This window comes from Bradyrhizobium sp. USDA 3240 (genome assembly GCF_054063295.1).
Window position 1 is genome coordinate 4,305,095 of record NZ_JBSSGD010000002.1, and the last position, 449,450, is coordinate 4,754,544.

The following is a 449,450-nucleotide window of genomic DNA, read 5'->3' on the forward strand; positions in this document are numbered from 1 at the left end:
GGCAACGAGCATCCGAACCTCGTGCCTTATGCGATCTTCCCGACCAAGACCGACAACATCTTCATCGGCGTCGGCAATGACGGCACCTTCCGCAAGCTCGCCAAGGAGATCGGCAAGCCCGAGCTCGGCACCGATCCGCGCTTTGCCCGCAACAAGGACCGCATCGCCAACCGCGATGCGCTGCGCGCCGAGCTTGCCGCTGTGTTCAGCCAGCACGAGGCCGAGCCGCTGTGCAACCGGCTGCTCGCCGCGGGCCTGCCGGCCGGCCCGGTGCAGAAGATCGACCAGGCGCTGACCAACCCGCACACCATCCATCGCGGCGATGTCATCGAGAAGGATTGGTACAAGGGCGTCGCCTCGCCGATCCGGCTCGAACGCACCAAGCCGAGCCTGCGCCGCACGCCGCCGAAGTTCAGCCAGCACGCTGCGGAAGTGCTCGGCGAGTTCGGCTACTCCAAGGACGAGATCAACGGCCTGGTCGACAAAGGCGTGGTCTGCGGTCCCCAGCGCAAGCGCTGAGGCCATTACGGCAAACTTGCCGGTCGCGTGGGAATTCGGGCACGGTCTAGTCGGCCGGGATCATGACCGAGCGGCGAAACGTTCCGAGGCCGCGCGAAAGATGGCCTTTGCCGCGCACGTCCTCGTAAAGAATGATCTCGCCGATCCCGATGGTTCGTGTTTCGCCGTCGCTGGCGATGACTTCGTGCGGGGCATCAAGGTTGATGACGTATTGACGTCGCGTCGCCTGGTGCCAGTCGAAATACCAGTCTCCCGGGGTGGTTCGGAATATGATTCCGGTCGCCGGGAACGTCCTCGATGTAGTCCCGTCGGGACCTGTTTCACTCAGCTCGATCTCGATGTCGCGGAAATGTGTTTCGCCATCCTCGTCGGCATAGAGATTGTGGATTCGCATGAACGGCTCCCGAGTTAGTCTGGCGACCGGCGCGACAGGCCGGTTCCCTGTGCATGCGACCCGGCGCGGGTTGGCGACGAATGTCACTCGCCTCGAATGTCGGCGCCTTTAATGATCGGCCACCATTTCGCGATCTCGTCACGCTGGTAGGCGGCGAGCGCCTGCGCGCTCTGCTGCTCGGCCCGCGGAATTTGCTGACCAATCTGCCCGAGCCGCCGCGAGATCGACGGATCGGAAAGAACATGCCTGACGGCAACATTGAGCTGTTCGATAGTCTCGGCCGGCGTACCGCGCGGGGCCCAGATCGCGTGCCAGTTGGTGAAGTAGAAGCCGTGCAGGCCCGCCTCATCGACCGTTGGAATCTCGGGTGCGGACGGAAGGCGGCTGGCGGACGTCACGGCAAGAGCCTTGACGCCGCCCGCGCTGATCTGCGGTAGCGCGTTCGCCGCCAGATCGAAGAGGATATCGATGTGACCGGCGACGAGATCAAGCATGGCCGGACCGAGACCGCGGTAGGGCACGAATCTGAAGCGCGTCGCGGTGAGCGCCTGGAAGTTCACCGCGCTGACGTGCGACGTGCTGCCGATCCCTGCGGTGCCAGCGGTCGCCTTGTCGGGGTTGGCCTTCAGCCAGTCGATCAATTGCGCCAGATCGCCGACCGGCAGCCCTTTCCTGACCGTGATAATCTGAGCGTCGAAGGCAACCAGCGAGATCGGCTCGAAGTCCTTCACGACATCGAACTTCAGCGGATACGCTGCGCCGTTGAACACATGCGTTGCAATGGTGCCGAGGATCAACATATGCCCGTCAGCGTCCGCACGCGCGACCCTGGCGCTTCCGATGCTGCCCGTTGCGCCGGGCGCGTTCTCCACAATCACGGTCTGTCGGAGTTGCGTTTGGAGCCCTTCCGCTAGGATGCGGCCGATCGTGTCGGTCGGACCTCCGGCGGGAAACGGCACGACCAGCGTGATCACGCGACTCGGTGAGAGCTGCGCGTGGGCCGAGATCGGGTGCTGCGAGGATCGACGCTCCCGCGAGCACCGCCGCGATTGCCGGGCGAACCAGCATGAGTCTTCTCCCATGATCGTCGGTTAGCACCGCAGCTGCGGCCTATTCGTCGAGCTTGCGGTCTCTTGTTGCAAGTAGCTCGGTCACGGCATAAGGAGAACTCCCTATATGGTTATCATCTCATAGGCGATTTCATATGGCAAAGCGGATCGATTGGGAGAGCCAGATCGGTCGGCGGTTGCGCTTGCGCGACTTGCATGTGTTCGCAACCGTTGCCCGCATGGGAAGCATGGGCAAGGCCGCGCTTGAGCTTGGCGTGTCCCAGCCGGCAGTATCCGAGGCGATCGCCGACCTTGAGCACGTGCTGCGGGCGCGCCTGTTTGACCGGACGCCTCAAGGCGTGGCGGCGACGCCCCACGGCGTTTCGCTGCAGCGGCGCGTGCTGGTGGTCTTCGACGAATTGAAACAGGGCATCAAGGACATCGAGTTTCTCTCGGATCCGACCGTCGGCGAGGTCCGGATCGGGTGTCCGGAATCCGTCTCCGCCGCGCTGCTCCAGCCGATCTGCGAGATCTTCTGTCAGCGTTACCCGCGCGTCGTTCTCGACGTGGATACGGTGAACACACTGTCGTTCGCGCAGAAGCTTCGAGATCGAAGTCTTGACGTGGTGCTCGCGCGCGGCGGATGGCCGCTCGAGGACGCGCATCTCGTGACGGATTTCAATGTCGAGACTTTGTACGAGGATGAACTCGTTATTGTGGCGGCGCGCCAAAGTCCCTGGGCGCGACGGCGCAAGATAGATATTGCGGAGCTGCGCGACGAAGACTGGATTTTGACGGGCAGAGACCGCTGGAACTACCAGGTTATCACCGAGGCCTTTCGCCGCAGGGGCACCGAACCACCCCACATCAGTATGAATACGATTTCCGTTCACCTGCGCGCCAGCATGGTCGCAACCGGGCGGTATGTGGCGACTTTCCCGCGATCGGTTCTTGACAGCTATGCGGACCGCTTCGGCCTGAAAATACTCCCGGTGGACCTGCCGGGCGCGAACTGGCCGGTGAAGATCGCCACCTTGCGGCACCGGTCGATGAGCGCTGTCGTGGAGCGATTCATCATGTGCGCGCGAGAGACCGCAAAGGGCTGGGTCCGGATCAGTTGAGGTGGAGTCCACTCCAGGTCCACGGAGACAGTTGCGCTGTTCTCGTGGAATGTCGGGTTTTGGGTTGAAGGCAATCTGGTCTGCATCAAACCCAGGCGGCACTAGACTTCGTTTTGCAGCCCGCTTTGCGCGGTGGCTCGCGGCTGCAGCACAATGGACGTGCTCTTCACCTTTTTTACCGCTTCCCTTTGCTTCGGCTTCCCCCGTACCATGGCTTTCGTTTATACGGTCATTTGAACGTCATCCGGCGCTGTTAACGCGCGCAACGAAAGATGACGTTCCAACCGGGAGGGGCTTTTGATGATCTTCAGACGACTCGGCGCTGCTGCGGCAGCCGCTGCCACGCTTGTATTCGCGTCGCCTGCGTTTGCGGTGACCGAGATTCAGTGGTGGCACGCGATGACCGGCGCCAACAACGACGTCATCGTCAAGCTGGCCAACGACTTCAACGCCTCGCAGTCCGACTACAAGGTGATCCCGACCTACAAGGGCGGCTACGCCGACACCATGAACGCCGGCATCGCCGCATTCCGCGCCGGCAACGCGCCGCACATCATGCAGGTGTTCGAGGTCGGCACCGCGACCATGATGGCCGCCACCGGCGCCGTCAAACCGGTCTACAAGCTAATGGCCGACGCCGGCGAGAAGTTCGATCCGAGCGTCTATCTGCCCGCGATCACCGGCTATTACTCGACCTCGAAGGGCGAGATGCTGTCGTTCCCCTTCAACTCGTCGTCGACCGTGATGTGGGTCAATCTCGACGCGCTGAAGAAGGCCAACATCGCGGAGATCCCGAAGACCTGGCCGCAAGTGTTCGAGGACGCCAAGAAGCTGAAGGCGGGCCGGCTACACCACCTGCGGCTTCTCCGGCTCGTGGGTCACCTGGGTCAATCTCGAGCAGCTCTCGGCCTGGCACAACGTGCCGCTCGCCAGCAAGGCCAACGGCCTCGACGGCTTCGACACCGTGCTCGAATTCAACGGTCCGTTGCAGGTCAAGCATCTCGAGAACCTGGTCGAGTTGCAGAAGGACAAGACCTACGACTACGCCGGCCGCACCAACACCGGTGAAGGCCGCTTCACCGCGGGCGAGTGTCCGATCTACCTGACCTCGTCGGCCTTCTTCGGCAACGTCAAGGCGCAGGCCAAGTTCAACTTCACCGCTGCGCCGATGCCGTATTATCCCGACGTCAAGGGCGCGCCGCAGAACTCGATCATCGGCGGCGCCTCGCTCTGGGTGATGGGCGGCAAGTCGGCTGAAGAATACAAGGGCGTGGCCAAGTTCCTGACCTTCCTCTCGGACACCGATCGCCAAATCTGGATCCACAAGGCCTCGGGCTATCTGCCGATCACCAAGGCCGCCTACGCCAAGGCCAAGGAAGAGGGCTTCTACAAGGACCAGCCCTATCTCGAGACGCCGCTGCTCGAGCTCACCAACAAGGAGCCGACCGAGAATTCCCGCGGTCTGCGCCTCGGCAACATGGTGCAGCTGCGCGACATGTGGTCGGAGGAGATCGAGCAGGCGCTGGCCGGCAAGAAGACCGCCAAGCAGGCGCTGGACTCGGCCGTCGAGCGCGGCAACCAGATGCTGCGGCAGTTTGAAAAGACCGCCGTCCACTGACATGATGTCTTGAGACCTCAACCGGCAGGCCGCAAACGCGGCCTGCCATTTTGCCGAGATCATGCAAAAGCAATCGATTTTCCAATCAAAGCTGTTGCCTTACGCGCTGGTTGCCCCGCAACTCGCAATCGTTCTGATCTTTTTCTACTGGCCGGCCGCGCAGGCGGTGATCCAATCCTTCCTGCTGCAGGACGCCTTCGGCCTTTCGACCACCTTCGTGTGGTTCGAGAACTATCTCGAATTGTTCAAGGACCCGGCCTATTTCGCGGCGATCGTCCGAACCTTCGCGTTCTCGCTTGCGATCGCGGTGTCCTCGCTGTCGTTCGCGCTGCTGCTCGCGGTGATGGCCGACAAGCCGCTGCGCGGCTCGATGCTCTACCGTACGCTGCTGATCTGGCCGTATGCCGTCGCCCCGCCGGTGGTCGGCGTGCTCTGGGTGTTCATGCTGCACCCCTCGCTCGGTGTGCTGTCGCGCTATCTGCGCGCCATGGGCGTCGACTGGAATCCGCTGCTCGACGGCGACCAGGCGGCGGCCCTGATCATCCTCGCCGCGGCCTGGAAGCAGATCTCCTACAATTTCCTGTTCTTCCTCGCCGGGCTGCAGAGCATCCCGAAGAGCGTGATCGAAGCCGCCGCGATCGACGGCGCCCGCCCGATGCGGCGGTTCTGGACCGTGATCTTCCCGCTGCTGTCGCCGACCATCTTCTTCCTGCTGGTCATCAACATCGTCTACGCCTTCTTCGACACCTTCGGCATCATCGACACGATGACCCGCGGCGGCCCCGGCAAGGCAACCGAGACGCTGGTCTACAAGGTCTATACCGATGGCCTGCTCGGCGGCAATCTCGGCTCTTCGGCGGCACAGTCGGTCATCCTGATGGTCATCGTCATCGTGCTGACCGGCATCCAGTTCCGCTTCGTCGAACGCAAGGTAACCTACTGATGGTCGAGGAGGAGGGCTTCCAGCGCTATCTGGCTCACGCCATCCTGTGGATCGGGATCGCGATCGTCGCTTTCCCGGTCTATCTGGCGATCGTCGCCTCGACCCAGGACAACGCCGTGATCGCCAACGGCCAGATGTCGCTGTTGCCCGGCGGCCATTTCTTCGAGACCTACTACCAGACGCTGTTTGTCGGCACGAGCGGCTCGACCCGCGAGCCGGTGCTCAACATGATGCTGAACTCGCTGATCATGGCGTTGTTGATCGCGGTCGGCAAAATCGCGATCTCGATCATCTCGGCCTATGCGATCGTCTATTTCCGCTTTCCGTTCCGGATGGCGATCTTCTGGATCATCTTCATCACCTTGATGCTGCCGGTCGAGGTGCGCATCTATCCGACCTACAAGATCGTCGCCGATCTGCATCTGCTCGACAGCTATGCCGGCCTGTCGCTGCCGCTGATCGCCTCCGCCACCGCGACGCTGCTGTTCCGGCAGTTCTTCATGACCGTGCCGGATGAATTGCTGGAGGCCTCGCGGATCGACGGCGCGGGCCCGTTCCGCTTCTTCTGGGATACGCTGCTGCCGCTGTCGCGGACCAACATGGCCGCGCTGTTCGTGATTCTGTTCATTCTCGGCTGGAATCAGTATCTCTGGCCGCTTCTGATCACCACGCGCGACGACATGCAGACCATCCAGGTCGGCATCCGCAAGATGATCACCACGACCGACGCGCTGACCGAATGGCCTGTGGTGATGGCGACCGCGCTGCTCGCGATGCTGCCACCGGTGTTCGTCGTCGTCGTGATGCAGAAACTGTTCGTGCGCGGATTGGTGGAGACGGAAAAGTAATGGCTAACGTCACGCTGCGCAGCGTCCGCAAGACCTATCCCGGCGGCTTCGAGGCCATCAAGGGCGTCGATGTCGACGTCGGCGACGGCCAGTTCTGCGTGCTGGTCGGGCCAAGCGGCTGCGGCAAGTCCACGCTGCTGCGCATGGTCGCTGGGCTCGAGACCATCACCGGCGGTGAGATCGACATCGGCGGCCGCATCGTCAACCAGATCGAGCCCGCCGATCGCGACATCGCGATGGTGTTCCAGAACTATGCGCTCTATCCGCATATGAGCGTCTACAACAACATGGCCTACGGCCTGCGCAACCGCGGCATGGCCGAAGCCGAGATCAAGACCCGCGTCGAGGAAGCCGCGCGCGTCCTCGAGCTGTCGCCGATGCTGGAGCGCAAGCCGCGGCAGCTTTCCGGCGGCCAGCGCCAGCGCGTCGCGATGGGCCGTGCCATCGTGCGGCAGCCGAAAGTCTTCCTGTTCGACGAGCCGCTGTCGAACCTCGACGCCAAGCTACGCATCGCGATGCGGGTCGAGATTCGCAAGCTGCAGCGCCGGCTCAACACCACCTCGATCTACGTCACCCACGACCAGCTCGAGGCGATGACGCTCGCGGACATCCTCGTGGTCATGAATGGCGGCCAGGTCGAGCAGATCGGCAATCCGCTGGATATCTATCAGAAGCCGGCGACCACCTTCGTCGCCTCCTTCATCGGCGCCCCGCCGATGAACCTGATGCCGCTGCGTTCGGACGAGCTGACCTCCCAGATCGCGGGCCCCGATGGCGCCGGCATTGTCGGCATCCGGCCGGAGGATTTCGTGATCACCGGCGAGACCGCCTCGGGCGGTGTCGCGCTCGGCCTGACGGTCGAGGCGATCGAGCATGTCGGCGCCGAGACCTTCGTCTACGGCAGCCGCCAGCGCGAGGAACGGGCGATCGCCGCCAATCCGGGCGAGCTGCCGCCGGGCGAAGTGATCGTCCGGGTTCCCGGCGCCACGGGGCCTGCGATCGGCGAGCAGATCCGGGCGGTCGCGCCGCGCGACAAACTGCATCTTTTTACCGCTGACGGCCGCAAGCGCGTCGGCCCGTAGCCGATCAGGAACGATTGGGGGCCATCCTGGCGCGTTTTGGAGCGAAGTGGACACCGGTTCGCGTGAAGAAAACGCGCCCAAAACAAATAGTAGAGCATATCGGTCCTGATTTGATCAGAACCGATATGCGCCAGGCGGCATTTACGCTGGTTTCAGAGGCGCTTGAACGCTATCCAGATCACTCCCATATTGGCTTATGACCGACGGGCAAGCGGCCCGCCGGTTGCATGGGGTGCCGCAAGGGCCCCTCAAAGTCGCTTCGAGAGGACTTTGTAATGTCTCGTGTTCCATCGTTGTCCAGTCCGTTCCTTCTGGGATTCGACGAGATCGAGCGTGCGCTCGACCGCGTCGTGAAGGGCGCTGACGGCTATCCTCCGTACAATATCGAGCGGTGCGACCGTACCAACGGGCAGCCCGAGCGGTTGCGCATCACGTTGGCGGTGGCGGGCTTCACCCGCGACCAACTCGATGTAACTATTGAGGAAAATCAGCTCGTCATCCGCGGCCGCCAGCAGGACGACAAGGCTCGGCAATACATCCATCGCGGCATCGCCGCGCGCCACTTCCAGCGCACCTTCGTGCTGGCGGAGGGGATGCAGGTGCTGGGCGCGGATCTGAAGAACGGGCTGTTGTCGATCGACCTGGCTAGGCCGGAGCCTGAACGGGTCGTTAAGACAATCGCTATCAATGAGCACGAATAATAGAAACAACGAGCGGACTCGACCGCTTATCTGACTGAGGAGTCGAGACCATGAGTGAAGCCAATATCATCTACCAGTCCGAGAGCGTCACGCCGGAAGCGCTGGCCCATCTAGGCGAGGGCCATATCGCCTATGTGAAGCAGGTCCGTTCCGAGGACGTGCCGGATCTCTTTCCGCAGGCGCCGAAGATCGCGCCGGGCCTCAAGCTGTTCGCACTGCATGCCGCCGACGGCACGCCGATCATGCTGACCGACAGCCGCGAAGCCGCGATCGCGAACGCCTGGAGCAACGAGCTGCAGGCCGTCAGCGTTCACTAACGCAAATCTACTGAAGGACGGCTAATTCAGCATCCGCGAGTTCAATGCGCGGGCTCGCCTCGATACCGATCGAGGCGGCCCGCGCATTTTTTATGACGACGCCGCCTGGATCAATCGATCAGGGCCTGTCGTGCTCCTCCGAAATGTCCTTGTTGGTGTAGTCGGGCATCATCGCGGTCGCGACAATGCTGACCACCGCGCAGAACAGAATGTAGAGCGCGATCACGTAGCCGGAGCCGGTGGCGGCCAGCAGCGCGGTGGCGATCAACGGTGCCGGTCCGCCCGATATGACCGAGGAGAGCTGGTAGCCGATCGAGCAGCCGCTGTAGCGCAGCCGCGGCGTGAAGCATTCGGCGATCAGCGCCGCCTGCGGACCATACATCAGGTCATGCGGCACGAATGACAGCACGATGGCGATGAAGATCAGCGCCGGCGCCGCGGTGTTCAGCAGGCCGAAATAGGCGAAGCCGAACAGCCCGGTCAGGACCGCGCCGATCAGATATATCCGCTTGCGCCCGATGCGATCCGACAGGTGTCCGGCCAGCGGGATGGTGACGAGCGAGACGACACCGGCACAGATCAGGCAGATCAACAGGAAGTCGCGGTCCTGATGGATGACCTGGGTGCCGTAGGCGAACACGAAGGCGAGATAGATGTAGGCCGGCGCCTGTTCGGTCATCCGCGCCAGCGCCGCGAGGATGATCGATCGCGGCTGGCGCTTGATCACCTCGAGGACCGGGACCCGCGCGACGCGATTCTCGGCCACGATCCGCCGGAACGTCGGCGTCTCCATGATGCCGAGCCGGATGTAGAGCCCGATCGCGATCATCACGAGGCTGAGCAGGAACGGAATGCGCCAGCCCCAGACCAGGAACTGGTCGCCGGAGATTCGGCTGAACACCAGCACCGCGATATTTGCCAGCAGCAACCCGGCGGGACCGCCGAGCTGCGGCCACGAGGTGATGAAGCCGCGGTGCTGATTGGTTCGCGCCCACTCCATCGAGAGCAGCACCGAACCACCCCACTCGCCTCCGACGCCGATACCCTGGATGAAGCGGATGACGGTCAGGATGACGGCGCCCCAGATGCCGATCTGGTCATAGGTGGGGACGAGGCCGACCGCCGCGGTGGCGATGCCGGTCAACAGCAGCGTGGCGATCAGCGTCGCCTTGCGGCCGATGCGATCGCCGAAGTGGCCGAAGATCGCGGCACCGATCGGCCGCGCGATGAAGCCCACCGTGTAGATGGCGAAGGCCTCCAGCACGCCAACCAGAGGATCGGACTTGGGAAAGAACAGCTTGCCGAAGACCAGGCCGGTCACCGTGCTGTAGAGCAGAAAGTCGTACCATTCGATGGTGGTGCCTACCGTGCTGGCAATCAATGCGCGACGCAATTGCGCATGATGCTCGGCTTCCGGGAGCGGGGCGACCGCAATGTCCAATGTCGTCATCGTACGTCTCCCTGGCCCGACATGTTCGGGCCATCTGGAATGCGTTTCATCCACCGTCCACGGCAGTGGAAGGCGGTATCGATGCCCGGTTATTTGTTTGGTTGGGGCAGGGCCGCAAATGCGCGGGGCGTGCCCATGCAGGCCTTAAGGAAGCCGGTCCTGGATTGCGCGCGGCCTAACCGATCGCCATCGCGGGAGTACGACATCCCTCATGACACGGTCTTGCACGACGAAATCTAGTCCTTCGGTCCGCCCGGTAAATTCGACCTTGGTCTGTGGGAATGCTCGTCGAACATGCTCGTCGACCACTGCTGCAGCGCGGTGGCGGTCCGCGCCTTTATGGCGATGCGGTCGATGTGGCGAGCATCGGGCCCATGCAGTGCTGTACCTCGCCAGGCACATTGTAGGTGCGCATGATCGCGCGGCTGTCGCGCATGCCGCAAGCTTCTCGCTGCACCACGAACATCCAGAGCGCATGGCCGGCTTCCCGCACCAGAATGCGTCGTGCCTGTTGCGCGGACGCCGGTGCTTCGGCGCGCGGATGGGCGGCATCGAACTCGCGCAATCTAGCGAGAGCCTGCTCAAGCGCGCGGCCCATGCGTCCGAGCGCGGAGGCCTTCTCCTCGGCGAGCTCGTAAGCGAGAACGTCGACGGGAGTGCGATGGAAGCGAAAGTCGAGGGACATCGGTTATCCCCTACGGGCGCATGCACGACGATGACCCTTGACTCTTCTGGCGCGATGGGACGGTTGTCAATAGGCGCTCACGCCGGTGTTTCGGGCCGCCGACCATGGCAGCGGCCCCATTTCACTCCGCGCCATTCCATGCTGTAATTCGTTCCCGTGACCAACGGTCCGCGCAGTCCTGAGCCTCGGAGAAGGCAACGCGATAAAGAGGAATTTCCAGCAAGAGATTATCCGCCGCCAAATCGATTGAGGGAGATGCGACCATGCAGAAGAGCTCGCTGATCAATCTCGTTGCTTCGGTGTCGATTTCGGTCCTCGCGACCGGCGTCGCGATTTCCGCACAGGACAAATACAGTCTGCAAGTGCCTGGTGGGCTCGCGTTCTCCGAGTTCAGGGGATACGAGGACTGGTCGGTGATCGCGATCAGCGAGAACGAAGGCGTCATCGCCGTGATCCTGGGCGATCCCGCGATGATCGGCGCCTACCGCGAGGGCGTGCCCGGCAATGGCAAGCCGTTCCCGGACGGCGCCAGGATGGCGAAGATCCATTGGATTCCGAAAAAGCAGGAAGCGTATCCCGGTCAGCCAACGGTGCCGGGCGTACAACACGATGTCGACTTCATGCTGAAGGACAGCAAGCGGTTTGCGGATAGCGGCGGATGGGGATACGGCGCGTTCGAGTATGACGCGGCCTCGGATGTATTCAAGCCCGCCACCACGGCGGACAATCCGCCACAGGAGAACGACGCGAAGTGCGGGTATGCGTGCCACACCGTGGTACAGAATCGCGATTACGTGTTCACCGAATACGGCAAGAGGTGAACGTCGATCGCGCGAGCTGGGCTCCGTTAGCCGCGTGCGGCTTCCGGTTTCAGTCCCTTGCTGAAACGGAGTTCTCGGCGCTGATTGCCCGGTCGAGGGCTTCGACCAACGCCTGAACCTCGACGAACTTGCTGCGGGCCCGCTCCGCCTTGTCACGATCGAACGGAGCGGCCAGCACTTTCGCATGCGCGTCCCTCTCCTCGATCATGCGATCGCGGGCTTTCTTCAGCGTTTCGAGTCGCTCGCTCATCCGGGTTCTCCTTTAGCCGAACACCGCTGGAAGATCGCCTTTCCGGAAGAAGACCATCGGCTCATCATCATAGTCACCCATTTCGGGATCGCCGGTGGACGAGAATGCAACAACTGCGAGCTTGCTCAGCGCCAGGCGCTCTGCCGTTCGCAGTGCGCCATTTGCCGTCTTGCAGACGATCGGAGGGTCCGGCTTGAGATGCCCGCCCTTGCCGGCGTTGAACGCCTGCACGACGTAGGTTGTTTCGCTTGCCATCAAGGCTCCTTCCGCCGGACGCGGTGACGCCAAGGACGACGCGGTGCGCTCGTCGCCAGCCACGCGCGTATCTCGTCGCAAATCTCAACAACCGCGACAGATGTTCTTCAGCTTCGCCGCAACGCGGGCATCTTCCGCGATCAACGGGTCCTTGTATTCGGATCGCGGCGCGTTGCTATCGATGGCCGGAGGCTGCTTGACCGTCGGAGGGAACGCTGCATCATAGCAGGCGAGACGACCGACCGTGCCTTCGATCTTGTGGCAGGCCGGTTCGGCGGCGAACGCGCCTTGTGCAAACAGGCCGGCCGCAACCGCGGCGAATAGCAGCGTTTTCATACAAGAGCCTTTCCGGGCGATCATCACACTGAGCATTTCATGATTTTGGTTGTGCGCCGGCTGCACGCTTGCGTGTTGCCAGGCACATCAAGCGCTGGGCTGGCGTGGCCAAACGCCGGCGCTGCCGAATTCATCGTTGTGTCGCCCTATCCATGCAGGAGGGCGGCAGCGGCCACCAGGAGCAGAAGAAACAGGGGAACGATCACCGGCGGCACGATCCAATCGGCCAGACGAAATCCAGACACGTATGCTCCTCATCTGTTGGCGGGAGCCCTACGTTACCCTCAGTCACCGGTGGATGCCGTGGATAGGCGGTGATGACGCGACTCTACGCTCAAGGCCGGCGAATAGCGAGCGTTTAAAACCCGGTGCGGCAACAGCGTCAGGTCGACAGCATCGACATCAAGCGCTGCCCTAGCTGCTCGAACGCTCCGCCAGACGCGCGCGGATGTCCGGCTTGAGCACCTTGCCGACCTTGGAACGCGGAAGGTCGTCCCAGACCTCGATCTGCTTCGGCGTCTTGATGCTGCCGATCTGCTGCTTGACGAACGCGGCCAGCGCCGTCGCGTCGACGGATTGGCCGGCGCGCGGCTGCACCACCGCGACGATCCGCTCGCCCCATTTGTCGTCGGGCAGCCCGATGACGGCACAATCCTGCACCGCCTCGTGGGCACGCAACGCGTTCTCGACTTCGATCGAATAGACGTTGAAGCCGCCGGTGATGATCATGTCCTTGGCGCGGTCGACGATGTAGAGGTAGCCGTCGCCGTCGATGTAGCCGATATCGCCGGTGTGGTGCCAGCCATGCGCCGAGGCTTCGCGCGTGGCCTCCGGGTTCTTGTAGTAACCTTCCATGACAAGCGAACCACGCACCACGATCTCGCCGCGCGATCCGGCGGGCAACAGCTTGCCGTCGCCATCCATGATCCCGGCCTGCACCAGCGGACCGATCCGCCCAGCGGAGGCAAGGCGGTCGATCGCAATCGTACCGTCTGCATTGTAGTGATCGGCAGGCGCCATCATCGAGATCATCATCGGCGCCTCGGTCTGGCCGAACAGCTGCGCCATCGGCCCGATCCGCTTCAGGGCCTCGGCGAGCCGCGTCGCCGAGATCGGCGCTGCGCCGTACCAGAAGCATTGCAGCGAGGAGAGATCGGCTGCATCGAGCCCGGGATGGTCGAGCAGCATGTAGATCACGGTCGGCGGCAGGAAGGTGTGCGTGACGCGATAACGTTCGATCAGCGTGAGGAACTCGCCGATGTCAGGGTGGTGCATGATCACGACGCGGCCGCCGAGCGCCATGATCGGAAAACAAAGCACGCCGGCGGCATGGGTCAGCGGCGCCAGCGCCAAATAGATCGGACGACCCTTGAACGGATAACCCATCAGGGTCAGCGCGGTCATCGCCTCGATGTTGCGCCCGGAGAGCATCACGCCCTTGGGCTTGCCGGTGGTCCCGCCGGTGCCCGGGATCATCGCGAGATCGTCGATCGTGTCGCGCTGATAGACATCATCGGCGAGACCGCCGAGCCAGCGCTCGAACGACGGCGCGAACGGCAGCTCAGTATCGAGGCAGACCAGCGCGCGCAGCTTGGGCAGATCCTGCCGCACGGCTTCGACCATCGGCGCGAAGCTCGAATGAAACAGCAGCAGGCTGCAATCGAACTGGTCGAGGATGAACTTGTTCTCGGTCGCCTCGTTGCGCGGGTTGATCGGGCACCACACCGCGGCCGCGCGCGAGATGCCGAACACGCAAGCGAAGGCGAGTGGATCGTTGCCGGACAGGATCGCGACCTTCTCGCCGGGCGCGACGCCCGACCGCTCGAGCCCGCGCGCGACCCGGTAGCTCAGCCGCTGGACCTCGCCATAGCTGAGGTCGCGACCGTCCATCGTGAGGCACGGCGCGTCGGCGCCGAGCGAGGCACCCTTGTCGAGATAATCGATGAAGCGCATGGCAAGTCTCGCGCGAGGGGCGGGTGACGCGCGACTGCGTCACCCGCGGAGGCGGCGTTTTCGAGCAAATCGGATACCGGTCCGATTGACGAAAACGCTTCAGGGAGCGGCGTGTTGAGCCCCGATCCGACCGGGGCTCAAGCTTAATCGTGCACGGTCAGGACCGGCTTGCCGACCAGGCCGAAGCTGCGCAATTGCCCGAGCAGCTCGTGATGCCCGAACGCCTGGCAGCCGGAGGCGAAGCCGACGCGCTTGGGCGGCTGCTGCAGCAAATACGCCGCGGCAAAGGCCTGCATCAGGCCGGTCTGCTTGTAGTTGCTGTTGCCGTAGATGACGCAGTGCGCGCGCCCCAGCGGGCCGGAGGCGTACACCGAATCCATCGACTTGTTGACGCGCGGGTTCTCGCGCGGCGGCATGGTGTTCATCACGCCAGCCGCGGTCTGCGCCAGCGCGGCGTAGCGCTCGTCGGGCTTCATGTCCTTGGTCGCCTCCAGCGCGGCGGCGACGATCTGCGGCACGCCCAGCATCAGCGCGCGGTTGAACACGCCGCCCAGCACCTTCACGTTGGCCACGCGCGGATCGCGCTTGAACCACACCGGGTGCGAGGTACCGCCCCAAGGCAGCGCCAGCGCCAGCTCGTGCTGGCCGGGGATGGCGAGGTTGTAGAGGCCGGCATCGGGCTGATGCTCGACGTATTTGTTCTGCTCGAGGTAGTAGGCCTTGGCCATCGCGGCGTTGACCAGGATGGTCTGCGTCGAGGCGATGGTCGGGCTGCCGCCCCAGAACACGGCGATATCAAGCGTGTCGAGGCCGGGCGTTTCCAGGCACAGCTGCGCGGCGATCTCGCCGGTGGTGTACATCTGCGCGATGCCCGGCGCGAGCAGCAGGCCGGCATTGGCGAACTTGGTGCCGAACTCCTGTTCGAGCGTGATCAGCCAGTCCTGTTCGCCTGTCGTGTCGGTGTAGTGGCACTTGGCAGCCAGACAGGCCTGCACCACCTCGGTGCCGAACTTGGCGAACGGACCCACGGTGTTGAGCACCACCGAGGCGCCTTTGAACAATTCGGTCAGCGCGGCCGCGGTGTGCGGGACCGTCACCACCTCGTAGTCGGCGGTCTCGATGCCGGCCACGTTCGACTTCATCGCAGCGTTGAGCTTCTCGCCGCTGCGGCCGGCGGCGATGAAGGGGATGTTGTACTCGCGCAGATATTCGCAGACCAGCCGGCCGGTGTAGCCGGACGCGCCATAGACGATGACGGGTTTCTTCTCGCTCATTGCGATCCTCCGAAATGCTTGTTGTCGGCTTTGTTGCTACATGCCCATGCCGCCATCGACCGGCAGACCGATACCGGTGATGAAGCGGGCCTCGTTCGAGCACAGGAACACCGCGGCGTCGGCGATGTCGGAGACCTCGGCGAGCTTGCCGAGCGGCGTCTGCTCCACCACCGAGCCGACGGCGGCATTGACGTCGGGCGCGAGACCGATCTTCACGATGTCATTGGCGAGCTGGAGGCCCATGTCGGTCGGGATCAGGCCGGGATAGATGCAGTTGACCCGCACCCCATAGCCGAGCTTGCCGGCTTCCATCGCGCCAACCCGCGTCATGCGATCGACCGCGGATTTGGTGCCGGAATAGACCGCGATGCTCGGAAAGGCGATCGTCGCCGCGACCGAGGCGATGTTGACGACCGCGCCGCCCTTGCCGGCGGCTCCGCCCGGCCGCATCGCGCGGAAGGCGTGCTTCATGCCGAGCACGGTGCCGACGATGTTGACCTCGCACATGCGGCGCGCATCCTCGGCCTTGATGTCGGCGACCAGCGAGGTGATCTCGATTCCGGCATTGTTGATCAGGATGTCGTAGCCGCCCAACGTTTCGACCGTCGCCGCGGCGGCCCGCTCCCATTGCGCGTCGTCGGTGACGTCGAGCTTGATGAAGCCGGTTTTCACCCCGGCCTTGGCGATCTCGGCGGCGCTGGCCTTGCCGGCATCGTCGAGGATGTCGCCGATCATTACCGCGGCACCGGATCGCGCCAGCGCCTGCGCGATGGCTGCGCCAATTCCCCGGGCGCCGCCGGTGACCAGGGCTTTCCTGCCTTCAAGGCTCTTCGCACTCATGACGTAGTCCTCCCTTTGCTTGATGATTTTGATCGGTGCCGCGGCCGGCGGCAGCGTGGGCCGTCGGTCTACAGATTCTCAGCGCATTGGTGGCGGCAGGCGTCGGCGGGGGCGCAGCGTTGGCGCGCCCGGCGGTGCATTTTCCTCCTGATGTCGTTAGGTCAGCCGTCTTGACGGTTGTCCAAATTATTGTGCCAACCCTCGTCCAGGAACTTGACACTTGTCAAGCCTGAATTTGACAAGTGTCAAAGAGGATGATTGTGAAGAGGTGGAGTGCGCCGCGGTTCGCGCGGTATAAGTTTGCTCTAGGGAAGAGACAGGAAAGGCACGAGATGGCGCGGCAAGCGACAGGAGCGGCCCAACGCGTGGCGGTGGCGGCCGAGACGCTGCGCGACGAGAAGTTCAATGCACGCCGCATCGAACTTGCAGAAGCCGCGCTGGAAACGCTCGGCGAGCTCGGCTTCGCGCGCACCAGCCTGCGCGAGATCGCGCAGAACTCCGCGTTCACGCACGGCGTGTTTCACTACTACTTCAGCGACAAGCTCGATCTGATCTGCTGCTGCGTCCGTCACTACAAGGCGAAATGCGTGACGCGCTACGACGAGGTGGTGACGACGGCACGAAGCCGCGACGAATTGACCGAAGGCTTCCTCGCCAAGCTCGCGGCGACGTTGCAGGACGAAGCCCGCATGCACCGGCTCTGGTACGATCTGCGCTCGCAGGCGATGTTCGAGCCGGCGTTTCGCAAGGACGTGCTCGAGATCGACAAGAGCCTGGAAGCAATGATCTGGCGCATCGCCACGCGCTACGCAGAACTCGGCAACAGGAAGCCGGCATCGTCTCCGGCCGCGCTCTACGCGCTGTTCGACGGCCTGTTCCAGAGCGCGCTGCTCAGGCACCTCGCCAGCGACGAGAAGGCCGTCCCCGATCTGCTCGACGAAGTCCGCCGTCTGCTGCCGACGATCTGCTGATAGAATTGCGAACGATTCGTAACCCGGATGAAGCGCAGCGAAATCCGGGATTTGCGCGGGTTGCGAGATTCTCCCCGGATTGCGCTTCGCTTCATCCGGGCTACGGCGATCGAAATGATCGTGCAGTGTCGCGCGCCATCGCCTGACGAACGAACTATGTCTTGATGATAGTTGCGCGAACGAATTCGCGAATGCGGCTGATTACGCCGCGCTCGCCGGCGGCAGCGCGAGCACCGAGTAGATCGCCTGCGCGTCGCGCGAGGCACGCAGCTTCTTGGCGACGTCCTGGTCGCGCAGCAGGCGGGCGATGCGCGCCAGCGCCTTGAGGTGATCGGCGCCGGCACCTTCCGGTGCCAGCAGCAGAAAGATCAGATCGACCGGCTGGCCATCCATCGCCTCGAAATCGATCGGGCGCTCGAGGCGAGCGAAGAAGCCGAACAGCTTTTCCAGCTTGGGCAGCTTGCCGTGCGGAATGGCGACGCCATAGCCGACCGCCGTGGTGCCGAGCTTCTCGCGTTGCAGCAGCACTTCGAACACCGCGCGTTCGTTCTGCCCGGTCAGCGCAGACGCGCGCGCCGCGAGTTCCTGCAGCGCCTGCTTCTTGCTGATGACTTTCAAAGCCGGAAGTATCGCCTCGGGTGCGACCAAATCGGTAATCGGCATTGGGGCGTTCCGAGGTGAATGAACCGTCAGGTTGCGAAATAGGCTTTACAGCGGCGGCGTCAAGAAGTTGAGGTGGGATGCGGGCTTAGCCCGGGTCCAGCTGGCAGGGCTTCTACTCCAACGTATCGGCGGTGCCAACACCTGCGAACCCTGTTCCGCCCCCTTATTGCTGGAGGCGGCGGACCATAAGCAGGGCTGGCTTCGGACGTCAATGCCATGGGCCAACTATCCTCAGGGGCTCACCGCCGGCGGGTCGACCCAGCCGACATTGCCGTCCGTACGGCGGTATATGATGTTCAACCGGCCGCTGCCGCCATGCTGGAATACCAGGCAGGAGGCGCCGGTCAGATCGAGCTCCATGACGGCTTCGCTGACCGACAGCCGCTTCAGCGCAGTGGTTGCCTCGGCAATGATCACGGGGCTGTATTCGGTGACCTCGTCCTCGTTCTCGGGCGCCTCGATGATGTAACTCGGCGCGTCGAGTCCGACACCGTTCAATTCGGCAAACGCAGCGTTTGCGGTGTAGGTCTTGCGGGCGGAGCGGTCCTTGAGCCGGCTCTTGTAGCGGCGCAGGCGCTTCTCGATCATCAAGAGCGCGGCGTCCGCGCTGGCATAGGCGTCGGCGGCGTTGGATTCGGCTTCCAGCATGATGCCGGAATCCAGATGCAGCGAGCAGTCGGTGCGGAAACCGAAGCCATCCTTGCTCAGCGTGATGTGACCGGAATAGTTGCCATCAAAATACTTTCGCAGGACCTCGTCGGTGCGCTCGCTGACGCGCGCACGAAGCGCCTCGCCGATGCTGATGCTCTTTCCCGAGATTCGAAGGGTCATTTGATGCCTCAATTGCTGGATGCCTCGATCACTCTTGCAGGAGCATGATGTTTGCTGGGCTTCCGGTCACCTCCCTGCTGGACGACGCTTCGCCAGGAAAGATTGAGACTATCGCGATTTGACGCGAACGCAACGAGTGCATGAACCTGCCCGTACTCGGACGGGGTCATGCTCTAGAAGTAACCTAAACGGGGGCTGTATCGCGCGAGCGGTCGGGCGAGGAGGCAGGAGCCGAAAGGGCATTACCGAGCATGCTATGTTTGTCACGGCGGCGCTGCACCGAGGATGGTATCCGCATCGCCTCGCGGTACTTCGCGACGGTGCGGCGGGCAATATCAATGCCTGAAGCGCGCAAACGTTCCACGATCGTGTCGTCGGACAGGATCGCCGACGGCGCCTCGCCGTCGATCAATTGCTTGATGTGGTGACGCACCGCTTCGGCCGAATGCGCCTCGCCGCCGTCGGCGGACGCGATCGACGCGGTGAAAAAATACTTCAATTCAAAACTGCCGCGATTGGTCGCCATGTATTTGTTGGCGGTGACGCGCGACACCGTCGATTCATGCATCTGGATCGCATCCGCCACCGCTTTCAGATTGAGCGGCCGAAGGTGCGCGACGCCATAGGTGAAGAATCCGTCCTGCTGGCGGACGATTTCGGTCGCGACCTTCAGGATGGTGCGGGCGCGCTGATCGAGCGCGCGGACCAGCCAGGTCGCGTTCTGCAGGCAGTCGGTGAAGTACGACTTGTCACCGTCCTTGCGGATCGTCTTCGACAGCTCAGAGTAATAGGTCTGGTTGACCAGCACGCGCGGCAGAGTGTCGCTGTTGAGCTCGACATGCCAGCCGCCGTCGGGGCCCGGACGCACATAGACGTCGGGCACCATGGTCTGCGTCCGCGCGGTGCCGAACTTCAGCCCGGGCTTCGGATCGAGCCGGCGGATCTCGGCGATCATGTCGGTGATGTCTTCGTCATCGACGCCGCACAGCTTTCGCAAGGCCGCGATGTCGCGCTTGGCGAGCAGATCGAGATGCTCGACCAGCGCCTGCATCGCCGGATCGTAGCGATCGAGCTCGCGCAGCTGGATCGCCAGGCACTCGCTCAGGTTTCGCGCGCAGACGCCCGGCGGATCGAACTTCTGCAGCACCGCGACGACCTCGTCGACCGCCTGCTGCGAGGCACCGAGCCGCTCGGCGGCCTGGCCGAGATCGGCCGGCAGGTAGCCGGCGTCGTCGACCAGGTCGATCAGATACTGCCCGATCATGCGCTGCGCCGGCGCCGAGAACGCCACCGCGAGCTGTTCGGCAAGGTGGTCGGCAAGCGTCAGCTCGGCGGCCACGAAGGCTTCGAGATTGTATTCGTTGTCGCTGGAGGCGCCACCGCCCCATTCGGTATAGACCGACGGAGCTGCGTCCTGCGCGGCGCGCGCAGCGGCTTCGGCCGGTTCCTCGGAGAACACGTTGTCGAGCCCGGTATCGAGCGTCTGCTCGATCTCGGCGCGGGTGCCGAGGTCGCGGTTCAGCCATTCCTCCTGCCCGGGCTCAAAGGCGGCCTCGCCGCCCGAGCCTGCGGCCATGTCGGACGCGTCGCCGTCGTCTCCATAGCTCGAGGAACCGTCGGAATCGCCGTAGTCCGGCCGCTCCATGGCCGGCTCGCCCGCCACCGGCGGTTCCGGCCCATCGGCGGCCCGATCGAGCAGCGGATTGCGCTCCAGCTCTTCCTCGACAAAGGCCGACAGATCCAGGTTCGACAGTTGCAGCAGCTTGATCGCCTGCATCAGCTGCGGCGTCATCACCAGCGACTGCGACTGGCGGAACTCTAGTCTTTGCGTCAGTGCCATGGAGGCAAGATCGATTCCAAAAATTGGCTCGATTCTTGCTTATCTTAGTCCGCTTGGGTTGTACACGGCTTGACGTATGCAAAATTTGGGCTAAAGTCGGAATTCCTCGCCAAGGTAAAGCCTGCGTACATCGGGATCGTTAACGATCTCCTCCGGGCTTCCCTCAGTCAAGATCTCGCCGGCATAGACGATATAGGCACGGTCGGTCAGGCCGAGCGTCTCGCGGACATTGTGGTCGGTGATGAGCACGCCGATGCCGCGATTGGTCAGATGACGGACGAGGTCCTGAATGTCGCCGACCGCGATCGGGTCGATGCCGGCGAACGGCTCGTCGAGCAGCATGTAATTCGGACGCGTCGCCAGCGCGCGCGCAATTTCGACGCGGCGGCGCTCGCCGCCGGACAGTGCGATCGACGGGCTCTTGCGCAGCCGCGTGATGTTGAATTCGTCGAGCAGCGAATCCAGTTCGTGCTCGCGCTTCTTCTTCGAGGGCTCGACGACCTCGAGCACCGCGCGGATGTTCTGCTCGACCGTCAGGCCGCGGAAGATCGAGGCTTCCTGCGGCAGATAACCGATGCCGAGCCGCGCGCGCTGATACATCGGCAGCTTGGTAACGTCGTGGCCGTCGAGCTCGATCGCGCCACGATCCGCCTTGATCAGGCCGGTGATCATGTAGAACACCGTGGTCTTGCCGGCGCCGTTCGGCCCGAGCAGGCCGACCGCTTCGCCGCGACGCACATAGATGCTGACGCCGCGCACGACCTGGCGGCTGCCAAAGCTCTTTTCCACGCTGTGCACAGCCAGGTAGCCCGGCCGCTTGATCAGCTGCGGCGCAGAAGCGGCGTTGTTCCTGGCTGGCCTCGCCCGCGCCGGGGCCGGCGCGGCTGCGGGTTGGGATCGCGGCAGCTCGACGGCGGGAACCGGAGCGGCACGCGCCATCGGCGGCGCGTCGCGCACCGGTGACGTCAGCATCTCGCCGAACTGGTCGTCGAGCGCCGTGATGTCGTCATGCGCGCGCGCAAATCCGGAACTGCGTTTCGCAGGGCGCCGCCGGAACATGCCGAGAAAATCCACCATCCCCGCTTCGCTTCAGCCTTTCACGGTGATCCCGCGACCTTGCCTGCGGACCGATCGATTCGCACGGCAAAGCGCGATCACCCGCGCCTTGAATGAATGGATGCCCCTGTCCCGGCCGACATAACTCCCCCTCAAAGGCACCTCGTCCGCCGGGCCGCTGGAGTAGATACAGTCTCGCCCCGCGCGCTTCAACCTCGCAGCCGCAAAATATTATCTAATGCATTGATTTATCTTGATTTTGGTGACTCGGAGGAAGCTGACGGGGGGCTTACAGGATTCGCCGCGGCTGGCGCGCGGCCGCAACTCTGGTCCTGAACCATCAGCACTTGCACCTTCCCGCTGTCGGATTCGACCCGCGAGACACCGGTCGTCATGTCGACGCGCAGGCGATCGCCGCGCACCACGTTCTGGCACTGGGTCAGCACCACACCGCCAAGCATGGTGATCAGATTGGTCCTGGTGTCGAAGATCGCAGTCTCGCCGGTCACGACCTGGTTCTTCTGGGTCACAACCACATTGCCCTTCGCCTCCAGCCGCTTGATCGAGGAACTGCCGCCCGGGCCGGGGGTCGCCGACGGCATCGGTGCGCCCTTCGTGCCTTTGGCGTTCCCTGAGGTCTCTGGCGGCTGAGCGGGTTTGCTCACGTAGAACGCGACAAGTGTCTTCGATGTCATCGTGGTGTCGCCCTGCACCACTTTCACGCTGCCCGAGAAGGTCGCTTCCTTCTTCCTGTCACGCATTTCGAGCACCGCGGACTCGATCCGGACCGGCTGGTCGCGGTTCTGCGCGAAGCCTTGCACGGCATTAGGCATAGACGCGCTGCCCTGTCCGCGGGCCCCATCGAATGCGGCGACGGCGAAGATGGCGACAGCTGCAACACGTAAAGGAAGCATCTCCATCGCCGTCCCCCAATCGCCGGCGCCTATTTCGACTTGCTGCCCGGAAGCAGTTGAAGCGGCGACGGGGCTGCAGGGGCCGTGCCGGGAGCGGCCGGCGTGCCGCAGCCGCCCTTGCCGTTCTGTCCGCCCTGCGACTGGATGAACAGGCCCTGCACCTTGCCGCTGTCGGATTCCACCCGCGAGACGCCGGTGGTCATGTCGACCAGCAGACGGTCGCCGCGCAGCACGTTCTGGCATTGGGTCAGCACCACCTGGCCGCCACCGCCGCCGAGCATGGTGATCAAATTGGTCTTGGTGTCGAAGATCGCAGTCTCGCCGGTGACGACCTGATCCTTCTGGGTGACGACGACGTTGCCCTTCGCCTCCAGCCGCTTGATCGAGGACGCGCCGCCGGGGCCGGGCGTTGCCGACTGTATCGGCGCAGCGCCCTTGGCGGCCGCGCCTTTGGTGGCGGCCGGAGCAGGCGCCGGCGTCTGGGTCGACTTATCCTCGTAGAACACGACCAGCACCTTCGAGGTCATGGTGGTGTCGCCCTGCACGACCTTCACATTGCCGGCGAAGGTCGCCTCCTTCTTCTTGTCGCGCATTTCGAGCGAGGCGGCCTCGATCTGGATCGGCTGGTCGCGGTTCTGCGAAAAGCCCTGCATGGCGTTGGGAACGCCACTCATCGAGCCCTGCGCGGACGCGGCGTCCGCCGCGAACAGCGAGAGCAGAAAGGCCGCAATTGCGATGCCGTGCGGAAAACGTCTCATCATCAAATTCATTTCGGGTTGGCGGATTTGCGCGGCTTCGGTGGCGGCGGAGGTGAGGCGGGCTCGGCGGGCGGGCTCGGATTGTTGTCGCCGAGCTTGTCCAGATTCATCACGACGTTGCCTTCGAACCGCACGAGCTCGCCGCTGTTGTAGATCCTGAGGCGGTCGGCGATCAGCGTGCCTTCGAGCAGCTTGACGTCGACATGCTCGTCCGACGACACGTTGCCCTTGTTGATGTCGACGAAGGCCTGCGTCAGCTTGGCCTCATAGCCGGTGGACGATTGCAAGAAGATATCCTGGCGCAGGTCGAGCAGCTGCTTCTTGTTGTCGAAGAAACCGGTGCGCGCATCCATCGTCACCGTCGACTGATCCTGCTGCGCCACCTTGGCGCGGATCGTCTTCAGCTCAACATGATCAGGGTCGGTGACGTCCTGGATCGCCGCCTTGGCCCACATCTCATAGGGCCGGCCGTCGGCCGAGAAGCCGGCGATATGCGGCGATTCCATCGTGATCTTGGTGCCTGACACCACGAGGTTGTCCATCTCGACCGGCAGCTTGGGGATCATTTCGCGGAATGGATTGTAGACCGAGACGAAGATGATCGAGGCCATCGACAGCCCCACCACCGCAGGCACCGCGATGCGCAGGATCCGCACCATGCGGCTGTGCCGCGCGGCGGCGGCAAAGCGCGCCTCGAGGCCCGTGACATAGCCGGGATGCTGGGCTGGATTCTGAACCGAATTCACCTGAGCTCCAGAGGCGCGAAATTGCCCCTATTCTAGCCGGAGCCGCCCCAATATGCAGCCCGGACCTCGCGTCGCGCCTCCCAAGCCGACTTCAAGGCGGACCACGCGTGAACAGTTTGGCCGAAACGGGGCGGAACCGGCCCTGCTGCGACGAATTCGGCGCCCATCAGGAACGGACGAAATCAGGAATGGGCGAAGATGTCCTCGGCCTCCCAGCCGTCGAGATCGAGTCTCGCGCGGGTTGGCAGGAAATCGAAGCAGGCTTTGGCGAGATCAGTGCGTCCCTCGCGCGCCAGCATCACATTCAACTTTTCGCGCAGTGCATGCAGATGCAGCACGTCGGAGGCGGCGTAGGCGAGCTGGGCTTCGGTGAGGCTTTGCGCACCCCAGTCGCTCGACTGCTGCTGCTTCGACAAGTCGACGTTCAGCACTTCGCGCACCAGATCCTTCAGGCCATGACGGTCGGTATAGGTACGCGACAGGCGCGAGGCGATCTTGGTGCAATACACCGGCGCCGGCATCACGCCGAACGTGTTGTAGAGCACCGCAACGTCGAACCGGGCGAAATGGAAGATCTTGGTGATCGCAGGGTTGGCGAGCAGCGCCTTCAGGTTCGGCGAGTCGGTGTGTCCCTTCGGAATCTGGATCACGTCGGCGGTGCCGTCGCCGTTCGACATCTGCACCACGCAGAGCCGGTCGCGATGCGGATGCAGTCCCATGGTCTCGGTGTCGATCGCAACGGAATCGGTGTAGCGAGTGAGATCGGGCAGGTCGCCGCGATGCAGGCGGATGGTCATGCTGTCAAAAACCTCGTCGAATCGCTCTCGGGACAAGCTATCGTTCAATTCCCCGACAGGCGAGCGTGCATCAAGCCTTGCTGCATCTCGGTATCCGAGCCCATCAAGGGCGGAGCACCGGCAACGCGAACCTCATTGTGCACGCACAGATGGTTGAGGGTTTAGCGCCATTGTGCAATGGAGACAATGGCTTGGGCACTCCACAGCGCCCACGCAAGCGCACCATTATTGCCAGCTGACGCGCAGCCCGAACCGGCCGGTGATGCCGTCACGGCGGGTACTGTCCACCGATGTCGTGTAACCCGCGCTCGCATAGGCGCTGATCGTGCGATTGAGCTGCGCGGTAACGCCGGCGCCGATCTCGACCGCGGTGCCGCGGCTTTGCACGCCGATCAGGTCGGTCGTCGCGAAGGCGATGCTGCGGTCGTTCGCGGCGGTGTGCCAGAGATTGGCCTCGAGATAGGGGCGCAGTTCGGCGGTGCCGACAATGAAGGTCGCAGGAACGCGCACGCCGAGCCGGCCGGTTAGCGTATCGGCGCTGCCGGGCGCGACGCTCGAGAAGATGTCGTTGAAGCTGTCGAAAGACTGGCGCTGCCAGATCAGTTGCGCCTGCGGCTCGATCGCGAGGAAGCGGTTCAGCGGGATCGGCACGCCGGTTTCCAGCGACGCCGCAACGCCGGTGCCCGACACGAGCGCGCCGACCTGACGATCCGACTGCGGGCTTGCACCATAGAAGCTGCCCATCAGCACGGCGTCGACGTACCAGCCGGAGGGGCCGATATGGGTCCAGTAGCCGCCGACATTCTGGCTGTCGATCGAGAGCGTGCCGGTGCGGACGTTGTTCATGCCGAGCGCGAAGCCGTTGATGCTGCCGCTGGCCCAGCCATACGCATAGAACAAGCCCGCGCGATCGTGATGCCCGGGAGCGGACTCAAAGCGCAGGATGTCGAGGCCGACCTGCACGCCGGCCATGGTGCCGTCGAAGGAGGGGCTGACCGTGCCGGCCCAGCTCTGCGCGCTGTGCGAGCCGTACGCGCGCGCCCACGCCGCCGGCTGTTCGCCGCCGCCCGTCAGCAGGGCCTGATCGCCCTGGCGCTGATGGAAGGTGCCGAGCGTCGCAAGCCCGAGCTTCTGCGCGACCTGCGGCAACGCCGAATAGACCGCGACTTCCTCGCGGTAGAGCTCGACGGGCGCAGCGCCTGCCGGCGGCGGCGTCAGCGACGACAGATCCTCCGCCGGCAGCCCTGATGGCGTCACGCCCCCGCCGAGCGCTGCCGGCGGCGCAGGCGGCGATGTGCCGGGCAACAGCTGCGAGCGCAGATACCAATTGTCGGCGCTCCCGGCAGAGACGCCGCCGCGAAACAGCAGATATTCGTGCGCGCCGGCAACGACGGCACTGGAAAGACCGAATGCACCCGGGGCCGTGGTGCCGCCATTGACGGCCTGCACCACCATGATTCCATCGGCGGTGGTCAGCGCGCCTGCGCCGCCGGCATTGGTGACGGTCACCGCGGTCAAGCCCGACGCGTTGCCGCCGGAGATGACGAGCCGATCCGACGGCGAACCGTCGCCACCGAGCACGCTGCGCAGAAAAAGGCCGCCGCCAGTGCCAACATAGTTGCCTGCTATCGTCAGGCTGTTCGCTGCGGTGGCGCCGCCATTGGTGAGGTTGATGACGCCGGCATTGGTGACGGTGACCGGCGGCCCGCCCGGAAACGATGTGATCGACGGGTTGGCGCCGTTGCCGGCCAACAGGCTGGTGCCCGCAGCGATCGAGACGTTGCCGGTCAGCGAGGTCTGCAAGGTCAGCGAGCCGCTGTTGATGAAGGTGTTGGCGAAGGTGCCGGTGCCGGCCCAGGTCCAGTCAGCGCCTTCCATCGTCAGGGTCTGGAAGCGCGCGAACGCATTGTCGACCGTGCCGCTGCCCTGCAGCCGCACCTGGTTGCCGCCGCCGCCGCCATCGGCAAGGCCTGATATCTGCGAGCCGGTCTGCAGGATCATAGTCACCGCACCGCCGCCGCCGGCGAGCGCCGTGCCGCTGTTGCCGGCGATCAGGCCGGCATTGACGATGGTGGTGGCGCCGTTGAGCGTGCGGATCGCGGGCCCGTTCTGGCTGATAATCCTGCCACCGGCGAGATTCTGGATCGTCGCCGTGAACGACGATCCCGCGGTGTTGGAGAACACGCCGTCGGCATTGACTCCGCGCGCCTCGATGGTGCCGCTGTTGCGCAGCACGCCGGCATTGCCTTGCATGAAGACGGTGTTGTTGGCGGTGCCACCCGCATCGCCGCCGGTCGTCAGCAGTGTGCCGGTGTTGGTGATGGTCACGAATTGTCCGGTGGAGAAGATCGCACGCGCACCCGCGCCGGCGGTGGTGATGGTGCCGCTATTGGTGAAGCTGTTGCTGTCGCCGGTCTGCACGTACATGCCGTGCGATTGCGGGCCCTGGGTCGTGATGGTCCCGGTATTGATCAGCGTATTGTTGCTGTGCTGCGTGAGACCGGTGATGGCAAGCCCGCGCGAGGTGCCGTTCTGCGTCGTGATCGTGCCGTGGTTGATCAGCGTGTTGCCGTTGCTGCTGGCGGCGATCGCATTGCTGCCGGCGCCTGTGGTCGTGATCACGCCCGACGTAGCATTGGTGAGGATATTGCCGTCGCCGCTGCCGAAGATTCCCGTGCCGCCGCCGCTGATGGTCAGCGTGCCGTTGTTGGTGGCGGTACTGCGGGAGACAAGGCCGATCGCGGTCGCACCGGCGCCAGGCGTGATGCCGGCGCCCGGCAGCACGTTCACGGTGACGTTCGAGCTGCCGGCTGCAGCCTGCACGCCTGCGGGCGACGGATTCGGCGCGGTGGTCGAGCAGGTCACCGTCTGACCGCTCACCGGTGCGAGACTGTCGCAGGCAGCAGACGCCTGCGAGACCGATAGAAGATAGCCGCCACCCAAAGTGTACGACAGGATCGCCGCGAGCCGCGATGACACCATGCCCTTCTCCAAACTCGGCGCGAACCCGACCCCCGGCCTCACGCCACCCGTGACCCCCTGCCCCGCTCTCAGCGTCGGCTGATCCGCTCCGTTCAAGCTTGAGACGATTTGTGACGATCTGTTGCTGGATCGCCACAGACGGAACCTTTAGCTGCATTGCTTCGATTCACATCCTTTGCGTGCATACGCTTCCATGTCCGTGATGTACAGAGCGCCCGCGTTGCAGGCCTCCCCGGCCACAACCTGGTGCGCGCTTCACCTCTCGCGAAGCCGTCCGGGCACAAATTTGCTCGCGCGATTGGCCGCTGACCGGGCCGATTCCGGTGGAACTTGTGATGTGCAGCCCCGTGAAATCGGACCAGGCGCTCCCTATTTGTTGCCAGCCCGGACTTACCCTTCAGTGAAATGAGCCTCATGTCGGAACAGACCATCGCCGCGCCGATCGACGAACCGCAGGAACGCGGCTTTTCGCGCTATCAATCGTTCCTGATCGCGCTGCTTGCGTTCACGCAATTCACCCTGATCCTCGACTTCATCATCATGTCGCCGCTCGGCGCCATCCTGATGCCGTCGCTCAACATCACAGCCGGGCAGTTCGGCGTCGCGGTCTCGGCCTACGCCTTCGCAGCCGGCATCTCCGGCATCCTCGCCGCCGGCTTTGCCGATCGCTTCGACCGCAAGCGGATGCTGCTGTTCTTCTATGTCGGCTTCACGCTCGGCACCGTGCTGTGCGCATTGGCGCAGAATTTCCATGTGCTGCTGCTCGGCCGCATCGTCACCGGCCTGTTCGGCGGGGTGATCGGCTCCGTCGTGCTCGCCATCGTCACCGACCTGTTTCCGCTGAACCTGCGCGGCCGGGTGATGGGCTTCATCCAGACCGCGTTCGCCGCGAGCCAGGTGCTCGGCGTGCCCGCCGGACTTTTCCTGGCCAATCACTGGAACTGGCACATCTGCTTCGTGGCCATCGTCGGCCTGTCGATCGCGGCGATCGCCACCATCGCGCTGGTGATGGAGCCGGTCGACGGACATCTCAAGCTGCAACACGACCGCAACCCGTTCCAGCATTTGATCTCAACCGTCGCGCAGCCGCGCTACACGCTTGCCTTTTTGGTGACGACGTTGCTGGCGACCGGCGGCTTCATGCTGATGCCGTTCGGCAGCGCCTTCACCGTGCACAATCTCGGCATCGACATCGTCCATCTGCCGACGATCTATCTGGTCTCCGGCCTGTTCAGCATCCTGATGGGGCCGCTGGTCGGCCGCGCCAGCGATGCGTTCGGCAAATATCCGACCTTCATCTTCGGCTGCGTGGTGTCGGCCATCATGGTGCTGATCTACACCCACCTCGGCCACGTCTCGCTGCTGACCGCGATCATCGTCAATGTGCTGATGTTCGTCGGCATCTTCTCGCGGATGATCCCCTCGCAAGCGCTGATGTCGGCGATCCCCGACGCCGGCCAGCGCGGTTCGTTCAGCGCGATCAGCGCGTCGGTACAGCAATTGTCGGGCGGCTTGGGCTCGGTGGCTGCCGCCGCGATCGTCGCCGAGAATCCGGACGGCTCGCTGCTGCATTTCGACCGGATCGGCTACGTCGTTATAGCGAGTTCGATGATCTCGATGATTGCGATGTATTTCGTGCAGCGGCCGATCGCCCGGCGCGCGGGGCGGCGGGTGGTGTGAGGGGCGGCGCGCGGGGCTGGCGGTGTCGTCCGCTTGATGTTGTCGATGCTGGACGGATCTCGTTAGGCAGCGGCGCAACGATCCGCGATCCGCCTACTTCTAAGATCAGTGCTGCTTGAAGCCCAAACGCCCTCGTCGGTGGCGGGTTACGGCTTCGCCTAACCAGCCCTACGAACGTTAGCGATTTCAATCGCTTAAAAAGGGGGTGGTGCCCAGGAAAGGACTCGAACCTTCACGGCCGTTAAGCCACTGGCACCTGAAGCCAGCGCGTCTACCAATTCCGCCACCTGGGCATGTGGAGCGGCTTAGTAAGGATCGGTTACGCGCTTGTCAAATTCGCGATTGAAAATTCGAATAGCCTGTACAGGATTGGGCTGATGGCGTATCGCGAGAGGCTGTAAATGCGCCCAAATCGCTCTCAAATCCGGCAGGAATGGACCTCATGGCATCGAACCTGGAAACGCTCGTCACGGTATTCGGCGGATCCGGATTTCTGGGGCGGAACGTGGTCCGGGCACTCTGCAAGCGCGATTACCGCGTGCGAGTCGCGGTGCGGCGGCCTGAACTGGCCGGCCATCTGCAGCCGCTCGGCCGCGTCGGGCAGATTCACGCCGTCCAGGCCAATGTGCGCTACCCGGCCTCGGTCGAGGCGGCGATGCGTGATTCGCATATCGCCATCAACCTGGTCGGCATCCTGGCCGAAGGCGGCGGGCAGAGCTTTGACGCCGTGCAGGTGAAGGGCGCCGAGACCATCGCCAAGGCGGCAGCCGCGAATGGCGCCGGGATGGTCCATGTCTCGGCGATCGGCGCCGATCAGGATTCGCTGTCGGGTTATTACCGCGCCAAGGCGCAAGGCGAGCAGGCGGTGCAGGCGGCCCTGCCGCAGGCCACCATCATGCGGCCGTCGCTGCTGTTCGGGCCCGAGGATCAGTTCACCAACCGCTTTGCGGCGCTGGCGCGGATGTCGCCGGTGCTGCCGCTGGTCGGCGGTGGCGTCAACAAGGTGCAGCCGGCCTATGTCGCCGACGTCGCGGACGCCGTGGCCGATGCCGTCGACGGCAAGGCGAAGCCGGGCGGCGTTTACGAGCTCGGCGGCCCGGAAGTGCTGACCATGCGCGAAGTGATGCAGATCATCCTCCAGATCACCCAGCGCGATCGCATGCTGGCGCCGCTGCCGTTCGGCCTCGCCAAGCTGCAGTCGTATGTCCTGCAATTCGCGCCGGGGCCGTTCACGCTGACCCCGGACCAGGTCGCGATGCTGCGTTCGGACAATGTGGTGTCGGATGCCGCGAAGGCCGCCGGCCTCACTTTCGCGGGCCTCGGCATCACGCCCGATTCGATGGAAGCGATCGCCCCGCAATATCTCTGGCGCTTCCGCGCCAGCGGGCAGTTCCAGAAGAAGAGCGCGTAGGCCGCTCTCTCCATCTGTCGTCCCGGCGGAGGCCGGGACCCATAGCCACAAATGTCCGCCTTGTGCGGAGCTGTGGCCCCATCTCGCGTAACCAACAAAGACTTGTGGTTATAGGTCCCGGCTTTCGCCGGGACGACGAGATAGGTCTTACCTTCCCATCGCCAGCGCGATCAGGCCGAGGGTGCCGACGATCACGCGCCACCAGGCAAAGAAGGTGAAGCCGCGGCGGGTGACGAAGTTGAGGAATGCCCGCACCACGATCATCGCGGTGATGAACGACACCACGAAGCCAACCGCGACGATACTCAGATGGTCGGTCGTCATTTCAGCGCGGTTCTTGTAGAAATCATAGGCGAACGCGCCGACCATGGTCGGGATCGCCAGGAAGAACGAGAACTCCGCGGCCGAGCGCTTGTCGGCGCCGAGCAGCATCGCAGCGACGATGCTGGCGCCGGAGCGCGACACGCCGGGGATCATCGCCAGGCACTGCGCGACGCCGATCCAGAAATACATCAGCAGCGGGAACCGGGTCGCGTCGTCCTCGTACACTTTGAGATCGAGCTGATCGACCCAGAGCAGGACGGCGCCGCCGACGATCAGCGTGAAGCAGACCACCCACGGACTGAATAGCGCTTCCTTGTATTTGCCGATGATCAGGCCGATCGCGACGGCCGGCAGGAACGCCACCAGCACGCCGATCACGAAGCGGCGGTCGTCCGGATTGGTGAACATGCCGAGCGCGACGCGCCACAATTTAGCGAAGTAGAGCACGACGATTGCGAGGATCGCGCCGAGTTGGATCAGCACGACGAAACTATCCCAGAAACTTCCATCGCCGAGACCGAAGAACCGTTTCGCGAGCAGCAGGTGGCCCGTCGAAGAGACCGGCAGGAACTCCGTGACGCCCTCGACGATGCCGAGAATCACCGCCCGCAGCATATCCGTCATCATGATCTGATCTGCCCTGTGTGGAAAACCGAATTCTTCTCGCTTATTCGCACATAGGCCGCAATCGCAAAGAATCGTCAAACAATGGGTTACCCGGCCGATTTGCTGGGCTATAGCGGTTTTGTGACCCGCACCATCTGCGGGGGTGGCGACCGGTTTGCGCGCCGACGCGACATAGGGACGAGCGGAACTGGTCCGCCCAATTCACAGGTCAGGTCACACAGGTTGATGGTTTCTTAAGCGCCACGACACTACCAAGGGCCTCATGTATACGCTGCATCACCATCCGTTCTGTCCGCATTCGCGCTTCATTCGCCTCGTGCTCGGCGAGTATGGCCTCGATCTGCGCCTGGTGGAGGAACGGGTCTGGGAGCGGCGCGAGGCGTTCCTGGCGCTCAATCCCGCGGCAAACACGCCGGTGCTGATCGCCGAGGGCTTTCCGCCGATCCCGGGTGCACCCATCATCGCCGAATATGTCGACGAGACGCATGGCCTCGATGCCGGCGAGCGGCGGCTGCTGCCGACCTCGACGGCCGAGCGCGTCGAGGTGCGCCGGCTGATGGCGTGGTTCAACGAGAAATTCTTCGAGGAAGCCTCCAACCCGCTGGTGACCGAGCGGATCTACAAGCGCTTCATGAGCGAGGACAATGGCGGCGGCCCGCCGGCGCCCGACATCATGCGCGCCGCCAAGGTCAATGTGCGCTATCATCTGAGCTATATCGGCTGGCTGGCGAAGACACGGAACTATCTCGCCGGCGACCGCCTCACCTACGCGGACCTCGCCGCCGCGGCGCATCTCTCGGCGATCGACTATCTGGGCGACGTGCCATGGAGCGAGGACGACGCAGCAAAGGCGTGGTACGCGCGGGTGAAATCCCGCCCGTCGTTCCGCCCGCTGCTCAGCGAATGGCTGGCGGGGGTGCCGGCGTCGCGCACCTATGTGGACCTCGACTTCTGAACCAGGCGGTCCGGCTCTCTCCGTCCGATCTCAAGGCGGCACTCGGGCGCGAGGCGCGCGCGCTCGGCTTCGATGCCATCGGCTTCACCACGCCTGATGCGACGCGCGAGGCCGGAAAATATTTCCTCGAGTTCCTCGGCTCCGGCGGCCATGGCGAGATGGACTGGCTCGCGGCCAATCCGGAGCGGCGCACGGACCCGCGCGTGCTGTGGGGTGGCGTGCGCTCGATCGTCATGCTCGGCGTCAACTACGGGCCCGACGACGATCCGCTGGATATTCTCGCGCGCCGGTCGCATGGCGCGATCTCGGTCTATGCGCAGGGCGACGACTACCACGACGTGATCAAGAAGCGGCTGAAGACGCTCGCGCGCTGGCTCGCCGCTGCGACCGGCGACGAGGTGAAGGTGTTCGTCGACACCGCCGCTGTGATGGAGAAGCCGCTGGCACAAGCAGCCGGCATCGGCTGGCAGGGCAAGCACACTAATCTCGTGTCGCGCGAGTTCGGCTCGTGGCTGTTTCTCGGCGCGATCTATTCCGCGACCAAGCTGCCGAGCGACGAGGGCGAAGCGGATCACTGCGGCAGCTGCCGCGCCTGCCAGGACATTTGTCCGACCGCGGCGTTTCCCGCCCCCTACAAGCTCGATGCGCGGCGCTGCATCTCGTACCTGACGATCGAAAACAAAGGTCCGATCCCGCACGAATTCCGCAAAGCGATCGACAACCGCATCTATGGCTGCGACGATTGCCTCGCGGTGTGTCCGTGGAACAAGTTCGCGATGGCGGGCCGCGAGCAGAAGCTTGCGGCGCGCGACGCGTTGCGCGCGCCTGCGCTCGCCGATCTCGCGCGGCTCGACGATGCCGCGTTTCGCGCGCTGTTCACTAAATCGCCGGTCAAACGCATCGGCCGCGACCGCTTCATCCGCAATGTGCTGATCGCGATCGGCAATTCCGGCGATGCCAACCTCGCCGCCGAAGCGCAACGCCTGCTCGACGATGCAAGCCCGTTGGTGCGCGGCGCGGCGGTGTGGGCGCTGTCGCAACTGCTCGCCCGCGACGCGTTTGCGGCACTGGCGTTACGCGCCGGCGGCGAGCCTGATATCAGCGTGCAGCAGGAGTGGCGTGCCGCAGGCACCTCTTGATTTCATCGCGCCGTTCCCGTCATGGTCGCGGGCCATGACAAACCAGCCTTTCTTCACCAGACACGGCGACGGCTTCATGCCGACGTCAGTTGCGAACGGTCCGTGGAGCCCGGAATCGATGCACGGCCGCGTCGTGATCGGCCTGCTCGGCTTCGTCATCGAGGAGCGCCACGGCTCCGACGATTTCGTCCCGGCACGGCTCACGGTCGACATGTTTCGGCTGCCCAACATCACGACGCCGGTCGAGGTGACGACGAAGGTCGTGCGCGATGGGGCTCCGCATCAAGGTGATCGAGGCCGAGTTCGTCTCCGGCGGCACCAGCATGGCGCGCGCCTCCTGCCAGTTGTTGCGCAGGACGGAAAATGCGCCCGGCAATGTGTGGTCGCCGCCGAACTGGAAGGTGCCGGCGCCCGCGGAGATTCCAAAGCCGGCCGATCCGCGGCTCGGCATGAACGGCAAGTGGGAGACGCGGCCGATCATCGGCCATATGGGTTCGCTCGGCGAGCGCAGGCTCTGGATGAGCGAAGTCCGCGAGCTCGTTGCGGGCGTCAAGATGACGCCGTTCGTCCATGTCGCGACCGGCGCGGATTTCGCCAGCCCCTTCGCCAACGCCGGCGACCAGGGCCTCGGCTACATCAACAGCGACGTCACGATCTATCTGCACCGCTTGCCGGTGAGCAACTGGATCGGCTTCGAGGTCGTCAACCATCACGCCAGCGACGGCATCGCCATCGGTGAATGCTGGCTCTATGACGAGCAGGGTCCGATCGGCACCTCCACCGTGGCCGCGCTGGCTCAGCGCAAGCCGATGAGCAATCCGCCGCCGCCGTAGGCCCTCTTCACCGTCGTCATTCCGGGGCGCGCCTCTTGGCGCGAGCCCGGAATCCATTTCTCCGTCAGCGCATGCGGTCCGATGGATTCCGGGCTCGCGCTTCGCGCGCCCCGGAATGACGACGGAGAAATCCGTCGCGCGGTTCAAGCCAAATGCCGCTTCATCTCCGGCCGCGCCCGCAGCGCGGTGCCCTGCTTGCCGACGATCTTGGCGATCCGCTCCGGCGCGAAGTTCAGGTCGACGAAGGCCGGCGCGGTGTTGGCGACCTCGTGGTACTCCGTGATCTTGCCGTCGCGCAGCCGCATGATCGCGACGCCCTCGAACATCGCCCGCGCCCCCTTGGCTTCCGGCAAGGTCGAGCGATAGCTGAACGTGTAGCGCGCGTAGAGCGTCGCGCCGTCGGAGACGGGATCGTGCATCACCCAACGGAAATCGGTCGCGGTCCGGTAGAACCAGTCGTCGATCATCTCGGCGATTCTAGCGTGGCCCTCGAACGCACCATAGAACACGTCGTGGTAGACGCCGTCCTCGGTGAAGAGACTTGCGAAGGCCTTGCCGTTGCGCTGCTCGACCGCGTCGCAGAACGCGCGCAGCATGCTTGTTGTGTTCATTGGCGTCTCCCCGGTGCTTGTGGCCCATCCTTCGAGGCTCGCCCAGCAGCGCAACTGCGCTGCAAGGCTCGCACCTCAGGATGACGTCTTTATCCGTAGCCGTCACCCTGAGGTGCGCGCGCTTGCGCGCCTCGAAGGGCGGCGGCGTGGCTAAATCTCCGCCACCGCGGCGATGATCCGCGCGATGTCCTGCGGACGCGACAGCCGGTGATCGCCGTCCTGGATCATGGTCAGCACCACGTCCTCGGCCGGCAGCCGATGCACCAGCGCAAACGCGTGCTTCCACGGCACGTCGGGATCCTGCGCGCCCTGCAGGATGCGCACCGGGCAGCCGACGTCGATCTTGCTGCCGAGCAGCAAGTGGTTGCGGCCTTCCTCGATCAGATTGCGGGTGATCGGATAGGGCGAGCCGTCGCCATATTCGGATGGCCTGAGCCACACGCCCTTGGACTCGATCTCGGCGCGGATTTCGGGCGAGAAGCCCTTCCACATCAATTCCTCGGTGAAGTCGGGCGCCGGCGCGATCAGCACGAGGCCGGCGAGCTGCGCCTTCGCGTTCCCGCGACGCATAATCTCGCGCGCCAACAGCAGCGCCATCCAACCACCCATCGAGGACCCGATCACGACCTGCGGCCCGCGGCAGAACTGCGAGAAGACCGCGACGCTCTCCTCGAGCCAGCGGCCGATCGTGCCGTCGGCAAATTCGCCGCTGGACTCGCCGTGACCGGAATAGTCGAACCTGACGCAGCTGCGGCCATGCTCGGCGGCCCATGCATCGAGCGCGATCGCCTTGGTGCCGGTCATGTCGGACTTGAAGCCGCCGAGCCAGACCAGGCCGGGCGCGCCACTTGCGCTGACGGGGCCGCCGCCCGGACGGGCGCGCACTGCGATCCGGCGTGCTCCGCGGCCCTCGCCGACCTCGATGAAGGCGGGTTCCTGCTCGGATGCGGTGGTTTGGCTCATGGTTCGGTCACTCGTGTCAGAGATCTGCTTTTCAATCGTCGCGCGGCACCGGTCAACGGCGGCAGGCCCGCCTTGCAGAGCAGATGTGCCGGCTATATGTGCCCGGCGTGGCTAAAATGCCTCGCAATTGACGGTTTTGCCGCGTAAAAGAGCGAGTTCGCTTGCCCGTCGCAGCGTCTTGCTTCAAAATATCCGCCTTCCCTTTCACAACTTTGGAGAGTTACCCATTCGCCGTCCCAATAGAGCCCCGCCCACAGTCGCAAAAGACGGGCCGCGCACCAACGATGAGATTCGCAACGCGCAGATCCAGCTGATCGATGCCGATGGTGTCAACCAGGGCACCGTCGAAACCATGGTGGCCATCAAGATGGCCATGGACGCCGGCATGGACCTCGTCGAGATTTCGCCGAATGTCAGTCCTCCGGTCTGCAAGATCATGGACTACGGCAAGTACAAATATTCCGCGCAGAAGAAGGCCGCCGAAGCTCGCAAGAAGCAGAAGGTCGTCGAAATCAAGGAGATCAAGCTCCGCCCGATGATCGACGATCACGACTATGACGTGAAGATGCGCGCGATGCAGCGCTTCTTCGAGGAAGGCGACAAGGTCAAGATCACCTTGCGCTACCGCGGTCGTGAGATGGCGCACCAGGAGATCGGCACCAAGCTCTTGGACAAGGTGAAGGCCGACGTTGCCGAGTTCGCCAAAGTCGAGCAGGACGCAAGGTTCGAAGGCCGCCAGGTCGTGATGGTGCTGGCGCCGCGCTAATTCGAATTAGTCGCTTTGCTGAAAATGGAACAGCCCGTCAGAACCTCTGGCGGGCCGTTTCTTTTCGTAGCCCGGATGGCGCCAACGGGTCGCGCGAACGCGCGCTCGATGACAGGCTCCGCGCAATCCGGGGCAGGCCGATCCGCCGCCGGTTCCCGGCCGCAAGACGTTGCAAAATGGCCGATCCTCTGTCATAAGCCGGGCCTTCGCCGCCCGGCTGAGGGCTGCCGTGGCGACGTTCAGTGCAGGTTCTTTCAATTCGGAAAAAACCATAGCACTTTCAACGCTCTAACGAGCATTTTAGCCGGCCGAACGCCTCTTTGGGCGATATTCGTGTTGGGCGACAGGAGAGCTAAATGCCCAAGTTGAAGACCAAGTCGGGCGCTAAAAAGCGCTTCAAGGTGACTGCCACTGGCAAAGTCATGCACGCCCAGCGCGGCAAGCGCCACGGCATGATCAAGCGGACGAAGAAGCAGATCCGTCAGCTGCGCGGCACCCGCGTGCTGTTCAAGACCGACGGCGACAACGTCAAGAAATACTTCTTGCCGAACGCCTGATCGCGCTCCTCCGCTTGAACCCGGCCGCGTCTCGCGCGGCGCCCCGTCACTTCTTCTAGATCTCAAGGATATCAGTCATGTCTCGCGTCAAACGCGGTGTGACCTCTCACGCCAAGCACAAGAAAGTCTTCAAGGCCGCCAAGGGCTATTACGGCCGCCGCAAGAACACCATCCGCACTGCCAAGCAGGCCGTCGAAAAGGCCGGCCAGTACGCCTTCCGCGACCGCAAGCGCAAGAAGCGCACCTTCCGCGCGCTCTGGATCCAGCGCATCAACGCCGCGGTCCGTCCGTTCGGCATGACCTACAGCGTGTTCATCAACGGCCTGTCCAAGTCGGGCGTCGTCGTCGACCGCAAGGTGCTGTCGGACCTCGCGATCCACGAGCCGGTTGCGTTCCAGGCGATCGCCGAGAAGGCCAAGGCCGCGCTGGCTGCCTGATCTTAGCGGGCTCTGGAGCCCGCTTTCAGCGCCTTCTGCGAATAGCGCTGGGCGACCTGCGCCCGGCAGAACGCCGTAAACGAGATGTACATGGTGCCGGATTCGTTCCGGTACTTGCGGTCGCAGACCTGCATCTCGTGCGGGTACGCCCGCTTCGGCGCGCCTATGAGGCCGGACAGGAAGTCCGCCTCGCATTTCTTCTCGACCACGGCACCGAACTGGACGTCGCCGCTGGCGCCGTATTCGCACGCCTCGAAGATCTTCATCGCGCGGTTGCAGTTCGGCGCCTTCTCCAGCACCGCGATGATGTCGTCCATCTGGGTCGATTTGGCGGGACATTCCTCGATCGCGGCTTGCGCCGTGGCGAGCGTGAACAGGACCGCCGGCACGGCCAGGCAAGATCGCAGCAACATCGCGTGGGTCTCCTTGAACTCCCCTTGGGTAGCCCGACCTCCGCGCGGGGTTCAATGCCGCCGGCCACAAGCCCGAAATGACCGGCTTTTTGCTTGACGTTACGGCCTTCGGGCGGCGACAACCCAGCCGAATTTTGGCGCATGGTTCGGAAGCCGGCTCTTCCCGCCGGATCATGCTCAGCGCAGGAATTGACCGTGTCCGACCTCGCAACGCTCGAAACATCCATCCTCGACCAGATCGCCTCGGCCGCTGACGAGGCCGCCCTCGAGGCGGTGCGCGTCTCGGCGCTCGGCAAGAAGGGCTCGATCTCGGCCTTGCTCGCCACCCTCGGCAAGATGTCGCCGGAGGAGCGCAAGACCGAAGGCGCGAAGATCAACCTCGCCAAGGACGCGGTGACGCAGGCGCTCGCGGCCAAGCGCGACGTGCTGAAAGCGGCCGCGCTCGATGCGCGGCTCGCCGCCGAGACCATCGACGTCACGCTGCCGCTGCGCGAAGCGCCGGCGGAGACCGGCCGTATCCATCCGCTGAGCCAGGTGTTCGATGAGGTCAACACCATCTTCGCCGACATGGGATTTGCGATCGCCGAAGGTCCCGACATCGAGACCGACGATTACAATTTCACCAGGCTGAATTTCCCGATCGGCCATCCCGCTCGCGAGATGCACGACACCTTCTTCTTCAATCCGAAGCAGGACGGCTCGCGCATGCTGTTGCGCACCCACACCTCGCCGGTGCAGGTGCGCACCATGCTGAGCCAGAAGCCGCCGATCCGCATCATCTGCCCGGGCCGTACCTATCGCATCGACTCGGATGCGACGCATACACCGCAATTCCACCAGGTCGAAGGCCTCGTGATCGACAAGGGCTCGCATCTCGGGCACCTGAAATGGATCCTGCACGAGTTCTGCAAGGCGTTCTTCGAGGTCGATCACATCAACATGCGGTTCCGGCCGTCGTTCTTCCCGTTCACCGAGCCGTCGCTCGAGGTCGACATCCAGTGCCGCCGCGACAAGGGCGAGATTCGCTTCGGCGAGGGCGAGGACTGGATGGAGATTCTCGGCTGCGGCATGGTGCACCCGAACGTGCTGCGCGCCTGCGGCATCGATCCCGACGTCTACCAGGGCTTTGCCTGGGGCATGGGCCTCGACCGCATCACGATGCTGAAATACGGCATCGCCGATCTGCGCCAGCTGTTCGAGAACGACATCCGCTGGCTCAACCACTACGGCTTCAAGCCGCTCGACATCCCGACGATCGCGGGCGGGCTCAGCACGTGATGTCCGCGCGTGAGCGCGACATTGCGAGACGAGCGACCAAGATAATCTAGTCAACACCAACAAGAACCGAGGCATGCAGCCGTGAAGTTCACCCTCTCCTGGCTGAAGGAACATCTCGAGACCGACGAGCCGCTCGACAAGCTCGCGGACAAGCTCACCATGATCGGGCTTGAGGTCGAGAACATCGAGGACAAGGCGAAGGCGCTCGCGCCGTTCACCATCGCGCGCGTGATCTCGGCCGAGCAGCATCCGAATGCCGACCGGCTGCGCGTCTGCATGGTCGACACCGGCGACGGCGGTGCGCCGGTGCAGGTGGTGTGTGGTGCGCCAAATGCGCGGGCGGGGCTGATCAGCGTGTTCTCACCGCCCGGCACCTACGTTCCGGGCAAGGACATCACGCTCGGCGTCGGTACCATCCGCGGCGTCGAGAGCCGCGGCATGCTCTGCTCGGCCGCCGAACTGCAGATCTCCGAGGACCACGACGGCATTATGGAGCTGCCGGCGGATGCGCCGCTCGGCAAGGGCTATGCCGAATGGGCTGCGCTCGGCGATCCCGTCATCGAGATCAATTTGACGCCGAACCGGCAGGACTGCACCGGCGTACACGGCATCGCGCGCGATCTGTCTGCCGCCGACATGGGCAAGTTCAAGGACCCGGGCATCAAGCAAATCAAGGGCGAATTCCCCTGCCCGGTTCAGGTCAAGGTGGAGGACGCCGCGCTGTGTCCGGGCTTCGCGCTGCGGCTGGTGCGCGGCGTGAAGAACGGTCCGTCGCCGGAATGGCTGCAGAAGCGGCTGACCTCGATCGGCCTGCGCCCGATCAACGCGCTGGTCGACATCACCAACTTCATGACCTACGACCGCGCGCGTCCGCTGCACGTGTTCGACGCGAAGAAGGTGCAGGGCAACCTCACCGTCCGCCGCGCGAAAGATGGCGAGACGTTGCTTGCGCTCGACGGCCGCACCTACACGCTCGACGGCAATGTCTGCGTGATCGCCGATGAGCACGGCGTCGAATCGCTCGCCGGCATCATGGGCGGCGAGGCCTCGGGCTGCGACGACAACACGACCGACGTGCTGATCGAATCGGCGCTCTGGAACGAGATCAACATCGCGCAGACCGGCCGCAAACTCGGCATCAATTCGGACGCGCGCTACCGCTTCGAGCGCGGCGTCGATCCGGCCTTCATGGTGCCCGGGCTCGAGCTCGCGACCAGACTGGTGCTGGAGCTGTGCGGCGGCACGCCGTCCGAGAACGTCGTGGTCGGTAAGCAGTTCGGCGAGGATCGCGTCATCGACTTCCCGCTCAGCGAGGTCAAGCGCCTTGCCGGCATCGAGGTGCCGCTGGTCGAGGTGAAGCTGATCCTCACCCGGCTCGGCTTCATGCTGGCCGGCAACGGCCCCGTGGTGAAGGTCGCAGTCCCGTCCTGGCGCACCGACGTGCAGGGCAAGGCCGACATCGTCGAGGAAATCGTGCGCATCGTCGGCGTCGACAAGGTGCCGATGACGCCGTTCGATCGTGGCGAGGAGCCGCGCAAGCCGGTGCTGACTCCGATGCAGCAGCGCACCCGCCGCGCCAAGCGCGCGCTGGGCGTCCGCGGCATGGTGGAGGCCGTGACCTGGTCGTTCATCACCAATGACGCGGCAAAACTGTTCGGCGGCGGCCAGAGCGAGCTCGTGCTCGCCAACCCGATCGCAGCCGATCTCTCCGACATGCGGCCGAGCCTGCTGCCCGGCCTCGTCGCGGCGGCACAGACCAACATCAATCGCGGCACTCCCGATGTCGCGCTGTTCGAGGTCGGCCAGGTGTTCCGCGGCGATAGACCCGAGGATCAGCTCGTGGCCGCCTCCGGCGTGCGCCACGGCTACGCCTCGTCGAAGGGGATTGGGCGGCACTGGACCGGCGCGACGACGGCGGATGCAATGGATGCCAAGGCCGATGCCTTCGCCGTGCTGGCAGCCGCCGGCGCGCCGATGCAGGCGCTGCAGATCGTCCCAGGCGGTCCCGCCTGGCTGCATCCGGGACGTTCCGGCACCATCCAGATCGGCCCACAGAACGTGCTCGGATATTTCGGCGAACTGCATCCCCGCGTGGCCGAGGCGCTCGGCGCCGACGGTCCGATGATCGTGTTCGAGGTGATCCTCGAGCGCATCCCGCAAGGCAAGCAGAGGGCGACCCGCGCCAAGCCGGTGCTGGAGCTCTCCGCATTCCAGCCGGTGTCGCGCGACTTCGCCTTCATCGTCGACCGCAGCGTCAAGGCCGGCGACATCGTCCGCGCGGCGCAGAATGTCGACAAGAAGCTGATCACCGACGTGACCGTGTTCGACGTCTACGAAGGCAAGGGCATCGATCCCGACAAGAAGTCGATCGCGATCGCGGTGACGATCCAGCCACGCGAGAAGACGATGACCGACCAGGAGATCGACGCCGTCGCCGCCAAGGTCGTCGCCGAGGTGACGAAGAAGACCGGTGGCACGCTGCGGGCGTGATCGGGCCGCGGTGGTGGTGGAAGCACGCGCAGCCCCACCACCGTCACCCTGAGGAGGCCGCGTAGCGGCCGTCTCGAAGGGTCGACGGCCCGACCGTGGCCGATTCATCCTTCGAGGCTCGCTCCGCTCGCACCTCAGGATGACGGGGCGGAATTGGGCGGCTTGTATCATGACATGAATTCGTTCGCCGGCTAGCAAGTTGAAACGAATCCCCTCCCATGACCTCCTTCACCCTCCTCCCCTCCGACATCTCGACCAGCATCGCACTCGCGATCTGCGCGATTGCCTTTGTGTCGGGCACGGCGCGCGGCTTCTCGGGCTTCGGCTCGGCGCTGATCTTCATGCCGCTAGCGAGCAGCGTGGCGGCGCCTCGGCTGGTGGCGGCGCTGCTGCTCATCATCGACTTCATTGCCGCGACGCCGCTGCTGCCGAACGCCTGGACCCATGCCGACCGCAAGGCGACCGCGGTGATGGTCGCCGGCGCGTTGGTCGGTGTTCCCGTCGGCACCTATTTCCTGACCGTGCTCGAGCCGGTGACGACGCGCTGGATCATCTCCTGCTTCGTCGCGGCGCTGCTCGTGCTGCTGCTGTCGGGCTGGCGCTATCACGGCAAGGATCATGCCGCGCTCTCGATCGGCGTCGGCGGCCTCTCCGGCTTCTGCAGCGGCCTCGCGCAGACCGGCGGCCCGCCGATCGTCGCCTACTGGCTCGGACGCCCGATCTCGTCGGTGATCTCACGCGCCAACATCGTGCTGTTCTTCGGCGCCTCGGATTTCTTCTCGCTGGTCAGCTACTGGTTCACCGGATTGATCACGATCGAATCGGTCAAGTTCTCGCTGATCGTCGGCCCGATCTACGGCATCGGCGTCTGGTTCGGCGCCTCGCTGTTCGGTAAGGCAAGCGAGCAGGTGTTCCGCGCGATCTGCTACGCGCTGATTGCAGCGGCCGTCATCGTCGGCCTGCCGGCGCTTGATGGCATTTTGCGTGGCGGGTAGGGTCGCGTTCAGAATAAGACCGAGGGAGGAACACCATGATCGATCGCCGCACGACATTGAAACTGGCGCTCGGCAGCGCTGCGCTGCTCGCAGCGCCGACGGTGCGCGCGCAGGGCACAAAGCCGCGCACCCGGATCGTGTTCCTCGGCACCAAGGGCGGCCCACGGGTCGGCAATGGCGCCTCCAACCCCGCCAATCTCGTCGTCGTCAACGACACGCCGTTCGTGATCGATTGCGGCATGGGCGTCAGCCGGCAGCTGGTCAACGCCGGCGTGCCGATCCCGTCCGTGAAATACATCCTCATCAGCCACCACCATTCCGATCACAATCTGGAATACGGCAATCTGTTCTATAACGCCTGGGCGGCCGGGCTCTCGACGCCGATCCATTCGTTCGGCCCCAAGGGCATCGAGGCTATGACCAAGGACTATTGGGAGCTGAACAAGTTCGACGTCGAGACCCGGATCGCGGATGAAGGCCGGCCCGACCCGCGCAAGCTGCTGGTCGCCAAGGACATCACCGACGATGGCGTGGTGCTGAAGACGCCTGATGTCACCGTCACCGCGTTCCGCACGCCGCATCCGCCGATCACAGACAATTTCGCCTACAAGTTCGAGACCCCGGACGGCACGATCGTGTTCTCCAGCGATACGGCCTACAATCCGAAGCTCGCCGAGTTCGCCAGGGGCGCCGACGTGCTGGTGCACGAATGCCTGTACACTCCGGCGGTCGATCGCCTGGTGGCGAAGACCAAGAACGGTGCGACGTTGAAGAAGCATCTGCTCGACAGCCACACCTCGACCGAAGACGTCGGCCGCATCGCAGCCGCCGCCGGCGTGAAGACACTTGTGCTGAGCCATTTCGTCCCCGGCGACGACCCTGATGTCACCGACGACGATTGGACCAGAGACGTGAAGACGAATTTCAAGGGCCGCATCGTGGTGGCGAAGGATCTGATGGAGCTGAAGCTGCCGGTGTGAGGGGGCACGCTGGGGCCACAGCTCACTCCTACGACACAACCCTGTGGTTATGCGTCCCGGCTTTCGCCGGGACGACAGCTGTTATGCAGCAGCTCGCTACCTAACCAACCATCAATTCATCGGCTCGGCGGAGCTTGCCCGCGAGCGGCGCTTGTGTTTTGCGGCGGGCTCCGGTGTCGCATCCTTCACTCCGCCGATCCTGCGCAGCGCGGCATCGGCGGCGCGCTCGCCGCTCTCCCAGGCGCCATCGACCGTGCCCCACAGCGTCTCATGCGTGGCCTCGCCCGCGAGATACATCGCGCCGATCGGCTCGGACAGGATCCTGCGGGAAAATTGCGCGCCGGGTACTGCGGCCGACATCGCGCCGAGGATGAAGGGCTGCGCATTCCAGCGTGTCGCGCTGGTCTTCTTCACGGCGGCGCCGATCTCGCTGCCGTAGAGCTTGGTCAGCCATTCCACCGCGAAAGCAGTCATCGCCCTCTCGCCCTGCGCGGACAGGTCGCGGCCGAACGAGCCCGCGACGTCGATCGTGCACAACGAGGAGCCCGCGATATTGCCGTACAGCAGCGCCGTCTTGGTCGAATTGCTCTGCTCGATAATGACGTCGTCGCGCGACAGCCCGAGCGGATTGCCGGGGATCTGCAATGCGATCCGGTCGTAGCTGCCGAGGCCGAGCTTGGCGGCGGCGTCGAGCGTGCGTTTCGGGATCTCCGGCGCAAACTTGATATTGCCGCTCGCGAGCACGTTGCTCGACACCGTGACGATGGCGGCGCGCGCGGTGATCTTGCCGGAGGACGTCTCGACCACCACGTCGCGATTGCTCCACAGGATGCGCTGCGCCGGCGTCGACAGCGCCAGCGGAAGCCCGTCGCCGAGTTTTGCGATCAGCGCGCCGAGCCCCTGCCGGCAGGCGATCGCGGTGTTGCGATCCTGCGCGCGTACCTTGTCGACGGCCGAAAGGTCCTTCAGATCCCTGCCGCTGAAATTGGCGCCGAGCAGAAATTCCGCGGTGCCGGCCCAATCGCCGAGATCCTTCGGCATTGCCGCGGCGCAGGCGATATCGGCCTTGCGCGAGGCGTCGTCGATGGCGCGACTGGCGCGCACCAGCGCCGCCAGAAACTCCTCAGTCTCGCCGGGGCGGGCGTAGCGGCGGCCGATGCGAATCTTCTGGCCGGCGGGCGCGGTGACGATGTCGAGACCCGCAGAGCGCGCCAGCCGGATCATCGGATTGGTTTCGGGATTGTGCATCCAGCGCGCGCCGCGGTCGAACGGCACGTCGAAGGTCGATGCATCGGTCTGGCAGCGCCCGCCGACCTGGCCGGACGCCTCCACCACGATCACCTTGCGGTTCGCGGCGGCGATCCGTCGCGCCGCGGCAATGCCCGCGGCACCCGCACCGATCACGACGATGTCGGCCTCGCGCGGCAGCGGCGCAGCGACAGCCCGGCCGCCCAGCACGGGCGCCAGCGCGAGAGCTGCGGACGCCGACAGGAAATCGCGGCGGGTCACTGTCATGACTTAGCTTCTGGCATGGTTTCCGGGGACTTGCGGAGAATGGGAACGCTTCGCGAACTGTGCCGCATCTCACCGACCGCAGCAACCATCATGGTAAATCAATCATGATTGATCCGCCGATGGCATGAACTAAATTGCAACGGCTTGCGACCATGATTAAGTGAAGAGAAGCGGTCGTAGAACCGCTGGGGGGAATCCATGGGCGTAATGCTCGATACCGTCGGTAAATGGATCGCGGGGTACCTGTCGAAGGAAGTGCCCGGCTACGAGCCGTTCACGCCGAGCGACCCGGACCATCTGCGGAGCATCATGCAGCCCGGCGATGTGCTGCTGGTCGAAGGCAACAACCGGATTTCCGGCATCATCAAATACCTCACGCAATCGACCTGGTCGCATGCGGCGCTGTTCGTCGGACCGATCGACGGCGCGTTCGAGCCTGACGGCGAACAGCATGTGCTGATCGAGGCCAATATCGGCGAAGGCGTGACATCGGCGCCGCTGTCGAAATACCTGTCCTATCACACGCGTCTCTGCCGCCCGGTCGGCCTGTCGTTCGAGGACCGCAACACGGTGTGCCGCTACGCCATCAACCGCATCGGCTTCGGCTACGACACCAAGAACATCGTCGATCTCGCGCGTTTCCTGTTTCCGCTGCCGATCCCGCAGCGCTGGCGTCGCCGCATGATCGCGTTCGGCTCCGGCGATCCGACCAAGATCATCTGCTCGGCGCTGATCGCGCAGGCATTCGACGCCGTGCGCTATCCGATCCTGCCCAAGATCACGCGTGCCGCCAGCCGCAAGGCGCGCCGCGAGATCTTGCACATTCGCGACTCCTCGCTCTACATGCCGCGCGACTTCGACATCTCGCCCTATTTCGAAGTCATCAAACCCACCATCGTGCACGGTTTCGACTACACGGCCCTGCACTGGGCCGACAAGCAGAAGCCGCTCCAGGAGGTAGCCGGCGAATTCAGTGTGTTTCCAGAACATAAGTCGCCGCCGCTTGTTCCTGAAGCGACTGACCAAGAGGCGGCGCTTCCGACTGCGGAAGTGACCGCGGCAGAGACCGCACCGGTGTGATAGCCGCAGGCGTCAGGCTCGAAATATCGAGCGCTGGCCGCCTCGACCCCGATCTGGAATCGGTCTCGTCATCCGGCTTTGCCGTTGAGTTCTCGTGCTCGCATCACTAGGGTGCGCGCGCTTCAAGCATGCTTTCATTCGGTAGTTTTACGGTGCTTTCGTTCATCAGTTTCTCGGCGACGGCTGCCGCGTCGGAGAAGGATCCGGCGCGCTGGCGCCGTCCATTGATCAAATGGCTGGAGGGAATCGAGACCGGGTGGTCGATCCCGATTCTGCTCATCCTCTTCGTCGCGATCTGGACCTCGTATCTCGTCATCGCCTATCTCGGCGCCGGCCTGCATCCGGACGTGATCGAGACCTGGACGCTCGGCCGGCACCTCGCGTGGGGATACCCCAAGCATCCGCCGTTGATGGGCTGGATCACGCGGGGATGGACCGCGGTTTTTCCCCTGACCGACTGGTCGCTGCAGCTGATGGCTATGGTCAACGCAGCGGTGGCGCTATGGGCGGTCGACCTGATCGCCCGCCGCTTCGTCCGTGGCGAGAAGCGGGCGATCGTGCTGCTGCTGTTGATGCTGCTGCCGGTCTATCAATTCCATGCCCAGCGCTTCAATGCGAACACGGTGCTGCTGGCGGTCTGGCCGCTGGCAACCTACTGCTTCCTGCGCGCGTTCGAGGCGTCGAGGCAGCTCGGCTGGGCGATCGCAGCGGGCGCGGCCTGCGCACTGGCGATGCTCGGCAAGTATTATTCGATCTTCCTGGTCGCAAGCTTCGTGTTTGCTTCCGTGCTGCATCCGGATCGCCGCCGCTATCTGCTGTCGGCCTCGCCCTGGATCTCGGCGCTGGCAGGCATGCTCGTGCTTGGCCCGCATCTGCACTGGCTCGCGACGACGGGAGCAACGCCGTTCGACTATGCGCTCGCGCATGCCGGCGCCGATCATGTCGCCGCGCTGTGGGAAGTCTCCTACTTCATCATGGGCCTGATCGCGGCGCTCGCGATCCCGGCGGTGACCTGGGTGTTCATTGCCGGGCCGCGGCTGGCGCAGCTACCGGCCGATTTCCGCGCGATGAACCCAGGGCTCCGCCTGCTGCTGCTGGTCGCAATCGGGACCATCCTGTTTCCGGTGATCGTCTCGCTCGCGATCGGCACCGACCTGCCCTCGCTCTGGGCGGTGCAAGGTCTCTTCCTGTTCGTGGTTCTGATCGTGTGCGCAACGAGCTATCCGATCGAGCGCTTCTACGCGGTCAACCTCACCGTCATGGTGGCGAGTATCGCCGTTCTCGCAGTCGTCGTCGGCGCGCCGATCCACGCCCTCTATCGCAGTGCTTACGGCTATGAGGAAGGCCGTGATTTCTATCATGCAGCCGCAACCGAGCTCACTGCGCGATGGCGCGACGCGGCGGGGACGCCGCTCGCCGCCGTCAGCGGCGACGATGCGCTTGCCTTCGCTGCCGCCTTCTACAGCCCGGATCATCCGCGCTATGCCCGGCCGTTCGCCTATCAGTACACCTGGGGATTGCCGCGCAAGACCACGCTCGATCGCGGCTGGGCCGCGTTGTGCTTCGCCGACCAGCCGGATTGCCTGAGCTGGATGGGTCGCACGACGTTGCGCGCGACCGACGTCTTTCGCTCCGAGTTCGACGCTCAGGCGACACTGCTGGGCAGGCCCGGCCGGACACGGCGGGTCGTGATGCTGATCGTACCGCCTTATCGCGAGACACCCCCTGCGCAGCCCGAAGTCGAGGACTTCAGCTCGATCCGCCGCGCGCGCGACTGATCAGAACGTCGCCGCCAGCGTCAGCCGCACGGCAAGCGGCTCGGCGGGATGCACATGGCGGTCCGCGACGCCGTCGATCGGTTCGCCCGGCAACCGCGACAGATAGTAGTATTCGATCTGGTTGGTTTGCGCGTTGAAGAGATTGAGGACGTCGAGCTGCAGCCGCATGCCGTTGTCGAATTTGTAGCCGGCGCGGGCGTTGACGATGAACGACGACAGTGAACGGACGCTGTCGTCCTCGATCAGCGGGCGCGGGCCGAAATAACGGGCGCGCAGGCTGCCGAACCAGCCGGTGTCGCGACCGAAGGTGACGCCGCCGCTGGCGACCCAGGCCGGGGCGCCCGGGATGAAGTTGCCGACCGGATCGTAATCGGTGAAGCGGGCGCCGGTATAGGCGATATCGAAATCGAGGCTCATCCACGGCAGCACTTTGTACTGGTTGGTCCACTCGACGCCGACACGCCGGCTCGGCCGGCTCGGCTCGGTGGTGCCGGCGTCGCCGACGAACAGCAGTTCGGAATCGAAGTCGAGCACGAACACCGCGAGCGATGAGGTCAGCCCGTCGATCGCGTTGGTGCGGATGCCGAGCTCGGCACCCTTCGAGCACACCAAGAGCGGGACGCGTTCGAGCGGCGTCACCTTGTCGTTGGGATCGACGGTGATGGTCGCGCCGCGGATATCGTTGGAATGCAGGCCGAAGCCGGCATTGCCGTAGAACTCGGTCTTGAACCAGGGGCCGAGCACGATGCCGGCCTTCGGGCTCGTCATCGCCGCCTGCGCGTTGCCGGAATTCTGCGGTGTGTCGCTCAGCACGTGGCCGGCAAAATAGTCCTCGCGGATGCCGACCGTGGTGCGCAACCAGTCGGTCCAGCGCGCGGTGCTATCGGCCCACAGCGCGACGCTGCCTTCCTGCACCTGATCATTGCGCACCGTGGACAGAATCTCGCGCTGTGCGGTCTTGAACAGGCCGACATTGATGTCGTCGTAGCGGGTCTGCACGCCGATCCGGGTCTGGGTATCGATACCGGCGATGCGGATATCGGCGGCGTGGCTGGCGTCAAGGCCATAGACGGTGCGCCTGTCGGTCTGGCTGAACTGGTCGCCGTTGACGGGGTCGTCGAGAAAATAGGTGAAGTCGTTGTAGAGCTGCAGCGACGAGCGGATCACATAGGCATTCAGCTTGGTCTGCCCGTAGTCGCTGGACTGCGCCCAATTGCCCGACAGGCTGAAGCGGCTCGAGGTGCCGCTGTCGGTCGGATCGAGCGAACCATAACGGCCGATCAGCCCCTGATCGATCGCGCGCTGCGCGACCTGGTCGGTCGAATTCCAGCCGTTCGAATAAGCCATCGCGGTCAGCGAGAAGCCATCGGTCGCGGTGCCCTGGCCGTAGCGCAGCACGCCGTTCAGCTTGCGGATGTCGTCGGGCACGTCCCACGGGCCGTTGTACTTGTTGGCCTCGAAGGCTGCGAGCAGCGTGCCGTCGCCGACCTTGGTCGAACCCGCCGCCATCGCGCGCTGATAGCCGAAGCTGCCGGCGGCCAGCTCCACGATATTCTTGGATAGCCGATCGAGGTAGTTGATGTCGACAGCGCCGGCGGACGCGAAGTCGCCCTTGTCGGCGTAGTAGGGACCCTTGCGGATATCCATCGACTGGATCAGCTCCGGGATCAGGAAATTGATGTCGGCATAGCCCTGGCCGTGACCATGGGTCGGCATGTTGACCGGCATGCCGTCAACGGTGATGGCGAGATCGGTGCCGTGGTCGAGATTGAAGCCGCGCAGAAAATACTGGTTGGCTTTGCCCTCGCCGGAATGCTGGGTGACGATCAGGCCCGGCACCGCCTCCAGGACTTCACCAACGCGCGAGACCGGCCGCGCGTTGACCTCGTCGCCGCTGATCTGGCGCTCGCTGGCCGCGGTCGGTTGCAGGTTGGAAGACACCGTTGCAGAGCCGCCGGTGATTCCGTCGCTTGCGGAACCGGGCTGGCTCGGCTGCGGTACGGCGGGCTTGCGACCGCTGACGGCATCATGGCGTGGATGCTGGGACGGTTTGGCGCGCTTCGGCGGCGCCCGATCGGGCGAGGTCACCGTCACCGGCGGCAGTTGCCTAGGCGCGGTTGTGATGGTCTGCGCTTCGGCGACCGGCGCGAAGGCTGCAATGGATGCGGCGGCGGGAAATATCCGCCAAGCAGTACGACGCAACGCCCATGCCCCCGCATGATCCTGTTACAGTCACGCGACGACCGCACCAGCTTAAACCAATCCCGGCGAAACGACGCTAGCAAGCACGGTATGACGTTTCAAGAATAATGTCATACCGCCAGGCAATCGAGCCAACACGGATAGTCCATGCAACGCATCACCATCACCATCCAGGATGATCTGCTCGCGGAGATCGACGCCGCCGCCGAAGCGCGCGGCTATCAGAACCGCTCCGAGATCATCCGCGATCTCGTGCGCGCCGGCCTGCAACAGAGCGCAGAGGACGCGCCGTCAGGGCAATGCGTCGCGGCACTGGTCTATGTCTATGATCACGCCGCGCGCGACCTGTCGAAGCGGCTGGTGCAGAATTTCCACGGCCATCACGATTTGTCGCTGGCGACGCTGCATGTGCATCTCGATGACGACAGCTGCATGGAGGTGACGGCGCTGAAGGGCCCAAGCGGCGAGGTCCGCCATCTCGCCGATCACATCATCGCCGAGCGCGGCGTGCGTCACGGACGCGTCGTGATGATCCCGACCGCGGCGGACAAGAAGCCGCGCAAGCGCGGGCATGGGCATCGGCACGATTGAGGATACCTCGCCCCGCTTGCGGGGAGAGGTCGGATTGCATCGCCAGATGCAATCCGGGTGAGGGGTACGGGTCGTTCCCTGCAGATCGCTCGCGGAAAGAGCCCCTCACCCCAACCCTCTAAGAGCGAGCTACGCTCGTCTCGACCCCGCATCCGCCTTCGCCCGAAGGCGGGCTTCGGCGGACAAGAGAGCGGGGCGAGGGAGAGGGGCTACGCCGCCTTCGCCTTGGTGCCGCGCGGCAGGCCGGCACGGGCGAGGCCGCCATAGAGCGCTTCGCCCGGCATCTCGGCCTTCAGGATCGCGCGCACCTCGACCAGGCGGTCGAGATCGACGCCGGTCGGAAATCCCTTGCTCTCGCACAGGAAGACGAGATCCTCGAACACGACATTGCCGGTGGCGCCCGGCGCGAACGGGCAGCCGCCGAGGCCGCCGAGCGAGCCGTCGAGCACACGGGCACCTTCATCGAGCGCCGCGGAGGCGTTCGCGATACCCATGCCGCGGGTGTCGTGCAGATGGACGCAGACCGGCTTGGAGCCCGCGATCTTGACCGCGCCGCGCGTCAGTTCGCCGACCTGCTTCGGTCCGGCATAGCCGACGGTATCGGCAATCGCGACCATGTCGACGCCGACCTCGTAGAGCTTCTCGGTGAGGCGCAGCACCTCCTTCGGATCGACCGCGCCGACGATCGAGCAGCCCAGCCCCATCGAGATCGCAGCATTGACCAGCGGCTTGTGCGCGCTGGCGTCGCGCAGCTCGCAGAGGCGCTTGATGTTTGCGATCGCCGACTCGCGCGAGCGGTTGGCATTGGCCTGGCTATGCTCCTCGGTCGCCGACACCACCGAGGCGATCTCGGCGACACCGGAGGCGAGCGCTTCGTTGACGCCGCGCTCGTTCAGCGCCAGCGCGACGCCGTGCGCGCCGGGCAGCGCGGCGATGGTCGCGATGACATCGCGGACATCGACGAATTGCGGAAAAGTCCTGGCTGGCAGGAACGAGCCGACCTCGAAATGCCTGACGCCGGCGGCATATTCGTCGCGCAGCCAGCGCTGCTTCGCCGCGGTCGACGGGAATGTCTTCACGAGCTGCAGGCCGTCGCGCAGGCCAACCTCGCGCAGGCTCACCTTGTCGTTGGGATAGATATCGTGGACGCGGGTCATGTCAGCCTCACGCAGCGTTTCCGGTTGATGAAATCTTCTGTTGTGCAAGCTCGGCGCGGACCGCATCGGTATCGGCGCCAAGCGCCGGCACTTTCAGGCCTTCGCCGATGTTGCTGCCGTTCCATTCGACCGGCAGCGCCGGAACCCGGAACGGCTTGCCGTCGGCGTTGACATTGTTGACGAGCCCGCCGGGCCGCAGCACATGCGGATCCCTGAGCAGATCCTCCGGCCGGTTGATCGGCGAGAAGCAGATGTTGAGCGCGTCGAGCCTGGCCGAGAGGTCGGCCACGTTCCAGCCTTTGATCACCTCGGCGACGCGCGGAATGATCCGGTCGCGCGCCATGATGCGGTCCGTGGTCGAGCGCAGCGTCGGATCGTCGGCGAACTCCGTCAGTCCGAACTCGCGGCAGAAGCTCTGCCAATGGCCTTCGGTGACGACCCCGATGAAGATGCGGTCGCCGCCGGCGGCATCGAAGATGTCGTAGATCGGCCAGGCATGCTCGCGCTCCGGCATCGAGCGCGGCTTGCGCCCGGTCATCTCGTACTCGACCATGTGCTGGGCGACCAGGAACAGGCAGTTCTCGAACAGGCCGATGCGGATGTCGGCGCCATTCCTGTCGCCGCCCCGCTTCTGATAGAGCGCGGCGAGGATCGATATCACGCCGAACATGCCGCCCATGATGTCGTTGGCGGAAGAGCCGACGCGCTGCGGCTTGTCGCGCGTGCCGGTCATCGCCGCGAGCCCCGACATCATCTGCACGACCTCGTCGAGCGCCGGGCGATGATCGTAGGGCCCGGAGAGAAAGCCCTTGTGACCGGCGATGATCAAATGCGGATATCTCGCGCGCAGCTCCTCAGGCCCAAGCCCCTGCTTGTCGAGCTGGCCGTCACGAAAATTCTCCAGGAACACGTCGGCGCCGGCGAGCAGCCGGTGCATCGTGTCACGGTCGTCGGGCTTGGCGAAATCGAGCACGACGCTGCGCTTGCCGCGGTTGAACAGCGGAAAGAACGACACGCCCATGCCGCCGAGCGAGCGGGTCTTGTCGCCGGCGGGAGGCTCGACCTTGATCACCTCGGCGCCGAGTTGCGCCAGGATCATCCCGCAGGTCGGCCCCATCACCATGTGGGTCATCTCGACGACCCTCACGCCTTCCAGCGGCAGTCCGCTCCCGGTCATCGGTTTCTCCGTGCTCGTTGCGTTCGTTTTGACTGATGGACGCAGGTTAGGCTTCCGCACGCTATCTGAAAAATATAATCTGTCGAATAGTGCATTCGTCGTTCTAGAACGCAGAACCCCAATGGATTCCCGCCAGCTTCGCTATTTCATCGCGGTTTATGAGCAACGCAACCTGTCGCGGGCGGCGGATCAGGCCAATGTCGCGCAATCCGCGCTCAGCCACCACATCGCCAATCTCGAGGCGGAATTCGCCACGCCGCTGTTCGAGCGCAAACCGCGCGGCATGGAACCGACCGCGGCGGGCGAACGGCTTTATGAGCATGCCCGCATCATCCTGCGCGCGATGGCGGCGGCCGAGCGCGAGATCAAGGAAGGCGGCAGCGCCATTGCCGGCGAGATCTCGATCGGCATGGCCAATTCCGGCATGAAGGCGATCGGCGTGCCGCTGATGCGGACCGTGCTGGCGAAGTATCCGAACCTGAAGCTGTCGCTGACCGAAAGTCTCTCCGGCGCGACGCTGCTGCATTTGATGAACTCCGATGTCGATCTCGCGCTGGTCTACAATCCGCCGTCGGAAAAGGATCTGATCGCCGAGCCGGTGCTGGAGGAGCAGATGTTCTGCGTCGGCACCGAGAAGCTGATCGGCAAGAAGGGACCGATCACGTTCGAGCAGGTGGCCCAGCTGCCGCTGATCCTGCTGCGGCACGGGCTGTCGGCCCGCGCTTTGCTGGACGACCCGGTGCCGCTGAAGCGGCTGGAGGCCAACGCCATCCTGCACCTCAATTCGACCAGCGGCATGATCGGCGCCTTGACCGCGGGTCTCGGCTGCACGATCGCGACCACGCACTTCGTCAGCGAGCCGTTGAAAGCGCGCTTGCTGGTCGCACGCGAGGTGATCGAACCCAGGCTGAGCCGCACGCTCTATCTCTGCCGCTTGCGCAACCGGCCGATGACCTATGCGATGGAAGAGATGTGCCGGCTGATCCGCTCCCTGATCGCCGAACAGGTCGGGCGCGGCGCGTGGGAGGCGACGCTGCTGATCTAAGGCGCGTTCGAGCGCGTCAAAAAGCAGCGCTATCGAAAATATCGAACGATTCCTTCGATATGTTCGTCTGGATTTCTGGCACCCGGCTGCCAAACATGCGCAACCGGCACGCCTTCGCAAGAAAGGCGGCCGCTGGACCATCCCGGGAGGACCATCATGAGCGCCGTCGAACTCGGCTCGGTTGCCGATCTTGCCAACACGACAAGCGGGCCGGACCAGATCTCGCGGCGCCTCGAGGCGCTGCCGACCTCCGGCTATGTCTGGCGGCTGGTGATCCTGCTCTCGCTCGGCGGCTGCTTCGAGATCTACGATCTGTTCTTCACCGGCTATATCGCACCGGGCCTCGCCCGTAGCGGGCTGATGACTACGACGACGCAGGCCTTCTTCGGGTTCTCCGGGATCGGCGCCTTCGTCGCGGCGACCTTCGCCGGCCTGTTCATCGGCACGTTCTGCCTCGGCTTCCTCGCCGATCGCTACGGGCGCAAGGCCGTGTTCACTTATTCGCTGCTGTTCTACAGCGCGGCGTCGGTGATCATGGCGTGCCAGACCACCCCCGGCGGCGTGCTGCTGTGGCGCTTCATCGCCGGGATCGGGATCGGCATCGAGGTCATCACCATCGACGCCTACATCACCGAGCTGGTGCCGAGCTGGATGCGCGGCCGCGCCTTTGCGATCAACCAGGCGGTGATGCTCTCGGCGGTGCCAATCGTCGCCGCGCTGTCGTGGTGGCTGGTGCCGCTCTCGCCTTACGGCATCGACGGCTGGCGCTGGGTGGTGCTGATCGGTGCCGCCGCCAGCATGATCATCTGGGTGCTCCGGCTCTACGTGCCGGAAAGCCCGCTCTGGCTGGCCCGGCACGGCCGCCTTGCCGAGGCCGAGACAATCATGCGGAGGCTCGAGACCTCATCGCCGACGGCCGCGCCGCGCCCTGCCGCTAAAGCCGCAATGGCGCCGGCACGTCCGGCGGTCGAAACCGGCTATGCCGATTTGTTCCGGCCGCCCTATGCCTCGCTCGTCGTGCTCTTAATGATCTTCAATCTGTGCCAGGCGTTCGGCGTCTACGGTTTCTCCAACTGGGTTCCGGCGCTCCTGGTCCAGAAGGGCATCAACGTCACCAAGAGCCTGCAATATTCCTTCATCATCGCCTTCGCCTATCCGCTCGCGCCGCTGCTGGCCGCAACCTTCGCCGACCGTTTCGAGCGCAAATGGATCATTTGCGGCGCGGCCGCCGCGATCTCGGTGTTCGGCCTCGCCTTCGCGCAGCTCACCGAGCCGGTGCTCCTGATCGCCAGCGGCGTGCTAGTGACGGGCGCCAACATGACGCTGTCCTACGCCTATCACTCCTACCAGACCGAGGTGTTCCCGACCGCGATCCGGGCGCGCGCGGCGGGCCTCGTCTATTCGATGAGCCGGCTCAGCGCGACCTTCTCCGGCTTCATCGTGGCGTTCATGTTGAAGGAGGCCGGCGTCAGCGGGGTGTTCGGCCTGATCACCGCGGCGATGGTCATCGTCATTATTACGATTGGTGTCTGGGGACCCAACGTCCGCGGCAAGCCGCTCGACGCCTGAAGCGTTTCTTGACGCGAACCGGCGTCGGCCCCGCATCAAACGGACTTCGCTCGAAAACGCTGTGACCGCGACACAAGCGGCACTTGCCGAAGCCATATTGGGTAGCTACCTCTCGCACGTCATTTTACAGAGGCAACCCGGTCATGTTCGACGCCGCCGTCAAGGCGCTTTCGCAAATCCTGTCGCCGCCGATGCGCACGATCCTGTGGCGTTCGATCGGACTTGCGCTGGTGCTGATCACCGTGCTCGCGATCGGATTGCAGCGGCTGCTGAGCTGGTTTGCCGACACCGGCGAGATCTGGGCCGAAGGCATGCTCGGCCCCAACTTCCATTCCACCCTGCACGTGCTGTCCTGGGTCATCTCGATCTCGGCGGGCCTCGGCGTCGTGCTCGGCGGCATCTTCCTGATGCCCGCGATCACCTCGCTGGTGGCGAGCCTGTTCGTCGACGACGTCGCCGACCATGTCGAGCGCGAGCACTATCCGGCCGACCATCCCGGCACGGCGCTGCCGGTGACGCTGGCGACCATCGAGGGCGTCAAGACGGCGCTGCTGACGATCCTGGTCTACCTGGTCGCGCTGCCGTTCGTGCTGTTCGCGGGTGCGGGTTTCATCATCTTCTTCATCGCGACCGCCTGGCTGCTCGGCCGCGAATATTTCGAACTCGCCGCGATGCGCTTCCGCTCGCCGGAGGATGCCAAGGCGATGCGCAAGGAGAATGCGGCAACCGTGTTTACCGCCGGCCTGTTCATCGCCGCCTTCGTCTCGATCCCGATCGTCAATCTGGCGACGCCGCTGTTCGGGATGGCCTTCATGGTCCACATGTACAAGCGGCTGTCGGGCCCGCGGCGCGAATTGATCGAGCCGGCGCGGCGAAGCAACGTGCCGACGATCTAGCTCGCATCCCGGGGCACCTGCACCGATGCAGGCATCCGATCGCGCGCCAATAACACCAGCAGCAGCCCGACGATCGCGACGCAAGCGAGCATCGCCCATGCCTCGTTGACGCTGAGGGCGAGCGATGCCCGCTCGACCAGCGGCCGGATAAACGCCACCGTCGCGTCATCAGGCGGACCCGGCGGGCGGTTGATCAGCAACATTGGATCGAGGCCGATCGCCTGTGCGGCGTTGAGATCACCTGTCAGCAGGCGTGCACGAAAATCCTCACCAAAAATTGGACTTCGCCCATAGAGGATCGTATCGATCAGGGCGATCCCGATCGCGCCACCCAGATTGCGCATCAGGTTGAACAATCCGCTGGCGTCGGCAACCTCCGCCTCCGGCAGAGTGCCCAACGCAATGCGTGTCGGCGGCAGCAGACAGAACATGATCGCGACACCGCGCATGATCTGCGGCCACAACATCTCTCCGAAATCCGCGGTGCGCGGCTGAAAGGCACTCAAGCCGAGGCCGAGCGCAAACAAGGCGAAGCCTGTCGCAGTCAACAGGAGCTCGCCGATACGGCTTTCGAGGATTGCCGCCAGCGGCGCGGCGATCAGCTGCGCAACCCCGGTGACCAGCATGATGGTGCCGATCTCGAAGGCATCATGGCGGCGGACGAAGCCGAGGAACACTGGCATCAGATAGGTCGATCCATACAGGCCGATGCCGAGGCAAAAGCTCAGGGCGCAACCGATCGTGAACGAACGCCGCCTGAACAGGGTCAATCGCGCGATCGGATCCGCCGCGCGGAACGTGCGGCGGATCAGCAGCGCCATCCCTGCCATGCTTCCGATCAGCAGGCTCAGGCAAGGGGTCGAGATCCAGCCGCGCTGCGGCGCTTCCTTCAAACCGACCATGAGGCTTGCGAGCGCCGCTGCGAGCAGGATCAGCGACCATGTGTCCAGTCTGGCGAACGCGCGGAGATTCACGCTCTCTTTCGGCAGCAGCAATGGCGTGACCGTGGCCGCAATCGTTCCCGGAACCAGGTTGATCAGGAACAGCCACGGCCACGACCAGGTCTGTGTGATCCAGCCGCCGACAACAGGTCCAACCGTCGGTGCGAGCACCGCGACGACGCCGCCGATCGTAGTCGCCACCGCATGAAGCCGCGCCGGAAACAGCGTGAACACGGCGGAGAACACCGCAGGGATCAGGACGCCACCGGAAAATCCCTGCAGCACCCGAAACACCAGCAGCACGGCAAAGCCGCCGCTGAAGGCGCAGCCGACCGAGGCGATCGTGAACAGGCTCACGGCGATCGCGAACAGCCATCGGAGCGACAGCGCATGGGTGAACAATCCGGTCAGCGGGATCGCGATCACCTCCGCGATCAGATAGGCGGTCTGGATCCAGCTCATCGCGGACGGCGAGATCGCGAGCGCGCGCTGGATCGTCGGCAGCGAGGTTGCGACGACCTGGATGTCGAGGATCGCCATGAACATGCCGAGGCACATCAGGAGGAAGCCGGCCCAGGTCGCCGCCGACGGGCTGTCGGCGCGATGCTCCGCCCCGGCGCTCATGGCGTGCTGACGCGCGGCCAGTCCGCAACCGAGAGCGCGCGGCTCTCGGTGCGAATCCGGATCGCGAGCACCGCGAGATTGAGCACGGTGAAGAGCACCGCCAGCACCGGCAGATGCAGTGCGAGCGGAAGCAGCGCGATCTCCCCGACGACGACGGCATAGTTTGGATGAGGGAAATATCGGTACGGTCCGGATGCGACCAGCGGCGCGCCCGGCAAGACGATGATCCGCGTCGTCCATCGCGGCCCGAGCGCGGCGAGGATCCGCAGCCGCAGGCCTTGCAGCGCCAGAAAGGCCGCGAACGCGGTCAGGTTGACATCCTGGTTGCGGCCCCAGATCCACAGCGCGACCAGCCAGCCGGCGTGAAGCAGCACAATGAGGGGGTAGTGCCTGGCGCCGACCTCGATCGCGCCTCGGGCCAGCAGCCGCTCCGTGTTGCGACGTGACAGCACGAGCTCGCCGAGACGCTGCAAGGTGACCAGCGCAAGGATGACCGAAGCGAAGCTCATGCCGCGTGCCTGAGCGCAACGCAGCTGAGCGTGAAGCCGGGCCCGAGCGCCGTAAGCAGCGAGCGCGGCGGCAAGCCCTTGGCGCGGGCGCGTTCGAGGACAAAGAGAACTGTCGGGGCCGACATGTTGCCGCACGCCGCGATGACGTCGCGTTCGTGATCGAGCGTGCCCTGATCGAGCGCGAGCGCCCGCTCCAGCGCGGCGATGACCTTGGTACCACCGGGATGGCAGAGGAAGCGATCGATATCACCGGCCGTCAGCTCCATCCGTGCCAGGATTTCGGCAACGGCCGCTCCAACATGGTCGCGGACGAAATCCGGAATGGTGCGCTGGAAGACGACGCCGAATCCTTCCGGATCGACCGTCCAGCCCATGATGCCGAGCGTATCCGGCCACAGCTTTTCGCCGGCCGCCTCGATCCGCGTCGCACCGCCGTCGCCGGCGCGCAGCACGATCGCAGCGGCGCCATCGCCGAACAGGCTGGCGGCGACGATATTCGCCTTGGTGAGCTCATCGTGGCGGACCGCGAGCGTGCAGAGCTCGAGCGCAACCAGCAGCACGTTCGCACCGGGCTGCGCCTGCGCCAGCCGCGCCGCGATCGACAGGCCCGACACGCCGCCCGCGCAGCCGAGGCCGAACACCGGCACGCGCGACACATCGGTCCGCAGGCCGAGTTGGCCCGCGACGCGCGCCTCCAGCGTCGGCGTGGCGATGCCCGTCGAGCACACCGTGACCACGACGTCGATGTCGCTGCCGGTCAGCTCCGCACGGGCTATCGCCTTGCGGGCGACCTCGACGAACAGCGCCTCCGCGCCTTCCAGGAATGCCTGCGTACGCTCCGGCCAGCCGCGCCGTTCGAGATACCATTCGATCGGCTTCACGCCATAGCGATGCTGAATGCCGGTGTTGGCGAACAGGCTGGAGAGCGTCTCGAACTCAGGATAGCGGTCGGCGAGAAGGTCGCGCGCGGCTCGCAGGATTTGTCCCTGATGGAATAGATGCGGTGGAATCGCCGTCGCCATGGAAACAAGCGCGGCCGTCTGCTTGGTCTCGATCATCGTGGCTCCCGTTCCCCCGCTTGTGGAACCACGCGACGTGCAAAATATTTCAGACAGCCCCGAGATAGCTGGGGCGCCGCATTCACTATAAATTGACCCCGGCAGCGGCAAGCCGCCGGCGATATCCGCGCAAATCAGGACGCGGCGGCGTCCGGCTTGCGCAGCGCGTTCTTCACGAAGCCGAGCGGCACCGGCGACAGCGGACCTTGCGGCGCGCGCGTGATCAGGGCGACCAGCAACAGCGCCAGGATCGCGATCCAGAAGCACAGCCAGAAGCCGTCAATGTAGGCGAGCGTGTTGGCCTCGCGCTGCACGAGGGCCGCGAGCGTGCCGATGGCACGTCCCGCCGCCGCCCCGATGCCGTGGCCGGAAAATTCACCTGCCAAGCGCTTCAGCAGGTTGACGACGTCGACATCGCCGTTCTGGACGTGCTGGCCGAGATAATTCGAATGGATCTGCTCGCGGACGCGCAGCCAGGTCCCCATCAGGGCGATGCCGATCTCGGCGCCGCCGAGCCGCATGATCTGGATGTAGGCCGCGAACGCGGTCGCCCGCGACGGATCGGAATTGGACAGCGCCATGATGATGATCGGCAGCAGCGTCAGCGCCTGCCCGACCGACGTGAGCAGCACGATGCCGACGAAATCCTCGCGCGCCCAGACATGGCTGAGCTGCGTGCCCCAGAGATTGGCGGCCGCGAATGCCGAGAACCCGAGCACCACGACGATGCGCGGATCGAGGTGACGCAACAGGACAATCGAGACCGGCACCAGCAGAAACATCGGCAGCGCGCCGTAAGTGAACAGCAGCGCGCCCGACTGCTCCGGCCGCAGCGCGCCGACGCTACCGAGGAAATTCGGCACCAGCGACGAGTTCGACAGGCTGGTCAGCGTGTACAAGAGGATGACGATCAGCGAGAGCCCGATATTGCGCGAGAACAGCACGTTGAAATGCGCCCACGGCCGGGGCGCGACCGTCTCGTTGATCATGAAGGCGACGATCAGCAGCCCGCCGCCGATAAGGAGCGCCATCACGGTGCCCGACGATAGCCAGTCCAGCCGGTTGCCCTGATCGAGCCCCGCATAGACCATCCCGAGGCCGGCGCCGAGCAGCAGCATGCCGCCCCAATCGGCATGGTGCAGCAGGTCGCGATTGACCGGCTCGTTCGGCGTGCCGAGATAAACCATCAGCCCCATCAGCGGCGCGACCACGACACCCTGCCAATACAGCCACTGCCAGCCGAGGTGCTCGACATAGAATCCGACCAACGAGCTCGACGTATCCAGCGCGAAGCCGACGCGGATCGAATACATCGCGATCGCCGGCAGCCACCATCGGATCGGCAAATTGCGCAGGATGATCATCAGCGTCGCCGGCACGAAGGTGCCGAGCAGCATGCCGTGCACGATGCTGAGCACGATCAGCGTCGTGTAGTCGTGCACGAACGGGATGGTCAGCGAGACTACGGCATAGACCAGGCTCGGAATTCCGAGCACGCGACGCAGGCCGAACGCAGTGGCGAGCCAGGCCACCGCGGGCGCGATGAAGATCTGCGAGCCGATCGCAGCGGTCGAGAGCCAGGCGCCCTCGTCGAAGGTGAGTGAGAACGCGCCCCGCAGGTCGGGCAGGCCAACCGAGGTCAGGCGGCTGTCGAAGTTCGCCAGGAACGCGCCGAGCAGCACGGCGACGACGGCAAACACCGGATAGCGGGCGACGTCGCCGCGCGAGACCGGACCGCTGTTGCGGTCGTCATTTTCCGCCATTGGCGACCGCCTCGCCGGTGTTGATCCGCGTGACCACCGACATGCCCGGCAGCAGGCGATCGAGCAACGGCTGGCCCTTGTCGAACTGGATGCGCACCGGGATGCGCTGCACCACCTTGGTGAAATTGCCGGTGGCGTTGTCGGGCGGCAGTAGCGCGAATTGCGATCCGCTCGCCGGCGCGATGCGCTCGACGACGCCGCGCAGCGTCTGGCCCGAGAACGTATCGACGGTGACCTCGACCGGCTGGCCCGGCTTGACGTTGGTCAGCTGGGTTTCCTTGTAGTTGGCGATCACATAGACGTTCGGCAGCGGCACGACGTTGATCAGATTGGTGCCGATGTTGACGTAATCGCCCGGCTGCACCTGACGCTCGCCGGTGACGCCGTCGAACGGCGCGACGATCCTGGTGTAACCAAGCTTGAGCTTGGCCGATGCCAGCAGCGCCTTGGCGGCGTCGAGATCGGCGGCGCGTTGCTTCTTGGTGCCCTGCAGGACCTCGAGCTGATGGCGCTGCGCTGCGATCACTGCACGGCTGGCCTGCACGTCCGCCTCCGACTTCGCATAGGATGCGGTGGCCTGCTCGAGCCGCTGCCGCGTGCCGGCGTCGGTCTGCGACAGCGACTGCTGACGCTCTTGCTCCTGGCGCGCCAGGGTCTGCTGCGCCTCCGCCGACAGCCGCGAGGCCTCGGCTTGCGCGATGGTCGCATATTGCAGCTCGACCTGGTTGTTGAGGTTGTCGAGCGCGGCCTGCGCGCCGACCACACCCGCCTCGGCCTGCGCGACCTGCGCCTGATAATCGGCAGGATCGATCTGCACCAAGAGATCGCCGGCCTTGACGCGCTGGAAATCGGAGATGGCGACCGTGAGCACTTCGCCGGACACGCGGCTCGAAAGTTGGGTCAACTCGGCGCGCACATAGGCATCATTGGTGGTCTGGATCGTGGCACTGCCGACCCAGGCGTCCCAATGCGTGGTCGCCACCGCGACGAACACAAGCGCAGCCAGCACCGCAAACAGCGGGATAGCGAAGCGACCCCAAAACCCGCTCGGCGCAGGCTGCGGCTTGGCTGGCGCGGCCGCTGGGGCAGACGCGGTCTGGCTGGCGGGTGGCGGACTGTCTTGAACCTGCTCTGTCACACCACACTCCCGTCAGTCACACCCGGAACGCCGGACAACCTGCCAGCACATGATGACGATCATGCCTTAGACGGTCTTCTCCGGCCACCGGCAAAGATCATTGATCAAACATACGTCGCAACGCGGACCGCGGGCGAGGCAGGTATAGCGGCCATGCAGGATCAGCCAGTGATGGGCGTGCAGCATGAACTCGGCCGGGATCACCTTCTCCAGTCCCAGCTCGACCTCGAGCGGCGTCTTGCCGGGCGCGAGACCGGTGCGGTTGCCGACCCGAAACACATGGGTGTCGACCGCCATCGTGTGTTCGCCGAACGCCATGTTGAGCACGACATTCGCGGTCTTGCGGCCGGCGCCGGGCAATGACTCGATTTCGGCACGGGTGCGCGGCACCTTGCTGCCGAATTCGGCGATCAGCTTTTCGGACAGCGCGATGACGTTCCTGGCCTTGTTGCGATAGAGCCCGATGGTCCTGATGTAGTCGCGCACTCTGTCTTCGCCTAGCTCAAGCATCTTCTCCGGCGTGTCGGCGATCGCAAACAGCGCCCGCGTCGCCTTGTTGACGCCGGCGTCGGTCGCCTGCGCCGACAACACCACGGCCACCAGCAGCGTGTAGGGGTTGAGATGCTCGAGCTCGCCCTTCGGCTCGGGATTGGCTTTGCGGAACCGATCGAAAGCCTCGTAGACCTCCGCCGCCGTCCATGGTTTTGGCTTTGCAACCTTCTTGGCGGCCTTCGTCGCCGGCTTCGTTGCCGCGCGTTTGGGCAGCGGCTTTGCCGCCTTCGCGGCCTTCTTCTTCGGCACGGACCGAACGCTTGAGGTGCCGGCGCGTTGAGAGCGGATGATTTTGGCCATGAACGGGATATACTGATACGTCATGACCGCAGGCAACGACTTTGATCCGGGCGAAGACCCCAGGGCCAATGACCTCGACGCCGATGCGCCCGAGGCGGAGCCGAAACTGTTCTCGGCGCTGCTGACGCCGCACCGCTCGCTGAATCGCACCGGCTTCATCGTGCTGATGTCGTTCGTCACCGTGGTCAGCTTCATCGCCGGCGCGGTGTTCTGGTGGCTGGGCGCCTGGCCGATCTTCGGCTTCTTCGGCCTCGACGTGCTGGTGATCTACTGGGCGTTCAAGGTCAATTTCCGCTCCGCCAAGGCAAGCGAAGAGATCACCGTCACGCCGTCGGAACTGCGGGTGCGCCGGATCAGTCACCGCGGCCATGTGGTGGAATGGGTGCTCAACCCGCTCTGGGTGCGGTTCGAGCAGATCTCGCACGAGGAGTTCGGCATCGAGCGGCTTTACCTGGTGTCCCGGGGCCGCCGGGTCAGCGTTGGCAGCTTCCTCGGCCCGGACGAAAAGGCAAGCTTTTCCAAAGCTTTGACCGCAGCCCTGAACACCGCGAAGCGCGGCCCGACTTACAATCCCATCGCTTGATCGTGCTTGTCAGAAATCGGGTGGTTTGGACGCGCCATGGCTCCTAAATCAGATACCATGATGACACTCGCCATACACGACCAGCGCCTGGCCAAGCCGGGCTTCCACCAGAGCGCCGCGCTGCGCGACTACGACTCGGTGCGGCGCGCCATCGCGTTCATCTCGGAGCACTGGCGCGCGCAGCCGACCATCGAAGCGATGGCCGATGCCGCCGCCGTCACGCCGGATGAACTGCACCATCTGTTCCGCCGCTGGGCCGGGCTGACGCCGAAGGCTTTCATGCAGGCGTTGACCCTGGATCACGCCAAGAACCTGCTGCGCGATTCCGCCAGCGTACTCGACGCCGCACTCGACTCGGGTCTCTCGGGCCCGGGACGGCTGCACGATCTGTTCGTCACGCATGAGGCGATGTCGCCCGGCGAATGGAAGACCGGCGGCGGCGGCATGACGCTGCGTTTCGGCTTCCACCCCTCGCCGTTCGGCACCGCGATCGTGATCGCAACCGACCGCGGGCTCGCAGGGCTCGCCTTCGCCGACCCCGGCGACGAGCAGACGGCATTTGCCGACATGAAGCGGCGCTGGCCGAACGCGACCTTTGTCGAGGACACCGATGGCACCACCGCGCTGGCGCAGCGCGTGTTCGATACGAAGTTGTGGCGGGCGGACCAGCCGCTGCGCGTCGTCTTGATCGGCACCGACTTCGAGGTGCGGGTCTGGGAAACGCTGCTCAAGGTCCCGATGGGCCGCGCCGTGAGCTATTCCGACATCGCCACCAAGATCAGCAATCCGAAGGCGTCGCGCGCCGTCGGCGCCGCGGTCGGCCGCAATCCGGTGTCGTTCGTGGTGCCCTGCCATCGCGCCCTCGGCAAGAGCGGCGCGCTGACCGGCTATCACTGGGGCATCACCCGCAAGCAGGCAATGCTGGGCTGGGAAGCCGGCCAGGTGGGATTGCACTGACCTTCCTTAGCCGGGCGCTCACACTCTCTCACCGTCACCCTGAGGAGCGCGAAGCGCGTCTCGAAGGGTCGACGGCCCGGCTGGTGGCCGTGCATCCTTCGAGACGCGCTTCGCGCTCCCCCAGCGACAAAGGCAAAGCCTTTGCGCGGGGATGACGGGTTGAGCGATTGAGTGTTCTCTAAGCCGCGAGATCGACCTTCGACGCAACGGTGGAATCGGCGTTGAGCCGATAGACCACCGGCGCACCGGTCGCGAGTTCGCGCTTGAGTATCTGCTCCGGAGAAAGCTTCTCCAGCACCATGATCAGCGCGCGCAGCGAATTGCCGTGGGCGGCGATCAGCGTGCGCTGGCCGCGCAGCACGCCGGGCAGGATCTCCTGCACGTAATAGGGCAGCGTGCGCGCCAGCGTATCCTTCAGGCTCTCGCCGCCGGGCGGCGGCACATCGTAGGAGCGGCGCCAGACCAGGACCTGGTCCTCGCCCCACTTCTTGCGGGCGTCGTCCTTGTTGAGGCCCGAGAGATCGCCGTAATCACGCTCATTGAGCGCGAGATTCTTCGTGGTCGGCAATCCGGTCTGGCCGATCTGCTCCAGCATCAGCTTCAGCGTGTGCTGCGCGCGGGTCAGGTCGGAGGTGAAGGCAACGTCGAACGACAGGCCCTGCGCCTTCAGCTTGCGGCCGGCGTCCTTGGCTTCGGCGATGCCCTGCTCGGTGAGATCGGGATCCTTCCACCCGGTGAACAGGTTCTTCAGATTCCATTCGCTCTGACCGTGACGAACGAGCACAAGAAGACGATCACTCATTTCAGATTCCGTTTTCGCTTGGCTGGATTTTATTTCGTCGGGTGGTCTCAGTCGTTCAACCCGAGCACGTCGGTCATCGAATACATGCCGGGCTTCTTGCCGTGCGCCCACAGCGCCGCCTTCAGCGCGCCCTGTGCGAACAGCGCGCGATCCTCGGCATGATGCGACAGCGTGATTCGCTCCGAGGGGCCGGCAAAGATCACGCTGTGATCGCCGGCCGCGGTGCCGCCGCGCAACGAGGCAAAGCCGATATCGCCGGCACGCCGCGCGCCGGTCAGGCCATCGCGGCCGCGTGCCGAATGCTGCTCCAGCGCGATCTTGCGTCCCGCAGCCGCAGCTTCGCCGAGCATCAAGGCGGTGCCCGACGGCGCATCGATCTTGGACTTGTGGTGCAGCTCGAGAATTTCGATGTCAAAGCTCTGGTCGAGCGATTGCGCGACGCGCTTGACCAGCGCCGCAAGCAGATTGACTCCGAGGCTCATATTGCCCGACCTCACCACAATGGCGCGGTTGGTGACGCTGCGGATCACGGCATCGTCGGACTGCGACAGGCCGGTGGTGCCGATGACGTGAACCAGGCCGCGCTCGGCCGCGATCGCGACATTGGCGATGGTCGCGGCCGGTACGGTGAAATCCAGGATGCCGTCGGCGGCCGCCGACATCGACCACAGATCGGCCGACAGCTTGACGTCGTTGGCGGGAAGGCCGGCGAGCACGCCGGCGTCCTTGCCGAGCAGCTCCGAGCCCGGTGCTTCCAGCGCGCCGACCAGCACCGCCCCCGGGGTTTCGGAAATCACCCGCGTCAGCGTGCGGCCCATCCGGCCGCCGGCTCCTGCAACAATCAGACGCATGTCAGCCATGGCTCACCTCTCACCGCCGTATAAAGCATGAACCGGCAAAGGGGAAACCGGTTTTCCGGCGCGACAAACGCGGAACGCATTTGCGCGGGGATCATGCTCAAACGGCGATCGGCGGCGGCTGTTCCGGGCAACCGAACCGGCGGCGGCCCGATGTCCAGGCCTACGGGCTGTCGTGCCCCTCGATGATGATCAGGTCGGCGATCGAGTGCGGCTGCCGCACCTTGATGTTGGCCTGGTATTCCGGCGATTGGTAGCAAGCGAGCGCGGTCGCGTAATCGGGGAATTCGATCACGACGTTGCGCGAGCGGCTCTGGCCCTCGACGCCAGTGAACTTGCCGCCGCGCACGATGAACTTGCCGCCGAATTTCTGGAAGATCGCCGGGTTGGCCGCCATGTAGGGCTTGTAGCCCTCCTCATTGTGAACGTCGACGCGTCCGATCCAGTATCCCTTCGCCATCTCTATTCTCCCTTGTTGTTGGTTCAGGCGAGCGCCTGGGCGATCTCGGTGTGAATGGCTTCGGCCGCGGCCTTCGGATCGGCGGCTTCTATCACCGGACGTCCGACCACCAGATAGTCAGCGCCGGCGGCAATGGCACGGGCCGGCGTCATGATGCGCTTCTGATCGCCGGTCGCCGAGCCCGCGGGGCGAATGCCAGGGGTCACCAGGTTCATCTGATCGCCCACGATCTTGCGCAAGGCGGCAGCTTCCTCAGGCGAACTGACGATGCCGTCGACACCGAGCGCCTGCGCCTGCCGGGCGCGCGCTTCGACGAGATCGGAGACGTTGAGGCGATAGCCGGCCGCGTGCAGGTCGCTGTCATCGTAGGACGTCAGCACCGTCACCGCGAGAATCTTCAGGCCGGAGTCGGCACGCGCCTCGACCGCCGCCTTCATGGTCTGCGGATAGGCATGCACGGTGAGAAAGGTCGCGCCGAGGGCGGCGACGCTTTCGACCCCGCGTGCCACCGTGTTGCCGATGTCGTGCATCTTGAGATCGAGAAAGACTTTCTTGCCGCTGCCTGCGAGCTGCTTCGCCAGCGTAAGCCCGCCGGCGTAACCGAGCTGATAGCCGATCTTGTAGAAGGTGACGCTGTCGCCGAGCCTGTCGATCATCGCCTCGGCGCTGGCGACCGACGGCAAATCGAGCGCCACAATCAACCGGTCTCTTGGAGCGATCTTGGCTAGCTGCATGTCACCTCACATCATGCGTTGGGAATGGTCGATCAGCTGCCGCACCAGCGCCCGCATCGTGTCGATGTCGGCCTGGTGCTTCAGACGATCCATGTCGTCATAGGCCTGCTCGGCGAATGACAGCGCGAGCTGGTTCGGGATCACGGCGGCATGGCACGCCGTCAGGATCAGGCGCAGCGCCGACAGCGCGCGCGTGCCACCGAGTCGGTTGCCGGATGCCGCCGCGATCGCGAAGGCGCGGCCGTGGAACACCTGGCCACGGGTCTCGTGCGGATCCTGCACGCGGCTCACCCAGTCGATCGTGTTCTTCACCAGCGCCGGCACCGAGGAATTATATTCGGGTGTCACGATCAGCACCCCATGATGGGCGCCGATCATCCGCTTCAGATTGACGGCGTGCTGCGGCACGCCCGATTTGGCCTGCAGATCGCCGTCATAGATCGGCAGCGGAAAATCGCCGAGCGAGATGCGGGTGACGTCGGCCCCGAGCTGTGCGACTTCGTGCGCCAGCACGGCGGCGAGCTTCGCATTGAGCGAGCCTGATCGCAGCGATCCGGGGATCACGAGGATTTTCAGCGCGGACATTTCGAAATCGCGGTTAGGGCGCGTGCCCGGCGCGACAACGCAGGGCGATCAACCCTTGCGATACACCCAGACCCGCGCGGGCGGAAGGTTCATCCAGATCCGCTCGGACGCTTCTGTGGACACGCCGGGCAGCGACTTCGGAATCGGCGGCGCCACCGAATAGGTGAACTGGACGAACGGCGCACCGGGCGCGAGGGCCAGGAACGCGTCGCGGACCAGCTTCAGGCGGGTCAGCATCGGCTTGGTGACCAGCGGCAGGCCGGAGACCACGGCCGAGGCCGGGGACTTCATGACGTCCCACAGCGTGTCGCGCAGCCTGTAGGCGTCGCCCTGAACCACCTTGGCCTGCGGATAGCGTTCGCGCAGCAGCGCACAGAAGCCGGGATTGTACTCAACCAGGACGAGACGCTTTTGATCGACGCCATGCTCGATCAGCGCATTGGTGATCGCACCGGTGCCGGGTCCGAGCTCGACAACCGGTCCTTCGGACTCGGGATCGACATATTGCGCCATGGTGCGTGCAAGCAGCCGCCCGGACGGCATCACCGCGCCCATATGCAGCGGCTTCTCGATCCATGAACGGAGAAATCGAACCTCGTCGTCGAGACGGAGGGGCTTCTTCGACGCACGCACGGACGATTGCAGAGGCATGTCGCTACCAGGCGGGACCGCGCACAATCGAGCGGTTGTCAGAAAACAGTCATAAACACGTATAGATCGAAGTCGTTACGGTCAAGCATAACGACTGCGGCTAGACGGTGCGGCTTCCGAAGAAGTCCTTGACCTTAGAGAAGAAACCCGCTGCCTCCGGTTGAGTTGCGCCGGACGAGAGTTTTTCGAACTCCATCAGCAATTCTTGCTGCTTCTTGGTCAGATTCTGCGGCGTTTCGACCACAACCTGGACATACATGTCGCCGGTCTGGCGCGAACGGAGCACCGGCATACCCTTTGATGCGATGCGGAATCGGCGGCTGGACTGGGTCCCGGCCGGCACCTTCACCTTGGTCTTGCTCTTGTCGATGGTCGGCACCTCGAACTCGCCGCCGAGGGCAGCGGTGACCATCGAGATCGGCACGCGGCAGTGCAGGTCGGCGCCGTCGCGCTGGAAGAACTGGTGCGTGGTCAGCGACAGAAAGATGTAGAGGTCGCCAGGCGGTCCGCCACGGACACCGGCCTCGCCTTCGCCGGCGAGACGAATACGGGTGCCGTCCTCGACGCCCGGAGGAATGTTGACCGACAGCATGCGCTCGCGCGTCACCCGGCCGGACCCGGCGCAGGAGGCGCAGGCGTCCTCGATCATCTGGCCGCGGCCCTGACAGCCGGGGCAGGTCCGCTCCAGCGTGAAGAAGCCCTGGGCCTGCCGGATACGGCCGGCGCCGCCGCAATGCGAGCAGGTCTTCGGCTTGGTGCCGGCCTTGGCGCCGGTGCCGGAGCAGGATTCGCAAGTGACCGAGACCGGGATCTCGATCTGCGCGGTCTTGCCCTGGAAGGCCTCCTCGAGCGTGATCTCCATGTTGTAGCGCAGGTCGGCACCGCGTTCGCGGCCGCCGCTGCCGCGGCGCTGCCCGGCCATGCCGAACAGATCCTCGAAGATGTCGGAGAAGGAGGAGGCGAAGCCGGCGCCGAAGCCGGGACCGCCACCGCCCATGCCCTGCTCGAAAGCGGCATGGCCGAAGCGGTCATAGGCGGCGCGCTTGTCGCCGTCCTTCAACACCTCATAGGCTTCGTTGATTTCCTTGAACCGGACCTCGCTGCTGGCGTCGCCCGGGTTCTTGTCCGGATGCCATTTCATCGCGAGCTTGCGGAAAGCCGATTTGAGCTTGGTCTCGTCCGCGTTCCGCTCGACCTCGAGGGTCTCGTAGTAGCAGCGCTTGGTGGACATACTTCAATTCCGTCCGAAGTTCGTCGCGATCGTCAAGGATTGCGCCTGTCTGGAAGATGCAGCGATCGCCTTAAAGAAAAATGACCCCCACTCCTCCGAGACGCGTCGCGTGCTCTTTGGTGTGAGGGCCATGATCGCAAGCCCGCTTAGGCAGACTTCTTGCTGTTCTTGTCGTCGTCGACCTCGGTGAACTCCGCGTCGACAACGTCATCCTTTGCAGCGTCCTTGGCCGCATCGGCCTCAGCCTGCTGCTTGTACATTGCCTCGCCGAGCTTCATCGAAGCCTGCGCCAGCGTGTTGGTCTTGGCCTTGATCGCCTCGGCGTCGTCGCCCTTCAGCGCTTCCTTGAGGTCGCTGACAGCGTCTTCGATGGCGCGACGATCCGTCTCCGGAATCTTCGAGCCGTGCTCGGCCAAAGCCTTCTCGGTCGAATGAACCAGGCCATCGGCATGGTTCTTGGCGTCGACTGCTTCGCGGCGCTTCTTGTCCTCGGCCGCATTGGCCTCGGCGTCCTTGACCATCTTGTCGATGTCGGCCTCGGACAGACCGCCGGATGCCTGGATCCGGATCTGCTGTTCCTTGCCGGTCGCCTTGTCCTTGGCCGAGACGTTGACGATGCCGTTGGCGTCGATGTCGAAGGTCACCTCGATCTGCGGCATGCCGCGCGGAGCCGGCGGAATGCCCATCAGATCGAACTGGCCGAGCATCTTGTTGTCGGCCGCCATTTCACGCTCGCCCTGGAAGACGCGGATGGTGACGGCGCCCTGATTGTCTTCGGCCGTCGAGAACACCTGGCTCTTCTTGGTCGGGATCGTGGTGTTGCGGTCGATGATGCGGGTGAACACGCCGCCCAGCGTCTCGATGCCCAGCGACAGCGGGGTCACGTCGAGCAGCAGCACGTCCTTGACGTCGCCCTGCAGCACGCCGGCCTGGATCGCAGCACCGATCGCGACGACTTCGTCGGGATTGACGCCCTTGTGCGGCTCCTTGCCGAAGAACTGCTTCACCACTTCCTGGATCTTCGGCATGCGAGTCATGCCGCCGACCAGCACCACTTCGCCGATCTCGCCGGCGGTCAGGCCGGCATCCTTCAGCGCCTTGCGGCACGGCTCGATGGTCTTCTCGACGAGGTCGGCCACCAGCGCCTCGAACTTGGCGCGGGTCAGCTTCATCGTCAGATGCTTCGGACCGGTCTGGTCAGCCGTGATGAACGGCAGATTGATTTCGGTCTGCGTGGTCGACGACAGCTCGATCTTGGCCTTCTCGGCGGCTTCCTTCAGGCGCTGCAGAGCGAGCTTGTCGTTGCGCAGGTTGATGCCCTGCTCCTTCTGGAACTCGTCGGCGAGATAGCCGACCAGGCGCATGTCGAAGTCTTCACCACCGAGGAAGGTGTCGCCGTTGGTCGACTTCACCTCGAACACGCCGTCGCCGATCTCGAGGATCGAGACGTCGAAGGTGCCGCCGCCGAGGTCGTACACGGCGATCGTGCCGGCCTTCGTCTTGTCGAGACCGTAGGCGAGCGCGGCAGCCGTCGGCTCGTTGATGATGCGCAGCACTTCGAGACCGGCGATCTTGCCGGCATCCTTGGTGGCCTGACGCTGCGCGTCGTTGAAATAGGCAGGAACCGTGATGACGGCCTGATCGACCTTCTGGCCGAGATGCGCCTCAGCGGTCTCCTTCATCTTCTGCAGAATGAAGGCCGAGACCTGCGAGGGCGAATAGGTCTTGCCGTCGGCTTCGACCCAGGCATCGCCGTTCGACGCTTTGACGATCTTGTAGGGAACGAGCTTCTTGTCCTTCTCGACCATCGGGTCGTCATAGCGGCGGCCGATGAGGCGCTTCACCGCAAAGAACGTACGCTCGGGATTGGTCACCGCCTGGCGCTTCGCCGGCTGTCCGACAAGGCGCTCGCCATCGTCGGTGAAAGCAACGATCGACGGCGTCGTTCGCATGCCCTCGGCATTCTCGATCACCTTGGCGTTCTTGCCATCCATCACGGCGACGCACGAATTCGTGGTGCCGAGGTCGATCCCAATGACCTTACCCATGGTTTTGATATCCTCTTTGCTAAGGCAGGTTGGTGTTGGGCCCTGACGGCGCTCCGTACCGAACCCCCCAGACGTTCACATACTCGCGATATTGCGACGGTGAGCCTGATATAGGAGAGAGGGTCCTGCCCGCAAGGACTGGACGCAACGTTGAGGCCTGAAAAGACTGACGTTTGAAAGATTGTGTCAGTCCGGCTGCGGCCCCGGTTCAAGCCCAAACCAAGTTAACGGATCGGCAATGATGCCGCCGGCCGTCGACCGCGACGTCAGCAGCGCGACGTCAGCGCTGTTGAGTGAACGCTCACAAACGTCGTATGCGAGAGCGGCGCACGGGTCGAGGGCGCGCTGTTTGGCCGCTGGCGGCCGCAGGTGGTCGCTCCTGGAAACCTCGGGAAACTGGAAAGTGCCCGCCAATCAAGGCGAAAAGCCCATGGAATCGAGCCGGCTGGCCTGGAGCGGAGATTTGGCGGCCTGTTGCAGGGCCATCAAAACCGCTAAAAGCGGTTCGACTGAAGAGGCCATCCAGCCCTGCATCGGCCCCGTTGCGCGGCCACCAAGCAAAACCGGTAGATCCCCCATGACGCCTTTTCGAATTCTCGTTGCGGTTGCCTTGCTGATTGCTGCCACCTGTCGTGGCTATGCCGCCGACGTGGTGTTTCCGCCGGGCGCGCATGTCGGGATGAAACCGCTGGTGGGCCTCGTCCGCGCCAAAGCCTTCATCGGCTTCGAGACCGAGGACCGGGGCGTCAAGGTGCTGATCGCCGACCTGCCCGCGGACGCCTACAACGAGGTCGTGACCGCCTTCAAGGCCAACCCCGCCGGCACCGGAAACATCAAGCCCGAGAGCCTCGAGACGCCGGCCGGCCTCGCCTACTACACCGTGGAGAGCGCCCGCGACGGCGCCAGCAATGTGCGGCGCTACTCCATGATCCTGCCGGGGCCGACCTTCTCCGGCTATGTCGCGGTGCAGGTGCCGGAGAACGCGAGCAAGATCTACACCGACGACGCCGTCCGGCAGATGTTCGCCTCCGCCGAAATCCGCAAGGATGTGCCGGTCGACGAGCAGCTCGGCATGATGCCGTTCAAGGTCACCGAGCTCAGCAGCTTCAAGAACATCCGCATGCTGGCGCCGGGCGCAGCGCTGCTGATGGCCGACGGCGACGACAAGGCCCTTGAGGCCAAGCCCTTCATGCTGCTCGGCATCATCACTTCGGCGCCGGCCACGCCCGACGATCGCGGCCGCTTTGCCCAGCAGATCGCCACCACGATCCCCGGTGTGCGCGACGGGCGGATCACCATGTCCGAACCGATCCGGATCGACGGCCAGCCCGGCTTCGAGACCCGGATCGACGCCGTCAGCGGCAAGGACAACACCCCGGTGACCATCGTGCAGTGGCTGCGGTTCGGCGCGCAGACATCGCTGCGCATCATCGGCAGCTCGCCGCGCACCGATTGGGAAACGGCCTTCCCGCGCTTCCGCGCAGTCCGCGACGGCATCCAGCCGCGCGGCTGATCGGGCCGGTCGCAAGGCCGGTCGGAAAAATCCCACTTTCGTCGCTCGCCGAACGGAACTAGCCTCCTCGCGCGGTATCAAAGCGAGGAGGGGCGCGATGTTGGATCGACGACAGATAGTTGCAGGCCTCGGCACGTTGGCGCTTGCGACCCTGGTTCCGAAAAGTCTCTGGGCGGCCGCGACCAAGCCCGACGATGGCTCCGCGCTGCTCGTGATCGACGTCCAGAACTGCTTCCTGCCAGGCGGCAGCCTCGCGGTGAAGGACGGCGAGCAGGTGGTGCCGGTCATCAACAAGATCGCCAAGAGCTTTGCCAATGTGGTGATGACGCAGGACTGGCACACGCCCGGACACGTCTCGTTTGCCTCGGTCCACGCCGGCAAGAAGCCGTTCGAGACCATCGACCTCACCTACGGCAAGCAGGTGCTGTGGCCCGACCACTGCGTGCAGGGCACCGACGGCGCTTCGCTGTCGAAGGAGCTCGCGATCCCGCAGGCCGAGCTGATCATCCGCAAGGGCTTTCACAAGGACGTCGACAGCTACTCCGCCTTCACCGAAGCCGATGGCAAGACCACCACTGGACTCGCCGCCTATCTGAAGGCGCGCAATGTCGAGCGGGTTTTCGTGGCCGGGCTCGCCACCGATTTCTGCGTGGCATGGACCGCGCTCGATGCGCGCAAGGCCGGCTTCGAAACCTATGTCGTGGAGGACGCCTGCCGCGGCATCGACACCCAGGGATCGCTGGCCAAGGCCTGGACCGACATGGACAAGGCCGGCGTCAAGCGGATCCAGTCGTCGGATATCGCGTAGGCATTCCGCGCGAGAGCCACATGGCCGAGCTCGAGGCCCCCGTCGCATTCGACTTCGCGCGGCGCTCGCCGTCGCCGCGCATGACAGGCCTGATTGTCGGGATGACCGGTTACCGCGAGACGGCGGCAGGCCGCTTCTTCCACCGTCAGACCGCTCCCCTGATCGTGCCGTTGATCATCAGCTTCGGCTCGCCCTATCTGATCGCGCTCGCGCGTCAGCCTGGACCATCCGACCGTCAGCTCAGCTTCACGGCCGGACTGCACGCCGGCCCCGTCAACATCGAGTCCGACGGCTGCGCCGAATCCGTGCAGGTGGATTTCACGCCGCTTGGCGCCTATCGCTTCTTCGGCGGCGCCATTGCCGAGCTCACCGGGCGCATGGTCGATCTTGGCGATGTGCTGGGCCGCGATGGGCGGCGGCTGCGCGAGCAGATCGGCGCCGTACCGTGCTGGCGGCGACGCTTCGACCTGATCGAGGATTTCGTGCTTCGCCGCCTCGGCCGCGGACCGTCCGAGGAAGTCGCGTTCGCTTATCGAATGTTGGCGCGATCGGGCGGCACCGCCCGGATCACGGCGATCGCTTCGGAGATCGGTTGGAGCCGTAAACACCTCGCCGGCCGGTTTCGATCCGAGCTTGGCCTCGCGCCCAAGCCGGTGGCGCGCATGATGCGCTTTCATCGGGCTTGCCGTCTTGCGCAGGCTGGCACAGCCGACGGCTGGGCCGCGATCGCTGCGGAGAGCGGCTACGCCGATCAAGCCCATCTCGCCCGCGAGTTCGTCGAGTTTGCCGGGGAACCACCGACCGCCTGGGCACGCCGCCTGACGCTGACCGACAGCCGGCTGTCCCATTCCGGCGAGTTGCTGGCCGACTGGTAACAAACCTTCAAGCCGAAGCCGGATTGCCTCGTGCAGAGTGGCGCCATCAGCCCAGGAGATGAGCCACCATGACGCACGACATCGAACCGCCCCGCATCTATCCGACCCTGCGCTGCAAGGACGCCGAGGCGATGATCGTCTGGCTCAAGACCGTGATCGGATTCACCGAGCACGTGGCCTACCGCGACGGCGGCGTGATCCACCACGCCGAGCTCGCCTACGGTTCCTCGATACTGATGCTGGGCCAGAGCCGCGACGATGCCTACGCCAAGCTGGTCGGCGATGTCACCGGTCGCCGCACCGATTCAATCTACATCGCCGTCGACGATCCCGACGCCCTGCATGCGAAAGCCAGGGCGGCAGGTGCAAAGATCGAAATGGAACTGCGTGACACGGATTATGGCAGCCGCGATTTCGCCTGCCGTGATCCGGAAGGAAATCTCTGGAGCTTCGGCACCTATTGGCCGAAGGCGCATGAGAAGCCGCTGCCGTGAAACGACAGCGGCAAGCTCAGAGCTTCAGGGCTGGCGTCGGACCGATCAGACCGTGATGTCGGCGCTCGGGGCGGCCTTGGCGCCGCCCTTGGAGACGCCGACCAGCGCCGGACGCAGGATGCGCTCGCCGATCATGTAGCCGGCCTGCACGACCTGCACCACCGTGCCCGACGGCACCGAGGTGTCCGGCACCTCGAACATCGCCTGCTGGAAGTTCGGATCGAACTTCTCGCCGATCGGATCGAACTTCTTGACGCCGTTCTTCTCCAGCGCGTTGAGCAGCGAGCGCTCGGTCAGCTCGACACCTTCGATCAGCGCCTTCAGGCCGGGATCGGCCGATTCCTTGGTCTCGGCCGGCACGGCATCGATCGCGCGCTGGAGGTTGTCGGCGATATCGAGCACGTCGCGGGCGAAGCCGGTGATGCCATAGGTCTTGGCGTCGGCAACCTCGCGGCGGGTGCGCTGACGGAGGTTCTCCATCTCGGCCAGCGTGCGCAGCGTGCGGTCGCGCGCCTCGGCCAGTTCCTTGGTCAGCGCCTCGGCCGATCCCACCTCGGGATCGTCAGGCATGATGTAGGGCTTCGAGACCACGGGCTCACCCGTCGGCGCCGAATTCTCGGTGTTGTCATTGGCCCGGTTCGGATCGGTCATGGCTTGCCTTCTCGAAAACTCGCGTCGGTTCAAATCTTGGGGATTGCTGCCCGGGATATCGTGCTTTAGGAGGCGAAAATCAAGCGCAACATACCGGTTTCGGGAACAGGGACCTCCGGCTTGAGCAACGAAAACCGTCAAATGAAAGCGAAATCCTCTCCGGTCAGCCGCCCAGCATCTTGCTGACGATGCGCGCGGCATAATCGACGGTCGGGATCACCCGCGCATAGTTCAGCCGCGTCGGTCCGATCACGCCGAGCACGCCGACGATCCGGCCCTGGGCGTCGCCATAGGGCGCGATGATGGTGGAGGAACCCGACAGCGAGAACAGCTTGTTCTCCGAGCCGATGAATATCCGCACGCCCTCGCCGCGCTCGGCACGGCCGAGCAGATCGATCACGCCGCGCTTGGTCTCGAGATCGTCGAACAGCGACTTGATGCGCTCGAGATCGTCCAGCGCATGCAGATCCTCGAGCAGATTGGCGTGACCGCGCACGATCAGCTGGCGGTCCTCGTTTGCGCCGCCGGACCAGCTCGCGATGCCGGCCGCGACGACCTTCTGTGTCAGCTGATCGAGCTCGGCGCGGTTCTGCGTCAATGCCGTCTCGAGCTCGAGCCGCGCTTCGGCCAGCGTCCGGCCACGGATCCGCGCATTGAGGAAATTGGTCGCCTCCGTCAGGGCCGAGGACGGCACGCCCGGCGGCAGCGCCAACACCCGGTTTTCAACCTGGCCGTCTTCACCGACCAGCACGACCAGCGCCTTCTCCGGCTCCAGCCGCACGAATTCGATGTGCTTCAGCCGCGCATTCGACTTCTGCGTCAGCACCACGGCGGCGGCACGGGTCAGCCCCGACAGCCGCGTCAACGCTTCGCCAAGCGCCGCCTCGACCGATTGCGCACGATCGACCGCCGCGAGCTGGGTCTGGATCGATTGCCGCTCGGCCTCGGTGAGGTCGCCGACCTGCATCAGGGCGTCGACGAAGAAACGCAGGCCGAGTTCGGTCGGCAGCCGGCCGGCAGAGGTGTGCGGCGCATAGATCAGGCCGAGCTGCTCGAGATCCGACATCACATTGCGGACCGAGGCCGGCGACAGCGGTAATGCGATCAGGCGCGAGATGTTGCGCGAACCGACCGGTTCGCCGGTCGCAAGATAGCTTTCGACGATTTGACGAAAAATGTCGCGCGACCGCTCATTGAGCTGGGCGAGCCCGGCATGCGGGGCGATCAGGCCTATCGGATCGTGGTGAGTCAAACTCCAGTCCTTCACAATTGCTGCCTAATCTGTCGCTCCCGGAGGCCGGTGACAAGCATCCATTCGGCCCCCTGGCACCCGGACCATTCCGGGGCCAAAACCCTCGCCAAAACCCTTGCCAAAACCCTTGCCGCTGCCGCTTCCCCCTCCTACAAGCACGCCCAGCCCTATCTCTCGGAATTCTGGAGGATTTCCATGCGGCCAAGCCGCCGTGCGCCCGATGAACTGCGTCCTGTGTCGCTGGAACGCGGCGTCGTCAAATATGCCGAGGGTTCCTGCATGGTGAAGTTCGGTGACACCCATGTGCTGGTGACCGCCACGCTGGAAGAGCGGTTGCCGCCGTGGCTGAAGGGCCAGGGCCGCGGCTGGGTCACCGCCGAATACGGCATGCTACCGCGCGCCACCCTGGAACGCACCCGCCGCGAGGCCTCCGCCGGCAAGCAGGGCGGCCGCACGGTCGAGATCCAGCGGCTGATCGGCCGCTCGCTGCGCGCGGCCGTCGACCTCGAGGCGCTCGGCGAGCGCCAGATCACGGTCGATTGCGACGTCATCCAGGCCGATGGCGGCACCCGCACCGCCTCGATCACCGGTGCCTGGGTGGCGCTGGCCGACTGCATCAACTGGATGAAGACCCGCAACATGCTGAAGACCAACGTGTTGCGCGACAACGTGGCGGCGATCTCCTGCGGCATCTACCAGGGCACCCCGGTGCTCGATCTCGATTATGCCGAGGATTCCGAGGCCGACACCGACGCCAATTTCGTGATGACCGGCGACGGCCGCATCATCGAGGTGCAGGGCACCGCCGAGAAGACGCCGTTCTCGCAGGACGAGTTCCTGGCGCTGATGGCCCTGGCGCGCAAAGGTGTCGCGCGTCTGGTCGACTTGCAAAAGATCGCGGTGGCGTAGTCAGATTGGCCATGCATCGCCGAATCACCGGAAGGCTCGTCATCGCCACCCACAATCCCGGCAAGCTTGCCGAGATGCGGGAACTGCTGGCGCCGCACGGCGTCGAGGCGGTGTCGGCCGGCGAGCTCGGTCTCGCCGAGCCCGAGGAGACCGGCGACAGCTTTCGTGCCAATGCGGCGATCAAGGCCATCGCTGCGGCGAAGGCGACGGGATTGCCGGCCTTCGCCGACGATTCCGGCCTCGTGGTCGACGCGCTCGACGGCGCGCCCGGGATCTACTCGGCGCGCTGGGCCGGCGAGGGCAAGGATTTCATGGCGGCGATGACGCGGATCGAGCGCCTGCTGCAGGAGCGCGGCGCCATCGCGCCGGACCGCCGAAGTGCGCACTTCGTCTCGGCGCTGTGCGTGGCGTGGCCGGACGATCACCTCGAAGAAGTCGAGGCCCGGGTCGACGGAACCCTGGTCTGGCCGCCACGCGGCACCGCCGGATTCGGCTATGATCCGGCGTTCCTGCCCGACGGTTACACGCGGACCTTTGGCGAGATGAGCAGCATCGAGAAGCACGGCCTGCCGCCGCTCGGACTCGGCCTGTCGCATCGCGCCCGCGCCTTCGTGAAGCTCGCGGAGATTTGCCTTGAGCCACGCTGAACGAGAAGCCTTCGGCGTCTACGTGCACTGGCCGTTCTGCCTGTCGAAATGCCCGTATTGCGATTTCAACAGCCACGTCCGGCATGCGCCGGTCGACGAGGCGCGCTTCGTGCGCGCGTTCGCCCGCGAGATCGAGACCACGGCCGCGCGGGTGCCGGGACGCGAAGTGTCCTCGATCTTCCTCGGCGGCGGCACGCCGTCGCTGATGCAGCCGCAGACCGTCGGCGCCGTGCTCGATGCGATCGGCAAGCACTGGCGGGTCTCGCGCGACGTCGAGGTCACGCTCGAGGCCAATCCGACCAGCGTCGAGGCGACACGCTTTCGCGGCTATCGCGCAGCCGGCGTCAACCGGGTCTCGCTCGGCGTGCAGGCACTGGACGATGCGTCGCTGAAGGCATTGGGCCGCCTGCACACCGCGCGCGAGGCGCTCGACGCGGTTGCGATCGCGCGAAGCGCATTCGACCGTTACTCGTTCGATCTGATCTACGCGCGTCCCGACCAGACGCCGCAGATGTGGGCGGACGAATTGAAGCAGGCGATCTCGGAAGCGGCCGAGCACCTGTCGCTCTATCAGCTCACGATCGAGGAAGGCACGCCGTTCTTCGGGCTGCATGCCGCCGGCAAATTGCAGACCCCGGATGAAGCGACCGCGCGCGCGCTCTACGACGTGACGCAGGAGGTCTGCGCCCGCGAGGGATTGCCCGCCTACGAGATCTCCAACCACGCCCGCGCCGGCGCGGAGTGCAAGCACAACCTCGTCTATTGGCGCGGTGAGGAATATGCCGGCATCGGTCCCGGCGCGCATGGAAGGCTCGACATCGACGGCGTCAGGCACGCGACCGCGACCGAGCGGCGCCCCGAGGCCTGGCTGTTGAACGTCGAGGAACGCGGCCACGGCGTCGTCACCGACGACAGCCTCAACAGCGAAGAGCGCGCCGACGAATTCCTCCTGATGGGGCTGCGGCTCGCCGAAGGCATCGATCCCACGCGCTATGCGAAGCTCTCCGGCCGCAAGCTTGATCCGCACCGGATCGCGATGCTGCGCGAGGAAGGCGCCATCGCCGTCGATGCCGACGGACGGCTGCGCGTGACCAAGTCGGGATTCCCGGTGCTCGACGCGGTCGTTGCGGATCTCGCCGCCTAGAGCCTATCCCGTTCCGATTGAATCGGAACGGGGCTCTGGATTCTTATTTTGACGCGTTTTCTTCACGCGAACCGGTATCCACTTCGCTCGAAAACGCTCCAGGCGAACGCCGCTAGAATATCGAAAACAACCCCATGCAAAGTAGCTGGCGGGCATCGGCGCCTCGACAGGGCAGCTCGAACGCCTAACGAAATCAGGCGCCGAAACTCTTCGGCGAGCCTGCGACCGGCGTGCTTCCAGCCGAAGCCACCTTCATGACCGCAAGGCCACGCTCATTGGTGCCGTCGGACCGGAAGCGGAACAGGCCGTCGATGCCGGCAAAGCCGGAGGGATTGGTCAGCGTCTCCGGCGCAAAGCGCTGCGCGCCCTGGGTGCGTGCCAGCGCCGCCATCAGCGCCACGGCGTCATAGGCAAGCGTTGCGGTGCGCACCGGCTCGCCGCCGAATTTGGCGCGATAGCGGCCGGCGAATCCGCGGAAACCTGACGGATCGGGCGCGGCGTAGAGGCCGCCTTGCAGGACCGGGCTCGCGAACACCCGCGGATTGTCCCACAACCCGGTACCGAGCAGCTGGATGTTGCGCAGATTGGCACCCGCCGCGGTCAGCGCATCGGCGGTAGCGACCACCGAATCGCCGTCGTCGGCGAGCAGCAGCGCGTCGGCCTGGCCCAGCGCCTGGGCCACAGTCCGCGCCGGCGTCGCGCGATCGGCGCCATATTTCTCGAATGCGATGACGCGGCCGTTCTTGCGGCCGACCGCCTGCTTGAACGCGGCCTCGACCACGTTGCCATAGGCGTTATCAGGCACCATCGCGGCGAACGAGCGTTTTCCGATCCCCGAGGAATAGTCGACGATCCGATTGATGTCGGACTCCGGCAGGAAACTCAGGAGGTAGACGCCGTGCCCGGCGACGCTCGAATCGGTGGAGAATGCGATCACCGAGGTGCCGCGCGGCCGCGTCAGTTGCGCGGTGGGCGGCACCGAGCCTGCGAACAGCGGTCCCAGAATGATCTCGGCGCCCTCGGACAGCGCCTGCTGGGTGCCCTGCGCCGCGCCCTGCGGGCTGCCGCCATCGTCCTTGATCAGGAGCTGAATATTCGGGTTCTGAAATTCCGCGAGCGCCATTTCGGCGGCGTTCCGCATCGACTGTGCGGCGAGCCCGGCATTGCCGGAAGCCGACAGCGGCAAAATCAATCCAATCTTGACCTGCCCGGTGCCGACCGCCTGCGGCTGTTGCTGCGGACCGGCAGGACCGGCTTCCGGGTTGCCACTGGAAAATTGGCTCAAGCTCTGCTGGATGCCGGAACAGGCGCTCAGCAACGGCGCGCCCACGAGCAGGCCAAGCGCGGTCCGCCGGGTCGTGCCCGACGGCGGGGACGTACGGTGATGCGGGCCTTCCATCGTCTCTCTTCTCTTGACCGACCACGATCGGCCAGGACTCCATCCAGCTCTGATGAGGCGGGTGGATTCAGGCATATTGTCGGCGAATAGTTAACTAAAACAAAAGGATTATGGCCCCGCGGCGCCGTTGCCGCGGCCTCCATTTCCCTCCCCTCAGGCGGCGTTCCGTCACCGCCATTTGCGGATGTGGCGCAAGCGCTGCCATCCCTCTAGATTGGCATTATGCGCGCAAAAGCCAGTTCCCTCCACCATTCGGATGCCTCGACGGGCGCTGCAGCCAAAACCTTTTCGATCGGCGGCCAGCAGCTCGCTGCGCCAAAGGCCAGGCCCGGGCTGCACCTGGTCGCGACCCCGATCGGAAATCTCTCCGACATCACCCTGCGCGCGCTCGAGACGCTGGCGGGTGTCGACGTCATCGCCTGCGAGGACACCAGGATTACGCGCCGGCTGACCGAACGTTACGCGATCACCGCCGAACTGGCCCTCTACCACGAGCACAACGCGGCCCAGGCGCGGCCCAAGATCCTCGAGCGGCTGGCCCAGGGCGCCGCGATCGCACTGGTTTCCGACGCGGGCACGCCGCTGATCTCCGATCCCGGCTTCAAGCTGGTGCGCGAGGTCTGCGCCGCCGGGCATGCCGTCATCGCGGTGCCGGGGCCATCGTCGGTGTTGACTGCGCTGTCGGTTGCGGCACTGCCGACCGACCGGTTCTTCTTCGAGGGATTTTTGCCGTCGAAGGAGCACGCGCGCCGCGCGCGGCTCACCGAGCTCGCCCGGATCGATTCGACGCTGGTGATGTTCGAATCCGGCAATCGGGTGCAAGACACCCTGCGCGATCTCGCCGCGACCATGGCTGGACGCGATGCGGCGATCTGCCGCGAGCTGACCAAGCTGCACGAAGAGGTCAAGCGCGCGACGGTCGCCGAGCTTGCGGCAGGCGCGGACGCGCTGGAGACGCGCGGCGAATTCGTGCTCGTCATCGGACCGCCGCCAGACGATGCCGGCGTGATGGGCCAGGAGGCACTCGACGATCTGCTGCGCGTGCAGCTCGCCCGCGGCAGCGTCAAGGATGCGGTGGCGCACGCGGTCGAGCTGTCGGGCCGGCCGCGCCGCGAGGTCTACGCCCGCGCCCTCGAGCTCGCGAAGACTTCCGGGGACGGCGATGGCGAAGACTGACAGCGCCTCGCCCGAACGCGTCGCCGCGTTCCGCACCGGCATCTCGGCCGAAAGCCGCGCCGCGGCGCTCCTGATCGCCAAGGGCTATCGCATCCTGGCGAGACGCTTCCGCACCCCCTATGGCGAGATCGACCTGGTGGTGCGCCGGCGCAATCTGCTCGCCTTCGTCGAGGTCAAGGCTCGGGCCAGCCTCGACGACGCCGCCTATGCGGTGACGCCGCGCCAGCAGCAGCGCATCGTCAATGCCGCCCAGGCCTGGCTGATGGCACATCCCGAACATGCCGAATTTGATCTCAGATTCGACGCCGTGCTGATTGCGCCGAAGAGCCTGCCGCGCCATCTGTTAGCGGCATTCGACGCAAGCCCTTAAAGTTACCCTCAGACCTCGCGGGACACGCTTATGAAATTGAAGATCGCCGTCCAGATGGATCCCATCGCGCGCATCAACATCCGCGGCGATTCGACCTTTGCGCTGCTGCTCGAGGCGCAGAAGCGCGGCCACGGCATTTCCTACTACACGCCCGACAAGCTGTCGCTGCGCGGCGAGGAGCTGGTGGCGCCGGTGCAGTCGCTCACCGTGCGCGATGAGGTCGGCGATCACTTCACGCTGGGCGAGCCGAAACGCGAGGCCCTCAACGGCTTCGACGTCGTGCTGCTGCGGCAGGACCCGCCGTTCGACCTCGCCTATATCACCTCGACGCATTTCCTCGAGCGCATCCATCCGAAGACCCTGGTCGTCAACGATCCGGCCAGCGTGCGCAACGCGCCGGAAAAGCTGTTCGTGATGAATTTCCCGCAGCTGATGCCGCCGACCCTGATCTCGCGCGACCTCGACGAGATCAACGCCTTCCGCGACCAGCACGGCGCCGTCGTCATGAAACCGTTGCACGGCCATGGCGGCGCCGCGGTGTTCCGCGTGATGCCGCAGGACATGAACTTCGGCTCGCTGTTCGACATGTTCTCGGTCACCTTCAAGGAGCCGTGGGTGATCCAGCGCTTCCTCCCCGAGGTGAAGCATGGCGACAAGCGCATCATCCTGGTCGACGGCGAATTCGCCGGCGCCGTCAACCGCGTGCCGGCAGCGGACGATCTGCGCTCCAACATGGTGCGCGGCGGTGCGGCCAAGGCGACCGAGCTCTCGGATCGCGAGCGCGAAATCTGCGCCACGCTTGGGCCGGCGCTGCGCGAACGCGGCCTGCTGTTCGTCGGCATCGACGTGATCGACGGCAATCTGACCGAGATCAACGTCACTTCGCCGACCGGCATCCGCGCCATCCAGCGGCTCAACGGCCCGGATGTCGCAGCGATGATCTGGGATACCATCGAGAAGAAGCGCGCCGCGAAATAATCCTCCTCCCTTGTGCGCCGCACAGGCTGGCTGAAATTTAGCCAGCGTACGGGCGCGTGTGCGTTCGCCTTATTCTACTTGCCAGCTTGCGCGGGCGAGGGCAGCATTCTCTTGCCTGCGTCAGGTCAAGCGGCGGGTCAACGCGGGCGACAACGCGAAAACATCATAAAAATTGTGGAGGAAGACGTTATGACGCTCAATGTCTCACGACGATCCTTGCTCGCGCTCGGTGCCGGTCTCGGCGCCAGCACACTTCTCGGCAGCACTGCACAGGCACGCGCGCCGAAGCTCGGCACGCAGACTCCCTATTGGCACCGCTTCGTTCTCGGCGATGCCGAAGTGACCGTCGTCTCCGACGGCCCGCTTCCGCTCGGCGATCCCTCCGGCACCTTCACCGGCGTGCCGAAGGAAGAAGTGAAGAAGATGCTCTCCGACAACTTCCTCTCGCCCGACAATGTCGTGCTCGAGCAGAACTCGCCGATCGTCAACATGGGCGACAGGCTGATCCTGTTCGATACCGGCATGGGCACCTCGAAGGCCTTCGGTCCGACCACCGGCCGGCAGCAGAAGAGCATGCAGGAAGCCGGCATCAAGCCGGAGGACATCGACGCCGTCGTGCTGTCGCACGCGCATATCGATCATATCGGCGGCATCGTCGGCGCCGACGACAAGCCGCTGTTCCCGAATGCGCAGTACTACATCGCACAGAGCGATCTCGATTTCTGGACCGATGAAGGCAAGATGGGCAGTCCGTTGAAGGACTTTGTGGTGCACGCCCGCAAGAACCTGCTGCCGGTGCGCGACCGCATCGTGTTCTTCAAGGATGGCCAGGAATTCCTGCCCGGCGTGACGGCGATCGCAGCGCCCGGCCACACCGTGGGTCACTCCATCTTCATGGTGAGCTCGGGCGGCAAGTCCTTCGCCTTCCTCGGCGACCTCTCGCATCACGCGGTGCTGCTGTTGGAGCGGCCCCGGATGGAGTTCTCCTACGACACCGATCCGAAGCAGGCGGCGAACTCGCGGGTCAAGCTCCTCGAGATGCTGGCCGCGAACAAGACGCCTGTGATGTCCTATCACTTCGCCTGGCCGGGCTACGGCCACGTCGCCAAGGCCGGTGAGGGCTTCCATTACTATCCGGAACCGATGCAGATGACGTTGTAACGTCGGCGCATCCGGGGGTCGGCGCGTGTCGCCCCCGGATGTTCCCTTAATGTTCTTGCGCTGGGCAGCGGGATATTGTACTTCACGTACCCAGATGGCCGTAAGCGATTCAACTCGTTAAGCTATTGTGAATCTTGACTGAATCTTTGATTTTTGCTATCAAGAGCCCCGTCACGGTCGCCAAGTTGCCAACCGGGTCGACCGTGACGGCTCTTACTCCTGTCCACTGACAGGGCAGCTACTGCACCCTACCTACGCGCCTTTGGCGAGGTCGCGGCGGAGGGTTCTACATCCCCGATACACTGGGGCTAGGAAGGACGACCGGATTCGATACCGGCATTTTCTCGGCGGCATGTTTACAGGGGCCTGAGAAAACCGAGTCGTGTTTCTTACACCACGTCCTATCTCTCTGCGGGGGCCTCTGGCCCCCGTAACTTTTTCTCGAACATTGGAAGCCGCTTCCTCTTCCACTTGTCCCCCTCCCGGATAATCCGCCCGGTCTTGCCGAAGCCGAAGATGGACGGGAGGATTTGCTTGTTCTGCACGCCGGGCCAGTATTTTGCCCTTATCTCGTCCATAAGTTCTCGGCTGGTTAACGATTCCTTACCGGCTTTTTCGGCGTCTTTTAGGATCGTCTCGACCATCTCGAATGTTGAAGGGGTTCCAGCGGGTCTTGGGGGCAACTTTGGCAGCGTGATCTTCACCACCACGGGGGATGGCGGCTTGTTGGGGGGCTTCGAAAGTACCAACTCCAGCACCCGCAATGCCACGTCGAACTCGTCGTTCTCCTTCTGGAGTCTGGCGATCTCGTCGAGGTTACGCTTCTTGCGCTCGCGGATGATGTCGGCTTCTGAACCCATAGAACCCATATAATCGATTCTAGCAGCGTAGACGGTCACGATTTGGTGATACGCGATTTGTTCTTGATTGTGGATTGACCCCATAATCAAAACTTGACGTACCCAGAAGCGCATGATACCCCTATTTTATAAGGGGTTTTGCCATGAAATCTGTTTTAGAAGCCAAGCACTTTCACAACGAAGAATCTGCTTATAAGTTTGTGGAAAGCCGGTTATGGCCGAATGGTCCTGTCTGCCCGCATTGCGGCGGCGTGGATCGCATCTCCAAAATGGGTGGCAAGAGCACCCGAATCGGCACCTACAAGTGCTACCAGTGCCGCAAGCCCTTCACCGTGAAGGTTGGCACCATCTTCGAGGCCAGCCACGTTCCCATGCGCCACTGGCTACAGGCTATCTTCCTAATGACCTCAAGCAAGAAGGGCATCAGCAGCAACCAGCTTCACCGCACCCTTGGCTGCACCCTCAAGACCGCGTGGTTCATCTCCCACCGCATCCGTGAGGCAATGCGCTCAGGCGGCTTGCTGCCTCCGATGGGCGGCAACGGAAAGACCGTTGAGATTGATGAAACCTATATCGGACGGCTTGAAGGGCAGTCAAAGAACCCCCGTGGTGGTGCCGCTCACAAGAATGTCGTGCTGACCTTGGTCGAGCGCGGCGGTTCTGCCCGTAGCTTCCATATCGACAGCACTTCCGTAGCGGACATCATTCCGATTGTTAGGTCGAATGTGCGCCGTGAGAGCATAGTCATGACCGACGAAGCTCCGGTCTATCGCCAGCTTGGCGGAGAATACTTTAGCCATGACACCGTGAACCACGGCGCGAAGGAGTATGTCCGCGATGACATCAGCACCAACACCGTTGAGGGCTTCTACTCAATCTTCAAGCGCGGCATGAAGGGCGTCTACCAGCATTGCAAGGAGAAGCATCTGCACCGATATTTGAGCGAGTTTGATTTCCGCTACAGCAACCGCATTGCGACCGGCTACGACGATCTGGCGCGGGCGGAAAAGGCGCTCAAGGGCGTGCGCGGAAAGCGTCTTACCTATCGAACGACTAATCAGTGAGACCGCACCATATGGCCCCAAAAGCAGGCGTGCCAAAAAAGGCAAAGCCTAAGCTGACTGACAAAGAGCAATCCGAGCGGTTCAAGCAAGCCGCTCGGGAGCTTGGCGTTGATGAAAGTGGAGGCAAATTCGAAGAGTCGTTTGAGCGAATTGTCAAGCCTGGGAAAGGCGCTCAGAAAGACGACGCATAAATGTACGCACCGCCCTTAAAACATCTTCAGCTTCATCCTGAGTGTAGTTGCGGACAATGTGCATAGTCGGATTACGCCAAGCTATTTTTATGGACGTAAGATTGCCCAGAACATCGCGGTAGAACGGCTCCATCTCAAGCCACTTTTTTGCTTTTGACTTATGTTTGGCCGTGATGTTCGCATCAATCTGCCTGATGTAAGATTCCCAGCTTGGGGCATAGGGAATTTTTAGTTCCTTCGCGAGAGCCTTTAAACCAACCTCCATGACACGCATCATGTGAAACACAGTCGCGGTTGGTCTGCCGAGGGATAAGCATTTTCCGCCCTCCTCAATGTCAAATGAGGAGGTTGGGAATCTCGCAGCTACGTCATCGCCGAACAGCAACCGGTTTTCGAAGAAGCTGCGCTTGTCTTCATCCATGCGAAAATACAGGCCGGTGCCCAATTCAGCAAAAATAGATTCCTTGAGGGCATAAAGGTTTGGGGCGAGGAAGTCGTAGCTCATTAAACACGGTTTTTGTTCAAACAGCATTTTGCGAGAGATTTCGGCGATGCCTAGCGAAACAGGCAAACCAGACTGTTCCAGAAGCCTAAAAATGGTCGAGAAACTATCTAGGTCGCCTTTTTGATCGACGATTTTACCTGTCAAGCTAGCGTGAGAACAACGGGCGTGCAGTTCTGCCAGCAATTGGGACATCAGGAAGAACTGACCACTAGCAATTTGGCGCATAATCTCCGGTCCATCATAGACATGGCCGGGCACGAATCCCCCGACGCTACTCACAGTAGCATCCACAGGATGGGTACGGGAAGTATAATATCCCCGCTGGGCAGTCCGCTCCGCTACCTTGGGTGGCGGAAGATAGGGGCAGCATGGTCCAGCGGGTTTCCACCGTCGCATTCGAGGGGATTGAGGCCCGTGCGGTCGACGTGCAGGTCCAGGTCGCGCCGGGACTGCCGGCGTTCGCGATCGTCGGCCTGCCCGACAAGGCGGTGTCGGAGGCGCGCGAGCGGGTGCGCTCGGCGCTGATCGCCTCCGGGCTGGCGCTTCCCGCCCGCCGCATCACCGTCAACCTCGCGCCAGCCGACCTGCCCAAGGAGGGCAGCCATTACGACCTGCCCATCGCGCTCGGCCTGATGGCGGCGATCGGGGCGATCCCGCCGGATGCGCTCAGCGGCTTCACCGTGCTCGGCGAGCTCGGACTCGACGGCTCGATTGCGCCGGTGGCGGGCGTGCTGCCGGCCGCGATCGGCGCCAATTCGCGCGACGAGGGACTGATCTGTCCTGCCGCCTGCGGCTCGGAAGCCGCATGGGCGAGCCCGGACATCCAGATCATCGCAGCTCATTCGCTGATCCAGATCGCCAATCACTTCAAGGGCACGCAGGTGCTGTCGCGGCCGCAGCCGAAGGTGCAAGACCAGAACGAGGCGCGCGAGGAAGCGCTGCTCGATCTGCGCGACATCAAGGGCCAGGAGAGCGCAAAACGCGCGCTCGAGATCGCCGCCGCCGGTGGACACCATTTGCTCATGATCGGCTCGCCCGGCGCCGGCAAATCGATGCTGGCGGCGCGGCTGCCTTCGATCCTGCCACCGCTGTCGCCGTCCGAATTGCTCGAAGTCTCGATGATCGCCTCCGTCGCCGGCGAGATCCGCGACGGCGCCTTGACCGCGCGGCGCCCGTTCCGCAGCCCGCACCATTCCGCCAGCATGGCCGCGCTGACCGGCGGCGGCATGCGCGCCAAGCCCGGCGAGATCTCGCTCGCGCATCAGGGCGTGCTGTTCCTCGACGAATTGCCGGAGTTCGATCCGCGGGTGCTGGATTCGCTGCGCCAGCCGCTGGAGAACGGCGAGGTTTCGGTGAGCCGGGCCAACCATCGCGTCACCTATCCGGCGCGCTTCATGCTGGTCGCGGCGATGAACCCGTGCCGCTGCGGCCACGCCTATGAGCCCGGTTATTCCTGCAAGCGCGGCCGACTCGACCGCTGCACCTCAGACTACCAGATGCGGATCTCCGGTCCGCTGATGGATCGCATCGATCTGCGGATCGAGGTCCCGGCCGTGACCGCAGCCGATCTGATCCTGCCGCCGCCGGCCGAGGGCTCGGCCGAGGTCGCCGCCCGCGTCGCGGCCGCGCGCGACATCCAGCTCGCACGCTACGCGGCGGCCGGCATGCCGCATGTCCGCACCAATGCGGAAGCGCCGAGCGCGCTGCTCGAGACCATCGCGCAGCCCGACGCGCATGGCCAGAAGCTACTCCGCGAGGCGGCCGAGAACATGCACCTCACCGCGCGCGGCTATCACCGCGTGCTGCGGGTGGCGCGCACGCTCGCCGATCTCGACGGCGCCGAGACCATCGGCCGGCTGCACCTCGCCGAAGCGCTGTCTTATCGTGCATTGGCCGACGATTTGCGCCGCGCGGCGTGACTCGAACCGCAGCACTGTCCCGATTCATGCCGGAATCATCCGCGTCAACGCGACGGTAACCACTCCCATTTACGCTGCGCAAACCATAAGCACCGCGATCCGCGGCAAGCTTGGGTCGAGCGAGTTGTGTCATGTTGCGTATGAAGGTTTTGGCCTCGGTGGTCCCCCTTGCCGTGGCCGCGGTATTCGCCCGCGCTGAAATCCTGCCGGGCCCCCGGCCCTGCATCGAGGTCGGCGGCGCCACGATGCAGATCGCATCGGTCCCTTGGCAGGCGCAGCTTCACGTCAGCTTCACCGACGACCCCGGCCTTGCCACCGTGCGGGTCCGGGTCGCCGACAGCGCCGAGGCCGCCGACTTCACCGTGATCGACGACATCGACGATGCCGAGGCCGGCGCCTGCGAAAGCAGTTCGGTGCCGCAGCTGATCGGGATTTCCAGCGCGCCGACCGCAACCGGCCCCATCATCTATCTTTCCCATGACGGCCCGTTCGATTACCGCGTCTACGTGCAGTCGAAGACATTCTCGGCGCGCGATGCCGCGGCCCTGATCGTCAGCGCCCGCGGCGGACACCGCCGCCTCGAAGCGGCATCGCTCGCGCCGCACGCGCGCTTCGTCGACCAGACAATGGCGGAGTTAACCCCGCGCTAACCCTGTTGCGAGGGGTGGCGCGAAACGGCCACCAACCTCAAGCACTTTTCAAGGTGGCCGACGCATCGTCATCGCCAGATCGGCACTCTCAGGACCACCATTGATGGGGCGTTTCTTCCGGATCAAGTTACGCCTTCGCCGCTTCTTGCGGCGCCATTCCTGGGTCGCGACGATCGTCCGTTCCTTCACGATCTTTTCCGTCGCATTCGGCGGCGCCTTCGGGTTCATTTCCGGCGCCCTCTCGAGCCACAGCGGCTACGATCCCAATATATTCGCGATCGGCGTCAGCTTCCTGTTCGCGCTCGCCTGTCTCTGGATCGTGACGCTCGGCATCCGGCTGCGGCTGATGCGCAGACGGCTGCGCACCATCGCCATGCACAATGAGGCGATGGCCGACCGAAACTGGGAACTGCAGGAGGCCGAACAGCGCGCCTCCACCCTGTTCGAGGCGCAGGACGATTTGATCGTGCTGCGCGACCTCGACGGCCTCATCACCTATGCCAACGACGCCTATTGCGCGCTGGCGCAGATCCCCCGCGGCGAATTGATCGGCAGCACCGCTACCCTCAAGGTGCTCGAGCAGGGCAACATTGCGCTCGAATCCAACGGGACGCGGGTCTACGACCAGAAGATCGAGGGACCGCTCGGGCCGCGCTGGATCGCCTGGCGCGAGGGCCTCGTGCGCAACGATGCCGGCGCGCCGGCCGAGATGCAGAGCGTCGGCCGCGACGTCACCGACCGCACCGAGAGCGAGCGCGCGCTGGCTGAGGCCCGCGATCAGGCCGATGCCGCCAACCGCGCCAAGTCGCGCTTCCTTGCGATGGCCAGTCACGAGATCCGCACCCCGCTGAACGGCATCATCGGCATGAGCGGACTGCTGATGGACACCCAGCTGACGCCGGAGCAGACCACCTACGTCAAGGCGGTCAAGACCTCCGGCGACGCGCTGCTCGCGCTGATCGAGGAGCTGCTCGACTATTCCAAGATCGAAGCCGGCAAGATCGATCTTGAACACCGCCCCTTTGCGCTGTCCGGCCTGATCGAGGAGATCACCGAATTGCTGGCGCCGCGCGCGGAGGCCAAGGGCATCGAGATCGCCGCCTATGTCGACGAGCGGTTGCCGATGCAGGTGACCGGCGACGCCGCGCGGCTGCGCCAGGTGCTGCTCAATCTCGCCGGCAACGCCATCAAGTTCACCGCGACCGGCGGCGTGGCGCTGATCGTCGAGCCCGGCATCTGGCCGAACGAGATCAGCTTCCTGGTTCGCGACACCGGCATCGGCATCGCACCGGAAGCGCAGCAGCGCATCTTCCGGGAGTTCGAGCAGGCCGACGACCGCATCGCGCGCAGCTATGGCGGCACCGGGCTCGGCCTCTCGATCAGCGACCGCATCGTCAAGCGCATGGGCGGCCGGATCTCGCTCGCAAGCACGCCGGGCGCGGGCTCGACCTTCGAGGTCTCGATCCCGCTCGTCGCCGCCGACAGCGGCGAGGCCAATGGCTTCACCGCGCCCGACCTCGCCGGCCAATCCATCATGCTGGTCGCGCCGCACAGCATCGAGGCCTCGCTGATCTCGCGGCGGCTGCAACGCTGGGGCGCGCAGACCTGCATCGTGTCGGATGCCGATGTCGCCGAGGCATTGCTGCCGGAGCGGAGCTGGCACACGGTCCTGATCGATCACATGCTCGGCCCGCCGGCGATCGAGACGTTCGCCAACGCTGCCCGCATCCACACAACCCATCGCATCGTGATGGTGACGCCGGCGACGCGGCAGGACCTTTCGGCCTCCGAGACAACCATGCTCACCGGCTATCTGGTCAAGCCGCTGCGGGCGTCGTCGCTCGCCGCACGCCTGACCGCGTCACCCGAAATCGTCGCACCAAGCCTTGTGACGCCAAGCCCTGTGACGCCAAGCCTTACGATCGAGACGGTCACGGAGTCCGCGCCGACTGCGCCGGCGGCCGCGCCACCAGGGCTCTCGATCTTGGTTGCGGAAGACAATGAGATCAACGCGCTTCTGATGCGCTCGCTGCTCGCCCGGCTCGGCCACACCGTGGTCATCACAACCAATGGCGAGCAGGCGATGGAATCGTGGCTCTCGGCGACGTCCGCCGGCACGCCCTATGATCTCGTGCTGATGGACATCCAGATGCCGCGCCTCAACGGCATCGAGACCACCAAGCAGATCCGCGCCCACGAGGCCGGCGGGCTGGCCGGCCAGTCCGGACGCCGGACGCCGATCCTGGCGCTGACCGCCAATACGCTGGTGGAAGATCGCTATGCCTGCTTCGAGGCCGGCATGGATGGTTTTCTGATCAAGCCGCTCGACCGCGAGAAGCTCGAAGAGGCGCTCGCGGGCCTCGCCGCTGCGCGGCATGTCGCGGCGTAAATCTACCCGTCATTGCGAGCGAAGCGAAGCAATCCACCGCGCCGCATAACGGAAACATGGATTGCTTCGTCGCTCCGCTCCTCGCAATGACAGCCAGAACAGCGGGTGTTACAGCCGGCGCAGCGCGACCGTCTGCACCACGTGGTCGGCGCCCTTCTTCAGGATCAGCGTCGCGCGCGGCCGGGTCGGCAGGATGTTGTCCTCGAGATTGGCGAGGTTGGTGCGCTCCCAGATCGCGATCGCGGTTGCGGTCGCTTCCTCGTCCGACAGCAGCGCATAGCGGTGGAAGTAGGACCTTGGATCGGTGAACGCGGTGTCGCGCAGCGCCAGGAAGCGCTTGATGTACCACTGCCGCAGCGCGGACTCGTCGGCATCGATATAGACCGAGAAATCGAAGAAGTCGGAGACGAACGGCACCGCCTTGCCGTCACGCGGCAGCCGCCCGGTCTGCAGCACGTTGACGCCCTCGACGACCAGGATGTCGGGCTGGTCGATCTCGACCCATTTGTTCGGCACGATGTCGTAGGTCAGATGCGAATAGACCGGCGCGCGCACGCGGCGCCGGCCCGCCTTGATGTCGCTGAGGAACGACAGCAGCGTCGGCAGATCGTAGCTCTCGGGAAAGCCCTTCTTCTGCATGATGCCCTGCCGCTCGAGCACCGCATTCGGAAACAGGAAACCGTCGGTCGTGATCAGGTCGACCTTCGGCCGCGGCGACCAGCGCGCCAACAGCGCCTGCAGCACGCGCGCGGTGGTCGACTTGCCGACCGCAACCGAGCCGGCGACGCCGACGATATAGGGCATCTTGCGGTCGCGGATGTTGAGGAACTGGCGCTGCGAATAATACAGCCGCTGGGTCGCATCGACATAGATCGACAGCAATCGCGACAATGGCAGATAGATGTCCTCGACCTCCTGCAAATCGAGGCGGTCGTGCATCGAACGCAGGCGGTCGAACTCGCCCGGCTCGAGCGTCATCGGCGTATCGTCGCGCAGATGCGACCATTGCTGGCGCGTGAAGGTGCGATAGGGGTTGTATTGCTGATCTGGTGACCGGATGTCCATAAGGCCGCCCCTCTCAATGCGCTCGATCATGTGCGCTAGTCGCGCTTGCGCGCCGCCTTCTCTTCCAGTCCCGACATCGAGGTGCGCTTCTCCAGCGCGGCCTCGACATCCTCCAGCTTCACGCCGCGTGATTTCAACAGAACCAGCAGGTGAAACACGAGATCGGCACTTTCAGCGATGAGATGATCGCGGTCATTCCCGACCGCGGCGATCACGGTCTCGACCGCCTCCTCGCCCAATTTCTTCGCGCAATGCTCCGCGCCCTTGTCGAGCAGCTTGCGGGTGTAGGACGCCTCGCCGCCCGTTGCAGCGCGGGCGTCGATGGTAGCGGCCAGATCGTGGACCGTGAAACGCGACATCAACTCAACTCAAGCATGCGCACCGGCACCACCAAGGCGCCATCCCTAGGTGGGGCTTAGCATTTTTGTGACAAGGAGTCACAGACCACGCACGCTAGGGATCGAGCCGCATCGGCAGGCCGGCGCGCACCATGTGATCCTTGGCCTGGCGGATGGTAAATTCCCCGAAGTGGAAGATCGACGCGGCCAGCACGCCGGTGGCATGACCCTCGCGGACGCCATCGACCAGGTGATCGAGATTGCCGACGCCGCCGGACGCGATGACCGGTACGGGGACACTGTCCGCGATCAGCCGGGTCAGCGGCAGGTCAAAGCCCTGCCTGGTGCCGTCCCGGTCCATCGAGGTCAGCAGGATTTCGCCGGCGCCGAGCGCGACGACCTCTTGGGCATATTCGATGGCATCGATCCCGGTGGCATTACGCCCACCATGGGTGAAGATCTCCCAGCGGTCCGAGCCGCCGGCGCGCTTGACCCGCTTGGCGTCGATCGCGACCACGATGCATTGCTCGCCGTACTTCTCGGCCGCTTCCTTGACGAACTCACGGCGGCTGACCGCCGCTGAATTGATCGAGACCTTGTCGGCGCCGGACCGCAGCAGGATCTTGATGTCGTCGACGGTGCGGACGCCGCCTCCCACGGTCAGCGGCATGAAGCAGGCTTCCGCCGTCCGCCGCACCACATCCAGCATGATGCCGCGGTTCTCATGGGTGGCGGTGATGTCGAGGAAGGTGAGCTCGTCGGCGCCGGCGGCGTCATAGGCGATCGCGGCCTCGACCGGGTCGCCGGCGTCGCGCAAATCGACGAAGTTGACGCCCTTGACCACGCGCCCGTCCTTGACGTCGAGGCAGGGGATCACGCGAACCTTGAACATGTCTGTGTCTCCTAGGCCGCGCTGCGGATCAGCTTGAGCGCGGCGGCGGGATCAAGCCGTCCGTCGTAGAGCGCGCGGCCGACGATGGCGCCGGCGAGCTTCTTCGCACGCGGCTCCAGCAGCGCCTTGACGTCATCGATCGAGGCAAAGCCGCCGGAGGCGATCACCGGAATCGAGATGCGGTCGGCGAGGGCGATCGTGGCATCGAGGTTGAGGCCCTTGAGCAGGCCGTCGCGGGCGATGTCGGTGAAGATGATCGCGGCAACGCCGGCGTCCTCGAAGCGCTGCGCGATCTCGAGCGCGGTCACATGCGAGGTCTCGGCCCAGCCCTCGACCGCAACCTTGCCGTCGCGCGCATCGAGCCCCACCGCGACGCGGCCGGGGAATTGCTTCGCCCCGCGCCCTTCACGAGCTCGGGATCGCGCACCGCCGCGGTACCGATGATGACGCGGGTGATGCCCTTGTCGAGCCAGGCTTCGATGGTCTCGAGGTCGCGGATGCCGCCGCCGAGTTGCACCGGCATGGTGACGGCCTTCAGCATCGCCTCCACCGCATGCGCATTCATCGGCTTGCCGGCGAAGGCGCCGTCGAGATCGACGACGTGGAGATATTCGAAGCCCTGCGCGGCGAAGCTTCGCGCCTGCGCCGCCGGATCGAGATTGAACACAGTGGCGCGCGCCATGTCGCCCTGCTCCAGGCGCACGCACTGGCCGTTCTTCAGATCAACCGCTGGAAAGAGAATCACGGCTTCCACTTCAAGAAATTGGAGATCAGAGCGAGGCCGAAGCGCTGGCTCTTCTCGGGGTGAAACTGGGTGCCGATCGCGGTGTCCTTGCCGACGATCGCGGTCACCGGCCCACCATAGTCGGCGCGCGCCAGCACGTCCGCCTCGTTGGCGGCGTTGAGGTGATAGGAGTGCACGAAATAGGCGTGGCGTCCCTTCGGCCCGAGCGGCAGCCGCTCCAGCACCGGGTGTTCGCGCACCATGTCGAGCGTATTCCAGCCCATGTGCGGGACCTTCAGGCTCTCGTCGCGCGGCTCGATCTTCACGACATCGCCGCCGATCCAGTTAAAGCCCTCGGTGATGACGTGCTCCTTGCCGCGCGTCGCCATCAGCTGCATGCCGACGCAGATGCCGAAGAACGGCCGCGCCTTGACCCGCACCGCCTCGGTGAGCGCTTCCAGCATGCCGTCGACCGCGTCGACGCCGCGGCGGCAATCGGCGAACGCGCCGACACCGGGCAGCACGATGCGATCGGCGCGATACACCGCATCGGGATCGCGCGTCACCTTGATGGCTTGCGGATCCTCCATGCTGCGCGCGGCGCGCTCGAACGCCTTCGCCGCCGAATGCAGATTGCCGGAGCCGTAATCGATGATTGCAACGGTCATCGCGATCCTCCTGGCTCTGGAAACAATCCGATGATGCCGCCTTGCGGCATCGGCGGGGGTTTTGAGAATGATTGGCCCGGAACGTCCCGGGTCGGCGGCGGCCCGCCGCGATCCACGGACCGCTGGTCGTTGACGGCGCCGCGATGCCGCGCGGTCCAGCGCTCGAAGAAGCGGCGCTCGGCGGCGTCCCTGTTGTGGGCCACGACGATGTCGAGCTGGCGCCATTTGCGCCGCGACAGCGTCCAGCGTTGCAAGGTCGCGGCCTCCAGCCCGATCAGCACCATCAATACCAGGTCGACGAGCAAGATCGCGCCGCGGCCGATCCCGAGCTTGGTCAGCGCAAAATCGATCGCGAAAGTCAGCACCAGCCAGCCGATCAGCGCCAGCCAGAGCCGATGCCAGACCAGCCAGATCACGCCCGCGACCGCGGCCCAGAAATGGAAGCCGTCGCGCACGAAAACGAACTTGTCGGCCGCCGCGAGATCGGCGCCGCTGGCCACGGGGGCATGCACTGTATAGACCGGCATCGAACGCTCCGCCGAGGATGGACTCTTACTTACCGCATGATCTCCCGGAAAACCGGTGCCACCGTGTCCGGATCACGCTCCCGGGGTCAGCCGCCGAGCTGACCCTTTGTCGAGGGCACTTCGCCCTGGGCACGCGGATCGATCGCAACCGCCGTCCGGAGTGCCCTCGCCAAACCCTTGAAACAGGATTCGGAGATATGATGGCTGTTCTCGCCATATAGGGTCTCGACGTGGAGAGTCACGCCGGCGTTCATCGCGAAGGCGTTGAACCATTCGCGCACCAGCTCGGTGTCGAACTCGCCGATCTTGTCGCGCGGGAACTCGACCTTGAAGACCAGCACCGGGCGGCCGGAAATGTCGATCACGACGCGCGACAGCGTCTCGTCCATCGGCATGTGGATCGAGGCGTAGCGGGTGATGCCGGCCATGTTGCCGAGCGCCTGCTTCACGGCCTGCCCGAGCGCGATTCCGACGTCTTCGGTGGTGTGGTGGTAATCGACATGGAGATCGCCATCCGCCTTCACCGTGATGTCGATGCGCGAATGCCGGGCCAGGAGATCGAGCATATGGTCGAAGAAGCCGATCCCGGTCGAAACCGTGGATACGCCTGCCCCGTCGAGGTTGACCGTCACCTCGATGTCGGTCTCCTTGGTCTTGCGCTTGATGGTTGCCGTGCGCATGAAGATTGAGCTTTCCCGTGCCGAAAACGCCGGTCTTTTAACAGGCTGATGTCACCTTCGCTACTGCGGGATGACCCCGAAACGCCCTAACTTCGGGCCATGGTGACCCAAATTCCTTGCTAAATCGCCCGATTGTAACCCCCTGCCCGACCGCCTAAATCTGCCCGGAAGAGAGGTAACCTATGCAAGCATCCCAAAATGAGCTGCCGGTCTGGCATGGCACCACGATCTGCACGGTCCGCAAGGGCGGCAAGGTGGTGATCGGCGGTGACGGGCAGGTCTCGATCGGCCAGACCGTGATCAAGGCCAATGCCAAGAAGGTCCGCCGGATCGGCAAGGGCGACGTGATCGGCGGCTTTGCCGGCGCCACCGCCGACGCCTTCACCCTGTTCGAGCGGCTGGAGAGCAAGCTGGAGCAATATCCGGGGCAATTGACCCGGGCGGCCGTCGAGCTCGCCAAGGACTGGCGGACCGACCGCTATCTGCGCCGGCTGGAAGCCATGATGATCGTGGCCGACAAGGACGTCTCCCTGGTGCTGACCGGCACCGGCGACGTGCTGGAGCCCGAATCCGGGGTCATGGCGATCGGCTCCGGCGGCAATTACGCCCTCGCCGCGGCCCGGGCGCTGGTCGATACCGACAAGGACGCCGAGACCATCGTGCGCCGCGCGCTGGATATCGCCGCCGATATCTGCGTCTACACCAACAGGAACGTGACGATCGAGACGATCGGCGGCTGAGCATGGCCGGCCCCTATCGTTTCCGCCCGATGACGACAGCCGACCTGCCGCAGATCAGGCAGTGGCTGGCGTTGCCGCATGTCCGCCAGTGGTGGGGCGATCCGGCCGAGCAATATGCGCTCGTCAGCGGCGACCTCGACGAGCCGGCGATGGACCAGTTCATCGTTGCCGCCGAGGGCAACGATTTCGGTTACATCCAGTGCTACGACCTGACGGCGTGGAATTCCGGCTTCGGCAAGCAACCGGAAGGCACCCGCGGCATCGATCTCTTCATCGGCGCGCCCGACATGATGGTGGGTGGCCACGGCTCGGCGCTGATCCGCGCCTTTGTCGACGACCGGCTGGCGCAAGGCGTGCCACGTATTGTCACCGATCCCGATCCGGCCAATGCGCGTGCCGTGCGCGCCTATGCGAAGGCGGGTTTTCGGGAGGCCGGAATGGTCGATACGCCTGACGGGCCTGCGCTGCTGATGGTCCGCGACGCATGACGCTCGCGCCAAAGCCCGACACCAATGTTCCGGCGTGGCAATGGTTTGCGATCGCCGCCGCGCTGCTCGTGCTGCAGGCCGCGCTGCTCTATGCGATGGGCCGTCTGCCGATCTGCGCCTGCGGCTATGTCAAGCTCTGGCATGGCACGGTGCAGAGCTCGGAGAATTCGCAGCACATCGCCGATTGGTACACGCTCTCGCACATACTGCATGGCCTGCTGTTCTATGGCCTGACCTTCCTGCTGCTGCCGCGGCTCGCCTGGCCCGGGCGGCTGATTGTCGCGATGCTGATCGAGGGCGGCTGGGAGCTCGTCGAGAACTCCAACTGGATCATCGAGCGCTACCGCGCCGGCACGATCTCGCTCGATTATTACGGCGACACCATCGTCAATTCGGTGTCGGACACGCTTGCGATGGTTTTGGGTTTTCTGCTGGCGCGCAAGCTGCCGGTCGCCGCAACCATCGCGCTCGGAGTTGTGTTCGAAACCGTGATGCTGCTGCACATTCGCGACAATCTGACACTGAACGTCATCATGCTGATCCACCCGTTCGAGGCGATCAGGCAGTGGCAGGCCGGGCCGCCGATCCTTTAGGGGATCATGCCCTGGAAGACTGCCGCTTGCCGAGACCACCTTTTCAACCTAGCTAGAGCCAATGACCGACTTCTCCCCCCGCGAAATCGTTTCTGAACTTGACCGTTTCATCGTCGGCCAGGCCGATGCCAAGCGCGCGGTGTCGATCGCGCTGCGCAACCGCTGGCGGCGGCTGCAGCTTGCCGGTTCCCTGCGCGAGGAGGTTCTGCCCAAGAACATCCTGATGATCGGGCCGACCGGCGTCGGCAAGACCGAGATCGCGCGGCGGCTGGCCAAGCTCGCGGGCGCGCCGTTCCTCAAGGTCGAAGCCACCAAGTTCACCGAGGTCGGCTATGTCGGCCGCGACGTCGAGCAGATCGTCCGCGACCTCGTCGAGGTGGCGATTTCGCAGACCCGCGAGCGCAAGCGCAAGGACGTCCAGGCCCGCGCCCAGCTCGCCGCCGAGGAGCGCGTGCTGGATGCGCTGGTCGGTCCCGCATCGAGCCCGGCGACGCGGGAGTCGTTCCGCAAGAAGCTGCGCGCCGGCGAGCTCAACGACAAGGAAATCGAGATCGAGACGCAGTCGTCCGGCAGCGGCATGCCGATGTTCGAAATCCCCGGCATGCCCGGCGCCCAGATGGGCGCGATCTCGCTCGGCGACATCTTCGGCAAGATGGGCGGACGCAGCAAGACCCGCCGCCTGACGGTGGAAGGTTCGCACGAAATCCTCGTCAACGAGGAATCCGACAAGCTGCTCGACACCGATCAGTTGGTGCAGGAGGCGATCAGCGCGGTCGAGAACAACGGCATCGTCTTCCTCGACGAGATCGACAAGATCTGCGTGCGCGAAAACCGCCAGGGCGGCGACGTCTCGCGCGAAGGCGTGCAGCGTGATCTGCTGCCGCTGATCGAGGGCACCACGGTCTCGACCAAGCACGGCGCGGTCAAGACCGACCACATCCTGTTCATCGCCTCGGGCGCCTTCCATATCGCCAAGCCGTCGGACCTGCTGCCGGAGTTGCAGGGCCGCCTGCCGATCCGCGTCGAGCTGCAGGCGCTGTCCCGCGACGACATGCGCCGGATCCTGACGGAGCCGGAGGCGTCGCTGATCAAGCAATATGTCGCGCTGCTGAAGACCGAGGGCGTCACGCTTGACATCACCGACAGCGCGATCGACGCGCTGGCCGATGTCGCGGTCGCGGTCAATTCCACGGTCGAGAATATCGGCGCGCGGCGGCTGCAGACCGTGATGGAGCGGGTGCTCGACGAGATCTCCTTCACCGCGCCCGATCGCCACGGCGAGACCATCCAGGTCGACGCCGATTACGTGACCAAGCATGTCGGCGACCTCGCCAAGAACGCCGATCTGAGCCGGTTTATTTTGTAGGCGTACAGTCATCGTCGCCCCGGCGAAGGCCGGGGCCCATAGCCCCTGCAGCCCGCAGTAACCAAGACTCGGGCCGACATTCCTTCTAAAAACTGCCTTCGGTGGTTATGGGTCCCGGGTCGCGCTTCGCTTGCCCGGGACGACGAGAGTGGGCGATCGATGAGTCTGCGAATCTGGGAGAGACCCTGGCGCTTGATGCTGGCCGTCAATGCGGCGGTGCTGGTCGGGGTGTTCCTGCACAAGATCGCACTGCCGCCCTTCGTTCCCTACATCCATCTCCTGGTCGACTATCACTACGGCTTCACCAAGCGCGCGCTGATCGGCGCGATCGTGTCGCTGTTCACCGACAAGGTGCCGATGTGGCTGGTGTTCGCGCTGGCCGGCGCGGTCTGGCTGGTGACGCTTGCCCTGTTCGTCAAACTCTTTCAGAAGACATTCGGCTTCGACAATGCGCATTGGCCGCTGTTCATTTTCATCGCGGGATCGCCGTTCTTCCTGAAGAATTTCATGCACACGCTCGGCCATTTCGACATCTATGGCTGTGCGCTGACGATCGTGCTGCTGCTGATCCCGGCGCGCTCGGTCGTCTATGTGCTGATCGCGGCGCTGTTCTCGATCCTGCTGATCCTGGTCCATCACATCTTCGTCCTGATGTATGTCCCGACTATCACCGCGATCGTGGTGCTGCGCTTCTATCTGATGCAACGCGTGACGCCGCGAAGCATCGCCGTCGGCCTTCTGGCGCTCGCCGCCGTCGGCATGCTGTTCCTGGTCGCGCAGTTCGCCGGCACGGTTGAGGTGCCCTATGACGAATTCATCCATCACCTGCAAAGCCGGATGGCCGATCCGTCGCGGACCGACCTGCTTCAGTTCGGCTACATCTGGTACCAGCCGCTGTCGAAGGAGTTCGCCGACACCTGGGCGCGGATGCCCTCGAACATCCTGGGCGTCCCGGTATTTGCGCTGCTGATCTGGCTGCATGTGCCGCTGTGGCGCTATTTCGCGCGGCTGATCGGCGCGCTCGCAAATGAGCTGCATCGGCGGATCGTGTTCGCCGCGCTCATCATGATCAGCGCCGGGTATTTGGTGATGTTCGTGACCGTGTTCGACTATTCGCGCTGGATCTCGAACTGGGCGGTCTGCATGTTCCTGATGCTGCATGCCGTGAAGTTGCTGCCGGCGTCGAAGGACGTGCCGCCGATCCCGTCAGACGATCGCAAGACGACGATCCTTGGCTGGATCGTGACGCTGATCCCGCGCGTCGGAATCGTCCGGCCGTTCTAGCGTTAGCCCCGCGCGCGCCGGACGCGCACATAGAGCGCGCCCTCGCCGCCATGCCCGATATGCGCTTCCTCGAAGCCGACGACCAGCGAGCGGAATTCCGGCAGACTGAGCCATTCAGGCACCTGGCGGCGCAGCACGCCGCGTTCGGACTCCAGCCCACCGACCTTGCCCTTGCCGGTGATGACGAGCACGAAGGTGAGGCCGTCGCTGTGCGCGCGCTGCAGGAAGGCGTACAGCCTGCGATGCGCGCGGATCTGCGTCATGCCGTGCAGATCGAGCCGCGCATCGATCTCCTGCCGGCCACGCGAAAGTTTTGCACGTTCGCGGCGGCCGATCGGCGCCAGCGGCGGCACCTGCGGGCGCGACGCCGGCGCAGCCTTGACCGACGTCACCGGCTTGACCGGGATGGGCTTGGCCGCGGCGTGATGCGTGGCGGGGTCAGTAGCTGCGGCGTGGGCTTTCGGTGCGGCCGGCTTCTTGCGCAGCGGCTTGACCTGCTTGGCCACGCTCTCCCAGAGCGCACGCTCCTCCTCGCTCAGCGCACGCTTGCGCCGCGACGGAGCGGACAGATCGGGGATCGGCACGGGTCGTTTCATTGATCGCGGTGATGGCGAGTGCGCCGGGTGCGCCGCTTCTCCGGTTGCGGAATGTCAGGCCGGGCGACCGGCAACGGCACCGGTTCTGCCACAGGTGCCGACTGCGCAACAGAGGTTGTTGCGGCCGGTGCTGCGGGCGCGGCATCCTTCGCGGCCGGGGTCTTGGCGGCGTCCTTGCTGCCAGCCTTGGCGACGGTCGCAGTCGGTACATCCGCCGGCTTGTCCTTCTGCGGATCGGTCTGCGGAAACAGCTTCGCGATCTTGGCCGACGGCCGTTCGTCAGGGATCGGCAGCTTATGGCCGCGCGCAACAGGATCGAGCCCCTTCGGCACCAGCATCACGAACTGCATGTTGTGCCGCAGCCGGCCCGAGACCTTGCCGGCATCAGCGCCGGCGCCGAAATAGAGATCGGCGCGCGCCGGGCCGACGATCGCCGATCCGGTATCCTGCGCGATCATCAGCCGATGGAACGGCGTCTTGGACTGCTCGGATTCGATCGGCAGCTCGCCGGCAATGAAGAACGGCGTGCCGTAGACATGCAGCGCCTTGTCGACCGCGATCGAGCGGCCGGGCGTCAGCGGCACGCCCTGCGCGCCGACCGCCTCGTCCTTGTCCGACAGCGGCACTTCGCGGAAGAACACGTAGGCGCGGTTCTGCCGCCGCAGCTCCTTGGCGCCGTCGGGGTTCTGCTCCATCCACTCCCTGATCTTCTGCATCGACATCTGCTCCCTTGGGATGATGCCGCGGTCGATCAGGACGCGCCCGACCGGCGTATAGGGATAGCCATTATGCGCGTCGTAGTTGATGCGCAGCGTGGCGCCGTCCTCGAACTTGATCCGCGCCGAGCCCTGGATCTGCGCGAACAACAGATCGGTCTGGCTCTTCAGCCAGGCGATCTCCAGCCCGCGGCCGGCGATCGCGCCGTCCTCGATCTGGCCACGGTCGTAATAGGGCACGAGCTTGCGCCGGCCGATCTTGCGATACACCGGACCACTATTGGGCAGGCCGACGGAAGCTTGCGTCTTGCCGCGCACGAACAGGTTGGACGGGCGGCGATAGACCGGAACATTGTAGACGTCGGTCTGGGTCCGCGAGCCATCCAGCACCGGCTCGTAGTAGCCGGTGACGAAGCCGGCATCCTCGCCGAGCCGCGAGATCCGCAGCGGCACGAAATTCTGCTCGAAGAATTCCTTCGCCTTCGCCCCACTGCTGAGGTCGAGTCCCTTGGCGATCCGGCAGGGATCGCGCAGCGAGCTGCCGAGCGCCTTCGAATCCGCGGGCGCGCCCTGCTGGGCCGCGATCGGCTTGCAGCTGGTGCGAAACGCGTTGTAGGCCGCGAGATGATCGTCGTCGCTCCAGCCGGAGACATTGGCCCAGGCGAGCGGCTCATACTGGCTGCCGCTGACCTGCAGCGGCAGTTCCAGATTGGGATAGGGGATCGGGTGGGACTGCTCGTGTCGCGGCGGGGCGTGCCGGCTCGACCTGTAGCGCGCGCCGATCGCCGCCGTGGAGCACACAACCGCCAGCGCACAGCACGCGATCGCGAGGCGCCCGTAGCTGAGATGTTTAGTGAGCGCTTCCAGTTCCAACCAGCTTCCAATTCGGATCGCGGGAAGTCGAGTCGCGGGCGAATGTCCAGATGTCGGTGATGTCGGCGACCTTGTCCGGGCTGCCGTCGACGATGGTTCCCGCCTTGTCGCGCGTGACCGAGATCATCTGCGACACGAAGCGGACGGTGAGCTGGGTCGAGCGATCGCGCGTCTCCGCGCTGACGATCTCGGCCTTGTCGATCGAGACGAACCGGGTCTCGGTCTTCTGCTCATGCTTCTCGCGATCCTTGATCGCGGCCTCGAAGCTTTCATAGACCTCGGCCGACAGCAGGTCGCGCAGCGCGCGGCGATCGCCGTTGGCGAAGGCTAGCACGATCATTTCATAGGCCGAGCGGGCGCCTGAGAGGAAATGCCGCGGGTCGAACGAGGAATCCTGGGCGACAACCGCGTCGAGACCCTGCGCCAGCGGCGTGCCGGGCTCTGCGATGCCCTTCCAGCGTTCCGTGGGTTCGACCGGTTCGGCGGGCGCGGCCGGGGCCGGCTGATCGATCACCGATCCCGGGATCGGCACGACGTTGTTATCCTGGCCGCGCTGCAGGACGTTGGGTGCTGCACGATCATACGGCGGCCGCTCGCTTCCCGTGCGCTGTCCGAGAACGCTGCGCAGACGCAGGAAGATAAATACGGCCAGCGCCAGGAAGATGATGGTGTAGATATCCACGTCGAATTCGCTTTCTGGTCTCTGCCGGCAACGGGCCGGGCATCAAAGCGTTCCCGGTCGGGAACGGCAGAGATTACATCACCGATTGAGTCCGCAGCATGTAGGCACGAAACTATGCCCGGCCAATGGCGCTTTTTGGCACGGGTAAGTGTAGCGCGTTTTGACCCCGGGGGGAAACCCGTTCCTTCCCGGAAATCGCGTATCTTCAATAATTTAGGAAGCCGTTAAGGGATTGGGCGGAGTTGCGCTCGCTGCCCCGATGCCGGCGATTTGGCCGCAGGGCCGCCGGCCCGCACGCGCTCGTCGTCCTTGTGGACCGAGCCGGGGCTATGATAGCCACTCGCCGGCATCGGCATTCCCAAACCTTAACGCGTGCCGTCGGACATCCAGTCCCGAGCGCCGCTCCAGGAGACATTTCCATGACCAATGGCAACGGCGCCCCCGTCGAACAGCCCGCTCCCCAGCTCAACGTACTGGCGCAGTACACCAAGGACCTGTCGTTCGAGAACCCGAATGCGCCGACCTCGCTCGGCCAGCAGCAACAGCAGCCCGCGATCAACATCCAGATCAACGTTGGCGCCAACAACCTGTCGGAAAACGAGTACGAGGTGGTCCTCTCGATCGAGGGCAAGGCCGAGACGGCGGGCAAGGTGATGTTCAGCTTCGATCTCGCCTATGCCGGCGTCTTCCGGATCGTGAACGTGCCGAAGGAGAATCTGCATCCGCTGGTCATGATCGAGTGCCCGCGGCTGCTGTTCCCGTTCGCGCGCGAGATCGTCGCGACCTCGGTCCGCGACGGCGGCTTCCCGCCCCTGCTGCTCGACCCCGTCGATTTCGTCGGCCTCTACCGCCAGAACATGGAGCGGCAGGCAGCCGCCCAGGCCGCCTCCGGCGTCAAGCCGAGCTGATACACAGTTTGAGGCAGTCTAACCCGTCATCCTTGTAAGTCTCGAATCGCCGGATCGGATAGAGTGTCCGGTGCGGTAGCGGACGGGAGACCGCTTCATCCCAGGGCTTTGAAGCCCGATCCTCAGCGCGGCGCCCCGTCCGTTGTTCCATTGAACCCGAACAGTCGCGAGGGCCGCCTGGCGAGCCCGGTTGCGCAAGGAGGGGTGCAGATGGACGCGATCTACGTTGGCATTGATGTGTCGAAGGACCGGCTGGACGTGCATGTGCGTCCGAGCGGGGAAGCCTTTGCCGTGGCGCGTGACGGCAAAGGCTTGGAAGAGCTCGTTGCGCGCTTGCAGGTGATCTCGCCAGCGCTGATTGCGGTGGAGGCAACCGGCGGCTTCGAGACCATCGTCGCTGCTGCGCTGGCGGGCGCTCAGCTGCCGCTGGTGGTGGTCAATCCGGCCCAGATCCGGCACTTCGCGCAGGCGGTTGGTCAGCGTGCCAAGACGGACCCGATCGATGCGGCAGTGATCGCGCGGTTTGTCGAGGCCGTAAAGCCGGAGCCACGTGCCATGCCGGATCAGGAAGCCCGGCTGCTGGCTGAACTGGTCAGTCGCCGACGGCAGATCATCGAGATGATCGTTGCCGAGCGTCAGCGCGAGAAGCGGGCCGAGAATGTCCGCGTCCGCAAGAGCCTTGCCCGCCATATCAAGGTCCTCGAGAAGGAGCTGCCGGAGATCGACAACGACATCGACACGCTGGTGCGCGGCTCGCCAGTCTGGCGCGCCAAGGAGGAACTGCTGGTCAGCTTTCCTGGCGTGAGCAACACCCTCGCGCGGACCTTCCTTGCCGAGGTGCCGGAGCTCGGCGCACTCAATCGGCGCCAGATCGCGAGCCTCGCCGGTCTTGCCCCGTTCACCCGCCAGTCGGGCCGCTGGAAGGGCAAGAGCATGATCGGCGGCGGAAGAGCCAAGCTGCGCGCCGGGCTCTACATGGCCGCTCTGTCGGCCAGCCGATACCATCCGCAGCTCAAGGTCTTCTATCGGCGCCTGGTGACCGCTGGAAAGCCCAAGATGGTCGCCCTCATCGCCGTCGCGCGCAAAGTTCTCACCACCCTCAACGCCATGCTCAGGGACCAAAAACCATGGCAACCCGCTTGACGAAGAACACAGTCGCTGAGGAGCCGCGCAGCGGCGTCTCGAAGGATCGACGGGCCCCGGTCATGGCCGTGCATCCTTCGAGGCGCGCCAGAGCGCGCACCTCAGGATGACGGAACTATCAGAGAAGCGTTGATCAAGCCGCCGGTGCTGCAGCGGGCGCTGGCGGCGGCAAATAATCGTTCCAGATCGGCTTGTCGCCGAGCGTCGCGACGAAGGCCCGGTGGGCTTCGCGATCCGCCTCGCTGACCCGTGCAACCAGCGCCGTCTCGCGCTGCCGCCGCGGCGTATCGCCATGGCTTCCGCTGCGCGCATCCGAATTTTCCGACGCCAGGATGAGCTGCGACTGCCGCGCCCCGATCAGGTCGATATAGACCTCGGCCAGCAGCTCGGCATCGAGCAAGGCGCCGTGCTTGGTGCGGCGGGAATTGTCGATCTGGTAGCGCGAGCAGAGATCGTCGAGCCGGTTCGACACGCCGGGATGCTTGCGTCGCGCCAGCAGCAGCGTATCGACCAGCCGGTCCTTCGGAATGGCCTTCCGCTTGATGCGGTCGAGCTCGGCGTTGATGAAGCTGATGTCGAACGAGGCGTTGTGGATCACCAGCGGCGTATCGCCGATGAAGGCCAGGAACTCGTCGACCACCTCATTGAACAGCGGCTTGGAGGCCAGGAATTCGGTCGACAGCCCATGCACGTTGAACGCTTCGACCGGCATGTCGCGCTCGGGATTGATGTAGACGTGGTAGGTCTGTCCCGTCGGCATGCGGTTGAAGATCTCGACACAGCCGATCTCGACCAGCCGGTCACCGCGCAGCGGATCGAGGCCAGTGGTTTCGGTATCGAGAACGATTTCGCGCATGACGTGAGGGAATCCGGAAAAGCGGCGCGAATCAGTTTCGCCGCTCCGGCATCTTAGCAACCTCGGCCAGAATGTCGCGGATCCGCGCCCGCACCGGATCAAGTCCGTGCGAGGTATCCACGATGAAATCCGCGCGCTTGCGCTTCTCGGCGTCCGGCATCTGCTTGGCGATGATGGCGTCGAGCTTGGCCGCATCCATGGTGCCCCGCGCCAGCACGCGCTCGCGCTGCAGTTCCGGCGTGGTTGTGACCACGACGACGGCATCGACGCGCTTCTCACCGCCGGTCTCATACAGCAGCGGCACGTCGACGACGACGATCGGCGCGCGGGCGGCTTCCGCATCGGCAAAGAATTTCTGCCGCGACGCGCCCAGCATCGGATGCACGATCTGCTCGAGCTGCCGCATCGCCGCAGGGTCGTGCACCACGCGTGCCGAGAGTTTTGCGCGGTCGACCTTGCCGTCCGCAGTGGTGCCGGGAAAGGCGGCCTCGATCGCAGGGACCGCTTCGCCTTCGTAGAGCTGATGCACGGCCGCATCGGCGTCGTACACCGGCACGCCGGCCTCCATGAAGAGTTTGGCCGTGGTGGATTTTCCCATCCCGATCGAGCCGGTCAGTCCAAGAATCAGCATCGCATCAACATCGGTTCAGCATCTCTCCGTCGCCATTCCTCGGCATCTCACACCGCGAGCAGCTTTTCGCGGCGCAGGAATGCGAGCAGCGACAATAGCGGCAGGCCGAGGATGGTGAAATGGTCGCCTTCGATCCGCTCGAACAGATGCACGCCGAGACCCTCGAGCTGGTAGGCGCCGACGCTGGTCGTCACCGCCTCCCCGGCCTGGTCGAGATAGGCTTCGATCTCATCGGCAGCAAGCCGCCGCATTGTCATCCGGGCGACACTCACATCGTCGAACAGGACTGTCCCGTCGCGCGCGACCGAGACGGCCGAGTGCAGCGCGTGCGTCTGTCCGGCGAGCAGGCCGAGCTGCTCGGCAGCCTGTGCACGGCCCGCAGGCTTGCTGAACATCCGCGGCCCCAGCGCCAGCGTCTGATCGGCACCGACGACATATTGACCCGGCTCCTGCCGCGATATGAACAGCGCCTTCTCGCGCGCCAGGAGCGAGGCGATCTCGCCCGGTGCCGAAAGGCCGGAGTTCTTCTGCACCGCGCGCTCATCGATATCGGCCGGCAGCGCCTCGAATTCGAGCCCGGCGTTTTCAAGCAGCATCCTTCGCGCACGGCTTTGTGACGCAAGGATCAGCTTCTGCGGGCCACGCCAGATGCTCATGATTTGGCCGTTACTCCGACGGCCGCGCGCGCTGGCGGTCGTTATAGAGCTTCATGATCGCAGCCGCCGTCTCTTCAATCGAGCGACGCGTCACGTCGAGCAATGCCCAGTTGAATTTCGCGCTCAGGCGCCGCGCAAATGCGACTTCATCGGCCACTGCCTGCTTGTCGATGTAGGTGTCGTTGTCGCGGTCGCCCATCGTGAGCAGCCGGTTCTGCCGGACCTGGATCAGGCGCTCCGGCGTCGCATGCAGGCTGACTACCAACGGCTTCTTCAGGGTCTCGAGCTGGTGCGGCAGCGGGATGCCCGGCACCAGCGGCACGTTTGCAGTTCTTATGCCGCGATTGGCGAGATAGATCGAGGTCGGGGTCTTCGATGTGCGGGACACGCCGACCAGGACGACGTCGGCGTCCTCGAGGCCTTCGACATGCTGGCCGTCGTCGTGGATCATCGTGTAGTTCAGCGCGTCGATCCGGCTGAAATATTCCGCGTTCAGCACATGCTGCGCACCGACGCGCCCGGTCGTTGCGGCACCCAGATACGCCTCGAACAACTGCATCACCGGCCCGATGATCGACAGGCTCGGCACGTTGATTTCCTTGCACTTGCCCTCGAGCCGGCCAACCAGGTCCTTTTCCAGCAGCGTGAATAGGACGATCCCTGGCGATTCCTCGATCTCGTCGAGCACGCGATCGAGCTGTTTCTGGCTGCGTACCAGCGGGTAGACATGCTCGACCGCAGTCACGTTGGCGTATTGCGCGGCGACCGCGCGCGCCACGGTGATCAGCGTCTCGCCGGTCGAATCAGACACCAGATGAAGGTGGAAATAATTGGAGGTCGTCGGCACCGGAGCCCCTGTCTAACCTGTGAATCCCTGTGGAGGTCGAGGAGAAGAATCCGGGTCCGCCGCCAGGTCTCTGTATATCTCGTCCCTTTGTTCACAGCACCGCCGAAAAGGATAAGTCGACGCCATCGGACGAATGATAGTGAACCGGTGTGGATTTGTCTCTTGATAAGCTGCCCGCATACGTCCGCAACCGATTGAGTTAAGCGATAGATTCCGAATATTCGCGCTCGCCGGCGGAAATGTTGAGGGATGTGAACAAGCCTGCAAGAACGGCTGGATCGTTTTGCATGAGTCAAATTCACTGTCACTTAGACTCAAACCTTAGATTCTAAACTTAATTAAGTTTAGGAGAGCCGTGTGAGCGGATATGTATCGGTCCCTCGCAAGCAGAGCTTGGCGCGCAACGCTGAGAGCGCCCGAGCTGCTCCCTGAAAGGCATCACCGCGATGTTGTACGACTGGATCAAGGCCCTGCACATCGTTGCCGTGATCTCCTGGATGGCGGGCATGCTCTATCTGCCGCGGCTGTTCGTCTATCATTGCGAGGCCGAGATCGGCTCGAAGCAGTCCGAGACCTTCAAGGTCATGGAGCGGCGGCTTTTGAAGGCGATCATCAACCCCGCGATGATCGTGACCTGGCTTGCCGGGCTTTATCTGGTCTGGGCCGGACACTGGTACCTATCGGGCTGGTTTCACGTCAAATTTACGCTGGTGCTCATCATGTCGGGTATCCACGGCTTTTTGTCCCGCTGCGTGAAGGATTTCGCCGCCGACCGGAATCAGCGTACCCAGAAATTCTATCGCGTTATCAATGAGGTGCCGACGCTCCTGATGATCCTGATCGTGCTCATGGTGGTCGTGAAGCCGTTCTAGACATCGCGATGCTTAAGACCCATGCTTCAGTCCTTCTTGCGAAGAACGAATCGATTTTCTATATAGGTCCTATCCCACCCCACGCAGGCGGATGTGGTCGCGTTTCGGTTCTTTTCGGGCCGGCGCCGCATCAGGTTTGAAAGCCCAAACGGCACTTTCCTGGCTGAGACCTGCGGACCTTCCTTTGGCGTCCGCTTTTTCCAAGCCACCTCGCACCCCTTCCCTACTTACTTCCTCACAGGACGACCCCGATGCGGGAAATCAAACTCCAGGACCTCAAATCGAAAACGCCGGCCGAGCTCGTCTCGTTCGCGGAAGAGAACGGGGTCGAGAATGCCAGCACCATGCGCAAGCAGGAGCTGATGTTCGCAATTCTCAAGAACCTCGCCGCCGCCGAGACCGACATTGTCGGCGAGGGCGTCGTGGAGGTGCTGTCCGACGGATTCGGATTCCTTCGTTCGCCCGATGCGAACTACCTGCCCGGTCCCGACGACATCTACGTCTCGCCTTCGCAAATCCGCCGCTTCGGCCTGCGCACCGGCGATACCATCGAAGGACACATCCGCAGCCCGAAGGAAGGCGAACGCTACTTCGCGCTGCTGAAGGTCAACACGCTCAATTTCGAGGATCCCGAAAAGGCCAAGCACAAGGTCAATTTCGACAACCTCACGCCGCTGTTTCCCAATCAGCGTTTCCGCATGGAGCTTGAGGATTCCACCAAGAAGGATCTCTCGGCCCGCGTGATCGACATCGTCGCGCCGATCGGCAAGGGCCAGCGCGCGCTGATCGTGGCGCCGCCGCGCACCGGCAAGACGGTGCTGATGCAGAACATCGCGCACTCCATCACCGCCAATCATCCCGACTGCTATCTGATCGTGCTTCTGATCGACGAACGTCCGGAAGAAGTCACCGACATGCAGCGTTCGGTGAAGGGCGAGGTGGTGTCGTCGACCTTCGACGAACCCGCCGTGCGTCACGTCCAGGTCGCCGAGATGGTGATCGAGAAGGCCAAGCGTCTCGTCGAGCACGGCCGCGATGTCGTGATCCTGCTCGATTCGATCACCCGCCTCGGCCGCGCGTACAACACCGTGGTGCCGTCATCCGGCAAGGTGCTAACCGGCGGTGTCGACGCCAACGCCCTGCAGCGCCCGAAGCGCTTCTTCGGTGCCGCGCGCAACATCGAGGAGGGCGGTTCGCTGACCATCATCGCGACCGCGCTGGTCGATACCGGCAGCCGCATGGACGAAGTCATCTTCGAAGAGTTCAAGGGCACCGGTAACTCCGAACTGATCCTCGACCGCAAGGTCTCGGACAAGCGGACCTTCCCGGCGATCGATATCGCCCGCTCAGGCACCCGTAAGGAGGAGCTCATCACCGATCCGCAGGTGCTGAAGAAGATGTACGTCCTGCGCCGGATCCTCAATCCGATGGGCACCATGGACGCGATCGACTTCCTGCTCGACAAGCTCCGGAACACGAAGAGCAATTCGGAATTCTTCGATTCCATGAACACCTGAGGCCATGGGCCGAAAGGAACAGGGCGCTCCGCACAAACGGGGCGCCTTTTTTCATGCTGCGGAGTTGCTGCAGCATAGCGCAGCATGATTTGGGCTGGTTCGGCTCACCGAAAATTCACATAACTATCTGATACAATTTATCTTTGTACCTTAGAGGTTGCGGTCTGGTCGGCGGGAGTGCAGCAAAATTGCTGCTCGGTTGCCGCAACCAGATTTGGTTATGCTGCGTTGCAGCATATTGCGGCATGGCGTGCGAAATGGAAGCGGCATTGCCTTTGCCGATTTGCTGGGAAGAAATAGGCGATGCATCCGCGCGACCAGACCATCTTCGCATTATCCTCCGGGCGGCCGCCCAGTGCGATCGCCATTGTCAGGCTGTCTGGCCCAATGGCCGAGTCGGTCATTGCTGGACTGGCGGGCAAGACTCCGGATCCACGAATGGCGACCCGGGCGCTACTCCACGATTCGGAGCACCAGGCGATCGATGACGCAGTCGTGCTCTGGTTCCCGGGCCCGGCCAGTGCGACCGGCGAGGACGTCGCCGAATTTCATGTCCATGGCGGGCGCGCGGTGTTGGCGGTGATGTTCGATGCCATCGCCGCGTTCGAGAATGTGCGGCCAGCCGAGCCGGGCGAGTTCACGCGGCGGGCATTCGAGAACGGCAAGCTCGACCTGACCGAGGCCGAGGGCCTCGACGACCTGATCCACGCCGATACCGACCGCCAACGGCGCCAGGCGCTGCGACAGTTGAAGGGATTGCTCGGCGATCGCGCGCGCGACTGGCGCGAGCGGATCATCGCGGCGTCGGCGCTGATCGAGGCCGGCATCGATTTCTCCGATGAAGGCGATGTGCCGGCGGAGCTGATCGCGCCGGCACTCGAGAAGATCCGGGCGCTGCATGACGAGGTCAAGCAAGTCCTAGCGGGGCAGGGGCAAAGTGAGCGGCTACGCGACGGCCTGGTGGTCGCCATCGCAGGTCCGCCGAATGTCGGCAAATCGACCCTGATCAATCAGCTTGCCAAGCGCGAGGTCGCGATCGTCTCGCCGCATGCTGGCACCACGCGCGACGTGATTGAGGTGCAGCTCGACCTCGACGGCTATCCCGTCACGGTCATCGACACCGCCGGGATCCGCGAGACCGACGACCCGGTGGAGCAGGAGGGTGTTCGCCGCGCCCAGGCCCGCGCTGCGGAAGCCGACCTCGTATTGTGGCTGGCCGACAGCCGCGGCGCGAAGGTCGGGCATGGCGGAACGACGCCAACTTGGCTGGTGCGGAACAAGATCGATCTGGTGAGGACTCCGCCGGGTGAAGGAGGCAGCTACCCTGAGTTCCGGATCTCAGCGGCCCGCGGCGACGGCCTCTCTGAGCTGATCGACGCATTGGTCGGTTTCGCTCACGACTATTTCGCCACCAGCGAGGGCGGTCTGATCAGCCGGACGCGGCAGCGGGGGTTGCTTGAGGAGACTGTCGGGTCTCTTCGGCGCAGCATCGACGTGGTCGGGCAGGGCGAGGAACTTGCCGCCGAGGAACTTCGCAGGGCGGCCACCTCACTCGGCCGTTTACTCGGTCGGGTCGATGTCGAAGACATCCTGGACGTCATCTTCCGCGAGTTCTGCGTCGGGAAGTAGCGAGCCCCCATCTGTTTCACGTGAAACATGGTTTCGATCTGGTTAAGGAAGCCGCCTCCCGTTTCACGTGAAACAGTTGCTGCCGCCCGACCGGGCTGTTTCACGTGAAACAACTCCGCTCAGGCATTGCGAGCGAGGCGACGCAATCCATATCTCGGCCGCAGAAGCGGTTCTCAAACCAGCGACCTAACTTCGTTCTTCCGGCTTTCATTACTCCGCGATAGAAGTCCCGCCATGACTATCAGGGCAGACTCATTCGACGTCATTGTCATCGGCGGCGGCCATGCCGGCTGTGAGGCCGCGAGTGCGGCTGCCCGGATGGGCGCGAAGACGGCCTTGGTGACCCATCGTTTCGCGACCATCGGCGCGATGTCCTGCAATCCCGCGATCGGCGGGCTCGGCAAGGGCCATCTGGTTCGCGAAGTCGACGCGCTGGACGGCCTGATGGGCCGGGTTGCCGATGCCGGCGGCATCCAGTTCCGTATGCTCAATCGCCGGAAGGGTCCGGCGGTCCGTGGACCCCGGGCTCAGGCCGATCGCAAGCTCTATGCGGCCGCGATGCAGGCGGCGATCACTGAGACTGCGAACCTCAGCGTTATCGAGGGCGAAGCGGATGAGCTGATCGTCATTGATGGGCGCGTGACCGGCATTCGCCTGGGGGATGGCCGTCAGCTTTCATCGGGTGCGGTCGTCATCACGACCGGCACCTTCCTGCGCGGTCTAATTCATCTCGGCGAGAAGAACTGGCCGGCAGGCCGTGTCGGCGAGGCGCCGGCCATGGGTTTGTCTGCCTCGTTCGAACGGGCGGGTTTTGTGCTCGGCCGGCTCAAGACCGGGACGCCACCACGCCTCGACGGCACCACGATCGACTGGTCCGCGGTCGAAATGCAGCCCGGAGACGAGCCTCCGGAGCCGTTTTCGGTCATGACCGACCGGATCACGACCCCGCAGATCCAGTGCGGGATCACCCGGACCACACCGGCGACCCATGAGGTGATCCGAGCCAACGTGCATCGCTCGCCGATGTATTCCGGCCAGATCAAGAGCTCCGGACCGCGCTACTGCCCCTCGATCGAGGACAAGATCGTCCGTTTTGGCGATCGCGACGGCCATCAGATCTTCCTGGAGCCGGAAGGGCTCGACGACAGCACGGTCTATCCCAACGGCATCTCGACTTCGCTGCCCGAAGAGGTCCAGCTCGCGATCCTCGCCAGCATCCCCGGCCTCGAGCAGGTGAAAATGGTCCGTCCGGGCTACGCAATCGAATACGACCACGTCGATCCCCGGGAGCTCGATCCGACCTTGCAGACCAAGCGTCTGCGCGGGCTTTTCCTGGCCGGCCAGATCAATGGCACCACGGGATACGAAGAGGCGGCGGGGCAGGGCATCGTTGCCGGGCTCAATGCCGCGCTGGCTGCCGGTGGGACCGATCCGATCGTGTTCGATCGCGCAGACGGCTATCTCGGCGTGATGATCGACGATCTCGTGACCCGCGGGATCACCGAGCCCTATCGGATGTTCACTTCGCGGGCCGAATACCGGCTGACGCTACGGGCCGACAATGCCGACCAGCGGCTGACCGATAAGAGCATCGCGCTCGGATGCGTCGGAACGGCGCGCGCGGAACGCCATCGGACCAAGATGGCGGCCCTGGATGCGGCCAAGACCTTGGCGAAGTCGCTTGCGATCACACCGAACGAAGCTGCCAAGCATGGGCTGGCGCTCAATCGCGACGGCCATCGCCGATCCGCGTTCGAGCTGCTGGCCTATCCGGAGATCGAGTGGCCTGCGGTGCAGGCGATCTGGCCGGAGCTGTCGGCCATTGACCCTGCGATCGCGGTCCATCTCGAGATCGATGCCAAATACGACGTCTATCTGAAGCGCCAGACCGCCGACATCGACGCCTTCCGGCGCGACGAGGGCCTGGTCCTGACCGATGTCGACTATGCCGATGTGCCGGGTCTCTCGAACGAAGCCCGTGCCAAGCTGCAGAAGGCGCAACCGCGGACGGTCGGGCAGGCGGGCCGGATTGATGGCATGACCCCGGCAGCGCTGGGTATTTTGGCTGCCTATCTGCGTCGCGAAGCACGACGGAAATCGGCCAAGGCGACCGCCTGACGTTTCACGTGAAACACAGGGATCGAGCGCCTATCTTCCGTGAAGGCGAATCGACCGATCCACCGCTCGTCGGCCTCGCCACCGGCTTTCACTACGTCAAACAAACGGCCCTGCTCCCGAAATGGCTCCAGCCTCGCAATCCGCCGAAGTCAGCGTCTCCGCCAAGGACAAGGCCGCGGCGCTCGCGCTCACGCCTGTTTCACGTGAAACAGAGGCGCGGCTCGACCGCTACATCGCCCTCCTGCTGGAGTGGCAGGCCAAAACTAATCTCGTCGCGCCATCCACGCTTCCGAATCTCTGGACCCGGCACGTCTCCGATTCGCTGCAGCTTCTGGGCCTCGCACCCTCAGCAAAATCGTGGGTCGATCTCGGCAGCGGCGGCGGCTTTCCCGGTGTCGTGCTGGCCTGTGCGTTGGCCGAGACACAAGGCGCGCGGATCCATCTGGTTGAGCGAATCGCCAAGAAGGCCGCATTCTTGCGCGAGGCGATACGGGTCACGGCGTCACCAGGGACGGTGCATCTGGCTGATATCGGGGATACTGTGGATAGAATCGCAGGTCCCATCGATTGCGTCACCGCGCGGGCGCTGGCTCCGTTACATCAACTCATCGGCTTTGCGGAGCCGTGGATCAAAAAGGGCGCGAAGGCGCTGTTTTTGAAGGGTCAAGATGTAGAGGCCGAATTGACCGAGGCCACTAAATATTGGATTGTTGAGCCAAAGCTACACTCCAGCCGGACCGGCGGACAGGGCTGGATCGTCGAACTCGGGTCAATCGAGCGGCGCTAGGGGACTCCGCGAAAGTAAATGGTATTTTGGTATGACCGTGATGGACGAGGTTTATCAAGGGGATAAGGCACTCCAGGCGCCGGGCCACCCGCGCATCCTGTCGCTCGCCAACCAGAAGGGCGGCGTCGGCAAGACCACCACAGCGATCAATCTTGGTACCGCACTCGCTGCGATCGGCGAGCGTGTCCTGATCGTCGATCTCGATCCGCAGGGCAACGCCTCGACCGGTCTCGGCATCGATCGCCGCAGCCGCAACTGCTCGACCTATGACGTGCTGATCGGCGAGGCACCGCTGCGCGATGCCGTGGTCGCGACCGCGGTGCCGCGGCTGCACATCGCGGCCTCCACCATGGATCTCTCCGGCCTCGAGCTCGAACTCGGCACCACGCCGGGTCGCGCCTTCCGGCTGCGCGATGCGATCGCAGGATTGAACAACAACGTCTCGCCGGAAGCCGATTACACCTACGTGCTGATCGACTGCCCGCCCTCGCTCAATTTGCTCACCGTCAATGCGATGGCGGCGTCGGACGCGATCCTGGTACCGCTGCAATGCGAGTTCTTCGCGCTCGAAGGTCTGTCGCAATTGCTGCAAACCGTGGAGCAGGTGCGCTCGACGCTCAACCCGACGCTGTCGATCCACGGCATCGTGCTGACCATGTTCGACTCGCGCAACAACCTCTCCAACCAGGTGGTTGCCGACGTGCGTCAGTTCATGGGCGACAAGGTCTACGACACCATGATCCCGCGCAACGTGCGCATCTCGGAAGCGCCGTCCTACGGCAAGCCGGTCTTGGTCTACGACCTCAAATGCGCCGGCAGCGATGCGTATCTCAAGCTCGCCACCGAAGTGATCCAGCGCGAGCGCGAGCTGCGCACGCACTGATGTTGTCGATGATGGGCGCAGTGAAGCGAACCCCATCCTGGCACGCAACGAGAGCGACGGGCTTCGCTGCGCGCGGCCCGCTCGACGATTCTGAAATTCTAGTCTGGAGTACTGCGTGTGAATCCAAGGGAGCTCGCAACAATGGCCGATGAAGCGCGTTCGCGACTGGGGCGCGGGCTGGCAAGCCTGATTGGAGATGTCGGCGGCGAGGCGGCCGCGCATGTCGAGCGGCCGCGCACGCAGCGCAAGGTGCCGATCGAATTCCTCAAGGCCAACCCGCGCAATCCGCGGCGCAGCTTCGCCGATGCCGAGCTCGGCGAGCTCGCCGATTCGATCAAGGCGCGCGGCGTGATCCAGCCGATCGTGGTGCGCGCCATCAAGGGCGTGCAGGACCGCTTTGAGATCATCGCCGGCGAGCGCCGCTGGCGCGCCTCGCAACTCGCAGGCCTGCACGAAGTGCCGATTGTGCCGGTCGAGGTCTCTGATTCCGACGCGCTCGAAATCATGATCATCGAGAACGTCCAGCGCGAAGACCTCAACGCGATGGAAGAAGCGCTGGGCTATCACGCGCTCGCCGACGAGTTCAAACGCGGCCAGGAAGACATCGCCAAGATCGTCGGCAAGAGCCGCAGCCATGTCGCCAACATGATGCGGCTGACCAAGCTTCCCGCCGAGGTGCAGGCGCTGATCTCGAAGGGCGATCTCTCCGCCGGCCACGCCCGCGCGCTGATCGGCGTGCCGGATCCGCTCACTGCCGCGAAGCGCATCGTCGCCGAAGGCCTCAACGTCCGCCAGGCCGAGGCGCTCGCGCATGAGGAGGGCGTGCCGGAGCGCAAGCCGCAGAAGGCGCGGAGCAGCGCCGCGAAGGTCGACAAGGACGCCGACACGCTGGCGCTGGAGAAGCGCGTCAGCGATGCGCTCGGCCTTGCCGTCACCGTCAGCCATCGCGATCCCGGCGGCACCGTCCAGATCAGCTACCGCAACCTCGAGCAGCTCGACGAGGTGGTGCGGCGGCTGGAAGGCGGTTAGCTCCGCGGGTCTGCCTCCACCGTCATTGCGAGGAGCGACAGCGACGAAGCAATCCATCCATCCGCGCGTGCGGAGCGATGGATTGCTTCGCTCGCAATGACGTCTCTTCTCGTGCCTCACCCCCGCCGCTTCGCATTCGCCGCGATCGACAGCAGCGCGCGCTGGGCGATGACGGCGGCGAGCGAGGCCTGCTTGCGCATGTCGAGCGCCGCGGTCGCGAGCTGATCGATCACGGCCACCAGCCGCGGCGGCGTGAAATTGCGCAGCGCGATCTCGACCGCCGGCTTGCGCGAGAAGTGCAGCCGCGGAAATCCGCCCTCGAGCACGGCTGACGCCGGCGCGCCATCCGCGATCGTGAGCGCCGATTTATGCAGCCAGGCCGCCTGGCGCTGCGCGGCCGAGATGATCACGCCGGGATAGGTGCCGGCGACCATCGCCTTGGTGAACTCGCTTTCCACCAGCGCGGCGTTGCCGGCGAAGGCGCCGTCGACGATCGGATCGAGCTTCAGTTCGGAAGCGTCGGAGACCACGGTCATCACGTCGTCGAGCGTGATCTCGCCCTTGCCATGCGCGAACAACGCGAGCTTGCGCAGCTCGTTGCGCGAGGCCATGCGGTCGCCGCCGAGCAGCGACATCAGCACCGCGCGCGCGTCCTGTGCGAGCCGCAGGTTCGAGACGCGCAGCTCGTCCTCGATCAGCTTGGTCAAATCGCGTTCGGTGTCGGGATAGCAACCGATCGCGACGGCACTCTTGGCGCGCTCGCAGATCTTGCGCAGCGGCGATTCCGGCCTGAGCTCGCCGGCCTCGATCACGATGCGGCAATCCTTGAGTCCGGCGGTCTCGGTCAGCGTCTCGACGCCACTTGAGAAATTACGCGAGCCGGCGCGGACGCGGATGGCGCGGCGGCCGCCGAACAGCGGCACGGTCATGGCCTCATCGACCAGCCGCGACGGCTCGGCGGCGAGCTCGTCGCCATTGAGGCGCACCAGCGAGAACGGATCGTTGGGATCGTCGACCGCGGAGGCCATCAGCGCGTCGGCGCGCTCGCGCACCAGCCCTAAGTCCGGGCCGTAAAGCAGGATGATCGGACGACCCGCGTCAGGCCGAGCGAGGAAGCTGTCGATCTCTTTTCCGCGAAGCGCGACCAATGCGGCGATCAGGTCCCGGCTGAGAAGAAGGAGGCGAGGCGGGTCTGGATGTTGTCGGCGATTTCCTGCGCGGCGCGGTCCTCGGCGTCGCGGAGGGCGCGGGTCCGGGCGAAGCGCTGGTAGGAGCCCGGCATGTCATAGGACACGCGCGAGAACGTGGTGCCGGTCATGACCGACTTGTTCGACGCGATCTCGATCAGGTTGAACTGGGCATCGATGCCGTAGTTCTCGCTGGTCGGCAGCGCGGTGGTCGGGTCGATCATCAGCGAGGAGCGGCTGGTATAGAAGCGCAGCACCAGCCGGTGCGTCGGCGGTGCGCCGGTGGCGGTGCCGTAGAGCTTGAAGGCGAGGGCGTTGCGGACCTCGACGCCGACCCGGGCCTCGCGGGACGCGTTCGCCTTGTCGACCGGTGGAACCTCGACGCCCATCAGCTTTTCGCGCAAGACGGACGACTGACCGTCAAGGGTGCGCTCGGCATACATCGGCTGGAAGCAACCGGCCGTCAGCGCGGCCAAGGCTGCCACGGCCACGAGCCGGGCGGCGATCCTGATCCTAGCCGACAACATTGACGATCCTCATGGGCACCACAATCACCTTGCGGACGGGTTTGCCGCCCAGTGCGGCTTTTACCGCATCGAGCGCCAAAACGGCAGCCTCTATATCCGCATTTTGCGCCGCCCGTGGCACAGTAACATCACCTCGTTTTTTACCGTTGACCTGGACGACGAGGGTCACGCTGTCTTCGACCAGCAAATCGCGTTCGATTTGCGGCCAATCGGCCTCGGATACCAGCCCGGTCTGGCCCAGAACCACCCAGCACTCCTCGGCCAGATGCGGCATCATCGGCGAGAACAGCTGCACCAGGATGGTCGCGGCTTCTTTCACGGCCCAGGCCACATCCGGGGCAGGCTTGTCACCCTTGGCCAGCACCTCGGACAGCGCATTGGCGAATTCGCGGATATGCGCGAGGCAGACATTGAAATGCAGCCGCTCGATCCCGGACGACACCTTGTCGAGCGCGCCATGGGCCGCCTTGCGCAACGCCAGCGCCTCGGGCCCAAACGCGCCCGGCCGGTCCGCCGGCGCCGCCTTGGCGATCTCGGCCGATTCGTTCACCAGCCGCCACAGCCGCTGCACGAAGCGCGAGGCGCCTTGCACGCGCTCGTCGCTCCAGATCACGTCGCGATCCGGCGGCGAGTCCGACAGCATGAACCAGCGCGCGACGTCGGCGCCGTAGCTTGCGATGATGTCGTCGGGGTCGACGGTGTTCTTCTTCGACTTCGACATCTTCTCGATCGGGCCGATCTCGATGTCCTCGCCGGTCGCCAGCAGCACAGCGCGGCGGCCGTTGCCGCCCACCTCGATCTTGACCTCGGCCGGCGTGACCCAGCTGCCGTCGGACTTCTGGTAGGTCTCGTGCACCACCATGCCCTGGGTGAACATGCCGGCGAACGGCTCACTCATGTCGATATGGCCGGTGGCCTTCATCGCGCGGGTGAAGAAGCGGCTGTAGAGCAGATGCAGGATCGCGTGCTCGACGCCGCCGATATACTGGTCGACCGGCATCATCCGGTTGGCGACCGCGGGCGTGGTCGGCGCGGTCGCGTTCCAGGGATCGGTGAAGCGCGCGAAGTACCACGACGAGTCCACGAAGGTGTCCATCGTGTCGGTCTCGCGCACCGCCTTGCCGCCGCACTTCGGGCAGTTGACGTGCTTCCAGGTCGGGTGATGGTCGAGCGCGTTGCCCGGCCTGTCGAAGCTGACATCCTCCGGCAGCGTCACCGGTAACTGGTCGTCGGGCACCGGTACCACGTCGCAGGTCGGACAATGGATGACCGGGATCGGGCAACCCCAATAGCGCTGGCGCGAAATACCCCAGTCGCGCAGCCGGAAATTCACCTGCCGCTCGCCGACCGGTGCGTTTCCGCGCAGCTCGCTCTCCAGACGCTTGGCAACCTCTTCCTTTGCCGCCTCGATGGTCATGCCGTCGAGGAAGCGCGAATTGATCATGCGGCCGTCACCGTCATAGGCGGTGTCGGTGATGAAAAACGTCTTCGGGTCCTGGCCTTCGGGGCAGACCACCGGCACGTTGCCGAGGCCGTATTTGTTGACGAAGTCGAGGTCGCGCTGGTCGTGCGCCGGGCAGCCGAAGATCGCGCCGGTGCCGTATTCCATCAGCACGAAGTTCGCGACATAGACCGGCAGCTTCCAGCTCGGATCGAACGGATGCACCGCCTTGATGCCGGTGTCGAAACCCTGCTTCTCCGCGGTGTCGATGATCGACTGCGCGGTGCCGATCTTCTTGATGTCTGCGATGAACTCCGCGAGCTTCGGGTTCTTCGCGGCAGCGGCCTGCGCCAGCGGATGATCCGCCGAGATCGCCATGAATTTTGCGCCGAACAGCGTGTCCGGCCGCGTGGTGAAGATCTTCAGCTCGTTCTCGCCGGCCGGCGTGGTCGCCGGATCCAGCGCGAAGCGGATCAAGAGGCCCTCGGAACGGCCGATCCAGTTGCGCTGCATCAGCCGCACCTTGTCGGGCCAGCGGTCCAGACCGTCCAGCGCCTCCAGCAGCTCCTGCGCGTACTTCGTGATCTTGAAGACCCACTGGCTCATCTCACGCTGCTCGACGACGGCGCCCGAGCGCCAGCCGCGGCCGTCGATCACCTGCTCGTTGGCGAGCACGGTCATGTCGACCGGATCCCAGTTCAGCTTGCGCTTCTCGCGCTCGGCGAGGCCGGCGCGCAGCATGTCCAGGAACATCTTCTGCTGATGCTTGTAGTAGCTGGGGTCGCAGGTCGCGAATTCGCGCGCCCAGTCGAGCGACAGCCCGATCGACTTGAGCTGCTTCTTCATTGCGGCGATGTTGTCGTAGGTCCAGGCCTTCGGCGCCACCTTGCGCTCGATCGCGGCGTTTTCGGCGGGCAGGCCGAACGCATCCCAGCCCATCGGGTGCAGCACGTTGAAGCCCTTGGCGCGCATGAAGCGAGCCAGCACGTCGCCGAGCGTGTAGTTGCGGACATGGCCGATATGGATGCGTCCCGACGGGTACGGGAACATCTCGAGCACGTAGTATTTCGGCCGCGGATCGTCGTTCTTGGAGGCGAAGATCGCCTTTTCGTCCCAGGTGGCTTGCCAGCGGGGCTCGGATTCACGGGCGTTGTAGCGTTCGGCGGTCATGAAATCGCAGGGATTCTGGGTGGCTTTGGGTGATTTTCGGGTCCCGTTCGGGGACGGCGGACTAGGCCACAAAATCGCCCATGGGGTCAACGGCTTGGGGGCTGCCAAATGGTCATGGCCCGCCGTCGGTACAGCGGGGAAGGGTGAAGGTCGCCACACGGCAGCCCGCTAGGAACCGATCCGGTGTCGTCACCCGGCTTGACCGGGTGACCCAGTATTCCAGAGACGTTTATGCTTGAACCGAGAGGCCGCGGCGTACTGGATCGCCCGGTCGAGCCGAGCGATGACAGCGTGATATGGGGCGCGATTTCGCGTCCTCGCGACATGTTTTGTCCGAGTTTTGCCGTTCGTTCCGCCCGCTCCTTGATCAGAGGCACTAACTCGCCAGCGCCATCCCGGCTTCGTCCAGCGTCTGCAGGAAGCCGTGCTCGATCACGGCGTTGCGGCCGCGCCGTTTGGCGGCGTAGAGGGCGGCGTCCGCCGCCTCGATCAGGTCGCCGGGACGCTGGGTCTCGTTCGGTTTCGTGGTGGCGACGCCGACGCTGACGGTGACGACGCAATGGCTCGAGGGCGCGTGCGGCACGGCGAGGCCGAGGACCGCCGTGCGCACCGTCTCGCCGATCGCAAGCGCGTGCGCGGCATCGGTGTCCGGCAACAACAGACAGAATTCCTCGCCGCCATAGCGGCCGGCAAAACCCATGGTGTCGGCGGCGATTCCGGCCAGCGTCTCGCCTATCCGGGTCAGGCAGACGTCGCCTTCGGGATGGCCGTAGGTATCGTTGTAGAGTTTGAAGTGATCGACATCGATCATCATCAGCGACAGCTCGGATTCATATTGCTGCGCCCGCATCCACTCGAAATCGAGCCGGCTCTGGAAGCCGCGGCGGTTGGCAAGGCCCGACAGCGCATCGATCGAGGCCATCACGGTGAGGCGGTCGTTGGAGGCGACGAGCTCGCGCTCGCGCTGGCTGAGCTGCGCGGCCATCGCGTTGAAGGCGCGCGCCAGCGGCACGAATTCCGACGGCAGCTTGTGCTTGGCGACGCGCGCCGACCAGTCGCCCTCGCCGAACCGCCGCGCCATGCTGGTCATCAGCTCGATCGGATGGATCACGAGCCGCTCTGCGCCGACGAGGGCACCCAACAACACGAAGAGGCAGACGAAGCCGAGCTGCAGATAGGCGGTGCGGATCTCGCGGCTGATCGCCGCCGTCACCTTGGCCTCATCCATGCTCACGATCAGGTGGGACTGCGTGCCGGCGATGCGGGCGAAGCTCAGCGTGCGCTGCGCGCCGTCGGACGCCGTGAACGAGACCGAGCCTGACGGCTCGTCGTAGCTCAGCGCCTTCTCCGCAATCGCCGACATCAAGGGAATGGTGTCGAGCGAGCGGCCGATCAGGCTCGCATGATCCGCGGGGGCTGCGACCACGACGCCGGTCGAGTCGACCAGAACCGCCGACATGCCAGGCTGGCCGCCGAGATTACCCATGATCTGCGACAGCCAGTCGATGTTGATGCCGGCGACGACGATGGAGTCGAGCTCCGGATTGATCGCGGCCACCGGATAGGCAGCCATCATCATCGGCCGGCCGTTGGTCCTGCCGCGCAGATAGTCGCTGAACACGAAGCCGCGGTTGTCCTGCGCCTTCTTGAAATATTCGCGGTCGCCGAGATTGAGCCCGACCTGGCTGTTGAGCGTCGAACACTGCACCAGCCCGTCCCTGGAGACGAACATGATGCTGCGGATCCACGGCAGCACCGTCGGCAGGCTGGCGCGCAGCACCTCGCAGCTCTGCCCGATGCCGCCGGAGGCGCGGATATAGGCGGCCGATTTCAGCATGGTCTCCACCGAGGAGACCACCTCGCGCTGGGTTTCGGCAGCGTGCGCGGTGAGGTTGGCATAGCCTGCCGCGGCCTGCGCGATCTGCGTCGAGCGGAAATTCTCCAGCGTGCGGACGCGATCGAGCATCAAGGGCGCGACCAGCATCACCGCAAGCAAGGCGAGCCGGGCACGAATGCCCAGAACCTTCTTGAGTTTGACCCGGTTGCGGTTGAAAGTGACGCCCGACATTCTGGTCCCTTGCCCGGGCGCAAGGTAGAGTGAAGGGCTTCAAAAAGCCTTTCCCGAATTTGGTAAAATTCGAGCCAACCCCCCGCGCCTGTCAGAGAACGGCACAAGCATGACACAAAGCCCGACCGCGCCGTTATCGGCTGATTCACCACACGGCCTCGCCGCCGTGGAGCGGGAGATCGCGCATGCCTGCAAGGAAGCGCGGCGCGACCGCGCGTCGGTGACCTTGATAGCGGTGTCGAAGACATTCGCGGGCGACGCAATTTTGCCGATTATTCGTGCCGGACAGCGCGCATTTGGCGAAAACCGCGTGCAGGAAGCCAAGGGCAAGTGGCCGGAATTGATCCAGGCTAACCCGGGACTGCAGCTGCATCTGATCGGACCGTTGCAGTCGAACAAGGCCAAGGAGGCGGTCGCGCTGTTCGATGCGATCCATTCGGTCGACCGCGCCAGCATTTGCGAAGCGTTAGCCAAGGAAGTCAAAAATCAGGGCAAGCATCCGGAGCTGTTCGTCCAGATCAATACCGGCGCGGAGCCGCAGAAGGCCGGCGTCGCGCCGCAGGACGCCGATACCTTCATCGCGGCATGCCGCGACACCTACGGCCTGCAGATTTCAGGACTGATGTGCATCCCGCCGGTCGACCAGGCCCCGGCGCCGCATTTCGCGCTCTGCGCCAAGATCGCCGCGCGCAACGGGCTCAAGAATCTCTCGATGGGCATGAGCGCGGATTTCGCGGTGGCGATCCAGATGGGCGCGACCCATGTGCGGGTGGGCTCGGCGATTTTTGGGACGCGGACGGTGGTGCAAAACTAACGTCGTCCTGGCGAAGGCCAGGACCCATACGCCGCGGCCATCGCAAAGGGCGCGCGGCGAGACTTTCATCTTGCAAGTGACAGCGGTGGTGATGGGTCCTGGCCTTCGCCAGGACGACGGCGGTGTGTGCCGGGAGCGCGCCGCCTACGCGAACTTCACCGACACCTTTCCAATCGCGCCGAAGTCCGCCGCGAACACATCGCCGGCCTGAATCGGCAGCGGCGGATGGCAGGTGCCGGTGGTGACGACTTCCCCTGCCCGCAACGTCAGCCCCAGCGCACGCAGCTCGTTGGCGCACCAGGCGAGTGCGACACGGGGATCGCCGAGCACGTTCTTGCCGTGGCCGATGTAGCGCTCGCCGCGCAGCGTGATGGTCGGGCGTTCTTCGACCAGATCGATCGCGCGCCAATCCGCTGATGTTGCAGGTCCGAGCACGAACAGATGCGCGCAGGCATTGTCGGCGATCAGCTGCGCCTCGCCGGCGGATGTGAAATCGGTGAAGCGCGAATCCGGAATCTCGATTGCGGGATGCAGCGTGCCGACCGCATCGAGCACGTCGCTTAGGCTATACGGCGTCGCGCGCGGCGCGAGATCGCGCGCCATGCGGAAGGCGTATTCCGGTTCGCCGACGCGCATCGCGTTGCCCTTCATGGACGCGGTGCCGCCATCGGCGATCAACGTCTCGGCGAGGATGCGTCCGGCCAGTGGGCCTGCGACATTGATATGCTTCTGGCCGGCCGCGCTGGTTGCCGCGATCTTCCAGCCGAACAGCTTTTCGCGCGATGTCTTTTCCAGCTGAGCCTGCACCGCGTAGCCCTCGGCGCGGTCGCGCGGCCGCATGGCGCCGTCGAGCGCGGCGAGTTTCGTTCCCGCGTGCCAATGATCGTGCAGGACCTTGGCGGCGGCGATCTGGTTGTTGTCGATCATGCGATTTCGTCCCTGCGGGAATTTTCTGTGTTGCGCACGATCTCAGCACAAGCGCGTCGCGTTTGTCGCGTGGGAAAACCGATGCTCAGCTATTCCAGAACTTTACCCGATGATGATCCGGGTCTGCGACGACATCCGCCGCAGCAGCCGCAGCATCGACGCCTTGGTCATCGAGACGCAGCCCGCGGTCGGCCCGAAATTCGGTCGCGCCAGATGCAGGAACACGGCGCTGCCGCGACCGGCGATGCGCGGTGCGGCGTTGTGGTCGATCTCGACAATGAAGTCGTAGAGGTGATCTTCGCGCGTCAGGCGGTCGCCGGCCTGCTCGCGGTCGAGCCGGATCGGCTGGTTGTAGTGGCGGTCGGCGGGGTCCTCGCACCAGGCGTCCTCGCGGCGGATCGGCCGGGCCGGCAGGAAGGTCACGGGACGGCGGTGCCGGTCGGCGCGCCACCAGAGCTGCCTGGGGTGGAAGATGCCGCGCGGCGTGCCGCCGTCTCCTTCGCGCTTGTTGGCGAGGATTCCGCCACGTCCAAGCGCCACCGGAACAGTCCAGCCATCGGCCGTCAGCCAGCCCCGGCGCGGATCACCGGCGGCGCTGCGGACCTCGATGGCGGAGAGCGGGCGATCACGTTTCGCTGTCATATAAGTGATTGAAATAGCTGACCTTCCTCTAAGAATCGTTCAAAACTGAACTTGCCTTGGAAGCCCCAAACATTCTATCTCCCGGCATTACAGGACATTCACGTCCTGCCCCGCCGGATTTGAGGTAGACTGCCGCTGCCTTGTGAATCGGTAACGACGGCCTACCTGAGCACGTATCTAGCCGATGCTACGGCCATAAGCGCCCCCCGCTTCTGACCGCCCCGCCCCCGAAGGATTGTACCTATGGCCAATGCCCGCAAGATCTTGATCGTGGATGACGATACCGATCTGCGCGATACGCTGGTCGAGCAGCTGTCCCTGCACGAGGAATTCGAAGCCTCCGCAGTCGACACCGGCGCCAAGGGCGCCACTGCCGCCAAAGCCAATTCTCCCGATCTGGTCCTGATGGATGTCGGCCTGCCCGACACCGACGGCCGCGAAGTGGTCCGCAGCCTGCGCAAGGGCGGCTTCAAGGCCCCGATCATCATGCTGACCGGCCATGACACCGATTCCGACACCATCCTTGGCCTCGAAAGCGGCGCCAACGACTATGTGGCGAAGCCGTTCCGCTTCGCGGTGCTGCTGGCCCGGATCCGGGCGCAGCTGCGCCAGCACGAGGCCAGCGAGGACGCGGTGTTCTCGGTCGGCCCCTACTCGTTCCGGCCCGGCTCGAAGATGCTCACCGGCGCCAATGCCAGAAAGGTGCGGCTGACCGAGAAGGAAACCGCGATCCTGCGCTTCCTCTACCGCGCCGGCCAGATGCCGGTGTCGCGCGAGACCCTGCTCCAGGAAGTCTGGGGTTACAATTCCGGCGTCACCACCCACACGTTGGAAACCCACATCTACCGCCTCCGCCAGAAGATCGAGAAGGATGCCGCCAACCCGGAAATCCTGGTGACGGAAGCCGGTGGCTACAAGCTGGTGCCGTGATACGCTTCGCGCTCAACGATTCGTGAAATCGAGGCGCACTGCGGTTACCGGCCCTGAATGTCGATCGATGATGACGTAGCCCTGCTTGAGCAGGTCCCGACGATGCGTCTGTTGGGCGACAGCTCCTTGCGCATGCTGGCGATCGGCTCCGAGCAACGTGACTTCAACGCAGGCGAAGTGCTGTTCAAGGTCGGCGACGCCGCGGACGCCGGCTATGTCGTGCAGCGCGGCACGTTCCGGGTCGAGGAAGGCGGCGCCGAGATCATCGCCGGTCCGGGCTCGCTGATTGGCGAGCTCGCATTGATCGTCGCGATGAAACGGCCTTCGACGGCGACCTCACTGGAGCGCGGCTCGGTGATCCGCGTCGCGCGCAGCCTGTTCCAGCGCGTGCTAGAAAGCGATCCGGCCGCAGCTCGCCGCCTGCGCGACGAACTCGCACTGCGCACCAGCCAGCTGGCGAGCGATATTTTGATCGCGGGCGGGAAGCTGAGCACGTAGCTGCTGTCGTTGCGGCGAGACCTACTTATCCCGTCATGCTGAGGTGCGAGCTCTTGCGAGCCTCGAAGGATGCACGGCCCGGCTGGTGGCCGTCGACCCTTCGAGACGCGCTTCGCGCTCCTCAGGGTGACGGAACACAGTTCAGTGCTTTGAAGAACTAAACCTCCATCACCGCCGTGACCGGCACATGATCCGACGGCCGCTCCCAGCTGCGGGCGTCGCGGGTGATCTTGAAGTCGCTGACCTGATCCTTCAGCGCGCGCGAGACCCAGATGTGATCGAGCCTGCGGCCGCGGTCGCCGACGGTCCAGTCCGCGGCGCGATAGCTCCACCAGGTGTAGACTTTCTCCGACATCGGGATTCGCTCGCGCGCGACGTCGAACCATTCGCCATGCGCCTGCGCTGCGAGCAGCTTCTCGGTCTCGACCGGCGTGTGCGAGACCACCTTCAACAGCTGCTTGTGCGACCACACGTCGTGCTCATGCGGCGCGACGTTGAGGTCGCCGACCAGGATGTGGCGGTCGTCGCCGCGCGGATGCAGCGGCTCGCACGCCTTCATCTCGTCGAGGAATTGCAGCTTGTGCTCGAATTTCGGATTGAGCGCGGGATCGGGAATGTCGCCGCCGGCCGGCACGTAGAAATTATGCAGCACCAGCGGCTTTGAGAGCTGCGCTTTCTCGCCGAAGGAAACTGAGATGTGCCGCGAGTCGATCTTGTCGCAGAACGTCCGGATGTCGGTGGTCTCGAACGGCAGCCGCGAGACGATGGCGACGCCGTGATAGCCCTTCTGCCCGTTCAGCGCGACGTGCTCATAGCCGAGCCGCTTGAAGCGCTTCAGTGGAAACGCATCGTCGATGCATTTGGTCTCCTGCAGGCACAGCACATCCGGCCGCACGCTCTTCAGGAATTTGGCGACGATGTCGATGCGCAGGCGCACCGAATTGATGTTCCAGGTGGTGACGGAGAACCGCATGAGAGGTGCGTCTTAGCACGGTTCTCGGCGTGGGTTAGCGCTTTGTCCACAAGCAAGGATTCGTAGGGCGGGTTAGCGCAGCGTAACCCTCCGCACTTGCGCGGAGGAATGGCGGGTTACGCCTTCGGCTAACCCGCCCTACGCATCTTTCGAATTTGCGGAGGCGGCCCCCCCACCCGCAAGAGCGGGGCGAGGGAGAAGAGCGACTACCCCGGCGATGAGCCCGGATAGGTCGTGAAGTCGATCTTGAACAGCCCCGGATCGGGCTTCTGCGTCGCGTCGAGATTATAGACCGCAACGGTCGTGTCGTAGCCCTGCGGATCGGTGACGGTCCACTGCTTGAGCTTGCCGTCCTTGGCGCCGATCATCAGCAGGAAGCGGCTGGTGCCGACCAGCGCCTGCTTCTCCTCGATCGTGATGCTGACGAACACGTCGTCGGCAGTGACGCTGACGACGTTGGTGTCCTTCATCAGATCGATGCGGTCCGACAGCAGATAGCGCAGCGGGGTCTGCGACAGCGGATAGACGTCCTGGGTCGCGAGCCTGCGGTCGCGCACCGCGACCGACGAGCCGTCGGCAATCACCTCGATGGTGCTCGGATTGTCATATTCGAAGCGCAGCTTGCCGGGCTTCTGGATGTAGAAATCGCCCTTGGTCTTGGTGCCGTCGGGACCGACCTGGACGAAATTCCCGACCAGGGTCTGCAGCGACGACAGATAGGCCGAAACCTTGGCGGCCTGCGCCTTCTGGTTGGCGTCGAAGGTCTGGAAGATGTTGGCGGGGACGTTGCGGCGCGGATCGGGAATCACTGGCTCCGGCGGTGCCTGGGTGGCGCCGGTGGTGGCCGGGCCCTTGTCCGCATTGCTCTGCGCGCCGGCGTCCTTGGCCTTTGGCGCAGCCTTCGGTCCCGCGTTGGCTGCGGGTTTCGGCGTCGCCGGCGCATTCTGCGCGGCCGCGCTGCCGGCGATCGCGGCGGTGACGAGAAGAGCCAGCGCAGTGCGCGTGCCGCGGTCAATGAGATGTTTTGCCATCAGATATGCCAGGTCTCTGTTCGACGCTCGTCCCGCTTCGCCGGATTTTATCCCGCCTCTTCCGAGGGAGATATGGTTTTTCCGTGATGATCGCCCCCGATCAGAACTGGCCTTCTTCCTCCGCGACCAGGATTTCGCGCTTTCCGGCGTGATTCGCCGGGCCGACGATGCCCTCAAGTTCCATCCGCTCCATCAGCGAGGCGGCGCGGTTATAGCCGATCTGCAGCCGGCGCTGAATGTAGGAGGTCGACGCCTTGCGGTCGCGCTTGACGATCGCAACCGCCTGCGTGAACAGATCGCCGCCGCCGTCGCCACCCATGCCGGTGGCATCGAACACGGCGCCGTCCTCGTCGGTCGGCTCTTCCGCGGTGACGGCTTCGAGGTATTCCGGCTGGCCCTGCGTCTTCAGGTGACGCACCACCTTCTCGACTTCCTCGTCGGACGCGAACGGGCCGTGCACGCGGCTGATGCGGCCGCCGCCCGCCATGTAGAGCATGTCGCCCTGGCCGAGCAGCTGCTCGGCGCCCATCTCGCCGAGGATGGTGCGGCTGTCGATCTTCGACGTCACCTGGAAGGCGATGCGGGTCGGGAAGTTGGCCTTGATCGTGCCGGTGATGACGTCGACCGACGGACGCTGCGTGGCGAGGATCACGTGCAGGCCGGCGGCGCGCGCCATCTGCGCCAGGCGCTGCACCGCGCCTTCGATGTCCTTGCCGGCGACCATCATCAGGTCGGCCATTTCGTCGACGATGATGACGATGTAGGGCAGCGGCTCGAGGTCGAGCTTCTCTTCCTCGTAGATCGCCTTGCCGCTCTCCTTGTCGAAGCCGGTGTGCACGGTGCGTGTCAGCTCTTCGCCCTTGCCCTTGGCTTCGACCAGACGCGCATTGTAGCCGTCGATGTTGCGCACGCCGAGCTTGGCCATCCGCTTGTAGCGCTCTTCCATCTCGCGCACGGCCCATTTCAGCGCGACAACGGCTTTCTTCGGATCGGTGACGACGGGTGTCAGCAAATGCGGGATGCCGTCATAGACGGAGAGTTCGAGCATCTTCGGGTCGACCATGATCAGGCGGCACTGATCCGGACGCAGCCGGTAGACCAGGCTCAGGATCATGGTGTTGATCGCGACCGATTTGCCGGAGCCGGTGGTGCCGGCGATCAGCATATGCGGCGTGCGCGCGAGATCGATGATGACGGGATCGCCGCCGATCGTCTTGCCGAGGCACAGCGGCAGCTTCGCAACCGAATCGACGCTTTCCTTGGCGACAAGCAGCTCGCGCAGATAGACCTTCTCGCGATGCGCGTTCGGTAGCTCGATGCCGATCGCATTGCGGCCGGCGACCACGGCGACGCGCGCCGACAATGCGCTCATCGAGCGGGCGATGTCGTCGGACAATCCGATCACGCGCGACGACTTGATGCCGGGCGCGGGCTCCAGTTCGTACAGCGTGACCACCGGGCCGGGGTTGGCCTTGACGATCTCGCCGCGCACGCCGAAGTCCTGCAGCACGCCTTCCAGCGCACGCGAATTGGCTTCGAGCTCGGCCTTGCTCAGCGGCTGGCGATCGCTCGCCTTCGGCGCACTGAGCACGGAGACCGACGGCAGCTCGAACTTGTCGGAGTTCTTCTTCTTCGGCTTCGGCTCGGCCTTCTTGCGGGGGGCGCGGGCGGCGGGAGCTTCCTCCTCGTCGTCCTCTTCTTCCTCGTCGAAAGCCTCGTCCTCGTCTTCGTCCTCGTCATGGTCGTCGGCCGCCGGCGCGATCGAGGGCGCCGAGCGGCCGCCGCCGATGTTGGGCTCCTGGCGCTCGAACGCCGCACTGCTGCGGCCCTGCGCTCCGCTCGACACCAGCGATTTATAGGCGGTACCGAACAGCCAGCCGAGCCGCGCCTTCGCGCTCATCAGCGCGTGGAACAGCCAGCCCAGCGAGACCGAGCTGCGGTCGTTGTCTTCCTCTTCGACGAACGGCTCGTCGTCGTCAGCGATCGGCGTAAGCTCCTCGTCCTCTTCCTTGGCGCCCCAACCGCAGGCGAACAGGAAGGTCGCGGCCATCGCGACGAACAGGATCAGGCCGAGCACGACGCGATAGAGGAAGCCAGGCGGCCCGAACACGACGGCCGGCGTGCGCAGCAGCGCGTCGCCGACCACGCCGCCGAGCCCGGTCGGCAGCGGCCATGACGTATTGTGCGGCCAACAGCTGGCGAAGCCCGCCGCGATCACCGTGCACAGAATCCAGCAGCCGAGCCGCAGCGCCTCGCGATCGAACGGACGATGCGTCAGCATCCGCCAGCCCCATACCGCCACCGGCAGCAGCAGCATGATGGCGCCGAGGCCGAGAATCTGCATCAAGAGGTCGGCGCCGATCGCGCCGGGATAGCCGAGCACGTTGCGGATCGCGCGCGAGGTGGCATGACTGAGCGACGGATCCTGCACCGACCAGGTCATCAGCGCAGCGGTGATGGCGCCCGACAGCGCGATCAGGCCAAGCCCGGTGAGTTCGCGCAGCCGCCGCGCCAGCGCCTCGCGCAGCGAGAGCGGCAGATGGCCGACCAGAGGGATGACACGTTCGATCGCTGGCATACTCAATCTTCGCGCTTCGCGATTAACCCAGGGTTTCGACCAGGCGATGCATCGCCTCGGCCGTTGATTCACTGTCGGAGACCAGCGCAAGGCGGATATAGCCCGCGCCCGGATTGGAACCGTCGTTCTGCTCGCGCGCCAGGTAGCTGCCCGGAATCACCCGAACGCCGGCGTCGCGATAGAGCCTGACGGTCACCGCCTCGTCGTCGCCGCGATCGGAGACGTCGAGCCAGACGCAGAAGCCGCCGGCGGGACGCTTGTAGCCGTAGCGGTTGCCGAGGATCTGGTCGGCGAAATCGAACTTGATGCGATAGAGCCTGCGGTTCTCCTCGACATGCGCCTCGTCGCCATAGGCGGCGACCGCGACATGCTGCAACGGCACCGGCACCTGCGGCGCGGCGACATTGCGCAGCTCGAGGAACGCGGCGAGAAACTTGCGATCGCCGGCGGCGAAGCCGACCCGCATGCCCGGCAGGTTCGAGCGCTTCGACAGCGACTGAAACGCCACGACATTGCGGAAATCGGGACCGGCGCATTCCAGCATGCTGCCCGGAGCCTCGCGGGTATAGATCTCCGAGTAGCACTCGTCGGACAGGATCATGAAGCCGAACCGGTCGGCGAGCTCTTTCAGCCGCGCGAAATAGGCGCGCGAGGCGACCGACCCTTGCGGATTGGCCGGCGAGGCGATGAAGAACGCGACGGTGCGAGCCCATGTCGCCTCGTCGATCGCATCGAGGTCGGGCAGGAAACCGTTGGCGAGCGTGGTCGGCAGATGGATCTGCTCGCAGCCGGCCGCGCGCGCGCCGGCGCCATAGGCCGGATAGAACGGATTCGGCATCAGGACCGCCGGCCGCCCCTTGCGCGGGGCGACGTAACGCGCGGCTGTGATCGCGGCAAAGAACAGCCCCTCGCGGCTGCCGTTCAGCACCAACACCTCGCTCTCCGGATCGACTGGACGCGGCAATTGGAACCGGCTTCCGAGCCAGGTCGCGACCGCGCGGCGGAACGGCTCGATGCCCTTGGCCATCGGGTAGCGGCCGAACTCTGCGGTGTGTTTTGCCAGCAGCGGCCCGACGAAGTCGGGCACGGGATGCTGCGGTTCGCCGACCGACAGTGTAATCAAGGGCTTAGCCGGCTGGTACGGCGCCAGCAGTTCGGTGGTTCGCACGAATGGGGAGCGCTCGGCCTGGCCGGCGGATGTGGCATCGGCGGCGCCCTGCGCCACGCCGGATGAGGCGGTCATTGCCATGGTTGAAATGCCAGCACTTTCACTGCGGTCGGAGGTGAGGGGGAGCCGACCGTAAACCGATCAAATCACCATAGATAGGGCGAGGTTAAGACGCGATTAACCATCGGCGGCGCGGCACGTTTGGCCGGCGCGTGATATCAGCGCTCCTCTCAGAAAACCGCTTCAAAATTGCTCCGAGCCATGATCCACCGCCGCGCCGTCAGGGCGCTCATCATCACGGGCGAGCGCGAAGTCCTGCTGATGCGGATTCGCCCGCCGCACGGCGGCGACTGTTTCTGGATCGCGCCCGGTGGCGGCATCGAGGGCGATGAGACGCCGGAAGCGACGTTGCAGCGGGAACTGGCCGAGGAATTGGGGCTGGTCGATTTCGCGCCGGGTCCCGCCGTGTGGCGGCGTCATCACATCTTCAACTGGGGTGGCCGGCGGATCTCCCAGAAGGAAGAGTACCGGGTCGTTCACACGGATCGATTCGACCCCGTGATGGCCGACAAGACCGAGGCGAAGGTGCTCGATTGCTTCCGCTGGTGGCCGATCGCCGATCTATCCGGCGCGGACGAGCGCCTCACGCCGCTGTCGCTGGCCAATATCCTCGAAAGCTATCTGCGTGACGGCGCGCCAAGCGAGCTGCCGGACGAAGAAATCCTGGTCGACTGACGCCGCTTGCTGGTCATTGCGGTGCATTCGAGTGATCCGCTTTACCCACCATTAAGGCCAGCGCGGGCGTCACCAGTTCCTTCAGCAATTCGCAACACAGCACGACCGAATGATCCCGCGGATTGCGAGGATCTGCGGACGGACATGGCCATCAGGATCGAGACACGCGGCGATGTTCTGCGCCGCACCGGCAAGGTCATGGTCATTGCCGCCGGCATGACCGCGGTGATGTCCTTCACCATCGGCATGCTGGTGTTCGGCCGCGATCTTGCCGCGCCGATCACGGTCGGCCAGATGCAACTGTTCGGGCTCACCGCTGGCGTCTTCATTTCGATCGCGCTCAGCGGCGCGATGTCCTATCGCGCCGGCCTGTTGATGCTGGAGCTCGCGCATACCCGTCGCGAGCTGGCCCAGATCTCGCAGACCGACCAACTGACCGGCCTGCTGAATCGGCGCGGCTTCGACAGTGAGGCCGTCGCGGCGCTCGACCAGGCGCAGGCGGACGGCGCGTCGGTTGCGGTCCTGATGTGCGACATCGACCATTTCAAGTCGATCAACGACCGCTACGGACATGAGATCGGCGACAAGGTGTGCTGGTTGAGATCGCCGACGTGCTGCGCCAGTTCGCCAGCCGGCACGGCGCGCTGGTCGCCCGCTACGGCGGCGAGGAATTTGCAGCTGTGGTGACCGGCCTGAGCCACGAGCAGGCCGCGCACGGCGCCGAGGAAATCCGCCGCGACTGCGCAGGCCGGACCATCCTCGACGGCGTGACCCTTCTGCCGGTGATGATCAGCATCGGCTTCACCTTGAAGGACTCTGGCTTCGATCTGAGCGGCCTGATGCGAACCGCCGACCAGGCGCTCTACGCCGCCAAGCGCCACGGCCGCGACCGCGTCGAGCACGCGCGATGCGGCGTGAGCTGCGCTGCATAGGGCCGACGAATGCTCGAACCTCCCCTTGAAAAGGGGAGGTCGCTTTGCTCGCAGAGCAAATACGCCGGTGATGTGTGGCGTCTACCGCGCCGGCAGCTTCTCGAACGACGGCTTGCCGTCGGGGATGTGGTGGAAGGTCTGCTTGTCGCAGGTGTAGATCGTCATCTGCGGGATGAACACGCTGGGGTCGTCGAAGGTGCCGACCTTCAGGATCGTGGCGGGCAGGCCGGGAACCTTGGTCACGAGATGGGTGCCGCATTCCGGGCAGAATTCGCGCGTCACGGCGCGCTCGAGGTCCTTGCGGGTGAACTGCTTGGGTTGGCTGGCGGTGTATTTGAAGCCGGTGGTCGGCATCGCCATGAACATGTTCGGTCCGCCGCCGGTGATGTACTGGCATTCGCGGCACAGGCATTGCGCCGCCATCATCGGTTCGCCTTCGGCCTCATAGCGCACGTTGCCGCAATAGCACCTGCCTTGCACCTTCATGACGTCCTCCCGTTTTTGTTCTCTGTAGCCTGTCATTCCACGATAGCAGGCAATTCCGACATTATTTTCTCAATCCGCAGAAAAAAGAAAGGGGCTCCAACTTGCGCTGGAGCCCCTCAACGGTCCGGACATTGCCGGGTATGTGCCCGAACCGTAGTTCTGGGAACGACCGCTTGGGGAGGTCGTGTCCCGGGAGAACCTCTTACATGTTGTAGGCGCGCTCCGTGTGCTCGGTGATGTCGAGGCCTTCACGCTCGGTCTCGACGTTGGCACGCAGGCCGACGATCACGTCCACGATCTTGTAGAGGATCGCCGAGCCGATGCCCGACCACACCAGCGTAGTGCCGACGCCCCAGACCTGCGAGGTCATCTGCGCCACGAAGTCGTAATCGGCAACCTTCGGCGGGATCGCGGTGTAGTCGATGATGCCGGCACCACCGAGTGCCGGGTTGACCAGGATGCCGGTGCCAAGCGCGCCGATGATGCCGCCGACGCAGTGGACGCCGAACACATCGAGCGAGTCGTCATAGCCGAGCGCGTTCTTCACGACCGTGCAGAAGAACAGGCAGACCACGCCGACCACGAGGCCGAGCACGATGGCGCCCATCGGGCCGGCGTAACCGGCCGCAGGCGTCACCGCGACGAGGCCCGCGACCGCGCCCGAGAGCGCGCCGAGCAGCGAGGGATGGCCCTTGATGATCCATTCCGCGAACATCCAGGCCAGCGCCGCCGCGGCCGTGGCCACGAAGGAGTTGGTCATGGCGAGCGCAGCGCCGCCATTGGCTTCGAGGTTCGAACCAGCGTTGAAGCCGAACCAGCCGACCCAGAGCAGCGAGGCGCCGATCATGGTCATGGTCAGCGAGTGCGGAGCCATCAGCTCCTTGCCGTAGCCGGTGCGCTTGCCGATCAGGAGCGCGCCGACCAGGCCGGCGATGCCGGCGTTGATGTGCACGACGGTGCCGCCGGCGAAGTCGATCGCACCCTTCTTGAAGATCCAGCCGGCGTCAGCGTTGATCGCGTCGAGGGCGGCCTGCGCCTTCGTCTTGGCATCGCCGTCAGCCGCGGCGGCGAGCGCCTTGGCAGCATCCTGGATCGCGTCCGGGCCCGGCCAGTACCAGACCATGTGCGCGATCGGGAAGTAGATCACGGTGACCCAGATCGGGATGAACAGCGCGATCGCGGCGAACTTCATCCGCTCGGCAAAGGCGCCGACGATGAGGGCCGGCGTGATCGCCGCGAAGGTCATCTGGAAGCACATATAGACGAGCTCCGAGATGTTGGCGTCGACCGAGAAGGTCGCAGCCTTGGAGTCCGGCGTGACGCCCATCAGGAAGGCCTTGGAGAAGCCGCCGATGAAGTCGGAGCCGCCGGTGAAGGCGAGGCTGTAGCCGTAGAGGGCCCAGAGCACGGTGACGATGCAGACGGTGTAGAACACCTGCGCCAGCACCGAGAGCATGTTCTTGGAGCGGACGAGGCCGCCATAGAACAGCGCGAGGCCCGGGATGGTCATCAACAGCACCAGCACCGTCGATGTCAGCATCCAGGCGTTGTCGCCCTTGTTGACGGTTGGCTCGGCGTAGGCGGCGGTTGCGGCAAAGAGGCCGACTGCGAGGGCCGCCAGTCCCGCGCCATAGGGACGCTTGAACGTCATGTTATTTCACTCCTGAGGTCTTAAAGGTTGAGCGCGAAATCAGAGGGCCGCGGCATCGGCCTCGCCGGTGCGGATGCGCACGGCGTGCTCGAGGCTGATGACGAAGATCTTGCCGTCGCCGATCTGTCCGGTCTTGGCGGCGGAGGTGATGGCGTCGATGGTCTTGTCGACCTGATCGGAGGCGACTGCGACCTCGATCTTGATCTTGGGCAGGAAGCTCACCGCATATTCGGCGCCGCGATAGATTTCCGTGTGGCCCTTCTGACGGCCGTACCCCTTGACTTCCGTCACCGTGAGACCGTGAACGCCAATGGCGGTCAGGGCGTCACGGACCTCTTCCAGCTTGAATGGCTTAATGATCGCCATAACAATTTTCATGAGTCCTATCCCCGCTTGGGCCCGGTGCGAACGAACACCGGGAGTTTCGACTGAGGTTCACCACGCGGAAGACATCCACTACGCGGGCACAGCCGGGACCCTTAGAATCAAATGCCGTGCCAAACGGCTCGGGTTCGCTAATGGATTATGAATCCGGACCTTTTCCCGCATTGCGGGAGCAAGCTGCTGCTGCGCTATTCCGTCGCGCCTAAAATCTAATCAGATTGGCCTAATTCATGAGCAAGCCAGGGTCTGGACACAATTCTGCTTAGCCGCAGTGCAGGCGCCGGTATTTAGATAAAGTAATGCCGGGCCATTAGGCGGCGTCGCGCGCTGCAAAAACCCTGTCGATCAGTCCCCATTCGAGTGCCTGCTCCGCCGACATGAAGTGATCGCGGTCCAAGGTCCGTTCCACGTCGGCCTCGGTGCGCCGGCAATGCTGCGCGTAGAGCCGGATGATGCGCCGCTTGGTCGCCTGCATCTCGGCGGCATGGATCTGGATGTCGGTGGCCTGGCCCTGGAAGCCGCCGAGCGGCTGATGCACGTGGAGGCTGGCATTCGGAAGCGCGGCGCGGTGGCCGGGCTCGCCGGCCATCAGCAGGAACGATCCCATCGATCGCGCAGTGCCCATGCACAGCGTGTGCACCGGCGCCTTGATGAACTGCATGGTGTCGTACATCGCAAGCCCGCTGGTGACCACGCCGCCATAGGAGTTGATGTAGAGGTTGATCGGCTTGTTCGGGTTGTCGGCCTCGAGGAACAGCAGCTGCGCGCAGACCAGTCCGGACATCGCATCATTGACCTCGCCGTTGAGGAAGATGATGCGTTCGCGCAGCAGCCTGGAATAGATATCGAAGGATCGTTCGCCGCGAGACGACTGCTCGACGACCATCGGGACAAGTTGCATCATGTCGCGCATCGGCGACCTCCCATTTCAGCAGGTGATGAAGTTTCAGCGGATGATGAAGTCTGCGATCAGGCCGCGCGCATCAGCATGCGATAGTTGCTGTTGGCCGCTTGCGGCTGGTTTGCTCGCTTGCCGCGGGCTTCCTGGATGATGCGAAACCGGGTGCCGCCGGCTTCGTTCGGCTCGATCCGGAAGGTGACGTGACTCTCGCGAAACGGCGGCTCGGAATCGCGCAGCCGGTAACGCACCTCTTCGCCTGCGACGGATGATAAGGGCTCAGCGGCCGCGAGATCGCAATCCGGTAGCCAGCGCTCGCGCAGGGCTGGAATGGTGACGGCGCGCCATACTTTTTCAGGCGGTGCGTCGAGATCGTATTCGAACACCAAAGCTGCGTCCGCGTCAGGCTCAACCATGTCGCTCATTGATCCATGTCCTTCAAGAGGTCGGAGAGCGCCTCGATGCGCTTCGGCCAATAGGCGCGGTAGCGGGCGAGCCAGGTCCCGATGCTGGCGATCCCGTCAGGGTCGACTTCATAATTGACGAAGCGGCCCTGCCGCTGCTCGCGCACCAGTCCTGCCGCGCGCAGCACCGCCAGATGCTGCGACATCGCCGGCTGGCTGATCTCGAGCCCGTCGCGCAAGGCGCTGGCGTTCAGGCTGCCGCCGGCCAGCTTTTCAAAGACCCTGCGGCGGGTCGGATCGGCCAGTGCCTTGAAGATATCGGTGTCGACCATGCCGACACATAAGCACATGCTTATGTGTCGTGCAAGCCTGAACTGTCCCTTGCAGCGTGACGTCGCGGCGCTCGGGTACTTTGCATGGGGTTGTTTTACGAATTCGCCATCTCAGGGCTCATCTCGTCCTGGCGATGCGAGTTCGGCTGCTATTGCAGCGCTTCGCCGTGCTGCGAGATGTCGAGACCCTCCAGCTCTTGCTGCATCGAGACGCGCAGCGGTACGAAGGCGCTGACCAGCTTGAGCAGCACGAAGGTGACGCCGCCGCACCAGACCAGCGTGGTCACGACGCCGTAGAGCTGGATCAGGAGCTGCCCCGGATTGCCCTCCAGCAGGCCGGAGGTGCCGCCGATCGCCGCGGTGGCGAAAACGCCCGCGAGCAGCGTGCCGGTCAAACCGCCGATGCCGTGCACGCCGAACACGTCGAGCGAGTCGTCGTACTGGAAGCGATGCTTCAGCCAGGTACAGGCCCAGAAGCAGACCAGGCCGGCAATGATGCCGATGATGATGCCGTGCCACGGCGCGACGAAACCGGATGCCGGGGTGATGGTACCGAGCCCTGCGACCGCGCCCGAGATCATGCCGAGCACCGACGGCTTGCGGCGCGTCGCCCATTCGATCGCGCCCCAGGTCAGCGCGCCGGCGCAGGCCGCAAGGTGGGTGGCGGTGATCGCCATCACCGCGCGCGAATTGGCCGCAAGCGCCGAGCCGCCGTTGAAGCCGAACCAGCCGACCCAGAGCAGGCCGGTGCCGACCACGGCGAGCGACAGATCGAACGGCGAGAGATTGTCATGGCCATAGCCGTGCCGGTTGCCCATCACCTTGGCCGCGACCAGGCCGCTGATGCCGGCGGACAGATGCACGACGAGGCCGCCGGCGAAATCCATCACGCCCATCGAGGCGAGGAAGCCGCCGCCCCACACCCAATGCGCCAGCGGCACGTAGGTGAAGATGAACCAGCCGATCGAGAACAGCACATAGGCGGAGAACCGCATGCGGTCGGCGACCGAGCCGGCAACCAGCGCCACCGTGATGATCGCAAACGTCATCTGGTACAGCATGAACAGCGCTTCCGGGATGGTCTTTGCCGCCGGATTGACGCTGTCCATCGTGATGCCGGCCAGGAACCAGCTATCGAGCGAGCCGAGCCATGGACCGTTGCCGACGAAGGTCAGCGAATAGCCGAAGACGACCCAGAGGATCGAAATGATCGCAACAGCGGTGAGGCTCTGCGCCATCGTCGCCAGCACGTTCTTCTTGCGCACCATGCCGGAGTAGAACAGCGCGAGCCCCGGGATCGTCATCATCAAGACCAGCGCGGTGGCGACGATCATCCAGGCGGTGTCGGCGGGGTTGATGCCGGAGGCGCCAGTGTCTTGCGCTGACGCCGGCGTGCCCCACGAGAGCAGCATTGCAGCAGTGATCGGCGCAGCTGATATCGCTGCACGAAGAGCTCGTGCCCCCATCATCATTCCCCGGCGTGTCGTGGTTTCTTTGCGTGGTTTTTTGCGTGTGCCGGCGTCGCTGGCGGCGGTGGTGTCGATTGAGACTCAGAGCGCGTCGTTGTCGGTCTCGCCGGTGCGGATGCGCAGCGCGTGGTCGATCGGCGTCACGAAGATCTTGCCGTCGCCGATCTGGCCGGTGCGGGCGTGCTCGGTGATCACGCTGACCGCCTTTTCGGCGAGCTCGGTGTCGACGGCGATCTCGATCCTGAGCTTGGGCAGGAAATTCACGACATATTCGGCGCCGCGATAGATCTCGGTGTGGCCCTTCTGGCGGCCATAGCCCTTCACCTCGGTCACCGTCATGCCGTGAACGCCGATCGCGGTCAGGGCCTGGCGTACCTCATCGAGCTTGAACGGTTTGATGATCGCGACGACGAGTTTCATGGTCAGGCCTTCATTCCCTTGAGGTTTTCCGTGTGCGCCCGTGCCCAGAGCGGCAAATTGCCGTCTCTGGAGCGGCAACTTGCCGCCACCAAATCTGGCAGCTTTCTGGGCAAATGGCACAAAAAAGTTGCAGGTTGAAGGGGAAAACGTGCGCACCGCGTGAACTCCGTCACTGTACGGGACGACAACCGTCGGCCAGAATATGGCTTTCCCGCCCTGGCCAGCGTCCCCGCTGGCTCATTCTCGCCACAGCGCGTGCACCCGCGCCCCGAGGAACAAGAAAATGTCGAATCGAAACTGGTTTTATGCATCCGAAGGCCAGCAAAAGGGCCCCCTGCCTGAAGCTCAGCTCCGCGACCTGATCACCCGTGGCATGGTGGGCGGCGATACCCTGGTGTGGACCGAAGGCATGGCCGGCTGGCAGAAGGCCGGGGAGATTCCAGGCCTTCTTCCGAGTGCGGGCGCGCCGCCGGCGTTTCCGCAGGCCGGCGGACCGCCGCCGGTGGCCGCATCGGCAACCTATAGCGGTGGCGCGCTGTCGGCCGACTTCCCGATCTGGGGCCTGTTCGGACGCAGCTTGCTGATGTTCATCGGCCAGATTTTCGTCATCCCCGCGCCGTGGACCGCGACCGGCCTGTATCGTTTTGCGATCCCCTATATCCGCGTGCCGGGCCGGCCGCATCTCGGCTTCACCGGGCAGCCGCTCGACATCTGGTACGTCTTCATCGTGCTCGGTCTGCTGACCTATGCCGGAGCGGCCAACAGCAACATCGTCACGCTGCTCTCGCTGCTGCTGCAGGGCTTCCTCAGCTGGATGATCGTTCGCTGGATCTTCAGCCGCCTCAGCTCGAGCGGCCAGGAGCTGCCGATCTCGTTCAACGGCAGCCCGGCGGTCTATGTCGGCTGGTACGTGCTGATGGTGATCTCGGCCGTCACCATCATCGGCTGGGCGTGGGTGATGACGGCGTGGATGCGCTGGATCTGCCGCAACGTCGAAGGCACGCGCCGCGAGGTCACCTTCAACGCATCCGGGCTCGAGGTGCTGTGGCGAACCATCGTGTTCTCGGTCGCCTGCGCCTTCCTGATCCCGATTCCGTGGGTGCTGCGCTGGTACGCCAACTGGTTCATCTCGCAATTCGCGCTGACCGAGCGCGGCGCCTACGCCAACGCCTGACTGCGCTAAAGCGATTACGCCTTGCGTTCGCGTACCGAACCTTCCTGCGCGACGGACGCCACCAGCGTGCCGTCGGGCTTGAAGATCTGGCCGCGGGTCAGGCCGCGGCCCGACTGCGCGCTCGGCGAATCCTGCGCGTAGAGCAGCCATTCGTCGGCGCGGAACGGGCGGTGAAACCACATCGCGTGATCGAGGCTCGCCGGCATCATGCGCCGGTCGAACAGCGTGCGGCCGTAGCGCGCCATGACGGCGTCGAGCAGCGAGAAGTCCGACGCATAGGCGAGCGCGCACAGATGCAGCGCCGGATCGTCGGGCAATTTCGCCGCGGTGCGGATCCAGACATGGATGCGGCCGTCCTCGATCTGCTGGCCGAAATAGCGGCCGAGCTCGACCGGGCGCAGCTCGATCGGGCGGTCGCTCTCATAGTAGCGGCGGATGAATTCCGGCATCTCCTTGAACATCGGCTGCTTCGACACTTCCTCCGCGGTCAGCTTCTCCGGCGGCGGCACGTCGGGCATCTTCTCCTGATGATTGAAGTTGCTCTCTTCCTCGGCGTGGAACGAGACCATGATGGAGAAGATCGCGTTGCCGTGCTGGATCGCGGTGACGCGGCGGGTGGTGTAGCTCTTGCCGTCGCGCAGCCGCTCGACCTGGTAGATGATCGGGATCTGCGGATCGCCCGGCAGGATGAAATAGCAATGAATCGAGTGCGGCAGGCGGCCCTCGACGGTGCGGCAGGCCGCGACCATCGCCTGGCCGATCACCTGGCCGCCGAACACGCGCTGCCAGCTCGTCTTCGGGCTGTTGCCGCGGAACAAATTCACCTCGAGCTGCTCGAGATCGAGGATGGACAACAGGTCGATCAGGCTCTTGGACATGAGGGGGGGCGCTCTCTTTCGTCATTCCGGGGCTCGCGAAGCGAGAGCCCGGAATCCATTCAGCCACGGAACATGCGGTTTGATGGATTCCGGGTTCACGCTGCGCGTGCCCCGGAATGACGACCGTTGGATTTGGCCTTGTTTCTGTCCCCTGTTTCGCCCAGCTATTATCAGGTAGCAAGCACAGTCTGAGAGCGCAGGGCGCGTAAGGGAACGGCATGCCGGCACAGCGAAGTATTGTCATCTGCGGGGGCGCTTTTGCGGGGTTGGCGCTGGCCGTGGCGTTGCGCCAGGGGCTGGGGCCGGACATTCCGGTGATCGTGGCCGATCCGGCGCTGAGCCAGCGCCCGAGCCGCGATCCGCGTGCGACGGCGATCGTGGCGGCCTGCCGACGGCTGTTCGAGACCCTGGGCGTCTGGGGGCAGGTGGCGTCGACGGCGCAGCCGATCACCGACATGGTCGTGACCGATTCCAAGCTGGAGGACGCGACGCGTCCGGTGTTCCTGACCTTCGCCGGCAATGTCGAGCCCGGCGAGCCGTTCGCCCATATGGTCGAGAACCGCTATTTGATCGATGCGCTGGCGACCCGCGCCGAGGCCGAGGGCGTCGAGCTGCGCGCCACCGCGGTGTCGAGCTTCGATTCGCGGCCCGACGGCGTCAGCGTGACATTGGCCGATGGCACCGAGATCGATGCGAGCCTGCTGGTCGCCGCCGACGGCGCGCGATCCAAGCTGCGCGAGCGCGCCGGGATCGCGACCCACGGCTGGGATTATGACCAATCCGGCATCGTGGTGACCGTCGGGCACGAGCGCGAACATCACGGCCGCGCCGAGGAGCATTTCCTGCCCGCGGGTCCGTTCGCGATCCTGCCGCTGACCGGCAATCGCTCGTCGCTGGTATGGACCGAGACGCGCAAGGAGGCCTCGCGCATCACGGCGCTGAGCGAGGCGGAATTCCACGCCGAGCTCGAGCAGCGGTTCGGCCTGCACCTCGGTGAGATCAAGGCGCTCGACAAGCCGCGCGCATTCCCGCTCGGCTATTTCGTCGCGCGCTCGTTCATCGGCGAGCGCCTCGCATTGATCGGCGACGCCGCGCATGTGATCCATCCGATCGCGGGGCAGGGGCTCAACATGGGCCTGAAGGATGTCGCAGCCTTGGCCGAGGTCGTCGTCGACGCGGCGCGGCTCGGCATGGATCTCGGACAGGCCGACGTGCTCGAGCGCTATCAGCGCTGGCGGCGCTTCGACACGATGGCGATGGGGGTTGCCACCAACTCGCTGAACTTCCTGTTCTCCAACGAATCGACGCTGCTGCGCACCGTGCGCGATATCGGATTGGGCCTCGTCGATCGCGCGCCGCCGTTGAAGAGCATGTTCATCCGCCAGGCGGCGGGATTGTCAGGCGAAGTGCCGCGGCTGCTGAAGGGCGAGGCGCTGTAGGGCCACGGTTTCGCCGCGCATCCACTATTTCTGCGAAATGAAGCCCGCCACGGCGTCGATCAGGTCGGGGTCGAGCGGCCGCTCCGGCTCATTGTAGCTTGCCATGTCTGCTGCGTCGGTGACGTCGACCAGCAAGTGATTCATGTCCGGCAGCCACAATGATTTGGCTGCGACGTCGGCGGTGGTGAGCGCGAGGTAGTCGAGCCGCGCCAGTTGATGGTCGCGGCCGCCTGCGACGATCAGAACAGGCCCGGTGATCTTCTTCATCGGATCGACCGGATCCTCGGTAAAGGCCGACGCGATGGCGGGTTGCATCGCAGGCGCGATCGCCAGCCCCGCCGGCGGCGGATCGACGATTTGTCCGGCCATGATGTCGTCGATGGCCTTTCCGATCGGCGCGAATTTGTCAGGCGGCAGCTGCTTTTCGAGCTGCGCCTTCAACACCGTGCCCTGCTTGCGCGCCGCCGTTGTCAGCAGCACCAGCCGGTCGATCGGCACGCGCTGGGCGGCGAGGATTGCGACCAGGCCACCCTCGCTGTGCCCGACCACCGCAACATGCGCGAATTTGCCGCTGCCGCGCAGATAGTCGATCAGCGCCGCCGCATCGCCGACATAGTCCTTGAAGCGAAAGTCCTCCGGACGGCCGAACTCCTTCTTCCATTCGCCGGCGCCGCGCTTGTCGTAGCGCAGCGTCGCGATGCCGCGTGCGACCAGCTGCTCGGAGAGTTTTTTCAATGTCGCCGGCTTGAGCTGCGGCCCGTTGCCGTCATGGTCGGTCGAGCCGGAGCCGGCGATCAGCAGCGCCACCGGCGGTTTTGCCACGTCGGGCGGCACCGTCAGCACCGCGTCGATCGCGCCGATGCGCAGCCTGCCTCATCGGCCGCCGCGCTCGCCACGGAGACGAGCAGCAACAGCCATGTGACGAGGGCGCGCATCAATCTATCTTGCGCGCCTCTTCCGGCAACATGATCGGGATGCCGTCGCGGATCGGATAGGCAAGTTTCGCGGAGCGCGAGATCAGCTCCTGCCGCGCGGCGTCGAATTCCAGCGGTCCCTTGGTGATCGGGCACACCAGTATTTCGAGCAGCTTTGGGTCGGCGGTGCTGTCGAGGTGGTCGGTCGTGGAACTCATTGCGGTCTCCGGCTGCAGCGTTTTCGAGCGAAGTGGGTACCGGTTCGCGTGAAGAAAACGCGTCAGAACAAACTGGCCGTCGTGTAGCACACTCTCGTGTCAGCTGTCAGCGCTTGGCCATCCGCAACAGCTCGTCGATTGCGGCCTGCTGACGCGGCTTCGGCAGCGTTTGCTCGGACAGCGCGTAGCCGATGAACGCCCAATAGAAGATCTGCGCCCGGCCCCGCGCCACGTCGTCGGGGAATCCGGCATGCCGGAGCAGGGTTTCGATATAGCCGATGCGGCGCTGGTCGACCTCGAGCACGGCGGCGCGCGCCGCGGCATACCCGGTGGCCCAGCTGCGCACCGCGCGTTCCAGTGCCAGCCGCGCCGAGAAGGTCCGGCCCAGCAGCAGCGCCAGCGCGTCGCCGCCTTCCGGAATGGTCTCGAGCTCGGCGATCACCTGTTCGGCGGCAACCTCGCGCCAATGGTTGAGGATCGCGGTGCGGTAGGCGCCGATGTCGGCGAAATGCCAGTAGAAGCTGCCGCGCGAGACCCCCATGGCCTTGGCCAGCGGCTCGGCCTTGAGCGCCGTGAAGCCGTGCTTCGCCAGCGTCTTCAGGCCCTGATCGAGCCAGTCCTTGACCGAGAGCTGTTCCGTCATGATTCACCGTCCACGTCCCGACCATACACAAGTGTATTGACAGGCGCCAGCGGCTGGTGTCCTATCCATACAGTACTGTATGGAGACAATGCGATGCGTGATCTTCTGCTGCAAGGCGCCGGACTCATCGCCATCCTGGTCAGCCTGATTCATGGCGTGCTCGGCGAGACCAAAATATTCGCGCGCGCCACCGTCGAACCGCCGCGGCTGCGCCTCTTGCTTCGTCTGGTCTATCAGGCCGGCACCGTCGCCTGGATCGGCGGCGGCGTGCTGCTCGTCGCTGCGCCCGCGATGGCCTCCGATGCCGCGCGGCACTGGATCGTGGCAACGCTCGCCATCGTGTTCGGCAGCGCCGCGCTCGCCAATGCGGTCGCGACGCGTGGCCGGCATTTCGGCTGGATGGCGATGAGCGCCGTCGTGGCGCTCGCCGCCGCCGGCTACTAGCGGACACGATCATGACGACTGATCGCATCAGCCTGAGCATCGCCAACGGCGTCGCCGACATCAGGCTCGACCGCCCGGACAAGCTCAATGCGCTCGATCCGGCGATGTTCACCGCCATCGCCGCCATCGGCGCGCAGCTCAAGGACAACCCGAAGATCCGCGCGGTGGTGTTGTCGGGCGAGGGGCAGGCGTTCTGCGCCGGCCTCGACATCGAACGTCTGGTCGCAACGACGGAAGGCCAATCCATCCTGCCTTTTGTCGATCTCGGCCAGCGCACCCACGGCATCGCCAACTTCGCGCAGCATCTGGTGTGGCTCTGGCGCGAGTTGCCGGTGCCGGTGATTGCGGCCGTCCACGGCATCGCATTCGGCGGCGGCTTTCAGCTGATGCTCGGTGCCGACATCAGATATCTTGCGCCAGCCACGCGTCTGGCCGTCATCGAAGCCAAATGGGGGCTGGTGCCCGACATGGCCGGAACGCAGCTGATGCGCCATCTCGCGCGCGAAGACGTCGTCCGCGAACTGACCTATACCGCGCGCGTCTTCTCCGCGGAGGAAGCGCTCGGTTACGGCTTCGCCACCCGGATCGTCGAACAGCCGCGCGATACCGCACTGGAGACGGCGCGCGCGATCGCGGACCGCAGCCCGGACGCGATCCGCGCCGCCAAGCGGCTGCTCAATCTCGCAGCCGATCGCGATGCGGCGACCGGACTCGCGGCTGAAACGGCCGAGCAGGCGCTTCTGCTTGGCACCCCCAATCACGTCGAAGCGGTCAGGGCCAATCTCGAGCGACGACCGCCGCAATGGAGTTTTGCATGACTACTGGAGCGGGATTCGATCTGGAGCGTCTGATTGCGACCAATGCGTCGGCGGCGTTCAACCGGCTTGTCGGCCTCGAGGTGGTTTCCGCCGGTGCCGGCGCGGTGGAGCTGCGCATGCCCTGGCGCGATGATCTGACCCAGTATGCAGGCCACCTGCACGCGGGCATGATCGCGGCTCTGCTCGACACCGCCTGCGGCTTTGCCGCGGCGACGGTGGTGGGCGGGGTCACGGCCTCTCACTTTTCGATGAATTGTCTGCGGCCTGCAGTAGGCCGCACTTTTGTTGCCAAGGGCAGCACGGTACGAACCGGCCGAAGGCAGGTGTTCGCGCGCGCGGAGCTGTTCGCGGCGGATGAGCAGGGTGCGGCGGTGTTGGTCGCCACGGGCGAAACGGTCCTCGTCCCGCTTGCAGCCTGATCAACCGATCAATCACAGAGAGCAGGAAATGCCACTCGTCCTCGTTACCGGAGGAACGGGCCATCTTGGCCGTGACCTCGTCAGCCGGCTTGTTCAAGCCGGGCATCATGTGCGGATCCTCGCCAGGAGACCGCAACCCGAAAGTGATGTGGAATGTGCATTAGGAGATCTCGCCACGGGCGAAGGGCTCGGCGAAGCGCTGGATGGCGTGCACACCGTCATCAACGCAGCGACATATTCTCCAATCGCACGTCGCGGCAGCGTCAAACCGCTTGATTTCGTCAAGTCACCGACCGCAGTGGACGTCGACGGAACCGAACGTCTGCTCGCTTTCAGCGGCGCCGCCGGCGTGCAGCATTTCCTCCATGTTTCGATAGTCGGACTCGAGGATGCGTCGCTGCCATATGCGCGCGTAAAACTCGCGGGCGAGCAACTCGTTCGCCGCTCCGGTTTGCCGTGGTCGGTCGTCCGGGCAATGCCGTTCCACTACTTGCTCGAGAAAATGCTGTCGAACCTCTCATGGCTGCCGGTGTGGCCGGTGCCGAACGCCATGTTCAATCCGGTCGATACTTCGGACGTCGCCGACTATCTCGTCCGATGCGCCTTCGATGGAGGACGCGGCACGCGGGCGGAGATTGGAGGACCAGACGACCTCAGTCTTGCCGCGATCGCGCGGGAGTTTCTGCGGGCGCGGGGCATGCATCGTCTCGTCCTTCCGATGCCGTTCTCTCGAAAGGCTGCACGCGGGATGGGCTTCGTCGTAAGCGACGGCGTCCGCGGCACGCGATCCTGGATCGATTGGTTGAACCGGTCGCAGAACGCGGATAGCGCCATGGCGGGGACATGAGACGGCTGACCGTAGCAACGATATTTATGGAGCCATCAATTTCCGTGTGGAATCGGCTTACGCGCGGATAACCATGCCACCGAAAGTTGTAGAAAATTATCGAGAAGACAATTCAATCGGCCTAGCTTGTCCGCGCGGACAACCATGGGCCGACGCATGTTTCGTGTTCTGACGTGTCTTTCAGGTGAGCATGACTGGCGGCTCGTTCTGCTCGCCGGCCTGGTCTGCTTCGTTGCCAGCATTGTCGCGGTCAACATCTTCCATCGCGCGATCGCTTCACAGGCGAGGACGCGGCTGATCTGGATCGCGATCGCGGGAGCTGCGATCGGCTACGGCATCTGGGCAACACATTTCATCGCCATGCTCGCCTACGAGCCGGGCGTGCCGACCGGCTACGGTATCGCCCTCACGGCGCTGTCGCTCGCCGTCGCGATGATGCTGACGTCCGGCGGACTCGGCCTTGCCGCCAGCGACTCCGGCTCCTGGCGTGCGCCGGTCGGCGGCGCGGTAATCGGAGCCGGCATCGCCAGCATGCATTATCTCGGAATGTGGGCGTTGGAAGTGCCGGGCCATGTGGTGTGGTCGCTCGACCTCGTGGCGGCCTCCATCGTGCTCGGCATGCTGTTCGGTTACGCCGCGCTGTCGGTCGCGGTCCGCCATCAGGATCGCTGGATGTCGCTCGTGGCGGCGCTGTTGCTGACGCTCGCGATCGTGTCGCATCATTTCACCGCGATGGGCGCGGTCGAGATCGTTCCGGACCCGCTGCTGGCTCCGGAAGCCTTGTCGCTGTCTCCCGCCTTCCTCGCCATCGTGATCGCGGGCGTGGCGCTCTCGGTGCTCGGGATGAGCCTGGTCGGCGTGCTCGCCGATCGGCGCCTCGCGCTTCGCACCCGCCGTTTCGAGGAGATCATCAGCCAGCTCTCGCTGGCGCGGCAGCAGGTCGAGGCGTCGCAGAAGGAGCTGGAAGAACAGCGGTTCCGGCTCGATACGGCGATCAACCACATGGGCGAGGGCCTCTGCATGTTCGATGCGGAGAAGCGCCTCGTTGTGTGCAACGAGCGCTACGCCAAGATGTACCGGCTGCCGCCCGAATTGCTGCGGCCCGGCACCGCCCATCGCGAGATCATCACGCATCGGATCGCCAACGGCATTCTCAAGGGCGAGACCAGCGACAGCGCCGCGAGCCAGGTGCTCGCGACACTGAACGCACTGCCGGCCGGCGAGATCAGCAGCCGGGTCGACGAGCTTGCCGACGGCCGGCTGATCTGCGTGACGCGGCAGCCGATGCCCGGCGGCGGCTGGGTGGCGACGCATCGCGACGTCACCGAACAGCGGCGCTCCGAGGCCAAGATCACCCATATGGCGCAGCACGACGCGCTGACCGATCTGCCGAACCGTGTGCTGCTCAAGGAGTGGATGGAGCGGGCGCTCTCCGGCGCGCGGTGCGGCGGACCGAGCCTTGCGGTGCTGATGCTCGATCTCGACCGCTTCAAGGACGTCAACGACACCCTCGGGCATCCGGCGGGCGATGCGTTGCTGAAGTCGGTGGCCGCGCGGTTGCGCAGGTGCGTCAGCGATACCACGCTGGTGGCGCGGCTCGGCGGTGACGAGTTCGCCGTGATCGACTACGTCACCGATCCGGTCACGGAAGCCGGTGTGCTCGCCGAGAGGATCAGGAAGGCGCTCAGCGAGCCGATCGATCTCGGCGATCATCGGGTGACCACCACGACCAGCATCGGGATTGCGATCGCGCCGCGCGACGGCACCGATTCCGACGAGGTCCTGCGCAGCGCCGATCTTGCGCTGTACTCGGCCAAGAGTGGCGGGCGCGGCTCGTTCCGCTTCTTCGAGCCGGAGCTCGACCGGCAGCTGCAGACCCGGCGCAGCCTCGAGCGCGACATGCGCAGCGCGCTCGCCAACGGCGAGTTCGAGCTGCATTATCAGCCGTTCATCAACGTCGCGAGCGGGGAGACCTGCGGCTTCGAAGCGTTGTTGCGATGGCATCATCCGCAGCGCGGGATGGTCTCGCCGGCGCAGTTCATTCCGCTGGCGGAAGAGACCGGCTTGATCGTGCCGCTCGGCGAATGGGTGCTGCGCACCGCGTGTGCGGAAGCCGGCAAATGGCCCGATGATCTCAAGATCGCGATCAATCTGTCGCCGGTGCAGTTCAGGAGCCCCGAACTGGTCCCGGTGATCGTGCACGCGCTGGCGAGCTCGGGCGTTTCGCCTGACAGGCTCGAGCTCGAAGTCACCGAAACGGCGATCATCCAGGACAGCGAGGCGGTGTTCGCGGCGCTCAGTCAGCTGCATGATCTCGGGGTGCGGATCGCGCTCGACGATTTCGGCACCGGCTATTCGTCGCTGAGCTTCCTGCAGAAGTTTCCGTTCGACAAGGTCAAGATCGACCGCAGCTTCGTGTCCGAACTCGCGGGCGCAACCGACGAGTCGCGCCGGATCGCACGTGCGATCGTTCGCTTCGCCGTCAGCCTCGGCAAGACGACGACGGCCGAAGGCGTCGAAACCAGGGAGCAGCTCGACATCCTGCGCGCCGACGCCTGCGTGGAAGTGCAGGGCTTCCACTTCAGCCCCGCCGTCCAGAGCGAGAAGGTCGCTCAGATGATCGGTTGGCGAATTTCGGCAGCAGCCGAGCGCCCCGCGATTCGTCTCGCAATGGCGGGTGCTGCGTCCTGAGGCGTAAGGCCGCAGCAAGCGCTCAAAATCAAATTGCGCGTGGAGTGCAAAGCGGTTTTCGCGGCCGTTAGAATTTCTCTAAAGCGAGCCGCGTCCGCGCTTCCTTGACTTGGCAATCACCTCAGCATTGTTCACGCATGTGCTCGGCGCGATGGCGTTGTGGGCATGATCGTCAACGGAGGGGAGATGCGCGTGAGAGTGATTTTGAGCGCTGTACTTGCAGCTGGTGTTCTGGCGCTTTTCGGTTCGGCGGCGTTCGCCGACGGTTACAAGACTTGCACCAAGCTCGACAAGGCGTCGTGGAAGCCGGCCAGCGATGCTGAAGCCAAGGCCAAGGCGGCCGGCTACGAGGTGCGCCGCTCGAAGGTCGAGGGCTCCTGCTACGAAGTGTACGGCGTCAAGGAAGGCAAGCTCTACGAGCTGTTCTACAGCCCGGAGGATCTCAGCCTGAAGCACACGATCGCCAAGTGAATCGTCGAGTGAAGCAGACGCGATGACGAAGGCGGCGCCCGGCGCCCGCGGCGCCACCACCGTGCAGGTCTGGGACCTGCCGCTGCGGTTCTGGCACTGGGCGCTCGCCATCCTCGTCCTGGTCGCCTGGGTGACGCCCAGCGTCCATGACCGGCTGCACCGGCTGGCGGGCTATTCCGTGATCGGGCTATTGGCGTTCCGGCTGATCTGGGGCTTTGCCGGCACGCGTTATGCGCGTTTCGGCAAGCTCGGCGTCCGGTTGCGCGCCGCGCCGCGCTACATCTGGAATCTCCGCCGCGGCATCACCGGCCGCTACATCGGGCTCAATCCCGCGGGCACCGTGATGCTGGTGGCGCTGCTGCTCACGCTCGCGGTCTCCGCAATCACCGGTGCGATGGAGGTCACGGTCACCTTCTTCGGCGTCTGGTGGGTCGAGGACACGCACGCCTATGCCTCGGATGCTGTCATCATCCTGGTCGCCCTGCACGTGCTCGGCGTCGTCGTGGTGGGATTGCTGCAGCGTCAGAACCTGGTGCGCACGATGTTCACCGGACGGAAGCAGCTTCGCAATCGTTGATCTTCGCGCAAACACCTCGCGTTTGTCGCGAAGGATCATCCTTTATTGCACCGGCGGGTCGCCCGATGTGCGCTTCTTGGCGAGGTCCATCTCGGTGACCGCGATCAGGATCTCGGCGCGGGTCTTCAGGTCGGGCGCTTCCAGCATCGCCTGCTTCTCGGCCGGACCATAGGGCGACATCATCGCCAGCGCATTGACCAGCGCCTCGTTCGGCGCGGATTCGATGCCTTCCCAGTCGACCTTCAGGTTGTTGGCCTCCAGGAAATCGGCGAGCACTTCGAGCAGCGCCTTGCGGTCGACGGCGCCCTCGCCCTTGCGCGCGGTGAAGTCGCCGGCGAAGGAGAAGAAGTCGACCTTGCACTGCCGGTACGCCGTCTGCACGGTCAACTCCTCGACCACCTTGAAGCGCGCAACGCCGGTTAGTTCGAGGATGTAGCGGCCGTCGCCGGATTCGGCGAGCTGGGTGATGCGGCCGACGCAGCCGATGCGGAACAGCGCCGGCTGCGCCTCCTTCTGCGAATGCGCCGCATCAGGCTGGATCATGCCGATCAGGCGGTGACCGTCGCGCAGCGCGTCGTCGATCATCGCGAGATAACGCGGCTCGAAGATGTTGAGCGGCATCTGGCCGCGCGGCAACAGCAACGCGCCCGGCAGCGGGAACACCGGGATCACCTCGGGGAGCTCGCCGGGCCCGCGATATTCGGCATTGATCGGCATCTGCGGTCCCGGTGCTATGACGGGCGTGCGTTACGAGAACAATATCGTCGACAACCGCCTGCGCCCCTCGACGGTTGCCTCATCGGTGCCGCCCCACGCTTCGAAGAACTGCACCAGCTGCTTGCGCGCGCCGTCGTCGTTCCACTTGCGGTCACGCTTGACGATCGCGAGCAGCTGCTCGGTCGCCTCCGTGCGCCTGTTCATGGCATTGAGCGCGGTCGCAAGATCAAACCGGGCCTGATGATCGAGCGGGTCTGCGGCGACTTTCTGTTCCAGCTCCGCGATCGGGCCGACCGACTGCGCCTGTTCGGCGAGGTCGATCGCCGCCTGCACCGCCTTCACCGCGGCGTCATTGCGCTTGGATTCCGGCACCATCGCGAGCGTCTGCTTGGCCTGCTCGACCGCACCCGACGTGACGTAGCACTTGGCGAGGCCGGCCAGCGCCGCGATGTTGGTGGCGTCGTGCGCCAGCACCTCGGCATAGATCTGCGCCGCACCCTCGACGTCGCCCTCGGCGAGCACCGCGTCGGCCTCGGCCAGGATCTCCGCAAGATTGGGCTCGCCGGCGGCGGGCACACCCTTGGTGATCTTCTCGATGAAGGCGTTGATCTGGCTCTCCGGCACCGCGCCCATGAAGCCGTCGGCGGGCTGGCCGTTGACGAAGGCGATCACGGCCGGGATCGACTGGATGCCCATCTGGCCGGGGATCTGCGGATGCTCGTCGATGTTCATCTTGACCAGCTTGACCCGGCCCTTGGCGTTGCGGACCGCCTTTTCCAGCATCGGGGTGAGCTGGCGGCAGGGACCGCACCAGGGCGCCCAGAAGTCGATCATGACCGGCTGACGGCGCGATTCCTCGATGACGTCCTTGACGAAGGTCTGGGTCGTCGTCTCCTTGATCAGATCGGGCGCTGCCTGGGGCGTGGGGCCGCCCTGCTCCATTATCGTCACGTTGTCCTCGCCTTGGCCTTCTGAGGTCGGAAAAATACGGGGGCGTTCTAGCACGCTCCGGACGGCGTGTTCAGCCGTTCTGTCAGCCCAGAGCATGATCCCGGAACATGCTCCGTAGATGGCGGTCGGCCGGCAAAATTCAATCGCTTGCCGCCCGGCCCGTTCCATCGGAGATCGGGTGGGTTTGAGGTTCGGAACGGCCGACGATGGCGCTCCTTCATGGCAACAGGGGATCGCCCATGGCAAAGGCCTATTACAGCACCGTGTTCGAGCAGCCGGCCGGCGAGGTCTGGAAAATCATTCGCGATTTCAACAATTACCCGGTCTGGGTCCACGGCGCGGGCAGCAGCGAGATCGAGGACGGCAAGTCCGGCGACACTATCGGCGCGGTGCGCAACGTCCTGTACCGGGAGCGGCGGATCCGGCAGCGGCTGCTCGCCCAGTCCGACGTCGAACGCTTCCAGACCTACGAATTTGCCGGTCCACCGACCCTGCCGATGACGGATTTCAGCGCGACCCTGCGAGTGACCCCGGTGGTCGACGGCGATCGGGCCTTTATCGAATGGTGGGCGGTGTTCGATTGCGACGCGGACCGCCGCGTCGAACTGGCGCAGACGCTGACCGGCTGGTTCGAGACCTGGCTCGAATCGCTCCGGGACGAGATGGCTCTGAGGCTGGTTCCGGCCGAAACATAAAAAGAAATCGTCGCCGTGGCCGGTTTCGGCCGATTCGGGGGCAATTTTTAAGGAAACCGTGCGATTTCGTGAAGTTCGGACCGCGCTCTTGTGTTGCATTCACAGACAGCATTTGGCATAGGTCTGCCGTTGCCGGCGAGCGATCGCCGCCATTTCGGATGCGGGTGTAGCTCAGTGGTAGAGCACGACCTTGCCAAGGTCGGGGTCGAGGGTTCGAGCCCCTTCGCCCGCTCCAAAATATCTCGCTGACCGAGCTGACAGTCTGATGAAGGCCCGCCCATTGGTGCGGGCTTTTTGTTGTTCGGGCGGTGTTGTGATCTCGCGGCCAGGATGCCGCGGCCCGCAATGGCCGCTTCTCCCGCTGATGCGCGTGAGTGACGCGGCGGATGTCAGGACCTGCGAGGCGGTCCGTCTCACCGCCGCGGTGAAGCTGTATTCCGGCTCCGACAACGATAGCGCCACAACCGAAGCGGGCGAGAGCTGCAAGGCGCTCGTGGACGACATAACGCTGCGGAACGGCGACATCATCGCCGCCGATGACGGCTTCAAGATCGCGGCGATCTTCGGCGGGCACAAGCGCAGTGTGTTGTTCAGGCCGCTGCCGAAGGCACAGGCGCTCGGGCGTTCGCGCCTCTCGTCGCGATAGATGCGATCACGAGCGTTAGCTTCGTTCGAATATTACGCTGCGGTGCAGAATGCCTTGTTATCAGGCAGCCGGCGCGCGAAAATTTCGTCTCAAATTTCGTCTCAACTTGTTTTGACGCAGCGCACACCACTGCACGCGCTTTTCAGCGTCGATGGATGTGCTACCATTTTGCGGTCTGACCTACCTCACAGACCGCCACCATCATCTCTCAGGGCGTTCAAAATCAATAACAGGCAAGCTGCAATGGCTTGCGTAGGGGAGTGACGCGATGAAATCGGCTTTCAATCGATCCATACTTGCGTTCGCGGCGATTGCGCTGCTGGCGGGGACAACCTTCGCCAATGCACAGCAACAAACCGACAAGAACCGGGCGCTGAAGAAGTACGAATCCGGCACCAAGGAATTCTGGACCCATCCGCCGGATGACTGGTTCCTCGGCGACGAGACCGACGCGCAGAAGGGCCTTGCTCCGCCGTCCGGTCCGCCGACCGGCGCATCCGACGCCGAACTCGCCACCATGATGAAGAAGATCAAGCTGCCGCCGGGCTTCAAGATCGAGGTCTATGCCTCGAACGTGCTCGCGGCGCGGCAGATGGCCTGGGGCGACAAGGGCACGCTGTTCGTCGGCTCGTTCGGCCTCGGCAACGTCTATGCGATCAAGGACAACAACGGCAAGAAGGAGGTCAAGACCATCCTGAAGGGCCTCAACATGCCGACCGGCCTCGCGTTCCGCGACGGCGCGCTCTACGTCATCGCGGTCGACAAGCTGATCAGATACGACAATGCCGAAGCCAATCTCGACAATCTCGGCAGCGGCAAGGTGGTGTATGACGACATGCCGTCGTATGCGGCGCATGGCTGGAAATACATCGCCGTCGACAAGGACGGCTGGTTCTACATTCCGTTCGGACCTCCCTTCAACATCGGCATCCCGCCGACCTCGGTGTCGCAGATCCGCCGCGTCGATCCCAAGACCGGCAACGCGGAAATCTATGCGCTCGGCGTGCGCAACTCGGTCGGCGGCGACGTCGACCCGCGCACCGGCAAATACTGGTTCACCGAAAACGCCCGCGACTGGATCAGCGACGATCTGCCGAGCGACAAGCTCAACATGATCTCGAAGATCGGCGAGCACTTCGGCTATCCCTATTGCCACCAGGGCAATTTGCCGGACACCAAGTTCGCGATGGGTCACAAGTGCTCGGAGTTCACCCCGCCGGTGTACAATCTCGGCGCCCACGTCGCTCCGCTCGGCATGAAGTTCTATACCGGCAGCCAATTCCCGGCCGAGTACAAGAACAGCATCCTGATCGCCGAGCACGGCTCCTGGAATCGGCACAAGTACCAGGGCGGCCGCATCGTGAAGATCACCGCGAGCCCCGACGGCAAGAACGCCAAGCAGGAGATCTTCGCCGACGGCTGGATCCAGGGTGACCAGGGCTATCTCGGCCGCCCGGCCGACATCCTGCTCGACAAGGATGGCTCCATCCTCGTCGCCGACGACTGGGCCGGTGCGATCTATCGCATCAGCTACAGCAAGAAGTAACGGTTGAAGGCAGCGGGGCTGCGGTGGCCTTCGAGGCGGCTGCAGCCCCGTTTGCTTGGTTTGGCAAGCTACGGAACAGACTCGTCATGCCCGGACTTGATCCGGGCATCCATCCAAACAAAAACCCTTCTGCAAGCCAGATGGATTGCCGGGTCAAGCCCGGCAATGACGTCAGGAGAAACTGGCAATGCGTATCGCGTCCCTCGGAATCCTGTTCGCGTCGGCAATCGCGATGACATCCTTTGCGGAGGCAGCCGACGTCGCCGCCGGCAAGGCGAAGGCCGAAATCTGCGCCGGGTGCCATGGCGACAACGGCATCTCGCAGACTGAGAATATTCCGTCGCTCGCCGGCCAGCTCGACCAGTTCATCCAATGGCAGCTGGTGTTCTTCCGTGCCGGTGCGCGCAAGAACGAGCAGATGCAGCCGATCGTCGAGCAGCTCAACAACGACGACATCCGTAATCTCGGCGCCTATTTCGCCTCGCTGACGCCGTTCAAGGGCGGCAAGGACGACAATCCGGAATTGTCCGAGAAGGGCAGGCAGGCCGCCGCCGGCCGTCGCTGCGCCTCGTGCCATGGCGACACGTTCGCCGGCACCAAGGCCGTCGCCCGCATCGCCGGCCAGCGCGAGGAATATCTCGTCAAGGCGCTGCACGACTACAAATCGGGACAGCGCTCCGGCGGCGCGCAGGCGGCGATGGCCGATGTGGCGTATCCGCTGAGCGACGAAGAGATCACCGCGCTCGCGCATTATCTCGCGCATCTGTGAGGGAAGCATAGGACGCGCGATCTTCACCCTCCCCTGGAGGGGGAGGGTCGGATCGCGTTGAGCGTAGCGAAATGCGAGCCGGGGTGGGGTGATCTCTCAACACGGGCAGAGCATGCGTGGAGAGACTGTCACCCCGCCCCGCCGCTAATTTCATTCGCGTCGACCCTCCCCCTCCAGGGGAGGGTGAAGGGCTAGCCAGCCCGCTGCTTCTCATACGCCTTGAGATGCGTGTAGGCCGTGCGCAGCTTCGGCACCGGGATCTTGGCGGCATCGGCGCGCACGATCAGGTCGCCGATCACGTGATCGGCTTCGACCGGCAGCCCCGCCTTGATGTCGCGGAACATCGATGCGGTCATCGGCGAGCCTTCGGTGGTCAGGAGCCCGCGGGTGCGCTGGAAGAACGGACCGCCCGGCATGTGGCCGGCGTCGGCCGCGATCGCACTGCATTCGTCGAGGATGCCGAGCAGGAAATCCTTGCCGCCGGGCGCGGCCAGGATGTTGCCGACCGAGGTCCGCATCAGGCTGGTGGAGGCGGCGAGTGACGCCAGGAACACCCACTTCTCCCACATGTCCTGCATGATGTGATCGCTGGCGGCCGCGCCGTTGATCGCTGAGAAAGTGTCCGCGATCGCGCCCACCCGGTCCGACAGGCCGCCGGCGCGTTCGCCGAAAGCGAGCGACTGCATCGGCTGCAGCTGCACCACCTCGCGCTTCTCGTTCAGCGTCGCCGCGATCGCGCAGAGACCGCCGAGCACATGCTGGGCGCCGAATGTCTTGTCGAGCGCATCGAGATGCAGCATGCCGTTGAGCAGCGGGATGATCGCGGTCTTGTCGCCGACCGCTGGCGCAAAGGACTTGATCGCGTCCTTGAGATCGAACGCCTTGCAGCTCAGCAGCACGACGTCGAACTTGTCCGACAGTTTATCGGCCTGCACGGTCGGCGGATTGTTCAGCGTGACGTCGCCGTTCGGGCTCTTGATCACGAGCCCGGCGGAGGCGAGCTCGGAGGCGCGGCGAGGCCGGACGAGAAAGGTCACGTCGCGGCCGGCCTGAAGCATCCGGCCGCCGAAATAACCGCCGATCGCACCGGCGCCGACCACGAGAACGCGCATGGGAATTTGTCCTTCTTTGTTGTTGCCCGAGAAGCGAGCGAAGAGCGAATGGGGAGTGTCGATTAGATAGGGATGCCGTTCGATTATTCGCTACCCGCAATTGAGCATTCGCTCATCTCACTTTCCCGACACCAGTTCCTCGACTTCGCGCAGCTGCTCCTTGCCGAAGAAGATCTCGTTGCCGACGAAGAAGGTCGGCGAGCCGAACGCGCCGCGCTCCACGGCGGCCTGGGTGTTGGCGATCAGCTTGGCCTTGACGTCGGCGTCCTGGGCGCGGGCGAACAGTTTGGCGGCGTCGAGGCCGGAGGCGGCGATGGCTTTGCCGGCGACCTCCGGATCGTCCATCTTCTTCGGCTCGACCCACATGTGGTGGAAGGCCGCCTCGATATACTTCTCGAACACGCCTTCGAGCTGGGCGGCGACGGCCGCGCGCATCAGGTTCAGCGTATTGACCGGGAAGAACGGGTTCCAGACGTACGGCTTGACGCCAAAGCGCTTGAGGAAGCGCTCGGTCTCGATCTTCATGAATTCCGGCTTGTTCTTGACGCCGGCCAGTGTCTCGGCCGGCGACTTGTTGTTGGTGGCCTTGAAGATGCCGCCGAGCAGGATCGGAACATACTCGAACTTGACGCCGGTGCGCCGCTCGATCGCCGGGATCGCCTCGTGGCTGAGGAAGGCATTGGGGCTGCCGAAATCGAACAGGAATTGCGGATTCTGGCTCACGGCGGTCTCTCCCTCGGCCTGTCTGGTTTGGGCTTGTTTGGCATTTCTCTAGCATGGGCCTGCTGCCGCAGGCGCCATCAGGAGAATATGATACTCATCATGTGAGCCGCCGCGCGCGATGTCAAATCAGCCGCTTGATGGTCTGCTTGCGCCATACCAGGGCGTAATAGGCCATCTGCAGCAGGAACATGGTTGCGAAGGTGGCGGGATAGGCGATCCAGATGCCGCTGATGCCCATGATGCGGCTAAGCACAACCGCGACCGGCACCTCGACCAGCGCCATGGCCAGGATTGAGATGAACAGCGGCATCCACACCGTGCCGCCGGCACGCATCGCGCCGGAGAACACCGTCGCCATGCCGAACAGCACCATGCTCCACAGCACGATGTAGAGAAGCTGCTGGGCGAGCGCGAGCACCGCGCCGTCCACGATGAAGAAGCCCATCAGCGGCCGCGCGAAGAGATAGCCGAGCACGACAAGTCCGCCGGTCAGCGCGAGGTTCATCTCGATCCCGGTGCGGACGATGGCGCCGACCTGGCGCGAGTCGCCGCGGCCGATCGCCTGCGCGCCGAAGATCGACACCGATATTGCGATCGAGATCGCCGGAAACTGCACATAGCTGATCACCTGGTTGACCGCGCCATAGGCGGCGGTGGCGTCCGAGCCGAAGCCGTTGACGAGGCCGAGCAGCACCAGTTCGGCGAGCGAGACCACCACCATGCCGATCGCGGTCGGAATGCCGAGCCGCAGCACGATGCGCAGCAGCGCGCCGTTCGGCCGCATCGCGCGCAGGAACGCGGCGTCGAAGGCCAGCGGATGTTTGTGCCGCAGCATGTGGATATGCAGCCAGAGCAGCGTGACCACGCCCGAGACCGCGGAGGCGATTGCGGCACTGGCGACGCCCAGCATCGGCAGCCCGAGCCAGCCGCGGATCAATGCGGGCGTCACCACAAGGCCGACGACGGTCGAGACCGTCAGCGACAGCAGCGGCGTCACGGTGTCACCGACGCCGCGCATCATCGCCGCGAGCAGCAGGAATGCGAAAGTCACCGGCATCGTGATCATCATGATCCGCGCATAGGACACCGCGGCATCGAGAACATCGGGCGGCGTGGCGAGCGCGATCAGGAGCGGGCGCGCGAACAGGCCGCCGAAGATCGCAATCGCCAGCGCCAGCAGCAGCGTCACGGTCATGGTCGTGCCGGCGACCGCCTTGACCCGGTCGGGCTCGCCGGCGCCCCAGGCCTGGCCGATCATGACCGAGGCGCCGGCGCTCAGGCCGATCACGAAGGAGATGAAGAAGAACATCACCGGGAAGAACCCCGACGCAGCGGCGAGCGCGTCGACCCCGATCATCTGGCCGAGATAGATGCCGTTGATGGTGCCGAACAGCGACTGCAGCACATTGCTCAGCAGCATCGGCGCCAGGAACGACAGGAAAGCTTTGCGTAGAGAAGGAGGCTTGGACACGTTCAACTTCCAAAAATTAGCTAAGCACCTGGCTGGTGCGTCTTAGGTCGGGCGGCACGCTCGCTGCACCTCTCCCGCTTGCGGGGGAGGTCGGATCGCATCTTAAGATGCGATCCGGGTGGGGGCTCTCTCCACGCAAAGAGTATCCCTAGCGGTGAGACCCCCACCCCGGCCCTCCCCCGCAAGCGGGAGAAGGAGCGCAGCTCACTCGCGGTTGGTCGTCGATATTAGGTTCATCGAGGGCTAGTCCGCTTGATCGCTATAGGCGAGCGTGATCGCGTGATCGCGGATATCGGCCGGCCAGTCCGCGATCAGCGTCGCAAAGCGCCGCCGGTCGTGTGCGAACAGGGCGCGGATCGCGTCCTCGTAATGCGGCCGGTTGCCCCCCATCGTTGTCATGAAGCGATAGGCGGCATCCTGTGCGCTGCGCGTGCGGTCCTTGTCGCCGCTTGTGCGCCGCGCCTCGTCGATCAGCTTGCGAAGCGCGACCGATGCGCCGCCCTTCTGCTGCGCGAGCCAGTCCCAATGGCGCGGCAACAGCGTGATCTCGCGCGCGACAACGCCAAGCTTCGGCCGTCCGGGACCGCGCGGGGCGGTCGGCGTTGCCGGCTCCTCGTCGCGCGGAGGCGCGAGCTTCGGCAGCCGCGCCAGAACATCGTCGACCGAGCCGCGGAAATCGATATCGACCAGCGCCGAGGTACGGCCGTTGAACACCAGGACCGCGGCATCCTTGCGCCGGTCGAGCAGCTGCTTAGCGCGGCGCGCGCGACCTCCGCGAGGTCACCGGCCCCGATGCGATGCTCGCCTTCGAAGGCGACATAGGTAGGATTCATGGTAGACCTCTCCGATTGCGCGACGTATTGCCCGGGTGATTTCCAGCAAGCACGGCGCGTGGATCTCGACTTTCCTGTTCCCGGCCGGCACCAAACGCCGTCCGATTGCGCCGATATTTCAGAGGACGCCCATGCTGACGGTTCATCATCTCAACAATTCCCGCTCGCAGCGCGTGCTGTGGCTGCTCGAGGAATTGGGCGTGCCCTACGAGATCGTGCGCTACCAGCGGCAGCCCGACATGCGGGCGCCGAAGGAGTTGCGCGCGATCCATCCGCTCGGCAAGTCGCCGGTCGTCACCGACAACGGCAACACGATCGCGGAATCCGGCGCGATCCTCGAATACATCATCGCGACCTACGACAAGGGTCGCCTGATCCCGCCGGCCGATACGCCGGATCGGCTGCGCTACACCTATTGGCTGCACTACGCCGAGGGTTCGGCGATGACGCCGCTGCTGTTGAAGCTGCTGTTCACGCTGATGCCGAAGCGCGCGCCGGCGCTGCTGCGGCCGCTGGTGCGCAAGGTCTCGAACCAGGCGCTGTCCACGCTGGTCAATCCGCAGATCAAGCAGCACATGGCCTATTGGGAAGGCGAGCTCGGCAAGAGCGAGTGGTTCGCCGGCAACGAGTTCTCCGGCGCCGACATCCAGATGAGCTTTCCGCTCGAGGCAGCCGCCGCGCGCGGCGGGCTCGAGGACGGCCATCCCCGGTGCGTCGCATTCCTCGAACGCATCCACGCGCGCCCGGCCTATGCGCGGGCGCTGGAGAAGGGCGGGCCGTACGAGGTTGGCCGCTAGCATCTCGGTCATCGCGGCAACTCGACCAGCGGCAGCAGCCGTGAATCCGCCAGCGCCGCGGTGCGGTGTCCGATGCCTGCGAGATAGGCCTCCGCCACCGCGAAGGCGAGGAATGCGCCGCGGCTCTTCTGCCGGATCAGCATTGCGCGATCCCAGCGCTCGCCCTCGGGTCCGATCAGGAACGAGCCGCCTTCACCCATGAACAGGATGTCGCCGCCGCTCTTCCGCAGATGCGGCAGCGTGTGGGCGACATAGCGGTCGTAGGCTTCCGCACCCGTCACCGGCTGCGGCGGGGCCAGCTCAGGGCTTTGCGAATAGTCGGCGATGTCGCGGAAGCGCAGCAGGTTGAGCATGACCAGCTCGCCGGCGATCGCGCGCTGGGCGAAGTCGCGCCCGGCATTCCAGGTCGGCTCCAGATGGCAGGTGGTGTCCATGTCAGCTCGTCCCATTCGCTTTCGATGGCGAAGTTTTATCCGGGTGTAATTGCTTTGTCAATAATACCCGGATATAAATAGCTTCCGGATACGACAGGAGTCGCCATGAAGACCGAGGACCGCAAGCTGGCTATCGCCGACTACAAGAAACGTGCTGCTGTGGCCGGCGTGTTCGCGATCCGCTGTCGCGCGACCGGGGAGGTCTGGGTCGGGCAGGCGCTCGATCTGGAGAAAATCCAGAACCGCATCTGGTTCACGCTGCGGATGGGCAGCCACCGCAATGCCGAATTGCAGCGCGCCTGGTCGGCGCATGGCGCGGACGATCTCTCGCTCGAAACACTGGAGCGCATCGAGGACGAGGAGCTGGCCTATGTGCGCGACACGCTGCTCAAGGAGCGCGTGCAACACTGGCGCACGCAGCTCAACGCCTCGGCCGTCTAGATCAGCGCGACGTCTGCGCTCCGCCGGCCGACGGCAGGGCCTGCACGGTGACGCCGGGCGGCGGCACATCGTCGTCGGGCACGAAGAAATCCGACATCAGCGGCACCGAGGCATCGACGCGATAGCGTTCGAAGTCGCGCACGCCGTTGGCATAGAGCACCTTGTCGTCGATGCAGAAATTGCCGGTGAACTCGCGCGACGGCCGCGTGATAATCGCATAGGCCGCATCGCCCATGATCTCGGGCGTGCGGCTCGCGCGCATCATGGCGTCGCCGCCGAGCAGATTGCCGACCGCGGCGGTTGCGATCGTGGTCCGCGGCCACAATGCGTTGACGGCAATGCCGGCGGATTTCTGCTCGCCGGCTAGCCCGAGCACGCACATGCTCATGCCGAACTTCGCCATCGTGTACGCGGTCGAGTGCTCGAACCACTTCGTCTTCATGTCGAGCGGTGGCGACAGCATCAAAATGTGCGGATTCTCCGCCTTCTTCAGATGCGGGATGCAGTATTTCGACACCATGAAAGTGCCGCGGGTGTTGATCCCCATCATGAGATCGTAGCGCTTCATGTCGGTTGCCTGCGAGGGGGTCAGGCTGATCGCGCTGGCATTGTTGACGCAGACGTCGATGCCGCCGAACTCGGCGACGGTAGCTTCGATCGCCGCCATCACCTGGGCCTCGTCCCTGATGTCGCAGAGCACGGGCAGCGCCTTGCCGCCGGCGGCGCGGACCTCGTCGGCAGCAGTGTAGATCGTGCCTTTCAGCTTCGGATGCGGCTCGGCGGTCTTCGCCGCGATCGCGACATTGGCGCCGTCACGCGCGGCGCGCAGCGCGATCGCAAGCCCGATGCCACGGCTCGCACCCGAGATGAACAGCGTCTTGCCTTTGAGCGATGTCATGAGAGTGGCCTCCAGTTAGGGACGCACCATTGTCAGGCTCCCTCTCCCCTTGTGGGAGAGGGTTGGGGGTGAGGGGTAAGCCACATACACCGCCTTCGCGGCCACCCCCCTCCCTAGCCCTCCCCCACAAGGGGGGAGGGAACGACGGTATGTCGCCGCTCGCGCAGCCGTTACAGCGCTACCCACCCGCATGCAGCACGCGGCCGCGCGTTTCCGGCAGCGCGTAGGCGGCGATGAAGAACACGGCGTAGGCCGCCACCGCGAAGATCGCGATCGCGTTGGCGAGCGTGGTCGTGGTCGAGAGCGCGCCGACCAGGAACGGAAACAGCGCGCCGACGCCGCGACCGAAATTGTAGCAGAAGCCCTGTCCGGAGCCGCGCAGCCGGGTCGGATAGAGCTCGGTCAGGAACGCGCCCATGCCGGAGAAATAGCCCGAGGCAAAGAAGCCGAGCGGGAAGCCCAGCACCCACAGCACCTCGTTGGAGAGCGGCAACTGGGTATAGAGCAGCACGATCGCGATGGCGCCGAGCGAGAAGATCAGGAACAGATTGCGCCGGCCGATCCGGTCGGCAAGCCAGGCGCCGACCAGATAGCCGATGAAGGAGCCGATGATCAGCGTCGCGAGATAGCCGGTCGAGCCGACCACCGAGAGCTTGCGCTCGGTGGTGAGGAAACGCGGCACCCAGAAGGTGATGGCGTAATAGCCGCCCTGCATACCGGTGCCGACCAGCGAGGCCAGCAGCGTGGTCTTCAGGATCGGTCCCTGGAAGATCTCCCACAATGCGGCGGGCCCGGTGCCGGATGCCTGCTGCTGCGCCATCGTCGCGGCGGAAATCTCAGGCTCGGTGACATAGCGGCGCAGATAGAACACCAGCAGCGCCGGCAGCGCGCCGATCACGAACATCCAGCGCCAGGCGTTCTCCGGAGGCAGGATCGAGAACAGGATCGCCTGCGCCAGCACCGCAAGGCCCCAGCCGATCGCCCAGCCCGACTGCACCGAGCCGACCGCGCGTCCGCGATATTGCGGCCGGATCGCCTCGCCGATCAGCACCGCGCCGGCCGCCCATTCGCCGCCGAAGCCCAAGCCGAGCAGCGCGCGGGCGATCAGCAGCTGGTCGAAATTCTGCACCACGGCGCAGACCAGCGAGAAGAACGAGAACCAGATGATGGTGAGCTGCAGCGTCTTCACCCGCCCGATCCGGTCGGACAGATAGCCGCCGAGCCAGCCGCCGACGGCGGAGGCGAGCAGCGTCACGGTGCCGGCGAGGCCGGCGGTGCCGGGGTCGACCTTCCACAGCGTGATGATGGTGCCGATCACCAGCGGATAGATCATGAAATCCATGCCGTCGAGCGTCCAGCCCGAGGCGCAGGCCCAGAACGTGCGCCGCTCCGGCAGGTTCATGTCGCGATAGAAGGCGAGGAGGCTGGTGTCCTCGATCTCTGCGACTTCGATTGACTTGGATTCGGCCGTGCTCATGCGCGTTCCCCGGAGAAATCATTCACCGGCTGTTTGCGATCCGCGGCCGGAGTTGCGCGGACCGCCAATCTATCGCGATGTTGCAGGCCGGGCAAAGCCGCGTTTGCCCTCTAGGTCTTTAGTTTGAGGATGATCTCGGCGCAAACGCTTCGCGTTTGCCGCGGGAAAACCGCTTCGCACTTTGCGCTAGCGCGGCCGTACCGGGTCCGGATCAAGCTCTAGTATCCTGCAGCCTCGGAGCCGCGCGTGCGCGGATCGGGCGCGCCGAGCAGACCGCCGGCTGTGACGACGATCGAGTTCGCGGAGGAGTAGCCGAGCGGCTCGACCGGTTTGTGGCCCTTGGCGCGCAGCTCGGCGAGCACCTCGTCGGGAAAGCCGCGCTCGATACGGACCTCGTCGGGCAGCCATTGATGATGCATGCGGGGCGCGGCGACCGCGGCAGCGATGTCCATCCTGTAGTCGATGACGTCGACGATGATCTGCGTGACCGCGGAGATGATGCGGCTGCCGCCCGGCGACCCGGTCACCAGCACCGGCTTGCCGTCTTTGAGCACGATGGTCGGCGACATCGACGACAGCGGGCGCTTGCCGGGCCCCGGCAGATTGGCCTCGAAGCCGACCAGGCCGAAGGCGTTGGAGGCGCCGGGCGCCGCGGTGAAATCGTCGAGCTCATTGTTGAGCAGCACGCCGGTGCCGTCGGCGACGAGGCCGACGCCGTACGGGAAGTTCAGCGTGTAGGTGTTGCTGACGGCGTTGCCGTTGGCGTCGACGACCGAATAATGCGTGGTGTTGTCGCCCTCATGCGGCTGCTTGGCGTTGCGCACATCGGTCCAGGGCGTGGCGCGGGCGAGGTCGATGGTCGCGCGCTGCCTGGCGGCATAGTCCTTGTCGATCAGCAATTGCGTCGGCGCGTCGACGAAGGCGGGATCGCCGAGATAACGGGCGCGATCGGCATAGGCCCGCTTCATCGCCTCGATCATGACATGCAGCGAGGCGGCCGAGCCCTGCTTCATGTCCGACATCGGAAAACCTTCGAGGATGTTGAGGATCTCCAGCAGCACGACACCGCCGGAAGAAGGTTGCGGCATCGAGACGATATCGTAGCCGCGATAGGTGCCGCGGATCGGGCTGCGGATCACCGGCTGGTAGGCTTTCAGATCCTGGAGCGTGAAGATGCCGCCGGCATTCCTGATCCCGCTGACGAGCTTCTCGGCGACCGCGCCCTCGTAGAAGCCGCGCGGTCCCTGCTCGGCGATCGCGGTCAGCACGCCGGCGAGATCGCCCTGGATCAGGCGGTCGCCCTCATGCAGCGGCGTGCCGTCGGCGTGCGAGAAGGTCTTGGCCGAGTTCGGCCAGCGCGACATGCGGCGATACATGTCCGACAGCGTGTCCGCCGTATCGTCGGTGACGATGAAGCCGTCGCGGGCGAGGTCGATTGCCGGCTTGATGATCTGCGCCAGCGTGAACTTGCCGGAGCCGTATTTCTCCAGCGCCAGCGCGAGGCCGGCAACCGTGCCGGGTACGCCGATCGCGAGCGCGGAATTGCGCGACTTGTCCGGATCGGGCTTGCCGTCGGCGTTCAGGAACATGTCGCGGGTTGCGGCCTGCGGCGCGGTTTCGCGATAGTCGATCGCGACGTCTTCATTGCGGCCGGCGAGATGGATCACCATGAAGCCACCGCCGCCGATATTGCCGGCGCGTGGATAGGTCACCGCCATCGCAAAGCCGGTGGCGACCGCGGCGTCGACTGCGTTGCCGCCTTGCCGCAGGATGTCGGTGCCGACCCGCGCCGCGAGCTTCTCCTGCGCCACCACCATGCCGTTTTCGGCACGGATGCTTTGAATCGTATTGTTGGCAGAGGGCTCGTAAGCGCGACGTTGCACCTGGCCTAAGGCCGGTGTCGCGATGCCGATCGCCAGAAGAGCGGCAAACAGCCGTCGCGACATCGTTGCTGTCAGCGCCATCGAAATGTCCTGCCCTGTTCATCGCCGTATCAGCAAACCGGCCCATGCTATATGGGAACGGATCGAAGCGGCAAAAGCCTGCCTGTGGTTCGAGTTGGGGAATATCTTTCGCGATGACGGCAATAATGCAGACGGGGACTGAACATGCGAAGACCTATCCAGGTCGCGCCGCCGTCGTCAGCTGGATCTTCTTCGATTGGGCCGCGCAGCCATATTTCACGCTGATCACGACCTTTGTGTTCGCGCCCTATTTCGCGAGCTTCATCGCGCCCGATGCCGCGAGCGGGCAGGCGCTGTGGGGCTTTGCCACCGCGGCCGCGGGACTTGCGATCGCGCTGCTGTCGCCGGTGCTGGGTGCGATCGCCGATGCCAGCGGCCGGCGCAAGCCGTGGATCGCGGTGTTCGGCGCGCTGCTGGTGATCGGCGCGAGCGCGATGTGGATCGGCAAGCCCGGCAACCCTGACATCATCCCAATGCTGCTGCTCGCCTACGCGATCGCCAGCGTCGGCGTCGAGTTCGCGACCGTCTTCAACAATGCGATGATGCCGACGCTGGTGCCGCCCGACCGGATCGGGCGGCTGTCAGGCACCGGCTGGGCCACCGGCTATGTCGGCGGCATCCTGAGCCTCGTGCTGGTGCTCGGCTTCCTCGCCGCCAATGCCGAGACCGGCCGCACGCTGTTCGGCTTCACGCCGCTGTTCGGTCTCGATCCCGTCATGCATGAAGGCGATCGCATCACCGGGCCGCTGACCGGGCTGTGGTTCATCATCTTCGTGACGCCGATGTTCCTGTTCACGCCGGATTATCCGGCGAAGCGCCCGATGCGCGAGGCGCTCGGCGAAGGCCTGCGCGAGCTCAGGGAATCGTTGGCGAGCCTGCCGAAGCAGCAATCACTAGCGCGGTTCCTGCTGGCGAACATGATCTACACCGACGGGCTGGTCTCGCTGTTCGCGTTCGGCGGCATTTATGCCGCCGGCACGTTCGGCTGGGACACGATCCGGATCGGCACCTTCGGCATCATCCTCGCGGTCGCCGGGACGTTCGGCGGCTGGCTCGGCGGCAAGCTCGACGATGTGTTCGGACCGAAGCGCGTGATCACCGGCAGCCTCGTGATCCTGCTGTTTGCGATCGTCGTGATCCTCACGGTGAACAAGGATTCCATCCTGTTCATCCCGGTCGCGCCGCCGGTGCCCGGCGGTCCATTGTTCGCGGGCGCCGCCGAGCGCGCCTACATCGTGCTGGGCTGCCTGATCGGCGCCACCGGCGCGCCGTTGCAGGCGGCCTCGCGCTCGCTGCTGATCCGGCTGGCGCCGAAGGATCGCATCGCGCAGTATTTTGGATTGTTCGCGCTGACCGGAAAGGTGACGTCGTTCATCGGTCCGCTGCTGATCGGCGCGATCACGGCAGCAACCGCGAGCCAGAAATACGGCATGGCGGTGCTGGTCGGGTTTTTCGTGGTGGGGCTGGTGTTGCTGGCGAAGGTGCGGGAATAACTCGCCGCCGTCGTCCCGGCGAAGGCCGGGACCCATAACCACCGGCCAAGCCTGGTGAGGGATAACTAACCCCAGCGCGCCTTCGATAGATCACGCGGTATGGGTCCCGGCCTTCGCCGGGACGACGATGCCGAGAGCTTAGTGCCTAAAGTGCCGAACGCCGGTGAACACCATGGCGATGCCGTGTTCGTCGGCGGCCTTGATCACCTCGTCGTCGCGCATCGAGCCGCCGGGCTGGATCACCGCAGTCGCGCCGGCCTCGATGCAGGCGAGCATGCCGTCGGCGAACGGGAAGAACGCATCGGAAGCAACCACCGAACCCTTGGTCAGCGGCTCGGCGAGCTTCAGCTCGGCCGCCGCATCCAGCGCCTTGCGCGCGGCGATGCGCGCGGAGTCGACCCGGCTCATCTGGCCGGCGCCGATGCCGACGGTGGCGAGATCCTTGGCATAGATGATGGTGTTCGACTTGACGTGCTTGGCGACGCGGAAGGCGAATTTGAGATCGCGCAGCTCGGCGTCGGTCGGCGCGCGCTTGGTCGCGACCTTCAGGTTCATGTCCTCGACCACCGCATTGTCGCGGCTCTGTACCAAGAGGCCGCCGGCGACGGTCTTGGCGGTGAGCCCGAGCGCGCGCGCGTTCGGCAGGCCGCCCGCGAGCAGCAGGCGCAGATTGCGCCGGCCGGCGATGATCGAGATCGCCTCCTCGGTCGCATCGGGCGCGATGATCACCTCGGTGAAGATGCCGATGATGGCGCGCGCGGCGTCCGCATCGAGCTTGCGGTTGACCGCAATGATGCCGCCATAGGCCGAGGTGGAGTCGCAGGCGAGCGCGCGGGCGTAAGCGGTGGCAAGATCCGGACCCTCGGCGACGCCGCAGGGATTGGCGTGCTTGACGATCACGCAGGCCGCGGTGCGCTGCGGATCGAACTCGCCGACGCATTCATAGGCCGCATCGGTGTCGTTGATGTTGTTGTAGGACAGTTCCTTGCCCTGCAGCTGGCGTGCGGTGGCAACGCCCGGCCGCTTCTCCGGCGTGGCATAGAATGCTGCGGTCTGGTGCGGGTTCTCGCCATAGCGCAGCGACTGGATCAGTCTGCCGCCGAAAGCGCGGAAGTCCGGCGCCTTGGTGTCGAGCTGCACGGCAAACCAGTTCGAGATCGCAGCGTCGTAGGCCGCGGTGCGCGCATAGGCCTTGGCGGCGAGCCGGCGGCGCAGGCCGAGCGAGGTCGCGCCCTTGTGCGCGGCGAGCTCGTCGAGCACGGCAGAATAGTCATTTGCCTCGACCACCACGGCGACGTCGTCATGATTCTTCGCCGCGGCGCGGATCATCGCGGGACCGCCGATGTCGATGTTCTCGATGCACTCCTCGAAGCCGGCGCCTTTGTCGACGGTGGCCTCGAACGGATAGAGATTGACCACCAGAAGGTCGATCGGCGCGATGCCGTGCGAGGCCATCGCCGCGGCGTGTTCCTCGTTGTCGCGGATCGCGAGCAGGCCGCCATGCACCTTCGGATGCAGCGTCTTGACCCGGCCGTCCATCATCTCAGGGAAACCGGTGAGCTCGGAGACGTCCTTGACCTTCAGCCCGGCCGCCGCGATCGCCTTGGCGGTGCCGCCGGTCGACACCAGCTCGACGCCATGGTCGGAAAGCGCCTTGGCGAAATCGATCAGTCCGGTCTTGTCGGAAACGGACAACAGAGCGCGGGTCACGCGGCGAAGCTGTTCAGTCATATCGGAAAATCCCTGGCTGTTAAGGCAGCCGGGTAGCATGGTTTGGGGCGGTACGAAACCGGTCTCCGAGGCCGATTCCCCCGAAAATGGCGATGATTCGGTCCAAATTTCCGCGTGCTACGCTATCCCCGTCATCCTGAGGAACCGCGAAGCGGCGTCGCGAAGGATGGATCGGCCCGGCTGGTGGCCGTCGACCCTTCGAGACGCGCGCGATGCGCGCTCCTCAGGGTGACGGGATTGAGTTTGATCACCCGGACAGACGTGCAGCGGGCGTCCTACAGCGGCAGTTCCGGCTCGCGGCGGGCGTTGCGGCGGGCGTTGGTGGCGGTGGCGGAGGTCGAGGAGCGCACGAAGCTCCAGCGGATGGTGGCGGCCTGCCTTGCGTCCTGCCGGATCACGATCTGGGAGGTGCGGCGCGGGCCGTCATTGCCGGCAAGGAACACGCTGTCCTCGAGATCGACCTTGTCGTCCAGCGCCTCGAAGGTCCAGACGTCGCGGTTGGGCAGCACCAGCATCACGCCGCGGGCGTCCGACAGCCGGCTCGCCTTCACCGAGGGGTGCAAATGGAAGCGCAGCGCGAAATCGGCCTCGCTGCCCTTGATGCGGCCGCCGGGTGCCGGCGACAGCGAGTCCTCGCCCTCCATCCGGGTGCCGTCCTGGGCGATCATCAGCACGCGGCGGTGGATCACGCCGAAGCGCGAGAGATAGCCGTCATGCGAGGCGGTCAGCACGTCGCCGCCGGGGATGGCTTCGCGGTAGTTCTCGACATTGCTCGGCCCGCTGGTGACCGGCGCGCCGCGCAACAGCCGCTTCATCGCCGACAGCTCGACGAACTGGCACGACGAGGTGTCGCGATAGGTCAGCGTCGAATGCGCCGCGGTGGAACGCGCGAACGGCCGCCAATTGTCGCGCCCGGTGTTCGGCATGCCGCAATTGACGACGATGCGGCTCACCCCGGAGGACAGCTCGAACGACAGGCAGCCGGCATGCGCATCCTGGCTGACGCTGGCCGGCGGCGGCGGACCGGTATCGATGATCAAGGTGGTGTTGCCGGCATCGAGCCGCTGGAAGCCGCTATGCGGCATGCTCGACATCGGCACGCCGCGGGTGTCGTCATAGGCGAGCAGCGTCGCGACGAGATCGGAGGGCGCGGTGCTCATGCCGTTGAACAGCGCGAAGCTGCCGTCGCCGTGCCGGAAGAAGCGCAGCATCGGCATCATGCGGTCGATGGCGTTGAGCAGTGCCGGCGGCGGCGCGATATTTCGTGCAGCAAAGGTCTGCCGTAGCGGCAAGAGATCGCTGAGCAATTCGACCAGCGCGCCGGGACTGCGCGAGATGTGGCCGCCGTCGGGCAGGATCTGGCGCTGCAATTCGTCCGAAAGCCTGCGCGTGGCGGACTTGATGTTGCGCGCCTGGTTGGCGAGGCAGAGCGAGGCGTAGCACAGCGCGATCAGGACCTGCAGGCGCGGAACGCCGTCATTGTCGAGCGTGGAGTGGCGCAGATAGCGGATCTCGCGCGCCAGCCCGCGCAGATATTTGCGGTAGAATTTGCCGTCGGTGTCGCCGAGCACCAATGGCGCCTGCGACAACAGCGAGATCACCCGCCGCGCGCGCACGTCGGCGCGCCGTTCCAGCGGCCGCTTGCGGGCCTGGTTGGAGATCCAGTCGTCGACCAGCGAGCGGGCATTGGCGCGGGTCAGCGCGGTGTCGGCGGCGCGCAGATGGCGCAGCCAGCCGAAGCCGAGCAGGGCGGCCTCCCAATCCTCCGACGGCGGCTCGAGATCGAAGATCGAGCGGCCATGGCAGGTCACGATCTTGCCGGCAAACACGAATCGCCCAGCATAGATCTCGGCCGCGCGGGTGGCGTCGGCGGTCCGGAGGTCATGCGGCGCGATGATCAGCCGGTCGGTGCGGCCGGGCCAGAGCCGCGACAGCGCAACCGTGCTCCCGCTGGCGCGCGCCATTATGCTGCGGGCAAAGCGGCCAGCAATCAGCGTCGAGATGCGTCTGCTTTGAGCGACCGACACGCCTAACCTTGCGGGGAGGGAATTTTCAACGAATCCTTATTTAATCCGGAAACGCGGCCAAGACACCCTCTTGATATCCAAGACACCCTCTTGATACCGCGCGAATCACTTCGAGCTTAGAGGACTGAAGTTTAAAATCAGGATTTGACCAGCCGGGCGGCGTAAAAGCCGTCCAGCCCGCCGAGCCGCGGGTCGGCGTTGGGCAAATGGCTGGGCAGGGTGCGCAGATCGCCGTCTGCGGTAATGATGTCGTCGAGGCCGGCGACCTCGTCCTTCTCGACCGGCGCACGGCGCAAGCCTGATTCGCTCTCCAGCAGCGCCGCAATCGCGTGCTCACCTTCCTCCGGCTCCAGCGAACAGGTGCAGTAGACCAGAGTGCCCCCGGGCTTCAGCAGATTGGCGGCCTTAAGCAACAGCCGCTTCTGCAGCGCCGTCAATGCGGCGATGTCGCCTTCCTGGCGCAGCCAGGCGACGTCGGGATGGCGGCGGATGGTTCCCGTCGAGGTGCAGGGTGCATCGACCAGAATACCGTCGAAGCTCGCGGCCTCCGCCGGCCATTCGGCGGCGTCGGCGACGACAGTCTCTGCCTGCAATTCCAGCCGCGTGAGGTTGTCGCGCAGCCGCGCGACCCGCGCCGGCGAGCGGTCGACCGCGGTGACGTGTGCGCCGGCCAGCGCGAGCTGAGCGGTCTTGCCACCGGGCGCCGCGCAGAGATCGGCGATCGCCTTGTCCTTGATGTCGCCGAACAGGCGCACCGGGAGGGCTGCGGCAGCGTCCTGCACCCACCATTGGCCTTCGGCAAACCCCGGCAGCATCGTGACGGAACCCTGCAGCAGCGTGCGCACGGTTCCCGTCGGCAGGATCTCGCCGTGCAGGCGGCTCGCCCATTGCGGCGCGTCCGACTTCACCGTGAGATCGAGCGACGGCTCGTGACCGAGCGCCAGCGCCATGTCGCGCGCGGTGGCTTCACCGTAATGCGCGTTCCAGCGCGCCAGCATCCATTGCGGCAGGTCCAGCGTCTGCGGGCTGATCTCGTCGATCAGCCCCTGGCCCTCGCGCGCGCAGCGACGCAGCACGGCGTTGACCAGTCCGGCATATTTCGCCGCGCGCCGGTCGGACTGCACGAGCCGCACCGAGAGATCGACCGCGGCATGGTCAGGCACATCCATCCAGAGGATTTGGGCGGCGCCGATCAGCAGCGCGCTCTGCGCGCGCGGGGCATCGGTCGGGACGCCGCGGTCGAGCAGACGCGACAGCAGATGGCCGAGCGTGCCGAGCTTGCGCAGGATGGTCGACACCAGCCGGCGCATGAGCGCGCGGTCGCGATCGGCCAGCGATTTCAGCCCGGGATGCGCGCCGGCGCCGTCGAGTTGATCGTCGAGCGTGCGGTGCTTGTGCAGCACGCCATCGAGGATGTCGGCCGCGATACGGCGCGCCGCGAGACCGGGGACTTCGGCAGGGACTGCAAATCTTGAAGGAGGCATGGAGCGGAGATATCTCGAAGGTGCTGAGTTACGTTCGGCTCATGCCATCAACTCGAAAACACCTCTGGCATGCGAATATGCCAAATGTAAGAATCGCTTTGCAGGATTTCTTGATCGTGATGCCGTCACTGAGCCAGCACAGAGATACGAAATTCGCAGGCAGAAAGTTTTGCCGAGAAACGTTCGCCAAGAAGGCCCGCTATGTCTGAGAAATCGCCATCGCCATCGCCCTCGTCGCCGGAACCCGCGCCGCGCAAGCCGCTGACGCCGGCGGCGCAGCGCGCGCTCGCCGAGGCCGCGGCGCGGCGCCAAGCTGCCGAGGAGGCCGCCGCAAAGGACGCGGCCGCGCGGCCGAAGGAATTCCAGGGCCCGAAGGGACCGGAACCGACGCGTTACGGCGATTGGGAGACCAAGGGCATCGCCTCGGACTTCTGAGTGGTTTTGGAGTGTCTTGCCTGACCGTTCGACTCAGGCCAGTCTGGGAATATGTCCCCATACGAGAGAATAAATCCTTATCGTGGGACGGGACGTCCGCCCTTTCGCCGCTCGCCTTGGGGCCGCCGCGTCTCGGCGGCGCTGCCGTGGGTGTTCGTTCTCGGGATCGCCGTCGGCAGCATGTTGCCGATCCGCCGATGGGTGCCTGAATGGGTGCCTTCGCCATCGCACTGGTCGTTGAGCCGGTCGCGCGATGCCGAACTGATCCGGCAGCGCGGCGGCGCGCCTGACGCGCGCCATGCTGTTGATGTCATCAGGACGATCGATGGCGACACGTTCGAGGCGCGGGTGCATCTCGCGCCGGGGCCCGATCTGTACACGCGGGTCCGGCTGCGCGGCATCGATGCGCCGGAGCTGAAGGCGTCCTGTGCGCGCGAACTGCAAATGGCGCAAGCGGCGACGGTGGCGCTGCGCGATCTGCTCGGCCAGGGCGATGTCGCGATCTACAATGTCGGTCCCGACAAATATCAGGGCCGCGTCGTCGCCGATGTCGCGACCAGGAAGACCGACAACGTCTCAGCGGCGCTGCTCGCGGCTGGTCATGCGCGAGCCTACAATGGCGGGCATCGCTTCGGCTGGTGCGGAGGTTTCGCGCGCTGAGTAACAGTGTCGCGGCCGCGGCCATGCCGAACGGCCAAATAAAAAGCCGCGCATCCGCGCGGCTTTTCTTTCGGCGAAGCGCCGTGCGCAATCAGCGGGTGACGACGACCGTCGTGCCGACCGAGACGCGCTGATAGAGATCAGTAATGTCGGGATTCAGCATGCGGATGCAGCCGTAGGAGACGAAGCCGCCGACCGAGCCCGGCACGTTGGTGCCGTGGATCGCGTATTCGCCGCCGGCCAGCGTCATCGCGGCGACGCCCATCGGATTCGCGGGTGAACCGCCGGCGATCACGTTCGGGATGCTCGGCTTGTCGCGCTTGACCTCGGCGGGCGGCGACCAGGCCGGGTTGCGATACTTGCCGTCGATCCGGGTCGTGCCGGCCCACTGCTTGCCGGACTTGCCGACGCCGACGGGGTAACGCATCGCGTGACCGGAATCGAGAATGAGATAGAGCCGCCGTTCGTTGGTCTTCACCACGATGGTGCCCGGCTCATAATTGTCGGCGTGTATTCCGACCATTTCCGGCCGCGCTTCGGCCGTCTGCGACATCACAACAACAGCACCAAGGGTGGCAGCCAGCGCCACCGCAAACTTCATCGACATCAACCTCTCCACTTCCCAACAGCTCCTGCGAGGGAGCCAAAAACGAAGGTGCAGAGCCCTGAAAAAACCGGGCCCGCCGGTCTCGCGCACGCAATATTAACCGCGTGTCTTAACCGGGTGGTTTCACACCGGCCGCGAGACACGTCCTGATGGCGGGCAGAAAAGGAAAAGTTCGGATTAAAGTAAATGACTTGAAAACAACACTTGGCCACAAACGCGCCGCAATGGCGCCGCGCCTCTGACAATCCCGTGAAATGGCCGCGCCCATAGCGCTTCGAGCGAAGCGGATGCCGGTTCGCGTGAAGAAAAAAGCGAAAGGCCGCGGCGGAGATCGCGCGCGGCCCTTCTTCAATGTCCCGATATTGCCGTTGCCGGATTACTTCTTGTTCTGCCGGTTCTGCACGAGGTCGTCGACCACGGCCGGATCGGCCAAGGTCGAGGTGTCGCCGAGGCTGGACGGCTCGTCCTCGGCGATCTTGCGCAGGATGCGGCGCATGATCTTGCCGGAGCGCGTCTTCGGCAGGCCGGGCGCGAATTGAATGAGGTCCGGCGAGGCGATCGGACCGATGTCCTTGCGGACCCAGGCGACGAGTTCCTTGCGCAGCGCCTCGGTCGGCTCGGTGCCCTTCATCAGCGTGACATAGGCGTAGATGCCCTGGCCCTTGATGTCGTGCGGGTAGCCGACAACGGCGGCTTCCGACACCGCCTCGTGCGCGACCAGCGAGCTCTCGACCTCGGCGGTGCCCATGCGATGACCGGAGACGTTGATGACGTCGTCGACTCGGCCGGTGATCCAGTAATAGCCGTCGGCATCGCGCCGGCAGCCGTCGCCGGTGAAGTACTTGTTCTTGTAGGTCGAGAAATAGGTCTGTTCGAACCGCGCATGGTCGCCATAGACCGTGCGCATCTGGCCCGGCCATGACTTCGTCAGGCAGAGATTGCCCGAGGTCTCGCCGTCCAGCGTCTTGCCGTCGGCGTCGACGATTTCCGGCACCACGCCGAAGAACGGCCGCGTCGCCGATCCCGGCTTCAGCTTGGTCGCGCCGGGCAGCGGCGTGATCAGGATGCCGCCGGTCTCGGTCTGCCACCAGGTATCGACGATCGGGCAGCGGTCGTCGCCGACCACGCGGTGATACCACTCCCAGGCTTCGGGATTGATCGGCTCGCCGACCGAACCCAGCAGGCGCAGCGACTTGCGCGAGGTCTTCTTCACCGGCTCGTCGCCGCCCTGCATCAGCGCGCGGATCGCGGTCGGCGCGGTGTAGAAGATGTTGACCTTGTGCTTGTCGACCACGTTCCAGAAGCGCGAATTGTCCGGGTAGTTCGGCACGCCCTCGAACATCAGCGTGGTCGCGCCGTTGGCGAGCGGCCCATAGAGGATGTAGCTGTGGCCGGTGACCCAGCCGACGTCAGCGGTGCACCAGTAGATGTCGCCGTCGTGATAGTCGAACACGTATTGATGCGTCATCGACGCGAACACGAGATAGCCGCCCGAGGTGTGCAGCACGCCCTTCGGCGTGCCGGTCGAACCCGAGGTGTAGAGGATGAACAGCGGGTCCTCGGCATGCATGTGCTCGGCCGGGCATTCCGTCGTCACCATCTCGGCGGCCTCGTGATACCAAAGGTCGCGCGTCGGGTTCATGTCGATCTTGCCACCGGTGCGCTTGACCACCACGACCCAATCGACGCCGCCGGTTTTGGCGATCGCGGCATCGACATTGGCCTTCAGCGGCACCTTCTTGCCGCCGCGCAGGCCTTCGTCGGCGGTGATGACCACCTTGGAATCGCAGTCCTTGATGCGCTGGGCTAGGCTGTCCGGTGAGAAGCCGCCGAACACCACCGAGTGGATCGCGCCGATCCGCGCGCAGGCCAGCATGGCGTAGGCCGCTTCCGGAATCATCGGCAGATAGATCGTGACGCGGTCACCCTTCTTGACGTTCCGCGTGCGCAGGATGTTGGCCATCTTGCAGACTTCGTCGTGCAACTGGCGGTAGGTGATGTGCTTGGATTCGGAAGGGTCGTCGCCCTCCCAGATGATCGCGGTCTGGTCGCCGCGCTTCTCGAGATGGCGGTCGATGCAATTCCAGGCGACGTTCAGCACGCCATCCTCGAACCATTTGATCGAGATGTTGCCGGGCGCGAAGGAGGCGTTCTCGACCTTGGTGAAGGGCTTGATCCAGTCGATCCGCTTGCCGTGCTCGCCCCAGAAGCCGTTGGGGTCCTTGACCGAGTGCGCGTACATCTCGCGGTATTTGGCGTCATCGATATAGGCGCGCTTGGCCCAGTCGGCCGACACGTCATAGATCTTCTCGGACATCGCTTTCCTCCACTCATTGCCGATCGCAAACGACGCGAGGGCAAGCCGTCTTGATCATTGCCGCGATTATGCGTTGCCGCATTCCGGCCCGGCAAGGAAAAATGACTGTCACTTTCGTCGCGTCGAAGCCGCCGGACATCCCGTCGGCTTCCTCATCTGATGGGGCGGTTTACCGCGCCTCGTTGACGAGTGAAACCTATGCTTCATCGTCTGCTCCGGGTCACTGGTCTCTTGGTCGTAGTGGTATCGTTCTCTACTCAACTCGCCGGCGTCCTACGCCGTCACCGCAGTCCTTGGCTGTCGCGAAAGAATCGCGGTCCGTGATCCGCCTGATGCCGAGATGGGAGAGCCTCAAAGCAATGTTTGGGAGCGAGGTGACGCTGACTGCGACACGCCTCGACGCCAATTCTGCTGGGCCACCTGCCGCGCATTTCGATGAATGATCGCAGGGCCGACGCGACGATCTGCGCCGACGATTCGCCCGAACCGCCTGTGCGGCTGGATCGCCGTCAGGAAGAGCCGGGTGGATCGTGAGGTGTGGCGGCTCAGTCTGGGGACTTGGTGTGAAACGGCACGATGCCTGACCTGCCTGCTGGAGCCGGGTCGTGCTGGTCGCGCCAAAAAGTCCGGTTCCCAAGCCGAGCTCCCGCCATTTTGACCGATCCTGGAGGGGCCAAAATCAAGGTTAGTGGGCGAATGGCACCCATGAAAGGTAATTAGAAACCGTTGATAACCGATTCGCGACTCGCAATGTCAGCCCTGACGCCCTAAATCGCGAAATCGAGGCCGGATGGCCAACCGGAACCAAGCCCGAAGCAACGGCATTACCGGGAGAACAGCGGAACAAGGCGTCTTGGAAGTATGATGGATCAGCAGAACATCGCGGCTGTGCGGCCCATGTCCGCCGATCCCGCTGTCGGCCTGGCGAAGGCGCTGGGCCAATGGCCCAAGCAGTCGCCACGAGCCAAGCTCCAGCCGTCGGCAAAGCTCAAGCTCGCCGCGCCCGCCGTCGAGGATCTGGCGCGCGATCTGGGCCTTCGACTCGGCGACCAGAACGAGCTGACCATCCGCCGCATCAAGCGCGGCAAGAATTATTCATTCGTGCGCGCCAATGGTTCGCGCGTCCGCGATGCGCGGACGATCCGGCGGCTGCGTGCGATGGCGGTTCCGCCGGCCTATCGCCAGGTGCGCTATTCCAGCGATCCGAGCTCGCATCTGCAGGCGGTCGGCCGCGATGCCGCGGGCCGCTTGCAGTACCGTTATCACGCCGACTGGGAGAAGGTCCGCGAGCAGCGCAAGGCGCATCGCCTGGCCAAGCTCGTCGCCGCGCTGCCGAAGATCCGGCGCAAGGTCTCGGCGTTCCTGTCCGGTGACGAGCCGACGCGCGAGTTCGCGCTGTCGGCGGTGATCGAGCTGATCGCGCGCACCGCGATCCGGCCCGGCAACGAATCCTATGCCCGCCTCAACGGCACCCGCGGCGCGACCACGCTGTTGAAGTCCAACGTCACACTGGAAGACGATTCGCTGGTGCTGACCTTCAAGGCCAAGGGCGGCAAGGCCGTGCGCAAGGAGTGCGACGCGGCCAAGCTGGTGCGTGCGATCGGCATTCTGCGCGATGTCCCGGGCAAGCGCATGTTCCAGTATCACGACCGCTCCGGCGTCGTCCGCGCTGCCTCGACCACGGCGGTGAACGCGTTCCTGCGCGAGCTCGCCGGCATCAAGATCTCGCTGAAGGATTTCCGCACGCTGATGGCCTCGGCCGTCGTCGTGGAATCGCTGTCGCGGATCACGCCGGCCGCCAGCCAGCGCGGCCGCAAGCGCCAGGTGCTGGATGCGATCCGCGCCGCCGCCGACCAGCTCTCCAACACGCCGGCGATCTGCCGCAAGAGCTATGTTCACGACACCATCGTCACCGCCTTCGAGGACGGCATCCTCGAGCGCTTCGCCGCGACGATGGGCGGATACCGCACCCAGTCCAAACGCGAGCAGTTGCTGGCGCAGGTGGTGATGGCGGCGGGAGCGTAAGCTTCTCTCCGTCGTCCCGGCGAAGGCCGGGACCCATTACCCCAAATTGTGATTGTTGAAGCGAGCTGTGGCCCCAGCGCGCTCCAATAATGCGGAGCAGTGGTTATGGGTCCCGGCCTTCGCCGGGACGACAGCGGCTAAAGCCCGCCCATCTTGCAGACGTACTTCCATTCCTCTGATGTCACCGGCTGCACCGAGAGCCGCGAGTATTTCACCAGCGCCATGTCGGCGAGCTTCTTGTCGGCCTTGATCGCGGCCATCGTCACCGGCGTCTTCAGCGGTTTGTCGGCCTTGATGTCGACGCAGACGAACTTGGCGGTCTTGTCGGTCGGATCGGGATAGGCTTCCTTGATGATCTCGGCGATGCCGACGATCTCCTTGCCCTCGTTGGAATGATAGAAGAACGCCTTGTCGCCCTTCTTCATGTTGACGAGGTTCTGCCGCGCCGTGAAGTTGCGCACGCCGGTCCAGGCTTCGCCCTTCGCGCCCTTGGCGACCTGCTGGTCCCATGACCAGACCGACGGCTCGGATTTCACCAGCCAGTAATTCATCGCAACTCACCCCGTGCTCGATCGCTCAACGCGCGGCAATCTACAGGTACCCGGGCGCCCGCGACAAGCGCGGGCATCCGGTCTTGATGGCGTCACTCACTGCTTCAGATATCGATCGAAGAATTTAGCGATGTCGGTGAAGGCTTCCTTGGTCTCGGGCGCATCGATGTTCATCTGGTACTGCGCGTGGGATTGCCCCTCATAGACATTGAGATCGGCGATCACGCCGGCGCGGCGCAATTTGCGGTGCGTGCGAACCGTGTTGCTGAGGAACAGGTCGCGCGTGCCCGATGTCAGGATGGTCGGCGGAAAACCCTTGAAGTCCCCGTAGATCGGCGAAATGTAGGGATTCTTCAGGCTGGTCCCGTTGGCATAGAGCTTGGCCGCGCGGCCGAGCCATCCGTCCCAGGTCACCAGCACATTGTCGACCCACTCATTGCTCGCGTAGCTGTCGCCGATCTTGTCGATGTCGGACCAGGGCGTGCCCGGCGCGATGGCGGCCGGCAGCGGCAGCTTCTCGTCCCTGGCCCGCAACACCATCGCAAGCGTCATCGCGCCGCCGGTCGAGGTGCCGAAGATCGCCAGCCGGTGCCGCTCGTGCGATTTCAGAACTTCCTTCCAGACCGCCATCGCGTCGTCCATCGCGGCCGGATAGGGGAAGTCCGGCGGCATCCGGTAGTCGACCGAGATCACTTTGTAGCCGCCAAAGCCGGCCATCATGATGGCTTCCGGCAACGCGGCTTCGCCGGGGCCAAACACGTAGCCGCCACCATGCACGTGGATCAGCAGGCGTCGCCGGTTCTCGAGCGCGATCTTGTTCGGCGTCACGATGTAGCAGTGCACGCCGGCAATCCTGGTTTCCTCGACCTTGACGCCGAGCTTCGCCTTCATGGCCGGAATACCCGCGACCAAGAGCTTGGCGCGGCGGTCGATCAGCTCCTTCCATTCTGCTGGGGTCTTCGGGTCGGCGTTGAAATGCGGCGGGTAGGGCGCGCCGATCATCGCCTGCATCTCCGCCGAGACGTCACTTGAGGGATTGCCGATCGATTTGAGCGGGGCGACCCGCTTGCCATCCTCGGCGTTCGCCGCGGCTTCGCGCTTGGCGAGTTCGTCGTACGGTACTGTCGTTTGCGCGCGCGTGGTGGTGCTGGAGGTGGCGACGGCAAGCAGAATGCTGATCGAAGCGATAACGCGATGCGGTTGACGCATGTACTTCCCCAAGTTTCGGTTTCTTGTTGTTGGAACGGGATCCGACGGTCGCCGCGACGCTAGCACAGTGCGCGTTGTCTCTGCGTGGAAGTCTGCGCCGTCAAGCGCGACCGGCGCAGACCCGCTATGGGTGGTTGAATGCTGTCTGGGGTAGCTCACCCGCGGCGAAGTCCAGGAAGCTCCGAATGCGCGGCGCCATCAGGCGTGCGCTGGGATAGACCAGCTGCACCGGTATGGGCGCGACTTCATAATCCCTCAGCACGCGAACCAGCGACCCCGCCGCGAGTTCACCCTCAACCTGGTAGGACAGCACGCGCGTCAGGCCCATGCCGTCGCGCGTCAGTCCGATCGCCGTCTCGGCGCGGTTGACCTCCATGCGGCTCGATACCTTGACCTTCTGCGGACCTCCTTGTTTGTGCTGGAACGACCAGGCCGCGGGGCTCGCCTGATTGACGAAGGTCACGGCGTGATGCTGCGCGAGATCGTCGGGTCTGCGCGGCCGGCCGTGCCGCTTCAGATAATCGGGGCTGGCGACGACAATGCGCCGGACCTCCCCGACGCGCCGGGCCCTCAGCGACGAGTCCGTCAGATGGCCGATCCGCAGCGCGATGTCGATCCGTTCGTCGATCAGATCGACCAGACGATCCTCGAGCGTCAGTTGCAGCGTGATGTCAGGGTGACGTTCAAGGAATCCGCGCACCAGCGGCGCGATGTGACGGCTGCCGAACAGCGTCGGCGCTGACAGCTTGATGTTGCCGCGCAGGCTCGCGGCCTCGCCGATCGCGCCGTCGATCGCATCGTCATAATCGGCGAGCAGGCGGCGCGCCTGCGCCGCAAGCCGCGCGCCGGAGTCGGTCAGCGACAGCTTTCGCGTGGTCCGTTGCAGCAGCCGCGTGCCGAGGCGCCGCTCGAGCTCGGCGACGATCCGCGTCGTCGAGGAAGGGGAACGCGCGAATTTGCGCCCGGCGGCCGCAAATTGTCCGCTGTCGACGATCGCGAGAAACAGGCGGAGCTCATCGAGCCGGTCCATCGTCATCCCCTCCCTGATTGTTCTGAAACACGGAATGATCTCTGCTGAAATCGGGCGATTGTGCCAACACGCAATTGTGTGAACGCTGGCGGCACGCAATGCGGGGAAACGACATGCTGCTGGATCGCCGGACGTTTACGACCATGGCCGCGGCTTCCGTCACGGCCGCGACGGTGCTGTCCGGTCGGTCGCGCGCGGCAGGCCGCCCGCCTTTTCGGGCGGTCGCCTTCGACGGCTTCCCCGTGATCGATCCCCGTCCCGTATCCGTCCGGTTGGAAGAGATGTTCCCCGGCATGGGCGCGGAGCTGGGCGCCGTGTGGCGAACCCGGCAATTCGAATACGGCTGGCTCAGGACGCTCGGCGGGCAATATGCCGACTTCTGGCGCGTCACCGAGGACGCGCTGGTGTTCGCGGCGAAGGCGACGAAGATATCGCTCTCGCCCGAGCAGCGCGACCGCCTGATGCAGACCTACCTGGAGCTCAAGGCGTGGCCGGACGTCGTGCCGGCGCTCGTGCAGCTTCGCGCCGCCGGCTTGCGCATGGCGTTTCTCTCCAACTTCACCGCGCCGATGCTGGACGCGGTGATCAGGAATTCCGGGCTCGAGGGGCTGTTCGAAGATCACCTCAGCACCGACAAGGTCGCTGCCTTCAAGCCGGATGCGCGCGCCTATCAGATGGGTGTCGACGCGTTCGGACTGGAGAAGGAGGAGATCGTCTTTGCGGCATTCGCCGGATGGGACGTGGCCGGTGCAAAATGGTTCGGTTATCCGACCTTTTGGGTCAACCGCAGCAACGCATCCGTCGAGGAACTCGGCGTGACACCCGACGGAGCGGGGGCGGCACTGCACGACCTCGTCGCCTTCGCGACGGCGCGGTGATCAGGGCGTCTTCGCGCTAAGCGATTCGCCCGAAGAAAACGTCAATACAAAAAGCGCTAGCCTTCGGCCTTGAATGGCCGCGTCAGCAGGCGTTCGATCGCGTCATCGATCGTCAGCCGGTCGCTCAGGATCGCGGCGACCGCGTTTGATACCGGCATGTCGACCTTCTGCGCAGCGGCGAGCTCGCACAACACCGGCGCGGTGAACGCGCCTTCGGCGAGCTTGCCGACCGGCGCCGCTTCCCCGCGACCGAGCGCGAGGCCGAGCGCGAAATTGCGCGATTGCGCGGTCGAGCAGCTGAGCAGGAGGTCGCCCAATCCAGACAGGCCGGCGAGGGTTTCGGTGCGCGCCCCGCAGGCGCGGCCCAATCGTGCGAGCTCGCTGAAGCCGCGCGTGGTCAGCGCGGCAAGCGCGGAGGCGCCGAGATTCTTGCCCACGACGATGCCGGCGGCGATCGCCAGCACGTTCTTGGCCGCGCCGCCGATCTCGACGCCGCGGACGTCAGTGGTGTGATAGGGCCGGAAGGTCGCGGAGCCGAGCGCCTGCACGAGCGCGCGGGCCAGCGGCTCGTCCCGGGTGGCCAAGGTCACGGCCGTCGGCAATCCGCGCGCGACGTCGTCGGCAAAGCTCGGTCCCGACAGGATCGCGGGCACGGCGCGCGGCGCGGCTTCGGCGATCACTTCGGTCATAAATTTGTGCGTGCCGTGCTCAATGCCCTTGGCGCAGGCGATGACGGACGTATCGGGTTTGAGGTACGGCGCGAGATGGCTGACTGCGGCGCGCAGATGCTGCGCCGGGGTGACCGCGAGAATGATGTCCGCGCGCGCGGCCGCCGCAATATCCGATGTCACCGCGATGCCGGGCTGAAGCTGGACACCGGCCAGCTTCGGATTGACCCGCGTCGCCTGGATCTGCGCGGCATGTTCGGCATTGCGCGCATACAGCGTCACCGTGCGTCCGGCGCGCGCCGCGACCTCGGCCAATGCCGTGCCCCAGGCGCCGGCACCGATCACGCTGACTGACATATGCGCGGGCATCGGAACCCTCAGTTCAATATCCGGCGCGGCTGTTGGCGTGGCCGGCCGGCGCCTTGGCGTTGGCATCGAGCAGCCAGCGGGCCCGCGGCGGCGCTTCCAGCGTGTCGGTCAACCCAAGCGCCATTCGCTCGGCACCGGCCCAGGCGATCATCGCGCCATTGTCGGTGCAGAGCGCCGGCGGCGGGATGATCAGCGTGGTCTGCGCTTTCGCCGCGACGTCCTGCAACGCGCTGCGGATCGCATGGTTGGCGGCAACGCCGCCGGCCGCGACCAGCGCGCGCGGCGTGCCGAACCGCTCCTCGAACAACCGCAAGCCGACGGTGAGCCGATCCGCGGTCGATTCCAGCACCGCGGCCTGGAAGCTCGCGCAGAGATCGCTGATGTCCTGCGGCTCCAATGGCTCCAGCCGGCTCGCTTCATTGCGCACCGCCGTCTTCAATCCCGACAGTGAGAAATTCGCATCGGGCCGTCCGAGCATCGGGCGCGGAAGCGCAAATCGCGTCGGGTCGCCGCCGGCGGCTGCGCGCTCGACTTGCGGCCCGCCGGGATAGGGCAGCGACAGCATCTTCGCCACCTTGTCGAACGCCTCGCCCATCGCGTCGTCGACCGTGGTGCCGAGCCGGACATATTCGCCGACGCCGACCACGGCGACGATCTGGGTGTGCCCGCCCGAGGCCAGGAACAGGCAATAGGGAAACGCCAGCGCGCAGGTCAGCCGCGGCGTCAGCGCGTGCGCCTCGAGATGGTTCACCGCGATCAGCGGCGTGTCGTGCACCATCGCGATCGCCTTCGCGGTGGTCAGACCGACGATCACGCCGCCGATCAGGCCGGGGCCGGCGGCGGCTGCGACCGCCGACAATTGTCCGTAGCCGACACCGGCCTCCTTCATGGCGGAGGCGACGATACCGTCGAGCAGGTCGACATGGGCGCGCGCCGCGATCTCCGGCACCACGCCGCCGAAGCGGGCGTGCTCGTCGATCTGCGAGCGCACGACGTTGGAGAGGATCCTTGCCTGCCCGTCAGCCTGGCGCTCGACCACGGCGGCTGCGGTTTCATCGCAGGTGGTCTCGATTCCCAGCACCAGCATCGGTGGTTCGTGTCCCAATTTCGGCCCTTGTGCTACGAGCATGATCCGGACAGGCCGGAACCGGTTTCCGGCAAGATCATGTTCATCAAACTGTCCCCTCCGGGGTAGCATTGCGGGGTCTCAAAGTGCAATCGGTCGGCAAGGTCCAATTCGCAGCGCGGGAGGCCTGATCCGTGATCATCCTTGTCACACGACCGCATCCGGACAATGACGCGACGCTCGCGACGCTGCGCCAACGCGGCTTTGAGGCCCTTGCGGCGCCGGTGCTGCGCTTCGAGCCGTTACCGTTCCATGACGACGATGCGGATTATGACGCGGTCATCCTGACCAGCGCCAACGCGCCGCGCGCCATCGATCTCGCCGGCAGCCGGCTGTTGCGGCTGCCGCTGTTCGCGGTGGGCGCACATACCGCCGACGCCGCGCGCGCCGCGGGCTTCGACCGGGTGATGGTGGCCAAGGGCGATGCGGTGAGCTTGCGCGATCTCGTGCTCGCGCGGGTCAAGGCCGGCGAACTGGCGGCGTCAGCCACGCTCCTTTATCTCGCCGGCGCCGACCTGTCGCGCGATCTGGCGGGCGAGCTCAGCGAAACGGGGCTTACCGTCGTCACCCACACCACCTACCGGATGGCGCCGGTGGCCGGCTTCCCGACGGAGGTCGGTGACGCCTTCCTGGGCAACCGGATCACCGCGGTGCTGCATTATTCCCGCCGCAGCGCGCAGGCGTTCCTGGACACCATACGGGCCGACGGAATCGAGATTTCGGCGCTCGCTTTGCCGCAATGCTGCATCTCGGCCGCGGTCGCCGCGGTGCTCCATGACGCCGGCGCGACCAAGGTGGTGGTGGCGGCGCGCCCGGACGAAAACGCCCTGCTGGAGGCGCTGGTGCGCACCCTGCGGCCGTGAGCGGAATAATTCTTTCGTCTGACCATGATGTTAGGCAATGCTCCGTTTTTGGGATCGTGCTCTAAGAACCTCGGCCGATTCTGCTACAATGTGCGGCCAGTAGTTTTGAGGACCCTCGCGATGGCTGAAGAAAGGCCCGACGACCCAGGACCTTCGCCGGATTCCCGGCCCAAGCGCGCGCCGCCGACCATCGATCTTCAGGCGACCGAGATCTCCAGCGAGCCGTCAAAGGCCGAGGGGGGCGAGGAAGCCCCAAAGGATACCGACAAGGCAGCGGAGGCCGCCGCGCCCGAGGCGGAGCCTCATCCCGATCCTGCTCCCAAGGCCGAGCCGCAGCCCGAGCCCGCCGCCGCGGCGCCCCAGGCCGAGCCGTCACGGCCGGTATCTCCCTGGGTGGTGGCGCCGGTATCGGGCGCGGTCGCGGCAGCGCTGGTGATCGGGGTCGGCTGGTTGCTCGGCTGGCCCGCAGTGCCGCCGGCGTCGGCGCCGCAGCCCAGCGCCGCAACGGTGGACGAGCTCGGCACGCGCCTGACCGCGCTTGAATCGAAAGCCGGCAGACCGGTCGCTGCGGCCGCCGATCCCGCGGCAACCGCGCGGCTGGAGGAGCTCGACAAATCGATCGCCGCGTTGCGCACCGAGCTCGCCGCAACGCGCGCGCAATCCGACAAGCTTGCGGCGGCGGTCAATGATGTGAAGGCCGCGCCGCGCGATGGCGCGGCTGCGCCCGACATCTCCGGCATCACGGCGCGCATCGACAAGGTCGAGGGTGCGGTGAAGGCGCAGGGTGCCGCGATCGCCAAGCAGGACAACAAGATCGCCGACACCAAGGCCGAGGCGAAGGCGGACGACGTGCCGCTGCGCCGCGTGGTCGCGGCATCGCTGCTCGACGTCGCGGTTCGTCACGGCGATCCCTACGCCTCGGCGCTCGAGGCCGCGAAAGCGATCGCCGACAATCCCGACGTGCTGAAGCCGCTCGACGTCTTCGCTGCGTCAGGCGTGCCTAGTCCGAACAAGCTGTGCCGCGATCTGATCGAGATCGTGCCCCAGCTCGCGCCGCCGCCGCCGGAAGCTGCGGCGTCCAGCGCCGGGCTGGTCGATCGTTTGAAGGCCGGCGCCTCCACCCTGATCCAGATCGAGCGGACCGACGGCACCGGGACCGACCGCGGCAGCATCGTCGCGCGCGTGACATCGGCCGCCGTGCATAATGATCTCGCATTGACTGAGCGCGAATTGAAGTCGTTGCCGCCGGCCGATCGCACCGCGGCGCAAGCCTGGCTTGCCAAGGTGGACGCACGCCGCGCCGCGCTCGACGCGTCGCGCAAATTTGCCGACAACGCCATGGCGGCGCTCGCCACGGTCAACCAGTAAATCCTTGCAATAGGTTCTCGATGATCCGGATCATTCTGTTCCTGCTGCTGATCGCGCTCGCTGCAGCGGGTGCGGCCTGGTTGGCCGATCAGCCCGGCGATCTCGTGCTGAACTGGGGCGGCTTGCGCTTCACGTCCAAGCAGCCGATGTATCTGCTCGGCCTCGTCATCGTCGTCGCGATGGTCGCCGGCGTGATCCTGCGCGGCCTGTGGAAGATCCCGGGTCACGTCCGCCGCGGCAGGCGCGAGCGGCGCCACGCGCGTGGCCGTCATGCCATCACGCAAGGCCTGCTCGCGATCGGGCATGGCGATTCCGCAGGCGCCCGCGCGCATGCCGAAGTGGCGCGGCGCCACGCCGGCGGCGATCCGTTGGCGCTGCTGCTGCACGCGCAATCGGCGCAGCTCGACGGCGATCGCGACGGCGCGCAGCGCGCCTTCCGCGCGATGGCCGAGCGGGCGGACACGCGGCTGCTCGGTTTGCGCGGCCTGTTCATCGAGGCGCAGCGCGCCGACGATCCGGTGGCGGCGGTGATGATTGCCGAGGAAGCACTGAAAATGTCGCCGTCGTCGTCTTGGGCTTCGCATGCGGTGCTCGGCTTCTGCTGCGCCAAGGGCGATTGGGCCGGTGCGCTGTCGATCATCGACAACAACCAGGCCGCTGGGTTGATCGACAAGGCGACCTATCGGCGGCAACGCGGCGTGCTGCTCACGGCGCGTGCGCTGGAGTTCGAGACCGTCGATCGCGATTTGTCGCGCTCGAGCGTGATGGAGGCGCTCAAGCTGGCGCCGACGCTGATCCCGGCCGCGGTGCTTGCCGCCAAATTCGAGAGCGAGGCGCATCAGGTGCGCCGTGCGATGCGGATCGTCGAGACCGCGTGGCTGGCGCAGCCGCATCCCGATCTCGCCGATGCCTATTCGCATGTGCGGCTCGGCGATGCCGCGCGCCAGCGCCTGGTGCGGGTCGAGACGCTGGCGGCGAAAACGCCCGGGCATATAGAGGGCGCGCTGGCGATCGCACGCGCCGCGATCGATGCGACCGAATTCGCCAAGGCGCGTGCGGCGCTGGAGCCGTTCACAGCAGCGCCGACGCAGCGGGTCGCGCTGCTGATGGCGGAGATCGAGCGCACCGAACATGGCGACGGCGGCCGGGCGCGGGCCTGGACCTTGCGCGCGGTGCGCGCGCTGCACGATCCGGTGTGGACCGCGGACGGCTATGTCTCCGACCGCTGGCGTCCGGTGTCGCCGGTCACCGGCCGTCTCGATGCCTTCCAGTGGCAGACGCCGGTAGCGGCGCTGCCGTCCGACAAGGGCAGTGCGATCGAGCCATCGCCGTTCGAGGAGGCGATGTTGGCGCCGCGCCGGGTCGAGCCGCCAAAGGAAGTCGCCAGCGAGCCGCCCCCGCCCAAGCCGGTTGAGCCAGTCGAGGCCAAGCCCGTCGAGCCGGTCGCGCTGCCTGTGCAGGACAATGCCCCGGTGACGGCGGCGATCGAGGCCGACCCGGCCCCAATTCAGGCCGATCCGCCCGCCCCGGAGCCGGAACCGCCGCCGGCCGCCGAATCGGCTCCCCCGGCCCCCGCCCCCCTGTTCCGTTCCCGGACCGACCTGCCGAAGGCGGCGCCCGCGCCCATTCCGGCCGTGATCCCCATCGTCCGGGCCCCCGACGACCCCGGGGTCGACGAGGACGGCGCCGTGGACGAATTTGCGGAACAAATCGGCCCGGCCAAGGCCCAGATCGGCGGTTGGCGCGGATTTCTGTCACGTTTGGGAAGCTAATCGGCGGTTAGATAACCGGTGTGCGGTTCAATAGCTGCGTTTTCCTTGCCAATCGGGGTCATGCCCGATATCAGGTGGCGCGCTGTCAGGCCGTTGCCGAACGGTTCGCCGCAATAGCTCAGTTGGTAGAGCACGTCATTCGTAATGACGGGGTCGGGGGTTCGAGTCCCTCTTGCGGCACCACTCCTCAGGAACATCCCCCGTCTCGATGCGCAGGCGAGATTTACTCGCCTGGATTCTCCCACGGCACAATCTGCATATGATCGCGACCGGTCCGCCGGCTGCCCGGTTGGCGACCGTGGCGGCTCCGCGGTGCGTCAGAACATGGCACAACCCCGGCGCGAGATGCGAAAACACGAAGAAAACGTCGAATGCCCGGCCCGCGCCGAGACGAACGCGGTATTCAGATGGGTGACGTGAACCTGGCGACGTAAACGCCCGAGCCGATCTGCAACACGCGGAACATCCTCCGGTCGCAAACTCCAGCGCAACACCAACCGCATCCGATGCGCAAGCCAACTAAATGATTGGTGAGATGAGACGCGACATGGAGCAGAATAAGCGCGGCGGAATCGGTGTTCGTAGATTGTGTGTTCTCGCGCGGAAGCCTAATACCTGAACTACGATTGCTGGGGAATGACGTTCGTGCCGAAGGATCGTGATAGCGACTTTCAACTACAGCTTGCCTTCCTGAGGGAGTTCCAACGCGCCCACGATCGCCCGCTGCGCGTCTTGCATATCGGCAATATCGCGAACAACGCCTACAACAATGCCTTGATTCAGCGGCGCTTCGGAATCGAAGCGGACGTCATTTGCTATAACTACTATCACGTCATGGGTTGCCCGGAGTGGGAGGCCGCAAGCTTCGACGGCAACGTCGACAACATGTTCCCGGATTGGTGGGCCACCGAGTTGGGCGGTTGGCGTCGACCGGATTGGTTTGTGCAAGGCCCCGTTCTCGATTGCCTCTCGTACCTTCGTGCGAAGAACGCCGGTGACAGCGGAGCCGCAGCATTTTTCTGGACGCTGTTGCAGGCAAGATATTGGGAGATGCTCGATGGCATCGCTGCCGCAGAGAGCCGGGTCCGTCCACCGATGCCGGAGCATCTGGCAGATACAATTTCAATTGCGCGCGAGTTTCAGGACTTCCAGGCAAGCAAGGCAATCCCGCAGCCGCCCGATCAGCCGACCATCGTCCTGCCAGGGGTGACCATAGAACCTGAACCTGCATCCTCTCCGATTTCGCTGACCTCATCAAAGTCGGCCTCGCTTGATCCGCGGCCGGAGCAAAGCCGATCTCTCGCCAACGAATATCCAAATCCCGAAGCACCAGGCCGCCTCGTATCAACCTATCGCGCCTTGCTGGCGAAGTACGTCTTTGTTCATTTGCAGCGTGAGGCGGAAACGGGCGTTGTCGACGGGTCGAGTTTGGCGGTCGCAATCTGGCGAAGTCAGAGACACAGCCGCGGCCTGCCGCGTTTTGGCTTCGAGTTTTCTGCTGACGTCTTCACGATGCCGAGTCCTGGCACAGCGACGCCGGCTGCAAGCCAAAGCGATAAATATCGGACGTTCGGCGATTCGCGTTCACTAAATCCCAAAGGACCAAGCCGTCTCGTATCGATCTATCGTTCCCTGCTGACGAAACATGTATTTGCTCATTTGCAGCGTGAGGCGGAAACCGGGGTTGTCGCCGGACCGAGTCTGGCGGTCGCAATCTGGCGAAGTCAGAGACGCAGCCGCGGCTTGCCGTGTTTCGGCTTCGAGTTTCCTGCCGATGTCTTCACAACTCCGAATCCTGACACCGCGACACCGGCTACAGGCGAAAGCAATGAAGATGCGACGTTTTGCGATTCGCGGTCGCTAAATCCCAAAGGACCAGGCCGCCTTACATCGATCTATCGCTCCCTGCTGACGAAATATGTATTTGCTCATTTGCGGCGTGAGGCGGAAAGCGGCGTTGCGGCCAGGCCGAGTTTGGCGGTCGCAATCTGGCGAAGTCAGAGGCGCAGCCGCGGCTTGCCGCGCTATGGCTTCGAATTTCCTTCTGACGTCTTCGAGATGCCGGATCCTGACGCCGCGACGCCGGTTGCAAGCGAAAGCGATGGCTTCACGATCCCAGATCCCCACGCTGTGACACCGGTTACAGGCAACAGCGCGGCCGCTGACGTCGGTTCGTCAGCAATTCCGGTGGTGACCAAGCCGGAGATCATCGACCGCCCGGAGTTTCGCTACTTCGAGAATTACGGCAAGGGAGAGGATCGAAACGCCTCGCAACGTGAGGTGCTTCTTGGTGACCTGCTGCGACAGTTCACGGACTATCCGGCAGAAGCCCTGGTCCTGGTCGAAGCCTTCGCATCCACCATTGCCAATGAATTCGCCGACGTATTGGAGCACTACGACATCATTCAGGGCTATTCGATCGACGGGTTCATTCCGTTCATCAACGGGCTCAAGAATTACACGTGTTACGAGCACGGCACGTTGCGCGAACTGCCTTTCGAGAAAACCTACAATGGCATTCTTTGTTCGGCGTCGTACAAGAATGCGGCTTTCTCCTTCGTAACCAATTCGGATGTGCTGCCGTCCGTGGCGCGGCTGAAATTGAAGAGGGAGCGGACCGTTTATCTTCCGCATGCCTTCGACGATGAAAAAATCTCAACCTTTCGAGCGGGCCTCAAGATCCCGAAGCGGGACCCCAAGGTCACCACATTCTTTAGTCCGTCGCGCCATCACTGGCAGGCTGCACCTGTTTCGATGCAGAAGGGCAATGACGTTTTCTTGAGGGCGGCCGCGCAGGTTGCGCAAACCGATCGCGATTTTCGTATCATCCTGGTCGAGTGGGGTGTTGACGTTCACCGAAGCAAGGACCTAGTTCAGGAACTTCGAATTGAAGATATGGTTTCGTGGATACCGTCGTTGAACAAGGCGGAGCTTCGACAGCTTTACTGTTCGAGCGATGTCGTCGTCGATCAGTTCAGGATACCGGCGATCGGCGGCGTTACCTTTGAAGCAATGGCGCTCGGACGCCGAGTCATAACCAATCTTGATGAAACCCAATCAGCGGAGTTCTTTGGAGTAGCGCCGCCCTGCCTGGCCGCCGACAGCGTGGAGACGTGCGCGGCCCGGATTTTCGAAGTACTTGCTGATCCGCTGGACGGCAATGGCCGCGGCGATGCCGCGCGTCTGTGGTTTGAGAAGTGTCATTCCGCGCGGCGGGTCGTCGCGCTTCAACTGGCCGCCTATCAAACGATTTGTGCTGCCTAGAGCATTTTCGGTTCTGATTGAATCAGAACCGAAACGCTCTAGATTTTTGTTTTGACGCGTTTTCTTCACGCGAACCGGTGCCCACTTCGCTCGAAAACGCTCTAGATCCGCGCGCCACACAGTCCGCTCATGATCGCGATTGCGATCAGCGCGCCTGCTGCGAGCCCGGTTGCCCAGATTCGGTTAGCGACCGCGGTGGTCACGCCGTGCGCGATCAGGATGCCGCGCAATCCTGAAGCGAGATGCGCGAGCACGAAGAAGACGCCGAGTGCGTAGTGCGGCACCAGGCGGATGCTCCAGGCGTCGTGGATCAGGCCGGTCGGTGCGCCCGACGCCCAGTCCCAATTGGTGTCGATGTGGTGCACGGCCCGCGCCGAGACGAATGCGGAGTTCAGATGGGTGACGATGAACGCCGCGAGGTAGACGCCGGAGCCGATCTGAAACACGCGGAATCCGTCCGCCGGCCGCGAGCTCCAGCGCCAGGCAAGCCGCACGCCGACGGCGACCTGGAACAGCATCAAGGCGACAAGCACCGGCTCGACCACGGAGGATCGATAGACCGTGCGGCCGAGCTTCATCACGGCGCCATGAACCTCCGGTCCAAGCAGGTCCAGCAGGTGATTGGTGAGGTGAAACGCGACATAGAGAAGGATGACCGCCGCGGCGATGCCATGCGTGACACGCCATCTGGCAATGGACGGAGCCATCGCGGCTGACATTGCCGGCCGCTCTTGCTCGCCGCCGAGCAGCACGTAGAGACACGCGGCGAGCCAACCTGCCACCCAGATGAGCTCATCGCTGACAGGGATGTGCAGCAGTCCAAGGCCGACGCCGGTCAACACGAACAGTGGCGGCGCGGCGATGCTGATATAGGCGAGCCGCCGGGCACGCAGCTCGAACGTCGAAGGCGCTGCCTTGGTCATCCAATAGGCGCAGGCCAGACCCAGCAAGGGCGCGGCCGTCGCGGCTAGCAGAAGAAGCGCCGCCAGAACCATCCGGCCAGGCGAGGGCTGGCCGCTCGCAGGAGAGACCGCGAGATGAAATCCATCGAGCAGGAACGGATAGGCGATCGCGCCGGCGACCGGGATCATCGAACGGAGCCTTTCGGCGGCCGCATTCGCCAAGCCATCGTCGCCGGGCCGTACGCGACCTTGTTCAAATGCACTCACTGAGGTCTCCAGAGTTCAGGCATTGTGCGAAGGAGAAACCCAAACCGACGAGTCTATTCCCGGCTCCCCACCTGAGGGGCGGCACACAAGTCAGTGCTGTGGGCGCTGGCGTGCGCAGGCAAACGACGTTGCGCCGAGACCATGTCACAAGGTGCACAACCGTACGCGGATGCGAGCCGACCGATAGGACCAAGTTTCAACAATCCGGCTGAACCATGCCAGCCTGTTGGCAGCTACCATTCTCCTGGCGTGATGCAGCTCACGGGATCCTGGGCCCGACGCGGCTGGTCTCCCGGCAAGGGCATGGCCTCCGTTCGGATTGGGAAGGGGAGACGGCTCCGATCAATCTTTCGCGTTCACAAGCGATTCAATACGCCGCGAGCGCACGATGGCGTTGCCGAGTTCCACAAACGCTGCAAGGTCTCGAGGTGCCGCCGCCAGCCCAATCCCATCGGCATCACTGGAACGGGGAGCCCATATCGCGCGGCTCTCCAGAAGATAGACGCCGTAAACCGCTTCGATCCCGGTGTAGGCGTTGCTCCTCAATTCTTCTTGTATTGAGTAAGCCGCCAGCGCGGCGTTGGTGGCAATCGACGTCTCGATCAAGGCTTTTCGATATCCGGGCTCGTGTACCACCGCTGGCCCGAACGCGGCGACCAGCTTTCTCTCGGAAGTCTGCACCACGACCAGCACGCCGTCGAGAATGCTGCGGAGCGAACGCTTGGTCGCGAGCGGCAAGTATTCACGCGGATTCAGGAATACATCGACGGCTGTCGTGAGCGCGCCGCATCCGCTGTGGCCGAGGACGACGATGAGCTTGAGGCTCCCGCCAAGATTCTCGACGGCGTATTTGAGGCTTCCAAGCACCTCAATTCCCAGCCCGTTGCCCGCGACGCGGACCACGAAGAGATCATTGGGTCCTTCGTTGAAAATCAGTTCAACGGGTACGCGGGCGTCCGAGCAGCCGAGCACGGCCGCAAACGGTCTTTGCTTCGGTACGGCGCTGTCGGCCGGCAGGCCCAGGTCACGCAGATCGACCGGGATGATCTGCTGTACCACGCTCGCCCCCTCGTCGCAGTCAAGGAACGTGGCGAAGCTCTTGTTGCCCTGCTCCAGACGCAGCAAAGCCGCATGACTGTCCGGCGGGGTTGGCCTGATCGAGACATCGTCGCTGCTATAGCGATACGTGATATCGAAGGTCTTCATAAGAGCCGCGCTGCGCTGGGATATTCAGGCAAGCAAATGCGACGTACACAACGAACCGAACCTGCAATCCCATTGAACGACCCAACGAGAAGCCGCCGTTGATCCAGATCAAGGCTGCTGCAAGGCGGGGAAGGCGGAGATGACCCTGTCCAGGACGCCGCCGAGGTGGCGGCGTTGTTGGGACTGACGATCACAGGGAGATGAAGGCGGCGCGCGATGGCTGCGTGAAGCAGCTCACACTGTGGCTCGGACGACGTGGCTAGTCTCCCGCCACCAACGGGAGAACAACAATGCGCAAACTCATCCTGATCACGGCGGTGGTTTTGGCTTCCGCTTCCGCGCAGGCCGGCGAACGAAGCCTGTCGTTGGGCGGGGCAGGCTCGCTACCGGCCGCCGCGTCGAATTCGGTCAATGCGGCGGACAAGGTTGCCGATGCGCCGGCGGCGCCCGCCGTCGCGCCGTCGCCAATGCCGCCGGAAGCGCCAAAATATGTCGAGCGGGCAGCGCCGGTTGCGGCTCCCGCTCCGCAGCCGCAAGCCCAGCCGGCCTTGCAGCAGGCGCCCGTGCAGCAGCAAGGGAATGCCCAGCCGTCAGCGGTGTCAGACGCAAAGCCGGCGCCGGAGCAGCGGACGACCTGGAACAGGTCGAGCCATCGCCGCCACGCCCGGCGCTGGACCGAGGGCCGCATCATCGGCGAACTGCATCGCCACGGGATTTACTGGTAGCCACACCTTGTCGAGCGTCGGCATCCGCCAGCTACTTTGCATGGGGTTGTTTTCGATATTTTGGTGGGAGCCGCAGCTACCGGGCGCGCGATAACGCCGCTTTCGAAGGCGCATCGGCGATCAAGATCGTCCGGCCGTGTTGGACCAGCAGAAGGTGGCTGAAAGCGAAAGCGCCCCTGGATCGGATCCAGGGGCGCTTTGCATTGCGGGTATTGCGTGCGTTCGCCGCGTTACTCGGCGACCGTCTGCACGACGTTGCCTATCGGCCGGCCCGTTGCGATCGGCTTCTCGGTCTTCGCCATCATCGCGTCGTATTCGGGCAGCGTCTCGATCTGGGTCTTGGCCTTCATCCAGACCACCTTGTAGCCGCCTGCCTTCAGCTTGCGCAGCAGCGTCGGCAGTGCCTGCGCGGTGTGCTTCTGCAAATCGTGCATCAGGATGATGCCCTTGTGCTCCTTGTCGAGCTTGGTCATCACGTTGTTGATGACCTCGTCCGAGCTCTTGGACTTGAAGTCGTTGGAGTCGACGTCGACCGAGAACATCGCGATGTTGCGGGTGCCGAGATAGGCGGTCGTCGCCGGGGTGTGCGCCAGCGCCGGGAAGCGGAAGAACGGAGCGGGGTTCGCACCCAGCGCCAGCTTCACTGCGCTGAAACCCTTCTCGATCTCGTCCTTGGCCTGTTGCTCGGTGATCTTCTTGCCCGCCAGATGCGCGTGCGACCAGGTGTGGGCGCCGATGGTGTGGCCTGCGGCGGCGACCTGGCGGAGGATGTCCGGGTGATAGGTGGTGTGCAGGCCGATCGGGAAGAACACCGCCTTGGTGCACTCGTCCGCCAGGGCCTTGAGCACGGCGGGCGTGGTCGGCCACGGACCGTCGTCGAAGGTCAGCACGACCTCATGGTCGGTCAGGAAGTCATACTGCTTGTACTGCAGGAAGCCGAAGCCCGGTCCGCCCGTGGTGTCAACGACGACGGTGCGGGTGATGCCGAGCGCATCGGGATTGGCGCATTTGGGCATGGCCGCGACCGGGGCCGGTGCTGGTGCCGGTGCAGCGGCCGGGGCTGCCGCCTGGGTGGCATCGGCGCGCTTCGACAGCGCGGCGGTCGTCTCGACATCGTCTTTGGCAGCCTGCTTTGCTGCCGCCGCAGGAAGCGGCTCGGCCTTGGCTGCGGCAGTTGTCTGCGGAGGAGCCGCGTCGGCACGCGGCGAGGAGGTCCAGAACCACACGCCGGCGATCACGATCGCCGCTACAACACTGGCCAGCATCAGGCCCAACGCACTACGCATCGCTACACTCTCTCGGAACTCAAGGATACGCCACACCCGTAACGAGCGATTAATGCCAACAAGGTCTTAACGCGATCCCAACAGGGCGCGGGAAGGACAAGAAAAAGTGCGGCTTACGCCTGCGTGACGGCCATCACAGTCGGTCAGCTCGCTGCCGTGCAGGATCGGACCCATCAAACAGAGGGCCCCGCCATTTGCGGCGCCGATGGGAGCCGATCATGACCACCATCTTGAAGAGTCGGGTTCTGGAACGTGCCGCTCGCAGCGCCGGCGTCACGCTGGCGTTTGCGGCCGCCGTTTCCGTGCTGTCGTCGACCGCGAGCTTTGCGTTCAGCGTCGAGGCGCAGCAGATGTGTTCAGGCGATGCGTTCCGGCTGTGCAGCGCGGAGATACCGAACATCCCGAGGATCACCGCCTGCATGGTCAAGAATCGGTCCCAGCTGAGCAGCGGCTGCCGCGTCGTGCTGGACCGCGATCTCGCCGCGCAGCGCAGGGCTGCCGCCGAGTGATCTTGCACGGCATCTGACGGGGCAAACCTGCGGCTACGAGACGCAGGCCGTCTTCGGGCGGTCACCCCGAACCGGAACCGGCCGGTTCGCGCGGCCGTTTCAAGCTTCTTCGCGGCCTTGAAACGCTATAGAACCGGCGTTGCATTCCTTAGAGGCTTTGAAGATGACCCGATTTCTGTTCGCCGTCGTTCCGCTGGTTCTGTTGACGTCGGCCGCCTCGGCACAGCAGCAGGGGCGCGATGCCTGCTCACGCGACGCCTCGCGGTTCTGCCGCGCCCATCTCAGCGAGGGCGATCAGGTCGTGCTGGCCTGCCTGAAGGAGCACCGCAGCCGCCTCAGCAAGGCCTGCCAGCAGACCCTCACCGATAACGGGCAGTAGACCAACCAACCGTCATTCCGGGACATCGCGCAAGCGATGGGCCCGGAATCCATAACCACGATCGTGAGTATGGATTCCGGGCCTGGCCCTTCGGGCCATCCCGGAATGACGATTGAGAGATTTACGTACTGCTGCCCGCCGCGGTCGCGACCACCGGGATCACTTCCTTGGCGGCGCGGTCCGGGGTCTCGTCCTTCCAGCGGACCGAGCCGAACGGACGCTCCAGCATCCGGCGCACGCGGATCGGCTCGGCGCCGATGTGGAAGTCGGCCGCCTTCTGATGCAGCGTGCGCTCGATCTGGGTGGCGCGGTTGCGCTGGCGCAGGAAATCGAGCCAGGTCGGGCAATGATAGCGCTCGGTCCACAATTCGGGATCGGCGATGTCGCGCGCGATCGACCAGCCATAGGCGCCGTTGCGCTGGCGGCTGAGCTGCACGTCCTGCATCACATTGTGGAAGGCGCGGGCATTGTCCTGCGCCACCCGGTATTCGATCTCGACCACCAGCGGCCCGCTGCGCCCGGTCAGCTGCAGCCGCACCTCGGGATCGGCCAGCATATCGGTCGCGTCCTCGTTGCGCGCGCCGATCGGCGGCATCCTGAGCCAGAAGCCGAGCACCGGCGACAGCAGCATCAGCCCGGCGGAGATCAACAGCGCCATCTCGACGCCGCCGAGGTCTGTGATGCGGCCCCAGCACCAGCTTCCGATTGCGATGCCGCCGGCGATCGAGGCCTGGAAGGCCGCCAGCGACCGGCCTGCGACCCAGCGCGGCGCCGACAGCTGCACGCCGATGTTGAACAGCGCGATCGCGAGCATCCACACCGCGCCGGCAACCACCAGCGCGGCGGCGGTGATCACCGGCTGCCTGCTCACGGCAACAGCGGCGATCGCCGCGCCCATCGTCAACGCGCAGACGCGGATCGCGGCTTCGCCGCTGAGCCGGCTGCGGATCTCGCTGATGTTGAGCGCGCCGATCACCGCGCCCATGCCGAAGGCACCGAGCATGATACCGTAGGTCTGCGCGCCGCCATGCAGCAGATCGCGGGCCACCAGCGGCATCAGGGCCGAGACAGAGCCGCCGATAATGCCGGTCACCATGGTGCGGGTCAGCACGATCCTGATCGACGGCGAATTGGTGATGTAGCGCACGCCGGAGACGATGGCGCGGTTCAGCCGCTCGCGCGGCAGCCGCGACGGCTCGCTGACGCGATTCCACAGGAACAGCACGGCGAGCAGTGGCAGATACAGCACGGCGTTGGCCGCGAAGGCCGCCACGGCGCCGGCGGAGGCGACCACGATGCCGCCGATCGCCGGGCCGAAGCTGCGCGCGATGTTGTAGCTGATGCCGTTCAGCGCGACCGCGGCGGGCAGCGTCTCCGAAGGCACCTGCTCGCTGACCGAGGATTGCCAGGCCGGGCCGAACAGCGCCATGCCGCTGCCGACGACGAAGCACAGCGCAAGCAGGATGTTCGGCGTCACCAGATTGAGCCAGGCCAGCACCGTCAGCGTGGTGGCGCCGGAGAGGGCGATCGCCAGCGACACCAGCGCCACGATGCGGCGGTCATGCATGTCGGCGATGGCGCCGGCCGGCATCGCGATCAGCATCACCGGCAGCATCAGCGCGGTCTGCACCAGCGCGACCTTGTCGGCCTCCGCGGTCATCTGGGTCATCGCCCAGGCGGCGCCGACGCCCTGGATCAGGATGCCGAGGTTGGAGAGCAGGCTGGCGAGCCAGATTCGCCTGAAGATCGAGTGACGTAGCGGGTGCTGTGATACTGTCGGTGCGTACTGGCGGTTCGCTCATATCCGGTTCCGTTTGCCCTGCTCCGGCTTGTTGATGATCCGAGCCAGGGTCGCAAATGACTGCGAAAAGCGTCTCATGCCCGGGCAGTTATGACCTGTTCGCGGCCGTGGGCCCAGCTAAAGTGCTGAAAAGTTTGGGGGGAACGCATGGACCTGTCGCGACGGACGATCTTGAAGGGGGCAGGCGCGCTGTCCTTGCTGGGGGGCCAATTCGGTACCTCGGCCCTGTCTCAGTCGGCCTTGGCCCAGTCCGCGCCCGCCAGCGACATCCCGCCGATCCTGTTCGTGCACGGCAATGGCGATCACGCTGCGCTCTGGTTGACGACGCTCTGGCGCATGGAATCCAACGGCGTGCCGCGCGAGCGCATGGTCGCGATCAACTTCACCGATCCCTTGGCGCGCGCCGACGACAAGGTCGAGCAGGCGGGCCGCTCCTCGGCCGAGGATGCGCGCCGCGAGCTCGCCGAGGCGGTCAGGGAGCTGAAGCAAAAGAGCGGCGCCGCGCGTATTGCGCTGGTTGGGAATTCCCGCGGCGGCAATGCGATCCGCAACTATGTCAAGAACGGTGGCGGCGGTGACACCAGCCACGCGGTGCTGTGCGGCACCCCGAATCATGGTGTGTATGCCTCGGACGATGGGCTCGGCAACGAGTTCAACGGGCGCGGTCCGTTCCTGCGCGCGTTGAACGATGGCGATAGCGAAGTGACTGCTGGCACCGCCTTCCTGACCTTGCGCAGCGATGGCCTCGACAAATATGCCCAGGCCGACGGCCGCTTCATCGGCAAGCCGGGCACACCGACCAACGTCACGTCCGAAGGTCCGGCGCTGAAAGGCGCGACCAATCTGGTGCTCGGCGCCGTGGATCATCGCGAGACCGCGTATCATCCGCGCGCCTTTCGCGAGATCTACAAATTCATCGCGGGGCACGAGCCGTCGCGGATCGAGATCGTGCCGGAGACGGCGGTGAAGCTGAGCGGCCTCGTCACGGGCACGCCCGGCGGCGTGCCGACCAACCGGCCGGTGCCGGGTGCCACGGTCGACATCTATCGCGTGTCGGCGGAAACCGGCGAGCGCCTCAGTGGCCCGCTGCACAGCTCGCAGACCGGCGCCGACGGCCGTTGGGGGCCGGCGCAGGTCGATCCATCCTGGTCGCTCGAATTCGTACTGACCTCGCCCGATGCCGTGACGACGCATATCTATCGCTCGCCGTTTCCGCGCTCGTCCGAGATCGTGCATCTGCGCGCGGCGCGACCGCTGCTGCCTGCCGATGCCGGTGCGGGCGCCGTCATGCTGATGTCACGGCCGCGCGGCTATTTCGGGCTACCGCGCGATATCGTGCTGTTCGACGGCAAGGAACCGGCCGATGTCAAATCCGGCGTGCCGACCGATGCGGTGACGACGTTGCGGCTCCCCGCGGCCGATCTCAGCCGTCCGGTGGCCGCGATCTTCAACGGCGAACGCATCGTGGCACGGGCCTGGCCGGCGTCGGAGAATCGGATTGCAGTCGCCGAGCTGACTTATTAGGTCTTGTGCAGGGTCCGCGCGCCTTTGTGGCGCCGGGATCGCGTGGCCGGATCGGCCATTGCGTGAGGCAGGAAGCGAGGACCATGAGCATAGCCGAAGTCTACGACGTCACGGTCACGCGGCGTCCCCTGGTTCCGCCGGCGCCGCCGCGCGCGCCCGAAGGCATGGGCGCGTTCCAGCGGATGCGGGTGATGCGCAACTCGCCGATCGAGACCTGGGGCCAGCGCGCCTATGAGGACGACATCGTCCAGGGCCGCTTCCTCAATCACTCGAGCTTCATCCTCAATACGCCGGATGCGATCCGCCACGTGCTGGTCGACAATTACGAAAACTACACCCGCACGCCGGCCGGCCTTCGCGTGCTGCGTCCGATGCTGGGCGAGGGATTGCTGATCGCCGAGGGCCGCGCCTGGAAGTATCAGCGCCGCACGCTGGCGCCGGCATTCACGCCGCGCGCGGTGACGACGCTGGTGCCGTACATGATCGCGGCGGTCGACGAGACCATCGCCAAGCTGAAGGTCGCGAGCGGCGCTCCGGTCGATCTGCGCGAGGTGATGCAGCGCATGACGCTGGAGATCGCCGGCCGCACCATGTTCTCGTTCGGCATGGATCGCCACGGCGCCGCGCTGCGCGACTTCGTGATGGAGTATGGCGACACGCTGGCGCGGCCGCATATGCTCGACCTGGTGCTGCCCTTGAACTGGCCCACTCCGCAGGATTTCCGGCGCGCCCGTTTCCGCAAGCGCTGGACCGCGTTTGTCGGCCAGCTGATGGCCGAGCGTCGCGCCGCCGGCAAGGATGACAACGCGCCGGGGCACGACCTGTTCGACCTGATGGGCGCTGCGCGCGATCCTGAAACCGGCGAGGCCTTCACCGACGCCCAGCTCGGTGACCAGGTCGCGACCATGATCCTGGCCGGCCACGAGACCACCGCGACCGCGCTGTTCTGGGCGCTCTATCTGCTGGCGCTCGATCCCGAGACCCAGGAACAATTGGCAGCAGAAGTCAGGAGCGTGACGACGTCGAGCGCGCTCGACATCGAGCAGCTGAAATTCACCCGCGCGGTGGTCGACGAAACCATGCGGCTTTATCCGCCGGCGTTCCTGATCGCGCGAGCGGCTGCCGGTCCCGATACGATCGCGGGCCGTCCGGTCAGGAAGCATGACGTAATCCTGATCGCGCCGTGGCTGTTGCACCGGCATGAAAAGCTGTGGCACCAGCCGAACGCGTTCGTGCCGCAGCGCTTCATGACGGAGACGCCGCCCGATCGGTTCGCCTATCTGCCGTTCGGGGTCGGCGCGCGGGTCTGTATCGGCGCGCATTTCGCGCTGGTCGAGGCGACGCTTGCGCTGGCGCGGATCATCGGCACGTTCCGCGTCGCGCTGGCGGACAAGGATCCGGTGCTTCCGATCGGCGTGGTGACGACACAGCCGAACCGCTCCCCGGTGTTCACGATCAAGCCGCGCTGATCTTGCGCGGCGGTGTCCAAATGCTCATCTTGAGCGGGATGACTCTTCGTCGAATTGTCATCCCGCTCTATCTCTTTTTGTTTTGAGCATGATCTTATCGGAAAACCGCTACGCACTTTTCCGGATCATGCTCTAGGGGTTCACCATGAGCGATACGCAAGCCCACTTCGCAGTCCTCAGGCAGACGACCGATCCGGCCGTCGTCGATGCTATGCAGCAGTTGATCGCCGATGGCCACGATCGCGAGCTCAATCGCATCAACGCTCTGGATTTCTCCAGCCGTACCGGCCTCGATCAGGAGAAGGTGATCTCCGGTTTCCTGCATGCCTCCCGGCTCGGCCTGTTCGACATGAGCTGGAACGTGCTGTGTCCGGGCTGTGGCGGCGTGCTCGACGCTCACACCACGCTGAAGTCGTTGCGCCATGACGACTACAATTGCGCGCTGTGCGCGGCCGGCTACGAGGCTTCGGTCGACGAGCAGGTCGAGGTTGCCTTCACTGTCAGTCCGCGCGTTCGTCGCATTGCCGCGCACGATCCCAACACGTTGCCGATCTGGGAATACTTCCGGCAGATGTTCTGGAGCTCGGGGATCGAGTTCGACGAGAGCTCGGTGTCGACCCTGATCAACGAGGTGACGCTGGAGGGGCTCGAGCTGCCGCCTGGCGAAAAGGCGATCCTGTCGCTCAACCTGCCCAACCAGTTCGTCATCCTGTTCGAGCCGGTGACGCATTCGGCGCATTTCTTGGCTGTCGAGGGCGAGCCGACTACCGAGCGTCAGCAGTTCTCGATCGCCTTCAACAACTCGCATGCGCCGACAGGCACCTCGACGATGCGGCCGGGGCCGCTGCGGCTCTCGCTGGAGAATCACGCCGACGTTCGCGTGCTGCCTTCGGTGTGGATCGCGGGCGACCCGCTGCACAAATTGCTCGGCAAGCGCAAGCCGATCCTCACCGCGAAGCGGATGCTGTCGAACCAGACCTTCCGCGACGTGTTCAAGGCCGACAACCTCACAGTGGACCAGCGGCTGAAGATCACCGCGCTGACCTTCCTGTTCACCGATCTGAAGGGCTCGACCGCGCTCTATGAGCGGGTCGGCGACCTCGCCGCGTTCGATCTGGTGCGCGCGCATTTCCACGCGCTGCTCGAGATCATCGCCTCCGAACACGGCGCCGTCGTGAAGACGATCGGCGATGCGGTGATGGCGACCTTCATCCGGCCCGAGCACGCATTGTCGGCGGGCCTGCGGATGCGGGCGGCGATGAAGCAGCTCAACACCGAGCGCGGCAAGGAAGATCTGGTCGTCAAAATCGGCATCCATGAGGGGCCGTGCCTTGCGGTGACGCTGAACGAGCGGCAGGATTATTTCGGCCAGACCGTGAATATCGCCGCACGGGTACAGAGCCTGTCGACGTCACAGGAAATCCATTTGACCCAGCCGGTGATGGAAGCAGCGGAGGTCGCGGGCATCCTCGATCGCGCGGCGATCAAGCCGATCCAGAAGGAAGCGGCGCTGCGCGGCATTGCCGACAAGCTCGTGGTGTACGAGATACCGTAGTCATATTGCCGACACGTAATGCTTGCCGAAACGCAATGCCGCAGCGGGAACCCGCGCGGATTGCGCCGGTTCTGTTTCCACGCCATATAGATTTCAACAGCGCATGATCCGGAAACGTGCGTAGCGGTTTTCCGGACAGCTTCATTCCACAGAGAGAACGATGCTCGACGGACTCCGCCAATTCATTGCCGATATCGTCTCCCCCGATGCCCAGACCGACCGCGCCTTCGACGACAGCGATTATCGTCTGGCGGCGACCGCGCTCCTGGTGCATGTCGTCTCGCTCGACGGCGAGCCGACGCCTGTCGAAAAGCTCAAGCTGCACAGCCTGATCGAGAGCCGCTTCCAGCTCGATCCCGGCACCGCCGACCGACTGATCGCCTCCGCGATGCGCGTCGAGGGCGAGGCCGTGGATCTCTATCACTTTACCAGTGTGATCATGCGCTCGGTGAATGAGGAGGGGCGGCTGCGCATCGTCGAGATGATGTGGGAGTTGGTCTATGCCGACGGCCAGGTCAGCGAGTTCGAGGACAATGTGGTCTGGCGCGCCGCCGATCTGCTCGGCATTTCCTCACGCGACCGCATCGATCTCAAGCACCGGGTCGCCGAGAAGCAGGCGGAGCTGCCAAAGGGCCCCTGGGGCACGGCCGACGCGGCAATCTGACACGGCTGCCTGGCGCAAGCCGATGCCCCCTGCCTGCATGGCGGATGACGAAATTTTAATGTCCGCCGCGATTGCGGGCGATCCGACTGAAAATCGGTCATTTCGTCACGAAACCAGCGGCCCCGCGGCTATCCACAAGCCCATACGCGGCTTGCGTCACACCGCGTCCCTATGCTCTCGTCGCCCCGTTGGGGACCTCACTAGAATTTGCAGTAAGAGTTTGAAACGTGACTGAGCGTGTGACGCTGATAACCGGGGCATCGGCGGGCATAGGCACCGAACTGGCGCGCGTGTTTGCATCGAATGGTCACCGCGTAGCGCTGGTGGCACGGCGCGCCGATCGCCTGAAGACGCTCGCCGACGAGCTCGGGGCCAAGGGCGGCGCGGCGCCGATCGTGATTCCCTGCGATCTGCAGCAGACCGATGCGGGCGAGCGGATCGCGCAGGCCCTGACCGAGGCCGGCGTCGAGGTCGAATATCTCGTCAATAATGCCGGGTTCGGCCTGTTCGGGCTTGCTGTGGAGCGCGACCGCGCCGAACAGCTCAACATCATCAACCTCAATATCCGCGCGCTGACCGACCTGACGCTGCGGTTTGCCGACCAGCTGATCCGCAACCGCGGCGGCATCCTCAATCTCGGCTCGATCGCCGGATTCCTGCCGGGCCCCGGCATGGCCGTGTACTACGCCAGCAAGGCCTATGTGCTGTCGTTTTCCGAGGCGTTGCGCTGTGAACTGGCGCCGAAGGGGGTGCGCGTCACCGTGGTTTGTCCGGGCCCCGTGCCGTCCGAATTCCAGGACCGCGCCGGCTTTGCCCCCGGATTCGATTCCGCCATCCTCAACGTCGCGCCGGCCGAGGTCGCCCGCCAGGCCTATCGCGGCCTGATGGCCAACAAGCGCGCCGTGCTGCCCGGCGCCTTCATCAAAATGGTGCCGTTCCTGCTCCGGCTGTTTCCGCGCTCCTTCATCCTGACCGCGGTCGGCGGCTTTCAGCTGCGCAAGCGCTAGCTTCACCTGCAAAAGCCCATTCATCGCCGTTAAGCCTGTTTCTGGCCCGCGATTTGCTTCGCACGGGTGTGCGCAAACTCACACGATGTTAACGACCACTTAGCTATGATCGTGCCTTACGTGCCGAAACTTTAAGCAGAGGCAATGTTGTTCCGGTCTGACCAGAGCCGTGTCGTGGTGCCCTTCGCGAGCCGAAGGCCGGCCGCGATCACGCCCAAGGATCGGATCTCGGACCAGGCTTCGCTGCGGCCGGTGCTGGTGGTCCTGCATCAGGAGACATCGACACCCGGCCGGATCGGCAACGCGCTGCGCGCGCTGGGCTACCCCCTCGACATCCGCCGCCCGCGTTTCGGCGACGCGCTGCCGGACACGCTCGAGGCGCATGCCGGTGCGGTGATCTTCGGTGGCCCGATGAGCGCCAACGATGCCGACGACTATGTCCGGCGCGAGATCGACTGGATTTCGGTTCCGCTGCGCGAGCAGCGTCCGTTCCTGGGCATCTGCCTCGGCGCGCAGATGCTGGCGCGGCAACTCGGCGCCGAGGTCGCGCCGCATCCGCAAGGCCGGGTCGAGGTCGGCTATTACCCGGTCCGGCCGACCGAGGCTGGCCGCGTGTTGTGCCCGGACTGGCCGGCGCGTGTCTACCACTGGCATGGCGAGGGCTTTCAATTGCCTGACGGCGCGGACCTGCTCGCGGCGGGCGATGATTTCCCGGTGCAGGCGTTCCAGTTCGGCAATGCCTTCGGCCTGCAATTTCATCCCGACGTGACCTACGCGATGATGCATCGCTGGACCACGCGCGGTTGCGCGCGGATGGATTCGCCCGGCGCGCAGCCGGGTCATCTGCACTTCGCCGAGCGTGCCGTGCACGATGCCGCCGAGCGCGCGTGGCTGAAGCATTTCATCGATGGTTGGATCGCGCGCGTGCCGCGGCCGGTGATGCTGCAGGCCGCGGAATAGCCGCCGCGCGGAATTTCGCGCCGCCTTTTCATTTGCAGGGATGTGCTAGTCTTGCCGCGGCTGCTCGCGCGCGGCCTGCATCGCCGCGCGTATCAATAACAACAAGGCACAGGGAGATCGCCGTGAGCTACGAACACATCCTCTATGAGGTCAGCGACAGGATCGCGACTATCACGCTCAACCGCCCCGACCGCATGAATGCGTGGACCGCGATCATGGAGCGCGACGTGCGCCACGCGATGGAGGCGGCGGCCAATGACGACGATGTTCGCGTCATCGTGCTGACCGGCGCAGGCCGCGGCTTCTGCGCTGGCGCCGACATGGAAGCGCTGAAGGGGATCGATCCCAACGAGGTCAGGCGCGGCGAGAATATTCCGTTCGACATGAATCGCCGCGCCGACTGGCAGACGCGCTACGCCTATTACCCCGCGATCAAGAAGCCCGTGATCGCGATGCTCAACGGCGCCACCGCCGGCATCGGCCTGGTCCACGCGCTGTATTGCGATCTGCGTTTCGCGGCCGACAGCGCGGTGTTCACCACCGCCTTCGCGCGGCGCGGCCTGATCGCCGAACACGGCATCAGCTGGATGCTGCCGCGCATCGTCGGCCACGCCAACGCGCTCGATCTGTTGATGTCGGCGCGGCGCGTATCGGCTGTGGAGGCGCTGCGCATCGGCCTCGTCAACCGGCTCTCTTCGCCGGAGAAGCTGCCCGAGGAAACCTATGCCTATGCCCGCGATCTCGCCGATTTCGTCTCGCCGAGCGCGATCGCCGTGATCAAGCGCCAGGTCTACGACGTGCCGTTCCAGACGCTCGCCGAAGCCACCATCGATGCCAACCGCGAGATGCAGATCGCGCTGAAGGGCAATGATTTCAGGGAAGGCGTGGCGAGCTTTGTGGAGAAGCGGCCGCCGAGGTTTACGGGGACGTGAGGGGGAGGCCGCCGGGCTAAAGTCCGTCTTCGCCCTTTGGGCTTCGCCGGACACCACGCTTCACCCTTCGGGCTCTGCGCGGCTGCGCCACGCGCAGCCCGAAGGGCGAAGCGTGGTGGAGCCAGGCGGGATCGAACCGCCGACCTCGTCATTGCGAACGACGCGCTCTCCCAGCTGAGCTATGGCCCCATTGCGGTCGGGTGTTGCTGAGTATCCCGGCCGTCAGTCGGGCGCCATTTACAGTCCCGCCCAAGGCCAAGTCAAGAACGCTGAAACAACGGTTTTCGGCCTTTCCCGCCGGGAACTTCCCTTGTTTGCGGGGGGATGAACCGATATTTAGAGCATGATCCGGACCCGGCGGGCCGCGCCAGCAAAAAGTGCGTCGCGGCTTTCCGAAAAGATCCTGCTCAAACGAGAAGCGCGCTGGCGGCCCAGTCCGGTCCCGTTGCGCTTCACCTGGTCGTCCCACCCGCGAGCCCCCATCATATGCGCGCTGTTCTCGACATCGTCATCATCGTCCTCGACCTCTATGTCTGGCTCCTGATCGCCTCCGCCATCCTGTCCTGGCTGGTCGCCTTCAATGTGGTCAACACGCGCAACCAGTTCGTCTCCGCGGTGGCCGAGTTCCTGTACCGGATCACCGAGCCGGTGCTGCGGCCGATTCGCAACGTGATGCCGAGTCTGGGCGGGCTCGATATCTCGCCGATCATCGTGATCCTGATCATCATGTTCATCCAGCGGGTGATCGCCTATTACATCTATCCCAACGTGATCTGATCCTGCGCGAGGGCTGATGGATCCTTGGCGCTATTCCACCGGGGGCATCAGCATCGCGCTGCGCGTGACGCCGCGTGGCGGCCGCGACGACATCGACGGGATCGAGACGCTGGCCAATGGCCGCTCGGTGGTGAAGGTGCGGGTCCGCGCCATTGCGGAAGGCGGTGAGGCCAACCGCGCGGTGATCGAGCTGCTCGCCAAGGCGCTCGGCGTGCCCAAGGCCAGGGTGAAGCTGTTATCCGGCGCCACCTCGCGGCTGAAGCAGGTGGCGGTCGACGGCGACCCGAAGGGGCTTGGCGAAATGTTGAGGAAGCTGACCCAGCAGGAGACAAGGGACTGACATGACTGCCCGCATCATCGACGGAAAAGCCATCGCCGCCGAGCTTCGCGCCCGCGTCGCCGACGAGGTCGCCCGCGTCAAGCGCGACCATGCGCTCACGCCAGGGCTCGCCGTCGTGCTGGTCGGCCATGATCCGGCGAGCGAGGTCTATGTCCGCAGCAAGCACACCCAGACCCAGGCCGCCGGCATGGCCTCGTTCGAGCACAAGCTGCCGGAGGACGTGTCGCAGGCCGATCTGCTGGCGCTGATCGCACAGCTCAACCGCGATCCGAAGGTGCACGGCATCCTTGTGCAGCTGCCGCTGCCGAAATCGCTGCATACTGAGACCATCATCAATGCGATCGACCCGGCCAAGGACGTCGATGGCCTGCACCCGAACAATGCCGGCCGGCTCGCCGGCGGATTGGCCGCGCTGTCGCCCTGCACGCCGCTCGGCTGCATCATCCTGACCAAGACCGTGCACCCCTCGCTCGAGGGCATGAACGCGATCGTGATCGGCCGCTCCAATCTGGTCGGCCGTCCGCTGGTGCAATTGCTGCTGAACGAGAACGCGACGGTGACGATCGCGCATTCGCGCTCGCGCGACCTGCCGAAGCTTTGTGCCCAGGCCGATCTGGTCTATGCCGCGGTCGGCCGTCCGGAGATGGTGCGCGGCGACTGGCTGAAGCCGGGCGCGACCGTGATCGATGTCGGCATCAACCGCATTCCGGTGCCCGGCGGCAAGCCGAAGCTGGTCGGCGACGTCGCATTCCAGGAAGCGCTTGATGTCGCCGGCGCAATCACGCCGGTGCCCGGCGGCGTCGGGCAGATGACGGTGGCGTGCCTGTTGGTCAACACGCTGCGCGCCGCCTGCGCGATTGCCGGCCTGCCGGCGCCGGCGGTGTGAATGGTGCCGTCATTCCGGAGCGCGCGAAGCGCGAATCCGGAATCTCGAGATTCCGGGCTCGATGCTAACGCATCGCCCCGGAATGACGGCTACACCGTCACTTCTTCTTCGCGCGCTCGATGCCTTCGAGGATCAGCTTGCGGGCTTCCTCGGCGTCGCCCCAGCGCAGCACCTTGACCCACTTGCCCTTCTCGAGATCCTTGTAGTGCTCGAAGAAGTGCTGGATCTGCTGCAGCGTGATGTCGGGCAGATCGTCGTAGTTCTGCACCTTGTCGTAGCGCTGGGTCAGCTTCGACGACGGCACCGCGATGATCTTCTCGTCACCGCCGGCCTCGTCTTCCATCAGCAGCACGCCGACCACGCGGACGCTCATCACGGCGCCCGGCACGATCGCGCGGGTGTTGACGATCAGCACGTCGCAGGGATCGCCGTCGCCCGACAGCGTGTGCGGGATGAAGCCGTAGTTGCCTGGATAGCGCATCGGCGTGTAGAGGAAGCGGTCCACCACCAGTGTGCCGGCCTCCTTGTCCATCTCGTACTTGATGGGCTCGCCGCCGACGGCAACCTCGATGATGACGTTGACGTCGTGGGGCGGATTCTTTCCGATCGATATGGCGTCGATACGCATGGATTGCTCCGCGTGGCCTTTGGAAGTTGAGAACGATGGGATTTCTTGCTTGGCGCCGCCAGGCCGCAAAACAGCTTCAAGCCCGGCCTTGGGAGCCGGGCTGGCCGTCGCGCGCAAACGCTCAGGCTGTTTAGCCTTGCTGCAGCTGCGAGAGAAGCAGGATTTTCAGTTGGTCCAGGCGAAAGCGACCTTGTCGAGCGACTTCGGCCCGAACCGCTCCGAGGAGCGCGCCACCATGCGGCCGCCCAGCGCGCGGTAAAACTCGGTCGCCGGCTCGTTGTCGGAGAGCGCCCAGATCACCATGGTCTTCAGGCCGCTCTGCAGCAGGTCGCGGCGGGCTGCGGCGAACAGGCGCCGGCCGAAGCCCAGGCCCTGGAATTCCGGCCGCAGATAGAGCTCGTAGATCTCGCCTTCGAAGTGCAGGCTGCGGGCGCGGTTGCGGCCGTAGTTGGCGTAGCCTGCGATCCTGTCGCCGAACACCAGCACGCTGACGCGGCTGCCCTTGCGGATGGCGCTGTCCCACCACTGCGGGCCACGGCGATTGATCAGCTTTTCGAGTTCGGCGCCGGGGATGATTCCCTGATACGCCGAGCGCCAGGCTTCGTCATGGGTAGACGCCACCGAGGCTGCGTCTGCAGCTTTGGCCGGCCGGACCTCGATTAGCGTTGTGCTCATGCATCTAATCAAAGCAAGTCGGAGGCCCGCCTTCAAGGTCCATCGTTAATTATCGGTTAACGTGTGGATTTTTTGCATCAGTGTCATGAAAACTTGTACCGAAAGAGGACACTCGCCGGGTTCGCGGGACCGATCGCCGATCCCGGCCTGTGCAAAGCGTGGATCGCGAGCGCTGTATGACAATGCCGCAGCTCGGAAATAGGCCGTTCGGCGCTGATTCGTCGCAGGAATTTTGCGAGCGAATCCAGGCGCAACGCGGGTGCATCGCGCGTTCTGCTTCTGCGCCGCCGCAGTGGATTTCCGCGCGCGTCCGGCCTATGGCAGCGGCGGTATCTGTACGCGCCGAGATCGGCCTGATCACGAGCGGACCGCGATGACGCTCTACTTCCTCATCAAATACCTGCATGTGCTCGGCGCCATTGTGATCCTCGGCACCGGGACCGGCATCGCCTTCTTCATGCTGGCGGCGCATCGCACGCGCGATGCGGCCTTCATCGCGCGCACGGCGGCAACCGTCGTGATCGCAGACATGATCTTCACGCTGAGCGCCGTGCTGCTGCAGCCGGTGAGCGGCGGACTGCTGATGATGCTGTCGGCCACGAGCCTGACCGAGCGCTGGCTGCTGGTTTCACTGGCGCTCTACGCGTTGGCCGGCGCGTTCTGGGTTCCCGTCATCTTCATGCAGATGGAGATGCGCGACCTCGCGCAGGCGGCTGTCGACAAGGGTCTTCCGCTGCCGCCGCGTTACGATGCGCTGTTTCGCCGCTGGTTCCTGTTCGGGATTCCCGGTTTCGGATCGGTGATGATCATCCTGTGGCTGATGATTGCGAAGCCTTTTTAGCGCAGTGTCGTCATTCCGGGGCGATGCGAAGCATCGAACCCGGAATCTCGAGATTCCGGGTTCGATTCGCGCCCCGGAATGACGACACTGAATAGTATAGGGGACCCATGAGTGATGACGCATCACACAACATTCTCGTGCTCGGCGCGTCGGGCCTGATCGGTCGCTATGTCACCGACGATCTGAGGGCGCGCGGCTTTCACGTGATCGGGATCGCGCGGCATTTCACGTCGGCACAGAAGATGAGTGCGGCCGACCTCGAGCTTCCCGTGATGTCGATGGATGCTGCGACGCTGGCGCAGCTGCTTCGCACGCAGGAGGCGGACATCGTCGTCAATTGCCTCGGTGTATTGCAGGATGGTCCCGGCAGCGACACAAGCGCGGTGCATCGCGACTTCGTGGCGCGGCTGCTGCAAGCGATCAGCGACAGCCATCGCGCCATCCGTCTGGTCCACATTTCGATTCCGGGCGCGGCTAGTGAGGACCGCACAGCCTTCAGCACCACCAAGCGCGAGGCCGAACGGCTGATCGCGGCGTCCGGGATCGCGCATGCGATCCTGCGCCCGGGCTTTGTCATCGCGCCTTCGGCCTATGGCGGCAGCGCGATGCTGCGCGCGCTGGCGGCGCTGCCGGTCGATCTGCCGGCCGACGAGGCGGCGACGCCGTTCCAGCCGGTCGCGGTCGAGGATATCGCCGCCACCATCGCCTGGCTCGCTTCGCGCGACGTCGCCGACGAGGCGATGCGATCGGTGACATGGGATCTGATGCAGCCGCAGCCGATCTCGCTCGGCGGCGTCATCGCCCAGTTCCGCTGGTCGTTCGGCACGGCAAAACATTTTCGACTTCCGACGCCGCCGTTCCTGATCGATCTCGGCGCCCGTCTCGGCGATCTCACGAGCCGCCTGGGGTGGATGCCGCCGCTGCGCTCCAACGCGATCGCCGAGCTGCGCCGCGGCGTCACCGGCGATCCCACGGCCTGGATGGAAGCGACCGGCATCGTGCCGAAGACCATCGCGCAAGCCATCGGCGGGCGCCCGGCGACCATTCAGGACAAATGGTTTGCCCGACTGTTCCTGATCAAGGCGCTGATCTTCGCAAGCCTCGTGCTGTTCTGGGTCACGTCCGGCTTCATCTCGCTGGTCGTCTCCTATGACGCTGCGGCCGGCATCCTGAGCGCGCATCATTTCCCGCCTGCCCTGGTTGGGCCGGTGACGGTCTTGACCAGCCTGACGGACATGAGCATCGGTGTGCTGATCGCCGTCCGTCGCACCGCGGCGTTCGGTCTGGTTGCGGGCATCATCGCCTCGCTCGGCTACATGGCCGGATCTGCGATCCTGACGCCCGATCTCTGGATCGAGCCGCTCGGCGCGCTGGTGAAGACCGGGCCTGCGATCGTGCTGATGCTGGTGGCGCTCTTGATGCTGGATAACCGATAGCGTTTTCGAGCGAAGTGGGAACCGGTTCGCGTGAAGAAAACGCGTCGAAGGAAATCAAGATGAGCAAGTGGCCCGACGACGACGTGATCCTCTACGACGGCGTCTGCATCTTCTGCTCGCGTTGGGTCCGCTTCGTCATTGCCCGCGACACAACGCGCCGCTTCCGCTTCACGCCGATCCAGTCCGACTACGGCACGCGGCTGGCAAAGACCTTCGGCATCGACCCCGAGGATCCCGACACCAACGCGGTGGTCCATGACGGCATCGCCTGGATGAAGTCGGACGCGGCACTGACGGTGCTGAGCCATCTCCCCGGCTGGCGCTGGACCCGCGTGCTGTTCGCAGTGCCAAAATCGCTGCGCGACGCGGTCTACGGCCTCATCGCCCGTAACCGCTACAAGATCTTCGGGAAGTATGAGACGTGCTTCGTGCCGGATGCCGACCTGCGGGCGAGGGTGCTGGAGTAGTTTCTGCCGTCATTGCGAGGAGCAAAGCGACGAAGCAATCCATCTATCCGAATGCGGCGCGATGGATTGCTTCGCGCCGCTCGCAATGACGATGGGGCTACTTGCGCGTCAACTCACCCAACACTTCCTTCGCCGCCCGCTCTCCGCTGTCCCGCGCGCCATGCGCGGTCGAGAAGAAATGCGGCGAAGTGGCTTCGCCTGCGAAGAACAGCCGGCTGTCGACCGGTGCGGCCAGCACGGCGCGCTTGTCGGCGTGGCCGGGCAATGCGTGCGAGTAGGAGCCGCGGGCGAACGGGTCGTGGGCCCAGCGGGATTCGTTGAGCGGCTTCAGCTTGCGGCGGAAATCGTTGCCGAGGAAGGAGACGATCTCATCGATGCTGTGGGCGGCAATGGCGCCGTCGCCGGCGTCTTCGAGCTCGCGCGCAAAACGTCCGCCGAAGAAGCCCTCGATGCAGGGCTGGCCGAACGGGCGGATGTGATAGGTGCCCATCTCGGTGCGCATGGTGGCGCCACGCAGATTGCCTTCCTTGGGCAGCGCCTCGGGCTCGGCGAGCGCCAGCGTCACCTTGTCGGCGAGGCCGAGCGGCAGGCCGCGCGCGGCATCGAGCTTGTCCGGTAGCGCGGGCGAAAAGCGGATCGCCTCGTCGGCGATCAGATTGGTCGGCACGGTGACGATCACCTTGTCCGCCTCGAGTGTGCCGCGCGAGGTCTCGATACGGAGGCGCGGGCCCGCGTGATCGATCAGCCGGGCCTCGCAGTTGCGCGCGACCGATACTTGCTCGCCATAGGCCGCGACCAGCGCGCCATAGCCGCGCCTGACGCGCCAATTGACGTTGCTGTCCTCATAGGCGTCGAAGTCGAGAATCGAGAGCTGGTCGAGCTCGCAGCCATTCACATAGGTCGAGATCGCGTCGATCATCGGGTTCCAGCGGTTGCCGGGCTCGAGATAGCGATCGGCTGAGCCATCCTTGTCGCCGCGCGCGGCCTGCTCGATGCGATCGTAGAACTGGTCGAGCGCAAGCATGAACGCGTCGCGATCGGCCTGCGGGAACGCCTTGCCGTAGGCGCGCTCGCGCCACGGCGGCAGGTCCTTGTTGAGCTCGAAGCCGAGTTGTTCGGCGATGCCGACAAAGCTGTTCTGGTCGGCCGAATGCAGCCAGCCGCAGCCGACGTCGAACACCACGTCAGGCGCGGCCTGGATCGTATGCGCGCGGCCGCCGAGGCGGTCGCGGGCTTCCAGAACGATGGTGGAAAGGCCGGTGCCCTTCAGCGCATGCGCGGCGCCGAGGCCGGCTGCGCCGGCGCCGATGATGGCGACATCGACCGTGGAGGGAAGGGAACTCATGTCCCGGCTCTAGCACGTCCGCCGCCGGGCCTGAAGCCGCCGCATGCATGACTGTCATCACCCGCGAAACCGGGTGATCAAGGATTCCAGAGACAGTGGAGATTGAACCGATAGGCCGCGGCGTATTGGGTGCCCCGGTCAAGCCGGGGCACGACAGATCGGGCTTACGCTACAGCCTCTTTGGCCTTTTCGGCGCGCTTGCGCTCGTTCGGATCGAGATGCTTCTTGCGCAGCCGGATCGACTTCGGCGTCACCTCGACGAGCTCGTCGTCCTCGATATAGGCGAGCGCCTTTTCCAGGGTCATGCGGATCGGCGGCGTCAGGCGCACCGCTTCGTCCTTCGAGGTGGTGCGGATGTTGGTGAGCTGCTTGCCCTTCAGCACGTTGATCTCGAGGTCGTTGTCGCGGGTGTGCTCGCCGACGATCATGCCCTTGTAGACCTTCCAGCCCGGCTCGATCATCATCGGGCCGCGGTCTTCCAGCTTGAACATCGCGTAGGCAACCGCCTCGCCCTGGTCGTTGGAGATCAGCACGCCGTTGCGGCGGCCCTGGATCTCGCCCTTATAGGCCGCATAGCCGTGGAAGATGCGGTTCATGATCGCGGTGCCGCGGGTGTCGGTGAGCAGTTCGCCCTGGTAGCCGATCAGGCCGCGGGTCGGCGCGTAGAACACCAGCCGCAGGCGGTTGCCGCCGGACGGGCGCATCTCGATCATCTCGGCCTTGCGCTCGCTCATCTTCTGCACGACGACGCCGGAATGCTCCTCGTCGACGTCGATCACGACCTCTTCGATCGGCTCCTGCCAGGCGCCGGTCGCCTCGTCCTTCTGCAGCACGACGCGCGGGCGCGACACCGAGAGCTCAAAACCCTCGCGGCGCATGGTCTCGATCAGGATCGCGAGCTGCAATTCGCCGCGGCCCGAGACTTCCATCGAATCTTTGTCGGAGGCCTCGACGACGCGCAGCGCGACATTGCCCTCGGCCTCGCGCAGCAGGCGGTCGCGGATCATGCGCGAGGTCACCTTGTCGCCTTCGGTGCCGGCGAGCGGCGAGTTGTTGACGATGAACGACATCGACACCGTCGGCGGATCGATCGGCTGCGCGGTCAGCGGCGCCTCGACGCTGGGATCGCAGAAGGTGTCGGCGACGGTGCCCTTGGTGAGGCCCGCGATCGCGACGATATCGCCGGCGTCGGCTTCCTCCAGCGGGGTGCGCTCGATGCCGCGGAAGGCGAGGATTTTGGTGATACGGCCCTGCTCAATGGTCTTGCCGTCGGCGCCAAGCACCTTCACGGCCTGGTTCGGCTTGATGGAGCCCGATGAGATGCGGCCGGTGATGATGCGGCCGAGATAGGGGTTGGCTTCGAGGATGGTGCCGATCATGCGGAACGGGCCCTCTTCGACCTTCGGCGGCGCGACGTGGCGCACGATCAGGTCGAACAGCGGCTGCATGCCGGCGTCATGCGAAGCTTCCGGGCTGTCGCCCATCCAGCCCTGCTTGGCCGACCCGTACAGGATCGGGAAGTCGAGCTGCTCCTCGGAGGCATCGAGTGCGGCGAACAGGTCGAACACCTCGTTGATGACTTCGGTCGGGCGTGCGTCGGGGCGGTCGACCTTGTTGATCACCACGATCGGCTTCAGTCCGACCTTGAGCGCTTTCGACACCACGAATTTGGTCTGCGGCAGCGGGCCCTCGGCGGCATCGACCAGCACCAGCGCGCCGTCCACCATGTTGAGGATGCGCTCGACCTCGCCGCCGAAATCGGCGTGGCCGGGGGTGTCGACGATGTTGATGCGGGTATCTTTCCACTGCACCGAGGCCGCCTTGGCCAGGATGGTGATGCCGCGCTCGCGCTCCAGATCGTTGGAGTCCATGGCGCGCTCGGTGACCTTCTGGTTCTCGCGATAGGTCCCGGATTGTTGCAGCAGGCGGTCGACGAGCGTGGTCTTGCCGTGGTCGACGTGGGCGATGATGGCGACGTTACGAAGGTTCATGGCTCTTCTTCTGGTCGTGCAATGGTTAGATGCGCGATCTCGCCGAACCAGTTTGGCCGGCCGCTCGCTCACGTGGCCCAATCGGGGCCCGGATCACGCTCATACCCAAGAAATTTGACGGGGACGCATCACCCCAAAAAGGAAGCCCGGTCAGAGGACCGGGCACCTTGCGCGTTGCGGCGCAATATAGTCAGAAAACGCCAAAAAACAACGGTTTATTGGCGGTTTAAGTGCCTGATTTTCGCTCCGGAACCCGGTTTTGAGGGGCTTTTGCGGGTCGAATCCGGCGCCATTTCCGAGAAAGCGCCTTGAGGATCAATGTCAACCCGGCAAAAGCCAGGCAGACCACGATGATGGTAGCCGGATTGACGTTGGCTCCAGGCCCCATCGCGACGCTGACGACGACGCAGAGGACGCCGGGGATCAGCAGGAGCACCCCTACCACCAGCATGAAAGCGGTCAGGCAGCCGTTGCGCCGATGCGGTTCCAGCGGCCGGTTCGGCGGGGGTGAATCAACGTTGCTCATCAAGGGTGGTTCTAGCTGCCCTTGATCGCGGCGCGGACCAGCATCACGCCGGCAAAGCAGACCGCGAGCCCGAGCAGGATCAGGAAGAAGACGGAGGGATCTGGCCTCGATTCGGTCAGGCCACCGAACCCGAACAGCAGGGCGCAGAGCCCGGGCAGCAACAGGAACAACCCGAACAGCGCCATGAACGCGGTGGCGCAGCCGCCACGTCGCGGTGGGAGCGGCGGAGGGAGGTCCGTCCCTGGCGACTGCGCTGGTGCAGGCGGCACGGGAGGGGGATTGGTCTCGCTCATGGCTGTTGGTCCACCAGTGGGTTCGTGCCGTCTCTAGGAGCCAGGTCTGCGGATGGCCCACCAGATCAGGGCCACGCCAAAGCACGCCACAAGCAGGCAGGCGGCGACGAACTGAAGATCATCAGACGCCGTCTTGGCGATGCCGGCAAATACGAAGAGCAGCGCGCAGAGGCCGGGCAGCAGCAGAATGACGCCGGCGACGATCATCAGCGCGGTCACGCAGCCGTTGCGCTGCGCCGGAGGGCGTGACGGAGGCGCGCCGGTATCGCTCACCTTGGCACCTCCTCACCCTGCCGGGCCTCGCGATAGGTCTGCCCGGCTAGGTTCGCGCGGATGCCGTCGATCTTCCCATCCCGATAGAACAGATTGTAGGTGTCGAACGGGATGATCGCGCCGCTCTCGGTGACGAAGTGGATGCAGCTTCGCTTGACGTTGCCGACGCAGAAATTGAAGCGATCGAGAAACTGCACGATGGTGACGCGGAACACGTTCTCGTAAGTGAGGCCCTCCGGCACCTCGAAGCTCGGCAGGCAGCAGAGCAATTCGCAGACCCGCTCAGAGGTGTTCAGCGGCCCTGACGAGAGCGAGAACAGGTCGACGAATTTCTCGCGCAGCACCGGATATTTCTCCGGGCTGATCGTGTTGGGCATCACGGCGACGAGCTGCTCCTGCGGGATCAGCGAGGTCAGCGGCAGCACCTTGTCGCCGTTGCGCAGGCCGTAACCGATCGAGATGCTCTCGGGATTGCACGGCAGCGGGATCATGTCGTCAGCGCCGAATACTCCGGTCTCGATCACGCGCTGGCGGATCTCCGACAGCATGATGCGGTCGGTGTCCTTGTTGAAATCCTCGTTGCGGCCGGCGTCCTGCACCGGCTGCAGCGTGACGCCACGGACGCAGGTCCAGGTCAGCGCGTGACGGACGATGTCGCCAATTTCGGTGTCGTTGACGCCGCGCTTGATGGTCGCGACCAGCGTGGTCGAGACGCCCTCGCGCTCGAGATTCTCCAGCGCCTGCTGGCGGATCTTGCGCAAATCCGCGCCGCGCAGGTTGACCAGCGCGTCACGTTTGAGCGAATCGAACTGCAGATAGACCTCCAGCCCGCGCTTGTTCTCGGCAAGCTTGGCCACGAAGTCCGGCTCGCGCGCGATTCTGAGGCCGTTGGTATTGATCATGACGTGGCGGATCGGGCGGGCGCGCACCGCATCCAGAATGGCGAAGAAATCCGGATGCAGCGTCGGCTCGCCGCCGGAGATCTGCACCAGGTCGGGCTCGCCCTCGCTTGCGACCAGCGCGTCCAGCATTTTCTCGATCTTCGCCAGCGGCGTGAAGCTGGTCCGCGCCGGCGAGGAATCGGCAAAGCACACCGGGCAAGTCAGGTTGCAGTGCTCGGTGATCTCGATCAGCGCCAGACAGGAGTGCTGCTCGTGATCGGGGCACAGCCCGCAATCATAGGGGCAGCCGAATTCGGTGTGGCGCTGGAACGCGAGCGGCCGGTCGCCGGGCTTGATGAAATCCTTGCACAGCCGCCAATAGGCCTGGTCGGTCGAGACCAAGGTCGACTGCACGCCGTGCTGCTTGCAGCGCTTCTCGTACCAGACCTCGTTGCCTGATATCTGGATCTTGGTCGGCACCAGGGTCAGGCAGGTTTCGCAAAGCGATTGGGTCTGGCCCCAGAAGATGTAAGGGCGGGACTTACGCAGCGGCGCGTTCATGCTTCACACTCACATTCGAGGCCGTCGCCAGCATGACGGCGGCATAAATCATGACAAACAGCGACAGCAGGTGGAACAGCGAGAACGGGCCGATCAGCGCGCCGTAGGGCTTGATGAACTCCCACACGAAGCGCTGGATCCCGTAGTAGAACAGCACGAGGTAGAATCCATTGGTGATGACAGCGGCGTTGCGGTTCAATACGGCCCAGACATAGAAGGCCGCGAAAGCGGCCATCGCCAGGCTTTCATAGAGCTGTACCGGATGGCGCAGGATGCCGTCGCCGAAATCGTGGCCCCAGGGCAGCGTGGTCGGCGTGCCATAGGTGAAATCCTCGAGGCCAGCGAAATAGCAGCCGAGCCGGCCGACCGCGACGCCGATCGCAAGCGGCAGCGCGAACCGCGCCCCGGTGCGGAGCGAAATGCCATGCAGCCATTTGTAGAGCTCGATCGCGACGATGCCGCCGGCCAGCGCGCCCTCGACCGAGCGGGCGATACCGGACATGCCCGAGAACCACAGGTTCAGCGTGCCGAAGATGTAGGCGCCGATGCCGGCGCCGAACACCAGCGCGGCGATATATGTCAGCTCGAAGGATTGCCGCGGGAATTGCAGCCCCCGCACCCGGGACAGCCACCACATCGCGCCGGCGGCCGCGCACCATGCTGCGACGTCGAAAACGGCGTGAAGTTCAGCCCCACTCATGAGGCGAGTGTAGCGTGATTTTCGCGTTGGGCGATATAGGTTCTCCCTCTCCCCGTTCCTACGGGGTCGAGACGAGCGTAGCTCGCTCTTAGAGGGTTGGGGTGAGGGGCTGCCTCCGCGAGTTGCGACCGCGATGAGACCCGCACCCCCTCACCCGGATTGCATCTGGCGATGCAATCCGACCTAAGAGCGAGCTTCGCTCGTCTCGGCTCCCCGCAAGCGGGGCGGGGTGAGCCGTGTGCCAGCCCAGGGCGTGTACTCATAAATCCGTTCCCCGCATGTGCAGGGAATCGCGAGGTCCGGATGGCCCTCCAAAGCAGGCGGCGAACGACACCCAAATGAGTGTCCGCTAAGGGCCATCAGGCGACATCAGCAGTGTGGCCCGGTCACCCGATCCGTCGTACAATATCTCGTCGGTTGGGGTGAGAGCCATGGTGCAGGAGCGGCCATTCCCTGTCGAGCGCAGGTTGTCTGCGGTATTGGCCGCCGATGTGGCTGGCTATTCGCGGCTCATGCACGATGACGAAGAGCCGACACACGCCAAATTGACTGCGCTCTTGGCGGACGCTGTTGTGCCAGCAATCGCTGAACACGGTGGACGTATCGTGAAGAACACCGGCGATGGGTTCTTGGCGGAGTTTACAAGCTCAGTTGAGGCAGTCCGAGCCGCCGTACAGTTTCAGACCCGCATCAAGGAACTTTCAATCCACGAGAAGGAAGACAGGCGCGTTTCCTTCCGAGTGGGCGTCAACATCGGCGACGTCATCGTCGAGGCCCATGACATATTTGGAGACGGCGTTAACATCGCGGCCCGGCTCGAGGGCATCGCAGAGGCTGGCGGCATCTGCATCTCGTCTTCTGCCTACGATCAAGTAAGGGGCAAGGTGGGGGTTCAGTTCGCCGATTTGGGCGACCAGAACTTCAAAAACATCGCCCGCCCGGTCCGGACCTATGCCGTGATCTGGGATGAACTCGGCTTAACGACACGGTCCAATCGCACGGGATCGATCGCCCTTTCGCCGCCTCGTCTTTCCATCGTTGTGCTGCCGTTCGCCAACCTCAGCGGCGATCCCGAACAAGACTATTTCGTCGATGGTGTAACCGAGAACTTAACAACGGACTTGTCGCGCATCGGTGGCTTGTTCGTGATCGCCCGGAACAGCGCGTTCTCGTACAAGGGCAACGCAATCGACGTACGGCAAGTCGGTCGCGAGCTGAACGTCCGGTACGTGCTTGGAGGTTCCGTGCAGCTCAGCGGCAAGCGGCTTCGAGTGAACGTGCAGCTCATCGATGCCGAAAGCCGCAAACATCTTTGGGCCGAGCGCTTCGAAAAGCCTGTCGCCGATCTTTTCGATATGCAGGACGAAATCGTATCGAGGCTCGCCAACTCGTTGGGTGCCCAGCTCGTTGTAGTCGAGGCACGAACAGCGGAGCGGTCGCCGCATCCCGACGCAGTAGACCTGTTCTTTCAGGGTACTGCTTGTTTCTACAAGGGACCGACACTTGAGCACGCGACCCGGGCGCGCAGCTTTTTTGAGCGTGCCTTGGTGATCGATCCCCGAGGGGTCGGAGCGATTTGGGCGTTGATCGGCATGGCAAACGTCGATCTAACCGTGGGAGCCGACCTGTTAACGGACGAAGGGGCCGCGCTCCTTTCGGCAGCCGAAGCGAACGCGATCAAAGCACTTTCAATATCCCCCAACGCTGCAATGGCCCGCCTGATACTGGCTCTCGTGTACATTAACACAAACCGCGCCGCACAAGGGATTGCCGAATGCGACCAGGCATTAGCGCTTAATCGCAATTTGGCTTATGCTCATGGCGCTATTGGTTTAGCCAAATTCTATATGGGTTGTCCTACCGAGACTGAAGGCCACGTACTCGAGGCTCTCCGTCTGTCCCCTCGCGATCTCGTTGCCAACCGGTTGATGCGTTTTGTGGGCGTGGCAAAACTACATATCGGTGCGGATACCGAAGCCGTCAGTTGGCTGCGACGAAGCATTGAGGCCAACCGCACTCATGCTCCCGCCCATTTTTCGCTCGCCGCTGCCTTGGGCTTGCTCGGCGCGCTGGATGAGGCGCGAACAGCTGCGAAAGCGGGATTTGCGCTCAACCCAAGCTTTACGATCCGCCGCTTGCGCGTCGCCAAAATAAGCGACAATCCTATTTATCTCGCCGGACAAGAGCGCCTTTGTGAGGGCATGCGCATAGCCGGGGTGCCGGAGGGGTGTGATGTCGGAGATGGGTCATAAGCCGCCTATGACGACCGAACTGGGCAACTTCTGTTTTGTGACTGGAAGCTGACGTTTATGAGTACGCGCCCTAGTTCGTCGGATTGTCCTCGCTCGGATACACCCCGCGCAGCACTTCCTCGAAATGATCCTTCACCGCCTCGTTGCACAGGCAGGAGCGCAGCTTGAGCTTGTCCGGGTCGCGGATCACGATCGCGCCGCGGCGCGTGTCGAGCACGCCCTCCGCCTTGAAGTTCTGGATGACGCGGCTGGTGTAGCTGCGGCCGACCCCGAGCAAGGTCGAGAGCTGCTCATGCGTCAGCGGCACCACGCCATTGCCATTGGTGCGCTCGATCGCCGAGATGATCCATTTCGCGGCGCGCTGCTCGATCGAGTGGATCGCATTGCAGGCGGTCGACTGGAAGATCTGCGCCAGCATGCAGTCGGCATAGCGCGCGAAGATGTTGCGCACTGAGATCGACGTCAGCTTGGCGGCGTCGAGCTTGCTGATCGGCAGCCGCACGAACGGCCCGCCGAACTTGACGGTGATGCGGGTATAGGCCGGCAGGAATCCCTGGCTGACGATGCCGCCGACCGCGCCCTCGCGGCCGACCAGGATGGTCTCGACGTCGCGGCCGTCCTCGTTGGCCACCAGGTAGGACGCAAGGCTCGGCCCGCATGGGAAATGCACGATCTGAACGTCGTCGCCGGGATTGTAGAGCAGGTCGCCGGCCGCCGCCTCGACCACCGCAAGGTGCGGCGCGATCAGCTCGTAGTCGGCGGCATTCAGCCGGCGCAACAGGTTGTTGAACGGCCGGTCGTTCGTCCCGGCCACATCGGTCCGTTTGGCAATCATTGGAAAATCCTGCACTCCAACGCGGACCATATTGAAAAAGTTCCCACTTTTATGTGCACTAGTGAACAGACGCGGCAGCTTGCGATGTGATGGGTTTCATTCCGGGAACAACCGGCGTGCTTTCGGGCGCCGGTCGCGGGCCATCCGGCCGGACTGATCCGGTCCTCTCATCCATCATCGAAGCAATGGACACCGAGCCATGGAATCCGCCCCCAATGCCGGCATGCCCGGTGACGTTCTCGTGGTCGAGGACGATCCGATCATCTCGCTCTACTTCGAGGACACCATCCTGGGCTTCGGCGCCCGGACGGTACGCACTGCGGCGAACGTCGCCCGCGCGCTCGAACTGATCGCCGAGCGCGCGCCGGATTTCGCGCTGCTCGATGTCGGCCTCGTCAGGGGCGAGAAGACCTTCGCGATCGCCGAGCGGCTCGATGCTCTGAAGGTGCCGTTCGCGTTCGTCACGGGCTATGGCGCTGATATCAGGCTGCCGGCATCGCTCGCCGGCAAGCCGCGGCTGACCAAGCCGTGTTCAAGCGAAGCGCTCGAAGCCGCGCTGAGAGATGGGCACTGACCGATCGCCGGGCTTCGGCCTCGCCGTCGGCGCGTTCGTCGTCTACCATCCGTCCTGTCGGATTCGGCGACGCACCGGCCTTGGGAAGCCGTCATGGCGATCAGGACATCTGCCGCTGCGCGCGCGGTGGCGCTATCTCTCGGGCTGCTGCTCGCGCCGCCGGTCGTCTCGACCGTCGTCGGTAGCTTCGTGTCTCAGGCCAGCGCCGAGCCAGCCGCACCGACGAGCGAGCAATCGGCCGCGCTGAAGGCCTACGACAATGCCCTGAAGAGCTTCGTCTCGATCCTGCGCCAGCGGCGCGCGCAGATCGATTCCCATCAGCCGCTGCCCGACCTGCCGGGCCAGGCCGTCTACCTTGCCCGTGTCGAGATGATGAGCGCCTACAAGGATCTCACCGATGCGCTTCCGTCCAGGATTGGAAAACCCAACAGATTCGGAATCCCTCCGGCCTATTTCGACGCCGACAATGAGCCGCTGCTCGACGAGTACCGGAAGCTGTTCGACGTGATGGAGGCGCCGCCCGCCGGCGCGCAAAGCTCCGAGACGCCATTCAAGGACGTGGTCGATCTGGCGACGGTGATCGCGCGCGCCAGGGGTCTCGATGCCGCTGCCGCCGCTGTCGCCGGCCGGATCAGCCTCGGCCTGTTCTTTGCCGAGACAAGCGGCAAGCAAAATGCTGGAAATGCGCGGTCGAACACCTACAAGGGCAGCCTGCAGACCGGTCCGTCCGAAGATCGCAACGGTCGAAAGAAGTGGGCCGCCATCAAACAATCGATCGCGGCCCTCGATCCTGCGCTGAGCCGTCGCGACGATATGGAAGAAGCGCGAATCGGCAATCTCGATCACCGGTTCAATCACTGGACCGCGGTGCGCGATGCGCTGATGAACGAGCACGCGGATATTTTCCCGCAGGTCCCGGCGATCGCAAAGGCTCTGCCCAATCCGATCGATCAGATGAAGCTCTTTGAGCTCATCCAGATCATCCCCAGCCCGACCAGGTCCGCGCTGAAGTCAGGCGACCTCGTCAACTACAGAATCTCCGAGCCCAGGATCATGGGATATCTACGCAACAACAGCGTCTTCGCTTTCGGTCGAGCCGACCGGGCAAGGACATCTGCTAGCTTCCGCGAAATCCTCGATGCGATGTGGCTGTTCAGCCCCAAGTTCGAACAGGCGCTGGCCAAATTCGCGGAGATCAAGGCCGGCAAACCGGGCTGAGCCGGGAGGTGCTGATCGCTCGGCCGTCAGAGCGGACCGAGCAGAGCCCAGCGCGGCTCGCAGAATTCCTTAACGGCAGAAGCGACGCTGCTGCTGATCGCGTTGCGGCGCTCGGGCGAGTCCATCTTGAGTTCTTCGTCCCGGTTGATGATCGAGCCCGCCTCCAGCAGGACGGCGGGCATCGCGGTCCTGCGCAGCACGATGAGCTTATCGTAGCTGTAGACGCCGGTTTCCTTGTTCAGCAGCGGATGCTGCTCGCGCCCCATGATGGGCTGGCTGTATTGCTCGGCATACTGGAGCCCCTCGGCCTTCATTTCCCTGGCGACCAGTTCGGCGAACAGCAGGCTGGTCTTGAAGTCCGGATTGTTGCGGGAGACGAACACCGAGTAACCGCTGAAGCGATCGCTGAAACGGCGTTTCTTTCCCTCGAATTCCCAGTCCTCGAGCATCTTGTTGGGCACGGAATCATGATGGATCGACAGCAGCAGGTCCGCGTGCAGGTTGTTGGCGGCGGCGACCCGCTTGAAGAGGCTGGGCCGCGCTTTGCCTTCGGTCAGCAGCAGCCTGGTTGCGGCAAAGCCTTCGGCCTTCAACTTCTCCTCGATCGACCGCGCAAGGCGCAGGTTGAAGGTGAACTCGGCGACATTGCGCGCGCTGATCGCGCCTTCCGATTCTGCGGTATGTCCGACATCGAGAACGATCCGCAATGTCGCGGGATCGCATTTGGTTGCGGCTGGCTTGGAAACGGTAGGCGGCAGGGCGACCGGCCCAAGGGCGGCAAGCCTTGTGGCGCGTGGCTTTGATGGCGCGTGGTGCCTCGCCAATCTGGCCGGCTTTGCCGATTTCGCACGCTTTGGCGCTTTGGGATGCTTCGATGAGCTCTTGAAGAGATCAGGCAGCCAGCCGGCGTCGCCGGCTTCGATCGGCAGCAGCGCGAACGCCGCGATCGCGACGACAAGCAAGCAATGAGGCCGAAGCCCCGCGACGATGCCACCGAGCACGCGAATCAGTTCGCAGCGCCTCATGCTCCGCCCCTCCGGGCCCCCAGCATAACGGCTCTGATATCGGTACCGGAAGAGGCCGGCGAGGTCCATCCCCCGCCATCGTGCCGCCTTTGCCTTGAGGCAAAGGCTTCAGGACAGGACGTCGGGTTCCGTCGTGGTTGCGACCTGATTACACCAGCTTCGGATCGAGCGTGATCGCCCACAGCTCGGCGTCGACGCGGTCGCGCAGGCTGACCGTCATCTGTCCGCTCTTGCCGTCGATCTTGACGTGACCGAAGAACTGCATGCCGGCCGACGGCGGCAGGTTCTGGTTGGCTTCGCCCGGCGCCTTGACGAACTTCACCTCGGGTCCAAACGTGTTGTCGAGCTCGTTCGGACCGAACGTGCCGGCGTGCAGCGGGCCCGAGACGAATTCCCAGAATGGATCGAACTCCTGGAACTGGGCCTTGTTCGGGTTGTAGTAGTGCGCGGCCGCATAGTGCACGTCGGCGGTCAGCCACACCGTGTTGGCAATGCCGGCGGTCTTGATGAAGCGCAGGATGTCGGCGATCTCGAGCTCGCGGCCGCGCGCCGGTCCGTCGCCCTGCGCGAAGGCTTCCGAGCCCTTCTTGTTGGCGGCATCGTCATAGACGATCAGCGACAGCGGCATATCGGAGGCGATCACCTTCCAGGTGGCGCGCGAGTTGAGCAGCGCGCGCTTCAGCCAGGCCATCTGATCCGGACCGATGAAATAGGCATCGGGGCCGTAGGTCTCCTGCAGGTTCGGACCGTTGGGGCCGCGATAGCTGCGCTCGTCGAGCATGAACACGTCGAGATGCGGGCCGTAGCTCAGCGTGCGATAAACGCGGCCCGGCTCGACGATGCTCTCGCGCATCGGATACATCTCGTGGAAGGCTTTCGCCGCGCGCGCAGCGAGCACGTTGACGTCGCGCTCCTTGTAGGCCGCCGGCAGCTGCTTCGACAGCGACCAGTTGTTGGTCACCTCGTGATCGTCCCACTGCACGAAGATCGGCACCTCGGCATTGAAGGAGCGCAGATTGCTGTCGAGGAAATTGTATTTATGCGCCGCGCGATACTCGTCGAGCGTCTCGGCGACCTTGGCCTTCTCCGGGATCGTGATGTTCTTCCAGATCTTGCCATCGGGCTGCTTCTGCTCGGCGGTGACGACGCCGTCGGCATAGATGGTGTCGCCGGAATGCAGGAAGAAATCCGGGGCGTGCTTCTTCATCGCGGCGAAGGTGATCATGCCGCCGTCGTCGGGGTTGATGCCCCAGCCCTGGCCGGCGACGTCGCCGCCCCACACGAAGGAGACATCGCGGCGGTCGCTCGGCGCGGTGCGGAAGCGGCCGAGCACCGGCTCGCCGACAACATCGACATGGGCGAGGTCGCGGAAGCGGACGCGATAGAAGATGTCCTGGCCGGAGGGCAGGTTCTCCAGCAGCATCTTGGCGGTGAAGTCGCTCTCCGGCAGCGCCGTGATCGGCGGCAGCGCGCGGGCATTCCTGAACGAATCTGTCGTCGCGACCTCGACCATCATCTGCGAAGGACGGTCCGCACGCGCCCATACCACGCCGCCGTCGACGCCGACATCGCCGGACTGCACGCCATGGGTGATCACCGGGCGGTCGGCCGCGCGCGACAGATAGGGCATCGCGATCACGCCGGCGCCGGCCGCAGCAGCGGTCGAGAGAAAGCGGCGGCGGGTCAGATTTCGCGAGAACCGGATCGTCATGGGGAGCCTCCTCAGGTCACAGCGACAATGCGCCGCGGTCGAGCACAGACCTAGAAAAATTCCATGACGGAGAGATTACAGGGGGGATGGAGAGCGGATCGTCAGAGAGACCGCGTCCTTCGTAAGGTGAGCACATGCGTCAGGCTCCCTCCCCCTTGTGGGGGAGGGTTGGGGAGAGGGGTAAGCCCCGGGCGGTGACGCCAGAGACGAAATGACACTCGCGCAATCGCAGCGACGTTCTCGGGATCAAACTTGAACGGAGCAAGCGGCACCCCCCTCCCTGACCCTCCCCCACAAGGGGGGAGGGAACGGAGAGAGTTCGTTCGCCGATGGCGTAGTCGTGCAGTATGGAGACCTACGCCGTGCCCGCGGCCCTGAACTGGCTCGCAGTCCGCTGCAAGTTCTGCGGCATGCTGAGCAGCAGCGCCTTGCGGTCGGCGACGGCGTTGTGGAACTGCTCGAGCGCGATGTTGAACGCGGTCAGCGTGCCTTCCTCGATGGCGCCGTGCTCGAAACAGTCCAGCGTGTGGCGCAGGATGTCGTCGGCTTCCGCCTGCAACTGGTCGAGCTCGTCGGTCGAATCGCTCTGCCGCGCGGTCTTCAGCATCTCCAGCAGGCGTTCGCGCTGCGAGGTGTTGGTGTTGCGTTCGTCCTGCTTGAGATAACCGGCGAACCATGCACCGGCCGAGCCCATCGCCGAGAACGCCATCAGGCTCCACCAGATGTAATCGCTGTAGCGGTCGAGGAAGGTCTTTTCCTCGCCGTCGACGAAGGCGGCCGCGCCGGGATGCACCGGGATGGTGGCGTCCTTGTCGGTATCGGGCGTCTCGATCTTGGCGGCAAGTGGGAAATCGTTCTTGAGCGACTGCCGGATCGCGAACAATTGCCGGGTGAAGGCCGCGACCGTTGCGTCCGACAGGCCCTTTCGCGCCACGATATGGTGCGAGAAGCTGATCGTCTTCACCTCGTCGTCGGGCCGGTCGGCCGAGCCGAGCGAGCCGGCGGGAATTTCCGCGGCCTCATAGGCCGGATGGTTCTGCGCGATCGCCTCGGACGCATCGATCGGCAGGAAGGTGGGCTCGCCGCCGTCCTTGGTCGACGCCGTGATCGCATCGATCGTGAGCTTACTGTTGGCCGGACCGACAGCGAGATAGGCATCGGCCTTCAGGTTCTTGATGGCTTCGACCGCCTCATTGGCCGGGAATTGCACGATCTCGACCTTCATCGGATCGACGCCGTATTGCGTGAGGATCAGCTTCAGCAGATTGACGTTGGCCGGCGTGCGGCCGACGACGCCGATCTTGCGGCCGGCAAGCTGTGCGATCTTGGTGATCTTCGCGGCCTTGCGGCCCTTGCCCTTGGCTGCGGGCGGCACCCACATCACCACGACATTCTTGCGCAGGACCGCGACCGCCTGCGCATTCTTCGGCACATCGAGATCGCCGCGGATGATGGCGAGGTCGGCCTTGCCGTCGGCCAGCGTCTGCGCGCTGGCGCTGGCGCCGTCGGTCTGCACCGGTCTCAGTTTGACCTGGGTGTGCTGCTGGTTGTTGAAGGCCTGCGCCAGCGCCTGTACGACCCTGAGGTCATCGCTGCTTGCCGGGCCGACCGCGATCCGCAGCGTCACCGGACGCACCGCGAAATAATAACCGGCGATCGTCGCGCCGACGATGGCGAGCGCGCCCGCGATCAAGACGAACATCAGCCGTCGCTTTGCGGAGCGCAGCGGCTTGGGCGATATGCTGGCGGAGCAGTCTGTCATCGATCTCGCAAACAATCGTCGGGGCTCAATCTCGCAAAACTACCAACGCGCACACATAAGCCATTTGTAGCAAATTCCTGGGGCTACAGATGTTACATCTGCGTCATGGTTACCAGCGGCGATAGGACGCTATTTCGGCCTTATTTTCGGCATGGATCCACCCCGGAGGCCGGTGGTTAGGCTAAGGTCGGCGTCAAACGGGAGGGTTACCATGGTCGAAAGGCTGTCAGCGGAAGCAAGGAAGGCCGCGCTTTGGGAACTGGCCGGCTGGTCGGAGCTGGCCGGGCGCGAGGCGATCGCAAAGACCTTCGTGTTCAAGGACTTCAACGAGGCCTTCGGCTTCATGGCACGCGCCGCTTTGGTCGCCGAGAAGAGCGACCATCACCCCGAATGGAAGAACGTCTACAAGACGGTCGAGGTCGTGCTGGCGACCCATGATGTCGGCGGGGTGACCAAGCGCGATATCGACCTCGCCAAGGCCATGAACGCGATCGCAAGGCAGCTCGGGGTCAGTTGACCCGGCGGCGCGCAACCTTGCGCCGGTTGGCCGACATCCCCAGATTCGGATCGTCCGCCGCCGATCCGTCGCGCGGCGCCAAAGGGAACCTGGCGATGCCATCGACCGACACCGGCGTGGGATTCGGGCCTGCCGACCGGCTGGCGCAGGACCCCGAAAGCGTGCGCCGCCGCTTCTGGATCAAGTTCAAGAGAGTGGTGGCGCGGCTGCCGTTCGCCGAGGAACTGCTGGCCGCCTATTATTGCGCCTTCGACCGGCAGACGCCGCGCCATGTCCAGGCGGCGCTGCTCGGCGCGATCGCCTATTTCATCCTGCCGTTCGACTTCATCCCGGACATGCTGCCGGTGCTCGGCTTTACCGACGATGCCGCCGTGCTCGCAACCGCGATCCGCATGGTGGCAAGCCACATCACCCCCGAGCATCGCGAAGCCGCGCGCGCCGCGCTGAAGCGCGGGGTGCCGGAGAGCACGGAATAGTAGCCCGGATGAAGCGTAGCGCCATCCGCGGGCTTTCTCGCCAATTGATCGAGCGGTCACGGATTTCGCTGCACTCTATCCGGGTTCGAGGAGTCTAGCGTTTCTCGCCGGCGCGCAGCTGGGCACGCGAGTTGTTTTCCGCGTCCCACGCCCGGAACTGCTTGAACAGCACCTCCTTGTCGGCGTCGCTCTGCAATCGCGTCGCCGCTGGGCTCTGCTTCAGAAATTCATCGAAACGGGTGCGCGTTGCAGCTTCGACGCCGTGGCGGTCCAGCCATTGCTGGGCTACCGGCAGGCGTTGCCAGCCCGGCAGTGGCGCCGACAGCGAGACCTCCCGCCACTTCGGATGAAACGGCGGATTCTGGAACGTCGGAAATTTTGTGAAGAACGCATCCACGAAATTGGCCAGCTTGTTGTAGCGCTCCGTCTTCGGTGCCCAGTTGTAGGCCGCAAGCACGGCAGGAACGGCGATCGTGTCGACGCGCTCCTCGCCCGAAATCAGGTTGGGATAGTCCTTGGCCGACAGGCTCGCCGGCAGATAGTCGTCCTGCAACGGTTTCTCGTAGTTGACCGGCACCAGGTGGAACCGGTCGTCCTTGAAGCCGCTCACGGACTTGTAAGGCTTGCCGCCACAGACGATCACCGCGTCGATTTCGCCGGCCTTCAATTTCTCCAGCGCGATGCGCTGCTCGACATAGACGACCTTCGGCTTCATTCCGAGCCGCTCAAACACGGTCAGTGCGGTGACGAAGGTGCCGCCATTGGGAAGGTCGACGCTGACGGTCTTGCCCTCAAGCTCCCTGAGATTACGGATCGATTTCGACGCGATCACGTGCATCTCTTCGTTGTAGAGCTTGGTCACGTAGGTGAACTGCTTCTTGATGTCTTTCGCGATGCCCTTCCGCTCGAGATAGTCGAGCGTGTCAGATCGAACGATGCCGAGATCGACACCCTGCAGAAACAGGATGTCGGCGACGCTCTGCACCGAGCCGCGCCCGACGATCGGCAGAATGCGCAACTTATTGCCATCGTCGAGCACGGAGGCGAGATCGGCGCCGAACTGAACATAGGTGCCGCCGATCGTGCCGGAGATCAGCGTGACCGTGTTGGCGTTGAGGCTCTGCTTGGTGCCTACCGAGCCGAACTGAAAGATCGCCTTCAGGCTGTCGCTGACCTTGGCCGGGTCGAATTCGGTCTGCTCGGCCCGTGCCGCCAGGCCCCAAATCATCATGCCTGCGAAAAGTACCAATCCAAGCAAGCGTCGCATGTGTCCCTCGAGATGAGCCTAGTTTTGCAATTGCGCGAGGCGTTGCTGTGCGGGCTGCGAGCCGAGTTCGGCGGCCTTGCGATACCAGAGGCGCGCGGTCTCCGGATCGGGCGTGATGCTCCGCTTGTCCAAGGTCCCCAGCACGTCGGGATCGTAGGTGCGAGCCAGCAACAGCGCCGCGTCCGCGTCCTGCGCATCCGCGGCCCGCTCGAGCAAGAGCCGCGCCGATACGATGTCGCCGATCGCAAGCAGGCTGTTGGCGCGCTTCAGGAGGCCTGCGACGTCATCCGGATCGAGGCGTCTTGCCGGTGGCGCCGCCGGTGGTGGTGGCTCGATCGGCGCTGCCACGGGCGTTTCGTGCGCAACGACTTCGCTCTTGATCGCTTCCTGATAGGCGGCCGCGATCTGCGCGCGTGACGGCGGGGTTGTAGTGGCGGGCGACACCTCGGTGGCCACGGCGCGAACCGCGTCCGCGATTTCTGCGCGGGCCTCGATCGGCGAGACGCCGACCAGCGCGGCCTTGGCGCTCAGGACCGCGTCGCGCACGCTGCCGATGGACCACAGCCCGACCGCCGCAGCCGCGACAAGTGCGCCGGCCGAAATTGTCAGCAGACCGGTGCGGAGGCGTGAACGTGGAATTGTGGTGCGCCCGTGCCAATCCGCGTCATCGATTTGGCTTGAAAGAAAAAGCGGGGCAGGTTCGTCCGCGCCGATGTCGATGGCTGCCCGATGTGGTCGCCGGTAGCGATAAGGTGCAAATTCGGGATCGTTGATATCCGCGTTGACCGCGCCGCGCGGCGGATCGTTGCCGTGAACGTGTGTTGGATTCCCCACCATGATGATGTTTCCCCGATACTATGACGCAACAATCGGGCATCTCTGGTGTCTGGTTGTTATTCTTATTGGGGTCCCTGAGCGCCCATTACAGGTTCTTAATCGCCTTGCGATTGGGCCCAAAAAGCGGCCTCGGTCGCTGCGAATCGGGAGAAATTTGGGTTTGATTGCGGCAGCGCGCGCCAACTCGGAGAATGTTCACAAGGTCTGCTCGCGTTGCGCGCGCAGCGCCGAAGCGTGGAGTGCCGACGAAGGAGTGAGGTCTGCGTTCTGCTTTTTTCCGTAAGGGGGAAAGTCGAGATGGGGGTCAGCCGCGGACTCCGCTGCAAGTCGAGAGAGCAGATCCCGACCCGCTTTGCTCTGGCGAGCAAAGCAACCTCCCCTTTTTCAAGGGGAGGTTATGTGCATCCCGGATTTCGCTGCGCTCCATCCGGGCTACGAACTTTCACGACCCGTCATCCTGAGGTGCGAGCTCTTGCGAGCCTCGAAGGATGCACGGCCCCGCCGGTGGCCGTCGACCCTTCGAGACGCGCTACGCGCTCCTCAGGGTGACGGTGATAGCGAGACGCGCGCGGTCCGCCCAGCTCAACTTCCCGGATGCAGGATCACCTTGCCCATCGCCTTGCGGCCGGCGAGCACCTTCAGGGCTTCTGCGGTCTGCGACAGCGGGAAGGTGCGGTCGACATGTGAGGAGATCTTGCCTTCCGCGGTCCACTGCACGAGCTTCTCGAGGTTCTTGCGGTTCTTCTCCGGGTTCAGCCGCGCCCACGCGCCCCAGAACACGCCGCGGATGTCGCAGCCCTTGAGCAGCGCGAGGTTGAGCGGAATCTTCGGGATGTCGCCGGCGGCAAAGCCGATCACCAGGAAGCGGCCTTCCCATGCGGTCGAGCGCAGCGCAGCCTCGGCATAGGCGCCGCCGACCGGATCGAACACGATGTCGGCGCCCTTGCCGTTGGTCAGCTTGCGCAGGCCCTCCTTCAGATCTTCCTTGGCGTAGTTCAGCGTCAGTTCGGCGCCGTGCTGCTTGGCGAATGCGAGCTTCTCGTCCGACGATGCGCAGGCGATCACCTTCAGGCCCATCAACTTGCCGAGCTCGCACGCGGCAAGGCCGGTACCGCCGGCGGCGCCCAGCACCGCGAGCGTGTCGCCCGGCTTCGGGCTCGCGCGATCTTCCAGCGCATGCAGCGCGGTGCCGTAGATGATGATGATGCCGGCGGCGCGGTCGTAATCGAGATTGTCGGGAATCTTCACAATCGTATTCGCGGGCAGCGCGATCTTGTCGCGCGCGCCGTTGTGACCGCATGACGCAACGACGCGGTCGCCGACCTTCAGATCGGTGACACCGGCGCCGACGCTCTCGATCACGCCGGCGACTTCGGCGGCCGGCGAGAACGGGAACGGCGGCTTGATCTGGTACTTGCCCTGGATCATCAGGATGTCGAAGAAATTCAGCGCCGCCGCCTTGATCGCGATCACGGCTTCGCCGGGACCCGCCACCGGATCGGGCACGTCAGCCAGCACGAGATCGTCGGGTTGACAGTATTGCGAGCAGAGGATGGCTTTCATGGACACACCTGAGTTTCGGACGCAGAAAGAGCTGCAAGATCTTGGACTACAAGCTTCATGCCGGATTTGCGGCGGAGCGACAATACAGTGCGGAGGGATCAAACTATGTTTGAAAAAGGCCTGCTAGCGAAAAAGCGCATCCTGATCACCGGCGGCGGCTCCGGCCTTGGCGCGGCGATGGGCGCCCGCTTTGCCGAGCTCGGTGCCGAACTGATCATCTGCGGGCGGCGCGAGGGGCTGCTGGAGGAAACCGCAGCAAAATTCCGCAGCGAGCTCGGCGCCAAGGTGTCGACCGCGCGCTGCGATATCCGCGACGGCGCCGCGGTCGAGGCGATGATGGATCAGGTCTGGCAGGACGCGCCGATCGACGTACTCGTCAACAATGCTGCCGCAACCTTTATTGCGCAGAGCGAACATTTGTCATTCCGTGCCGCGGACGCGATCCTCGCGCCGACGCTGCATGGCACGATGTATTGCACGCTCGCCGCCGGCCGCCGCTGGATCGAAGGCAAGCACAAGGGCGTGGTGCTCTCGATCCTCTCGACCTCGACCATCACCGGCCGCGCCTTCACGGTGCCGTCGTCGATGGCCAAGACCGCGGTGCTGGCGATGACCAAGAGCCTTGCCGTCGAGTGGGGCCCGAAAGGCATCCGCACTGTGGCGATCGCGCCGGGCGCGTTCCCGACGCCGGGTGCGACCGGACAGTTGCGTCCCGAAGCGCGCGGCGAGACCTGGTCGCATCGCAATCCGCTCGGCCGCGCCGGCGAGCATTCCGAGTTGGCCAATCTCGCCACCTTCCTGATCTCGGATCAGGGCGGCTACATCAATGGCGAGATGGTGGTGCAGGACGGCGGCGCGCATTTGCGCAGTTCCGGTGCCGAGGACCTGCTGCAATGGACCGATGCCCAATGGGAGAGCCAGCGCGCCGCGCGCGCCAAGGGGTGATCAACGATACCAAGCACTGAGTAGCAATCGATGCGCGCACGGCTGTCGACGGCGCGCGCGCCCCAGACCTAACTGCCTTCCCAAAAAAGCGTTTCCCGGTTATCCATCCGAGCCGGCGGAGGGGAATCGCCGGGCCATCTTCCAGTCACAATGATGGGGGAACCAGTTGGCCGTGCGGCAAATTCTGACATCACTGGCTGTTTGTGTCGTGTGCGGGATCGTCTCCCTCGCGCCGGCGCAGGCTGCGCCCAAGAAGGATACGGCGAAGGAAGCGGCCAAGCCGGCGCCTTCGGCCGCCGCGGCTGCGGCCGGCGGTGCGGAACCGACGCTGATCGGCCAATTCGGGACCTGGGGCGCCTACACCGCATCGCCCAACGGCAAGAAGGTGTGCTTTGCGCTCGCCAAGCCGTCGTCGTCGAAGACCAACCCGCCGAACCGGCCGCGTGATCCGGCCTATGCCTTCATCTCGACCCGCCCGGCCGAGAAGGTCGTCAACGAAGTCTCGATCATGATCGGCTACAGTGTGAAGCCAGGCTCGGAATCGACGCTCCAGGTCGGCGGCGGGACCTATGCGATGTACACCCAGGGCGACGGCCTCTGGATCAAGAATGCGGCCGAGGAGGAGCGGATGGTGGAAGCCATGCGCAAATCGGCCGATCTGACGGTAAAAGCCGTCTCGGCGAAGGGCACCGAGACGATCGACAGCTTCTCGCTGAAGGGTCTGGCGCAGGCGCTCGACCGGCTCGGACAGGACTGCCGGCGCTAGAGCATGATCCGGAAAAGTGTGGAGCGGTTTTCCGGAAAGATCATGCTCCAAAAAAAGCCAGCTCCCGGCTCATAGACGTGAAATTGAGGTATTTGGCGGCTTTCCAGCACCGGCTGGAAGGCCTATTTGAGGTTTCATGACCGACCCCGTGACCACCCATGCCGTGTCCGGCGCCAGCGCGCTGGTCGAAAAGGTTCCGCTCGAGACCTATGTGCCGCCGGCCAAGCCGTCGCTGATCGGGCTGTCGCGCGCCGAGATCGCCGATCGCCTCGGCGAAATCGGGGTGCAGGCCGCGCAGCGCAAGATGCGCACCCAGCAGCTCTGGAACTGGATGTATTTCCGCGGCGCCAAGAACTTCGGCGAGATGACCAACGTCTCGAAGGACATGCGCGCCGAGCTCGAGAAGCATTTTACCGTCGACCGTCCCGAGGTGGTCGCCGAGCAGATCTCCAATGACGGCACGCGCAAATGGCTTCTGCGGCTGCCGAGCGGCGACAAGGTCGAGCGGCCGCACGAGGTCGAGTGCGTCTACATCCCCGAGACCGATCGCGGCACGCTGTGTGTTTCCTCGCAGGTCGGCTGCACGCTGAACTGCTCGTTCTGCCACACCGGCACGCAGCGGCTGGTGCGCAACCTCACCGCCGGCGAGATCGTCGGCCAGGTGATGGTGGCGCGCGACCGGCTGAACGACTGGGCCGATCGCGAGGACGGCACGCGGCGCGTCACCAACATCGTGATGATGGGGATGGGCGAGCCGCTCTACAATTTCGACGCGGTGCGCGACGCACTGCTGATCGTCGGCGACAATGAAGGCATCGGGATTTCCCGCCGCCGCATCACGCTGTCGACTTCGGGCGTGGTGCCGAACATCCAGCGCACCGGCGAGGAGATCGGCGTGATGCTCGCGATCTCGCTGCATGCGGTGCGCGACGAGCTGCGCAACGAACTGGTGCCGCTGAACCGCAAATATCCGATCAAGGAATTGCTGCAGGCCTGCCGCGATTATCCCGGCGCCTCGAACGCGCGGCGCATCACCTTCGAATATGTGATGCTCAAGGGCGTCAACGATTCGCTCGACGACGCCAAGCTGCTGGTGAAGCTGCTCAAGGGCATTCCGGCCAAGATCAACCTGATCCCGTTCAATCCATGGCCGGGCACCGCCTACGAGTGCTCGGACTGGGAGCAGATCGAAAAATTCTCGGAATACATCTTCAACGCTGGCTATTCCTCGCCGGTGCGCACGCCGCGCGGCCGCGACATCCTCGCCGCCTGCGGTCAGCTCAAGTCGGAGACCGAAAAGCTCTCCGCCCGCGAGCGCCAGGCGCTGCGCGCGATGGCGATGACGGATTGAGCGTTGTGAGCGAACACGCTCTCCGCGACGTCATTGCGAGCGAAGCGAAGCAATCCATGTCCGAACTTGCTGAACCATGGATTGCTTGGTCGCTATCGCTCCTCGCAATGACGGGGAGCTCGTAGCATGGCCTTGATCGGCCGCCTGTTCGTCGTCGCCTTCGGCTTCCTGATGGCCTGCTTCGTGGCCGGGATCATCGTGGTCGTCGCGGTGCTGTATCCCGAGCTCAGCGATTTCGGCGGGCAGATCGATCAGAGTGCGATTAACGTCGTGCTCGGCTTCGGCTTCATCTTCATTTCCGGCTTTGCGCTGCTGCCCGCGCTGATCGTGGTGCTGATCACCGAGGCCTTCTTCATCCGCAGCGTGCTGGCCTACGCTGTCGGTGGTGCGATCGTCGGCGCGGCCTGCTATCTCGGCCTGGTTCCGTTCGATCCCGACATGATGCAATTCCACGGCATCGTGCGCCGGCACGTGGAGATCATGACCGGCGCAGGCATTGTTGCGGGCCTGGTCTACTGGCTGATCGCCGGCCGCACCGCCGGCGCCTGGCGCGAGCCGCCGCGCCCATTGCCGCCGCCGCCGCCATTGCCGTCACAATCGCCGCAGCCGTGATGCGAGTCTTATCCTCCCCTGGAGGGGGAGGATCGGGTCGCATGAAGCGCAGCGAAATGCGAACCGAGGTGGGGTGATCTCTCAACTCGGGCAGTGCAGACGCGGAGAGACCTTCACCCCACCCCGACTCACATTTCGCTCCGCTCAATGTGAGTCGACCCTCCCCCTCCAGGGGAGGGTGTTTGGAGCTCCCACACTTCCCATGCCCCGCCGCCTCGGCTAAACCGCGCGCCATGAACCGGACCGGACTTTTTATCGCGCTGGCGCTCGCGCTCATCATCGGCATCCTGTTCGGGGTCTATCCCGAGCTCGACCTGAAGCTCGCGGCGCTGTTCTACGATGCCACGGAAAACAGCTTCCCCGTGAAGCTCGACGCGGTCGCCTCGTTCGCGCGCGATGCGGCGATGTGGATCGCCTGGGCGCTGGTGCTGCCGGCGATCGTGACCATCGTCTGGAAATTCATCCGGCCGGATCGGCCGATGCTGATGTCGGGCCGCGCCGCGGTGTTCCTGCTGACCACGATGCTGCTGTCGGCCGGCGTCCTCACCAACCTCACCTTCAAGAACTATTGGGGCCGGCCGCGGCCGGTGTTCGTGACGCAGTTCGGCGGCGACCTGCAATTCATGCCGTGGTGGGACCCGCGCGGCGGCTGCCCGCGCAACTGCTCGTTCTTCTCCGGCGAGGGCGCCACCGCGTTCTGGACCTATGCGCCGGCGGCGCTGACGCCGCCAGCCTGGCGGCCGCTGGCCTTTGCCGGGGCGACCGTGTTCGGCATCGTCACCAGCGGGCTTCGCATGGCCTTTGGCGGGCACTTTTTCACCGATGTGGCGATCGCCGGCCTGGTATCGTTTTTCACCGTCTGGCTGTTCTACGCGCTGATCTACCGCTGGGCCTCGACCCGGCTGACCGACGCCCAGGTCGACGCCGCGCTGACGCGGCTCGCCATGCCCGGCTACCGGTGGATGCAGCGCTGGCGCCGGGGCGGCCAAGCGGAGCCGAGCCAGCCTGAAGCCTGATTAAAGGCGTGCCCAGGCTCCGGAAATTTGATATTCGCCCAGCGTAATCATCCCGATTTCGACCGATTGGACCGTCCCATGAGTACGATTCTGAAAAGCCTGCCCACCGGCGAGAAAGTCGGCATCGCGTTCTCGGGCGGGCTCGACACGTCAGCGGCGCTGCTCTGGATGAAGCTGAAGGGCGCCAAGGTCTTCGCCTACACCGCCAATCTCGGCCAGCCCGACGAGGCCGATTACGACGCGATCCCGCGCAAGGCGATGGATTTCGGCGCCGAGAAGGCCCGCCTGGTCGATTGCCGCACCCAGCTGGTGCATGAGGGCATCGCCGCGATCCAGTCCGGCGCGTTCCACATCTCGACCGGCGGCATCACCTATTTCAACACCACCCCGCTCGGCCGCGCGGTGACCGGCACGATGCTGGTCGCGGCGATGCAGGAGGACGGCGTCAACATCTGGGGCGACGGCTCGACTTACAAGGGCAACGACATCGAGCGCTTCTATCGCTACGGCCTGCTGACCAATCCGAGTTTGCGCATCTACAAGCCCTGGCTCGACCAGCAGTTCATCGACGAGCTCGGCGGCCGCGCCGAGATGTCGGCGTTCATGACCGCGCAGGGTTTTGCCTACAAGATGAGCGCGGAGAAGGCCTATTCGACCGACAGCAATTTGCTCGGCGCGACTCATGAGGCCAAGGATCTCGAGAGCCTCGCGAGCGGCATCACCATCGTCAATCCGATCATGGGCGTGCCGTTCTGGCGCGCCGATTGCGACGTCAAGCCCGAGAAGGTCGTGGTGCGCTTCGAGGAGGGCCAGCCGGTCGCGCTGAACGGCAAGAGCTTTGCCGATCCGGTCGCGCTGTTCCTCGAGGCCAACGCGATCGGTGGCCGCCATGGCCTCGGCATGAGCGACCAGATCGAGAACCGCATCATCGAGGCCAAGAGCCGCGGCATCTACGAGGCGCCCGGCATGGCGCTGCTGCACATCGCCTATGAGCGGCTGGTCACCGGCATCCATAACGAGGATACGATCGAGCAGTACCGCATCAGCGGCATGCGGCTCGGCCGGCTGCTGTATCAGGGCCGCTGGTTCGATTCGCAGGCCTTGATGTTGCGCGAGACCGCGCAGCGCTGGGTGGCGCGCGCCGTCACCGGCGAGGTGACGCTCGAGCTGCGCCGCGGCAACGACTACTCCATCCTCAACACCGAGAGCCCGAACCTGACCTATGCGCCGGAGCGCCTCAGCATGGAGAAGGTCGAGGACGCCGCCTTCTCGCCCGCCGACCGCATAGGCCAGCTGACGATGCGCAACTTGGACATCGCCGACAGCCGCGCCAAGCTCGGGCTGTACAGCAAGACCGGCTTGATCTCGAGCGGCGAAGGCTCGCAGATCTTCCAGCTCGAGAACGACAAGGATTGAGGTAGCGCTCTCTCACTTCGTCGTCCCGGGCAAGCGAAGCGCGACCCGGGACCCATAACCACGACCGTCAATTGTTGCAAAACGCTGGGGCCACAGCGCGCTTCAACAACTTAATCCTGTGGTGATGGGTCCCTAGACGACGGGAGAGATGTTGGCTTACTTCACCCTGAGCGCATCCAGCAGCGATCGAAACGCACGCGCGTAATCGGTGCCGGTCTTGCCGATGTCGGGGCCGGCGGAGACCGCGACCGCGGCCTCCGTCACCGCGCCGAGCAACAGCCGCGCCAGGGGCTCGATCGGCTGCTTGGCGATCACGCCGGCGTCCATCGCCGCCGCCAGCGCGCGCGGAAATTTGCCGCCGAAATGCTTGGCGTCGATCTCGCGCCAGCGTTCCCAGCCGAGCACGGCCGGCCCATCGCGCAAGATGATCTGGCCGGTCGGGCCTTTTGAGCACGCCGCGAAATAGCCCTGCGTTCCCGCCGCCATCGCCGCGAGCGGATCGTTCTCGGCGCGCGAGATGCGGTCGAGATCGGCGACGAGGTCCATCGAGACCTGCTCGAACACCGCCTCGAACACCGCCTCCTTGGTCGAAAAGTGATGATAGACCGCGCCCTTGGCGACGCGCGCGCCACTGGCGATGTCGTCCATCGTCGCAGCCGCAAAGCCGCGGTCGCCAAAAATGCGCCGCGCCGCCTTGACGATCGCGGCTCTGGTCTTCTCGCGCCGTTCGGCCTGGGTTGCCATCATGAATGTCTAGCCCAGGTTCCGCATTGGCGCCAGTTGACTTACCGACTTCCAGTCGATAAATACCGACCATCAGTCGGTAAATGGAGATTGCCCGATGCCTTCGCTCAAGACGCTGCAAGCCTTCGCTGATACGGTCGAAGCCAACGACCATGTCGGCGCGATCAGGAACTTCTATACGGCCGATGCCCGCACCCAGGAGAACGACGGCGAATGGCGCGTCGGCCGCGAGGCGCTGGCGGCGCGCGAGGCGGCGGTGCTGGCCGCGGTCTCCAGTGTGAAGACCACGCGGCTCGGACCGCTGTTGCTCGACGGCGATCATTCGGCGATCTGCTGGCGGTTCGAATTCACCGGCAAGGACGGCAAGGTCCGCAGCATGGAGGAGGTCGCCTGGCAGACCTGGCGCGGCGAGGAGCTGGTCGAGGAGCGCTTCTTCTACGATCCGCAGCAGATCGCGCGCTGACCCCCGCGCTTGCGGCAATACGTCCCGGCGCCGGCTCATTGCGGCGTCATCCGCCGCCGCTAGCCTCCGCCCCGGGCGCGCATGATGCGCAAGGGGCGGAGCATCGATCATGATCAAGTCATTGGCCGGCGTGGCCGTCACGCTGGTGTTGTCGGCAGCGCCGACGCTCGCCCAGACCATCTATCCGATCGATCGCGCCGATATCCTCGTCGGCGCCAAGTTCGACTTCAAGGTCGAACTTCCCGGCGTCGTCGATCAAGCCCGGCTGAAAGTGACGCTGAACGGCGCGGACTATGCCGCGGTGTTCGGTCAGGCCGGCACGTTCACCGCGCGTGAAGCCGGTAAGGATCAGTCGGCGTTGCTGCTGCGCGATGTCTCGCTCGCCAAGCCCGGTCCGGTGACCGTCGAAGTCAGCGACGGCACGCAGAGCCGTAACGTGACCTGGACCGTCTACGACACCGGGTCGCGCAAGGCGAAGAATGTGATCCTGTTCATCGGGGACGGGATGTCGCCGGCGCATCGCGTCGCCGCGCGGATCCTCTCCAAGGGAATCGTGGAAGGCAAGAGCCGCGGCAAGCTCGCCATCGACGACATGCCGCACATGGCGCTGGTGGCGACCGCAGGCTCGGATTCGATCATCACCGATTCGGCGAATGCCGCGAGCGCCTACGCCACCGGCCACAAGGCCGCGGTCAATGCGCTCCGTGTGTACGCCGATCGCACGCCCGATCCGCTCGACGACCCCAGGGTCGAGACCATCGCGAGTCTTGCCAAGCGGGCCGGGCTCGCCGTCGGCATCGTCACCAACACCGAAATCGAGGACGCGACGCCGGCGGCGATGGTCGCGCATACCCGCCGCCGCGCCGCCTATGATGCGATCGTCGCGCAATATTTCGATGCGAAGCCCGACGTGCTGATGGGCGGCGGCGCCGCGAACTTCCTGCCGCAATCCGCCGCGGGATCGAAACGCAAGGACGACATCGATTATCTCGCGCGTTTCCGCGACGCCGGCTATCCGGTCGCGACCACCGCAAGCGAGCTCAATGCGCTCGCCGCACGGCCGGAGACGCAGCAATTGCTCGGTCTGTTCGCCACCGGCAACATGGACGGCGCGCTCGACCGCAAATTTCTCAAGGGCGGCGGCGTCAAGAAATTCCCCGAGCAGCCCGACCTGACGGAACAGGTCCAGGCGGCGCTCACGGTCCTGTCGAAGCACGAGTCTGGTTTCTTCCTGATGGTCGAGTCCGGCCTGATCGACAAATACGCCCATCTGCTCGACATGGAGCGCGCGGTCTATGACACCATCATGCTCGACAATGCGGTGCGGCTGGCGAAGGACTGGGCCAAGGCGCGCAACGACGACACGCTGATCCTGGTCGTCGCCGACCACAACCATCCGAACAGCCTGGTCGGCACCATCAATGACGACATGACGGCTGTATCCAACGTGCCGCTGCGCGAGCGCGTCGGCGTCTACGACCAGGCCGGCTTCCCGAATTACCCGGCGCCCGATGCCGAGGGCTATCCGTCACGCGTTGATGTCAGCCGGCGGCTTGCGATTTTCTCCGCCAGCCTGCCGGACCATTACGAGACGTTCCGCCCGAAGCTCGACGATCCGAACGAGCCGACCGTGAAGGGCGATCAGCCCGACACCTTCAAGGCCAACGACAAATACAAGGACGTTCCCGGCGTCGCGCTGCGCTTCGGCAATCTGCCGGCGATGATTGGCGCCAGCGTGCATTCCGGCGAGGATGTCATCCTCACCGCGACTGGACCAGGCAGCGAGCGCGTCCACGGTTCGATGGACAACACCGAGGTGTTTCGCGTGATGGTCGACGCGCTGGGGCTGGGGGCGGGGAAATAGCGCACAAAAAAATGGCCGGGATCGCTCCCGGCCATTTCGTATCGCGATGCTCGCCGGTTCAGCGCGGCGGCGCTGCGGAGGCGGTGCCGCCGTTGAGCAGCGGGGTGATGCGGCGGACGGTGACGCGCCGGTTGATGCGGCTCGGTCCGTCGGTCTGCTCCTTCAGGTATTGCGAGCCGTAACCCTGCGAAGTCAGGTTCTCTGCCGGCACGCCGAACTGCTGCGTCAGCAACTCGGCAGCGGATTGCGCGCGGCGGTCGGACAGCGACAGATTGTCGGTGTCGTTGCCGGTCGCATCCGTATGGCCTTCGATCAGGAACACCTCGCGCGGATTGCGCTGGATGGCCCGGTTGAGGCCGTCGGCGATCGCCTGCAGCTTCGCCGCCTGATCCGGCGGAATCTGCCACGAGCCGGAGTCGAAGTTGATGCTGTTGACGTCGATCGACGGCATCAGCATGCGGACGTTCGGGCTGTAGCGGATCTCGTCGAGCGTATAGCGTCGCGCGATCCGGTCCACCGGCGGCGCCTCCATGGTGTCGTAGATCACGTCCGGGGCCGCGCTGTCGGACTCGACGATGTAGCGATCATAGGGGATGCGGACCACCGGCGGAGGCAGGTCGACATAGAAGCCGCCGACCGCGCCCGGATCGCGATAGCTGTTGTCGATGATGACGAGCTCACGTCCGCCCTGGTCCCTGCGGATCCGGCGCAGCATCTGGCCATCGGGACCGACCACCGTGATGATCTCGCTGCCGTCGGGACGAACCACGATGGTGCGAGTCTCGCCGCCGATTGTCTCGGTGCGGATGTCACGCGCGCCATAGCGGAAGCGATAGACGTCGTCGCCACGCACATAGGCCTGCCCGCCCGGATCGCGGATGATGATGCGGTCCGGCTCGGTGTAGATGGTGCGGCCGCCTTCGACGACTTCCTGCCGCTGGTTGTGCAGGTCGGCGATGGTCCCGCCGATGATCGCACCGGCGACCACGCCGACGCCGACGGCGGCACCGATCGCGAGCGGCGAGACGTTGTCACGTCGCGGAGGCGGCGGAAGCGGCGCCGTGACCGTTGGTGCGGCCCGGAACGCGGACGAGACCGTCGGCGGGGCGTATTGCGCCTGGCCGGGCGGGGGCGTTGCGGCCGCCGAGCCGGGGACGACACCCGGCGCCGAGGGGCCGGCCGGTCGTGCCGCGGGCGCGCCCATCGCGGCTCCCTGGGCTGGTGATACGCCGGGCGCAACGGCCGGAGCCGGTGCTGCGCCGGGAGCGCCCATTGCGGCACCTGGGGCCGGAGGCGTTCCGGGCGGTGTGGCCGGACGTCCCTGCTGACCCGGCGCCGGTGGCGTCGGCGTCGCGCCCGGAGGCGTGGTTGCGGCGGGCGGGGTGCCGGGGGTGCCGGGCCGTGCCGGCGGCTGTCCGCCAGCGGCGGGAGGCGTCGTTGTTGTCGAAGGCGCGGGCGTTGTCGGCGACGTCGCGCCGGGCGCAGTCGTGGGCGGTGTACCCGGCGGTTGCTTGGCACCGCCAGGACGTTCACCGCCAGGACGTTCACCGCCCGGCCGGTCGCCAGGCCGGCGCTCGGCCGGTGCCGTTGTCGGAGCTCCGGGGGTTGCAGGCGTCGGCGTTGCAGCCGCGGGCGGCGTGCCGGGACGTGCCGCGGGAGCGGCACCCGGTGCTGCCGGTGCGGCGCTTGGTGCGGCACTTGGCGCCGGTGTCGGCGGAGTGCGCGCAGGTCCGGCGCCGGGCGGCGGCGTAACCGGACGTTGCGGCGCTGCGGCGGGCGGCGGTGGAGGCGGCGGCGGTGTCGGATGTGCGGGTGCAGCCGCGGGCGGCGGCGTTGCCGGCTTGGCGGCAGGCGGCTCGGGTCGCACAGGCGCGGCGGCCGGCGGAGGCGGAGCCGGGCGCGCGGCAGGCGGTTCGGGCCGTGCCGGGGCTGCCGGCGGAGCCGGGTGTGCGGGCGCCGCCGCGGGCGGCGGAGGTGGAGCGGGGCGTGCAGGCGCGGCTGCGGGCGGAGCCGGCGGCGTCGGATGCGGCGGAGCAGCGGCCGGTGGCGGAGGTGGCGGGGTGGGACGCGCGGGTGCTGCGGGCGGCGGCGGAGCCGGATGCGGCGCGGCTGCCGGAGGCGGCGCTTGCGGATGCGGTGCGGCTGCCGGAGGTGGCGCCTGCGGATGCGGCGCGGCGGCGGGCGGAGCCGGATGCGCAGGAGCGCCCGGCGCGGGCCGGGGCTTCGGCTTTCCGTCGGGCCCCAGCTCTTCCTTTGGCTGCGCCTGTGCGACGACCAGCGGCGAAGTTTGTGCGTGCGACGCTGAGGTGGCGAACTGCATCACCGTCAGCGCAGTCGTGGCAAGCAGCACGAGACGAAGCTTTGTCATGGTCTTGGAGTCCCCGGGCGGAAAAGTCTGGGCAGGAAGGAAAGGAAGTCAGAGCCGAACAATTCGGCAGGACGATGAATTGCCAGCCGTTAGGCCGGATTGTGGCGAGCGCCGAATCATCGGCGAAGTTTATTTCGACATTATAACGGGTTGCATGTGTGCTTGTTCACCGCGCGTTCAGGAGAAACGCTCGGACACACTCGCAATCGATGTGGAACTGTGGCGCTGCGGCGAATCACCGGACGGCGGGTCGATCTGTCGCAGGCGGCGGGCCGCTTGGTCCAGGCGGTCCGCGCACCGGTGATTCGTCTGGTGTCTTGCCCGGCAGCTCGTCCGGTCGCGGCGGCGCGCCGGGCTCGCGCACCGGCGGTGGAATCTCCGGCTGCGGATTGCCGGGCGGAATTCCCGGCGGCGGTTCGCTCGGCGTGCCCGGCGTCGCCGGCGGAATCTCGGGGGGATCGATCGGCATTAGATCGAGACCCTGTTGCTGATGTCAGGTCGCATCGCGCGCATCGATCGCTCCATCGAATTTCGAAGCGACAACGAATCGCGCGCTGCGCCGTTCCTGTGCGCGTTATCCGGGCGTGTGGCAGACCGCCTCGATGTTGTGGCCGTCGGGATCGAGCACGAACGCGCCGTAATAGTTCGGATGATAATGCGCGCGAATGCCGGGCGCGCCGTTGTCGCGGCCGCCGGCCGCCATCGCGGCCTTGTAGAAGGCGTCGACGGTGGCGCGGTCCTTGGCTGTGATCGCGATATGCACCGGCTTGTTCATCGCGCCTTCGCCGCCGATCCAGAAATCCGGCTTGCCGTCGGCGCCGAAGCCCGCCGCAGGCGCGTGTCCGGTCACCTCCGCGGGCACTTCCATGATCAGGCCGTAGCCAAGCGGCGCCAGCGCCGTCTGGTAGAACGCCTTCGCGCGTTCGTAGTCGGAGACCGAAAAGCCGATATGGTCGATCATTGCGAGCTTCCCTTGTTGTTGCGGACATTGCATCCGCAGTCTGGCTGTACCTCTCCCGCTTGCGGGGGAGGTCGGATTGCATCGAAGATGCAATCCGGGTGGGGGCTCTTTCCACGATATGTCTCGCGGATGCACCCCCACCCCGGCCCTCCCCCGCAAGCGGGAGAGGGAGCAGATCTCCGACGCGGCTGCATCTCAACCACGCACCAGCAGCGTGTTGCTTCGCGTGCGGCCCCGACCGACGTAGCCGCGCGTGTGCATGTCCGCAATGCAGTCGTCGGTCCATTCGTCCTTTGACAGATGCTCGATCACGACCGCGCGGGGCCACAAGCGTTCCGGGGCGTCACGGAAGAAGCCGGTGAGCACGCGGTCCTCGAAACCCTCGACGTCGATCTTCAGCGCATCGACGCTGGTCGCGCCGGCCTCGTCGAGGATGCATTGCAGCCGCAGCGACGGCACCTTGAACGCCTTGCCCGTGGGCGTGCCGGTGACGATGTGGCTGGCGCCGAGATTGTCGCCGTCGGTCTCGATCATCAGCTCGCCATCGGTCGGACCTGCGGCGGCTGCAACCAGGCGCACCTGCGGATAGCCGGAAGCCTGCGTATTGAATTTGAGCCGCGCATGCGTCATCGGATGCGGCTCGATCGCGATCACCTTGCCATTGGGCCCGACATCGCGCGCCAGCGCGAGCGCATACGTGCCGACATTGGCGCCGAGATCGACGAAGGTGCCGCCGGTGCCGACATGCGCCCGCAGGAAGGCGAGCTCTTCCAGATTGTAGTCGGGATTGAACAGCGCACCGCGCTCGGTTGCGCTCGCCTGATGATAGAAGCGGAACGATGCGCCCTGATAGGTCACATCAAGCGGTCCCGAACCGAACAGATTGACCAGCCGCGACAGCCAGGGCCGGAACGCGCCGCGCTTCAATCCAGAGCCATGCGCCAGCCGGATGATGGCGGCCTGCGCCGCATTGGGCGCCAGGGCGCCGAATGGCGGCGGCGAAATGTCGTTGCTCGGGATCACGCATGGCCTCATCGAAAGCGCGGCATGCATAGCCGGTTTTGATCGGAGCGCCAACGCCCGTTATGCCGCCTTGTCCGACGCCTTGGCGGAGGTTCGCCGCTGCCGCAGGAAGCGTCCGAGTAGCCTTCGCTTGCCCTTGCGCGGAATCAGGTCGACGTCGCTGACTAGCTTCGCACCACCCTTGCGGCGCTCCAGCACGATCTTGCGGCTATGGAATGCTTCGAGCTCGACGCGATGGGCGACGCTGACGATGGTCGCCTTCGGCAATTCCGTCGTCACCATTTCCATCATCTTGTCCTGGCTCTTTTCGTCGAGCGCCGAGGTCGCCTCGTCGAGCACGACGATGTCGGGGCTGTGCAGCAGCAGGCGGGCAAAGGCGAGCCGTTGCTTCTCGCCGCCGGACAGCGTCTGGTCCCATGGCGCGTCGTCCTCGATCTTCTCCTTGAGATGGTCGAGGCCGACCTTGTGCAGGGCGTCGCTGATCTCATCGACGTTCCAGTCCTCCGCCGCGCCAGGATAGGCCACTGCGCGCCGCAGCGTGCCCGAGGGCACGTAGGGCTTTTGCGGCAGCATGAACAGGCGGCGGTCCGCATGCAGGCTGACGCTGCCGCCGCCCCAGGGCCACAAGCCGGCAATGGCGCGGACCAGCGTGCTCTTGCCGGTCCCGGATTCGCCGGCGACCAGCAGCCGTTCTCCCGCCTCGATCGCGACCTCGGTTTCGCCGACCACGGCCGTGCCGTCGTCGAGGGTGACGGAGAGGTCATTGAGGCTGAGCATGGCCTCGCCCCCGATCTCGCCGCGCTTGATGCGGCCGAAGCCATCACCGGTCTCGGCGCGTTCAAGCCCGTCGAGCGACATCATCAACGAGGCGATGCGCCGCGCGCATGCATTCCAGTCGGCGAGCCGCGGATAGTTGTCGACCAGCCAGCCGAACGCGGTCTGCACGATGGTGAAGGCGGAGGCTGCCTGCATCACCTGGCCGAGCGTCATGCTGCCCTCGAGGAATTTTGGTGCGCACAGCAGCAAGGGCACTACCGGCGCAATGAGATTCGATCCCTGCGACACCAGCGTCGTGCGCATGTGCTGCCCGGCGAGCCGCGCCCATTGCCGCAGCACGTTCGAGAACGTCTTGTCGATGCCGTCGCGTTCCTCGGCCTCACCGCCAAGCAGCGCGATGCTTTCGCCGTTCTCGCGCAGGCGGGTCAGCACATAGCGGAATTCGGCCTCTGCCTGGTTCTTCTCCTCGGAAATCTGCACGAAGCGGCGCCCGATCGCCATGATCGAGCCGGACGCGATCGCGGCATAGATGATCGCGGCGATGACCAGGAAGCCCGGGATGCTGACCGAGGAGCCGCCGACCGTCAGCGTCAAGGCGCCGCCGATCGTCCAGAGCACGACGATGAACGTGACGGCGGACAGCAGCGCCGACGTCACGCCGGCGATGAAGTCGACCGGCGAGTCGGTTGCGATCCGCAGATCCTCGGCGATGCGGTATTCCGGATTCTTGTGATCGCCGTCGACCAGATTGAGCTGGTAGTAGCGGCCGTTCGCCAGCCAGCGCGAGACGACGGCGTTGGTCAGCCAGGCGCGCCAGCGCCGCTGAATGCCCATGCGGCCGAACACTTGGGCGACGCCCAGCAGCACGCTGCCAATCGCGAGCGGAAAGAAGATGGCGGTCAGGTGAAAGACACTGACCGAATCCCGCTTTTCGATCGCATCGAAGATCGCGCGATTCCAGACATTGATGCCGTACTGCACGGCGACATTGGCGACGATCAGCAGCAGCAGGCCGATCGTGAACAGCCACGCCAGCCGGTCGCCGTTCTGGCCCCAGTAGCCGCGCGCGGTGATCCAGAATCGCGTCAGCAAATAGTCCTTGCGCGCTTGTTCGGCTTCCTCGGGCGACAGCTCGGGATTGGGCTCGAGGATTTCCGGCGGCGGCGGTTCGACATGGTCGCCGTCTTCGGCAATGATCTCGACGAATTCGGATTTGTCGTCAGCCTCGCCCGGTGCGGCGTCGCTGTCTTCCGTATCGTCGCGCGTCGCGCTCGTTTTCCGAGGCGAGTTGGCCTTCGCCGGTGAGGGCCTGTTCGACGATCCGGATTTTGCATCGGCTTTGCCCATCGCGCGACAACGCGAGGGAAATCAGAAGGTTCCGATGTTGTTCCGACGCGGCGCGACAGGATATGACTCACCGGCGGAGCCAAATATTCGGTGTCGTCCCAGGCAGGCGCAGCGCGACCCGGGACGCATGACCACGAATGGTCGTCATCAGGCGTCGCTGGAGCCACAGCGTACAACCCGATCCTGTGGTTATGGGTCCCCTGAGTTCACAAACGAAGTGCAACACTTCCTTGAGGAGGTGTTGCCATGGGGCGGACTTACAAGCAGCTCTCTCTGGACGACCGATGCGAGATTGCCTGTCTATCGGCCAATGGCAGCTCGGTCCGGCAAATCGCGGCAGCTCTGGATCGCTCGCCATCAACAATCTCTCGGGAACTGAGCCGTAATCGGAGCGTTCAGGCTGGCTACAAGCCAAATTATGCCCAGCAACAGATGCGAGCGCGGCGCTGGACGGGCGGACGCCTCGAACGGGAGCCCGTCCTGCGCCGCGCGGTGTTGCAACGCCTTCGCCGAGGTTGGTCGCCGGAGCAGATCGCCGGCCGGCTGGCCCGCGAGTGCGGGCACAAGGTGATCTCCCACGAGACCATCTACCGCTTCATCTATGGCCAACTCAGGCGCACCACGAACTTCAACTGGCGACGCTACCTGCCGCGCGCCAAGAGCAAGCGCGGCCTCCGCGGCAAGCGAGGCGGCAGCCCCGCAAGCTTCATCGAAGGCCGTGTTTCCCTGGCAAATCGGCCCCTTGAGGTTGCCGACCGTAGCGTCGCCGGGCATTGGGAGGCCGATTTGATGATGTTCTCGAAGTACGGTCAGGCCGTGCTGACCGTGCATGAGCGCACCTCTCGCCTGCTGCTCGGCATCCGCCTTGCCAGCAAGGTTGCGCGCGGTGTCGCACGCCATCTCGTCCGCTTCTTCGCTGCCCTTCCACAAGAGCTGCGCCAGACCGTCACCTTCGACAACGGCACCGAGTTTGCCGGTCACCTGGCGCTACATCGCCTCTCGATCGAGACCTTCTTCTGCGATCCCCACGCGCCCTGGCAGAAGGGTGGTATCGAGAACGCCATCGGCAGGATGCGCCGCTTCATCCCTCGCAAAACGGATCTCGTAACCCTCTCGACCGCCAGATTCCGCCAGTTCATCGCCACCTACAACAACACCCCACGCAAATGCCTTGACTACCGCACGCCTGCGGAGTCCTTTGCCGATCAAGTGTTGCACTTCGAGTGTGAATCCACCTCCCTGCTTTCGCAGGGACGACATCGCGTTTGATGCGCGCACGCAATCACCTCACCCCGCTGGCGCTTGGTCCCGCTTCAGCCGGCGCGAGCGCGTGGCCTTGTGCAGCACGCGGGCCAGCTGCTCGGCCGAATACGGCTTCTGCAGCAGCTCGAAGCCGCCACTGCCCTGCTGCGACAGCACCTGGCTGTAGCCGGAGGCGAGCACGATCGGTAGATCGAGCCGTTGCCGGCGGATCTCCTCCGCAAGCTCGATGCCGCTCATGCCGGGCATCACGACATCGGTGAATACAAGGTCGAACCTGTCGGGATCGACGGCCAGCTCCTCCAGCGCGTGGGTGGCGTTCTCGACCAGCACGCAGGTGCAACCGAGCTGGGTCAGCGTGTCGGCGGCGAACTTTCCGACCTCGGCATTGTCCTCGACGATCAGGACCGACGCGCTGGTCGGATCGACCGAAGGCGCATCCTCCGTGAGCGGCGATTGCGCGCTGTGTCTACCGACGACACGCGGGAGATACAGCGTGAATGTCGAGCCCTTGCCGACCTCGCTGGCCACGGTGACCTCGCCGCCGGACTGCTTGGCGAAGCCGAACACCTGCGACAGGCCAAGGCCGGTGCCGTGACCGACCTCCTTGGTGGTGTAGAACGGCTCGAAGATGCGGCCGAACAGCTCCTGCGGAATGCCGACGCCGGTATCGGTCACCGACACCGCGACATGGCCGTGCGGGCTCGGCGGCGTGATCGCCTCGGCCGGCAGTTTGCTCACGGTGCGGACCGCGATCGTGAGCCTGCCGACGCCGTCCATCGCGTCGCGCGCATTCACCGCCATATTGATGATGGCTGTCTCGAACTGGCCGGCATCGGCGTTGACGAGGCAGGTCTCGTCCGGCACCTGCGCCGTGATCTCGATCCGCGAGCCGATCAGGGTGGTGATCATCTCGCTCAGGGTGCGGACATTCTGGCAGACGTCGAACACCTCGGGCTTCAGAGTTTGCCGGCGCGCGAACGCAAGCAGCTGGTTGGTCAGCTTGGCGGCACGGTTCACGGTGTTGGAGATTGCATCGATGTAGCGCTGCCGCCGTGGCTCCGGCAGGTCCGGCCGCCGCAACATGTCGACCGAGGCACGGATCACGGTAAGCAGATTGTTGAAGTCATGCGCGACGCCGCCGGTGAGTTGCCCGAGTGCCTCCAGGCGCTGGCCATGCCGCAACGCGTCCTCGGCCTCGATGCGCCTGTCGGCCTCCTCCTCCAGGCGTTCGGTTCGCTGATAGGCGAGCACGAGCAGGCCGAACAGCAGCGCAGTCGCCGGTATGCCGAAGATCAGGTGCTGCGCCATGGTCGCGATCCAGCGCGCGTGGATCGCCGAGGTCTCGAGCCCGGCGCTGACATAGATCGGGTATTCGGCCAGCCGCTGATAGCGCATGCGCCGTTCGATGCCGTCGGCCGGGGAACGGATCGTCATGCCGCCGGTCTCGGGATTGGCGACGATCTGCCGTCCGAGCGGCCCGCTCGGCTCGAACCTGGCGTCGTGGTCGATGACAGGGAAATGCGCCAGTATCGAGCCATCGGTCCGGATCAGCGCCAGGAAGCTGCCGGGCTCGCGGCCGATCTTGGCGTAGAAATTCTCGAAATATTCCGGAAGCACGGAGGCCTGGATCACGCCGCCAAAGCTGCCGTCCTCGTTGTTGCGGCGGCGGCCGACGCTGAAGAACCGCGCGCCCTGATAGGGTGCCCGCGGCGTCAGCACCTCGCCGATATAGGTGCCGATGTCGCGCTCCATGTGGATACGGAAGTAATCCCGATCCGAGAAGTCGATGTCGGGGGCCGGCTGCACCAGGCTGTTGACCAGGGCATGGCCGTTGGCATCGAACACCCAGATCGATTTCACCTGGGGGAGCGTGTCGGCGACCCGGCGCAGCCGCTCGTGCAGGCTCTTCTCGCGCGCGACGATCTCGGCGTCGCTCATGCCGCGGACGACCTCGGTGATCTCGGCGAGGCTCCGGTCGATGGTCTCGAACACCTTGAGCGCGTGCTCGTGGGTGACGTCGAGCGTACGCTGGATTTCCTGGTCGGCGGCCTCGCGGGTCGAAATCCGGGACATTGCGGACGCGAACAGGAACAGCGCCAGCGGAAGGGCCAGCGAGGCGGCCATCATCCATCGCAGCAGTCTCAGCGAATTGCGTTGTGCGGTCGGCACGGGTGCTCCGGCTTCTTGCGGACCTTAACGCAAACCGTCGCGCCGGAGAAAGCGAATCCCCATTCCGCCGTCTGGCGCGCCGGCTGCCTCGCCATCCAGCCGCCGGTCAAGGTTACCGGAGGCCAAATCGGATCGATCGATTGGGACGGCTCTCGTCCGGGGCGGCGGAGGGCGGATGCTGCCGGGCGTCATCACGACCCCGTTAGCGCCGCGCCGCCAGTCAAGCGGAAAATCGGCCGGGATGACGGTCGCGGGCGCTGTTTTTAGGAGTTCTAAAACCTCTCACGGGCAAATGCTTGACCCTGTGACTACCTGCTGAAACACAGGCCGCATGACAGGCGATCCAAACTCCTTCCAGGATAATCTACAGGACATCCGGCTCGGACATGCGGATCGCGGTTTTGTCGGAAAAATCATCAGGCTCGATGCGCTCGTGACGGGGTCATCGCTGTCTCCGCAGGAGCTCGAGCAGCGCCTGGTGGAGATGGGATTTGTCGAGGGTGCGCGCGTGGAAATCCTGCATGAAGGCACGATCCGGCGGGATCCGATCGCGGTGCGCGTCGACAACATCACGATCGCGCTGCGCCGGAGCGAAGCCATGGCCGTGATCGTCGAATGACAACTGCATCCCTGCGCCTGGCGCTGGTCGGCGCGCCGAACACCGGCAAGACGTCGCTGTTCAATCGGTTGACCGGCAGCAGCCAGAAGGTCGCCAATTATCCCGGCGTCACGGTCGAGCGCAAATCCGGCGGCTTCGTCACGCCGGAGGGCCGCAGCGTGACGGTGCTCGACCTGCCCGGCACCTATTCGCTGCGCGGCCGCAGCCCGGACGAGGAAATCACCCGCGACATCGTGCTCGGCCGCTTTGATGGCGAGGCGGTGCCCGATCTCGTGCTCTGTGTTGCGGATGCCACCAATCTGCGGCTGACCTTGCGGCTGGTGCTCGAGCTGAAGCGCGTCGGCCGGCCGATGATGCTCGTGCTCAACATGATCGACATCGCGAAGCGCCGCGGCGTGACGATCGATCTCGATCGCATGTCGCAGGAGCTCGGCCTGCCGATCGTGACCTCGGTCGCGGTCCGCAAGGGCGGCGTCGACGAACTCTTGAAGCGGACCGACGAATTCCTGGCCCGGTCGCATGAAGCGACGGCCAGCGCGTGGGCGACGCCGACGATTGCCGACCTCAAGGCGGCGCAGCGCGAGGCGGACCGCATCATCGCGGCAGCCGTAACGCTGCCGACCAAGCCCGACACGCTGACCAACCGGATCGATTCGGTCGTGCTGCATCCGGTCTGGGGTCTGGTGATCCTGGCCGTGATCTTGTTCGTGATGTTCCAGGCGGTGTTCACCTGGGCGCAGCCGGCGATGGAGTTGCTGTCGGACGGCTTCTCCGCGCTCGGGCAGCTGATCCACGATTTGCTGCCGGAAAGCTGGAGCCTGTTGCAGAGCTTCCTGCAGAACGGGCTGATCTCCGGCGTCGGCAGCGTCATCGTGTTCCTGCCGCAGATCATCATCATCTTCCTGTTCATTCTGCTGCTGGAAGATTTCGGCTACATGGCGCGCGCCGCTTTCCTGATGGACCGCATCATGGGCGGCGCCGGGCTGCATGGCCGCGCCTTCATTCCGCTGCTGTCGAGCTTCGCCTGCGCCATTCCCGGCATCATGGCGACGCGGGTGATCGACAACCGGCGTGATCGCCTGACCACGATCCTGATCGCGCCGCTGATGACCTGCTCGGCGCGGATTCCGGTCTATACGCTGATCATCTCGGCCTTCGTTCCGGCGACCTCGCTGTGGGGCTTCGTCAATCTGCAAGGGCTTGTGATGTTCGGCCTCTATGCCGCCGGCATCACCAGCGCGCTGACGGTCTCGGCGGTCGCAAAGTTCTTTCTGTGGCGCGACCATGCGCCGGCGCCGTTCATGCTGGAGTTGCCCGACTACAAGGTGCCGCGGCTGCGCAGCATCGCGATCGGCGTGCTCAATCGCGCCAAGATGTTCCTGTATCGCGCCGGCACCACGATCCTCTCGATGATGGTGCTGATCTGGTTCCTGGCCTCGTTCCCGACCGCGCCGGCCGGCGCCGAGGGGCCGGCGATCAACTACAGCTTCGCGGCGATGATCGGCCATGCGCTCGAGCCGCTGCTGCGGCCGATCGGCTTCAACTGGCAGATCGCGGTGGCGCTGATCCCGGGCATGGCGGCGCGCGAGGTCGCGGTCGCCGCGCTCGGTACCGTCTATTCGATCGAGGGCGGCAAGGAGGCGGCCGAGCAGATCGGCCAGGTGCTGGCGCAGAAATGGACGCTGGCGACCGCGCTGTCGATGCTGGTCTGGTACATCTTCGCCCCGCAATGCGCCTCGACGCTCGCGGTGATCCGCCGCGAGACCGGCGGCGCGAAGTGGATGGTGGTGACGTTCCTGTACATGCTCGCGCTGGCCTATGCCGCGAGCTTCCTGACCTTCAATCTGGCGCAGGCGCTGGGGCTGCATTAGCCGGGCCGTCGCGTTCTGTCGCGGCGGCAATGGGTGCAATGGGGCGGGCGACGAAGTAGAGTTCGTTCGGGGGCGCCTCTCGCGCATCCACGGGTTCCCTGCGAGACCACGCAATGTCGACGTTCGGCCTGGAGCGGGTATTTTCGCCTCGAAGCATCGCGGTGGTCGGCGGCAGCCCGCGGCCGTCGTCGCTCGGTGCGGCCGTGCTGCGAAACCTCAAGGCGAGCGGCTTCGCCGGCAGGCTGGGCGTCGTCAACCACAACTACGGGGATGTTGACGGCGAGCCCACCGTTGCCGATCTGAAATCGCTTCCGTTCGTTCCGGACCTCGTCGTCATTAGCGCACCGCCGGCGGCGATCCCGGAGATCGTGGCGGAGGCCGGGCTCGCCGGCGTTGCCGGCGCTGCGATCCTGTCGGCCGGTCTCGGCCATGGCGCGGGCTCGCTCGCGGAGATCGTGGAGCAGACGGCGCGGCGGCACGGCATGCGCCTGGTCGGGCCGAATTGCCTCGGAATCATGGTGCCGCGCGCGAAGCTCAATGCGAGCTTCGCCTCGCATCAGCCGTCCGATGGCCATGTCGCGCTGATCTCGCAATCCGGCGCGGTCGCGTCGGCGATGATCGAGTGGGCGGCGGAGCGGCGGCTCGGCTTCTCCGGCATCGCCTCGATCGGCGACCAGCTCGATGTCGACGTCGCCGATCTCCTGGATTATTTCGCGCTCGACGATCATACCAGCGCGATCCTGATCTACCTCGAAGCGGTCAAGGATGCGCGCAAGTTCATGTCGGCGGCGCGCGCCGCGGCACGCATGAAGCCGGTCGTCGTCGTCAAGTCGGGGCGGATGGCCGAGGGGGCAAAGGCCGCCGCGACCCACACCGGTGCGCTGGCCGGCTCCGATGCGGTCTATGACGCCGCGTTCCGCCGCGCCGGCATGCTGCGGGTCTACGACCTTCGCCAGCTGTTCGATTGCGCCGAGCTGCTCGGCCGTGGCTTCGTCCCGCGCGGCAACCGGCTCGCGATCCTGACCAATGGCGGCGGGCTCGGCATCCTCGCGACCGATCGGCTGGCCGAGCTCGGCGGCGTTCCTGCGACGCTGTCGCCGCAGACCATTGCGCGGCTCGACGAGTTGCTGCCGCAGGGCTGGTCGTCCGCCAATCCCGTCGACATCGCAGGCGATGCCGACGCCGCCCGCTACGTGGTGGCGCTCAACGCGCTGCTCGATGACGCCAACAACGACGCGGTGCTGGTCGCGAATGTGGAAACCGCGGTGGCGCCGGCCGAGGGCATTGCCGAGGCGGTGGCGCAATGCGTGCGTGACCGCCGGACCAAACGAAGTGCGGTCGCCGCATTGGTGCTTGCGGCGTGGGTAGGCGCCGACGAGCGTACCGGTGCGATCTTCGAGGCGGCGCGGATTCCGCACTTCCCGACCGAGGACGATGCGGTGCGCGCCTTCATGTATCTGGTGCGCTATCGCGAGGCCCCCACGGCGCTCGCCGCGACCCCGCCGGGCGTCGCATCGGTGTTCACGCCGGAGACGGCGGCGGCGCGGCACGTGGTCGTGAAGGCGCTGTCGGAAGGGCGTGCCTGGCTCGATCCAGCCGAGATCGTCGCCCTGTTCGAGGCCTATCGCATTCCGATCGTGACGACTGTCGTCGCCGACAGTGCCGAGGATGCCGCCGAGAAGGCGGTGCCGTTCCTCGCCGAGGGGCACGCGATCGTGGTCAGGGTGTTCTCGCGCGACATCAGGCATGCCTCCGATGTCGGCGGCGTCATCCTCGACCTGCGCACCAGGGACAGCGTTGTCGATGCGGCAAGGACGGTACTGGAACGCGCCCGAAACGCGCGGCCGGATGCAACGCTGCAAGGCGTGACGATCCAGCCGATGATCGTGCGGCGCGCGGCGCGCGAGCTGATCCTCGGCATCGCCGACGATCCGACCTTCGGTCCGGTGATTGTGTTCGGCCGCGGCGGCCCTGCGGTTGAGGTGATTAACGACAAGGCGGTGGCGCTGCCGCCGCTCGACATGAATCTCGCCCATGAGTTGGTCGGACGGACGCGCGTCTCGCGGCTGCTCGGCGGCTATGGCGATGTGCCGGCCGTCTCGGCCGAACTGGTGCCGCTCACCCTGGTCAAGCTGGCGCAGATGGCGGCCGACATTCCCGAGGTCGCCGCGCTCGATATCAATCCGATGCTGGCGGACGAGACCGGCGTGCTTGCACTCGATGCGCGGGTGGCGATCCGCAAGCCGGCGCGGCTCTTCGCCGGTCAAACCAGACTGGCGGTCAGGCCCTATCCGTCGCAATGGGAGGGCGAGCTGGCGCTACGCGACGGCTCGCGCGTCACGGTGCGCCCGATGCGGCCGGAGGACGAGCCGATGGTCGCCGCGTTCTTCAAGCGCGTCACCGCCGAAGACCTCAGGCTGCGCTTCTTCCACGCGATGAAGGAATTTTCGCACGCCTTCATCGCGCGCCTGACCCAGCTCGACTATGCGCGCGCGATGGCGTTCGTGGCACTCGATCCGGCGACCGGCGAGATGATGGGAGCGGTCCGGCTGCATTCGGACTCGCTGTACCAGAACGCCGAATACGCGATCCTGCTGCAGTCCGATCTCAAGGGCAAAGGGCTCGGCTGGGCGCTGATGCAGCTCCTGATCCACTATGCGCGGTCGGAGGGATTGAAGCGGTTGTCCGGCCAGGTGCTGACCGAGAACACCACGATGATCGGGATGTGCCGCGATCTCGGCTTCACCGTCACGATGGATCCGGAGGATCACAGCATCGTCGATGTCGTGCTCGACCTCGATCGATCCGCGGTCGATGCGGTCGGCGCCGATATCCTGATCCGGCAAGCTGCGGCTGGCCGCTGATAGCAGCTCCTGCGTCTAGCGTGACGGGCCAAACTGCGATCGCGCTTGTCCGGGTGTCATGCCGAACAGCTCACGGAACGCCGCGCCGAATGCGGGTACACTGCTGAAGCCGGCCATCGCTGCGGCCTTTGCAGGATGAACTCCAGATGTCAACGCGCTCAACGCTTCGGTCAGCCGGGCCTGCTGACGCCACTGGCGGAAGCTGAGACCCGTCTCTGCGCGAAACACGCGAGCCAGGGTTCGGGGCGATGCATTGGCCACCTCGCTCCATTCCTCGAGACTCCTTATGTCATCGGGACGCGACTTGAGTGCCGCAACCACGCGACGCAGACGTGGATCCCTTGGTAGAGGCAGGCCGAGAAGCAGTGGAGTCGCCCGGGCGATTTCGTCAAGCGCGAGCTCAGCCAGATGCAGGCCTCGGCCATCTGGTGCCCATTCGACAGGTTCAACGCAAGCAGCAACAATGACCTCGCGGAGAAGCGCAGAAACAGCGATCACTTTCGAATTGCCTCCCACGCGCGTAGCGGCGTCCTCGCGAAGGAATAGAGCTCGCATGGCCACGGGGCCATCCATGTTTATTGCGTGCTCCGCGCTCGCGGGCAGGAACAACGCAGTTGTGGGAGGCACCACATAGCTCGAGCCGAGTGTCTCGACGCGCATGACGCCTGAGGTCGCGTAGAGCAGTTGCGCCCGGGGATGCGAGTGGGGTCCTGTCGCGAGGCCCGATGGATAGTCGCAGGAGAACCCCACGATCGGCCGTTCGGCGGTCTCAAAAGGCAATATCTCCGCCTGTCTCGTTGGCGACAGAAAATGGCCGGTTATGTGCATGCAATCAGCCTAGGCTAATCGCGGCATCTTTCAAGAGGTGCGTAGTCACCAACGTTGCAAGGATAGAACCGTGAGCACAGGCGTTTTCCAAGAGATCGGATACGTTACAGCAGACAAGCTGATTGATGGACCTTTGACCCCAGGTCAGAATCGCAGGAAGGCGCTTGAAGCCGGCGACCTATGGGTCGGCGAATGTCACGTTACGGCGCTCGACCAGCCCAGCCAGTGGCATCACCACGAACAGTTCGACAGCGTGATGTACATGCTTTCTGGTCGGATCCGCGTCGATCACGGCGAGAACGGCGCCCAATCCTTCGAGATCGGAAGAGGCGACTACGCTTACTTCCCGCGGCGGGCAATCCACCGCTGCCAGATCCTCGAGGGTGGTGATGACGTTCGCTACGTTTTCGTCCGCCTTGGCAAAGGCGAAACCGTGGTCAACGTCGATGGTCCTGAGGCTTCAGAGCGCAAGCCGATGCGAGCCGCCGGCGCGTAGTTTCGGAGAGGCCGAAAGCTCCAACGTTACAGGGTCGGGCAGGGTGATCGGCTGCGGCCGGTTACCCCTCATTCAACGCAGATTTGGCGCAAAGCTCCGCGGCCCAGCTCGGTGCGCGGTGCATTGGGCGGGAGAAACCATGGCAGAAATCACGGCCGAACTACCGCACGTACGAGACCAGTCGTCGGGCAAGACAATTCTTGCCGCATCAATCGGCAATATGTTCGAGTGCTTCGATCTGATCATCTACGGCACGATGGCAGGGACTATCGCGAAGCTCTTCTTCCCGGCAACCAACGACACTTCATCGCTGCTGCTCTTCCTGGGTACATTCGGCATCACATTTCTCGTGCGGCCGCTGGGTGCGATCTTTCTAGGTAACCTGGGTGACAAGATTGGTCGAAAGGAAGTGATGAGCCTTTCGCTTCTGCTGATGACCGCAGGTATGCTCATTGTCGCCGTAGCCCCAATCTACACCTCGATAGGATTATTGGCACCAATCGCGGTCGTGACAGGGCGGGTCTTGCAGGGCTTCTCCGCAGGTGGCGAGTTTGGTAGTGCCACCGCACTCCTGGCCGAACATGATCCGAACCGGCGAGGTTATATCGCGAGCTGGCAGACGGCCACGCAAGGGTTTGCATTGGGACTGGCATCTGCCTTCGGCGCGTTTCTTACCTGGAGTCTCTCGCCGGAGGCGTTTGAATCCTGGGGCTGGCGTGTGCCGTTCTTGTTCGGCGCAGCGCTGGGGCCAATCGGGATTTACATTCGTCGAGCGGTGTTGGAGTCGGCCGAATTCTCCACGCCAACGGAAGCCGGGCAGCCGGTCGTCGAGATGCTCAAGTTCGAGAAGACCCGTGTCCTGGTAGCTTCGGGTCTGATTGTGTTGGCAACCATCACGATCTGGATGGCCGTCTTCATGCCTACATATGCGGCGAAGCAGTTTCACATGGAGCCGGCGACCGCATTTTTGGGCACGGTGGTCACCGGCTTGGTGATTTTCGTTCTGTCTCCATTCATTGGTTCCTTATCCGACCACATTGGGCGGAGTGCGACGATGGTTATCGGCACTGTCGCTGCGCTCGTGCTGGCCTATCCGGCGTTTGCGGTGGTCAAACAGTCTCCGACGATCGCCACATTAGTGACCGTGGAAGGTTTGCTCGGGGTAGTTATCGCGCTGTATTTTGGGCCGTTGCCCGCGCTCATGTCCGAGATCTTCCCGGCCAGGATGCGCACGAGCGGACTTTCGCTGAGCTACAATCTCGGCGTGGCTATATTTGGGGGTTTCACCCCCTTCGTGCTGACCGGCCTAAGTTCGATAACTGGTGACCCTCTTTCGCCGAGCTACTACGTCATGTTCGGCGCGCTGGTCAGTGGAGTCGCGCTCTGGCGCGCGCGCGTTCGCTTCGGCCTGCGATAAATCGCCAAGACGGCACGCCTCGTGCTTGCAGATGGCTTGCTGAGCGGACTAAAGCGCGATGACGATTCAACCTGATCTCATCGCGCTTTAGCCAAAACCTAATTGTCCAATGACAGCAGCGCCAGCCGCGGCTGCGTCGGATCAGATCTGGCGTTCGACCATCTTGAACTTGAGCTCGGCGATCGCTTCCGAGGGATTGAGACCCTTCGGGCACGCCTTGGCGCAGTTCATGATGGTGTGGCAGCGATAGAGGCGGAACGGATCCTCGAGATTGTCGAGCCGCTCGCCGGTTGCTTCATCGCGGGAATCGGTGACCCAGCGCGTGGCCTGCAGCAGCGCGGCGGGGCCGAGGAAGCGCTCGCTGTTCCACCAGTAGCTCGGGCAGGAGGTCGAGCAGCAGGCGCACAGGATGCACTCGTAGAGGCCGTCGAGCTTCTCGCGGTCCTCGTGGCTCTGCCTCCACTCCTTCTGCGGCGTCGGCGTCGTGGTTTTCAGCCACGGCTCGATCGAGGCATACTGGGCGTAGAAATTGGTGAGGTCGGGGACGAGGTCCTTGACCACCGGCTGGTGCGGCAACGGATTGACCTTCACCGCGCCGCCGGCGCCGACGTCGTGCATCGACTTGGTGCAGGCCAGCGTGTTCTGGCCGTCGATGTTCATCGCGCAGGAGCCGCAGACGCCTTCGCGGCAGGAGCGGCGGAAGGTCAGCGTCGGGTCGATGTGGTTCTTGATCCAGATCAGGCCGTCGAGCACCATCGGACCGCAATCATGGGTGTCGACATAATAGGTGTCGACGCTCGGATTCTTGCCGTCGTCCGGGTTCCAGCGATACACCCGGAATTCGCGCGTCTCGGCGGCGCCGGCCGGTTTCGGCCAGGTCTTGCCGCCGGAAATCTTCGAATTCTTCGGAAGTGCGAATTCAACCATGCTTGCTCGCCTTCGTTCTCAGTAGACCCGCGCCTTCGGCGGGATGTACTGCACATCATTGGTCATCGTGTAGTCGTGGACGGGACGATAATCGATCGCGGTCTTGCCGGCCGGATCGATCCAGGTCAGCGTGTGCTTCATCCAGTTCTTGTCGTCGCGGGCCGAGAAGTCTTCGCGCGCATGCGCGCCGCGGCTTTCGGTGCGGTTCGCCGCCGAATCCATCGTCACGATCGCCTGCACGATCAGATTGTCGAATTCCAGCGTCTCGATCAGGTCGGAATTCCACACCAGCGAGCGGTCCGACACCGAAATGTCGCCGACGCCGCCATAGACCTTGTGGATCAGGTTCTGGCCTTCATGCAGCACGTCGCCGGTGCGGAACACCGCGCAATTGTTCTGCATCACATGCTGCATGCTGTCGCGCAGCTTCGCGGTCGGCGTGCCGCCGGAGGCGTGGCGGAAGTGATCGAGCCGGCCGAGTGCGAGGTCGGACGAATCCTTCGGCAGCTCCGGCTGCTTGGCGTTCGCCGTCAGCTTGTCGGCAAGGCGCAGCGCCGCGGCGCGGCCGAACACCACGAGGTCGATCAGCGAGTTGGAGCCGAGGCGGTTGGCGCCATGCACCGAGACGCAGGCGGCTTCGCCGATCGCCATCAGGCCCGGCACCACCGAATTGTCGTCGCCGTTGCGCTTGGTCAGCACCTCGGCGTGATAGTTCGTGGCGATGCCGCCCATGTTGTAGTGCACTGTCGGCACGATCGGGATCGGCTCGCGGGTGACGTCGACATTGGCGAAGATCTTCGCCGATTCGGAGATGCCCGGCAGCCGCTCATGCAGCACCTTCGGATCGAGGTGATCGAGGTGCAGGAAGATGTGATCCTTCTTCTTGCCGACGCCGCGGCCTTCGCGGATCTCGATCGTCATCGCGCGCGAGACGACGTCGCGCGAGGCGAGATCCTTGGCCGACGGCGCATAGCGCTCCATGAAGCGCTCGCCTTCGGAGTTGACGAGATAGCCGCCTTCGCCGCGGGCGCCTTCGGTGACGAGACAGCCCGAGCCGTAGATGCCGGTCGGATGGAACTGGACGAACTCCATGTCCTGCAGCGGCAGGCCCGCGCGCAGCACCATGCCGCCGCCGTCGCCGGTGCAGGTGTGTGCCGAGGTGCAGGACGCATAGGCGCGGCCATAGCCGCCGGTCGCCAGGATCGTGGTCTGGGCGCGGAAGCGATGCAGCGTGCCGTCGTCGAGCTTGAGCGCGATCACGCCGCGGCAGACGCCCTGGTCGTCCATGATCAGGTCGATGGCGAAGAACTCGATGAAGAATTCGGCCGAGTGGCGCAGCGACTGGCCATACATCGTGTGCAGCATGGCGTGGCCGGTGCGGTCGGCGGCGGCGCAGGTGCGCTGCGCCTGGCCCTTGCCGTAGTCCAGGGTCATGCCGCCGAACGGACGCTGATAGATCTTGCCGTCCTCGGTGCGCGAGAACGGCACGCCCCAATGCTCGAGCTCGTAGACCGCGTCGGGCGCGTTGCGCACCATGTATTCGATCGCGTCCTGGTCGCCGAGCCAGTCCGACCCCTTCACGGTGTCGTACATGTGCCAGCGCCAGTCGTCGGGATGCATGTTGCCGAGCGAGGCCGAGATGCCGCCCTGCGCCGCAACGGTGTGCGAGCGGGTCGGGAACACCTTGGTGATGCAGGCGGTGCGCAGGCCGGCTTCCGAGCAGCCGACCACGGCGCGCAGGCCCGCGCCGCCGGCGCCGACCACGACGACGTCGTAGGTGTGGTCCTGGATCGGATAGGCCTTGCCATTGGTGGCCGGACCACTGCCGTTGGTGGCCTTGCCGTTTCCTTCACCGGCCATGGGTTATACTCCCGACGACAATTTGAGGATTGCGTAGATCGAGGCCAATGCGACCGCGACGCAGAAGAAGTTGTTCGCCATCACGCAGGCGATCTTCAGCTTCTCGTTATGGATGTAGTCTTCGAACACGACCTGCATGCCGATCTTCATGTGCCAGGTGCTGGCAACGATGAAGAGCAGCAGGATGATGGCGATCGGGATCGAGCCGAGCATCTGCGCCGCGCCGGCATGATTGCGGCCGATCAGCATGATCACCACGACGATCACGGGAACGATCAGCAGCGTCATCGCAACCGCGGTGAGGCGCTGGCGCCAGAAATCGCTCGTGCCGGTATGTGCCGAGCCGAGGCCGCGGACGCGTTCCAGCGGCGTGCGCATCGAAGAGCGGCCGCTCATCGTCCACCTCCAACCGCATAGGCAATGATCCAGACCAGCACGGTCAGCACGATGCCGGCGACCAGCGCGCCCCAGGTCAGCGCTTCGCGCTCATTGGCCTTGAAGCCGTAGCCGAGGTCCCAGACGAAATGCCGGATGCCGCTGCACAGATGGTGCATCAGCGCCCATGTGTAGCCGAACACGATCAGCTTGCCGATCGCGCTGCCGGTGAAGGCCTGGACGTTGGCATAGGCCGTCGGGCCGGAGGCGGCGGCGATCAGCCACCAGGCGAGCAGCAGGGTGCCGAAATAGAGCGCCACACCTGTGGCGCGGTGGACGATGGACAGCGCCATCGTCAGCGTCCACCGGTAGGTCTGCAAATGGGGTGAAAGCGGTCGTTCGATCCTGGCGGTCATCGGCGGGCTTTATGGTGTGAGGGACCGCGGCCGGCCCATCGGGGAACGCGGTAGAGGAGTTCTATTTACGGAGTCGGATCAGCCCGCGCAACGGCCAAATAGCCTTCGGTCGAACCGAAGTTCATTGTTAGAGTTGCCGAATTCTGGTTGATCCGCAGTGTGGTATACCAGATGCAAGGTCGAGTGAACCAAAAACTGAATCTAAATCCGTAAGATCGGCCGGCGTATTTAGCAGCCCACGGACGGGGTCCGGAAGGCGTCGATTTTGCCCCATTGTTCCACCAGAAAATCGACGAATGCCCTGATCTTAGGCGATGCGAGGCGTGACGGCTGAAGCGTCAGATGTAGCGGCGTAGGGGCCGGCTCATGATCGATCAGCAGGCGTTGCAGGCGGCCGCTGGCGAGATCGGACTGCACCTGCCACGACGGCACGCGGACGATGCCCGCGCCATCCCGCGCTGCAGCGATCAGTGCCTCGAGGCTATTCATCCAGAGCCGACCGGATATGCGGAATTTGCGACCCGTCTTCGTGCCGTCGGCAAAGCGCCATTCTGCGCTGCCTGGCGAATCAGAAAACACCAGGCAGTCATGCGCCGAAAGTTCGCCCGGCGCTCGCGGCTCACCGCGCTTGGCCAAATAGTCCGGTGATGCGCACACGATCATCTGCAGGTCAGTGAGCTTGCGCGCGATGAGCTGCGAATCCCGCAGGCGACCGATGCGAATAGCCAGATGGATATCCTCCTCAACCATATCGACGGCGCGGTCGATCAACAGCAGGTCGACGGCAACAGCCGGATAGCGGCGCAGAAATTCCACCAGCAACGGCGCGATCACGAGCCGCCCGATCAGGCTCGGCGAGCTGACGCGGATCCGGCCAGATGGTTGATGCGGATCGCGCGCCAACGCCGCCTCGATTTCGCTGATCTCGCCGAGAACGGATTTCGCGCGCTCGTAGAGAATGCGGCCGTCATCGGTTAGCGCGAGCTGACGGGTGGTGCGCAGCAGCAGGCGGGTGCCGAAATGCTCCTCAAGCGCGCTGATCTGGCGGCTGACCGAGGTCAGCGAGCTGGGCAGCGACCGCGCCGCCGCCGAGAGGCTCCCGGTCTCGACCGCGCGGACAAAGGCCGCCATCGCCGCAAGCTGGTCCAAGCTCGATCCTTCCACATTTCGCAACAGAGCCTGCTCAACAGCATAGATACTCCCGAATCCCAAAAGGGGCTATTGGTCTCCCCGGACTCTCGAGACGGCGCCAATGCCTGCGTGTGGCGCCAACCACTGCGCGAAGGACATGATGGCCGGCCTCGATCCCAAGGAATTGCTCGAGCTTGCGCTGCTGCTGATCGCGGTCGGCGCGCTGTCCGGCTTTCTCGCCGGGCTGTTCGGCATCGGCGGCGGTGCGATCCTGGTGCCGGTGTTCTACGAATGCTTTCGCCTCGCCGGCGTGCCGCTCGAGGTGCGGATGCCGCTGTGCATCGGGACCTCGCTCGCGATCATCATCCCGACCTCGCTGAGCTCGTTTCGCGCCCATTACCGCCGCGGCGCGGTCGATATGGAGATCCTGAAGCGCTGGTGGCTGCCGATCGTGATCGGCGTCGCCGCCGGCAGCGTCACCGCGCGCTTTGCGCCGGAGCGGCTGTTCAAGATCGTGTTCGTCGTGGTGGCGTGGTCGGCGGCGGCACGGCTGCTATTGGCGCGCGAGAGCTGGAAGTTCGGCGACGACGTGCCGAAGGGATTTTTGATGCGCGTCTATGGCTTCTTCGTCGGCCTGCTGTCGACATTGATGGGCATCGGCGGCGGCCTGTTCGCCAACCTCTTGATGACCTTCTACGGCCGGCCGATCCATCAGGCGGTGGCGACGTCGTCCGCACTCGCGGTGCTGATCTCCATCCCCGGCGCGCTCGGCTACGTCTATGCCGGCTGGCCTGCCGCCGGGCGCTTTCCCGACGTCTCCGCGCTGCAACTGCCGTTCGCACTCGGCTATGTCTCGCTGATCGGCGCGCTGCTGGTGATGCCGACCACGCTGGTCACCGCGCCGCTCGGCGTCAAGGTCGCGCACGCAATGTCGAAGCGCGCGCTGGAGGTCGCGTTCGGGGCCTATCTCTTCATCGTCGGCGGACGGTTTGTGATCAGCCTGTTGGGCGCTGCATAACCTCCCCCTGAAAAGGGGAGGTCGCTTTGCTCGCCAGAGCAAAGCGGGTGGGGATCAGCTCTATCAGCTTGTAGCGCCGCCTGTGGCTGACCCCCATCCCGACCTTCCCCCTTTCAGGGGGAAGGGGAAGTGAGCATGTAGCCCGGACGGAGCACAGCGCAATCCGGGGTTTCTCGCAACTGATTAGAGCGGTCCCGGATTTCGCTGCGCTCCATCCGCTACGAAACTACGCGCTAGTCCTGCAGCCGTACCTGGCTTTGGGTCGGAGAGCGGAGGTGACCCTCAGCTTCGATTCGACCGGTATCCCATAGATATCGCAGACGTGCCGCCATCATGTGATAGCTGAACGGCAATCCCAGCTCGTCGGAGCGTGCGATGCCTTTGCCTAGAACCAGCGCGACCTTCTGCCAATATGGCTCCAGCAGCGACATGAGGAAATCGTCGAGCGCTGCTGTGGTCGCCCCACGCGGCAATTTTACGTCGCTCCATGCCACGTCGGTGATGGGAGCCGGGACAGGCAATTCTTCAAGAAGCGCGGACGGCAGCAAGTCAGGAAACTTCTCGTAGAGCGGCGCCATCACTTGCCATTGCAGCTCAATCAGAAGCTCGAAGAGCGGGCCGTCGAATTCGAGCTGCTCCTCTTGTCCGAGCTCTGCAATGGCGGTTCGGGCTTTCATCATCGCCTCGTTGGCGATGATGAGCTGGTCACTCAACCGAATAGCCTCTTTGCGGTTCATCGGTTATCGCGACATCGTCGCGCTCCCTCAACCCTTCGCGTAGATATCCTTGTACGTATCGCGCAAAATATTCTTCTGCACCTTGCCCATCGCATTGCGCGGCAGTTCGTCGACGACAAACACGCGCTTGGGCATCTTGAATTTGGCCAGCCGCCCGTCGAGTGCCTTCAGCACCGAGGCCTCGCTGATGTCGGCGCCCTTGCTGCAGACGAGGACGGCGGTGACACCTTCGCCGAAATCGGCATGCGGCACGCCGATCACTGCGGATTCGATCACGCCGGGCATGGCGTCGATCTCGCTCTCGATCTCTTTCGGGTAGACGTTGAAGCCGCCGGAGATCACCAGATCCTTGCCGCGGCCGAGGATGTGGACATAACCCTTGCCGTCGATCTTGCCGAGATCGCCGGTGATGAAGAAGCCGTCGTCGCGGAATTCGGACTTGGTCTTCTCCGGCATCCGCCAGTAACCCTGGAAGACGTTCGGGCCCTTGACCTCGATCATGCCGATGGTCTCGCGCGCCAGCTCCTTGCCGGTCTCGGGATCGGTGACCCGCACCGAGACGCCGGGCAGCGCGAAGCCGACCGCGCCGGGCACGCGGTCGCCGTCATAGGGGTTGCTCGTGTTCATGTTGGTTTCGGTCATGCCGTAGCGTTCGAGCACGGCATGTCCGGTCCGCGCCGACCATTCGCGATGGGTGTCGGCGAGCAGCGGCGCGGAGCCCGAGATGAACAGCCGCATGTGCTTGGTGGCGTCCTTGTTGAGGCCGGGGTTCTGCAACAGGCGGGTGTAGAAGGTCGGCACGCCCATCATCACGGTGGCGCGGGCCATCAGCTTCAGGATCGCGTCCGGATCGAACTTCGGCAGGAGGATCATCGAGGCGCGCGAGAACAGCGTCACGTTGCTCGCCACGAACAGGCCGTGGGTGTGATAGATCGGCAGCGCGTGGATCAGCACGTCCTTGTCGGTGAAGCGCCAGTAGTCGACCAGCGAGTATGAGTTCGACGCCAGATTATCGTGCGACAGCATCGCGCCCTTGGAGCGGCCGGTGTGTGCCTGACGTGTAGAGGATCGCGGCGAGGTCGTCATTGCCGCGCGGCACCGTGGCAAATTCCTTCGGCGTCTTGTCGGCGGCCTCGGTCAGCGAGCCCTTGCCGGTCGGGTCGAGCGTCTCGACCTTGGCGCCCACCTTGGCGGCGATCGCCTTGATGCCCTCCAGCTTGGAGGGATCGCAGACCACCAGCGACGGCTCGGCATCGGTGATGAAGTATTCGAGCTCGTTCAGCGTATAGGCGGTGTTGAGCGGCAAATAGACGCCGCCGGCGCGCACCGTGGCGAGATAGAGCACCAGGGCCGAGACCGACTTCTCGGTCTGTGCCGCGACGCGGTCGCCCGGCTTGACGCCGCGCTCCACCAGCACGTTCGCCATCTGGCCCGCGCGTGCGATCAAATCGCCGTAGGAGATGCGGCTGCCGTCGAGCTGCTCGATCGCGAGCCGGTTCGGGTCGTCGAGGCCGTCGAACAGGCGGGAAAACAGGTTGGCGTTGGTGGTCGTGTTCATGCAACATCCCCTGAGGGGCGAAAGCGCCGGTAAAGGTCCGGTTGGATTAGCAAAAACGCCCTTCGGAAAGCAACGGAGACAGTTTGCATGACAAATAATGGGAAACGCGTGGCCTGGGTCACCGGCGGCGGCACTGGAATCGGCGAATCCGGGGCGGAATTCCTGGCTGCGGACGGCTGGACGGTGGTGATCTCCGGCCGCCGCAAGGAAGAACTCGACCGCGTGGTGGCAAACATCGCGAAAAAGGGGGGCAAGGCCGAGGCGATCGCGCTCGATGTCAGCAACAAGGCCGACGTCAACAAGGCTGCCGAGGCGATCGTCGGCAAACACGGCCGCATCGACCTCCTGGTCAACAGCGCCGGCATCAACGTGCCGAAGCGCAGCTGGGCCGACATGGAACTGGAAGGCTGGGACAAGCTGGTCGAGGTCAACCTCAACGGCGTGCTCTATTGCATGCGCGCGGTACTGCCGACGATGCGCAAGCAGCAGGACGGTTGCATCATCAACGTCGCCTCCTGGGCGGGCCGCCACGTCTCGAAGATGCCGGGCCCGGCCTACACCACCACCAAGCACGCGGTGCTGGCGCTGACCCATTCCTTCAACATGGACGAATGCGTCAACGGCCTGCGCGCCTGCTGCCTGTCGCCGGGCGAGGTCGCAACCCCGATCCTGAAGCAGCGACCGGTGGTGCCGAGCGAAGCCGAGCAGGCCAAAATGCTGCAGCCCGAGGATTGCGGCCGCACCATCGCCTTCGTCGCCAGCATGCCGGCGCGGGTCTGCATGAACGAGATCCTGATCAGCCCGACGCATAATCGCGGATTTATTCAGACCCCGGCGAACCGGGATTAGGCCGCGGGTCCTTCCGCGCTCGCAAAAACGTAGGGTGGGTTAGCGAAGCGTAACCCACCGTTCGCGCAACGGCGGGAGAAGTGGTGGGTTACGCCTTCGGCTAACCCACCCTACAAATGTCACTCGCTGATCTCGTTCAGCTCCTTGCCGGAATGCTCCGGCACGAACAGGTACACGCCGATCGCCATCGCGATCATCAGCACGGGAATGCAGAGGAACGACAGCGCGAATGAGCCGGTGTGCTGCTGGAGCGCGATCGAGACGAAGGGAAACAGCACGAAGCCGACGAAATAGGCGATCGCCCACACCACGCCGTTGGCGGCGCCGCGGATCCGGGTCGGGAAGATTTCCGCTGTGAGCGTCGTGCTCGGGCCCCAGAAGCCGAGGAAGCCGAGACACCAGAGCAGCCCGAACGTCCACAGCAGCACGCGGTCCTCGGAATAGACCCAGAGCGTCATGAAGATCGCGCCTTCGATCAGGGTGATGATGAAGGTGCGGCGGCGGCCGATCTTGTCGATCAGCCAGCCGACCAGGCATAGGCCAAGGAAGCCGCACAGGCCGTAGAACACGTAGAACAGGCTGTATTCGGCGGTCGACCAGTGCTTCTCGGTCGAGAGGTAGAGCGGCATCCAGGCGCCGACCGTGCCGTAGATGCAGGTGCTGGCGCAGGCAACGAACAGCGCGACCAATGTCGAAGGCAGCACGTCGGGCATGAACACCTGGCGGATGCCGACCGACTTGGCCTTGCCGAACCAGGCGCTGTCCTCGTTGTTGACGGTGCCGCCGCGCGCCAGCGTCTCGGAGATGCGCCGCTTGCGATCCTGCGACCGCACCCAATAGGGCGATTCCGGGCAGGTAGAGCGGATATAGATCGCGAGCAGCGCGATCACGCCGGGCACCATGACGGCGATGCGCCAGCCGAAATTGGCAGCCACGAGCCCGGTGATCGCGCCGGCGAGCGTGGCGCCGATGCACCAGGCCGAGCGGGTGATGCTGATGACGCGGCCGCGTAGCCGGGCCGGCCAGGTCTCCGCCACCAGCATCGAGCCGAGCGACCATTCGCCGTTCAGCGCGAAGAACAACAGCGAGCGCGCGATCACGAACACCGCAAAGGTCGGCGACAGCGCCGCGACCGGCATCAGGAGCGAGAACAGCGCGATGTTGACCGCGAGCAAGGTGCGGCGGCCGTAGCGGTCGGCAAGCCACGGCCAGAAATAGAGGCCGGCGATGCCGACGAACAGCGCGATCTGCATGCCGGAGCGGTATTCCGGCAAGCTCAGCTGGAATTCCTTGATCACCATCGGCGAGATCAGCGCGAAGATCACGCCGTCCATGCCGTCAAAGCCCCAGCCGAGCGCGTTGGCGGTGGCGATGTGCCAATGGGTTTTCGTCAGCTCAGTGCTGCCGGCGACGGCGCGGTAGTTGGCGTATTGCAGGTGCTTCTGTTCGAGCGGGCCGACATCGCTGCCGGTATCGGTGATCGCAGGCGCGGCGCGCCCATCCGCCGTAATGCTGCTCATGATTGGCATCCCCACGACCGCCTGCGGCGAAGCTGACCGCAATCTCAGGCTGAACCAATCGAACAACGGCGGCAAGCAAATTGCTCGCGGCGGCGCACCCGTCCATTCCGTTCGATGGAATGCGCGAACCGCCACGTGTACGGAGCGCGCACCAACCGGTTTCAGAAATCACAAAGAGTTATTTCCGGAAACCGCCCGGAAAACCTCCCGTAGCTCAGGCCAACGACGACGCACACAATCAACACGCGCCGTTGTTGCCCCTTCATCGCCGGCAGAGACCGAGCCGGCCGAATTACCCATCGGGAGACGAACCATGTCGAAGCGTATTGCCTATCTTGCCGCCGCTGCCTTCAGCGCGCTCGCGATCACTGCCACCGTCGTGGCGCCGGTCCGCGCCGAGGAAAAGACCGTGATGGTCGGCGGCGCCGCGATGTTCCCGTCCAAGAACATCATCCAGAATGCCGTCAATTCGAAGGATCACACCACCCTCGTCGCCGCAGTGAAGGCCGCCGGCCTGGTCGACACGCTGGAAGGCAAGGGTCCGTTCACGGTGTTCGCGCCGACCAACGCCGCGTTCGGCAAGCTGCCGGCCGGAACCGTCGACAATCTGGTCAAGCCCGAGAACAAGGCGACGCTGACCAAGATCCTCACCTACCATGTGGTGCCCGGCAAGCTCGAAGCCTCCGATCTCACCGACGGCAAGAAGCTGAAGACCGCCGAGGGCGAGGAACTGACCGTCAAGAAGCAGGACGGCAAGGTCTGGATCGTCGATGCCAAGGGCGGCACCTCGATGGTGACGATCTCCAACGTCAACCAGTCGAACGGCGTCATTCATGTGGTCGACACCGTGCTGATGCCGGCGACCTGACACCCGTCGGGCTGATTTAGTCCCTGAACGCCTTGCGAGATTGCGAGCCGGAGCCTCGCCCCGGCTCGCATTTTTGTGACCAGATGAGGTGGCGTATATTGAACCGATGATGCGCGACCCCGTAACGGAACGCCGGTTCCCGGCGTATAAGCCGGTAACGACCACAAGCAGAGACATTCCATGACGAGCCTTGCCGTCAGCGACCACCAGGCAGAGACCGCGGCGCCCGCGAAGGTGATCCAGCCGGTCTGGGTGCGGATTGTGCACTGGATCAACGCATTCGCGATGCTCCTGATGATCATGTCCGGCTGGCAGATCTACAACGCCTCGCCGCTGTTCGGCTTCACCTTCTCGCGGAACATCACGCTGGGTGGCTGGCTCGGCGGCGCGCTGCTCTGGCACTTCGCCGCGATGTGGCTGTTGATGGTCAACGGCCTAATCTATCTGGCGCTCGGCTTCGCCACCGGCCGCTTCCGCAAGAAGCTGCTGCCGATCGCCCCTGGCGGCGTGATTGCCGATACCAAGGCGGCGCTGACCTTCAAGCTGTCGCACGACGATCTCAGCAAGTACAATTCGGTGCAGAAGCTGCTCTACACCGGCATCATCACCGTCGGCGTCGTCATCGTGCTGTCCGGCCTGTCGATGTGGAAGCCGGTGCAGTTGCATTGGCTGGTCTCGCTGTTCGGCGGCTACGACATCGCGCGCTACGTTCATTTCACCTGCATGGCGCTGATCGTCGCCTTCCTGGTGATCCATGTCGCGCTCGCGCTGCTGGTGCCGAAAAGCCTGCGCGCCATGATCATCGGGCGCTGAGGGAGGGTGTGATGGGTCGTCTCAGAAAACTCCTGATCCCCGGTGTCGACAAGAAGCTGCTCGTCCGCGATGCAGTGAAGACGATGCCGGAGCTGACGCGCCGCCGTTTCATCACCGCCGGCACCAGCCTCGGTGCGCTGACGCTGCTGACCGGCTGCGACGTGGTCGATTCGTCGTCGGCGGAGGAATTGCTGAAGAAGGTCTCGAAGTTCAACGACGCGGTGCAGGCCTGGATGTTCAATCCGGATGCGCTGGCGCCGACCTTCCCGGAGAGCATGATCACCAAGCCGTTTCCGTTCAATGCCTATTACGATCTCGACGATGCGCCGGAGATCGCAGGCGCGGACTGGAAGCTCGAGGTGCGCGGGCTGGTCGAGAACAAGAAGTCGTGGACGCTCGACGAATTGTACAAGCTGCCGCAGGTCAGGCAGGTGACGCGCCACATCTGCGTCGAAGGCTGGAGCGCGATCGGCAGCTGGACCGGCACGCCCTTGCGCGATTTCCTCAAGCTCGTCGGCGCCGACACGCGCGCCAAATATGTCTGGTTCCAGTGCGCCGACAAGGACGGCTACAACTCACCTTTGGACATGCGCACTGCGCTGCATCCGCAGACCCAGATGACCTTCAAATTCGGCGACGCGATCCTGCCGCGCGCCTACGGCTTCCCGATGAAGATCCGGGTCCCGACCAAGCTCGGCTTCAAGAACCCGAAATACGTGCTCTCGATGGAAGTCACCAACGACTACAAGGGCGGCTACTGGGAAGACCAGGGCTACAACTCGTTCAGCGGGAGTTAGCTTGCCGTCGTCATTCCGGGATGCGCCGCAAGGCGCAGGCCCGGAATCCATTTGACCGCATGCGCTGCGTTACGATGGATTCCGGGTTCTCGCTTCGCGAGCCCCGGAATGACGAGTGGTCATCACGGCCCTACCTTCCTCTGAAATGCCGACAGCACCGCCCCCAGCGCCAGCATCGCGGCCGAAACGTTCAGCGCAAATGACAGGCTGCCGACGGCGTCGGTGATCGCGCCGACGACGATCGGGCCGAGCGTCTGGCCGATGCCGAAGGCGATGGTCATCGCTGCAATCGCGGTCGGCCAGGCTTCCGGCGGGTAGTTGAGACGCACGAAAGCGGTGGTCGAGCCGACCACGGCGAAGAATGCGACGCCGAACACCAGCGCCGAGATCGCGAGCAGCAGCGGCGAATGCCCGAAGATCGGGAGAGCCGCGCCGAGTGCATTGACGCCGAGGATGATGGTGGTGGCGAGCCCGCCGCGGTCGAGCGCCAAAACCCGTCGCCAGACCCATGGCGTCACGAATGCACTGACGCCGATCAGGCTCCAGAACGCGCTCTGTGCACCCGCGCCGCCGCCGCCGTCGCGGACATAGGCGATCATGAAGGTCATGTAGGCGATGTAGCCGGCGCCGAACAGGAAGTAGGCGGCGAGGTAGATCAGGACCGGCATCACCGCGAATTTGGTCCGCACGATGCCTCCGGCGGCAGTATTGGCGTGCAAGGGCGCAAGCAGCAGCGGCACCGTCATGATCGCGGAGAGCAAGGTCATCGCCCACCACACGATCCACCATGAGCCCGCGCCAAAACCCTGGAGCACGAACGGCGCGATCAGGCCGGATGCCAGGATGCCGACGCCCGGTCCGGCATAGAACAGGCTGAGCAGGAAGTTGGCGCGTTCCGGCCGTGATTGCGCGATCGTTGCTGCGAGCGCGCCGCCGCCGACGAAGCCGATCGCGGCGGCGAAGCCGACCAGCAGGCGGGCGAAGCTCAGCACGGCGAAATTGCCGGAGAGGGCGCACAGCGCCAGCGACAGCGCGCAAGCCACCGTCGACCAGCGCACCGATGCGGCGAGCCCGAAGCGCTGGATCAGGCGCGAGGCGAACAGCGCCCCGACCAGGTAGCCGGCAGCATTGATCGTGTTCATGAAGCCGGCGGCCGAATAGGACCAGGCCAGCGAGTCGCGCATGTCGGGCAGCACCAGCGAATAGGCGAAACGGCCGATGCCGAGACCGACCGTCGGTGCGAGCGACAAAATAAGGATCAGCCGCGCGGGATGTGGGTAGGACGGGGAGGGGGCTCTCACAATTTACTCCGGCAATGCGTCCATTGTGGCAGGCCGCGCCGGTCCTGCCCAGCGCCACGGGCAGCAACACTGTCTTGCGTATCGGGCAATCAGGCGATCAGGACCAGCGCGACGCCGATCACGGTCAGCAGGGTTCCGGCGACGATCCGCGCGGTGATCTCGACATGCTTGAGCATGACAGCGCTCATCGTCACGGTCACCAGCGGGTAGATCGCTGCGAGCGGCGCCACCAGCGTGATCGGGCCGTTGCGGACCGCGGCGAACAGGCTGAGCGCGCTGAGCCCGTTGCTGATCCCGGTCAATGCAAACCAGAACCGGCCGTCACGCGGCGCGTGCACCATGAAACTGCCTTTGCGGATCCGCTGCACGGTCAGCACCACCAGCGAGGACATGATGTAGCCGACCAGGCAGGCCCATAGCGGGCTCGGCCAGATCGCCAGCCCGAGCTTGGCAATCGGCGGCACGATGCCGCGCACCAGCGCGCTGGCAAGCGGCAGCAGCAGGGCCCAGCTTCGCCAATGACCGAGGTCGCGGGGCCGGGTCACGGTAATGATCGCGGCACCGGCCACCGCGACGACGAGGCCGATCAGCTGTTGCGGCGCGAGCGGCTCGTGCAGTAGCACCACGGCGGCGGCGACCGCAAGCAGCGGCGCCAGATTGCCCAATGTCGAGGTGATCACAGGTCCTAGCGCCCGGTTCGAGGCGAAGGTCAGGAGCGTCAGCGAGGCCGGGAAGAACAGGCCGATCGCCATGAAGATCGGCAGGCCGCGCCAGACCACCGGCTCGCCATGCAGGATCAGCGGCGACAGCACCAGGAACAGCAGGGTAAAGGACGGCACGCTGATCGCGGCGCCCGACAGCGGCTCAACGGTGCGCAGGCCAAGCTGCGCCAGCACGACACCGGCGCCGAGGAAAATGGCCGAGGCAAAGGCGTAGATAATGGCTGCGGTCATGAGGTCCGTCTTGTTGGCTTCTTTTGGGGCGCGGTTGGCTCTTTGCGGGTCATTTTGGCCCCGTCCAGGGTGCCTTGCCAATCGGTGCGGGGCGTTTTAGCACTCCGGCCGGATTTTCCTCCGCTCGTCATGCCCGGGCTCGACCCGGGCATCCATCCATCTTCAAGGACTTCTTCGAAGCGGGATGGATTGCCGGGTCAAGCCCGGCAATGACGACAAACAGCTACCTAGAGGTAACGACCATGGCGACCCATAAACTGCTGCTTCTCCCCGGCGACGGCATCGGCCCCGAAGTGATGGCCGAGGTACAGCGCCTGATCGACTGGCTGAATGCGCAGGGCATCGCGAAGTTCGAGACCGAGCAGGGCCTGGTCGGCGGCTCGGCCTATGACGCGCACAAGGTGTCGATCTCCGAAGGCGACATGGCCAAGGCCACCGCGGCCGACGCCGTGATCTTCGGTGCGGTCGGCGGTCCCAAGTGGGACTCGGTTCCCTACGAGGTGCGTCCCGAGGCCGGCCTGCTGCGGCTGCGCAAGGATCTCGAGCTGTTCGCCAACCTGCGTCCGGCGGTGTGCTATCCGGCGCTGGCCGATGCCTCGAGCCTCAAGCGCGAGGTGGTCGAGGGCCTCGACATCATGATCGTGCGCGAGCTCACCGGCGGCGTCTATTTCGGCGAGCCGAAGACCATCACCGATATCGGCAACGGCCAGAAGCGCGCTGTCGACACCCAGGTCTACGACACCTTCGAGATCGAGCGAATCGGCCGCGTCGCCTTCGAGCTGGCGCGCAAGCGCAAGAACAAGGTGACGTCGATGGAAAAGCGCAACGTGATGAAGTCGGGCGTGCTCTGGAACGAGGTCATGACCCAGGTCCATGCCCGCGAATACAAGGACGTCACGCTGGAGCATCAGCTCGCCGATTCCGGCGGCATGAACCTCGTCAAGACACCGAAGCAATTCGACGTCATCGTGACCGACAATCTGTTCGGCGACATGCTGTCCGACATCGCGGCGATGCTCACCGGGTCGCTCGGCCTGCTGCCGTCGGCGTCGCTCGGCAAGGAGGACGCCAAGACCAAGGAGCGCAAGGCATTGTACGAGCCGGTGCACGGCTCGGCGCCGGATATCGCAGGCCGAGGCCTCGCCAATCCGATCGCGATGATCGCCTCATTCGGCATGGCGCTGCGCTACTCTTTTGGTATGGGCGATCTCGCCGACAAGGTCGATGCCGCGATCGCGGCGGTGCTCGCCAGCGGATTGCGCACCGCCGACATCAAGTCGGCCGGCACCACGTCCGTCAGCACGGCGCAGATGGGCGAGGCGATCTTGAGCGAATTGCAGAAGCTGCACGCGTAAGCGTTATGCGGTCATTCCGGGATGGTGCGTTAGCACCAGACCTCAGATGCGCAATTGCGCATCGGGGAATTTCGAGATTCCAGGTTCGATGCTGCGCATCGACCCGGAACGACAGCTCAACAAAAATGCCCGGCCGGAGCCGGGCATTTTCATATCGGCTATCAGCCGAAATTCTCAGTACAGCGGGAAATTCCGCGGATAGCCGCCGAGGTCGGCCGGCGGGCTGAGCGGCTGGCGGTCGATCGGGCGGTTGTTGTTCTCGCGTGCGAACGACGGGTAGCCGACATCCGGCGGATAGGCGTAGTCGTTGAACTTGCGGTCGCCCGGAAGCACCTCGGTGCCCGCGTCGAGCCACGAGCGCGTCGTGACGTAAACGCGGGTGCGCGGACCCTGCTGATAGACCCGGTTCGGACCCTGCGCGCCGTAATAGCGGCGGCCGTCGCGGTCATATTGCTCTTGCTGCTTGCGCTTGCTCGGGGTCTGCTGCGCGCTGGCCGCGGTCATGCCAAACGCGGTTGCGGTGACGGCAGCCGCGGCAAGCAACACCACGAGCTTGTTCGCGGCAGGGAATTTCAAGGTCATCGCATCCTCGTCATTACGGCCCCATCGGGGCTGGCGTATCAGCCAAAATCACTCGGAACACATTGTAGCCATGGAGGGTGGGGCGTCACTAGGTCAATTGCGCCACACCATCAGAGATAATGCGTGTCCAAGCGCAAAAGTTTCATGAAAACCAGTGCCTTGCCACGGTCTCGCCACTAAAACGCGCCGCGCAGAAGCGGGTTCTCGCTGCCCATCACCCAGTCGGCCGACAGAGCGGGCGGGCCGGAGGTAACGCAGTCGGTGCGCCGCAGCTCGGCATGGGCGAACAGCGCGGCGAGCCGCAGGTCGTTGCCGGCGGCCAGCAGGGTCAGCCGGTTCAGCATGCAAATGATCGCGGCGCGCTGGGCCGGCAGGCTGGCGCCCTGGCAGGTCCAGCCGGAGATGCGCAGATCGGGCGCGTCGGCCTGCTTGACGAAGCCGAGGCAGGCGCGGCTGCCGTCCTGACGTGCGGGGCGCAGCAGGGTGACGCTGCCGAACTTGCTGTCGACGATGCCGGCGGCCTCGAGCTCGCGGACGCCGCCCGGGTCGAGCCGCCCGGCAATCTCGGTGACCGCGGGCCCCATGACCTCGCCGCCGGGGCGGTAGATTTCCAGCTCGGCGGCCGGCGCGCCATTGGCATCGGTCCAACGGAAGACGTCCTTGCGACCGCCCTCGGGATGCCGAAGGATTTCATAAGTCTCTGTTTTATCTCGCGGATCGAGCCTGCTGACGGCGAAAGCCGGTCCTAAGCGGCTACCGACGCTCCAGCCTGCGGCAGTGGGTGCCGCCATCGCCGTTGCGTCGGGCAGTTGCTTCCATAGATAGGTGCCGAGGGCGGCGAACAGCGCGAGCACGGCGACATAGGCGAACAGCCGGGAGAGCGTGGCGTAGACCTCGTCGACGAAGCTCGTCAGCGCTGACGGATTCCTCGTATGATGGGGAGCGGCCGGATCGGCCCGAAATAAACGCATCAAAACGCTCAAAAGCTACGCAACGTTGTCTTGACGGGGTTTCTCGCATAGAAGCGCTGCCTCTTCCCTTTCCTTGAGTTACGGGGGAACGGGCATTTTTCGTCGGAGAGTGAACGATGGGTTACAAAGTCGCGGTGGTCGGAGCGACCGGCAATGTCGGGCGCGAAATGCTCAACATTCTCGACGAGCGCAAATTCCCCGCCGACGAGGTCGTCGTGCTGGCCTCGCGCCGCAGCGTCGGCGTCGAGGTCTCCTATGGCGACCGCACCCTGAAGGTGAAGGCGCTCGAGCACTATGACTTCTCGGATGTCGACATCTGCCTGATGTCGGCCGGCGGTTCGGTTTCCAAGGAATGGTCGCCCAGGATCGGCGCCGCCGGCGCGGTCGTGATCGACAATTCCTCGGCCTGGCGCATGGATCCCGACGTGCCGCTGATCGTGCCGGAGGTGAACGCGGATGCGGCCGCCGGTTTCACCAAGAAGAACATCATCGCCAACCCGAACTGCTCGACCGCGCAGCTCGTCGTGGCGCTGAAGCCGCTGCACGACAAGGCGACGATCACTCGCGTCGTGGTCGCGACCTATCAATCAGTGTCGGGCGCCGGCAAGGATGCGATGGACGAGCTGTTCTCGCAGACCAAGGCCGTCTACACCAATGACGAGCTGATCAATAAGAAGTTTCCGAAGCGCATCGCCTTCAACATCATTCCGCAGATCGACGTCTTCATGGAAGACGGCTACACCAAGGAAGAGTGGAAGATGATGGCGGAGACCAAGAAGATCCTTGATCCCAAGATCAAGCTGACCGCGACCTGCGTGCGCGTGCCGGTCTTCGTCAGCCACTCCGAGGCCGTCAACGTCGAGTTCGCCAACCCGATCACGGCGGACGAGGCCTGCAACATCCTGCGCAATGCGCCGGGCTGCCTCGTGATCGACAAGCACGAGCCCGGCGGCTACGTCACGCCGTATGAGGCGGCCGGCGAGGACGCGACCTATATCAGCCGCATCCGTGAGGATGCGACGGTGGAGAACGGCCTGTCGTTCTGGTGCGTGTCGGACAATCTGCGCAAGGGTGCCGCGCTGAACGCGATCCAGATCGCGGAAGTCCTGATCAACCGCAAGCTGATCACCGCGAAGAAGAAAGCGGCCTAACGGCGGGGACCAACGGGGGGCGCGCAACCATGTCGGAACAGTCAGCTCCCGTCCCGTCGAGTCCCCCGACGCCGCGCATCATGCGCGGCTTCGAATATGTGCTGTTCAACAGCCGCTGGCTGATGGCGCCGTTCTATGTCGGCCTGGTGGTGGCGCTTGCCGTGCTGCTGCTGAAATTCGCGCGCATGCTCTGGGAGTTCGTCCTGCATGCGGCCGGCTACAAATCGACGGAAGTGATCCTCGATGCGCTGGCACTGATCGACGTCACGCTGGTCGCCAATCTCATTCTGATCGTGGTGTTTTCGGGCTACGAGAATTTCGTCTCGCGCATCGACACGTCGGGCAATCCGAACTGGCCGATCTGGATCACCAAGATCGATTTTGCCGGGCTGAAGCAGAAGCTGCTGGCGTCGATCGTCGCGATCTCCGCGATCCACGTGCTGGAAGCGTTCCTGAACATCGATGCCGCGTTCGACGCGACACGGATGACCTGGCTCGTCGCCGTGCACCTGGTGTTCGTGATCTCAGCGCTGTTGCTCGCGCTCTCGGATCGCTGGGGCGGCTATCACGGTGATGAGTAGCTGATGCTGGCGCGATAGCGCGCGGCTACTCACCGGCCTTCACGGCATCGGCGACGCTGATGAATTCCTTCGCGACCCGGTCGAGCACGAACAGCGAGCCCTCGGCGACGCCGAAATAGGCACCGTGCAGCTGCATCTCGCCGCTCTCGACCCGCTCGCGGACGAACGGGAAGGTCATCAAATTCTCCAGCGAGCGGAACACCGCGGCCTTCTCGATGCGGGTGACGAAGTCCTGCATGCTCTCATGGTCGCGCTGCTCGACGATCTCGCCGGGCTTGATGAACATCTGCATCCATTTGCCGATGAAGTCGCCGGGCGTCAGCGGCTTGATCTTGTCGACGAAGGCGCGGATGCCGCCGCACTGGGCATGACCCAGCACCACGATGTTCTTCACCTTCAGCACGGTCACGGCATATTCCAGCGCAGCCGAGACGCCGTGGGCGTTGCTGTCGGGCTGATAGACCGGAACCAAATTGGCGATGTTGCGGACCACGAACAATTCGCCCGGGCCGGCATCGAAGATCACTTCCGGCGAGACGCGGGAATCGCAACAGCCGATCACCATGGTCTCGGGGAACTGGCCGCGTTCGGACAGGTCCCGGTATCGCGACTGTTCAGTCGGCAACCGCTGGGTCGCGAAGGTCCGGTAGCCGTCGATCAACTGCTTCGGAAAGAATTTCATGGCCTCTGCCTAACCACATGCTGGTGACGGGAACAAGACTTTCGGCGTGCAGCCTGAGATGATACGGCAGCGTTGAAGGATGGTTCCGCCCAATGCCCAAACAATGGACAGTGGCGGAGCCCGAGCCCCCAGGAGAATGCCGATGACCCGTCCGCGCCGCAGCCTGTTGTTCATGCCGGGATCGAATGCACGGGCGCTGGAGAAGGCCCGCACGCTGGCGGCGGACGGTATCATCCTCGATCTCGAGGATTCCGTTGCCCCCGACGCCAAGGCGGTGGCCCGCGAACAGATCGCCAAGGCGGTCGCCGCCAAGGGCTTTGGCAAGCGCGAGGTCCTGATCCGCATCAACGCGCTCGACAGCCCGTGGTGGGTCGACGACATCGGCATGGCCGGCAAGGCGCAGCCGGACGGCATCCTGGTTCCCAAGATTTCCACGGTGGACGATCTCAACGCCGTCGCCGATCGGCTCAGCGACATCAATGCTCCGGCCTCGATCCGGGTCTGGGCGATGATCGAGACCGCACGCGCCGTGCTCGACGCCGACAAGCTTGCCGCGGCATCGCAGGACTCCGAGGTCCGGCTCGCCGGCTTCGTGTTCGGGCCGAACGACATTGCGCGCGAAACCCGGATCCGGATGAAGCCGGGCCGCGCGGCGATGATCCCGATGATCACGCATTGCATCCTGGCGACCCGCGCGCACGGGCTCGAGATCCTCGACGGCCCCTATGGCGACATCAGCAATATCGATGGCTTCGCGGAGGAATGCGCGCAGGGCCGCGATCTCGGCTTCGATGGCAAGACGCTGATCCATCCGAGCCACATCGATGCCTGCAACGCGATCTTCACGCCGCCGGAGGCCGAGGTCGCTGAAGCGCGCAAGATCATCGCCGCCTTCGAACAGCCGGAGAACGCCGCGCGCGGTGCGATCCAGCTCGACGGCCGCATGGTCGAGCGCCTGCACGCCGAGATGGCGAAGCGCACCATCGCGATCGCCGACGCGATCGCCGCGATGGGGCATTGATCTCACCCTCCCCTGGAGGGGGAGGGTCGACGCGAATGAAATGAGCGGCGGGGTGGGGTGACGGTCTCTCCACGGATACTCTGCCCGTGTTGAGAGATCACCCCACCCCGGCCCGCATTTCGCTGCGCTCAACGCGATCCGACCCTCCCCCTCCAGGGGAGGGTGACTACGCGCCAAACTTCTCCGCCGCCCAGGCGTAGAGGCTGCCCGGGATCGGCGCCGCCTTGCCGCGTCCCTTCGGCGAGATGTGCAGGCCGATGATTTCGGGATCGTTCAGATAGCGCGAAAAATCCGACGGCTCGAAGAACAGTCGTGGCTCGGCGTGCACCGCGTAGAACGAGCGCTTCGGCAGCGCGTGCTGCAACTCGCCTTCGCGGCGCGCGAGCGCGGTCAGCGCAGCGGGACCGTAGATCGCGATGCGAATGTCGGACAGGCGATTGGATTTGCCGCGCAGCTTGCGCATCGCGAAGGTCACGCGGTGGCGCAGCGCGAGCCAGTCCGGCGTCAGTTCGTCCTGCTGCATCAGCGCTTCGAACGCGCGCACGATCGGATCATTGTGCGGCAGATACAGCACGGAGTTGCCGAGCTGACGCGGCCGCTCCCAGGCAAAATAGGGCTTTGCCGGATCGATCTCGACCGGCTTCAAGAGCAGCACATCGGCGTCGAGCCAGAGCCCGGCGCGCTGTGCCATCAGCCGCATGCGGAAGAAGTCGCTGAATTGCAGGATGGTCCAGTCGCGCCACGACCCGTCGCGTTCGGCCGGACGCAGCTTCTCGGAGAACGAATGCGGCAGCACCGCCTCGGCCTCGGCATTGCCGATGCCGTCGGGCAGGCCGGGAATCGGATCGAAGCTGTAGACGGTGACCTTGTGCCCGGCCGCCAGCTGCGAGCGCAGACAGGTCCGGCGCAGCGCGTCCATCGAGCCGTGCCAGAAGGTGACGATGTCAGGCAGCATGCGCGTCAGCCATCAACAATCTTGCGCGAGACGAAGAAAAGCCCCGGCGCCTGAAGACGCCGGGGCGCGATGACAGGCTGCGCCTCAAGCCCAGGCGCGCTCCTTGAGCTTGGCCTCGTAGGTGTCGATCGACGCCTTCTTCTCCATCGTCAGGCCGATGTCGTCGAGGCCGTTGATCAGGCAGTGCTTGCGGAACGGATCGATCTCGAACTTCACCGTGCCGCCGTCGGGACCGCGGATCTCCTGGTTGGGGAGATCGATGGTTAGCGTCGCATTGGCGCCGCGCTCGGCATCGTCGAACAGCTTGTCGAGGTCCTCCTGCGACACGCGGATCGGCAGGATGCCGTTCTTGAAGCAGTTGTTGTAGAAGATGTCGCCGAACGAGGTCGAGATCACGCAGCGGATGCCGAAGTCGAGCAGCGCCCAGGGCGCGTGCTCGCGGCTCGAGCCGCAGCCGAAATTGTCGCCGGCGACCAGTACCTTCGCATTGCGATAGGCGGACTGGTTGAGGACGAAATCGGGGTTCTCGCTGCCGTCATCCTTGTAGCGCTGCTCGGAGAAAAGCCCCTTGCCAAGGCCGGTGCGCTTGATGGTCTTGAGGTACTGCTTCGGAATGATCATGTCGGTGTCGACATTGATGATCTTCAGCGGTGCCGCGACGCCTTCCAGCGTGGTGAACTTGTCCATCGTTGCTCTTCCCGGTCGAAAATGGGGGATACGGCCGGATGTTTATCGCGGATGCGACAGCGGTAAAAGGGCCATTTCTGCAAAGCTGGAGCCCCAGTTCCGATTGGATCGGCAACGGGGCTCCAGCTTCCTCGTTTTGACGCGTTTTCTTGACGCGAACCGGGGTCCACTTCGCTCGAAAACGCTTTATCCCGCATCGGCCTCAATTGCCTCCATATCGGCGTCGGAGAGGCCGAAATGGTGCCCAATCTCATGGATCAGGACGTGGCGGACGATGTGGCCGAGGGTTTCGTCGTGCTCCGCCCAGTAGTCCAGGATCGGCCGCCGGTAGAGCCAGACCAGGTTGGGGAGCCGGGCCACGTCGCCATGGCTCTGCTGCGGCAGGCCGATGCCGTGAAACAGGCCGAGCAGGTCGAACTCGCTTTCGGCCTGCATCTCGTCGAGCACCTCGTCGGTCGGGAAGTCGTCGACACGGATGATCAGGCCCTCGCAGAGGGCGCGGAACGTCGGAGGCAGGCGCTCGAAGATCTCATGCGCTACGGCCTCCATCTCGGCGAGCGAGGGGGCTTTTTCTGTGGTCCACATGACACTCCTTTAGCGCGAGTGCCTCAGGCGGCGCCAGCGCAGTTGACCTTGGCGGTGCAATGGGAGACCGTGCGGCCCAAGATTGAGGCTCAAGAATGGGGCTTGGGTGGCGTGATGAAACGGATCGTGGCGGCAACGCTGTTGGCGGTAGCAACCGGGCTTTCGCTCCCAGCGGGCGAGGCGCGGGCACAGAGCGCGGCGGCCGAAGCGCGCATTGGTGGGACAGCACCGGTCGTGCGCGAGCGGGTCGTCGAGCACCGCCGGCTCAGGCGGGTGCCGATCTACCGGTCGCGGCCCGATCATTGGGAACCGGATGTGATCCCGCGCTACAATCCCGGTCCGAACGCTGTGCGCGATTGCACCGCGACCTATGTGCAGGAGCACCGGCCCAGCGGCACCGTGATCACGCCGCGCATGAACTGCTTCTGGCGCCCGGGCTAAAGCGTCTTCGCGCGAAGCGGAAGCTAGAGCGTTTTCGAGCGAAGTGGACGCCGGTTCGCGTGAAGAAAACGCGTCAAGACAAGAATCTAGAACTTCGGTTTCTGATTCAATCAGAACCGAAAATGCTCTAGAGCAAACGTCGGCGCACTGCGCCGATCAGTCCGGCGGCGACGATCACTCCCACCGTTCCATAGACCGCGATCGCCATCAGCATTTGCGTGAGATGGCTTGCCGTTCCCATGCCGCCGCCCGGTCCTTGCGAGGCGAGCGCGACATCAACTGAAATCATGGAACCAGCCAGCGCTGCCGCGCCGAGCATGAACCATTTGCGCGAGCCATGTCGTGTCATCGGCGATCTCCTGCGCGAGGCTCCTCACAACATACGACCATCGTCTACGCCGGTTTTACGCACAGACATGAAAATTCCAGCGGCTGTGCCGGAACCTGCGCGCGCCAGCGGCATTCACCATCGTGGCGCAGTCATTCACATCCCATTCACGTCGTCCGCATTCTGCTTGCGATCTGCGTCGCGGCAACGGGGGTCGATTCGAATGCCGGCGCGTTTTCGAGCGAAGCGGATACCGGTTCGCATGAAGAAAACGCGTCAAGGCAAGAAGCTCTAGTCGTCGTTGCAAGACGTGACATCAAGGGATCAAGGAGAAGATTCATGAAGGTGATGAAAGTTCTGGGACTTGCGGCCGTCGGTGCCGTGCTGGTTTTGGCGGCGCCGGCCGAGCGCGCGAGCGCGATGTCGCTTGCGACTCCGGGCACTGCCGCAACGGTTCAGGACAACGCGAACCAGACGACCACCCAGGTACGCTGGGGCCATGGACATCACCGTGGCTGGGGTCGCGGACATCACCGTGGCTGGGGCTGGGGCCATCGTCGCCACTGGCGCCGCTGATCGCGCGGCGTATCAGCGCAGGTGAGACACAGGCCCGTGAGCAGCGGGCCTGTTGTCGTTCTCAGCCATCAAACCGGCAGATTCGCGCGCGCGAGATGACATCAATCGCAATCTGCAGGAGTTGATCATGATGAGATGGATCGGAGTTGCCGCGGTCGCCTGTGCATTCGCATTGACGGCGCCGGCATCGGCAACCGCCGCGGCGTCAGCCACGCCGCAGGCCGCGGCACAACAGCGGCAGGCGGGCAAGGCGACCGACTTCAGCGCGCAGCGCCATCATCGCCATTACCACCATCGCGATTACTATCGTCACCATTATCACCGCGGCTACCGGCCCTATTACCGGCCGTACTACCAGCCCTATTCCTATTACCGGCCGTACGGCTCCTATTATTATGGGCGGCCCTATTACTATCGGCCCTATCCATATGCCGTGCCGGCGCCGTTCACCTTTGGCTTCGGGTTCGGCCCGTTCTGGTGAGCTACGCAGCCGCGCTGTGCGCGGTTCTGCCAGGCAACGAGTAGGAGCGGCGCCGGCCGCCGGGCGCGCCGCCCTTTGCGGAGAGATGCTGCCTGTTCGGTCAAGCTGCGCGGATCTTGTCCAGGAATGTGGTGACGTTGCTGCGCAGCGTGGCCGACTGATGGCTGAGATCGTCGGCGGCCGTCAGCACCTGCGTGGCGGCTGATCCGGTTTCAGTGGCGGCCTCGTTGACGCTGCCGACATTCGCCGACACCTCACTGGTGCCGCGCGAAACCTCCTGGATATTCTTAGCGATGTCGCGGGTCGCGGCGCTCTGCTGCTCGACAGCGGCGGAGATTGCCGCCGCAATCTCGCTCATGCGCGCGATCGTGCCGCCGATCGTCCTGATCGCATCGACGGCCTGACCGGTTTCCTGCTGGATCGCCGCGATCTGGGACGAGATGTCTTCCGTAGCCTTGGCGGTCTGGGTGGCAAGCGCCTTCACTTCATTGGCGACGACCGCAAATCCCTTGCCGGATTCGCCCGCGCGGGCGGCTTCGATCGTTGCGTTCAGGGCCAGCAGATTGGTCTGCGACGCGATGCTCTGGATCAGTGACACCACTTCGCCGATCCGCTGCGCAGCTGCGGCAAGGCTCTCGATGGTTGCGTTGGTGCGATCGGTCTCGTCGACCGCGGCTCTTGCCGTCTGCGCCGCCTGCGTCACCTGGCGCGTGATCTCGCTGATCGAGGCGTGCAGCTCCTCGGTCGCGACCGCGACGGTCTGGACATTCGCCGATGCCTCGTTGGAAGCGGTCGCGACGAAGGTCGCCTGCCGGCTGGTTTCCTCCGCGGTCGCCGACATGCTGCCGGCAGTCGCGTGCATCTCGGTCGAGGCCGCGGTCAGGGCATTCAGCGCCTCCGAGATCTGATTGTCGAAGGTCGCGATGTGGCCTTCGACCGTGCGCTGCCGGGTCTCCTTGTGCAACTGCTCCTCGCGCTGCTCGGCTTCGAGACGGCGCGCCGTGATCGCGTTGTCCTTGAACACGCGCAGCGATTTGGCGAGGCCGCCGACCTCGTCACTCCTGTTGTCGCCGACGATCGCGATGTCGAGATCGCCCTCGGCGAGCTTCGTCATCTTCTCCGTCATGCGCGACAGCGGCTGCGCGATCTGGCTGAACGCGATCCAGGCCAGGAGTGCGAAAGCACAGAGCAGCCCGGCCGCGGCGCCGAACAACAGCAGGAGGCGGGTCTGGTCGGCGGTGGCGATGCCCCGGTCACGCGAGGCCTGCATGTCCTTCACATTGGCGGCGATCAGGCTGGCGACGGCCTCCATTGCGGTCTGGCGATGCTTGGCCGCGACATTTCGCGAGTAAGCGAAGGCATCCTCGAGCTTGCCCGCGGTCGCCAGCTCGAACACCCTGGCGCTTGCCTCGCGGCGGTCCTTGACGGCGCCGCGTAGCGTGTCGATCAGCTGGTGCTGTCCGGCGTCCGATGTGACGGACGCCAAACGGTCGACGGCGGCAAGCGTCGCATCCGTTGCCTTGTTGTAGGTTTCGATGTTGGAGGCGATCGCCTTGCTGTCCGAGGCAGAGAGGATGACATTCTTCTCGCTGACGGCTGCGCTGTTGAAATTGCTCTCCGCTTCGAGGCTGTACTGCACGCGGCGGGCGTTGCCATCCACGAGGCCGGAGGCGGTCACCGCCAACTGGCTGAGAGCCAGCGAGGCCTCTACGACGATGCCGATCGCGACCAGGGCGACGATGGCCGCGGGTACCGCGATCTTGGCAATGATGGGCAAATTCTGAAACTTGAGGGTCATTTCTGGTCCCACGAAAATGGCGCTGAGATCCATCGGCCCACCCGGCCGACGAGCCATGCGTGAGGACGCGATGCCACGGCTTGGCCTGCTGGCCGCGCCATGGAAACGGAAGAAGTCCTGAATTTTCTGATTGATTGTCGGTTAACCCTAGATGCCAACCCTTAGCAAAGAGTTCACGCGGTAACCGGCTGACGACATCGCAAAGTGCTTTGCCATCAGCACCGGCTGACGCAGTGATACCGGCTGTTGTTGTGCAGCGTGGTAAGGCCTGAAATGACAGCGGGCGCCTCACGGCGCCCGTTTTGTCAGGCTAATCCCAGTTCTTCAGCTTCCAGGGCTTTATCTTCCACGGCGTCAGGTTTTCCATCCGCCATTGCGTCCAGCGCTCCGGCGGCCAGTGGCTGAGGCGCGAGGTTTCCTTCACCTCGGGAAGCGGATCGATGATGCGTGGTGCGGCGCGACGGCGCTTCTGCCGTGTCGCCTCACTGATCATGTCGACGAATTCGTTCTTGTCGGCCACGTCTGGCTCCCCACGAAACTTGTGTTCGCGAGGAGCCAGTGTGCGTACGTCACGTTAACGAGCCGTTTCCACAACGACTCGAGCTTGAGACGAAAACCGCGCTTACCTCACCGCCAGTCGCGGATGTCGACGAAGTGGCCGGCGATCGCGGCGGCGGCAGCCATCGCGGGCGACACCAGATGGGTGCGGCCCTTGAAGCCCTGGCGGCCCTCGAAGTTGCGGTTCGAGGTCGAGGCGCATCGCTCTTCCGGCTTCAGCTTGTCCGGGTTCATGGCGAGGCACATCGAGCAACCCGGCTCACGCCATTCGAAGCCGGCCGCAATGAAAATCTTGTCGAGGCCTTCGGCCTCCGCCTGCTCCTTCACGATGCCCGAGCCCGGCACGATCATCGCGTTGACATTGGCGTTGACGGTCTTGCCCTCGGCGACCTTCGCCGCGGCGCGCAGGTCCTCGATGCGGCCGTTGGTGCAGGAGCCGATGAAGACGCGGTCGAGCTTGATGTCGGTGATCTTGGTGCCGGCGGCCAGGCCCATATATTTCAGCGCGCGGTGCTTGGAGAGCCGCTTCGCTTCATCCGCGATCTTGTCCGGATCGGGCACGAAGCCGGTCACCGAGATGACGTCCTCAGGGCTCGTGCCCCAGGTGACGATCGGCGGCAGTTTTGCAGCGTCCAGCCGCAGCTCGTGATCGAAATGCGCGCCCTCGTCGGAGCGCAGCGTCTCCCAGTAGCGCATCGCGGCATCCCAGGCCGCGCCTTTCGGCGCCTTCGGGCGATCGCGCAGGAAGTCGAACGCCTTCTGGTCGGGCGCAACCAGGCCGGCGCGCGCGCCGCCTTCGATCGACATGTTGCAGACCGTCATGCGGCCTTCCATCGAAAGCGCACGGATCGCCTCGCCGGCATATTCCAGCACATAGCCGGTGCCGCCGGCGGTGCCGATCTCGCCGATGATCGCCAGGATGATGTCCTTGCCGGTCACGCCGTCGGGCAATTTGCCGTCGACGATCGCGCGCATGTTCTTGGCCTTCTTCTGGATCAGCGTCTGCGTCGCCAGCACGTGCTCGACCTCGGAGGTGCCGATGCCGTGCGCGAGCGCGCCGAACGCGCCATGCGTCGAGGTGTGGCTGTCACCGCAGACGATGGTGGTGCCGGGCAGCGTAAAGCCTTGCTCCGGGCCGATGACGTGGACGATGCCCTGACGCTTGTCGAACTCGTTGTAATACTCGATGCCGAATTCCTTGGCGTTCTCCGCCATCACCCGCATCTGCTCGATGCTTTCCGGATCGGGGTTGGGCTTCGAGCGATCGGTGGTCGGGATGTTGTGGTCGACGACGGCGAGCGTCTTCTCGGGCGCGTGCACCTTGCGACCCGAAGCGCGCAGGCCTTCGAACGCCTGCGGCGAGGTCACCTCGTGCACCAGATGGCGATCGATATAGAGCAGGCAGGTGCCGTCCTCGGCCTCGTGGACCAGATGGTCGTTCCAGATCTTGTCGTACAGCGTGGTCGGTTTGGACATGAGCTTCAGCTCCAGAAGAAATTCAGTGGTGAATGGCGTCAAGCGCATCTCGGCGCGCGAGCAGGCGACAGCGTCCAGGCAGCGTTACGCTGCGCGCGTAAGCTCTGACGTTGCCGACGTCGCAAAGCGTCCGAAGAAGCGGCCGGGCAGCCGCGAGCGATCGTCGATCACGACGCGCTGGCAGGTCTGACTTGGGCAACACTGGCTTGCTTGATCCGGAACCATTCTAAATTTCTAACACAGGGCTCGTGGCCGCGACAATCGATCGATTGCGCGGGTGCCCCTGTCGTCATTGCCGGGCTCGACCCGGCAATCCATCCTCTTGAACGAGAGTGCTCATTTCGATGGATGCGCGGGCCTGATCCGCGCATGACAGTCGAGGCTGACCTTCCACATAGGTATGCCACAACAAAAAAGCGCGGGGCAGGCCCCGCGCTTTTGGTCACATCCCTTTCGGGGTGAATTACTCGCCGACGGCGGTCTGGCGGTCCTGCTTCTCGACGATGCGGGCCGACTTGCCGCGCAGGCTGCGCAGGTAATAGAGCTTGGCGCGACGCACCTTGCCGCGACGCACGACCTTGATCGAGTCGATCATCGGCGACATCACCGGGAAAACGCGCTCGACGCCCTCGCCGTACGAAATCTTGCGCACCGTGAAGCTCTCGTTGAGGCCGTGGCCGGAACGGCCGATGCAGACGCCTTCATAGGCCTGCACGCGGGTGCGTTCACCTTCGACCACCTTCACGTTGACGATGACGGTATCGCCGGGGCCGAATTCCGGAATCGTCTTGGTGGCGGCGAGCTTGTCGAACTGCTCTTTTTCGAGCTGCTGAATCAGGTTCATCGAAATCTCCATCGGCGGCGCGCCCAGCCTGTGCGGGCTGCGCAAACGTCCATCTATCCTGCGCGTGTGCGGATTAGGCCGTGCCTATAAGGCAAAGCGCAGGGTTTGTCACCCGTCTGTCGTGTTTTTTGTCCCTCGCCGGGCCGCTTTTTGGCCGGCCTTCCGGGCCCAGAGATCGGGCCGCCGGGCGGCCGTCAGGGCCTCGGACTGGGCCAGCCGCCAGGCCGCGACCTTGGCGTGATCGCCGGAAATCAGGATTTCGGGGATCTGGCGGCCCTCGAACTCCTGCGGACGGGTGTATTGGGGGTATTCCAGTAGTCCTTCGGAAAAGCTCTCCTCGGTTCCCGAGGCCAGCTTCCCCATCACCCCCGGCAGCAGGCGGACACAGGCGTCGATCAGCGCCATCGCCGCGATTTCGCCGCCGGACAGCACGTAATCGCCGATCGAGACCTCTTGGAGGCTCCGAGCCTCGATCACCCGTTGGTCGATGCCCTCGAAGCGGCCGCAGACGATCAGGGGGCCGGGCCCGGCCGCCAGCTCGGCGACGTTGGTCTGGGTCAATGGCCGCCCCCGCGGGCTCATCAGGAGCCGCGGCCGGTCAGGTGCGGCGCCAGCAGCATCGATCGCCGCTGCCAGCACGTCGGCCCGCAGCACCATGCCCGGGCCGCCGCCGGCCGGCGTGTCGTCGACGCTGCGGTGCTTGTCGGTCGCCGACGCCCTGATGTCGCGCGCCTCCAGCGCCCAGAGACCCGCGGCCAGCGCCTTGCCGGCCAAGCTCACGCCGAGCGGTCCCGGGAACATGTCCGGGAACAGGGTCAGCACGGTGGCGCGCCATGGGATCGCCTGGGATGGGGTCTCTTGCGATGTCATGGCCTCTGGTTACGGCACCACGGCCGCGAGGTCGAGGCTCTGCATCATGGCGGCCGCGTCCACCGCGCGGCGGAAGTCGGCGAGCTTGAAGGTCGCGACGTTGATCTTGCGCAGATCCAGCAGGCCTTCGGCAGCGAGGCCGGCGAGCTGGCCCGGCGCCGTGCGGTCGTACATGAACTGCCCGACCACTTCCCAGTCGTTGGCCAGCATCTCGCGGAACGACAGCTCGAGCGGCGTCTCGGCGCTGCCCATCAGCACCATCCGGCCGCCGCGCCGGAGCGCGCGCAGGGAGGACAGCGTGGTCGAGGTGCTCTTGGCGGCGCCGAGCAAATCGAGCGCGACATCGGCGCTGCCGCCGGCGGCGCGGCGGATGATCTGAAGATCGGCTGTGGCATCGCCGGTGACGACGGCGGGAATGACGCGCGGGCCGAATGCATCGCGCAACTGCTCGAGCGCGGCCTGCTTGCGTCCGACCGCAACGACGCGGCCCGCGCCCATCGCGACCGCGAGCATCACGCCGCCCGAGCCGAAATAGCCGGTCGCGCCGTTGACGATGATGGTCTGTCCGCCGCGCAAGCCGGTGCGCTGCAATCCGCCGAACGGCACGATCAGTTTGGCGAGCCCGATCAGCTCGGTCGCCGGTCTGTCGTCGAGATTGGCGAGTGGCGTGACGCAGGCGGCAGGCCAGTGCGCGATCTCGGCAAACACGCCGTCGCGCCAGCGCGCCTGCAACGCCAGCGCCTCCGGCGTTGTCACCGTGGCGGTGAGGCCGATCAGGATCTGTGGCGGATCGCGATCCGGCACGTCGCCGCGCAGATGCGGGCTGAGGAAAACGCGGTCGCCGCTCCGCACATGCGTGATGTTCTCGCCGGTGGCGACGACGCGCGCGATCGCGTTGGTGCCGGGCACGAACGGCATTGGCGGCAGGCTGTAGGGCAGCGCGCCCGACAAGAGCTTGTTGGTATACGACAGCACCATGCCGGCCTCGATCCGGACCACGACGCCATCGGGCGCGGGGCTCGGGGTTGCGACATCCTCGAAGCGAAGATCATTGTGGGCGTGCAGCCGCCAGGCCTTGTGCGTGCTTGTCATTGCGATGCTCCGTGAGACCATTGCTTAAGTAGCCCGGATGGAGCGAAGCGCAATCCGGGAATCGCGCCGGCAATGAGGAGCGATCCCAGATTTCCCTGCGCTTCATCCGGGCTACAGTAAGCTAATCAGGCGTCACGTCGCCGTTGGATCGTCGGCGAGATGCCGCGCCAGGGCGACTGCAAGCGGGCAAATCGCCAGCGCCGTGAGCGCAGTCGCTGCGGTCGCGAGCGTCGGACCGAGCGCGTCGCCAAGCAGGCCGTAGATAACGGGCGCGATCGCGCCCGATCCGATCGTCCCGGTATAGAACAGCGCGAAAGCACGCTCGGTCTGATGCGCCGGCGTCAGCTCGGGCACCGTGCCATAGAGCACCGAGGAGGTGCCGTTGAGCATCACGCCGAGCAGCGGCAGCAGCACGATGGCCGGCGCCAGCGGCAATACCAGCACCGCAAGGATCAGCGCCGCCGTGCCGCCTTCGGTGATCAGCACGGTGCGCAACGTGCCGACGCGCGCGCCGAGCCAGCCGCAGGTGAATTTCCCCGCGGCGCCGCCGATGAAGACCAGCGCCAGCGCGAGGCCGTTGGTCGGCAGCGAGGCGCCCTTGTCGCGCAACAGGAACGGCAGGAAGGTGAGAAAACCCATCCTGACCGCGGTGTCGAGGATTCCGATCGCGAGCAGCCAGTGAAAACCGCCGCGTGAGCTTGCGCGGCGCGACGCGGTGGCCATCTTGTGCTCCGCACCCTTGCCGACCGACGGCATCCAGAGCGCGATGCAGATCGCGACAAGCAGGCCTGCAAACGCGAGCACCAGCAGCGTGTGCCGCCACGACATGATCACGAGCAGGATCGAGGTCAGGGCCGGGATCGCCGCCTTGCCGAGATCGCCGGAGAAATTGTAGATGCCGAGCGGGCCGCGCGCTCCTGCGCCGTAGGCGCGAGATACTGCTGCTGATGCGATCGGATGCTGCGTGCTCGAACCCGCGCCGGAGAGTGCGAGCGCCAGGCCAAGCCCGATGACGCCGCCGGAGAATCCGGCGAACACATAGCCGAGCGCCGACAGCGCCGTGCCGGCGATCAGGATGATCTTGCCGTCGATCCGCTCCGCGAGGCGTCCGACCGGAATCTGTAAGCCGGCCATGGCGCCGGCGTAGAGCCCGCGCAGCAGCGCCAGCAGCCCGTAGCTCAGCGCGAACTCCGCCTGCCAGACCGGCAGCAGCACGTAGATCAGGTCGGTGTAGCCGTCATGGAGGGCGTGGTTGAGCCCGGTCACCGCCAGTGTGCGTGTCGCCTGGGTCTGGCCAGGACGGGATGTGCCGACTTCCATGGACATGCTCATCGCTGCCACCCAAAGCAAGAAAAACTAAAGATAGAGCGGCTGCGCATCGGAGGAGGCCTTCGAAAAGGAGAGGTATGTGAGTGGTTTGCTGCGCAATATGCGCCCGAACCGTCGCTGTCACAAATCAGTAATAATCGGATCATGCGTTAGAAAATCTGGTATTGAGAAGTCATGTTCGTCCCACGCCGCAGCCTGCCGCCGCTCAATGCCGTCCGCGCCTTCGAGGCCGCCGCGCGGCTCGGCAGCTTCAAGGAAGCCGCTGCCGAGCTCAGCGTGACCCATGGCGCCGTCAGCCAGCAGATCCGGCTGCTCGAGGAGTGGCTGGGCGCGCCAGCGCTGTTCCGGCGATCGGTGCGGCGCGTGGTGCTGACACCGGCGGGCGCGGCGCTGTTGGCCGAGTTCGCGCCGGCGCTTGACCGGATCTCAGCCGCCGTGCAGCAGCATCGCGCGCGGCGCGGCGACGCCGCGGTGGCGGTGCTGCGCGTCAACGCGCTGGCGACCTTCAGCCTGCGCTGGCTGCTGCCGCGAATGAGCCGGTTTCGCGCCGAGCATCCTGACATCGAAGTGCGCTTGAGCACGTCGAACGATCCGGTGGATGCACTGCCGGAATCATTCGACGTCGTGATCCGCGGTGGTCCGGATACGTTTCATGGCTTCTCGTCGCGCTTCCTGGTTTCGGAGCGGCGATTGCCGGTGTGCAGTCCGTCGCTGCTTGCGCAATTGCCGCTCGATGAGATCGCGGATCTCTCCCGGCATACGCTGCTGCATGTCACGTCGATGCCGCGGCTATGGCGCGACTGGCTGACCGAGGCCGGGCACTCCGCGCTGGAGCCGGCGGCCGCGCTGACCTTCGATCATTTCTATCTGACCATCCAGGCTGCGCTCGATGGTCTCGGCGTTGCGATGGGTCCGACCGCGCTGATTTCGGACGATCTCGCGGTCGGGCGTCTGGTGACGCCGTTCCCCGCGATCAGCCTGCCGGCGCGGAGCTACTTCGCGTATTTTCCGGCAGGCCGCAGCAACGATCCGCACAGCGCCGTGTTCTGCGACTGGCTCGAGCAGCAAGGCCGGATGACGGGTTGACGAAAAATGTTTTGATCAGGCTGCCGACGGACCGTCGCCGTCGACTTCCTGCGGCAGGTCGATCACGACGCGGCCACCGGCAAGATCGACTGTCGGCACCACGGCATTGGTGAAGGGCAGCAGCATCGTCGCGCCCTGCGGCGGGGCGATCTCGATGATATCGCCGGCGCCGAAATTATGGATCGCGATCACCTTGCCGAGCCGCTGATCTGTCGTCGTCACCGCGGCGAGCCCGATCAGGTCGGTGTGGTAATATTCGCCGTCGTCGGTTTCCGGCAGCCGGTCGCGCGGAACGTAGAGCTCGAGCCCGTTGAGCCGTTCGGCGTCATCGCGGCTGGCGACGCCCTTCAGCGTCACCACCAGATGGTCCTTGGCCTCGCGCGCATGCGTGACCTCGAACTGGCGCGTGCCGTCCTTAGTCATCAGCGGGCCGTAGTCCTTCACGGCCAGCGGATCTTCGGTAAAGGTCCACAGCCGGACGGCGCCGCGCACGCCATGCGCAGCGCCGATACGGGCGACACAGACCGGTGCAGTCACCGTGTCAGCCGTTCAGCTTAAGCCTTGGCGGCGGCTTCGGCCTGCGCCTTGCGCTCCTTGCGCGGCACGGCCTTTTCCGGGTTGTTGCGCGCGGCGCGCTTCACGACGCCGGCGGCGTCGAGGAAGCGGGTCACGCGATCCGACGGCTGCGCGCCCTTGGCGAGCCAGGCCTTCACCTTGTCCATGTCGAGCTTGAGGCGGGCCTCGTTGTCCTTCGGCAGCAGCGGGTTGAAGTGGCCGAGACGCTCGATGAAGCGGCCATCGCGCGGGAAGCGCGAGTCGGCGACGACGACGTGATAGACCGGACGCTTCTTGGTGCCTGCGCGAGCGAGGCGGATAACAACGGACATTTAGTTCTCCTTCAAAGGTCGATGTGTTCGATTGATTGGCATTCCGCGTCGCGCCGGCTGCGTGCGAGCCTTCGCGACGAATTCCTCATTTCTTCTTGCCCGGGAAACCGCCGAGGCCCGGCAGCATCGGCTTGCCGGAAAGGCCGGTCAGGCCCGGCACGTTCGGCAGGCCGCCGCGCAGCCCGGCCGGCAAATCCTTCGGCAGGCTGGGCAGACCGCCGCCGGCGCCGCCCTGCATCTTCTCGGCGAGCGCCTTCATCTCATCGGCCGAGGGCGGCTTCATGCCGCCGCCGAAACCCATCGCCTGCGCGATGCCGGCGAGCGGGCCGCGCTTGCCGCTTCCCATGGCCTTCATCATGTCAGCCATGTTCCGATGCATCTTCAGCAGCTTGTTGACCTGCTCGACGCTCTGGCCGGCGCCTGCCGCGATCCGCTTCTTGCGGCTCGCCTTCAGGATGTCCGGATTCTTGCGCTCCTGCCGCGTCATCGAATCGATCACCGCGACCTGACGCTTGATGATCTTGTCGTCGATGCCGGCCGCTGCGATCTGGTTCTTCATCTTGGCGATGCCGGGCATCATGCCCATCAGGCCGCCGATGCCGCCCATATTCGCCATCTGCTGCAGCTGTTCGCGCATGTCGTTGAGGTCGAACTGACCCTTGCGCATGCGCTCGGCAGTGCGCGCGGCCTTCTCGGCGTCGATGTTCGCCGCAGCCTTCTCGACCAGCGAGACGACGTCGCCCATGCCGAGGATGCGGCCGGCGATGCGGTTCGGATGGAAGTCTTCCAGCGCGTCGGTCTTCTCGCCGGTGCCGAGCAGCTTGATCGGCTTGCCGGTGACCGCGCGCATCGACAGCGCGGCGCCGCCGCGGCCGTCGCCGTCGACGCGTGTCAGCACGATGCCGGTGAGGCCGACGCGCTCGTCGAACGCGCGTGCGAGGTTGACCGCGTCCTGGCCGGTGAGGGAGTCCGCGACCAGCAGCACTTCATGCGGGCTGGCGGCGGCTTTGATCTCGGCCGCCTCCTTCATCATGTCTTCGTCGAGCGTGGTGCGGCCGGCGGTGTCGAGCAGCACCACGTCGTAACCGCCGAGCTTGCCGGCCTCTAACGCGCGCCGTGCGATCTGCGGCGGCATCTGGCCGGCGACGATCGGCAAGGTCGGAATGTCGAGGTCGCGGCCGAGCACCGCGAGCTGCTCCATCGCCGCCGGGCGGTAGACGTCGAGCGAGGCCATCAGCACCTTGCGCTTGTCGCGCTGGACCATGCGGCGCGCGAGCTTTGCGGTGGTGGTGGTCTTGCCGGAGCCTTGCAGACCGACCATCATGATCGGCACCGGCGGCACGGAATTGATGTCGATGGTCTGGCCGTCGGAGCCGAGCGTGGCGACCAGCTCGTCATGGACGATCTTCACCACCATCTGGCCCGGCGTCACCGACTTGACGACGGTGGCGCCGATCGCCTGCTCGCGGACCCGGTCGATGAAGCTGCGGACCACCTCGAGCGCGACGTCGGCTTCGAGCAGCGCGCGGCGCACCTCGCGCATCGCGGCATCGACGTCCTTTTCGGTCAGCGCACCGCGCCCCGTCAGACGATCGAGAATGCCACCAAGCCGTTCCGACAGATTGTCGAACAATGCCGTTGTCCTTCGTTGCGCCCGTGAGCGCGCTTCACTCGCTTCCGGTCATGACCCGCTCTCGCGGGTGATGACCACATAGTCCGCCTCGGCACCGTGCCAAGACGATGGTCCAAACACCTTTGCGCCCGAGGGCGCATCGCGCTGTCGGGCGTTGGCCTCTGGCCTCCAAGGCCAGTCGGCGGGTCGAAAAGACGGATCTTTCCGAGAAAGTCGCGGCGTTAAACGCTGCCGGGGCGGCAAAGTCAAGGAAAGTTTCGCCGCAATTGGCCTAGACTGAGCCATAAGGCATTGAAATCGCATCAATTTGCCACGCTGGTTCCGAATTCGGCATCGTCACCCATATAAACGGAGCCTGCCTCCTGTTGGGAACCCGCGTGCCCATCGTCACCCGCCGCCGCCTTCTTGCAACCTTGACCGGAGCCGCTGCCGCGATCGGCGTGCCCTCGATCTGGATGTCCCTGATGAAAACCTATGATGGCCCCGTCTCCGATCACTTCGACGGCCTGCACTTCTTCGATCCGGATGGCGCGCCGCCGAAATCGCTCGGCGAGGTGTTGCGCTGGCAGTTCGGGGGCAGGCGGCAGCGCGCGGTCTGGCCGGAATGGGCGCCGAGCCCCTATGCCGATACGCCGCCGCCGCGCGTCGATGGCGACAAGGTGCGGCTCTGCTTTGTCGGCCACGCCAGCTGGCTGATCCAGACCGGCGGCCTCAACATTCTGGTCGATCCGGTCTGGTCGATGCGGGCCTCGCCGTTCAGCTTCGCAGGTCCGAAGCGGCACAATGATCCCGGCGTCGCCTTCGAGAAGTTGCCCAGGATCGACGTCGTGCTGGTGTCGCACGGCCATTACGATCATCTCGATGTCGCGACGCTGTCGAATCTGACTGCGGCGTTTGCGCCCCGCGTGATCACGCCGCTCGGCAACGACGTCACGATGCGTGCCTCCGATGCCGCGATCAAGGCCGAGGCGTTCGACTGGCATCAGCGCGTCGAGCTCGGGGGCGGCGTTGCCGTGACGCTGGTGCCGACGCGGCACTGGTCGGCGCGCGGCTTGTTCGACCGCAATAAGGCGCTGTGGGCGAGCTTCGTGCTGGAGACGCCGGCCGGCAAGCTCTACATCGTCTGCGATTCCGGCTATGGCGACGGCCGGCATTTCCGCCGGGTTGCCGAGGCGCATGGCCCGCTGCGGCTCGCGATCCTGCCGATCGGCGCCTATGAGCCGCGCTGGTTCATGCAAGACCAGCACATGAACCCGGAAGACGCGGTGAAGGCGCTGGCCGATTGCGGGGCGACGCAAGCGCTGGCGCATCACCACGGTACGTTCCAGCTAACCGACGAAGCGATCGACGCACCCGCGATCGCACTCACTGAAGCGCTCGACGCGGCGAGAGTGCCGCGCGAGAGGTTTCTGACGCAGAAGCCGGGGCAGGTGTTCGAGATTTAGAAGGTGTTGGAGATTTAAGAGCCGTCGTCCCGGGCAAGCGAAGCGCGACCCGGGACCCATAACCACCGTCATCGTTTGTCTTGAGCGGCCGTGGCCACAGCGAATTCGAACGACTCGATCCTGTGGTTATGGGTCCCGGCCTTCGCCGGGACGACGGAGGTTACTTCTCCTTGATCGCCCAGGAGACGCTCACATTGACGGTCAGCGTTTCCTCGCCTTGCGCGACCGGCGTCGGGGCGGCGAAGCCTGCTGTGGCCATCTTGGCGCGGAACATCGGCACCGGCGCCGAGCCGACTTCCGAGATGTTCAAGGGCGCGCCGAGCGTGACGCCGGCGGCCTTGGCGTAGATCTCCGCCTTGCGCCGGGCGTCGGCGATCGCCCGCTCGCGTGCGTCGTCGAGCAGCTTCGAGGCCTGCGACACCGAGAAATTGAGCCCGCCGATATCATTGGCGCCGGCAGCCACCAGCACGTCGATGACACCCGCGACCTTGCTCACATCATGCAGCTTGATCGTGACGCGATTGCTCGCGTGGTAACCGACGATGCTGGGCGGCGCGTTCGGCGACGACGGCGGGCGGTTGGCGAATTGCGGCTGCAGCGACAGCCGCGAGGTCTGATAGTCCTTCTCCGCGATGCCGGCGCCCTTCAGCGCGGCCAACACCTTGCCCATCGTCACATTGTTGGCGTCGGTGGCCTCGCGTGCGGTCTTGCCGTCGGTCGTGACGCCGGCGTCGAGCTGCGCCTCGTCGGGCACCGCCGATACGGTCGCCTCGCCGGTGACCGAGATCGCCGGCGGAAAGTCGCTGTCGGCGAGTGCGGGCGCAGCCAGCAGCGTGGTCGCGATCAGGGTAGCAGCAAAGGGGAGGCCGAGGGGGAGGCGATAGGTCATCTGGCTCACTTCAGGGGTACGTAGACGTTGATCACAAGCTTGTCTTCGGCGGTCTTCAGCGGATCGGTGATGTATTCCTCGATAAAGGTGTCCTTGGCTTCGAGCTTCTTGTCGTCGAGGTGATTGGTGATCGCCTCATAGGTGTTGTCCATGTTGTCGTAGGACCCGCGGTGGACGAACTTCAGGGCCTTGCCGTCCGGCGAATTGCCCATGCTCATGTTCTTGCCGAGGTTCTTGACGTCCTGGTCGACCGGAATTTCGGCGATGAAGGTGAAGCCGGTGTCGTCGGTCGAGGTGTAGACGATCATCGGATTGCCAGCTGCCTTGACGCCGTCCTTGTCGAGCAGGGCGGTGAGTTGCTTGAACGCCTCGATCAGCGCGTCGAAGGCCGAATCCCAGTTGGCCGTGCCCTTCAGCATCACGACCTTCTTCGGTTCCAGCGTGAACGGCTCGCCGAAGGGGTCGGCGGTCTGCACCGGGGCGGCCGGCGGCGGCGTCGGGGACTGCGAAGCGGCCGGGCTGTCGGCGGGCGACTTGGTCTCGGCCGGCGGCGGCACCGGCGTTGCCGATGGCGCAGGCGCGGGAACGGGGCTCGGGCTTGCCGCCGGAGCGGGCGAGGCTGACGGCGATTGGGCAGGCGCCGGGCTTGCCAGGGCGATCGCGGCCAAAGGGAGCAGCGCGACCAGGGCCGCGCGGAGCGTGTTGATACGGTTCATTCGGTATTCTCCATCCCCTTCCTCAAACGGCCGCTCGATCTGTCCCGGCGCGCGCGGTCCTTGAGGCGCGATATTCCTAACACGCGAGTTCTGCATTCGTCCCATGACAGATGTGTCATAGGGCCATTCAGACTGGCCATCTGGCCACCACTCGCCATATAACCGGGCAGAATTTAGGAAAATCGATGAGCGCGCTCGCCAATCACGCATTCGCCAAGATGAACGGCATCGGCAACGAGATCGTCGTCGTCGACCTGCGCGATTCCAAAGCGCAGGTTTCGGCTGATGAGGCGCGCGCGGTGGCGTCGCCGGCCGGCGGCGTGCCCTATGACCAGCTGATGGTGCTGCAGCCGCCGCGGCTCGACGGCACCGAAGCGTTCATCTCGATCTACAACAATGACGGCTCGGAGGCCGGGGCCTGCGGCAACGGCATGCGCTGCGTGGTGCGGCGGATCTTCGAGAAGACCGGCCAGACCACGGCGACGTTCCAGACCCGCGCCGGCCTGCTCAATTGCTGGCAGGGGCCGGCGCCCGATCTCTACACCGTCGACATGGGCGCGCCGAAGTTCGGCTGGCAGGACATTCCGCTGGCTGAGGAATTTCGCGACACCCGCTACATCGAGCTGCAGGTCGGGCCGATCGACAATCCGGTGCTGCATTCGCCCTCGGTGGTCTCGATGGGCAACCCGCACGCGGTCTTCTGGGTCGACGACGTCAATGCCTACGACCTCGAACGTTTCGGGCCGCTGCTGGAAAACCATCCGATCTTCCCGGAGCGGGCCAACATCACGCTCGCCCATATCGTCGATCGCGACCACATCACGATCCGCACCTGGGAGCGCGGCGCCGGCCTCACCAGGGCCTGCGGCTCGGCGGCCTGTGCGACCGCGGTCGCGGCGGCGCGGCTGAAGCGGGCCAACCGGATTGTCGAGGTCACGCTGCCCGGCGGCAAGCTCGGCATCGAGTGGCGCGAGCGCGACGACCACGTGCTGATGACCGGCACCGCCGATTTCGAATATGAGGGCCGCTTCGATCCGGCGCTGTTCGCCAACGTCGCCTGATCATCATGAGCGTCGACGTCGTCACCTTTGGCTGCCGCCTCAACGCATTCGAATCCGAGGTGATCAGGCACGAGGCGGAGCAGGCCGGGCTCACCGACACCATCGTCATCAACAGCTGCGCCGTTACCAATGAGGCGGTGGCGCAGGCCCGGCAGTCGATCCGCAAACTGAAACGCGAACGCCCGGCGGCGCGCATCGTCGTCACCGGCTGTGCGGCGCAGACGCAAGCCGACATGTTTGCCGACATGGCCGAGGTCGATCGCGTCGTAGGCAATGACGAGAAGATGCGCGGCGGCGCCTGGCGGGCGACGCGCGCGGCTTTCGATGCGCCGTTTGGTATCGATGCGAGCGAGAAGGTCGCGGTTGCCGACATCACGGCGGTGACGGAGATGGCGCCGCATCTGCTCGACGGCTTCGAGCGCGGCCTGCCGCGGGTGTTCGTGCAGGTGCAGAACGGCTGCGATCATCGCTGCACCTTCTGCATCATCCCTTACGGCCGTGGCAATTCGCGCTCGGTGCCGATGGGCGCGGTGGTCGATCAGGTCCGCACATTGGTTGAGCGCGGTCATGCCGAGATCGTGCTGACCGGCGTCGATCTCACGAGCTATGGCGCCGACCTGCCGGGCGCGCCGAAGCTCGGCCAGCTGACCCGGCAGATCCTGCGCCATGTGCCCGAGCTGAAGCGGCTGCGCATCTCGTCGATCGATTCGATCGAGGCCGATCGCGACCTGCTCGATGTGATCGCCGACGATCCGCGGCTGATGCCGCATCTGCATCTGTCGTTGCAGTCCGGCGACGACATGATCCTGAAGCGGATGAAGCGCCGGCATTCGCGGCAGGACGCGATCGATTTCTGTACGCAGGTGCGCCGGCTGCGGCCGGAAATCGCGCTCGGCGCCGACATCATCGCGGGCTTCCCGACCGAAACCGAGGAGATGTTTGCGCGCTCGCTCGATCTGATCGCGGAATGCGATCTCACCTTCCTGCATGTGTTTCCCTATTCGCGACGTCCGGGCACGCCGGCGGCGCGGATGCCGCAGGTCGAGGGCGGGACGATCAGGGAGCGCGCCAGGCGGCTGCGCGCGGCCGGCGAAGCCGCGCTGGTGCGGCGGCTGGCTGCGGAAGCCGGCGCGACGCGCGAGGTGCTGATCGAGAGCCGCACGCAGGGCCGCACCGAGCATTTCCTGCCGGTTGCGATCGATGGTGACGCGCCGGGTCTTGTGCGGCGCCTCGTCGTGACAGGCCATGACGGGGCACGTCTCACTGCATCGGTCGGCGACGTTCGTTGAGACGGGTCGAGATGCGATCGACGCGGACTGCGCCCTCACTCAGTCCTGATGTTCGCGGCCCGGACGACCTTGGCCCATTTTTCGAGTTCGATTGCGACTTGTCTGCTGAACTCTGCCGGCGTGCTCCCGATTGGCTCGAGACCAAGTGTCAGCAGGTGTGCCCTCATGCCCGGATCTGACATGCTCCTGACGATCTCGCGGTTGAGGAGCGCAATGATATCCGGATGGGTGACGGCTGGAACAAAGACGCCGAACCAATTGTCGAACTCGATGTCCGGATAGCCTGCTTCTGCCGTCGTTGGCACGTCGGCGAGCGCCTGCAACCGTCTCCGGTATGCCATCGCCAGTGCGCGCAGCTGGCCGTCCCCGACCTGCGGCACAATTGGTGCCGGTGCGGCAAGGCACATCGTCGTATGGCCCGCCACCGTCGAGCCGATTGCCAAAGCCGCGCTGTTGTAAGGTATGTGCACAAAATCGACGCCAAGCGACTGGCGCAGCATCTCGCCGACGATATGTCCGGGCGACCCCACCCCGGCGGTCGCGTAGTTGAATTTGCCGGGATTGCTTTTGATCAGGGCAGCCAGCTCCTTGAGCGTCTGCGCCGGCACAGAGGGATTTGCCGCGAGCACGACACTTGTGCTGACGGCGAGCGTGACCGCATCGAACGACGTGCGGGCATCATAGGGGACTTTGTCATGCAACGCGGGATTGATCGTGAAGCTGGGCGGCGTGACGAGAACGGTGTATCCGTCGGGCGCCGCCATGGCCGCGCGGCCAACGCCAATGTTGCCGCCGGCGCCGCTCACATTCTCGACGTAGAACTGCTCTCCAAGCCGCTCGGATAATTTCTGCGCGATGATCCGGCCGAAAACATCGGCGTTCCCGCCTGGCCCGAACGGAACGATCATGCGCACCGGTCGTGCCGGATAGGCCTGCGCCCGCACGATGCCCGGTGCGGCCAGCAGGACGACTGAGCTTGCGATGAAGGTTCGTCGCTTCATGCGAACACGCTGCCCGATCATCCGTCGCAGCGTCATCTAACTACAGTGCGGGTGCCCCAGCCAACGTCAACAAATCGCAGATCTTGTCTGGGTCGAAAGCCGTGCGCATCCTTTCGGGGTACGCATTTTTCTCCCGCGTCATTCCCCGGTGCGCCAACAATCTCGACGTCGTCCCCGGCTAGTGCGCAATTGCGCACGGGAGCAGGGACCCACAACTACGATGGTTGTTGTTGGTCGTGATGATGCCGAACCAGCTGGTTTGACAGGTTGAAATCGGAATCAGCCGCGCATCGCGCGCGACGTTGTCAGTGCGCGCGGCCGGGCTTTGGCGGCTGCGACGCGCGAACCTGCCAGAACCGCAGCAGGCGATCGGCGTCTCCGCGTGTCATCTTCGTGAACTGGCTCTTCGCATGGGTGAGCTCAACGGAGCCCATGGAGCCGGTCGTATAGCGGCATTCCATCACCGCGGCGGTGGTCTCCCAGCTCAGGCCTGCCGCCCGGCACGGCACCAGCAGCCCTTCACTGCGCAGGCTTTGCATCAGGGAGCGGATCACCTCGACGTTCGACTGCGCTAGCTCCGCCAGCGCGACAACGGTCTCTTCATATTTTCGCTGCCTGGCGAAGCCGAGCAGCGCTGCCTCGTTGAGCTCGCCGCTATCCTTCAGCTTCGCGACGTGGCGCTTGGCAGCGGTGAAATCGCGGACTTGGGACATGTCGCGCTCGACGCCGGCGGCGACTGCGGCGATCGCGTGCCGGATTTCCTCGTAGAGATACGGCGGGGCGCGCTCCAGCAAACGGCCGCGCACCTCTTCCGTTGCCCGGCGCAGGAGCTGAAGACGGAGCTCCGCCGGCAGGTCTGCGCGGATGCCGGTCTCGACTGCGAGGGTCGGATCGTGCTCGGCTTGTGCGAGGACGACGGCAAATCCGTCCGGCGATACTTTGGCGCCGGGATTGGTGACCAGGCGGTGGCTCACGCTTGCAAAGCGACGGGCCAGCAGTGCATCGGTGACGACTTCCTTCAGCCACCAGCGGCCGGCGACGGCGAGCAGGTGCTGTTCGCTCTTGGTCTGCGCGATCTCGACCAGGTCCTCGGCACTGAGGCGTGAGGATTCCTGCAGCATCGGCCGCGCGACCCGGATCTCATCGTTGCTGGCGAGGCGGCGAACGATCGCGGGCGGTGCCTGCGCGACCGGGGCGAGTTGCTCGCTGATCTCGGCAAGCGCCATCCGGGCGCTGATCTCGGCGAGCGCGCGCAGCTCGATGGTCTTGACCAGCCGTTCGAGCACATTGTCGAACAGTTCGACCTGCTCGCTGTTGAAGCTGCCGGCGGAGAGGAGGAACAGATCAGTGACGCGCTTCGCCGTGGCGATGCATTTTTCGGCGGAGCCGGCGCGGATCGCAGCCTCGACCTCGTCGATAATTGCCTGCCCGGCAGTCAGCATTGCTCGTCCTGAGCCCGTCCCGATGCGCTTGTTCTAAGCCAGCTTGCAGCTCTATCGGGCGGACCTGAACGTTTCGTAAGGATAATGGTCAGTAGAATCCCGGAGGATTACTCGCCGTTCCAGCCGCAGGCCTTGAGCCGCTCCTGCATGTGCGCCGGCGCAGGTGCTACGACATGCACGGGGTCCTTGTTGCGGGAGATCGGGATGCCGATTTCGCGGGAATGCAGATGCAGGGTCGGCTCGCCGAAGCGCGGACCGTTGCCATAGATATTGTCGCCGACGATCGGCCAGCCCATCGCCGATGAATGCACCCGTAGCTGGTGGGTGCGGCCGGTGACCGGCTCCATCGCAATCCAGGCAAGGCCGTCGCAGCGTCCCAGCACCTTCCAGTTGGTGATGGCCTTCTGGCCATCCGGGTCCGGCTTCTGCCACCAGCCGCGCTCGGCGTTGAGCCGGCCGAGCGGCATGTCGATGGTGCCTTGGTCCTCGGTGGGGCCACCCTCGACCACGGTCCAATAGGTCTTCGCAATCTTGCTGTGCTTGAACAGCAGCCCGAGCGAGGCGGTCGCCTTGCGGTGGCGTCCCAGGACGAGGCAGCCGGAGGTGTCCTTGTCCAGCCGATGCGCCAGCACCGGCGGCCGGGGCAGGCCGAACCGCAACGCGTCGAACGAGGCTTCCAGATTCGGGCCGCTCTTGGGACCACGGTGCACCGGCAGGCCGGCCGGTTTGTCGATAACCAGCATCAGCCCGTCGCGGTGGAGCACCCGCGCCAGGATCTCTTCCGCGGTCAATTGGGGAACATCGATCAATTCGTCGAGACTTTCGTTTGTGAGGCGAAACGGCTAACACACCCCCGCCATGAACGATACCACTGCGGGAACTCCCAAACAGAGCTGGTGGCAGCGGCTGAAAGGCGGCCTGAAGCGAACCTCGAGTTCGATCGGGACCGCGGTCGCCGACCTCGTCACCAAGCGCAAGCTCGATTCTGCCATGCTCGATGACATCGAGGATGTGCTGCTGCGTGCCGACCTCGGCACCGATGTCGCGGTCCGCATTGCGCAGGCGGTCGGCAAGGGCCGCTACGACAAGGCGATCTCGGCCGACGAGGTCAAGGACGTCGTTGCGACCGAGGTCGAGAAGGTGCTGGTGCCGGTGGCGAAGCCGCTCGAGATCGATGCGACGCTGAAGCCGTTCGTGATCCTGGTCGTCGGCGTCAACGGCTCCGGCAAGACCACGACGATCGGCAAGCTGGCCGCGAAATTCTCCGCCGAGGGCCACAAGGTCATGCTGGCCGCCGGCGATACCTTCCGCGCCGCGGCGATCGAGCAGCTCAAGGTCTGGGGCGAGCGCACCAAGTCGCCGGTCATCGCGGGCGCGCAAGGGTCGGATTCGGCAAGCCTCGCCTTCAGCGCGCTGACCGCGGCCAAGGAGCAGGCGCGCGACGTGCTGCTGATCGACACCGCCGGCCGCCTTCAGAACAAGTCCGAGCTGATGAACGAGCTCGAAAAGGTCGTTCGCGTCATCAAGAAGGTCGATGCGTCGGCGCCGCATGCGGTGCTGCTCGTGCTCGACGCCACGGTGGGACAAAATGCGCTGTCGCAGGTCGAGGCGTTTCATCGTACGGCAGGCGTCACCGGCCTCGTGATGACCAAGCTTGACGGCACCGCGCGCGGCGGCATCCTTGTCGCGCTGTCGGAGAAGCACAAGCTGCCGGTACATTTCATCGGCGTCGGCGAAGGCGTCGAGGACCTCGCGCCCTTCACGGCGAAGGATTTTGCCAAGGCAATTGCCGGGATCGAATAATTCATCCTTCGGGACGCGCGCTGGTGCGCGCTCCTCCAGCAACAACGGCAAAGCCGTTATGCAGGGGTGACGGTGGGATACGAAAGGTCGTCATTCAGAGGAGGCGCGGAGCGCCGTCTCGAAGGATGGCCAAGACACGAGTTCACAAGACACGAGTTCAATGGACTGAATTGATGGACAAGACCCAGCCACATCCGCTGTTCAAGCTCGCAACCGAGCTCGGCCCGCTGCTCGTGTTCTTCATCGCGAACGCCAAGTACCATCTGTTCGTCGCTACGGCTGCGTTCATGGTGGCGATCGTGGCGGCGATGATTGCGTGCTATGTCGTGACCAAACACGTGCCGATCATGGCGCTGGTGACCGGCGCGATCGTGCTGGTGTTCGGCACCCTGACCCTGGTGCTGCACGACGAGACCTTCATCAAGCTCAAGCCGACCATCATCTACGGCCTGTTCGCGGCCGTGCTCGGCGGCGGGCTACTGTTCGGCCGTTCCTTCATCGCCGTGATGTTCGACCAGATGTTCAACCTGACGCCGCAGGGCTGGCGCATCCTCACCATGCGCTGGGCGCTGTTCTTCGCCGGCATGGCCATCCTCAACGAGATCGTCTGGCGGACGCAGACCACCGATTTCTGGGTGAACTTCAAGGTGTTCGGCGTGACGCCGCTGACCATGATCTTCGCCATCGCCCAGATGCCGCTGACCAAGCGCTATCATCTGGAGCCGGTCTCGCTGGAAACCAGCGAAGCGGACGCCGGCGATCTGCGGAAATAGTAGCGGCGGTCTGCTCCCTCGCCCCGCTCTCTTGTCCGCCGAAGCCCGCCTTCGGGCGAAGGCGGATGCGGGGAGAGGGCTGGGGTGAGGGGCTATCTCTACGGATAGGTTGGAGATTGTTGCGAATACCTTCCAAAGCCCCTCACCCGAAATTCCCGCTTCGCGCGAATTTCGACCTCTCCCCGTAAAGAACGCGGAGAGGTGAAGTGAACCGCCTCAGCTCTTCTGCTTGGCGACGATCTTGTCCTTGATCTTGTCGTAGGTCGCCTGCGGCAGGATGTTCTTCTGCACCAGTTCATCCTTGCCCTTGTAGGGGCGGCCCTTGATGATCGCGGCCGAATAGGCCTTGCCGACACCAGGCAGCGCGTCGAGCTGGTCCGCGCCGGCGCTGTTGATGTCGAGCAGGTCGTCCTTCGCCATTCCCGTCGTCTTCAGATCAGGGGCCGCCGCTTTCGGCGCTGGCGCCATGTGGCTCTCGGATTTGGCGGCAGGCGCGGCCGGCTGCGGCGACTGGGCCATCGACGGCGTGGCCGTCATCAGGCCGAGCGTGAGTGCGGTAGCAAGAAGTGAAGCGAGCGTGGTCTTGCGCATATGTCCCTCTCCGAGGAATGAGTGAAGTCACGCCATGGAGTTAGGGTTGCGTTCGTGGCGTCGCCGTGGCCGGGAAATGAACCGCAGATAAACCCGTCGAAGTATTATGCCGCAGGTGTTTTCTCGCGTCGTTCATGCTCGATTCATATTCGCGAGCCGCGGCGTGCCGATGCGATTACTTGTCCGCGCGCAGCGCTTTCTCGATTTCGGTCTTGAGCACGGTGTTGACGTTATCAGGCGTCACCGGGCCGACCAGCTTGTAGACGATCGTGCCTTCGCGTCCGACCAGGAAGGTTTCGGGCACGCCATAGACACCCCACTCGATGGAGGCGCGGCCGTTGCCGTCGACGCCGACGATGCCGAACGGATTGCCGTAGCGGCCGAGGAAGCGGCGCGCGTTCTCGGGCGAGTCCTTGTAGTTGATGCCGATGATCTGGAAGCGCTTGTCGCGGCCGAGCTCGGTCAGCAGCGGCGCCTCATCGTGGCAGGGCACACACCAGGACGCCCAGACGTTGACGATTGAGACCTTGCCCTTGAAGGCCGCGGGATCGAGGCCGGGGACGGGCGCGCCGTCCTTCACGAGGCCGTCGAGCGCGGGCAGCGCGGTCTGCGGCGCCGGCCGACCGATCAGTGCCGACGGAATTTTGGAGGGATCGCCGCCATAGAGCCGCAGCAGGAAAAGTCCGGCGAGCCCGAGGAAAACCACCAGCGGCAGCACCACCAGCAGGCGGCGGGCTTGCGGCGGACTGTTGGTCGCCTGATCGCTCATCTGATATCCGCCGCGCTGCGGCCGGAGCGGCGCGTAATGCCGCTGGCCTCGATCTCCTTCAGGCGCGCCTGCTGCCGCCGATAGTCGGCGATGATCCAGACGATCAGGAGCAGCACGACCGCGGCGACCAGCGCATAGGACGTCACGATGAAAGAGGCGTAGGGACCAAGCGACATCGCGTCACGCCGCTCCAATTGGGTTTGACGCGTTTTCTTCACGCGAACCGGTGCCCGCTTCGCTCGAAAACGCGCTGCGGTTGGCCTGCATCATCTGCAGGCTGCGCACGCGCCGGCGCAGGATCTCGTTGCGCATCGCCGCCAAATGCAAGGTGATGAACAGCAGCGAAAACGCGATCGCCATCACCAGCAGCGGCCACAGGAACGCCTTGTCGAGCGTCGATCCGCCCATCCGAAGCACCGAGGACGGCTGATGCAGCGTGTTCCACCAGTCGACCGAGAACTTGATGATCGGGATGTTGATCGCGCCGACCAGGGTCAGGACCGCCGCCGCCCGCGCCGCGCGCGAAGGGTCCTCCACCGCACGCCACAGCGCCATCAGGCCGAGATACATCAGGAACAGGATCAAGACCGAGGTCAGCCGCGCGTCCCACTCCCAATAGGTGCCCCACATCGGCCGGCCCCACAGCGAGCCGGTGACCAGCGCAAGGAAGGTGAAGGCGGCGCCGATTGGGGCGGCAGCCTTCGCGGCGACGTCGGCAAGCGGATGCCGCCACACCAGCGTGCCGAGCGCGGCCACGCTCATGACGCCCCAGACGAACATCGACAGCCATGCATTCGGCACGTGGATGAACATGATCTTGACCGTGGCGCCCTGCTGGTAGTCGTCGGGCGCCATCGCCGACTGGTAGAGGCCGATCGCGAGCAGGATCGCGGTCACGCCCGCGAGCCAGGGCAGGATGCGTGCGGTGAGCGCCAGAAACCTGGTCGGATTGGCGAGGTCGGTCAGCGTCTCAGTCAGCTTCATGGCACCCTGATAATCGCCCAATGTGTCGCAAGCAATTGGCCGAACCGCTCTCGGCGAGATTTGATCTTGCCCATCTCAGTCCAGCCCGTGCCGCAGGCTCGCGGCGGCGGCAAACGGGCCGATCACGAGGCTGGCAAGCGACAGCGCGCAGAGGATCGAGAACGGTGTTCCAAAGGACAGGGGACCCGAGATCGCCGCCTGCGAGGCCGCAACGCCGAAGATCAGCACCGGGATCGACAGCGGCAGCACCAGCACGGCGAGCAGCAGCCCGCCGCGATGCAGCGTCACCGCCAGGGCCGCGCCGATCATGCCGGTGAAGGTCAGCGCCGGAGTTCCTGCCAGCAGGGTCGCCGCCACCGCAAGGGTTGCCGTACCGTCGAGATTGAGCAGCAGGCCGAGCACCGGGGTTGCGATGATCAGCGGCAGCCCCGCGGCGAGCCAATGCGCCAGCGCCTTGGCCGCGCAGGCGAGTTCCAGCGGCGTCCGGCTCATCACGATCAGGTCGAGCGAGCCGTCCTCGTGATCGGCCGTGAACAGCCGGTCGAGGGTGAGCAGGCTCGCCAGCAGCGCGCCGAGCCACAGGATGGCGGGTCCAAGCCGCGACAGCAGCGCCAGATCGGGCCCGACCGCGAACGGCATCAGCACGGTGACGGTGAGGAAGAACAGCACCCCGATCAGCGCCCCGCCGCCAACGCGGAGCGCGATGCGGATGTCGCGGCGGATCAATGCAGCCAGCGCGCTCACGCCGCGCCTCTGCTGTAGTTGCCGTGTGAGTCGCTGTCTTGCCGCGCAAACGGTGCGCTCCCTCCCCCCTTGTGGGGGAGGGTAGGGGAGGGGGGTGGCCCCGGGCGAGGCGTTCGAAGGGGATGTCGCTTTTGCAATCTAGGTCTTATGTCGTGGATAGATTGTTGGAGAGAGCACGCCGTGTGGCACCCCCCTCCCTGACCCTCCCCCACAAGGGGGGAGGGAACGGAGAGAGCTGCGCATGGCGGCGAGTGATAGAACAGCGCGCTCATGCCGCGCCTCCCATCCGCAAATCGCGCGCATCGATGCCGAGCGGCAGATGGGTCGCGGCGACGATCAGGCCGCCGCTTGCGAGGTGGTCGCGCATCAGCCCCACGAACAGCGCCTGTCCGGCCGCATCGAGCGCCGATGTCGGCTCGTCCAGCAGCCAGACCGGCCGCCGCACCGAGAGCAGGCGCGCGATCGACAGGCGGCGGCGCTGGCCGGCCGAGAGGTAGGCCGCCGGCAGGTGCGCGGCATGGTCGAGCGCCACGGCAGCAAGGCAGCGGCCGGCATCCTCCGTCTCGCCGCCGAGGAATTCCCGCCAGAAGGAAAGATTTTCCGCAACGCTCAGCGCCGGCTTCAGCGCGTCGCGGTGGCCGAGATAGTGGGCCTGTTCGGGCAGACTGAGCTCGGCGTCGCCGCCGTCGAGCGCGATCGAGCCCTCGGCGGGAACCAGGAGCCCGGCGAGGACACGCAGCAGCGAGGTCTTGCCCGCGCCGTTGGGCCCGGTGACGGCAAGCGCCTCGCCGGCCGCGGCCGACAGATCGAGGCCAGCAAATACCTCGCGTCCGCCGCGCACGCATTTCAGATTTCGTCCCGAGAGCCGCATGGTTCGTTGTGTCACAGCCCTCTGAAATCTTTCGCTACCGCGTGAGAATTTTTGGGTCGCGCAACGCTGTCGCACGCTTGTCGGTGTGGCGGTGCTTCTAGAAAGGTTCTATAAGCCCGGAACTTGATGCAGCACACACAATCGGCGGCCGCAAGCCATCCAGGCCATCCCCTCGGCCCATGTCGGTTGCCGGTGTTTAGTTACCCTTGCCGGGTATAACTGAGAATTGGGATCCTCCGCATGACCTCACTCGACAGCTTCAAATGCCGCAAGACCATGAAGGTCGGCGGCAAGTCCTACGTCTATTACAGCCTGCCCCAGGCAGAGAAGAACGGACTGAAGGGTATTTCGAAGCTGCCGTATTCGATGAAGGTTCTGCTCGAGAACCTGCTCCGCAACGAGGACGGCCGCACCGTCAAGAAGGAAGACATCGTTGCGGTGTCGAAGTGGCTGAAGAAGCGCCAGCTCGAGCACGAAATCGCGTTCCGCCCGGCGCGCGTCCTGATGCAGGATTTCACCGGCGTTCCGGCCGTGGTCGATCTCGCGGCGATGCGCAACGCGATGCAGAATCTCGGCGGCGATGCCGAGAAGATCAACCCGCTGGTGCCGGTCGATCTCGTCATCGACCACTCGGTGATCGTCAACTTCTTCGGTGACAACAAGGCGTTCGCGAAGAACGTCACCGAGGAATACAAGCAGAACCAGGAGCGCTACGAGTTCCTGAAGTGGGGCCAGAAGGCGTTCTCGAACTTCTCGGTGGTGCCGCCCGGCACCGGCATCTGCCACCAGGTCAATCTCGAATATCTCGCCCAGACGGTGTGGACCAAGAAGGAGAAGATGACGGTCGGCAAGAAGACCGGCACCTTCGAGGTCGCCTATCCGGACTCGCTGGTCGGCACCGACTCGCACACCACCATGGTCAACGGCCTTGCCGTGCTCGGCTGGGGCGTCGGCGGCATCGAGGCGGAAGCCTGCATGCTCGGCCAGCCGCTGTCGATGCTGCTGCCGGAAGTGGTCGGCTTCAAGCTCAAGGGCCAGCTCAAGGAGGGCGTCACCGCGACCGACCTCGTGCTCACCGTCACCCAGATGCTGCGCAAGCTCGGCGTGGTCGGCAAGTTCGTCGAGTTCTTCGGCCCGGGCCTCGATTTCCTGTCGGTCGCGGACAAGGCGACCATCGGCAACATGGCGCCCGAATACGGCGCGACCTGCGGCTTCTTCCCGGTCGATACCGCAACCATCGATTACCTCAAGACCTCGGGCCGCAAGGCCGATCGCGTCAAGCTGGTGCAGGCCTATGCCAAGGCGCAGGGCCTGTTCCGTACCGCCAAGTCGGCCGATCCGGTGTTCACCACCACGCTGACGCTCGATCTCGCCGACGTCGTGCCGTCGATGGCCGGACCGAAGCGCCCCGAAGGCCGCATCGCGCTGCCGGCGGTGTCGACCGGCTTCGCGACCGCGCTGGTCAACGAGTACAAGAAGCCCGACGGTGAAGCGAAGCGCTTCGCGGTCGAGGGCCGCAATTTCGATCTCGGCCACGGCGACGTCGTGATCGCCGCGATCACCTCCTGCACCAACACCTCGAACCCGAGCGTGCTGATCGGCGCCGGCCTGCTGGCGCGCAAGGCGGCCGCCAAGGGCCTGAAGGCCAAGCCGTGGGTGAAGACCTCGCTCGCGCCGGGCAGCCAGGTGGTGGCGGAATATCTCGCCAATTCCGGCCTGCAGGCCGATCTCGACAAGGTCGGCTTCAACCTGGTCGGCTTCGGCTGCACCACCTGCATCGGCAATTCCGGCCCGCTGCCGGAAGACATCTCGAAGTCGATCAACGACAACGGCATCGTCGCCGCCGCCGTGCTGTCGGGCAACCGCAACTTCGAAGGCCGCGTTTCGCCCGACGTGCAGGCGAACTACCTCGCCTCGCCGCCGCTGGTGGTTGCGCATGCGCTCGCCGGCACCGTGACCAAGGATCTCGCAGTCGAGCCGATCGGCATCGGCAAGGACGGCAAGCCGGTGTTCCTCAAGGACATCTGGCCGACCACCAAGGAGATCAACGCCTTCATGAAGAAGTACGTCACCGCGACGATCTTCAAGAAGAAGTACGCCGACGTGTTCAAGGGCGATACCAACTGGCGCAAGATCAAGACCACGGAAAGCGAGACCTATCGCTGGAACATGAGCTCGACCTATGTGCAGAACCCGCCTTACTTCGAAGGCATGAAGAAGCAGCCGGACCCGGTCGTCGACGTGGTCGACGCGCGGATCCTCGCGATGTTCGGCGACAAGATCACCACCGACCACATCTCGCCGGCCGGTTCGATCAAGCTGACCTCGCCCGCCGGCAAGTTCCTGAGCGAGCACCAGGTGCGCCCCGCCGACTTCAACCAGTACGGCACGCGGCGCGGCAACCATGAAGTGATGATGCGCGGCACCTTCGCCAACATCCGCATCAAGAACTTCATGCTGAAGGGCGCCGACGGCAATATTCCGGAAGGCGGTCTCACCAAGCACTGGCCCGACGGTGCACAGATGTCGATCTACGACGCGGCGATGAAGTACCAGCAGGAGAACGTGCCGCTGGTGGTGTTCGCCGGCGCCGAATACGGCAACGGCTCGTCGCGCGACTGGGCTGCGAAGGGCACCCGCCTGCTCGGCGTGCGCGCGGTGATCTGCCAGAGCTTCGAGCGCATCCACCGCTCCAACCTGGTCGGCATGGGCGTGCTTCCGCTCACCTTCCAGGACGGCACCTCGTGGTCCTCGCTCGGCCTCAAGGGCGACGAGAAAGTCACGATCCGCGGGCTGCAGGGCGATTTGAAGCCGCGGCAGACGCTGACGGCCGAGATCGTCTCCGCCGACGGCGGCAAGCGGGATGTCCCGCTGCTCTGCCGCATCGATACGCTGGACGAGCTCGATTACTATCGCAACGGCGGCATCCTGCATTACGTGCTGCGCAAACTCGCGGCCTAAGCCTTTTGTTTGAGCATGGTCTGCCCGGAAAACCGCTTCACACTTTTCCGGACCATGCTCTTGCGCGGATTTGTGATCGGTGCCTCACTGCTTAGTGAGTAGCGGCTAAAAAGAAGGCGGCCTATGACAGGGCCGCTTTCTCGCGTTTTGGGGCACGCAAGTTCAGGGACAGACTTCATGCTCCGTACAATTACGGATAGAAATCATCACGACTGGTTCGCAGTATGACAGCGATGATGGCCTATAATTCTATCTCGCGATGGTCCAGCGCCCTCGGTTTCTGCGCGATCGTCGCAATCATCCGCCCCGCTCACGCCGATCCGCGTGCTGTCGTCGAGCTCTTCACCTCGCAGGGATGCTCCTCCTGTCCGCCCGCGGACAAGATCATCGGGGAGCTTGCGAAGGACCCCAACGTCATCGCGCTGAGCATGCCGATCGACTATTGGGACTATCTCGGCTGGAAGGACACGCTGGCCGATTCCCGTTTCAGCGCGCGCCAGAAAGCCTACTCGCATGTGCGCGGCGATCGTGACGTCTACACGCCGCAGGCCGTGATCAACGGCTCCATGCATGTGATCGGCAGCGACCGTGCCAGCATCGAGAGCGCCATCAAGGACACCGAGAAGAGCGGCAACGTGATGTCGGTACCGGTGACGATGACGCTGAGCGGCAAGCAGATCAACGTGTCGGTCGCCGCGTCCAAATCGCCCGCAGTGTCGCGCGGTGAAGTCTGGATCTGCTCGATCTCGAAGTCGGTGCCGATCTCGATCTCGCGCGGCGAGAATCGCGGCCACGAGATCACGTACCACAACGTGGTGCGCAATCTCCTGAAGGTCGGTGACTGGAACGGCTCGTCCGGGAGCTGGACCGTGCCGCTGGAGAACATCACGCGCGATGGCGTCGATGCCGCGGCCGTCTACGTCCAGGACGGCAACCGCGACAAGCCGGGTCCGATGCTGGGCGCCGCATTCACCTCGCTTCACTAGCACTCCGCAGCGCTCGCGGGCGTCAGTCGCGTCGTTGGGCCGCACGCATGTAGCCGTGTGGCTCCGCGCGGCGGCAAGCGTGCATCCAGTGATTTGCTGAAAGGAAAGCGCCGAGGCTTCGCGCGCGCGTCTCGATCGCGCGTGATCGAGCAGGGCCCCAAAAACAAAAAGGACCAACTTTCGTTGGCCCAGTGTTGGGATTTGATTCCCCTGCGAACAGGCCCGATCCCGACGGCCCCGGGGGGCTGGGGGCTGAGGAATCCGGAACCGAAAGGACCGGGCCAACGCAGGATTTTCTTTTCGCAGGGCAGCGGGGCGGGCGATGGGCGGAAGTGGGGCAGCAATATGATTCCTCTAACGTTCCCGTGACTCTTCGGTTTTCCGGACAATCCGTCGCGCCTGACCGTGGTTAAGGGCTGGTTGCGTTGCGAATGGCCCCTTGCGGCGTTCTGCGCTTAGCGCAATCATGTCACTCACGTGACGATCCCGAAGTGGGGGCACCGGCCTTCGGAACCCGATCGTCACCGGGATAACAGGAGGCGCTCGATGAGTCTGAACTCGGAGGACACTGATCCGAGTGGGAATCGTGCCGCGGCGCGTCCCGCCGCCGCGACCCCTCAGCCCAACCGCGTGACATTCAATCGACTTGAGCTCAACCGCATTCTCAATCTCTACGGCCGCATGGTTGCCGATGGCGAGTGGCGCGATTATGCGATCGACTTCCTCAAGGACCGCGCCGTGTTCTCAGTGTTCCGGCGCGCATCCGAAGTGCCGATCTACCGGATCGAGAAGGATCCCCGGCTGGCGCGCAAGCAGGGCATGTACAGCGTGATTTCGGCGACCGGCCTGATCCTGCGCCGCGGCCACGAACTCGAACGGGTGCTGTTCGTGATCGATCGCAAGCTGTCGCTGGTGTAGGCGCGGCAACTCGGCGCTTCGTAGCCCGGATGAGCGAAGCGAAATCCGGGACAAGTTCATCGGCGGTTTCGGCGGCCCCGCATTGCGCTGCGCTCCATCCGGGCTATGTATCCCATTTAGTCCGCCGGCACCGTCGCCGCGCCTTCGCCGAGCGCGCGCTGCATCAGCACGGTGTCGAGCCAGCGGCCGAATTTCAGGCCGACATTCGGGAGCGTCCCGATCATCTGAAAGCCGCAGCGGCGGTGCAGGCCGATCGAGCCGGCATTGGCCTGGTCCCCGATCACCGCGATCATCTGGCGGAAGCCGCGTCCGTCGCATTCGGCGATCAGGCGCTCCATCAGCCTGAGGCCGATGCCGCGGCGATGGACCGCGGGATCCAGATAGACCGAGTTCTCGACCGTGAAGCGATAGGCCGGCCGCGGCCGGTAGGGGCCGGCATAGGCGTAGCCGGCGACGCGGCCGTCCAGCACGGCGACGAAATAGGGGAAGTCGCCATCGATCAGCGCCCGGTAGCGGCGGGTCATCTCGGCCAAGTCGGGCGGGATCAGCTCGAAGGTCGCGGTGCCGAAGCGCACCGCGTGCTCATAGATCGCGGTGATGGAGGGCAGGTCCGCCTCGGCGGTCGGCCTGATTTCCGGATCGGGCAGAGCAGGTGTGGACATGCCGCAAGCGTATTTTTGCCCTGCGCAAAAGAAAAGCCCCGGCCGCAAGGCCGGGGCTCTTATCGATCGGTTCGCTCGAGGCGCTTAGTCGCGCTGGCCGAGCAGCTGCAGCAGCAGCGTGAACAGGTTGATGAAGTTCAGGTAGAGCGACAGCGCACCAGTGATTGCCGCACGCTCTGCCGCCACGCCACCCTGCGAGGCGTAGCCGTAGATGTAGTCGTTCTTCAGCCGCTGGGTGTCCCAGGCGGTGAGGCCCGCGAACACCAGCACGCCGACCACCGAGACGATGAACTGCAGCGCCGAACTCGCCAGGAACAGGTTGACCAGGCTCGCGATGATGATGCCGATCAGACCCATGAACAGGAACGAGCCCATGCCGCTCATGTCACGCTTGGTGGTGTAGCCGTAGAGGCTCAGCGCACCGAACGTCGCCGCGGTGATGAAGAACACGCGCACGATCGAGGTGTGCGTGTACACCAGGAAGATCGACGACAGCGACAGGCCCATCAGCGCCGAGAACACCCAGAACAGCAGCTGGGCGGTCGCAGGCTGCAGGCGGTTGATGCCGGCCGAGATGACGAACACCATCGCCAGAGGGGCGAGGATGAACAGCCACTTCAGCGGGCTCACGAACATCGCGTAGCCGAACTGCGTCAGATAGGCGTTGCCGAACTTGGCAACGGCGGCGGACTGATCAGTGGTCACCGCACCCATGTAGACACCGAGCGCGGCCAAGCCGGTGATGGCGAGGCCGATGCTCATGTAGTTGTAGATGCGCAGCATGTAGGCGCGCAGACCGGCGTCGACGGCCGCAGCGTCAATGCGCCCGGCGGCCCGGCCGAAAGGAGAAGCGTAGTTACGGTCTAGGTCCGACATGGTCGAATTCCCGTGGTTGGTCCCGGTGGAGCGCAAGGGATTTGCGGCGCCGGTTCTAAATCTATCTCAGATGGCTCGGTTTGCGGAACATTAATTGCGTGTCATTCAAACCGACTATCCGACCCGAGTGGTATGTGGGAAATTAACACATCCGACGCAAGCTTCCACGCGCGGCCGAATGTCGCTCTAGCCTAGCATTTGTAGGCAAAATGGCGCTGCCGCCGCTACAAATTGTCACAAATTCCGCAGCACCGAGGCCGGCTTCTGGTTCAGCGCGAGCAGCGTTCCCGCCAGCCCCAATCCGACGGTGACGACCAGCGCGGCGACCACGACCAGCGCTGCGCTGCCGGCCTGCCAGATGAAACTCAGCGTCATCAGCCGCGTCACGATCAGCCAGGCCGCGACCGAACCGGCGATCACCCCGAAGATTGCGGTTGCAAAGCCGATCATCAGATACTCCAGCGCGTAGGCGCCGAGCAATCGCACCCGGGTGGCGCCGAGTGTCTTGAGGATCACGGCGTCGTAGACGCGGTGGCGGTGGCCGGCGGCGAGCGCGCCGCCCAGCACCAGGATCGCCGAGATCAGCGTCACGGCGCTGGCGCCGCGGATCGCCAGCACCAGATTGCTGACGACGGCGCCGACCGTTTCCAGCGCCTCGCGGACCCGGACGCTGGTCACCATCGGGAACGCGTCGGCGACCTGCTTGATGATGCGCGCATCGTCGGTGGCGCCGGCATGGGGTTCCGTCAGGGTCGCGACGTGGCTATGCGGGGCGCCCTTGAAGGCATTCGGCGAGAACACCAGCACGAAGTTGATGCCGAGGCCCTGCCAGTCGATGTTGCGCAGATTGGCGATCTTGGCCGGAACATCGCGGCCGAGCACGTTGACCACGATCTCGTCGCCGATCTTCAAGGACAGGCCGTCGGCGATCTTCTTCTCCATCGAGACCAGCGGAGGTCCGCTGTAGTCCGGTCCCCACCATTCGCCCTCGACGATCTTCGAGCCCTTGGGAATTTCGCCGGTGTAGGTCAGGCCGCGGTCGCTTTGCAGCACCCATTCCGAATCGACCGACGGCTTGAGCTGGTCGGCCTTGACGCCGCGCGCGGCGACGATGCGCCCGCGCAGCATCGCCACGTCCTCGATGGTCGAGTCCGGAGCGATCTGCTTGAGGAAAGCACCAAAGCGGTCGGCTTCGGTGGAGGGGATGTCGATGAAGAAGAACGACGGCGCCCGTTCCGGCAATGCGGCCAGGAATTGCCGGCGCAGATTGCCGTCGATCTGGGTGATGGTGACGAGCACCGCGAGCCCGAGGCCCAGCGACAGCACCACCGACGGCGTCAGCGCGCCCGGCCGGTGGATGTTGGCAATTGCGAGCCGCAGCATGGTGATGCGGCTGCGCGGCAGCCGCCGCGCCACCGCCATCAGGATTTCGGCGATCCCGCGCAGCAGCAGGAACACCGCGATCGACGAGGCAACGAACACGGTGGCGACCCGCTTGTCATAGGCGAGCCCGATCGCAACCCCGATCAGGAGCGCGACCACCACGGCCATCAGCGCCAGATAGCTCCAGCGCGGGCGATGCCACTCGCTGGCGACGGTCTCGCGGAACAGCGCGGCGACCGGCACGTCGTGGACCCGGCCGAGCGGCCACAGCCCGAACGCCAGCGCGGTGAGCTGGCCGTAGAGGAACGAGAGCGCGAGCTCGTCGGGATGCAGCGCCGGCACCACCGGCAGCGGCAGCACCTTGCCGAACAGGCCGACGATGACGAAAGGCAGCGCGGCGCCGAGCACCAGCCCGATCACCGAACCGATCCCGGCCAGCACCACCACCTGCGTGCAGTAGATCGTGAAGACGTCGCGGCCGGTGGCGCCGAGCGCCTTGAACGAGGCGATGACGTCGCGGCGGCGGTCGATATGGCTCTTCACCGCGTTGGCGACGCCGACGCCGCCGACCAAGAGTGCGGCGAGGCCGACCAGGGTCAGGAACTGGGTGAAGCGGTTGATGGTGCGCTCAAGCTGCGGCGAGGCGTTGTTGCGGCTGCGGACCTCCCAGCCGGCCTCCGGCGCGGCAGCCCGCGCGCCGTCGATCAACGCGGTGGTGGCGCGATCGTCGTTGGCGCCGTCGGGCAGCTTCACCCGGTAGATCCAGCGCACCAGGCTGCCCGGCTGCAACAGGTCGGTGACGCGCAAGCTCGCTTCGCTGATCAGGAAGCGCGGGCCGAGGCCGACGCCGCCGGCGAGCTTGTCGGGCTCGGCCGCCACCACGCTGCGGATCTGGTAGGTCGCGCTGCCGATGCTGACGCGGTCACCGAGCTTCAGGTCGAGCCGCGCGAGCAGCGTTGAATCGGCGGCCGCGCCATAGGCGCCGTCGCGTTCGGCCAGCAGGTCGGCGACCGGCATGTTCGGCTCGAGCGTCAGCTCGCCGAGCATCGGATATCTGCTGTCGACCGCCTTGAGCTCGACCAGCGCCAGCTTGCCGTCACCGCTGCGGGCCATCGCGCGCAGCGTGGCCGCCACCGAAACCTCGCCGCGGGTGCGCAGATACGCGACCTCCTCGGGCTTGGCTTCGCGCGAGATCAGCGAGAATGCGACGTCGCCGCCGAGCAGCGTGCGACCCTCGCGCGACAGGCCGTCGCCAAGGCTCGCGGCGACCGAGCCGACGCCGGCAATCGCCATCACGCCGAGCGCGATGCAGGCGATGAACACATAGAACCCGCGCAGGCCGCCGCGCAGTTCGCGCAGCGCGTAACGGAAGGCAAGCGACGACGCGCGGCCCTGCACCGCGACTTCGGACGCAATGCTCATGTCGTGGCAAAGCTCATGTGGTTGATTGTCCGTCGATGCGGCCGGAGCGCAGCTGCACGACGCGGTCGCAGCGCTGCGCCAGCGAGAGGTCGTGCGTCACCAGCACCAGCGTCATGCCGCGCTCGGCGTGCTTGGTGAAGAGCAGATCGATGATCTGCTTTCCCGTCGTCTCGTCGAGATTTCCGGTCGGTTCGTCGGCAACCAGGATCGTCGGATCGGGTGCGAGCGCACGCGCGATCGCGACGCGCTGCTGCTCGCCGCCGGAAAGCTGCGTCGGATAATGATGCAGCCGTTCGCCGAGCCCGACCGATTGCAGCTCTTGCGCGGCACGCGCGGCGGCATCGGGATTGCCGGCGAGCTCGAGCGGCACGGCGACGTTCTCCAGCGCCGTCATGGTCGGGATCAGATGGAACGACTGGAACACGATGCCGACCTGGCGGCCGCGGAAGCGCGCCAGCGCATCTTCGTCGAGGGCATTGAACGAGGTGCCGTCGACGACCACTTCTCCGCTGTCAGGACGTTCAAGCCCCGCCATCACCATCAGCAAGGTCGACTTGCCCGAACCCGATGGGCCGATCAGGCCGATGGCCTCACCCGCTGCCACACGAAGGCTGATATCTTTGAGGATATGGACCCGTGCCGCGCCGGTGCCGAGCGAGAGATTGACGTTCCTGACGGCAATGGTGTCCGGCTCGACGTCGGTCAGTGAAGAGGATTCGATGAGACTGTCCATGGTTCGGTCATATGGCACTTCCGCTGCTGCGGTCGAGGGCCGGTTGAGGATCTTCGTGCACATACTCGTGTTGCTTATGGGCTTGATGACGGCGGCAAGTGCGCAGACGCCAGCACCGGACAATGCCCCGGCGCAAGGTTCGGCGAAACCGATCAAGATGGTGGTTCTGGGCGATTCCCTGAGCGCCGGTTACGGCCTTCCGGCCGCGGCGGCATTTCCGGTCCGGCTGCAAAAAGCCTTGGAAAACAAGGGGATAAAGGTCGAGATGACCAATGCCGGGGTGTCCGGCGACACCGCCTCAGGGGGCCGTGAGCGGCTCGACTGGTCGGTGGCCGACGGAACTGCCGCCGTGATCGTCGAGCTCGGCGCCAACGATGCGCTGCGCGGCATCGATCCCGCGGTGACGCGTGCCGCGCTCACCGACATCATCACAAAGTTGCAGGCGCGCAAGATCGCCGTGCTCTTGTGCGGCATGCTCGCGCCGCCGAACTATGGCAGCGAGTATGCAGCGAAGTTCAACGCGATCTATCCGGATCTGTCGAAATCGCTTGGCGTGCCGCTCTATCCGTTCTTCCTCGATGGCGTGGCTGCCGATGCCAAGCTCAATCAGGCCGACGGCATGCATCCGACGGCGGAAGGTGTGGACATCGTCGTGAAGAATATGCTGCCCACGGTGGAGGCATTTCTCGGCGCAATATCAGGGCAACGCAGTTGAAACGCAGGCAGCGGGCCGTGTTGTGCCCGTAGGTTTACGAGCTGTTAACGGGTCGTGCTTCGCAGAGTCACATATCTCGGGTACAAATAGGCATCGGTGATTCGTCACCGGGCTGTTACAGGGCCGGGCTCCCAAAACCCGCGCCAAGCATCGAGGATTAATGCGATGCCGCGTCTGTTCACTGGACTGGAAATTCCGGCCGAGATCGGCCAGACACTTTCCAATTTGCGTGGCGGCCTTCCCGGCGCACGCTGGATCGATCCCGAAAATTATCACGTCACTCTGCGCTTCATCGGCGATATCGATGGCCTCTGGGCCAACGAGATCGCGACGATGCTGTTTCGGGTGAACCGAAAGCCGTTCGAGGTCAAATTGCAGGGCCTGTCGAGCTTCGGCGGACGCAAGCCGCGCGCGGTGGTTGCCGCCGTCGAGCCCAGCCGGCCGCTGATCGAACTGCAGGCCGAACTCGAGCGGATGATGCAGCGGATGGGGCTCAATCCCGAGGGCAGGAAATTCACGCCCCATGTCACGCTCGCGCGTCTGCATGACGCATCGAGCCAGGACGTCGCGGATTATCTGTCGGTGCGCGGCTACTTTCCGAGCCGCAGCTTCATGGCAGACCGCTTCGTGCTGTTCTCGTCGCGCGCGTCGACGGGCGGCGGCCCCTACGTGGTCGAGGATGCCTACGCACTCTGCGCGTAAGGCATCGCAGATCGCGGCTTGAGGTGTCAGGCAGCGGCCGGAGCCGTCGGCCGTGGTATGCAAGGGCTTGCGCTTGCATACCCACCTGCCTTGCATACCCACTGGCCCAATTCACGGCTTGCAATTTTCCGCGCACTAGGGCCGTAAGGTGGGCCCATGCTGTCCACCTCGCCGAGTTCCTTTCTCGAACACTACAACGCCCTGGTCGCCTCCGGCGCGATCGAGGCCGATCCCGCGCAGGCCCGCGCCGCCGAAGCGTTCGGCGCGCTGGACGAGCGGCTCGCGAGCTACAAGCCGCAGCGTAAGCAGAGCCTGCTCGGACGGCTGTTCGGCGGCGACAAGGACGACAAGCCGCCGCGCGGCCTCTACGTCCATGGCGAGGTCGGCCGCGGCAAGACCATGCTGATGGACCTGTTCTTCCAGCAGAGCCCGGTCGAGCACAAGCGCCGCGCGCACTTCCACGAATTCATGGCCGAGGCGCATGAGCGCATCTATGGCTACCGCCAGCAGATCGCGCGCGGCGAGATCGCAGACGGCGACGTGATCGCGCTCACCGCGCAGGCGATCTTCGACGAAGCGTGGCTGCTCTGCTTCGACGAATTCCACGTCACCGACATCGCGGATGCGATGATCCTCGGACGGCTGTTCGCAAAGCTGTTCGATCTCGGCACCGTCGTGGTCGCGACCTCGAACGTCGCGCCTGACGATCTCTACAAGGGCGGCCTCAATCGCGCGCTGTTCCTGCCGTTCATCGCACAGATCACCGACCACATGGATGTGCTGCGGCTCGATGCGCGCACCGACTTCCGGCTCGAGAAGCTCGTCGGCGTGAAGATGTGGCTGGTGCCTGCCGATGACGCGGCTCGCGATGTGCTCAATGCGGCGTGGCGCAAGATGACCGGCAACGCGCCGTGCAAGGCGCGCCTTATCGAGATCAAAAAGCGTTTGCTGACTGTGCCGTGCTCGTCGCATGGCGTCGCGCGCTTCAGCTTCGCCGATCTCTGCGAGAAGCCGCTTGCCGCGTCCGATTACCTCAGGCTCGCGCACGACTACCACACGATCCTGATCGACCATATTCCCGTGATGGACTACGCCGAGCGCAACGCTGCCAAGCGCTTCATCTCGCTGATCGACACGCTCTATGACAATGCCGTGAAGCTGATGGCCTCGGCCGAGGCCGATCCGGTGTCGTTGTACCTTGCGGAAGACGGCATCGAGGCGATGGAGTTCAAGCGCACGTCCTCGCGCTTGATCGAGATGAGCTCGGAATCCTATCTGGCGCTGCCGCACGGCCGCAAGGACTCCTCGGCCAGCGGCTCGTCGACCGGCCTCGTCGAGACCTGAAATCCAGCCTCGAAATTCGGACTTGAGATTGGCCTTGCGCGCGGTCCGGATCGGAGCAACTTTTCGTGTCTCCGGGCGGATGTTGCTGGCATGCCTGACCGAATTGCAGGCACGGCCCGCAATCGGGCAGGCCGCGACTTGAATGGATCATTCGAAAGGGATAACCACCCTTGCAACCGACTTCCCTCCCTCCTGCACCAGTTCAAAGGACTGATTTCCCATGGCACGCGACAAGATTGCTCTGATTGGCTCCGGACAGATCGGCGGAACGCTGGCGCACCTGGTTGGCCTCAAGGAACTCGGAGACGTCGTGCTGTTCGATATCGCCGAGGGCGTGCCGCAGGGCAAAGCGCTCGACATCGCGCAGTCGTCGCCGGTCGACGGCTTCGACTCCAATCTGGTCGGCGCCAATTCCTATGAAGCGCTCGACGGCGCCAAGGTCTGCATCGTCACCGCGGGCGTGCCGCGCAAGCCCGGCATGAGCCGCGACGATCTGCTGTCGATCAACCTCAAGGTCATGGAGCAGGTCGGCGCCGGCATCAAGAAGTATGCGCCCGACGCCTTCGTCATCTGCATCACCAATCCGCTGGACGCGATGGTCTGGGCGCTGCAGAAGGCTTCCGGCCTGCCGCACAAGAAGGTGGTCGGCATGGCCGGCGTGCTCGACTCGGCGCGCTTCCGCTATTTCCTGGCCGACGAATTCAACGTCTCGGTCGAAGACGTCACCGCGTTCGTGCTCGGCGGCCACGGCGACACCATGGTGCCGCTGACCCGCTACTCGACCGTCGCCGGCATTCCGCTGCCCGACCTCGTCAAGATGGGCTGGACCTCGCAGGCCCGCATCGACGAGATCGTCGACCGCACCCGCAACGGTGGCGCCGAGATCGTCAATTTGCTCAAGACCGGTTCGGCCTTCTACGCGCCGGCGGCGTCCGCGATCCAGATGGCCGAGAGCTATCTGAAGGACAAGAAGCGCGTGCTGCCCTGCGCCGCCTATCTCAACGGCGAGTACGGCGTGAAGGACATGTATGTCGGCGTTCCCACCGTGATCGGCTCCAAGGGTGTCGAGCGCATCGTCGAGATCGAACTCGCCGGCAAGGACCGTGAAGCCTTCGACAAGTCGGTTGCCTCGGTGCAGGGCCTGGTCGACGCCTGCAAGAAGATCGCGCCCGATCTGCTCGGCAAGTAATCTCAATCGGCAATGGCCCGATAGGCGATTTCAATCGCCTGTCGGGCGCAAGATGATGAAATTCCGGCGAATTTTGTAGTTGCGCGAGTATTGGTATATGGTATGCCAGTCTCAAGGCTGACCTAAAGGGTCGCCGCACGAGGGTTTGGGAGCGTCTTTCCATGAATATCCACGAATACCAGGCGAAGGCCCTGCTGCATGAATTCGGCGTGCCGATCTCGCGCGGCGTGCCGGTGCTGAAGCCGGAAGATGCCGATGCGGCGGCCAAGCAGCTCCCCGGCCCGATCTGGGTGGTGAAGAGCCAGATCCATGCCGGCGGTCGCGGCAAGGGCAAGTTCAAGGAGGCATCGGCCGGCGACAAGGGCGGTGTCCGCATCGCCAAGTCGGTCGCCGAGGTCGACGAATTCGCCAAGCAGATGCTCGGCGCGACGCTGGTGACGGTGCAGACCGGCCCGCACGGCAAGCAGGTCAATCGCCTCTACATCGAGGAAGGCTCCGACATCGACAAGGAGTTCTATCTCTCGATCCTGGTCAATCGCGAGACCTCCGAGATCTCCTTCGTGGTGTCGACCGAAGGCGGCGTCAACATCGAGGACGTCGCGCATTCGACCCCGGAAAAGATCGTCTCGTTCTCGGTCGATCCCGCCACCGGCATCATGGCTCACCACGGCCGCACGGTCGCCGAGGCGCTGAAGCTGAAGGGCGATCTCGCCAAGCAGGCCGAGAAGCTGACCGGTCAGCTCTATGCCGCGTTCGCCGCCAAGGACATGGCGATGCTCGAGATCAATCCGCTGGTCGTCACCAAGCAGGGCCAGCTCCGTGTGCTCGATGCCAAGGTGTCGTTCGACAGCAACGCGCTCTACCGTCACCCGGACGTGGTCGCGCTGCGCGACGAGTCCGAGGAGGACGCCAAGGAGATCGAGGCGTCGAAATACGACCTCAATTATGTCGCGCTCGACGGCACGATCGGCTGCATGGTCAACGGCGCCGGCCTCGCCATGGCGACGATGGACATCATCAAGCTCTACGGCATGGAGCCAGCGAACTTCCTCGACGTTGGCGGCGGCGCCAGCGCGGAGAAGGTTGCGGCTGCGTTCAAGATCATCACCGCCGATCCGAACGTGAGGGGCATCCTGGTCAACATCTTCGGCGGCATCATGAAGTGCGACGTGATCGCCGAGGGTGTGGTCGCCGCGGTCAAGCAGGTCGGCCTCAAGGTGCCGCTCGTGGTGCGCCTCGAAGGCACCAATGTCGAGCAGGGCAAGAAGATCATCCGCGACAGCGGTCTCAACGTGGTGCCCGCCGACAATCTCGATGACGCCGCGCAGAAGATCGTGAAAGCCGTCAAGGGAGGCTAACGATGGCCGATCATCTCGACGCTCCGACCCCGCTGGACGAACACCGCAAGCTCGCGGCTTTCGCGGGCGAGTGGAACGGCGACGAGATGGTCTATCCGTCGCGCTGGACCGCAGGCGGTCCGGCGACTTCCCATGTCGTTGCGCGCATCGCGCTCAACGGTTTCTACCTGATCCAGGACTGCGTGCAGACCCGTGACGGCAAGGAGAGCTTCGCCACCCACGGCGTCTTCACCTACGACCGCGAGGATCGCGCCTACCGATTGTTCTGGCACGATTCACTCGGCTACTACCCGCCGTCGCCGGCGTCCGGCGGCTGGGCGGGCAAGTCGCTGATCCTGGTGCGCGGCTCGCTGCGCGGCAATGCCCGTCACGTCTACGAGGTCGTCGACGACAACACCTACAACATGAAGATCCAATTCTCACCTGACGCGGAAGGGTGGGCCGACGTGCTCACCGGCGTGTACCGGCGTATCCACTGAACCCTTCACCGATCGTCTCGCGAAAGCATCTCGAACCATGTCCATTCTGATCGACAAGAACACCAAGGTCATCTGCCAGGGCTTCACCGGCAAGAACGGCACGTTCCATTCGGAAGCGGCGATCGCTTACGGCACCAAGATGGTCGGTGGCGTAGCGCCGGGCAAAGGCGGTCAGACCCATCTCAATCTGCCGGTGTTCGACACCGTCGCGGACGCGCGTGCCAAGACCGGCGCCGACGCCAGCGTGGTCTACGTCCCGCCGCCGGGCGCGGCGGACGCGATCTGCGAGGCGATCGACGCCGAGATACCGCTGATCGTCTGCATCACCGAGGGCATTCCGGTGCTCGACATGGTGCGCGTCAAGCGCTCGCTGTCGGGCTCGAAGTCGCGGCTGATCGGGCCGAACTGCCCGGGCGTGATGACCGCTGGCGAGTGCAAGATCGGCATCATGCCGGCCAACATCTTCAAGCCCGGCTCAGTCGGCATCGTCTCTCGCTCCGGCACCCTGACCTATGAAGCGGTGTTCCAGACCACCCAGGAGGGCCTCGGCCAGACCACCGCGGTCGGCATCGGCGGCGATCCGGTAAAGGGCACCGAGTTCATCGATGTGCTGGAGATGTTCCTGGCTGACGAGAAGACCAAGTCGATCGTCATGATCGGCGAGATCGGCGGCTCCGCCGAGGAAGACGCCGCCCAGTTCCTCAAGGACGAGGCCAAGCGCGGCCGCAAGAAGCCGATGGTCGGCTTCATCGCCGGTGTTACCGCACCTCCCGGCCGCCGCATGGGTCATGCCGGCGCGATCATCTCCGGCGGCAAGGGCGACGCCGGTTCCAAGACCGCGGCGATGGAAGCCGCCGGCATCAAGGTGTCGCCGTCGCCGGCGCGACTCGGGCACACGCTCGCGGAGATGCTGAAGTAACCTCTGTCAGGCGAAGTTCCCTTCGTGTTTTGGCGCGATTTTGGGCGTGTTCTCCTTGGGGAACCCGCCTTTTTGCTGCGTTTTGCCGCCAGAACGCTGACCAATAAAATATGAAAATAAGTTCATTTCTTGGTTCTTTTAGGCAGGAATATCGCGCCTAGATAGGGTAAAGGGTATCTATCCAGCCGGCGCACTTCCAGACCGGCATCAGCGCCGTCTCCTACGCGCGAACCGAAAAAAATCACCAGGACTGCCCCATGTCTCGCCAAGACGCGAACGCTGCTTTTGCTCTCTCATCATTCCTGCAGGGCACCAACGCCGCCTACATCGACGATCTCTATGCCCGCTACGAGCAGGACCCATCGTCGGTCGACGCCGAATGGCAGGATTTCTTCAAAAGCCTGAAGGACGCCCCCGCCGACGTCCAGAAGAACGCCGAGGGTGCCTCGTGGGGCCGCGCCAACTGGCCGGTGACGCCGCGTGACGAGCTGACCTCGGCGCTCGACGGCAATTGGGCCCAAGTCGAGAAGGCGGTCGGCACCAAGCTCGCCGCCAAGGCGCAGGCCAAGGGCACCGAACTGTCCGACGCCGACGTGCATCAGGCCACCCGCGATTCGGTTCGCGCGCTGATGCTGATCCGCGCCTATCGCATGCGCGGCCATTTCCACGCCAAGCTCGATCCGCTCGGCATCGAGGCGCCGCGCGACCGCGAGGAGCTCGATCCGCGCTCCTACGGCTTCAGCGAGGCCGACTTCGATCGCAAGATCTTCCTCGACCACGTGCTCGGCCTCGAATACGGCACGCTGCGCGAGATCGTCCAGATCTGCGAGCGCACCTACTGCCAGACGCTCGGCGTCGAGTTCATGCACATCTCCAATGCCGCGCAGAAGGCGTGGATCCAGGAGCGCATCGAAGGTCCGGACAAGGAGATCAGCTTCACGCCCGAGGGACGCCGCGCGATCCTCAACAAGCTGATCGAGGCCGACGGCTTCGAGAAGTTCTGCGACACCAAGTTCACCGGCACCAAGCGCTTCGGTCTCGACGGCGGCGAATCGCTGATCCCGGCGCTCGAACAGATCATCAAGCGCGGCGGCAATCTCGGCGTGAAGGAGATCGTCGTCGGCATGCCGCATCGCGGCCGCCTCAACGTGCTGACCCAGGTGATGGGCAAGCCGCACCGCGCGCTGTTCCATGAATTCAAGGGTGGTTCGGCCAATCCGGACTCGGTCGAAGGCTCCGGCGACGTCAAGTATCACCTCGGCGCGTCGTCGGACCGCGAGTTCGACGGCAACAACATCCATCTGTCGCTGACCGCAAATCCGTCGCATCTCGAGATCGTCGATCCGGTTGTGATGGGCAAGGTGCGCGCCAAGCAGGATCAGCACGGCGATCCGCCGGATATGCGCATCTCGGTGCTGCCGCTCCTGATGCACGGCGACGCGGCGTTCGCGGGCCAGGGCGTGGTGGCGGAATGCTTCAGCCTGTCCGACCTGAAGGGCTACCGCACCGGCGGCTCGCTGCACTTCATCGTCAACAACCAGATCGGCTTCACCACCTATCCGCGCTACTCGCGCTCGTCGCCCTATCCGTCCGACGTCGCGAAGATGATCGACGCGCCGATCTTCCACGTGAACGGGGACGATCCGGAGGCCGTGGTGTTCGCGGCCAAGGTCGCGATCGAGTTCCGGCAGAAATTCCACAAGCCGGTCGTCATCGACATGTTCTGCTACCGGCGTCACGGCCACAACGAGGGCGATGAGCCGGCGTTCACCCAGCCGGTGATGTACAAGAAGATCGCCTCGCATCCGTCGACGCTGGAGATCTACGCCAAGCGGCTGGTCGCCGACGGCGTGTTGACCGAGGGCGAGGTCGAGAAGGCCAAGGCCGATTGGCGCGCACGGCTCGATGCCGAGCTCGAAGCCGGCTCGGGCTACAAGCCGAACAAGGCCGACTGGCTCGACGGCAAATGGGCCGGCTTCAAGTCGGCCGATCAGGAAGAAGACGCCCGCCGTGGCGTCACCGGCGTCGATGTCGCCGTCCTCAAGGAGATCGGCCGCAAGATCACCAAGGTGCCGGACGGCTTCCGCGCCCACCGCACCATTCAGCGCTTCCTCGACAATCGCGCCAAGGCGATCGACACCGGCGTCGGCATCGACTGGGCGACCGGCGAGGCGCTGGCGTTCTGCACGCTGCTGCAGGAGGGCCATCATGTGCGCCTGTCCGGCCAGGATTCCGAGCGCGGCACCTTCTCGCAGCGCCATTCGGTCCTGATCGATCAGGAGGACGAGAGCCGCTACACGCCGTTCAACCATCTCGGCGGCGAGGACACCGGCCACTACGAGGTCATCAACTCGCTGCTGTCGGAAGAGGCGGTTCTCGGCTTCGAGTATGGCTACTCGCTGGCCGAGCCGAATGCGCTGACGCTCTGGGAAGCCCAGTTCGGCGACTTCGCCAATGGTGCGCAGGTGGTGTTCGACCAGTTCATCTCCTCGGGCGAACGCAAATGGCTGCGCATGTCGGGCCTCGTCTGCCTGCTGCCGCATGGCTACGAGGGGCAGGGACCGGAGCACTCCTCCGCGCGCCTCGAGCGTTATTTGCAGATGTGCGCCGAGGACAACATGCAGGTGGTCAATCCGACCACGCCGGCAAACTACTTCCACGTGCTGCGGCGCCAGCTGCATCGCGAAATCCGCAAGCCGCTGATCCTGATGACGCCGAAGTCGCTGCTGCGCCACAAGCGCGCCGTGTCGCGGCTCGACGAACTCGGCAAGAACGCCACCTTCCACCGCATCCTGTACGATGACGCGCAGATGCTGCCGGACGAGAAGATCAAGCTGGTGCCGGACGACAAGATCCGTCGCGTCGTGCTCTGCTCCGGCAAGGTCTATTACGACCTGTACGAGGAGCGCGAGAAGCGCGGCGTCGACGACATCTATCTGATGCGCATCGAGCAGCTGTATCCGGTGCCGCTGAAGGCGCTGGTGCAGGAGCTCGGCCGCTTCAAGGCGGCCGAGGTGGTCTGGTGCCAGGAAGAGCCCCGCAACATGGGCTCCTGGCACTTCATCGAGCCCTATCTGGAATGGGTGCTGAACCAGACCAACGCCGCCAACAAGCGTCCGCGCTATGCCGGCCGTCCGGCATCGGCGGCGACCGCCACCGGTTTGATGTCGAAACATCTGGCGCAGCTCAAGGCGCTGCTCGACGACGCACTGAACTAACGGCCTTCACTGAAGCCATGCCCCGCTCTGTGCGCAATTGCGCACTGGAGCGGGGCATCCGGTATCCCGCGTCATCCAGCCTCACCGCTGTCGTCACGGAGTACCGGATCGTTCGCTTTGGCGAAGGGTGGCTGGACCAAATTTTCGACCGCAAGGTTATCGAGGAAGAGATCATGACTGAAATTCGCGTTCCAACGCTCGGTGAATCCGTGACTGAGGCCACGATCGGCCGCTGGTTCAAGAAGGCCGGTGAGGCCGTCGCGGTGGACGAGCCGTTGGTGGAGCTGGAGACCGACAAGGTCACCATCGAGGTGCCCGCGCCGGTCGCCGGCACGCTCGGTGAGATCATCGCCAAGGATGGCGAGACCGTCGCCGTCGGCGCGCTGCTCGGCCAGATCAATGATGGTGCGGCTCCCGCCAAGTCCGCTGCCGCCGCCGCTCCGGCCAAGGCTGTCGCTCCGGCCCCTGCTCCCGCGCCGGCGCCTGCCGCGCCCAAGGTGCCGCCGACCGATGCGCCGCTCGCGCCTTCGGTGCGCAAGCTGTCCGCCGAAAGCGGCGTCGACGCCTCCACCGTTCCGGGCTCGGGCAAGGATGGCCGCGTCACCAAGGGCGACATGCTGGCCGCGATCGAGAAGGCCGCCTCGGCGCCGACCCCGGTCAACCAGCCCGCCGCCGCCGTGCAGGTTCGCAGCCCCTCGCCGGCGGACGATGCCGCGCGCGAGGAGCGCGTGAAGATGACCCGTCTGCGCCAGACCATCGCGCGCCGCCTCAAGGACGTGCAGAACACCGCCGCGATGCTGACGACCTTCAACGAGGTCGACATGACCGAGGTGATGAAGCTGCGCGCCCTCTACAAGGATACGTTCGAGAAGAAGCACGGCTCGAAGCTCGGCTTCATGGGCTTCTTCACCAAGGCGGTGGTGCAGGGGTTGAAGGACATTCCGGCCGTCAACGCCGAGATCGACGGCTCTGACCTGATCTACAAGAACTACTACCACATCGGCGTCGCGGTCGGCACCGACCGCGGCCTGGTGGTGCCTGTGGTGCGCGACTGCGATCACAAGTCGATCGCCGAGATCGAGAAGTCGATCGCCGATTACGGCCGCCGCGCCCGCGACGGTCAGCTCAAGATCGACGAGATGCAGGGCGGCACCTTCACCATCACCAATGGCGGCATCTACGGCTCGCTGATGTCGACGCCGATCCTCAACGCGCCGCAGTCCGGCATCCTCGGCATGCACAAGATCCAGGAGCGGCCGATGGTGGTCGGCGGCAAGATCGAGGTGCGCCCGATGATGTATCTGGCGCTGTCCTACGATCACCGCGTCATCGACGGCAAGGAAGCGGTCACCTTCCTGGTGCGGGTCAAGGAGAGCCTGGAAGATCCGGCCCGCCTGGTGCTGGATCTCTAAGGTCATGTCGCGCGCGGCGTCCGATCGGTTCGGGCGTCGCGATTGGTTGGGTGCTTACGTTTGGGGATCAATGTGACGGACAAGGTCGTTGTCATCACCGGCGGCAGCCGCGGCATCGGCCGCGCCACCGCGCTCGCTGCTGCCGCGCGCGGCTATCGCGTCGTGGTCGGCTACGCCACAAACCAGGCTGCGGCCAACGAGGTCGTCGCCGCGATCGAAGCGAAGAACGGCAAGGCGATCGCGGTGAAGTGCGACGTCGGCAGCGAGCAGGACATCCTGGCGCTGTTCAAGGCGGCAGATAGCTTCGGCACGCTCGGCGCGCTCGTCAACAATGCCGGCATTGTCGGCAAGAGTGGCGTGCGTGTCGACGAGATGTCGGCCGAGCGCATCCAGCAGATGATGGCGGTCAACGTCACCGGCAGCATCCTGTGCGCGCGTGAGGCGGTGAAGCGCATGTCGACCAAGCACGGCGGCCAGGGCGGCGTCATCGTCAACCTCTCCTCGGTCGCCGCGAAGCTCGGCGCGCCCAACACCTATGTCGACTATGCCGCCTCCAAGGGGGCGATCGATTCCTTCACGATCGGCCTCGGCTACGAAGTCGCGGCTGAAGGCATCCGGGTCGCCGGCATTCGGCCCGGACTGATCGACACCGACATCCACGCCGCGGGCGGCGAGCCCGATCGCGCCCATCGGCTTGCCCATATGGTGCCGATGAAGCGCGTCGGCACCGCGGACGAAATCGCCAACGCCATCGTCTGGCTGATCTCCGACGAGGCATCCTACGTCACCAGCGCGATCCTCGACGTGTCGGGCGGTCGCTAAAACACGATCAAGCGGGAAGCGGCCTTCCGATCGGATCGCGCCCGCCTAACTGTCACCGAGTTTAGCTACAGGACCTCAATCATGGCTTCTTACGATCTCGTCGTCATCGGCACTGGCCCCGGCGGTTACGTCTGCGCGATCCGCGCAGCGCAGCTCGGCATGAAGGTTGCCGTCGTCGAGAAGAACGCGACGCTGGGCGGCACCTGCCTCAATGTCGGCTGCATGCCGTCAAAGGCGCTGCTGCACGCCTCCGAGATGTTCGAGGAAGCCGCGCACTCGTTCGCCAAGATGGGTGTCAGCGTCTCCGCGCCGAAGCTCGATCTGCCCGCGATGATGGACTTCAAGCAGCAGGGCATCGACGGCAACGTCAAGGGTGTCGAGTTCCTGATGAAGAAGAACAAGATCGACGTCCTCAAAGGCACCGGCAAGATCCTCGGTGCCGGTAAGGTCGAGGTCTCCGGCGACGGCAAGTCCGAAACCGTCGAGACCAAGAACATCGTGATCGCCACCGGCTCCGACATCGCGCGGCTGAAGGGCATCGACATCGACGAGAAGCGCATCGTGTCGTCGACCGGCGCGCTGTCGCTGGAGAAAGTGCCGTCGAGCCTCTTGATCGTCGGTGCCGGCGTGATCGGGCTCGAGCTCGGTTCGGTCTGGCATCGTCTCGGTGCCAAGGTCACCGTGGTGGAATTCCTCGATCGCATCCTGCCCGGCATGGACGGCGAAGTGGCGAAGCAATTCCAGCGCATCCTGGAAAAGCAAGGCTTCACCTTCAAGCTCGGCGCCAAGGTCACCGCGGTCGACATCTCGGGCAAGACGCTTCAGGCCAAGATCGAGCCGGCCGCGGGCGGCGCTGCCGAGACCATCGAAGCCGACGTTGTGCTGGTGTGCATCGGCCGCGTGCCCTACACCGAGGGCCTCGGGCTGAAGGAAGCCGGGGTTGCGCTCGACAATCGCGGCCGCGTCGAGATCGACGCGCACTTCTCGACCAATGTGAAGGGCATCTACGCGATCGGCGACGTCGTGGCCGGGCCGATGCTGGCGCACAAGGCGGAAGACGAGGGCGTTGCCTGCGCGGAGATCATCGCGGGCCAGGCCGGCCATGTGAACTACGACGTCATTCCAGGTGTTGTGTATACCACGCCGGAAGTGTCGTCGGTCGGCAAGACCGAGGAAGATCTCAAGCAGGCCGGCATCGCTTATACCGTCGGCAAATTCCCGTTCACCGCCAACGGCCGCTCCAAGGTCAACCAGACCACCGACGGATTCGTGAAGGTTCTCGCAGATGCGAAGACCGATCGGGTGCTCGGCGTGCACATTGTCGGCCGGGAAGCCGGCGAAATGATCCACGAAGCCTGCGTCCTGATGGAATTCGGCGGTTCGGCCGAGGATCTGGCGCGCACCTGCCACGCCCATCCGACCCGCTCCGAGGCGATCAAGGAAGCCGCGCTTGCGGTGGGCAAGCGCGCCATCCATATGTGATCGAACGTCCCGCGCGAGCGGGGTAGAGATCATAGTGATGTTGCGCCGTCTGCTTCAGCCGTTCTGGGTCCTGCTTGCGATCATTTTCCTGATCGAGGCCTGGCTATGGGATCACGTCGAGCCGATCGTGGCCCGGGTGGTGGCGTGGATCCCGCTGCGCGCGCTCAAGCAATGGCTTGCCGAGCGGGTCGATTCGCTGTCGCCGGCGATGACGCTGATCGTCTTCGTCGTGCCGCTGATCCCGCTGTTTCCGCTCAAGCTGGTCGGGCTGTGGCTGCTGGCGAACCAATACTGGTTCAGCGCGGTCTCGCTGATCCTGTTCGCCAAGATCGTCGGCGTCGGCGTCACCGCCTTCCTGTTCGACGTGACGCGGTCGAAACTGCTGGAGATGCCCTGGTTCGAGGCGCTCTATAATTTCGTGATGGGGTTGCGGGCCAAGGCCACCGCGCTGGTCGAGCCGGTCAAGCGGCGTATCCTCGAGATGATCAGTGGTGACGGCGACGGCTGGACCGCGCGCACGCTGCGCCTGATCGCGCGCTTCCGCAAAAGCGTCCACCAGACCAGCAAGGTTCTCTAAGCAAGGCTCATTGGGTCCGTCATCCTGAGGAGCGCGTAGCGCGTCTCGAAGGATGAACGGCCCGGCTGGTGGCCGTCGATCCTTCGAGACGCCGCTACGCGGCTCCTCAGGATGACGGTCGCGCAGCGGAGCTGTGGGCCTCAATGCAGATGTAGCAGATGCGGTTGGAGCAGGCCGAGCAAGGTCATCACGACGCCGGCGAGCGTCACCAGGCCGGACACCCAGGCCAGCGCGGCGATGCCGGTGATGATTGTCGCGGACGCCAGCACGATGGCGATCTGGAAGGCGGCGGAGGCAAGCTCGAAGTGATGATATTTCGCGGTGGCCTCGTCGCGCTCATGCTCGGCGTGCTTGGCGCGCTCGGCGAGCTGCTCTGAACCCTCGCCGGTCTCCGGCTCCGAGCGGTAGCGTGCCGCGGTCTTCTGCCAGTCGTCGATCTGCTTCTGCAGCGCGGCCTTGGCCGCCTCGTCGGTGGTGGTCGCGAGGTTCAGCTTGCCCTGTTCGGCCGCGGTCTGCACCGAGGTGCGGCGGATGCTTTTGGCCTGGAAGAAGGCCCAGAGGTTGGAGGCTTCGACGTTCTTGCTGATCGATTCGGTCTGGGCGCCCTTGCCGAGCGTTTCCGACAGCGCCAGGCAGAGCGCGATCACCGCGATCAGGAGGGCGATCTTCTTGTTCTCGCCCGACGCATGCTCGGCATGCTCCGCGTGCTCCATACTTTCCTGTGCGCTCATGATTCCCCCTCCGGATGAGACCGCGCCACGATTGCTGAATGCGGCGCACAAGGCAAGTGCCGAGCGATTTGTGGCGGCCGTATGAATATGAACGGCGCAAGATGAACGGCGCGTCGGTGCCGGCCCCGCACCATATTTTGAACCCAGGTCCGCGCGCGTTCAGCCGCGCGGGTGCGCGGAGCGATAGACTTCGAGCAGGCGCTCGCTGTCGATGCCGGTGTAGATCTGCGTGGTCGACAGCGATGCGTGGCCGAGCAATTCCTGGATCGCGCGCAGATCGCCGCCGCGGCTCAGCAGATGCGTGGCGAAGGAGTGCCGCAACGCATGCGGCGTTGCGCTGTCGGGCAGGCCGAGCGCGCCGCGCAGCCGCTCCATGGTGAGCTGGATGATGCGCGGGCTTAAGGGGCCACCGCGCGCACCGACGAACATTGGTCCGGTCGGGCCGAGCTGATGCGGACAGACCGCCGCATAATCCGCGATCAACTGCAGCACGTTCTGCAGCACCGGCACCATGCGGGTCTTGTTGCCCTTGCCGGTGACAACCAGCACGTCGCCTTCGCCCGGCTTCGGCACGTCGCGGCGCTTCAGCCCCAGCGCCTCGGAGATGCGCAGACCCGAGCCATAGAGCAGCGCCATCACGGCGGCGTCACGCATCAGGATCCAGGTCTCGCGGCTTTCGCCGGCGCGCTCGTCGGCATCGGCAAAGCGTTTCGCCGCTTCCATATGGATCGGCTTCGGCAGGCTCTTCGCCACCTTGGGGGCGCGGATCGCCGACAGCGCACCGACCTTGCCCTTGCCTTCGCGCTCCAGGAAACGTCCGAACGAGCGCAGGCCGGCCAGCGCCCGCATCAGCGATCGCCCGCCGATCTCGTCGGCGCGGCGCATCGCCATGAAGGCGCGGACATCGCTGGCTTCGAGCGCGGAAAATGCCGCAAGCGTCACGCGCGCGCCCCAGTGCCCGGCCAGGAAGGCCAGGCATTGCCGCACATCGCGGGCATAGGCCTCGAGCGTCTTCGGCGACAGCCGTCGCTCCGCGCGCAGATGCGACAGCCAGCGCGTCATCTCCTGCGTGACCGAGACGTCGGCGCAGTCGAGCTCGAGCGGTTGCATGGGCTGATCGGTCCGGGCCATGTCTTGAACGCGCATGTCCTCAAGGGCTATTGGCGCTGCTAATCTCCTGATTATATCGCACTGCCTTCGTTTACCGTTCGCTAAGAGAGCGAAGCGGTGCTAGCCCGACCGGGTTCAAGGTTTCTGATTCAATGGACCATAGCACCCGCCCCAGCCCAGCTCCCGCATCGACGACACGAATCGTCGACGTGCTGGTGCCTGTCGCGCTGAACCAGACCTATTCCTACCGCGTGCCCCGCGGCATGGAGCTTGCGCCCGGCGACGTGATCTGTGTTCCGCTCGGGCCGCGCGAGGTCGTAGCCGTGGTGTGGGCCGAGAATGCCAGGCCGGATCCGCGGCTGCACAACCGGCTCAAGGACGTCAGCGAGAAGCTCGATGTCCCGCCGCTTAGGGCGGAGCTGCGCCAGCTCGTCGACTGGGTCTCCACCTACACTCTGTCGGCGCGCGGCATGGTGCTGCGGATGACGCTGCGGATGGGCGAGAACCTCGGGCCGGAGCGGACACGCCTCGGGGTCCGCCTGGTCGGCGAGCCGCCACGGCGCCTGACACCGGCGCGCCGGCGGCTGATCGAGGTGCTGTCGGATGGCTTGCTGCACGGCAAGTCCGAGGCGGCGCGGGAGGCCGGCGTCAGCTCGGGCGTGGTCGACGGCCTTGTCGATGAGGGTACGCTGACGGTCGAGGCGATGCCGCCGCCCGCACCGCCTCCGATTCCTGATCCCGCCTTTGCGCAGCCGGATTTTTCGCGCGAACAGCGCAGTGCGGTCGATATGATGCGGACGCTGGCGGCGAGCGGCAGCTTTCACGTGGCACTGCTCGATGGTGTCACCGGGTCCGGCAAGACCGAGGTCTATTTCGAGGCGATCGCCGAGAATATCCGCCGCGGCAAGCAGACATTGATCCTGATGCCGGAAATCGCGCTGACCGGCCAGTTCCTCGACCGTTTCGCGCAGCGCTTCGGCGTGCGGCCGCTGGAATGGCATTCGGAGCTCACGCCGCGCACGCGGGCGCGAAACTGGGCCGCGATCTCCGAGGGCAAGGCGCCAGTCGTGGTCGGTGCTCGCTCGGCGCTGTTCCTGCCCTATGCCGATCTCGGACTGATCATCGTCGATGAGGAACACGACCAGGCCTACAAGCAGGACGAGGGCGCGCATTATCACGCGCGCGACATGGCGGTGGTCCGCGCCCATATCGCAAAAATCCCGATCGTGCTGGCGTCGGCGACGCCCTCGGTCGAGAGCGAGGTCAATGCGCGCAAGGGGCGCTACCAGCGCGTGGCGCTGCCGTCGCGGTTCGGCGGCCAGCACATGCCGCATATCGAGGCGATCGACATGCGCCGCGCGCCGCCGCCGCGCGGGCGCTTCATTTCCCCGGTTCTGGCCGAGCAGATTCGCCATGCGATCGAGCGCCGCGAGCAGGCGCTGCTGTTCCTCAATCGCCGCGGCTATGCGCCGCTGACGCTCTGCCGCGCCTGTGGCCATCGCTTTGCCTGCACGATATGCGACGCATGGCTGGTCGATCATCGGTTCCGGCAGCGGCTGGTCTGCCATCACTGCGGCTTCTCGATGCCGCGCCCGAACATCTGCCCGCATTGCGCGGCCGAGGAATCGCTGGTTGCGGTCGGCCCCGGCGTCGAGCGCCTGCAGGAGGAGGCTGCGAGTATCTTTCCCGAGGCTCGCACCATGGTGCTGTCGAGCGATCTCATCACCTCGATCGAGACCATGCGCAGCGAGCTCAATGAGATCGCCGAGGGCCGCGTCGACATCATCATCGGCACCCAGCTCGTGGCCAAGGGCCATAACTTTCCGCGGCTTAATCTGGTCGGCGTCATCGATGCCGATCTCGGCTTGAGCAACGGCGATCCGCGCGCCGCCGAGCGGACGTTCCAGTTGCTGAACCAGGTGGTCGGCCGTGCCGGCCGCGAGCAGGGCCGTGGCGTCGGCTATCTGCAGACCCATCAGCCGGAACATCCGGTCATCAAGGCCCTGATCGCGAACGACCGCGAGGCGTTCTACGCCAGCGAGATCGATATCCGCGAGCGTACCGGCTATCCGCCGTTCGGCCGGCTGGCGAGCCTGATCGTCTCCGCCGGCGACCGCCCGACAGCGGAGGGATTTGCCCGCAAGCTCGCCGCGGTGGCGCCGCTCGACGAGCGGATCCAGGTGCTCGGCCCCGCCGAGGCGCCGCTTGCCGTCATCAAGGGCCGCTACCGCTTCCGCCTGCTGGTGAAGTCGCTGCGCAATGTCGACCTGTCGCAATATCTGCGCGAATGGCTTGAGGTCGGTCCGAAGACCAAGGGCAATCTGAAGCTCGAGGTCGACGTCGATCCGCAGAGTTTTTTGTAAGGAGCTCGGCCGTCATTCCGGGATGGTCCGCAGGACCAGACCCGGAATCTCGAGATTCCGGGTTCGATGCTGGCGCATCGCCCCGGAATGACGACGGCTCGCAAAAGAAAAAGCCTGCCGTCATTTGCGACGGCAGGCCTTTTGGTACGAAGCAGGCCTCGCGGCCGTTACACAACGCAACGCGTACTGAACGCCTTAGGAGACGACCTCGGCGGTGACGCGGCCGACGCCGGCACCGGTCAGGCCGATGGCGCGGGCTGCGCCGGTGGAGAGGTCGAGCACGCGGCCGCGGATGAACGGGCCACGATCGTTGATGGTGACGACGACGCTGCGGCCGCCATGGGTGACGCGGAGCTTGGTGCCGAACGGCAGCGAGCGATGGGCCGCGGTCATGGCGTTCTGGTTGAAGCGCTGGCCGGAAGCGGTGCGGCTGCCCGACTCATTGCCGTAGAAGGAGGCCATCCCCGAGAACGTGTGGCCGCCGGACGGCTGGATCGATGCATTGGCGTCGCGCCAGGACGAACCTTCGGCGCGGGCGTGGTGATGATGGTGGTGGCGCTGATGATGGTGCCTGGACTTCGCGGACGCCTCCGTCACGCTGCCCCCGACCAGGATAGTTGCGGCTACAAATGCAAGCGCCGTACGCGAGCGGGTTACATTGCCCGCCGCCTTCTTGATATTCAGCATTGATAAGACCCTCAGACAGTATTGCCACAAACGCGGCAAGTGGACCCCCGTCCCTTCGTTGACCAAAGCCGTTTGGTTTCGCAATGAGGCACGAATTGGGCAGTAAATCCCGATTGTCTCGGGTTGAAATATCTTGTTACCGCTTCGGGGTATTCAATCGAGGTTCCGTAATCTTGGCCTTTAACTAATTTTTAACTACTAATATACATACGAATACTGATTAGTAGGCCGGCAGTAAGTTTTCAGTAAGTAATCGCCAAATGAAGCGGCGGGGCGTTTCGGGTTCCTTGCGCGCTCGGCCATAGGCCCATGCAAATTTCGATGGAACAAATCCGCGGTGGCGCGAAGCGGGGGCCGCGCGCTGAATTTCCGCGCGCCGAATTTTTCCGATTCGAGCGCCGGCTGCGGTCGCGAAAAACCGCATGCGACAAGGCGGCTCGCACGATGCCGTCATGTTGCACCTGCGCGATTGCTATGTTAGCAAAGCCGCGATTTTAACGATCCCGGCACGTCCTGTGCCGGTCGAAAATCGAAGTCCCGCTTGAATTCCAAGGGCTTGGATCGCTAGGCGCTGCTTTGGTGGCGACGGTTTTTCCCTTGCGAATTTGACAGCAAAAAAGAGCGAGCTCGTGGCTGCTGAAGATCCGTCCGTTTCGGGAGTGTCCGGTCGTTACGCAACGGCCCTGTTCGAGTTGGCGCGCGACGAGCAATCCGTCGATCAGGTCCGGGCCGACCTCGACAAATTCGAGGCCATGCTCAACGAGAGCGCCGATCTCAAGCGCCTGGTCCGCAGCCCGGTGTTTTCCGCGGACGCCCAGCTCAAGGCGCTGACCGCGGTGCTCGACAAGGCCGGCATCTCCGGGACGTCGGCAAAATTCCTCAAGGTGCTCACCGCCAATCGCCGGCTGTTTGCCGTGGCCGATGTGATCCGCGCCTACCGCGCGCTGGTGGCGAAGTTCAAGGGCGAGGCGACTGCGGAAGTCACCGTCGCCGAGCAGCTCAGTGACAAGAATCTCGACGGGCTGAAGGCCGCACTGAAATCAGTGACGGGCAAGGACGTCGCGCTCAACGTGAAGGTCGATCCCTCCATTATTGGTGGCCTGGTGGTCAAGCTCGGCAGCCGCATGGTGGATAGTTCGCTTCGCACCAAACTCAATTCGATCAAGAACGCGATGAAAGAGGCAGGCTGATGGACATCCGCGCCGCAGAAATTTCTGCGATCCTCAAGGACCAGATCAAGAATTTCGGCCAGGAAGCCGAAGTCACCGAAGTTGGCCAGGTGCTGTCGGTCGGTGACGGTATTGCCCGCGTCTACGGTCTCGACAACGTTCAGGCCGGTGAAATGGTCGAGTTCGAGAACGGCACGCGCGGCATGGCGCTCAACCTCGAAACCGACAACGTCGGTATCGTGATTTTCGGCGCCGACCGTGAGATCAAGGAAGGCCAGACCGTCAAGCGCACCCGCGCGATCGTGGACGCGCCCGTCGGCAAGGGTCTGCTCGGCCGCGTCGTCGACGCGCTCGGCAATCCGATCGACGGCAAGGGCCCGATCCAGGCCACCGAACGCAAGCGCGTCGACGTCAAGGCGCCCGGCATCATTCCGCGCAAGTCGGTGAACGAGCCGATGGCGACCGGCCTGAAGGCGATCGATGCGCTGATTCCGATCGGCCGCGGCCAGCGCGAGCTGATCATCGGCGACCGTCAGACCGGCAAGACCGCGATCGCGCTCGACACCATCCTGAATCAGAAGCCGCTGAACGCCCAGCCGGACGAGAACCTCAAGCTGTATTGCGTCTACGTCGCGATCGGCCAGAAGCGCTCCACCGTTGCGCAGTTCGTCAAGGTGCTCGAAGAGCAGGGCGCGCTGGAATACTCGATCATCGTCGCGGCCACCGCGTCCGATCCGGCGCCGATGCAGTACATCGCGCCGTTCACCGCCTGCACCATGGGCGAATACTTCCGCGACAACGGCATGCACGCCGTGATCATCTATGACGATCTGTCCAAGCAGGCCGTCGCCTATCGCCAGATGTCGCTGCTGCTGCGCCGCCCGCCGGGCCGCGAGGCCTATCCGGGCGACGTGTTCTATCTGCATTCCCGCCTGCTCGAGCGCGCCGCCAAGCTCAACAAGGAGCATGGTTTGGGCTCGCTGACCGCGCTGCCGGTCATCGAAACCCAGGCCAACGACGTGTCGGCCTACATTCCGACCAACGTGATTTCGATCACCGACGGCCAGATCTTCCTGGAAACCGACCTGTTCTTCCAGGGCATCCGCCCTGCCGTGAACGTCGGTCTGTCGGTGTCGCGCGTCGGTTCGTCGGCGCAGACCAAGGCAACCAAGAAGGTCGCCGGCAAGATCAAGGGCGAGCTCGCACAGTACCGCGAAATGGCGGCGTTCGCGCAGTTCGGCTCGGACCTCGACGCCTCGACCCAGCGCCTGCTCAACCGCGGCTCGCGCCTGACCGAACTCCTGAAGCAGCCGCAGTTCTCGCCGCTGAAGATGGAAGAGCAGGTCTGCGTGATCTGGGCCGGCACCAACGGCTACCTGGATCCGCTGCCGCTCAACAAGGTGAAGGCGTTCGAGGACGGCCTGCTCTCGCTGCTGCGCGGCAAGAACGTCGAGATCCTCGACGCGATCCGCACCAGCCGCGATCTGTCCGACGACGTCGCCGCCAAGCTCAAGACGGTGGTCGAGGGCTTCGCCAAGACGTTTGCGTAACAAGACGTTTGCGTAAGAAGACCTTTGCATAAGGGCATCGCCTGGCCGTTGGCCGGGCGATAGGAACAGAGAGGCTTGCGATCTGACCCTGGTGGTCGGATTGCCGGGGTGGACGAAGAATGGCGTCACTGAAAGACATGCGGGTCCGCATCGCCTCGACCAAGGCGACGCAGAAGATCACCAAGGCCATGCAGATGGTCGCAGCCTCGAAGCTGCGCCGTGCGCAGAACGCCGCCGAGGCGGCGCGGCCCTATGCCACCAAGATGGACGCGGTGATTTCCAACATCGCTGCCGCTGCCAACGGCACGCCCGGCGCGCCGGCGCTGCTCGCGGGTACCGGCAACGACCAGGTGCACCTGCTTCTGGTCTGCACCGGCGAGCGCGGCCTGTCCGGCGCTTTCAACTCCGCGATCGTGCGCCTAGCGCGCGAGCGGGCGAACGCGCTGCTCGCGCAGGGCAAGGAAGTCAAATTCTTCTGCGTCGGCCGCAAGGGCTACGAGCAGCTGCGCCGGACGTTCGAGAAGCGGATCGTCGAGCACCTCGACCTGCGTGCCGTGCGGCAGATCGGCTTCGTCAACGCCGAGGATATCGCCAACAAGGTGCTGGCGCGGTTCGAGGCCGGCGAGTTCGATGTCTGCACGCTGTTCTATTCGCGCTTCCAGTCGGTGATCGCGCAGGTTCCGACCGCGCAGCAGATCATCCCGCTCGAGGTGGCTGCGCCTGCGGCCAGCGCGGCTCCCGCGACCTCGTACGAATACGAGCCGGAAGAGGACCAGATTCTCGGCAGCCTGCTGCCGCGCAACCTTGCGGTGCAGGTCTTCCGTGCGCTGCTGGAGAACAACGCCTCGTTCTACGGCGCACAGATGAGCGCGATGGACAGCGCGACGCGCAACGCAGGCGAAATGATCCGCAAGCAAACCCTGATTTACAACCGGACCCGTCAGGCCCAGATCACGAAGGAGCTGATTGAAATCATCTCCGGCGCTGAGGCGGTCTAAGGCAGATTTCGAAGGAGAACAGTCCATGGCTACAGCAGCCAATCAGATCGGTCGCGTTACCCAGGTCACGGGCGCCGTGGTCGACGTGCAGTTCGAAGGCCACCTTCCGGCGATTCTGAATGCGCTCGAGACCAAGAACGGCGGCAACCGCCTGGTGCTCGAAGTCGCACAGCATCTCGGTGAATCGACCGTCCGCACCATCGCGATGGACATCACCGAAGGTCTGGTGCGCGGTCAGGAAGTGACCGACACCGGCGAGCCGATCCGGGTGCCGGTCGGCGAAGGCACGCTCGGCCGCATCATCAACGTCATCGGCGAGCCGATCGACGAAGCCGGTCCGATCAAGTCCGAAGGCCTGCGCGCCATCCACCAGGAAGCGCCGTCCTACACTGACCAGTCGACCGAAGCGGAAATCCTCGTCACCGGCATCAAGGTCGTCGACCTTCTCGCTCCGTACGCGAAGGGCGGCAAGATCGGCCTGTTCGGCGGCGCCGGCGTCGGCAAGACCGTGCTGATTCAGGAACTGATCAACAACGTCGCGAAGGCGCACGGCGGTTACTCCGTGTTCGCCGGCGTCGGCGAGCGGACCCGCGAAGGTAACGACCTCTATCACGAGTTCATCGAATCGAAGGTCAACGCCGATCCGCACAATCCGGATCCGAGCGTGAAGTCGAAGTGCGCGCTGGTGTTCGGCCAGATGAACGAACCGCCGGGCGCCCGCGCCCGCGTCGGCCTGACCGGTCTGACGGTCGCCGAGCACTTCCGCGACCAGGGCCAGGACGTGCTGTTCTTCGTCGACAACATCTTCCGCTTCACCCAGGCGGGTTCGGAAGTGTCGGCGCTGCTCGGCCGTATTCCGAGCGCCGTGGGTTATCAGCCGACGCTCGCGACCGACATGGGCGCGCTGCAGGAGCGCATCACCACCACCCAGAAGGGTTCGATCACCTCGGTGCAGGCGATCTACGTGCCGGCCGACGACTTGACCGACCCGGCGCCCGCCACCTCGTTCGCGCACTTGGACGCCACCACGGTGCTGTCGCGCGCGATCTCGGAAAAGGGCATCTATCCGGCGGTGGACCCGCTCGACTCGACCTCGCGCATGCTGTCGGCGCTGGTCGTCGGTGAAGAGCACTACAACACCGCGCGTCTCGTCCAGCAGATCCTCCAGCGCTACAAGTCGCTGCAGGACATCATCGCCATTCTCGGCATGGACGAACTGTCGGAAGAGGACAAGCTGACGGTTGCCCGCGCCCGCAAGGTCGAGCGCTTCCTGTCGCAGCCGTTCCACGTCGCCGAAATCTTCACCGGCTCGCCGGGCAAGTTCGTCGACCTCGCCGACACCATCAAGGGCTTCCGCGATCTCTGCCAGGGCAAGTACGACCATCTGCCGGAAGCGGCGTTCTACATGGTCGGCACCATCGAAGAAGCCGTCGAGAAGGGCAAGAAGCTCGCCGCCGAGGCGGCCTAAGCTTCATGATGTCGTCATCGCCGGACTTGATCCGGCGATCCATCGAACGAGAACTGTTTTGACTGATGGACCCGCGGGTCAAGCCCGCGGGTGACAGCGCAAAGAACGGAAAGACCATGACCACCTTCCACTTCGATCTCGTCTCTCCCGAAAAGCTCGCCTTCTCCGGCGAGGTCGATCAGGTTGACGTCCCCGGCGTGGAGGGTGATTTCGGTGTGCTCGCCGGTCATGCTCCGGTCATTGCCACGGTTCGTCCGGGTATCCTGACCATCACGACCGCCGGCAAGCGCGAGAAGGTGATCGTGCTCGGTGGCCTCGCCGAAGTGTCGGACAAGGGCCTCACCGTGCTCGCCGACGTCGCGACCACGATTGCCGAACTTGATCGTGCGAAGTTCGCGGAGACCATCAAGGAGATGGAAGAGAAGCTCGCCGAGCAGGAAGGCTCCGAGCTCGATCACGCGATCGAGCGGCTCGACCACTTCAAGAGCATCCAGCACGAGCTCAACACCACGGCTATGCACTAAGGCGCGGTTGCCGACCAGCGATCGCGCCATAGCACCGAGTGAGCCGGCTCTCCTTGTGAAATCGCTCACACTTTTCCAGTCATCGTCTACGAAGACTTGAAGCATTCAACGCTCGCCGTACCCCGGCGGGCGTTGAATGCTTGTTGCGCCCGGAAGAGTCTGGCGGCATTCTGCCCGGCATATTTGGGTTGCGGGGCTGGTCCTCATGAAGCGCAAGATCGCAGCGATCTTCGCGGCCGATATTGCAGGCTATAGTCGATTGGTCGCCGAGGATGAGGAAGAGACGCTGCGGCGGCTCGCCTCCTATCGTCAGGTCACCGACGATTTCATTGCAAAGTGCGGCGGCCGCATTTTCAACACCGCGGGCGATGCGGTGCTCGCGGAATTTCCCAGCGCGGTCGAGGCCGTGCGTTGCGCGATCGACATCCAGGAAAGCTTGCGCACGCGCAACATGGCCTATCCGCCGAGCCGGCAGATGTCGTTCCGGATCGGCATCACCATCGGTGATGTGGTCGAGCGCGACGGCGATCTGCTTGGTGATGGCGTCAATATCGCCGCGCGGCTCGAGGGCCTCGCCGAAGTCGGCGGCATCTGCGTGTCGCGCGCCGTGCACGAGCAGGTCGCCAACAAGCTGTCGGTGCAATTCGCCGACATCGGCGCGCAGGAAGTGAAGAACATCCCGACCCCCGTGCACGCCTACATGGTGGCGATGCGGCGCGAGGACGGCACCTACGCGATGCCGCAGGTCAAGAAGCCGATCAAGGCCGCTGCTGCGGGCGCACCGGCCTGGATGTGGCCCGCTGCCATCACCGTGGTGCTGTTGGCTGCGATCGGCGTCGGCGGCTTCCTCTATTACACCAAGCTGGAGACATCGGCGACGAAGCCTGCGGTCGTGGCAAGCTCCACGCCGGCACCCGCGCCCCTGGTATCGGCTTCACTGGCACCGTTGGTCGCACCGTCGCCATCAGCGTCGACAGCGCCGGCTGCCAAGCCTGCGTCGCCGCAGATGCCGGCTGCATCGGCATCCTCGCCGTCGCCATCGATCACATCAGGCGACAAGCTCGCCGGGACATCATTCCGTTCGTCAGCGACCGCACCCGCGTTGCGCTCGCGATCGAATATCTGCCCGCGGGCGATTCCAAGGCGCTCGCCATCAACATCAACGGTTTCTCCGGCTGGAGCGTGGCGCAGCCGAACGCGGATGCGGCGAAGGCCTCGGCGCTGGAGCAGTGCCAGAAGCGTGCCGACAATGTGGGCTCGCCGCGCAAGTGCGAGCTGTATGCGGTCGGCAATACGATCGTGTATGCCCATGGGCTACCGCCGGTCCCGCCGTTGCCGTGGGTCAAGCGTGATGCGCTGGTCGAGAAGCCGTACGCCACCAAGGATGTTCCGCTGCTGCGCGAGGCGGCCAAGGCCCGGCTCGACAGTCTGTTTGTGCCGGGGCGCAAGACGCGAACAATCGCGCTCGGTCCGGGTGGTCACTTCTTTTTCAATTCGGGCATCGATTCGCTCGAGGAATCGGCGCGGCGCAATTTGCAGGGCTGCGGCGCGGTCGCGGGTGTGCCCTGCACGATCGTCGTGGTCGACGATGTCTTCGTGGTTCCGGTTCCGTCCACATTGCGCGTGACCGGCTTCTTCAAGGCCGCGGACAGCTCGGTCATCGTGCCGGGCGAGCGGAGCGACGTCGCGCGGAAGCTTGCCGAAGCGACGGCAGGCTGGAATGCGGTTGCGGTCGGGACTCAGGGGCGGCCGGGATTTGGGTTGAAGGCGGAGAACGAGCAGGGCGCGATCAACACTGCGCTCGGCGACTGCGCCAAGCGCGACAGCGACTGCCATGTCATCGCGGTCGGTCCGTTCACGGTTGGCCCGAACTAAGGCATGATCCGGAAAAGTGCAAAGCGGTTTTCCGAAAAGATCATGCTCAAACAAGGAGCTAATGCGCGATGAGGAGTTAGCCTCACCTCGTCGCGCAGTAGAGCGCGATCCGAGAAATGTGAAGCAGCTAACAGCAGCGATCGTCTACCGATGACAAGCTGCGGCGCGATGACGAATTGGCCCGATCGCATCGGGATGCTACTTCTGACGTAACGGACAAGATGCTGTGCTGACTTTTTCCACCGATGCTCTCCGCCCGCAGGACCGTTTCGAGCACTGGTGCGACGTGCGCGGCAAAAACCTGTTCGGGGTCACCATAGAGCTCGAGCGCGACAGGCGGCCCGATTTCCACGGACGCTTTTGCGCGACGCAGGTCGGCGATGCTGTGCTGGCGGAAATGTCGGCGTCATCCTACCGCGTCAGCCGGACCTCATCCGACATCGGACGCATTCCGAGCAACAGCCTGCATCTCGGCTGGCAGGTGCGCGGCCCCGGCCACATGAATATCGGCCGCGATCGCATCCAATGGGTAGGCAACGGAGATATGGTGTTCGGCCATTCCAATCTTCCGTTTGCGTCGACGCCCGACCGGACCGACGGTTTTCGCTTCTTCAGCCTCAAGATTCCCGTCACCGACGAGCTCGTGCTCGGTGCCCGGATCGAGGACGTGCCGCTGGTCGCGCTGGCGCGTGATGCGAGCCTGACCCGGCTGGTCGGCGCCATGTTCCGCTCCATGACGCGCGATCCGGCGCAAGCCGGGCGGTTCGCCGGCGAGGTCACGCATATGGTGCGCCTGGCGCTGCTTGCGCGCGGACGCGTGCGGCCGCGCCAGGATGAGATCCGTGCCGCGCTGCATGCCGGCTACCTCCATGCCGCGCACGAAATCCTGCTGCGCGATCTGCATCGCGCCGGGCTCACGCCGGCTGCGGTGGCCACCGAGCTCGGCATTTCACTCCGGCAATTGCATGCACTGTTCGAGCCGACCGGTCTCTCGTTTGCACGAACGCTGACGGCGACGAGGTTGAAGGAGGCGATGCGGCTTCTCTCATCGATGCAGGAACGCGGCATCGACGAGATCGCGTTCTCATGCGGCTTCGACAGCATTGCGACCTTCTATCGCGTGTTCCGCGCGACCTACGGCATGACGCCGGGCGATGCGCGGCGTCTTCCGCCGCAGGATCAGCTAGAGCATGATCCGGAAAAGTGTGAAGCGGTTCTCCGAAAAGATCATGCTTGAACAAGAATCTAAAGCTCGATGACGATTCAACCTAATCGCGCTTTAGCGAATTCCGCGAACCGGATCGCGACCGCGCGATAGACCTCGCGGCGGAACGGCACCACGAGATCGGCGACGCGATCGAGACGCTCCCAGCGCCATTGATCGAACTCGGCGGGCTGGCCGTTGCGCGGCATCAACGGATCGATCTCGTCGTCGCGTCCGGTGAAGCGCAGCGCGAACCATTTCTGCCGCTGGCCGCGGAATTTGGCCAGCCGATGCGATGCCGGTCCGTCATAGGCCGGGAATTCGTAGGTCATCCAGTCGGTCTCGCCGAGATAGTCGGCGTTAACCGCTCCGGTTTCTTCCCACAATTCGCGCATCACCGCCTGGCGCGGATCCTCGCCGGCGTCGATGCCGCCTTGCGGCATCTGCCATTCGAGGCCGGGCAGCACGATCTCCGGACCGTCGTCCTTGATCCGGTGGCCGATCAGCACGCGTCCGTCGCCGTTGAACAGCGCGATGCCCACATTGGGGCGATAGGGTTTATCTGATGACATTCTCGACCGGTGCGTCGCGCGTTGATCTGGCCGATCACCTGGCCAATTACTTGGCCGCCAGACCGGCGAATTCCTTCACGACGCGCTCATAGACCGGACGCTTGAACGGCACAATCAGCTCCGGCAGATTCTTCATCGGCTCCCAGCGCCAGGTGACGAACTCGGCCTTGTGGCCGCCGCCGGGGTGGGCGACGTTGATCTCGTTCTCGTTGCCGGTGAAGCGCAATGCGAACCACTTCTGCCGCTGGCCGCGATAGCGGCCCTTCCAGGCGCGGCCTGCGACGGTGCGCGGGATATCATAGATCAGCCAGTCCGAGACCTCGCCGAGCTTCTCCACGGATTTGACGCTGGTCTCTTCATAGAGCTCGCGTCGCGCGGCCTGAAACGTATCCTCACCGGGATCGACGCCGCCCTGCGGCATCTGCCAGACATGGGCGTCGTCGACATGCTCGATGCCGCCGGCGCGGCGTCCGATGAAGACCAGCCCGGCCGTATTGAGCAGCATGATGCCGACGCAGGTTCGATAGGGCAGGTCCTCATAACGTGCCATGCTGCCGCTACCTCGCACAGTTCCTGGTGTCGCCCGACCCGGCCCCCCGGCAAGGTCTTAGGTTGCACCAACAGATTGATCTCTAGCCCGATTTTGATTTCAGCATCGCCGTTGTCAATGGCACAAGCATGATGCCCTTGGAGTCCAGTGTCTTGAGCCAGGCGCCGAGCCGCTCGATCGAGACCGGCAGCGCCGATGCGACGCCCACGGCCGTGCCGCGTTCCTTGGCGATTGTTTCCAGCTTGACCAGCGCGCGGTCGATTTCCGCCGATGTCGGCACCACGTCGATGGCGAAATCGGCCTTGGCGAACGGCAACGATTGGCCGGCCGAGAGGCTCTGCGCGAGGCTGCGCGGGGTGGAACCGTCGTCGAAGAAGCTCAAACCGCGCTTGGCCGCTTCGCGCACGATGGGCTGCATCACCGGATCGGTCGCGACGAACCGGGCTCCCATGAAATTGGCGATCCCGGCATAGCCCTGCAGGCGGCTGAGGTGCCAATAGAGACGGTCGAGGTTCTGCTCGCTGCTCAACGTGGTCAGCAGGGTCTGCGGGCCCGGATCGTTGTCCGGATAGTCGAACGGCTCCATCGGGATCTGCAGCAGGATCTCGTGGCGCTGGGTCCGGGCGCGTTCCGCGAGCTTGCCGGGGTCGGCGCCGTAGGGTGTGAAGGCCAGCGTCACGGCCGGCGGCAGCTTCATGATGGCGTCAGTGGTCTTGGCGGCGCCGACCCCGAGGCCGGCGACCACGATGGCGACCACGGGCATCCGGGCGGCCTTGGCGCGGTCGGCTTCACCCGCATAGACCGTGAACGGCTTCAGGCCGTCGGCGACAACAGGGATCATGCCGTAGCGCGATTTTTCCAGCAGGCGCGGGTCGATGCCAGTCATGGCGAGAGGCGGCGCATCGCCATCCGCCGTCTTTTCCGCCGGATCGCCAGCGCCGATCACGACGTCCTGGCGCTTGCCGCTGGAGCCGTCGATGATGGTGACGGTCTTGGCGTCGTTCTTGGCATCGCCGGCTGCGGCCGGCGCCTTGGCGGCGGATTTGACCGCCGGCTCGGCCGGGGCGTGTTTGTCGTCGGCCGCTGCGGGCGAGGGATTACGGAGCGTGATGCGGGCAATCGGTTCGCCGCCGAGCGGATTGTCGTTGAACAGGGCGACGCCGGCGAAACCGACCAGCACGAGGCCCAGCAGGACGGCGAGCGCCTGCATCGCCGTGAACGGCAGGCGGACACGGCGCGTCCTGCTCACGGTCTGCTGCCCAAGCGGCGTGCTCAGTTCGTCGGCCGCTTCTGCCATGACCCTCCCCGAATCAACAGCGCGAACGATAACACGATGCGGTGCATTCCCGCGCGCCGCCTCCCCGTCAAAGCACGGCCGGCGGTGGACGGCGAAAACAGAAAGGGCGGCCCGAGGGCCGCCCTGTTCGTCGAATCAATTGGATGGGATCAGTTCGCGGACTTGTTGGCCGGCTTGTCGGCGGCGGCCTTGTCGCCGGTCGCCTTGTCACCGGATGCGGTGGCCGGTGCCGGCGTGGCATTCGAGGTCGACTTGATGCCGTGCAGCAGGTCGTCGGCCATCTTCAGTGCCTTGTCGTCCTTGGCGTCCGGCGGGACATAGGACTGCGAGCCGGTCTTCTCGTCGCCGTCGTTCTTCAGATGGCCGCGCAGCGAGGCCTCGCCCTTGGTGTCGGTGCGCGCCTTCAGCTCTTCCGGCACGTCCTGCAGCACCTCGATGTCGGGCACGATGCCCTTGGCCTGGATCGACTTGCCCGACGGCGTGTAGTAGCGCGCAGTGGTCAGGCGCAGCGCGCCGTTGCCCGAGCCGAGCGGGATGATGGTCTGCACCGAGCCCTTGCCGAACGAGCGGGTGCCGACCAGCGTCGCACGCTTGTGGTCCTGCAGCGCGCCGGCGACGATTTCGGAGGCCGATGCCGAGCCGCCGTTGATCAGCACGATGACCGGCTTGCCCTTGGTCAGGTCGCCGGGGTGAGCCGCGCGGCGCTGGGTTTCCTCGGCGTTGCGTCCGCGGGTCGAGACGATCTCGCCACGCTCCAGGAAGGAGTCGGACACGGTGACGGCTTCTTCGAGCAGGCCGCCGGGGTTGTTTCTGAGGTCGATGACGTAGCCCTTCAGCTTGTCGCCGATCTGGCTCTGCAGGTTGGCAACCTCCTTCTTCAGGCCTTCGGTGGTCTGCTCGTTGAAGGTGGTGATGCGGATATAGGCGATGTCGTCGGCCTCGACCCGTGCACGCACCGAGCGGACGCGGATGTTGTCGCGCACCAGCGTGACGTCGATCGGATTGTCCTGGCCCTTGCGGATGATCTTGAGCTTGATCTTGGTGTTGACCGGACCGCGCATTTTCTCGACGGCCTGGTTCAGCGTCAGGCCCTGCACGGCTTCATCGTCGAGGTTGGTGATGATGTCGTTGGCCATGATGCCGGCCTTCGAGGCCGGAGTGTCGTCGATCGGCGAGACGACCTTGATCAGGCCATCTTCCATCGTGACCTCGATGCCGAGGCCGCCGAACTCGCCGCGGGTCTGCACCTGCATGTCGCGGAAGCTCTTGGCGTCCATGTAGCTCGAGTGCGGGTCGAGGCCGGACAGCATGCCCGAGATCGCGGACTCGACGAGCTTGCTGTCATCCGGCTTCTCGACATAGTCGCTGCGCACCCGTTCGAACACGTCGCCGAACAGATTGAGCTGGCGGTAGGTGTCCGACGTCGCGGCGCGCGCGCTCGATCCCATCAGCACAGCGCGGGGCTGCGTGACGAAAAGCGTCAGGGCCGCGCCGGTGGCGGCGCTAAGGAGAATTACCGAAGTCTTGCGCATCATCCGCGAACCTTTTCGCCTTCATTTGCGGCCCACCATGGACCTGGATCGATTGGAGTGCCGTCTTTCCGGAACTCGACATAGAGCACTGGCTGGCTCGCATTGGTCGCGAGAATCGATGCAACCTGGGACGTCGACCCCATGGTCGCAACCGGCTCCCCCGTTAGCACAAACTGGCCGATGTTTACCGAAATACGCTCCATCCCGGCGATCAGGACATGATACCCGCCCCCGGCATTGAGGATCAAGAGTTGTCCATAGCTGCGGAAAGGACCAGCGTAAACAACCCAGCCGTCACACGGGGTTGTGACCTGCGCACCCGGTTTGGCGGCCAAAGAAATGCCCTTTTGTACGCCCCCCGCGCCGTCGGAACCGCCAAATTCGCGAATCTTGGTGCCGTTCACGGGATAGGAGAACAGGCCTTTGGCCGAGGCGAAGGCGACCGCCGGGCTCATCCGGGCAGGGTCCTTCAAGGCCCCCAGATTCGGCTTGCCGTTAACCGTCGCCGGCGCCCCCTGAAGGCTGGCCGTGGCGGCGGCCTTGGCCGCGCTCTTGAGGTCCTGCTCCATCTTGGCGATCAGGCCCTGCAGATCGGCGGCCTGCTTCGACAGCGCGATGGCGCGGGCGCCTTCGGCCTCCATGTCCTTTTCGGCCGTGCTCTGCTGCCGCTGCCGTTCGTCGACCAGCGCCGCCAGGCGGGTCTGGTCTTCCTTCAGCTTGTCGCGGTCGCCCGCCAGCGCATCGCGCTCGGTCGAGATGGTCTTGCGCAGCGCCACCAGTTCGCCGAGATCGGCCGCAAGCTTCTCGGCGCGGACGCGCAATTCCGGCACCACCGCGCCGAGCAGCATCGCGGTGCGCAGCGATTGCAGCGCGTCCTCGGGCCGCACCAGCAGCGCCGGCGGTGTGCGCCGTCCGGCGCGCTGCAACGCGGCCAGCACCTCGATCACCTCGGAGCGGCGTGAATCGAGCGAGCCGCGGATGTCGCGCTCGCGGCCGTCGAGCGGCTGCAAGCGGGCCTCGGCGTCGGCGATCCGCGTCTCGACGCTGCGCACCTGGCCGGCAATGTCGATCAGCTGCTGATTGAGCTTGCTGCGGTCCTGGCCGATCGTGGCGATGTCGGCCTTCAGCTTCTCCTGCAATTCGGTGGCCTTGCGCTGCTGTTCGCGCGCGGCCTCGAGCTCCTGCTCGCGCTGCTTGATGGCGTCGGGCGATGTCTCCGCCGTCGCGGCTTGCGGTGCCGGCTGTGCGGACTGTTGTGTGGGTGGTGCTGCCTGCGCATGCGCCGCGGTCAGCGGATACGCGGCGAGCATAGCGATCGACAAGGGCAGAGATGCCGGCAGCCAGCGGCGGCGCGCGGTGGCGAGATGCGAATCCGAAGCTGTGTCCCGCTTGTGCTGCATTCGCGTGCGTTCAGCGCTTTCGACTGTCCGTCACCGCGCCTCAGGCGCGATGATAAGGATGGCCGGCCAAAATGGTCGCGGCCCGATAAATCTGTTCCAGAAGCATGACGCGGACCATTTGGTGCGGCCAGGTCGCGGAGCCGAATGCAATACGCAACGAAGCCTTGCGCTGCAATTCAGGCGAAAGTCCGTCCGCGCCGCCGATCACGAAGACAGTATGCGCTGTCCCCTCGTCGCGCCAGCGGCCGAGCTGCTGCGCAAAGCTCGCGCTGTCGATGCTCTTGCCGCGTTCGTCGAGCGCGACCAGCATGTGCTTTTCCGGCAGCAGCGCCGCGATCGCCGCGGCCTCCTCAGCGATGCGCGCTCCCGTGTCGCGCGCGCGGCTCTCCGCAATCTCATGGATCTCAAGGCCGCGAAAGCCGAGCTTGCGGCCGATATCTTCGAAGCGCTCGCGGTAGCGCTCGGCGAGCTCCCGTTCAGGGCCCTGTTTCAGGCGGCCGATGCAGATCACGACAAGACGCATCAACGCAGACTAGCTGCGCTGCAGCCGATTCGCATCGGCTTCGATACGCCTTAGACCGCCGCGACCGCCGGGTTCTGAGTCCACAACCGCTCGAGGTTGTAGAACTCGCGCACCTCAGGCCTGAACACGTGCACGATCACCTCGCCGGAATCGATCAGCACCCAGTCGCAATTGGGCATGCCCTCGACGTGGATGTTCTTGACCCCGTTTTCCTTGAGGCTCTTCGTCACATTTTCCGCGATCGCGCCAACGTGCCGGTTAACCCGGCCGGTGGTGACGATCATGTAGTCGGAATATGCGGATTTGCCGCGAAGGTCGATGGTGACCGTCTCTTCCGCTTTCATGTCGTCGAGGCGGGAGAGGATCAGGCTCAGCGTCTTGTTGGCATCCGGTTTGTCGGCGTCCGGTTGCGCCCGCAAGGCCGCGGTTTTCGTCGATGTTTTACGCGCAGTCTTTGGAACCTTGGGTAAAACAGACTTTGACAATACAGATGTGGCCAGGGACCATTCCTTTCACTGTATCGCGGGTGCCGAATCCGGCCCCACGCACCATTCTACGCATGTGGGGTTAATGGTTTCAATATTCCAGTAACCCTTTTACGCCTCACGCCGTTCTCCAGCTCCCGTCCGGGTTCCGCAGTCCGGTCGAAGACAGATTGGATTTCATTCCTGTCAGGAACACCCAGGCCGGCGCCTGCTGATCGGCCAGCCGTGTCGCCTGATTTTCGGGCAAGCGATAGCGCATGAGCGCCTGCGCCGCCGGTGCGGCAAGGGCGCGGAAACTCTGGGGCGGACGGTCGATCACGGCAATCGGCACATCGGACGCGATGCGCCGCCAATCTTTCCAGCGATGAAATTGCGCGAGATTGTCAGCGCCCATGATCCAGACGAAGTGCACGCCGGACACACGGCGGCGCAAGTGGATGATCGTGTCGACAGTGTAGCGGACACCGATGACAGCTTCGAGACAGCTGATGTCGATGCGCGGATCGTCGGCAACGCGGCGCGCGGCCGCGGCACGCTCGTTGAGCGCATGCAGGCCGTCATGGTTCTTCAGCGGATTGCCCGGCGTCAGCAACCACCACACGCGGTCGAGTTGCAAACGCTTGAGCGCGAACTGGCTGATGGCGCGATGCGCGGCGTGCGGCGGATTGAACGAGCCGCCGAGCAGCCCGATGCGCATGCCGTTGGTATAGAACGGAAGCGCCTGGGCTGGGGATGACGGCACGGTGGAAGCTTGTTGCAATGGTTTACCGTACGCGTGCGACAATGATCACGGCCGTGTCTGCCCGGTGCCGTGGACGCGGTACTTGAAGCTCGTCAGTTGCTCGGCGCCGACCGGCCCGCGGGCGTGGAATTTGCCGGTGGCAATTCCGATCTCGGCGCCGAAGCCGAACTCGCCGCCGTCGGCGAACTGGGTCGAGGCGTTGTGCAGCACGATCGCGGAGTCGACTTCGTTGAGGAATCTCTGCGCGGCGGCGGCATCCTCCGTCACGATCGCATCGGTGTGATGCGAGCCGTGATTTTGAATATGCGCGATCGCTTCATCGAGACTGCCGACGATCTTCGCCGAGATGATCGCATCCTCATATTCGGTGTTCCAGTCCTCGTCGGACGCGGGCTTCACCCTGGCATCGGCGCCTTGCACGATGTCGTCGCCGCGCACCTCGCAACCGGCATCGATCAGCAACTCGACCAGCGGTTTCAGCTTCGTCGCGGCAGCGTTGCGATCGATCAGCAGGGTCTCGACGGCGCCGCAGACGCCGGGACGGCGCATCTTGGCGTTCAGCACCACTGCCTTGGCCATATCGAGCCTGGCACTGGCATCGACATAGATATGGTTGACGCCTTCCAGATGCGCGAACACCGGAACGCGGGCCTCCGCCTCGACGCGTGCGACCAGGCTCTTGCCGCCGCGCGGCACGATCACGTCGATGCCACCGTTCAATCCCGTCAGCATCAGGCCGACGGCCGTGCGGTCGCGGGTCGGCACCAGGGCGATCGCGGCCTCAGGCAGACCGGCTTCACGCAGGCCCTGCACCAGGCAATCATGGATCGCGCGGCAGGAGCGGAAGCTGTCGGAGCCACCGCGCAGGATCACGGCGTTGCCGGATTTCAGGCACAGCACGCCGGCGTCGGCGGCGACGTTGGGGCGGCTTTCGAAGATCACGCCGATCACGCCGAGCGGCACGCGGACGCGCTCGATGGTCATGCCGTTCGGACGCTGCCAGCTTTCGGTGACGGCACCGACCGGATCAATGATCTCGCGCACGGTGGCTACGCCATCGGCCATGCCGGCGACGCGCGCCTGCGTCAGTGTCAGGCGGTCGACAAAGGCTGTGGTCATGCCACCCGCGCGCGCCTCGGCGACGTCCTCGGCATTGGCGGCGAGGATGGCCGGCGCGTTGGCCCGGATCGCGCGTTCAATCGCGGCGAGCGCCCGGTTCTTCTGCTCCGGGGGCGCCAGCGCCAGCACGCGCGCGGCGGCGCGCGCCTTGGCGGCGAGGTCGGTCATCAGGGCGGCGAGATCGGCGTTGCCGTCGATCGCCTTCAGGGGGGCGCTCATGGAAGTCCCGGCTTTCGATTAAGGCCATGTTCTAGCATGGCAATTGAGGGGTGGCGAGGCGCGGAACCGGCATGGCAGGTGGGCGGCAGGCCGTCCCGCTCGGCCAATGGCCTACTCGATGGCCTACTTGGCCGGGATCGCGCCGGCCGGGCCGATCACGAGGTCGTCGCGGTGGATCATCTCCGAGCGTCCGCTGATGCCCAGAATGGCCATCACGTCCGGCGAGGAGCGGCCCTTGATCTTTTCGGCATTCTCGGCGTCGTAGGCGACGAGACCGCGGCCGATCTCATGGGTGTCGGGGCCGCGCACCACCACGGCGTCGCCGCGGGCGAACTGGCCGTCGACCCGGATCACGCCGGCTGGCAGCAGGCTCTTGCCGGCGCGCAGCGCCGCCACTGCACCGGCATCGATGGTCAGCGTGCCCTTCGGCTCGAGCGAGCCGGCGATCCAGCGCTTGCGCGCCGTGACGGGATTGGCCGGGGTCAGGAACCAGGTGCAACGGCCGCCGTCGGCGATCGCCTGCAAGGGATGCTCGATCTTGCCGGAGGCGATCAGCATGTGGGTGCCGGCGGTGGTCGCGATCTTCGCGGCCTCGATCTTGGTGGTCATGCCGCCGCGCGACAGTTCGGAGCCGGCCGAGCCGGCCATCCCCTCGATCTCCGAGGTGATGCTTTCGACCACCGGGATCAGTTTCGCATCGGGATCGACCGCGGGCGGCGCGGTGTAGAGGCCGTCGATATCGGACAGCAGGATAAGCAGATCCGCGCTCGCCATGGTGGCGACGCGGGCGGCGAGGCGATCATTGTCGCCGTAGCGGATCTCGGTGGTCGCGACCGTGTCGTTCTCGTTGATCACGGGCACCGCGCCCCATTCCAGCAGTTTGGCGATGGTCGAGCGCGCATTGAGATAGCGGCGGCGCTCCTCGGTATCCTGCAAGGTCACGAGGATCTGCCCGGCGCCGATGCCGTGATGGCCGAGCACTTCCGACCAGGTCCGCGCCAGCGCGATCTGGCCGACCGCGGCGGCAGCCTGGCTCTCCTCGAGCTTCAGCGGGCCGCGCGGCAACTTCAGGCGGCTGCGGCCGAGCGCGATCGAGCCCGACGACACCACCATGACCTCGCAGCCGCGCTTGTGGAGCTTTGCGATGTCGTCGACCAGCGCGGCAAGCCAGGATGCGCGGACTTCGCCGGCCTGCGAGTCGACCAATAGCGACGAGCCGACCTTGACGACGATGCGGCGAAAGTTCTTGAGCGCGGGGCGTTTCATGGGTTTGGTCTGGCAAGAAGGTGGGGGCAGTATGCGCCACGAGGTGGCTGGGAAGTGCTTGTGAGGCGCAGGCGTTGTTCGGACTTGCCGTTCAACCCTGCGGCAGCGGCGTCGCCCACGGTTCCGACTGAGCCTTGGCCTTGTTCGACACCGGCGCCTCGCCGATCACCTCGACCAGCGCGCGCAGCGCGTCCTGCACGCCTGCGCCGGTCACGCCCGAGATCAGCAGCGGCGTCTTCTTCGCTGCCCGCTTGAGGCGGTCCTTCTGCTTCTTCAACTCGTCCGGTTCGACCGCGTCGATCTTGTTGAGCGCGACGATCTCGATCTTGTCGGCGAGATGGCCTTCGTAGGCTTCAAGCTCGGTGCGCACCGTCTTGTAGGCCTTGCCGGCATGCTCGCAGGTCGCATCGACCAGATGCAGCAGCACCCGGCAGCGCTCGACATGGCCGAGGAAACGATCGCCGAGGCCCGCGCCCTCATGCGCGCCTTCGATCAGGCCGGGGATATCGGCGAGCACGAATTCGCGGCCGCCGTAATTCACGACGCCGAGCTGCGGATGCAGCGTGGTGAAGGGATAGTCGGCGATTTTCGGCCGCGACGCGCTGACCACCGACAGGAAGGTCGATTTGCCGGCGTTGGGCAGGCCGACCAGGCCGGCATCGGCGATCAGCTTCAGCCGCAGCCAGATCCAGCGCTCCTCGCCCGGCGCGCCGGGATTGGCGTTGCGCGGCGTGCGATTGGTGGAAGACTTGAAATGCGCATTGCCGAAGCCGCCATTGCCGCCTTCAGCCAGCACGAATTTCTCGCCGAGTTCGGTGAAATCGTGCAGCAGCGTCTCGCGGTCCTCGTCGAACACCTGGGTGCCGACCGGCACTTTCAGCACGATCGATTTGCCGTTGGCGCCATGGCGGTCCTTGCCCATGCCGTTGGTGCCTTTTGGCGCCTTGAAGTGCTGCTGATAGCGGTAGTCGATCAGCGTGTTCAGCCCGTCGACGGCCTCGATGATGACGTCGCCGCCGCGGCCGCCATTGCCACCGGAGGGGCCGCCGAACTCGATGAATTTCTCGCGCCGGAACGCGACGCAGCCGTTGCCGCCGTCGCCGGAGCGAATATAGACCTTGGCTTCATCGAGGAATTTCATGATCCGTACTAGTTAAGGCAGGCCGGTCCCTGCGGCAACCCGCAAGCGCGCCGACTTCGGCGAAAAGCCTTAATTTTCGGGCCTTTTTGCGGCCCTTGGCGCTAAACAGGGCGCCGCCGGACCAGGAATTTCTGCATCCCCTCCAGCACCAGCTCGCGGCGCTGGTTGTGCACGGTCGAGCGCAGCGTTACGACGCCGGTGGTCTTACCCGGGACGAGCTCGATCACCTCCAGCGCCGGGTAGATGGTATCGCCGGCATAGACCGGTTTCAGGAACTTGCTCGACTGTTCCAGGAAGCCGATCAGCGATTCCTCCACGACATAGGGAAACAGCCCGGCGCCGGGTGCGGTGTGCACCAGGGTCTGGAAGCCGTGCGCGAGCAGGTCCGGCATGCCGCGCGTGCGGCAATATTCGACGTCGTAATGGATCGGATGGGTGTCGCCGCTGGCGGTCTGGAACGCCGCGAATACCGCCGAGGTCTGGGTCCGGCTCGGAATCACGAAGCGCTCGCCGAGCACGAAATCCTCGAACCACCGCTGCGCGGGGACCATGCGATGCTGGGTGGGGTCGAATTCACTCATGCGGCGTTTCCTGCTCTTTTTGTGCCGGGGGCAGGCTACCGGTATCGCAGCGATGCAGGTGCGGCAATCCGTTCAATTCGTCTTGCCCGGGCTTGTCCCGGGCATCCACGTCTTTAAAACCGGACGACCGGGCATGGGCGAGCGGAAGCAACGCAGTCGTTCCGGCTGTGCCCGGCAATAACGAAGAAACGCAAGTCATGAGCCTGTTCGCAAAACTGTCCTCCTACGACGATCGATCGGCGCGGCTTGCCGGCATTGGCCTGATGCTGCTGTCGATCTTCATGTTCTCGTTCGGCGACGCGATGGGCAAATTCCTCGTCGCCACCTATTCGGTCGGGCAATTGCTGTGGCTGCGCGCCTGCGCGGCGTTGCTCGTGCTGCTGCCGATCGTGTGGAAGCGGCGCGCGGATTTCTTGCATCTGGAGCGGCCGTGGCTGCAATTGCTGCGCGTCACGTTGTCGACGCTGGAGGTCGCGGCGTTCTTCCTGGCGACCGTCTATCTGCCGCTCGCCGACGTCATCACCTACTATTTGGCCGGACCGATCTTCGTCACCGCGATGTCGGGCCTGGTGCTCGGCGAGCATATCGGCTGGCGGCGCTGGACCGCGATCCTGGTCGGCTTTTGCGGGGTGCTGATTGCGCTCAGGCCATCGGCGCAGACCATCAGCTGGCCGGCGATGATCGCGCTTGGCGGCAGCCTGTCGTTTGCGGTGCTGATGCTGATCACGCGCTCGCTGCGCGCGACGCCCGACATCGTGCTGGCGACCACGCAATTCGGCGGCACGTTCATGCTGGGCCTCGTGCTCTCGCCGATCGGCTGGGTGACGCCATCGGCCGGCAGCCTCGTGCTGTTCTTTACCGCCGGCATCATCTCGGTCGCGGCGCTGCTGTGCGTGAACCGCTCGCTGAAGCTCGCGCCGGCGAGCGTGGTGGTGCCGTACCAGTATTCGATGATCGTGTGGGCGGTGATCTTCGGCTTCGTGGTGTTCGGCGACGTGCCGTCCTGGGCCACGATCATCGGCGCCGCAATCATCATCGCGGCCGGCCTCTACATCTTCGTGCGCGAGCAGCAGCTTGGGCGCACGGATTCCGCGATCAATCCGCCGGCGTGATTCTTACCCTCCCCTGGAGGGGGAGGGTCGCTGGGCAATGTAGCGGAGCGGAATGCGCAGCGGGGTGGGGTGACGGTCTCTCCACTCGGACGCTGCCCGAGTTGAGAGACCGTCACCCCACCCCGTCTCACATTTCGCTGCGCTCAATGTGATCCGACCCTCCCCCTTCAGGGGAGGGTGAGCCTCAGCTCTCCCGCCGGGTCGAGTTGTTCCAGCTCTTCAGCGAAGCCCAGACGCCGCGCGACAGCCGGAAGGCGTCGACCGGGCTCGATGAGCCCAGCGACTCGAAGCGGTGCAGCTCGACGCCGCTCCACTGGAAGCCGCACTTCTCGAGGATGTTGCGCGACGACGGGTTGACGACGCGGGCGCCCGCGATCAGCTGGTCGAGGTCGAATTCCTCGAAGAAATAATCGATCACGGCGCGCGCGGCCTCGGTGCCAAAACCCTGGCCCCAATGGTCGACGCCGAGCCAGTAGCCGAGTTCGGCCGCGGTCTCCTCGCGCCAGTTGATGCCGACCATGCCGATCGGCGTGTGATTGTTCTCGATCAGGAAAACGGTTTCGCGTCCGCCGGCGCCGAGCGCGCGCACGAAGTCGATGGCGTCGTCCTGGGTATAGGGATGCGGCAGGCGGCGGGTGTTCTCCGCGATGCGGCGATCATTGGCGAGGCGTGCGATTGCTTTTACGTCCGCGAGCGTCGGCTTGCGCAAGGTCAGCCGTTCGGTCTCGAGGACGCAAGCTCTTGCCTCGCGCAAGGTCGGCGTCGGGATGTCCTGCAACATGTCGAGCTCCTGTGATGCGACAATCGGTACGCAACGCTTGGAACGTCACGCGCGGTCGAACCGGATCGCGCGCAACGAAAAGGGGAGGCCGGTCATCCCGCCTCCCCTTAGAGCCCTTTACGACTCCGCCGGTTCAACAGGACCCGGCGGACTCATGTGTGTCCACCGTCTACTCGGCCGCCTCCGCCATCGGAATAACCGAGATGAATGTGCGGCCATTGGCTTTGGCACGGAACTCGACATGACCCTCGACCTTGGCGAAGAGAGTATGATCGGTGCCCATGCCGACATTAAGGCCAGGATGCCAGGTGGTGCCGCGCTGACGCGCGATGATGTTTCCGGGGATCACGCGCTCGCCACCGAACGCCTTGATGCCAAGGCGCTTGCCCTTGGAATCACGTCCGTTGCGCGATGAACCGCCTGCTTTTTTATGAGCCATAGCTCGTCTCCGACTTCGCTTTGATCTCTAGATCAATTCCTTGACGGAATCATTTCACGTTTTGTCACGCTTCAAATCTGAAAGCGCGACGATCACTTCTTCTCGCTCTTGGCCGCGGCCTTCTTGGCCGGAGCCTTTTTCGCGGCCGGCGCCTTTGCGGGCGCCTTCTTCTTGGCCGCCTTCGGTGCTGCGTCCTCGCCATCATCGGCGGGCGCTGCGACCTTTTCCTTCTTCGGCCGCGGGCCGACGGTCGGCTTGGCGTTATCGGCGAGGATCTCGGTGATGCGAAGCACCGTGAGCTCGTCGCGATAGCCGCGCTTGCGGCGTGAATTCTTGCGGCGACGCTTCTTGAACGCGATCACCTTGGCGCCGCGCTTGTGCTGCAGCACTTCGGCCGCAACGGTGGCGCCTGCCACGGTGGGCGTTCCCAGCACCGGCGTGTCACCGCCGAGCACCAGAACTTCGCCTAGCTGCACGATCGTGCCGACATCGCCGGCGATCTTGCCAATCTCGAGTACATCATTCGGAACGACACGGTACTGCCGGCCGCCGGTTTTGATGACTGCGAACATCGTTTGATTCCTTCGTGTTCGGTTCCGGCCTCGGACGGTTAGCCCGGGTCGGCTTTTTGTTCAGTCGCTATGGGTTATGTGTTTCGCGCGAAGGGAATGAATTCCCAAACTGGATCGCACAAAAACAATCGGCGCGAGAAAACTCCGCGCCGGATGGGCGGACTTATAGCTGCTGACGACGCGGAGTCAAGGTAAAGCAGGGCAAAAACCGGCCAAAATGAAGGGTTTGGCGCGATTTTGGCCTGGATTGCCCCTCAGGCCGCGGTCTTTGCCGCGGCCCGCGCGTGCCGGCGGATGGTCTGGGGCGGCTGGCCCAGCACCCGCAGGAACGCCCGCCGCATCCGTTCCCGATCGGCAAAGCCGGTCTCGACGGCAATTTCGTCCATCGAATGGCGGCCATCGCCGATCAGTTCTCTGGCGGACTCGACCCGGAGCTGCTCGATCGCCTTGGCGGGCGACTGGCCGGTCTCGGCGCGGAAGGCGCGGCTGAACTGGCGCGGACTGAGCCGCGCCACCTCGGCCAATTCCTCGACCGAGAGCTCGTTGCGCAGATGCGCCTTGGCGTAGTGGAGGGCGTTCTGGATGCGGTCGGATTTCGGGTCCAGTTCGAGCAGTGCCGAGAACTGCGACTGTCCGCCGGTGCGGCGGTGATAGACGACGAGCTTGCGGGCCACCGAACGGGCGACCTCGACGCCCAAATCATGCTCGATCATCGCCAGCGCCAGATCGATCGTCGCGGTCATGCCGGCCGAGGTCCAGATCGGCCCGTCGACAATGTAGATGCGGTCCTGCTCGACCTTGAGCCCGGGAAATCGTGCCTGCAATTCCGGGGCGAATTGCCAGTGCGTGGAAACGCGCCGGCCGTCGAGCAGGCCGGCTTCAGCCAGTGAGAAGGCGCCGATACAGGGCGCGGCGATGCGCTGCGATGTCGTCATGGCGCGTCGCATGTAGTCGATCAACTTCGGAGATGCCGGATGAAGCTCGTGGCCGGCGCCGATGAAGACCGTGTCGAAGCTGCGATCGCCAAAGGCTTCGGTTTCGACATTGAAGCCGGCGGAGGACCGCACCGGGCCGCCATTCTCCGACAGCAGCGTGACCTCATAGAACGGTGCGCCCGCGATCAAATTGGCGACCTCGAAGGCCGTGATGGCGGTGAAGCCCATCACCTGGAACTCCGGGAAGACGACGAAGCCGATCTCCTGCATGGAACTCTCCAACCGCAGTCTGTGTCCTAAAAAGGTGTATATATGACATTTGAGACATGCAAGGGGGCCTGTAGAACCTGAGCAACGGCCAAGTCCGGCCGTTCAGGTCAAACAGGAGACCAACATGACCAAGTCAGCCAAAGGGACGGCGCTCGTTACCGGTGCGTCGTCCGGAATCGGTGCCATCTACGCGGACCGGCTCGCACGGCGTGGCTACGATCTGATCCTCGTTGCACGCAACCGTGAGCGCCTCGATGGGCTCGCCAAGCGTCTCGCGACGGAGACAGGCCGATCGATCGAGATCGTCGCCGCCGACCTCGCCAAGCGCGGCGATGTTGCACGGATCGAATCCATTCTGCGCAGCAACGAAGGCATCAGCGTGCTGGTGAACAACGCCGGCGTCGGTGCCACAGCGCCGCTGCTCGCATCCGATGTCGACAAGATGAGCGACATGATCGCGCTCAATGTCGACGCGTTGATGCGCCTCACCTATGCGGCGGTGCCGGGATTCGTCGCGCGCGGCGGCGGAACCATCATCAACATCGCCTCGGTCGTCGGCGTTCAGCCGGAACTGCTCAACGGCGTCTACGGCGGCAGCAAGGCCTTCGTGTTGGCGCTGACCCACTCGCTGCAGCACGAGCTGAAGGACAAGAACATTCGCGTCCAGGCCGTGCTGCCGGGTGCCACCGCCACCGAGTTCTGGGACATCGCCGGCACGCCGGTCGCGCATCTGCCCGGCGAGATCGTGATGAAGGCCGAGGACATGGTGAACGCTGCGCTGGCCGGCCTCGACCAGGGCGAGGTCTTCACCGTCCCGTCGCTGCCGGAGGCTGCCGATTGGCAGGCCTATGAGGCGGCCCGGCAGAAGCTGATGCCGAACCTGTCGCGCAGCACGCCCGCGGCGCGCTACGGGGTGAAGGCGGCCTGACGCCCCCTGCGATCATTGCGTCCCACGCAGGCCGAGCGCGGGACGCAACCATTTGAGTTCCCGGTCGTTAGTGCTGGGAATCTCAAGCGGGCAGGGCGAATGGCCGAAGACACCGGACTGACCACGGGAATCGCGCACCACGGTGCCGCGCGGCTGCCATCCGTCGACATCGACAGCTTCAACATCGAGCTGAAGGACGACGATGGTTTTCTCGGCGATCGCGCCTCCAAGGGCGCTTTCCGCAAGATCCTCGACCGCTGGCGCAAGCCGCTGCGCAAGTCGGACGAGGATCCGTTCGGCGACGAGCCGTCGGACCAGATCAGCAAGAAGAAGCTCGACGAATTGCTGGTCGGCGACGACACCGAGGCCTCCGCGGTCGTGCACAGCGCGATCGAGGAATTTGCGCAGGAGCTCGCCTATGTGACGCGGCGCTTTCTCGGCACCAAGGCCTGGGCCAAGACCGAGCGCATTGTGGTCGGCGGCGGCTTTCGCGACTCCAGGCTCGGCGAGCTCGCCATCGCGCGCACCGACATCATCCTGAAGTCGGAGGATTTCAAGGTCGACCTGGTGCCGATCCGCTTTCATCCCGATGATGCCGGGCTGATCGGAACGCTGCATCTGGCGCCGTCGTGGATTTTCGAGGCCCATGACGGCATGCTCGCCGTCGATATCGGCGGCACCAATATCCGTTGCGGCGTCGTCGAGACGCGCTGGAAGAAGGCGCCCGATCTCTCCAAGGCCACGGTCTGGAAATCGGAGCTGTGGCGCCATGCCGACGACGAGCCGACGCGTGAAGGCGCGGTGAAGCGGCTGGTGAAGATGCTGAAGGATCTGATCACCGCCGCCGAGAAGGAGAACCTCAAGCTCGCGCCGTTCATCGGCATCTCCTGTCCCGGCGTCATCAACAAGGACGGCTCGATCGAGAAAGGCGCACAGAATCTGCCGGGCAATTGGGAGAGCAGCAAATTCAACCTGCCGGCGAGCCTGGTCGAGGCGATCCCGCAGATCGGCGATCATGACACCGCGATCGTGATGCATAATGACGGCGTGGCGCAGGGACTGGCCGAGGTGCCGTTCATGCAGGATGTCACGCGCTGGGGCGTGCTGACGATCGGAACCGGGCTCGGCAATGCCCGCTACACCAATCGCAAGAAGGACAACGGCAAGGACGACAAGAAGGCCGAGAAAAAGGACAAGGACGACGAGGGCGAAAAGGGCGAGAAGAAGGCCAAGAAAGCCAAGAAGGCTGACGCCTGAGCGCCCTTGGGCGCAGCCGATCGCCCGGTAAGGTTGATCGGTTAGGTTAAGATCGGGTTCGCGTTGCCGTTTGGGCCCCGGCCGCTACCGTGAAGGCGTCGCTCCCGCCGACCGGCGAAGCCGCACTTCCCGGCCGGCAATATTGAGAAGCGGCACGGGACCGCCAGTTTTTGTCGCGTCCTGGCGGTCCCACCAATTTCTACTTCCAATTGATCCGCCCGAAGAAGCCGGCGATCTCGGCGGCGGCGCGGTCGGGGTCCTCGCGATGCGGGAAGTGCCCGACATCGGGAAACATCTTCAGGTCCAGATTCGAGAAGGTCTCGCCCAGCCGGTCGGTCCAGGCATAGGGAAACAGCGGGTCGTGCTCGGCCCAGCGGATGCATGTCGGCAGCGTGATCGGCGGCAGGACGGGCGCTTCGCCCTGCATCATCTTCACGCGCCCTGCATGCGACGCGCGATAATGCGCGAAGCCGCCGGCGAGGTTGCCCGGCTTGTAGAAGTTGTCGGCGAAGTCCTCGATCACGTCGTCGAACGCGGCCTTGCGATGCGTCCAGTTGTGCAGGAAATGGCCGATGTAAGTACGGCAGGTCTCTCTGTTCGCGCCGACCAGCGCGGGCGCCATCTCCATCTGGTGGAACGACTGGTACCAGATGTGGTTCAGCCGGTCCGGCGCGGCCATCCGCGCCCCAATGCCGGGATAGACGAAATCGAAGAAGAACAGCCCGGCGATGCGTTCCGACGCCTTGCGGGCGAGCGGCTGCATCACCGCGCCGCCGACGTCGTGGCCGACCACGCCGGCCTTGTCGATCCCCAGCGCATCCAGCAGCGCCAGCATGTCGTCGGTATGCTGATCGGGGCCAAACGAGCCTTGCGGCTTGTCGCTGTCGCCGAAGCCGCGCAGGTCGGGCGCGATCAGGGTGTAACGGTCGGCGAGCCGCGCCATGACCGGCTTCCAGGTCAGCCAGAATTCCGGCCAGCCGTGCAACAGCAGCAGCGGCGGCCCGTTGCCGGTCCGCGCGACGTGGAACGCCGCGCCATTGGCTCGAATCGTCACATGCTCCATGGGTCGCTCCTGCTGCTTTTGCTTCGCCCGCGCGCCGATCGAACCCGAACCGTCCCGCTAGGGCTTTGTTTCCGCGCGCTTTCTTGCGCCACCCCGGTGCCTCGCTGGGGCGAAGCCTCGGCGACGGAAATATTATTGCAGCGCCTTGTCTGTCCCGCCATCCTCGCCTAGAACACGCCCGAGCGCGGGTGGTGCAAATCACCTGGGCCGCTGGAGAGGTGGCAGAGTGGTTGATTGTACCGCACTCGAAATGCGGCATAGGTGCAAGCCTATCGGGGGTTCGAATCCCCCCCTCTCCGCCACGTAGTCTCGCTAGCAAGACCGAGAAGAGATTGCGGCGCGAATTCCGCGACACAGCCGCGGATTTCGGCCCATAGAATGCCGTCAAGGTAACCTCAGAGCCAAAAACCTTACGCGAAAAGGCGAACCCCGGAGACCATTCTCTGAACGGCGTGTCGCCGGTGGCTTCGCCAACCGTACTCGTAGTTCGAATCCCACTCTCTCCGCCATACACAATTGATTTCATTAATACTTTAGCGATTTTCGGATCAAAACCCCCGGATAAACATCGAAGCGGCGAGGCTTCGGATGGGAGGCCGTTTCCTTGGGCCCCCACGAGCCGTCGAGGGAGACCTTAGCGGCTTTTGCGTTTGGCGCTATTTGCAAAGAAACGGCCGAGCGGGCAGGGGCTGACCAATAAGTAACCTGTCCGCTTTGGCACGCAGGCACACCTATTGCTATTGCGTCGACTCCGCGACTCACTGCAGGTTGCAGGTCTAGCAACCGGAGATTCTAATGCTTCCCAATGGCTTTTATGTTGTCCAATTCAGAACCCCGAAAGGGGTCGGCGCTGGCGTCTTGACGTTGGCCGATGGCCAGCTTCGCGGTGGTGATTCCGCCATCATGTATACCGGGACCTATTCCCAAGACGGCGACAAGTTCAGCGCTCAGGTTTCCACCAAACGGCACACGCAAGGGCTGCCATCAGTCTTCGGCGTAGACGCCATCACGATCACTCTGACTGGCAAATCTTCAAACGGGACAGCTTCCTGCACCGGATCGGCGGATGGCGTCACGTTCCAGGCTGATCTGCACCGGGTTAGCGACTAACATCCGCTCAACAGCATCAGTATGCCGTCCAAGGACTTGAATTGGCGCTTTCGTTGCCGTCCGCGCGAAGATCGCGCGGAGTTTGTGCTTGCGCTTCTCTAGTTGCGTGGTCATGACCGCAACCACAGCGTACCGAGAAAATCATTACGTTGCCCAATGGTATCAGCGTCGCTTCTTGCCTGCCGTTGGTGAGAAGAAGTTTTACTATCTCGATCTTAAGCCCGACCAATTTCGCGATCCCAACGGAGTACTGCGTCAGAAGAAGGCTGTGAACCGGTGGGGCACTGATAGGTGCTTCAAGGAGACGGATTTATATACCACTCGTTTTGGTACTTGGGAGTCCACCGAAATCGAGCAATTCTTCTTCGGAAGGGTCGACACCAAGGGCAGAGACGCAATCGAATATTTTGCTAACTTCACCCATCCTGGAGCAGACGAGACCGCCTTCCAAAATCTTCTCAACTACATGAGCGTGCAGAAGCTTCGAACCCGGAAGGGGCTTGCCCAGCTCGCCGCCATGACTGGCATGCGTGACCGAAACGCAGTGCTGTTGGCAATGCAGCAGCTGCAAAATCTATATTGTGCGATCTGGACGGAAGCGGTCTGGGCTCTGGTCGACGCCACTCAGACGCAGACAAAATTCATCATCTCTGATCACCCGGTCACCGTATACAATCGTGATTGTTTTCCAAATTCCCATTGGTGCCGGGAATTTCGCGATCCAGATATCCGCAGCGTAGGCACCCATACGATTTTTCCGCTCAGCCCGACCGGAGCGTTGGTTCTCACAAATCATTCGTGGGTCCGAAATCCTCATGCCTCAGCTATCAAGTGGCGGCCGAACCCAAACCTTTTTCGCTCGGCCATCTTCTATTATCCGGGCATCCAAACCGGACGCGAGCTCACCGAAGTCGAGATCAACCAAATCAATTTCGTTATCAAGAAACGTGCCTATCGGCACGTGGCGGCGGCTGAGGAAGCATGGCTATACCCTGAGCGCCGTATTCCTTCGGAACATTGGCGTAAACTGGATGACCGATATTTACTAATGCCCGATCCGCGTTCGGTCACGGTGAGCGAGGAAATCATCATCGGCTATGATGATCGGCGGGCCGACGCTTTTGACTCATATGGTCGTCGACCGGGACAGCGCGGCTTTAAAGACGAACGCCTTGCGGAGCGTGAGCGAAAAACCCACTACGCATTTCAGGGGGAATTCACCCGCATGTTTGGACCCAAGCGTCGTGGCATATCGGACAGGTTCGGGGCGCTCGACAAAACCGAGGACAGCCCTGAGTTTCATCGATGGCATCTTAGTCTCGAACAAAAGATCCTTAGACCGGGGACCACCGCAAAACTCAGCAATAGAGCTAAAAAGAGGAAACAGCGGAACGAGCACCGAAAGATTATGAACCCGCGATGATTTTGCCAGCTTTAGGATTGCGCGTCCCATGAACTGATCATGTCGGTATTCCCGTTCCAAATATTTGATGAAGCAAGCTGACGATGCCAGTCGAAACTAATCCACCGGCAGCCTTAGCAACAACTTTCTCCAACTCCCCAAGTGCAGTACGCAGAAGGGACTGATCTGAGTTTGCAAGGTGACGTTCGATTTTATCGAGCACAGTGGAGAGCTCTGATGGATCAACACCCTCGTCTCGCAGCGTTGAAGAATGCGATCTCACTTGAGAAATGAGATTCTTGACCTGCTCGACATTGAGTGGCGTATTCATAATATTGCCGGCGGAATTTGCTACTCCAAGATTTCCAGCAAAATTGGTGATCGTGCCGATATGGAAAGCAACCGGGTTAGTTGCCGCGATCTTCCTCTCATCAGGACTAAAGGTCATTCCTTCACCCACCACTCCCTTTTTCTCTAATTCGATCGCCAATCGAGCACGAGATTACGCACGGCGTCGACAATGTGCGCCAGGGTCCCCGCTGAAAAATCAACTCCGGCCCGCGCCACATTGCGCCCGACCATGTTCGAAAGGGCGCCTAACTGCTCTGGAGTATATGGCATATGGAGGCTGCCGCCGTCGGATTTCGCGTTCAGCGCGACTTCAATTGAGGCGAGAGACTCTGATATCGAAACCTCAGATGCAATATCTAGGATTGCAGGGTCAGGCCGTCGCCGCGCGTGGCCATGATGGGCAGGAATGCGTCTTCCAATTTCTGCATTGCCGAGGAAGACTCATCCTTCACATCGACAGTGCCGGAAACTGTGACGGGGATAAGCTTAGTGTAGACATTCTGGTAAAACGCGGCGCGATTGCGTGCGCCGGACCTTGCCCATTTCACCAAACCCTCAACATCACCAAGATCAGCGAACGCCATCGCGATGGCATCTCTCGCCTGACCATTGAATTTTTCAGGCATGTCATTTTCTCCTAGAGCGCATCCAATGCTCGCCTCTTGGCATTGCACAGCGTTGCAAATTCGCTGACATCGATTGGCTCTCCCCGGAAATACCGAGTGGCGCGGTCCTCAGTCATCGCATTAAGTACAGCGAGGTCGATGATGCGGAGACGCTGCTCGATGGATACATCTCGACCTCCATGAGCCTCCTCCAGCGCTCCGATCAGTTGGTTAGCGCGGCGCGCGGCGAGCGTTGTACGCATCCGGTCAGCACCCCGGGCAGGCGCGCCAGTCAGCCGTGGCGGTCAGGCGGCAGCCGCTCTGGACTGTTGGGTCGCCTTCCAATTCCACGGGAGCAGGTCGGCGACTTTGTTGACGGGGTGATCTGGAAGCCTGGCCAACACATCCGCGAGCCAAGCTTGCGGATCAACGTCGTTCATCTTGCAGGTTTCGATCAGGGTATAGACGGCGGCGGCGCGATGGCCGCCGGCATCAGAACCGGCGAAGGTCCAATTTCGTCTTCCGACAGCCACACCGCGTAAGGCTCGTTCGGCAGCGTTGTTCGAGAGGCAGACGCGACCATCGTCCAGGAAGCGGGTGAACGCCGCCCAACGGTTGAGCAGGTAGTTGATCGCCTTTGCAGTATCGTTGCCTGATGAGAGCAAGGTTCGCTGCTGACGCATCCAGATTTCGAGATCGGCGACGATCGGCCTCGACTTATCACGACGTACCGCAAGCCGCTGTTCCGGCGTTTTGCCGTTGATGGTGCGCTCGATCTCGAACAGGATATCGATGCGTCGCACGGCCTCGCTGGCAATCGGCGCCTCTCCAGATTTCGCCAGGTCGAAGAACTTTCTGCGGCCGTGGCTCCAACAGGCCGCTTCAAGGATCGGAGCTGGCTTCCTTTGGGCCTTGTAGAGCTGGTTATACCCATCGAAGGCATCGGCCTGCATGAGGCCGACATAGCCGGCAAGATGGCTTTGCGGGTGTTCTCCAGCCCGGTTGCGTGAGTAGTAGAACAGGGCCGCCGGCGGATCCGTGCCGCCAAACGGCCGGTCATCGCGAACGTAGGTCCAGATCCGGCCGGTAACCGTCTTGAGCTTGGCCAGCACCGGCACCGTCGTATCGTCGGCGTGGATGCGTTCCGCGCTCATGACGTGGATCCGGATCGCCTCAATGATGGGATCGAGTGCGACCACGCAGGCGCCGATCCGATCCGCCAGGGTCGAGACGTCGATCTCGATCCCTTCGCGGGCATAGGTCTTGCTCTGTCGGTTCAACGGCTGGTGCAGCAGGAACTTGTTGACCAGCACCATCGCCAGCAGGCTCGGCCCGGCAAAGCCTCGCGGGATCGGATGGGAGGGCGCCGGCGCCTCGGTGATTGCCTCACAATCCCGGCAGGAGAACTTTTCGCGGACATGCTCGATAATCTTCCAGCGCCGCGGCTCACATTCCAGGGTCTTCGATACCACCTCGCCGAGCTTGTGCAGTCGCTCGCTGCCGCACTTGCCACATACGCAAGGAGCGGGTTCGACGATGCGTTCGATCGGTAGATTGTCCGGCAACGGACGTCGCGGCGGCCGTGGATTTTGCACGCGCTGCTGTTTGGCGGCTTCCGGCGCTGCGAGCTCGGCCTTGGTTTCCTGCTCAGCCTGGGTCTCTTCAAGATCCTCGATGGCGAGTTCGAGCTGCTCGACCAGCAGCTTGCCGCGCTCAGAAGATTGCCCGAACTGTTCTCGCCGTGCCTTGGCCAGCATCAGCTTCAGCCGCTCGATCTCCAGCCGGCCGACGGTCACCTCGCTCTTCGCCAGCGTCAGCTGCTCGCGCTGCGCAATGATCATCGCGTGTGCTGCGGCAAGGTCGGTGGGAAGCGGATCGGCGGGCGTCGTCACGAGGACGAATCAACCATATTCGTCGCAAAAAATCCCGCTCGATTTAACCGGAAGCCTGTGGACGCCAGGTTGCCTGCGGCATCCGCCAATCAATTCCGGAGAGGAGATAGGATAGCTGCGCAACGCTGATCGTCACAACGCCGTCCGCCATTGATGGCCACAAAAAGCGGCCTCGCTCCAGCCGCTTCGTGAACAGACACGCGCCTTGGCCATCATGCCAGATGATCTTGATCAGGTCGCCGCGGCGGCCTCTAAAAACATAGAGATCGTGAGCGTCACGAGAGGATCACGGGTGCCTGGGCTTGACTTGCGCGGAATGCTCTGGATAGCGCGGTCGGGATGATTGACGCCGCCGGCGCGCGGTGATGGGTTGATCCCGGTTCGGAGCGGGCAACGGGGATCAGAATGACCAGCGAGTCGCAGCTGCGCGAGAAGCTTCGGAAGATCGAGGCGTTGTTCGTGGGGGCCGGAACTGCTGGTGAGCGCCTTGCAGCGGAAGCCGCGCTGCAGCGGGTGCGGGCCCGGGTCGAGGAACTTGCTCGCCACGATCCACCGATCGAACAGCAATTCTCACTTCCCGACCAGTGGTCTCGGCACCTGTTTCTGGCGCTTTGCCGCCGATATGGGCTGCGGCCGTTTCGTTATCGCCGACAGCGACGTAACACGGTGATGGTCCGTGCGTCACGGGGCTTCGTTGATCGAGTCCTGCTGCCCGAGTTCACCGAGCTGGAGGGTGCGCTGCAAGTGTATCTGCACGAGGTAACGCTGCGCGTGATCCGCGAAGAGATCTACGACGACGCCAGCGATGCGCAGGAAGTTCCCGACGCCGTGCCGTCGAACTGATCAAGCGGCGAGCTTTGGCTCCGAACCATCGCGCTCGGCTTTCCAATTCCACGGCAGCAGCGTGTTCAGCTGATTGATCTTGGTACGTCCGGAGACGATGCGCTCGAGAACATCAGTAAAATAGTGCCGTGGGTCGATGTCGTGAAGCTTTGCGGAGTTGATGAGTGATGCGAGAGTGGCCCAGGTTTCGGCGCCGCCCTCACTGCCTGCGAACAGATAGTTTTTCTTTCCCAGCCCGATCGGCTTGATGCTGCGTTCGACCGTATTGCTGTCGATCTCGATGCGCCCATCATCGATGAATCGCGTCAGGCCGTCCCAATGGTTGAGGGTGTAGCGGATCGCCTTGCCAAGGCCGGATTTCTTCGAGACTTCCAGCAGTCGCGCCTCGAGCCAGGGCTTGAAGTCCTCGATCAGCGGTCTGGTGTCGGATTGTCGCACCGCAGCTCGCTGCGTCGCCGGCAAACCGCGAATGCGATCCTCAATGGCGTAGAACATCGCGATCCGCTGCAGCGCTTCCGCGGCAATCGGCGATTTCGTCGCGATGTGGACGTCCCAGAACTTCCGCCGCGCATGCGCGAAGCAGAACGCCAGTTGTACCAGACGGCCGCCGTTTTTAATCAGCCCCTTGTACCCGGCGTAGCCGTCGACCTGCAGGATGCCGTCGTAGTCTCCAAACAGCTGCCTGGCGCGGATTGCCTTGCGATCCTCGGCGAACACGTAGACTACTGCCGGCGGCGCCGGGCCGCCCCACGGGCGGTCGTCGGTGGCGATCGCCCAGAACTGGCAGACTTTGGTTCTGCCACGGCCGGGATCGAGAACTGGCAGCGGCGTCTCGTCGGCAAACAGCCGCGGGTAGGACATCACTGCGCGGCGCAACAGCGCGTGAAGCGGCTTCAGCCACCAGGCGACGCGGCCCATCCACGAGGCCAGCGTTTGCCGGTCGAGCGTGATGCCTTGGGCGGCAAACATCTGTTCCTGGCGATACAGCGGCAGCTGGTAGCCGTATTTCATCACCGCGACGTGGGCCAGCAAGGCTTCCGTCACCATTCCACCGTCGATCGCCTGGGCCGGCGCGGGTGCCTGCAGAACACCCTGGCGGCATCCCCGGCAGCCGTACCGTGGACGCATGATGCGCTTGACCCGGTACTGCATCGGAATGACGTCGAAGGCTTCCTTGACGGTCTCCCCGATCTTGTGCAGCTGCTCGCCGCAGCAAGGGCAGATGTGGCTCTCGATATCGATCACGACATCGATGCGCGGCAAATGCTCCGGAAGCTTCCCCCGGTTGCGTCGCGCCGGTCGCTTTCCACGGCCCTCCGCTCCGTCAGGCAGCCTGCCTCCGGTCACGTCGTCGTTGGCGGCGGCACGAACCGCCTGTGCCCTGATGGTGAAGAGAGACAGCTGTCCGATATCCAGTGTCTCGGAGCGCGGACCGAAGATCGTGCGCTTGTACTGGGACAGGATCATCAGGAGCTTGTCGTTCTCCTGGATCGCAGCGTCGCGTTGGGCGATCGCTGCATCACGCTCGGTCGCCAGCGTGCTGCATTCCTCCGACAACGCCGCAAGCCGTGACGATAGCGTCATCACGGCTTGTCGGAGCAATGCTGGATCGGAAGGCAAATCACTCATGCAGAGCGATTCTACAACAACTCCGCATGAGTGACGAACGACTCTTGATAATGATCAACCAGCTCGCATCGGCTGATCCACAACTCGCATCGGCACACGCTTCCAGTCCGAGCCATCGAGCAGCACCGAGAGCTGAGCATGAGATAGCGACATGACGCCTTCCTTGATCGGCGGCCAGGTGAACTGCCCCTCGATTCTTTTGTAGTAAAGGACAAGGCCGCTTCCATCCCAAGTCAGGATCTTCACGCGATCTCGGCGCTTGGAGCGGAAGACATAAAGTCCGCCGTCGAACGGATCGGCTCCAAAGGCCTCGCTCACCAGCATCGCCAGCGAGTCCATGCCGCGGCGGAAATCGACCGGCTGCGTCGCAATCCAGATCGACAACCCAGCTCGAAGCCCGATCATCGACCAACCGTCCCGACCGCCGCCAGCACCTCGCACAGTGCCTCCCGGTCGACTGTCCCCCTGACACGGATGCGAATCGCGCCGACCTCGATCTCGATCGCCGCCTGCTCCTCACTCGGGCGCCCACAGCCGGTGATCGCGATCGGCACAAAGCCAGGTGGCATGCCTCTGTCCCCGCGCTCCGCGACCTGCGCCCGCGTAGCCTGGCGACGCCAGAGAAACAACAGGCTTGGACTGATGTCGTGTCGCCGCGCCACTGCGGACACGCTTGCACCCGGCGCAAAACTCTCCGCAACAATCGCCGCCTTCGCATCGGTCGACCAGCGCCGACGTCGGCCCGTCCCGGTGATGATCTCGACACGCTGCAGCGTGTCGGCGCCGTGTTCGAGGATAGGCATATGCCTATCCTTATCGCTATCCTTACGACTATCCTTTGACATTGTGACCTCGCGACAAACCATTCCGCGAGATCTTCCTAGCCGACCAGATCAACCCTCAGCGCGTGGTCTCCGCATGACGCTCACTAGAGATCACCGGCATGCGGATCACGCTTCAAACTCTCCTGGACCAGACGCGCGAGGCTCGGGAAGCCGCGGCGCATATCGGTGTGGCCGGTCGCAAGCCACACCCGCACATTACCCGGTATGGCAATCATCGGCGCTCAAGTACCTCGAGGACCCGCGCCAGCGCTTCTGGATCGACGTGCGAATCCACTCGGATCCGTCGCCGGTTACCGAGGTCGATCTCGATCAATCCAATACGCGCGGCCACTACAGACCGCCCTCGGCTATCACCCGCAGGTAAGAGCTTCGGAGTCCTCCGCCTCCGTGGCGGCGATCTGCACCGGCGCAAAAGACGGTGCGACCGGCTCGGATGTCCGCGCTTGACGACGCCAGGTGAACACCAGGCTGGCCGCTACTCCGTTGCGACGTGCAACCGCTGTCACTTTTGCGCCCGGCGCCAACGTCTCCTCGACAATCCGTGCCTTGTCATCCTGCGACCAACGCCGCCGACGCTCCAGCCCGCCCAAAACCTCGACCCGCATCGCCTGATGACCTTAAAGCTAGACTTAAGGTCACACGCTTGGCGAATTACAGCGTGTCAGACAAGACGGCGCCCGCCGGATGCGTACCGAGCGTTCTTCCATCCAGATCATTCAACGTCAGCAAAGTGGTCTTGCCACTATTCGTTGACTTGTCAGAAGTACCCGCGTCGAAGTGATCGATGCTCATTCGATACGTCCCTGCTAACCGGCCGGTATCTACGACGTAGTTTGCACAAGGCGATCGTAACCTTAAGTTGTAGCCATGAAAATCTAAATCCATAGGGCGCGTCGGGGGTTTAAATCGAAATGTGATCTATCGCGTTGATTATATTGACAGTTAGGCGGACGGACTGTCCGCCGCCGGGTGTTATCGGGAGGCTCCGGGGGCGCAGCAATCGAGGGCCGCGCGGTGGGGAATAAAAGTTGCGTTGATTGGCGCGCGTGCTGCGAGGAGAGCGGAACGAGCGTCTCGGAAGGCGTTCTTTCGGCCGTCTCGCGAATCGAGTTCCCCTAAAAGCGCTTTTTCCGCAGTCCTCCCCCGTCTCGCGCGAGACGGTTAGGCGAGACGACAGCAGGGAAACCTTTATAAAACGGGCGTCTCTCGCGAGACGGTCGCCTACGACGGGGAAGACCCTCGGTCCCCGTAAGTAGTCGTCTCGTCTCGATCCCTTCTCTTAGGAGACGATCTTCGAGACGAGACGGTCCCTGAACGCGCCCGCTGAGCGTCAAGGCCGCCCGCGACGATTGACGTTGCAGCCGAGGCCGAGGAGGCGGGTCTATTCGGCGGACGGCTAAGGAGGCCGGGGCCAAGGCGAACTCTACCGGACAGCCTTTGCACAAGTCGGCGAGGGGTCCGAGGGCTGCCGGGCCGCCCGCCTATCCCTTAGAATCATGCGGCCCTCGTTTCGCCTTCCCGGTCCCGCTCGGCTGCTTTTCTACGGGGGCCGAGCGCGGTCCTCGGCAACGGCGATGGCGGGGCGGGAAGCTTAAAGGTTCTTCTCCCGCTCCTCGGCCCGCCCGGTCTTAGTCAAATTCCAATGCCCCCGTTCCTTCTTGACCAACCGCTGGGCCTGCAAGTCATGCATCGTACGCTCAACGAGCGACTTGTTTGGGTCCCGGTCGCTCAAGTAGCGCGGATATGAGGTCCTTCGCCATCGCGGTCGCGTGCCTGCTCGCCGCGGGCAGCGCGCTCGCCGGCGAGCGAAGCGTGTACACGCCGACCAAGGGCCCGAAATGCATCGACGGGTCGCGGAAGTACGAAGACGATTGGTCGTGTCCCGGACCCGCGGGCTACGCGGTCGAATTCAGCGACGAAGGCAATCTTGCCGCCGTCTCCATCCGACCATCGGGGCGGAAGGCCGGCGCCTCCTACGTTTTTCGGGGCCGGGGCCGGATATTCGGTGACGTGGTCGACTGGCGCCTCGTCGACGACACGCCGACCTCCGCCGTGCTGCGCGTCTGGCGCGCCGTCATCCAGACGGACGGAGCGGAGACGGAAATCCAGGAGCTCGCGGTCTTCAAGGTCACACCGCAGGAATTCTGCCGTGTCGCCTCCGTCGATGCGCGGCAGCCCGCCGCCAACGAAGCCGCGCGACGACTGGCGAGCGAGGCAGCCGGGATGCCGTGCCGGTCCGACAACTAGCCCGTCCTATTCGTGAGAGTGCGTTTTTTTAGTCCGATTGATGTGGCCGCACATCTGCTCTGACGAGGCGCGCGGGATTGCCTTCGGCTTTTCACCGCCTGACGACCGGTACTTTGCAACGCGCTTGAGGTGTAGGTTGGGCGAACGGGGGGCGGACGCCCCGCCGGTCAAGGACCGAGCGGCAGCAGCGCGCTTGGCAAGCCGCGGATCAGGTCGGCTTCGGGACATGCCGCGGCAAACGCAAGGCGAATGCGGCTCGTGGTCTCGACGACACGGGCAGCGAGTTTCAAGAGACGAAGACGCAGCGTCGCGAACTCGGCTGTGGCCAATTCCCGGGCTTTGGGAATCGCGTCGCGCACGGTCAGCATCAGCCAATAAGCGGCGGTGTGGAGAACGAGGCGGACTTGATTGGCGAGCGCCGAACGGCAGCTGGTGCGATCGGAGGCGAGCTGTGTCTTATGCAGCTTGATCAGATTCTCGGCTTGGCCGCGCGCGCAATACAGGCTGTCGTAGATCCACTCGGCCGAGCCGACATCGAGGCTGGTGACGACGAAGCGGATGTCGAGGCCGAGCATCGTCGCCTCAATACGGGCGACGGTGCGCCGTTCGCGATCCCAGGACTTTGCCTTGTGGCGCGTCTCGGTATAGCCGCGCAGAACAGCTAGGTTCTCGATGGCGCGTCGGGTGCGGATATCGTCGGCGACCTCGTCGACTTTTCTGGCGAGCGGCCTGGTACCGGACAGACCGAAGATGTAGTCGATGCCGTTGTTCTCGCACCACGTCATCGCCTCCGGCCGAGCATAGTGCCCGTCGCCACGGAACGTAATTCGCGTCTTGTGCCATCGCGTGCGGATGTGCCGCACCAGGCGGCGCAGATGGGCACGCACCTCGACGCCGCCCGGCGTCTTGCCGGGCCGCAGCACGACCGCCACGGGCCGGCTCTTCTCCGTGTCGTAGACGTGGATCGGCAGGAAGCAGCGTTCGTCATAATGAGCGTTGAACAGCGAGAGCTGCTGATGGCCGTGGACGACATCGCAGGTATCATCGATGTCGAGCGTGACGGATGCAGGCTCGCGCGGGTAGCTATCCATCCATGCGTCGACCAAAGTGTAGGTCAGTCGGATCACGTCGCGCAGGCGGGGAGCATTCTCCAGCCGCGACAGCGTCGGTTGGGAACACAGATCGCGACCGCTGTCTGGTAGCCGTCCACAGGCCAGCTTGAATGCGGGATCGGACCGCAGATGATCGAGGTCATCGGCGTCCTCGTAGCCGCAGCAGATCGCGAACATGCGAGCGCGAAACATATCGACAAGGCTGTGCACGACCCGCGTCGGATCGCGCCGATCCGGGAACACCCGGGCCAAATTGTTGGCCAAACCGAGACGTCGCTCGGCCATCGCAAGAAGCATCACGCCCCCGTTCGAGGTCAGCCGACCGCCATCGAAGGCAGCTGTGACTTTCTTGGCGTGAACGGCTGGAAACGAGAAGGGTAGACTCGTATCATCGGTCATGGCGGGCGTGGCGTTCGCGGTGGAAGGTGATGGGGTTGGCTTCGCAACCGAATCCTACGCTTCATCAGCGCTTTACACCACGCTCGCCAGCCTCTCAGGCGCCCTCTGACGAATAAGACGGGCTAGGGAGGAACGCCCAAGGAGGGCAGCGATAGCGGGGCGCTACCGCATTGCCTGAAAATAGGACGATCGCGATCGGCGGCTCAATTGAACGTAGGGAAACGTCGGGCATCTAAAGGGACATGGAACGATACGAAGGTTTATGGGGCCCGCGCGCGAAGCTGGGCGAAGGCTGTCGTTGCCTATGCAACACGTCGAGCAGCAGCCAATCGATGCCATCGACAAGTCAATCTTTCTTATCAGAACAAGCGACGCGAGCGCGCCGACGGGGGACCAGACATATGAGTGCGGCCAACATCGCAAATGCGCCCGACAATCCTGCGAGGTTTGCGAGGAAACCGACTAACCACTGAGGCCGCCTTACGGCACGACGTGAATCTGGAGGGTTCTGTGAGGTCGCGCTCACGCGAGGGCGCGGCAGGCGCTTATGACGCGACCTCATTGAAGCCGGATTGAACGAAGGCGCGGGAGGCTATTCGCGGTTTTGCAGCGATGGGGATTGTTCGAGATCGCCATGCCCGATCTGCTGGCTCGGCGCGTGAGGCAGAGACACAGGAGTGCGCATCCTGGAAGAGTTGAGATCAGACGCGCTTCGCCTGAGATCGCGATAGGCCTTTTGCTGCATCGGACGGTTGTTGTCGCGCAGTGTGACAGCACGGATTCGACATCGTCCGCGATGATCGAGACGCTGGGAGCGAAATGACGAATGATGATCGTCGTGCACGACATGACTTGGCTCACGATGTGTCGCATCGGAACGGTGATGTTCGAGGGCTGGGGCGTCTGAAGCTATGTCGAAAGCGCTCAATGATGCGCATGACGCCACCACAATCGGGACAGGCAGGAACCTCGGCCCAGGTTTGAGCCTGCGAATCCACAGGCGACGGCTGGCCATCGTTTGGGGCTGTTGGCTCATGATCGAGAAGTTCGCGGCAAAGGGCGAGCTTGGCAGCGCGATGGCGGTTGGCCATGAAGCCGAAGTGGCGGATGCGGTGGAAGCCGTCAGGCAGCGTATGAAGCAGGAAACGGCGAATGAACTCATCGGGCTTGAGATTCATGATCTTTGTCGCGCTGTTTTGGCGATAGTCCTTCCATGAGAAGGCGACATGATCGTCGTCGAGTGCGACGAGCCGGCTGTTGGCGATCGCGACGCGATGGGTGTAGCGGCCGAGATAGGCCAGGACCTGTGCGGGTCCGCCGAAGGGCCGCTTGGCGTAAACAACCCAGTTGATGCGTCGCATGGCGTCGAGGTGGGCCGCAAAGGCAGCCGGCTCGGCCAGAGCTCCGAGATCGCCGAAGAAACGCAAGGCACCGGAGTTGAAGGCTGCCGACAGACGTTTGAGAAAAAGTGTGCGAAATAGTCTGGACAACGGTTTGACGGCCAGGAAGAAGTTCGGTCGGCAAGCGGTCCAGCGCGCGCCATCGGGCGAGAGGCCGCCACCCGGAACGACGCAATGGACGTGGGGATGATGCATCAGCGTCTGTCCCCAGGTGTGGAGGACGGCGACGCCGCCGATCGCACCGCCGAGCCGGCGTGGATTGGCGGCGAGCGTCGTCATCGCCTCGGCGGCAGCCTTGAACAGGATGGCATAGACGACGGCCTTGTTCTGGAAAGCGATCGCGGCGATCGGTGCGGGAAGTGTAAAGACGACGTGGAAATAGGGAACCGGAAGCAGGTCGGCTTGACGCGCGGCGAGCCACGCGGCTCGGGCTCTCCCCTGACACTTCGGACAGTGCCGATTGCGGCAGGAATTATAGGCAACGCGTGTCGTGCCGCAGTCGTCGCAAGCCTGCATGTGGCCGCCGAGCGCCTCGGTCCGGCACGCAACGATCGCGCTCATCACGCGCCGCTCGACCCGCCCCAGATGACCGGCATGTACACGGCGATAGGCGTCGCCATGCCGGCGCAGAATATCGGCAATCTCGATGGCGGGCCTGTTGGAGCGGATGTCGGAGCGGGTCATGACCCGCATCCCGCTGCGGGTCATCCAGGTGGCGTCACCTCCAGCGACAGGCGATCGAGCGGGCTCTGCGTCGCTCGGATCGTATCGGTGGCGACCTGCGTGTAGCGCGCTGTCGACGACAAATTATTGTGCCCGAGCAAGACCTGGATGATCCGGATATCGGTTCCGTTCTCGAGAAGATGTGTCGCGAAGCTGTGGCGCAGCGTGTGCAGCGTGACGCGCTTGGTCAGGCCCGCAGCCTTCACCGCCGACCGGCAGGCGGCATGCAGCACGGTCTGATCGATCGGATGATCTTCGTCACGACCAGGGAACAGATAAAGCCGCGGCCGGGCGAGCCGCCAGTAGGTGCGCAGGATGCCCAGCAGCTGGGGCGACAGCATCACGTTGCGATCCTTCGCGCCCTTGCCGTGGCGCACCTGGATGACGCCGCGGGCGCTGTCGATGTCTTCGATCCGCAGTCCCGCAACCTCCGAGGCCCTGAGCCCGGCCGCATAGGCGGTGGTGAGCGCGGCGCGGCTCTTCAGGCTCGATACCGCTTCAAGAAACTGAACCACTTCGTCGGCGCTGAGAACGACCGGCAGCTTGCGCGGTTCTCGCGCATAGGGAATGCGCTCTGGGATGAGCGCCTCGCCGAGCGTGACGCCGTAGAAAAACCGTAGCGCACAGACGATCTGGTTCAGCGCCGGCCATGAGATGCCGGTCGAGACCAAATGCACCTGGAAGGCGCGGACGTCTTCCAGCTCTAACCGGTCAGGCGATCGGCCAAAATAGCGGCTGAACTTCGAAACCGCGCTGATGTAGGATCTTTGCGTCGCCGGCGACAGATTGCGGACGGTCATGTCTTCGATCAGGCGGCGGCGAAGAGGGCTCAAATCGGCCATCTCGATACTCCTGTCTGAGGGGGTGGGCTCCAACACCCACATCCTCTCAGCCAGGAGGCGATCTATGCCACCTTGCCCCCTACGCCGCGGCAGCGGCTTCGTTCAATCCCCTCCGATTCAGTTAAGCAATGAAATGCTCTAGTTCCCCGAAAGGTAGCGCATCAGAGCGTCATTTCCGGCTTTGGCACTTGTCGCCCGTTAAGAAGCTTCCAGGCGACTGATCTGGAATCGTAATTTGGCTGACGTTCTGAGATTGCAAGGTTTTGGTGTTTTGGGCATCGGAAGCTTGCAATTTCGTTTTCGAGATTGAACGAAGCCGCTGGCGCGGCATGTAGGGAGGCATAGCAAGGATTGCCTCCTGTCTGAGAGGATTGCGGGTTTTCGAAGCCCAACCCTTTAGACAGGAGGTTTTCCGATGGCTGAGATCAGCCCACTTCGCCGCCGCATGATCGAGGACATGACGGTCCGCAATCTGTCACCGGCGACGCAGCAATCCTACCTCAACGCCGTAGCGAAGTTGAGCCGGTATTTCGGTCGCTCTCCCGACCGCCTTGACCTGGAGGATATACGTGCCTTCCAGGTTCATCTGGTGGCGACGGGGACGTCCTGGCCAGCGCTGAACCAGATCGTCTGCGCGCTGCGGTTCTTCTACGGTGTAACGCTTGGTCATGACACCGTTCCGGAACGCATCGCCTATGCGCGCCAACCGCGCAAGTTGCCGGTCGTGCTGAGCGCCGACGAGGTGGTAAGCTTTCTGGAGGCGATCCCGAGCCTCAAGAGCCGTACCGCGCTGACCACGGTCTATGCCGCCGGACTGCGCGTATCGGAAGTGGTCCTTTTAAAGGTTGTCGACATCGACAGCCAACGGATGTTGATCCGGGTCGAGCACGGCAAGGGCGGTAAGGACCGTTACGTTATACTCTCGCCGCAGCTTTTGAGGATTCTGCGGACATATTGGCGGCTCGCTCGGCCAAAGCGATGGTTGTTTCCCGGCCGCGACGACGAGCGTCCGCTCGTCCCCAACGTGCTGCACGCCGCCTGCCGTTCAGCTTGTGCGGCGGCCGGCTTGAGCAAGTCGGTGACAGTGCACACGTTGCGGCACACATTCGCGACCCGTCTCCTGGAGAACGGGGCCGACGTGCGCATCATCCAGGTGCTGCTCGGCCATGCCAGTCTGGCCAGCACGGCGCGCTATACCCAAGTCGCCACAAAGACCATCAGCAATACGCCAAGTCCGCTGGACCGGCTCCGCCTGGAGGTCGTGCCGCCCGGCTGAGCGGACCTGATGGCTCCGGTTCTGGAAGTGGCGGATATCTTCCGCCGCCACGGCGAAGCGTTTCGGCAAGCCCGTGCCGAGCATCTGGGCCGCGTCGAGCGGCGCGTCATGGGCGCGATCACGGCATGCCGGACGGCTGTGCTCGGCGGCCACGTCAAGCAGTGCGATGACTGCGGCGCCACACGCATCGCCTACAACTCCTGCCGCAATCGGCATTGCCCGAAGTGCCAGGGCGCGGCGCGCGCGCAATGGCTCGCCGAACGGCAAGCTGAACTCCTTCCCGTACCGTATTTCCACGTCGTCTTCACCATGCCGGCCCCCGCCGGAAAGATCGCCTTCCAGAACAAGGCCGTCGTCTATGCCATCCTGTTCCGCTGCGCGGCCGAGACGCTCGCCACCATCGCAGCCGACCCCAAGCATCTCGGCGCTCAGCTCGGCGTGACTGCCGTCCTCCATACCTGGGGCCAGACCCTGCAACACCATCCGCATATCCACTGCGTCGTGCCGGGCGGTGGACCCTCGCTCGACGGCACACGCTGGGTCGCTTGCCGGTCCGGCTTCTTCCTTCCAGTGCGCATCCTCTCCCGGCTGTTCCGCCGCCTGTTTCTGCAAGAGTTGCAAGCTGCCCTCGCGGCTGGCGAGCTGGGCTTCTTTGGCGCTCTCGCCCATCTCGCCGATCCCGCTGCATTCGCCGCGCGACTTAATCAACTTCGACGGACCGACTGGGTCGTCTATGCCAAGCCGCCATTTGGCGGCCCGGAACAGGTGCTGGCCTATCTCGGCCGCTATACTCTTCGCGTCGCCATCGCCATCAGTAGGCTGATCTCGCTTGCCGATGGCAAGGTGAGCTTTTCCTGGAAGGACTATCGGCAGAACCGCAAAACCAAAGTCATGACGCTTGATGCCGACGAGTTCATTCGTCGCTTTCTCCTGCACTCCCTGCCGGACGGCTTCCACCCCATCCGCCACTATGGCTTCCTTGCCAATGGCGGACGCAACGATAAGATCGCTCTCTGCCGTCAACTCCTTGCTGTCCGCAACGCTCCGACTCATCAAGAAGCCGGCGACGATCCCCTCACTAAATGTGAGATCCCCGTCTGCCCCCATTGTGGCGGCACCATGCGGCGCGTCGATGTCGTCCCGCGAGTCTGCGCCCGCGACCATCCGTTTCGTTGTGATACGTCATGACCAGCGCCTGCACCATTCACCCCTTCTGTGATCCCCCCCGCGGTGGCGACGTTCGATGTCGCCGTGGCCGCGTTCGTCACCGAACACCACGCCAATCGGTCGGCTACGCATCCCAGCGCAGCAAATCCCTCGCTGGATCGCGCCCTTGGTCCGATCAATCGAGCCCCTCACATCCGATGATTGTCTTGCCGACGCGCGGCGACCACGGGCGCGCCTTCCCCGCAGTTGCCCCCGCCACACTATCCCCATAGCGCCCACAACTCCGCAGCTTCGTTCAATCCGGCTTCTGTGAGGTCGCACGCGCCACCGCGCCGCGGCTCCCGCCTGCCACGCGACCTCACAGAACCCTCAAGATTCCGTCGACGGGCGAAGCATGATTCCCTGTCCGCATCGGAGGGCGCGATGCGGCCGAAGAAGCACAAAACGACGGGAGCGAACGATCTTTCCAGGGCGCGGCTCGACCAGATCATCAATCTGAAGCACGAGCTGGTCCGGCTCACCGGCAAGATCGATTGGGACTGGATCGACGGCGAGCGCCGCTCTACAGCGAGAACGGCCGGCCGGGGATTGAGACCCGCTTCGTGATCGGGCTGTTGTTGCTCAAGCACATTTACGGGCTGTCCGATGAGGGGGTATGCGAACGCTGGGTCCACGACCCGTATTTCCAGTACTTCACTGGCGAAGAGTTCTTCCAGCACGCATTCCCGCACGAGCGCTCGGACCTGAGCCATTGGCGCAAGCGGCTCGGCGACAGACTGGAACTGCTATTGGCCGAGAGCCTGCGGGTGGCGCACGAGGTCGGCGCGTTGCGCGGCAAGGACCTTGAGCGGGTCACGGTCGACACCACGGTGCAGCCGAAGGCCATCACCTTTCCGACCGATGCCAAGCTGCTGCATGCGGCGATCCAGGGCTCAACAGATCCACTTGTCGATGTCTATAGAACGACGTTTGTCGCCTGAAAGCGTTCGCCAGAAACTCTGACTTGAAGGTATCCGCAAATGATCCGGACTGCCCGAACAGAGCAACATCGTTGCTCGTTTTTGCACTCGACTTCTACGGCATAGCAAGCATCCATGGCGTGACAGGAGAACACGCCAATGGATGCACAAGCCGACGAAACAGCCGTCCGGACGTATCTGACAGAAATTCGCACTCGTATTGATAAGGCGGCCGGAATTGCGCGCGCGGCTGATGCCTGCGCGGGCGCGGGCTTTTGCGATAAGGCGGTTGAGGTTTCGCTGGATATCGAGCAGCCGCTCTACGAGGCAACCACCCTGTTAAATGCCGTGAGCCTGATCAACCGCATCTGCAGGGATAGTTAGCTTCAAGATCAGGCTTCAGCGAGCTTCCCCCGCAGCGCACAGCGCGTTGGCGGGGTTAGGGTCGTGCCGGCGATGATGCCGGAATGCCCAAGGAGATTTCCATGAAGCCCTCAAACGTTCAGCCAGCTAGTTTGGATAAGTCGACGAACAACAGTGAGAAGACCGCACACGCCCCTCAGTCGAAACCAGTGACTAAGGTTCGCAATCGCTCCTCGCCACGTGCGCCGGGAAAGACTTCAAAGGTGACGTCTGCCAGACAACGCACTCACAAGCCGACGCGATCCAAACAGGACAATATCATCACATTGCTTAGGCGACCGGAGGGCGCCACGCTCGATGCTCTCGTCAGGGCGACCGGATGGCAGCCGCACTCGGTGCGGGGCTTTCTGGCGGGAACGGTGCGCAAAAGGCTGAAGCTGCCACTGACATCCGAGAACGTAAAAGACACCAGATTCTATCGGATCAGCCCCGCGGGGGCCGCAAAGACTCGCCGCGCCCGCTGATGAACGCCATGGACCAAAAATCCTCTCAATATGAAGCTCTCAAGGCTGAGATTAGGCGCTTGCCCGATCTCAGCCTGGGCGAACTTCGAATGCGTTGGAAGGAGCTGTTCGGCAACACCGCTCCTATTTCGCTTCGTCGTAGGTTTCTGGCGCAAGCCGTCGCCTACCAGATGCAGGTCGACGCCTTTGGCGACCTTTCGAGTTCTGCAAAGCGCCGCCTTAGAGAGATCGCGACTGCTGTTCACCGCCGCGACGCAAGCGCCGCTGGGGCTGCAAGGTGGATTCAGCCCGGCACCCAGATGATCCGACAGTGGCAGAAGGAGACCTACACCGTAACCGCCACGCCCGAAGGTTTTGAATGGAAAGGACAAACTTACAAATCACTTTCGGCAATAGCTCGACAGATCACCGGAACCAATTGGAACGGCTACACCTTCTTTGGAGTCAAGCGCGCGACACCCGGAAATAAGAATGCTGCCGGTTCCCGTCGGGATTCATGCGCCAAAGAAAGTCAGGCTGAACATAATGCTCGCTCAGCTCCATCGCTGAAATCGCGAGGTCGGCACCGTGCGTAGCTTGGTTCCGAGGCAAAGGCGGTGCGCCGTCTATACGCGCAAGTCATCCGAAGAAGGTCTGGAACAGGACTTCAATTCGTTGCATGCGCAGCGAGACGCCTGCGAGGCCTATATCAACAGCCAGAGGCACGATGGCTGGACTGCGCTCAGCACGGTTTACGACGATGGTGGCTACTCGGGCGGTTCGATGGATCGTCCGGCCTTGAAGCAGCTCCTTGCTGATGTAGAGACGGGGTCGGTCGACATCGTCGTCGTTTATAAGGTCGACCGCCTCACCCGCTCGCTTGCGGACTTCGCAAAGATTGTCGACGTGTTCGACGCTGCCAGCGTCTCGTTCGTTTCAGTAACCCAACAATTCAACACGACGAGCTCGATGGGGCGCCTTACGCTAAATGTGTTGCTATCCTTTGCTCAGTTCGAGCGCGAACTAACCGGCGAACGGATTCGCGACAAGATCACCGCCTCGAAAAAGAAGGGCATGTGGATGGGAGGCTGGGTCCCTCTCGGCTATGACCGCATGGACCGCACTCTCAAGGTCAACGATCTTGAGGCCCAGACTGTGCGCACGATCTTTGATCTATTTCTCAAATTCAAGAACGTCAGGAACGTTCAGAACGAGCTGGCTCGCCTCAATCTCCGCACAAAGCCTTACTCGATTCAGCGGGGGCGGGCTATTGGCAATCTCCCCTTCGCTCGCGGTCATATCTACAAGATCCTCTCCAACCCTCTTTATCTGGGGGAGATCGTGCATAAGGGCACCCGACACCCAGGACAACATCCGTCTCTCATTTCTCCGACAACTTGGGATGCCGTTCAGGCCCAACTCAGCGCGAACGGCCATAGGAGACGATCGCGACCCAACGCCAAGAGTCCGAACTTGCTGATAGGACTCATGTACGACGACGCTGGTAACCGTCTCGCCTCGAGCCACACGAGTAAGAACGGCAAACGGTATCGATATTACGCTACCCCCAATCGCCGGGGTCGATCTCTATCATCTGAAGAACCGGATCAACTTAGAGTTCCAGCAGCGCAAGCTGACGATATTGTGCTCGGACGCCTACATGACTTTCTCACAGAGGGCGCGCAAATCTCGAGTTTCCTAGGAAGCGGTTACCGTGTCGCAGAAATTCGTGCAGCAATCGGGACTGCAAAACGGCTTGCCAAAGTGATTGCTTCCGAGCATTCAGAGCGGAAGATGGCCATCGTCTCGGACTTGGTTTCGCGCGTGATCGTCAGGAAGGCGAGCCTAAAAATCAAGCTCAGCTCGAGCCAATTGCGCAGCGCGCTATCCAACAACGCTCCAAAACCTCCTGCCCCGCACGGGGAGGAGCGCGAGATTTCGCTCGAGGTTCCGTTCGTAGGGACGGATCGCGCCGGCTCGACCCAATTCCTGATCGACGACTATCGTCGCCCACAAGCTGACCCTGTTCTTGTGAAAGCTATCGCGCGAGCACGCCGTTGGTTCGAGCAGCTACGGACAGGGAAAGCCCAATCCATGGCTCAAATTGCCGCGCAGGAAAACATAACGGACAACTACGTCAGCAACCTGATCCACTTAGCTTGGCTGCCCCCCAAGCAAGTGCAACAGATCTTGGATGGAGATCCGGCCGCTACTGTCTTGGGTCGTAACAAGATGCGCACCCGCACCGTCGACCCCCTATGGGCCGACTCGTGACGAGAGAACACACGATTATTCCGGTTATCCTTCGCAGTACCACCCGGCCTGCGCCGCATCATATCAATCGGCGAGACCGCGTTTGGCGCCGGCCGACGCCATCCGTGCCCCTAAGGATCATCGCGCAACCGAAAGAGTTCGGCTGAATGTTCGGCCAGGATGATCTCCAATGAGCCGTGCGACCTGGTGTGGACCCTCCGTGGAGGTGGTATTGATTTTCGGCTTCGACATGATCTCGCGCAGGCATTCCGCGAGCGTAGACGAAGAAGGCCCGGCCGCCGCGCGCCGGTCCAGCGCGCCGCCAGGTCGGAGGGCGACATGAACTTCGGGATGACTTCGCTCAACGCTCCGAAAGCGGCATCGTCGAGGACAGCCAGATGCTCATTGATCGCTCGGCTTGGGGGGCGGGCCGGGGAAGGTCCTTGGGGCCTTCGATCCCCTTCTGCCGATTGGCAGTCCCCTGTAGTGCCCTTACCGACTGTTGATCGCTTGGCGGAGCGGCTCTTTTCGGACTACATTGGATTGCGGCAGGACTTATCGACCCTCGTCAATGATCTCGCTGACGGCGACTTCATCGCCCAACAACGCAACGTCGCTGGTTGGCGCCACCGGTAACGTGCACGACATTATTTTGCAAACGTTGGTGTAAGCTTAGGTATTAATTCTCCGCGCGGAACCAGTTGGACACGCATTTTGGCCGACGGTGGTTACATGCCAGCTTATGCTTAAGTTCGTTTTTTGCTTGCCCACGGTCGGGAAGACGGTTCCGGCCGGCCCTCAGTGGCTCCATGAAATCAAGATGGACGGGTACCGAGTGCGTCTCGAGCGCGACGGAGATCTCGTTCGGCTGATCACAAAAAGCGGCTACAACTGGTCCAAGCGCTATCCCTGGATCGTCGAGAACGCCCTTAAGAACCGTCAGAAGCACTTCGTCATCGACGGCGAGGCCATCGTCCGCGGCGTCGATGGCTATTCCGACTTCAACGCGCTCCATTCAGGCCGGGACAATGCAGCGGTCGAGATGGTTGCGTTCGAAATCCTAGCTAGGAGGCCGCGTAGAGCCGACTTGGCGCCTCGGGCGTCAAATACTCGCCTCCAGGCAAATCTCTGCTGCACGCGGCCTCGCAGGCGCAGGGCGCTTTCCGCCAGCGACCACGAATGGTCCCGAGGCCAGTCTGACCTCCATCTGAGCGATGTGCGGCCGGCGTAAGGTCCACGCAGTCTCAAGCGGGCATGCCGCAGATGAGTCAAAATCGACCCGATCAAGATTGGCAGGCGCGAGTCGGCGGTCTCGGCGCTGCTGCAGACCTGGCAGCGAATGGAGGAGAACAGGCTCGGATCAGCGTAACAGAATTCCAGAGAGGTGTCGGTCCGGGCATAGCCCGTTTGCGTCATACAGATTGTGCCGAAAGACCATGCTTCAAATAGGTTATGCCTGCGCCGTCGACCGCTTTTTTCAGGCGCGACGTGGGGCAAAGGTATTAGCGCGCCGCAGCAACTCCGAAATTTTGTGGACGAAATTCGGGAAAGCCGTAACGTCGTGAGTCAGAGGCTGTGCCGCTACAGCCTCCTAGCCCCGGCAGCCCCAGCTCACCCCCTGAGTTGGGGCTCGCCGTGTCTCTCCGATCCGCCGAAGATGATTTAGCGCTCATAGGTCCTCTCGCACCCCTCTGAAGAAAGGATGCCGCACCTTACCCTCGGTCGATTTGGCGCGGCACTCGATCTCCGCCAGGACCTCTGGCTCGACCCAGATGGCCTTACGCGCAATGCGCTTGGTGCAGGGCAGCGTTTTCCGGATTAGCGGCGTCAGGCGCTTGCGGAGGTCGGCGGCCGACATAGATGCCGTCCCATTTGTCGCCATCCAACGCGAAGCCCGCGATGGTCAGCGTCTCGCGCTGAGCGCAGGTTTTCTTCACCCAATCGCGGCTGCGCGTACCCGTCGGGTAAATGCTGTCGGCGACCTTCGAAACAACGCCATCATAGCCCTGCTTGCAGGCATGAGCGAACATCTCGGCGCCGTCGACTTCGAAGCTCTCGCTGAACTGGATGGCAGTCCCGGCAACCAGCTTCTTGAGCACTGCCGTGCGTTCCTTCAGCGGCAGCTTCCGCAGGTCGCGGCCGTTGAGGTAGAGCAGATCGAAGGCGACCAGGACGATCTTGGTTGATTTGCCCCGTAGCTCGTTTTGCAGCACGGAGAAGTCGGTAGTGCCGTTTGCCGCTGGTACTACGACCTCGCCATCGACGATCGCAGAGGCCGCCGAGATGTGCCAGGCGTCATCGGCGATCTTCTTGAAGCGCTTGGTCCAATCATTTCCGCGGCGCGTGTAGATCTTCACCTCTTCGTTGGCGAGATGAGTTTGGACACGACAGCCAGCGTTGAGAGCATCACCAAGGGCCGGGGACGGCTGGGCAGACCCTGGAAGGCGAGCATGCGGGCGTTCCAGGCTTGGCAGGCGACAGCGTCGGCCTCCAGCCGAGCTTCCTTGGCACGCTCAGCGAGATGCAGGACGGTGGCGCCGAACATGTATTCACGCGACTTCGAGCCCATGCAGCTTAGAAAGCAGGAGTCCGGTGGCGCGGCAAATTATCAATCTGTTGAGGCGCGGAACAGTGGAGTGCTACTGCGCATCGTGGGTGTGGACAGGAACGCCAAAGTTTGGCCGAAATGGTCCGCATGCTGGCACGAGCCGCTCAAGGGGCTTTCCGTTGTGTGGTTGAGCCTTGGTGGTGTCGTCCGGCAACGTCGTCGCCAAGGCTCTCACCCAGCTTTCAGCCAACGGGAAAAGTTGTTACCTTTTCCCGACAGCCTTACGGCGGACTATGGTTTCGTCACCGCGGCGAAAACTAGGACGCCTTCCGGAGTAGCCCGTTAGCGCAGTGCCGATTGCCACCTTTTCCCGATACTGTGAATGGCGCTTCTCCGGAAAGGGGGCGCCCCACGAAGCGGCCCCGGTGTGCTCCCCAAGCCCTGCCGGGGCCGTTTCGATTCAGCGCGGGTCATGGACAAACAACCTATACCCATCGTTGAACAGATCATCACCATCGCGTTGCTGGTGATCTTCGCGCTCGTGATTTGGTACAGCGCCATGATCTGAGACTGGGCCGAGCAAGCGAAGTGAGGTCCGTTACGGTCAACGCTGGACAGACTGTGGTAGTCATCCCTTGATAGTGAGGCGACGCAGGAACGCATTGCAGGCCCGCTCGGCTTCAGCGAACGTGCCGAAGGGCGATCCGGATACTTGAGCCGCGGGCATATTCAGAAAGTATGGGCGATATGACGCAACAAAACCAGGCTCTCCATGCAAGCCAGGCCCACTTCGGTTCTCGCTGCTGATAACGAATGAATACTCGTCGCTGCTTGCGATCCAAATCTCCAGATCTTCAGCAGTATCCACGCGGCGAAAGTGCAGGGCCATTTCAACCCTCCACCAGGCGAGGTCCAAGCTTGTCCTCCGCGGTCATCCAGATGGACGCTTTAACCGGCTTTTGTGCGATTGGCCGCTTTAGCCTCCCGCGCCAGCCGTTCCGCCTTTAGGCGCTCCCGATTGTCATGGAGTGCTTTTTGCGCTTTCGCGTATTCGGTCAAAGCTTTCTTCGCTTCGGATTGTCTGAATACCTTGCGGGCTTCGCGTTCCGCTGCCGTAGGCGCCTGCCGTTCTCGGTCACTAATCATCGTTGACCTCCCATTTTGGGCTCAATGGTCAACGCGCAGAGACTCGGTTTTGATCCTATTAGCTGAGGGGCTGCCAGGGGACGGCGGCTGCTATCCCGAAATGGCCCGCATGCTGGCACAAGTGTCTCTGCTTCCCCGCCGGCGCAGCCCCAGATGCAGCTTGGTGGGCGCCTAGTTATTTAGGAGGCGCGACCGTCGTTTTTGTCGATCCGTCCGGCGCCGGCTGCATCCCTGGCGGGCTTTGCCCCTGGGGGCTTTCCGGCGGGGCGCCGCCTGAGCCAGTGTTGATTGGCCCAGTCCAGCCTTGGGGCTGCAATTGACCTTTGTCTTCGGCCGCCGAACGCCCAGTTGGCGCATTGACGTCCCCTTTTGTCGCAGGCTGCGCCGTGGCTAATCCGCAGGACAGCAAAAGGAACATCAATGCTAATCGGTCCCGCACTGAAACCTCCAACGTCTTCGTACTTATATTATTCGTCAGAGGGCGCCTGAGAGGCTGGCGAACGTGGTGTAAAGCGCTGATGCGGCGTAGGATTCGGTTGCAAAGCCAACCCCATCACCTTCAGCCGCGAACACCACGTCAAGGCGACGCTGCTCAAGGCGCAATCCGTCGCCTCGATCCCGGCAAGCGCGACCGGCTATTCGATAGCGAAGGTGTTCGACCACCTCGGCCGGTCCATCACTCGATGTCGCCCGGGTCGGCCTCGGCGTCGCAGTGCGCGCAGGCGGGGCGAGCCGCCGCATCCTGTATCACCTCGACCGGCACGATGCCGACATCGAACGGCTTCCCGGATGTTGCTTCCTTTTCCTTAATCAGGTTTGGGGTCGTGCCGAAAAAGATATCGAGCTTGTGGCCCGAGGCCTGTTCAAACTTCGGCTTCACCTCGGCCCACACCGCAGTCATCGCGCCATGCGCGAGCGCCATCGCAGCGCCGATCAAGAGTAAGCGCGAATTTCTCCGCACCTTTTGCTTTTGAGAGTCCTGATGCATGAGGTGTCCACCAAAATAGGTGGACACCTTGTGATGAGCGACGATGATCAGAAACTGCGGGTCAGGCTTGTCGGCCGGAACGGTCGCCGGCGCTACGAGGCGGCATCGAAAGAGCGTCTTGTCGCGGCCTGCCTTGAGCCTGGGGTTTCGGTATCGAGGCTTGCACTCGAACATGGGGTCAACGCGAACCTCCTTCGGAAGTGGATCAAGAAGCACAGCGCGACCAGGTCGCTGCCGCCGTCCTCACGCCCGGCGTTCATCCCGGTTCAGCTTGAGGGGAAGTCCGAGCGGGACCTGTCGCGAAAAGACAGCGTGGCGACGGTTGATTTGCCGGCTTACGATGAAGTGCGTGGTTCGGAACCCAAAGGGACTCCAGCTTTTTGTTCTCCGGCCAAAGTGAGCGTGTCGCTGCCGAATGGCGTGAAGCTCGCGCTGGAATGCGGCGATGTGGATGCATTGACGGCGATCATCGGAGCGCTGGGCGATGTTTAGACTGGGCGATGACCTGCAGGTCTATCTGCACCGTGAGCCGATCGACTTCCGGGCTGGCATCAACAGCCTTGCGGTCCTGGTCCAGGAGACGATGGCGCTCGATCCATTCACTCCGGCGGTTTTTGCGTTCTGCAATCGCCGTTGCGACCGGATGAAGCTTCTGTTCTTCGATCGGTCCGGCTTTGTACTGGTCCTGAAGCGGCTGACCGAAGACAGGTTCCGATGGCCGCGCCGCCAGGAGGCGATCGTCACGCTGACGACGGAGCAATTGCACTGGATCCTTGACGGCATCGATATCGATGCGATGGTCCGCCATCCGGTGCGGCAATATCAGGTTGCCGGCTGAGCTCTCGAGTTGAGCGGTTGACGCGTCGGTACGGTTCAGATTCAAGAATTCGATGAATCGAACCGGCGATCCGAGTGTTGAAGTGCTGTTGGCACGCATTGCTGCGCTGCAGGCGGAGAACCATCAACTCGCCGACCGCGTCGCCAAGCTCGAGGAAGAACTGGCGCTGGCACGCCTGCATCGTTTTGCGCCGCGCAGCGAAAAGCATGTTGATCGTCTCTTCAATGAAGCCGAGCAGGCCTCCGATGAGGAGGACGCCGGCAGTGAAACGAACAATATCGCCGAACTTCCGGACACGGGCTTGCCACCCGTCGAAAACACAATGGGAAAGAAGCGCGGCCGCAAGCCGCTGCCGGGGAACCTACCTCGTGAGCGCGTCGAGTATGACCTGTCCGACGATCAGAAGGCGTGTCCTTGCTGCCGTGGCCAGATGCATCGCATGGGCGAGGCTGTCACCGAGCAACTTCATATCGAGGTGAAGGCGAAGGTTTTACAGAATGTGCGCTTCAAATATGCGTGCCGCCATTGCGATCGCACCGGGATCCACGCCCCTGTCGTGACCGCGCCGATGCCGCCGCAACCATTGCCGGGCAGCGTTGCCACGCCCTCGACGCTGGCGTTCGCGCTGGTTCACAAATATGTCGATGGCACGCCGCTCTACCGCCTGGCGCAGGCCTTCGAACGTGCAGGTGTTCCTGTCAGCCGCGGCGCTTTGGGCCACTGGGTGATTGGCTCGAGCGAGAAGCATCTGCATCGCATCTACGACGCCCTGAAGCTGCGGCTCAGATCACAACCTCTCATCCATGGCGACGAGACAACGGTTCAGGTCCTCAAGGAGAAGGACAAACGGGCCACCAGCACATCGTACATGTGGGCTTATCGCAGCGGCAAGGGCAGCCACGAGCCGATCGTTCTTCTGGATTATCAGCCGGGCCGCGGCCAAATCCACCCGCAAGCCTTCCTCGGCGATTACCGTGGCATTGTAATGAGTGACGGCTATACCGCATGGCGCACGCTGGAAGGGGCCACCCACATTGGATGCATGGCCCACTCCCGGCGGCGCTTTGTCGATGCCCTCAAAGCCAGGAAGAAGGGCGGCGGTCCGCCCGAGCAAGTGCTGCGGTTCTTTGAACAGCTCTACCGGGTTGAAAGGCGGGCGTGGGACGGAATACCGGAGAAGGGTGAAACACAGGCCTACTGCATTCGCCGCTTCCGCCAGCAACATAGTGTCCCCATCCTCAATGCTCTCAAAGTATGGCTCGATGACATGGCCCCGAAGGTCTTGCCTGACAGCAAGCTCGGCGACGCCGATATTACAGACCTGCTGCCCTTCAACTTCCACAAAGCCGCCACTGCCTGAACGGCTCGGTATCGCCCGATACCAGGGCAATCCATCAAAACCGCCGGCGTGCGAAGAAAATCGCGCTTACGTTCATCAATCGCCCGAATTTGGCCCCGTAACCAAGCGCATCGGCTCAGTGAAGCGGCCCACTTTGCTTGCGCTCGCGCGAGCTGAGAACCATGACGTTAGCTTGCCTTCAAGTTCTTTGAGGCCTTCCCTTCTTGGATACCTTCCCTTTAGGCTGATTTCGAGACAAGCGAGCCGAGTTCGGCGGGTTCGCAGCACCGGAAGTTTTTGCTTCCAGCGCGCTAACTGTCATTCCAATCTTCTTAAGGTAGGTCGTTGTCGAGCGAAGGATAGCCGCCTCAAGTGTCATGTAGAACGGGAATTTGAGATCAATGATCGGCCGCTTCACTCCATTGATCCATTCGATGAAATCGCCGTCTTCACTCTTCCTACTGACTCTTTCAAAAAGTTCTCGATATCGACGGGGGGATACACCATCGAAGTGCTCAAAGCTCACTCCGGGATATTTCGCGTACCTGCCTCGATCAGCCCCTTCAATTACGATCGAATCCGAGTGCAGATGACCCGCCAAGCTCTTAGGGTACGGTTCGAGAAAGACCACCTTCCTGATACCGGCAGCAACTATGTGCTTAGCACACATGTGGCAGGGAAAAGTTGTGGTGAACAACGCGGCTCCTTGGATCGACCGCCCCAAACGAGCGGCATCGCATATTGCCGACATTTCCGCATGGATGATGCGACCGTATTCCAGCGCATCCATGAATTGCGAATCTCTTACCTTCGCATCCTTGATCAGCTTGGCCGCATCATTGACCTTTGCCAAATCAAACAGCTCACGAAGGAGCTGTGACTTTCTCTTGTCGTTGGCGTCGTGCTCACGCTGATAGTCACGATCATCCACGCCTTCCGTGCCATCCGTCCAGTAGGTGCCGCCGCCAGCCTGCGGAACCTCGTTGGAGCCCATCGAGATGATTTCTCCGCAGTCGGTAAATATCGCGGCGCCCACCTGCCTTGACAAATCGAGTGTGCGCAGCGCGGCGGCCTTCGCTGCAAACATGCCGTACTCGTTTTTATTCGGCGAAATCTTATTGGACCCAAATAGCAAGTCGCAAAAGCGTCTTACCTGCTTCTGTACGTCCTCGTGACCTTTGTCCGCATTGACAATAACATCGGCGTCGTGAAAGACCTTCGAAACTCGCTGCCCGTGTCTTTGATCCGACTCATTTTCATCCCTTTGAACAATTTCTTCGGCGGCGGCGCGGAATGAACTGGGGTTGCCTCGGTTTTGTCCTTCGGCGAAGCGGCGCGAAAGATTGTCGACGCGGGCTCCTCTTCGTGAGTAGACGGATACTTGAAAGAACACGCGGCCATAAACTGACCTTAGAAGATCAATTTCTTCCCTTCGCTTGAATTGAGACAGAAGATAGATGTTCCTTTCCGGGGCAGGCACGCTGGACTTCTTTGCGCCTTGGTTCGTTAGCTTCGTACGCCGTTGAACTATTCTTGTGATTGTTAGCGCTGCAAGGATTTGATCGTCGTCAAAAGCCTGGCGCAATTGGTTCCCGTACTGAATGAAGGTTTGCAGCCGGCGAGCTTCGGGTGTGCTCACGAGCTTCTTCTTCGGCCTGAGATACTTTGCCAGTCGATCAAATACGTTCGTGACCTTTATCTCGATCACGTTGTACCCTTCGGCGCTGAAGTACTCAGAAAAGCTGTTAATTGAAGCTCGGATGTCCGTGCCGATGGGTGCAACAAAGCCTATAAAAAGCTCGGGAGTTTTTATTCGCGCGATCGTGTCGGCCAAGGATTCACGTTCCGTTTAGAGTTTGATAAGAGTATCTGTCAGGGGTGATTCGAATGAAAAAGCGCCGCAATCAGTCGCACGAAGCCGAGGCCGACAGCGCGACCAAGAAATTGATGAGTGCACACAACGAAATCATCACTGCCTGGTTTGACCGCTGGGCAACCGAAGAACGGTCAAGAATTGACTTGGCCTTCAAGCGATCCAGTACAGCCGCTAGCAACAAGCAGGTTGCCTGACTCAATAGCACCCGCGCAACGCGAATTCCCTCAAACTTGTTAGTTATGGTAAAGGCAGGCGCTGACGCGGGACCGCCGAGGATGTCGGCGTGCGCGTCCATAGACCGGTAAGGCAGCGCGAGTTCTGGGGCCTCTGTTGGGGACTAACCCGTCTTATTCGTCAGAGGGCGCCTGAGAGGCTGGCGAGCGTGGCGTAAGGCGCTGATGCGGCGTAGGATTCGGTTGCAAAGCCAACCCTGTCAAACGCCATCCGGAACTGCCCCCTTTGCGTCATGAAGAACTGCCCCCACCATCGGGATTATGATCTCGGTTGAAGGTTGGCTCCGCCGCTGACGGGACGGAGGGAGGCGGAGCCGACCGGAGGGCCGTCAGCGGCGGGCGGCTTGATGAGGCCGCTCTTGCGCTTGGCTCGGAGCCGGTAGCTGTCGCCGCGGATCGTCAGCGCCTGCTTCGGTCCCTCCGGCGGAAGGTGGCGGAGACAGCCATCGTATCCATGCCCGTGGATGAAATACGGCCCGAGACCGGTCTGGGGCAGTTCGTAGACCTTCATCCCGGGTAACATTACTTCCTGAGGCAATACGGGGGGTCCCAGTCGAACGCCGATTGACAGGAGTGCGCCAACTATCTCAAAAATTCAGGGTGCGTTTCCGTATAAACACGTCACGCTCTAGACGTCGGGCGCCGCGGCGCGCTCGATCTTCGCCATGACGTCGCCGTGGACGACGTAGGCGTAGGGCGTCGCGGAGACGGTGCGCCGCCCGGCGCGTGCCGCGAGTATGGCCTGGCCCAAAGGGGCGCCGTCCATGAATTCCTGGAGGTACCGTCGGACGACGAATGCCGCGCATTCGTCCTGCACCGCCCATATCGGCGCGAGCACGCCGCGGAATTTGCGGTCGGTCAGTTTGGCGGCCCACCCCGAAGCGAGACCGAGCCGATAGTCGCCGATGCCGACCCGACAGGCGTTGAGGACGACGAAGGTGCCGTAGCGCACCCCGAGCTCGACACCGCCGTGGACGTCGTTGCAGCTGACCCAGTCGTCGACGAGCTTGATCTTGGCGACGCCGGTGGCGTCGGTGTCGCCGTGGCCGGCGAAATGAAGCACCGCGACGGGATCGGTCGGAATCTTGACGCTCCAGAAATCGGTGAACCCCTTGTACGTCGCGTTCTGCGGCTTCGCGCCCAGATGCTCTGTCAGCCACTTTCCCTCGTCGAGCGCCATCGCCAGGCTCTCGTCGTTGTCGTACGTCGGCACGAAGCTTGCGATCGATCCGGAAGCGAAGCTCTTCGGAATCCTTCCGCTCTTCTGCACGAACCAGCGGGCGATCGGATGCGTCATGAAGAGATGGTCCGGTGCGTCGACGCCCGACGCTGCGTCCGGATGCATCATCTCCCACGGAATATGCGGTTCGTCCGTGACGATCTGGATCGGAAAGGCGGGGCCGAACGCTTTCCGAAGGTCACGATAGAGCGCCCTGAACGACTCGGGACTGGCGTTCCAGATCGTCTCTCCGATGCCCCGCAGCTTCCCTTCATGACGACCGGCGGGGAACGCCGGGCATTCCTTGAGGAGGCCGAGCGCGTAGTCTCCAGTGTCCGTGCCGAGGTTCATCCTTCCCTCGCGAGACTCCGTCCCCATTTCTGCCCCCTTCAGGGCGGTCAGGCTCCACAGATAATTGCCCGAACCGTCCAGGCGGACGATCTTGACCGTCAGATCGGCGGCGGCCGCGGAGACCAGGCTCACGCCGGCGACCGGACCCGTCCGGACTTCGGCCTCCTCGACCCGCTTCGTCTCGAACGTCCGGCGGACGATTCCGCTGAACCTGCCCGCGTAGGTGAACATGACGACGATCTCGACGGGAGCAGCCGCATCCGCGTCGTCCCTCACCGTGGCCGCGAAGCTGGCGGGCGATGTCGTCCCTTCCCGCTGCACCTCGATGATCTTCCTGTTGTCCCCGCTCTCGAATAGTAGGCGCGACGAATGAACCTCGACTTCGACCTTCAAGGTACGCCAGTCACCGGGCACCTCCTTGAACGAGATCGGCTCGGCATCGGGAACGTCCGGGGTCGCGTTCAGGGCGACCTCGAACCGGAAGATCTGCCCGGCGACCGGCAGCTCCTCCGACGAGATCGACGGATACCTGTCGACGTCGACGTTCGGAGACGACGGCCGCGTGCGGTCGCCGGCGCTGTCCATCGCGATGCGCGGCCCATCATCCTTCGCCGCGCCGACCGCGTTCTCCGCCTTGCCCTTGATTTCGTACCGCTCCAGATCGCCGTCGTGCGCGGGACGGAAGGGGGCCGTGACCTGCAGATCATCGATCACCTCGAGGGTCGGTCGGCGGCCTTCGTCGGCGCATCGCCGCAGGATATCGAGGACGGCCCGCCTCGCGATCCCGCTCGCCACGGTTCCTTCAGCGACTAGCTCGGTCTTCGCAAATCGGATGACGACCTCGAAGAATCCTCTCTGCAGATCGGCGAGCTCGCGATGGGCCGACGCGAGGGCGGCCGCGGGAATACCGGTGAGGTCGCTGAAACGAGCGAGCTCCTCATCGGTGCGCGACCGGACGGACGGGCCCTGTCTCGACCACGACCAGAGAATTCCGCCTCGCATATTGGGGCTACGTACCATTCCGCTCGTCCGCGACCAGAAAAACGTCATTCGCCGGGTGCAATCCCTCCTGTTGCATTTCCACGCGGTACAGACCGGCCGGCAGCGTCAGATCCTTCCTGTATCGACCCTCCGAGGGCCACAGCACGATGCCGGTCGCCTCGCCGGGAGCGTCGAGGCGGCGGACCGAAGCCTTGATCCGCTGTACGTACGTGCTGCTCGTCGCCTCGATAACGATGGGTCTTGCGGAGGAATACGCGTCGTCCAGATGCAGGCCGATCCTGCCGAGCTGGCCCGCATCCGCCCTGAACTTCCGCAGGTCGATCGCGGGCTCGGTCAGGATCCCGCGAATCTGGGCATCGGACGTGTCGTCGCTCTGTAGCGCCGAATGCGTGTTGGCGATGTAGACCGCGGCCTCTTGGCCGACTTCATACGGGATGGCCGACACGCGCGGAACGGTCTGGTCGCCCTTGGTGTCCTCGCCTTCATGGCTGGTCAGAAGCGATAGCGTTCCGCCTTCGAGCCTTGCGGACTGGAAGGTGGGTTGTTCGATGCCGACGATGGGCCTGACCGTCGTGACGTATCCGTCCGCCGTCCTGTTGCGCTCCTGCGCCTCGGTGATCTCGTCGTGGAAGGCGCGGGCGCGCGTCGCCCGGCTCCGGTCGAGATTCGGAAGGTCGAGCTCCGACACGCGCTTCAGATGCGCCCCGCCGGCGTCGACGAAGGGATATGTCGGAAGCAACTGATAGACGGAATCGAAGGAGCGGATGGCGTTCGTCCCGTCGAAGGCCTTGAGCGGCCCGATGTTCCACGCGAATCCGTTGCAGAGGAAGCCCAACGCGTTGCCCGAGCCCCTGTACGGCGTGCCGAAGCTGATCAGCGATCGCGTCGTCTTCCAGCCGTCGAGGCATTCGATGTGGTATCGAGCGACCAGCCCCCCCATGGAATGGACGATGAAGACGACCTTGGCGTCTTCGTTGCCGCTCTTCTCCTTCCAGGCGCCCAGCCAAGTCCGCACGCACGCCGAGAGCTTCCGGGCGGACACGCGGTTACTTCGACGCCAGTCGTACGGAAACTCGAAATAGTTCTCGCCGCCGACGAGGTTCATGCCCCCGACCAGTTTCCTGGCGAGGATGGAGTAGCCGCCCTGCTTCCACAGCCCCGGGATCATCTCGACGTTCGCAACCAGCGACGTGGCTTCGACCCCGTCGCCCAGATCGTCCCGTTCGTCGTCCGCGCCCTGCAGCGCGAGCCGGTCGATGGCTCCTCCCGCAATCGTCCGCCACAAGGCGCCCGGCGACGTTCCCCAAAGGTCCTTTCCGTCCTTAGACAGGACGGAGCCGATGAGACCCGGAACGACGACGATGATGTCCGCAAACTTCGCCACTGGTCCCTCCCGCTCGTCCGATCTTCGCGCGGCGCGCGGCTTCAATCAAGGTAACGCCACCGACAGGTTCGCAACCTCGCGTTCCCTTCGGTCGTTCCCGGCGAAAGCGGCGATCCGCAGGACCGGTCGGAAGCCTAGGCTATGTCCGGGTCGGGCGGGCATCGTGCCGCATCAAACGATCGTCCCGAGAGGGCCTCAGGTATGCCGCGGCCCCGCAAGTGTCAACGAGCTCGCGACCTACGTTTCGCGCTTCCGCTGCTCGCGCCAGGCGCGGTCGCGAAGGAAGGTTTCCTTATCGCGGCCCCGTTTACGTCCCGAACGCGGCGCTTGGCGGACGACACCAGGCCCGGGAGAGACCATAGTCTGCACTCTCACGTTCTTCAGCTCGCGCATCTTGCTGGACATCGTGACGCCTTCCGCGCGGGCCGCCTGGATGAGGTTGTAGATGTCCTCGCCGCGCATCGTCGTGCCGGGATCGGCCATGATGATCGTGTCGAGCTTGATCGGTGCCGTCTCCGCTTCCTCTTCGGTGGCTCCGGATCGGCCTTTCGCGACGAGGTCCTCGAGCATGGATTCGTGGAAGACCTCGCTCATGCCCGCACCGCCGGCCAGCCTGCGGTGGACCTTGCCGGGGTGGGTGCGCATGAACTCAAGCATGCCCGCGTCCTCTTCCGACAACGGCAGATGATAGTCGTTGTAGCGGACGAACGGCTTGCCATCGACGTACATCTGGAAATGCCAATGGGGCGCCTTCGAGTGCTCGCCGCCGCCCTCATGTCCGGCAAGGTCGGTCGCCCCGCAGGAAAAAGACCATTCCAGGTTCTTGTACTTGACGGTGAGCTCGAGCAGTTTGCCCGTACCTTCATCGGCGAGATCGTTGATGTTCTGGGCGAAGGCCTCTTCGTTGGCGACCCAGCGCACGTAGTTTTCGAGGATGCCCCAGCTCAGGTCCGTCGCCAGCCGTTCGATATGTTCTTTGCGAACACCCTCCGGTTTGAGGAGCCAATGACGGCACGGCTTACCGGCGTCGAAGCTCGCCAGTGGATTGCTGCAGAAGCTGCAGGAGCCGACCTTGAAGGCCTTGCGGAACGCCGCGTGCTGCGCAATGGCCTCCTGGCGGCTTAGCTCGTTGACGCGGTCGATCTCTTCCCGGGGAAGGCTCGCCATGAACTGCGCGAAAGTCTGCGCGCTGGGTCGGGAGGACTTCGTCATCGGCTGCACGTCGCGGTCATGGAAGGGGCGCGGTCTCATACCACAGTACGGCTCGGTGCCCGCCTCACTTCTTTCCGTTCTGATGCCGCGCGAGCCACTCCCGCGCGGCCTCCTCCCGCACCAACGACACCGTCTTGTCGCGCAGCGGGGCTGCGGCCTCGATCCGGCGGATGACGTCCGGCCGGCTGTCGAGACTTAGCGATGCCAGATCCCAGCGATGCTGCCGTGGCGAAGACAAGTACGGCTACGATTGAAGGCGGGGGCCTAGCCCGTCTTATTCGTCAGAGTGCGCCTGAGAGGCTGGCGAGCGTGGTGTAAAGCGCTGATGAAGCGTAGGATTCGGTTGCAAAGCCAACCCCATCACCTTCAGCCGCGAACACCAGGCCCGCCATGACCGATGATACGATTCTGCCCTTCTCGTTTCCAGCCGTTCACGCCAAGAAAGTCACAGCTGCCTTCGATGGCGGTCGGCTGACCTCGAACGGGGGCGTGATGCTTCTGGCGATGGCCGAGCGGCGTCTCGGCTTGGCCGACAATTTGGCCCGGGTGTTCCCGGATCGGCGCGATCCGACGCGGGTCGTGCACAGCCTTGTCGATATGTTCCGCGCGCGCATGTTCGCGATCTGCTGCGGCTACGAGGACGCCGACGACCTCGATCATCTGCGGTCCGATCCCGCATTCAAGCTGGCCTGCGGACGGCTGCCGGACACGGGTCGCGATCTGTGTTCCCAACCGACGCTGTCGCGGCTGGAGAATGCTCCGCGCCTGCGCGACGTGATCCGACTGACCTACACTTTGGTCGACGCATGGATGGATAGCTACCCGCGCGAGCCTGCATCCGTCACGCTCGACATCGATGATACCTGCGATGTCGTCCACGGCCATCAGCAGCTCTCGCTGTTCAACGCTCATTATGACGAACGCTGCTTCCTGCCGATCCACGTCTACGACACGGAGAAGAGCCGGCCCGTGGCGGTCGTGCTGCGGCCCGGCAAGACGCCGGGCGGCGTCGAGGTGCGTGCCCATCTGCGCCGCCTGATACGGCATATCCGGACGCGGTGGCACAACACGCGAATTACGTTCCGTGGCGACGGGCACTATGCCCGGCCGGAGGCAATGGCGTGGTGCGAGACCAACGGCATCGACTACATCTTCGGTCTGTCCGGCACCAAGCCGCTCGCCAGAAAACTCGACGAGGCCGCCGACGACATCCGCACGCGACGCGCCATCGAGAACCTGCCGGTTCTGCGTGGCTATACCGAGACGCGCCACAAGGCCAAGTCCTGGGATCGCGAACGGCGTACCGTCGCCCGTATTGAGGCGACGATGCTCGGCCTCGACATCCGTTTCGTCGTCACCAGCCTCGATGTCGGCTCGGCCGAGTGGATCTACGACAGCCTGTATTGCGCGCGCGGCCAAGCCGAGAATCTGATCAAGCTGCATAAGACACAGCTCGCCTCCGATCGCACCGTAAACGGTGCGAGAGGGCCACGACTTGGCGCGGACGGCCTACGCACCGCGCTTGAAGCGTATAGGCATCCAGAACTGCCGCAGGGCCTCAACGGCTACGGGAATGTCGCGCCGGACGTTTTGAGCGACGGGCAGCGTTCCCAGCGTGTGCCGGGCCGGGGGTAGCAAGGGCCGACCGGCGTCGTCGATGCAATGGACCAAGATCGGCCGCAGCATAAGGTGTTCGGTTCCGTTCGGGGAGAGAAGCCGCGACCAGACGAGAAGCCGAAGCTTCATGACGGCGTAGAAGCCCATGCACCAGGGCTGCGGGTCGACTTCGCCGTCCGGTGATCGCACGAACAGCGGCTCGAAGCTCTCCGGTCCCGTCGACAGCGTCTCGCTGATTGCGTTGTGGCGCATCAGCGTGGCGGCGATCGCCGAGAACTCCTCGGTGTCGTGATTGAAGGCGTCGGGATCTACGCCGAGGAGCGGGCACACCCATTCCTCGGACGCCATCGAGACCGGCCCGGCAACGACCGCGGCCACCGCGCCGTCGAGCATGGAGAGCGACGTCGCCCGCGGATGCCGAAGCGTCGGCGACCTGGCGCGCTCGCTGATCCATTGCCCGAGCCGTTCGAACGACATGGCATAGTCCGCCATCGTCGTCTTGGCCCGTTTTCCTCGCCGTTGCTTCGGCTTCGTCATGCCACGGCCCGCTTTTCGGCTTCGCGTGCGGCCTTCCAGTTCCAGGCCAGAAGTTCGTGCAGCTGGTTGGTCTTCGTGGCGCCGCTCACCATGCGATCGAGAACGTCGATGAGATACGCCTCGGGGTCGAGACCATTCAATTTCGCTGTGTTAAGAAGCGAAGCGAGTATCGCCCAAGTCTCGCCCCCGCCTTCGTCACCACTGAACAACGAGTTCTTTTTTCCGATCGCAATGGGCCTGATCGATCGCTCGACCGTGTTGGTGTCCGGCTCGAGCCGCCCGTCATCCAGGAACGCCGTCAGGCCCTGCCAGCGTTCGAGCATGTAGTCGATCGCCTTGATGAGCGTCGAGCGGCGGGAGATCCCGTCCTTCACCGCGATCAGACGGATCCTCAACGCTTCCATCAGCGGCTTCGTCTCGGCCTGTCGCGTCGCGCGGCGTTCCCCGGCGTCGAGACCGCGGATCCTCTCCTCGATCGCGTAGACGGCCGCAATGCGCTCGATGACCTCCGCGGCGAAGGGTGAGTTCGTCGTCTTGTGCACCCTCACGAAGTTGCGGCGCGCGTGAACGAGACAATACGCCAGCTGGATCTGGCCCGACATCTTCGCATCGCCCGCCAGCGAGGCGTAGGCGGCATAGCCGTCGACTTGCAGCACGCCTTCGAAGCCGGCCAACTGCGCCACGATCTCCTTCTTGCCGCGACCACCTGCGAACACGTAGGCGACCGCCGGCGGCGCCGGCCCCTTCCACGCCCGATCGTCCGTCGCGTGCGCCCAGAACTGGCAGATCCTCGTGCGGCCGCGTCCCGGATCGAGCACTGGCATCGGCGTCTCGTCGCAGAACAGCCGCTCGAAGCCGTGCATAGTCTTCAGTTGCAGATCGTAGAGGCCCCTGACCAGCCACGCCGCGCTCCCCATCCAGCGCGCCAGCGTCTGACGGTCGACGACGACACCCTGACCCGCCAGGATCTGCGTCTGGCGGTAGAGCGTCGATTGCCAGGCATATTTGGCCGCGGCGATATGCGCGATCAGCGCCGTCGTCGCCATGCCGCCCTCGACGAGCCGCGCCGGTGCCGGGGCCTGGACAATCGCGCCCTCACAGGAGCGGCAGGCGTATTTTGGACGGATCGTGCGGAGCACACGCAGCCACGCGGGAACCCGATCGAGCGCTTCGCTGCTCTCCTCGCCGATCCGATGCATCTGACCCGTGCAGCACGGGCACCGCGTGGACGCCGGCTCGATCACCCGCTCGATCCGGGGCAGATGCGCCGGCAGTGCGCCGATGTTGCGCCTCGCTTTGCGCCGCTTCGGTCTCGGCGCGTCCGGTTTGTCGTCATTGGCCGGGAGCTGTGAGCCGGCGGTCGGTTCCAGATCAAACGCGATCTGTTCGGCGCAGACGATCGCCGAGCGCTCCGATCGTGCGCCGAAGATCAGGCTCTTCAACGTGGCGATCTCTGCGCGCAGATCATCGTTCTCGCCTTCGAAAGCCAACACCATCTCGGCAAGAGCTGCAGGGTCACAGGGGAGATCTTCGGGGCGAAGCGCCATATCGCAGAGCTACACGAACACACTCACAATCGCCAGCAAAACAAGACGCTTCAGGCAACCTTCGTCGGCCGCTTCGTCACCTTGGGGACCACACGCGACCACTCCGCAAGACCTTCAATCAGCATCGCCAGTTGCGCCCCCGTTACCGGCATCGTACCCTCGTGAACAGGTGGCCAGGCGAAGCCCCCATTCTCCAGCCACTTCGTCGCTAGAACCATTCCCGAGCCGTCAAAAACCAGTAACTTCAAACGATCCGATCGCTTCGATCGGAAGACATAAACGTCACCGCTGTAGGGCTTGCCGCCCAATCCCTCCGCTACCAGCGCGACAAGGCCATGAACGCCTTTACGAAAGTCAATCGGCTGCGTCGCGACGAACACACGGACCATTGGACCGAAAGAGATCATCGCGTCGATCTCACCGCCGCCAGCACGCGCTCCAGCGTCGCAGTGTCGACGCGGACAGGCACGCGCACCGTCGCGCCCGCGATCATCACCTCGATCCGCTCGGCCGGCCCCGTCAGAACATGCGCCTTATCGATCGCGTTCGGCTGCGCCTCGACGGCGGCGTCGAGCCTGACTTGCACGAACTGCGGCGCTTCGCTCGACGCGAGCCGCGCCTGGCGCCGCCACACACTGAGCAGTCCCCGGTTCACCCCGTTGCGTCGAGCCACCTCGGAAATGCTCGTCTCCGGATCGGCGCTCTCGGCCACGATCCGCGCCTTCTCCGCATCGCTCCAACTGCGCCGTCGCCTTTCCCCTGTGATCACCTCGATCCGTTGATAGGAGGCGGCATCATGCCTGTCTTGATGTCTGTCTTGATGCATGGAACGAGCGTCCCTCGCGTTGTCAAATCCACGCGCGAGTCTCGCTCATCCCGTCCACTTAAACGAGGTGGGGTTGTCGTACCGCTATCATCGCACCAGCTGCCGTTCGGCGCTCGCCAATCAAGTCCGCCTCGTTCTCCACACCGCCGCTTATTGGCTGATGCTGACCGTGCGCGACGCGATTCCCAAAGCCCGGGAATTGGCCACAGCCGAGTTCGCGACGCTGCGTCTTCGTCTCTTGAAACTCGCTGCCCGTGTCGTCGAGACCACGAGCCGCATTCGCCTTGCGTTTGCCGCGGCATGTCCCGAAGCCGACCTGATCCGCGGCTTGCCAAGCGCGCTGCTGCCGCTCGGTCCTTGACCGGCGGGGCGTCCGCCCCCCCGTTCGCCCAACCTACACCTCAAGCGCGTTGCAAAGTACCGGTCGTCAGGCGGTGAAAAGCCGAAGGCAATCCCGCGCGCCTCGTCAGAGCAGATGTGCGGCCACATCAATCGGACTAAAAAAACGCACTCTCACGAATAGGACGGGCTAGTTCCAGAACTAGGCGCAGACATAGAAGCTCACATCGGCTCACAAACTCAGCAGCCGATAGCCGATCGCTTACCACTCCGCCAGACGGGGTTTCTTTACCGCTTACCACTTATCGTAGCGGAGATTCTGTTCAGACAATCGGGACCGGCTCAATCCGCGTTCCCCAGCGGATGAAAGGTCAGGCGGGCAGTCATGTTGAAACGCTCCTGTTCTGCGGGCAGTTGCCTCGCAAAAGACGGGTCGCTGGAAGAATTAGGCAGTCGGAAAATTACAACGCGAAATAGTCTACTTGCGGCCGCGGTATATAGTTCGATACGTCGTCATAGTATTTAACGATACTGTCGTGGAATTCATCAAAGCAGTGCTTGATGTCGTGCATATCGTTGACGGCTTCATGTGCGGCGCTTTCGACTATAGCGGGGGTGCCCCACAGTGCAGTAGTCAATAGGTTCGCGTGCATCAATCCAAGATCGCTACGCATATGAGCTATGAATACTTCCACGACTTTCTCTAAATCGTATTTCCGGGCGATACGAAAAAGGTGATCTTCTGCATCGTCAGCCTCGAAAGCGCGCGCTTCAATCAACTGAAGGCAGCAAACCAGCGAAAGGCTGCTTCTCATACCTATAGATTCAAAATTTCGGATCAACGATAATGTGCCAATTGTCGGATAGCTGCTGGCGACATGGCCGCGAAGCCGATCAATCGCATCTAATGCAGCCTCGTAAGAGCGATAATGCTCCATCTCCTCTGTCGCATAGTCGATCACGGTCTGACGAATGAGTGAATTTTCCCAATGGCTGGCAGCTCTCAGCAAAGTTGGGGATAGGAGCCGCACGTAATGGTAGGTCTCAAGCAGCAACCCGATAAACACTTCTCTCCTGCAAAGGCCAGCCTCGAGGCGACCAAAAAGGCTATGTAAATCTATCTGTCGCCGCCACATGATCGAAGTATCCTCGACCGAGCGGAGAAAATCATCGGTGGGAATTTCAGCAGCATTGGTACGGAGTTGGAGCAGGCCGGCCGAATCGAAGGCGTCAACCACCTGGACAATGTCACTCTCACTAATTCCGGTGGCTTTGCTGATGTCTCGAATCGTATGACGCCCGTCGAAATAGCTTTTCATGTGAAAGAAGCCCGAAAGGCCACCTTGCAGCAGCTCCAATCGAAAGTGCTTCCTTCCTACTACTAAGGTGATGTATTCTTGTTCCGACTCTGCAATCATCGTGCAGTGCCGGAGGCGCGGCCGATCGAGAGCATCCATCAACGCCTCCGGTCGTTTAATGCAGGCCTTGTCGGATATTAACCGCACCTCAAGATCACTGAAGCCTTGGCCTTAAGATCGGCGGCATCGGAACTTTTTACTGCAACTTTCAGGCTATTCGGCGCCTCGATGATGACTGTCCGATCATCGGGGACGCGAGGATCAGCGTCTTTCAACGTGTCTACTTCCTCAAGATTGACCTTCACACCCTTGGCGACTCGGACGGTGATATTATCAGACATGACCTTCCTCCGTAGATGTTCAGAGAGAACGCTTAGTACGCCCTCGACTTTACCACCAACAGCCAGCGGTTGCAAGCCATGGTAGTTCTTTTCTATTTGCTCAACCCTGGTTGAGTAAGATTTTTCCGACTGGGCGCCAATTCACTTAGAGGCCGACCGGAAACTAAAGTTGGGTGATTTCAGCAGGTTGTGATTCAGAGCTGGTCCCGGTTGTTTGGACAGCGCCCCGCGAAAATTAAGTGGATTCCTGCCGGGTTATGCTGAAGGCGGGGCTTTACGATTTTGCTGTGGCGTCGGGAGGGCGTAAGCCCGACCAGAGCCGCAGTAAAATCGTTGGCGACGATCATGCGGCCGTCACCATCGTTTGCGCGCCGAAGTAAGCCTCGTCGGGCGTGCGTTCGTCAAGGCACGAGTGAGGACGTCCTCGATTGTAGAACGCCAGATATTTGGAAATCGATGCTCGCGCCTCGAGCTCGCTGTCGTAAGCACGCAGATAGACTTCCTCGTATTTGACAGTGCGCCACAGCCGCTCGACGAACACGTTGTCGCGCCAGGCACCCTTGCCGTCCATGCTGATGGCGATGTTCGCGTCCAGCAGCACGCCGGTGAAGTCGAGGCTGGTGAACTGGCTACCCTGATCCGTGTTGAAGATCTCGGGCCTGCCGTGCTTCGCCAACGCCTCCTGGAGCGCTTCGACGCAGAATATCGTCTCCATCGTGATCGATACGCGATGGACCAATACCCGTCGGCTGAACACATCGACGACCGCCGCGAGGTAGACGAATCCACGTCGCATCGGAATGTAGCTGATGTCCATTGCCCAGATGCGCGGCGGCGATCAGGGTGAGACTCCAGCGACAATCAAGGTGAGACTGCGCCGATGGGGACGGACCGAAGGGAGGGCGCAGCCCGACCGGAGGACCGTCCCCATCGGCGTCGCGCGTTTTGGACCCGTCTGGCGGCCGGGTGCGGCTGGTGCAAGCTGTTGATTCGTCTCGACAAGAGGGAATCGATGCCTTGCCTGGCCTCCACATCACCGACCACCAGATGAGGCTGTACATGACCTACCGACTGACACTGTCCCCCGAGGCCGCCGCGGCCAAGGCGGGGTTCTCGAAGGCAAGCGCGGATCGAATCGAGGGCGATTGTCGCCCGCCATCGCAGAAGAAGACGCCGAGGGGCCGGCGCCTGTCCGATCCGCTCGGGCAGTATTGGGACGCCGAGATCGTTCCGATCCTGAAGGCTGCGCCCGGCATCCGCGTGATCGGCGGCTGGACGAGTTGCACCGAGGCATCATGACTTGAACCCGAACATCCGCCGCACGCTGGAGCGGCGCATCAACGCCTGGCGGGCGCTCAACGGCCCCGAACAGGACGTGATCTTCCGCCAGCAGCACGAGCCCGGCCGCCTGGTCTGTCCGACTTCACCGACGTGAGCGCGCTCGGTATTACCATCGCGGGTGAGCCGCTCGATCACCGGCTCTATCACTTCCGGTTGGCGTTCTCCGGCTTCGAGCATGCCCATGTCGTGCTCGGCGGCGAAAGCTTCGTCGCCCTGGCGGTGGGCTTGCAGAACGCGCTGTGGGCGCTTGGCGGCGTGCCGCGGGAGCATCGCAGCGACAGCCTGTCGGCAGCATTCCGCAATCTGGCCGCCGACGCACGGGGGGATCTGACGCAGCGCTACGCCGGGCTGATGGGCCACTATGGCATGGCGCCAACGCGCAACAATGCGGGCATCGCACATGAGAACGGCTCGATCGAGAGCGCGCACGGCCATCTCAAGCGGGCACTGGAAGATGCGCTGTTGCTGCGGGGGACGCGCGAGTTCGCCAGTCTCGATGCGTACCGGGCTTTTGTCGACGAGATTGTCGGCCGGCGCAACGCCAACCTCGCCAAGCCGATCGCGCTCGAGAAGGAGGCCTTGGCGCCGCTGCCAAAAGGCCGCACGACCGACTTCGAGGAGAAAGTGATCCCGGTGACGTCGTCAGGCGGCTTCATCCTGCGGCGCGTATTCTACACCGTGCCTTCAAGATTGATCGGCCATCGCCTGCGTGTGCGCATCTTCGACGACCGGCTCGAATGCTTCCTTGGCGTCACGCCGGTCGTGACGCTGCGGCGCGGTCGGCCTGTGTCCGAGAGCCAGGGCGGTCATGTCGTGGATTACCGGCACGTCATCCATGCCCTGCGGCGCAAGCCGATGGCGCTCCTCAATCTCGTTTATCGCGACCAACTCTTCCCGCGTGCAGCTTACAAACGTCTGTTCGAGACCTTGCGGGAGCATGGTGATGACCGGCGCGCCTGCAAGGTGACGGTCGAGCTTCTGGCGCTGGCTCACGAGCGCGCCTGCGAAGCAGAACTCGCCGAGGTGATCGCGATGGATCTGGACGCCGGACAGTTACCCGATCTTGCCGCGCTGCGCGACCGCTTCCGACCCGAGGCGGCCTCGATCCCGCGTGTCGCCGTCAAGCTGGCGCCGCTCGACGTCTACGATGAACTCGCCTCCGTCAGCGTCATGTCGGGCCGCTCGAACCTGGGAGAGGCAGCATGACCGGTATCGCTACCTCCGTCGATGCTGCCCGTGTCGAGCTGCTTCTCAATGAGCTCCGCCTGCCGGGCGTCAAGGCGATCTGGCCGAAGCTCGCCGCACAGTCGGACAAGGAAGGGTGGCCTGCCGCCCGCTTCCTCGCCGCCCTTGCCGAGCACGAGGCGGCCGATCGCACCCGCCGTCGGATCGAGCGACACATGGTGGAAGCGCGTTTGCCCGCCGGCAAGACGCTCGCCACCTTCGACTTCGAAAGCGTGCCGATGCTATCAAAGGCACAGGCGATGGCGCTCGCCGCTGGCGACGCCTGGTTGAAGGCCGGCGCCAATTTGCTCTTGTTCGGTCCATCGGGCGGCGGCAAGACCCATCTCGGCACGGCGATCGGCCTGGCTCTCGTCGAGAACGGTTGGCGCGTTCTCTTCGCGCGCACCACCGATCTGGTGCAACGGCTGCAGGTCGCGCGGCGCGAGCTGGCGCTGGAGTCCGCGATCGCCAAACTCGATCGCTATGACCTCCTGATCCTCGACGACATCACATATGTGAGCAAGGATCAGGCGGAAACCAGTGTGCTGTTCGAGTTGATCGCCGCCCGCTACGAACGACGCTCGCTGCTGATCACGGCCAATCAGCCATTTGGCGAATGGGGGCGTATCTTCCCGGACCAGGCAATGACGTTGGCTGCCATCGATCGTTTGGTCCACCACGCCACGATCCTCGAGATGAACGTCGAAAGTTACCGTCGAAAAGTTGCCCTCGATCGCAAGCGCGGTCCAGGCCGGCCACCTGTTCACACGACCCCCAACGAACTCGACAAGACTGTGATTGACGCTGGCAGCGCCGCTTGATTGTCGCGCAGCGTCAATCAACGCTTGCCAAGTAGGCGGCCAGCGTCAATTATCTCCTGACTCGGCCGCCTCGTCTCATCTTGATTGACGCGCCGCTCTCATCCTGATTGTCGCGCTATAATCAATCGCGAGTCGACAAGATCACCCACGCGAATTGCCACGTCGATGCCTTCCTCGACGATGTCCACCAATCCATCGGTAAGTCGCAGGTCAACGGTCAGTTTCGGATAGCGCTCGCGGAAGCGTGGCAGGGCCGCGGCTAGAGCGTTTTCCGACCGGAACGAATCGGGTGGGGATTGAACGAAGCCGCTGCCGCGGCGTAGGGGGCAAGGTGGCATAGATCGCCTCCTGGCTGAGAGGATGTGGGTGTTGGAGCCCACCCCCTCAGACAGGAGTATCGAGATGGCCGATTTGAGCCCTCTTCGCCGCCGCCTGATCGAAGACATGACCGTCCGCAATCTGTCGCCGGCGACGCAAAGATCCTACATCAGCGCGGTTTCGAAGTTCAGCCGCTATTTTGGCCGATCGCCTGACCGGTTAGAGCTGGAAGACGTCCGCGCCTTCCAGGTGCATTTGGTCTCGACCGGCATCTCATGGCCGGCGCTGAACCAGATCGTCTGTGCGCTACGGTTTTTCTACGGCGTCACGCTCGGCGAGGCGCTCATCCCAGAGCGCATTCCCTATGCGCGAGAACCGCGCAAGCTGCCGGTCGTTCTCAGCGCCGACGAAGTGGTTCAGTTTCTTGAAGCGGTATCGAGCCTGAAGAGCCGCGCCGCGCTCACCACCGCCTATGCGGCCGGGCTCAGGGCCTCGGAGGTTGCGGGACTGCGGATCGAAGACATCGACAGCGCCCGCGGCGTCATCCAGGTGCGCCACGGCAAGGGCGCGAAGGATCGCAACGTGATGCTGTCGCCCCAGCTGCTGGGCATCCTGCGCACCTACTGGCGGCTCGCCCGGCCGCGGCTTTATCTGTTCCCTGGTCGTGACGAAGATCATCCGATCGATCAGACCGTGCTGCATGCCGCCTGCCGGTCGGCGGTGAAGGCTGCGGGCCTGACCAAGCGCGTCACGCTGCACACGCTGCGCCACAGCTTCGCGACACATCTTCTCGAGAACGGAACCGATATCCGGATCATCCAGGTCTTGCTCGGGCACAATAATTTGTCGTCGACAGCGCGCTACACGCAGGTCGCCACCGATACGATCCGAGCGACGCAGAGCCCGCTCGATCGCCTGTCGCTGGAGGTGACGCCACCTGGATGACCCGCAGCGGGATGCGGGTCATGACCCGCTCCGACATCCGCTCCAACAGGCCCGCCATCGAGATTGCCGATATTCTGCGCCGGCATGGCGACGCCTATCGCCGTGTACATGCCGGTCATCTGGGGCGGGTCGAGCGGCGCGTGATGAGCGCGATCGTTGCGTGCCGGACCGAGGCGCTCGGCGGCCACATGCAGGCTTGCGACGACTGCGGCACGACACGCGTTGCCTATAATTCCTGCCGCAATCGGCACTGTCCGAAGTGTCAGGGGAGAGCCCGAGCCGCGTGGCTCGCCGCGCGTCAAGCCGACCTGCTTCCGGTTCCCTATTTCCACGTCGTCTTTACACTTCCCGCACCGATCGCCGCGATCGCTTTCCAGAACAAGGCCGTCGTCTATGCCATCCTGTTCAAGGCTGCCGCCGAGGCGATGACGACGCTCGCCGCCAATCCACGCCGGCTCGGCGGTGCGATCGGCGGCGTCGCCGTCCTCCACACCTGGGGACAGACGCTGATGCATCATCCCCACGTCCATTGCGTCGTTCCGGGTGGCGGCCTCTCGCCCGATGGCGCGCGCTGGACCGCTTGCCGACCGAACTTCTTCCTGGCCGTCAAACCGTTGTCCAGACTATTTCGCACACTTTTTCTCAAACGTCTGTCGGCAGCCTTCAACTCCGGTGCCTTGCGTTTCTTCGGCGATCTCGGAGCTCTGGCCGAGCCGGCTGCCTTTGCGGCCCACCTCGACGCCATGCGACGCATCAACTGGGTTGTTTACGCCAAGCGGCCCTTCGGCGGACCCGCACAGGTCCTGGCCTATCTCGGCCGCTACACCCATCGCGTCGCGATCGCCAACAGCCGGCTCGTCGCACTCGACGACGATCATGTCGCCTTCTCATGGAAGGACTATCGCCAAAACAGCGCGACAAAGATCATGAATCTCAAGCCCGATGAGTTCATTCGCCGTTTCCTGCTTCATACGCTGCCTGACGGCTTCCACCGCATCCGCCACTTCGGCTTCATGGCCAACCGCCATCGCGCTGCCAAGCTCGCCCTTTGCCGCGAACTTCTCGATCATGAGCCAACAGCCCCAAACGATGGCCAGCCGTCGCCTGTGGATTCGCAGGCTCAAACCTGGGCCGAGGTTCCTGCCTGTCCCGATTGTGGTGGCGTCATGCGCATCATTGAGCGCTTTCGACATAGCTTCAGACGCCCCAGCCCTCGAACATCACCGTTCCGATGCGACACATCGTGAGCCAAGTCATGTCGTGCACGACGATCATCATTCGTCATTTCGCTCCCAGCGTCTCGATCATCGCGGACGATGTCGAATCCGTGCTGTCACACTGCGCGACAACAACCGTCCGATGCAGCAAAAGGCCTATCGCGATCTCAGGCGAAGCGCGTCTGATCTCAACTCTTCCAGGATGCGCACTCCTGTGTCTCTGCCTCACGCGCCGAGCCAGCAGATCGGGCATGGCGATCTCGAACAATCCCCATCGCTGCAAAACCGCGAATAGCCTCCCGCGCCTTCGTTCAATCCGGCTTCAATGAGGTCGCGTCATAAGCGCCTGCCGCGCCCTCGCGTGAGCGCGACCTCACAGAACCCTCCAGATTCCGGTTTTTGGCGGTTTGTGATTCAAGATGCTGACTGGATTGGAGGCCAGCATCGCATGACCCGACCTCTTTCCCTGGATCTTCGCGAGCGTGTGGTGGCGTCGGTTTTGGCGGGCGAGAGCTGCCGATCTGTGGCGGAACGGTTTGGTGTTGCGGTCTCGTCGGTTGTGAAGTGGTCACAGCGGCAGCGGGCGACCGGCTCGGTTGCGCCCGGCAAGATGGGCGGTCACCGCAAGCCCTTGCTTGATCCGCATCGTGCCTTCATTGTCGAGCGGATCATTCAGACGCCGCACCTGACGCTGCATGGTCTGAAGGCGGAACTGGCAGCTCGTGGGGTCAAGGTCTCACACAACGCGGTCTGGCTGTTCCTGCGCCGGGAAGGGCTGCGGTTCAAAAAAAACACTGTTCGCCCTCGAACAAGCGCGCGCCGACGTCTCTCGTAGGCGCCAGCGTTGGCGATCCTGGCAGGCCGGACTTGATCCGGGCCGGCTCGTCTTCATCGATGAGACTTGGATCAAGACCAACATGGCCCCTTTGCGGGGCTGGGGTCCCAAGGGCGCACGCCTGCGCGGCTTCGCCCCGCACGGTCACTGGCGTACCCTCACATTCCTCGGCGCGCTCCGCCATGACCAACTCACGGCACCCTGCGTCTTCGACGGCCCGATCAACGGCGAATGCTTCTGCGCTTATGTGAAGCACCTTCTCCTGCCAACCCTGCGCGAAGGCGACATCGTCATTCTCGACAACCTCGGAAGCCACAAGTCGAAAGCTGTCAGGCAAATGATCCAGGCTGCTGGCGCCAGGCTCTGGTACCTGCCGCCATACTCGCCCGACCTCAACCCGATCGAACAGGCCTTCTCCAAGATCAAACACTGGATGCGGCAGGCTCAGAGGCGCACCGTCGAAGACACTTGGCGCCACATCGGTCACCTCGTTCAGGACATCCAGCCTCGCGAATGCGCAAACTACTTCGCAAACGCCGGTTATGCTTCAGTCAAAATGTGAAACGCTCTAGCCGGCCCGTGTTCGCCCTTCAGCGCGTTCACCGAGCGCCTACTGCTCCGGCATTCCAGCCTTGCTTAGCCCGCTCTTAAATCGCAGATGGAATTTCAGAAACGCGGGATTCTCGTCTGGCACGTAGTCCCACTGCGCGACCGTTCGGGTCCTCGTCGCAGGCAGCGCAAGGTATCGTGCTAGCGTCGCGCGGGCCTCAGCGTCCTGGCCCGTGAGCGCCAAGACCGATGTCAACGCAGCAAGAATCGTGGGAATTTCGGGAGACGCGGCCGCTGCGCGGCGCAGCCACACTAGAGCTTCATCGTCATGTTCCATGACGAGATACGCCCAGCCTTTGAGTAGCAGGAAAATTGAAGTCTCAGGATCACGCGGACTTAGGCGGATGCCGTGATCCACGTATTCAAGCATCTTGCTGGGCTCGGCGAGAAAGAAGTACTGCAACGCTAATGTTCTGTACGCGCCCGCGTAACTGGGGTTCAACGCTAGGCAACGTTCGGCAGCAACAACGGCATCTCGCACGTGATGCGTTCCTTCCAGCACCACGGCCTTCACGCAGTGCGCCGCGTAATATCCGGCATCGATGTCGAGCGCACGGTTGACGAGCCCGTCTGCCCGCTGCAAGTCGCTTGCGGGGTTCGGGCTCTGTACCCGGGAAGCTCGCGAGCTGTAATATCTCGCGAGCTGGATCAACGCACGCACGTTGCGCGGATCAATGCCCAGCGCCCGCTCACAGAGATCGTAATTTGGTGTAGCGACCGCACCGCCGTGACTATACGAGGCGCCCTCGCACCGCATCGCCAGATCCTCAGCGTCAAGGTTCGCGACAGGGGTGCCTATCGCGCGCCGGGCCTCTGCCTGAACGAGTTCGACGTGAAGCGCGCTCGCGAGTCGCGTGACAATGTCGTCCTGCGTCTGTAGGAGTGCGGCACGACGCACATCGAACTTATCAGACCATAATGTCTTCGCGCTCTGCGTATCGACTAGCCTCGCATTAATGCGTACCGATCCGTCGCTGCGCAGCACGCTGCCCTCAAGCGCGTAACTGACGCCGAGATCCGAGCCCAATTGCTTGATGTCGACGGGCTTGCCCTTGAGGGTGAAAGCACTGCTGGAGGAAATGACAGTCGAACCACGCAGTTGCGTCAAAGCCGTCGTCAGCTCCTCGGTGATAATGTCACCTAAATAATCCTGCGCCGGGTCCGCACTCAAATTCGAAAACGGCAGAACGATCAGCGACAGCCGCGGAGGTAACGCGGCTGGCCGCCAGAACGCGGTGGACCAAAACACTGCGGCCATCGCGAGAACCGCGGCAAGGCCGAGTAGTGGCAACGCCCGGCCCGTTCGTCGAGCCTCAGTCTTGTGTTCCGGCACCCCGTCAGCCGGCGGCAGCGGGACCGCGTGCTCGTCCAGCAGGGTGACAGGTCCAGCAAAGACATATCCCCGTTTCGACACCGTCTTGATCATGGTCTGGTCAGAGTCCTCGAGCGCGGCCCGCACCTCGCTGATGCACCGCGTGAGCGAATCGTCCGTGACGATCACGTCGGGCCAGATCCTGGACAGCAACTCGTCCTTGGTCACGAGGCGGCCCGCATGGGTGACCAGATAATGCAGCAACGCGAAGCTCTTGGGACGCAATGACACGTCGGCGCCATTGCGGCGCAGGCACCCCAGCGAGACATCGAGCGTGGATTTGCCGATCAGGTACCGCTCCGCCGACATCTGGATGTTGTTCCTTGCGAGCTGGCTTCGGCCGAAACGGCCGGAAATCGCAGCGCTTCAGCGTAGTTTCGGCAATTCTTCAGCGTTCTTTCATGACGCGCAAGACCCGCGAAGGCACCTTCAAGCCGCGTAAATCGGACAGTCGAGGGCGGGCCGGAGCCTGCCCCGATTTGGCGAGGGAGAATGTCATGAGGATTGTGTCTGTCAGTGGGACGATGAGCCGCCTCGCGGCGTGTGTCGAGGTGGCATCGATCCTCCTCGTGAGTTCCGCCGCTCTCGCCGCCCCTCAACTGGTCCTGGTCAACGCCAAGGTCTTCACAGCAGATCCGGCGCTACCATACGCACAGGCCGTCGCGATCGAAGATCGTCGTATCCTCGCCGTCGGCAGCAACGAACAGGTCCGCGCGTTAACCGGACCGAATACCCGCATCCTCGACGCGGGCGGCCGTCTGGTGACACCGGGCCTCACTGAAGCTCATGTTCATCTCGGAGTTGCGTTGCCGACGCCGCCTATAGCCATGCCGAACCTGCCATTTCCTGGTCCGAACGCAGAGCAGGCCCTGGCCGCGGTCGAACAGGCGGCGAAGACGCGCACCGACTGGGTCACCGCTTATATCGGTCCGCTGATCGCGCGTGACCGCCGCAACTGGCGCAAGGCATTGGATGCCGTCGCCCCGAACACGCCGGTGTTCTTCCGAGCTTTCTGGGGCCACACCAGCATCGTCAATAGCGAGGGACTTCGCCGGCTCGGCATTTACAAAGAGATCATCGATCCGCTCGGCGGTTGGTGGGGCCGCGACGAAGCCGGAGATCTCGACGGCCGGGCCTACGAGGCAGCCGAGACGATTACGCCGCGCATCCGTCCCGCCACCGCGGAAAGTCTCGCCATCTCACTCGGCGAAGCGCAGCAACGCTATGCGCGCTGGGGGGTCACTTCGATTCACCTGATGAACAACGACAAGTCTCTGGAGGTCACGCTTACTGCGCTTGCAATTGCGAAGCCGCTGCAAAAGTGGACGGTTTATTCCTGGGGCACCTGGGAAACCCAACGCATCCCAGAGGCGTGGGCGGCAATTGATCGGGTCGCAAAGCAAACGCTGCCTAAGGTCCGCGTCGAAGGACCGAAATGGATCGTGGACGGCACACCGATCGAACAGAATTCCCTGCAGCGCAGCGCTTATGTCGATCGCCCCGGATGGCACGGGCGATCGAACTTCACCGACGAGCAATTGCGGGAGATTTTGCAGCTCGCATTGGCGCGGCCGACACAGCTTGCGCTTCACGTCGTCGGCGACGCCGAAACGGACCGCGTGCTGAAGTTGATGGAGCAGGTTGCTCCCGTCGCAACGTGGTGCGCCAAGCGGGTTCGAATTGAACATGGCGACGGCATCGGGCGTGACGTGTTTGAAAAAGCGGCGCGACTGGGTCTGGTCGTGATCCAGAATCCAACCCACCTGGCAATTCCGCCGATCGCGGGAAAGAAAATGCTCGATCATGAGATCGTGCTCAAGGGTTTTGTTAACGCCGGCATTCCGTTGGCGCTCGGCTCTGACGGCGGCGTAGCCGAACAGAATCCTTTTCTCAATTTGATGTTGGCTGTCCTGGTTCCCAGCGATCCCTCCGAAGCACTGACGCGCGAACAGGCATTGACGGCCTATACTTCCGGTGGCGCCTATGCGGAGGTCCAGGACCAGCACAAAGGACGGCTTGCACCTGGCTTTGCTGCCGATCTGGCTGTGCTTTCTCAAGACGTTTTGACCGTCCCGACGTCTCGGCTGCCCGCCACGACCAGTCTGTTGACGATAGTAGATGGCGAGGTGATCTTTGAAGATGCGATGCTGACATCACCCCACTAGTCGGCATGCCCTCTTGGGATCAGAGGACTAAACCGCTCGCGCGGTAGAACGCCGCGGCTGGCGACACGGTGAAGCAATAGGCGACGGCTCATCGTGACGAGCGGTGCAATTAGCCCGTTGCTGGCGATGATCCGATGATCGAGGACGTAGTGATCTGGAAGTTCGTGGCGGAGCACCCCCATTGCACAAGAGCCAACTCGAACCCGACATTCTCGACCGTGATTGTGTGCACCATCGCGCTCGTTGGACCCAGTCCAGGAATCTCGACGCAAAGCAGAGTTACAAATGCGGTGATACTCTTGACGAGCAACTCAAAACAGTTTCGGCTCAGTAGCTCCGGAGGCTTTCCCGATCGATAGAGATCAGTTTGCCTCATGAGATTCGAATATCGAGGAACTCACGTTTAGATTGTGTGGTGTGGTATTTTTACTGCGGCCAAGCCCTTGAAAGTACAGGTGCCGCCAAACATTAAATCCCCATAGACGACCCTATTGATCGTCTGAAGGTTGTTTGACGCGACTTAGCTCGATCACGCGGCATCGTCCTACGTCCCCCCAGCGCGGTTTCCTCCTTTGGAGGCTTTCGGACGCCGGCCGCCGAACAAGCGGCGCCGTCCCTCAAGCGGCCGGCATCCGAAACCCTTCACAAAAGCCGACTTGGTCCGAACGACCGCTTCTGGCAAAGGCGGACATCAGGCTGACGTGATGGGTTAAGAGGCGACATAGCGTCGCATGAATAAATGGAATTCCACCAACTGGGGCGGCCTCATTGCTTTGTTATCTGGGTATGCGATCGGTTGATCGCATGCCCCGCAGAAGAAGGTGTTACAGAATTCCAAGCGGCTCATTCTAAAGCCCGCAGGAATGGCCTCCACCCGAAAATCAAAGGCTCTCCTTTTTGGCCTCCGAAAGACGGGCAGCCCCTGACATTCCACAGTTCGGGCATGAAACTAGCGCGGTCCACTGATCGCTGCCTTGCATCGTGTAGACTCTTTCACTGGCGATAAAGCGCGCGGCGCGACGGTTGTTTGATCGGTGCCGCTTTACCCCCTGGCTCTAGCTAGCTCGCCGGCATGCCATTCCAGATGTCGCGATGCAGGCGCCACTGGCCGTCGCGAGATCTGAGCCAAACGACAAGATACTTTGCCTTTGCCTGCCCAGAGCCGAGTGTCAGGTCGGCTTCGCCAATCTCGTAGGCGATGTCGCCGGCGACCTCGAGGTCGACCGTCTTAAGCATGATGTCGGTTAGCCCGAGTGCGTTCGCCGCCGAACGCCAAAATTCCTCGATCGCCTTCCTCCCCGACACAATTGGCGCATCCGGCGGCAGAACTTTTGCATCTTCGGTATAGAGCGCAGCCATACCGACATAGTCCTTGCGCGCCGCGGCTGCACCAAAGCTGCGATTTCCCTCGGCAATTACTTTTCGAACTTCATCAGTATTCATGACAATACTCCCACTCAAGCTGCGTCAAACGCTTTCCCCGTACCGAAGAAGCCATCAGTATGGCCTCGTTTGGTTTTGATGGCCGCCACCAAGGGCGGGGCTTACCTTTGTCTCAAGGAACGCGAAGAGGGTACAGCCTACTCCTTTCCCGGCTCGACAGCCACGCGCGCTAGCAATAAACTTTGGCGGCGCGTGAAGCCGGACTGCTCCGAAAGGACGGTTTCGCCACGTGCGGCTCAGAGTGCGTTGAGATCGTCGCCGGACGTGGCGCAAAGCAGCGCAAATCTCATCGCATCATTTCAGGAGGCGACCATGAATATTTCGCAAGCATTTGCAGATTTGAATTCCAGATTCGTCGAACTGGTCAACGGTCATGACGCGCATCGTTGGGCGGCATTGTTCTCCGACGACGCCGTTCTGGTGCCGGCTGGACAGCCGAGTGTGATCGGACGCAAAGGGATTGAAGAATGGGCCGAAGTCGCGACAAAAATCTGGAACCATCTGGAGATCCAGCAGGGGCACTGCTCGACCGACGGAAACGTTGTTTGGGAGCAAGGGACTTGGACCGGGAATATCAACCTTCCCGATGACAAGACAATGGACATCAGCGGAAACTTCCTGCTCGTCGCAGAGAGGGAAGCCTCCGATTTGCGCATCAAGGCGCACACGTGGAACGTCAACTAGACGCCGCAGTAACCTGCTGCCTGCAGGAAGCCAAACACGATAGGCGGCCGGTGACCCTTCTTGTGGTGAGGGGCACCGGCAAGGCATGCCGAACTGCTATTGTGCATTCACAGCCTTGTCCAAGGCAGCAAGGATCTTGCCAAAGCGCTCCTCGACTGCCGCGCGATATGCCGGGTCCGCGTGCGTGAAGATATGCAGATCGTCATCACGCACGGCCGCGATGACGCGGCGCGCGACCGTTTCAGGCTCAAATCCGCCCTGCACGAGTGCTTCCAATTGCTCGTTGGCTTGGTTCGCCGGACTGCCGAATCGTTCGGGGCGATCGCCTCGAACTGCCCTCCGACGCCGACACCGGACATTATTGCAGAGGAGGTGACTGGGAAATAGTGCGAAGCCAACTGCAGGCGATGGGACGAAGCGCAGCAGGGATCAGTCAAGGCTTGCGGGAACTAAAGGACTTCTATGACCTTCCTGCTGACACGATGTGGGTAACCTTTGCGGACGGGCACGTTTGGTGGGCGTTTGCCGAGGACGGTGTGCTGCCGGTCGATAGCGCTGAAGAATCGGACCCTGCCCGCTATCGTCGCACACGTGCAGGGTGGCGAAATACGGATCTTCATGGCCTGCCGCTTAGCGTCCGAACGCTGAGCTCGGCGCTGACCAGCACCGGCAACTATCAGATGACGATCTGCTCGATCCGGCGCGCCGACTACCTGCTGCGCCGGATCCGCGCCGAGGCCGACCCGCTTCGTCAGAAGGCCGAGCGCATACTCTCGGAGAGCCGCAAGGTGGCGCTGAGATTGATTGAACGTCTCGACGGGCGAGATTTCGAAACGCTGGTTGACCTAATCTTTGCGCGTGGTGGGTGGCAGCGCACCAGTCTGCTCGGAGGCGAGCAGGCCGATGTTGATCTGCTTTTGACGCAGCCCGTGACCGAGGAAACGGCTTGGGTCCAGGTAAAATCCCGTTCGCGCCAGGCCGAATTCGATGACTATCTCGATCGCGTCATCCGGGAAGGGCGATTTGACCGCCTCTTTTATGTCTATCACACCGCGACCTCGCCGATCACGACGAGTGCGCGTAACGTGCACATCTGGTCGGCCGAGCGTGTCGCGAAGGCGGTCATCGATCTTGGTCTGCTCGGCTGGCTATCAGATCGGACAATCTGAAGACTTCTTACGGTCGCGAGTTACACCAAGTCACTCTTGGCGCGATTGCCTCCCTCGCGCTTCAGAGACCTCGGCAAAGTTCTCGCCGGTCCCTTCTAGGGTTGCCTGAAGACCGTGGGTAAGCTGCAAACGTTGCAAGGTAACGTCGCAATAGAGCGGGTCGATCTCGATACCATAGCCCTGCCGGCCGGTCTGCTCGGCAGCAAGTAGAGTTGTCCCGGAGCCCACAAAAGCATCTAAAATAATGCCTTTTCGATGTGAACAGTCCCTAATCGCATCGGCAACGAGCGAAACCGGCTTAATAGTCGGGTGCAGCTCGAGGTCAGAACGGTCGCCGCCAAAGCTGTTGACGCCCGCGTAGCTCCAGACGTTCGTGCGGTAGCGGCCATGTTTGCCGAGCTCCACGTTGTTAATATGAGATGATGTCCCCGATTTGAAGACGAAAATCAGCTCGTGCTGAGAGCGGTAGAGCGATCCCATCCCGCCATTATTCTTGGCCCAGACGCAGAGGTTCTTTAGCTCCGTATAGGCGGTCGCAGCAGCTGCCGAGACCTCTCGAAGATGGCGCCAGTCCATGCAAATGAAATGAATCGCGCCATCGGTGGCGAACGCGGCCAAGTGGACAAACACCGTGTTCAGGAAGGCCGTGAACTCGGCCTCGGACATTTCTCCGGAGGCCATTGCAAACTCGCGGTGCTGCACTTTCCCGAGCCCGCCGACATGTCCGAGAATCGGGACGTTGTAAGGGGGATCAGTAAAGACCATCTGGGCACTCTCGCCACGCAGGAGCGCCTGATAGGTCTCGCGCTTGGTCGAATCGCCGCAAATCAGGCGGTGCGCGCCGATTTGCCAGATGTCGCCGGGACGGGTGACAGCTGGGCCCGACGGCTCAATAATTGTATCGGCGCCGTCGTCGATGGATGCGGACGAAAGCTCCCCGATGAGAATGTCGATGTCGGGCAGTTCGAATCCCGTAAGGGTGAGATCAAGGTCAATATCGAGTTCGCTCAAATAGCGGAATTCGAGCGCGAGCAATTTGCGGTCCCACCCGGCGTTCTCGGCAAGCTTATTGTCTGCGATCACGTAGGCGCGAATTTCCGCCTCGCTCATTTGGGACAAACGGACGGTCGGGACCTCAGACAGCCCGATCTGCTTGGCGGCCTCAAGCCGTCCGTGCCCCGCGATAACGCCACCGTTATCGTCGACGAGAATCGGATTCGTGAAGCCGAAGCGGCGTATCGCGTTAGCGATCTGCGCGATCTGTTTCTTTGAGTGGGTCCGAGGATTGTTTGAGCGGGGATTTAATTGATGTGTCGGAAAATAATCGATGGAAAGTCGTTGTTTTTGAACATGCTCCAGCATGAAAACCTCCTTTGCCTGGATCAAGGAGGTCTAGCGGAGCGATTAGCACCCAACATTCACAACAAATCGGCAGATTTATCTGAAGAGATTCGATTGAGAAACGCGCGCCAGTCTATGCTCAGATTGAGCTGAGCAATAACGATGCGGGCCGCTCGTTCATGCGGGGGTCCCGTCCACCAATGCTTCCCGCGCAACACGCTCCAACCCTGGAGTCCGCAGCGTTTTTCCCGCCGTTGGAGCCATGGCAGCAAATATTCATATTTTGCCACGGCGAGCGTCCATCGGCTTTTCAAGAGCGCGTTCTCCTTCCGTCGCCCGCGAGTGCCCTTGAGCCGGCCCTCAATCCCTATGATGACTACTCCGAGCAGCCAATCCGGAAATTGTTGGCCCGCGTTTGCGAGCAGAATGGCTTTCAGTTGCTCGCGAGTGGGTAGTATTCCCTGCTTAGTACGCTGTTCCCAGGTACTAAACTCGGTCTCAGCGCCGAACAGCCCGTAAAGATCGGGATCAGATTTCATCGCCGCTCTCTGTGATCTTCGCGCCTATTGTCCAGGACTAACCGGTCTTAATAGCGGATCGTCCCAGAGTTCTGGGTCAGTTCTGAACCTGTTTTCGAACAGCTCCCTTTCTATCCAGGCCTCGGGCGGCATATCTTCCGGGGTCTAGACGGGCACGATATTCGTTCAACCATTTTACCGCCTTGAGGTTACCCTCCATCGCAAGGTCGCGCATCGAAATTAGCAGCAGCTCAGCAGTTGTTTTCTCCACCTCGCGACCGTTTAGCTGGACCCGATGAAGCTCCGTGGCAATATCCTGGACGATCGCGTTCTCGCCCCTTGCGCCCTTAGGACGGCCTGAAGCGCGGCGCTGTCCACGTCCAAATTGGCTTTCCTTGGGCGGCCGACACCGCCCCACCTTGTCACTATCGCTCATGGGAGAATTCCTGCTGCTTCATATTCGCATTCCCGGTCTGTCATTGTCGCCGCGTATTGCTTGCGTCCCCAGGCGATGTGTCGTTTTTTCCAATCCTTCGGAGGGATCTGAAATTTCGTGAGAATCAAAAGCGCCATTCGATGGGGCATGCTGTTATCCAGGCCATCGCGACGACCGCACCCGATTTGCCACCAAGCCCGGCGTCCACGCAACCTTCGCGCGGGATTAATCTCCAGGTGACGGAAATCAATCCGGCGAAGCCATCCTTCCTACTAGAGGATCGATTTCATGAAACCTGCATCGTGGAACCTATGGGCTGATGTCGGATTCCTGTTTTGCGGTTGGCGAAACGAGGAGCGGCATCGACGCCAACAGGTTCAACGATCGTGCAATGGGCCGTCCACCGCAAACGCATCGCGCAGACCAAGTTCCTTGCCGACCGAGGTATAAGCAGCTTAACTCTGTCCACTCTTTTGTGAGAAGAGCACTTCGTTCCTCCCTTCTTCGCCTTCTTCAACAGCTGTAGCGGGCACTATCGGAACCAAGGCCGCATCCGAAGCCTCGACCGTAGGCACCAATGGAAGACAGTGACTATTTGAAATGGCCTTCAGGTCGCATCTCGGCAAAGATCCGAGAGCGAGAGCCTCGCGTGTTAGATAAGTCGCCGCCAATTCATTCCAGGATTTCGCAACACGATACCAGTGCTCTTTTCGGGTTGGCAACAGTTGAAGCTTTCTTTGCGCCTTGCGCGCAGCCGCAAGCTTTCCGTCGCGCTTAGCTTGTTCCAGATTCTTACGCTCTAGTTCTTCGGTTTGTTTCCATCCACCCCCTCTGATTCTGCCCTCGGCAAAGTACTCGAAGGCGAGCCGGAAGGTCAGAGCACGACCTGCGGCGGCCCTTGGATCCAACTCTGGTTCGGTCAACCAACGCTGAAGAGTGTCGAGCTCCTCCGGCCCGCCAAGCGTGAGAACGTCACTCTTCCTAAAGATCGAGAATGTCACGTATGCAGCGACCTCAAGTTGAGTGTCTAAGTCCTGTGATTCCAGCCAGCGGCTGATTGCTTCTAAAGGAGACATGGCTTTAGCTCTGCTTCCTCGCAGTCGCGCTCAGAGCCCTCGCGACTGGCAAAAGGTGGGTTTGACCGCGATTTGGCTCAGAGAACGCTGCGCTGGTCAACTACAAGAATCCACAGTTCATGCGGATAGCCGTGCTCCTTGGCCTTGTCGCACGCCAGCGACACTAACCAGGCGTTGGCGCGCAGAATGGCCTTCAATTGCTCGCGAGTGGGAAGTAATCCCTGCTTTGTGCGCTGTTCCCAGGTGCTAAACTCGGTCTCAGCGCCGAACAGCCCGTAAAGATCCGGATCAGATTTCATCGCCGCTCTCCGCCTATTGTTCGCGAGGAGTAACCGATCTTAATAGCGGATCGTCCCAGAGTTCTGGGTTAGTTTTGAACCTGTTTTCGAACATAGTGCGTCTTATCCAGGCCTCAGGCTCCATGACTTCCGGGACCAGCAGCAAGCTTCCCTCTTCGCCGTTAGGATTCAGGCGAGCGCGACAATCGTCCAACCATTTTACGGCTCTGAGATTACCCTCCATCGCAAGGTCGCGCATCGTCATCAAGAGCAGCTCGTAAGTCGTTATTTGCTCCTCGCGTCCGTTTCGCTGGAAGCGATGAATCTCCCTGGCAATATCGTGCGCTATCGCCTTCTCACCTCTTGCCCCCTTTGGACGCCCCTGGGCGCGGCGCTGCCCGTGTCCAAACTGCCTTCCTATAGGCGGTCGACCTCTTCCAACCTCGTTACGCTCGCTCATGGGAGAATTCCTCCTGCTTCATATTCGCGTTCGTGGTCTGTCATTGTCATCTCGTACTGCTTTCGCCCCCAGGAGATATGCTGTTTTCTCCAATCGTTCGGCGGGATCCGAAATTTCTCAAGAATTAAAGAAGCCATTCGATGGGGCATGCTGTTGGTCGGAAGGGTGACTACTCCGCTTGTCTGAGGCCGTTCAGTGCATGCATGCTTATCGAACAACGCGAGAAGATGAGCGACTGATGGAAAATGCTTGTCCTGAACTGCCCTCTTTAGGATGCGCCTTAACTCAATCTCCTTCGCTGACATTTGCCCGGTCTGACCGCCTCTCTGGACCGAAAACACCTCGTCCAAAATCTCGAGTGGATCGATTTTGATTGGACCCCTTCTCTTTCGGCGGCCTCCCGGATTGCCCGACTTACCCTTTCTAAACCGGCTTGATTTTGGAGGCCGCCCGTAGCCGACCTCGTAATCGCCTGAATCTGCCATGATCGCTCTCCCGCGCTTCATCAATCTCCATAGGGTTCGCTTGCGGTTGAAGCTGCCGGTGAGGCTAGGACGGTCGGCTCCGTCGCCTCGCGCGCACAAAAAAGCGGCCCCGGGAATCAACCGAAACCGCGCAATCTGCCCATGCAGCGTCGAGGTACCTTAAGATCAGCTCCGGCCCATGCCGGCTCTCTGTCGCAATGGGGAGAATTTAGCGACCCATGCCGCTCACTCAATCACCCATCTCAGGCAACAGACATGTAGACTGATAGGTCCGCACTTTCAAGTCGGAGACGAACATTGCCTATATCTGCGAGACAATTTCCCTGCTCGTGCGCGCAAATTTCCCTGCTCCGGATCTTCGGAGCCTTCTGCCCATCTGCCTGAATCTGTGCGGCAATCGCTTATCAGGATCAGCAGATAGACCGGCCGGAGGGGAATCTTCCCAGTAAATTCCCTGATATCAGGGAATTTTTGGCTGAGACCGGTTCGCAGATGACTACCTCCACCGCCACCCTTTTAGACCAGGGTGAAGGGTGTCTCCCGAAGCTTCCGAGAAGCGTAGGGCCAATGCCCCCTGACATTCCAACGATCTCGACCGCTCGCCTGACGCTTCGTCCGCAGGTCGTTGACGACTTCCCCGCTTACCTCGCGTTCCTCGCCTCGCCGCGCTCCGTCGGCATGGGCGGTCCGTTCGATGTGCGTGCGGCGTGGCGGATGTTTTGCCACGACCTGGCGTGCTGGCGCTTGTTTGGCCATGGCGCGCTGATGATCGAGCTCACAGCGCTGGCCTTGCGCGCCTGGGCCTTTGCGACGCTGAGGCTGTCTTCGCGGGTCAGCTACATGTCGCCAGACAATGCGATGTCCGCCGCGGTGGCAAGCGATTGGGCGGCATGCTCGATCCGTCAGCGCCGAGGGACGATCCGCATGATCTCGTCTACCGCTATCGGCCGCCGCGTGGAGATGCGTGAAGCGCGACCTGAACTTCCTCCGGGTATTGGACGCGTTGGAGCTGACTCAACCCGAGAAAATCGCTACCCGGCCTCTGGACAGTGATGCAACCTGCCCTTCGCGGCCGTCCCTCGAGGGGGCGCCCTCGATGCCGAACGTTGTGGCAAGTCCTCTAACGCCAGCAGGCGTCACGACGAGCGCGCGGCTATCCCGGACATGCTCAACCCAATCGTGCTCGAGAGCGTGATGGAGGATGGCAGCGCCGAGCGCCCCGGCCAGATGCGGCCGGCGCTCGCTCCAGTCGAGACAGGGGCGACAGAACACTCGGCGCCTGGAGGCGAGGTGAAGATCAACGCCGAACTCATCGAAGAATGACCGACCGGCATCGGTCAGTTGTCCGCCATCCTCGTCGAGCAGAATAAACGACTGTTGGACAAGCCGGTCGGCGATCGCGACGGCGACGCGGCCGGCCATGTGGTCATAGCACGTGCGCGCGTGTCGGAGCGTCTCTCCGCCGCGCCAGAGATCGCGCCGGGCGGGCCCTTCCTGGGCCACGACCATGAGACCTTCCAGCACGCGCGCGACGTGCGGAGAGGCCAGGCGAAAATATCGTCGTCTGCCCCGCTTTGCGAGCGCAAGCAGTCCGGCGTCGCTGAGTTTCGCAAGATGGCCACTCGCTGTCTGCGGCGCCACGCCAGACACATAGGCAAGCTCCGAGGCAGTCAATGTTCGACCATCCATCAGTGCGCTGAGCATGTTGGCGCGCGCCGGATCGCCGATGAGTGCAGCGACTTGGGCGATCTTGGGTCCCGTGTCCATGTCTTGTTTTACGCCGACGAGGACGCAGCGCCAAGCACGAATACTTCGGTCAAGACCGTAGTGTTTCTGCAAGACCGGTGCAATCGCGAGACATAGGTTGTCTGGACAACACCAAGCCCCAGCGAAAGGCATCGCCGCGACGGGACGAAAGAGCGTCTCGCGGCTCCGAGTATTCGATTGGCATCGAATGACAATCGCAAAAGGGGTTGGTCTGAGCCATCAAAATCCCACAGGCAACCGAGTGTGATCAATGCAAGCAACTTCGCTCAACACAAGGCAGCCGGAACAAGCCGGCTCCGACAACACGCCATCCCGTTCGCCTCTCGCCGCGGCGCTGGCGCTTGCCGCCACGAGCCTCGGCCTCGGCGTCGTGCAGCTGGACATCACCATCGTCAATACCGCGCTGAGCAGCATCAGCACCTCGCTCGGCGGCAGCGTGGCCGAACTGCAATGGGTGGTGACCGCCTATACCATCGCATTCGCCGCCTTCATCTTGACCGCTGGTGCGCTCGGTGATCGCGTTGGCGCCAAATGGATATTCATAGGGGGCTTCGCAATCTTCACGTTGGCTTCGCTCGCCTGCGCATTGGCTCCGTCGGCGATGTTCCTGATCGCTGGTCGCTCCGTGCAGGGCCTGGCGGCGGCGATCCTGGTGCCGAACTCGCTGACGCTGCTCAATCACGCCTATACCGATCCGAAGGCGCGCGGCCGCGCGGTCGGCTTCTGGGCCGCAGGTGCGAGCGTCGCACTGACTGCGGGGCCGCTGGTTGGCGGCGCGCTGATCGCGCTGGTCAGCTGGCGCGCGATCTTTCTTGTCAACTTGCCGATTGGCGCTGCCGGCCTCTGGCTGGCCTGGCGTTACGCCGAGGAGACGCCGCGGCTCGCGCAGCGCGAGATTGATCTGCCGGGACAGATCGCGGCGATTGCAACCCTCGGCACGCTGGCCGGCGCCCTGATAGAGGGCGGCGTGCTCGGCTGGAGCCATCCGCTCGTCATCGCGGGCTTCGCCGGGGCGGCCGTAATCGGACTCCTGTTCGTATGGCGCGAGGCACGCGCGCTGCAACCAATGCTGCCGCTGTCGCTGTTCCGCCATCGCATGTTCGCGCTGACCGCTCTGGTCGGGCTTCTCTTCAACATCGCCTTCTACGGCCTGATCTTCGTGCTCAGTCTCTACTTCCAGAACGTCAATGGCTGGTCGCCGTTCGCAACGGGCCTCGCCTTCGTACCCATGATGGCGATGGTGCTCCCCGCCAACCTGATCGCCGCATCGGTCAGCGAGCGTCTTGGCGCGCCGCAAGCCATCGCGCTGGCTTGTATGATCACCGCCGCGGGCTGCGTTGCGCTGCTGCCTATGGCCTCAGGTGCCAGCTACTGGGCGATCGGCGCTCAGCTCGTCATCCTAGGCGGGGGGCTCGGGCTGCTCGTGCCGTCCTTGACCTCGACGCTGCTCGGCAGTGTCGAGAAATCGCGATCCGGCATCGCCGCCGGTGTATTGAACGCGACGCGGCAGACCGGCAGCGTGCTTGGCGTTGCCCTGTTCGGTTCGCTGGTCGGAGGCAACAACGCGTTCATGGCAGGCGCGCATGCCTCGCTCGTGATATCGGCCGCTGTGCTGCTCGCCGGTGCGATCGCGATCGTGCAGGGTCGGGCAGAGCAGGGGCGATGAAGGGGAGGTGCAGGTCGAGTCCGTGTGGTGTCCGGAGACCGAAGACCAGGGCGTCGATGACAAATCATCATGGTTGGGGTCTTGTGAAGCAAGTCAGCGACACCCTGCACACTTGGCGCGACCGGGTTCGGCGGCGCCGCGAATTGGCGCAATGGACCGACCGTGACTTGCATGATGTCGGGCTTTCCTGGAGCGACATCGCTCTGGAAGTCGCGAAACCCTTCTGGCGGGCTTGAATAGCACCCGCTGCCTCCTGGCGAGGGGGTACCAGCCAACTTCTTTCGAGATGGACGGGAGCGCGCGGAGAAGTCGCGATCCGGTATCGCCGCAGATATGGCGAAATTTATGAATGCGCGCCCGGTCTAGTAGCTCGGACCGTGGGTTCCCGGCTATGCCGCCCGCACCTTCGTCCGCAGGACGTTGTTCCGATTGACCGCCGCTCAGGCCGGAGCGCTGCCGGCTACTTTGCATGGGGTTGTTTTCGATATTTTGACGGAGCCGCGTCCGACCCCGTGTCGGTAACCTTAATTCTTCGTTTCGATTGTCGATAAAGTTTTATCGACTATCCTCGTGACACTTGAGCGGCGTGACGAACCGCACGATGAGAGGCAACAGCCGAGTGGCTTGACGACCTCTCTGGAATCGAAGGGTGGGCAGAGCACAGTGCCAGCCACCTTTCGGGCTGTCCGGCGGCGGCCGGCGGGGCAAATCAATTTGTGAAGTGCATTGATTGCCAGGCTGCGGTGCGTGTCGCGCCGCAGGATGCTTCTCAATTTGGGATTTCCAAGATGACGTTCGCGCATTTCTTGCTCGCGGCCGGTGGCGGCTTTTTGCTGCTGGCAGGCTTCGTCGCATTTGCCCTCTGGAGAAACGCACTCCATTCGACGGCTCGGATTTAGCAACCGGCGAGATTCAGCTCCGACGGCCTCGCTCGTGGGGACGAGCGAGGTTGGCGGAATGGCCGCACCGCCGCGCGGCCTGACAGCCGAGCACCGCGCCTTACGACCTACCCCAAGGCGACGCGTGCTCGGCTGTTCACTTTCTGACCAGCCTTCACCTCCACTCAGCGAGATCCAACCTGCGGGTGATGGCGATGGCTTCGAGAAAGGTCTCATCGTGGCTCACCACCAGCAGCGCGCCGTCATAGGCGCGCAGTCCGGCCTCCACCGCTTCCATTGATTCGATGTCGAGATGGTTGGTCGGCTCGTCGAGGATCAGAAGTGGCGGCGGGCTCACGCCGCCGAGAACGCAGGCGAGGCCGGCGCGGAGCAACTGGCCGCCGCTCAGGCTCGCGACGCTCTGCAAGGCCGCATCGGCGCGAAACATGAAACGCGCCAGCGCGGCGCGACGGGCGTTCTCGCTCGCATCCGGATTGATGCGCCGGAAGTTATCCAGGATCGAAGCAGTCGCATCGAGCAGGCTGACCGCCTGATCGAACATCGCAAAGCGGGTCATCACCTCGACAGTGCCGCGCGCTGCGATCAGATCGCCGCTGACGAGCTTGAGCAGCGTGGTCTTGCCGGCGCCGTTGGGGCCCGTGATCGCGACACGCTCCGGTCCCGACATGGAGAAGGTAAGATCGCGCAGGATCGGCGCCTCCGCGTTGTAGCCGGCATCGGCGGCTTCGATCCGCAGCACCATCCGGCTCGCCGGCAGATTGGTCGACGGGAGCTGCACCGAGAACGGTTGCAGCACCTCGATGCGCTGGCGCGCCGCGGTGGCCAGTTCGAGCGCTTGCGTCCGCCGCCGCTCGGCGAGGCGGGCGTTCTCGCCGCCGGTGTCCTCGCTGCGATCCTTGCGCAGCCCGGCGGCGATCCGTGGCAGATCGCCCTTGGCGCGCTTCCTCGCGCCGGCGCCGTCCTTGCGCGCCTGCCGTTCGGAGGTTTCCCGTGCCTTGCGGTCGATCTCGGCGACGCGCTTCTCGGCGTCGGCCAGATCGTGTCGTGCTGCCGACAGCTCGACAGCCTTGCGCGCACGGTACTGGCTCCAATTGCCGCCGTAGCGTCGGGCTTCCAGCGAGGTCAGCTCGACGATCGCATCCATGGCCTCCAGCAGCTCGCGGTCGTGGCTGACGATGATGGCGCCATGCCGCCAGTCGGTGAGCAGGTCGATCACCGCCTGACGTCCCGCGCGATCGAGATTGTTGGTGGGTTCATCCAGCAGCAGAAAGTCGGGTTGCGCAAAGCTCAGTGCGGCAAGGCGCGCCCTGGTGGCCTGTCCGCCGGACAGCGTCGCCAGCGGCGCGTCGAGCACGTCGTTCAGTCCGACGCGCGTGAGCGCCGACACGATGCGCGTATCGAGCGTCCAGTCGATATCCGCAAGCTCTTCAGGGCTCGCAACGCCCTGCTCGGCGCGGCGCAACGTGGCCAGCGCCTGCCGCGCGCCGAACAGATCGATGACGCATTGGTCCGGCCGCACCTGAACCGCCTGATGCAGCATCGCAACGCGACCCTGAACCGCGACCGTGCCGGAGTGCGGCGCGCGGACGCCCGCGATCAGGCCGAGCAGCGTCGTCTTGCCGACGCCGTTCCTGCCGACAAGGCCGGTCCGTTCGGGTCCGAAACTGAGGTCGATATTGGAGAGGAGAACCCGGCCGTCAGGCGCGGACAGGGTCAGATGGGCGAGCGTGATCGATGCAGGCATGGCGATGGATATCCCGGTGGGCAAGGCTGATGGGCGTTGCGGTCCGGATCAAATCCATGGCTGTCGGCATCCTCTCGAGTTGATGGTTGAAGTGATGTAGCCGCGCATTGGGCCGGGATCAAGGCGCGAGGCGAGCCGTCACGCGGCTTCGGCGAAGGTCCACCGGTCCGGATCCGGCGTGTGGCCGATCAAGGCGAGACCATAGGCGATCGATTCGAATTGATCCGCCGAGGTCAGCCGCGCTTCGCCGAAACGCTCGGCGAACAGGCGCTGCACCGCCGGCACGAACGAGGTGCCGCCGGTCAAAAACACCTTCTCCACGTCGCGCGCGGTGATGCCTGATTTTGCCAGCGCCTCATCCACCGTCGCACCGAGCCGCTCGATGTCGTCGGCGATCCAGGATTCGAAATCGTCGCGCGTCACGGTCGCGCCGATATCGATGCCTTGCCGGGCAAAGCGGAACTCGACCCGGTCGCGGCTCGACAGCGCGACCTTGGTATCCGACACGGCGCGATACAGCGCGAAGCCGAGATCGTGGTCGACGATGGTGATGAAATCGTGCAGCGGCGCCGGATCGATTGCGGTGCGCGCGAGCTGCTGCAATTCGCGCAAATCGCCATTGCCTCGCATCATTGCGAGCTGATGCCAGCGCGCGAGGCTCGAATAATAGTGATTGGGGATCGGCAGCACCTTGTCGAACGAGCGGTAGTTGGTGCCCTTGCCGAGCCGCGGCGACACGATGTGGTCGACGATGCGATAGTCGAAGGTGTCGCCGGCGATGCCGATGCCGGAATGTCCCAGCGGCTCGGCGCGCAGCACACCGCCCTTGCGCGAGAAGCGCATCACGGAAAAGTCGCTGGTGCCGCCGCCGAAATCGGCGACCAGCACGGTCGCATCGTGATCGAGGCTGCGCGCGAAGGAGAACGCGGCGCCGACAGGCTCGTAGACATAGCGCGCGTGCCCGGCGCCGAGCCGCTCGAACGCGGCCCGGTAGCGCTGCATGGCGAGCTCGTCATTGGGATTGCCGCCGGCAAATTTCACCGGGCGGCCGACCATGATGGTCGGTGCGCCCAAGTCGAAGCCTTCGCCCGCATGGCGCGTCAGCGTGCGCAGGAATGCTGCGAGCAGATCCTCGAACTTGTAGCGCTGCCGGAAGATCTGGGTGGTGTTGAACGCCGAGCTTGCCGCGAAGGTCTTGAACGACTGGATAAAGCGATGGATCGTGCGCCCCTCGAGGAACTGCTCGATCGCCCACGGGCCGCCTTCGGCGCGCGGATGCAGCCCGGCGCCGGGCCGGTCCTCCCAGAAGCACAGCGCGGAGACATAGACGCTATGCGTGCGGCCGCCATGGTCGAATCGAACAGCCTCGACGCGGCCGTCGCCATCGGACAGCGCGACCACGGTGTTGCTGGTGCCAAAATCGACGCCAATCGAGACGGCGCGCGGGGCGCTCGACATGTCATGCTCGGAGTGTCTGTGAAAGGGGCCGGACCTTTAGCGGCTTTGGCCGGGTTTGCCAACCCGTCTGAACGTCACAAAGTTCACGATCCGCGGAGTGACACGGGCGTCATGCGCGTGTCAGAAATTCGCAACCGTCTTCAGGCCGAACACCAATGGGTTGGCGTTCCTGCTGGTGCCGCCGGGGTCGATCACGTACTGGACGTTCGGTCGCACTTGCAGGCCGGCGAGCGGCCGGTAGGTGTAGTAGAGTTCCATGACGTATTCATTGCCCTGGATGGCGACGGGACCGAGGCCGGCCAGGTTCTGTAGTTCTTCCGACCAGGCGATGCGGCTGTTGACGTGGGTGGTGCCGACCGCAAATCCGATATCGTCCTCGAGTCGCAACTGGAATGGCCCGGTATAGGTCAGGCCGCCGGCGATCTGATAATCCGTGGTGGCCGTCCGGCGGTCGGCCATGGTCGCGTTGAAGAACAGGCTGAGCATGCCCGCGGAGCTCGCTTGCGACGGGCGGATCACCTGCTGAACGAAGCTGACATAGCCGCCGTACCGTCCGCGGCTCTGCAGCAACGGTTGCCCGCTGAGCACGGCCGGGTTGCCGTTGATGTCGGTGACCACGTCGGGGGCATTCGACGTATCGTACCAGCCGCCGAACTTGTAGCTGCCCTGCAGATTGCCGAACTTCGGCAGCCAGGCGATCTCGGCCGGGATGAGAAGGCCGGTGGATCCCGAATAGAACACCGGAAGCGCCGACTGCGACACCTTCAGATAATTGGGATTGGCGTCATAGACGCCGAACTGAAAATAGCCGAAGCCTTGCAGGTTGAACTTCAGCCGCGTCGCCCATTGGCTGACGGGCCAGTTGTAGATGTAGTTGCCGACGAGGTTGCCGGGCTGCGCGCCGCAGAAGGTCAGGTTCTGGAAGTCGCATGCGAAGGAAGCGAAGTCTTCGCCGAAGGTGATGCGTCCGATCTTCCAGTCGACCAGGCCGTCGATGAACTTCTGATCGTACCAGAACTGCGTGAGCCGCAGCGTCTGGCCGCGGCCGAACAGCTCCTGCACCTGCTGTAGCGTGCCGAGGCGCGCGTCATCGCTCAGATTGCTGCCGTTGCGGTCGGTCCATGTGACCTGGATCGTGCCGCCGGGCACGACGCCCAGCTTCGCAAGGTCGAACGTGGTCCCGAAGGTCCATTGATCGGTGTAGGCGACCTGCTGGCGCTGACCGCCCGTTGCGTTGCCGGCAAGCTCGCTAGTGTAGCCGAACTGAAAATCGATGCCGGCATTCAACAGCCGGGTTCGCGCGCCGTCCCAATCGCCGAGCAGCCAGGGGACCGGTGCCGGCATCGGATTGGTCGTCGCGCCTTGAGCCGTCAGATCGGCGGCATGTGCGAGCTCACCGCCTGCGCAGACCGACATCGCCGCGAGACCCAGCCAGAGACAGAACGCCGTCGGATGCTTCGTTCGGTCGCCGGACGCAAGCATGACGACGCTCCCGCGTTCAATCCTTCAAGGCGTAGGCGATGACGTAGTCGCCGCGCTTGGTGCCGAACGAGCCATGGCCGCCGGCCGCGGTGACGACGTATTGCTTGCCGCCGGCCTCGTAGCTCATCGGCGTCGATTGCGCGCCGGCAGGCAGGCGATCTTCCCACAGCACCTTGCCGTCGCGCACGTCATAGGCGCGGATCGTGTACTCATAGGTGCCGGTGTAGAACGCGACGCCGCCGGCGGTTGTAATCGGCCCGCCCAGCATCGGCACGCCCATCTTGAACGGAAGCGGCAGCGGCGTGGTGTCCCGGATCGTGCCGTTGGGATGCTGCCAGACGATCTTCATCGTCCTGAGATCGATCGCGGCCATCGAGCCCCATGGCGGCCGGTAGCACGGCACGGAGAGCGGCGAGAGGAAGCTCGAAATATCCACCCCGAACGGCGTGCCGTACATCGGCTGTGTCCCGACCTCGCTGCCGACCGGCTTCTCGGCGGTGGGCGCCGGAGGATTTTGCGGACCGCGCGGAATCAGCCGTGACGCGAACGGCAACGACATCGGATTGGCGATCGCGATCTGCCGCACAGGATCAATCGCGATGCCGCCCCATTCGAACATGCCGAGATTGCCTGGGAAGACCAGCGTGCCCTGCAACGACGGCGGCGTGAACGTGCCATCGTAGCGCAGTCGGTGGAACATGATCCGGCACAGCAGCTGGTCGAAGATCGTGCCGCCCCACATGTCGGCGCCGGTCAGCTTGGCCTCCGGCCGGAACGTCAGCTCGGAAAACGGCTGGGTCGGTGCGGAGCGGTCGCCGGGCGCAGGGCCCTGCGGCACCGCACGTTCCGGCGCCGGCACGATCAATTCGCCGGTCCTGCGGTCGAGCACGAAGATGTTGCCCACCTTGGTCGGCTGGATGATTGCGGGAACGATGCCCTTGGCCGTCGTCACATCGACCAGGCTCGGTTGCGATGGAATGTCCATGTCCCAGAGATCGTGATGCACGGTCTGGTACGACCAGACGCGCTTGCCGGTGTCGACATCAAGCGCGACGATGGAACTGGAATAGCGCTCGACCAGCGCGTCGCGATTGCCGCCCCAGATGTCGGGTCCGTTATTGCCGGTCGGGATGTAGACCAGATTCAATTTCGGATCGAACGAGGCCGTGATCCAGGAATTCGGTGACCCGTTGGTGTAATGCCGCGTCGGCGACGGCAGCGCGTTCTCGTCGGCCGCGGCGGAGTCCCAGGCCCAGACCAGTTTGCCGGTGTAGACATCGAAGCCGCGGATCACGCCCGACGGCACTTCGACGGCATAATTGTCGATCACCGCGGCAGCGACGACCAGGATCCTGTCGCTGACGACAGGCGGCGAGGTCGGCTCGAAGAAGCCTGCGGTCTTGATCCCCATCCCTTGCTGCAGGTCGAGGACGCCGTGATCGGCAAAGCCATCGCAGAGTTTGCCGCTGTCGGCATCGAGCGCGATCATGCGGCCGTCATTGACCGGCAGGAAGATCCGGCGCGAGCATTCAGCCGGGGCCGGGTTGTTGCTGATGTCGACGGCACCTGCCGCGGTCTCGTGATAGGAGACCCCGCGGCAGGTCATGTGCTGGAACGTCTTGTTGTGCACGAGCTTGGGGTCGTATCGCCAGCGCTCGGTGCCGGTCGTGGCGTCGAGCGCGAACAGCACCTGATGCTGCGAGCAGAGATAGAGCGTGTCGCGCACCTTGATCGGGGTGACCTCGAAGGTGGTCTCGCCGGAATCCTCCGGTGTCTTCACGTCGCCGGTGCGGAAGGTCCAGGCGACCTTGAGCTTGCCGACATTGTCTGATGTGATCTGCTTCAGAGGCGAATAGCGCTGTCCGAATTGCGTGCGTCCATAGGCGCGCCAATCGCCATCCGGTTGCGGATCGGCTTCGCTCTGTTGCACAGCAGGCCCGGCTTCGGCGATCGTGCCGTTGATGTCGTGATAGCTGGACAGCAACCCGACCACGAGAACAGCCGCAGCCGCCACGACGCCGACCCAGAGTGGCGCGGTGGCGCGCGCGTAGGACACGGGCTCATTTCGCAGCAGCCCGCGAACCATCACCGGTGTCAGCAGCCAGAGCGCCATCGGGAAGATGATGTCGCCGCGCGCCGCGAGCGGCCACCAGTCGAATTGCACCTCGTAGACGGCCCAGGCCAGCGTGCCGACCAGCACGATCGCAAACAGCCAGAGCGCAGAACGGTGCTGCGCCAGCAACAGCGCAGCCGTGGCGAGAATGCCGACGCCGATCACAATGTAGGAGATTGAGCCACCCAGTGCGGCGAGCCAGATGCCGCCGCCCGCGAGGACCAGACCAATCAAGGCGTAGACGACACCCGTGACAAAGACGGCCCTGGATCGCGGCATGGCTGCACCAGTGCGGAAGAGGCACCGGGCTTGTCCTGCGCAAGCGCAACAGACCGCGTCCGCTTTCAAGAACTGTGGTTCAATCAACAGGAACTTGCAACCGGGAACCGCGGCGATGATGCAACACAAGCGTGCAAAGTGGCGCCATCGATTCCTGGCGCAGCAAGATCATTCAAACCGCGTGCACCTTGTTCAACAAGGAGCAACGCCAGGCGCGTGGCACTGACGCAGAGGTGACGGGTGCTCAGCGAATCTTGACTCGACGTGCTCTTCCAGTTCTGCGCCAGCGCTGCTTTATACCGTTCCGCACGTTTCATCGCAGATGCCCGGCTCGCAGGAGAAGCGCGAATGACATTGAACCCGACGGCCAGGAATTATCGCGTCGCGGTCGCTGCCTATGAGGCGGGCCGGCCCAGCTATCCGGCGGAGATCGTCGCCGCGCTGCCGCTGCAAGCTGCGCGCTGTGTCGTCGATCTCGGAGCCGGAACCGGCAAGTTCACCCGCCTGCTGCGTCCGCATTTGTCCGGGACGGCGCGGCTGGTCGCGATCGAGCCGGTCGCCGAGATGTCGGCGAAACTCGCGAACGAAGCAGGGATCGAGGTCATCAACACCCGCGCCGATGCGATCGCCCTCGAAACCGGCAGCGTTGATCTCGTGACCTGCGCGCAGGCGTTCCACTGGTTCGACAACGAGCCGTCGGTCGCCGAGATCGCGCGTCTGCTGCGTCCCGGCGGTATGCTGGCGCTGGTCTGGAACAACAGGGACGACCGCGCGCCGTGGGTCGACGCGTTGTCGGTCATGATTGAGAAATACGCGGGAGACACACCCCGGCAACGGTCCGGGCACTGGCGCTGGATCTTGCAGGATCCTCGCTTCCTGCTCGAGAAGGAAATCGTGCAGGACCATCCGCACCGGATGGCGCGCCAGGGCGTCTATGAGCGCGTCGTGTCGACGAGCTATGTCGCCAATCTTCCCGATGCGGAAAAGGCGAGTATTCGCGACAGGACCGACGCCATCCTGCGTGAGGCCGGCCTCGGTGATGCCGACGAGGTGGTGTTTCCTTATGTCACGCAGCTCTCCTTGCTGAAGCGGGCATAGAGCATTTTTCGAGACCTCGCTATTGCGCGGCGTGTCCTTGCTCGACTGCCTGCTTCAGGCGCGGCAGCGCCATGCGCCAGTAGAACGCGACATGCTTGGCGCCGGAGTCGGTGCCGATTTCCCATCCCTGTCCGCGGCGGATCGGCGATGGCGGCACTTGCTGGGTGACGGTCAGCAACGTCTCGCCGCCCTCGGCCGCGAGCGTCATCGTGATTGTTGCATAGGATTGCGGAACATCCGGCATGCCGGAGACCTGCGACCAATAGGAATATGCGAGCCGTGACGGCGGTTCGACATGGATGACGCGGCCCTTGTCACGATAGCGCTTCGCGCCGATCTCCGCCTCGATCTCGATCGGTGCGCCGATCTGCCAATCGGTGTTGAAATGCGCGTTGCGCCATGTCTCGCCCGCTTTGGGGTCGATGATCGCGTCCCAGACATGCCTTGGCTCCGCGGCAATGCAGATCGACTCGGTAACGATCTGCAAGACCGAGGTTTCGTTCGTCATCAAATGCTCACTTGTCACTTACGACCTTCCATTTCCCGTCCCCGCCACGCCGCAGCGCCGGATCGCCGATGCGGATGTGTTGCGCGAGAAAGTCGATGAAGGCGCGAACCCGCGCCGGCAGCGGGCCGGCATGGCCGACATAGACCGCGTGGATGTCCTCGCGATCGCCGGGATTGAGATTTTGTAGCACCGGCACCAAGCGTCCGGCCTCGATGTCGGGACCGATGTGGAACAGCGCCAGCCGTCCGAGGCCGATGCCGCCGAGCGTGAGCTGGCGCGCGGCTTCGCCGTCGCTGACGCGGGCGACCGGCGGCGGCAGCGCCTCTTCGATTTTTTCAGCGCGGCGAAACGGCCAGCCGCGGATGCTGCGCGGAAAAGTCCAGCCGATGCCGCGATGGGTAGCAAGATCGGCCGGTGTCTTCGGCGTGCCGTAGCGCGCGAGATAGGAGGGTGCGGCGACCACCACCATGCGGCTCGTGCCGAGCTTGCGCGCGATCAGCCGCGAGGCGCCGAGCGGGCCGACGCGGATCGCGACGTCGGCGCGCGCCTGCATCAGATCGACCAGCGTGTCGGTCAGCACGATGTCGAGCGTGATGTCGGGATGTTCGCGCATGAAGCGCGGCAGCAGCGGCATTACATGCAGCATGCCGAACGGGATGTTGCTGTTCACGGTGAGATGGCCGCGCGGCACGCACGAGGCGGCCTCGCGTTCGGCCTCGTCGATGTCGGCGAGGATGCGCTGGGCGCGCTGATAGAAGGTCTGGCCTTCCTCGGTCAGTTGCAGCTTACGGGTGGTGCGGTTGACCAGCCGGGTGCCGAGCCGGGTCTCGAGCCGGGAGACCAGCTTGCTGACGCCGGACGGCGTCTGGCGCAGGCTGTTCGCCGCCGCGGTGAAGCCGCCGAGATCGACGACGCGGACGAACACGTCCATCTCGCCGGAGCGGTTGGTGTCGGTACGGGACATCTTGAATTCACGTCACAAATGATTGGATTGCGGCCATTCTAATCCTTCTCGGTCCGGACCGCTATGTCGCATTGCGGAATCCCTACCCTCCGGAGCGACACATGCCTCTCG

427 protein-coding genes, 5 tRNA genes and 17 pseudogenes (2 of these 449 running past the window's edge) are annotated in these 449,450 nt (G+C 64.2%); 204 read left to right on the forward strand and 245 right to left on the reverse strand.

What is annotated here, in order from left to right; genetic code table 11:
- Positions 1-519 carry the 3' portion of a CaiB/BaiF CoA transferase family protein gene (locus ACVIGA_RS20990; protein WP_223971519.1) on the forward strand. 687 nt of this gene lie to the left of the window's left edge, so 519 of the gene's 1,206 nt are visible here — the last part of the coding sequence; its start codon lies beyond the left edge, outside the window; its stop codon occupies positions 517-519.
- Positions 520-565: 46 nt separating this feature from the next.
- Here ACVIGA_RS20990 and ACVIGA_RS20995 read toward each other — a convergent pair whose 3' ends face one another.
- Positions 566-1,000 carry a hypothetical protein gene (locus ACVIGA_RS20995; protein WP_456667823.1) on the reverse strand — a complete coding sequence of 145 codons (435 nt, stop codon included), beginning with the start codon at positions 998-1,000 and terminating at the stop codon, positions 566-568.
- Positions 997-1,887, reverse strand: coding sequence for a tripartite tricarboxylate transporter substrate-binding protein (locus ACVIGA_RS21000; RefSeq protein WP_456667824.1), 891 nt, complete (start codon positions 1,885-1,887; stop codon positions 997-999). Before ACVIGA_RS21000 ends, ACVIGA_RS20995 begins: the two co-directional genes overlap by 4 nt.
- 230 nt (positions 1,888-2,117) lie before the next feature.
- On the opposite strand from ACVIGA_RS21000, the gene ACVIGA_RS21005 reads away from it, so the two are divergent.
- From ACVIGA_RS21005 to ACVIGA_RS21040, 8 genes and pseudogenes are all read left to right on the forward strand, one after another.
- A complete protein-coding gene (locus ACVIGA_RS21005; RefSeq protein WP_456667825.1) occupies positions 2,118-3,083 on the forward strand; it encodes a LysR family transcriptional regulator in 966 nt (321 codons plus the stop codon).
- A 300-nt stretch (positions 3,084-3,383) separates the two neighbouring features.
- Positions 3,384-4,701: pseudogene (gene ugpB / locus ACVIGA_RS21010) on the forward strand (sn-glycerol-3-phosphate ABC transporter substrate-binding protein UgpB).
- A 61-nt stretch (positions 4,702-4,762) separates the two neighbouring features.
- Positions 4,763-5,644: a sn-glycerol-3-phosphate ABC transporter permease UgpA gene (gene ugpA / locus ACVIGA_RS21015; RefSeq protein ID WP_375777761.1), complete on the forward strand. Its 882-nt coding sequence runs from the start codon at positions 4,763-4,765 to the stop codon at positions 5,642-5,644.
- Positions 5,644-6,492 carry a sn-glycerol-3-phosphate ABC transporter permease UgpE gene (gene ugpE / locus ACVIGA_RS21020; RefSeq protein WP_223971514.1) on the forward strand — a complete coding sequence of 283 codons (849 nt, stop codon included), beginning with the start codon at positions 5,644-5,646 and terminating at the stop codon, positions 6,490-6,492. Before ugpA ends, ugpE begins: the two co-directional genes overlap by 1 nt.
- Positions 6,492-7,574 (forward strand): sn-glycerol-3-phosphate import ATP-binding protein UgpC, encoded by a 1,083-nt coding sequence (locus ACVIGA_RS21025; RefSeq protein WP_456667826.1) that lies wholly within the window; start codon positions 6,492-6,494, stop codon positions 7,572-7,574. Before ugpE ends, ACVIGA_RS21025 begins: the two co-directional genes overlap by 1 nt.
- 62 nt (positions 7,575-7,636) lie before the next feature.
- Entirely contained in the window at positions 7,637-7,774 is a 138-nt protein-coding gene (locus ACVIGA_RS21030; RefSeq protein WP_456667827.1) for a hypothetical protein, read from the forward strand.
- 75 nt (positions 7,775-7,849) lie between these two features.
- The gene (locus tag ACVIGA_RS21035; RefSeq protein WP_092120814.1) at positions 7,850-8,275 is read left to right on the forward strand and encodes an Hsp20 family protein; all 426 of its coding nucleotides are present in this window, start codon (positions 7,850-7,852) and stop codon (positions 8,273-8,275) included.
- Between the two features lie 50 nt (positions 8,276-8,325).
- Positions 8,326-8,592: a BQ00720 family protein gene (locus ACVIGA_RS21040; RefSeq protein WP_092120817.1), complete on the forward strand. Its 267-nt coding sequence runs from the start codon at positions 8,326-8,328 to the stop codon at positions 8,590-8,592.
- 118 nt (positions 8,593-8,710) lie between these two features.
- On the opposite strand, the gene ACVIGA_RS21045 is transcribed toward ACVIGA_RS21040, so the two are convergent.
- Both ACVIGA_RS21045 and ACVIGA_RS21050 read right to left on the reverse strand, forming a co-directional pair.
- Positions 8,711-10,042, reverse strand: coding sequence for an MFS transporter (locus tag ACVIGA_RS21045; RefSeq protein ID WP_456667828.1), 1,332 nt, complete (start codon positions 10,040-10,042; stop codon positions 8,711-8,713).
- Between the two features lie 337 nt (positions 10,043-10,379).
- On the reverse strand, positions 10,380-10,727 hold the full coding sequence (locus ACVIGA_RS21050; RefSeq protein WP_456667829.1) for a DUF6665 family protein: 348 nt from the start codon (positions 10,725-10,727) through the stop codon (positions 10,380-10,382).
- A 263-nt stretch (positions 10,728-10,990) separates the two neighbouring features.
- Between ACVIGA_RS21050 and ACVIGA_RS21055 the strand changes: the two genes are divergently transcribed.
- Entirely contained in the window at positions 10,991-11,548 is a 558-nt protein-coding gene (locus ACVIGA_RS21055; protein ID WP_456667830.1) for a cytochrome P460 family protein, read from the forward strand.
- A 49-nt stretch (positions 11,549-11,597) separates the two neighbouring features.
- Here ACVIGA_RS21055 and ACVIGA_RS21060 read toward each other — a convergent pair whose 3' ends face one another.
- From ACVIGA_RS21060 to ACVIGA_RS21085, 6 genes are all read right to left on the reverse strand, one after another.
- Positions 11,598-11,798 carry a hypothetical protein gene (locus tag ACVIGA_RS21060; protein WP_456667831.1) on the reverse strand — a complete coding sequence of 67 codons (201 nt, stop codon included), beginning with the start codon at positions 11,796-11,798 and terminating at the stop codon, positions 11,598-11,600.
- A gap of 12 nt (positions 11,799-11,810) precedes the next feature.
- Entirely contained in the window at positions 11,811-12,116 is a 306-nt protein-coding gene (locus ACVIGA_RS21065; RefSeq protein WP_456667832.1) for a hypothetical protein, read from the reverse strand.
- Positions 12,117-12,137: 21 nt separating this feature from the next.
- Positions 12,138-12,455 carry a hypothetical protein gene (locus ACVIGA_RS21070; protein WP_456667833.1) on the reverse strand — a complete coding sequence of 106 codons (318 nt, stop codon included), beginning with the start codon at positions 12,453-12,455 and terminating at the stop codon, positions 12,138-12,140.
- A 348-nt stretch (positions 12,456-12,803) separates the two neighbouring features.
- Positions 12,804-14,342, reverse strand: coding sequence for an acyl-CoA synthetase (locus ACVIGA_RS21075; protein ID WP_456667834.1), 1,539 nt, complete (start codon positions 14,340-14,342; stop codon positions 12,804-12,806).
- A gap of 143 nt (positions 14,343-14,485) precedes the next feature.
- A complete protein-coding gene (locus ACVIGA_RS21080; protein WP_223971501.1) occupies positions 14,486-15,616 on the reverse strand; it encodes a DUF5938 domain-containing protein in 1,131 nt (376 codons plus the stop codon).
- Positions 15,617-15,652: 36 nt separating this feature from the next.
- Positions 15,653-16,456, reverse strand: coding sequence for an SDR family NAD(P)-dependent oxidoreductase (locus ACVIGA_RS21085; protein WP_456667835.1), 804 nt, complete (start codon positions 16,454-16,456; stop codon positions 15,653-15,655).
- Between the two features lie 332 nt (positions 16,457-16,788).
- Here ACVIGA_RS21085 and ACVIGA_RS21090 point away from each other — a divergent pair, with 332 nt between their 5' ends.
- Positions 16,789-17,427, forward strand: a complete 639-nt coding sequence (locus ACVIGA_RS21090; protein ID WP_223971499.1) for a TetR/AcrR family transcriptional regulator — start codon at positions 16,789-16,791, stop codon at positions 17,425-17,427.
- Between the two features lie 201 nt (positions 17,428-17,628).
- Here the strand turns inward: ACVIGA_RS21090 and ptsN are convergent, their stop codons facing one another.
- From ptsN to ACVIGA_RS21135, 9 genes are all read right to left on the reverse strand, one after another.
- Complete coding sequence (gene ptsN, locus ACVIGA_RS21095) at positions 17,629-18,090, reverse strand: PTS IIA-like nitrogen regulatory protein PtsN (protein WP_029082506.1); 462 nt, start codon at positions 18,088-18,090, stop codon at positions 17,629-17,631.
- Between the two features lie 231 nt (positions 18,091-18,321).
- The gene (gene hpf / locus ACVIGA_RS21100; protein ID WP_456667836.1) at positions 18,322-18,921 is read right to left on the reverse strand and encodes a ribosome hibernation-promoting factor, HPF/YfiA family; all 600 of its coding nucleotides are present in this window, start codon (positions 18,919-18,921) and stop codon (positions 18,322-18,324) included.
- 184 nt (positions 18,922-19,105) lie between these two features.
- Positions 19,106-20,761, reverse strand: coding sequence for an RNA polymerase factor sigma-54 (gene rpoN, locus ACVIGA_RS21105; RefSeq protein ID WP_456667837.1), 1,656 nt, complete (start codon positions 20,759-20,761; stop codon positions 19,106-19,108).
- 90 nt (positions 20,762-20,851) lie between these two features.
- A complete protein-coding gene (gene lptB, locus ACVIGA_RS21110) occupies positions 20,852-21,838 on the reverse strand; it encodes an LPS export ABC transporter ATP-binding protein (protein WP_223971497.1) in 987 nt (328 codons plus the stop codon).
- A 227-nt stretch (positions 21,839-22,065) separates the two neighbouring features.
- Complete coding sequence (locus ACVIGA_RS21115) at positions 22,066-22,737, reverse strand: LptA/OstA family protein (protein WP_456667838.1); 672 nt, start codon at positions 22,735-22,737, stop codon at positions 22,066-22,068.
- Between the two features lie 23 nt (positions 22,738-22,760).
- Positions 22,761-23,492 carry an LptA/OstA family protein gene (locus tag ACVIGA_RS21120; RefSeq protein ID WP_456667839.1) on the reverse strand — a complete coding sequence of 244 codons (732 nt, stop codon included), beginning with the start codon at positions 23,490-23,492 and terminating at the stop codon, positions 22,761-22,763.
- Positions 23,493-23,497: 5 nt separating this feature from the next.
- Positions 23,498-24,235: an LPS export ABC transporter periplasmic protein LptC gene (gene lptC, locus ACVIGA_RS21125; RefSeq protein WP_456667840.1), complete on the reverse strand. Its 738-nt coding sequence runs from the start codon at positions 24,233-24,235 to the stop codon at positions 23,498-23,500.
- Between the two features lie 182 nt (positions 24,236-24,417).
- A complete protein-coding gene (locus ACVIGA_RS21130; protein WP_223971494.1) occupies positions 24,418-25,032 on the reverse strand; it encodes a ribonuclease H-like domain-containing protein in 615 nt (204 codons plus the stop codon).
- 225 nt (positions 25,033-25,257) lie between these two features.
- Positions 25,258-28,014, reverse strand: coding sequence for an autotransporter family protein (locus ACVIGA_RS21135; protein ID WP_456667841.1), 2,757 nt, complete (start codon positions 28,012-28,014; stop codon positions 25,258-25,260).
- A 414-nt stretch (positions 28,015-28,428) separates the two neighbouring features.
- Here ACVIGA_RS21135 and ACVIGA_RS21140 point away from each other — a divergent pair, with 414 nt between their 5' ends.
- On the forward strand, positions 28,429-29,694 hold the full coding sequence (locus tag ACVIGA_RS21140; protein ID WP_456667842.1) for an MFS transporter: 1,266 nt from the start codon (positions 28,429-28,431) through the stop codon (positions 29,692-29,694).
- A 206-nt stretch (positions 29,695-29,900) separates the two neighbouring features.
- Here the strand turns inward: ACVIGA_RS21140 and ACVIGA_RS21145 are convergent.
- Positions 29,901-29,987 (reverse strand) — tRNA-Leu (locus tag ACVIGA_RS21145).
- A gap of 149 nt (positions 29,988-30,136) precedes the next feature.
- Between ACVIGA_RS21145 and ACVIGA_RS21150 the strand changes: the two genes are divergently transcribed.
- Positions 30,137-31,105, forward strand: a complete 969-nt coding sequence (locus ACVIGA_RS21150; RefSeq protein WP_456667843.1) for a complex I NDUFA9 subunit family protein — start codon at positions 30,137-30,139, stop codon at positions 31,103-31,105.
- Positions 31,106-31,252: 147 nt separating this feature from the next.
- On the opposite strand, the gene ACVIGA_RS21155 is transcribed toward ACVIGA_RS21150, so the two are convergent.
- Positions 31,253-32,056 carry an undecaprenyl-diphosphate phosphatase gene (locus ACVIGA_RS21155; RefSeq protein ID WP_456667844.1) on the reverse strand — a complete coding sequence of 268 codons (804 nt, stop codon included), beginning with the start codon at positions 32,054-32,056 and terminating at the stop codon, positions 31,253-31,255.
- Between the two features lie 262 nt (positions 32,057-32,318).
- Between ACVIGA_RS21155 and ACVIGA_RS21160 the strand changes: the two genes are divergently transcribed.
- From ACVIGA_RS21160 to ACVIGA_RS21170, 3 genes and pseudogenes are all read left to right on the forward strand, one after another.
- Entirely contained in the window at positions 32,319-33,011 is a 693-nt protein-coding gene (locus ACVIGA_RS21160) for a glutathione S-transferase family protein (RefSeq protein ID WP_456667845.1), read from the forward strand.
- Positions 32,960-34,150 carry a tRNA epoxyqueuosine(34) reductase QueG gene (gene queG / locus ACVIGA_RS21165; protein ID WP_456667846.1) on the forward strand — a complete coding sequence of 397 codons (1,191 nt, stop codon included), beginning with the start codon at positions 32,960-32,962 and terminating at the stop codon, positions 34,148-34,150. Before ACVIGA_RS21160 ends, queG begins: the two co-directional genes overlap by 52 nt.
- A gap of 34 nt (positions 34,151-34,184) precedes the next feature.
- Positions 34,185-34,983 (forward strand): annotated as a pseudogene (locus ACVIGA_RS21170) (acyl-CoA thioesterase domain-containing protein).
- Between the two features lie 143 nt (positions 34,984-35,126).
- Here ACVIGA_RS21170 and ACVIGA_RS21175 read toward each other — a convergent pair.
- Both ACVIGA_RS21175 and ACVIGA_RS21180 read right to left on the reverse strand, forming a co-directional pair.
- Positions 35,127-35,594, reverse strand: a complete 468-nt coding sequence (locus ACVIGA_RS21175) for a nuclear transport factor 2 family protein (protein ID WP_456667847.1) — start codon at positions 35,592-35,594, stop codon at positions 35,127-35,129.
- 150 nt (positions 35,595-35,744) lie between these two features.
- Positions 35,745-36,557 (reverse strand): alpha/beta hydrolase, encoded by an 813-nt coding sequence (locus tag ACVIGA_RS21180; protein ID WP_456667848.1) that lies wholly within the window; start codon positions 36,555-36,557, stop codon positions 35,745-35,747.
- A 226-nt stretch (positions 36,558-36,783) separates the two neighbouring features.
- Between ACVIGA_RS21180 and infC the strand changes: the two genes are divergently transcribed.
- The 3 genes from infC to rplT all read left to right on the forward strand — a co-directional run bounded on the left by infC (position 36,784) and on the right by rplT (position 38,317).
- Complete coding sequence (infC, locus tag ACVIGA_RS21185; RefSeq protein ID WP_223972529.1) at positions 36,784-37,323, forward strand: translation initiation factor IF-3; 540 nt, start codon at positions 36,784-36,786, stop codon at positions 37,321-37,323.
- A 356-nt stretch (positions 37,324-37,679) separates the two neighbouring features.
- Positions 37,680-37,880 (forward strand): 50S ribosomal protein L35, encoded by a 201-nt coding sequence (gene rpmI, locus ACVIGA_RS21190; protein ID WP_008539890.1) that lies wholly within the window; start codon positions 37,680-37,682, stop codon positions 37,878-37,880.
- Between the two features lie 77 nt (positions 37,881-37,957).
- Positions 37,958-38,317, forward strand: coding sequence for a 50S ribosomal protein L20 (gene rplT / locus ACVIGA_RS21195; protein WP_029081033.1), 360 nt, complete (start codon positions 37,958-37,960; stop codon positions 38,315-38,317).
- 2 nt (positions 38,318-38,319) lie between these two features.
- Here the strand turns inward: rplT and ACVIGA_RS21200 are convergent, their stop codons facing one another.
- Positions 38,320-38,730 (reverse strand): hypothetical protein, encoded by a 411-nt coding sequence (locus tag ACVIGA_RS21200; protein WP_456667849.1) that lies wholly within the window; start codon positions 38,728-38,730, stop codon positions 38,320-38,322.
- A 195-nt stretch (positions 38,731-38,925) separates the two neighbouring features.
- Here ACVIGA_RS21200 and pheS point away from each other — a divergent pair, with 195 nt between their 5' ends.
- The 4 genes from pheS (at position 38,926) to ACVIGA_RS21220 (ending at position 44,473) form a co-directional block, all read left to right on the forward strand.
- Positions 38,926-40,008: a phenylalanine--tRNA ligase subunit alpha gene (gene pheS / locus ACVIGA_RS21205; RefSeq protein ID WP_456667850.1), complete on the forward strand. Its 1,083-nt coding sequence runs from the start codon at positions 38,926-38,928 to the stop codon at positions 40,006-40,008.
- A gap of 81 nt (positions 40,009-40,089) precedes the next feature.
- A complete protein-coding gene (gene pheT / locus ACVIGA_RS21210) occupies positions 40,090-42,498 on the forward strand; it encodes a phenylalanine--tRNA ligase subunit beta (protein ID WP_456667851.1) in 2,409 nt (802 codons plus the stop codon).
- Between the two features lie 218 nt (positions 42,499-42,716).
- Positions 42,717-43,493 carry a sulfite exporter TauE/SafE family protein gene (locus ACVIGA_RS21215; RefSeq protein ID WP_456667852.1) on the forward strand — a complete coding sequence of 259 codons (777 nt, stop codon included), beginning with the start codon at positions 42,717-42,719 and terminating at the stop codon, positions 43,491-43,493.
- 35 nt (positions 43,494-43,528) lie between these two features.
- A complete protein-coding gene (locus tag ACVIGA_RS21220) occupies positions 43,529-44,473 on the forward strand; it encodes an MBL fold metallo-hydrolase (protein WP_456667853.1) in 945 nt (314 codons plus the stop codon).
- A 111-nt stretch (positions 44,474-44,584) separates the two neighbouring features.
- Here ACVIGA_RS21220 and ACVIGA_RS21225 read toward each other — a convergent pair whose 3' ends face one another.
- Positions 44,585-45,988, reverse strand: a complete 1,404-nt coding sequence (locus ACVIGA_RS21225; RefSeq protein WP_456667854.1) for a flavin monoamine oxidase family protein — start codon at positions 45,986-45,988, stop codon at positions 44,585-44,587.
- Between the two features lie 198 nt (positions 45,989-46,186).
- On the opposite strand from ACVIGA_RS21225, the gene ACVIGA_RS21230 reads away from it, so the two are divergent.
- A complete protein-coding gene (locus tag ACVIGA_RS21230; RefSeq protein WP_456667855.1) occupies positions 46,187-47,068 on the forward strand; it encodes a YiiX/YebB-like N1pC/P60 family cysteine hydrolase in 882 nt (293 codons plus the stop codon).
- 128 nt (positions 47,069-47,196) lie between these two features.
- A complete protein-coding gene (locus tag ACVIGA_RS21235) occupies positions 47,197-48,846 on the forward strand; it encodes a glycosyltransferase family 39 protein (RefSeq protein WP_456667856.1) in 1,650 nt (549 codons plus the stop codon).
- On the opposite strand, the gene ACVIGA_RS21240 is transcribed toward ACVIGA_RS21235, so the two are convergent.
- Positions 48,847-51,048: a TonB-dependent receptor gene (locus tag ACVIGA_RS21240; RefSeq protein ID WP_456667857.1), complete on the reverse strand. Its 2,202-nt coding sequence runs from the start codon at positions 51,046-51,048 to the stop codon at positions 48,847-48,849. It abuts the gene before it with no gap.
- A gap of 147 nt (positions 51,049-51,195) precedes the next feature.
- Here ACVIGA_RS21240 and nikR point away from each other — a divergent pair, with 147 nt between their 5' ends.
- A complete protein-coding gene (gene nikR / locus ACVIGA_RS21245; RefSeq protein ID WP_456667858.1) occupies positions 51,196-51,639 on the forward strand; it encodes a nickel-responsive transcriptional regulator NikR in 444 nt (147 codons plus the stop codon).
- Between the two features lie 209 nt (positions 51,640-51,848).
- Here nikR and ACVIGA_RS21250 read toward each other — a convergent pair whose 3' ends face one another.
- Together ACVIGA_RS21250 and ACVIGA_RS21255 are read right to left on the reverse strand one after the other, a co-directional pair.
- Positions 51,849-52,796 (reverse strand): hydroxymethylglutaryl-CoA lyase, encoded by a 948-nt coding sequence (locus ACVIGA_RS21250; protein WP_456667859.1) that lies wholly within the window; start codon positions 52,794-52,796, stop codon positions 51,849-51,851.
- 7 nt (positions 52,797-52,803) lie between these two features.
- Entirely contained in the window at positions 52,804-53,973 is a 1,170-nt protein-coding gene (locus ACVIGA_RS21255; RefSeq protein ID WP_456667860.1) for a CaiB/BaiF CoA transferase family protein, read from the reverse strand.
- Positions 53,974-54,094: 121 nt separating this feature from the next.
- On the opposite strand from ACVIGA_RS21255, the gene ACVIGA_RS21260 reads away from it, so the two are divergent.
- The 3 genes from ACVIGA_RS21260 to ACVIGA_RS21270 all read left to right on the forward strand — a co-directional run bounded on the left by ACVIGA_RS21260 (position 54,095) and on the right by ACVIGA_RS21270 (position 57,483).
- The gene (locus ACVIGA_RS21260; protein ID WP_456667861.1) at positions 54,095-55,018 is read left to right on the forward strand and encodes a LysR family transcriptional regulator; all 924 of its coding nucleotides are present in this window, start codon (positions 54,095-54,097) and stop codon (positions 55,016-55,018) included.
- Positions 55,019-55,174: 156 nt separating this feature from the next.
- Entirely contained in the window at positions 55,175-56,587 is a 1,413-nt protein-coding gene (locus tag ACVIGA_RS21265) for an MFS transporter (protein ID WP_456667862.1), read from the forward strand.
- 143 nt (positions 56,588-56,730) lie between these two features.
- Positions 56,731-57,483: a sulfate transporter family protein gene (locus ACVIGA_RS21270; RefSeq protein ID WP_456667863.1), complete on the forward strand. Its 753-nt coding sequence runs from the start codon at positions 56,731-56,733 to the stop codon at positions 57,481-57,483.
- Here the strand turns inward: ACVIGA_RS21270 and ACVIGA_RS21275 are convergent.
- From ACVIGA_RS21275 to nth, 6 genes are all read right to left on the reverse strand, one after another.
- Positions 57,480-58,982: a DHA2 family efflux MFS transporter permease subunit gene (locus tag ACVIGA_RS21275; protein WP_456670851.1), complete on the reverse strand. Its 1,503-nt coding sequence runs from the start codon at positions 58,980-58,982 to the stop codon at positions 57,480-57,482. The two genes, ACVIGA_RS21270 and ACVIGA_RS21275, sit on opposite strands and share 4 nt — an antisense overlap.
- Positions 58,983-59,044: 62 nt before the next feature.
- Positions 59,045-59,557: an isoprenylcysteine carboxyl methyltransferase family protein gene (locus tag ACVIGA_RS21280; RefSeq protein WP_456667864.1), complete on the reverse strand. Its 513-nt coding sequence runs from the start codon at positions 59,555-59,557 to the stop codon at positions 59,045-59,047.
- A complete protein-coding gene (locus ACVIGA_RS21285; protein WP_456667865.1) occupies positions 59,554-60,615 on the reverse strand; it encodes a type III polyketide synthase in 1,062 nt (353 codons plus the stop codon). The genes ACVIGA_RS21280 and ACVIGA_RS21285 overlap by 4 nt, the downstream gene beginning before the upstream one ends.
- Before the next feature lie 134 nt (positions 60,616-60,749).
- A complete protein-coding gene (locus tag ACVIGA_RS21290) occupies positions 60,750-62,378 on the reverse strand; it encodes an MFS transporter (protein WP_456667866.1) in 1,629 nt (542 codons plus the stop codon).
- Positions 62,365-63,516, reverse strand: a complete 1,152-nt coding sequence (locus ACVIGA_RS21295; RefSeq protein ID WP_456667867.1) for an HlyD family secretion protein — start codon at positions 63,514-63,516, stop codon at positions 62,365-62,367. Before ACVIGA_RS21295 ends, ACVIGA_RS21290 begins: the two co-directional genes overlap by 14 nt.
- Before the next feature lie 66 nt (positions 63,517-63,582).
- A complete protein-coding gene (gene nth / locus ACVIGA_RS21300; RefSeq protein WP_456667868.1) occupies positions 63,583-64,368 on the reverse strand; it encodes an endonuclease III in 786 nt (261 codons plus the stop codon).
- 22 nt (positions 64,369-64,390) lie between these two features.
- Between nth and ACVIGA_RS21305 the strand changes: the two genes are divergently transcribed.
- Together ACVIGA_RS21305 and ACVIGA_RS21310 are read left to right on the forward strand one after the other, a co-directional pair.
- The gene (locus ACVIGA_RS21305) at positions 64,391-64,951 is read left to right on the forward strand and encodes a DUF2244 domain-containing protein (RefSeq protein ID WP_456667869.1); all 561 of its coding nucleotides are present in this window, start codon (positions 64,391-64,393) and stop codon (positions 64,949-64,951) included.
- Between the two features lie 57 nt (positions 64,952-65,008).
- Positions 65,009-65,908, forward strand: coding sequence for a methylated-DNA--[protein]-cysteine S-methyltransferase (locus ACVIGA_RS21310; protein ID WP_456670852.1), 900 nt, complete (start codon positions 65,009-65,011; stop codon positions 65,906-65,908).
- A gap of 178 nt (positions 65,909-66,086) precedes the next feature.
- Here the strand turns inward: ACVIGA_RS21310 and ACVIGA_RS21315 are convergent, their stop codons facing one another.
- The 8 genes from ACVIGA_RS21315 to dnaK form a co-directional block, all read right to left on the reverse strand.
- Complete coding sequence (locus ACVIGA_RS21315; protein WP_092120934.1) at positions 66,087-66,710, reverse strand: 2,3-bisphosphoglycerate-dependent phosphoglycerate mutase; 624 nt, start codon at positions 66,708-66,710, stop codon at positions 66,087-66,089.
- 47 nt (positions 66,711-66,757) lie between these two features.
- Positions 66,758-67,570: a 4-hydroxy-tetrahydrodipicolinate reductase gene (gene dapB, locus ACVIGA_RS21320; RefSeq protein ID WP_223971446.1), complete on the reverse strand. Its 813-nt coding sequence runs from the start codon at positions 67,568-67,570 to the stop codon at positions 66,758-66,760.
- Positions 67,571-67,730: 160 nt separating this feature from the next.
- The gene (locus ACVIGA_RS21325; protein WP_057020363.1) at positions 67,731-68,027 is read right to left on the reverse strand and encodes a DUF1330 domain-containing protein; all 297 of its coding nucleotides are present in this window, start codon (positions 68,025-68,027) and stop codon (positions 67,731-67,733) included.
- A gap of 23 nt (positions 68,028-68,050) precedes the next feature.
- Positions 68,051-68,761 (reverse strand): orotidine-5'-phosphate decarboxylase, encoded by a 711-nt coding sequence (gene pyrF / locus ACVIGA_RS21330; RefSeq protein WP_456667870.1) that lies wholly within the window; start codon positions 68,759-68,761, stop codon positions 68,051-68,053.
- Positions 68,762-68,767: 6 nt separating this feature from the next.
- Positions 68,768-69,346: an NADPH-dependent FMN reductase gene (locus ACVIGA_RS21335; protein ID WP_456667871.1), complete on the reverse strand. Its 579-nt coding sequence runs from the start codon at positions 69,344-69,346 to the stop codon at positions 68,768-68,770.
- A gap of 48 nt (positions 69,347-69,394) precedes the next feature.
- Positions 69,395-69,997, reverse strand: coding sequence for a class I SAM-dependent methyltransferase (locus ACVIGA_RS21340; RefSeq protein WP_097671376.1), 603 nt, complete (start codon positions 69,995-69,997; stop codon positions 69,395-69,397).
- 100 nt (positions 69,998-70,097) lie between these two features.
- Positions 70,098-71,228 carry a molecular chaperone DnaJ gene (gene dnaJ / locus ACVIGA_RS21345; RefSeq protein ID WP_223971440.1) on the reverse strand — a complete coding sequence of 377 codons (1,131 nt, stop codon included), beginning with the start codon at positions 71,226-71,228 and terminating at the stop codon, positions 70,098-70,100.
- A 146-nt stretch (positions 71,229-71,374) separates the two neighbouring features.
- On the reverse strand, positions 71,375-73,276 hold the full coding sequence (dnaK, locus tag ACVIGA_RS21350; RefSeq protein ID WP_223971437.1) for a molecular chaperone DnaK: 1,902 nt from the start codon (positions 73,274-73,276) through the stop codon (positions 71,375-71,377).
- A gap of 577 nt (positions 73,277-73,853) precedes the next feature.
- Between dnaK and ACVIGA_RS21355 the strand changes: the two genes are divergently transcribed.
- From ACVIGA_RS21355 to ACVIGA_RS21370, 4 genes are all read left to right on the forward strand, one after another.
- Positions 73,854-74,789, forward strand: a complete 936-nt coding sequence (locus tag ACVIGA_RS21355; RefSeq protein ID WP_456670853.1) for a hypothetical protein — start codon at positions 73,854-73,856, stop codon at positions 74,787-74,789.
- 97 nt (positions 74,790-74,886) lie between these two features.
- Entirely contained in the window at positions 74,887-75,597 is a 711-nt protein-coding gene (gene pncA / locus ACVIGA_RS21360) for a bifunctional nicotinamidase/pyrazinamidase (RefSeq protein ID WP_456667872.1), read from the forward strand.
- 20 nt (positions 75,598-75,617) lie between these two features.
- Positions 75,618-76,472 (forward strand): helix-turn-helix domain-containing protein, encoded by an 855-nt coding sequence (locus ACVIGA_RS21365; RefSeq protein WP_456667873.1) that lies wholly within the window; start codon positions 75,618-75,620, stop codon positions 76,470-76,472.
- A 68-nt stretch (positions 76,473-76,540) separates the two neighbouring features.
- Positions 76,541-76,966, forward strand: coding sequence for a VOC family protein (locus ACVIGA_RS21370; RefSeq protein ID WP_456667874.1), 426 nt, complete (start codon positions 76,541-76,543; stop codon positions 76,964-76,966).
- 45 nt (positions 76,967-77,011) lie between these two features.
- Here ACVIGA_RS21370 and grpE read toward each other — a convergent pair whose 3' ends face one another.
- Together grpE and hrcA are read right to left on the reverse strand one after the other, a co-directional pair.
- On the reverse strand, positions 77,012-77,617 hold the full coding sequence (gene grpE, locus ACVIGA_RS21375) for a nucleotide exchange factor GrpE (RefSeq protein WP_223971426.1): 606 nt from the start codon (positions 77,615-77,617) through the stop codon (positions 77,012-77,014).
- Between the two features lie 163 nt (positions 77,618-77,780).
- The gene (gene hrcA / locus ACVIGA_RS21380; RefSeq protein WP_092120971.1) at positions 77,781-78,869 is read right to left on the reverse strand and encodes a heat-inducible transcriptional repressor HrcA; all 1,089 of its coding nucleotides are present in this window, start codon (positions 78,867-78,869) and stop codon (positions 77,781-77,783) included.
- A 195-nt stretch (positions 78,870-79,064) separates the two neighbouring features.
- Here hrcA and rph point away from each other — a divergent pair, with 195 nt between their 5' ends.
- From rph to hemW, 3 genes are read left to right on the forward strand one after another with little or no spacing between them, the layout of a single operon-like run.
- On the forward strand, positions 79,065-79,778 hold the full coding sequence (gene rph / locus ACVIGA_RS21385; protein WP_021078183.1) for a ribonuclease PH: 714 nt from the start codon (positions 79,065-79,067) through the stop codon (positions 79,776-79,778).
- 11 nt (positions 79,779-79,789) lie between these two features.
- Positions 79,790-80,425 (forward strand): RdgB/HAM1 family non-canonical purine NTP pyrophosphatase, encoded by a 636-nt coding sequence (gene rdgB / locus ACVIGA_RS21390; RefSeq protein ID WP_456667875.1) that lies wholly within the window; start codon positions 79,790-79,792, stop codon positions 80,423-80,425.
- A complete protein-coding gene (gene hemW / locus ACVIGA_RS21395) occupies positions 80,412-81,569 on the forward strand; it encodes a radical SAM family heme chaperone HemW (RefSeq protein ID WP_456667876.1) in 1,158 nt (385 codons plus the stop codon). Before rdgB ends, hemW begins: the two co-directional genes overlap by 14 nt.
- 193 nt (positions 81,570-81,762) lie before the next feature.
- Here the strand turns inward: hemW and ACVIGA_RS21400 are convergent, their stop codons facing one another.
- Positions 81,763-82,968, reverse strand: a complete 1,206-nt coding sequence (locus ACVIGA_RS21400) for a penicillin-binding protein activator (RefSeq protein WP_456667877.1) — start codon at positions 82,966-82,968, stop codon at positions 81,763-81,765.
- Between the two features lie 222 nt (positions 82,969-83,190).
- On the opposite strand from ACVIGA_RS21400, the gene rsmI reads away from it, so the two are divergent.
- The 4 genes from rsmI to ACVIGA_RS21420 all read left to right on the forward strand — a co-directional run bounded on the left by rsmI (position 83,191) and on the right by ACVIGA_RS21420 (position 86,653).
- Entirely contained in the window at positions 83,191-84,144 is a 954-nt protein-coding gene (rsmI, locus tag ACVIGA_RS21405) for a 16S rRNA (cytidine(1402)-2'-O)-methyltransferase (RefSeq protein WP_456667878.1), read from the forward strand.
- Entirely contained in the window at positions 84,131-84,514 is a 384-nt protein-coding gene (locus tag ACVIGA_RS21410; RefSeq protein ID WP_166212917.1) for a YraN family protein, read from the forward strand. The genes rsmI and ACVIGA_RS21410 overlap by 14 nt, the downstream gene beginning before the upstream one ends.
- Before the next feature lie 30 nt (positions 84,515-84,544).
- Positions 84,545-85,492 (forward strand): glutathione synthase, encoded by a 948-nt coding sequence (gene gshB / locus ACVIGA_RS21415; protein WP_223971408.1) that lies wholly within the window; start codon positions 84,545-84,547, stop codon positions 85,490-85,492.
- A gap of 189 nt (positions 85,493-85,681) precedes the next feature.
- Positions 85,682-86,653, forward strand: a complete 972-nt coding sequence (locus ACVIGA_RS21420; protein ID WP_223971405.1) for an MBL fold metallo-hydrolase — start codon at positions 85,682-85,684, stop codon at positions 86,651-86,653.
- 401 nt (positions 86,654-87,054) lie between these two features.
- Here ACVIGA_RS21420 and ACVIGA_RS21425 read toward each other — a convergent pair whose 3' ends face one another.
- Positions 87,055-87,552, reverse strand: a complete 498-nt coding sequence (locus ACVIGA_RS21425) for a hypothetical protein (RefSeq protein WP_456667879.1) — start codon at positions 87,550-87,552, stop codon at positions 87,055-87,057.
- A 104-nt stretch (positions 87,553-87,656) separates the two neighbouring features.
- Here ACVIGA_RS21425 and ACVIGA_RS21430 point away from each other — a divergent pair, with 104 nt between their 5' ends.
- Entirely contained in the window at positions 87,657-88,577 is a 921-nt protein-coding gene (locus tag ACVIGA_RS21430) for an IS1595 family transposase (protein WP_456667880.1), read from the forward strand.
- A 153-nt stretch (positions 88,578-88,730) separates the two neighbouring features.
- Here ACVIGA_RS21430 and ACVIGA_RS21435 read toward each other — a convergent pair whose 3' ends face one another.
- Positions 88,731-89,552: a hypothetical protein gene (locus tag ACVIGA_RS21435; protein WP_456667881.1), complete on the reverse strand. Its 822-nt coding sequence runs from the start codon at positions 89,550-89,552 to the stop codon at positions 88,731-88,733.
- 89 nt (positions 89,553-89,641) lie between these two features.
- Here ACVIGA_RS21435 and ACVIGA_RS21440 point away from each other — a divergent pair, with 89 nt between their 5' ends.
- From ACVIGA_RS21440 to ACVIGA_RS21450, 3 genes are all read left to right on the forward strand, one after another.
- A complete protein-coding gene (locus ACVIGA_RS21440; RefSeq protein WP_456667882.1) occupies positions 89,642-91,192 on the forward strand; it encodes a YifB family Mg chelatase-like AAA ATPase in 1,551 nt (516 codons plus the stop codon).
- Between the two features lie 131 nt (positions 91,193-91,323).
- The gene (locus tag ACVIGA_RS21445; protein WP_456667883.1) at positions 91,324-91,842 is read left to right on the forward strand and encodes a hypothetical protein; all 519 of its coding nucleotides are present in this window, start codon (positions 91,324-91,326) and stop codon (positions 91,840-91,842) included.
- A gap of 103 nt (positions 91,843-91,945) precedes the next feature.
- Positions 91,946-94,231: a response regulator gene (locus tag ACVIGA_RS21450; RefSeq protein ID WP_456667884.1), complete on the forward strand. Its 2,286-nt coding sequence runs from the start codon at positions 91,946-91,948 to the stop codon at positions 94,229-94,231.
- A 108-nt stretch (positions 94,232-94,339) separates the two neighbouring features.
- Here the strand turns inward: ACVIGA_RS21450 and coaA are convergent, their stop codons facing one another.
- The 7 genes and pseudogenes from coaA to hisB form a co-directional block, all read right to left on the reverse strand.
- Positions 94,340-95,296 (reverse strand): type I pantothenate kinase, encoded by a 957-nt coding sequence (gene coaA, locus ACVIGA_RS21455; protein WP_456670854.1) that lies wholly within the window; start codon positions 95,294-95,296, stop codon positions 94,340-94,342.
- Positions 95,297-95,331: 35 nt separating this feature from the next.
- On the reverse strand, positions 95,332-95,655 hold the full coding sequence (locus ACVIGA_RS21460; protein ID WP_092120999.1) for a phosphoribosyl-ATP diphosphatase: 324 nt from the start codon (positions 95,653-95,655) through the stop codon (positions 95,332-95,334).
- A 94-nt stretch (positions 95,656-95,749) separates the two neighbouring features.
- Entirely contained in the window at positions 95,750-96,526 is a 777-nt protein-coding gene (hisF, locus tag ACVIGA_RS21465; RefSeq protein WP_223971329.1) for an imidazole glycerol phosphate synthase subunit HisF, read from the reverse strand.
- An 11-nt stretch (positions 96,527-96,537) separates the two neighbouring features.
- A pseudogene (hisA, locus tag ACVIGA_RS21470) lies at positions 96,538-97,271 on the reverse strand (1-(5-phosphoribosyl)-5-[(5-phosphoribosylamino)methylideneamino]imidazole-4-carboxamide isomerase).
- A complete protein-coding gene (gene hisH, locus ACVIGA_RS21475) occupies positions 97,268-97,918 on the reverse strand; it encodes an imidazole glycerol phosphate synthase subunit HisH (RefSeq protein WP_050425351.1) in 651 nt (216 codons plus the stop codon). Before hisH ends, hisA begins: the two are co-directional and overlap by 4 nt.
- Positions 97,915-98,445 (reverse strand): DUF2628 domain-containing protein, encoded by a 531-nt coding sequence (locus ACVIGA_RS21480; protein ID WP_223971322.1) that lies wholly within the window; start codon positions 98,443-98,445, stop codon positions 97,915-97,917. The genes hisH and ACVIGA_RS21480 overlap by 4 nt, the downstream gene beginning before the upstream one ends.
- An 86-nt stretch (positions 98,446-98,531) precedes the next feature.
- The gene (gene hisB / locus ACVIGA_RS21485; RefSeq protein WP_021078165.1) at positions 98,532-99,125 is read right to left on the reverse strand and encodes an imidazoleglycerol-phosphate dehydratase HisB; all 594 of its coding nucleotides are present in this window, start codon (positions 99,123-99,125) and stop codon (positions 98,532-98,534) included.
- A 182-nt stretch (positions 99,126-99,307) separates the two neighbouring features.
- On the opposite strand from hisB, the gene hslV reads away from it, so the two are divergent.
- From hslV to ACVIGA_RS21510, 5 genes are all read left to right on the forward strand, one after another.
- Positions 99,308-99,865, forward strand: a complete 558-nt coding sequence (hslV, locus tag ACVIGA_RS21490) for an ATP-dependent protease subunit HslV (protein ID WP_024583062.1) — start codon at positions 99,308-99,310, stop codon at positions 99,863-99,865.
- 2 nt (positions 99,866-99,867) lie between these two features.
- Complete coding sequence (locus ACVIGA_RS21495) at positions 99,868-100,353, forward strand: GNAT family N-acetyltransferase (protein WP_456667885.1); 486 nt, start codon at positions 99,868-99,870, stop codon at positions 100,351-100,353.
- The gene (locus tag ACVIGA_RS21500; protein ID WP_456667886.1) at positions 100,350-100,946 is read left to right on the forward strand and encodes a DUF2585 domain-containing protein; all 597 of its coding nucleotides are present in this window, start codon (positions 100,350-100,352) and stop codon (positions 100,944-100,946) included. The genes ACVIGA_RS21495 and ACVIGA_RS21500 overlap by 4 nt, the downstream gene beginning before the upstream one ends.
- Positions 100,947-101,007: 61 nt before the next feature.
- Positions 101,008-102,312: an ATP-dependent protease ATPase subunit HslU gene (gene hslU, locus ACVIGA_RS21505; protein WP_375777841.1), complete on the forward strand. Its 1,305-nt coding sequence runs from the start codon at positions 101,008-101,010 to the stop codon at positions 102,310-102,312.
- Positions 102,313-102,471: 159 nt separating this feature from the next.
- Positions 102,472-103,596, forward strand: a complete 1,125-nt coding sequence (locus ACVIGA_RS21510) for a hypothetical protein (RefSeq protein WP_456667887.1) — start codon at positions 102,472-102,474, stop codon at positions 103,594-103,596.
- A 2-nt stretch (positions 103,597-103,598) separates the two neighbouring features.
- Here ACVIGA_RS21510 and ACVIGA_RS21515 read toward each other — a convergent pair whose 3' ends face one another.
- Genes ACVIGA_RS21515 through ACVIGA_RS21525 form a run of 3 tightly spaced genes read right to left on the reverse strand, consistent with a single transcriptional unit; the run spans position 103,599 to position 106,463 of the window.
- Positions 103,599-104,192 (reverse strand): Smr/MutS family protein, encoded by a 594-nt coding sequence (locus tag ACVIGA_RS21515; protein ID WP_456667888.1) that lies wholly within the window; start codon positions 104,190-104,192, stop codon positions 103,599-103,601.
- The gene (mltA, locus tag ACVIGA_RS21520) at positions 104,189-105,775 is read right to left on the reverse strand and encodes a murein transglycosylase A (protein WP_456670855.1); all 1,587 of its coding nucleotides are present in this window, start codon (positions 105,773-105,775) and stop codon (positions 104,189-104,191) included. The genes ACVIGA_RS21515 and mltA overlap by 4 nt, the downstream gene beginning before the upstream one ends.
- Complete coding sequence (locus tag ACVIGA_RS21525) at positions 105,759-106,463, reverse strand: Tim44/TimA family putative adaptor protein (RefSeq protein ID WP_092121026.1); 705 nt, start codon at positions 106,461-106,463, stop codon at positions 105,759-105,761. Before ACVIGA_RS21525 ends, mltA begins: the two co-directional genes overlap by 17 nt.
- 419 nt (positions 106,464-106,882) lie before the next feature.
- On the opposite strand from ACVIGA_RS21525, the gene secB reads away from it, so the two are divergent.
- Positions 106,883-107,371 carry a protein-export chaperone SecB gene (secB, locus tag ACVIGA_RS21530; protein ID WP_223971308.1) on the forward strand — a complete coding sequence of 163 codons (489 nt, stop codon included), beginning with the start codon at positions 106,883-106,885 and terminating at the stop codon, positions 107,369-107,371.
- Between the two features lie 210 nt (positions 107,372-107,581).
- The gene (locus ACVIGA_RS21535) at positions 107,582-108,514 is read left to right on the forward strand and encodes an IS110 family RNA-guided transposase (protein WP_375777642.1); all 933 of its coding nucleotides are present in this window, start codon (positions 107,582-107,584) and stop codon (positions 108,512-108,514) included.
- A gap of 133 nt (positions 108,515-108,647) precedes the next feature.
- Here the strand turns inward: ACVIGA_RS21535 and dnaQ are convergent, their stop codons facing one another.
- From dnaQ to ACVIGA_RS21555, 4 genes are read right to left on the reverse strand one after another with little or no spacing between them, the layout of a single operon-like run.
- A complete protein-coding gene (gene dnaQ, locus ACVIGA_RS21540) occupies positions 108,648-109,370 on the reverse strand; it encodes a DNA polymerase III subunit epsilon (protein ID WP_375777845.1) in 723 nt (240 codons plus the stop codon).
- Positions 109,371-109,401: 31 nt separating this feature from the next.
- On the reverse strand, positions 109,402-110,001 hold the full coding sequence (coaE, locus tag ACVIGA_RS21545) for a dephospho-CoA kinase (RefSeq protein ID WP_456667889.1): 600 nt from the start codon (positions 109,999-110,001) through the stop codon (positions 109,402-109,404).
- Between the two features lie 47 nt (positions 110,002-110,048).
- On the reverse strand, positions 110,049-110,657 hold the full coding sequence (locus ACVIGA_RS21550) for a Maf family protein (RefSeq protein ID WP_456667890.1): 609 nt from the start codon (positions 110,655-110,657) through the stop codon (positions 110,049-110,051).
- 10 nt (positions 110,658-110,667) lie between these two features.
- Positions 110,668-111,504 (reverse strand): pyruvate, water dikinase regulatory protein, encoded by an 837-nt coding sequence (locus ACVIGA_RS21555; RefSeq protein WP_097676194.1) that lies wholly within the window; start codon positions 111,502-111,504, stop codon positions 110,668-110,670.
- Between the two features lie 449 nt (positions 111,505-111,953).
- Between ACVIGA_RS21555 and hemJ the strand changes: the two genes are divergently transcribed.
- The 7 genes from hemJ to ACVIGA_RS21590 all read left to right on the forward strand — a co-directional run bounded on the left by hemJ (position 111,954) and on the right by ACVIGA_RS21590 (position 120,339).
- Positions 111,954-112,376, forward strand: a complete 423-nt coding sequence (gene hemJ / locus ACVIGA_RS21560; RefSeq protein WP_456670856.1) for a protoporphyrinogen oxidase HemJ — start codon at positions 111,954-111,956, stop codon at positions 112,374-112,376.
- 251 nt (positions 112,377-112,627) lie between these two features.
- Positions 112,628-113,893, forward strand: a complete 1,266-nt coding sequence (gene rho, locus ACVIGA_RS21565; RefSeq protein ID WP_028341998.1) for a transcription termination factor Rho — start codon at positions 112,628-112,630, stop codon at positions 113,891-113,893.
- A gap of 303 nt (positions 113,894-114,196) precedes the next feature.
- Entirely contained in the window at positions 114,197-115,522 is a 1,326-nt protein-coding gene (gene mnmE, locus ACVIGA_RS21570; protein WP_456667891.1) for a tRNA uridine-5-carboxymethylaminomethyl(34) synthesis GTPase MnmE, read from the forward strand.
- A 234-nt stretch (positions 115,523-115,756) separates the two neighbouring features.
- The gene (gene mnmG, locus ACVIGA_RS21575; RefSeq protein WP_456667892.1) at positions 115,757-117,640 is read left to right on the forward strand and encodes a tRNA uridine-5-carboxymethylaminomethyl(34) synthesis enzyme MnmG; all 1,884 of its coding nucleotides are present in this window, start codon (positions 115,757-115,759) and stop codon (positions 117,638-117,640) included.
- 121 nt (positions 117,641-117,761) lie between these two features.
- Positions 117,762-118,427 (forward strand): 16S rRNA (guanine(527)-N(7))-methyltransferase RsmG, encoded by a 666-nt coding sequence (gene rsmG / locus ACVIGA_RS21580; protein WP_456667893.1) that lies wholly within the window; start codon positions 117,762-117,764, stop codon positions 118,425-118,427.
- A 31-nt stretch (positions 118,428-118,458) separates the two neighbouring features.
- Positions 118,459-119,310 carry a ParA family protein gene (locus tag ACVIGA_RS21585; RefSeq protein ID WP_223971292.1) on the forward strand — a complete coding sequence of 284 codons (852 nt, stop codon included), beginning with the start codon at positions 118,459-118,461 and terminating at the stop codon, positions 119,308-119,310.
- A gap of 141 nt (positions 119,311-119,451) precedes the next feature.
- Entirely contained in the window at positions 119,452-120,339 is an 888-nt protein-coding gene (locus tag ACVIGA_RS21590; RefSeq protein ID WP_456667894.1) for a ParB/RepB/Spo0J family partition protein, read from the forward strand.
- Positions 120,340-120,455: 116 nt separating this feature from the next.
- Here the strand turns inward: ACVIGA_RS21590 and holA are convergent, their stop codons facing one another.
- From holA to ACVIGA_RS21610, 4 genes are all read right to left on the reverse strand, one after another.
- Entirely contained in the window at positions 120,456-121,487 is a 1,032-nt protein-coding gene (gene holA / locus ACVIGA_RS21595; RefSeq protein ID WP_456667895.1) for a DNA polymerase III subunit delta, read from the reverse strand.
- An 8-nt stretch (positions 121,488-121,495) separates the two neighbouring features.
- Positions 121,496-122,053 (reverse strand): LPS assembly lipoprotein LptE, encoded by a 558-nt coding sequence (lptE, locus tag ACVIGA_RS21600; protein WP_456667896.1) that lies wholly within the window; start codon positions 122,051-122,053, stop codon positions 121,496-121,498.
- The gene (gene leuS, locus ACVIGA_RS21605; RefSeq protein ID WP_456667897.1) at positions 122,040-124,664 is read right to left on the reverse strand and encodes a leucine--tRNA ligase; all 2,625 of its coding nucleotides are present in this window, start codon (positions 124,662-124,664) and stop codon (positions 122,040-122,042) included. Before leuS ends, lptE begins: the two co-directional genes overlap by 14 nt.
- Positions 124,665-125,040: 376 nt before the next feature.
- Positions 125,041-126,732, reverse strand: a complete 1,692-nt coding sequence (locus tag ACVIGA_RS21610; protein WP_456667898.1) for a sensor domain-containing diguanylate cyclase — start codon at positions 126,730-126,732, stop codon at positions 125,041-125,043.
- Positions 126,733-126,841: 109 nt separating this feature from the next.
- Here ACVIGA_RS21610 and ACVIGA_RS21615 point away from each other — a divergent pair, with 109 nt between their 5' ends.
- On the forward strand, positions 126,842-127,546 hold the full coding sequence (locus tag ACVIGA_RS21615) for a YggS family pyridoxal phosphate-dependent enzyme (protein ID WP_456667899.1): 705 nt from the start codon (positions 126,842-126,844) through the stop codon (positions 127,544-127,546).
- Positions 127,547-127,690: 144 nt separating this feature from the next.
- On the opposite strand, the gene ACVIGA_RS21620 is transcribed toward ACVIGA_RS21615, so the two are convergent.
- Together ACVIGA_RS21620 and ACVIGA_RS21625 are read right to left on the reverse strand one after the other, a co-directional pair.
- On the reverse strand, positions 127,691-128,473 hold the full coding sequence (locus tag ACVIGA_RS21620) for a 2-keto-4-pentenoate hydratase (RefSeq protein WP_456667900.1): 783 nt from the start codon (positions 128,471-128,473) through the stop codon (positions 127,691-127,693).
- Positions 128,474-128,575: 102 nt separating this feature from the next.
- Positions 128,576-129,115: a L,D-transpeptidase family protein gene (locus ACVIGA_RS21625; RefSeq protein ID WP_456667901.1), complete on the reverse strand. Its 540-nt coding sequence runs from the start codon at positions 129,113-129,115 to the stop codon at positions 128,576-128,578.
- Between the two features lie 243 nt (positions 129,116-129,358).
- Between ACVIGA_RS21625 and ACVIGA_RS21630 the strand changes: the two genes are divergently transcribed.
- Together ACVIGA_RS21630 and ACVIGA_RS21635 are read left to right on the forward strand one after the other, a co-directional pair.
- Positions 129,359-130,045, forward strand: coding sequence for a response regulator transcription factor (locus tag ACVIGA_RS21630; RefSeq protein WP_016841446.1), 687 nt, complete (start codon positions 129,359-129,361; stop codon positions 130,043-130,045).
- Between the two features lie 57 nt (positions 130,046-130,102).
- Positions 130,103-130,543 carry a Crp/Fnr family transcriptional regulator gene (locus ACVIGA_RS21635; protein ID WP_375777860.1) on the forward strand — a complete coding sequence of 147 codons (441 nt, stop codon included), beginning with the start codon at positions 130,103-130,105 and terminating at the stop codon, positions 130,541-130,543.
- A 157-nt stretch (positions 130,544-130,700) separates the two neighbouring features.
- On the opposite strand, the gene ACVIGA_RS21640 is transcribed toward ACVIGA_RS21635, so the two are convergent.
- From ACVIGA_RS21640 to ACVIGA_RS21655, 4 genes are all read right to left on the reverse strand, one after another.
- Positions 130,701-131,516 (reverse strand): exodeoxyribonuclease III, encoded by an 816-nt coding sequence (locus tag ACVIGA_RS21640; RefSeq protein ID WP_456667902.1) that lies wholly within the window; start codon positions 131,514-131,516, stop codon positions 130,701-130,703.
- Positions 131,517-131,722: 206 nt separating this feature from the next.
- Entirely contained in the window at positions 131,723-132,547 is an 825-nt protein-coding gene (locus ACVIGA_RS21645; protein WP_456667903.1) for an outer membrane lipoprotein carrier protein LolA, read from the reverse strand.
- Between the two features lie 100 nt (positions 132,548-132,647).
- Positions 132,648-135,131: a DNA translocase FtsK gene (locus tag ACVIGA_RS21650; RefSeq protein WP_456667904.1), complete on the reverse strand. Its 2,484-nt coding sequence runs from the start codon at positions 135,129-135,131 to the stop codon at positions 132,648-132,650.
- Positions 135,132-135,147: 16 nt separating this feature from the next.
- On the reverse strand, positions 135,148-136,374 hold the full coding sequence (locus ACVIGA_RS21655; protein WP_456667905.1) for an aminotransferase class I/II-fold pyridoxal phosphate-dependent enzyme: 1,227 nt from the start codon (positions 136,372-136,374) through the stop codon (positions 135,148-135,150).
- 180 nt (positions 136,375-136,554) lie between these two features.
- Between ACVIGA_RS21655 and ACVIGA_RS21660 the strand changes: the two genes are divergently transcribed.
- The 3 genes from ACVIGA_RS21660 (at position 136,555) to ACVIGA_RS21670 (ending at position 137,960) form a co-directional block, all read left to right on the forward strand.
- On the forward strand, positions 136,555-137,028 hold the full coding sequence (locus tag ACVIGA_RS21660) for an NUDIX hydrolase (protein WP_456667906.1): 474 nt from the start codon (positions 136,555-136,557) through the stop codon (positions 137,026-137,028).
- 144 nt (positions 137,029-137,172) lie between these two features.
- Entirely contained in the window at positions 137,173-137,715 is a 543-nt protein-coding gene (locus ACVIGA_RS21665) for a GGDEF domain-containing protein (protein ID WP_456667907.1), read from the forward strand.
- Positions 137,640-137,960, forward strand: a complete 321-nt coding sequence (locus ACVIGA_RS21670) for a GGDEF domain-containing protein (protein ID WP_456667908.1) — start codon at positions 137,640-137,642, stop codon at positions 137,958-137,960. The genes ACVIGA_RS21665 and ACVIGA_RS21670 overlap by 76 nt, the downstream gene beginning before the upstream one ends.
- 81 nt (positions 137,961-138,041) lie before the next feature.
- Here the strand turns inward: ACVIGA_RS21670 and ACVIGA_RS21675 are convergent, their stop codons facing one another.
- The 8 genes from ACVIGA_RS21675 to ACVIGA_RS21710 form a co-directional block, all read right to left on the reverse strand.
- On the reverse strand, positions 138,042-138,446 hold the full coding sequence (locus tag ACVIGA_RS21675; protein ID WP_456667909.1) for a GFA family protein: 405 nt from the start codon (positions 138,444-138,446) through the stop codon (positions 138,042-138,044).
- A gap of 202 nt (positions 138,447-138,648) precedes the next feature.
- Entirely contained in the window at positions 138,649-140,097 is a 1,449-nt protein-coding gene (locus ACVIGA_RS21680) for an ammonium transporter (protein WP_223971253.1), read from the reverse strand.
- A gap of 39 nt (positions 140,098-140,136) precedes the next feature.
- Entirely contained in the window at positions 140,137-140,475 is a 339-nt protein-coding gene (locus tag ACVIGA_RS21685; protein ID WP_029080945.1) for a P-II family nitrogen regulator, read from the reverse strand.
- 316 nt (positions 140,476-140,791) lie between these two features.
- Positions 140,792-141,394, reverse strand: coding sequence for an ATP-dependent Clp protease proteolytic subunit (locus tag ACVIGA_RS21690; protein ID WP_456667910.1), 603 nt, complete (start codon positions 141,392-141,394; stop codon positions 140,792-140,794).
- A gap of 56 nt (positions 141,395-141,450) precedes the next feature.
- Complete coding sequence (locus ACVIGA_RS21695; protein WP_456667911.1) at positions 141,451-141,804, reverse strand: SRPBCC family protein; 354 nt, start codon at positions 141,802-141,804, stop codon at positions 141,451-141,453.
- Entirely contained in the window at positions 141,801-142,115 is a 315-nt protein-coding gene (locus ACVIGA_RS21700; RefSeq protein ID WP_092121114.1) for an ArsR/SmtB family transcription factor, read from the reverse strand. The genes ACVIGA_RS21695 and ACVIGA_RS21700 overlap by 4 nt, the downstream gene beginning before the upstream one ends.
- Positions 142,116-142,264: 149 nt before the next feature.
- Positions 142,265-143,581: an ammonium transporter gene (locus tag ACVIGA_RS21705; RefSeq protein ID WP_456667912.1), complete on the reverse strand. Its 1,317-nt coding sequence runs from the start codon at positions 143,579-143,581 to the stop codon at positions 142,265-142,267.
- An 84-nt stretch (positions 143,582-143,665) separates the two neighbouring features.
- Positions 143,666-144,004, reverse strand: coding sequence for a P-II family nitrogen regulator (locus ACVIGA_RS21710; RefSeq protein WP_074128375.1), 339 nt, complete (start codon positions 144,002-144,004; stop codon positions 143,666-143,668).
- Positions 144,005-144,287: 283 nt separating this feature from the next.
- On the opposite strand from ACVIGA_RS21710, the gene ACVIGA_RS21715 reads away from it, so the two are divergent.
- Positions 144,288-145,178, forward strand: coding sequence for a DUF4339 domain-containing protein (locus ACVIGA_RS21715; protein WP_456667913.1), 891 nt, complete (start codon positions 144,288-144,290; stop codon positions 145,176-145,178).
- Between the two features lie 14 nt (positions 145,179-145,192).
- On the opposite strand, the gene tesB is transcribed toward ACVIGA_RS21715, so the two are convergent.
- Complete coding sequence (tesB, locus tag ACVIGA_RS21720) at positions 145,193-146,056, reverse strand: acyl-CoA thioesterase II (protein WP_212312813.1); 864 nt, start codon at positions 146,054-146,056, stop codon at positions 145,193-145,195.
- 218 nt (positions 146,057-146,274) lie between these two features.
- Between tesB and ACVIGA_RS21725 the strand changes: the two genes are divergently transcribed.
- A complete protein-coding gene (locus ACVIGA_RS21725) occupies positions 146,275-147,495 on the forward strand; it encodes a ubiquinone biosynthesis hydroxylase (RefSeq protein ID WP_456667914.1) in 1,221 nt (406 codons plus the stop codon).
- Between the two features lie 24 nt (positions 147,496-147,519).
- Here the strand turns inward: ACVIGA_RS21725 and ACVIGA_RS21730 are convergent, their stop codons facing one another.
- The 3 genes from ACVIGA_RS21730 to ACVIGA_RS21740 form a co-directional block, all read right to left on the reverse strand.
- Positions 147,520-148,338 carry an alpha/beta hydrolase gene (locus tag ACVIGA_RS21730; RefSeq protein ID WP_456667915.1) on the reverse strand — a complete coding sequence of 273 codons (819 nt, stop codon included), beginning with the start codon at positions 148,336-148,338 and terminating at the stop codon, positions 147,520-147,522.
- Between the two features lie 91 nt (positions 148,339-148,429).
- Positions 148,430-148,627, reverse strand: a complete 198-nt coding sequence (locus tag ACVIGA_RS21735) for a Trm112 family protein (RefSeq protein WP_223971236.1) — start codon at positions 148,625-148,627, stop codon at positions 148,430-148,432.
- Between the two features lie 106 nt (positions 148,628-148,733).
- Entirely contained in the window at positions 148,734-149,270 is a 537-nt protein-coding gene (locus ACVIGA_RS21740) for a TetR/AcrR family transcriptional regulator (RefSeq protein WP_456667916.1), read from the reverse strand.
- A 93-nt stretch (positions 149,271-149,363) separates the two neighbouring features.
- On the opposite strand from ACVIGA_RS21740, the gene ACVIGA_RS21745 reads away from it, so the two are divergent.
- From ACVIGA_RS21745 to ACVIGA_RS21775, 7 genes are all read left to right on the forward strand, one after another.
- Positions 149,364-149,714: a hypothetical protein gene (locus ACVIGA_RS21745; RefSeq protein ID WP_097676238.1), complete on the forward strand. Its 351-nt coding sequence runs from the start codon at positions 149,364-149,366 to the stop codon at positions 149,712-149,714.
- A gap of 11 nt (positions 149,715-149,725) precedes the next feature.
- Positions 149,726-150,532, forward strand: a complete 807-nt coding sequence (locus ACVIGA_RS21750; protein WP_456667917.1) for a crotonase/enoyl-CoA hydratase family protein — start codon at positions 149,726-149,728, stop codon at positions 150,530-150,532.
- Positions 150,529-150,951: a PaaI family thioesterase gene (locus tag ACVIGA_RS21755; protein ID WP_456667918.1), complete on the forward strand. Its 423-nt coding sequence runs from the start codon at positions 150,529-150,531 to the stop codon at positions 150,949-150,951. The genes ACVIGA_RS21750 and ACVIGA_RS21755 overlap by 4 nt, the downstream gene beginning before the upstream one ends.
- Before the next feature lie 28 nt (positions 150,952-150,979).
- Entirely contained in the window at positions 150,980-151,798 is an 819-nt protein-coding gene (locus ACVIGA_RS21760) for an SDR family oxidoreductase (RefSeq protein ID WP_456667919.1), read from the forward strand.
- A gap of 156 nt (positions 151,799-151,954) precedes the next feature.
- Positions 151,955-154,489, forward strand: coding sequence for a bifunctional diguanylate cyclase/phosphodiesterase (locus tag ACVIGA_RS21765; protein ID WP_456667920.1), 2,535 nt, complete (start codon positions 151,955-151,957; stop codon positions 154,487-154,489).
- A 186-nt stretch (positions 154,490-154,675) separates the two neighbouring features.
- Positions 154,676-154,960, forward strand: a complete 285-nt coding sequence (locus ACVIGA_RS21770) for a PepSY domain-containing protein (RefSeq protein WP_456670857.1) — start codon at positions 154,676-154,678, stop codon at positions 154,958-154,960.
- Positions 154,961-154,982: 22 nt separating this feature from the next.
- Complete coding sequence (locus tag ACVIGA_RS21775) at positions 154,983-155,537, forward strand: cytochrome b/b6 domain-containing protein (RefSeq protein ID WP_456667921.1); 555 nt, start codon at positions 154,983-154,985, stop codon at positions 155,535-155,537.
- Positions 155,538-155,579: 42 nt separating this feature from the next.
- Here the strand turns inward: ACVIGA_RS21775 and ACVIGA_RS21780 are convergent, their stop codons facing one another.
- Entirely contained in the window at positions 155,580-156,254 is a 675-nt protein-coding gene (locus tag ACVIGA_RS21780) for an LON peptidase substrate-binding domain-containing protein (protein ID WP_456667922.1), read from the reverse strand.
- A gap of 30 nt (positions 156,255-156,284) precedes the next feature.
- Entirely contained in the window at positions 156,285-157,205 is a 921-nt protein-coding gene (trxA, locus tag ACVIGA_RS21785; protein ID WP_456667923.1) for a thioredoxin, read from the reverse strand.
- A 239-nt stretch (positions 157,206-157,444) separates the two neighbouring features.
- Between trxA and ACVIGA_RS21790 the strand changes: the two genes are divergently transcribed.
- The 5 genes from ACVIGA_RS21790 (at position 157,445) to ACVIGA_RS21810 (ending at position 160,861) form a co-directional block, all read left to right on the forward strand.
- Positions 157,445-157,900, forward strand: a complete 456-nt coding sequence (locus ACVIGA_RS21790) for an SRPBCC family protein (RefSeq protein ID WP_456667924.1) — start codon at positions 157,445-157,447, stop codon at positions 157,898-157,900.
- Positions 157,901-158,060: 160 nt separating this feature from the next.
- A tRNA-Gly gene (locus ACVIGA_RS21795) sits at positions 158,061-158,135 on the forward strand.
- Positions 158,136-158,270: 135 nt separating this feature from the next.
- Positions 158,271-158,546, forward strand: coding sequence for a hypothetical protein (locus ACVIGA_RS21800; RefSeq protein ID WP_456667925.1), 276 nt, complete (start codon positions 158,271-158,273; stop codon positions 158,544-158,546).
- A 268-nt stretch (positions 158,547-158,814) separates the two neighbouring features.
- Entirely contained in the window at positions 158,815-160,092 is a 1,278-nt protein-coding gene (locus tag ACVIGA_RS21805) for a PQQ-dependent sugar dehydrogenase (protein ID WP_223971211.1), read from the forward strand.
- Positions 160,093-160,279: 187 nt separating this feature from the next.
- Complete coding sequence (locus tag ACVIGA_RS21810) at positions 160,280-160,861, forward strand: c-type cytochrome (protein WP_456667926.1); 582 nt, start codon at positions 160,280-160,282, stop codon at positions 160,859-160,861.
- 191 nt (positions 160,862-161,052) lie between these two features.
- On the opposite strand, the gene panE is transcribed toward ACVIGA_RS21810, so the two are convergent.
- From panE to ACVIGA_RS21830, 4 genes are all read right to left on the reverse strand, one after another.
- On the reverse strand, positions 161,053-161,973 hold the full coding sequence (gene panE / locus ACVIGA_RS21815) for a 2-dehydropantoate 2-reductase (RefSeq protein ID WP_456667927.1): 921 nt from the start codon (positions 161,971-161,973) through the stop codon (positions 161,053-161,055).
- A 117-nt stretch (positions 161,974-162,090) separates the two neighbouring features.
- Complete coding sequence (locus ACVIGA_RS21820) at positions 162,091-162,696, reverse strand: DsbA family protein (RefSeq protein ID WP_456667928.1); 606 nt, start codon at positions 162,694-162,696, stop codon at positions 162,091-162,093.
- A 121-nt stretch (positions 162,697-162,817) separates the two neighbouring features.
- Entirely contained in the window at positions 162,818-164,173 is a 1,356-nt protein-coding gene (locus ACVIGA_RS21825; RefSeq protein ID WP_456667929.1) for an MATE family efflux transporter, read from the reverse strand.
- 237 nt (positions 164,174-164,410) lie between these two features.
- Complete coding sequence (locus ACVIGA_RS21830; RefSeq protein WP_456667930.1) at positions 164,411-164,881, reverse strand: DUF2239 family protein; 471 nt, start codon at positions 164,879-164,881, stop codon at positions 164,411-164,413.
- Positions 164,882-165,131: 250 nt separating this feature from the next.
- Between ACVIGA_RS21830 and ACVIGA_RS21835 the strand changes: the two genes are divergently transcribed.
- Complete coding sequence (locus ACVIGA_RS21835; protein ID WP_456667931.1) at positions 165,132-165,797, forward strand: glutathione S-transferase family protein; 666 nt, start codon at positions 165,132-165,134, stop codon at positions 165,795-165,797.
- Positions 165,798-165,805: 8 nt separating this feature from the next.
- On the opposite strand, the gene ACVIGA_RS21840 is transcribed toward ACVIGA_RS21835, so the two are convergent.
- Positions 165,806-166,231 (reverse strand): DUF1330 domain-containing protein, encoded by a 426-nt coding sequence (locus ACVIGA_RS21840; RefSeq protein ID WP_456667932.1) that lies wholly within the window; start codon positions 166,229-166,231, stop codon positions 165,806-165,808.
- A 105-nt stretch (positions 166,232-166,336) separates the two neighbouring features.
- Here ACVIGA_RS21840 and ACVIGA_RS21845 point away from each other — a divergent pair, with 105 nt between their 5' ends.
- Complete coding sequence (locus ACVIGA_RS21845; RefSeq protein ID WP_456667933.1) at positions 166,337-166,672, forward strand: GIY-YIG nuclease family protein; 336 nt, start codon at positions 166,337-166,339, stop codon at positions 166,670-166,672.
- 1 nt (position 166,673) lies between these two features.
- Here ACVIGA_RS21845 and ACVIGA_RS21850 read toward each other — a convergent pair whose 3' ends face one another.
- The 3 genes from ACVIGA_RS21850 to ggt form a co-directional block, all read right to left on the reverse strand.
- Positions 166,674-167,570, reverse strand: a complete 897-nt coding sequence (locus ACVIGA_RS21850) for an SDR family oxidoreductase (protein ID WP_456667934.1) — start codon at positions 167,568-167,570, stop codon at positions 166,674-166,676.
- Between the two features lie 178 nt (positions 167,571-167,748).
- Positions 167,749-169,047 (reverse strand): MFS transporter, encoded by a 1,299-nt coding sequence (locus ACVIGA_RS21855; protein ID WP_375777890.1) that lies wholly within the window; start codon positions 169,045-169,047, stop codon positions 167,749-167,751.
- 218 nt (positions 169,048-169,265) lie between these two features.
- Entirely contained in the window at positions 169,266-171,011 is a 1,746-nt protein-coding gene (ggt, locus tag ACVIGA_RS21860; protein ID WP_456667935.1) for a gamma-glutamyltransferase, read from the reverse strand.
- A 125-nt stretch (positions 171,012-171,136) separates the two neighbouring features.
- Here ggt and ACVIGA_RS21865 point away from each other — a divergent pair, with 125 nt between their 5' ends.
- Entirely contained in the window at positions 171,137-172,504 is a 1,368-nt protein-coding gene (locus ACVIGA_RS21865) for an MFS transporter (protein WP_456667936.1), read from the forward strand.
- A gap of 138 nt (positions 172,505-172,642) precedes the next feature.
- Here the strand turns inward: ACVIGA_RS21865 and purH are convergent, their stop codons facing one another.
- The 3 genes from purH to ACVIGA_RS21880 all read right to left on the reverse strand — a co-directional run bounded on the left by purH (position 172,643) and on the right by ACVIGA_RS21880 (position 177,746).
- A complete protein-coding gene (gene purH / locus ACVIGA_RS21870; protein WP_456667937.1) occupies positions 172,643-174,235 on the reverse strand; it encodes a bifunctional phosphoribosylaminoimidazolecarboxamide formyltransferase/IMP cyclohydrolase in 1,593 nt (530 codons plus the stop codon).
- A 275-nt stretch (positions 174,236-174,510) separates the two neighbouring features.
- The gene (locus ACVIGA_RS21875) at positions 174,511-176,262 is read right to left on the reverse strand and encodes a heparinase II/III family protein (protein ID WP_456667938.1); all 1,752 of its coding nucleotides are present in this window, start codon (positions 176,260-176,262) and stop codon (positions 174,511-174,513) included.
- Positions 176,263-176,399: 137 nt separating this feature from the next.
- Complete coding sequence (locus ACVIGA_RS21880; RefSeq protein ID WP_456667939.1) at positions 176,400-177,746, reverse strand: RsmB/NOP family class I SAM-dependent RNA methyltransferase; 1,347 nt, start codon at positions 177,744-177,746, stop codon at positions 176,400-176,402.
- 201 nt (positions 177,747-177,947) lie between these two features.
- On the opposite strand from ACVIGA_RS21880, the gene ACVIGA_RS21885 reads away from it, so the two are divergent.
- Together ACVIGA_RS21885 and ACVIGA_RS21890 are read left to right on the forward strand one after the other, a co-directional pair.
- A complete protein-coding gene (locus ACVIGA_RS21885; RefSeq protein WP_456667940.1) occupies positions 177,948-178,181 on the forward strand; it encodes a DUF1674 domain-containing protein in 234 nt (77 codons plus the stop codon).
- A 51-nt stretch (positions 178,182-178,232) separates the two neighbouring features.
- Positions 178,233-178,841 carry a thermonuclease family protein gene (locus ACVIGA_RS21890; RefSeq protein ID WP_456667941.1) on the forward strand — a complete coding sequence of 203 codons (609 nt, stop codon included), beginning with the start codon at positions 178,233-178,235 and terminating at the stop codon, positions 178,839-178,841.
- Between the two features lie 91 nt (positions 178,842-178,932).
- Here the strand turns inward: ACVIGA_RS21890 and ACVIGA_RS21895 are convergent, their stop codons facing one another.
- A complete protein-coding gene (locus ACVIGA_RS21895; RefSeq protein ID WP_223971174.1) occupies positions 178,933-179,448 on the reverse strand; it encodes a L,D-transpeptidase in 516 nt (171 codons plus the stop codon).
- Between the two features lie 376 nt (positions 179,449-179,824).
- On the reverse strand, positions 179,825-181,765 hold the full coding sequence (gene acs / locus ACVIGA_RS21900) for an acetate--CoA ligase (protein WP_456667942.1): 1,941 nt from the start codon (positions 181,763-181,765) through the stop codon (positions 179,825-179,827).
- An 861-nt stretch (positions 181,766-182,626) separates the two neighbouring features.
- Here acs and ACVIGA_RS21905 point away from each other — a divergent pair.
- Positions 182,627-183,790, forward strand: coding sequence for a DNA topoisomerase IB (locus ACVIGA_RS21905; protein ID WP_456667943.1), 1,164 nt, complete (start codon positions 182,627-182,629; stop codon positions 183,788-183,790).
- A 137-nt stretch (positions 183,791-183,927) separates the two neighbouring features.
- On the opposite strand, the gene ACVIGA_RS21910 is transcribed toward ACVIGA_RS21905, so the two are convergent.
- The 3 genes from ACVIGA_RS21910 to ACVIGA_RS21920 form a co-directional block, all read right to left on the reverse strand.
- Entirely contained in the window at positions 183,928-184,341 is a 414-nt protein-coding gene (locus tag ACVIGA_RS21910; RefSeq protein WP_456667944.1) for an EVE domain-containing protein, read from the reverse strand.
- 96 nt (positions 184,342-184,437) lie between these two features.
- Positions 184,438-185,550 (reverse strand): alpha/beta hydrolase, encoded by a 1,113-nt coding sequence (locus ACVIGA_RS21915; protein ID WP_456667945.1) that lies wholly within the window; start codon positions 185,548-185,550, stop codon positions 184,438-184,440.
- Positions 185,551-185,674: 124 nt separating this feature from the next.
- Positions 185,675-186,580: a LysR substrate-binding domain-containing protein gene (locus tag ACVIGA_RS21920; RefSeq protein WP_456667946.1), complete on the reverse strand. Its 906-nt coding sequence runs from the start codon at positions 186,578-186,580 to the stop codon at positions 185,675-185,677.
- 113 nt (positions 186,581-186,693) lie between these two features.
- Here ACVIGA_RS21920 and ACVIGA_RS21925 point away from each other — a divergent pair, with 113 nt between their 5' ends.
- Entirely contained in the window at positions 186,694-187,458 is a 765-nt protein-coding gene (locus tag ACVIGA_RS21925) for a haloacid dehalogenase type II (RefSeq protein WP_456667947.1), read from the forward strand.
- A 56-nt stretch (positions 187,459-187,514) separates the two neighbouring features.
- On the opposite strand, the gene ACVIGA_RS21930 is transcribed toward ACVIGA_RS21925, so the two are convergent.
- Both ACVIGA_RS21930 and tsaD read right to left on the reverse strand, forming a co-directional pair.
- Positions 187,515-188,495, reverse strand: a complete 981-nt coding sequence (locus tag ACVIGA_RS21930; RefSeq protein WP_456667948.1) for an NAD(P)H-dependent glycerol-3-phosphate dehydrogenase — start codon at positions 188,493-188,495, stop codon at positions 187,515-187,517.
- Between the two features lie 13 nt (positions 188,496-188,508).
- On the reverse strand, positions 188,509-189,582 hold the full coding sequence (gene tsaD, locus ACVIGA_RS21935; protein WP_223972491.1) for a tRNA (adenosine(37)-N6)-threonylcarbamoyltransferase complex transferase subunit TsaD: 1,074 nt from the start codon (positions 189,580-189,582) through the stop codon (positions 188,509-188,511).
- A 173-nt stretch (positions 189,583-189,755) separates the two neighbouring features.
- Between tsaD and ACVIGA_RS21940 the strand changes: the two genes are divergently transcribed.
- The 3 genes from ACVIGA_RS21940 (at position 189,756) to ACVIGA_RS21950 (ending at position 193,624) form a co-directional block, all read left to right on the forward strand.
- The gene (locus tag ACVIGA_RS21940; RefSeq protein ID WP_456667949.1) at positions 189,756-190,484 is read left to right on the forward strand and encodes a uroporphyrinogen-III synthase; all 729 of its coding nucleotides are present in this window, start codon (positions 189,756-189,758) and stop codon (positions 190,482-190,484) included.
- Positions 190,485-190,604: 120 nt separating this feature from the next.
- On the forward strand, positions 190,605-191,852 hold the full coding sequence (locus tag ACVIGA_RS21945; protein ID WP_456667950.1) for a COG4223 family protein: 1,248 nt from the start codon (positions 190,605-190,607) through the stop codon (positions 191,850-191,852).
- Positions 191,853-191,872: 20 nt separating this feature from the next.
- Positions 191,873-193,624 (forward strand): heme biosynthesis HemY N-terminal domain-containing protein, encoded by a 1,752-nt coding sequence (locus ACVIGA_RS21950; RefSeq protein WP_456667951.1) that lies wholly within the window; start codon positions 191,873-191,875, stop codon positions 193,622-193,624.
- On the opposite strand, the gene ACVIGA_RS21955 is transcribed toward ACVIGA_RS21950, so the two are convergent.
- Positions 193,621-193,758, reverse strand: coding sequence for a hypothetical protein (locus ACVIGA_RS21955; protein WP_171947940.1), 138 nt, complete (start codon positions 193,756-193,758; stop codon positions 193,621-193,623). The genes ACVIGA_RS21950 and ACVIGA_RS21955 overlap by 4 nt on opposite strands.
- Here ACVIGA_RS21955 and ACVIGA_RS21960 point away from each other — a divergent pair.
- Positions 193,732-193,807, forward strand: a tRNA-Thr gene (locus ACVIGA_RS21960). The two genes, ACVIGA_RS21955 and ACVIGA_RS21960, sit on opposite strands and share 27 nt — an antisense overlap.
- 453 nt (positions 193,808-194,260) lie before the next feature.
- Positions 194,261-196,888, forward strand: a complete 2,628-nt coding sequence (locus ACVIGA_RS21965; protein WP_456667952.1) for a glycosyltransferase family 4 protein — start codon at positions 194,261-194,263, stop codon at positions 196,886-196,888.
- Between the two features lie 101 nt (positions 196,889-196,989).
- Here ACVIGA_RS21965 and ACVIGA_RS21970 read toward each other — a convergent pair whose 3' ends face one another.
- Positions 196,990-198,057, reverse strand: a complete 1,068-nt coding sequence (locus ACVIGA_RS21970) for a hypothetical protein (RefSeq protein ID WP_456667953.1) — start codon at positions 198,055-198,057, stop codon at positions 196,990-196,992.
- 342 nt (positions 198,058-198,399) lie between these two features.
- Positions 198,400-199,263 carry a carbonic anhydrase gene (locus ACVIGA_RS21975; protein ID WP_375777909.1) on the reverse strand — a complete coding sequence of 288 codons (864 nt, stop codon included), beginning with the start codon at positions 199,261-199,263 and terminating at the stop codon, positions 198,400-198,402.
- Positions 199,264-199,553: 290 nt separating this feature from the next.
- Here ACVIGA_RS21975 and ACVIGA_RS21980 point away from each other — a divergent pair, with 290 nt between their 5' ends.
- Positions 199,554-199,988 (forward strand): hypothetical protein, encoded by a 435-nt coding sequence (locus ACVIGA_RS21980; protein ID WP_456667954.1) that lies wholly within the window; start codon positions 199,554-199,556, stop codon positions 199,986-199,988.
- Between the two features lie 230 nt (positions 199,989-200,218).
- On the opposite strand, the gene ACVIGA_RS21985 is transcribed toward ACVIGA_RS21980, so the two are convergent.
- On the reverse strand, positions 200,219-201,274 hold the full coding sequence (locus tag ACVIGA_RS21985) for a polysaccharide deacetylase family protein (RefSeq protein WP_456667955.1): 1,056 nt from the start codon (positions 201,272-201,274) through the stop codon (positions 200,219-200,221).
- 218 nt (positions 201,275-201,492) lie between these two features.
- On the opposite strand from ACVIGA_RS21985, the gene ACVIGA_RS21990 reads away from it, so the two are divergent.
- Positions 201,493-201,783, forward strand: coding sequence for a hypothetical protein (locus tag ACVIGA_RS21990; protein ID WP_456667956.1), 291 nt, complete (start codon positions 201,493-201,495; stop codon positions 201,781-201,783).
- Positions 201,784-201,946: 163 nt separating this feature from the next.
- Positions 201,947-202,162: a cysteine rich repeat-containing protein gene (locus tag ACVIGA_RS21995; RefSeq protein ID WP_050631287.1), complete on the forward strand. Its 216-nt coding sequence runs from the start codon at positions 201,947-201,949 to the stop codon at positions 202,160-202,162.
- A 121-nt stretch (positions 202,163-202,283) separates the two neighbouring features.
- On the opposite strand, the pseudogene ACVIGA_RS22000 reads toward ACVIGA_RS21995, so the two are convergent.
- Positions 202,284-203,924 (reverse strand): annotated as a pseudogene (locus ACVIGA_RS22000) (MFS transporter); the annotation flags it as partial.
- 186 nt (positions 203,925-204,110) lie between these two features.
- On the opposite strand from ACVIGA_RS22000, the gene ACVIGA_RS22005 reads away from it, so the two are divergent.
- From ACVIGA_RS22005 to ACVIGA_RS22035, 7 genes are all read left to right on the forward strand, one after another.
- Positions 204,111-205,487, forward strand: coding sequence for a hydrolase (locus ACVIGA_RS22005; protein WP_456667957.1), 1,377 nt, complete (start codon positions 204,111-204,113; stop codon positions 205,485-205,487).
- Between the two features lie 83 nt (positions 205,488-205,570).
- Positions 205,571-206,956 carry a cytochrome P450 gene (locus ACVIGA_RS22010; protein ID WP_456667958.1) on the forward strand — a complete coding sequence of 462 codons (1,386 nt, stop codon included), beginning with the start codon at positions 205,571-205,573 and terminating at the stop codon, positions 206,954-206,956.
- A gap of 145 nt (positions 206,957-207,101) precedes the next feature.
- Positions 207,102-208,511 carry an adenylate/guanylate cyclase domain-containing protein gene (locus ACVIGA_RS22015; protein WP_223971130.1) on the forward strand — a complete coding sequence of 470 codons (1,410 nt, stop codon included), beginning with the start codon at positions 207,102-207,104 and terminating at the stop codon, positions 208,509-208,511.
- Positions 208,512-208,671: 160 nt separating this feature from the next.
- Positions 208,672-209,175 (forward strand): tellurite resistance TerB family protein, encoded by a 504-nt coding sequence (locus ACVIGA_RS22020; RefSeq protein ID WP_456667959.1) that lies wholly within the window; start codon positions 208,672-208,674, stop codon positions 209,173-209,175.
- Between the two features lie 227 nt (positions 209,176-209,402).
- On the forward strand, positions 209,403-210,182 hold the full coding sequence (locus tag ACVIGA_RS22025; protein WP_456667960.1) for an SDR family NAD(P)-dependent oxidoreductase: 780 nt from the start codon (positions 209,403-209,405) through the stop codon (positions 210,180-210,182).
- A gap of 144 nt (positions 210,183-210,326) precedes the next feature.
- Positions 210,327-211,142: a glutamine amidotransferase gene (locus ACVIGA_RS22030; protein ID WP_456667961.1), complete on the forward strand. Its 816-nt coding sequence runs from the start codon at positions 210,327-210,329 to the stop codon at positions 211,140-211,142.
- Positions 211,143-211,264: 122 nt separating this feature from the next.
- Complete coding sequence (locus ACVIGA_RS22035) at positions 211,265-212,074, forward strand: enoyl-CoA hydratase (protein ID WP_456667962.1); 810 nt, start codon at positions 211,265-211,267, stop codon at positions 212,072-212,074.
- A gap of 113 nt (positions 212,075-212,187) precedes the next feature.
- Here the strand turns inward: ACVIGA_RS22035 and ACVIGA_RS22040 are convergent.
- Positions 212,188-212,263: transfer RNA gene (locus ACVIGA_RS22040), tRNA-Ala, on the reverse strand.
- 297 nt (positions 212,264-212,560) lie between these two features.
- On the opposite strand from ACVIGA_RS22040, the gene ACVIGA_RS22045 reads away from it, so the two are divergent.
- From ACVIGA_RS22045 to folD, 3 genes are read left to right on the forward strand one after another with little or no spacing between them, the layout of a single operon-like run.
- Positions 212,561-212,851, forward strand: a complete 291-nt coding sequence (locus ACVIGA_RS22045) for a YggT family protein (protein WP_097676856.1) — start codon at positions 212,561-212,563, stop codon at positions 212,849-212,851.
- A 16-nt stretch (positions 212,852-212,867) separates the two neighbouring features.
- Positions 212,868-213,191: a DUF167 domain-containing protein gene (locus ACVIGA_RS22050; RefSeq protein ID WP_456667963.1), complete on the forward strand. Its 324-nt coding sequence runs from the start codon at positions 212,868-212,870 to the stop codon at positions 213,189-213,191.
- Between the two features lies 1 nt (position 213,192).
- Positions 213,193-214,077, forward strand: a complete 885-nt coding sequence (gene folD / locus ACVIGA_RS22055) for a bifunctional methylenetetrahydrofolate dehydrogenase/methenyltetrahydrofolate cyclohydrolase FolD (RefSeq protein WP_456667964.1) — start codon at positions 213,193-213,195, stop codon at positions 214,075-214,077.
- Positions 214,078-214,174: 97 nt separating this feature from the next.
- Here folD and ppa read toward each other — a convergent pair whose 3' ends face one another.
- Both ppa and ACVIGA_RS22065 read right to left on the reverse strand, forming a co-directional pair.
- Positions 214,175-214,705, reverse strand: coding sequence for an inorganic diphosphatase (ppa, locus tag ACVIGA_RS22060; RefSeq protein WP_223971112.1), 531 nt, complete (start codon positions 214,703-214,705; stop codon positions 214,175-214,177).
- A gap of 165 nt (positions 214,706-214,870) precedes the next feature.
- Positions 214,871-215,380, reverse strand: a complete 510-nt coding sequence (locus tag ACVIGA_RS22065; RefSeq protein WP_092121284.1) for a GNAT family N-acetyltransferase — start codon at positions 215,378-215,380, stop codon at positions 214,871-214,873.
- 373 nt (positions 215,381-215,753) lie between these two features.
- Here ACVIGA_RS22065 and ACVIGA_RS22070 point away from each other — a divergent pair, with 373 nt between their 5' ends.
- From ACVIGA_RS22070 to ACVIGA_RS22080, 3 genes are all read left to right on the forward strand, one after another.
- Complete coding sequence (locus tag ACVIGA_RS22070; protein WP_456670858.1) at positions 215,754-216,221, forward strand: DUF2269 family protein; 468 nt, start codon at positions 215,754-215,756, stop codon at positions 216,219-216,221.
- A gap of 107 nt (positions 216,222-216,328) precedes the next feature.
- Positions 216,329-217,657, forward strand: coding sequence for an SDR family oxidoreductase (locus ACVIGA_RS22075; protein ID WP_456667965.1), 1,329 nt, complete (start codon positions 216,329-216,331; stop codon positions 217,655-217,657).
- A 59-nt stretch (positions 217,658-217,716) separates the two neighbouring features.
- Entirely contained in the window at positions 217,717-218,124 is a 408-nt protein-coding gene (locus ACVIGA_RS22080) for a thiol-disulfide oxidoreductase DCC family protein (protein ID WP_456667966.1), read from the forward strand.
- Between the two features lie 97 nt (positions 218,125-218,221).
- Here the strand turns inward: ACVIGA_RS22080 and ACVIGA_RS22085 are convergent, their stop codons facing one another.
- From ACVIGA_RS22085 to ACVIGA_RS22115, 7 genes are all read right to left on the reverse strand, one after another.
- On the reverse strand, positions 218,222-219,469 hold the full coding sequence (locus ACVIGA_RS22085; protein ID WP_456667967.1) for a flavin monoamine oxidase family protein: 1,248 nt from the start codon (positions 219,467-219,469) through the stop codon (positions 218,222-218,224).
- A gap of 164 nt (positions 219,470-219,633) precedes the next feature.
- Positions 219,634-221,460, reverse strand: a complete 1,827-nt coding sequence (gene typA, locus ACVIGA_RS22090) for a translational GTPase TypA (RefSeq protein WP_166213197.1) — start codon at positions 221,458-221,460, stop codon at positions 219,634-219,636.
- Between the two features lie 226 nt (positions 221,461-221,686).
- On the reverse strand, positions 221,687-221,986 hold the full coding sequence (locus ACVIGA_RS22095; protein WP_456667968.1) for a hypothetical protein: 300 nt from the start codon (positions 221,984-221,986) through the stop codon (positions 221,687-221,689).
- An 11-nt stretch (positions 221,987-221,997) separates the two neighbouring features.
- Positions 221,998-222,279 carry a hypothetical protein gene (locus ACVIGA_RS22100; RefSeq protein WP_375777924.1) on the reverse strand — a complete coding sequence of 94 codons (282 nt, stop codon included), beginning with the start codon at positions 222,277-222,279 and terminating at the stop codon, positions 221,998-222,000.
- Between the two features lie 33 nt (positions 222,280-222,312).
- A complete protein-coding gene (locus ACVIGA_RS22105; RefSeq protein WP_456667969.1) occupies positions 222,313-222,552 on the reverse strand; it encodes a hypothetical protein in 240 nt (79 codons plus the stop codon).
- Positions 222,549-223,994 carry a radical SAM protein gene (locus tag ACVIGA_RS22110; protein ID WP_456667970.1) on the reverse strand — a complete coding sequence of 482 codons (1,446 nt, stop codon included), beginning with the start codon at positions 223,992-223,994 and terminating at the stop codon, positions 222,549-222,551. Before ACVIGA_RS22110 ends, ACVIGA_RS22105 begins: the two co-directional genes overlap by 4 nt.
- Positions 223,975-224,694 carry a prolipoprotein diacylglyceryl transferase gene (locus ACVIGA_RS22115; RefSeq protein ID WP_456667971.1) on the reverse strand — a complete coding sequence of 240 codons (720 nt, stop codon included), beginning with the start codon at positions 224,692-224,694 and terminating at the stop codon, positions 223,975-223,977. Before ACVIGA_RS22115 ends, ACVIGA_RS22110 begins: the two co-directional genes overlap by 20 nt.
- 431 nt (positions 224,695-225,125) lie before the next feature.
- On the opposite strand from ACVIGA_RS22115, the gene ACVIGA_RS22120 reads away from it, so the two are divergent.
- Positions 225,126-226,946, forward strand: a complete 1,821-nt coding sequence (locus ACVIGA_RS22120; protein WP_456667972.1) for an adenylate/guanylate cyclase domain-containing protein — start codon at positions 225,126-225,128, stop codon at positions 226,944-226,946.
- A 70-nt stretch (positions 226,947-227,016) separates the two neighbouring features.
- Here ACVIGA_RS22120 and ACVIGA_RS22125 read toward each other — a convergent pair whose 3' ends face one another.
- A complete protein-coding gene (locus ACVIGA_RS22125) occupies positions 227,017-227,781 on the reverse strand; it encodes a Crp/Fnr family transcriptional regulator (protein WP_456667973.1) in 765 nt (254 codons plus the stop codon).
- Between the two features lie 199 nt (positions 227,782-227,980).
- Between ACVIGA_RS22125 and ACVIGA_RS22130 the strand changes: the two genes are divergently transcribed.
- Entirely contained in the window at positions 227,981-228,355 is a 375-nt protein-coding gene (locus ACVIGA_RS22130; protein WP_456667974.1) for a response regulator, read from the forward strand.
- A gap of 93 nt (positions 228,356-228,448) precedes the next feature.
- Positions 228,449-229,573, forward strand: coding sequence for a hypothetical protein (locus ACVIGA_RS22135; protein WP_456667975.1), 1,125 nt, complete (start codon positions 228,449-228,451; stop codon positions 229,571-229,573).
- A 26-nt stretch (positions 229,574-229,599) separates the two neighbouring features.
- Here the strand turns inward: ACVIGA_RS22135 and ACVIGA_RS22140 are convergent, their stop codons facing one another.
- From ACVIGA_RS22140 to ACVIGA_RS22150, 3 genes are all read right to left on the reverse strand, one after another.
- Entirely contained in the window at positions 229,600-230,598 is a 999-nt protein-coding gene (locus tag ACVIGA_RS22140) for an N-acetylmuramoyl-L-alanine amidase family protein (protein ID WP_456667976.1), read from the reverse strand.
- Between the two features lie 148 nt (positions 230,599-230,746).
- Positions 230,747-232,309, reverse strand: a complete 1,563-nt coding sequence (locus tag ACVIGA_RS22145) for an alkaline phosphatase D family protein (RefSeq protein ID WP_456667977.1) — start codon at positions 232,307-232,309, stop codon at positions 230,747-230,749.
- Positions 232,310-232,664: 355 nt separating this feature from the next.
- Positions 232,665-234,071, reverse strand: a complete 1,407-nt coding sequence (locus ACVIGA_RS22150; RefSeq protein WP_456667978.1) for a TAXI family TRAP transporter solute-binding subunit — start codon at positions 234,069-234,071, stop codon at positions 232,665-232,667.
- A gap of 211 nt (positions 234,072-234,282) precedes the next feature.
- Here ACVIGA_RS22150 and ACVIGA_RS22155 point away from each other — a divergent pair, with 211 nt between their 5' ends.
- Positions 234,283-234,588, forward strand: coding sequence for a 4a-hydroxytetrahydrobiopterin dehydratase (locus ACVIGA_RS22155; protein ID WP_050404938.1), 306 nt, complete (start codon positions 234,283-234,285; stop codon positions 234,586-234,588).
- Between the two features lie 95 nt (positions 234,589-234,683).
- Positions 234,684-235,064, forward strand: coding sequence for a YkvA family protein (locus tag ACVIGA_RS22160; RefSeq protein WP_456667979.1), 381 nt, complete (start codon positions 234,684-234,686; stop codon positions 235,062-235,064).
- Positions 235,065-235,158: 94 nt separating this feature from the next.
- Here the strand turns inward: ACVIGA_RS22160 and ACVIGA_RS22165 are convergent, their stop codons facing one another.
- From ACVIGA_RS22165 to ACVIGA_RS22175, 3 genes are all read right to left on the reverse strand, one after another.
- Positions 235,159-236,331 (reverse strand): TAXI family TRAP transporter solute-binding subunit, encoded by a 1,173-nt coding sequence (locus tag ACVIGA_RS22165; protein WP_456667980.1) that lies wholly within the window; start codon positions 236,329-236,331, stop codon positions 235,159-235,161.
- A gap of 18 nt (positions 236,332-236,349) precedes the next feature.
- Positions 236,350-237,168: a hypothetical protein gene (locus ACVIGA_RS22170; protein ID WP_456667981.1), complete on the reverse strand. Its 819-nt coding sequence runs from the start codon at positions 237,166-237,168 to the stop codon at positions 236,350-236,352.
- A 582-nt stretch (positions 237,169-237,750) separates the two neighbouring features.
- Entirely contained in the window at positions 237,751-238,731 is a 981-nt protein-coding gene (locus ACVIGA_RS22175) for an NADPH:quinone oxidoreductase family protein (RefSeq protein WP_456667982.1), read from the reverse strand.
- A 105-nt stretch (positions 238,732-238,836) separates the two neighbouring features.
- Between ACVIGA_RS22175 and ACVIGA_RS22180 the strand changes: the two genes are divergently transcribed.
- From ACVIGA_RS22180 to argG, 6 genes are all read left to right on the forward strand, one after another.
- Positions 238,837-239,676, forward strand: a complete 840-nt coding sequence (locus tag ACVIGA_RS22180) for an SDR family oxidoreductase (protein ID WP_223971064.1) — start codon at positions 238,837-238,839, stop codon at positions 239,674-239,676.
- Between the two features lie 166 nt (positions 239,677-239,842).
- Complete coding sequence (locus ACVIGA_RS22185) at positions 239,843-240,442, forward strand: invasion associated locus B family protein (RefSeq protein WP_456667983.1); 600 nt, start codon at positions 239,843-239,845, stop codon at positions 240,440-240,442.
- 136 nt (positions 240,443-240,578) lie between these two features.
- Positions 240,579-241,793: a 23S rRNA (adenine(2503)-C(2))-methyltransferase RlmN gene (rlmN, locus tag ACVIGA_RS22190; protein ID WP_223971062.1), complete on the forward strand. Its 1,215-nt coding sequence runs from the start codon at positions 240,579-240,581 to the stop codon at positions 241,791-241,793.
- A 126-nt stretch (positions 241,794-241,919) separates the two neighbouring features.
- Positions 241,920-242,405 carry a hypothetical protein gene (locus ACVIGA_RS22195; RefSeq protein ID WP_456667984.1) on the forward strand — a complete coding sequence of 162 codons (486 nt, stop codon included), beginning with the start codon at positions 241,920-241,922 and terminating at the stop codon, positions 242,403-242,405.
- Positions 242,406-242,638: 233 nt separating this feature from the next.
- Positions 242,639-243,421, forward strand: coding sequence for a phosphatase PAP2 family protein (locus tag ACVIGA_RS22200; protein ID WP_456667985.1), 783 nt, complete (start codon positions 242,639-242,641; stop codon positions 243,419-243,421).
- A 78-nt stretch (positions 243,422-243,499) separates the two neighbouring features.
- Positions 243,500-244,837, forward strand: a complete 1,338-nt coding sequence (argG, locus tag ACVIGA_RS22205; RefSeq protein WP_456667986.1) for an argininosuccinate synthase — start codon at positions 243,500-243,502, stop codon at positions 244,835-244,837.
- Between the two features lie 156 nt (positions 244,838-244,993).
- Here argG and ACVIGA_RS22210 read toward each other — a convergent pair whose 3' ends face one another.
- Positions 244,994-245,581: a TetR/AcrR family transcriptional regulator gene (locus ACVIGA_RS22210; protein WP_456670859.1), complete on the reverse strand. Its 588-nt coding sequence runs from the start codon at positions 245,579-245,581 to the stop codon at positions 244,994-244,996.
- A 97-nt stretch (positions 245,582-245,678) separates the two neighbouring features.
- On the opposite strand from ACVIGA_RS22210, the gene ACVIGA_RS22215 reads away from it, so the two are divergent.
- Both ACVIGA_RS22215 and ACVIGA_RS22220 read left to right on the forward strand, forming a co-directional pair.
- The gene (locus ACVIGA_RS22215; RefSeq protein ID WP_223971048.1) at positions 245,679-246,044 is read left to right on the forward strand and encodes a nuclear transport factor 2 family protein; all 366 of its coding nucleotides are present in this window, start codon (positions 245,679-245,681) and stop codon (positions 246,042-246,044) included.
- Between the two features lie 109 nt (positions 246,045-246,153).
- Entirely contained in the window at positions 246,154-247,908 is a 1,755-nt protein-coding gene (locus tag ACVIGA_RS22220) for an alkaline phosphatase (protein ID WP_456667987.1), read from the forward strand.
- Positions 247,909-247,966: 58 nt separating this feature from the next.
- Here ACVIGA_RS22220 and ACVIGA_RS22225 read toward each other — a convergent pair whose 3' ends face one another.
- The 5 genes from ACVIGA_RS22225 to ACVIGA_RS22245 all read right to left on the reverse strand — a co-directional run bounded on the left by ACVIGA_RS22225 (position 247,967) and on the right by ACVIGA_RS22245 (position 254,384).
- Entirely contained in the window at positions 247,967-250,276 is a 2,310-nt protein-coding gene (locus tag ACVIGA_RS22225; protein WP_456667988.1) for an OmpA family protein, read from the reverse strand.
- A gap of 235 nt (positions 250,277-250,511) precedes the next feature.
- On the reverse strand, positions 250,512-250,745 hold the full coding sequence (locus ACVIGA_RS22230; RefSeq protein WP_456667989.1) for a hypothetical protein: 234 nt from the start codon (positions 250,743-250,745) through the stop codon (positions 250,512-250,514).
- A 105-nt stretch (positions 250,746-250,850) separates the two neighbouring features.
- Complete coding sequence (locus ACVIGA_RS22235) at positions 250,851-251,237, reverse strand: VOC family protein (RefSeq protein ID WP_223971036.1); 387 nt, start codon at positions 251,235-251,237, stop codon at positions 250,851-250,853.
- A 195-nt stretch (positions 251,238-251,432) separates the two neighbouring features.
- Entirely contained in the window at positions 251,433-252,290 is an 858-nt protein-coding gene (locus ACVIGA_RS22240; RefSeq protein WP_456667990.1) for an FkbM family methyltransferase, read from the reverse strand.
- 30 nt (positions 252,291-252,320) lie between these two features.
- A complete protein-coding gene (locus ACVIGA_RS22245) occupies positions 252,321-254,384 on the reverse strand; it encodes an ABC transporter ATP-binding protein/permease (protein ID WP_456667991.1) in 2,064 nt (687 codons plus the stop codon).
- 246 nt (positions 254,385-254,630) lie between these two features.
- Here ACVIGA_RS22245 and ACVIGA_RS22250 point away from each other — a divergent pair, with 246 nt between their 5' ends.
- A complete protein-coding gene (locus tag ACVIGA_RS22250; protein ID WP_456667992.1) occupies positions 254,631-255,653 on the forward strand; it encodes an IS30 family transposase in 1,023 nt (340 codons plus the stop codon).
- 18 nt (positions 255,654-255,671) lie between these two features.
- On the opposite strand, the gene ACVIGA_RS22255 is transcribed toward ACVIGA_RS22250, so the two are convergent.
- Positions 255,672-257,816, reverse strand: coding sequence for an ATP-binding protein (locus ACVIGA_RS22255; protein WP_456667993.1), 2,145 nt, complete (start codon positions 257,814-257,816; stop codon positions 255,672-255,674).
- 331 nt (positions 257,817-258,147) lie between these two features.
- Between ACVIGA_RS22255 and ACVIGA_RS22260 the strand changes: the two genes are divergently transcribed.
- From ACVIGA_RS22260 to ACVIGA_RS22270, 3 genes are all read left to right on the forward strand, one after another.
- Entirely contained in the window at positions 258,148-258,435 is a 288-nt protein-coding gene (locus ACVIGA_RS22260; RefSeq protein WP_223971025.1) for a FeoA family protein, read from the forward strand.
- On the forward strand, positions 258,432-260,306 hold the full coding sequence (gene feoB / locus ACVIGA_RS22265; RefSeq protein ID WP_223971022.1) for a ferrous iron transporter B: 1,875 nt from the start codon (positions 258,432-258,434) through the stop codon (positions 260,304-260,306). The genes ACVIGA_RS22260 and feoB overlap by 4 nt, the downstream gene beginning before the upstream one ends.
- A gap of 113 nt (positions 260,307-260,419) precedes the next feature.
- Entirely contained in the window at positions 260,420-263,170 is a 2,751-nt protein-coding gene (locus ACVIGA_RS22270) for a bifunctional acetate--CoA ligase family protein/GNAT family N-acetyltransferase (protein ID WP_456667994.1), read from the forward strand.
- A 15-nt stretch (positions 263,171-263,185) separates the two neighbouring features.
- Here the strand turns inward: ACVIGA_RS22270 and ACVIGA_RS22275 are convergent, their stop codons facing one another.
- Positions 263,186-263,998 carry an AraC family transcriptional regulator gene (locus tag ACVIGA_RS22275; protein WP_456667995.1) on the reverse strand — a complete coding sequence of 271 codons (813 nt, stop codon included), beginning with the start codon at positions 263,996-263,998 and terminating at the stop codon, positions 263,186-263,188.
- 70 nt (positions 263,999-264,068) lie between these two features.
- Here ACVIGA_RS22275 and ACVIGA_RS22280 point away from each other — a divergent pair, with 70 nt between their 5' ends.
- Both ACVIGA_RS22280 and ACVIGA_RS22285 read left to right on the forward strand, forming a co-directional pair.
- Positions 264,069-264,494 carry a cupin domain-containing protein gene (locus ACVIGA_RS22280; protein WP_456667996.1) on the forward strand — a complete coding sequence of 142 codons (426 nt, stop codon included), beginning with the start codon at positions 264,069-264,071 and terminating at the stop codon, positions 264,492-264,494.
- A 139-nt stretch (positions 264,495-264,633) separates the two neighbouring features.
- The gene (locus ACVIGA_RS22285) at positions 264,634-265,911 is read left to right on the forward strand and encodes an MFS transporter (protein ID WP_456667997.1); all 1,278 of its coding nucleotides are present in this window, start codon (positions 264,634-264,636) and stop codon (positions 265,909-265,911) included.
- Between the two features lie 141 nt (positions 265,912-266,052).
- On the opposite strand, the gene ACVIGA_RS22290 is transcribed toward ACVIGA_RS22285, so the two are convergent.
- The 5 genes from ACVIGA_RS22290 to ACVIGA_RS22310 form a co-directional block, all read right to left on the reverse strand.
- The gene (locus ACVIGA_RS22290; protein WP_456667998.1) at positions 266,053-266,838 is read right to left on the reverse strand and encodes a succinate dehydrogenase iron-sulfur subunit; all 786 of its coding nucleotides are present in this window, start codon (positions 266,836-266,838) and stop codon (positions 266,053-266,055) included.
- Positions 266,839-266,856: 18 nt separating this feature from the next.
- The gene (sdhA, locus tag ACVIGA_RS22295) at positions 266,857-268,698 is read right to left on the reverse strand and encodes a succinate dehydrogenase flavoprotein subunit (protein WP_223971013.1); all 1,842 of its coding nucleotides are present in this window, start codon (positions 268,696-268,698) and stop codon (positions 266,857-266,859) included.
- Positions 268,699-268,701: 3 nt separating this feature from the next.
- The gene (gene sdhD / locus ACVIGA_RS22300) at positions 268,702-269,076 is read right to left on the reverse strand and encodes a succinate dehydrogenase, hydrophobic membrane anchor protein (RefSeq protein WP_223972489.1); all 375 of its coding nucleotides are present in this window, start codon (positions 269,074-269,076) and stop codon (positions 268,702-268,704) included.
- 14 nt (positions 269,077-269,090) lie between these two features.
- Positions 269,091-269,489, reverse strand: a complete 399-nt coding sequence (gene sdhC / locus ACVIGA_RS22305) for a succinate dehydrogenase, cytochrome b556 subunit (protein ID WP_092121389.1) — start codon at positions 269,487-269,489, stop codon at positions 269,091-269,093.
- Positions 269,490-269,717: 228 nt separating this feature from the next.
- On the reverse strand, positions 269,718-270,638 hold the full coding sequence (locus ACVIGA_RS22310; protein WP_456667999.1) for a LysR family transcriptional regulator: 921 nt from the start codon (positions 270,636-270,638) through the stop codon (positions 269,718-269,720).
- Positions 270,639-270,777: 139 nt separating this feature from the next.
- Between ACVIGA_RS22310 and ACVIGA_RS22315 the strand changes: the two genes are divergently transcribed.
- Positions 270,778-271,638 carry a sulfite exporter TauE/SafE family protein gene (locus tag ACVIGA_RS22315; RefSeq protein ID WP_456670860.1) on the forward strand — a complete coding sequence of 287 codons (861 nt, stop codon included), beginning with the start codon at positions 270,778-270,780 and terminating at the stop codon, positions 271,636-271,638.
- A gap of 233 nt (positions 271,639-271,871) precedes the next feature.
- On the opposite strand, the gene ACVIGA_RS22320 is transcribed toward ACVIGA_RS22315, so the two are convergent.
- Both ACVIGA_RS22320 and ACVIGA_RS22325 read right to left on the reverse strand, forming a co-directional pair.
- Positions 271,872-272,375 (reverse strand): hypothetical protein, encoded by a 504-nt coding sequence (locus tag ACVIGA_RS22320; RefSeq protein ID WP_456668000.1) that lies wholly within the window; start codon positions 272,373-272,375, stop codon positions 271,872-271,874.
- Between the two features lie 27 nt (positions 272,376-272,402).
- Positions 272,403-273,933: pseudogene (locus ACVIGA_RS22325) on the reverse strand (malonate--CoA ligase).
- 87 nt (positions 273,934-274,020) lie between these two features.
- On the opposite strand from ACVIGA_RS22325, the gene ACVIGA_RS22330 reads away from it, so the two are divergent.
- Complete coding sequence (locus tag ACVIGA_RS22330) at positions 274,021-274,782, forward strand: SDR family oxidoreductase (RefSeq protein WP_456668001.1); 762 nt, start codon at positions 274,021-274,023, stop codon at positions 274,780-274,782.
- 119 nt (positions 274,783-274,901) lie between these two features.
- Here the strand turns inward: ACVIGA_RS22330 and ACVIGA_RS22335 are convergent, their stop codons facing one another.
- On the reverse strand, positions 274,902-276,302 hold the full coding sequence (locus tag ACVIGA_RS22335; RefSeq protein WP_456668002.1) for an MFS transporter: 1,401 nt from the start codon (positions 276,300-276,302) through the stop codon (positions 274,902-274,904).
- 313 nt (positions 276,303-276,615) lie between these two features.
- On the opposite strand from ACVIGA_RS22335, the gene ACVIGA_RS22340 reads away from it, so the two are divergent.
- The 3 genes from ACVIGA_RS22340 to ACVIGA_RS22350 all read left to right on the forward strand — a co-directional run bounded on the left by ACVIGA_RS22340 (position 276,616) and on the right by ACVIGA_RS22350 (position 278,780).
- A complete protein-coding gene (locus ACVIGA_RS22340; protein WP_223977616.1) occupies positions 276,616-277,170 on the forward strand; it encodes a fasciclin domain-containing protein in 555 nt (184 codons plus the stop codon).
- A 180-nt stretch (positions 277,171-277,350) separates the two neighbouring features.
- A complete protein-coding gene (locus ACVIGA_RS22345) occupies positions 277,351-277,983 on the forward strand; it encodes a cytochrome b/b6 domain-containing protein (protein ID WP_456668003.1) in 633 nt (210 codons plus the stop codon).
- Between the two features lie 11 nt (positions 277,984-277,994).
- Complete coding sequence (locus ACVIGA_RS22350) at positions 277,995-278,780, forward strand: molybdopterin-binding protein (RefSeq protein WP_456668004.1); 786 nt, start codon at positions 277,995-277,997, stop codon at positions 278,778-278,780.
- Between the two features lie 122 nt (positions 278,781-278,902).
- Here ACVIGA_RS22350 and ACVIGA_RS22355 read toward each other — a convergent pair whose 3' ends face one another.
- Complete coding sequence (locus tag ACVIGA_RS22355) at positions 278,903-280,081, reverse strand: YbfB/YjiJ family MFS transporter (RefSeq protein WP_375777956.1); 1,179 nt, start codon at positions 280,079-280,081, stop codon at positions 278,903-278,905.
- Between the two features lie 89 nt (positions 280,082-280,170).
- Complete coding sequence (locus ACVIGA_RS22360) at positions 280,171-281,034, reverse strand: EamA family transporter (protein ID WP_456668005.1); 864 nt, start codon at positions 281,032-281,034, stop codon at positions 280,171-280,173.
- Between the two features lie 242 nt (positions 281,035-281,276).
- Between ACVIGA_RS22360 and leuB the strand changes: the two genes are divergently transcribed.
- A complete protein-coding gene (gene leuB / locus ACVIGA_RS22365) occupies positions 281,277-282,389 on the forward strand; it encodes a 3-isopropylmalate dehydrogenase (RefSeq protein ID WP_223977626.1) in 1,113 nt (370 codons plus the stop codon).
- 174 nt (positions 282,390-282,563) lie between these two features.
- Here leuB and ACVIGA_RS22370 read toward each other — a convergent pair whose 3' ends face one another.
- Positions 282,564-282,971 carry a hypothetical protein gene (locus tag ACVIGA_RS22370; protein ID WP_050402523.1) on the reverse strand — a complete coding sequence of 136 codons (408 nt, stop codon included), beginning with the start codon at positions 282,969-282,971 and terminating at the stop codon, positions 282,564-282,566.
- Between the two features lie 176 nt (positions 282,972-283,147).
- Positions 283,148-283,942, reverse strand: a complete 795-nt coding sequence (locus ACVIGA_RS22375; RefSeq protein ID WP_456668006.1) for a hypothetical protein — start codon at positions 283,940-283,942, stop codon at positions 283,148-283,150.
- Between the two features lie 116 nt (positions 283,943-284,058).
- Here ACVIGA_RS22375 and ACVIGA_RS22380 point away from each other — a divergent pair, with 116 nt between their 5' ends.
- Both ACVIGA_RS22380 and ACVIGA_RS22385 read left to right on the forward strand, forming a co-directional pair.
- The gene (locus ACVIGA_RS22380; protein ID WP_456668007.1) at positions 284,059-285,093 is read left to right on the forward strand and encodes an aspartate-semialdehyde dehydrogenase; all 1,035 of its coding nucleotides are present in this window, start codon (positions 284,059-284,061) and stop codon (positions 285,091-285,093) included.
- 29 nt (positions 285,094-285,122) lie between these two features.
- Positions 285,123-285,674 carry a TIGR00645 family protein gene (locus ACVIGA_RS22385; RefSeq protein ID WP_456668008.1) on the forward strand — a complete coding sequence of 184 codons (552 nt, stop codon included), beginning with the start codon at positions 285,123-285,125 and terminating at the stop codon, positions 285,672-285,674.
- A 25-nt stretch (positions 285,675-285,699) separates the two neighbouring features.
- Here the strand turns inward: ACVIGA_RS22385 and ACVIGA_RS22390 are convergent, their stop codons facing one another.
- Positions 285,700-286,356, reverse strand: a complete 657-nt coding sequence (locus ACVIGA_RS22390; protein WP_223977634.1) for a carbonic anhydrase — start codon at positions 286,354-286,356, stop codon at positions 285,700-285,702.
- A gap of 142 nt (positions 286,357-286,498) precedes the next feature.
- On the opposite strand from ACVIGA_RS22390, the gene ACVIGA_RS22395 reads away from it, so the two are divergent.
- On the forward strand, positions 286,499-287,377 hold the full coding sequence (locus ACVIGA_RS22395) for an HpcH/HpaI aldolase/citrate lyase family protein (protein WP_456668009.1): 879 nt from the start codon (positions 286,499-286,501) through the stop codon (positions 287,375-287,377).
- A gap of 166 nt (positions 287,378-287,543) precedes the next feature.
- Here ACVIGA_RS22395 and ACVIGA_RS22400 read toward each other — a convergent pair whose 3' ends face one another.
- The 3 genes from ACVIGA_RS22400 to ACVIGA_RS22410 form a co-directional block, all read right to left on the reverse strand.
- Positions 287,544-288,332 carry a hypothetical protein gene (locus ACVIGA_RS22400; protein WP_456668010.1) on the reverse strand — a complete coding sequence of 263 codons (789 nt, stop codon included), beginning with the start codon at positions 288,330-288,332 and terminating at the stop codon, positions 287,544-287,546.
- 84 nt (positions 288,333-288,416) lie between these two features.
- A complete protein-coding gene (gene leuD / locus ACVIGA_RS22405; RefSeq protein ID WP_456668011.1) occupies positions 288,417-289,019 on the reverse strand; it encodes a 3-isopropylmalate dehydratase small subunit in 603 nt (200 codons plus the stop codon).
- Positions 289,020-289,205: 186 nt separating this feature from the next.
- Positions 289,206-289,604: a metallopeptidase family protein gene (locus ACVIGA_RS22410; RefSeq protein WP_092121477.1), complete on the reverse strand. Its 399-nt coding sequence runs from the start codon at positions 289,602-289,604 to the stop codon at positions 289,206-289,208.
- Between the two features lie 114 nt (positions 289,605-289,718).
- On the opposite strand from ACVIGA_RS22410, the gene ACVIGA_RS22415 reads away from it, so the two are divergent.
- Positions 289,719-290,045, forward strand: coding sequence for a hypothetical protein (locus ACVIGA_RS22415; protein WP_456668012.1), 327 nt, complete (start codon positions 289,719-289,721; stop codon positions 290,043-290,045).
- A gap of 127 nt (positions 290,046-290,172) precedes the next feature.
- Here the strand turns inward: ACVIGA_RS22415 and ACVIGA_RS22420 are convergent, their stop codons facing one another.
- The gene (locus tag ACVIGA_RS22420; protein WP_456668013.1) at positions 290,173-290,394 is read right to left on the reverse strand and encodes a hypothetical protein; all 222 of its coding nucleotides are present in this window, start codon (positions 290,392-290,394) and stop codon (positions 290,173-290,175) included.
- Between the two features lie 318 nt (positions 290,395-290,712).
- Between ACVIGA_RS22420 and ACVIGA_RS22425 the strand changes: the two genes are divergently transcribed.
- Positions 290,713-290,949 (forward strand): hypothetical protein, encoded by a 237-nt coding sequence (locus ACVIGA_RS22425; protein ID WP_456668014.1) that lies wholly within the window; start codon positions 290,713-290,715, stop codon positions 290,947-290,949.
- A 130-nt stretch (positions 290,950-291,079) separates the two neighbouring features.
- A complete protein-coding gene (locus ACVIGA_RS22430) occupies positions 291,080-291,430 on the forward strand; it encodes a hypothetical protein (RefSeq protein WP_456668015.1) in 351 nt (116 codons plus the stop codon).
- A gap of 100 nt (positions 291,431-291,530) precedes the next feature.
- Here ACVIGA_RS22430 and ACVIGA_RS22435 read toward each other — a convergent pair whose 3' ends face one another.
- The 3 genes from ACVIGA_RS22435 to leuC all read right to left on the reverse strand — a co-directional run bounded on the left by ACVIGA_RS22435 (position 291,531) and on the right by leuC (position 295,262).
- Complete coding sequence (locus tag ACVIGA_RS22435) at positions 291,531-293,228, reverse strand: methyl-accepting chemotaxis protein (RefSeq protein ID WP_456668016.1); 1,698 nt, start codon at positions 293,226-293,228, stop codon at positions 291,531-291,533.
- 310 nt (positions 293,229-293,538) lie between these two features.
- Positions 293,539-293,748, reverse strand: coding sequence for a hypothetical protein (locus ACVIGA_RS22440; protein ID WP_223977663.1), 210 nt, complete (start codon positions 293,746-293,748; stop codon positions 293,539-293,541).
- A 107-nt stretch (positions 293,749-293,855) separates the two neighbouring features.
- The gene (gene leuC, locus ACVIGA_RS22445; RefSeq protein ID WP_456668017.1) at positions 293,856-295,262 is read right to left on the reverse strand and encodes a 3-isopropylmalate dehydratase large subunit; all 1,407 of its coding nucleotides are present in this window, start codon (positions 295,260-295,262) and stop codon (positions 293,856-293,858) included.
- Positions 295,263-295,290: 28 nt separating this feature from the next.
- On the opposite strand from leuC, the gene ACVIGA_RS22450 reads away from it, so the two are divergent.
- Positions 295,291-295,452: a hypothetical protein gene (locus tag ACVIGA_RS22450; RefSeq protein ID WP_456668018.1), complete on the forward strand. Its 162-nt coding sequence runs from the start codon at positions 295,291-295,293 to the stop codon at positions 295,450-295,452.
- Positions 295,453-295,725: 273 nt separating this feature from the next.
- Here ACVIGA_RS22450 and rplS read toward each other — a convergent pair whose 3' ends face one another.
- The 4 genes from rplS to ACVIGA_RS22470 form a co-directional block, all read right to left on the reverse strand.
- Positions 295,726-296,106 carry a 50S ribosomal protein L19 gene (gene rplS, locus ACVIGA_RS22455; RefSeq protein WP_092126446.1) on the reverse strand — a complete coding sequence of 127 codons (381 nt, stop codon included), beginning with the start codon at positions 296,104-296,106 and terminating at the stop codon, positions 295,726-295,728.
- Between the two features lie 108 nt (positions 296,107-296,214).
- Positions 296,215-296,976 carry a tRNA (guanosine(37)-N1)-methyltransferase TrmD gene (trmD, locus tag ACVIGA_RS22460; protein ID WP_456668019.1) on the reverse strand — a complete coding sequence of 254 codons (762 nt, stop codon included), beginning with the start codon at positions 296,974-296,976 and terminating at the stop codon, positions 296,215-296,217.
- Positions 296,977-296,985: 9 nt separating this feature from the next.
- Entirely contained in the window at positions 296,986-298,068 is a 1,083-nt protein-coding gene (locus ACVIGA_RS22465) for a zinc-binding dehydrogenase (protein WP_456668020.1), read from the reverse strand.
- 132 nt (positions 298,069-298,200) lie between these two features.
- The gene (locus tag ACVIGA_RS22470) at positions 298,201-299,400 is read right to left on the reverse strand and encodes an MFS transporter (RefSeq protein ID WP_456668021.1); all 1,200 of its coding nucleotides are present in this window, start codon (positions 299,398-299,400) and stop codon (positions 298,201-298,203) included.
- 171 nt (positions 299,401-299,571) lie between these two features.
- Here ACVIGA_RS22470 and gcvA point away from each other — a divergent pair, with 171 nt between their 5' ends.
- On the forward strand, positions 299,572-300,483 hold the full coding sequence (gcvA, locus tag ACVIGA_RS22475; protein WP_456668022.1) for a transcriptional regulator GcvA: 912 nt from the start codon (positions 299,572-299,574) through the stop codon (positions 300,481-300,483).
- Positions 300,484-300,498: 15 nt separating this feature from the next.
- Here the strand turns inward: gcvA and rimM are convergent, their stop codons facing one another.
- The 3 genes from rimM to ffh form a co-directional block, all read right to left on the reverse strand.
- Entirely contained in the window at positions 300,499-301,020 is a 522-nt protein-coding gene (gene rimM / locus ACVIGA_RS22480; RefSeq protein ID WP_456668023.1) for a ribosome maturation factor RimM, read from the reverse strand.
- Between the two features lie 17 nt (positions 301,021-301,037).
- Positions 301,038-301,370, reverse strand: coding sequence for a 30S ribosomal protein S16 (rpsP, locus tag ACVIGA_RS22485; RefSeq protein WP_050402543.1), 333 nt, complete (start codon positions 301,368-301,370; stop codon positions 301,038-301,040).
- Positions 301,371-301,455: 85 nt separating this feature from the next.
- A complete protein-coding gene (ffh, locus tag ACVIGA_RS22490) occupies positions 301,456-303,003 on the reverse strand; it encodes a signal recognition particle protein (protein ID WP_375777971.1) in 1,548 nt (515 codons plus the stop codon).
- A 377-nt stretch (positions 303,004-303,380) separates the two neighbouring features.
- Here ffh and ACVIGA_RS22495 point away from each other — a divergent pair, with 377 nt between their 5' ends.
- A complete protein-coding gene (locus ACVIGA_RS22495; protein WP_456668024.1) occupies positions 303,381-304,448 on the forward strand; it encodes an MBL fold metallo-hydrolase in 1,068 nt (355 codons plus the stop codon).
- 160 nt (positions 304,449-304,608) lie between these two features.
- On the opposite strand, the gene ACVIGA_RS22500 is transcribed toward ACVIGA_RS22495, so the two are convergent.
- Both ACVIGA_RS22500 and ACVIGA_RS22505 read right to left on the reverse strand, forming a co-directional pair.
- Positions 304,609-305,337, reverse strand: a complete 729-nt coding sequence (locus tag ACVIGA_RS22500) for an SIMPL domain-containing protein (protein ID WP_456668025.1) — start codon at positions 305,335-305,337, stop codon at positions 304,609-304,611.
- 5 nt (positions 305,338-305,342) lie between these two features.
- On the reverse strand, positions 305,343-306,053 hold the full coding sequence (locus tag ACVIGA_RS22505) for a GyrI-like domain-containing protein (protein ID WP_456668026.1): 711 nt from the start codon (positions 306,051-306,053) through the stop codon (positions 305,343-305,345).
- 185 nt (positions 306,054-306,238) lie between these two features.
- On the opposite strand from ACVIGA_RS22505, the gene dapF reads away from it, so the two are divergent.
- Both dapF and mtaB read left to right on the forward strand, forming a co-directional pair.
- Positions 306,239-307,114 carry a diaminopimelate epimerase gene (dapF, locus tag ACVIGA_RS22510; RefSeq protein ID WP_456668027.1) on the forward strand — a complete coding sequence of 292 codons (876 nt, stop codon included), beginning with the start codon at positions 306,239-306,241 and terminating at the stop codon, positions 307,112-307,114.
- A 5-nt stretch (positions 307,115-307,119) separates the two neighbouring features.
- The gene (gene mtaB, locus ACVIGA_RS22515) at positions 307,120-308,403 is read left to right on the forward strand and encodes a tRNA (N(6)-L-threonylcarbamoyladenosine(37)-C(2))-methylthiotransferase MtaB (protein WP_456668028.1); all 1,284 of its coding nucleotides are present in this window, start codon (positions 307,120-307,122) and stop codon (positions 308,401-308,403) included.
- 35 nt (positions 308,404-308,438) lie between these two features.
- Here mtaB and ACVIGA_RS22520 read toward each other — a convergent pair whose 3' ends face one another.
- From ACVIGA_RS22520 to ACVIGA_RS22530, 3 genes are all read right to left on the reverse strand, one after another.
- Positions 308,439-309,404, reverse strand: a complete 966-nt coding sequence (locus ACVIGA_RS22520) for a Bug family tripartite tricarboxylate transporter substrate binding protein (RefSeq protein ID WP_456668029.1) — start codon at positions 309,402-309,404, stop codon at positions 308,439-308,441.
- A 305-nt stretch (positions 309,405-309,709) separates the two neighbouring features.
- A complete protein-coding gene (locus tag ACVIGA_RS22525; protein WP_456668030.1) occupies positions 309,710-310,846 on the reverse strand; it encodes a DUF2336 domain-containing protein in 1,137 nt (378 codons plus the stop codon).
- Between the two features lie 107 nt (positions 310,847-310,953).
- The gene (locus ACVIGA_RS22530) at positions 310,954-311,655 is read right to left on the reverse strand and encodes an RluA family pseudouridine synthase (RefSeq protein ID WP_456668031.1); all 702 of its coding nucleotides are present in this window, start codon (positions 311,653-311,655) and stop codon (positions 310,954-310,956) included.
- Between the two features lie 49 nt (positions 311,656-311,704).
- Between ACVIGA_RS22530 and ftsY the strand changes: the two genes are divergently transcribed.
- Both ftsY and ACVIGA_RS22540 read left to right on the forward strand, forming a co-directional pair.
- The gene (ftsY, locus tag ACVIGA_RS22535) at positions 311,705-312,649 is read left to right on the forward strand and encodes a signal recognition particle-docking protein FtsY (protein ID WP_456668032.1); all 945 of its coding nucleotides are present in this window, start codon (positions 311,705-311,707) and stop codon (positions 312,647-312,649) included.
- A 173-nt stretch (positions 312,650-312,822) separates the two neighbouring features.
- Complete coding sequence (locus tag ACVIGA_RS22540; protein WP_456668033.1) at positions 312,823-313,422, forward strand: septation protein A; 600 nt, start codon at positions 312,823-312,825, stop codon at positions 313,420-313,422.
- A gap of 216 nt (positions 313,423-313,638) precedes the next feature.
- On the opposite strand, the gene ACVIGA_RS22545 is transcribed toward ACVIGA_RS22540, so the two are convergent.
- From ACVIGA_RS22545 to ccmA, 6 genes are all read right to left on the reverse strand, one after another.
- A complete protein-coding gene (locus ACVIGA_RS22545; RefSeq protein ID WP_456668034.1) occupies positions 313,639-314,013 on the reverse strand; it encodes a ComEA family DNA-binding protein in 375 nt (124 codons plus the stop codon).
- A gap of 175 nt (positions 314,014-314,188) precedes the next feature.
- Complete coding sequence (locus tag ACVIGA_RS22550) at positions 314,189-314,782, reverse strand: DsbE family thiol:disulfide interchange protein (RefSeq protein WP_456668035.1); 594 nt, start codon at positions 314,780-314,782, stop codon at positions 314,189-314,191.
- The gene (ccmD, locus tag ACVIGA_RS22555; protein ID WP_229171244.1) at positions 314,779-314,958 is read right to left on the reverse strand and encodes a heme exporter protein CcmD; all 180 of its coding nucleotides are present in this window, start codon (positions 314,956-314,958) and stop codon (positions 314,779-314,781) included. Before ccmD ends, ACVIGA_RS22550 begins: the two co-directional genes overlap by 4 nt.
- Before the next feature lie 4 nt (positions 314,959-314,962).
- Positions 314,963-315,766: a heme ABC transporter permease gene (locus ACVIGA_RS22560; RefSeq protein ID WP_456668036.1), complete on the reverse strand. Its 804-nt coding sequence runs from the start codon at positions 315,764-315,766 to the stop codon at positions 314,963-314,965.
- Between the two features lie 75 nt (positions 315,767-315,841).
- Positions 315,842-316,510 carry a heme exporter protein CcmB gene (ccmB, locus tag ACVIGA_RS22565; protein WP_456668037.1) on the reverse strand — a complete coding sequence of 223 codons (669 nt, stop codon included), beginning with the start codon at positions 316,508-316,510 and terminating at the stop codon, positions 315,842-315,844.
- A gap of 268 nt (positions 316,511-316,778) precedes the next feature.
- Positions 316,779-317,381: a heme ABC exporter ATP-binding protein CcmA gene (gene ccmA / locus ACVIGA_RS22570; protein ID WP_456670861.1), complete on the reverse strand. Its 603-nt coding sequence runs from the start codon at positions 317,379-317,381 to the stop codon at positions 316,779-316,781.
- 240 nt (positions 317,382-317,621) lie between these two features.
- On the opposite strand from ccmA, the gene acnA reads away from it, so the two are divergent.
- From acnA to ACVIGA_RS22585, 3 genes are all read left to right on the forward strand, one after another.
- Positions 317,622-320,342: an aconitate hydratase AcnA gene (gene acnA / locus ACVIGA_RS22575; RefSeq protein ID WP_456668038.1), complete on the forward strand. Its 2,721-nt coding sequence runs from the start codon at positions 317,622-317,624 to the stop codon at positions 320,340-320,342.
- 224 nt (positions 320,343-320,566) lie between these two features.
- The gene (locus tag ACVIGA_RS22580) at positions 320,567-321,328 is read left to right on the forward strand and encodes a DUF1223 domain-containing protein (protein ID WP_456668039.1); all 762 of its coding nucleotides are present in this window, start codon (positions 320,567-320,569) and stop codon (positions 321,326-321,328) included.
- A gap of 546 nt (positions 321,329-321,874) precedes the next feature.
- Positions 321,875-322,246, forward strand: a complete 372-nt coding sequence (locus ACVIGA_RS22585) for a DUF2794 domain-containing protein (RefSeq protein WP_223977714.1) — start codon at positions 321,875-321,877, stop codon at positions 322,244-322,246.
- Between the two features lie 116 nt (positions 322,247-322,362).
- On the opposite strand, the gene ACVIGA_RS22590 is transcribed toward ACVIGA_RS22585, so the two are convergent.
- From ACVIGA_RS22590 to ACVIGA_RS22605, 4 genes are all read right to left on the reverse strand, one after another.
- On the reverse strand, positions 322,363-322,893 hold the full coding sequence (locus ACVIGA_RS22590; RefSeq protein WP_456670862.1) for an N-acetyltransferase family protein: 531 nt from the start codon (positions 322,891-322,893) through the stop codon (positions 322,363-322,365).
- Positions 322,894-322,992: 99 nt separating this feature from the next.
- The gene (locus ACVIGA_RS22595; protein WP_097675972.1) at positions 322,993-323,784 is read right to left on the reverse strand and encodes a Bax inhibitor-1/YccA family protein; all 792 of its coding nucleotides are present in this window, start codon (positions 323,782-323,784) and stop codon (positions 322,993-322,995) included.
- A 234-nt stretch (positions 323,785-324,018) separates the two neighbouring features.
- Positions 324,019-326,589, reverse strand: coding sequence for an ABC transporter permease (locus ACVIGA_RS22600; protein WP_456668040.1), 2,571 nt, complete (start codon positions 326,587-326,589; stop codon positions 324,019-324,021).
- A 13-nt stretch (positions 326,590-326,602) separates the two neighbouring features.
- Positions 326,603-327,322 carry an ABC transporter ATP-binding protein gene (locus ACVIGA_RS22605; RefSeq protein ID WP_456668041.1) on the reverse strand — a complete coding sequence of 240 codons (720 nt, stop codon included), beginning with the start codon at positions 327,320-327,322 and terminating at the stop codon, positions 326,603-326,605.
- 55 nt (positions 327,323-327,377) lie between these two features.
- On the opposite strand from ACVIGA_RS22605, the gene ACVIGA_RS22610 reads away from it, so the two are divergent.
- The 12 genes from ACVIGA_RS22610 to ACVIGA_RS22665 all read left to right on the forward strand — a co-directional run bounded on the left by ACVIGA_RS22610 (position 327,378) and on the right by ACVIGA_RS22665 (position 341,539).
- A complete protein-coding gene (locus ACVIGA_RS22610; RefSeq protein ID WP_456670863.1) occupies positions 327,378-328,037 on the forward strand; it encodes an arylesterase in 660 nt (219 codons plus the stop codon).
- Between the two features lie 165 nt (positions 328,038-328,202).
- The gene (gene thpR, locus ACVIGA_RS22615; protein ID WP_223977720.1) at positions 328,203-328,739 is read left to right on the forward strand and encodes an RNA 2',3'-cyclic phosphodiesterase; all 537 of its coding nucleotides are present in this window, start codon (positions 328,203-328,205) and stop codon (positions 328,737-328,739) included.
- A gap of 156 nt (positions 328,740-328,895) precedes the next feature.
- Positions 328,896-330,083 (forward strand): cell division protein ZapE, encoded by a 1,188-nt coding sequence (zapE, locus tag ACVIGA_RS22620; RefSeq protein WP_375777987.1) that lies wholly within the window; start codon positions 328,896-328,898, stop codon positions 330,081-330,083.
- Between the two features lie 220 nt (positions 330,084-330,303).
- Positions 330,304-331,272 carry a malate dehydrogenase gene (gene mdh, locus ACVIGA_RS22625; RefSeq protein WP_166213281.1) on the forward strand — a complete coding sequence of 323 codons (969 nt, stop codon included), beginning with the start codon at positions 330,304-330,306 and terminating at the stop codon, positions 331,270-331,272.
- Positions 331,273-331,433: 161 nt separating this feature from the next.
- Positions 331,434-332,630, forward strand: coding sequence for an ADP-forming succinate--CoA ligase subunit beta (sucC, locus tag ACVIGA_RS22630; RefSeq protein WP_375777988.1), 1,197 nt, complete (start codon positions 331,434-331,436; stop codon positions 332,628-332,630).
- 2 nt (positions 332,631-332,632) lie between these two features.
- Positions 332,633-333,109 carry a DUF1579 family protein gene (locus tag ACVIGA_RS22635; protein WP_456668042.1) on the forward strand — a complete coding sequence of 159 codons (477 nt, stop codon included), beginning with the start codon at positions 332,633-332,635 and terminating at the stop codon, positions 333,107-333,109.
- A 37-nt stretch (positions 333,110-333,146) separates the two neighbouring features.
- Positions 333,147-334,028, forward strand: coding sequence for a succinate--CoA ligase subunit alpha (gene sucD / locus ACVIGA_RS22640; RefSeq protein ID WP_375777989.1), 882 nt, complete (start codon positions 333,147-333,149; stop codon positions 334,026-334,028).
- Positions 334,029-334,285: 257 nt separating this feature from the next.
- Positions 334,286-337,246, forward strand: a complete 2,961-nt coding sequence (locus ACVIGA_RS22645; protein WP_456668043.1) for a 2-oxoglutarate dehydrogenase E1 component — start codon at positions 334,286-334,288, stop codon at positions 337,244-337,246.
- Between the two features lie 173 nt (positions 337,247-337,419).
- Complete coding sequence (gene odhB, locus ACVIGA_RS22650) at positions 337,420-338,658, forward strand: 2-oxoglutarate dehydrogenase complex dihydrolipoyllysine-residue succinyltransferase (protein ID WP_456668044.1); 1,239 nt, start codon at positions 337,420-337,422, stop codon at positions 338,656-338,658.
- Between the two features lie 72 nt (positions 338,659-338,730).
- Entirely contained in the window at positions 338,731-339,480 is a 750-nt protein-coding gene (locus ACVIGA_RS22655) for an SDR family oxidoreductase (RefSeq protein ID WP_456668045.1), read from the forward strand.
- Between the two features lie 81 nt (positions 339,481-339,561).
- A complete protein-coding gene (lpdA, locus tag ACVIGA_RS22660) occupies positions 339,562-340,962 on the forward strand; it encodes a dihydrolipoyl dehydrogenase (RefSeq protein WP_456668046.1) in 1,401 nt (466 codons plus the stop codon).
- A 37-nt stretch (positions 340,963-340,999) separates the two neighbouring features.
- Complete coding sequence (locus ACVIGA_RS22665) at positions 341,000-341,539, forward strand: hypothetical protein (RefSeq protein WP_092121615.1); 540 nt, start codon at positions 341,000-341,002, stop codon at positions 341,537-341,539.
- 140 nt (positions 341,540-341,679) lie between these two features.
- Here ACVIGA_RS22665 and ACVIGA_RS22670 read toward each other — a convergent pair whose 3' ends face one another.
- Both ACVIGA_RS22670 and ACVIGA_RS22675 read right to left on the reverse strand, forming a co-directional pair.
- A complete protein-coding gene (locus ACVIGA_RS22670; RefSeq protein WP_456668047.1) occupies positions 341,680-342,270 on the reverse strand; it encodes a DUF4337 domain-containing protein in 591 nt (196 codons plus the stop codon).
- Between the two features lie 159 nt (positions 342,271-342,429).
- Positions 342,430-343,380, reverse strand: a complete 951-nt coding sequence (locus tag ACVIGA_RS22675) for a tyrosine recombinase XerC (RefSeq protein ID WP_456668048.1) — start codon at positions 343,378-343,380, stop codon at positions 342,430-342,432.
- A 152-nt stretch (positions 343,381-343,532) separates the two neighbouring features.
- Here ACVIGA_RS22675 and ACVIGA_RS22680 point away from each other — a divergent pair, with 152 nt between their 5' ends.
- Entirely contained in the window at positions 343,533-345,743 is a 2,211-nt protein-coding gene (locus ACVIGA_RS22680) for a primosomal protein N' (RefSeq protein WP_456668049.1), read from the forward strand.
- 195 nt (positions 345,744-345,938) lie between these two features.
- Here the strand turns inward: ACVIGA_RS22680 and ACVIGA_RS22685 are convergent, their stop codons facing one another.
- Positions 345,939-346,430: a septal ring lytic transglycosylase RlpA family protein gene (locus tag ACVIGA_RS22685; RefSeq protein WP_223977745.1), complete on the reverse strand. Its 492-nt coding sequence runs from the start codon at positions 346,428-346,430 to the stop codon at positions 345,939-345,941.
- A gap of 629 nt (positions 346,431-347,059) precedes the next feature.
- Here ACVIGA_RS22685 and ACVIGA_RS22690 point away from each other — a divergent pair.
- The 7 genes and pseudogenes from ACVIGA_RS22690 (at position 347,060) to ACVIGA_RS22720 (ending at position 355,251) form a co-directional block, all read left to right on the forward strand.
- On the forward strand, positions 347,060-347,620 hold the full coding sequence (locus ACVIGA_RS22690; RefSeq protein ID WP_375777996.1) for a F0F1 ATP synthase subunit delta: 561 nt from the start codon (positions 347,060-347,062) through the stop codon (positions 347,618-347,620).
- On the forward strand, positions 347,620-349,149 hold the full coding sequence (gene atpA / locus ACVIGA_RS22695; RefSeq protein WP_223977748.1) for a F0F1 ATP synthase subunit alpha: 1,530 nt from the start codon (positions 347,620-347,622) through the stop codon (positions 349,147-349,149). Before ACVIGA_RS22690 ends, atpA begins: the two co-directional genes overlap by 1 nt.
- A 119-nt stretch (positions 349,150-349,268) precedes the next feature.
- A complete protein-coding gene (locus ACVIGA_RS22700; protein WP_375777997.1) occupies positions 349,269-350,147 on the forward strand; it encodes a F0F1 ATP synthase subunit gamma in 879 nt (292 codons plus the stop codon).
- A 25-nt stretch (positions 350,148-350,172) separates the two neighbouring features.
- The gene (gene atpD, locus ACVIGA_RS22705; protein WP_163150765.1) at positions 350,173-351,615 is read left to right on the forward strand and encodes a F0F1 ATP synthase subunit beta; all 1,443 of its coding nucleotides are present in this window, start codon (positions 350,173-350,175) and stop codon (positions 351,613-351,615) included.
- A gap of 116 nt (positions 351,616-351,731) precedes the next feature.
- Entirely contained in the window at positions 351,732-352,139 is a 408-nt protein-coding gene (locus tag ACVIGA_RS22710) for a F0F1 ATP synthase subunit epsilon (RefSeq protein WP_456668050.1), read from the forward strand.
- 205 nt (positions 352,140-352,344) lie between these two features.
- Positions 352,345-354,014 (forward strand): annotated as a pseudogene (locus ACVIGA_RS22715) (adenylate/guanylate cyclase domain-containing protein).
- 226 nt (positions 354,015-354,240) lie between these two features.
- On the forward strand, positions 354,241-355,251 hold the full coding sequence (locus ACVIGA_RS22720) for a helix-turn-helix transcriptional regulator (protein ID WP_456668051.1): 1,011 nt from the start codon (positions 354,241-354,243) through the stop codon (positions 355,249-355,251).
- A 26-nt stretch (positions 355,252-355,277) separates the two neighbouring features.
- Here the strand turns inward: ACVIGA_RS22720 and ACVIGA_RS22725 are convergent, their stop codons facing one another.
- The 12 genes from ACVIGA_RS22725 to ACVIGA_RS22780 all read right to left on the reverse strand — a co-directional run bounded on the left by ACVIGA_RS22725 (position 355,278) and on the right by ACVIGA_RS22780 (position 366,645).
- Complete coding sequence (locus ACVIGA_RS22725) at positions 355,278-355,790, reverse strand: RNA pyrophosphohydrolase (protein ID WP_456668052.1); 513 nt, start codon at positions 355,788-355,790, stop codon at positions 355,278-355,280.
- Positions 355,791-355,836: 46 nt separating this feature from the next.
- A complete protein-coding gene (locus tag ACVIGA_RS22730; protein WP_223977761.1) occupies positions 355,837-356,340 on the reverse strand; it encodes an RNA pyrophosphohydrolase in 504 nt (167 codons plus the stop codon).
- A gap of 82 nt (positions 356,341-356,422) precedes the next feature.
- The gene (locus ACVIGA_RS22735) at positions 356,423-357,637 is read right to left on the reverse strand and encodes a divergent polysaccharide deacetylase family protein (RefSeq protein ID WP_456668053.1); all 1,215 of its coding nucleotides are present in this window, start codon (positions 357,635-357,637) and stop codon (positions 356,423-356,425) included.
- A gap of 149 nt (positions 357,638-357,786) precedes the next feature.
- Positions 357,787-359,172: a S41 family peptidase gene (locus ACVIGA_RS22740; RefSeq protein WP_456668054.1), complete on the reverse strand. Its 1,386-nt coding sequence runs from the start codon at positions 359,170-359,172 to the stop codon at positions 357,787-357,789.
- Complete coding sequence (locus tag ACVIGA_RS22745; protein ID WP_456668055.1) at positions 359,169-360,569, reverse strand: murein hydrolase activator EnvC family protein; 1,401 nt, start codon at positions 360,567-360,569, stop codon at positions 359,169-359,171. The genes ACVIGA_RS22740 and ACVIGA_RS22745 overlap by 4 nt, the downstream gene beginning before the upstream one ends.
- 40 nt (positions 360,570-360,609) lie before the next feature.
- Positions 360,610-361,092 (reverse strand): 23S rRNA (pseudouridine(1915)-N(3))-methyltransferase RlmH, encoded by a 483-nt coding sequence (gene rlmH, locus ACVIGA_RS22750; protein ID WP_456668056.1) that lies wholly within the window; start codon positions 361,090-361,092, stop codon positions 360,610-360,612.
- Between the two features lie 50 nt (positions 361,093-361,142).
- Entirely contained in the window at positions 361,143-361,511 is a 369-nt protein-coding gene (gene rsfS, locus ACVIGA_RS22755) for a ribosome silencing factor (protein WP_456668057.1), read from the reverse strand.
- A gap of 184 nt (positions 361,512-361,695) precedes the next feature.
- Positions 361,696-362,319, reverse strand: a complete 624-nt coding sequence (locus tag ACVIGA_RS22760) for a nicotinate-nucleotide adenylyltransferase (protein ID WP_223977877.1) — start codon at positions 362,317-362,319, stop codon at positions 361,696-361,698.
- A 45-nt stretch (positions 362,320-362,364) separates the two neighbouring features.
- A complete protein-coding gene (locus ACVIGA_RS22765) occupies positions 362,365-363,657 on the reverse strand; it encodes a glutamate-5-semialdehyde dehydrogenase (protein WP_456668058.1) in 1,293 nt (430 codons plus the stop codon).
- Positions 363,658-363,780: 123 nt separating this feature from the next.
- Positions 363,781-364,923 carry a glutamate 5-kinase gene (gene proB / locus ACVIGA_RS22770; protein WP_223977771.1) on the reverse strand — a complete coding sequence of 381 codons (1,143 nt, stop codon included), beginning with the start codon at positions 364,921-364,923 and terminating at the stop codon, positions 363,781-363,783.
- Between the two features lie 91 nt (positions 364,924-365,014).
- Complete coding sequence (gene obgE, locus ACVIGA_RS22775; protein ID WP_456668059.1) at positions 365,015-366,064, reverse strand: GTPase ObgE; 1,050 nt, start codon at positions 366,062-366,064, stop codon at positions 365,015-365,017.
- A gap of 101 nt (positions 366,065-366,165) precedes the next feature.
- Entirely contained in the window at positions 366,166-366,645 is a 480-nt protein-coding gene (locus tag ACVIGA_RS22780) for a MaoC family dehydratase (RefSeq protein WP_456668060.1), read from the reverse strand.
- A 197-nt stretch (positions 366,646-366,842) separates the two neighbouring features.
- On the opposite strand from ACVIGA_RS22780, the gene ACVIGA_RS22785 reads away from it, so the two are divergent.
- Positions 366,843-367,757: a DMT family transporter gene (locus ACVIGA_RS22785; protein WP_456668061.1), complete on the forward strand. Its 915-nt coding sequence runs from the start codon at positions 366,843-366,845 to the stop codon at positions 367,755-367,757.
- A gap of 184 nt (positions 367,758-367,941) precedes the next feature.
- On the opposite strand, the gene ACVIGA_RS22790 is transcribed toward ACVIGA_RS22785, so the two are convergent.
- The 4 genes from ACVIGA_RS22790 to ACVIGA_RS22805 all read right to left on the reverse strand — a co-directional run bounded on the left by ACVIGA_RS22790 (position 367,942) and on the right by ACVIGA_RS22805 (position 370,754).
- Entirely contained in the window at positions 367,942-368,538 is a 597-nt protein-coding gene (locus tag ACVIGA_RS22790; protein WP_456668062.1) for a GNAT family N-acetyltransferase, read from the reverse strand.
- A gap of 169 nt (positions 368,539-368,707) precedes the next feature.
- A complete protein-coding gene (gene rpmA / locus ACVIGA_RS22795) occupies positions 368,708-368,977 on the reverse strand; it encodes a 50S ribosomal protein L27 (RefSeq protein WP_024583287.1) in 270 nt (89 codons plus the stop codon).
- Positions 368,978-369,069: 92 nt separating this feature from the next.
- Positions 369,070-369,549, reverse strand: a complete 480-nt coding sequence (rplU, locus tag ACVIGA_RS22800) for a 50S ribosomal protein L21 (RefSeq protein ID WP_223977779.1) — start codon at positions 369,547-369,549, stop codon at positions 369,070-369,072.
- 254 nt (positions 369,550-369,803) lie between these two features.
- Positions 369,804-370,754, reverse strand: coding sequence for a GlxA family transcriptional regulator (locus ACVIGA_RS22805; RefSeq protein ID WP_456668063.1), 951 nt, complete (start codon positions 370,752-370,754; stop codon positions 369,804-369,806).
- Between the two features lie 124 nt (positions 370,755-370,878).
- Here ACVIGA_RS22805 and ACVIGA_RS22810 point away from each other — a divergent pair, with 124 nt between their 5' ends.
- Positions 370,879-371,682, forward strand: a complete 804-nt coding sequence (locus tag ACVIGA_RS22810) for an SDR family NAD(P)-dependent oxidoreductase (protein ID WP_456668064.1) — start codon at positions 370,879-370,881, stop codon at positions 371,680-371,682.
- A gap of 99 nt (positions 371,683-371,781) precedes the next feature.
- The gene (locus ACVIGA_RS22815) at positions 371,782-372,939 is read left to right on the forward strand and encodes an ROK family protein (RefSeq protein ID WP_456668065.1); all 1,158 of its coding nucleotides are present in this window, start codon (positions 371,782-371,784) and stop codon (positions 372,937-372,939) included.
- Between the two features lie 199 nt (positions 372,940-373,138).
- Here ACVIGA_RS22815 and ACVIGA_RS22820 read toward each other — a convergent pair whose 3' ends face one another.
- Positions 373,139-374,002: an alpha/beta fold hydrolase gene (locus ACVIGA_RS22820; protein ID WP_456668066.1), complete on the reverse strand. Its 864-nt coding sequence runs from the start codon at positions 374,000-374,002 to the stop codon at positions 373,139-373,141.
- A gap of 212 nt (positions 374,003-374,214) precedes the next feature.
- Between ACVIGA_RS22820 and ACVIGA_RS22825 the strand changes: the two genes are divergently transcribed.
- From ACVIGA_RS22825 to ACVIGA_RS22835, 3 genes are all read left to right on the forward strand, one after another.
- Positions 374,215-374,304: transfer RNA gene (locus ACVIGA_RS22825), tRNA-Ser, on the forward strand.
- 493 nt (positions 374,305-374,797) lie between these two features.
- Complete coding sequence (locus ACVIGA_RS22830; RefSeq protein ID WP_456668067.1) at positions 374,798-375,112, forward strand: GrlR family regulatory protein; 315 nt, start codon at positions 374,798-374,800, stop codon at positions 375,110-375,112.
- Between the two features lie 112 nt (positions 375,113-375,224).
- Positions 375,225-376,535, forward strand: a complete 1,311-nt coding sequence (locus ACVIGA_RS22835; RefSeq protein ID WP_456668068.1) for a DUF4238 domain-containing protein — start codon at positions 375,225-375,227, stop codon at positions 376,533-376,535.
- A gap of 37 nt (positions 376,536-376,572) precedes the next feature.
- On the opposite strand, the gene ACVIGA_RS22840 is transcribed toward ACVIGA_RS22835, so the two are convergent.
- The 6 genes and pseudogenes from ACVIGA_RS22840 to tnpB (ACVIGA_RS22865) form a co-directional block, all read right to left on the reverse strand.
- Entirely contained in the window at positions 376,573-377,004 is a 432-nt protein-coding gene (locus ACVIGA_RS22840; protein ID WP_456668069.1) for a hypothetical protein, read from the reverse strand.
- A complete protein-coding gene (locus tag ACVIGA_RS22845) occupies positions 376,989-377,285 on the reverse strand; it encodes an AbiTii domain-containing protein (RefSeq protein ID WP_456670864.1) in 297 nt (98 codons plus the stop codon). Before ACVIGA_RS22845 ends, ACVIGA_RS22840 begins: the two co-directional genes overlap by 16 nt.
- Positions 377,222-377,491: a hypothetical protein gene (locus ACVIGA_RS22850; protein WP_456668070.1), complete on the reverse strand. Its 270-nt coding sequence runs from the start codon at positions 377,489-377,491 to the stop codon at positions 377,222-377,224. The genes ACVIGA_RS22845 and ACVIGA_RS22850 overlap by 64 nt, the downstream gene beginning before the upstream one ends.
- 11 nt (positions 377,492-377,502) lie before the next feature.
- Complete coding sequence (locus ACVIGA_RS22855; protein WP_456668071.1) at positions 377,503-377,733, reverse strand: hypothetical protein; 231 nt, start codon at positions 377,731-377,733, stop codon at positions 377,503-377,505.
- A gap of 42 nt (positions 377,734-377,775) precedes the next feature.
- On the reverse strand, positions 377,776-379,311 hold the full coding sequence (gene tnpC, locus ACVIGA_RS22860; protein ID WP_456670865.1) for an IS66 family transposase: 1,536 nt from the start codon (positions 379,309-379,311) through the stop codon (positions 377,776-377,778).
- 94 nt (positions 379,312-379,405) lie between these two features.
- A pseudogene (gene tnpB, locus ACVIGA_RS22865) lies at positions 379,406-379,624 on the reverse strand (IS66 family insertion sequence element accessory protein TnpB); the annotation flags it as partial.
- A 143-nt stretch (positions 379,625-379,767) separates the two neighbouring features.
- Here tnpB (ACVIGA_RS22865) and ACVIGA_RS22870 point away from each other — a divergent pair.
- Positions 379,768-380,205, forward strand: coding sequence for a hypothetical protein (locus ACVIGA_RS22870; protein ID WP_166202962.1), 438 nt, complete (start codon positions 379,768-379,770; stop codon positions 380,203-380,205).
- Here ACVIGA_RS22870 and tnpC (ACVIGA_RS22875) read toward each other — a convergent pair whose 3' ends face one another.
- The 6 genes from tnpC (ACVIGA_RS22875) to ACVIGA_RS22900 all read right to left on the reverse strand — a co-directional run bounded on the left by tnpC (ACVIGA_RS22875) (position 380,206) and on the right by ACVIGA_RS22900 (position 383,471).
- Positions 380,206-381,789 (reverse strand): IS66 family transposase, encoded by a 1,584-nt coding sequence (gene tnpC / locus ACVIGA_RS22875; RefSeq protein ID WP_166215215.1) that lies wholly within the window; start codon positions 381,787-381,789, stop codon positions 380,206-380,208. It lies immediately after the preceding gene.
- A 99-nt stretch (positions 381,790-381,888) separates the two neighbouring features.
- Complete coding sequence (tnpB, locus tag ACVIGA_RS22880; RefSeq protein WP_166202960.1) at positions 381,889-382,239, reverse strand: IS66 family insertion sequence element accessory protein TnpB; 351 nt, start codon at positions 382,237-382,239, stop codon at positions 381,889-381,891.
- On the reverse strand, positions 382,236-382,637 hold the full coding sequence (gene tnpA / locus ACVIGA_RS22885) for an IS66-like element accessory protein TnpA (RefSeq protein WP_414643311.1): 402 nt from the start codon (positions 382,635-382,637) through the stop codon (positions 382,236-382,238). The genes tnpB (ACVIGA_RS22880) and tnpA (ACVIGA_RS22885) overlap by 4 nt, the downstream gene beginning before the upstream one ends.
- A 125-nt stretch (positions 382,638-382,762) precedes the next feature.
- Positions 382,763-382,894 carry an IS66 family insertion sequence element accessory protein TnpB gene (gene tnpB / locus ACVIGA_RS22890; RefSeq protein ID WP_456668072.1) on the reverse strand — a complete coding sequence of 44 codons (132 nt, stop codon included), beginning with the start codon at positions 382,892-382,894 and terminating at the stop codon, positions 382,763-382,765.
- 135 nt (positions 382,895-383,029) lie between these two features.
- Positions 383,030-383,284 (reverse strand): IS66-like element accessory protein TnpA, encoded by a 255-nt coding sequence (tnpA, locus tag ACVIGA_RS22895; protein ID WP_456668073.1) that lies wholly within the window; start codon positions 383,282-383,284, stop codon positions 383,030-383,032.
- A 46-nt stretch (positions 383,285-383,330) separates the two neighbouring features.
- Complete coding sequence (locus ACVIGA_RS22900; RefSeq protein WP_456668074.1) at positions 383,331-383,471, reverse strand: hypothetical protein; 141 nt, start codon at positions 383,469-383,471, stop codon at positions 383,331-383,333.
- A gap of 951 nt (positions 383,472-384,422) precedes the next feature.
- Between ACVIGA_RS22900 and ACVIGA_RS22905 the strand changes: the two genes are divergently transcribed.
- On the forward strand, positions 384,423-384,926 hold the full coding sequence (locus ACVIGA_RS22905) for a hypothetical protein (protein ID WP_456668075.1): 504 nt from the start codon (positions 384,423-384,425) through the stop codon (positions 384,924-384,926).
- A 167-nt stretch (positions 384,927-385,093) separates the two neighbouring features.
- Here the strand turns inward: ACVIGA_RS22905 and ACVIGA_RS22910 are convergent, their stop codons facing one another.
- The 3 genes from ACVIGA_RS22910 to ACVIGA_RS22920 all read right to left on the reverse strand — a co-directional run bounded on the left by ACVIGA_RS22910 (position 385,094) and on the right by ACVIGA_RS22920 (position 389,402).
- Positions 385,094-386,437: an IS1380 family transposase gene (locus ACVIGA_RS22910; RefSeq protein WP_456666119.1), complete on the reverse strand. Its 1,344-nt coding sequence runs from the start codon at positions 386,435-386,437 to the stop codon at positions 385,094-385,096.
- A gap of 857 nt (positions 386,438-387,294) precedes the next feature.
- The gene (locus ACVIGA_RS22915) at positions 387,295-388,521 is read right to left on the reverse strand and encodes an IS91 family transposase (protein WP_456668076.1); all 1,227 of its coding nucleotides are present in this window, start codon (positions 388,519-388,521) and stop codon (positions 387,295-387,297) included.
- Positions 388,522-388,541: 20 nt separating this feature from the next.
- The gene (locus ACVIGA_RS22920; protein WP_176534546.1) at positions 388,542-389,402 is read right to left on the reverse strand and encodes a tyrosine-type recombinase/integrase; all 861 of its coding nucleotides are present in this window, start codon (positions 389,400-389,402) and stop codon (positions 388,542-388,544) included.
- A gap of 415 nt (positions 389,403-389,817) precedes the next feature.
- On the opposite strand from ACVIGA_RS22920, the gene ACVIGA_RS22925 reads away from it, so the two are divergent.
- The 7 genes and pseudogenes from ACVIGA_RS22925 to ACVIGA_RS22955 all read left to right on the forward strand — a co-directional run bounded on the left by ACVIGA_RS22925 (position 389,818) and on the right by ACVIGA_RS22955 (position 395,944).
- Positions 389,818-390,678 carry a tyrosine-type recombinase/integrase gene (locus ACVIGA_RS22925; RefSeq protein WP_456668077.1) on the forward strand — a complete coding sequence of 287 codons (861 nt, stop codon included), beginning with the start codon at positions 389,818-389,820 and terminating at the stop codon, positions 390,676-390,678.
- A gap of 9 nt (positions 390,679-390,687) precedes the next feature.
- Positions 390,688-391,866, forward strand: a complete 1,179-nt coding sequence (locus ACVIGA_RS22930) for an IS91 family transposase (protein WP_456668078.1) — start codon at positions 390,688-390,690, stop codon at positions 391,864-391,866.
- 402 nt (positions 391,867-392,268) lie between these two features.
- A pseudogene (locus ACVIGA_RS22935) lies at positions 392,269-392,777 on the forward strand (transposase); the annotation flags it as partial.
- 186 nt (positions 392,778-392,963) lie between these two features.
- Positions 392,964-393,188: a hypothetical protein gene (locus tag ACVIGA_RS22940; RefSeq protein ID WP_456668079.1), complete on the forward strand. Its 225-nt coding sequence runs from the start codon at positions 392,964-392,966 to the stop codon at positions 393,186-393,188.
- 101 nt (positions 393,189-393,289) lie between these two features.
- Complete coding sequence (locus tag ACVIGA_RS22945; protein WP_456670866.1) at positions 393,290-393,691, forward strand: DUF3489 domain-containing protein; 402 nt, start codon at positions 393,290-393,292, stop codon at positions 393,689-393,691.
- 8 nt (positions 393,692-393,699) lie between these two features.
- Entirely contained in the window at positions 393,700-394,266 is a 567-nt protein-coding gene (locus ACVIGA_RS22950; protein ID WP_456670867.1) for a DUF2924 domain-containing protein, read from the forward strand.
- A complete protein-coding gene (locus ACVIGA_RS22955) occupies positions 394,259-395,944 on the forward strand; it encodes a recombinase family protein (protein ID WP_456668080.1) in 1,686 nt (561 codons plus the stop codon). Before ACVIGA_RS22950 ends, ACVIGA_RS22955 begins: the two co-directional genes overlap by 8 nt.
- Before the next feature lie 253 nt (positions 395,945-396,197).
- Here ACVIGA_RS22955 and ACVIGA_RS22960 read toward each other — a convergent pair.
- Positions 396,198-396,339, reverse strand: a pseudogene (locus ACVIGA_RS22960) (IS5/IS1182 family transposase); the annotation flags it as partial.
- Between the two features lie 326 nt (positions 396,340-396,665).
- Here ACVIGA_RS22960 and ACVIGA_RS22965 point away from each other — a divergent pair.
- Positions 396,666-397,154, forward strand: coding sequence for an ATP-dependent DNA ligase (locus ACVIGA_RS22965; RefSeq protein ID WP_456668081.1), 489 nt, complete (start codon positions 396,666-396,668; stop codon positions 397,152-397,154).
- A 438-nt stretch (positions 397,155-397,592) separates the two neighbouring features.
- Here ACVIGA_RS22965 and ACVIGA_RS22970 read toward each other — a convergent pair.
- The 4 genes and pseudogenes from ACVIGA_RS22970 to ACVIGA_RS22985 all read right to left on the reverse strand — a co-directional run bounded on the left by ACVIGA_RS22970 (position 397,593) and on the right by ACVIGA_RS22985 (position 400,554).
- Positions 397,593-398,397 (reverse strand): annotated as a pseudogene (locus tag ACVIGA_RS22970) (ATP-dependent DNA ligase).
- 702 nt (positions 398,398-399,099) lie between these two features.
- Positions 399,100-399,360 (reverse strand): hypothetical protein, encoded by a 261-nt coding sequence (locus ACVIGA_RS22975; protein WP_456668082.1) that lies wholly within the window; start codon positions 399,358-399,360, stop codon positions 399,100-399,102.
- A 59-nt stretch (positions 399,361-399,419) separates the two neighbouring features.
- Entirely contained in the window at positions 399,420-399,617 is a 198-nt protein-coding gene (locus ACVIGA_RS22980) for a hypothetical protein (RefSeq protein WP_456668083.1), read from the reverse strand.
- A 676-nt stretch (positions 399,618-400,293) separates the two neighbouring features.
- Positions 400,294-400,554 (reverse strand): hypothetical protein, encoded by a 261-nt coding sequence (locus ACVIGA_RS22985; protein WP_456668084.1) that lies wholly within the window; start codon positions 400,552-400,554, stop codon positions 400,294-400,296.
- Between the two features lie 84 nt (positions 400,555-400,638).
- Here ACVIGA_RS22985 and tnpA (ACVIGA_RS22990) point away from each other — a divergent pair, with 84 nt between their 5' ends.
- The 3 genes and pseudogenes from tnpA (ACVIGA_RS22990) to tnpC (ACVIGA_RS23000) all read left to right on the forward strand — a co-directional run.
- Positions 400,639-401,097 (forward strand): IS66-like element accessory protein TnpA, encoded by a 459-nt coding sequence (tnpA, locus tag ACVIGA_RS22990; RefSeq protein ID WP_166073826.1) that lies wholly within the window; start codon positions 400,639-400,641, stop codon positions 401,095-401,097.
- The gene (gene tnpB / locus ACVIGA_RS22995; protein ID WP_166073804.1) at positions 401,090-401,443 is read left to right on the forward strand and encodes an IS66 family insertion sequence element accessory protein TnpB; all 354 of its coding nucleotides are present in this window, start codon (positions 401,090-401,092) and stop codon (positions 401,441-401,443) included. Before tnpA (ACVIGA_RS22990) ends, tnpB (ACVIGA_RS22995) begins: the two co-directional genes overlap by 8 nt.
- A 52-nt stretch (positions 401,444-401,495) precedes the next feature.
- Positions 401,496-402,752: pseudogene (tnpC, locus tag ACVIGA_RS23000) on the forward strand (IS66 family transposase); the annotation flags it as partial.
- A 229-nt stretch (positions 402,753-402,981) separates the two neighbouring features.
- On the opposite strand, the gene ACVIGA_RS23005 reads toward tnpC (ACVIGA_RS23000), so the two are convergent.
- Complete coding sequence (locus ACVIGA_RS23005) at positions 402,982-404,616, reverse strand: anti-phage dCTP deaminase (protein WP_456668085.1); 1,635 nt, start codon at positions 404,614-404,616, stop codon at positions 402,982-402,984.
- 53 nt (positions 404,617-404,669) lie between these two features.
- Here ACVIGA_RS23005 and ACVIGA_RS23010 point away from each other — a divergent pair, with 53 nt between their 5' ends.
- Complete coding sequence (locus ACVIGA_RS23010) at positions 404,670-404,852, forward strand: hypothetical protein (protein ID WP_456668086.1); 183 nt, start codon at positions 404,670-404,672, stop codon at positions 404,850-404,852.
- A 667-nt stretch (positions 404,853-405,519) separates the two neighbouring features.
- Here the strand turns inward: ACVIGA_RS23010 and ACVIGA_RS23015 are convergent.
- The 4 genes from ACVIGA_RS23015 to ACVIGA_RS23030 all read right to left on the reverse strand — a co-directional run bounded on the left by ACVIGA_RS23015 (position 405,520) and on the right by ACVIGA_RS23030 (position 410,297).
- Complete coding sequence (locus ACVIGA_RS23015; protein WP_456668087.1) at positions 405,520-407,481, reverse strand: CHAT domain-containing protein; 1,962 nt, start codon at positions 407,479-407,481, stop codon at positions 405,520-405,522.
- A complete protein-coding gene (locus tag ACVIGA_RS23020) occupies positions 407,471-408,847 on the reverse strand; it encodes an esterase/lipase family protein (protein ID WP_456668088.1) in 1,377 nt (458 codons plus the stop codon). The genes ACVIGA_RS23015 and ACVIGA_RS23020 overlap by 11 nt, the downstream gene beginning before the upstream one ends.
- A gap of 237 nt (positions 408,848-409,084) precedes the next feature.
- Complete coding sequence (locus ACVIGA_RS23025) at positions 409,085-410,059, reverse strand: hypothetical protein (RefSeq protein WP_456668089.1); 975 nt, start codon at positions 410,057-410,059, stop codon at positions 409,085-409,087.
- 64 nt (positions 410,060-410,123) lie between these two features.
- Positions 410,124-410,297 (reverse strand): hypothetical protein, encoded by a 174-nt coding sequence (locus tag ACVIGA_RS23030; RefSeq protein ID WP_456668090.1) that lies wholly within the window; start codon positions 410,295-410,297, stop codon positions 410,124-410,126.
- A gap of 152 nt (positions 410,298-410,449) precedes the next feature.
- Here ACVIGA_RS23030 and ACVIGA_RS23035 point away from each other — a divergent pair.
- A pseudogene (locus ACVIGA_RS23035) lies at positions 410,450-411,529 on the forward strand (IS1380-like element ISBdi2 family transposase); the annotation flags it as partial.
- Between the two features lie 39 nt (positions 411,530-411,568).
- On the opposite strand, the gene ACVIGA_RS23040 reads toward ACVIGA_RS23035, so the two are convergent.
- From ACVIGA_RS23040 to tnpA (ACVIGA_RS23055), 4 genes are read right to left on the reverse strand one after another with little or no spacing between them, the layout of a single operon-like run.
- Positions 411,569-412,213, reverse strand: coding sequence for a UPF0149 family protein (locus ACVIGA_RS23040; protein ID WP_224943706.1), 645 nt, complete (start codon positions 412,211-412,213; stop codon positions 411,569-411,571).
- The gene (gene tnpC / locus ACVIGA_RS23045; protein ID WP_208067377.1) at positions 412,210-413,760 is read right to left on the reverse strand and encodes an IS66 family transposase; all 1,551 of its coding nucleotides are present in this window, start codon (positions 413,758-413,760) and stop codon (positions 412,210-412,212) included. The genes ACVIGA_RS23040 and tnpC (ACVIGA_RS23045) overlap by 4 nt, the downstream gene beginning before the upstream one ends.
- Before the next feature lie 50 nt (positions 413,761-413,810).
- Entirely contained in the window at positions 413,811-414,167 is a 357-nt protein-coding gene (tnpB, locus tag ACVIGA_RS23050; RefSeq protein WP_176528770.1) for an IS66 family insertion sequence element accessory protein TnpB, read from the reverse strand.
- Complete coding sequence (gene tnpA, locus ACVIGA_RS23055) at positions 414,164-414,586, reverse strand: IS66-like element accessory protein TnpA (RefSeq protein WP_176528769.1); 423 nt, start codon at positions 414,584-414,586, stop codon at positions 414,164-414,166. Before tnpA (ACVIGA_RS23055) ends, tnpB (ACVIGA_RS23050) begins: the two co-directional genes overlap by 4 nt.
- Before the next feature lie 91 nt (positions 414,587-414,677).
- Between tnpA (ACVIGA_RS23055) and ACVIGA_RS23060 the strand changes: the two are divergent.
- Positions 414,678-414,947: pseudogene (locus ACVIGA_RS23060) on the forward strand (transposase); the annotation flags it as partial.
- Positions 414,948-415,386: 439 nt separating this feature from the next.
- On the opposite strand, the gene ACVIGA_RS23065 reads toward ACVIGA_RS23060, so the two are convergent.
- From ACVIGA_RS23065 to ACVIGA_RS23075, 3 genes and pseudogenes are all read right to left on the reverse strand, one after another.
- Positions 415,387-416,382, reverse strand: a complete 996-nt coding sequence (locus ACVIGA_RS23065) for a hypothetical protein (RefSeq protein ID WP_456668091.1) — start codon at positions 416,380-416,382, stop codon at positions 415,387-415,389.
- 38 nt (positions 416,383-416,420) lie between these two features.
- Complete coding sequence (locus ACVIGA_RS23070; protein ID WP_456668092.1) at positions 416,421-416,624, reverse strand: hypothetical protein; 204 nt, start codon at positions 416,622-416,624, stop codon at positions 416,421-416,423.
- 343 nt (positions 416,625-416,967) lie between these two features.
- Positions 416,968-417,459, reverse strand: a pseudogene (locus ACVIGA_RS23075) (transposase); the annotation flags it as partial.
- Positions 417,460-417,641: 182 nt separating this feature from the next.
- Between ACVIGA_RS23075 and istA the strand changes: the two are divergent.
- Both istA and istB read left to right on the forward strand, forming a co-directional pair.
- A pseudogene (istA, locus tag ACVIGA_RS23080) lies at positions 417,642-419,171 on the forward strand (IS21 family transposase).
- A complete protein-coding gene (istB, locus tag ACVIGA_RS23085) occupies positions 419,168-420,010 on the forward strand; it encodes an IS21-like element helper ATPase IstB (protein WP_456668093.1) in 843 nt (280 codons plus the stop codon). Before istA ends, istB begins: the two are co-directional and overlap by 4 nt.
- 110 nt (positions 420,011-420,120) lie before the next feature.
- On the opposite strand, the pseudogene ACVIGA_RS23090 reads toward istB, so the two are convergent.
- A pseudogene (locus ACVIGA_RS23090) lies at positions 420,121-420,273 on the reverse strand (LysR substrate-binding domain-containing protein); the annotation flags it as partial.
- A 139-nt stretch (positions 420,274-420,412) separates the two neighbouring features.
- Here ACVIGA_RS23090 and ACVIGA_RS23095 point away from each other — a divergent pair.
- The 3 genes from ACVIGA_RS23095 to ACVIGA_RS23105 all read left to right on the forward strand — a co-directional run bounded on the left by ACVIGA_RS23095 (position 420,413) and on the right by ACVIGA_RS23105 (position 423,887).
- On the forward strand, positions 420,413-421,273 hold the full coding sequence (locus ACVIGA_RS23095; protein ID WP_176534546.1) for a tyrosine-type recombinase/integrase: 861 nt from the start codon (positions 420,413-420,415) through the stop codon (positions 421,271-421,273).
- Positions 421,274-421,293: 20 nt separating this feature from the next.
- Positions 421,294-422,520, forward strand: coding sequence for an IS91 family transposase (locus ACVIGA_RS23100; protein WP_456668076.1), 1,227 nt, complete (start codon positions 421,294-421,296; stop codon positions 422,518-422,520).
- Between the two features lie 418 nt (positions 422,521-422,938).
- Positions 422,939-423,887, forward strand: a protein-coding gene (locus ACVIGA_RS23105; RefSeq protein ID WP_173637148.1) for an IS630 family transposase whose coding sequence is annotated in 2 segments (ribosomal slippage) — positions 422,939-423,274 and positions 423,276-423,887 — 948 coding nt in all. Because the reading frame shifts where the segments join, the coding sequence is not laid out codon by codon here.
- A gap of 48 nt (positions 423,888-423,935) precedes the next feature.
- Here the strand turns inward: ACVIGA_RS23105 and ACVIGA_RS23110 are convergent.
- Positions 423,936-425,615: a winged helix-turn-helix domain-containing tetratricopeptide repeat protein gene (locus tag ACVIGA_RS23110; protein WP_456668094.1), complete on the reverse strand. Its 1,680-nt coding sequence runs from the start codon at positions 425,613-425,615 to the stop codon at positions 423,936-423,938.
- A 92-nt stretch (positions 425,616-425,707) separates the two neighbouring features.
- Between ACVIGA_RS23110 and ACVIGA_RS23115 the strand changes: the two genes are divergently transcribed.
- Complete coding sequence (locus tag ACVIGA_RS23115; RefSeq protein WP_456668095.1) at positions 425,708-427,471, forward strand: amidohydrolase; 1,764 nt, start codon at positions 425,708-425,710, stop codon at positions 427,469-427,471.
- 1,059 nt (positions 427,472-428,530) lie between these two features.
- Here the strand turns inward: ACVIGA_RS23115 and ACVIGA_RS23120 are convergent.
- Positions 428,531-428,914: a YybH family protein gene (locus ACVIGA_RS23120; protein ID WP_456668096.1), complete on the reverse strand. Its 384-nt coding sequence runs from the start codon at positions 428,912-428,914 to the stop codon at positions 428,531-428,533.
- Between the two features lie 78 nt (positions 428,915-428,992).
- Here ACVIGA_RS23120 and ACVIGA_RS23125 point away from each other — a divergent pair, with 78 nt between their 5' ends.
- Positions 428,993-429,598: a YybH family protein gene (locus ACVIGA_RS23125; RefSeq protein WP_456668097.1), complete on the forward strand. Its 606-nt coding sequence runs from the start codon at positions 428,993-428,995 to the stop codon at positions 429,596-429,598.
- Between the two features lie 96 nt (positions 429,599-429,694).
- On the opposite strand, the gene ACVIGA_RS23130 is transcribed toward ACVIGA_RS23125, so the two are convergent.
- Positions 429,695-429,874: a hypothetical protein gene (locus ACVIGA_RS23130; RefSeq protein ID WP_456668098.1), complete on the reverse strand. Its 180-nt coding sequence runs from the start codon at positions 429,872-429,874 to the stop codon at positions 429,695-429,697.
- A gap of 110 nt (positions 429,875-429,984) precedes the next feature.
- Here ACVIGA_RS23130 and ACVIGA_RS23135 point away from each other — a divergent pair, with 110 nt between their 5' ends.
- Positions 429,985-430,767, forward strand: a complete 783-nt coding sequence (locus ACVIGA_RS23135) for a restriction endonuclease (protein ID WP_456668099.1) — start codon at positions 429,985-429,987, stop codon at positions 430,765-430,767.
- A gap of 30 nt (positions 430,768-430,797) precedes the next feature.
- Here ACVIGA_RS23135 and ACVIGA_RS23140 read toward each other — a convergent pair whose 3' ends face one another.
- From ACVIGA_RS23140 to ACVIGA_RS23170, 7 genes are all read right to left on the reverse strand, one after another.
- The gene (locus ACVIGA_RS23140; protein WP_456668100.1) at positions 430,798-432,129 is read right to left on the reverse strand and encodes a site-specific DNA-methyltransferase; all 1,332 of its coding nucleotides are present in this window, start codon (positions 432,127-432,129) and stop codon (positions 430,798-430,800) included.
- A gap of 56 nt (positions 432,130-432,185) precedes the next feature.
- On the reverse strand, positions 432,186-432,647 hold the full coding sequence (locus ACVIGA_RS23145; RefSeq protein WP_176396319.1) for a hypothetical protein: 462 nt from the start codon (positions 432,645-432,647) through the stop codon (positions 432,186-432,188).
- 76 nt (positions 432,648-432,723) lie between these two features.
- A complete protein-coding gene (locus ACVIGA_RS23150; RefSeq protein ID WP_176396320.1) occupies positions 432,724-433,062 on the reverse strand; it encodes a DUF5681 domain-containing protein in 339 nt (112 codons plus the stop codon).
- 455 nt (positions 433,063-433,517) lie between these two features.
- The gene (locus ACVIGA_RS23155; RefSeq protein WP_176396321.1) at positions 433,518-434,138 is read right to left on the reverse strand and encodes a hypothetical protein; all 621 of its coding nucleotides are present in this window, start codon (positions 434,136-434,138) and stop codon (positions 433,518-433,520) included.
- A gap of 77 nt (positions 434,139-434,215) precedes the next feature.
- Positions 434,216-434,437, reverse strand: a complete 222-nt coding sequence (locus ACVIGA_RS23160) for a hypothetical protein (RefSeq protein ID WP_456668101.1) — start codon at positions 434,435-434,437, stop codon at positions 434,216-434,218.
- 13 nt (positions 434,438-434,450) lie between these two features.
- Positions 434,451-434,876 (reverse strand): DUF5681 domain-containing protein, encoded by a 426-nt coding sequence (locus ACVIGA_RS23165; RefSeq protein ID WP_224741267.1) that lies wholly within the window; start codon positions 434,874-434,876, stop codon positions 434,451-434,453.
- Positions 434,873-435,361, reverse strand: coding sequence for a DUF5681 domain-containing protein (locus ACVIGA_RS23170; RefSeq protein WP_456668102.1), 489 nt, complete (start codon positions 435,359-435,361; stop codon positions 434,873-434,875). The genes ACVIGA_RS23165 and ACVIGA_RS23170 overlap by 4 nt, the downstream gene beginning before the upstream one ends.
- A gap of 567 nt (positions 435,362-435,928) precedes the next feature.
- On the opposite strand from ACVIGA_RS23170, the pseudogene ACVIGA_RS23175 reads away from it, so the two are divergent.
- Positions 435,929-436,329: pseudogene (locus ACVIGA_RS23175) on the forward strand (GNAT family N-acetyltransferase).
- A 46-nt stretch (positions 436,330-436,375) separates the two neighbouring features.
- On the opposite strand, the gene ACVIGA_RS23180 reads toward ACVIGA_RS23175, so the two are convergent.
- Positions 436,376-437,200, reverse strand: coding sequence for an ArsR/SmtB family transcription factor (locus tag ACVIGA_RS23180; protein ID WP_456668103.1), 825 nt, complete (start codon positions 437,198-437,200; stop codon positions 436,376-436,378).
- Positions 437,201-437,378: 178 nt separating this feature from the next.
- Between ACVIGA_RS23180 and ACVIGA_RS23185 the strand changes: the two genes are divergently transcribed.
- Together ACVIGA_RS23185 and ACVIGA_RS23190 are read left to right on the forward strand one after the other, a co-directional pair.
- On the forward strand, positions 437,379-438,794 hold the full coding sequence (locus ACVIGA_RS23185) for an MFS transporter (RefSeq protein ID WP_456668104.1): 1,416 nt from the start codon (positions 437,379-437,381) through the stop codon (positions 438,792-438,794).
- Positions 438,795-438,850: 56 nt separating this feature from the next.
- Entirely contained in the window at positions 438,851-439,030 is a 180-nt protein-coding gene (locus ACVIGA_RS23190) for a DUF1127 domain-containing protein (protein WP_223977794.1), read from the forward strand.
- Positions 439,031-439,847: 817 nt separating this feature from the next.
- Here ACVIGA_RS23190 and ACVIGA_RS23195 read toward each other — a convergent pair.
- The 4 genes from ACVIGA_RS23195 to ACVIGA_RS23210 form a co-directional block, all read right to left on the reverse strand.
- A complete protein-coding gene (locus tag ACVIGA_RS23195) occupies positions 439,848-441,437 on the reverse strand; it encodes an ABC-F family ATP-binding cassette domain-containing protein (RefSeq protein ID WP_456668105.1) in 1,590 nt (529 codons plus the stop codon).
- 138 nt (positions 441,438-441,575) lie between these two features.
- Entirely contained in the window at positions 441,576-442,895 is a 1,320-nt protein-coding gene (locus ACVIGA_RS23200; RefSeq protein ID WP_375778045.1) for an Hsp70 family protein, read from the reverse strand.
- Positions 442,896-443,015: 120 nt separating this feature from the next.
- Positions 443,016-444,377: a carbohydrate porin gene (locus ACVIGA_RS23205; RefSeq protein ID WP_456668106.1), complete on the reverse strand. Its 1,362-nt coding sequence runs from the start codon at positions 444,375-444,377 to the stop codon at positions 443,016-443,018.
- A gap of 16 nt (positions 444,378-444,393) precedes the next feature.
- Positions 444,394-446,769 carry a glucose/quinate/shikimate family membrane-bound PQQ-dependent dehydrogenase gene (locus tag ACVIGA_RS23210; protein WP_456668107.1) on the reverse strand — a complete coding sequence of 792 codons (2,376 nt, stop codon included), beginning with the start codon at positions 446,767-446,769 and terminating at the stop codon, positions 444,394-444,396.
- 348 nt (positions 446,770-447,117) lie between these two features.
- Between ACVIGA_RS23210 and ACVIGA_RS23215 the strand changes: the two genes are divergently transcribed.
- Complete coding sequence (locus tag ACVIGA_RS23215; RefSeq protein ID WP_456668108.1) at positions 447,118-447,867, forward strand: class I SAM-dependent methyltransferase; 750 nt, start codon at positions 447,118-447,120, stop codon at positions 447,865-447,867.
- Between the two features lie 19 nt (positions 447,868-447,886).
- On the opposite strand, the gene ACVIGA_RS23220 is transcribed toward ACVIGA_RS23215, so the two are convergent.
- Positions 447,887-448,375 carry an SRPBCC family protein gene (locus tag ACVIGA_RS23220; protein WP_456668109.1) on the reverse strand — a complete coding sequence of 163 codons (489 nt, stop codon included), beginning with the start codon at positions 448,373-448,375 and terminating at the stop codon, positions 447,887-447,889.
- 7 nt (positions 448,376-448,382) lie between these two features.
- On the reverse strand, positions 448,383-449,339 hold the full coding sequence (locus tag ACVIGA_RS23225; RefSeq protein WP_456668110.1) for a LysR family transcriptional regulator: 957 nt from the start codon (positions 449,337-449,339) through the stop codon (positions 448,383-448,385).
- Positions 449,340-449,440: 101 nt separating this feature from the next.
- On the opposite strand from ACVIGA_RS23225, the gene ACVIGA_RS23230 reads away from it, so the two are divergent.
- A protein-coding gene (locus ACVIGA_RS23230; protein ID WP_456668111.1) for an MFS transporter crosses the window boundary here: on the forward strand, positions 449,441-449,450 show its start. 1,172 nt of this gene lie beyond the right edge of the window; the window shows 10 of its 1,182 coding nt (coding positions 1-10); it begins with the start codon at positions 449,441-449,443; the stop codon falls past the right edge of the window.

Excerpts from the sequence above, each read along its gene's own strand:
- ACVIGA_RS21005 (WP_456667825.1), top strand. The coding sequence starts at position 2,118 with ATGGCAAAGCGGATCGATTGGGAGAGCCAGATCGGTCGGCGGTTGCGC.
- ugpA (WP_375777761.1), top strand. The coding sequence starts at position 4,763 with ATGCAAAAGCAATCGATTTTCCAATCAAAGCTGTTGCCTTACGCGCTG.
- ugpE (WP_223971514.1), top strand. The coding sequence starts at position 5,644 with ATGGTCGAGGAGGAGGGCTTCCAGCGCTATCTGGCTCACGCCATCCTG.
- ACVIGA_RS21025 (WP_456667826.1), top strand. The coding sequence starts at position 6,492 with ATGGCTAACGTCACGCTGCGCAGCGTCCGCAAGACCTATCCCGGCGGC.
- ACVIGA_RS21035 (WP_092120814.1), top strand. The coding sequence starts at position 7,850 with ATGTCTCGTGTTCCATCGTTGTCCAGTCCGTTCCTTCTGGGATTCGAC.
- ACVIGA_RS21040 (WP_092120817.1), top strand. The coding sequence starts at position 8,326 with ATGAGTGAAGCCAATATCATCTACCAGTCCGAGAGCGTCACGCCGGAA.
- ACVIGA_RS21045 (WP_456667828.1), bottom strand. The coding sequence starts at position 10,042 with ATGACGACATTGGACATTGCGGTCGCCCCGCTCCCGGAAGCCGAGCAT.
- ACVIGA_RS21050 (WP_456667829.1), bottom strand. The coding sequence starts at position 10,727 with ATGTCCCTCGACTTTCGCTTCCATCGCACTCCCGTCGACGTTCTCGCT.
- ACVIGA_RS21055 (WP_456667830.1), top strand. The coding sequence starts at position 10,991 with ATGCAGAAGAGCTCGCTGATCAATCTCGTTGCTTCGGTGTCGATTTCG.
- ACVIGA_RS21060 (WP_456667831.1), bottom strand. The coding sequence starts at position 11,798 with ATGAGCGAGCGACTCGAAACGCTGAAGAAAGCCCGCGATCGCATGATC.
- ACVIGA_RS21075 (WP_456667834.1), bottom strand. The coding sequence starts at position 14,342 with ATGCGCTTCATCGATTATCTCGACAAGGGTGCCTCGCTCGGCGCCGAC.
- ACVIGA_RS21080 (WP_223971501.1), bottom strand. The coding sequence starts at position 15,616 with ATGAGCGAGAAGAAACCCGTCATCGTCTATGGCGCGTCCGGCTACACC.
- ACVIGA_RS21085 (WP_456667835.1), bottom strand. The coding sequence starts at position 16,456 with ATGAGTGCGAAGAGCCTTGAAGGCAGGAAAGCCCTGGTCACCGGCGGC.
- ACVIGA_RS21090 (WP_223971499.1), top strand. The coding sequence starts at position 16,789 with ATGGCGCGGCAAGCGACAGGAGCGGCCCAACGCGTGGCGGTGGCGGCC.
- ptsN (WP_029082506.1), bottom strand. The coding sequence starts at position 18,090 with ATGCCGATTACCGATTTGGTCGCACCCGAGGCGATACTTCCGGCTTTG.
- hpf (WP_456667836.1), bottom strand. The coding sequence starts at position 18,921 with ATGACCCTTCGAATCTCGGGAAAGAGCATCAGCATCGGCGAGGCGCTT.
- rpoN (WP_456667837.1), bottom strand. The coding sequence starts at position 20,761 with ATGGCACTGACGCAAAGACTAGAGTTCCGCCAGTCGCAGTCGCTGGTG.
- lptB (WP_223971497.1), bottom strand. The coding sequence starts at position 21,838 with ATGGTGGATTTTCTCGGCATGTTCCGGCGGCGCCCTGCGAAACGCAGT.
- ACVIGA_RS21115 (WP_456667838.1), bottom strand. The coding sequence starts at position 22,737 with ATGGAGATGCTTCCTTTACGTGTTGCAGCTGTCGCCATCTTCGCCGTC.
- ACVIGA_RS21120 (WP_456667839.1), bottom strand. The coding sequence starts at position 23,492 with ATGATGAGACGTTTTCCGCACGGCATCGCAATTGCGGCCTTTCTGCTC.
- ACVIGA_RS21130 (WP_223971494.1), bottom strand. The coding sequence starts at position 25,032 with ATGACCATCCGCCTGCATCGCGGCGACCTGCCCGATCTCACTCGCTAC.
- ACVIGA_RS21135 (WP_456667841.1), bottom strand. The coding sequence starts at position 28,014 with ATGGTGTCATCGCGGCTCGCGGCGATCCTGTCGTACACTTTGGGTGGC.
- ACVIGA_RS21140 (WP_456667842.1), top strand. The coding sequence starts at position 28,429 with ATGTCGGAACAGACCATCGCCGCGCCGATCGACGAACCGCAGGAACGC.
- ACVIGA_RS21150 (WP_456667843.1), top strand. The coding sequence starts at position 30,137 with ATGGCATCGAACCTGGAAACGCTCGTCACGGTATTCGGCGGATCCGGA.
- ACVIGA_RS21155 (WP_456667844.1), bottom strand. The coding sequence starts at position 32,056 with ATGATGACGGATATGCTGCGGGCGGTGATTCTCGGCATCGTCGAGGGC.
- ACVIGA_RS21160 (WP_456667845.1), top strand. The coding sequence starts at position 32,319 with ATGTATACGCTGCATCACCATCCGTTCTGTCCGCATTCGCGCTTCATT.
- queG (WP_456667846.1), top strand. The coding sequence starts at position 32,960 with ATGGCTGGCGGGGGTGCCGGCGTCGCGCACCTATGTGGACCTCGACTT.
- ACVIGA_RS21175 (WP_456667847.1), bottom strand. The coding sequence starts at position 35,594 with ATGAACACAACAAGCATGCTGCGCGCGTTCTGCGACGCGGTCGAGCAG.
- ACVIGA_RS21180 (WP_456667848.1), bottom strand. The coding sequence starts at position 36,557 with ATGAGCCAAACCACCGCATCCGAGCAGGAACCCGCCTTCATCGAGGTC.
- rpmI (WP_008539890.1), top strand. The coding sequence starts at position 37,680 with ATGCCCAAGTTGAAGACCAAGTCGGGCGCTAAAAAGCGCTTCAAGGTG.
- rplT (WP_029081033.1), top strand. The coding sequence starts at position 37,958 with ATGTCTCGCGTCAAACGCGGTGTGACCTCTCACGCCAAGCACAAGAAA.
- ACVIGA_RS21200 (WP_456667849.1), bottom strand. The coding sequence starts at position 38,730 with ATGTTGCTGCGATCTTGCCTGGCCGTGCCGGCGGTCCTGTTCACGCTC.
- ACVIGA_RS21215 (WP_456667852.1), top strand. The coding sequence starts at position 42,717 with ATGACCTCCTTCACCCTCCTCCCCTCCGACATCTCGACCAGCATCGCA.
- ACVIGA_RS21220 (WP_456667853.1), top strand. The coding sequence starts at position 43,529 with ATGATCGATCGCCGCACGACATTGAAACTGGCGCTCGGCAGCGCTGCG.
- ACVIGA_RS21225 (WP_456667854.1), bottom strand. The coding sequence starts at position 45,988 with ATGACAGTGACCCGCCGCGATTTCCTGTCGGCGTCCGCAGCTCTCGCG.
- ACVIGA_RS21230 (WP_456667855.1), top strand. The coding sequence starts at position 46,187 with ATGGGCGTAATGCTCGATACCGTCGGTAAATGGATCGCGGGGTACCTG.
- ACVIGA_RS21235 (WP_456667856.1), top strand. The coding sequence starts at position 47,197 with ATGCTTTCATTCGGTAGTTTTACGGTGCTTTCGTTCATCAGTTTCTCG.
- nikR (WP_456667858.1), top strand. The coding sequence starts at position 51,196 with ATGCAACGCATCACCATCACCATCCAGGATGATCTGCTCGCGGAGATC.
- ACVIGA_RS21250 (WP_456667859.1), bottom strand. The coding sequence starts at position 52,796 with ATGACCCGCGTCCACGATATCTATCCCAACGACAAGGTGAGCCTGCGC.
- ACVIGA_RS21255 (WP_456667860.1), bottom strand. The coding sequence starts at position 53,973 with ATGACCGGGAGCGGACTGCCGCTGGAAGGCGTGAGGGTCGTCGAGATG.
- ACVIGA_RS21260 (WP_456667861.1), top strand. The coding sequence starts at position 54,095 with ATGGATTCCCGCCAGCTTCGCTATTTCATCGCGGTTTATGAGCAACGC.
- ACVIGA_RS21265 (WP_456667862.1), top strand. The coding sequence starts at position 55,175 with ATGAGCGCCGTCGAACTCGGCTCGGTTGCCGATCTTGCCAACACGACA.
- ACVIGA_RS21270 (WP_456667863.1), top strand. The coding sequence starts at position 56,731 with ATGTTCGACGCCGCCGTCAAGGCGCTTTCGCAAATCCTGTCGCCGCCG.
- ACVIGA_RS21275 (WP_456670851.1), bottom strand. The coding sequence starts at position 58,982 with ATGTGCCTCGGCATGTTCATGGCGATCCTCGACATCCAGGTCGTCGCA.
- ACVIGA_RS21280 (WP_456667864.1), bottom strand. The coding sequence starts at position 59,557 with ATGAGCTTCGCTTCGGTCATCCTTGCGCTGGTCACCTTGCAGCGTCTC.
- ACVIGA_RS21285 (WP_456667865.1), bottom strand. The coding sequence starts at position 60,615 with ATGATCGAGACCAAGCAGACGGCCGCGCTTGTTTCCATGGCGACGGCG.
- ACVIGA_RS21290 (WP_456667866.1), bottom strand. The coding sequence starts at position 62,378 with ATGGCGGAAAATGACGACCGCAACAGCGGTCCGGTCTCGCGCGGCGAC.
- nth (WP_456667868.1), bottom strand. The coding sequence starts at position 64,368 with ATGGCCAAAATCATCCGCTCTCAACGCGCCGGCACCTCAAGCGTTCGG.
- ACVIGA_RS21305 (WP_456667869.1), top strand. The coding sequence starts at position 64,391 with ATGACCGCAGGCAACGACTTTGATCCGGGCGAAGACCCCAGGGCCAAT.
- ACVIGA_RS21310 (WP_456670852.1), top strand. The coding sequence starts at position 65,009 with ATGATGACACTCGCCATACACGACCAGCGCCTGGCCAAGCCGGGCTTC.
- ACVIGA_RS21315 (WP_092120934.1), bottom strand. The coding sequence starts at position 66,710 with ATGAGTGATCGTCTTCTTGTGCTCGTTCGTCACGGTCAGAGCGAATGG.
- dapB (WP_223971446.1), bottom strand. The coding sequence starts at position 67,570 with ATGGCTGACATGCGTCTGATTGTTGCAGGAGCCGGCGGCCGGATGGGC.
- ACVIGA_RS21325 (WP_057020363.1), bottom strand. The coding sequence starts at position 68,027 with ATGGCGAAGGGATACTGGATCGGACGCGTCGACGTTCACAATGAGGAG.
- pyrF (WP_456667870.1), bottom strand. The coding sequence starts at position 68,761 with ATGCAGCTAGCCAAGATCGCTCCAAGAGACCGGTTGATTGTGGCGCTC.
- ACVIGA_RS21335 (WP_456667871.1), bottom strand. The coding sequence starts at position 69,346 with ATGTCCGCGCTGAAAATCCTCGTGATCCCCGGATCGCTGCGATCAGGC.
- ACVIGA_RS21340 (WP_097671376.1), bottom strand. The coding sequence starts at position 69,997 with ATGCCTCTGCAATCGTCCGTGCGTGCGTCGAAGAAGCCCCTCCGTCTC.
- dnaJ (WP_223971440.1), bottom strand. The coding sequence starts at position 71,228 with ATGTCCACCAAGCGCTGCTACTACGAGACCCTCGAGGTCGAGCGGAAC.
- dnaK (WP_223971437.1), bottom strand. The coding sequence starts at position 73,276 with ATGGGTAAGGTCATTGGGATCGACCTCGGCACCACGAATTCGTGCGTC.
- ACVIGA_RS21355 (WP_456670853.1), top strand. The coding sequence starts at position 73,854 with ATGACGCCTTTTCGAATTCTCGTTGCGGTTGCCTTGCTGATTGCTGCC.
- pncA (WP_456667872.1), top strand. The coding sequence starts at position 74,887 with ATGTTGGATCGACGACAGATAGTTGCAGGCCTCGGCACGTTGGCGCTT.
- ACVIGA_RS21365 (WP_456667873.1), top strand. The coding sequence starts at position 75,618 with ATGGCCGAGCTCGAGGCCCCCGTCGCATTCGACTTCGCGCGGCGCTCG.
- ACVIGA_RS21370 (WP_456667874.1), top strand. The coding sequence starts at position 76,541 with ATGACGCACGACATCGAACCGCCCCGCATCTATCCGACCCTGCGCTGC.
- grpE (WP_223971426.1), bottom strand. The coding sequence starts at position 77,617 with ATGACCGATCCGAACCGGGCCAATGACAACACCGAGAATTCGGCGCCG.
- rph (WP_021078183.1), top strand. The coding sequence starts at position 79,065 with ATGCGGCCAAGCCGCCGTGCGCCCGATGAACTGCGTCCTGTGTCGCTG.
- rdgB (WP_456667875.1), top strand. The coding sequence starts at position 79,790 with ATGCATCGCCGAATCACCGGAAGGCTCGTCATCGCCACCCACAATCCC.
- ACVIGA_RS21400 (WP_456667877.1), bottom strand. The coding sequence starts at position 82,968 with ATGGAAGGCCCGCATCACCGTACGTCCCCGCCGTCGGGCACGACCCGG.
- rsmI (WP_456667878.1), top strand. The coding sequence starts at position 83,191 with ATGCGCGCAAAAGCCAGTTCCCTCCACCATTCGGATGCCTCGACGGGC.
- ACVIGA_RS21410 (WP_166212917.1), top strand. The coding sequence starts at position 84,131 with ATGGCGAAGACTGACAGCGCCTCGCCCGAACGCGTCGCCGCGTTCCGC.
- gshB (WP_223971408.1), top strand. The coding sequence starts at position 84,545 with ATGAAATTGAAGATCGCCGTCCAGATGGATCCCATCGCGCGCATCAAC.
- ACVIGA_RS21420 (WP_223971405.1), top strand. The coding sequence starts at position 85,682 with ATGACGCTCAATGTCTCACGACGATCCTTGCTCGCGCTCGGTGCCGGT.
- ACVIGA_RS21430 (WP_456667880.1), top strand. The coding sequence starts at position 87,657 with ATGAAATCTGTTTTAGAAGCCAAGCACTTTCACAACGAAGAATCTGCT.
- ACVIGA_RS21440 (WP_456667882.1), top strand. The coding sequence starts at position 89,642 with ATGGTCCAGCGGGTTTCCACCGTCGCATTCGAGGGGATTGAGGCCCGT.
- ACVIGA_RS21445 (WP_456667883.1), top strand. The coding sequence starts at position 91,324 with ATGTTGCGTATGAAGGTTTTGGCCTCGGTGGTCCCCCTTGCCGTGGCC.
- ACVIGA_RS21450 (WP_456667884.1), top strand. The coding sequence starts at position 91,946 with ATGGGGCGTTTCTTCCGGATCAAGTTACGCCTTCGCCGCTTCTTGCGG.
- coaA (WP_456670854.1), bottom strand. The coding sequence starts at position 95,296 with ATGGACATCCGGTCACCAGATCAGCAATACAACCCCTATCGCACCTTC.
- ACVIGA_RS21460 (WP_092120999.1), bottom strand. The coding sequence starts at position 95,655 with ATGTCGCGTTTCACGGTCCACGATCTGGCCGCTACCATCGACGCCCGC.
- hisF (WP_223971329.1), bottom strand. The coding sequence starts at position 96,526 with ATGTTCAAGGTTCGCGTGATCCCCTGCCTCGACGTCAAGGACGGGCGC.
- hisH (WP_050425351.1), bottom strand. The coding sequence starts at position 97,918 with ATGACCGTTGCAATCATCGATTACGGCTCCGGCAATCTGCATTCGGCG.
- ACVIGA_RS21480 (WP_223971322.1), bottom strand. The coding sequence starts at position 98,445 with ATGCCGGTCTATACAGTGCATGCCCCCGTGGCCAGCGGCGCCGATCTC.
- hisB (WP_021078165.1), bottom strand. The coding sequence starts at position 99,125 with ATGCGCACGGCAACCATCAAGCGCAAGACCAAGGAGACCGACATCGAG.
- hslV (WP_024583062.1), top strand. The coding sequence starts at position 99,308 with ATGCAAGCATCCCAAAATGAGCTGCCGGTCTGGCATGGCACCACGATC.
- ACVIGA_RS21495 (WP_456667885.1), top strand. The coding sequence starts at position 99,868 with ATGGCCGGCCCCTATCGTTTCCGCCCGATGACGACAGCCGACCTGCCG.
- ACVIGA_RS21500 (WP_456667886.1), top strand. The coding sequence starts at position 100,350 with ATGACGCTCGCGCCAAAGCCCGACACCAATGTTCCGGCGTGGCAATGG.
- hslU (WP_375777841.1), top strand. The coding sequence starts at position 101,008 with ATGACCGACTTCTCCCCCCGCGAAATCGTTTCTGAACTTGACCGTTTC.
- ACVIGA_RS21510 (WP_456667887.1), top strand. The coding sequence starts at position 102,472 with ATGAGTCTGCGAATCTGGGAGAGACCCTGGCGCTTGATGCTGGCCGTC.
- ACVIGA_RS21515 (WP_456667888.1), bottom strand. The coding sequence starts at position 104,192 with ATGAAACGACCCGTGCCGATCCCCGATCTGTCCGCTCCGTCGCGGCGC.
- secB (WP_223971308.1), top strand. The coding sequence starts at position 106,883 with ATGACCAATGGCAACGGCGCCCCCGTCGAACAGCCCGCTCCCCAGCTC.
- ACVIGA_RS21535 (WP_375777642.1), top strand. The coding sequence starts at position 107,582 with ATGGACGCGATCTACGTTGGCATTGATGTGTCGAAGGACCGGCTGGAC.
- dnaQ (WP_375777845.1), bottom strand. The coding sequence starts at position 109,370 with ATGCGCGAAATCGTTCTCGATACCGAAACCACTGGCCTCGATCCGCTG.
- coaE (WP_456667889.1), bottom strand. The coding sequence starts at position 110,001 with ATGCTGATTCTTGGACTGACCGGCTCGATCGGGATGGGAAAATCCACC.
- ACVIGA_RS21550 (WP_456667890.1), bottom strand. The coding sequence starts at position 110,657 with ATGAGCATCTGGCGTGGCCCGCAGAAGCTGATCCTTGCGTCACAAAGC.
- rho (WP_028341998.1), top strand. The coding sequence starts at position 112,628 with ATGCGGGAAATCAAACTCCAGGACCTCAAATCGAAAACGCCGGCCGAG.
- mnmE (WP_456667891.1), top strand. The coding sequence starts at position 114,197 with ATGCATCCGCGCGACCAGACCATCTTCGCATTATCCTCCGGGCGGCCG.
- mnmG (WP_456667892.1), top strand. The coding sequence starts at position 115,757 with ATGACTATCAGGGCAGACTCATTCGACGTCATTGTCATCGGCGGCGGC.
- rsmG (WP_456667893.1), top strand. The coding sequence starts at position 117,762 with ATGGCTCCAGCCTCGCAATCCGCCGAAGTCAGCGTCTCCGCCAAGGAC.
- ACVIGA_RS21585 (WP_223971292.1), top strand. The coding sequence starts at position 118,459 with ATGACCGTGATGGACGAGGTTTATCAAGGGGATAAGGCACTCCAGGCG.
- ACVIGA_RS21590 (WP_456667894.1), top strand. The coding sequence starts at position 119,452 with ATGGCCGATGAAGCGCGTTCGCGACTGGGGCGCGGGCTGGCAAGCCTG.
- lptE (WP_456667896.1), bottom strand. The coding sequence starts at position 122,053 with ATGTTGTCGGCTAGGATCAGGATCGCCGCCCGGCTCGTGGCCGTGGCA.
- leuS (WP_456667897.1), bottom strand. The coding sequence starts at position 124,664 with ATGACCGCCGAACGCTACAACGCCCGTGAATCCGAGCCCCGCTGGCAA.
- ACVIGA_RS21610 (WP_456667898.1), bottom strand. The coding sequence starts at position 126,732 with ATGTCGGGCGTCACTTTCAACCGCAACCGGGTCAAACTCAAGAAGGTT.
- ACVIGA_RS21615 (WP_456667899.1), top strand. The coding sequence starts at position 126,842 with ATGACACAAAGCCCGACCGCGCCGTTATCGGCTGATTCACCACACGGC.
- ACVIGA_RS21620 (WP_456667900.1), bottom strand. The coding sequence starts at position 128,473 with ATGATCGACAACAACCAGATCGCCGCCGCCAAGGTCCTGCACGATCAT.
- ACVIGA_RS21625 (WP_456667901.1), bottom strand. The coding sequence starts at position 129,115 with ATGACAGCGAAACGTGATCGCCCGCTCTCCGCCATCGAGGTCCGCAGC.
- ACVIGA_RS21630 (WP_016841446.1), top strand. The coding sequence starts at position 129,359 with ATGGCCAATGCCCGCAAGATCTTGATCGTGGATGACGATACCGATCTG.
- ACVIGA_RS21635 (WP_375777860.1), top strand. The coding sequence starts at position 130,103 with ATGTCGATCGATGATGACGTAGCCCTGCTTGAGCAGGTCCCGACGATG.
- ACVIGA_RS21640 (WP_456667902.1), bottom strand. The coding sequence starts at position 131,516 with ATGCGGTTCTCCGTCACCACCTGGAACATCAATTCGGTGCGCCTGCGC.
- ACVIGA_RS21645 (WP_456667903.1), bottom strand. The coding sequence starts at position 132,547 with ATGGCAAAACATCTCATTGACCGCGGCACGCGCACTGCGCTGGCTCTT.
- ACVIGA_RS21655 (WP_456667905.1), bottom strand. The coding sequence starts at position 136,374 with ATGGCAATGACCGCCTCATCCGGCGTGGCGCAGGGCGCCGCCGATGCC.
- ACVIGA_RS21660 (WP_456667906.1), top strand. The coding sequence starts at position 136,555 with ATGATCCACCGCCGCGCCGTCAGGGCGCTCATCATCACGGGCGAGCGC.
- ACVIGA_RS21665 (WP_456667907.1), top strand. The coding sequence starts at position 137,173 with ATGGCCATCAGGATCGAGACACGCGGCGATGTTCTGCGCCGCACCGGC.
- ACVIGA_RS21675 (WP_456667909.1), bottom strand. The coding sequence starts at position 138,446 with ATGAAGGTGCAAGGCAGGTGCTATTGCGGCAACGTGCGCTATGAGGCC.
- ACVIGA_RS21680 (WP_223971253.1), bottom strand. The coding sequence starts at position 140,097 with ATGACGTTCAAGCGTCCCTATGGCGCGGGACTGGCGGCCCTCGCAGTC.
- ACVIGA_RS21685 (WP_029080945.1), bottom strand. The coding sequence starts at position 140,475 with ATGAAAATTGTTATGGCGATCATTAAGCCATTCAAGCTGGAAGAGGTC.
- ACVIGA_RS21690 (WP_456667910.1), bottom strand. The coding sequence starts at position 141,394 with ATGCGCGACATGATGCAACTTGTCCCGATGGTCGTCGAGCAGTCGTCT.
- ACVIGA_RS21695 (WP_456667911.1), bottom strand. The coding sequence starts at position 141,804 with ATGAGCGACATGGTTGAGCCTGACGCGGACGCAGCTTTGGTGTTCGAA.
- ACVIGA_RS21700 (WP_092121114.1), bottom strand. The coding sequence starts at position 142,115 with ATGGTCGACACCGATATCTTCAAGGCACTGGCCGATCCGACCCGCCGC.
- ACVIGA_RS21705 (WP_456667912.1), bottom strand. The coding sequence starts at position 143,581 with ATGGGGGCACGAGCTCTTCGTGCAGCGATATCAGCTGCGCCGATCACT.
- ACVIGA_RS21710 (WP_074128375.1), bottom strand. The coding sequence starts at position 144,004 with ATGAAACTCGTCGTCGCGATCATCAAACCGTTCAAGCTCGATGAGGTA.
- ACVIGA_RS21715 (WP_456667913.1), top strand. The coding sequence starts at position 144,288 with ATGTCGAATCGAAACTGGTTTTATGCATCCGAAGGCCAGCAAAAGGGC.
- tesB (WP_212312813.1), bottom strand. The coding sequence starts at position 146,056 with ATGTCCAAGAGCCTGATCGACCTGTTGTCCATCCTCGATCTCGAGCAG.
- ACVIGA_RS21725 (WP_456667914.1), top strand. The coding sequence starts at position 146,275 with ATGCCGGCACAGCGAAGTATTGTCATCTGCGGGGGCGCTTTTGCGGGG.
- ACVIGA_RS21735 (WP_223971236.1), bottom strand. The coding sequence starts at position 148,627 with ATGAGTTCCACGACCGACCACCTCGACAGCACCGCCGACCCAAAGCTG.
- ACVIGA_RS21740 (WP_456667916.1), bottom strand. The coding sequence starts at position 149,270 with ATGACGGAACAGCTCTCGGTCAAGGACTGGCTCGATCAGGGCCTGAAG.
- ACVIGA_RS21745 (WP_097676238.1), top strand. The coding sequence starts at position 149,364 with ATGCGTGATCTTCTGCTGCAAGGCGCCGGACTCATCGCCATCCTGGTC.
- ACVIGA_RS21750 (WP_456667917.1), top strand. The coding sequence starts at position 149,726 with ATGACGACTGATCGCATCAGCCTGAGCATCGCCAACGGCGTCGCCGAC.
- ACVIGA_RS21755 (WP_456667918.1), top strand. The coding sequence starts at position 150,529 with ATGACTACTGGAGCGGGATTCGATCTGGAGCGTCTGATTGCGACCAAT.
- ACVIGA_RS21760 (WP_456667919.1), top strand. The coding sequence starts at position 150,980 with ATGCCACTCGTCCTCGTTACCGGAGGAACGGGCCATCTTGGCCGTGAC.
- ACVIGA_RS21765 (WP_456667920.1), top strand. The coding sequence starts at position 151,955 with ATGTTTCGTGTTCTGACGTGTCTTTCAGGTGAGCATGACTGGCGGCTC.
- ACVIGA_RS21770 (WP_456670857.1), top strand. The coding sequence starts at position 154,676 with ATGCGCGTGAGAGTGATTTTGAGCGCTGTACTTGCAGCTGGTGTTCTG.
- ACVIGA_RS21775 (WP_456667921.1), top strand. The coding sequence starts at position 154,983 with ATGACGAAGGCGGCGCCCGGCGCCCGCGGCGCCACCACCGTGCAGGTC.
- ACVIGA_RS21780 (WP_456667922.1), bottom strand. The coding sequence starts at position 156,254 with ATGCCGATCAATGCCGAATATCGCGGGCCCGGCGAGCTCCCCGAGGTG.
- ACVIGA_RS21790 (WP_456667924.1), top strand. The coding sequence starts at position 157,445 with ATGGCAAAGGCCTATTACAGCACCGTGTTCGAGCAGCCGGCCGGCGAG.
- ACVIGA_RS21805 (WP_223971211.1), top strand. The coding sequence starts at position 158,815 with ATGAAATCGGCTTTCAATCGATCCATACTTGCGTTCGCGGCGATTGCG.
- ACVIGA_RS21810 (WP_456667926.1), top strand. The coding sequence starts at position 160,280 with ATGCGTATCGCGTCCCTCGGAATCCTGTTCGCGTCGGCAATCGCGATG.
- panE (WP_456667927.1), bottom strand. The coding sequence starts at position 161,973 with ATGCGCGTTCTCGTGGTCGGCGCCGGTGCGATCGGCGGTTATTTCGGC.
- ACVIGA_RS21835 (WP_456667931.1), top strand. The coding sequence starts at position 165,132 with ATGCTGACGGTTCATCATCTCAACAATTCCCGCTCGCAGCGCGTGCTG.
- ACVIGA_RS21840 (WP_456667932.1), bottom strand. The coding sequence starts at position 166,231 with ATGGACACCACCTGCCATCTGGAGCCGACCTGGAATGCCGGGCGCGAC.
- ACVIGA_RS21845 (WP_456667933.1), top strand. The coding sequence starts at position 166,337 with ATGAAGACCGAGGACCGCAAGCTGGCTATCGCCGACTACAAGAAACGT.
- ACVIGA_RS21850 (WP_456667934.1), bottom strand. The coding sequence starts at position 167,570 with ATGACATCGCTCAAAGGCAAGACGCTGTTCATCTCGGGTGCGAGCCGT.
- ACVIGA_RS21855 (WP_375777890.1), bottom strand. The coding sequence starts at position 169,047 with ATGAGCACGGCCGAATCCAAGTCAATCGAAGTCGCAGAGATCGAGGAC.
- ggt (WP_456667935.1), bottom strand. The coding sequence starts at position 171,011 with ATGGCGCTGACAGCAACGATGTCGCGACGGCTGTTTGCCGCTCTTCTG.
- ACVIGA_RS21865 (WP_456667936.1), top strand. The coding sequence starts at position 171,137 with ATGCAGACGGGGACTGAACATGCGAAGACCTATCCAGGTCGCGCCGCC.
- purH (WP_456667937.1), bottom strand. The coding sequence starts at position 174,235 with ATGACTGAACAGCTTCGCCGCGTGACCCGCGCTCTGTTGTCCGTTTCC.
- ACVIGA_RS21880 (WP_456667939.1), bottom strand. The coding sequence starts at position 177,746 with ATGCCTCCTTCAAGATTTGCAGTCCCTGCCGAAGTCCCCGGTCTCGCG.
- ACVIGA_RS21885 (WP_456667940.1), top strand. The coding sequence starts at position 177,948 with ATGTCTGAGAAATCGCCATCGCCATCGCCCTCGTCGCCGGAACCCGCG.
- ACVIGA_RS21890 (WP_456667941.1), top strand. The coding sequence starts at position 178,233 with ATGTCCCCATACGAGAGAATAAATCCTTATCGTGGGACGGGACGTCCG.
- ACVIGA_RS21895 (WP_223971174.1), bottom strand. The coding sequence starts at position 179,448 with ATGTCGATGAAGTTTGCGGTGGCGCTGGCTGCCACCCTTGGTGCTGTT.
- acs (WP_456667942.1), bottom strand. The coding sequence starts at position 181,765 with ATGTCCGAGAAGATCTATGACGTGTCGGCCGACTGGGCCAAGCGCGCC.
- ACVIGA_RS21905 (WP_456667943.1), top strand. The coding sequence starts at position 182,627 with ATGATGGATCAGCAGAACATCGCGGCTGTGCGGCCCATGTCCGCCGAT.
- ACVIGA_RS21910 (WP_456667944.1), bottom strand. The coding sequence starts at position 184,341 with ATGAATTACTGGCTGGTGAAATCCGAGCCGTCGGTCTGGTCATGGGAC.
- ACVIGA_RS21915 (WP_456667945.1), bottom strand. The coding sequence starts at position 185,550 with ATGCGTCAACCGCATCGCGTTATCGCTTCGATCAGCATTCTGCTTGCC.
- ACVIGA_RS21920 (WP_456667946.1), bottom strand. The coding sequence starts at position 186,580 with ATGGACCGGCTCGATGAGCTCCGCCTGTTTCTCGCGATCGTCGACAGC.
- ACVIGA_RS21925 (WP_456667947.1), top strand. The coding sequence starts at position 186,694 with ATGCTGCTGGATCGCCGGACGTTTACGACCATGGCCGCGGCTTCCGTC.
- ACVIGA_RS21930 (WP_456667948.1), bottom strand. The coding sequence starts at position 188,495 with ATGCCCGCGCATATGTCAGTCAGCGTGATCGGTGCCGGCGCCTGGGGC.
- tsaD (WP_223972491.1), bottom strand. The coding sequence starts at position 189,582 with ATGCTGGTGCTGGGAATCGAGACCACCTGCGATGAAACCGCAGCCGCC.
- ACVIGA_RS21945 (WP_456667950.1), top strand. The coding sequence starts at position 190,605 with ATGGCTGAAGAAAGGCCCGACGACCCAGGACCTTCGCCGGATTCCCGG.
- ACVIGA_RS21950 (WP_456667951.1), top strand. The coding sequence starts at position 191,873 with ATGATCCGGATCATTCTGTTCCTGCTGCTGATCGCGCTCGCTGCAGCG.
- ACVIGA_RS21965 (WP_456667952.1), top strand. The coding sequence starts at position 194,261 with ATGACGTTCGTGCCGAAGGATCGTGATAGCGACTTTCAACTACAGCTT.
- ACVIGA_RS21975 (WP_375777909.1), bottom strand. The coding sequence starts at position 199,263 with ATGAAGACCTTCGATATCACGTATCGCTATAGCAGCGACGATGTCTCG.
- ACVIGA_RS21980 (WP_456667954.1), top strand. The coding sequence starts at position 199,554 with ATGCGCAAACTCATCCTGATCACGGCGGTGGTTTTGGCTTCCGCTTCC.
- ACVIGA_RS21985 (WP_456667955.1), bottom strand. The coding sequence starts at position 201,274 with ATGCGTAGTGCGTTGGGCCTGATGCTGGCCAGTGTTGTAGCGGCGATC.
- ACVIGA_RS21990 (WP_456667956.1), top strand. The coding sequence starts at position 201,493 with ATGACCACCATCTTGAAGAGTCGGGTTCTGGAACGTGCCGCTCGCAGC.
- ACVIGA_RS21995 (WP_050631287.1), top strand. The coding sequence starts at position 201,947 with ATGACCCGATTTCTGTTCGCCGTCGTTCCGCTGGTTCTGTTGACGTCG.
- ACVIGA_RS22005 (WP_456667957.1), top strand. The coding sequence starts at position 204,111 with ATGGACCTGTCGCGACGGACGATCTTGAAGGGGGCAGGCGCGCTGTCC.
- ACVIGA_RS22010 (WP_456667958.1), top strand. The coding sequence starts at position 205,571 with ATGAGCATAGCCGAAGTCTACGACGTCACGGTCACGCGGCGTCCCCTG.
- ACVIGA_RS22015 (WP_223971130.1), top strand. The coding sequence starts at position 207,102 with ATGAGCGATACGCAAGCCCACTTCGCAGTCCTCAGGCAGACGACCGAT.
- ACVIGA_RS22020 (WP_456667959.1), top strand. The coding sequence starts at position 208,672 with ATGCTCGACGGACTCCGCCAATTCATTGCCGATATCGTCTCCCCCGAT.
- ACVIGA_RS22030 (WP_456667961.1), top strand. The coding sequence starts at position 210,327 with ATGTTGTTCCGGTCTGACCAGAGCCGTGTCGTGGTGCCCTTCGCGAGC.
- ACVIGA_RS22045 (WP_097676856.1), top strand. The coding sequence starts at position 212,561 with ATGCGCGCTGTTCTCGACATCGTCATCATCGTCCTCGACCTCTATGTC.
- ACVIGA_RS22050 (WP_456667963.1), top strand. The coding sequence starts at position 212,868 with ATGGATCCTTGGCGCTATTCCACCGGGGGCATCAGCATCGCGCTGCGC.
- folD (WP_456667964.1), top strand. The coding sequence starts at position 213,193 with ATGACTGCCCGCATCATCGACGGAAAAGCCATCGCCGCCGAGCTTCGC.
- ppa (WP_223971112.1), bottom strand. The coding sequence starts at position 214,705 with ATGCGTATCGACGCCATATCGATCGGAAAGAATCCGCCCCACGACGTC.
- ACVIGA_RS22065 (WP_092121284.1), bottom strand. The coding sequence starts at position 215,380 with ATGAGCACAACGCTAATCGAGGTCCGGCCGGCCAAAGCTGCAGACGCA.
- ACVIGA_RS22070 (WP_456670858.1), top strand. The coding sequence starts at position 215,754 with ATGACGCTCTACTTCCTCATCAAATACCTGCATGTGCTCGGCGCCATT.
- ACVIGA_RS22075 (WP_456667965.1), top strand. The coding sequence starts at position 216,329 with ATGAGTGATGACGCATCACACAACATTCTCGTGCTCGGCGCGTCGGGC.
- ACVIGA_RS22080 (WP_456667966.1), top strand. The coding sequence starts at position 217,717 with ATGAGCAAGTGGCCCGACGACGACGTGATCCTCTACGACGGCGTCTGC.
- ACVIGA_RS22085 (WP_456667967.1), bottom strand. The coding sequence starts at position 219,469 with ATGAGTTCCCTTCCCTCCACGGTCGATGTCGCCATCATCGGCGCCGGC.
- typA (WP_166213197.1), bottom strand. The coding sequence starts at position 221,460 with ATGAACCTTCGTAACGTCGCCATCATCGCCCACGTCGACCACGGCAAG.
- ACVIGA_RS22095 (WP_456667968.1), bottom strand. The coding sequence starts at position 221,986 with ATGAGCAACGTTGATTCACCCCCGCCGAACCGGCCGCTGGAACCGCAT.
- ACVIGA_RS22100 (WP_375777924.1), bottom strand. The coding sequence starts at position 222,279 with ATGAGCGAGACCAATCCCCCTCCCGTGCCGCCTGCACCAGCGCAGTCG.
- ACVIGA_RS22110 (WP_456667970.1), bottom strand. The coding sequence starts at position 223,994 with ATGAACGCGCCGCTGCGTAAGTCCCGCCCTTACATCTTCTGGGGCCAG.
- ACVIGA_RS22115 (WP_456667971.1), bottom strand. The coding sequence starts at position 224,694 with ATGAGTGGGGCTGAACTTCACGCCGTTTTCGACGTCGCAGCATGGTGC.
- ACVIGA_RS22120 (WP_456667972.1), top strand. The coding sequence starts at position 225,126 with ATGGTGCAGGAGCGGCCATTCCCTGTCGAGCGCAGGTTGTCTGCGGTA.
- ACVIGA_RS22125 (WP_456667973.1), bottom strand. The coding sequence starts at position 227,781 with ATGATTGCCAAACGGACCGATGTGGCCGGGACGAACGACCGGCCGTTC.
- ACVIGA_RS22130 (WP_456667974.1), top strand. The coding sequence starts at position 227,981 with ATGGAATCCGCCCCCAATGCCGGCATGCCCGGTGACGTTCTCGTGGTC.
- ACVIGA_RS22135 (WP_456667975.1), top strand. The coding sequence starts at position 228,449 with ATGGCGATCAGGACATCTGCCGCTGCGCGCGCGGTGGCGCTATCTCTC.
- ACVIGA_RS22140 (WP_456667976.1), bottom strand. The coding sequence starts at position 230,598 with ATGAGGCGCTGCGAACTGATTCGCGTGCTCGGTGGCATCGTCGCGGGG.
- ACVIGA_RS22145 (WP_456667977.1), bottom strand. The coding sequence starts at position 232,309 with ATGACGATCCGGTTCTCGCGAAATCTGACCCGCCGCCGCTTTCTCTCG.
- ACVIGA_RS22150 (WP_456667978.1), bottom strand. The coding sequence starts at position 234,071 with ATGACAGACTGCTCCGCCAGCATATCGCCCAAGCCGCTGCGCTCCGCA.
- ACVIGA_RS22155 (WP_050404938.1), top strand. The coding sequence starts at position 234,283 with ATGGTCGAAAGGCTGTCAGCGGAAGCAAGGAAGGCCGCGCTTTGGGAA.
- ACVIGA_RS22160 (WP_456667979.1), top strand. The coding sequence starts at position 234,684 with ATGCCATCGACCGACACCGGCGTGGGATTCGGGCCTGCCGACCGGCTG.
- ACVIGA_RS22165 (WP_456667980.1), bottom strand. The coding sequence starts at position 236,331 with ATGCGACGCTTGCTTGGATTGGTACTTTTCGCAGGCATGATGATTTGG.
- ACVIGA_RS22170 (WP_456667981.1), bottom strand. The coding sequence starts at position 237,168 with ATGGTGGGGAATCCAACACACGTTCACGGCAACGATCCGCCGCGCGGC.
- ACVIGA_RS22175 (WP_456667982.1), bottom strand. The coding sequence starts at position 238,731 with ATGAAAGCCATCCTCTGCTCGCAATACTGTCAACCCGACGATCTCGTG.
- ACVIGA_RS22180 (WP_223971064.1), top strand. The coding sequence starts at position 238,837 with ATGTTTGAAAAAGGCCTGCTAGCGAAAAAGCGCATCCTGATCACCGGC.
- rlmN (WP_223971062.1), top strand. The coding sequence starts at position 240,579 with ATGACCGACCCCGTGACCACCCATGCCGTGTCCGGCGCCAGCGCGCTG.
- ACVIGA_RS22195 (WP_456667984.1), top strand. The coding sequence starts at position 241,920 with ATGGCCTTGATCGGCCGCCTGTTCGTCGTCGCCTTCGGCTTCCTGATG.
- ACVIGA_RS22200 (WP_456667985.1), top strand. The coding sequence starts at position 242,639 with ATGAACCGGACCGGACTTTTTATCGCGCTGGCGCTCGCGCTCATCATC.
- argG (WP_456667986.1), top strand. The coding sequence starts at position 243,500 with ATGAGTACGATTCTGAAAAGCCTGCCCACCGGCGAGAAAGTCGGCATC.
- ACVIGA_RS22210 (WP_456670859.1), bottom strand. The coding sequence starts at position 245,581 with ATGGCAACCCAGGCCGAACGGCGCGAGAAGACCAGAGCCGCGATCGTC.
- ACVIGA_RS22215 (WP_223971048.1), top strand. The coding sequence starts at position 245,679 with ATGCCTTCGCTCAAGACGCTGCAAGCCTTCGCTGATACGGTCGAAGCC.
- ACVIGA_RS22220 (WP_456667987.1), top strand. The coding sequence starts at position 246,154 with ATGATCAAGTCATTGGCCGGCGTGGCCGTCACGCTGGTGTTGTCGGCA.
- ACVIGA_RS22225 (WP_456667988.1), bottom strand. The coding sequence starts at position 250,276 with ATGACAAAGCTTCGTCTCGTGCTGCTTGCCACGACTGCGCTGACGGTG.
- ACVIGA_RS22230 (WP_456667989.1), bottom strand. The coding sequence starts at position 250,745 with ATGCCGATCGATCCCCCCGAGATTCCGCCGGCGACGCCGGGCACGCCG.
- ACVIGA_RS22235 (WP_223971036.1), bottom strand. The coding sequence starts at position 251,237 with ATGATCGACCATATCGGCTTTTCGGTCTCCGACTACGAACGCGCGAAG.
- ACVIGA_RS22240 (WP_456667990.1), bottom strand. The coding sequence starts at position 252,290 with ATGCATGCCGCGCTTTCGATGAGGCCATGCGTGATCCCGAGCAACGAC.
- ACVIGA_RS22245 (WP_456667991.1), bottom strand. The coding sequence starts at position 254,384 with ATGGGCAAAGCCGATGCAAAATCCGGATCGTCGAACAGGCCCTCACCG.
- ACVIGA_RS22250 (WP_456667992.1), top strand. The coding sequence starts at position 254,631 with ATGGGGCGGACTTACAAGCAGCTCTCTCTGGACGACCGATGCGAGATT.
- ACVIGA_RS22260 (WP_223971025.1), top strand. The coding sequence starts at position 258,148 with ATGACAGGCGATCCAAACTCCTTCCAGGATAATCTACAGGACATCCGG.
- feoB (WP_223971022.1), top strand. The coding sequence starts at position 258,432 with ATGACAACTGCATCCCTGCGCCTGGCGCTGGTCGGCGCGCCGAACACC.
- ACVIGA_RS22270 (WP_456667994.1), top strand. The coding sequence starts at position 260,420 with ATGTCGACGTTCGGCCTGGAGCGGGTATTTTCGCCTCGAAGCATCGCG.
- ACVIGA_RS22275 (WP_456667995.1), bottom strand. The coding sequence starts at position 263,998 with ATGCACATAACCGGCCATTTTCTGTCGCCAACGAGACAGGCGGAGATA.
- ACVIGA_RS22285 (WP_456667997.1), top strand. The coding sequence starts at position 264,634 with ATGGCAGAAATCACGGCCGAACTACCGCACGTACGAGACCAGTCGTCG.
- ACVIGA_RS22290 (WP_456667998.1), bottom strand. The coding sequence starts at position 266,838 with ATGGTTGAATTCGCACTTCCGAAGAATTCGAAGATTTCCGGCGGCAAG.
- sdhA (WP_223971013.1), bottom strand. The coding sequence starts at position 268,698 with ATGGCCGGTGAAGGAAACGGCAAGGCCACCAACGGCAGTGGTCCGGCC.
- sdhD (WP_223972489.1), bottom strand. The coding sequence starts at position 269,076 with ATGCGCACGCCGCTGGAACGCGTCCGCGGCCTCGGCTCGGCACATACC.
- sdhC (WP_092121389.1), bottom strand. The coding sequence starts at position 269,489 with ATGACCGCCAGGATCGAACGACCGCTTTCACCCCATTTGCAGACCTAC.
- ACVIGA_RS22315 (WP_456670860.1), top strand. The coding sequence starts at position 270,778 with ATGATGGCCGGCCTCGATCCCAAGGAATTGCTCGAGCTTGCGCTGCTG.
- ACVIGA_RS22320 (WP_456668000.1), bottom strand. The coding sequence starts at position 272,375 with ATGAACCGCAAAGAGGCTATTCGGTTGAGTGACCAGCTCATCATCGCC.
- ACVIGA_RS22330 (WP_456668001.1), top strand. The coding sequence starts at position 274,021 with ATGACAAATAATGGGAAACGCGTGGCCTGGGTCACCGGCGGCGGCACT.
- ACVIGA_RS22335 (WP_456668002.1), bottom strand. The coding sequence starts at position 276,302 with ATGAGCAGCATTACGGCGGATGGGCGCGCCGCGCCTGCGATCACCGAT.
- ACVIGA_RS22340 (WP_223977616.1), top strand. The coding sequence starts at position 276,616 with ATGTCGAAGCGTATTGCCTATCTTGCCGCCGCTGCCTTCAGCGCGCTC.
- ACVIGA_RS22345 (WP_456668003.1), top strand. The coding sequence starts at position 277,351 with ATGACGAGCCTTGCCGTCAGCGACCACCAGGCAGAGACCGCGGCGCCC.
- ACVIGA_RS22350 (WP_456668004.1), top strand. The coding sequence starts at position 277,995 with ATGGGTCGTCTCAGAAAACTCCTGATCCCCGGTGTCGACAAGAAGCTG.
- ACVIGA_RS22360 (WP_456668005.1), bottom strand. The coding sequence starts at position 281,034 with ATGACCGCAGCCATTATCTACGCCTTTGCCTCGGCCATTTTCCTCGGC.
- leuB (WP_223977626.1), top strand. The coding sequence starts at position 281,277 with ATGGCGACCCATAAACTGCTGCTTCTCCCCGGCGACGGCATCGGCCCC.
- ACVIGA_RS22370 (WP_050402523.1), bottom strand. The coding sequence starts at position 282,971 with ATGACCTTGAAATTCCCTGCCGCGAACAAGCTCGTGGTGTTGCTTGCC.
- ACVIGA_RS22375 (WP_456668006.1), bottom strand. The coding sequence starts at position 283,942 with ATGCGTTTATTTCGGGCCGATCCGGCCGCTCCCCATCATACGAGGAAT.
- ACVIGA_RS22380 (WP_456668007.1), top strand. The coding sequence starts at position 284,059 with ATGGGTTACAAAGTCGCGGTGGTCGGAGCGACCGGCAATGTCGGGCGC.
- ACVIGA_RS22385 (WP_456668008.1), top strand. The coding sequence starts at position 285,123 with ATGTCGGAACAGTCAGCTCCCGTCCCGTCGAGTCCCCCGACGCCGCGC.
- ACVIGA_RS22390 (WP_223977634.1), bottom strand. The coding sequence starts at position 286,356 with ATGAAATTCTTTCCGAAGCAGTTGATCGACGGCTACCGGACCTTCGCG.
- ACVIGA_RS22395 (WP_456668009.1), top strand. The coding sequence starts at position 286,499 with ATGACCCGTCCGCGCCGCAGCCTGTTGTTCATGCCGGGATCGAATGCA.
- ACVIGA_RS22400 (WP_456668010.1), bottom strand. The coding sequence starts at position 288,332 with ATGCTGCCTGACATCGTCACCTTCTGGCACGGCTCGATGGACGCGCTG.
- leuD (WP_456668011.1), bottom strand. The coding sequence starts at position 289,019 with ATGGACAAGTTCACCACGCTGGAAGGCGTCGCGGCACCGCTGAAGATC.
- ACVIGA_RS22410 (WP_092121477.1), bottom strand. The coding sequence starts at position 289,604 with ATGTGGACCACAGAAAAAGCCCCCTCGCTCGCCGAGATGGAGGCCGTA.
- ACVIGA_RS22415 (WP_456668012.1), top strand. The coding sequence starts at position 289,719 with ATGAAACGGATCGTGGCGGCAACGCTGTTGGCGGTAGCAACCGGGCTT.
- ACVIGA_RS22420 (WP_456668013.1), bottom strand. The coding sequence starts at position 290,394 with ATGACACGACATGGCTCGCGCAAATGGTTCATGCTCGGCGCGGCAGCG.
- ACVIGA_RS22425 (WP_456668014.1), top strand. The coding sequence starts at position 290,713 with ATGAAGGTGATGAAAGTTCTGGGACTTGCGGCCGTCGGTGCCGTGCTG.
- ACVIGA_RS22430 (WP_456668015.1), top strand. The coding sequence starts at position 291,080 with ATGAGATGGATCGGAGTTGCCGCGGTCGCCTGTGCATTCGCATTGACG.
- ACVIGA_RS22435 (WP_456668016.1), bottom strand. The coding sequence starts at position 293,228 with ATGACCCTCAAGTTTCAGAATTTGCCCATCATTGCCAAGATCGCGGTA.
- leuC (WP_456668017.1), bottom strand. The coding sequence starts at position 295,262 with ATGTCCAAACCGACCACGCTGTACGACAAGATCTGGAACGACCATCTG.
- rplS (WP_092126446.1), bottom strand. The coding sequence starts at position 296,106 with ATGAACCTGATTCAGCAGCTCGAAAAAGAGCAGTTCGACAAGCTCGCC.
- trmD (WP_456668019.1), bottom strand. The coding sequence starts at position 296,976 with ATGACATCGCAAGAGACCCCATCCCAGGCGATCCCATGGCGCGCCACC.
- ACVIGA_RS22465 (WP_456668020.1), bottom strand. The coding sequence starts at position 298,068 with ATGACAAGCACGCACAAGGCCTGGCGGCTGCACGCCCACAATGATCTT.
- ACVIGA_RS22470 (WP_456668021.1), bottom strand. The coding sequence starts at position 299,400 with ATGAGCATGTCCATGGAAGTCGGCACATCCCGTCCTGGCCAGACCCAG.
- gcvA (WP_456668022.1), top strand. The coding sequence starts at position 299,572 with ATGTTCGTCCCACGCCGCAGCCTGCCGCCGCTCAATGCCGTCCGCGCC.
- rpsP (WP_050402543.1), bottom strand. The coding sequence starts at position 301,370 with ATGTCCGTTGTTATCCGCCTCGCTCGCGCAGGCACCAAGAAGCGTCCG.
- ACVIGA_RS22500 (WP_456668025.1), bottom strand. The coding sequence starts at position 305,337 with ATGACCTATCGCCTCCCCCTCGGCCTCCCCTTTGCTGCTACCCTGATC.
- ACVIGA_RS22505 (WP_456668026.1), bottom strand. The coding sequence starts at position 306,053 with ATGAACCGTATCAACACGCTCCGCGCGGCCCTGGTCGCGCTGCTCCCT.
- dapF (WP_456668027.1), top strand. The coding sequence starts at position 306,239 with ATGAGCGCGCTCGCCAATCACGCATTCGCCAAGATGAACGGCATCGGC.
- mtaB (WP_456668028.1), top strand. The coding sequence starts at position 307,120 with ATGAGCGTCGACGTCGTCACCTTTGGCTGCCGCCTCAACGCATTCGAA.
- ACVIGA_RS22520 (WP_456668029.1), bottom strand. The coding sequence starts at position 309,404 with ATGAAGCGACGAACCTTCATCGCAAGCTCAGTCGTCCTGCTGGCCGCA.
- ACVIGA_RS22525 (WP_456668030.1), bottom strand. The coding sequence starts at position 310,846 with ATGCTGACTGCCGGGCAGGCAATTATCGACGAGGTCGAGGCTGCGATC.
- ftsY (WP_456668032.1), top strand. The coding sequence starts at position 311,705 with ATGAACGATACCACTGCGGGAACTCCCAAACAGAGCTGGTGGCAGCGG.
- ACVIGA_RS22540 (WP_456668033.1), top strand. The coding sequence starts at position 312,823 with ATGGACAAGACCCAGCCACATCCGCTGTTCAAGCTCGCAACCGAGCTC.
- ACVIGA_RS22545 (WP_456668034.1), bottom strand. The coding sequence starts at position 314,013 with ATGCGCAAGACCACGCTCGCTTCACTTCTTGCTACCGCACTCACGCTC.
- ACVIGA_RS22550 (WP_456668035.1), bottom strand. The coding sequence starts at position 314,782 with ATGAGCGATCAGGCGACCAACAGTCCGCCGCAAGCCCGCCGCCTGCTG.
- ccmD (WP_229171244.1), bottom strand. The coding sequence starts at position 314,958 with ATGTCGCTTGGTCCCTACGCCTCTTTCATCGTGACGTCCTATGCGCTG.
- ACVIGA_RS22560 (WP_456668036.1), bottom strand. The coding sequence starts at position 315,766 with ATGAAGCTGACTGAGACGCTGACCGACCTCGCCAATCCGACCAGGTTT.
- ccmA (WP_456670861.1), bottom strand. The coding sequence starts at position 317,381 with ATGCGGCTCTCGGGACGAAATCTGAAATGCGTGCGCGGCGGACGCGAG.
- acnA (WP_456668038.1), top strand. The coding sequence starts at position 317,622 with ATGACCTCACTCGACAGCTTCAAATGCCGCAAGACCATGAAGGTCGGC.
- ACVIGA_RS22580 (WP_456668039.1), top strand. The coding sequence starts at position 320,567 with ATGACAGCGATGATGGCCTATAATTCTATCTCGCGATGGTCCAGCGCC.
- ACVIGA_RS22585 (WP_223977714.1), top strand. The coding sequence starts at position 321,875 with ATGAGTCTGAACTCGGAGGACACTGATCCGAGTGGGAATCGTGCCGCG.
- ACVIGA_RS22595 (WP_097675972.1), bottom strand. The coding sequence starts at position 323,784 with ATGTCGGACCTAGACCGTAACTACGCTTCTCCTTTCGGCCGGGCCGCC.
- ACVIGA_RS22600 (WP_456668040.1), bottom strand. The coding sequence starts at position 326,589 with ATGAGCATTGCGTCCGAAGTCGCGGTGCAGGGCCGCGCGTCGTCGCTT.
- ACVIGA_RS22605 (WP_456668041.1), bottom strand. The coding sequence starts at position 327,322 with ATGGACAGTCTCATCGAATCCTCTTCACTGACCGACGTCGAGCCGGAC.
- thpR (WP_223977720.1), top strand. The coding sequence starts at position 328,203 with ATGCCGCGTCTGTTCACTGGACTGGAAATTCCGGCCGAGATCGGCCAG.
- zapE (WP_375777987.1), top strand. The coding sequence starts at position 328,896 with ATGCTGTCCACCTCGCCGAGTTCCTTTCTCGAACACTACAACGCCCTG.
- mdh (WP_166213281.1), top strand. The coding sequence starts at position 330,304 with ATGGCACGCGACAAGATTGCTCTGATTGGCTCCGGACAGATCGGCGGA.
- sucC (WP_375777988.1), top strand. The coding sequence starts at position 331,434 with ATGAATATCCACGAATACCAGGCGAAGGCCCTGCTGCATGAATTCGGC.
- ACVIGA_RS22635 (WP_456668042.1), top strand. The coding sequence starts at position 332,633 with ATGGCCGATCATCTCGACGCTCCGACCCCGCTGGACGAACACCGCAAG.
- sucD (WP_375777989.1), top strand. The coding sequence starts at position 333,147 with ATGTCCATTCTGATCGACAAGAACACCAAGGTCATCTGCCAGGGCTTC.
- ACVIGA_RS22645 (WP_456668043.1), top strand. The coding sequence starts at position 334,286 with ATGTCTCGCCAAGACGCGAACGCTGCTTTTGCTCTCTCATCATTCCTG.
- odhB (WP_456668044.1), top strand. The coding sequence starts at position 337,420 with ATGACTGAAATTCGCGTTCCAACGCTCGGTGAATCCGTGACTGAGGCC.
- lpdA (WP_456668046.1), top strand. The coding sequence starts at position 339,562 with ATGGCTTCTTACGATCTCGTCGTCATCGGCACTGGCCCCGGCGGTTAC.
- ACVIGA_RS22665 (WP_092121615.1), top strand. The coding sequence starts at position 341,000 with ATGTTGCGCCGTCTGCTTCAGCCGTTCTGGGTCCTGCTTGCGATCATT.
- ACVIGA_RS22670 (WP_456668047.1), bottom strand. The coding sequence starts at position 342,270 with ATGAGCGCACAGGAAAGTATGGAGCACGCGGAGCATGCCGAGCATGCG.
- ACVIGA_RS22675 (WP_456668048.1), bottom strand. The coding sequence starts at position 343,380 with ATGCAACCGCTCGAGCTCGACTGCGCCGACGTCTCGGTCACGCAGGAG.
- ACVIGA_RS22680 (WP_456668049.1), top strand. The coding sequence starts at position 343,533 with ATGGACCATAGCACCCGCCCCAGCCCAGCTCCCGCATCGACGACACGA.
- ACVIGA_RS22685 (WP_223977745.1), bottom strand. The coding sequence starts at position 346,430 with ATGCTGAATATCAAGAAGGCGGCGGGCAATGTAACCCGCTCGCGTACG.
- atpA (WP_223977748.1), top strand. The coding sequence starts at position 347,620 with ATGGACATCCGCGCCGCAGAAATTTCTGCGATCCTCAAGGACCAGATC.
- ACVIGA_RS22700 (WP_375777997.1), top strand. The coding sequence starts at position 349,269 with ATGGCGTCACTGAAAGACATGCGGGTCCGCATCGCCTCGACCAAGGCG.
- atpD (WP_163150765.1), top strand. The coding sequence starts at position 350,173 with ATGGCTACAGCAGCCAATCAGATCGGTCGCGTTACCCAGGTCACGGGC.
- ACVIGA_RS22710 (WP_456668050.1), top strand. The coding sequence starts at position 351,732 with ATGACCACCTTCCACTTCGATCTCGTCTCTCCCGAAAAGCTCGCCTTC.
- ACVIGA_RS22725 (WP_456668052.1), bottom strand. The coding sequence starts at position 355,790 with ATGTCATCAGATAAACCCTATCGCCCCAATGTGGGCATCGCGCTGTTC.
- ACVIGA_RS22730 (WP_223977761.1), bottom strand. The coding sequence starts at position 356,340 with ATGGCACGTTATGAGGACCTGCCCTATCGAACCTGCGTCGGCATCATG.
- ACVIGA_RS22735 (WP_456668053.1), bottom strand. The coding sequence starts at position 357,637 with ATGGCAGAAGCGGCCGACGAACTGAGCACGCCGCTTGGGCAGCAGACC.
- ACVIGA_RS22740 (WP_456668054.1), bottom strand. The coding sequence starts at position 359,172 with ATGATGCGCAAGACTTCGGTAATTCTCCTTAGCGCCGCCACCGGCGCG.
- ACVIGA_RS22745 (WP_456668055.1), bottom strand. The coding sequence starts at position 360,569 with ATGCAGCACAAGCGGGACACAGCTTCGGATTCGCATCTCGCCACCGCG.
- rlmH (WP_456668056.1), bottom strand. The coding sequence starts at position 361,092 with ATGCGTCTTGTCGTGATCTGCATCGGCCGCCTGAAACAGGGCCCTGAA.
- ACVIGA_RS22765 (WP_456668058.1), bottom strand. The coding sequence starts at position 363,657 with ATGAGCGCCCCCCTGAAGGCGATCGACGGCAACGCCGATCTCGCCGCC.
- proB (WP_223977771.1), bottom strand. The coding sequence starts at position 364,923 with ATGAAACGCCCCGCGCTCAAGAACTTTCGCCGCATCGTCGTCAAGGTC.
- obgE (WP_456668059.1), bottom strand. The coding sequence starts at position 366,064 with ATGAAATTCCTCGATGAAGCCAAGGTCTATATTCGCTCCGGCGACGGC.
- ACVIGA_RS22780 (WP_456668060.1), bottom strand. The coding sequence starts at position 366,645 with ATGAGTGAATTCGACCCCACCCAGCATCGCATGGTCCCCGCGCAGCGG.
- ACVIGA_RS22785 (WP_456668061.1), top strand. The coding sequence starts at position 366,843 with ATGAGCCTGTTCGCAAAACTGTCCTCCTACGACGATCGATCGGCGCGG.
- ACVIGA_RS22790 (WP_456668062.1), bottom strand. The coding sequence starts at position 368,538 with ATGTTGCAGGACATCCCGACGCCGACCTTGCGCGAGGCAAGAGCTTGC.
- rpmA (WP_024583287.1), bottom strand. The coding sequence starts at position 368,977 with ATGGCTCATAAAAAAGCAGGCGGTTCATCGCGCAACGGACGTGATTCC.
- rplU (WP_223977779.1), bottom strand. The coding sequence starts at position 369,549 with ATGTTCGCAGTCATCAAAACCGGCGGCCGGCAGTACCGTGTCGTTCCG.
- ACVIGA_RS22805 (WP_456668063.1), bottom strand. The coding sequence starts at position 370,754 with ATGCAGGAGATCGGCTTCGTCGTCTTCCCGGAGTTCCAGGTGATGGGC.
- ACVIGA_RS22810 (WP_456668064.1), top strand. The coding sequence starts at position 370,879 with ATGACCAAGTCAGCCAAAGGGACGGCGCTCGTTACCGGTGCGTCGTCC.
- ACVIGA_RS22815 (WP_456668065.1), top strand. The coding sequence starts at position 371,782 with ATGGCCGAAGACACCGGACTGACCACGGGAATCGCGCACCACGGTGCC.
- ACVIGA_RS22820 (WP_456668066.1), bottom strand. The coding sequence starts at position 374,002 with ATGGAGCATGTGACGATTCGAGCCAATGGCGCGGCGTTCCACGTCGCG.
- ACVIGA_RS22830 (WP_456668067.1), top strand. The coding sequence starts at position 374,798 with ATGCTTCCCAATGGCTTTTATGTTGTCCAATTCAGAACCCCGAAAGGG.
- ACVIGA_RS22835 (WP_456668068.1), top strand. The coding sequence starts at position 375,225 with ATGACCGCAACCACAGCGTACCGAGAAAATCATTACGTTGCCCAATGG.
- ACVIGA_RS22850 (WP_456668070.1), bottom strand. The coding sequence starts at position 377,491 with ATGCCTGAAAAATTCAATGGTCAGGCGAGAGATGCCATCGCGATGGCG.
- ACVIGA_RS22855 (WP_456668071.1), bottom strand. The coding sequence starts at position 377,733 with ATGCGTACAACGCTCGCCGCGCGCCGCGCTAACCAACTGATCGGAGCG.
- tnpC (WP_456670865.1), bottom strand. The coding sequence starts at position 379,311 with ATGATCATTGCGCAGCGCGAGCAGCTGACGCTGGCGAAGAGCGAGGTG.
- ACVIGA_RS22870 (WP_166202962.1), top strand. The coding sequence starts at position 379,768 with ATGACCAGCGAGTCGCAGCTGCGCGAGAAGCTTCGGAAGATCGAGGCG.
- tnpC (WP_166215215.1), bottom strand. The coding sequence starts at position 381,789 with ATGACGCTATCGTCACGGCTTGCGGCGTTGTCGGAGGAATGCAGCACG.
- tnpB (WP_166202960.1), bottom strand. The coding sequence starts at position 382,239 with ATGATCGGGCTTCGAGCTGGGTTGTCGATCTGGATTGCGACGCAGCCG.
- tnpA (WP_414643311.1), bottom strand. The coding sequence starts at position 382,637 with ATGCCTATCCTCGAACACGGCGCCGACACGCTGCAGCGTGTCGAGATC.
- tnpB (WP_456668072.1), bottom strand. The coding sequence starts at position 382,894 with ATGATTGCCATACCGGGTAATGTGCGGGTGTGGCTTGCGACCGGCCAC.
- tnpA (WP_456668073.1), bottom strand. The coding sequence starts at position 383,284 with ATGCGGGTCGAGGTTTTGGGCGGGCTGGAGCGTCGGCGGCGTTGGTCG.
- ACVIGA_RS22900 (WP_456668074.1), bottom strand. The coding sequence starts at position 383,471 with ATGAGCATCGATCACTTCGACGCGGGTACTTCTGACAAGTCAACGAAT.
- ACVIGA_RS22905 (WP_456668075.1), top strand. The coding sequence starts at position 384,423 with ATGAGGTCCTTCGCCATCGCGGTCGCGTGCCTGCTCGCCGCGGGCAGC.
- ACVIGA_RS22910 (WP_456666119.1), bottom strand. The coding sequence starts at position 386,437 with ATGACCGATGATACGAGTCTACCCTTCTCGTTTCCAGCCGTTCACGCC.
- ACVIGA_RS22915 (WP_456668076.1), bottom strand. The coding sequence starts at position 388,521 with ATGACCCGCTCCGACATCCGCTCCAACAGGCCCGCCATCGAGATTGCC.
- ACVIGA_RS22920 (WP_176534546.1), bottom strand. The coding sequence starts at position 389,402 with ATGGCCGATTTGAGCCCTCTTCGCCGCCGCCTGATCGAAGACATGACC.
- ACVIGA_RS22925 (WP_456668077.1), top strand. The coding sequence starts at position 389,818 with ATGGCTGAGATCAGCCCACTTCGCCGCCGCATGATCGAGGACATGACG.
- ACVIGA_RS22930 (WP_456668078.1), top strand. The coding sequence starts at position 390,688 with ATGGCTCCGGTTCTGGAAGTGGCGGATATCTTCCGCCGCCACGGCGAA.
- ACVIGA_RS22940 (WP_456668079.1), top strand. The coding sequence starts at position 392,964 with ATGGATGCACAAGCCGACGAAACAGCCGTCCGGACGTATCTGACAGAA.
- ACVIGA_RS22945 (WP_456670866.1), top strand. The coding sequence starts at position 393,290 with ATGAAGCCCTCAAACGTTCAGCCAGCTAGTTTGGATAAGTCGACGAAC.
- ACVIGA_RS22950 (WP_456670867.1), top strand. The coding sequence starts at position 393,700 with ATGGACCAAAAATCCTCTCAATATGAAGCTCTCAAGGCTGAGATTAGG.
- ACVIGA_RS22965 (WP_456668081.1), top strand. The coding sequence starts at position 396,666 with ATGCTTAAGTTCGTTTTTTGCTTGCCCACGGTCGGGAAGACGGTTCCG.
- ACVIGA_RS22975 (WP_456668082.1), bottom strand. The coding sequence starts at position 399,360 with ATGGCCCTGCACTTTCGCCGCGTGGATACTGCTGAAGATCTGGAGATT.
- ACVIGA_RS22980 (WP_456668083.1), bottom strand. The coding sequence starts at position 399,617 with ATGATTAGTGACCGAGAACGGCAGGCGCCTACGGCAGCGGAACGCGAA.
- tnpA (WP_166073826.1), top strand. The coding sequence starts at position 400,639 with ATGAGCGACGATGATCAGAAACTGCGGGTCAGGCTTGTCGGCCGGAAC.
- tnpB (WP_166073804.1), top strand. The coding sequence starts at position 401,090 with ATGTTTAGACTGGGCGATGACCTGCAGGTCTATCTGCACCGTGAGCCG.
- ACVIGA_RS23010 (WP_456668086.1), top strand. The coding sequence starts at position 404,670 with ATGAAAAAGCGCCGCAATCAGTCGCACGAAGCCGAGGCCGACAGCGCG.
- ACVIGA_RS23015 (WP_456668087.1), bottom strand. The coding sequence starts at position 407,481 with ATGGTACGTAGCCCCAATATGCGAGGCGGAATTCTCTGGTCGTGGTCG.
- ACVIGA_RS23025 (WP_456668089.1), bottom strand. The coding sequence starts at position 410,059 with ATGACGAAGTCCTCCCGACCCAGCGCGCAGACTTTCGCGCAGTTCATG.
- ACVIGA_RS23040 (WP_224943706.1), bottom strand. The coding sequence starts at position 412,213 with ATGACGAAGCCGAAGCAACGGCGAGGAAAACGGGCCAAGACGACGATG.
- tnpC (WP_208067377.1), bottom strand. The coding sequence starts at position 413,760 with ATGGCGCTTCGCCCCGAAGATCTCCCCTGTGACCCTGCAGCTCTTGCC.
- tnpB (WP_176528770.1), bottom strand. The coding sequence starts at position 414,167 with ATGATCTCTTTCGGTCCAATGGTCCGTGTGTTCGTCGCGACGCAGCCG.
- tnpA (WP_176528769.1), bottom strand. The coding sequence starts at position 414,586 with ATGCATCAAGACAGACATCAAGACAGGCATGATGCCGCCTCCTATCAA.
- ACVIGA_RS23065 (WP_456668091.1), bottom strand. The coding sequence starts at position 416,382 with ATGGATGCTCTCGATCGGCCGCGCCTCCGGCACTGCACGATGATTGCA.
- ACVIGA_RS23070 (WP_456668092.1), bottom strand. The coding sequence starts at position 416,624 with ATGTCTGATAATATCACCGTCCGAGTCGCCAAGGGTGTGAAGGTCAAT.
- istB (WP_456668093.1), top strand. The coding sequence starts at position 419,168 with ATGACCGGTATCGCTACCTCCGTCGATGCTGCCCGTGTCGAGCTGCTT.
- ACVIGA_RS23095 (WP_176534546.1), top strand. The coding sequence starts at position 420,413 with ATGGCCGATTTGAGCCCTCTTCGCCGCCGCCTGATCGAAGACATGACC.
- ACVIGA_RS23100 (WP_456668076.1), top strand. The coding sequence starts at position 421,294 with ATGACCCGCTCCGACATCCGCTCCAACAGGCCCGCCATCGAGATTGCC.
- ACVIGA_RS23110 (WP_456668094.1), bottom strand. The coding sequence starts at position 425,615 with ATGTCGGCGGAGCGGTACCTGATCGGCAAATCCACGCTCGATGTCTCG.
- ACVIGA_RS23115 (WP_456668095.1), top strand. The coding sequence starts at position 425,708 with ATGACGCGCAAGACCCGCGAAGGCACCTTCAAGCCGCGTAAATCGGAC.
- ACVIGA_RS23120 (WP_456668096.1), bottom strand. The coding sequence starts at position 428,914 with ATGAATACTGATGAAGTTCGAAAAGTAATTGCCGAGGGAAATCGCAGC.
- ACVIGA_RS23125 (WP_456668097.1), top strand. The coding sequence starts at position 428,993 with ATGGCCGCCACCAAGGGCGGGGCTTACCTTTGTCTCAAGGAACGCGAA.
- ACVIGA_RS23140 (WP_456668100.1), bottom strand. The coding sequence starts at position 432,129 with ATGCTGGAGCATGTTCAAAAACAACGACTTTCCATCGATTATTTTCCG.
- ACVIGA_RS23145 (WP_176396319.1), bottom strand. The coding sequence starts at position 432,647 with ATGAAATCTGATCCCGATCTTTACGGGCTGTTCGGCGCTGAGACCGAG.
- ACVIGA_RS23150 (WP_176396320.1), bottom strand. The coding sequence starts at position 433,062 with ATGAGCGATAGTGACAAGGTGGGGCGGTGTCGGCCGCCCAAGGAAAGC.
- ACVIGA_RS23155 (WP_176396321.1), bottom strand. The coding sequence starts at position 434,138 with ATGTCTCCTTTAGAAGCAATCAGCCGCTGGCTGGAATCACAGGACTTA.
- ACVIGA_RS23160 (WP_456668101.1), bottom strand. The coding sequence starts at position 434,437 with ATGAAATCTGATCCGGATCTTTACGGGCTGTTCGGCGCTGAGACCGAG.
- ACVIGA_RS23165 (WP_224741267.1), bottom strand. The coding sequence starts at position 434,876 with ATGAGCGAGCGTAACGAGGTTGGAAGAGGTCGACCGCCTATAGGAAGG.
- ACVIGA_RS23170 (WP_456668102.1), bottom strand. The coding sequence starts at position 435,361 with ATGGCAGATTCAGGCGATTACGAGGTCGGCTACGGGCGGCCTCCAAAA.
- ACVIGA_RS23185 (WP_456668104.1), top strand. The coding sequence starts at position 437,379 with ATGCAAGCAACTTCGCTCAACACAAGGCAGCCGGAACAAGCCGGCTCC.
- ACVIGA_RS23190 (WP_223977794.1), top strand. The coding sequence starts at position 438,851 with ATGACAAATCATCATGGTTGGGGTCTTGTGAAGCAAGTCAGCGACACC.
- ACVIGA_RS23195 (WP_456668105.1), bottom strand. The coding sequence starts at position 441,437 with ATGCCTGCATCGATCACGCTCGCCCATCTGACCCTGTCCGCGCCTGAC.
- ACVIGA_RS23200 (WP_375778045.1), bottom strand. The coding sequence starts at position 442,895 with ATGTCGAGCGCCCCGCGCGCCGTCTCGATTGGCGTCGATTTTGGCACC.
- ACVIGA_RS23205 (WP_456668106.1), bottom strand. The coding sequence starts at position 444,377 with ATGCTTGCGTCCGGCGACCGAACGAAGCATCCGACGGCGTTCTGTCTC.
- ACVIGA_RS23210 (WP_456668107.1), bottom strand. The coding sequence starts at position 446,769 with ATGCCGCGATCCAGGGCCGTCTTTGTCACGGGTGTCGTCTACGCCTTG.
- ACVIGA_RS23215 (WP_456668108.1), top strand. The coding sequence starts at position 447,118 with ATGACATTGAACCCGACGGCCAGGAATTATCGCGTCGCGGTCGCTGCC.
- ACVIGA_RS23220 (WP_456668109.1), bottom strand. The coding sequence starts at position 448,375 with ATGACGAACGAAACCTCGGTCTTGCAGATCGTTACCGAGTCGATCTGC.
- ACVIGA_RS23225 (WP_456668110.1), bottom strand. The coding sequence starts at position 449,339 with ATGTCCCGTACCGACACCAACCGCTCCGGCGAGATGGACGTGTTCGTC.